The following is a 461373-nucleotide window of genomic DNA, read 5'->3' on the forward strand; positions in this document are numbered from 1 at the left end:
AGAATTAGTTCTTTCATTACATCAAGAATTAGGGACGACTGTCGTTTTTGTTACACACAATATGGAAGAAGCAGTCAAACTAGGTAGTCGAATAGGTGTCATGAAAGACGGTCAGTTGATTCAATGTGATACACCGGAAAAACTATTGAAGCAACCAAATAACGCATTTGTTCAAAGCTTTTTTGAAGAAACCAATCAAAAAGAAATTTTGGTGGAAGAACTGATCGCTTTAGGTTTCTATGACAAAGAAATAACAGATAAAAATGTTCCTATGATTGAGATCACAGCTCCATTAACTCAGGCTTATCAAAAATTAGCCCAAGCACCAGTTGTTCAAGTCATCAATCAAGGAAAGCTTATTGGAGAATTGTCTGGTCAAGATGTCTTTGCATTTTTAAGTCGAAAGGAGTCGAACAAACGATGAAGGAGTATGACGCAATTGTGATTGGTTCAGGAGTGGCTGGATTAAGTGCCGCTTATGAGTTGAAAGCAAAGCAGCAACAAGTATTAGTAATTGAAGAAAACTTGTGGGGAGGGACATGTCCCAATCGAGGATGTGATCCCAAAAAAATCTTGATAGGTGGTGTGGAAGCACGTAATCGGGTCAAGCAATTGCTTGGTAAAGGGTTCTCTGAAGTACCACCATTGAATTGGCAAGAACTTCAGTCTTTTAAACGAACATTTACTGATCCAGTCTCTGCAAATCGCCAAAAAGAATTAAGCCAAGCAGGAATCGATCATCTGACTGGAACAGCAAGTTTTCTTGACGAAGAAACGATTGAAGTAATAGGAAAAACATTTCGCGGAAAACACTTTGTGCTGGCAACTGGGCAACGTCCAACGATCTTGCCGATAGAAGGAAAGGAATATTTACAAACGAGTACTGATTTTCTAGCGCTTTCCGATTTACCAAAACAACTGATTTTTATTGGTGGAGGTTATATTTCCTTTGAATTAGCGACAATTGCTCACGCGGCGGGGAGTGAAGTAACCATCGTGCATCACAATCAGCGACCTTTAAAAGAATTTGATGAAGAATTGGTTCAAGAGGCCATTATTCAAATGAAAAAAGCTGGAATCCAGTTTGCTTTTGATGTAGATACAAAAAAAATCACGCGTCAAAATGGAAAATTACAGTTGATTGCTGAGAAAGAAACGTTTGAAGCAGACGCTATTTTTTGCGCAACTGGTCGCCAACCAAATGTTGAATCTTTACATTTGGAGCGTGCCAATGTTGCTTTTACGAAAAAAGGGATCATGGTCAACGAATTTCTTCAAACAACAAATCCCAAAATTTTTGCTTGCGGAGACATTATTGAGAAACAGTTACCAAAATTAACGCCTGTGGCGACATTTGAAGGACAATATGTTGCTAGAAAAGTGACAAAAGAACTGCAAGAAGCCATTAAGTATCCTGTCATTCCCACTATCGTTTACGGTAGTCCAAAGATTGCAACTGTTGGAGTAACGAAAGTCGAAGATGACAGGCAAACAGTAACAGTTACCCAAGAAATGACGGATTGGTTTACTTATCATCGAGTAAATGAACCGTTAGCTAAAGCAAAGTTTTTTTTTAATAAAGAAAACTTTTTGATTGGTGCCAGCGTCCTAAGTGAACAAGCAGATGAACTGATTGATTTTCTAGCGATAGCTATCAATCAACAGTTGACGAAAGAAATCGTGGATCAATGGATCTTTGGTTATCCAACATTGGCTAGTGATTTACCCTATTTACTGAAATAGTGAAGGGATAAATTAAGAAGAAGTGCTTGTTGCCCGAATTTTGTTATGCTACACTGAAAAAAATGAATACTTGTTTCTGGGGATGTCGTAAACGGCATGAGAGTAAGTTGTGAACTTAGACCCATCGAACCTGTCAGTTAATACTGGTGAAGGGAGAAACATAGCAAACGCTTGTTTAAGTGAGACCTATGTTGTGTCCGCAAACAAGCGTTTTTTTGTTCCAGTGTTAAATTCGATTCATTTAGGAGGTGAACTATTGAAGAAACATTTATATCCAGCAATCAGTATTTGCGTTTTGCTACTGATTTGGCAAGTCAGTGTTCAACTCTTGCAGACACCAACTTTTATCTTGCCTAGTCCAATTGCCGTTTTCCAAGCATTGTTTGCTGATTGGCACACGCTGTTTTTTCATTCGCTCACGACTTTGAGTGAGGCCTTATTAGGCCTAGTGATTGCAGGAATCATTGCGTTTTTCACAGCATTGCTGATGGACTATTATGACTTATTAAAGACTGCAATTTATCCTATCTTGGTGGTGTCACAAACTTTGCCAATCATGGTATTGGGACCATTACTTACGTTGTGGTTTGGTTTTGGACTAATGCCGAAAGTGATTTTAGTTATCTTGATGAGTTACTTTCCGATAGTCGTTTCTTTTGCGGATTCATTGAGCAAAGCATCAAGGGAACAAATTATATTTTTACGAACAATGGGGGCAAGCACAGGACAGATCTATCGAATCTTCAAAATTCCTGAAGGTCTTGTGGGGTTCTTTTCTGGGCTAAAAGTTGCGGCAACTTATTGTGTCAGCGGTGCAATCGTTGGAGAATGGCTAAGCGCACAGTCAGGATTAGGTTACTATATGATTCGTGTAAAAAACAGTTATCAAATCGACAAGGTTTTCGCAGCAATCCTTTGTGTGGTCGTTCTTAGTTTGTTGTTGAATGGCTTAAGTGTGTTAGTAAAGAAAAGTTATTATTATTGGTTGTACACTAGAGAATAGGAAGAGGAAGAAAATGAAAAAATTGTTATGGTTAGTACCGGCTTTGTTACTATTTACCGCGTGTGGTTCAAATAAACAGGAAGCAAGTGATACGGATACCACAAAAAAATTAACGGATGTCACTCTTGTGTTAGACTATGTGCCAAATACGAATCATACAGGTATCTATGTTGCCAAAGAACAAGGTTACTATAAAGAAGCAGGTTTGAATGTGAATATCATTGAGCCAGGGGACGATTCGACAAGTATTGGTTTAGTGGGTGCAGACAAAGCACAATTCGGCGTTAGTTACCAAGAAGATGTCACTTACGCACATGCTGATGGTCAATCCATTCCGGTAAAAGCGCTTGCGACGATTATGAAACACAATACTTCTGGATTTGTCGCAACGAAAGACAGCGGGATAACGAAACCAAAGGATTTTGAGGGGAAAACTTATGCAGGTTGGCAAAGTCCTAGTGAAGAAGCGGTATTGAAAGCAGTTATGGAGCATGATAATGCAGATTTTTCTAAGTTAACAATTGTTGGGAGCACTGGAGAAGGACCAGAAGCTTTAGGAAAAGGTGTCGATTTACAGTGGTATTTTGAAGGCTGGGATATGATTAAGGCAAAAGAAGCGCAAATTGACTTGAATTATCTTCCGTTGAGAGAACTAGATGAACGTTTAGATTATTATACTCCTGTTATTATTACAAGTGATAAAATGATAGAACAAGAGCCCCAAATAGTTGGAAAATTTATGGATGCAACAAAAAAAGGTTATCAAGAAGCAATCAAACAGCCACAAGCAAGTGCAAAAATTTTGCATAAGTACGCATCAGACAACCAATTAAGTTTCTTGGAAGAGTCACAAGCATTTGTTTCAGAAAATTATACCGATGAACCAGAGAAATGGGGATTGATGCAAGAAAACGTGTGGGACAACTATACTGATTTTATGCAAGAGAGTGGGCTAATTAAAGAAAAAGTGGATTCAAAAGAATTATTCACAAATCAATTTATTCAATAGGAGGAAAAGACGTGGCAATTAAAATCAATCAGTTAACTGTAACGATTGATAACTTAGAGATTTTAAAAGAAATGAATCTTATTGTTGAAAAGAATTCGTTTGTATCGATCATTGCTCCAAGTGGTGCAGGCAAATCAACTTTATTGAAAGTTTTAACTGGTGTAATGACGCCAACGTCAGGAGATATTTTTGTTGATGGGGAACCAATTACAGGATTAAATACAGCGTTTAGTTATATGCCACAAGAAGATCTATTATTACCATGGGCTAGTGTTTTTCAAAATGTCACATTGTATCAAAAAATCAACCATCAAAAAATCAATCAAGAAAAAGTAATGGCAGAACTGCAATTATTTGGATTGAAAAAATATAGTAGTTTTTTACCAGAACAACTTTCCGGTGGTATGAAACAACGAGTTGCATTATTGCGAACTATGATGAATCCAGCTGACTACTTATTGTTAGATGAGCCGTTTGGTGCGTTGGATGCGATGACTCGAAGTCAGATGCAAGACTGGCTACTCCAGTTACCAAGACAAAAAACGAGGACTACTTTACTAGTGACCCACGATATCGAAGAAGCAATCTATTTATCCGATCGAATTTTAGTGCTGTCTGCTCGACCCGCGCAAATCATTGCAGATATCAAGTTACCAGAAGAAAAACGAACAAGGAGTTGGCTTGGCGAACAAGCAATGCTGAAACAAAACATCTATCAATTGTTAGCAGGTGAAACATATGTTGATTGATGGACATTGTCATTTGGCAGGAAGTGCAGAATTAGCACAACAGCAACAAAAACATCAGATATTGACGATTCTAAATTGTGACTCGCCGGAAGAATGGAAAGAAAATCGGCGATTGACTAAAGAGGGACGTCTTCAAATGTTAAGTTTTGGTGTTCATCCTTGGAAAGCAGATCGTTACCAGTTTGAAGAAGTCTTACCTTATTTGGAAAAAGCCAACATAATTGGTGAAATTGGATTAGATAGAGTGTGGACACAAGTGCCAATATCACGACAGCTGACTATTTTTAAACAGCAACTGACTTATGCAATGGAACACCAAAAACCAGTTGTTTTGCATACAAAAGGATGCGAAGCAGAAATTTTATCCTTGATCAAAAAATATCCCAATCGTTACTTGATTCATTGGTATTCAAGTATGGCACTTCAAGAAGCTTATATTGACCTTGGTTGCTATTTCACCATTGGGATCGATTTGATGCGGAATAAGGCAGTCACAGAATTGGCGAAAAAAGTACCGCTTGATCGTTTGTTGATCGAAACAGATGGGGTGGCGGCTATCGAATGGGCATTGGGAAAAAAAGTAAAGGTAGAAGATTACAAGTCGATAGTCACAAGTCATTTGCAATCTTTAGCTGAATTAAGAATGATCCAGTCGACGAGTTTAGCGAAGAGAATGACGCAGAATCTTCAAACATTTCTTAGCGGTGAAATTTAATGTCTAAGTGAGTCAGCAATATTAGTGGTCATGTTGGACAATAACGAGGTTATCAGTTTTTACTTCTGTTAAAATGAAGAAAAGCTTGTCTCGTGGAATTTCAGTGATCAAGTTTGATTCACTGTGAGAAATGAATTCTACATTAAAAGGCTGTGACAAGTTTTTGTCACGGCTTTTTTTTATGACAGGTGTAGTAAATGGGAGGGTGACTCAGACATTCGTTCATAAAAAGAAAAACTATTCATGAGTAAGGGGGAAAGTAAAATGCAAAATTCATTTGAAAAAAATATCAACCAGTTATCTCAAGAACAAAAGGAGTTATTATTTTTAATTCACTTAGCAATGGAAGAACTATATGTTGTAGGGGAAGAAAATCAATCAATGAATCATTTGCTCACACAATATTCTCTTAAAGAAACTTTGTCAGTTTTTGAACTTTATGCGTGCAATGTTCAATATGACATCACTAAAAGCATGAGTAATAAAATTTCAATGACTAAATTTCATGAGATATTGCCAGACTATTCAACTTACGAGAAAAAATACCAGTATGAATTATTAGGACAGATGTATCAAGAGGCTTGTTCGAATACAACGAGTACCTGTCTACAAGAAACCAGAAGGCAAAAGGATTTAATCACGCAATTAAATGATACGAGAATGCGGAAAAAATTAAAAAAGATAGCAGCTAGCTGGTAAATTTCAATGATTATACTTTTCGTGCCATCTTTATTAAATGATAAAACAAAAAATTGATTGATGGAAAAAGACATTATAGTAAAGTTTGATTGAGTAATAAGGCAACTTATTACTCAATTTTTTGCTTTTATAACCTTTATAAATAAAAACATTTGAATATTCACCTTATTTTGTTATAATAATCACATAGAAAGATAATTATTTTAATCTTTTTATAATTTTTAAGGGTGTTTTTCCAAATATTCTGAAAAATCACTCATGGGAGCTAACTTTAAAATTATGCTAGGAAGATGTAAAAATTACTAAACAATTAAAAAATTAATTATTATTTCTTTGTATTAAGAGATTATTTGGTTAGAAAATAAAGAATGAATAACGAATTTACTAAAAATAAGAAGGGATATATTCGACCATTTGTTATGCGGTGAAAAAAATTTTTTAATCATTTCGATAGCCTGGCAGTCGGTAAAAATTGATTTTGTAAAACGATTTATAGCAATTATAATTCTACAGAAGCTAAGAACTGGTTGAATGATTGGTTGTTATTTTTTGCTGATGCTATTTTTTGAAAAAATTAAAAAGTCCTGATTTGCAAGGAAAAGGACAGCTTTTTTGTAAAATATCATTTCATTTCAATTAATTTTTATTTATCGAAATGTTTGAAATGAAAACGCGGCACAAGCATATAAATTACATGGTTGAATGATGTTACATATTATTTATAGAGTGGGGTGTAAGAATGAGAGCTTGTCTAGATAGTCGTTTAAGTCGACAATTAGCGATTCTTGAAACATTGTGGGACTCTGAGTGGATGACCAGCGAGGAGCTAGCAGAACGAACCGGTAATTCTGAAAAAACGATTCGAACAGATATTCCAATTATTAATAAGTATATTTATCCTTTAAGTATTGAGACTTCATTTAAACTGGGGATATTTTTAAAAAAAGATGTGACTATTCCAAAATCTTACATATATGCAGCAGTTTTAAATGAAAGCTCAGAATATGCCATGCTTGAACAAATCTTTTTCGCAGATAATCTAAAAAAAATTGATCTGAGTGAACAATTGTATACTTCCGAATCACAGATTACGCGTTGGTTAGCAAAAATCAATCAATCTTTAGAAAAGTATGAGCTAAGAATCGATAATGCGTTACAAATCAACGGTGATGAACAAAAAATTCGTACGTTCTTCTCCTGTTTCTTTCTAGAAAAGTACAGCTCGCCAGAGAAAAAATTTCCCTATGAGCAAGTTCAGCTAATTGATCGCTTGATCGAAAATTTTTTGAAGGAAAATATTGCTATCGTTTTTGCCTATTCTAAGCAACACTTTTCTCTTAGACGTTTGAAGTTTCAATTACTCATCAGTATTGAGCGTATGAAGAGAAAACACGAAATTCAAACAGAAGAATTGGTTAATGAGTTTTCGTTTTTGATGGTGGAAGCTAGTTTGTGTGAGGAGTTTAAAGCAGTATTTGGTCTGGAACTGACGAGCCATGTCCTACAGCAACTCTTCCAAGAGTATTTTTATCCATTTTACCCTTCTCGAGTCAGACAGAGATATGAGGAATTAAGTCCACTAAAAGTCAAAAATAAAATAGAGGAAATCATTGATGAACTATCTAAGGTTTATCATGTTGAGTGTGATTACCGAGATAAAATCGTTCGTGATATTTATTGGACGACGTTTCAAATTGGCGGACCAACCTATATTCTACACGATAAGAAAAAAGAATTTTTTGAGGGAATCTTAGCAGATAGTCCAGACTTAGCTCAATTTTTGCATCAAAAATTCCAACGAATCTTTTCAGAAGTAGAACTTTTCAATCAACGAAAAGTAGATGAAATGGTTCATCAAGCTATTTTTGAATTGATGACTTCATGGGCAAGTTTACGGTTGGGGGTGCGTCAATCAACAATCACAGTGACAGCCGCCTTGATGCTGGATACAACCTATGAGCATATGAAAATGGTCAAAGAAGAAATTGAGTTTTACTTCCGTCATAAAATCAAAATTGATATTATCGACCCGTATGTGAAACTTGATCGCGAAAATTTTTCCAAGTATGACTGTTTATTGACAGATATATATACAAACAACATGTATCCGATTCCAACGATTGGTATTTCAAATTATTTAAATGATGATACGATTTCAAAATTACTAGATTTTGTTTATTTAAAAAGAGAAGAGTCCAAAGAAATCTTTGCAAAAAATCACTTAAATAGTATTGGTTTATTAAAAGAATAAAGAAATTACTTGCTAAAACAAAAAACGGGCAACCCGCTGGGTTGTCCGTTTTTTGTTTTGACTTTATCTTAGTACCAACCGTTTGCTAACCAGAATGATTGAGCAGCTTCCCAAGAACCATAGCGTGAAGACACATAAGCGTCTGCTACACGTTCTTGATTGGCAGCAGAGTAGTCACCGTTTAAGTAAGATGAATCTAATTGGTAACGTCCGATGTAGCGACCGTTCGTTGCTGTGTAAGAACCGCTTGATTCACGTTGTGCGATCCATTCTTTTGCAGAGTTAGAAGTAGTAGCGACTGCTTCTGTAGATGTTTCAACTGCTGGAGTTGCTTGAACTTCTTGAACAGGAGCTTGAGCTACTTCTTGAGTTGTTTCTTGTTGAACAGGTTCGGCTTGAACTGCTTCTGTTTGAGGAGCAACATAAGTTGTTGCTGCTTGCTCAGCAGTTGGGATAGTTAAAGTTTGACCTGCAAAAATCAGATTGATATCTGAAATTGAATTTGATTGAGCAATTTGGTTAATCAAGGAGTTATCGCCAACATATTTTTGTGAAATAGTTGATAATGAATCGCCTGATTGAACAGTGTACGCTTCGTCTGCGTGTGTTGTTGTTCCCATAAATAATGCAGCGCCGGCAGCCAGAGTTGTTCCTAATAGTACAGTTTTAAGTGATTTCATATAAAATAGTTTCTCCTTTTGAATTGTTCGAATTTTGTTGTTGTTGTGATCAACTTGGATTACTTTAACATGGAAAAATATTTCATAGGTAAAAGGTTGATGACAATTTGTGACAAAAATCGCTCTTTTGTAATTTTTTTAGTAACGTACGTAAAATGAATGATTGGAAAGGCTGCTAAATCAAGGAATTGTATAAAATATTTCTTATTTTTTGAACTGTTTGATCGTAAAAAAAGAAGATTATCCAAAATTTTTTTATAGAAACAAAAAGTATGGATTTCAATTTCATTTTGGTGGCAAAACTCGTTATAATTCATTTAAGACTGACAAATCTTCCCCTTGGAACATATGAACTTCGTCAAACAAAATCAAAATTTGGTTTTGTACGAGCAACCGACGTTAGTGGTAGCTATCAGGGAGAATCCATCGAAAGTATCGGGTATTTTGATCAGAAAGATGGAATTGTACGAGTTCTTTTTGATAAAAAGAACGAAAGCTATGACTATTTAGTTGAACAAGAAATTCAAATGAAGATTGTTACAACCCCAGATCAGTGGGAATAGTCAAAGAGTAAGAGTAGTTTTTTTACCAAAAATTGTGTATGCTTCTTGATAGAATGAGAAAGTTAGCTAAAGGAGCGGATAATTTGTTTATCTCAATGTGGGCACAAGATCGTAACGGTTTGATTGGAAAAGATGGGTTATTACCGTGGAAACTACCAAATGATATGCGTTTTTTTCGTGAACATACAATGAATCGAATATTAGTGATGGGACGAAAAACATATGAAGGGATGGGAAAATTAAGTTTGCCATATCGCCATATTATTGTTTTAACAACACGTCCAGACCTTAAAGTTGCTGAAAACGCGGAAGTCATGCATTCAGTTGAAGAAGTGTTAGCTTATAGTAAACAAGTGACAGAAGACATTTACGTTTCTGGTGGCAGTCGAATTTTTCAAGAACTACTACCAGAAACAGGCATCATTTGGCGAACCTTGATTGATGAAGAATTTGAAGGTGATACGTATATTGGCGAAATCGACTTTTCTGATTTCACGTTAGCAGAAGAACATGTTGGGATTTTAGATGAAGAAAACCAGTATCCGCATCGTTTTCAAAAATGGGTGCGAAAAACGAATTGACAGTTAAGAAGGAATGAAAAGAGCCAGGACAAGTGAATGTCCTGGCTCTTTTGATATTTCAGAAGTTTTTAGTTTAATTTTTCAGCAAGATCGTTTAGCATTTCTTGACTAGCAATTGGTCCATTGTACAACCAACTAGATTCTGGGCCAAATTCGAGCAAGTGATTTTCTTTGACTGCTTTCAGATTTTTCCATGCAGGTTCCTTGAACATAGCAGCACCTTGGTCACTATTGACCAAAATCAAATAATCAGCATCTAACTCAGCTAATTTTTCTGAAGAAACGGCAGACCAATCTGAAGTAGCATCTTTGGAAATCTCTTTCACTAAGCTAGGTACACCAAAACCTAAATCGCCATAGACAATGCGACCACTTGAGCGATTTTCACTCACCATAAAGGCAGAATTATTGGTTACCCATAGCACGGCTGCTGTTTTACCAGTGATTTTATCGGCTAATTTTTCTTTGGTTTTTTTGGCAGAATCTTGGTATTCATTGATGATTTCTTTTGCTTGGTCTTCTTTTGCCAAAGCTTTACCCACATCTTTTAACTGATCTTCCCAAGTTACATCGCTACCATTTGTAACGACATAAGTAGGGGCAATTTTACTGTATTGGTCATATTTTCCACCTTCAACAGTTGCCGAAGAGGAAATTAGAAGTAAGTCAGGTTCAAAACTTAAAACTTTTTCGTAAGGTAAGTCATAAGAAATCGTTGGTATATTTTTCAGGTCATCTTGCAAATAATCTTGGATTGATCCGCTACCAACCGTCCATTGTGCAACAGGTTTTTCACCTAGTGCAATCAAATAGTCTTCTAAATAGCTTCCAATGATTCGTTTTGGTTGATTCGGAATGGTTACTTTATTGCCCAAAGTATCTGTCACAGTGTGCATACCATTGCTTTTTGCTGTAGTTGTCGAAATTGTTGTGTCTGTCGTTTTATTTGCTGTGGAGCAAGCGCCTAATAAACCAATTAATAATAAAGTCGTTGAGATTGTGAAAAACTTTGCTTTTCGTTTCATTTTCTTCCTCCTAGAATAATTGAGAATCATTCTCAGATGTTATTATTCCTGATAATTAAAGCACTGTCAACCAATTTTTAGTGAAAGTAAAAGAAAACTTGTGCTTGACGAATTTGTGAAGTAGCGTCATAATTGAGAATGATTTTCAACGAAAGGATGGGTGAAATGGCAAAAATTGAAGCAGTCGACATTGCAGCAGGATATCCCAAAAAGCAAATTATTGATGCCTTATCAGTAAAAATACCTGAGGGCAAAATTACTAGTTTGATTGGGCCAAATGGAAGTGGAAAATCGACATTATTAAAAAGCTTCACACGAATCCTTCCTGTGAAAAAAGGGAAAATCATTGTGAATGATTCTGAAATTTCTACATATAGTTCAAAAGAGTTGGCACAAAAAATTGCCTTACTAGCACAAAGTAGTGATCATCCATTGGGGATGACCGTGGAAGAAATTGTTTCTTATGGCAGATATCCTTATCAAAAACCCTTTAGTGGTTTGACTGTAGAAGACCATGAAGCGATTCAATGGGCGCTGGAAGCGACTAGTTTAGATACTTTAAAAGCAAGAGAGATTGCTACCTTGTCTGGTGGACAAGCGCAACGTGTATGGATTGCTATGGCGTTAGCACAAGAAACAGACATTTTGATTTTAGATGAACCAATTACTTTTTTAGATCCCGCACATCAATTAGAAATCTTACATTTATTAGAAGAAATCAATCGCGTAAAGCAAACTACGATTTTGATGTCCATTCATGATATCAATCATGCCTCTCGTTTTTCAGATTATTTATTAGGATTGAAAGCTGGTCGATTATTAGTTGAAGGGTCGCCAAAAGAAGTAATCACAAAAGAATGGATGCGAGAAATTTTTGAAATTGATGCACAAATTGTTCATTTGCCTGATTCTGACAAGCCAGTCTTTCTAACTTATGATTTACTTTCACGACAGGAGGCAAATCAATGACGAGTAGAAAGAAAAGTCGTTTTATTTGGCTACTTATAGTAGTAAGTACGATACTTTTTTTATTAGCTGTTGCAAATGGTGTAGCAGAAGTAACGGTGAAAGATTTGTGGTTATCCATTGTTCAATTTGATCCAACGAATCAAGCACAACAAATTTTACGAACGATTCGACTCCCACGAGTGCTAGGCGCATTTGTTGTTGGTAGCAGTTTTGCGCTAAGTGGTGCGTTGATGCAAGGTGTGACACGTAATCCATTGGCAGATTCTGGGTTATTGGGAATCAATGCAGGTGCGTCTTTAGCTATGGCTATTAGTTTTGCTTTTTTACCAGATGCTTCTTCTTTTCAAACGTTTTTGATTTCTTTGATGGGGGCATTAGTAGTGACGACTATTGTGTTTGGCTTTCTCAAATTTTCCAAAATAGGCATCAATCCAGTTCAACTAATTTTAGCTGGGGTGGCGATTAGCTCATTTTTTACTGCCATTAGTCAAGCACTAACCCAATTATTTAATTTGCAACAAGATTTAGCTTTTTGGTTTGTCGGAGGAGCAGCAAACATCACTTGGCGACAATTGACAATTTTGTTACCTGTTTATTTAGTTGCTTCAATTTGTGCTTGTTTGCTAGGTAAAGCAATCTCATTAGTTAATTTAAGTGAATCCCATGCTGTCGCACTTGGTGGAAATCCACGAAGAACGCGTCTTATTTCTTTTGGAATGGTGGCGATTCTATCTGCAATTGCTGTGTCACTTGTAGGTCCTGTTTCATTTATTGGTTTATTAGTACCACCCTTGATTCGTGGTGTTGTAGGTTCAGACTATCGGTATGTTCTACCCGGTTCTTTTTTAGCGGGAGGATGTTTAGTAATGGCAGCAGATCTAGTTGCGCGGATGATCAATCCACCGTTTGAAACACCTTTTGGTTTAATTATTGCTTTGATTGGTGTACCATTCTTGCTTGTTCAAGTTAGGAGGGAAGAGGGATGAAAAAGTTCCGATGGCTGATAGTCTTCTTACTGTTCTGCTTGTTCATCAGTGCGTTGCTCAGTTTGATGATTGGGACACCAGTTTTATCTATTCAACAAGTTATTGATGGGGTTACTGGCTCTGCCTCACCAGTTATACAGCTGATTATCCAAGAATTTCGTTCACCACGGCTAATTGTTAGTCTCTTGGCGGGGATGTGCTTAGGTATTTCTGGATACTTATTGCAAGGAGTCACTAGAAATGAACTGGCAGATGCTAGTATTTTAGGAATCAATGCAGGTGCTGGCTTTTTTGTCATGCTTTATTTGGGTTTCTTTTCACAAGCTGCAGCAACTTTTCTTTTGCCATTTGCGGCTTGCCTAGGTGGCTTGCTGGCCGCCCTTTGTGTGTATCTTACTTCTTATACCAAAAGTGGTATGTTGAAAATGAATCGAATTTTACTTTCGGGAATTGCGGTAAACGCTGGATTCTCGGCGATGACTTTGCTAGTGACAATCAAAATCTCAAAAGAAAATTACGGTTTCGTAAATGCTTGGTTAGCAGGATCTATTTGGGGCGCTAGTTGGGCTTATGTTTGGGCGTTGCTTCCATGGGCAGTATGTCTCTTGCCTCTCGCTTTTTATTATAGTCAACAGATTGGGCTTCTCTCTTTTGGACAAGAACAGGCACAAAGTTTAGGATTGCATGTCCGAAGAAGTCAACGGACATTATTGATTTTGGCAGTGGGATTAGCTTGTGCCAGTGTTGCTGTCGCAGGTAGTTTATCCTTTGTAGGCTTGTTAGCACCACATGTGGCAAAAACAATTGTCAAAAAAGAGAATCAATGGACGTTTTTACTAAGTGGTTTATTTGGTGCCTTATTAGTGAACGTAGCCGATATTATTGCGCGTGTCATTCTCCCAAGTGGTGAAATCCCGACAGGAATTTTGATTGCGTTAATCGGTGCGCCGTATTTTCTTTATTTATTATTTCAAAAGCAAGCTTAAAGGTTGTGGTTCAAAGCGTTCAGCCCTAAAAAAATAGCAAACAGACGCGCAAAATAGCTCTTCATAAATAATTTTTGCTGTTTGAACACTCGTAAATAGAGTTCGTGACAAAATCTTTACCTTAAAAAATCTGGAGCAAAGAGTTCAAGTACTCATCTTGAACTCTTTTTCTTTTGAGAGAAACAGGTATTTCTCTGTCACAGCATTGCTATTTTATTCATTTTTCGATACCATGCTATCAAGGAAGGTAGGTTGGGGGAGTGAATCAAACGAAAGCACAATTACGTCAACTAGGCGTTCAGACATTAAAAAATCTAGCACCAAACAAAAAAGCAGAGAAGGAACGACGGATCCATCAAAAATTATTTTTGAGTTCAGCATTTCAAAACGCCCAAACGATTGGAATAACTTTAGCAAATGAAATCGAAGTCGCAACAGAGCCTGTTATCCATTATGCTAAGCAACAGCATAAAAAAATTGTGATTCCGAAAACATTACCCAAACGTCAAATGGCTTTTTATGAGCTGACAGTTGAAACGATTTTAGAACGATCCAGTTTCGGTGTGTTAGAGCCAACAAATTCACGACTTTTTTTACCCAAACAAATCGATTTATTGATTGTACCTGGTTTAATATTCACAAAATCGGGTTATCGAATTGGTTTTGGTGGTGGGTATTATGATCGTTATCTACAACAATATCCCAATCAAACAGCGAGTTTGGTCTTTACGGAACAGTTGAATGATGAATGGTTGCCAGAATCATTTGATCAAAAAATTGAACAATTGTTTATTGATTAATTTTATTACTAATAGGAGGTTTTCATGGATTACCAACAAAAACGAAAAATCCAATTTTGGTTGAAAAAACCAATCTGGACATATATTTTTTTAGGAGTTCAAACGATTGTGTTTGTATTGATGTACTTGTTTCCAGAGCTAAAAATAGAATCATTTGGTGGAATGTACGGCCCCTTTTTTGCCTATTATCATGAGTGGTGGCGCTTGATTACTCCAATCTTTATTCACTTTGGCTTGATGCATTTTGCAGTTAACTCAGTCACGCTTTATTTTATGGGCTCGCAAATTGAAACGATTTATGGACACTGGCGTTTTTTCCTTATTTATTTATTGAGTGGCATAGCTGGAAATCTAGCAAGTTTTGCGATGAATCAAGTGGGTGTGTTATCTGCTGGAGCAAGTACGTCACTGTTTGGAATGTTTGGAGCTTTTGTGATTTTAGGCTTTCATTTCCGAAATAACCCTGCAATTACACAGATGGTTAGACAGTTCTCGTTATTTATCGTTTTAAGTTTAGTCTTTGGTGGATTTGACACATCAGTTGATATCTGGGGCCATGTTGGTGGCGTTCTTGGTGGACTACTTTTAGGAAATATCTTAGGCTTGCCGGAACAAAGAGGAAAATTTTCAATTCATCAACGAATTATTTCTGGAATGATTTTTATTTTTCTTTTAGTAATTTGTCTTTTAGTGGGTTTAAAAAAGTATGGTTTACTTGTATAATGTGAAGGAAGTGCTTTAACATGGAAAGCTTGTATGACGTACAACAGCTGTTCAAAAAATTTGGCATCATCATCTATGTCGGCTCGCGGATTTATGACATAGAGTTGATGACAATTGAATTAAGAACGTTATATGACAATCGCTTGATTGATCATGATACGTACATGACGGCATGGCGCATTCTGAAAAGAGAGCACCGAATAGAAGAAAGCCGAAAGAAAGGAAACGTGTAATGGACAAGAAAATTATTGGAATTGATTTAGGTGGAACAACTGCGAAATTCGCAATTATGACTCCAGAAGGTGAAATTCAACAAAAATGGAGTATTGATACCAATATTTTAGATGAGGGTGTACATATTGTCCCTGAAATCATTGAATCAATCAATCATCGTTTAAATTTATATAACATGAAAGCGGAAGACTTTATCGGTATTGGTATGGGGACTCCCGGAAGTGTCGATAGCGAAGCTGGAACAGTGATTGGTGCGTACAACTTGAACTGGACAGAATTACAACCAGTGAGAGAACAAATCCAATCAGGCACTGGAATCCAGTTTGCGATTGATAATGATGCCAATGTTGCTGCCTTAGGGGAACGCTGGAAAGGTGCTGGCGAAAATGATCCTGATGTTGTTTTCGTTACATTAGGAACAGGTGTTGGCGGTGGAATCGTTGCTGCCGGTAATCTTGTACATGGCGTTGCTGGGAGTGGTGGTGAAATTGGTCATATTACTGTGGACCCAAATGGTTTTGAATGCACATGTGGAAAACGTGGCTGTTTAGAAACGGTTTCTAGTGCGACAGGCGTGGTACGTCTAGGACGTTTCTTAGCGGAAGAATATGCAGGTGATTCAACACTTAAAGCAATGCTTGATAATGGTGAAGAAGTTACAAGTAAAGACATTTTCGAGTTGGCAGAAGATGGCGATCCATTTGCATTGATGGTCGTGGATCGTGTTTGTTTCTACCTAGGACTAGCTTGCGGAAACTTAGGAAACACGTTGAATCCTTCAAGTATCGTTTTAGGTGGCGGAGTATCTGCAGCCGGCGAATTTTTACGTAGCCGTGTCGAAAAATACTTTATGGAATTCACTTTCCCACAAGTAAGAGAATCAACAAAAATTAAATTAGCAGAGCTTGGTAATGAAGCAGGTGTCATTGGCGCTGCATCATTAGCCTTGAAGTTTGCGTAAAGATGGAGGCAACTCATGTTTTTTTGGATTAATATTTTTTTGATCGCGATTATTTTAGCGATTGTATTTTGGGAAGCATACTTACGTATCATGGCAAAACGTTCAGCAAAAATGTTAGATGAAGAAGAGTTTCGTGAAGGAATGCGTAAAGCACAAGTCATTGATGTCAGAGAAAAAGATGTTTTTGATGCTGGACATATTTTAGGTGCACGAAATATTCCTTATACTGTATTAAAGAATTCATTAGGCTCCATTCGTAAAGACCAACCTGTCTATATTTACGATCAAAGAAAAAGCTTGAGCATTCGAACAGCTAACAAATTGCGTAAAGAAGGCTTTAAAGAACTTTATATTCTAAAAGGCGGCTATGATGGCTGGTCTGGTAAAATCAAAAGCAAAAAAGTTTAATTGACTATTTTTTAAGGATAGAGGAACTAGCAAACAGTTCTTCTATCCTTTTTTATTTTTGTGCTCTCATCCATTTTTGGCTAAAATAAAGAGTGAAAGGAAAGGAGCAAAGAAAATGATTCAATTGAAACGAGCTTATCAAAAAGCGGAAGAAACAGATGGTTTCCGAGTTCTTGTTGACCGTATGTGGCCAAGAGGTGTTTCTAAAGTAGAAGCAAAATTAGATTTATGGCTGAAAGAAGTTGCACCAAGTACAGAGCTGAGAAAGTGGTACAACCATATCCCAGAAAAATTTTCTGAGTTCGTTGAACGTTATCAAGAAGAATTGCTAAATAAAGAAGCTTCTCACCAAGCATTTCAGAAATTACTGGCTATTTGTCAAAAAGAAAAACAAGTAACACTTGTCTATGGTGCAAAAGATGAAACGGAAAATCAGGCAGTCGTATTGAAAAAATTATTGGATCAACAACTGGCTGTTTAAATAAAGAGAAGGTGTAAGATGAAGATTGGTATTATTGGTGCAGGTCCACGTGGCTTAAGCATGTTAGAAAGAATTTTACGTAATAAACAAACGAATCAATCGCTTCAAATTTTTTTATTCGATGTGATTGGCCCTGGTGGACGAGTTTGGCGAATAGATCAATCAACTGATCTGCTGATGAACTCGGTCTCACAACAAGTAACATTGTTTACTGACGACACACTATCGACGGGAGGAGCCATTTCTCCAGGTCCCAATCTTTATCAATGGGCGAAAAAAGAAGGAATTTCTTTTGTGAAACAACAATCATTGAAAAATCAGGATTTTTTTCTAGCAGAGATGGCGCAATTAGGAAAGAATGAACACGCAACTCGTTGTCTGTATGGTTTGTATCAGCAATGGTTTTTCATGGAACTTCAAAAAGAATATCTCGACAAGATTACTTTTGTTCACTCACTTGTTAATAGTGTCTCACAAGCAGATTCAGGTTTTGAGTTGAAAACAGAAGACACAGCTTTCTTTATGGATCAAATCGTATTGGCGAGTGGTCATTGGGAAAATGAATTGATGAATGAGGAACTGGCTTTTGCCGACTATGCACAGCAACATGATTTATTTTATCAACCCCCAAGTAACCCGGCAGATGTTTCAGTTGCCGATATTCCTGCGAATGAACCGATTTTTTTGCGTGGGCTAGGATTGGCTTTTTTTGATTACATTGGCCTATTAACTGTCGGTCGTGGTGGTTATTTTGAAGAACAAGAACATCGCCTTACTTATCATCAATCTGGTAAAGAACCGATTATTTACGCGGGCTCTCGTCGTGGAGTTCCCTATTACCCAAGGGGTGAAAATCAAAAGCAGGGAGGTGCGATGGCACGGCTCAAGTTATTAACGACAAAGAATCTAAAAAAATGGCAGGCAAAAGGACAGTTGACAGGTGAAACATTTTTTTACTTGTTCAAAAAAGAAGTCGAATTGTTTTATTATCAAAAAACGATTGAAGAACAACAATTGGCTATCGATCCTTTTGAGTTTGAACGAGCGTTCTTGTTAAAGTCTTCTGAGGAATGTTTGGTCGATTATCCGCAATTAGAGCCGTATATTTGGTCATGGGAAAGGCTGGAACATCCTCTTTCAACTTTTTCAGATGACTTTGAAAAGGGTATTCGCTCCTTTTTGGCGTGGCAAATCAATGAGGCTGAAAAAGGAAATAACACGGGTGCGTTTAGTTCAACCTTAGATGCAATCAAAGACTGGCGTGAGCCAATTCGTGAAGCCATTGCGTGGGATATTTTTTCAGTTGAAGAATATCGTGAACAATTGTGGTCTTGGTTTACACCGCTGAATGCTTTTTTGACTATCGGTCCACCTTTGAGAAGGAGCAAAGAGCTCGCCGCGCTGATAGATGCCGGTATTTTTCATATAGCAGCTCCACCATTTGAAATCAAACAAGCTAGAGGGTCTTTTTGGATTGAAACAGAAGAGAAGCCACTTGAAAGCCGTTATTTACTTGAAGCACGTTTGCCGATTAATAGTGTGTCTTATTCGAAAAACCCAATCATTCAAAGCCTGAGAAAAAATGGCTTGATTCGTCCCTATCAAAAAACAGAAGATGCAGAACATTATTTTTCAGGCGCGATTGATGTAAACAAAGCAAATCAAGTTATCAGCGCAAATGGAAAAGTGATTCCCAACTTTTACTGTTATGGGATACCCGTTGAAGGCGTCGATTGGTTGACGGCTGCTGTGGCACGTCCATATACAGATGCATGGAATTTAAGACAAGCAGATTTGATTGCTCGTCATTTGTTGACTAATCAAAAAAAGTAAACAAAAAAGACAGCTAGGATGAACAAGTCATAAGTGACTGGACATCTTAGCTGTCTTTTTTAAATAACTGATTAACGTGCAACACGTTTACGCATCGCTTTTTTTCGATTTTCTTCGATCATCGATTCTTTTTCATCAATTGGATCAATTACCGTTTTTTTAACTGAAGCGACAACGCCTGCTACAGCAGCAACAGTTGCTAAGCTTCCGACTAATAATCCAGATACAAATTTTTTCATTGAACACACCTCTTAATTGTTTGATACCTCCATTATGAAACAAAAATCAAAAAAAGGCTAGTTAGACGATCATTTGAAAACCTTTACAAAAACGATTGAAAAAAATTACTAAATGTTTTATTATAAATTTACTAAATAAAATCATAGAAAAAGTTGGTGATTGTCAAAAACTGTTTCGAAACTTCCGTTTTCTTTTGGTACAATGAAAGATGGATGATCAAAGAGAGTCAACTATCAATAAAGGAGTGTTTAAATATGTCAATTTTAGTTTTAGGTGGTGCTGGATACATTGGTTCACATGCCGTCGATCAACTGATCCATAATGGGTATGATGTTGCTGTTGTTGACAATTTACTAACGGGGCATCGCCAAGCAGTTCATCAAGATGCACGTTTTTATGAAGGTGATATTCGTGACAAAGCATTTTTAAAAACGGTATTTGAAAAAGAAAAAGTCGAAGGTGTGATCCATTTTGCTGCAAGCTCACTAGTGGGGGAATCCGTAGAAAAACCATTGGATTACTTTAACAATAACGTTTACGGTACACAAATTTTGCTTGAAGTCATGCATGAATTTGACGTAAAACAAATTGTTTTCTCATCAACAGCAGCAACATATGGTGAACCAAAAATGTCTCCAATAACAGAAGAAACCCCAACTAATCCCAAAAATCCTTATGGGGAAAGTAAATTGATGATGGAAAAAATGATGAAATGGTGTGACAATGCGTACGGGATGCGTTATGTGGCTCTTCGCTATTTCAATGTAGCAGGTGCGAAGGCGGATGCAAGTATTGGTGAGGACCATACTCCTGAAACACATTTAGTACCGATTATCTTACAAGTAGCATTAGGACAAAGAGAAGAATTGGCCGTTTATGGTGACGATTATGATACACCAGATGGGACTTGCGTTCGCGATTACGTTCAAGTGGAAGATTTGATTGCCGCACATATCAAAGCCTTAGAATATTTAAAAGCTGGAAATGAAAGTAACTTCTTTAATTTGGGAAGTAACAATGGTTACTCTGTCAAAGAAATGCTTGAAGCGGCTCGCGAAGTTACTGGCAAAGAAATTCCTGCAAAAATTGCGCCTCGTCGTGCAGGTGATCCAAGTAAATTAGTTGCTTCAAGTCAAAAGGCAAAAGAGATCTTAGGCTGGGAGCCCGCATACACTGACATCAAAGCGATTATCAAAACAGCATGGGATTGGCATGTAAGTCATCCTCATGGCTACGAAGAATAGGAGAAGTGATATGTCTATCAGTCAAACAATTTGCGACTTTGCAACGCTTTCGATTGGTTCTGGTGGCTTTATGGAAATGGATCGAATTTATCTTCAAAATCGACTATTAAGTTTGATCGGTGAAGAAGCGTTAACTGGAGAGGTCACACCACGTCCAGTAACGGTACCTGCAGTGGATTTGCTGGCAGAATTAGTTCAAGTAGCAAAGAATAATCAAGTCATTTCAGATTTGCCTGCGGAACAAGAAATATTTGAAGCGCAGTTAATGGATTTTTTGACGCCCCCGCCGTCTGTTGTTAATGCTTTTTTTGCACAGCACTATGCTAATTCACCTGAGGAAGCAACGGAATACTTCTTTCAGTTAAGTCAGCAAAATGACTATATCAAAACGCGTGCGATTGCTAAAAATATTCAGTTTCCCGTACAAACTGCTTATGGAGATCTTGAAATTACAATCAATTTATCGAAACCTGAAAAAGATCCAAAGCAAATTGCTACAGAACGAGAAGCAGTGAAAGTAGACTATCCAAAATGTTTGCTTTGTATGGAAAATGAGGGATATCGAGGACGTTTGAATTATCCTGCAAGAACAAACCATCGAATTATCCGTATGAATCTAGATGGCGAAAGCTGGGGTTTCCAGTATTCGCCGTATGCATACTACAATGAACATTCAATTATTTTGTCAGAAGATCATCGTCCAATGCAAATCAATCGAGACACCTTCCGCCGATTGCTACGGATCACGGAAGTGTTACCTCATTATTTTGTGGGATCAAATGCAGATCTACCAATTGTAGGTGGTTCTATTTTATCTCATGATCATTATCAAGCAGGGCGACATGAATTTCCTATGGCAAAAGCACCAATGGAACGTTTGATCAAGTTAACCGATTATCCTCAAGTCATTGCAGGAATCGTGAAGTGGCCAATGTCGGTGATTCGTCTTCAATCACCAGACAAAGAACTTCTTATAGATGCGGCAACAACTATTTTAGAAAAATGGCAAGCTTACTCGGATGAGTCCGTCGAGGTTTCAGCATATTCTGCTGACGGGACTGCACACCACACGATTACTCCGATTGCTCGTAGGAAAGATGGCTACTTTGAATTAGATTTAGTATTACGTGACAACAATGTATCTGAAAAACATCCGGATGGGATTTTCCACCCACACAAGGACGTTCAGCATATCAAAAAAGAAAACATCGGCTTGATTGAAGTGATGGGATTAGCCGTGTTACCGCCACGATTAAAAACAGAACTTGAAGAAGTGGAAAAATATTTGTTGAACCAAGAAAATCACTTGGCTGATTATCATCGTGAATGGGCAGATGAGTTGCAGGCAACTCATACAATCACAGCTGATCGTGTGACTGAAGTCGTGCAGGAAGCCGTTGGTCAAGTATTCTTGCGGGTGTTAGAGGATGCGGGTGTGTTTAAACGGACAGAAGAAGGACAAGCAGCATTTGCTCGTTTTACTGATTATTTATAATTGATCCAGTGAGGAGGAAACATCATGGCAACAATTAAAGATATTGCACAGTTAGCAGGTGTTTCTCCTGCGACTGTTTCAAGAGTCTTGAATTATGATTCGGAACTCTCAGTAGGCCTAGCGACCAAACAGAAAGTTTTCGAAGCAGCAGAGCAATTAAACTATACGAAACATAAAAAAAGTCTTTCGGCTAATCAAGCAACTTTACGATTGGTTCAATGGCACAATGAAAGCGAAGAACTCGAAGATTTGTATTATTTAGCGATCCGTCTGGGTATTGAGAAGAAGGCAGAAGAATTGAATGTTGATTTGCTAAAAGAAACTTGGGATTCTATTAGTGAACGTGAAGTTGATGGAACAATTGCTGTTGGTAAATTCGACTTGCAACAGTTAACAGAGTTGAAAAAATCTCAGTCAAAATTACTTTTAGTTGATTCCGATGGGACATCAGTAGGTATCGATTCGCTAACCGTCGATTTTTTCTCAAGCGTAAAAAAAGTAGTCGATTATTTTCTGTCACTACATGCTAAAAAAATCGCCATGCTAACAGGGAAAGAATATACTAAAAAAAATCGTCAACTATTGAGTGATCCAAGAAGACTAGCTTTTGAACAAATCATGACTAGCGCGGAACAAAAACCATTTGCTATAATTGAAGCCGATTTTTCGGTGGAAGCAGGTTATTTAGCAATCAAACAATTTTTAGATGAAACAATTGAAAAACCAGATGCTTTATTTGCTGCAAATGATGCATTAGCAATTGGCGCGTTAAAAGCAATTCAAGAGAGTGGCTATCATGTACCTGAGGATATTGCAGTCATCGGATTTAATGACAGTAGTGTAGCTAAGTATGTGACACCTGCGTTATCAACGGTAAAAGTTTATACTGAATGGTTGGGGGAGATTGCTGTCGAGACGATTTTACAGTTGATTCAAACAGAAGCTCCCGTTCCAAGAAAAATCGTGGTTGGTACAGACTTGATCGTTCGAGAATCAACGGAATGAACAATTGAAATGCTAATGATCAAAACTAGCGAAATTTTGTGTAAGAACCTACTCATCAAGTAACGTTTACAATAGATGAGTTTGTCCGTAGTTCTTATGGAGTATCGCTAGTTTTTTTGTTGTTATCTCAGACTAGGTTTCCGTAAAAAGTGTGCTACAATAAGAAACGATAGTTAACGGAAAGGAACCAAAACATGATTACATTAGGAATTGATACAGCAAACCAAACTTTAGCTATAGGTATCGTGGAGGATGATGTAGTTCTTGGACAAATTCAAACGAACATCAAACGAAACCATAGCATTACTTTGATGCCAGCAATTGACCAATTATTTGCTGATCTTCAATTAGAGCCAACAGCAATTGATCGCATTGCTGTTTCTGATGGACCAGGTTCATATACTGGTTTGAGAATCGGTGTGACGACTGCAAAAACTTTAGCCTATACAATGAAAAAAGAGTTGGTGGGGATTTCTAGTTTGAAAACAGTCGCAGCTAACTGTGTGAATATCGAAGGTGTGATTGTACCACTCTTTGATGCGAGACGTAAGAATGTTTACGCGGGAGCGTATCAATGGAAAGAAAATCGTTTAGAAACGTTGATTGAGGACAAACATTCCTCTCTAGAAGATCTACTCACAGAATTAAAAGCACTTGAACAATCTATTTATTTTGTTGGTAGCGACTGTCGAAAATTTGAAACAGAATTAAAAGCAACTTTACCAGAAGCAACAATCAATTTGATTCCTCAATGGGATATCCCGAATGGAACTGTGCTAGCAAATTTAGGAGCACAAGCTGATCCTGTCTCTGATGTTCAAGCATTCTTACCACGTTATTTAAAAAAGGTAGAAGCGGAAGAAAAATGGCTAGAAAATCATACGCCTGGAGCCGAAAGTTATGTTGAAAAAATTTAAAAAATTAACGAAAAATTTGTTCCGAGAATCATCTTTTTATCCTGTTAAAGAGCTAGAAATAAATCAAGCCATTTATCAAATACGTCAATTGACGATATCAGATATTAAGGATTTATTGACAGTCGAGAGAGAAGTCTATCTTGGTGAATTACCTTGGACGCGGAGCGCATTTATATCTGAATTTCGTTCTCCTTTGATTCATCTATATTTGGGTGTCTTTATCAATGAGACGCTAGTGGGATTCATCGGTTCACGAATCATCGGAACCGATTGTCATATTACAAACATCGCATTGATGTCTCGCTATCAGCGGAAAAGTATTGGCTCGTTCTTGATTGACGAAATAGAAAAGTTTGCTATAATGAATCGCTGTGAGACTCTTTCGTTAGAAGTTCGCGTAGGTAATAGAGATGCGCAAAAGTTGTACCGAAAGCTGGGTTTCGAATCAAGGACCATCAAAAAAGGATATTATACTGAAAATAATGAAGATGCCTTAGACATGGTAAAAAATTTAGAAAAAGAGTGAAGATTGTTGATTTATCAAAAAGCAGCATTTGATTACAATGACTTGGCAGAAAAGCTCTGGTTGATTAGTAATCAGGCGTATACACATGGTTCACCATGGACAAAAACACAGTTTTTAGCAGATCTACAGCAACCTCATACAGACTATTTGATAGCGATTGAAGCAAACGAAATCATTGGTTTTTTGGGTTTTAGCCGTGTAGTAGATGAAGTTGAAATCACCAATATTGCAATAGACTCAACTTTCCAAGGAAAAGGGTATGCGCGACAATTGTTGAAAGCGTTGATCCAGCAAGAAAAAGCGAATGATGTGTTTCAAGTTTTTCTAGAAGTTCGTCAATCAAATGAGAGGGCAAAATGCCTGTATGAATCAGAAAAATTTCGAGTGTTGGGCATTCGTAAATCTTATTACCATCAACCAGTAGAAGATGCCTTTATAATGAGTACAAAGTTAAAGACGGAGACGATAAAATGAATAGAGAATTGATTCTTGCGATTGAATCAAGTTGTGACGAAACAAGTGTTGCTGTCGTAGAAGATGGGACAAAAATCTTGTCAAATATTGTTGCATCGCAAATAAATAGTCATAAGCGCTTTGGCGGTGTCGTACCAGAAGTCGCTAGCAGACATCACGTAGAACAGATCACGCTTTGTATTGACGAAGCATTGACTGAGGCGAAGGTAACAGTAGCTGAAATTTCTGCAGTGGCAGTTACCTATGGACCGGGATTAGTTGGGTCTTTATTAATTGGTATCTCTGCTGCTAAAGCATTTGCATGGGCAAATAACTTACCTTTGATTCCCGTCAATCACATGGCGGGGCATATCTATGCTGCACGATTTATTAAACCATTTGAATTTCCGCTAATCGCTTTACTTGTTAGTGGCGGACATACGGAACTTGTTTATATGCAAGAAGACGGCTCTTATGAAATTATTGGAGAAACACGCGATGATGCAGCTGGGGAAGCTTATGACAAAGTTGGGCGTGTCCTTGGGTTGACTTATCCTAGTGGAAAAGAAATTGATGAATTAGCGCATCAAGGAAAAGATAATTATCATTTTCCAAGAGCGATGATCCACGAAGCAAACTATGATTTTAGTTTTAGTGGTTTGAAAAGTGCATTCATTAACTTAGTTCATAATGCAGAACAGCGTGGAGAAGAGCTAGATAAAAATGATTTAGCTGCTAGTTTCCAAGCGAGTGTTGTAGAGGTACTGGTGACTAAAACATTACGCGCATGCAAAGAATTTCCAGTAAAACAATTAGTTGTTGCTGGAGGTGTTGCAGCTAATCAAGGGCTTCGCGAAGGATTAACCACAGCGTTAGCGGAAGAAATGCCAGAAGTTGAGTTGATTATCCCTCCACTACGTTTGTGTGGAGATAATGCAGCAATGATTGGTGCAGCAGCACATGTTGAACGACAAAAGGGAATTGTTGCTGAATTAAAATTGAACGCAGACCCTAGTTTAGTTCTGTAAAAATGATAAAAAAAGTAGCAAACAACTTGAATGTTGTTTGCTACTTTTTTCTTTTTTATTCATCGGTATCTCTTAAAGCAGGAGTGACGGCGGTTTTACAAAAAGTAAATTGTTTTTTTCGATAGTCAAGTAATCCGCTATCGCGCAATTGTTTGATGACTTGGCCAGCAGTTTCTCTGGTAGTTCCGCTATTAACAGCTAACTCTTTTAGGGTGATTGGATAAGGAATACAAATGTGTCCATCTTCTGTTGGAACACCGAGCTCTTCTTTTAAAATAAATAAATTTTGTTTTACTCGATCAAACGCACTGGAAGTTAAGCCAATTTGAATTCGTAATTCATGCATCTCAACAACTTTTGAAATTTTATGAATAAGTGCAATCAGTTGTTCAGAATTGTTTCGCGCAAGTTTCTCATAAATGCTCACGGGTAAATAAAATGTATCGATGTCTGTCATTGCTTGTGCAGTATAAGCATAGGATTGTGCTTCAAAGATTCCTGCCATAGGAAATAAGGTGCTCGCATTTACATAGTCATAGTAGTAATAAGTGGCACTTTCATCATAACGTTCAAGACGAACGAGTCCTGTTGTTAAAATATAGAAGCGTTGACGTTCATCTCCTTCATCAAAAAGAATCTGTCCTTTTTTATAGGAACGAAGGACAGTATGTTCCTTGATCAATTGAAATTCTTCGTCAGTAAAATGCATGAAGTCTGGTTGATATCGTAATTTGGAAAAATGGTAATCAATTTTAGTTATTCGCATGTCAAACCTCTCTCCTTATTTCTTCACTACTACCATTGTCCCGTTTTTCACTTGATTTGTAAAGGCAAAGAAATAACGGTAATTAAACGGTAAATTAGTGGATAGATAAAAAAATTTGTTATTAAAGAGAAAATATTCATTAATAATCCACATAAATGAATATTAGTGACTTAGTTTAAGATATATTGCATAAAAAAAGATATTGCTTAATAAGTAAACGCTAACAACGTTATTATTTCAATAAATTTATTATATTCAAAAATATTTTTTTGATGAATAAATATTTTTTTTAGAGTGTTTTTACCTGTAAAGAATGAATAAAACTTAATAAAATGAAGAAAAACGTTTAATTATTTAATAACGGAATATTAACGTGAAGGATCTCTCGTTTTAAATGCAAAGAAATTATGAAAAGGGTTACAAAACGACGGTATTCTATACATGTAATCAAAACGAAGGAGGCAACACAACATGGATAAACCAATTCACGTTTTCTCTGAAATAGGGAAGTTAAAAACCGTTTTGTTAAAACGGCCTGGACAGGAAGTTGAAAACTTGACACCAGATATTATGGATCGTCTATTATTTGATGACATTCCATATCTTCCAATTGCTCAAGAGGAACATGACTTATTTGCTAAGACGTTACAAAATGAAGGCGTTGAAACACTTTATTTAGAAAAACTCGCTGCAGAAGCAATTGATGCAGGCAATGTGAAAGAACAATTCCTAAACAAAATGTTAGACGAATCGCACATTGCATCAAATGCTGTGAGAGATGGTCTTCATGAGTTCCTTCTATCAATGGAAACACAAGAAATGGTAGATAAAATTATGGCAGGTGTTCGTACAAAGGACATCGAAGTTCGTTCAAACAGCTTGTACGACTTGTCAGCAGACGATGAATATCCATTCTACATGGACCCAATGCCAAACCTATACTTTACAAGAGATCCTTCCGCATCAATCGGAAATGGGATGACTGTCAATCGTATGACTTTTGAGGCACGTCGTCGTGAATCAATGTTCACTGAGTATATTTTGAATCATCATCCACGCTTTGCAAATAAAGGTGTCGAAGTTTGGTTAGATCGTGATACTACTGAACATATTGAAGGTGGAGATGAACTAGTTTTAAGTGATAAAGTTGTCGCAGTAGGGATCTCACAAAGAACCAATGCAAAAGCTTTAGAAACAATGGCACGTCGCTTGTTCGCTAAAAACTCAGGATTTGAAAAAGTTCTAGCAATCAAGATCCCTAATAATCGTGCCATGATGCACTTGGATACAGTATTTACCATGGTTGACTATGATAAATTTACAATCCATCCAGCAATTCAAAGTAAAAACGGAAAAATCGATGTCTATACAATTGTTCCAGATGGTGATGACATCAAGATCACTCACTCAGATGATCTACATGCAACATTGAAAGATGCTTTAGGATTAGATGATTTAGTCTTGATTCCAACTGGTAATGGCGATGCAATTGTTGCGCCACGTGAACAATGGAATGATGGCTCAAATACGTTAGCTATTGCACCAGGTGTGGTTGTCACATATAACCGTAACTATGTGTCAAATGAATTACTAAGAAGCTACGGTATCAAAGTGTTGGAAATCAATTCAAGTGAATTGTCTCGTGGTCGTGGTGGTCCACGTTGCATGAGCCAACCACTTGTACGTGAAGATTTGAAATAAGTTTGAATTTTCCAGCGATAGTCCTACTGTCAGCTGTCGCTGGGATTTCCTCTTAAATCAATGAAATTCCGTCTTAAATTATAAAAACAAACTAAAGGAGAATGTTTTATTATGAAAGAATCAGTATTTCAAGGAAGAAGCTTATTAGCAGAAAAAGATTTTACTAAAGAAGAGTTACAATATTTGATTGATTTCTCTCAACATTTAAAAGATTTGAAAAAACGTGGCATTCCACATCATTACTTAGAAGGTAAAAACATTGCTTTATTATTTGAAAAAACTTCTACACGTACACGTGCAGCTTTTACAACTGCTGCGATTGACTTAGGTGCTCATCCAGAATACTTAGGCGCAAATGATATCCAATTAGGCAAAAAAGAATCAACAGAAGATACAGCTAAAGTATTGGGTAGTATGTTTGACGGAATTGAATTCCGTGGTTTCAGTCAAAAAATGGTTGAAGAACTTGCTGAATTCTCAGGCGTTCCAGTTTGGAATGGTTTAACTGACGAATGGCATCCAACTCAAATGATTGCCGATTTCTTAACAATCCAAGAAAACTTCGGAAAAGTTGAAGGAATCACTGTTGCTTACTGTGGTGATGGCCGTAACAATATGGCGAACTCATTATTAGTAACTGGTGCTATTTTAGGAACAAACATGCGTATCGTTGCACCGAAAGAATTACAACCAGAAGAAGAAATCGTGAAATTAGCAGAAGGCTTTGCAGCTAAATCAGGTGCAAAACTAATGATTACTGACGATGTTGATAAAGGTGTTGACGGTGTTGACGTACTTTATTCAGACGTATGGGTATCAATGGGTGAAGAAGACAAATTTGAAGAACGCATCAAACTGTTGAAACCTTACCAAATCAACATGGAAATGGTTGAAAAAACACATAATACAGATCGTTTGATTTTCTTGCATTGCTTACCAGCATTCCATGATACGAACACTGTTTACGGTGAACAAATGAAAGAACGCTTTGGTATTACTGAAATGGAAGTAACAGACGAAGTCTTCCGTAGCAAATATGCACGTCAATTTGAACAAGCTGAAAATCGTATGCACTCAATCAAAGCAATTATGGCTGCAACATTAGGCAACTTGTTTATCCCTCGCGTTTAATAAACCACATTCATCTCATGTACAAAACGAGGCAGAGGACGCGAGTGCTTGCTGCCTCGTTTTGTCATTGATTAACATTGTCTGAAGAAAGGGCGAATAATATGGCAAATCGAAAAGTAGTTGTCGCTTTAGGCGGTAACGCGATTTTATCAACTGATGCAAGTGCAAAAGCACAGCAAGAAGCATTGATGGAAACAGCAAAATACTTAGTGAAATTTATTGAACAAGGTGACGAGTTGATCATTTCTCATGGAAATGGCCCACAAGTTGGTAACTTATTGATCCAACAACAAGCAGCTGATTCGGAGAAAACACCAGCAATGCCATTAGATACTTGTGTTGCAATGACAGAAGGTTCTATTGGCTATTGGTTACAAAATGCAATGGGGGAAGTGTTGAAACAAAAAGGTATTGACAAAGATGTCGTTTCATTAGTCACACAAGTTATCGTAGATGAAAACGATCCTTCTTTCAAAAATCCAACAAAACCAATTGGTCCATTCTATTCAGAAGAAGAAGCTACTGCACAAATGAAAGCAGATTCAAATGTCACGTTTAAAGAGGACGCTGGTCGTGGTTGGCGTAAAGTAGTTGCTTCACCAAAACCAATTTCAATCAAAGAAGCGCGTGTAATCGAAGCGTTGGTTGATCAAGGTGTAGTTACTGTTTCTGTTGGTGGTGGTGGCATTCCAGTAGTTGAAACAGCAACAGGCTTAGAAGGTCGTGAAGCAGTAATCGATAAAGACTTTGCTTCAGAAAAATTGGCAGAAATCATTGATGCTGATCTATTGATTGTTTTAACTGGCGTGGACAATGTTTATGTCAACTATCAAAAACCTGATCAAAAGAAATTGGAAACTGTAACCATTTCAGAAATGAAACAATATATCAGTGAAGACCAATTTGCTCCTGGTAGTATGCTGCCAAAAGTTGAAGCAGCTATTCAATTTGTAGAAGCTCGACCAAAAGCAAAAGCAATCATCACTTCTTTAGAAAACATTGAAAACTTATTGGCATCTGAAGAAGGAACGATTGTTGTTGCTGATTAATTTGTTAAGTCTTTCGTGTAAACGAAATGATTTATAGCTATTTTTGCCCAGGTGGAGTTTCTTCTCCTTTAGACCATCTGGGCGGTTTTTTTTATAAAGGAGCTAGCCAGAAATGTTTTTTTCTGTTATAATTCAAAACAGTTTAATACTTTTATGATTTGTTGAACAAGAGAGTACTTGTGCTGATTCTTGCTGAGCGAGTTCGGGTGATTGGTGGGAGCCGAATGAAGAAAACACAACGAAGCGCACTTGGAGAATTTCTGCCTTTGAGTGAATCAAAGCGGACGGTCATCTACCGATAACAGATTGAGTGGGTCTTAGTGGATAAGACAACTGGAGTGGTACCGCGGGTAATCTCGTCTCTAGCAATCACAATTACTGTGATTGCTAGAGACTTTTTTTATTGTCTTCAACAATCATGGAAAATTTAGGAGGAACTTAAATGAATAACAAAGACTTAGTTGCAAAAGCCGTTTATGATGTAGTGAAAGACGACTTGACACTTGAACAAGTACAACAATTATTAGAAAATCCAAAATCAGCTGATCATGGGGATGTTGCTTTTCCAGCTTTTTCATTAGCAAAAATCTATCGTAAAGCACCACAACAAATTGCAGCAGATTTAGCTGAAAAAATTGCACCAGAAAACTTTGAAAAAATCGAAGTGGTTGGACCATACTTAAACTTCTTTATGAATAAAAAAGCGATTAGCCAAGCTGTACTACAAGCAGTAGTAGAACAACAAGCACATTATGGTGATAGCACAATTGGTAATCAAGGTACGGTACCAATCGATATGTCTTCACCAAATATTGCCAAACCAATCTCAATGGGACACTTACGTTCGACAGTTATCGGAAACTCAATTGGTTTTATTTTAGAAAAAATTGGGTATCAACCTATTCGGATCAATCACTTAGGTGACTGGGGAACACAATTTGGTAAATTGATCGTTGCTTACAAAAAGTGGGGTTCAGAAGAAGCGGTCAAAGCTGAACCAATCAATGAATTATTACGTCTTTATGTGAAGTTCCATGAAGTAGCCGAAACTGAACCAGAATTAAATGATGAAGCACGTTCTTGGTTTAAACGTCTAGAAGAAGGCGATGCAGAAGCCATTGAATTATGGCAATGGTTCCGTGATGAATCAATGAAGGAATTCAATAAAATCTATGATTTGCTAGAAGTTCGTTTTGATTCACTGAATGGTGAAGCATTCTATAATGATAAGATGGATGAAGTCGTAGAACTTTTAGAAGAAAAACATTTATTAAAAGAAGATAAAGGTGCAGAAATCGTTGATCTAACTGCTTATGATTTAAATCCTGCCTTGATCAAAAAATCAGATGGTGCAACACTTTATATCACTCGTGATTTGGCTGCGGCACTTTACCGCAAACGTACGTATGATTTTGCACAATCTTTATACGTTGTTGGGAATGAACAAAGCTATCACTTTAAACAATTAAAAGCTGTTTTGAAAGAACTTGGTTTTGATTGGTCAGATGAAATGCATCACATTCCATTTGGGTTGATTACCCAAGGTGGTAAAAAATTATCCACACGTAAAGGCAAAATTGTCTTACTTGAAGAAGTCTTAAATGAAGCAATCGATTCTGCAAAAGAACAAATTAGCGAAAAAAATCCAGACTTGGAAAACAAAGACATCGTTGCTAAACAAGTGGGTGTTGGCGCAGTAATTTTCCATGATTTGAAAAATGATCGTTTGAATACTTTCGACTTTAACTTAGAAGAAGTTGTACGTTTCGAAGGCGAAACAGGACCTTACGTTCAATACACACATGCTCGCGCAATGAGCTTACTTGAAAAAGCAAACTTTGTTCCGTCAGCTGATACACATTATGCATTAAATGATGAAAGCAGCTGGGAAGTGATCAAGTTGGTTCAAAAATATCCAGAAACTGTTTTATCTGCTGGCGAAAAATACGAACCTTCAATTATTGCAAAACATGCAATCAAATTAGCTCAAGCATTTAACAAATACTATGCACATACAAAGATTTTGGCTGATGATGGCCAAAAAGAATCTCGTCTAGCACTTGTTTATGCAGTAGCTGTTCTATTGAAAGAAGATTTACGTTTACTTGGCTTACACGCACCAGATAAAATGTAATTGAACTATTTTTCTTAGAATCGAAAACAAAAATAAAAAGCAACAGACTCAAATGTAAAGTTTGAAGTCTGTTGCTTTTTTGATTATCAATGTAATAAGTGCTTTTTAAAATACAACTCGATTTTCTTGGCATCTTCTTCTGATTCAGAAAGTACGATGACTGTATCAAATCCAGCAATGGTGCTAAGCATATGCGGTGGCTTGATGTCATCTAAGATGGAAGCAAATAAATGCGCATTGTCTGGTAAGGTACCGATGATTGTCAAAAAGTGGACACGTTCGACTTTTAGTACGATTTCTTCAATCATACGAATTAAACGTTTTTCTTCTTCATTTTTTGTTTCGTCATCGTCTTCACCATGAAATAAAACAAAGCGGGAAAGACCATCAGCATCAGGTGCCTTGACGATTTTTAAATCGCGAATATCGCGAGAAATCGTTGCTTGCGTTGCGGTTACCTGATAGTCACCTAATCTCGTTAATAAATCTTCTTGTGTTCGAATGGGAAACTCTTCAATAATCTGTTTAATCAATAAATGTCGGTCGGCTTTTCGCATCGTTTTCTCCTTTACAAAAGATTTCATCCGTATCATAACAAAAAAAGCTAGGATTGCCCACCTGCATTTTTTAATCGAAAGAGTTAAATAGGAAGTCATAGTAGAAAATTCAAGTGGAAGTAAGAATTTTACTTGAAAAAATCAGCTTCTTCCGTTAAACTAATGAATGTTGAGCAGAAAACTTCTTTTTCTTATTGCTATAGATAAACTTTATCTGTATAATAACCAAGGATGCTTTTTTGCATCAATAAATCCACATTTTTGTTGGATTGTCGGTAGGTGCTTGTAAAAGTTTGCTGGCAAGTTTGAAGACAAGAAGAGGAAAATAAAAACCTAATTGGAGGAAACACAAAATGGCAGTAATTTCTATGAAACAATTACTAGAAGCCGGCGTACACTTTGGTCACCAAACACGTCGCTGGAACCCAAAAATGAAGAAATATATCTTCACAGAAAGAAACGGTATCTACATCATTGACTTACAAAAAACAGTTAAATTAGTAGATGCAGCTTATGATTACATGAAAAACGTTGCTGAAGAAGGCGGCGTAGCATTATTCGTAGGTACTAAAAAACAAGCACAAGAAGCAATCAAAGAAGAAGCAACTCGTGCAGGTCAATACTTTGTAAACCACCGTTGGTTAGGTGGAACATTGACTAACTGGGATACAATCCAAAAACGTATTAGCCGTTTGAAACAAATCAATGCAATGGAAGCTGATGGAACTTTTGAAGTTCTACCTAAAAAAGAAGTTGCTGGTTTGAACAAAGAACGCGAACGTCTTGAAAAATTCTTAGGTGGTATCGCTGATATGCCAAGAATCCCAGATGTAATGTACATCGTTGACCCTCGTAAAGAACGTATTGCTGTTCAAGAAGCTCATAAATTAAATATCCCAATCGTAGCTATGGTTGATACAAACTGCGATCCAGATGAAATCGATGTAGTAATCCCTTCAAATGACGATGCAATTCGTGCCGTTAAATTGATCACTTCAAAAATGGCTGATGCATTTATCGAAGGAAACCAAGGTGAAGACCAAGTGGTTGAAGAAGATTTTGTAGCAGAAAACAATGCAACATCAATCGAAGAAATCGTTGATGTTGTTGAAGGCGACAACTCTTCAGCAGAATAATTTTTGAATGATGGAGCTGTTTCAAAGGCTAGGCGACAAGCCTCACTCTCCTTTGAAACAGCTTTTTTTAAAGAAAAACACTACTAGGAGGACTATAAAATGGCAGACGTTACAGCTAAAATGGTAAAAGAACTACGCGACATGACTGGCGTAGGTATGATGGATGCGAAAAAAGCATTAGTAGAAGTAGAAGGCGACATTGAAAAAGCAGTTGATCTTTTACGTGAAAAAGGAATGGCTAAAGCAGCTAAGAAAAATGATCGTATTGCAGCTGAAGGTTTAGCAGCAGTTGCTGTTAAAGGTAACACTGCAGCAATCGTTGAAGTTAACTCAGAAACTGACTTCGTTTCTAAAAATGAAATGTTCCAAGATTTAGTAAAAGAAATTGCAGAATTAGTTGCTGAAAACAAACCAGCTGACATGGAAGCTGCAATGCAAATCAAAACTGAAAAAGGTACAATCGAGTCTGAATTAATCGAAGCTACACAAGTTATCGGAGAAAAAATCAGCTTCCGTCGTTTTGAAGTAGTTGAAAAAGAAGATAACGCTGCATTTGGTGGTTACTTACACATGGGCGGACGTATTGCTGTATTGACAGTTCTAGATGGTACAACTGATGATTCAGTTGCTCGTGACGTTGCTATGCACGTTGCTGCTATCAACCCTCGTTATGTAAATGAATCACAAATCCCTGCTGAAGAATTAGAACATGAAAGAACTGTTCTAACTGAACAAGCATTAAACGAAGGCAAACCTGCTAACATCGTTGACAAAATGGTGGAAGGTCGCTTGAAAAAATTCAAAGCAGAAATCGCTTTGGTTGACCAACCTTTCGTCAAAGATCCTGATATGACTGTTGAAAAATTCGTAGCTTCTAAAGGCGCAACTGTTAAATCATTTGTTCGTTTTGAAGTTGGCGAAGGAATCGAAAAACGTGAAGATAACTTTGTAGAAGAAGTTATGAGCCAAGTGAAAAAATAATTCTGTTGAATAAAACAGATGGGAACGCACACTATTGTGCGCTCCCTTTTTTTAGGCAAATGCCAAAAAATGCAAGCATTTAATGGCTAAATCAACTAATTATGGTAAAATGGCAATAGAAAACATTGGAGGAATGAACATGGTCACACCAAAATATCAACGTGTAGTCTTAAAATTAAGTGGTGAAGCTTTAGCTGGAGATGAAGGATTTGGAATTAAACCTCCAGTCATTAAAGAAATTATTCAAGAAATCAAAGAAGTCCACGAGTTAGGCGTTGAAATGGCAATCGTTGTAGGAGGCGGAAACATCTGGCGCGGACAAACAGGTGCTCAAATGGGTATGGAACGTGCGCAAGCTGATTACATGGGCATGTTAGCGACTGTTATGAACGCTTTAGCCTTACAAGATACATTAGAAAACGTTGGTGTACCGACACGTGTACAAACTTCGATCGAAATGCGTCAAATCGCAGAACCATACATTCGTCGTAAAGCAGAACGTCATTTGGAAAAAGGACGCATTGTTATTTTTGCTGGGGGGACAGGTAATCCTTACTTCTCAACGGATACAACGGCAGCATTGCGCGCAGCTGAAATTGGCGCTGATGTTATTTTAATGGCTAAAAATAATGTAGATGGTGTTTATTCTGCAGATCCAAAAGTTGATGCAAATGCAGTTAAGTTTGAAGAATTAACTCACTTGGAAGTGATTGCTAAGGGATTGCAAGTAATGGATTCAACAGCAAGCTCATTAAGTATGGATAATGATATCCCATTAGTTGTCTTCAATCTAAATGAACATGGAAATATCCGCCGTGCAATTTTAGGCGAAAATATTGGAACTACTGTAAGGGGGAAATAAAGATGGCAGATGCAATTATGGCAGAAGCAAAAGAGAAAATGGAAAAAGCAGCACAAAGTTTACAACGTGAACTTGGACAAATCCGTGCTGGACGCGCGAATGCAAGTTTATTAGACCGAATCACAGTTAATTACTACGGTGCACCAACACCATTGAACCAAATGGCATCAATCCAAATTCCAGAAGCTCGTGTATTGATGATCACGCCTTTTGATAAAAGTATTCTTCAAGATGTAGAGAAGGCGATCATGGCAAGCGACATTGGTATCAGCCCAACGAATGATGGAAATGTTATTCGTTTAGTTATCCCGCAATTAACGGAAGAACGTCGTAAAGAATTAGCGAAAGATGTTAAAAAAGAAGCAGAAAATGCAAAAATCGCTATTCGTAATATTCGTCGTGATGCGATGGATGCCTACAAAAAACAACAAAAAAATGGTGACATTACAGAAGATGATTTGCGCGGACTAGAAAAAGATGTTCAAGCATTGACTGATGACAGCATTAAAGAACTAGATAAAATTGCTGGTGAAAAAGAAAAAGAATTACTAGAAGTTTAGTCTTCCAAGTTTTTTCAAAAGGAGTAGCAAAATCAAGATTGATTTTGCTACTCCTTTTTTGATGGAAACTTAAAAATTTTCAAAAAAATAAACAAATTTTTTGGAAAAAATCAGGATTTCATAGGAAATAGAAAGAGATATTGCTATAATGTGTAGGATAGTGGGAATTTTAAGCATAGGAGGGAAAAGAATGTTACGTTTTTTTCCGCAAAAAAACAAGTATATTCAAGAAAAAAGTGAGTTTCAATTTAGCGCTGAGGGAAAGATTCCTCAACACATCGCCATCATCATGGATGGAAACGGTCGTTGGGCACAAAATCGCCGATTACCTCGAATTGCAGGACACAAAGAAGGGATGGAAACTGTAAAAAAAGTAACGAAGGCAGCATCAAATCTGGGTGTGAAAGTATTAACCCTTTATGCATTTTCGACTGAAAATTGGAAGCGACCAACGGATGAAGTTAATTTTTTGATGCAATTGCCTGTTGATTTTTTTGATACATTCGTGCCAGAACTTATTAAGGAAAATGTGAAAGTCCACGTGATGGGGTATGAAAACGTGTTGCCAAGCCACACACAAGATGCTGTGCGTCGTGCAATCGATCAAACTAAAGAAAACACTGGAATGGTGTTGAACTTTGCATTGAATTATGGGAGTCGAGCGGAAATAGTGACGGCAGTGAAAGAGATTACGACTGAAATCAATAATCAAGAATTAGCTGTTGAAGCAATTGACGAAGAAATAATTGCGAATCACTTGATGACAGGATTTTTACCAAAGGAACTTCGAGATCCTGAACTAGTCATTCGTACTAGTGGAGAAGAAAGAATCAGTAATTTCTTATTATGGCAAATTGCTTATAGTGAACTTTATTTTACAAAAGCATTATGGCCAGATTTTGATGGTAATCATTTGGAGGAAGCAATTGCTTCTTATCAAAATCGTGACCGTCGCTTTGGTGGCGTAAAAAAATTGGATAAAAATGAGGAGGATCAATCATGAAACAACGAGTGATCACAGCTGTCGTCGCTTTAATTTTATTCATTCCAATCATTTGGATTGGTGGAATGGCTGTTGAATTGTTAGGGGCTTTGCTAGCAGTAGTAGGTGTCTACGAGCTGTTTAGAATGAAAGGATTAACGTTATTAAGTTTTGAAGGAATCTTATCTGCGATTGGTGCGGTTTTTCTGGTGTTGCCAAAAGAGCGGTGGTTTTTCTTTTTACCAGAAAATACGAGTACATTTATGCTTTTTTATTTTGTTGTAATGATTTTATTGGGAACAAGTGTGGTTTCAAAAAATACGTATACTATTGATGAAGCTGGATTTCCCGTGGTTGTAAGTTTATACGTTGGTATGGGGTTCCAGAATTTCGTGAATGCGCGAACAGAAGGTTTAGTTGTATTACTATTTGGCTTGTTTATTGTTTGGGCAACGGACATCGGTGCTTATATGTTTGGTCGTCGCTTTGGTCAGCACAAATTGATTCCAGCAATTTCGCCAAATAAAACAATTGAAGGAGCGCTGGGAGGTATTGTAAGTGCACTCGTTGTGGCATTGATCTATCTCTTGTTATTCCCTGGAAAAGAATACTTCAATCATGGAACACTAGTTATGTTGTTGTTAACCATTGTCTTCTCAGTTGTTGGTCAGTTTGGTGATTTAGTTGAGTCAGCAATCAAGCGTCACTATGATGTAAAAGATTCAGGAAATATCTTGCCGGGTCATGGTGGAATCTTAGATCGTTTTGACAGTTTGTTATTTGTTTTCCCAATCATGCAATTGTTTGGTGTAATTTAAAAGAGTGTGAAAGAAGTGTTTAGTTCTAATAAAAATAAATTGCTAGAAATTATTCCCTCAATTTTTGAGAAATATAGACTTATTTTGAAGAAGTTGCTTCTTGAATACTGTAGATAGAGTTGTGATTCCAAATGCTTAGCACCAATTAGAAAGTAGTAAGGTAAAATCATTTCTAAATCGATCAAAAAATTTTTTTGATCCAATGAAAAGAGTAGTGAGTATTGTCGCTACTCTTTTTTGTTTTCGAAAGGTAGCTATTGGTGTCTGTGTCAGACTGTGGTAAAATTATGTTGTTTATCTTCATAAAAACTAGAATAATGCTAGAAAAAGTAAAGGAGAAGTAAACTATGAAAACGATTCTAACTTTTGTCATCGTTTTTGGTATTTTGGTTATCGTCCACGAATTTGGTCATTTCTTCTTTGCGAAACGATCAGGAATCCTAGTCCGAGAATTTGCAATTGGTATGGGTCCAAAAATTTATGGACATCAAGCAAAAGATGGAACGACATATACACTTCGGTTATTACCGATTGGTGGTTATGTAAGAATGGCAGGTAATGGCGACGATGAGACAGAGATGGCTCCAGGTATGCCACTGTCACTTTCACTCAATTCTGACGGTGTCGTAGAGAAAATCAATTTAAGTAAAAAAGTTCAATTAACGAATGGAATTCCAGTAGAACTTGTTCGTTACGATCTAGAGGATGAGCTAACGATTACGGCCTTTGTTAATGGCGATGATTCTGAAGCAGTGACCTATCCGGTAGATCATGATGCTACAATTATTGAGGCAGATGGAACAGAAATTCGGATTGCACCTAGAGATGTTCAATTTCAATCGGCAAAATTATGGCAACGCATGTTAACTAACTTTGCTGGGCCAATGAATAACTTCATTTTAGCGATTCTTTTGTTCATTGTGCTTGCATTCATGCAGGGAGGCGTCCAGGTAACAAATACGAATCAAATTGGCGCGGTACTTCCTGATGGCGCAGCTGAAGTAGCTGGTTTAAAAGAAAATGACCACATCTTAAGTATTAATGATAAAAAAATTGCATCATGGACTGATTTAACAAGTCAGATTACTGCAAATCCAGGGAAAAAATTGAATTTTGAAGTCCAACGTGATGGAAAAGTTCAAGAAATCGAAGTAACACCCAAAACAGTAGAATCCAACGGGCAGGAAGTGGGGCAACTTGGTATACAAGCGCCAATGAAAACTAGTTTTATTGATAAAATCGTGGGTGGAACGAGACAAGCTTTCAGTAGCTCATTAGAAATATTCAAAGCGTTAGGATCACTATTCACAGGATTTAGTTTGAATAAATTAGGTGGTCCGGTGATGATGTTCCAGTTGTCTTCTGAAGCAGCTAGTCAAGGAATGATGACTGTTATTGGGTTAATGGCGATGCTTTCAATGAACTTGGGAATCGTGAATTTATTACCCATTCCAGCATTAGATGGCGGTAAATTGGTCTTAAATGTCATTGAAGGTGTACGTGGTAAACCATTAAGTCAAGAAAAAGAAGGCATCTTAACTTTGATTGGGTTCGGCTTCTTGATGCTATTGATGGTTTTAGTAACATGGAATGATATTCAACGATTCTTTTTTTAACTAGAGTTGACAAATAGGGTATAATAACAAGCGATAACTATTTTGAGGATTAAAGGAGTATATAAAATGAGACAATCAAAGATGTTGATCCCAACACTGAGGGAAGTACCAAATGATGCCGAAGTATTAAGCCATCAAATGCTGTTACGAGCTGGCTATATTCGTCAAGTATCTGCTGGTATTTATTCTTACTTGCCATTAGCAAACCGTGTATTGGAAAAATTAAAAACAATCATGCGGGAAGAATTTGAAAAAATTGGTGCAGTTGAAATGTTGATGCCTGCAATTCTTCCAGCAGAACTTTGGCAAGAATCTGGTCGTTACGACACGTATGGTCCAAACTTGTACCGTTTAAATGACCGCAACGATCGCAAAATGATTTTGGGACCAACTCATGAAGAAACATTCACAGAATTGATTCGTAATGAAATCAATTCATACAAAAAATTGCCACTAAATTTGTATCAAATTCAATCAAAATATCGCGATGAAAAACGTCCTCGTTTCGGGTTGTTACGTGGTCGTGAATTTATTATGAAAGATGCGTATTCTTTCCATGCTTCAGAAGAAAGTTTAGATGAAACATACAAAGATTATGAAAAAGCGTATACTGAGATTTTCAAACGTTGTGGTTTAGACTTCCGTGCAATTATCGGAGATGGCGGTGCCATGGGTGGAAAAGATTCTAAAGAATTTATGGCAATCTCTGAAATTGGAGAAGACACCATTTGTTATTCAACAGAAAGTGACTATGCAGCCAATTTGGAAATGGCAACAAGCTATTATGTGCCTAAAAAATCACATGAAACGCAACTGGCATTAAAAAAGGTGGCAACTCCTGATGCGAAAACAATTGAAGAGGTTGCTGGTTTCTTTGATGTAGAATCACAAAAAATCATCAAATCTGTTTTATTTATTGCAGATGAAGAGCCTGTATTGGTATTGATACGTGGCGATCATGAAGTCAATGATGTCAAATTGAAAAATTTCTTAGGTGCCGACTTTTTAGAAGAAGCAACAGAAGAAGATGCGCAAAAGTATCTTGGAGCTGATTTCGGTTCTGTTGGTCCAGTGAACTTAGCAGATGAGATAAAAGTTTATGCAGACCGTCACGTTCAAGACTTGGCAAATGCGATTGCTGGAGCAAATGAAACTGGCTTCCACTACATCAATGTAAATCCAGAACGTGATTTTTCTGTTCTTTCTTATGAAGATTTACGTTTTGTCCAAGAGGGCGATCCTTCACCAGATAATAATGGTGTTCTTGCTTTCACAAGAGGAATTGAAATTGGACACATTTTCAAGCTAGGTACTCGTTATAGTGAATCAATGGGTGCAACGGTATTAGATGAAAATGGTCGCGAAAAATTCGTGATCATGGGTTGTTATGGTATTGGTGTAAGTCGTTTACTTTCAGCAATCGTTGAACAAAATGCAGATGAAAATGGTATCAACTGGCCTAAAGGAATTGCTCCTTACGATCTACACGTTGTCCAAATGAACTTGAAAGACGACTATCAAACTAACTTGACAAATGAAGTTGAGCAAACAATGATGGAAGCAGGCTACGAAGTATTAGTGGACGATCGTAACGAGCGTGCGGGAGTTAAGTTTGCAGATTCAGATTTGATTGGGTGCCCAATTCGGATTACTGTCGGTAAAAAAGCCGTTGATGGAATCGTCGAAGTGAAAATCAAGAAGACTGGTGAAATGGTAGAAGTACGTAAAGAAGAGCTTGCGAATACATTACCAATTCTTTTGAACCAAGGTGAATAATTCAAAATAACCTCGAAATTCGAGAGAGACGAAGTCTTTCTCGAATTTTTTAATGTAAATCAAAAGAAAAACGAGTATACTAAATAGTATTGAAAAAATTTATTTGTCTCATAAACAAATAAACTAGAAAGGGCGTATTTTTTTGTCAGAAAAACGAGATTTGTTTGAAAAACTATTAGAACAAATTCAACTAGAGGATGAAGAAAAAAATCATCCGTTAATTTCTACTGGCGAAATGGAACGTGTTGTCGTACATCGTAAATCACGTCTATGGGAATTTACGCTTCATTTTTCGCAAATATTACCGATTATGCTGTATCGTTCATTCCTACAACATCTGACAATCGCGTTTAACGACATTGCACAGGTTAAAGTAATAATCAAAGCGGAGGATCAATCGTTTGATGAACAGTTGTTGCAAGATTATTGGGCACAGGCTTTAGAAAGTCAACAGTGTGACACACCCTTAGTCCAACAAGTCTTAAAGACGCAAGTTCCTATTTTAAAAGATCGAAAAATCGTGCTGCCGGTTGACAAAACGGGTGCGATTTCTTATTTGAAACAACAATATTTACCTTTGGTAGAAGAACTGTATCTTAATTATGGGTTTCCTAAATTCCATATCGAACCGGAAGTCGATGAAGAACAAGCGGCTCGTGTGCTCGAACTTTTTGAAGAACGCAAGCAAGAACAAGCAGAAGCATTCATGAAGCAAGCTGCTGAAAGTCTACTTGTTCATGAACAAAAGAAAAAAGAAAAGAAAGAGCAAGCGCCTGCTTTGGAAGGACCAATTCAACTTGGTCGCAATATTCCAACAGATGATCCTGTTACACCAATGATTGACATCGTTGAAGAAGAGCGACGTGTCATTTTAGAAGGGTATGTATTTGATAAAGAGGTTCGTGAACTACGTTCTAAACGAAAAATATTAACGTTGAAAATCACGGATTATACCTCTTCTTTCATTGTCAAAAAGTTTTCAAATGGTGAAAAAGATGAACAAGTTTTCGATGCAATTAGTAAAGGAAGCTGGCTGAAAGTTCGAGGAAGTATCCAAGAAGATACATTCGTGCGCGATTTGGTGATGAATGCCCAAGATATTGTTGAAGTCAAGCACACACCACGTAAAGACTACGCTCCTGAAGGGGAAAAACGAGTTGAACTACATCTTCATAGCAACATGAGTACAATGGATGCGACGAATAGTATCTCTGATTTCGTTGCGCAAGCAGGTAAATGGGGACATAAAGCAATTGCCATTACGGATCACGGAGGAGCACAATCATTTCCTGAAGCACATAGCGCTGGAAAAAAGGCTGGGGTCAAGATTTTGTATGGTGTAGAAGCAAACGTTGTTGATGACGGCGTGCCAATTGCCTATAATGATGCACACGATTCATTGAACGATGCGACTTATGTGGTTTTTGACGTGGAAACGACTGGTCTGTCAGCTGTTTATGATACGATTATTGAATTAGCCGCAGTCAAGATGCATAAAGGAAATGTCATTGAAAGCTTTGATGAATTTATTGATCCTGGTCATCGATTATCAAGAACCACAGTAGACTTAACAGGTATTACAGATGAAATGGTCCGTGGCTCGAAATCTGAAGAAGAAGTTTTAAGAATGTTTCTTGAATTTTCTGAAGGCTCGATCTTAGTTGCCCACAATGCAACCTTCGATATGGGTTTCTTAAATACAAGTTATGCACGTTATGGAATTCCAGAAGCAAAAAATCCTGTGATTGACACATTAGAATTAGCACGTTATTTATATCCTCAATTTAAACGATTTGGTTTGGGTGTATTGACCAAAAAATTCGGTGTCAGTTTAGAACAACATCACCGTGCCATTTTTGATGCGGAGGCAACAGGTCATTTAGCTTGGATTTTTGTCAAAGAGGCAATGGAAAATCATGAGATGCTTTATCACGATCAGTTAAATGATCATGTCGGTGAAGGAGATTCTTATAAACGAGCTAGACCGTTTCATGCAACGCTTTTGGCGAAGAATCAAGCTGGTCTAAAAGATTTGTTCAAATTGATTTCGATGTCAAATATCAATTATTTTGAGCGAGTTCCTCGGATTCCTCGTTCACAGCTGAAAAAATTTAGAGACAATCTCTTAGTTGGTTCTGCTTGTGATAAAGGTGAAATTTTTGAAGCAATGATGCAAAAAGGGGTCGAAGAAGCAGAAAATCGTGCAAAGTTTTATGATTATATCGAAGTGATGCCAAAGGCAGTCTATGCTCCTTTGTTAGAACAAGAATTAGTGAAAAATGAACACGATTTAGAAGAAATCATTCGAAATTTAGTAAACATTGGGAAAAAGCTAGACAAGGTGGTTGTTGCTACGGGTGATGTCCATTATTTAAATGAAGAAGATGGTATTTATCGAAAAATCTTAATCAACTCGATGGGAGGAGCAAATCCACTTAATCGTCATAGTTTACCGGATGTTCACTTCAGAACGACGGATGAAATGTTAACAGCATTCAACTTTTTAGGTGCAGAACTTGCCAAAGAAATCGTTGTTGATAATACCAATAAAATCGCGGACAGTTGTGAAGAAATCATCCCAGTTAAAGATGAATTGTATACACCAAAAATTCCTGGATCAGAAGATGAAATCACCGAATTAAGTTATAATCGTGCGAAAGAATTATACGGTGATCCTTTACCAGAAATCATTCAAAAACGTTTAGAAAAAGAACTGAATTCAATCAACGGAAATGGGTTTTCAGTTATTTATTTGATCGCTCAAAAGCTTGTGCATAAAAGTAATGAAGATGGTTACTTGGTTGGTTCCCGCGGATCTGTTGGTTCGAGTTTCGTAGCGACAATGACCGGGATCACAGAAGTTAATCCACTAGCGCCACATTATTATTGTCCTAACTGTCAGTATTCGGAATTTTTTGAAGATGGCACATATGGTTCTGGTTTTGATATGCCAGAAAAAAAATGTCCAAAATGTGGCGCACGCTTAAATAAAGATGGTCACGATATTCCATTTGAAACATTCTTAGGTTTCCATGGTGACAAGGTTCCCGATATTGATTTGAACTTCTCGGGGGACTATCAAGCAGAAGCGCATAACTACACGAAAGTTTTATTTGGTGAGGAATATGTCTATCGAGCTGGAACCATTGGAACTGTTGCAGACAAAACGGCTTATGGGTTTGTGAAAGGGTATGAACGCGATCACAACTTACAATTTCGTGGAGCGGAGGTCGACCGTTTAGCTAAGGGTGCAACTGGTGTGAAACGAACTACTGGACAGCATCCAGGGGGGATCATTGTTATCCCAGACTATATGGATGTTTACGATTTTACCCCTATTCAATATCCTGCAGATGATCAGAATTCTGAATGGAAGACCACTCACTTTGATTTCCACTCGATTCATGATAACGTATTGAAACTTGATATTCTTGGACACGATGACCCGACTGTCATTCGGATGCTCCAAGATTTATCTGGAATCGATCCACAAACGATTCCAACAGATGATCCGGAAGTTATGCGGATTTTTGCTGGTCCAGAAGTATTGGGAGTTGATAAGGATCAGATTTTTTCAAAAACGGGTACCTTGGGAATTCCCGAATTTGGCACGCGTTTTGTACGAGGGATGCTTGAAGAAACACATCCAACAACATTTGCTGAATTGTTACAGATTTCTGGACTATCCCACGGGACGGATGTTTGGTTAGGTAATGCGGAAGAACTAATTCGCCGTGGAGATGCAACTTTGGCTGAAGTAATCGGTTGTCGGGATGACATCATGGTTTATTTGATCCATGCTGGCTTAGATAGTGGGATGGCATTTAAAATCATGGAAACCGTTCGTAAAGGTTTATGGACGAAAATTCCTGATGATTTAAGAGAAACATATTTAACCGCAATGAAGGAAAACAACGTGCCAGATTGGTATATTGATTCCTGTTCAAAAATCAAATACATGTTCCCGAAAGCCCATGCGGCAGCTTATGTGCTGATGGCCTTGCGAGTAGCGTACTTTAAAGTGTATTTTCCAATTCTTTATTACTGTGCTTATTTCTCTGTTCGTGCGGATGATTTTAATTTAGTTGCGATGTGTAAAGGAAAAGAAGCTGTCAAAGAAGCGATGAAAGAAATCACTGATAAAGGATTAGAAGCTTCAGTGAAAGAAAAGAATCAGTTAACGGTACTCGAATTAGCAAATGAAATGCTAGAACGTGGCTACCATTTTGGTATGATCGACTTGTACAAATCAGATGCAACAAATTTCGTGATTGATGGTGATACGCTGATTGCACCGTTTCGTGCAGTCCCTAGTTTGGGAACCAACGTGGCAAACCAAATCGTGGAAGCAAGAAAAGATGGACCGTTCTTATCAAAAGAAGATTTAGCAACGCGAGGAAAAGTTTCTAAAACACTGATTGAATACATGGATGATAATGGTGTATTAAAAGATCTGCCAGATGAGAATCAATTATCATTGTTTGATATGCTATAGACAATTTTTCTTAACAAAAGGGTAAGAAAAAGCACCAATGTTTAAACGTTGGTGCTTTTATTTTTTTACGAGAAAATTTTTTACAAAAAATAAAAATGAATCAAAAAACAGAAAAAAATTTTAGCAAGCATTTATTTTAAACGAATAGAGTTGCTGAAGAAAGTAATAAATAACCAGTAAACTTGTCATTTTATGAAATTTGTGGTATAGTTTTCATTGGTAATGATACTAATCGTGAGTGAGCGGAATTTTCGCTCACTCTTTTTAATGGAATTACGTAGCCAATTTTAAGGAGGCGAAATTTTTGAGTAGCGTCGTTGAAACAGTCACAGAAATGGTGACCCCGATTTTAGATGAACAAAATTTTGAACTTGTAGAAGTAGAGTTTACAAAAGAAGGCAAAAACTGGTTTTTACGAGTATTCATTGACAAAGAAGGCGGAATTGACATCGATGAATGTGTCTATGTCAGTGAAAAATTAAGTGAGAAGCTAGATGCTGCAGATCCAGATCCGATTCCTCAAGCCTATTTCCTAGAGGTGTCATCTCCTGGAGCAGAACGTCCATTGAAAAAAGAAGCAGATTATGAAAAAGCACTAGGTGATTATGTCCATGTGTCTTTATATCAACCTGTTGATGGAGAAAAACAATACGAAGGTTTTCTTCAATCATTTGATGCTGAGCAACTAACGTTAAAAATTCGCATAAAAACACGCGAAAAAGAATTAACCATTGAACGTAAAAATATTGCGAAAGCTCGCTTAGCTATTCAATTTTAATTACGGAGAGGAATCAAAATAATGAGTAAAGAAATGTTGAACGCGTTAGATGCTTTAGAAGCTGAAAAAGGTATCTCAAAAGAAATCGTGATCGACGCTTTGGAAGCTGCTTTAGTTTCTGCTTATAAACGTCACTATGGACAAGCCCAAAATGTAGAAGTAGAGTTTGATCAGAAAAAAGGAAACATCCATGTTTATGCGGTGAAAGAAGTTACAGAAGAAGTAATGGATTCCCAACTAGAAGTGTCGTTAAAAGACGCACTTTTGATTAATCCGGCGTATGAATTAGGAGATACAATCCGTTTTGAAGTTACGCCTAAAGACTTTGGACGAATTGCTGCGCAAACAGCAAAACAAGTGATTTTGCAACGTGTTCGTGAAGCTGAAAGAACAATTATTTATAACGAATTCAGCGAATACGAAAAAGACATCATGCAAGGAATCGTTGAGCGTCAGGATAAACGTTATATCTATGTGAACTTAGGTAAGATCGAAGCAGTCTTGTCTAAACAAGACCAAATGCCAAACGAATTTTATCAACCACATGACCGAATCAAAGTCTACGTTTCACGTGTTGAAAACACATCAAAAGGCCCTCAAGTTTTTGTAAGCCGTAGTCATCCAGACTTATTACGTCGCTTATTTGAACAAGAAGTACCTGAAGTTTACGATGGACTAGTTGAAATCGTAAGTATTGCTCGTGAAGCAGGCGACCGTTCAAAAGTTGCTGTTCGTTCAAACGATGCAAATATTGATGCTGTTGGAACTTGTGTAGGACCTAAAGGCCAACGTGTTCAAGCAATTGTAAACGAACTAAAGGGTGAAAACATGGATATCGTTGAATGGAACGAAGATCCAGCAATTTTTATTGCGAATGCATTGAACCCAGCTCAAGTAATGGATGTCATTTTTGACGAAACAAATGCGAAAGCTTGTACAGTGGTTGTACCTGATTATCAATTATCTTTAGCAATTGGTAAACGTGGACAAAATGCTCGCTTAGCTGCAAAATTGACAAATCATAAAATTGACATCAAATCTGAATCAGATATGGCTGAGTTTTATGAAAAACGAGCAGAAAAAGAAGAAGTTGTAGAAGAAGTAGTTGAAGAACTCCATGATGAAGCAATCGTTGAATCAGACCTAACAGCTGATGAATACGAAGCAATGGCTTTTGAAGAAACTGAAGCAACGGAGAAAACAGATCAAGAAGCTTAATTGTAAGGAGGCAAACGAGATGAAACAAAGGAAAATTCCTTTACGCAAATCTGTGGTTTCGGGTGAAATGAAACCGAAAAAAGAAATGATTCGAGTGACCCGTTCAAAAGAAGGGGAAGTTTCAATTGATCCTACTGGAAAAATGCCTGGACGAGGCGCGTATGTCTCAATTGAGCCGGAAGAAGTGCAAAAAGCTTGGGATAAGCAAATCCTCGATCGAGTTCTCGAAGTAAAACTAACAGATGAATTTTATCAAGAACTATTAGATTATGTTACACACCAGAAAGCCCGAAAAGAGCTTTTCGGAAAATGAACACAGTAAACCGGCAAAAAGCCATGAATTTACTAGGACTTGCGATGCGTGCTGGGAAGTTAGTAACCGGTGAAGAGTTAACCATTGCAGATATTCGTCGCCAAAAGGCAAAGGTAGTGTTTGTTGCGACCGATGCTAGTGAGAACACAAGAAAAAAGATCAAAGACAAAAGTTCCTATTACAAAGTTCCTTGTTTTGAACTATTTTCAGAAGCTGAAATTACGCAAATGATTGGAAAACCACGAAAAGTCTTCGGCGTCTTAGATGCAGGGTTTGCGAAAAAAATCAAGGAGCTAATTGAAGGTTAGGAAGGTGATTACATGGGAAAAAAAAGAGTCTATGAATTAGCAAAAGAGCTCAATCAGTCTAGTAAAGTGATTGTCGAAAAAGCCCAAAAATTGGGGATCGACGTAAAGAACCATATGGGAACTTTAAATCGCGAAGATGAGAATAAATTGCAGCAAGCTTTCAAAAACCCAGTTGTACAAAAGCCAAACCAGAAACCAGTCAATCAAAAGCCAAATGATAAAACTCAAGAAAACACAAAAAATGTAACACAACAAAAAAATAAAAATAACCGCAACTATCAAGATCGCGGTCAAGGGAGCGGTCAAGTGAATCAAGGACAAAACAAATCATCCAACCAAAATAACCAAAACCGTCAAGGCGGAAATCAAAATCGTAACAACAATAACAATCGCGGAAAATTCAACAACAATAACCGCAATCGTTTTAACAAAAAAGGAAGAAAAGGGAAACAACAAACTTCAAATAAACCAGCTGTGCCACCACGTAAATTCCGTGAACTACCAGAAGTTCTAGAGTATACAGATGGCATGAACGTTGCAGATATCGCGAAAAAAATTCACCGTGAACCAGCGGAAATCATCAAAAAACTCTTTATGTTAGGTGTTATGGTCAATCAAAACCAAGCACTTGATAAAGATACAATCGAGTTATTAGCAACGGATTATGGTATGGAACCACAAGAAAAAGTACAAGTGGATATTGCCGATTTAGATAAATTCTTTGAACCAGAAGAATTGAATGAAGAAAATCTAGTTTCTCGTCCACCAGTTGTCACAATTATGGGACACGTTGACCATGGTAAAACAACATTGTTAGATACTTTACGTCATTCACGTGTAACGAATGATGAAGCGGGTGGAATCACTCAACATATCGGTGCTTATCAAATTGATATCGACGGTAAACCAATCACTTTCTTGGATACACCAGGTCACGCGGCCTTTACAAGTATGCGTGCTCGTGGAGCAAGTATCACAGACATTACCATCTTGGTTGTTGCCGCTGATGATGGTGTAATGCCACAAACGGTTGAAGCTATCAACCATGCGAAAGCGGCAAATGTGCCAATCATCGTTGCTGTAAACAAAATTGATAAACCAGGTGCAAATCCACAACACGTTATGCAAGAATTAAGTGAATATGAACTTATTCCTGAAGCATGGGGTGGAGATACGATCTTCGTTGAAATCTCAGCAAAATTTGGTCAAAATATCGAAGAATTATTAGAAATGGTTCTATTAGTTTCTGAAGTAGAAGACTTGAAAGCTGACCCAACGCAACGCGCAATTGGTACAGTTATCGAAGCACGTTTAGATAAAGGTAAGGGACCAATCTCTACTTTACTTGTTCAACAAGGAACATTACATGTAGGAGACCCAATCGTTGTCGGAAATACTTATGGACGTGTTCGTGTGATGGTCAACGACTTAGGTCGACGTGAAAAAAATGCGGGTCCAGCAACACCAGTTGAAATTACTGGCTTGAACGATGTGCCACAAGCTGGAGATCACTTTGTTGTCTTTGAAGACGAAAAAACGGCTCGTGCAGCTGGTGAAGAACGTGCAAAACGTGCAGTTGTTGAACACCGTGCTGCTACAAGTCGCGTAACCTTAGACAACTTGTTTGAAAGCCTTAAAGAAGGCGAATTGAAAGAAGTTAATGTCATTATCAAAGCTGACGTACAAGGTTCTGCAGAAGCTTTAGCTGCTTCATTGAAGAAAATTGATGTCGAAGGCGTTCGCGTAAAAATCGTGCATGCTGCTGTTGGCGCAATCAATGAAAGTGATGTTACTTTGGCTGCTGCAAGTAACGCAATCATCATCGGTTTTAACGTACGTCCTACACCACAAGCGAAGAGTCAAGCTGATTCAGAAGAAGTAGATATTCGCTTACACCGAATCATTTATAAAGCAATCGAAGAAATTGAAACAGCGATGAAAGGGCTGCTTGATCCTGAATTTGAAGAAAAAATCACTGGTCAAATGATCATTCGTGAAACCTTCAAAGTTTCAAAAGTTGGAACGATTGCTGGTGCGTATGTGACTGAAGGATTCATCCGCAGAGATAGTGGCGTTCGTGTCATTCGTGACGGAATCGTTATCTACGAAGGTCAATTAGCTAGCTTGAAACGTTTTAAAGATGACGTTAAAGAAGTTAAAATGGGATTTGAATGTGGCGCAATGATCGAAAAATTCAATGACATCAAAGTTGATGACATCATTGAAGGATTCATCATGGAAGAAGTTAAAAACGACTAATAAAAATAAAGGAGGCCGCTCATTATGGCTAACTATCGTGACCGTCGAGTCGGTCAAGAAATTTTAAAAGAAGTCAATGATATTTTACGTAAAAAAGTTCGTGATCCTCGAGTTGAAAACGTGACGATCACTGATGTACATGTAACAGGTGATTTACAACAAGCAACCATCTATTACAGCATCTTATCTGATCTTGCTTCAGATAAGAAAAAAGCACAAGAAGGTTTGAGTAAGGCAAGTGGTTTAATCCGTCGTGAATTAGGTCATAACTTAAGTATTTACAAGACACCTGAGCTAATCTTTGAATTAGATGAGTCTGTTGGTTATGGTAACCACATCGATGAGCTGTTACGTAATTTGAATAAGGACTAACAAAAAAAGCATCCATTCCTATCAAGGAAAATATGGATGCTTTTTTGCTTGAATAAAAAAATAAAAATTTATTGACAAAATTATTGGACAAGGAGTTCCTATGTTATAATAAACAAAAATACGCTCTTTGAAATAAAAATATTCAAATTATGAGCATTCAAACTGAAGTTTTGCTATGAACGAATAGCGCGATTACGAAACCTCAAAAAATTTTATCCGAGGTTTTAGAGCTATGCTGTTTTGAATGCCTCCAAAACCATAAATTCTTTAATCGCAGTAGAGATACCGTTTTAGAGCTATGCTGTTTTGAATGTAAAGCTACCGAGTTTTGATCATTATCCAAATAATTTAAGACAACTTAACCAAAACATTACTCATGTATCGAGTAATGTTTTTTTGTTATAATGAGTTGAATGGGACAAAAAGTTCCCAGAAATTTTTATATTTTTTGAACGGATTTCTTTTTAAAAAAAGAAAAAAGGATGTGGGGATAATGAAAAGAGTAATTGGGTTAAGTATGGTTGGTTTGACTTTGTTTCTTGCTTCATGCGGGAAAACGGAGCAAACTACTTCAAATGAAACTTCACAGTCAATGATTCAAACGAGTGAAACGACAGCAATGACTACTTCTGAAGTGACAACAAGCGATTCAAAAACGGCAACAAGTATCAAAGAAACGAACACAACTATAACGACAACACAAGCAAGTTCAACAGATCAAAACACAAATACCTCAGCAGCAACAGTTACAGATTCATCAACAAATGTAACGAATGAACCTACATTTACACCAGAACAAAAGCAAGCGTTAGATGCTATTTATGCAAAGTATCCTGAGTATAAGGATTCAGATATTGCTTTTATCTTTTGGCAAATGATTGATGATGATTATCTTTTCAAAGCTTATAGTCTTTCTATGATTGAACAAGGCGGTTCAGGTACATTGACCTTTTTCCGAGTATCACCGACAGGAGAAGTGCAAGAAACAGATCCTAGTGGAAACCCGTATTAAGAAAATAATTTGAGAAAATTAAAAACGGCAAGTCTCATTAGTTGAGAGACTTGCCGTTTTTTTTGCACGAAGATCAAAACTCTTCGTTTGTCTTGGGGAAGACATATTTAATTGCCTGAAAGCCACCCATATAACCAATCAAAGGGTGCAAAGAAAATATTTTCCATCTGATCCCTCCTTTTGTATAAAAAAAGAATAACACGGATTCTATTTACACCCCGATGAATTTTGTTACGTTTGTGTATCCTAGATGTAAAAATCGTTGGAGTTGGAATCAAAAATGTAGTATTCATTCTTGCTGTGTTATAATAAATCAGTTGAATCAAAAAGAAATGGAGAGCAGAAATGGAAGGGCTATTACCGTTATGGAAAGAACGTGGGATGACAAGTCATGACTGCGTATTTAAATTAAGGAAAATATTACATACCAAAAAAATCGGGCACGGTGGAACGCTAGACCCAGATGTAGATGGTGTGTTACCAATCTGTATTGGAAAAGCAACAAAAGTGATTGAATATTTAACTGATTCTGGAAAAACCTACCAAGGTGAAATTAAGTTGGGATTCAGTACGACAACGGAAGACAAGTCTGGTGAAGTGGTTGAAGAACAAGCAGTAACAGAACGTATCTCAGAAGAAAAAATCGATCAAATCATGGCTTCTTTTATTGGGGAGATCACGCAAATTCCGCCAATGTATTCGGCGGTGAAGGTCAATGGCAAACGACTTTACGAATACGCACGTAATAATGAAATAGTTGAACGTCCAAGTAGAAAAGCTCAAATTTATCGTTTTGAACGCACGAGTGAATTAAACTGGGATCAAGAAAACGGGTTGTTATCATGGCGTTTTGAAGTTGAGTGTGGTAAAGGAACCTATGTGCGAACACTTGCTGTTGATACAGGGAAAAAACTAGGTTTTCCTGCTCATATGTCAGATTTGACAAGGACAGCAAGTGCAGGAATGAATCAAAAACAAGCAATCACTTTGGCACAGGTAGCTGAATATATGGCAAACGGAACTATTTCTGAGTATCTATTACCAATCGAGGCAGGGGTTACGAAGTTTCCACGAGTAGATATCAGTGAAGCTGTTTGGCAAAAAGTTAAGAATGGTATGCGTTTGGATTACAAAGTCTTTGGCTTATCAACGATGCCAGACCAAGAAATTGCTTTGTTTTATCAAGATAAAGTTGTTAGTATCTATCAACCTAATCCAAAGGAAAAAGATAAATTAAAACCAAGTAAAGTGTTAAGAAATGAGGTATAACTGATGGAAATTATCAAGATTCGTCATCCTTATCAAAAAAATCAAATTCCAGCAGAGGAAGTAGTGCTTGTCTTAGGATTTTTTGACGGGGTACATTTAGGCCATCAAAAAGTAGTTGAAACTGGTCGAAAAATCGCTGACCAAGAAGGTTTGAAATTGGCTTTGATGACGTTCAATCAACATCCTTCAATTGTGTTTAAAAAAATCGATCCAGCAAGTGTTAAGTATTTAACTACCTTAGAACAAAAAGAAGAGAAAATGGCTGCACTGGGTGTGGATTTTCTATATGAGATCGACTTTACTTCTGCTTTTGCACATTTGGCACCTCAAGAGTTTGTTGATCAATACATTGTTGGTTTACATGCTAAGTATGCTGTTTCTGGGTTTGATTATACGTATGGACCAAAAGATATTGCGGATGTGGAACATCTTCCTGAATATGCAAAAAATCGTTTTGAAGTTGTGACGGTCCAAAAAGAAATTGAAGCTGGTGAAAAAATCAGTTCTACACGTATTCGTCAATTGTTGGACGCAGGTGATGTGACAGAAGTAACCAAACTTTTAGGTAGTGTCTACGAAATTGAAGGTGTCGTGGTTCATGGTGATGCTCGCGGGCGTTTGTTAGGTTTTCCAACGGCAAATGTAAAAGTCAAAGGAACTGTTCATTTACCTAGAGAAGGTGTCTACGTTTCTGAAATCAAGGTTGGTGAAAACTGGTATCCAGCGATGGGTTCAATTGGTCATAATGATACATTTGGTGAGGGGCGAGAGCTAACTGTTGAATTATTTATTTTAGACTTTAGTCAAGATATTTATGGCGAGCATGTAGCCGTCCGCTGGAATAAATTTTTGCGAGATCAAGTAAAGTTTGCGAATGTAGATGATTTGATTACGCAATTGAAAAAAGATGAAGCTGATACAGCTGCTTACTTTAAAAAATAAAGAGAAGTCAATAGAGGCTGTGACAGAAGTAATCGGCTTATTTAATAAATTACTTCAAGAACATCGTTTATTCAGAAATAAGGAGTGTGGCAAAAAATTATGTCACACTCTCTTAATTTCTCAAGATTTCGTTGACTGCAACAGGAAAAAACTTGAAAGTCCTTCCCTTTGCTTCTTTTTCAAAATCCTAGTATAATAAGCATGTTTTTTTGAATTGGAATGAAGAGAGAACGGAGATAAATAATGATGAACAATTTTTGGGCAGAATTACCAAAGCCCTTTTTTATTTTAGCACCAATGGAAGATGTGACAGATGTTGTTTTTCGCCATGTTGTTCAAGCGGCAGGCGCACCAGATGTCTTCTTTACAGAATTTACTAATTCGGACAGTTATTGCCATCCAGATGGTAGACAAAGTGTTCGAGGCCGTTTGACTTTTACTGAAGATGAGCAGCCAATGGTGGCCCATATTTGGGGGGACAAACCAGAATTTTTCCGCGAGATGAGTCTTGGCTTGGCAGAAATGGGTTTTAAGGGAATTGACTTGAATATGGGCTGTCCCGTTCCTAATGTGGCTGGTCATGGGAAAGGGAGCGGACTGATTTTACGTCCTGAAGTTGCGGCAGAGTTAATTGAAGCTGCTAAAGCAGGTGGACTCCCTGTCAGCGTAAAAACAAGGCTCGGATATAAAGATATAGCAGAAATGGAAAATTGGTTAGCGCATGTCTTAGCACAAGATATTGCAAATCTGTCAATTCACTTAAGAACGCGCGACGAAATGAGTAAAGTAGATGCGCACTGGGATTTGATTCCGCAAGTGTTAGCCATTCGAGATCGAGTGGCGCCACAAACACTGATAACTATCAATGGGGATATTCCTGACCGTCAGACTGGACTTCGATTAGCTGAAGAATATGGGGTAGACGGGGTCATGATTGGCAGGGGAATTTTCAAAAATCCATATGCTTTTGAAAAAGAACCTAGAGAACACTCTTCAAAAGAACTGCTTGATTTATTGCATTTACAATTAGACTTGCAAGATCAGTATGCGGAATTGGTTCCGCGTTCGATAGTTGGTTTGCATCGTTTCTTTAAGATATATGTTAAAGGATTTCCAGGTGCTAGTGATTTGCGTGCGCAATTGATGAATACGAAGACGACGGATGAGGTTCGAGAAATACTGAAAGATTTTGAATAAGGTTGTGGCGCAAAGCGAACAGCTCCGAAAAAAATAATGAGCAACTGACAAAAATAGCTTTTCATATTTTTGAACAGTTATGAATTATTTCGAGGAGTTGCTTTGGGAATACCGTAAATAGAGGTTGTGGTGCAAAGCGAACAGCTCCGAAAAAGAATAACTAACAAAAATAGTATTCTCTGTTATCGGAGTTGCGCCACTTATTTTTAAATCATTCAACTAACTGAAAGATGGCCGTTAACGATAGAGGTATGGCATTGACGTGCCATACCTTTTTTGTATCCACATATAAAAAAAATTTATCATGACCCTTGGTTTTGACTATAGCTGAAAGTGACGACTATACTTTTGCATGTAGTAAAACTTAGGAGGAATTTTTTATGCTTACAGGATTAAATTTATTGAACAATCCATTTTTAAACAAAGGAACAGCATTTACGAAAGAAGAACGCGCAAAATTTGGTCTTACAGGGATGCTTCCCAGTACAGTTCAAACATTAGAACAACAATCCGTTCAAGCTTATGGTCAATACTTAAGCAAACCATCTGATTTAGAAAAACGAATTTTCTTAATGAACTTATTTAATACCAATCGTACACTTTTCTATAAATTGATGGGTGAACATTTAGTTGAGTTTATGCCAGTTGTTTATGATCCAGTAGTCGCTGACTCAATTGAACAATACAATGAAATTTTCTTGAAACCACAAGACGCAGCTTTTCTTTCAATCGATGATCCAGAAAGTATAAAAGCAAGTCTAAAAAATGCTGCTGATGGTCGAGATATTCGTCTAATTGTTGTGACTGATGCAGAAGGAATTTTAGGTATGGGTGATTGGGGCGTCAACGGTGTCGATATTGCGATCGGAAAATTAATGGTTTACACTGCAGCCGCTGGAATCAATCCGGCACAAGTGTTGCCAGTGTCTATTGACGCAGGAACAAATAACCAAGAATTATTAAACGATCCACTATATCTAGGAAATCGTCATGAACGCATTGAAGGGGAAACTTATTATCAATTTGTTGATCAATTCGTAAATGCGGCAACAGAATTATTCCCTGAATTATTATTGCATTGGGAAGATTTTGGTCGTGGAAATGCAGCCACTATTTTAGAAAAATATCAAGATCAAATCACTACATTCAATGATGATATCCAAGGAACAGGGATCGTTGTTTTAGCTGGTGTATTAGGTGGATTGAATATTTCTGGTGAAGCATTGAAAGACCAAACGATTTTAACATTTGGTGCCGGAACTGCTGGTGTTGGGATTGCAAATATTCTTTTAGATGAAATGATTCGTCAAGGTGTTCCAGAAGAAGAAGCACGCAACCATTTTTACCAAGTGGATAAACAAGGTTTACTCTTTACAGACACAGAAGGACTAACGCCAGGACAAATTCCTTTTGCACGAACTCGTGACGAATTTGAAAATGCAGCAGAATTGACTAATTTAACTGCAGTGGTAAAAGCAATCCACCCAACAATCATGATTGGTACATCAACACAACCGGGGGCCTTTACGGAAGAAATCGTTAAAGAAATGGCTGCTCATACAGAACGCCCAATCATTATGCCTTTGTCAAATCCAACAAAACTTGCTGAAGCAAAAGCGCAAGATTTAATTACATGGACAGATGGAAAAGCTTTAGTAGGGACTGGGATTCCTGCAGCCGATGTTGAATATCAAGGTGTTACTTACCAAATTGGTCAAGCAAACAATGCATTGATGTATCCAGGGCTTGGACTAGGTTTGATTGCTTCAACTGCAACACGTGTGAATGCAGAAATTATTTCTCAAGCAAGCCGTGCCTTGGGCGGAATCGTTGATGTGACTCAACCGGGTGCATCAATTTTACCTCCTGTTGCAAAAATTACTGAATTTTCTCAAATTATTGCAGAAACAGTTGCCAAATCAGTGGTAGAACAAGGGTTAAACCGTGAAGAAATCACAGACATCAAAACTGCTGTGGTAGATGCTAAATGGGTACCAGAGTACACAGAATTAGTAGCAGAATAATTAGAAATAGGTGTGCAAGATTGTAAGAAAAGCAGGTAGTTCAACGAAGCTGTTCTGTTTTTCTTACGGGTTGCTTAAGGAGAAAGGATCTGTAAGTATGGTACAAAAAGCAACAGCTGATTCAGCGGTTGAAGACGAAAAAAAGACGAGTATTTGGTCAACAAAAATTAGTGGTATCAGTTTGCCCTTATATTTAATCATGGTTGCCGTATTGATCGTCGCAATGGCGTTAGGAAAATTACCGACAAACATGATTGGTCCAATTGCTGTATTAGTTATTTTAGGGAATTTATTTCATTTCATTGGTTCCAAACTTCCAATTGTGAAAAGTTATCTTGGTGGTGGCTCTGTTTTTGCTATTTTTGCATCAGCAGCTATCGCAACTTTTGGTATTTTACCTGAGTATGTGGTTCATGCAACGGAGAATTTTGTCAATAATATGGGCTTTTTAGATTTTTATATTGCCGCGTTGATTACTGGTAGTATTTTAGGAATGAATCGTAATTTATTGATGAAAGCTTCTGTCCGTTTTATTCCAGTCGCATTGATTTCAATGGTCGCTTCCTTTTTTGCAGTCGGCTTAGTAGGAATGTTGATTGGCAATGGTTTTGCTGACTCAGTATTGTATGTTTCGCTTCCTGCAATGGCCGGTGGTGTTGGTGCGGGTGCTGTGCCGTTATCTAGTATTTATGCCAATGTTTTAGGGACAGATGCTTCGGCAATTATTTCTCGTTTGATTCCGGCAACAGCGATGACCAATGTGCTAGCCATTATTGGTGCAGCTTTGGTAGCACGCGCTGGACAATCAATGCCTAAAATCAACGGAAATGGAAAACTAATGGAAAAAGGTGACCTTGGCGATGGAAAACCTCGTACAGTGAAACCAAATATTTCTCAATTGGGTGTAGGATTGATGGTTTCAATCACCTTTTTCATTCTTGGCCAAATTTGTAATTACTTTGTTCCAAAAGTTCATGCGTATGCGTTTATGATCATTATCGTTGTCATTTGTAAAATTACGAATATCTTGCCTGAATATTATGAAGATGCAGCTATTATGTTTAATAACTTAATTGTGAAAAACTTGACCGCGGCTGTTCTTGCGGGTATCGGGATTGCGCTTTTGAATTTAAATGTACTAGCCTCTGCATTAACTTGGCAGTTTGTGGTACTTTGTTTAACAAGTGTCATTGTTATTTCATTAGTATCTGGCTTTGTTGGTCGATTATTTGGACTTTATCCAATCGAGTCTTCTATCACAGCAGGACTATGTAATAATTCAATGGGCGGTACCGGTAATGTTGCGGTACTTTCTGCTGCGAATCGAATGGAACTCATTGCATTTGCTCAAATGGGGAATCGTTTAGGTGGAGCAATTGTCTTGATTATCTCAGGATTTTTGATGCAGTTGCTTTCATAAGAAAAAACTTACGGATCATGTTGTCATTCACATGATCCGTAAGTTTTTTTATCTACTTAAATGAGGAAAATTCGGCAAAGTAAAGATAAATTAGAAAAAACGAAGGGGATTAAATGGCTATTTGGTACAAGAATATGTACTAGCCTCCTACGCATAAACGGATAACTATCTCTAGTCCTCTCATTTCTTGCTTTAAACGATAGTAATTCAAGTTGCCAAAGTTACCAACTACATATTTATCACATCAATGAACAGTCACAATAAAATAGGAAAGAATATTTAATGAAAGTAACGTCAGCAAATCATTGAAGACCAGATGAAGAAGTGATAGAATGATTTTTTGATTACCTGAACAAACACACAGAAAATTGAAACTGTCTAATTAAATACATTGTCGCTTATCTCTCGAAAAGTAAGAAACTTTTTCGAGAGATCGTTGTTTTTAAGTAGAAACCAAACAAATTTTTCAATTGTGGAAGGCGAAACATTTGTAAAACATTTGAGAAACCGGCAAAATCATATAAAACACTTGATTTTTTGAATATACAAGGAGGCAAAGAGATGAAACCTAAAATTACCCGAGAAGAAGTAGAACAATTACTAGTCTCCGATGCATATTTTGAGAAAAAAAACTATGTGCTAAAATTTTTACAAACGATAGTTGCCATTATTGGCTGGATTTGCGTGATACTACCTTTTATTTGGTTATTGTTACCGTTTATTTCCCCAAAAAAAGCATGGAAGAATCATTTAGTTGTTTATAAGGATGAGTTACAGACTTTAAAATTTTTAGTTGTTTTTTTGAGTATCATGTTTGTTATGATTGCGATAGTTTACATTGGATTGACGCTACGAAATAATTTTCATTTTAAAAATCTTTTGCACAAAAAGATCCAATATGATGAAGAGCGCTTAGAAAAAAGGCGGCAATTACTAAACAAAGCGTTTGATGAACGGTTTGGACCCGAAGAAGTTCGCAAAGAAGTGTGTAGTTATTCCGTAAAAGAAGAGCAAAACTTAGATACAGATTTTGTACGCAACCTTTATAAGAAAGGAGGTGTGGAGCTATGATGACTTTTTTTCAAACTGGTAATCATGTATTCGATACCCTTTTAACAATCATATTTTTGTTTCTAGTTACGTATCCAATTATTGGCGGGTTTTCTTGGTTTATCGGTGTTTTATGTTATACTTTTCTTTTTAAATATAAACAAAAAGAGTGGAATGATATCCCGATAGAGATCGAGCCATTTATTACAATCATGGTTCCTGCTCATAATGAAGAAATTGTTATTGAAAATACAATAGAATACTTAATGACCAAAATAAACTATGAACATTATGAAGTATTAGTAACAGATGATGGTTCTACCGACAGTACACCTGAAATATTAGCTCGGCTACAAAAAAAATATTCCAAGCTACGAGTAATTCGAATTGAAAAGAATAAGGGGAAAGCACATGCTTTCAATATCGGTATGGGATTTGCCAAGGGAAAATTGATTTTGAGCAATGATGCAGATACAGTCCCAGAACCTGATTCTTTGAATATGTATGTCAACTATTTTCTTCGTCAAGATTCGACAAATATTTCTGCAGTTACAGCCAATATGGATGTGCAAAATAGAACGAAGTTGATTGCAAAGTCACAGACAGTCGAATTTTCTAGTATTGTGGGAATCATAAAACGGACACAAAATGGTGTATTAGGAAGTATCTATGCCTACAGTGGGGCAAATACGATGTATCGAAAAGACGCATTGATCGATGTTGGATTGTTCAGGCAAGACCGAGCAACTGAAGATATTAGTATTGCGTGGGATCATCAAATGGATGGTTGGCTTTCCCTTTTTGCTCCACAAATCATGTTTTTTATGGAGGTTCCAGAATCTTTGAGGATGCTTTATCGTCAAAGAAAACGCTGGGCTAAAGGCGGAACAGAAGTTTGGTTGACGAATTTCAAAAAAATAATGTTGCATCCATTTAGAAATATTGGACATACGGTCATGTTCATTGATCAAACTTTCAGTATCGTTTGGTCATTTTTCTTTTGGCTTTCTAGTTTTATTTTTTTATGGAGTTTATTCAAATTTATTTTGGAGGGGAACACGGAAGGAATCTATCACATGTTCACTTTATCTTTCCTTTTTGTTTGTTTTGAAATGATCTCAGGAATTTTTCAATTGGGCGCCTCACTCATCTTGGACGACCAAGGAAGAAAATTCAAGTATTTATTTTTTGCACCATTATATATGTTGCTTTATTGGATGATAAATGCTTTGACGATTGTGACTACTTTTATTCCAGCAATCAAAACAATTCTAGGTTTAGGTTCAGGCACGTGGAAAAGTCCAGAGCGAAAAGGTCCATCGCTTTCAAAAAGGGATTCAACCGATGAAATGGATAGATAAAGTGGATACGCGTGCTTACGAAATTACAAATGAAGAATAGACAAAAAGCAATACATGGAATCCTTAGATAGAATTGTCTGTGTTGCTTTTTTTTTAGGAATAATGGATGCAGTAAATAAATTATGTAAACTAAAAATCAAACAAACAGTGTGTTTCTTTTAAGCGATTGGTTATTTCAAAGGAAATAGGAGAAACAAACATTTGCTTTTTACTTTTAAAAAACAAAAATGATTATTTTACTATTAAAATAGCGCTTTAATTTACTTAGAATGATAAAATATAGATATCATATGTTGGAGGAAAGATATGCAAGGAAAATTTAGAGAGTCAAAGTTATTGTTTTGGACAGTCGAAATAGTGTTAACAATTATCGGTGTCTTTTTTATTCTACAGATGCCTCATGTATTTAAGCCAGTTTTAAACATGCTCTCGGCAATTTTATTACCCTTAATTGTCGCAGGTTTTTTTTATTATATGTTTAATCCTGTTGTCTTATTTTTAGAAAAACATCATGTATCTAGGGTTTACGGTTATTTACTTACATTGGTTTTTCTCATCATATTAGTCGTGCTAGCGATTATGAATGTCATCCCGCAACTAGTAGAACAAGCGATTCAATTAACGAAAAATCTTCCTTTATATGCGGAAGAAACCAGTCAATGGCTAAACGAGTTAAGTCAGCGAGAAGAGTTTAAAGGGATCAATCTCGAAGAACAGTTCGCTGCTGCCAATCTATCTCTTAGTAATATCTTTAATCTTATTTTGGTTAGTTTAACAAGTAGTGTCTCAAAATTGATTTCCTTCATGATGCAATTTTTCATTCTGTTATTTACAGTACCATTCATCTTGCTGTTTATGTTTAAAGACGGTCATAAGTTTATTGATGCCTTATCTCATTTCTTTCCACAGAGTATTCGCGGAGAACTGAGACAAACAGTCAAAGAATTGAATGAAACTTTGTCAGCTTATATTAGTAGCACCATGCTTGATGCTGTCATTATTGGTGTGTTGAGTTTTATCGCAATGGTTTTGATCAATCAGCCATATGCTTTATTATTAGCTGTTATTTGCGGGATCACTAATATCATTCCATATGTTGGTCCATTTATTGGTGCGATTCCAGCAGTGCTTGTTGCATTGTTTGTTTCCCCATGGCAAGCATTATATGTAGCAATCGCAATCTTAATTATTCAGCAACTAGATGGCAATCTTATCAAACCATTATTATTTGGCAAAACGATGAATATTCATCCTTTAACGATTATTTTAGTTTTGATAGGTGCTGGAAGTGTTGCTGGTATCATGGGAATGTTGATTTGTATTCCTGTTTACGGAGTGATGAAAACATTGATCTTGAATATTAGAAAAATCTACCTGCTAAAAAAATTTGAATCGACATCCGATCAAATCATCGACGGGAATAAGTCTAAGAGATAAAAAATTAAACACGGTCAGACCATTGGATCATAAATTTTGTTGATTCGATGGTATTTTTTATCTTGAAATCCATTTGTCCGTGATCATTGCTGTTGTGTTTATTATTCTTAGATTTGTATCAAGTGCTGGATCAACAAATCAAATAATGCAAAAGAGCGAATAGTTAAACTATTACTCGGTCGTTTAAAAATAAAGATGAACTAACCAAATTGGTTCTTGATAGATTAGGCATTGCAGGAGCTCTATTAAATACTAGCTAGAATTTCTTCCAGCTAGTATTTAATCCTTGAATCTTCATTTTTTACATTTTTCTTCAGTTTGTTCATTAAGAAACTTGAATATTTAAAAATTTCTTAGCCAGATAAATGATTTGAACATGATTGAACGTGCAACCTTTTATGTCTTCTTGTCTACAATCAAGGGTATTAAATTCACAAGTTGAAAAATTTATTTTGTTTAAATTCGTCTGAAATAAGTTTGCTTGATTTAAACTGCAAGCAGTAAAAATAGTCTTACTCAATGAGCTTTCAACTATATCTGAGTCATCCATAATACAATTGTTGAAAACGATAGTTTTTAGTTTAGAATCGCTTAAATTTGCGTAGTTCATCAAACAATCTGTAAATGTAACATTTCCTAAATGACTTCCAATAAAATTTGTACCTATCATTTTACAATTATCAAATTTCACTCGATGAATCATAGATGCATTGAAATCACAATTTGAAAAATCACAGTCTACAAATATACAATCAGTTATTTCTAGTCTATTAAATGAATTTTCTTCAAATATAACTTTTTCAAAAAAACAATTTTCAATTACTGGATGCTCAATTTGTTGGTTTTCGATAATTTCTTTCGTAATAAATAATTTCTCCAATATAAAATCTTCATTTTCATAAATTTGAAAAAACGAACCTTGAGCGAAACTTGATCGATTAAGTTTTGGTTCAATCATGTGATGTCCTCCTAAATATAGTATGGGGTTAATAGTACAGGAACTATTGAATAATTCATTAATAAAAAATGAGAGGTTTTAAGTGAGTTATAGATAACGATAGCACTCTTAATAGACGAAAAGTGATTAGAATTCGCTTGTGCAACACAAACCGGAGCTAATTCACATGAAAATTTTAGAAATTAAAAAGAATAAAAGAAAACGATGTTCGAAAACCTTTAGCGATGGGGAGAATTGGAGAAACATATCAAGCATAAGTTTTATGCGTAATGTATTGAGAAAGAAAACAGATAAAAATCATAAAAAAAGAACAATAAGGTATTGTTCTTTAAAAAATGTGTCTGTAAAAACTTTAAAACAGTAATAAAGTGCGTAGCAGATATGGCAAATTAGCAAAGTATAAGTAGCAAAAATTGGTGGTATTGAATAATGAATAGGGAGATATAGTCCAACTATGTAAAAAAAACAAGCGGACCACTTTATAGCAAACAGCCTATAAAGTGGTTCGCTTGTTTAATTATTTGTGGTTTGCTATACCTTTTTATACCTAATAAAGAAGCTGGCTACCAGTTATATTAACAAAATAGATCCGCAAATCAAAACAATCGAGAAAAAATTTGATACGAAATTTGTGATAGGGTCGTTCTTTTTATTGAATCATTTCATATTGTTTGGTATTTGAAAATTTTCTTGTATGTTTTGCTAGGGGGAATCTATTCGTCGATCATTTTTTCATTTACGATGAAGATAATATTATTGTTAGGTACATAACCCTCATTAGAGAAGTATGTTTTAAAAAGGTCTATTTTGAAAAATAATCTCTACGTATCAAAATGATAGAAGAAATTACTGACAAAATCAAAGCAATAGCGGTGATAGTTTCCCAAGCAAACGATCTATTCTGTGTAAAAGGTAAAGGAACATTCATACCGTAAAAACTAAAGACGATTGTTGGAATTGTTAGAATAACAGAAACAATCGTTAAAATCTTCATAATACTATTTGTATCATTTGATATTAAGGAATAATAAGAATCCGTCATTTCATTGATGATTCGATTAGATATCTCCGCCATATCCATGCCTTGCTCAAGTTCAATGACCAAGTCATCTAATAAGTCATGATCTTCATCATAAAGTTTAAGGTATTTACCACTACGAATCTTGTTGATCACCATAAAATTGGATTTCAAAGACATGATGAAATAGATCAAGCTTCGTTCGATTTTCATCAAGAGTAAGAGTTCTTTATTTTTTGGTGTTGAACCTAAGGCTTGTTCGATCGAAGTTCGTTGACGGTTCAGTACACGTAGATAGTCCAGGAATCGCTTAGAAATCTGCAACATCCAATGTAGCACAAAAGCGGTTTTATACTTCGGATTCAACGTATTCGAAGCTAATAAAGGCGTCAACTCTTCACGCATTTTTTTGTTACTGAAATTAGTAATAATGACTCGTTTATTAATGATAAAAGTCATAGGACCAGAGGAATAGTCGGCAATATCTGATTCATCTTTATACGGTAGATCGTAGATAATTAACAAAGTGCCACTAGCATAATCTTTTTCGATCCGAGCACTTTCGTCTTTGTCTAAAGCATAGGAAAGAAAATCGTTAGGAATATCATACTGTTCTGTGAGGGTCTTTAATTGAAGATGATTGATATCGTTAAGATCTATCCAAGTGGTTGGTGTTGAGGTAGTTAGTAACTCCATTATTAAAACCTCCTAGTTCATATTATAGGAAATACAGCCACCTCTATTTTATTCTTTCATAAATAAAAGTCAAGTTCTAATTATTAGATAACTAATTGTTAGTTTTTTATGTTTTTTGTTTGACATTTCTTTTACGAGCGTGTATATTCTTTTTGAATAGTTAGATATCTAATTTTTTAGTAAAGGATGATTTTTTTTGGATAAAATGATTGTTTCGAATTTGATGCGTTCCATCATGAACAAATCTCGTGAATCAATGGAACAACGTACTAAAGACATGGATATTAGTCCTCAACAAGGGCGGATGATCTCCTATATTGCACAAAATGAAGACAAGGGATTGATCCAAAAAGATTTAGCGGAAGTATTTCAACGTCGTGGTGCAAGCATCACTAGCATGCTTCAAGGCTTAGAGAAAAAAGGCTACATTGAACGGCGGATTCCCAAGGACAACGAGCGGCAAAAAAATATTTACGCACTACCTAAAGGTAAAGCTTTGGTAGATCAAACAAATGAAGCTTTTTATGCGGCAGAAAAAGAATTAGTACACGCATTGAGTGAAGAAGAAGTTCAACAATTAACGAAGTTACTAAGAAAAATCGATCGTAGTCTTTAAACAGCAAGCAGAGAATAACTGCTTGTAACTAAATAGTTAGATAGCTAATATTTATAAACCTAACAAAAGAAGGAATGAATTGTCATGGAAGATTTTGAAATGAATGAATCAAATATTTACTACTTAAAAGAAAGTCCAATTCGAAAATCGATTGTTCATTTATCGATTCCGATGATGGTCGGTATCTCGGCGACCACAATCTATAATTTGATCAATGCTTATTTTATTGGATTAATCCATGACACAAATATGATGTCGGCGATTACTTTAGCGATGCCAATCACGCTCATATTAATGGCTGTTGGAAATATGTTCGGTGTGGGTGGTGGAACGTTCATTACTCGTTTATTAGGTAGCGGTGATACTAAAAAAGGTCGAAAAGTTGCTGGTTATTCTTTCTATGCAAGTATCATTTTGGGCATAATTATCGGGATCATTGCCATCATCTTTATGAAACCATTTGTTCATTTGCTCGGTGCAGATAGTCAAACTATACTTTATACAACACAGTATTCAACGATTCTATTTGCTGGTGGTGCAGCTTTTATCTTAAACTTTGCCTTGGAACAATTAGTTCGTTCAGAAGGCGCATCAAAAGAATCGATGTACGGTATGTTTATCAGTGTTGCTGTTAGTATTGTATTGGATGCGTTGTTGATTTTGGTGTTTAATCTGCACGTGATCGGTGCGGGGATTTCGATTGTGCTTGCGAATATTGCTTCAAGTACTTATTATGTCTGGTTTTTAGAAAATAAGAGTGATTCCTTGAAGGGATTTTTGAAACACTTCAAAATTTCAGTTAAGGATCAACTAGAAGTCTATAAAATCGGTGTATCAGAATTATTCAAATCAGCTTTTATGATTGTTACAACTTTATTATTGAATAATTTTTCTGCTGAATATGGTGACAATGTTGTTGCCAGTTTTGGTATTGCTGTTCGCATAACTCAATTGCCCGAATTTTTAACAATGGGGTTATTTTTAGGAGCAATGCCATTATTCGCTTACAGTTTCTCTGCACATAACACAAAACGTCTAAAAGAAGCATTGAAGGAAGTTTCTTTATGGATTGGAGGAATTTCAATTGTCTTTGCGCTTGTTGCCTACCTACTCCGTGTACCAGTTTTGAGTTTATTTACCAGTGATCCTCGTGTAATTCAAGTAGGTCTTACCATTTTAACCGCACAATTAATTTCTTCTGTCTTTAACGGTTTTTCTGGGTTATTCACGGGAATTTTTCAAGCATCTGGTTTAGGGGCTCAAACAGGTGTGATGTCAACGATCCAAGGAACATTCTTTATCCCTGTTGTTCTATTATTACATCATTTCTACGGTTTGAACGGTTTGATCTGGTCAATGACTATTACAGAGGGGATTGCCTTTGTCGCTGGTATTATTATGATAATTCCTTACTTGAATAAACTAAATAAAGATGAATTACCAGTAATGCAAAAGCAATAAGAAGTCCAAAATATATTTTTCATTAGAACTCAATCATCTATACCGGTGACTGGGTTCTTTTTAGTAGAAAGTAATAAATGTTGATAAATAAGCAATCATTTTATTTTATGGAAGTGAATGAAACAACTAATTCCGCAGAACGTAAAACTTCTGCGTATATCCATCTTCCATTTTGTGAGCATATCTGCTATTACTGTGACTTCATTAAAATGTCTGGTGTTTTTTTATAACATTTAAAACAAGTGGCAATTATGATTAAAACAGTACTTTTTATGATGTATCTAATCGATAACTGTGTTATTGATTTATAGTTTTATTGTCATATTAGACAAATATTAACTTTGGAGGATACATAATGAAAAAGAAATATCTAGGTTTGAAAGTGTGGGTTAGTGTAATAGCAGTAACTTTTGTTTTGTCCATTGTAGCAACAAGTGGCAGTATGATTGTATCAGCAAATGAGTTATTTCTAGATGAAACTCAGAATAGTGAAAGCTACTTTAATGATGAAGACTTGGCAATTTATTACTCGAAAGAAGAAAAAAATTCCGAACTAGCTCTTGAAAAAATCAAGGAAAAGTATGGAGACGTGCAACCTAAATTTAACGAAGATGGAGAAATATTATTAACGCCTGAAGATGAATTAAGAATGGAACAAGCAATCAGTCAGTATTTAGCAATGACTGGATTCAATCCAAGAATGCGAGGCGTAGGGAAAAACTGGTGGAATTCAACTGGTTTTGTTGCTGGTGTTATTGATGTAGGATTAATAGCAATTGGATTATGGACGGCTGCAAGCAATTTTGGAGCGGTAAGAACGTTATTAAGAAATAATCGCAAAAATATTACTAGAATGGTTGAAAAACAGATTCTTTCAAAAGTAGGAATTGGCGTAGGGGGATTCTTAAATAGTATGATTGACATAGCATTAGTTATTTCTGGTGCTTCGGTTGGGGGGATTTTAGCAGAAGGTTTGGATCGTGCTGATGGAAAGAACGACAATTATATTTTAGCATAATAGGAGCATACTTGGATGCGTAAAAAGACAAAAGAAAAAATCAATCGTTTGATTAATATAGGCATATTTTGCTCGATTATCATGGCTATTTTCTCAGTCATCTTACTTCTTCAAAAAAGATATTTTTGGGCATTTTTGAGTATGATTGGAATGATTGTCGGTATTGCTTCTTTTTGGAATTTAAAAAAAGAAATGAAGTTGATTAAAGAAGGTGATTCTTATGATAATAATTGAAGGCTACGTTAAGCAGAGACAGATAAAAACATCGGAGGAATTACATGACTGAGAAAGAACAAGTTCAAAAAATCGTAAAAAAATACAATAAGAGTATTGCTGATCTATCCGAAAATGCCACAGCGAAAGAATTTAAAACAGTGATGAACTATATAGCAGATGAGGCAAATCGTAAGCAGCGAAAATTAGTCGGATTGGATAAATAAAAAATCGATTGATATGTTCCTGATTTAAAAAAGCCCAACCCACTTTATAGAAAATAGTCTATAAAGTGGGTTGGGCTTTTTTAATTATTTATGTCCGCTGTAATGTTTTTCTAATGAATAAACGAGCAGACTGCCAACTAAAATATTAGCGAAATATACCAGTAAGGCAGAATTATCGAGAAAAAAATTTGATACTAAAAAAGTAGCGACAATTAGAAAAGTAAAAATGAGTATTTTTTTTTTAGCTAGACCACGTTTTATGCAAGTGTATAAAAACAAGCAGCTACCAATAAAAGTAAGTGTAATCCAGACAGATTTTGGAAGATCAGATAGGGTGACAAAACCTATATTAGAGCCGAGGATTAAGATAATACTTATGACCAACAAATTTCTATTCTTCAATAATATCCCTCAATCTATTTTAAAATGTACCGCTGACGATATTTGGAAAAATTCCGTTCATTTCGACTCCTAAATAGACACCCTGTCCATTCGAAGCTGCTTGGATAACTTGATAGGTAAACCCAGCTAAACTTGGGAAGTCTAAAACTCCTACAGCAGCTGCTATGGCAGTTCCAACTGGACCAAGAGAAATTGTTCCTAATCCAACTAATGCTGCATAGATAGCGGATGGACCGATAAGTGCTGCTGAGTAAAGTGCAGAAACTACATCAGCATGAGTGAAATATACTTTGCTCCCTTTAACATACATTCTGGATTGAATATTGGAAGTTTCGGTATCCCAAGAGATTGCTGGAGCTTTTAACATGGAATCAATTGTAACGATATCATCATCAGTAAAACCATATTCTGTTTTTAATGTATCATAATCAATTGATAAAGCAAGCTGATTATGATTGAAATAGAAGTATGGATATATATGAGTTAATTTGTTCATAAAAAGTTGTTGTTGTGAATTAAGATCTAAGGTAAAAGAATCCATGTTTGAAAGCTGAATACCATTAGAATCTACGACAGCTAAATCATCTGCATTTACAACTAGACTAGCACTACTTAGAAGTGAAAAACCTAACATTGATGTTGCGGCTAAACCAATAAATCCTTTTCTCATCATTTTATTTATCCTCTTTTCTTATGTAAATTTATTTAACTCCAGTTGTTTGCCAAGCGCCTTCGAGTAATAATTCAGGATATGTTTCCATAAAATAACCTCCTTCATATAATGGTTGTTTGCAAAGTAATTATATAAGTAAATTTCTCATCAGATTATTTTGCATAGTAATTCGTCAAAAAAGTATTTTTAAATAGAGTAAAATGATTTAAAATTTTACAAAAAGGGAGGGGTTTGTATGGAGCATAATGAACTATTGAAACTTTTACGAAAAGAAAGGAATTTTACCCAAGAAAAGCTGGCTGAAGGGATTTCACATAGAAATACATTGTCTTCTTTTGAAAATGGGGGAATTAAAATAAGTTTTACTATTTTATTGAAATATCTTAAAAGACTAAATATTAGCTTAGAAGAATATGAATTCATATTGAATGAAAAAGAATTAGAAGGTAAAAAGAAAGTATCTGTTGAATTATCGAAAAAGTACCTTAATCCTTTTGATATAAATTTTGCAAATGAAATTCTGGATATGTATATTGATACCAAAGATTTCTATTATTACAGTTTATATGCTCAATATTATTTAGTTAGAGAGTATAAAGGTGACGCACTAAATAAAAATGAACAACGCAAAATTGCAAAAAAAATCATTAACTATTTAGATAAGATACAAACATGGGGAAGATTCGAACTTGTTATATTTTCAAATTGTTTATTTTTATTTGAAGATAAGTACATAAGGTTTAATTTTGTCGAAAGCATACAGCACATGAAAATTTATTTAGATAGTTCAAATTACTCAAGAGATTTACAAAATTTCATTATAAATGGGTTATCTTTATCTTATACACGAAAAAATGAGGCAAATATCCAATTATTTTTAAGTGAACTCGATAAAATTATTTCTAATAGCGATGATATGCAAGCTAAAATGGTAAAAAACATTTTTAGTCTATTATTAAATCATGATCAGGGGATTGACAATGAAAATGAAAAAAGAAGAATAGTAAATACATTAGAATTGCTTGATGAAATGGAATGGATAGATTATATTGAAAAAGCATATACATAAACGCAGGTGGAAAATATATACGCCTCATAGATGACAAACTATTAAAGCACATACTTAGGATAATGTGCATTATGTAAAACATTGTGTTACTTAGTGTTGGATAGTGATATAAATAAAAAAGCGCATTCATATGCTTATCACAAAATCTAGGTTACAAGGAAGTTCTGTAGTAATTACACTACCGTCTGATAATGGAAAAAAACTTCAGAGAATTAAGAATATGTTGTTGTTTATTCTGGAGAGGTAACTCCTGAAGGGAGAGAAATTTTATAAGGTTAGAAGAAAGAAACTATATTCCTAAAAAAGGGGATATCGTTTGGATGGATTTTGATCCTTCTATTGTCCAATTACTTCTATTTATAAAAAAATTATCTACTCGATATATTCTGCTTGAAGATTTGGATACCAACGGACAAGTAATTATTTTTCAACTGAGATCACTAGATTTTAAAGAAGGAAAACTAAAAAATTGAGAATTTATCTTTGAAAGATATGGACCAAATTGATCAAATCATGGAGTACATTTTTCGACCTGGTCGAGATAACCAAAAAGCAAAAGAAAGTCGATTTTATTTGTTATAGAATTGGCTTTCTTTTTTAGATTTCATAATGAATCTATTGTTATTCTAGGAGCGTCAACTTTATTAAAAATCAAGAAAACATGGTTTTGTAAACAATTATCGCATAATTTAAATACAGAGAAATCATTTTACTTTCAGTGGAAGTGTGAGGACAAAATTCATGAACCAATTAATACTTTGAGTAATTCTCTTCAATGGCTTTGGTAAATAGCTTTTCAACTCTTTTAATGTACAAATAACAGTTGCCAAAGATACCTGACAACTTTTTGGAATAAAAGATAACAACACTTTTTCAAAAGATAGAAAAAAGTTCCTTACAAAGGATTGGAATCAATGGTCTTTATAAGGAACTGAGTTATTTCAGCTGCAAGTATTAATATTTCTTCAGTTCAGATTTGTCACGCAAATGAATATTTTGTTCGTTGTCTTCGATCATTTCAATAACCATTGGTTCATTTGAGCCATAAGCTTCAGCTAAAGCTGCATCCAATGCTTCTTTTGAATGAACCCGACTTGCTTTGATACCATAATTTTCAGCCATTTCTTTATAGCCAATGTAGTCGATATCGACACCTTTTTCTTGTCCTTCATAATCTAGTTCTTGTTGGAATTCAACCATGTTGTATTTCTTATCAACCCAGATTACTTGAACAATGTTTAGTTTGTAGTGGGCAACTGTCGCTAATTCTTGTGATGAGAACATAAAGCTTCCGTCACCGCCGGAAGACAAAATCTTTTCGTCTGGACGAAGGAAAGCAGCAGATATTGCCCATGGGAGACCGACACCTAGTGTCTGTTCACCATCAGACATTAAGAAATGTTTTGGTTGGTAAACATTTAGGTAAGAACCCATCCAAACTTCGTGACTACCACCATCCATAACAACGGTTGTATCAGGATGTTTGTCGATGACTTTTTGTAATGAATCGACAATTTCTAATGGGTGTAATGCATCACTAGAAGTTGTTTTTGGAATTTGTTTCTTTTCCAATAATTTTTCTTTCAATTTGCGAATTACAGCTTTCCATTCATCTGTAATGTTTTGTTCAAAAATTATTTTGGTAATGTTTTTCAAATTCTTGGCAATATTACCAAGAACTAGTATATCAGGGATATAAGTTTCATCTAAATGATCCACTGTAGTATCAATGTCAATCACGGTTTTCTTGTCAGCATTCCATACAGAAGCCCAATATTCAACTAAGTTCAAACCTAAAGTAATCACTAAGTCACTATTGTAAACTAGTTCATCACCGGGTAAATTGTTAAACAAACCAACACGACCAACATAGTTTTCGTTGAATTCGCGAGTCAATAAACCAGTTGCTTCAAAAGTTTCAACCACTGGCATACCGGTTTTTCTTACGAAGGATTGGATTGCTTCAGCAGCCAATTCATCCATCGCTCGAGCACCAATAATAATTACAGGACGTTTTGCTTGTTTTATTTTATTTACCGCAGCGGAAATGGTTTCTTCATCACTAATCGTGTTGGTCAATTGTTCTGCGATCGTCGTAAATTCGAGCCCTTCTTTTTCAGTTTCAGCAAGTAATACATTACCAGGTACGTCCATAAATACTGCACCGGGATTACCGTTGATACTTGCGATGTAGGCATTAGCTATTTCATCAGCAAGAGCATTTGTATCTTCAATTTCTTTTGCATATTTTGTTACAGTTGAATCATTCATTATACCAGCAATGTTAGGGTTTTGAGGATAAGGTGTTAACAATTTTGCTTGTGGCACTTGTCCAGAAATTGCTAAAACAGGATCGCCGTCAGAAGTTGCTGTGGCTAATGAAGTTACAAGATTCAAAGCCCCAGGACCAGAAGTTGTCATTACAACACCGTGTTTACCAGTGATTCGACCAATTCCTTGTGCCATAAAGCCTGCGTTTTGTTTGTGTCTGACAGTCACGACTTCAATTTCTTTTTCACGTTTTTTTTAAGCCATCAACAGAGGACCAAGTTTACCACCAGGTAATTGGAAAACATATTTGACACCGTTCTTTATCAATGTGTCTACAATTAAATCTGCACCATTCATACTCATAATGAATATCTCCTAAAATTTTTTAGCAAGCTTTATTTATTGAAATCACAGATGTGCAAAAGAAATAAATTTGACTTACGTGAAGGAATATAATCTCAATTCGTAATTTTGTAAAATATTAACTCTCGTAATATTTCGCTTGTGATTTTCAGCAAAGGAAACTTAAGCCTTTCACAGTGTGAAAGGCGGTTAAAGTAAACGCGTCAATTCGAAGTCTCCTAACAAGCCTTGCTACTATTTTCACTTTTGGATGAAATCATTTGTAAAACAAGAGGAAACTTTATCCAAAATATATTCGCAAAGTATCACAAAAAAGAGTTTGAACATTTTTTGATTAGAAAGTAAATGGTTTACTTTTTGTAAGTAAAAAGCTAAGATGTCTCCATACCTATCGAGGAGGCGAAATTATTTGGTAAGAAAAATATATAACTGTAAGGAAGGCTGTTCGGTGGAATCCACCTTGCAAATCATCTCAGGTCGCTGGAAAAGTGTCCTATTGTACCATTTAATTTTTGATGGTGAGTTGCGCTACAGTGAATTGCAACGGATGATTCCAGGAATTACCCGCCGAATGCTTTCCCTTCAATTAAAAGCTTTAGAAGCGGATGAATTGATTGAACGGGAAGTTGTTCAGGAAAAAAACTTAATGGTGGTTTATCGGGTGACTGAATATGGCTACTCTTTGAGACCAGTCATTGAAATGTTGAACAATTGGGGCGAAGGCTATAATCAACGCTATGAAGGACAGTTAGAAGAGGAATGTTTAACCTGTCATTAAGATTTTTTCAGTGAGCGTTCAATTTCGTCGGATCAATTTTTGAGTTTTTCTTTTTTGAGGAGTGGAAAGTGATGATTGTTAATATCGATAAATTATATGACCAGTTAGCCCAGAATATGGACAATCGTATTTGGTGGGACACGGAGAGCCCGTGGGAAATTGTCGTAGGGGCGATCTTAGTTCAAAATACCAACTGGAAAAATGTCGATTATTCTTTAGATAATATAAGAGAAGCTATTGGATTTAATCCAGAGAAGCTTGCAGCTATCGACCTTTTGAAACTGCAGGAACTGATTTACCCAAGTGGTTTTTACAAAAATAAATCAGGTACATTAAAGGAAATATTTACTTGGTTTGAAAATTACGATTTTGATATTGCCGCCATACAACAAAAGGATTTCCATTCTCTTCGGGATGAACTATTAAGTATTCGTGGGATTGGTCAAGAAACAGCAGATGTGCTGCTAGTATTTGTCTTTAATAAAGTAACTTTTATCGCTGACCGCTATGCACAACGAATTTTTAATCAGTTAGGTTTAGAGGAAAGGCTCAATTATTCAAAGTTGCAGTCCTTAATTAAGATACCAACTGATTTTACTAATCAACAAGCTCAAAATTTACATGGTTGGCTAGTTGATTACGGTCAGATGTACTTGAAATCAGAGGAAACGTGGGAAGATGGTTTTTTAAGTGATTTTAAATTAGAGCTGGTGTAGAAAAGGAAGTATAAATAATTTCCCTAATTTACTTTTTTGCTAGGAAGGGTTAGTCTGTTGTCGTTGACAAAACATAACGTTGTTTTTTATAGGAGGGCGTACAATGAATAACCCATTTTTAGGTTTACAAGATGTACCATTTTTTAATGTTACTAGTAAAGATATTGTTGATGGAGGACTTTCCGATGTAAAATTTATGTCCGGTGATTTCGGAATCGAAGGTGGGAAAGATATTTCACCAGAAATAAGCTGGTCAGGCGCACCAAGTGATACAAAGAGTTTCGTTGTTACTTTATATGATCCAGATGCCCCAACTGGTTCAGGTTTCTGGCATTGGGCTGTTTCTAACATCCCAGCTTCAGTAAATGAATTACCACAAGATGCTGGTAACAAAGATAATTCAAAATTACCTTTAGGTGCGATTCAATTACCAAATGATGCCCGTGTGAAAAAATATATCGGGGCTGCTCCTCCTAAAGGACATGGTGTTCACCACTACTTCTTGACTGTTTGGGCATTAGATGTAGAAATAGTTGATATTCCAGAAGATTCTACTCCGGCTTTTTTAGGCTTTAACATGTTTGGTCATGTATTGGCTCGTGGGGTATTGAACTTCGAAGTAGAAGTAAAATAAGTTTTATCTTAATCAGAAAGGAAGATGTGTGATGAATTATCCTACAGAAAAATTTTTTGGTGAATTAGAACAAGTACATGCTTTTTACGGTGAAATGCCAACAGGCGTCAGCGTGACAGAAACAGGACGTACCTTCATCAACTTCCCTGAATGGGGCGACAATGTAAAAGCAACCGTTGTTGAAATCGTGAATGGCGAACTAGTGGCTTACCCAAGCCAAGATATTAACATTTTTGATCCCGAAAATCCTGAACAAGGATTTTTAAGTGTTCAAAGTATTGTTGCTGACGGCGAAGGTACTCTATGGGTACTAGATACTGCTGCGCCAAACTTTGATGTTCCTGTTGAACGTGGCGCAAAATTAGTTGCAGTTGATTTGGAAAGCAACGCTATCCGTAAAGTCTACACATTTTCTAATGATGTTGTTCTAGATTCTACTTATTTAAATGATGTACGGATTGACTTGCGTCGTGGTTCTGAAGGAGTTGCTTATATCACTGACTCTTCCATTACTGGACCAGGTGCGTTGATCGTTGTTGATCTTGGAACTGGTGATGCTTTTCGTATCTTAGATGGTACACATTCTACTGCTGTTGATCCTGACTTTGTCCCTAAAGTAGAAGGTGAGATCTTAATGAACCGTAAAGCAGATGGTTCAGCTTCTCCATGGCAAGTAGCTGCTGATGGAATTGCTCTATCACCAGACGGAAAAACATTGTACTTCAGCCCATTATCAAGCCGTCATCTTTATTCTATCGATACCGATTTGATTTTCGATAAAGACGTGGAAGATGAAGAACTTGAAAAACATGTCATAGACAGAGGAGAAAAAGGTGCTTCAGATGGTATGATTACAGCAGAAGACGGTACAATCTATGCTGGTGACTACGAAAATAATAGTATTCGTGTTATTAATACGGATGGTTCAATGGAAACATTGACTCACGATCCTCGTATTTTATGGCCTGACACTTTGTCAATTGGTCCAGATAAATACTTATACTTCAATGCTAACCAATTGCAACGCCAAGCTGGTTTTCACAAAGGTGAAGACTTAAGGGAAAAACCTTACAGCTTATTCCGTATCTTTATAGGAAAAGGTCCTGCTAAAGTAAAATAATATTATTAAGATGCAATGGTATTCGGATTCTCAAATAAACTCTGTCGGCATTCAGTGAAATGTTGAAGTAACTTGGGAAATAGTTTGTCCGACCGTTTAGGTCTTAATGTTTCAGGGCTTAGTGAACTTGCGAAACTTTTATTTAGATATCTGATATAAGCAAATTAACTAATGAAATGTCCAATCTATAAGATATTTTTCCTACACTTTGAAGGTCCGTGTCGCAAAGTTTCGATACTTGAGTACTTTCATCATGCGTAGTTCGGATATTGTTATCTAGTTTTTACACTTGCCACTAATTATTTACGGAGGAAAAAAATGACTGATCAAGCAGAATTACGCAACAAAATATTATGCGTTCACAAACGTCGTTTTGCGACAAAATCTTTTGATCCAACTAAAAAAATTGCTGAGGAAGACTGGCTGGCGATTATTGAAGCAGCTCGTTTGTCACCAAGTTCTTTTGGTTATGAACCTTGGAAATTTCTATTAATAGAAAATCAACAAGTCAAAAATGAGTTGCAAGATGTTGCTTGGGGCGCTAGGAATAGTTTGAATGGAGCTAGTCATTTTTTAATCGTACTAGCGAGAAAGAACTTAACTGGTAATAATCCTCATATTAAACATATGGTGGAAGATGTATTCGGTGTTCCATACTCTGAAACATCACCTCAAACACTTTTTTTCAATAATTTCCAAATGGATGACTTCGGTTTAACGGATGAACGTTCATTGTTTGACTGGGCATCAAAACAAACCTACATTCCTTTAGCAAACATGATGACAACTGCGGCTTACTTGGGAATTGATAGTGTGCCAATTGAAGGCTTTAATAAAGTAGCAGTTGAAAATTATTTAGCAGAGAAAAAAATCCTTGATTTGGATGAATTTGGTGTTTCTTATATGGTTGGCTTCGGCTATAGGGCCCAAGAAATTCCTGAAAAGAAACGTCAAAACTTATCTGACATTTACGATGTGATTAAATAAAAAGAGAAAACTAATTTTGCTTCATAATTAGAATAAAGCTAAGGAGGAGTTCACATGTCAGAAAAGAAGCTCATGCATGTAGTTGGATTTTTTGAAGGGCTACCAATTGATGAAAAGCAAAGTTTTATTGATGAAAAAGAAATGATACCGAATCCTGGATCTAGAGATGTTTTAGTAAAGGTAAAGGCAGTGTCTGTGAATCCGGTCGATACTAAATTGCGTCAAAGTACCTACAAAAGAAATGCGTTGCGAATTTTAGGTTTTGATGCAGTTGGTGAAGTGGTCAGTCTCGGAAATGAGGTTGAAAAGTTTAACGTTGGCGATCGTGTCTTTTACGCGGGGACAACTACTCGTTCTGGTAGCAACCAAGAATATCAAGCTGTCGATGAACGTATTGTAGCTTTGGCGCCCAGAAACTTGTCGGATGAAGAGGCTGCAGCTTTGCCACTAACTTCTTTGACAGCTTATGAATTGCTTTTTGACAAATTCGGTTTAATTCCTGAAGAAGGTGCTAATAAGGGTAAAAAAATTCTAGTCATTAACGGAGCTGGTGGTGTTGGTTCTATCTTAAATCAATTAGCACACTGGGCTGGACTAGAAATTTATGCAACCGCAAGTCCTAAAAACTTTGAATGGCTAGAAAAATTGGGCGTTGATCATCCGATTGATTATCATGATGACTTAAAGGCCAAGATGCGTGAATTAGGTGTCCAAGAAGTGGAATATATTGCCGTGTTGTTCAATATTACTCATTACTTGGACCAGATTAAACATATGATTAAACCATTTGGTCATGTTGGGACTATCGTGGGAATTCATGAACCAGTTGATATCAGCAACTGGAAAAATTTATCGGTCAGCTTTGATTGGGAGTACATGTTTGCGAAAACCAATTACGATTATCAAATTGAAACCCAAGGTCAAGCTTTAGAAGTAATTGCTAATTTGGCGGATAAAGGTAAGTTAGTAACAACATTAAGCAAAGTTTATTCAGATGGCATCAATGCTACTAATTTAAAGCAAGCAACAAAAGATGTTGAAACAGGACACATGCTAGGTAAAGTAGTTATTAGTGGACCTTTTAACGGTGGTGATTAAACTATCTTTTTTAGGAAAATAGTTCAAGTACCGACAGAAACATATTTAGATTATAGACTTGTGAATATACTTCCATTTCTAACATCACTAAACGAAAATCAGTTGCTATACAAATCGAAGAGCGTGATTCTGAAGACTACTACCCCAAAGAGATCGTTGGTATTATTCAGGTTATGATGAGCTAGGAATATATGTAGATTTTAGCAAAGTGAATTATGATGAAATTAGACACGTTGAATTTTATCATTCCGCTAGGTGGAGTTCAGTATAAAAGTAAGAGTAATATATTATGTTACTATTTATATTACTTATTTAAGAATAAAAAATAGTCCTTTAAGGACTATTTTTTTTGATATATTATTAAAGTTAAATAGAAAACAAACAACAAGCACTGCGTTATCTAAAAGAACAAGTGGAAAAAGAGTTCCAAACATATCCAGCAGTTGCTGAACCAAATCCTTTCTCATGGTTACCGACATGACTTCGTCTTGTTTGATTTGAATAAGGTTGTGTTGAAAATCCCCAATGATCGTAAGATATTAGCGATTCAACGCAGAAAAAAGAAGTTTCTAGAGAAAGCGGAAATTCGTACTCTTTTACAGGCAATCGATGAGAAATATGAAAGGAATCATGAAATCAATAAGATGGGGAAACTTTACTTGGATATGGCAGAATTTCTGATTCGAAATGGGTTGAGAATTGGTGAGTTAAGTGCATTGACGGTTGAGAAAGTGGATTTTCATGCAAAGAAGTTAGTGATTGATGAAGCAGTGGTGGCTGCTGGGAGAACCATTGAACAGTACATACGAAATCCACCAAAGACGATTTCCTCCATTCGGGAAATTGATTTAGATGATCGTTCGCTTGCGATTATTCGAAATCGAATTCAAATAAATGAAGCGAGGCAAAAAGAAATGAGGCAACGAGAAACAGGGACTTTTATAAAAACATATCAAAGAAAGAACCAGACTGCCTATTACAAAAAGGTGAAGGGTGCCGAACATTTTCTTTTTTCAACTACGATTTTTCAGACGCAAAATGGCACACCAGTTGTTTATCATTCGTTTAACGAATTTATGAATGGACGTGGAAGTAATAAAAAGCCAGTACAATGTGTGAAAGATATCTTAAGGGAAAAATATCCCGAGTTTAATAAACATGTGACTACGCATACCTTTCGTTACACGCATATTTCTCTCTTGGCTGAAGCAGGTGTGCCAATCAAAGCTATCATGGATCGAGTGGGTCATTCCAATATGAAAACAACGCTAGAAATCTACAACCAAGTGTCTAGTACAACGAAAGAAAAAGTGATCCAAGAAGTCGATTCTTGGATTTTTTAGTGGATTTGTTCATGAAATACAGTTAGTATGCTTTTATATGAGTGATCGAAAAGAAGGTCGAAAAATGGTACGACTTTTCGACGTAAGGAGAAAGAAAATTAATGAATGAAACAACTAATTCCGCAGAACGTAAAACTTCTGCGTATATCCATATTCCATTTTGTGAGCATATCTGCTATTACTGTGACTTCAATAAAGTTTTTTTAGAGGGGCAACCAGTTGATGAGTATGTCGAAATGTTACTAAAAGAGATGGAATTGATGATGGAGAAACACCCTATAGCTGATTTAGAAACACTTTATATTGGTGGGGGGACACCAACTTCACTATCCGCACAACAATTGGATCGTTTGTTAGCAGGTGCCCGTGATATTTTACCTTTTCGATCTGGAAAGGAATTTACTGTTGAAGCGAACCCAGGTGATTTAACTCGTGAAAAGTTACAGGTTATGAAAAATTATGATGTGAACCGTTTATCTATGGGAGTCCAAACCTTTGATAATCGTTTGTTAAAGAAAATTGGTAGAAAACATACTGCAGAAGATGTATACCAAACAATGTCATTTTTGGAAGCAGAAAGCTTCTCTAATGTAAGTATCGATTTGATTTATGCTTTGCCTGGACAAACACTTGAAAATTATCGTGATACATTGGAGAAAGCATTAACACTAGATTTGCCGCATTATTCTTTATACTCATTGATTTTGGAAAACAAAACGATGTTCATGAATTGGGTGAGACAAGGGCGATTGGAGTTGCCTGATCAAGAAACAGAAACGCAGATGTTTGAGGAAACGATTGAAGCAATGGAACGACATGGCCGTCATCAATATGAAATTAGTAATTTTGGGCTGACCGGTCATGAATCACAACACAATCTAATGTATTGGAACAATGATCATTACTTTGGTTTTGGTGCAGGGGCAAGTGGGTATCTCGATCAAACGCGTTATCGAAATAAAGGACCAATCCAACATTATTTACATCCGTTGCGTGAAGGAAACTTACCAATTTTAGAAAAAGAGAAATTATCACGAAATAATCAGATTGAAGAGGAAATGTTTTTGGGTTTACGTAAAAAATCCGGTATCAGCAAACAACATTTTTATGATCGTTATCAACAAACGATAGAGTCACTCTACCAGTCAACATTAGATGCATTAGTGAAAGAAGACTTGTTAGTGAATGCGGACGAAAGAATTTATTTAACCTCCAAAGGTACATTTTTAGGGAACGAAGTTTTTGAAAAATTTTTGTTACCAAAAACGGAAATTAATAAATAAAAATTGTTTAAATTTAATTAAATAAAAAAATAATCACAAATAATTGCGTAGCGAGAAGTCAAAAAAATATTGATTTCTCGCTCTTTTTTGAATAAAATCTATCGTTAGCACTCGGAATGGAAGAGTGCTAAAAAATGATGTGTTTTTCTTGACAGAAAGCAGGCGGCTTGTTATATTAGTAAGTAGGTTAGCACTTAGAAGATAGGAGTGCTAATGAGAGGTGATGGAAGATGTTAACACAGAGACAAAGTGATATTTTGCGTCTGATCATCCAAAACTATACGAGTAGTGGCGTACCCGTTGGTTCCAAAACGCTAATGGCCGAGGGAATTGAAGCGAGTTCAGCGACGATTCGTAACGATATGAAGGCGCTAGAAGAAGACGGGCTACTATTAAAAACTCATTCTTCCTCTGGCCGAATTCCATCTGCAATGGGGTATCGTTATTATGTGGATCATTTATTAAAACCAACTCGTGTAACAAATGATGATTTGCAAGTGATTAGGCAGTCTTTAGGGAAAGAATTTCATGAGATCAACGAAATCATACGTCAATCTGCTGAAATCTTGTCTGAATTGACAAGCTATACGACATTCTCGTTGGGACCAGAAGTGAAAGATCGCCGATTAACGGGTTTCCGAATCGTTCCGTTAAACCATCGGCAAATCATTGCTATCGTGGTGACGGATAAAGGTAATGTTGAAAGTCAGGTATTTACTCTTCCAGCAAATTTGGGGAGTCAAGATTTAGAAAAAATGGTTCGGCTTGTTAACGACCGCTTGGTGGGAGATCCACTAATGACTGTTTATCAAAAATTACGAACAGAGATCCCAATGATCTTACATAAATATTTCCAATCAACGGAAGGTATCTCTTATTTATTTGATGCTGTTTTAGGTCAAGTATTTGAAGATAAAATTTATGTGAGTGGACAAATGAATCTACTTGATTATGAACCCCATCAAGATTTGAATCAGTTTAAGTCGATGTTTTCTTTAATGAGAGATTCCGACGAGCTTACTCAAATGATTGTTCCAATGGATAGTAATATTCATATTAAGATTGGCTCTGAATTAGGTAATGATTTGCTACAAAACATGAGTATGATTCAAGCAAGTTATGAAATTGATGGGCATGGTCGAGGAACCATTGCCTTACTCGGACCAACAAGCATGCCTTATTCACGAATGTTTGGTTTGGTTGATGTCTATCGAAAAGAACTAGCGAATAAGCTGGCTGATTACTATCGTTTGCTTGATTTATCTGGCTCATGATCGTAAGTCCGTATTTCTAAGATTGATAGCAGCTAATCTGATTTTTAGTATGAATAATCAAGACAGCTGACTGAATAATGAAAGGAAGACTGTATCGTGAAAGAAAACCAAGAGGAATTAGACAAAGAATTAAAAGACATCCAGCAAGATTTGGAAGTCGATACAGAAGCTGCGGAAGACTCAGGTGTTTCAGAAGTTGAAGTGGAAAATGTTGAAATCGTCAACTTGAAAGCTGACTTAGAAGAAATGGAAGATAAGTTCCTACGCGCCCGAGCTGAAATTGCCAATATGGCAAATCGCGGAAAAAATGAACGTGAACAATTGCAAAAATATCGTTCGCAAGATTTAGCAAAAAAATTATTGCCTTCAATTGACAACCTAGAACGAGCGCTAGCAACAGAAGTTTCAGACGAACAAGGTGCTAGCTTGAAAAAAGGTGTCGAAATGGTATTAGAAGGTGTCCGTTTTGCACTTAAAGAAGAAGGAATCGAAAAAATTCCTGCGAAAGGCGAAACGTTTGACCCAATGCTTCACCAAGCAGTCCAAACTGTTCCTGCATCTGATGAGTTGCCGGCAGATACGATTGTAGAAGTTTTGCAAGAAGGATACAAATTACACGATCGCGTATTAAGACCAACAATGGTCATTGTCGCGCAGTAATTCGTGCAACTATAAAATAAATTTTATTTAATAAGGAGACGTTAATATGACTAAAATTATTGGTATTGACTTAGGTACAACAAACTCTGCAGTTGCTGTATTAGAAGGAAACGAAGCAAAAATTATCGCAAACCCAGAAGGAAACCGTACAACACCTTCTGTAGTTTCATTTAAAAATGGTGAAATCCAAGTTGGTGAAGTGGCAAAACGTCAAGCTGTAACTAACCCAAATACAATTTCATCAATCAAACGTCACATTGGCGAACCTGGATATAAAGTAGAAGTGGAAGGAAAATCTTACACACCACAAGAAATTTCTGCAATGATTCTTCAATATATCAAAGGCTTTGCTGAAGATTACTTAGGTGAAAAAGTTGAGAAAGCAGTTATCACTGTTCCTGCATACTTTAACGATGCACAACGTCAAGCAACAAAAGATGCTGGTAAAATTGCTGGTTTGGAAGTTGAACGTATTGTCAATGAACCAACAGCAGCAGCTTTAGCTTATGGTTTAGACAAAACAGACCGCGACGAAAAAATCTTAGTATTTGACCTTGGTGGTGGTACATTTGACGTATCAATCCTTGAATTAGGTGATGGTGTCTTTGACGTACTATCAACAGCTGGTGACAACCATTTAGGTGGGGATGACTTTGATAACAAGATCATTGATTACATGGTTGCGGAATTCAAAAAAGAAAACGGCGTAGACCTTGGTCAAGATAAAATGGCTTTACAACGTTTGAAAGATGCTGCTGAAAAAGCGAAAAAAGATTTGTCAGGTGTTTCAAGCACTCAAATCAGCTTGCCATTTATTACAGCTGGCGAAGCAGGACCTTTGCATTTAGAAATGACATTGACTCGTGCGAAATTTGATGAATTGACAGCTGACTTAGTTGAACGTACAAAAATTCCAGTACGCCAAGCATTAAAAGATGCTGGTTTATCACAATCTGAAATCGATGAAGTAATCTTAGTTGGTGGTTCAACTCGTATTCCTGCAGTTGTTGAAGCTGTAAGAAAAGAAACTGGTAAAGAACCAAATAAATCAGTAAACCCTGATGAAGTTGTTGCAATGGGTGCAGCAATTCAAGGTGGCGTTATTACTGGTGATGTAAAAGATGTTGTTTTACTTGATGTAACACCATTATCATTAGGTATCGAAACAATGGGTGGAGTCTTTACTAAATTGATTGATCGTAATACAACGATCCCAACAAGTAAATCACAAGTATTCTCAACAGCTGCTGATAACCAACCGGCTGTAGATATTCATGTTTTACAAGGTGAACGTCCAATGGCTGCTGATAACAAAACATTAGGAAGATTCCAATTAACTGATATTCCTGCAGCACCACGTGGTATTCCTCAAATCGAAGTTACTTTTGATATTGATAAAAACGGAATCGTCAATGTATCAGCAAAAGATCTAGGTACTTCAAAAGAACAAAAGATCACTATCAAATCTTCATCAGGTTTATCAGACGAAGAAATCGAACGTATGGTAAAAGATGCAGAATCAAATGCAGAAGCTGACAAAGCTCGTAAAGAAGAAGTGGATCTTCGCAATGACGTAGATGCTTTATTATTCTCAGTTGATAAAACATTGAAAGAATTAGAAGGTAAAGTAGACGCAGAAGAAGTTCAAAAAGCAGAAGCGGCTCGCGATGAATTAAAAGCAGCAGTTGAAGCAAATAACATTGAAGAAATGAAAACAAAACGTGATGCTTTGAATGAAATCGTTCAAAACTTAACAGTTAAATTATATGAACAAGCTGCACAACAACAAGCACAAGAAAATCCTGAAGCAGCACAAGGCGGAGCAGACGATGTCGTTGATGCTGACTTTGAAGAAGTCGACGGTGACGACAAATAATTAGTTCCCTAGTGTGCTAGGAGTAGACCAAAACAGGGAAACTTGGACTTAGCTGAAATCTGTAGATTCGGCTAAAGCCATCTTTTCTGGACTGTCTACCTATTCGTAAAAAAGAGAAGGCTATGGGGAAAGTCGATCCGACTTTTTGCCACAGTCTTTTTCTTTTGAAAGAATGCATGCAGCAGTTTTGGTTTCGTCTAAAATGTGATATGATTACAAGCGATGTGAATTTGATGTATTAGAACCAATAGGAGGAAAGCCTATGGCAACGAAACGTGATTATTATGAAGTCTTAGGAATTTCAAAAGGGGCTTCAGAAGATGAAATAAAGAAAGCTTATCGTAAACTTTCTAAGAAATATCATCCTGATATTAACAAAGAAGCAGATGCAGAAGAAAAATTTAAAGAAGTATCTGAGGCTTATGAAATTTTAAGTGACCCACAAAAACGGGCTGCGTACGATCAATATGGTCATGCTGGCACAGATCCAAATTATGGCGCTGGAGGCGGAGGCGGCTTCGGTGGCTTTGGCGGGTTCTCTGGAGGTGGAGGTGGCTTCGGTGGTTTTGAAGATATCTTTGACTCTTTCTTTGGAGGAGGCGGAGGTCGTTCAGTTGATCCGACGGCACCTCGCCAAGGAGCTGATTTGCAATACACAATTGATTTGAGTTTTGAGGAAGCAATCTTTGGTGTTGAAAAAGAAATCAAATATAACCGCGAAGAAGTTTGTCACACTTGTCATGGGAATGGTGCAAAACCTGGTACGGAACCAATTACATGTCAAAAATGTCATGGTTCAGGGACAATCAATGTTGAACGTCAAACGCCACTAGGGCGCGTGATGAGTCGTCAAACGTGTGATGTTTGTCACGGTACTGGAAAAGAAATCAAAGAACCGTGTCCAACTTGTCATGGCTCAGGTCATGAAAAGAAAGCTCACTCTGTGAAAGTAAATGTACCAGCTGGTGTCGAAGAAGGACAACAAATGCGTTTAGCTGGTCAAGGTGAAGCAGGTGAAAACGGTGGGCCGTTCGGTGATTTATATGTAGTCTTCCGTGTAGAAGAAAGTAATATTTTTGATCGTGATGGTTCAGAAATCTATTACGAATTACCATTAAGTTTTGTACAAGCAGCTTTAGGAGATGAAGTTCAAGTTCCAACTGTTCATGGGGATGTTAAATTAAAAATTCCAGCAGGGACACAAACAGGAACAAACTTCCGTCTTCGCGGAAAAGGTGCACCTAAACTACGTGGTGGTGCAACAGGTGACCAACACGTGAAAGTGAAACTAATTACACCGAAGAACTTAAATGAGCAACAAAAAGAAGCGTTACGCTCATTTGCTGAAGCAGGTGGAATGAAAGTCGAAGAACAGCAAGAAGATGGTTTTTTCGATAAGATGAAGGATGCTTTTGGCGGAAAAAAGCGTAAATAATAAAACGGTGAAGTCGACAAATATGTCACTTCACCGTTTTATTGTTTATCTGCTTACTTAATAAAGTGAACTTTTTGAAAATAAACTGAATCAAAAAACGGGTTGTGATACACTCGTAAGTCCTTTGGTAATGAAGGACACGAGTGATAAAAAGAAGTGCTTAGCAATGATTAGTTCTTCTAGAATATGAATCAAAAAAGCATCGTCAAAATCTTGTTCAAGATTTTGACGATGCTTTTCATGTTTTGAAACTGTTTCAGGTTCTCTGGTTAAATATCTAAAACTTTATCTAGGAAATCTTTTGTGCGTTCGTTTTGTGGATTTTCAAAAATTTGTTCAGGTGTTCCGTCTTCAAGGAAGTTTCCGCCGTCAATGAACATGACACGATTAGCGACTTCTTTGGCAAAGCCCATTTCGTGAGTAACGATAACCATGGTCATTCCTTGTTTTGCAAGTTTTTTCATGACGTTCAGAACATCACCGACCATCTCTGGATCAAGTGCAGAGGTTGGTTCATCAAAAAGCATGATGTCTGGGTTCATTGCTAATGCACGCGCAATCGCAACACGTTGTTTTTGTCCGCCTGAGAGCATTTCTGGTGACATATCTTTTTTATCAGCTAAGCCAACTGTATCTAATAGCTTGATGGCTTTTTTTTCTGCTTCTTCGCGAGATTCCTTTTTCAAATCCATTGGCGCAAGAATAATATTTTCTAAAACAGAAAGGTGAGGGAATAAATTAAAGTGTTGGAACACCATTCCGATATGCTGACGAACAAGATTGATATTTGTGTTTTTATCCATTAAATGAGCGCCGTCGATGATGATGTCACCATCCGTTGGCTCTTCTAGACGATTTAAGCAGCGTAGGAAAGTACTTTTTCCTGAACCAGAAGGGCCGATGATACAAACGACATCGCCTTCGTTGATTGAGACGTTGATATCATTTAATACAGTATTTTCACCATATTTTTTTACAAGATGTTCAACTAAGATTTTTTCTGACATCTTACTTCACCTTCTTTTCTAAAACTTTCGCTAATTTTGTTAAAGCGGTAATCAAGATTAAATACATGACTGCGATAATTAAGTAAACATACGTACTTTGTGTGGTACGGGCAACGATAATTTTACCAGCTTGTAGTAATTCGACTACTCCGATTGCAGAGATGATTGTTGTATCCTTCAATGAGATAACGAATTGGTTAACGAATGAAGGAAGCATGATTCGAATAGCTTGTGGCAAGATGATTTTTTGCATTGTTCGGTTATAAGACAACCCTAAACTTCTCGAAGCTTCCATTTGTCCAACGGGAACGGCGTTGATACCGCCACGAACGATCTCTGCAATATACGCACTCGCGTTTAAGGTCAATGTAATAACGCCAGCAATGAAATCTGGAATTGTAAATCCAACAATTCCAGGTAAGCCAAAGAAAATGAAGAAGGCAAGTACCATCATTGGAATTCCACGAATGATATCAACGTAAATGCTTGCTATCATGCGTAGTGCACGAATAGGTGAGACACTGAATAATCCGAAAATAACACCCACTACTAGTGCCAAAGCGAAAGAGACTAGAGCAAGAACGATTGTCATCCAAAAACCACGTAATAATGGTTTGTAATTGTTTTTGATTAAACCGATGATTGTTGATTCGTCTTTGGTTGAGTCTGCTGACTCATTTGAAGTAGCTACATATTTATCAATGATTTTGTCATAGGCGCCTGTGCGCTTTAACTCTTTAAGTCCTTCATTGAACATCGTTAAAAGTTCTGGGTTTTCACCTTTTTTAACTGCGAAGGCATATTTACCACCAGATTCTTTTGGCATTGGGGTATCAATTTTTTGACCTTGTTTGATAGCATAACCAAGAACAGGGTAGTCATCCATGATTGCGTCAATCGCACCAACTTTCAGACCGTCATATAATTGGTCAGCAGCGTCGAAGTACTTGATTTTGTAGCCATATTCTTCTTCATGATTGCTCAGGAATTCAGCGCTTTCGGTTCCGACTTTGGCACCAACTGTTTTCCCTTTTAAATCTTTGTAGGATTTGATTGATGTATCACCTTGTTTTACGCCCAACTGAATTCCGCTATCAAAATAAGTATCAGAAAAATCGTAACTTTGCTTACGTTCATCTGTGACGGTCATTCCGGCAATCATGCCATCAGCTTGTCCAGACTCTAATGCTTGTAACGCAGCGGAAAATCCGCGATAGTCCATTTGGATATTGAAGCCTTGAAGCTCGGAAATCTGTTTCATTAACTCAACATCGATTCCTTCATACTTACCGTCCGTGTTTTGAAACTCGAAGGGTGCAAAGGCAGAGTCGCTAGCAACGACGTATTTGTCTTTTTTTGGCTGAGCCATCTGCATCGACTCGGCGGTACTTGATTCCGTATTGTTTGTTTCTGCATGGGCAGGATTACTAGTTGCAAGTGTGATAAATCCTGCCATTATGAAAATGAACGAGTAGAATAAATGCTTTCTTTTCATAATTACCTCCTAAATTCTCAATATCTATTTATTATAGGTGAAAAGTAATGAATCAGACAAGTTCTGAAACTTAAAAAAATGAAAAAAACAATAAAATCTAACATCCTATGTAAGAAGTTCTAACATGGAATGCCGAGGTAAAGGAGTGGCGAAAGTATGTTCGGTGTGTTATAATTTTTTAGTAAGGAATGCCTTTGCTTTCCTTTTCTTTTTGCAAGTCATAAAATGAAAAGGAATGAATGAAAAGGGGGACGAAAAATGATTGAAAGAGATACCTCTCAACAATTTGAGCTTGTCTCGAAGTACCAACCAGCAGGGGATCAACCTGAAGCGATACGCCAATTAGTGGATGGTGTGGTTGGTGGGGAGAAAGCGCAAATCTTATTAGGTGCAACCGGTACGGGGAAGACCTATACGATTTCAAATGTGATTAAGGAAGTAAATAAGCCAACATTGATTATTGCACATAATAAAACTTTAGCTGGACAATTATATGGAGAATTTAAAGAATTCTTTCCCAAAAACGCGGTTGAATATTTTGTTTCTTATTATGATTATTATCAACCAGAAGCGTATGTTCCATCTAGTGATACTTATATTGAAAAAGATTCAAGTGTCAATGACGAGATTGATAAGCTGCGCCATTCGGCTACAAGTTCCCTTCTAGAGCGGAACGATACAATTGTGATTGCCTCTGTTTCTTGTATTTTCGGATTAGGTTCACCATTTGAATATCAGAAACAAGTTGTTTCAATTCGACAAGGAGCAGGACTTGATCGTAATCAATTGATTCGGAATCTAGTGGGAATCAATTTTGAACGAAATGATATTGATTTTCAGCGTGGTCGGTTTCGAGTACGCGGTGACGTGGTGGAGATTTTTCCGGCTTCACGCGACGAACGTGCTTTGAGAGTCGAATTTTTTGGGGATGAAGTCGAACGAATTCGGGAAGTAGATGCGCTAACTGGAGAGGTGCTTGGTGAAACAGGACACGTTGCTATTTTCCCTGCTACTCACTTCGTGACAAATGATGAACATATGGAACAGGCTGTTGCGAACATCAAAGCCGAACTAGAGATGCGCTTAAAAGTGTTACGAGATAATAATCAGTTACTAGAAGCGCAACGCTTAGAACAAAGAACAAACTATGATATCGAAATGATGCTAGAGATGGGTTACACTTCAGGCATTGAAAACTATTCGCGACATATGGATGGTCGAAAAGAAGGAGAGCCACCTTATACATTGCTTGATTTCTTTCCAGAAGATTTTTTGATTGTCATTGACGAATCACATGTAACGATGCCACAAATTCGCGGAATGTATAATGGTGACCGGGCGCGTAAACAAATGTTAGTTGATTATGGGTTCCGCTTGCCTTCAGCGCTTGACAATCGGCCATTAAGATTAGAAGAGTTCGAGCAACATGTCCATCAAATTATCTACGTCTCGGCTACACCGGGGCCTTATGAAAATGAACAAACGGATAGAGTAATCCAACAAATTATTCGTCCAACTGGTTTATTAGATCCAGTGATTGAAGTTCGTCCGATCATGGGTCAAATTGACGATTTGGTTGGTGAAATCAATGACCGAGTGGAGAAAAATGAACGTGTCTTTGTAACGACGTTGACGAAAAAAATGTCTGAAGATCTGACTGATTACTTTAAAGAACTGGGAATCAAAGTAAAATACCTGCACAGTGATATCAAAACCCTTGAACGGACGGAAATTATTCGTGACTTACGTTTAGGTGAGTTTGATGTTTTAGTTGGGATCAATTTATTGCGTGAAGGATTAGATGTTCCAGAAGTTTCTTTGGTTGCTATCTTAGACGCTGATAAAGAAGGATTCTTGAGAAGTGAACGTTCGCTTGTCCAAACAATTGGGCGTGCAGCACGAAATTCAGAAGGAAAAGTAATCATGTATGCTGATAAAGTAACGGACTCGATGCGTTCAGCAATGGATGAAACGGCACGGAGACGTTCGATACAAGAAGCATATAATGAAGAACATGGAATCGTGCCAAAAACGATTATCAAAGAAATTCGTGATTTGATTTCTATTACAAAAGAGGCAAAAGATGACGCCAAAGGAACAGTCCAAGTTTCTTATAATGAAATGAGTCGAAAAGAAAAAGCTGATTTATTGATGAAATTAGAAAAAGAAATGAAAGATGCTGCGAAAGCTTTAGATTTTGAAACTGCCGCTAATTTACGCGATACAATTTTAGAATTGAAGGCAGCGGAGTAAAGAGCAGGAGGACGAGATGGCTAACGATAAAATTATTATTCATGGTGCCAGAGAGCACAATTTAAAAAATGTAGATGTAACAATTCCAAGAGATAAATTTGTAGTGATTACAGGGTTATCTGGTTCTGGGAAAAGCTCATTAGCTTTCGACACACTTTATGCAGAGGGACAACGACGATATGTCGAAAGTCTCTCTGCTTATGCTCGCCAATTTTTGGGGCAAATGGATAAACCAGATGTTGACAGTATCGACGGCTTAAGTCCGGCGATTTCGATTGACCAAAAAACGACAAGTAAAAATCCTCGTTCGACGGTAGGAACAGTAACAGAAATCAATGATTATCTACGTTTGCTTTTTGCACGTGTGGGCCATCCAATCTGTCCTAATGATCACATTGAGATCACCAGTCAATCGGTTGAACAAATGGTTGACCAAGTGTTAGAGTTACCAGAACGGACAAAGATCCAAATTTTAGCACCAATTGTTGCAAAGAAAAAAGGTCAGCACAAAAAAGTGTTTGAACGAATTCAAAAAGAAGGGTATGTTCGTGTAAGAGTGGATGGTGATACCTTCGACATTACTGAGGTTCCTGAACTGGAAAAAAACAAAAAGCATGATATTGCTATCGTTATTGACCGAATAGTGGTAAAAGAGGGCATTCGTTCACGTTTGTTCGATTCCTTTGAAGCAGCATTACGCTTGGCAGATGGCTATGCTTTGGTTGATGTGATTGGTGAAAAAGAAATGCTGTTCAGTGAACATTACTCTTGCCCTTATTGTGGCTTTACAGTTGGCGAACTGGAGCCACGATTGTTTTCATTCAATGCGCCATTTGGAGCTTGTCCCGATTGTGATGGACTAGGTTTGAAACTAGAAGTAGACCAAGATTTAGTTATTCCTGATCGTACCAAGACCTTGGCTGAAGGAGCAATTGTTCCATGGAATCCAATCAGTTCGCAATACTATCCTCAAATGTTGGCACAAGCGTGTGAAAGTTATGGAATTGATATGAACACACCGTTTGATGAATTACCAGCAGAACATCAAGAAATTGTTTTGAATGGGACAGATGAATTATTCCATTTCCATTACGAAAATGATTTTGGCGGTGTGCGTGACGTGGAAGCATCTTTTGAGGGCGTGCTAAAGAATATTGCTCGTCGTTATCAAGAAACAAGCAGTGATTTTACGAGAGAGCAAATGCGTCAATATATGACGGAATTAACTTGTCAAACATGTAAAGGATTACGTTTGAATCCGCAAGCCTTATCTGTCAAAATTAATGGAACAAATATTGGTGAAACAAATGAATTATCGATCAAAAAAGCAGTTGATTTTTTCTCAGGTTTAACATTATCTGAACAAGAAACGATGATTGCTAAACCGATTTTAAAAGAAGTAAACGATCGATTGTCATTTTTAGAAAATGTTGGGTTGGAATACTTAACCTTGAGTCGGGCTTCTGGAACACTATCTGGTGGGGAAGCACAACGAATTCGTTTAGCCACCCAAATTGGATCAAATCTTTCAGGTGTTCTGTATATTTTGGATGAACCATCAATTGGGTTACATCAACGGGATAATGATCGTTTGATTGGTTCACTGAAGAAAATGAGAGACTTAGGCAATACTTTGATTGTTGTGGAACATGATGAGGATACCATGCGAGCAGCGGATTATTTGATTGATGTAGGACCAGGTGCTGGTGAGCAAGGTGGACAAATCGTTGCAGCTGGAACGCCTGCAGAAGTTGCGAAAGACCCACGTTCATTAACAGGACAATACCTATCAGGAAAAAAGAAGATTGCTGTACCAACAACACGTCGCCAAGGAAATGGTGAAGCAATTAAAATTACTGGAGCAGCAGAAAATAACTTGAAAAACGTGACAGTGAAGTTTCCTCTAGGAGAATTCGTGGCAGTCACTGGTGTCTCTGGTTCTGGAAAAAGTACTTTGGTTAATGGTATTTTGAAAAAAGCTCTTGCACAAAAATTGAATCGAAATTCAGCTAAACCGGGTAAATTCAAAACAATTTCTGGTTATGATAGTATCGAAAAAATCATTGATATCGATCAAAGCCCCATTGGCCGTACACCAAGAAGTAACCCAGCAACTTATACAAGTGTCTTTGATGATGTTCGTGATCTTTTTGCACAAACAAATGAAGCTAAAATGCGTGGCTACAAAAAAGGACGCTTTAGCTTTAACGTAAAAGGTGGCCGATGTGAAGCTTGTCGTGGTGACGGAATCATCAAAATCGAAATGCATTTTTTACCTGATGTTTATGTTCCTTGTGAAGTGTGTCATGGCAAACGATACAATTCTGAAACGTTGGAAGTACGGTATAAAGGAAAAAATATTGCTGATATTTTAGAAATGACTGTTGAAGACGCTGTAGAATTCTTCCAACACATTCCTAAAATTCATCGTAAATTAAAGACAATCGTGGATGTCGGATTAGGTTACATTACGATGGGGCAACCAGCGACGACATTATCCGGTGGAGAAGCACAGCGGATGAAATTGGCCAGTGAATTGCATAAAATATCCAATGGTAAGAACTTTTATATTCTTGATGAACCGACAACGGGGCTACATGCAGATGATATTGCACGTTTACTAGATGTTTTACAACGTCTAGTGGATGCAGGAAATACGGTATTAGTAATCGAGCATAATCTAGATGTCATCAAAACTGCGGATTATATCATTGATTTAGGGCCTGAAGGAGGCGATGGTGGCGGAACGATTTTAGCCACTGGGACACCAGAAGATATTGTTAAGGTAAAAGAGAGTTACACTGGACGATATTTAGAAAAAGTAATGGAAGAAAAGGTCTAAAAATTAAAAAATGGTGATATGGTTAAAAAAACTTTAAAAGATGATAAAACACTTGTTTTTTTAGATAGCATCTTCTAAAATACATTACAAGGTAGTTCTTTCTACACTGAATTGGTATAGATAAAACTTCCTATAAGTTCAATCCGTTCAAAAAAGAATTGAGCAATCGGAGGAGTTTCCTTTGATTGCTTTTTTCTTTATGGTATGATATTCCTTGTGTAGTTAAATAAAGAATCAGTAGATTAATGAGTAAGTGAGAGATTGTGATGAATAGTAATGTAAATGAAGAATTTATTCCTATATTATTGGGAAGTGATATGAACGTCTATGGTATGGCTCGTTCATTTAATGAAGCCTATGGAAAAGTGTGCCAAGCCTATGCTTCAAACCAACTTGCACCAACCCGTTATAGTAACATCGTGAGTGTCGAAGTGATTCCCGGTTTTGATAAGGATCCAGTTTTTATCGAAACAATGTTACGTTTGGCAAAAGAAAAATATTCCGACCACAGCAAAAAATATTTATTGATTGCTTGTGGCGATGGATATGCAGAGTTGATATCTCAGCATAAAGAAGAACTCTCGGCATACTTTATTTGTCCGTATATTGATTATTCATTATTCAAACGGTTAATCAATAAGGTAAGTTTCTATGAAGTTTGCGAAAAATATCAACTTCCTTATCCAAAAACATTAATTGTTAGAGAACCAATGTTAGTGGATGGTCGTTTGGAACAAGAACTGCCATTTGAATTTCCAGTTGCATTAAAACCAGCGAATAGTGTCGAGTATCTTTCTGTCCAATTTGAAGGACGAAAAAAAGCATTTATTATCGATAATCGTGAAGAGTTTGATTTGATTTTAGGACGAATTTACGAAGCTGGATATACGAGTGAGATGATTGTTCAAGACTTCATTCCTGGAGATGATAGCAACATGCGTGTGTTAAACGCTTATGTTGATGAAAATCATCAGGTTCGTATGATGTGCTTGGGACATCCGCTCTTGGAAGATCCAACACCTGCGTCAATTGGTAATTATGTGGTAATTATGCCAGATTACAATGAAAAAATTTATCAGACAATCAAGAAATTTTTAGAAACAATCGAGTATACTGGCTTTGCGAATTTTGACATGAAGTATGATCCACGTGATGGTGAATATAAATTATTTGAAATTAATTTACGCCAAGGACGTAGTAGCTTCTTTGTTACATTGAATGGGCTTAATTTAGCACGTTTTGTTACCGAAGACAGAGTATTCCACAAACCATTTACAGAAACTATTTATGGTACAAAAGATTCTTCAGATGCAAAACTGTGGATGGGCGTACCAAAAAAAATCTTCTTAACGTATGCAAGAGAGAATGAAGATAAAAAAATTGCAGAAAAAATGATCCAGGAAAAACGTTTTGGCACAACCGTATTTTATGATGGCGATCGTTCATTGAAACGTTGGGTGTTAATGAAATATATGTTCCATAACTATATTCCTCGATTCAAAAAATACTTTCATGTGAAAGAAGGCTAGTCATGGAAAATTTTTTCAGTATTTTGGGCGGTATGGGAACAATGGCGACGGAAAGTTTTGTCCGCTTGATCAATCACCGCACAAATGCAACTAAGGACCAAGAATATCTAAACTATGTATTGTTCAATCATGCAACGGTGCCTGATCGAACTGCTTATATTTTGGATCGTGAAAAGGAAAATCCAATTCCTTATTTGCTCGATGATATTGAAAAGCAAAACCTACTACAGCCCAATTTTATCGTATTGACATGTAATACAGCGCATTATTTTTTTGATGAGCTACAAGCAGCAACGGCTATCCCCCTCTTGCATATGCCAAGAGAAGCGGCCAATGAATTAGTTCGTCAACAAACAACTGGTTCAGTAGCCTTGTTAGGTACAGAAGGCAGCATGAAGGCAGGGATTTACGAGCGTGAAGTAAAACAATTAGGATTTGATGTAGTGATTCCTGATGAAAAGTTACAAGCGAAAATCAGTCATTTGATTTATCATGATATCAAAGAATCAGACTACTTGAATGAAGCTTTATACTATGAAATTTTAGAAGAAGTGGTTGGCCGGTTAAACTGTGAAAAAATCATTTTGGGATGTACCGAATTATCATTGATGCAAGAATTTGCTTCGGATAATACGTACCCAGTCATAGACGCACAATCGATTTTGGCTGATCGAACAATCGAGTTAGCAGAGAAATTTCGGAAACAGTCTTCTAAACAGTAGTAACAATTAATTGAATCGCTAACGATAGCAAAACTTGGAGCAAGTATCATCATTTGTGGTATTTGGTCCAAGTTTTTTGTAAGAAAAACTTATTTTTCCATGAAAATTCCATAATTAGGGAAGATATGGCTAGCGATGATACGCCCGGAATGATATAATTTAAAAGACAATGAGAGAGGAGCTTGTGAAGATGGCTGAAAATTTACAACTCGTAATTATTACAGGAATGAGCGGCGCAGGAAAAACTGTGGCGATACAAAGTTTTGAGGACATGGGATATTTTTGTATCGATAACATGCCTCCACGATTGATTCCTAAATTTTGGGAACTAATCAAAGAATCTGGAAAAGTAACAAAAATGGCATTGGGCGTTGATTTACGTTCCCGTTCATTCTTTGAAGAAATTCAAAAAATGTTGATTGAAATTGTTAATACAGATTTCATTGACACGTCGATTCTGTTCTTAGATGCGTCTGATGAAGAATTAGTAGCTCGTTACAAAGAGACTCGTCGTACCCATCCGATGGCAATGGACGGTTTAGTGACTGAAGGAATCCGTAAAGAACGTGCAATTTTAAATGAACTAAAGGTGCAAGCATCTGTTGTGATTGATACAACAACGATGACACCACGTCAATTAAGGGAAAAAATCATTGATACGTTCAAGACACAAGAAGATCAAGGATTCCGAATTGAATTCGTTTCTTTTGGCTTCAAATATGGGTTACCAATTGATTCAGATATTGTGATGGATGTGCGCTTTTTACCAAATCCTCATTATATCTCAGAGTTGCGTCCGTTAACCGGATTGGATCAACCTGTTTATGATTATGTGATGTCATTTACTGAAACAGAGGATTTTTATAGTCAATTTCTTCATTTATTAGAGACTATTTTGCCCGGCTATGTCAAAGAAGGAAAAAGCAGTTTAACTGTTGCAATTGGTTGTACTGGTGGACAACACCGATCAGTTGCTTTAACAGAGCGTTTATCAAAAGCGTTAAGTGAGAATTATAAAGTGAACGTTACACACCGTGACAAAGATAAACGGAAAGAGACGGTGAATCGTTCTTGAATATGAAGACCTATCGAATTAGAAAACCAAAAATTGTAGTCGTTGGCGGAGGAACTGGTCTTCCAGTGATTTTGAAAAGCCTACGTAATCAAGGAGCTGACTTAACCGCAATTGTGACAGTGGCAGATGATGGAGGAAGTAGTGGCGCCATTCGTGAATCTATTTCAATGGCACCGCCGGGTGATTTGCGAAATGTATTAGTTGCACTTTCTGATATGCCCCAATTTTATGAAGATATTTTTCAATATCGTTTTAAGAAAGAGGATCAGTTCTTAGCCAACCATAGTATTGGGAATCTGATCATTGCAGCTGTTTCAGAAATGAGAGGCAGCACTTATGATGCGATTCAGTTGTTGTCAAGAATGATGCATGTAGATGGACATATTTACCCATCCTCTGAAACACCTTTGACACTTCATGCGGTATTTAAAGATGGAACAACCGCGGTTGGTGAATCAAAAATTGCGTTAGATCGTAAAACGATTGACCATGTCTTTGTGCGAAATACGACGGATGATCAAGTAGCGAAAGCAGCACGTAAAGTTGTGAATGCTATTGCTGAAGCAGATATGGTTGTACTTGGCCCGGGAAGCCTATTTACGAGTATTTTACCAAACTTAGTTATTCCCGAGATTGGTGAAGCAATCGTTAAAACAAAGGCAGAAGTTGTTTACATTTGTAATATCATGACACAAAAAGGTGAGACAGAGCATTTCACTGATGCGGATCACATACGTGTGTTGCACGAACACTTACATGAAAAATTTATTGATACGGTGTTGGTGAATACAGAAAAAGTACCAGAAGATTACATGGATCCGGAAGTCTATGATGAGTATCTTGTTCAGGTTCAGCATGATTTCAATGGACTTAGAAATGAAGGCTGTCGTGTCATTTCAACTGATTTTTTGGAGTTGAAGAATGGCGGTGTGTTCCATGACGGTGAAAAAGTAGTTGAAGAACTTTTTCGATTAGTTTTTGGGTCGAAATATTAGATTAGGATTGTGAAAGAAAGGAGGAGAATAGAATGTCATTTGCATCGGATGTAAAAAAAGAGTTGACTGGTTTAGAAGTTCATCGTGAACATGCAAAAGCAGAACTTGCTGCTTTGTTGCGAATGAACGGCTCTTTAGGCATCGTCAATCAGCAGTTCATTTTAAATGTTCAAACAGAAAATGCTGCGATTGCCCGACGTATCTATTCTCTTTTAAAAGATCATTATAATGTTCGAAGCGAGTTACTTGTTCGAAAAAAAATGAAATTAAAAAAGAATAATGTCTACATCGTTCGCTTGAAGCAGGGAACGAAAAATGTATTAATGGACTTGGATATCATGGATGGCTTGATGTTTAATGGCCATGTGTCCGATGAAATCATGGGAAATGCACAAAAAATGCGTTCTTACTTACGTGGTGCATTTATGGCTTCGGGTTCAGTAAATAATCCAGAGACGAGCCGTTATCATTTAGAAATTTTTTCCATTTATGAACAACACAATCAAGATATTTGTGACATGTTGAATTACTATGGCTTACATGCACGAACGCTTGAAAGACGTAATGGCTATATTTCCTACTTAAAAGGAGCAGAAAAAATTGCCGACTTTTTAACGTTGATTGGTGCGACTAATTCAATGTTGCGTTTTGAAGATGTTCGTATCGTTCGTGACATGAGAAATTCGGTGAATCGTTTGGTAAATTGTGAAACGGCGAATTTAAACAAGACGATCGATGCGGCTTCTAAACAAATTGAGAATATTGAATTCATTGAAGCGAGAGTTGGTTTGCATGCTTTACCAGAGAAGTTGCAAGAAATTGCTGAATTAAGGTTGCAGCATCCAGAAGTTAGTTTGAAAGAATTAGGTGAGATGATACCTTCAGGAGCAATTTCAAAATCAGGAATCAATCACCGAATACGAAAGATTAATGATTTTGCTGACAAGTTGAGGAAAGAAGCTGTGTGAGTGTTCCAGAAAAAATTGGATGGATCGCACGGCCAAAAAAAGGTGAACCAAGACGAAATTTCGTCTTGGTTCACCTTTTTATTAGTTGAGTAAAGATGTTAATTCATCTAATGCGATTCCTTCATCAAAAATAGTTTGATCGAGTAAAATCGTTGGGACAAATTGAATGTGCGCAGTATTTGCTTCATCAATAATTGCTTTTGCCATTTCCATATCAGGTTGATAAGTCAATCCTAATTCTTCTGTTGCGTATTGCGCAACTTCTTCTAAAGAAAGATTCTTCCATTGCTCTTGTGTTTCAAAAATGTGTTTGATTTCTACTAAAGCTTTTTTGCCATCATTAGTAGTAATGTGATGGTGCATGACATTTCCACGTTGTAAACTTTCTTTTTCTTTATCAAAGAGCTTAATTAGGCGATTCACTTTTCCTTCTTGGACCGATGATTCGAGAGTTGAAAAAGATTCTTCAAACCATTTTTTACAATAAGGACAAGCAAGGTTGAGGAACTCAATCGTTGTTTTTGGCGCTGTTGCATCTCCATAGTAAATTCCTGTTGTTTTGTTTGTTTTCGTTGCATCGATTACTGAAATATCCATAGAAACACCTCCAAATACATTTTACCGATTCGAAATAAAAAAAGATAGCGTTTTGCTTTAGAAAAATTTCACAAAATATTTCTTATTAAAATAACGTTTTGTTGAAGTATGTGAATAAATGCTCGAAATTTATTTTTATTCCCATCGAATTTACGGTATAATGAAGCAGATTACTCGAGAGAAACTGAACAAGGATGATGATAAATGCGAAAAATGAAAACCATGGATGGGAACACAGCCGCAGCATATATTTCCTATGCGTTTACCGAGTTAGCTGCTATCTATCCAATTACACCAAGTTCAACAATGGCAGAATTAGTCGATCAATGGTCGGCAGCAGGAAAGAAAAATCTATTTGGGCAACCAGTTAAAGTTGTTGAAATGCAATCAGAAGCCGGCGCTGCTGGCGTGGTTCATGGCTCCTTGAAAACGGGGGCTTTGACGACTACTTATACAGCATCACAAGGCTTATTATTGATGATTCCAAACATGTACAAAATAGCTGGGGAATTATTGCCAAGCGTTTTCCATGTGGCAAGTCGAGCAGTAACGACTAATGCGTTAAATATTTTTGGGGACCATGGCGATGTGATGGCTGCTAGACAAACGGGATTTGCCATGCTATCAGAAAGTAGCGTCCAAGAAGTAATGGACTTAGCACCTGTAGCTCACTTAGCCTCAATCGAAGCAGAAATTCCTTTCATGAATTTTTTTGATGGCTTTCGAACGAGTCATGAAATTCAAAAAATCGAAGTATTGGAATATGGTGAGTTAGCTCCGTTGATTAATCAAGAAAAGTTAGCGAAATTCCGTCAACGGGCAATGAATCCGAATCATCCGACAGTTAGTGGAACTAATCAAAATCCAGATATCCATTTTCAACAACGAGAAACGATTAACCAATATTATGAAAAACTTCCGGAAATCGTTCAAAAATATATGCAAGAAATCAATCAATTGAGAAATACCAATTATGATTTGGTTACGTATCATGGTGCGGAAGATGCAGAAGAAATCATCATTTCCATGGGATCTGTTGCGCAGACTATTGAACAGACAGTTGAATATCTAAACAAAAACGGACGTAAAGTTGGTTTTTTGAATATTCATTTGTATCGTCCTTTCCCCGTTAAAAACTTGCTGGAAAAATTACCAAATACGGTCAAATCAATTGCGGTTCTTGATCGAAGCAAAGAACCAGGGGCTGGCGGAGAACCATTACTACTAGATGTTCAAAGTGTGATGTATGACGCAGAAATTCGCCCAACAATTATTGGTGGACGTTATGGTCTGGGTTCAAAAGATGTTACTCCTGATCAAATCGTTGCTGTCTTTGACGAATTACAAAAAGAAAAATCGCAAATGAAGACACGCTTTACGATAGGGATTGTTGATGATGTTACTTATACCTCACTTGAAAAACGAGACACACTTGATTTAACAAACCCAACAACTTATCAAGCGAAATTCTGGGGATTTGGCTCAGATGGAACAGTCGGTGCAAATAAATCTGCGATAAAAATCATTGGCAATCATACGAATAAGTATGTACAAGGTTATTTTCATTATGATTCTAAAAAATCGGGGGGCTTGACGGTTTCACATCTTCGTTTTGGTGACACACCAATCCGTTCGACCTATTTAGTTGAGCATGCTGATTTTATCGCCTGTCACACACCAGCATATTTGCATAGTTATGATTTGGTTAAGGGATTGAAACCTGGCGGAACGTTCCTATTGAATACGATTTGGAACGATGCACAACTTGAAACCCATTTACCAACAAAACTAAAAAAATATTTAGCACAAAATGACATTCAGTTTTATACAATCAATGCAATGAAACTTGCACAAGAAGTAGGCCTTGGTCGCCGAATCAATACAGCAATGGAAACAGCCTTTTTTAAATTAGCCAATATTATTGATTTTGAAGAGGTCTTGCCAATTTTAAAAGAAGAAGCGCTAAAAAGTTATGGTCATAAATCAATGACGATCGTGGAAAAAAATACGCAAGCGATTGATCGAACAGTGGAACTTCTTCATAAAGTGACTGTTCCAGAAAGCTGGAAAACCCTTGAATTACCTAAAAAAGTCGCTCGTAAACAGTCAAGCTATGTAGAAGAAATTCTCGTACCTGTGAATGCGCAAGAAGGTAATGAATTATCAGTAGGAACGTTAGTGAGAAATGGAATGACAGCAGGTGAAATGCCAGTAGGAACAGGTGCTGTTGAGAAACGTGGTGTAGCGCTTGAAGTTCCTGAATGGATCAGTGACCGTTGTACTATGTGTAATGAATGTGCATTTGTTTGTCCACACGCAGCAATTCGTCCGTTTTTAGCAGATGAAGAAGAGATGGAAGAAGCACCAGAAGGGTTCATCGTTCGCGAAATGCGAGGGGCAGATGGACAGAAATATCGGATCCAAGTTTCTGTGGAAGATTGTACAGGTTGTGGACTATGTGTCGAAGCTTGCCCTGCTAAAGGAAAAGCATTAGTGATGAAACCTTACGAAGAACAAAAAGAACAAGCGGTCAATTGGGCGTTTGCCATGACATTACGTCAAAAAGAAAATCCGGTTAAAGGAAAAAATACTGTATTATCAACTCAATTCAATCAACCGCTATTGGAATTTTCAGGTGCTTGTTCTGGTTGTGGTGAAACACCTTATGTGAAATTATTGACTCAGATGTTTGGAGATCGAATGATGATTGCTAATGCAACAGGTTGTTCTTCAATTTGGGGTGGAGCATCGCCTGCGTCGCCTTATACGACGAATGAATGCGGTCAAGGACCAGCTTGGTCAAATTCCTTATTAGAAGATAATGCTGAGTTTGGTTATGGTATGTTATTGGCTGCGCAAACGCGACGTGAAGCCTTAGCTAAGTCGATGAGTGAAGTTTTACCAAAAGTTTCGTCAGAATTACGTCTATTGATGGAAGACTGGTTGAATCATTTGTTTGATAGCGAAGGCACACAACAACGGGCGGTAAAACTTCAAGCTGCAATAGAAGCGGAACTTCAAACTGTACCAGAGCTAGCAATGATTTATCGCGAAAAAGATTTGTTTGTAAAAAATAGCCAATGGATGATTGGTGGCGATGGTTGGGCATATGATATTGGTTTTGGCGGCATCGACCATGTGATTGCTAGCGGGGCAGATGTCAATATTTTGGTTTTGGACAATGAAGTTTACTCCAATACTGGTGGACAAACATCGAAAGCAACACCAGCTTCAGCAATTGCTAAATTTGCTGCTAGTGGGAAATATGCAGCGAAAAAAGATTTAGGCAAAATGGCGATGACTTATAATAATGTTTATGTTGCGCAAATCGCATCGGGCGCAAACCAAATGCAAACAATCAAGGCGTTCGAAGAAGCTGAAAAATTCCCTGGACCATCTCTGATCATTGCCTATACACCATGCATCACGCATGGCTTGTTTGGTGGAATGAAAGAATCTATCAAGGAAGCAAAAGAAGCTGTTTCTTCAGGTTACTGGTCACTGTATCGTTATAATCCAACTTTGCTTGAAAAAGGAAAAAATCCAATGACATTGGACTATAAAAAACCAGATTTTTCAACGATGGCAGAGTTTATGCGTAAACAAGTTCGTTTTTCTTCGTTAGAAAATACAAATCCGCTAATGGCTAAAGAACTATTTGAAAAAACTGTTCACGATGCAAAAAATCGCTTTTATAGTTATGCATTGATGTCTGGTGAGTTAGAAAAAATCAAAGCGAAGTTAGAACCTGAATCGGTTTCGGATAGATCCGAGAAAGAACAAAAAGAAAGACGTGTACGAAAAGAACGCCCTGTTGATCTTGAAGCGCAAGAAAGACGAGCGAAACGACGCGAAGAACGTGCAAAACGTCGGAAAGAACAAGAATAATAAAATAAAAGATTTGCTAATGACACCTTAACGGTAAAAATTAGCAAGTCTTTTTTTGACAAGAAAATAAATTGTAACTTTCTTGAAAAAAATGTGTTTTTATCTGGAAAAACGAGGCAGAAAACTCTTTAAAGAACAAACATATGATATAATAGGAAAGAAATCTCAAAAGAGAAGAGAGGCTTTTTATGTCATTTCAAATCGGGGAACTTTTTAATTTGAATTATTGGCAGCAAATGCTTTCTGGTGATTTTTTATCACTAAACTTTTTTGTGAACATACTTGATATTCTGGTTGTCTGGTACTTAGTGTACAAGCTGATCCAGCTGTTAAGAGGAACGAAGGCCATTCAGTTGCTAAAGGGAGTTGCGATTTTTATCGTGATTCGGATTTTAGCAGAAATAATTGGACTTCATACACTATCCTGGTTGATGAATCAAGTCATTACCTATGGTGTTATCGCAGCAGTTGTCATTTTCCAACCTGAAATTCGTCGCGGATTGGAGCATCTTGGAAGAAGTTCGCTATTTAAGCAAACGAAGAGTGAACAACAAGAAGATGAAAAAATGATTTTGTCATTCGATAAAGCGATCCAATATATGTCCAAGCGGAAAATTGGTGCATTGGTCACAATCGAACGTCATACAGGATTAGATGAGTATATTGAAACTGGAATTGCGTTAGATGCAGATATTACGGGGGAATTACTGATTAATATCTTCATTCCAAACACGCCACTTCATGATGGGGCCGTTATTGTAAAAGACGGTAAAATTGCAGTGGCTAGCGCATATTTACCTTTATCTGAGAGTATGTTGATCCCAAAAGAGTTTGGGACTCGTCACCGCGCAGCTGTCGGTATCAGTGAAGTCAGTGATGCGATTACGATCGTTGTCTCTGAAGAAACAGGAGATGTCAGTATCACTTTAGATAACGAATTGATTACTGGTTTATCTCAAGAAGAATATTTAGCAATCTTGCGTCGTGAATTGATTGCAGATGAAAAAACAAAGAACAGAAAAAATGTTCTTCAATCCTTCCTAGATGGCATGACTAAGGGAGGGGGTCGTAAATGATCTCAAAAGAAAAAAGAACCAGTATTTTTTATGGATTTATTGCTTTAATGTTTAGTATTGTTTTGTATTTCAATGCAAACAATCAATCAACTCAAAGTGTCCTTTCTGGTTCTGAATCCTACACGCAAACTGTGAGTGATGTGCCTATTCAGTTATCTTACGATTCTGAAAAATATTATATTCACGGTTTTGTCACTACGGCAAAAGTGAAACTTACTAGCGCCAATCGCGTTCAGTTAAATGCGGAATCAAATATTGATACGCGAACATTCCGTTTGAGCGCGGATTTAACTAAGCTAAACGAAGGAACCCATGAAGTTTCACTAAGAGTCAGAAATCTTAGTAGCGCAGTGAATGCAAAAGTTGAGCCAACTACAATCACGGTGACGATCGAAAAAAGGGTGAAAAAAGATTTTGAAGTAACAACAATCTTACCATCTGAAACAACACCTGCAGGTTATCGATTGGACACAGTTTCAGAAACACCAGAAAAAGTGACGATTACCACAGGTGATAAAACGTTGGCAGAAATCAATCAAGTAGTTGCTAAAGTCAATGCATCTGACGTGACAGATGATGGTATCAATAGTAATGTAGCTGTGCAAGCTTTAAACAGTGCGGGAGAAGCGTTAAGTATCATTGCTGATCCAGTGAATGTGAAAGTCCAAGCAGATGCAATCAAACCGACAAAAACGGTTCGACTTTACGGGACGCAACAAGGAGTTCGAGCGGATGGTGTGAAAAGCTATGACTTTAATTTTGCGAAACTAGAAGCAGAAGTAACAGGAACGAGTGAGTTATTGGAACAACTGGGAGATAGCATTGCCGTTCCAATCGACGTGTCAGGAATTACACATCGCTTGACGAGAGAATACAAGATCCCGGTCAGTGATGGGTTAAGTGTTTCGCCAAAAAAAGTGAGTGTTGAAATCACACCAGTGTTAGAAGAAACGACAAGTAGAAGTTCGTCTTCACGTTCAGAAGGTACTACAGATCGTTCATCAACCACACAATCTGGAACAAACACAACGAAAACGACCACATCGTCGACGTCAGATACATCGACAAGTTCAGATACACAGACTTCGAGTACTGAAGAATCGACGAATGAAACGGTTGATTCAACCCAAAACTGATGGATGGAAGCGAACAATTGAATGGGAAAATTTCTTAGAAAATGAAGTTAAAGGAGTAAGTTAATCGTTATGGGTAAATATTTTGGAACGGACGGTGTCCGTGGAGAAGCAAATAAGGAGTTAACGCCGGAATTAGCGTTCAAATTAGGACGTTATGGAGGATATGTTTTAAGCCAACACGAAGTTGAAGGAAAACGTCCTCGAGTTTTAGTTGGTCGTGATACTCGTATTTCTGGACAAATGCTTGAATCGGCTTTAGTTGCAGGTTTGTTATCAGTAGGGATTGAAGTCTTCCAATTAGGTGTAATCTCAACACCGGGTGTAGCTTACTTGACTCGTTTACAAAAAGCAAGTGCGGGGGTGATGATTTCTGCATCACATAATCCTGCACAGGATAATGGAATCAAGTTCTTTGGAGCAGACGGATTCAAATTGGTCGATGACCAAGAATTAGAAATCGAAGCTTTGCTTGATGCGCCAACGGATGAGCTACCAAGACCTTCTGCTGAAGGATTAGGGACTGTCGAAGAATTTCCAGAAGGATTATTGAAGTATTCGCAATTTTTAGTCCAAACAATCAATGGTGATTTATCAGGACTAACGGTTTGTGTTGACGCAGCAAATGGAGCAACAGCAACTTCTGTCAATCGTTTATTTGCAGACTTGGAAACGGATTTCTACACGATGGGAACAAAACCAGACGGCTTGAATATCAACGACGGCGTCGGCTCAACACATCCAGAAAAATTAGCTGAGATGGTTGTTGAAAAAGGTGCAGATGTTGGTTTAGCGTTTGATGGTGATGGCGACCGAATCATTGCGGTTGATGAATTAGGAAATATTGTTGATGGCGATAAAATCATGTTTATCTGTGCGAAATATTTAGCAGAAAAAAATCGATTGAAAAAAGATACTATTGTAACAACTGTTATGAGTAACCTAGGTTTCCATAAAGCAGTTGAAGGAATCGGTTTGAAAGATGTAATCACTCAAGTTGGTGATCGCTACGTAGTGGAAGAAATGCGTAAAAATGACTATAACTTTGGTGGCGAACAATCTGGTCACATGATTTTCCTAGATTTTAATACAACTGGTGATGGCATGTTATCTGGTATTCAACTGTTGAATATTATGAAACAAACAGGCAAAAAATTATCAGAGCTTGCTAGTGAAGTAACGATTTATCCGCAAAAATTAGTGAATATTCGTGTCAGCGATAAAAATGGTGCAATGGAAGTTCCTGCAATCAAGGCAGTGATTGATGAAGCAGAGGCTGAAATGAATGGGGAAGGCCGTATCTTAGTTCGCCCTTCAGGAACAGAACCGTTGTTGCGTGTCATGGCAGAAGCGCCAACTGATGAAAAAGTGAATTACTATGTTGATAAAATTGCTGCAGTCGTTAAAGCAGAAATTGGGATCGATTAATTGAAAAAAAGAGTCAAAGCGGATTTTCGTTTTGACCTTTTTTTGCTCTTTCCTAAAAGAAAGTTCCATCCACAAAATGCAAAGTATTTTTTCACTTTTGTGGATGACTATCAAAAAAAGAAGTAGCCGTGAGAAATTCACGGCTACTTCTTTTTTGCGTTGATTGGGGAGACTAAAAGTAGAATATCTTATTCAACGGTTACAGATTTTGCTAAGTTACGTGGTTTGTCAACATCGAATCCGCGTAACAAGGTCGCATAGTAAGCAAGTAATTGAGTAGGGACAACTGTTGTTAACGGCGTGAAGAATGGATGAACGGTTGGTAAAATTAACTGATCGTTTTCTTTTGCTAACGCTTCGGTTGAAATGACTAGCGTGTTTGCACCACGGCTTTCAACTTCTTTTAAATTTCCACGAGTATGAGCACCAGTGATAGGATCACTAATGATTCCAATTACTGGAGTTCCTTCTTCAATTAGGGCAATCGTTCCGTGTTTTAATTCTCCGGCAGCAAAACCTTCTGCTTGAATATAGCTGATTTCTTTTAATTTCAATGCTGCCTCAAGAGAAACGTAATAATCAGAGCCACGTCCAATATAAAAAGCATTTCGTGCATCATTCAAGTATATAGTAGCCAGTTGCTCCAAGTATTCTTTTTGAGTGATGATTGTTTCCATCGCACTTGCTGCTAAACTTAGTTCATGAGCTACATCGAAATCCAAAGAAAGCATGTTTTTATTTTGATCACCAACAGCTTTTGCTAACAATGTTAAAACAGCGATTTGAGCAGTATAAGCTTTCGTTGAAGCAACAGCAATTTCTGGTCCAGCATGTAATAAAACAGTGAAGGAAGCTTCTCTTGATAACGTAGATCCAGCTACATTTGTAATTGTTAACGAAGGAAGCTCAAGCTGATTGATTTTCACTAATACTTGTCGACTGTCAGCAGTTTCGCCACTTTGACTTAGAAAAATGAAAAAGGGTTTTCTTGAAAGCAAAGGCATGTGATAACCAAATTCACTTGCTAAATGGACTTCAACTGGTATTTCTGTCAATGTCTCTAAAGCTTGCTTTCCAGCAAGACCGGCATGGTAGCTAGTACCACAAGCAACGATATAAATACGGTCGCTGTCAGCAAGTGTTGTTACTAGTTCTTGGTCAAGTGCAATCTGATTTTCAGTCGTTACATACGTTTGCGCGATTTTACGCATGATAATTGGTTGTTCATCAATTTCTTTGAGCATGTAATAAGGATAAGTTCCTTTTTCGATGTCAGAAGCATCAACTTGTGCTTCAAAAGAATCACGAGTGATTACATCTCCTTGATAATTTTGAATGATTACGTCATCTGCTGTGATAAGAACCATTTCTTGATCTTCGATTTCAACAAATGTTTTTGTTTGAGCTAACATGGCCATTGCATCACTGGCGATGACGTTGAATCCGTCGCCTAAACCAATCAATAGAGGGCTTTTATTTTTGGCAACATAGATGACATCAGGCGTTGTGCGATCTACTAAACCAAACGCATAAGAACCTTTTGTTAGTTGAAGTGTTTTTAAGAAGGCGTCTTTTGTTGACAATCCATTATTAGCAAATACTTCAATTAAGTGCGCAATGATTTCTGTATCAGTTTCGCCGATAAATGTATGGTCAGCTAAATACGTTTCTTTTAGTTCTTCAAAATTTTCAATCACACCGTTGTGAACCAAAACAAAACGACCGCTTTGAGAAGTATGGGGATGGGCATTTTTTTCTGAAGGAATGCCATGAGTTGCCCAACGTGTATGACCAATCCCAATGCTTCCAGTAACATCTGGTGTTAATCGACTTTTTAAATTTTGGATTCGTCCTTGTGACTTAATCAAATAATCAGCAGAGTCATTTGCAACAAAAATACCGGCAGAGTCATACCCGCGATACTCTAATTTTTCCAATCCATTCACTAATCCAGGAGTAACATTTTCTAATCCAATCATTCCAACAATTCCACACATAAAAAAACATCCTACTTTCTTCAATAAATTTGTCTGATGTTTCCAACTGCATGAGTATGTTTTTGTTCGATTCTCACAAATCGTTTTTTTCATACTCTGTAGAGTGCAGCTCCCTAGGGTCATCCGCCGAAACTTTCGATAAACCCTTTCCTCGTCATCTGGTTATTCAGATCTGGCGCTATCCTTAATGGTCTACTATCCTCTTTTCTCAAAAAAGTTTTGGAAACATTTAAAATAATAACTTTTATCGGGTGTGTTTGTCAATGAAAATCTTTTTTTGTATAATTGGTATATATCTAATTGCCAAGTTTTGAAAAAGAGTTGTCAGAATTTTATTAGAAATTGACTATCATCTTTTCTAGTAGTTCGGTACAATGGAAACAATCATAGATGTCTAATTTATAGGAGGAAAAGATGGAAGCTAAAATAGAAATTCTTACGTTGGGTGAGTTAAAAAAACAATTGAAGGTACTAGAAGAGATGCCAGAAGTAACGGATGAAACAAAAATTTTCTTAGATACTGGTTGGGACAGTATCCAAGAGTTAGCGCCGGATGCGGTAGCTGTGGCAACAGCACAAAAATTTGTTGTTCATGATGAATTGACCAATGAAGCATTTGCGGGCTACGCACTAGAAGAAAAAGCGGAAAAAATGAATGCAGAAGAAGCAACAGAAGCAGTAATCGTAATTAAAAATCTATATTAAACTTGTGAAGTAAGGAGAAAAAAATGAATAAAAAACGGTGGATCGCTGTAGCAATTGCTGCGGGCTTGTTAGTGGTTTCGATGGTAGCTTCAAGTATGACACGACCTGTAAGTGACGAAATCCAGTTGGATAGTTTTAATCGTTTGTTGTATGGGGAGGATGATTTAACAGCAAATGTTCTTGAACCTGGTGATGAATCCAAACAAATCGTTAAGTTAACTGTTGATGGAACGATTCAAGGTGGCGGGTCTTCTGGTATTTTTGCATCCGAAGGGTATGACCATGACAATTTTATGAAACAATTAAAAGAAATCGAAGAAGATGATACGATCAAAGGCGTTTTCTTAGAAGTGAATTCTCCTGGAGGAGGCGTTTATGAAAGTGCTGAAATCGCGAAAGAACTAAAGAAGATCCAAAGCGAACGCAAGATTCCTTTGTACGTGAGTATGAGAAGCATGGCTGCAAGTGGTGGATATTACATTTCAGCTAGCGCAGATAAAATTTATGCGACTGAAGAAACGATCACTGGGTCAATTGGTGTGATCATGTCTGGGTTAAACTATTCTGGGTTATTAGAAAAACTTGGTGTAGAAGACACAACAGTCAAAAGTGGTGCACTGAAAGATATGGGATCAAGCACTCGTCCGGAAACAGCAGAGGACCAAGCGGTATTACAAGCTTATATTGATAGTGCGTATGGTCGCTTTGTTTCGATAGTCAGCGAAGGACGCGACATGCCAGAGGCAGAAGTGAAAAAAATCGCTGATGGCCGCATTTATGATGGTGTTCAAGCGAAGGAAAATGGATTGGTTGACGAATTAGCATTTCCAGATGAAGCACTAGCAGCAATGAGAAAAGACCAGAAACTGGAAGATGCACAGCTAATCGAATATAGTGCTTCTGGCACTGGATTTGCTAGTACTTGGTTTGGGTCAAAATTAGCAGAGTTCCAAGGAATCAAGGCTTCTGAAACGAACCAAATTTTGTCCGTTTTGGAAAATCTTGGTACGGCAGAATCTCCTAAAGCGATGTATTACTACGGAGGTGAATAAAATGACAGAAACTCCGGAAAAACAAACGATAAACGAACAGTCTGAAACAGCAAATGATCCAAAAGTGAATCCGCAACCAGCTGTTGGACCAGATAAAGGATTTTCTCAAAAGGTACTGAATTCTTTTCGTAAAGAAGAACTGACAGAAGAACAAATCAAAGAAAAGCAAGCGGAATGGCAACAATATACAGAAGGCCCTACAGAAAAGAAAAAAATGAATGATTTTCCAACATATTTTTACGCTGGATTTTGGATTCGTTTCTTTGCTTTTTTGATTGATTTGCTATCTATTGGTGCAATTACACGCTTAACGCTTGGCGTGATGAGCCATTTAGGCTGGCTAACAATCAATGATTCTTATCTAAGTGTGTATGGTTTTTTAGGATTAGTGATTTATCTAAGTTATTTTGTTTTATTGACAAAATTAAATCATGGGCAGACATTAGGAAAAATGATTTTCGGCATTCGAGTCATCAGTTTCGATGAAATGCAATTGAGCTGGTCAACTGTTTTGGTGCGTGAGGCGGCTTGTCGTTTTATTTTGAAATTTCCATTACTCTTTATTGGATACATTCCGACGATTTTTAGTCAGAAAAAACAACATTTAGGTGACTACTTCTCAAATACGAGTGTTGTAACAGTTAATTTAATCAAAGCATTTAATCAAGAAATAAATGCTTGATTTCTAAAATTTGTTATTTTTGTTTGAGAATAGTTAAAAGGAAGAAAGACTAGGGCAAAAAATGTCCTAGTCTTTCTTTGAGTAGTAGCTGCGATGAAATGGCGAAATAAAAGTATTGTTTTTGAAGATAAAATTAAAAGATACAGGAAAATCAAAAAATTAATTTGAAAAATTCTTTCTTTCGTGATGATTATAATTTTGATTGTCACGCTTTTTTTGTTTTGTTAAAATGGAAAAGGTTAGGAGGAGTGACATGGTTGGACCAGTTGATTTTCCAGAAAAATATGAGAATTTAATGCGTGTTGCTCAACAAGCACTCGCACAACAAAATTTGGAAAAAGCAAAAGAATTGTTCACCCGCGCGTATGAATTGGAGCCAACGTTTGAAGCAAACAGTTTGCTTGTTTATTGCTTATATGAATTAGATGAGAAGCAAGAGGCTTTGAGCCAAGCAGTAATCCATGAAGCGGAATATTTGAAGCAAGAAGAATTTGCCACTTTTTATTTTGATTTACTGATTGGTGCAAAAGATTGGTTATATGCACGCAAATTAATTGCAGCGACTAATTTTTCGGATCAATTTGAACATGCAATGATTGAAAAAATCCAGCAAGCAGAAAACTTTTCTGGACAATTAGCGAGGCAAAAAATACGCCAAACGCATCAGAAATTGGCGAACATCGCAGAAATGTCGCCAACGGAACAATTAACATTGATTAGTGAGCTTGAGCAATTACCTTATCACGAATTTATCCAAGCAACGAAAAAAATATTGATCCGTACGGATATCCATTTATTTGTTCGCGCAAAACTTTTAGAGCTTCTAGTACAAGTTGGAGAAAGCAAGCCAGTAGCGTTTTTAACAATTGATGAGCAATTGATTGAAGTCGTACCACAAAGCTTACCAAAACCAGCCGAACAAAAAAGCTATCGCTGCTTAAAGAAGTTAGCCCAAGCTTATGAAAATCAAGATGCATTGTTGAGTGCAGGGTTAAAAGAAGAATTCATGATGCAAGCGGCAATCACGTATCCAGTTTTTGATACTTATGTTGGAGAAGCTACAAAGTGGTTTGAGGAAACGATCAATGTGTATCAAGAAACAACAGAAAACTGTTTCACTGAAGCAGAAAAAGAAAAATTTTTAGCAAAACGAGAAAAAATCTTAAATTTGATGCAACAATTTCTTTAGACAGGAATGAACAAACATCAAAAGAAAGAAAAAACTAGTGAAAATCAGGGATTCTGGCTATTCAATATGTTTACAATTTTAAAGCGTTAGTGTACTATTTAATGGTATGCATGAAACGCTTTTGATGTATAAAATGAATTTCAAAACTCGGAGGGAAATAAATGACTGCAACATTTGAAAAAAAAGGCACAAATGATGGTGTTTTAACATTTACGATTGCGCAACCAGAAATCCAAAAAGGACTAACTGTTGCGTTTAATAAAGTTAAAGGAAACTTAAACGTTCCAGGTTTCCGTAAAGGAAAAGTTTCTCGTCAAGTCTTCAACCGTATGTACGGAGAAGAAGCTTTGTATGAAGATGCATTGAACGCTGTATTACCAGAAGCTTATGAAGCTGCTGTAAAAGAAGCTGGAATCGATCCAGTATCTCAACCAAAAATCGACGTTGAAAGCATGGAAAAAGGCCAAGACTGGACAATCACTGCTGAAGTAACAGTGAAACCAGAAGTTAAATTAGGTCAATACAAAGATTTAGTTGTTGAAAAACAAGACCGTGAAGTAACGGATGCTGATGTTGATGCACGTCTTAAACAAGAACAAGATGCACAAGCAGAATTAGTTATCAAAGAAGATGAAGCTGCAAAAGACGGTGACACTGTCGTAATCGATTTCGAAGGATTCGTTGGTGACGAAGCATTTGAAGGCGGAAAAGGCGAAAACTACTCACTTGAATTAGGTTCTGGTTCATTCATTCCAGGATTTGAAGAACAATTAGTAGGTCACAAATCAGGAGACAGCTTAGATGTAAACGTAACTTTCCCTGCTGAATACCAAGCAGAAGACTTAGCTGGTAAAGATGCAACATTCAAAGTAACTGTTCACGAAGTAAAATCAAAAGAAGTTCCTGAACTAGACGATGAATTTGCAAAAGATGTTGATGATGAAGTTTCAACATTAGCAGAATTAAAAGAAAAAATCCGTAAAGAATTAACAGAAGCTAAAGAAAAAGCTGCTGAAGATGCAAAAGATGAAGCTGCTATTCGTTTAGCTGTTGAAAATGCTGAAATCGTTGAATTACCACACGTAATGGTTCATGACGAAGTTCACCGTTCAATGGATGAATTCTTAAACAACATGCAACGTCAAGGAATCTCTCCTGAAATGTACTACCAATTAACTGGTTCTACAGAAGACGATTTGCATAAACAATTCGAAGGTGAAGCTGACTTGCGTACAAGAACAAATCTTGTAATCGAAGCAATCGCAGCTGCTGAGAACTTAGAAGCAACTGAAGAAGAAATCACTGCAGAAATCAACGAATTGGCTGAATCTTACAATATGCCAATCGAACAAATCAAACGCGTGTTGACTGAAGACATGTTAAGACATGACGTAACAATGAAAAAAGCAATTGATTTGATTACTGGAACTGCAACAGAAGCTAAGTAATAATTAAAGATGTAACAGATTTGATCCATCGGTCAAAAATGTAAAAATTTGCTGAAAAGGCTGGGACTTGATTTAGTTTTTTTAAATTATGTCCCAGCTTTCCTTTTTAATAAAAGACGCAAAAAAAGGCTGATTTTCGGTGCTTTTGCTTTTTTTTATTTTATGTTATGATAATTGAAGACTGCAAAGTCGCTGATAGTTTCTTGCATTTTTTTGCAAGCTAAGGGGTGAAGACCATGTATGATAATCCAAGTGGTAATGAGACCGTACGTTGTTCTTTTTGTGGCAAGACCCAAGAAGAAGTAAAAAAAATCGTAGCAGGTCCTGGGGTCTACATCTGTAATGAATGTATCGACCTATGTAAAGAAATAATTGACGAAGAATTTTATGAAGAAGCAGTACGTGAGTTCACAGAAGTACCTAAACCTCAAGAAATTCTTGATGTCTTGAATGATTATGTGATTGGACAAGATCGTGCAAAACGATCATTAGCGGTTGCAGTTTATAATCACTATAAACGTGTCAATCAACAAGCAAGCGAGACTTCAGAAGATGTAGAATTACAAAAAAGTAATATTTGTTTAATTGGTCCAACAGGTTCTGGTAAGACATTTCTTGCACAGACATTAGCCAAAACATTGAATGTGCCATTTGCTATCGCAGATGCCACAAGTTTAACAGAAGCAGGTTATGTTGGAGAAGATGTTGAAAACATCTTACTCAAACTATTACAATCAGCTGATTACAATGTTGAGCGCGCTGAAAAAGGAATTATTTACATCGATGAAATTGATAAGATTGCACGCAAAAGCGAGAACGTGTCAATTACTCGAGATGTATCTGGTGAAGGTGTTCAACAAGCATTATTGAAAATTCTAGAAGGAACAGTTGCGAGCGTACCACCTCAAGGAGGGCGTAAACATCCGCATCAAGAATTTATCCAAATCGACACAACAAATGTATTGTTTATCGTTGGTGGTGCGTTCGATGGAATTGAAACGATTGTAAAAAACCGAATGGGTGAAAAAACAATTGGTTTTGGTACCAATAATCAAAAAATCTCTGATGAGGAAAGTGTCATGCAACATATTATCCCAGAAGATTTATTGAAATTTGGATTGATTCCAGAATTTATTGGACGTTTACCTGTGATGGCAGCGTTAGAAAAATTAACAACAGCTGATTTAGTCCGTATTTTGACAGAACCTAAAAATGCGTTAGTTAAACAATACCAAAAACTTCTTTCTTTAGATGATACTGAATTAGAATTTGAACCAGATGCATTACAAGCAATTGCTAACAAAGCAATCGAACGTAATACCGGTGCACGTGGTTTGCGTTCAATCATTGAAGAAATCATGATGGACGTGATGTTCGATATTCCTTCAGACGAAACTATCGAGAAAGTGATTATCACCAAAGAAGCAGCTGAATTGACGGGTAAGCCGACAATCATTTATAAAGATACAGAGAAAAAAGCTGGATAATGTGAAAGAGGTTGGGACATAACTTTCGAGCTATGTCTTAGCCTTTTTTTAAAGGAGAGAAATTATGAAAGTTCATCAAGCCGATATCGTCATCAGTGCGGTTGCTCCGAAACAATATCCTGAAACGCAATTACCAGAAATTGCGCTAGCAGGACGATCAAATGTTGGGAAATCTTCCTTTATCAATACGCTGATTGATCGAAAAAACTTAGCTAGGACTTCAGGTAAACCAGGAAAGACACAAACGCTGAATTTTTATTTGATTGAAGATGCGTTACACTTCGTGGATGTACCTGGATATGGTTATGCGAAAGTTTCGAAAACGGAACGAGCGAAGTGGGGAAAAATGATTGAGACTTATTTAACGACGCGAGAACAATTGCGAGCTGTTGTTTCCTTAGTCGACGTGCGCCACAAGCCCTCACAAGAAGATATCCAAATGTATCAATTTTTAAAGTATTATGATATTCCTGTCATTGTAGTGGCAACTAAAGCTGACAAAATTCCAAGAGGAAAATGGAATAAACATGAGAGTGAAATCAAGAAGGCGCTTGATTTTGACCATAATGACCAATTTATTTTATTTTCTTCCGTAACCAAAAAAGGAAAAGATGAAGCTTGGAAAGCAATTGAAGATGCAATTGGCTACCAAGCATAAAAAGAACCCCCGCAACTTAACAGTTGCGGGGGTTCTTTTCGTTCTATTTCTTCGTTTTAGTAGCTTTCTTCGCTTTGTTTGTGTCAAGAGTTTCTGGTTTTAAAAAACGGTTGATATCTTCATTAGAAGCTACTTTTTTCTCTGGATCAACTGCAAATGACTCGAAAAGTTTATCGAGATTATCCGTACGTTCGAATTTTAGTCCCATTTCTATCACCTCATTGATAGTGTACCATGTAATTCTTAAAAATCTACTATAATTTATGAAGTCGAAAAATTTGGGATTTTGACATTTATTGGTTATAATTAGATTATAAAAAGATTTGAAAGAGGTGAGAAAAATGCTTGGCGAAGAAAAACTATTAATGACTATGCAGATGAATAACTTAAAGGAACACGATAAATTACAGGAAATAACAGACTGGAGTATATTGGTTCGTTTATTGATCCAGCCGACATTTTTTCGACCTTTTCACGGAGCAACCGAACCCTTTCATTTAAAAAAATTTCAATCCGCGTTAGAGTTAGCAGTAGAGAATGAAAAAATATTTTTTGTCGTGGGGGATGAAGAAAATGAATGCAGCTTTCATTATGAAAATCAACAATTATTGATTAAAAATGTGATCGATCGGCAGGTTTTTAATGGTAAAGAAACGTTGATTCGTGACTATCTTCGGATGAAAATGGCAAAGCATGGTGTGTTTGCCTATCTGCGTGCTTACAGTGAATTCTTGGCACATAATACAAAAGAACTTGATCGACGAACAATATTTGAAACAAAAGAAGAAATTGCTGACCTTCCTAAGATGAAAGGACAACACGGAGAAGTAATCGTGGATTGTAATCATTTTGTTGGTTATGATTTATTTTATCGTGGTTTGTGCTTCACTTCTTGTTGGGAGATGTATTACAGTGCGGCTTACTTCAAAGTTATTCCGAAACCAATTTTTCTTGACATCCAGCAAGTGGAAAGCATTGCTGAGTTAGAAAATCAGGTGCTGAGGATCCAGCTTTATAAAAATCCATTTAACTGGCGGAAAAAAGAAAATCTTCGTTTTCAATCTTACTATCGTGATCAACTGGGGTTTGATCACTTGGCTTGGGATAATGGTGTAGGCTTACTGAAAGAACCCTTTATTGAATACGCGTACACTGATCGAGTAATCCAGTCTGTTCAATATCAAAATCAAAATATGCAACCTGTACCTAAAAAAGCAGCAACATTTTTTGTAACAAGAAGTTATGATATCGAACAAAATCAGTATCGTGAACGTCGCGTAAAAGGAGCTTTAAACGCTCAAGCTTATTTTCCTTGGGTAGATGAAAATCGCGCACAAATGATGTGCTATAAAGTAATTGATCCAACTGTCGCAGTGGATGAAGGAATTCAAGCCTACTGTTATTACATTCGTGAATATTTAGAAGTAGAAGTCCAAGATGAAAAGTATCAAGATTTTCAAGTTGTTTTGAGATTGTACATTCCCCCAGAAGCTTTAGCAAAGTTACCAATTGCTGAGATGAAGATGCAATTAGCCGATGTCAAAATAAGTCGACAAAAAAAGAAAAAAGGAACAATCTTCTTTGACTTGAAAAAAGGAGACAATCATTTAAGAGTCGTTTTCTTGGACTATCGTAAATTAGAAGCATTAACAACTATACAGAGAGTATGAGGTGGAGAAAATGGATAAAAAATTATATTATCGTGTGATGGGACCGACAGTTGTTTTAGCCGCATTCGTTTTATTTATCCCAAATTTTTCGATTCGTTCGTTGGTTGGCTTTTTGATTATATTTTCTGGTTTAGGGACTTACTATCGATTGTCACGAAAAGTAAAAGTTCAACCGATTTATATCAAGAAAGAGAAATAAAAAATAGCAATTCTAAGAGAGACATCCTTGAGATGCCTCTTTTTTTAGTTTTTTCAAGAATATTTCTCCCGTTGAACGTTTTAGAATTTTGTTGAATGTTTTTGAATGTTTTATATTGCAAGCTAATAATTAATATGTTACTATTTGTCGTGAGGAGGTTGTGGAAATGCTTACAGAAGAACGCAGACAGAAAATTTTAGACTTATTAGATCAGCATAAAATTGTTAAGTCGCAAGATCTTGTAACCTTGCTAGATGCTTCCGAATCAACTATTCGTCGGGATTTACAAGAGTTGGAGAATGAAGGCTTTTTGGAAAGAATCCATGGTGGTGCAAAAAAAGACCAACTTTTGGGTTTTGAACAAGCAATGAGTGAAAAAACGCTCAAAAACGTTCAAGAAAAACAACAAATTGCTCGTTTAGCTGCTGATTTGATTGAACCGGATGATGTTATCTATCTTGATGCAGGCTCAACAACGCTAGAGATGATTCCGTTTTTACAAGGGAAAAACGTAACGGTTGTTACCAATTCAGTCAAGCATGCTGCTAATCTAGTTGACTTACAAATACCAACAATCATTTTAGGTGGTCAAGTCAAGCTATCAACGAATGCAGTTTTGGGTTCAAGTAGTGTGGAACAGTTGAGTGCATTTCATTTTAACAAAGCATTTATGGGAATGAACGGCGCACATTTGGTCCAAGGCTTTACGACACCAGATCCCGAAGAAGCAGCACTTAAACGAATTGCGATGAGACAATCCGAAGAAGCATTTGTTTTGATTGATCAAACGAAATTTAATAAGTTGTCTTTCACTTCTGTTGCTCCTTTAGCGGCAGCCACAATCGTAACCGAGCGTTGTCCATTAGAATTTGTCGCAGATTATCGTGACCTGACAACAATTAAGGAGGCTATTCAATGATTTATACAGTAACACTTAATCCATCAATTGACTTTATTGTTCGTGTGGATGGATTAAAATTAGGCGATTTGAATCGCATGACAGAAGATTTTAAATTACCAGGTGGTAAAGGAATAAATGTTTCTCGCATATTAAAACGTATTGATTCAAATTCAACTGCTCTTGGTTTTTTAGGGGGATTTACCGGAGAATTTATTTCTGATTGGTTGAAAAAAGAACACATTCATACTTTGTTTACTAAAGTACATGAAGATACACGTATCAATATCAAATTGAAATCAGATGCTGAAACAGAAATCAATGGCTTAGGTCCAGTTATCTCTAATGAAGAAATCAATGAATTGAAACAAGCGTTAAGTACGGTTGAAGCAGGTGACATTGTCGTGTTATCTGGAAGTACACCTGCAAGTCTTAGAAAAGGTTTTTATCAAGAGTTGATTGAAATCATTCGTGACAAAGGTGCTGATTTCGTGATCGATACTACGGGAGAAGATTTAAAAAATGCTCTGTCAAAAGAACCGTTATTAATCAAACCCAATAACCATGAATTAGCGGAGCTTTACCAAACAACTTTTGAATCAGTTGAAGACATTATCCCTTATGGTCGCAAATTATTGGCAGAAGGTGCACAAAATGTATTGATCTCAATGGCTGGGGATGGCGCATTGTTGTTTACGAAAGAGGGAGCTTATCAGTCGAATGTTTTAGTGCGACCTTTGAAAAACTCAGTAGGCGCCGGAGACTCGATGATTGCTGGATTTATTGGTTCATTTAGTAAACATCATGATGCAGTTGAAGCCTTCAAATGGGGTGTTGCTTGCGGAAGTGCAACAGCATTCTCTGATGACTTAGCATCTCGTGAAATGATTGATTCACTATTACCTGAAGTTGAAATTACAAAAATCGACTAAATATTAAGGAGGATAACCATGAATATTAAAGATTTGATGGTCAAAGAAGCAATGATCATGGATTTGCAAGCAACTGATAAAGCAGGGGCTATAGATGAAATGGTCCAAAAAATGTACGATGCTGGACGCATATCAGATATCGACACATATAAACAAGGAATTTTAGCACGTGAAGCGCAAACATCTACAGGTTTAGGTGATGGAATCGCCATGCCACATGCAAAAAATGCTGCTGTGAAAGAAGCAACTGTTTTATTTGCAAAAAGTAAATCAGGTGTTGACTATGAAGCACTCGATGGTCAACCAACTTATCTCTTTTTCATGATTGCTGCTCCAGAAGGCGCAAATGATACTCACTTGCAAGCTTTAGCAGCATTATCACGTTTGTTGATCAATCCGGATTTTGTGGCAAAATTAAAAGAAGTTCAAACACCTGATGAAGTGCAAGAACTTTTCCAAACAGCTGAAGACGAAAAAGAAGCAGAAGAAAAGGCAGAACAAGCTGCTCAACAAATTGAAACGTTAACTGATTCAGACCGAAAATTTGTCGTAGCGGTAACAGCTTGCCCAACTGGAATTGCGCATACGTACATGGCAGAGGATGCTTTGAAGAAAAAAGCAAAAGAGATGGGCGTAGATATCAAAGTTGAAACAAATGGTTCTGAAGGAATTAAAAATCGTTTGACTGCAGAAGATATCGCACGCGCAGACGGCGTAATCGTTGCAGCAGATAAAAAGGTTGAAATGAATCGCTTTGATGGGAAAAAACTAGTGAATCGTCCAGTAAGTGATGGTATCCGTAAATCAGAAGAATTGATTAATCTTGCGGTTGAGGGAAATGCACCAGTTTTCCATGGTGATAGCAAAAATGATTCATCAGATGAAGGGAATGCTGATGGAACGATCGGTCAACGAGTCTATAAAGATTTGATGAATGGCGTTTCACATATGTTACCATTTGTAATCGGTGGTGGGATTGCGATTGCACTTTCCTTCATGATTGACCAATTTATGGGTGTACCGCAAGATCAATTGGCAAACTTAGGGAATTATAATCAAATAGCAAGCTGGTTCAATCAAATTGGACAAGCAGCGTTTGGGTTTATGTTACCTGTTTTAGCTGGATTTATTGCATCAAGTATCGGTGACCGTCCTGGATTGGTTGTTGGGTTTGCTGCAGGAGCATTAGCTAATGCTGGTGGAGCTGGTTTCTTAGGTGCATTGATTGGTGGTTTCTTGGCTGGTTATGTCATTGTTTTCTTACGCAAAATCTTCAAGAACTTGCCAAAATCATTAGATGGAATCAAAACGATTTTATTTTACCCAGTCTTTGGACTATTGATCACTGGGTTCTTGATGTTAATGGTCAATGTACCAATGAAAGCAATCAATGATGGATTGAACGGTTTCTTGACAAGTATGAGTGGTTCAAATGCCGCATTACTTGGTGCATTGTTAGCTGGAATGATGGCTGCCGATCTTGGTGGACCAATCAATAAAGCAGCTTACGTATTTGGTACCGCAACACTTGCAACAACTGTTGCAACTGGTGGTAGTGTTGTTATGGCATCTGTTATGGCTGGTGGGATGGTTCCACCTTTAGCCATTTTCGTTGCTACTGTATTATTCAGAAATAAATTTAGTAAAGCAGATCAAGATGCTGGTTTAACAAATATTGTCATGGGGCTATCCTTTGTAACAGAAGGTTCAATTCCATTTGCTGCTGCTGACCCAGTTCGTGCAATTCCAAGTTTCATCGTGGGTTCTGCTTTAACTGGTGGTTTAGTTGGTGCTTTTGGTATCAAATTATTAGCACCACATGGTGGGATTTTCGTAGTCTTCCTACTTAGTCATCCTGTATTGTACTTAGTCTTTATTGCGATTGGTGCAGTTGTCTCAGGTGTGATTTATGGATTATTAAGAAAAACGCCAGAAGCTATTGAAGCTTAATTTTTAAAATAGACGAATAATGAAAACTTCTTATCACTCTTTCTTAGAGAGAGCGATAAGAAGTTTTTTTGTCTGGATTATTAACGGTTGTTTCTTCGATTGTATCTTTGAAAACTATGGATACGACAAAAACAACAATTCAATTGAATTGAAACTGAAAGCTTGTCTATTAAACAAAAAAATGAAAAAGAAACGATTGCTTTTTGATCAGAGACGAGAATGATGGAAGCTATCCAAAAAATAAAGAATAGATTAGGCGTTTTTTTCAGTGTACTTGGCATGATTTTGGTTTTTATAGTAATCGATATCAACTATGCACATAAAAAACGAATGATTATGAATAGAAAATTCATAGTCACTCGTTTCATGATGAAAAGCTAAGTTGATTTCATTTTGATTTCTTTTTTGATTGATACCATATTTGCTTCATCTGTCAAAATGACTAGAATATCTCCAACTTTCATTACAGTATCACCGTGTGTAATCAATTCTTTCTTTCCTCGATAAATTGAAATAAGCAACATATTTTTAGGCCAATTAAAATCACGAACCATCATCCCATCCAGTTGGCTTTCAGCTGTAACAGGAAAATCAAAAGTTGTTTTCTTCCCAGATGAATGCTTGGGTTGATTACCAACTAGTCGTTCAAGTAAAGATTCATAAATCGGATGCCCACCCAATAAATCATTTGTGATATAGGCAACCAAAGAAGCAATGCCAAGTGGCATCAAATGATTGAGGGAACCAACCATTTCAGTCACAAGGATAATTGCAGTCAAAGGTGCTTTACCGATTGCTGTAAAGTAACCTGCCATAGCAATCACAACGAAATCTTTCACAAAAACAGGATTCATTCCGAAATAAAGCACAAGCAATTTTCCATACAGACTACCAATCAGAGCGCCTAGTGTCAAAATAGGCAAGAAAATCCCTCCTGGTAAACTACTACCATATGAAATCATGGAGAAAACAAAGCGAATGATTAATAATAAAATAATTCCTTGAAGTGGGGGTGTAATTTGTCCTAAATGGACGACAATTTGATTACCTCCACCTAAAATCGTTGGCCAAAAGTAACCAATCGGTAAGACCAAAATGAAGGGCACGAATCCATGATAATATTCAGGTAAGAGGACTCTTTGATAAAATCGTGGCAAAGCGAGTAATGTTTTTTGATAAATAAAACCAAAGAGTCCTAGAATAATGCCTAAAACAATCAAAGCACCATAATAATGAAAAGGTAAAGAAGGCAACGCCCCTAAATAAAGTACAGGTTTCAGCCCAAAAAAATAAAGTGAAACAGAGTTTGCGACGATTGCTGAAGTAAAAGACGTCAGCCAAACTAAAGGTGAAAATGAATGATGGACTTCTTCAATGACAAATAGTAATCCAGCAATAGGTGCATTGAACGCTGCGGCTAAACCAGCACTAGCACCACTTGAAATCAAAATTTTCTCTTCGGAACTAGATGAACGGAAAAGTCGGCTCATACCTTGCCCAACTGTCGCTCCTAATTGGATTGAAGGACCCTCGCGACCTAAGAAAAGACCTGAGCCCACAGAAAGGATTCCGCCAACCATTTTTTTCCACAAAACAGAAAACCAATGATAGGTCAATTCACCTTGCAATTGGCCCTCGACTTGTGGAATCCCACTTCCTTTGATCGCTGGCTCATGTTTGATCAATTGTCCAACTAAAAAAGCAGCAACCACTGAAAAAAGTAATAATCCTAAGAGAATGGCGGGTGTTTGCTGACTTTGTTGATAAAACAATTGGATTTTTTTGCTTAATGTTTCAATTCCTAATCGGAACAAACTAACCACGAGGCCAGCAAATAAACCGATAAGTATCCCTTTTAAAATGAAAAGAATACGTGTATCATCGAATGTTATTCGTTTAAAGCTTTTTTCCATAGTAAAATTATCCCTCACTTTCCTTTACTTTAGCATGAATTTGACGTGCTGACGAGCTACAAAAAAATTGTTTCAGAAATTCTGATGATTTTCAGCTAGCTAGTTTAATGAAGAGTGGTAAAATGCTATAATTGATGAGATTGATAAAAGAAAGGATGTTGTGAATGTCATCCAAGCAAGAATTATTACAGGGGATGAATCCTCGCCAAAAAGAGGCTGTTCTTCATACGGAAGGACCACTGTTATTGATGGCTGGTGCAGGAAGTGGGAAGACCCGCGTACTTACGCATCGAATTGCCTATTTGATTGAAGAAAAAGAAGTGAATCCTTGGAATATCCTAGCGATTACTTTTACCAATAAAGCCGCAAAAGAAATGAAAGAACGTGTGAACGCAATTTTGGAATTTGGTGGCGAAGATGTCTGGGTTTCAACATTTCACTCAATGTGTGTTCGTATTTTGAGAAGAGATGTTGATTTTATTGGTTACAATCGAAATTTTACGATTATTGATTCTTCCGAACAACTTACTTTGATGAAACGTATTCTAAAAGAGCTTAATATTGATCCAAAAAAATACGATCCTCGTGGGATTTTAGGAACAGTTTCTCAAGCCAAAAACAAGTTGCAAATGCCTGAAGACTTTGAAAAAATGCAAGGTAGCTATTATGAAGAGATTGCCGCTAAGTGCTATAAAGCTTATCAGAAAGAATTGCAATACAATCAATGTATGGATTTTGATGATTTGATTATGAATACGATTCGCTTGTTCAAGGAACATCCAGACTCACTAACTTATTATCAAAATAAATTCCAATATATCCATGTAGATGAATATCAAGATACCAATCATGCTCAATATACATTAGTCAATTTATTAGCAGGGCGCTTCCGTAATTTGTGTGTTGTCGGAGATGCCGATCAAAGTATCTATGGCTGGCGTGGTGCAGATATGCAAAATATTTTGGACTTCGAAAAAGATTATCCGGATGCGAGTGTTATTTTACTTGAACAAAATTATCGGTCAACCAAAACAATTTTGGATGCGGCCAATCAAGTGATTGAAAACAATACCAACCGCAAACCAAAAAATCTATGGACTGAAAATCAAGAAGGCGCTAAAATCACTTATTATCGTGGCGATAATGAACGTGATGAAACACGTTTTGTTATTGAAAAAATGCAACAGGAAATGCGTGAAAATGGTCGAGATTACGGTGACTTCGCGGTATTATACCGAACAAATGCGCAATCACGTGTAATGGAAGAAACGCTGTTAAAAGCTAATATACCTTATAAAATGGTTGGCGGACACAAATTCTATGATCGAAAAGAAATCAAAGACATTTTGGCGTATCTTAATGTGATTGCCAATCCACAAGACTCAATTAGTTTTGAACGAGTGGTCAATTCACCTAAGCGAGGAATAGGCCCTGGTTCCATTGACAAGTTGCGTCAATTTGCCTCAATTCATGAATGGGCTTTGTTAGAAGCAGCTCAAAACGTGGATTTAGCGAACATTGGTGGGAAAGCTGGTCGTCAATTAGCAGAATTTGGAGCAATGATTGATGAAGTCACACAAATGGTTCCTTACTTATCTGTTACGGACTTAACAAAAGAAGTCTTGGAACGCAGTGGCTATCAAGAAGAATTGAAGATCCAAAATACACTTGAGGCACAGGCTAGACTAGAAAACTTGGAAGAATTCTTAAGTGTTACGCAAGAATTCGATAAACAATTTGAAAAACAAAATGAAGAAATGGCAGATGCACCTGAAGAAAAATTAACGGTTTTCTTAAATGACTTAGCTTTGGTTTCAGATATCGATAGCTTAGAAGAAGAGACAACGCAAGTGACTTTAATGACGTTACATGCAGCCAAAGGATTGGAATTTCCAGTGGTCTTTTTGATTGGACTAGAAGAAGGTGTCTTTCCACTTTCTCGTGCTTTGATGGAAGAAAGTGAACTTGAAGAAGAACGTCGTTTAGCTTATGTAGGAATTACTAGAGCTGAAGAAGTGTTGTACTTGACCAATGCCTTTTCAAGAACATTATATGGCCGAACCCAATACAATCGTCCTTCACGATTTATCGACGAAATTGATCAAGAGTTATTAGAAACTCAAGGAATGCGACCAACATCAAAACAAACTTCACCATTTATGACAAGAACTACTACACCTAGCTATCAACAACCAAAAGTGACGACTGTTTCATCAAAAACAGCGACTGGCGGCGAAAATAATAGCTGGAAAGCTGGCGACAAAGTCAAACATAAGAAATGGGGGACAGGGACGGTTGTTCGAGTAAAAGGAACAGCTGCAGATCTTGAATTGGATGTTGCTTTTCAAGGACAAGGAGTCAAACGTTTATTAGCGGCATTTGCACCAATCGAAAAAGTTTAATAATAGTGGGGGGAAAACGATGACACAAGAGATGACGATTGATTACGCAACAAAAAGAGCAGAAGAGCTGCGTGCACAATTAAATCGTTGGTCCCGAGAATATTATGTAGAAGATCAGCCAACGGTAGAAGATTCTGTTTACGATAAAAATTATGCAGAATTAGTAGCAATCGAAGCAAATTATCCGGAACTAATCACTGTAGACTCACCAACTCAAAGAGTAGGTGGCGGTGTTCTTGCAGGGTTTGAAAAAGTCACACATGATATTCCACTCTATAGTTTAAATGATGTCTTTGATAAAGAAGAACTGTTTGCTTTTGATCAACGTGTGCAAAAAGCGATTGGTCATCCAGTGGATTATTGTTGTGAGCTGAAGATTGATGGACTCTCAGTTTCTTTACGCTATGAAAATGGACTGTTTGTTCGGGGCGCCACTCGTGGTGATGGAACTGTAGGCGAAAATATTACTGAAAATGTGAAAACAGTTCGTTCTGTGCCATTACGTTTGAATGAGCCGGTTTCAATCGAAGTTCGTGGCGAATGTTTCATGCCGAAAAAGTCATTTGTCGAATTGAATGAAAAGCGAGAAGCCGCAGGGCATGATGTTTTTGCTAATCCGCGAAATGCTGCCGCTGGTTCATTAAGACAACTTGATTCAAAGATTGCAGCTAAACGTAATCTGGATACTTTTTTATACACAGTAGCAGATTTTGGACCAATGAAAGCAAAGACACAGTACGAAGCTTTGCAAGAACTAGCAAAACTTGGTTTTCATACAAATCATGAAGCACAGTTGTGTCACTCAATCGAAGAAGTTTGGGCGTATATTGAAAAATTTCATGACCAACGAATTAGGCTACCTTATGAAATTGATGGAATCGTAGTGAAAGTCAATGAATTTTCACTTCAAGATCAGCTTGGCTTTACCGTTAAAGCACCACGTTGGGCAACTGCATATAAATTTCCACCTGAGGAAGTTGAAACAATCATTGAAACAATTGAATGGACGGTAGGAAGAACAGGTGTCGTTACACCAACAGCAGTCATGACCCCCGTTCGTGTGGCTGGAACAACAGTGAGTCGGGCTAGCCTGCATAACGGAGACTACATCAAAATGAAAGATATTCGGCTGCATGATACAGTATTGATTTACAAAGCAGGAGATATCATTCCAGAAGTGGCTCGAGTGATTGAGGACAAACGACCACAAGACAGTGAACCTTATCCATTACCAACGTATTGTCCTGAATGTGAAAGTGAATTAGTCCATCTAGATGGAGAAGTGGCTCTTCGCTGTATCAATCCAAAATGCCCAGCACAAATGAAAGAAGGGCTCAACCACTTTGTCTCCAGAAATGCGATGAATATCGAAGGCTTAGGCCCAAGAGTGCTTGAACAAATGTATGATAAAAAGTTAGTCGCAGATGTTGCAGATCTATATAAATTAACAGAAGAAGAATTGTTGACATTAGATAAGATCAAAGAAAAAGCGGCGAATAATATTTTAACGGCGATTGCCAATAGTAAAGAAAATTCAGTCGAACGTTTGATTTTTGGTCTGGGAATTCGACACGTCGGAGCAAAAGCGGCGAAAATTTTGGCCGAACACTTTGATAATCTAGAGGCAATCAGTCAAAGCGATTTTGAATCAATTGTGGCGCTTGATAGCATGGGGTCTATTATTGCAGATAGCATCGTGACCTACTTTAGTAATGAAGAAGTACACGAATTGATGGATGAATTAAAAGCTGCTGGGGTCAATTTTGAATACAAAGGTATTCGATTGGAACAGCTAGCTGAAGTCGACTCACCTTTTAAAGATAAAACAGTTGTTCTAACTGGAAAGTTAACTCAATTTACGCGAGAAGAAGCGAAAGCGACAATCGAAAATCTTGGTGGAAAAGTAACTGGAAGTGTCTCTAAAAAAACAGATATCGTTGTAGCAGGTGAAGAAGCTGGAAGTAAGCTGACAAAAGCAGAATCACTAGGGATTGACATTTGGACGGAAGAGAAGATGGCAGAAGCGTTAGCTCAAAGTCATTCTGTAGAAGTCGAAAACTAAGCTTTTTCAGATAAATTTCAATAAATAATTTCAGAGGTTGCACACTTGTGGTAGAATAGAGAGCAAAGTTTTTAACTCGTTTAAGAAAGAAGGGGTAGTATGGCGATTAGTGAAGAACAAGTCAAACACGTTGCTAAATTAGCAAAACTTGCATTTGATGAAAAAGAGCTTGCAAGTTTTACAGACCAATTAGGTAAGATCATTGATATGGTGGAAATGCTTGAAGAAGTAGATACAGAAGGTGTTCCATTCACATCAAACGTAGTAGAAACAGTGAATGTAATGCGTCAAGACCGTGCACAAGCAGGTTGGAGTCGCGATCAATTATTAAAAAATGTGCCAGAATCTGAAGATGGTTTCATTAAGGTACCCGCAATTATTGATAATGGGGAGGCTGGCGCGTAATGACAGAATTATACAACCGTTCATTAGAAGAATTGCATGATATGCTTGTTTCTAAAGAAATTACTGCTCAAGATTTAGTGAGAGCAACATTTGAACGTATCAAAGAAACAGAACCAGAAATCGAAGCATTTATTACGTTGAATGAAGCAAAAGCACTTGAATTAGCAAAAGCATTAGATGAAAAAGGAATCGATGAAAACAATGTGTTAGCAGGTATTCCAATTGGGATCAAAGACAACATTGTAACAAAAGATTTGTTAACAACAGCTGCATCAAAAATCCTTTATAATTTTGATCCAATCTATGATGCAACGGTCATGGATAAAGTATATCAAGCAGATATGATCCCTGTGGGTAAACTAAACATGGACGAATTTGCCATGGGCGGAAGTACAGAAACTTCTTACTTTAAGAAAACGAAAAATGCTTGGGATCATTCTAAAGTGCCCGGTGGTTCATCAGGTGGCTCTGCTGCAGCAGTTGCTTCTGGTCAAATTCCTGTTTCTCTGGGAAGCGACACAGGTGGAAGTATTCGCCAACCGGCTGCATTTAACGGGATCGTCGGGATGAAACCGACTTATGGACGTGTTTCACGTTTCGGGTTGATTGCATTTGCTTCTTCATTAGACCAAATTGGACCAATGACAAGAACTGTTAAAGACAATGCATTAGCATTAACAGCCATCAGCGGTTATGACGAAAAAGATGGAACTTCATCAGGTGTTTCTGTACCTAACTTTGCTGAAGGTTTGACTGGTGATATCAAAGGAATGAAAATTGCTTTGCCAACGGAATACCTTGGTGAAGGTGTAGCGCCTGGCGTCAAAGAAGCTGTGTTGAAAGCAGCAGAAACATTCCGTTCATTAGGTGCAACGGTGGAAGAAGTAAGCTTGCCACATTCAAAATATGGTGTAGCAGTATACTATATCATCGCTTCATCTGAAGCAAGTTCAAACTTGCAACGCTTCGACGGTATTCGATTCGGCTATCGTTCTGAAAATGTGAAAAACTTGGAAGATGTGTATGTTAACTCACGTTCAGAAGGTTTTGGTGACGAAGTAAAACGTCGAATCATGCTAGGAACATTCTCATTGAGTGCAGGATATTATGATGCTTATTTCAAGAAAGCTGGCCAAGTAAGGACATTAATCAAGCAAGACTTTGAAAAAGTTTTTGCTGATTATGATCTAATCATTGGACCATCTTCACCAACTGTGGCATTTGGTATCGGTGAAAATATCAATGACCCAATTACGATGTATATGAGCGATATTTTAACGATTCCTGTGAACTTAGCAGGACTTCCTGGTATGTCCATTCCGGCTGGGCTTTCAGAAGGTCTTCCTGTTGGCTTACAATTAATCGGTAATTATTTTGAAGAAAAAACAATGTATCAAGCAGCGTATGCTTTTGAACAAGCAACTGAATTTCATAAGCAACAACCTGCTATTCTAGGGGGGCAAGGCGAATGAACTTCGAAACAGTCATTGGACTTGAGGTCCACGTTGAATTAAAAACAAATTCTAAAATTTTCTCACCAGCGCCTGCGCATTTTGGAGCAGAACCTAACAGCAATACGAACGTGATTGACTGGGGTTATCCTGGTGTGCTACCAGTAATGAACAAGGCAGCTTTAGAGTTTGGAATGAAAGCTGCTTTAGCATTGAATTGTGAAATCTCAAAAGATACACATTTTGACCGCAAAAACTATTTCTATCCTGATAATCCAAAAGCTTACCAAATTTCACAATTTGACCAACCAATCGGTCACGATGGTTGGATCGAGATTGAAGTTGAGGGACAAAAGAAAAAAATTAGAATCGAACGTGTTCATTTAGAAGAAGATGCTGGGAAAAACATGCACGGTATCGGTGGTTATTCATACGTTGACTTAAACCGTCAAGGAACACCACTAATCGAAATCGTTTCAGAAGCAGATATGCGTTCACCAGAAGAAGCATATGCTTATCTTGAAGCATTGCGTTCAATCATCCAGTTCACTGAAGTTAGTGATGTGAAAATGGAAGAAGGATCTATGCGTTGTGATGCCAATATTTCTTTGCGTCCTTATGGTCAAGAAGAATTTGGAACAAAAGCAGAATTAAAAAACTTGAACTCACTTTCATTTGTGAAAAAAGGACTGGCTTTTGAGGAAAAACGTCAAGCAAAAGTTTTACTTTCTGGTGGCGAAATCCAACAAGAAACTCGTCGTTTTGATGAAACAACGAATAAAACTATTTTGATGCGGGTCAAAGAAGGCTCAAGTGACTACCGTTACTTCCCAGAACCAGATATTCCAAAATTTGTGATTGATGATGAATGGATTCAACGTGTTAAAGCGACATTGCCAGAATTACCAGCGTCACGTCGCCAACGTTATATCAGTGACTTTGGGTTACCTGAATATGATGCAATGGTCTTGACGTTAACGAAAGAAATGTCTGACTTCTTTGAAGCAACTTTAGAGAATGGCGCAGATGCAAAACAAGCTTCTAACTGGTTGATGGGTGAAGTCTCTGCCTACTTAAATAGTGAAAAACTAGAATTAGCAGAAACACAATTGACACCAGAGAACTTAGCAGGCATGATCCGTTTGATTGCTGATGGAACAATCAGTTCAAAAATCGCAAAAAAAGTTTTCCGTGAATTGATTGCAAAAGGTGGCGACGCGCAAGGAGTCGTTGAAGCCAATGGTTGGATCCAACTATCTGATCCAAGTCAATTACTGCCAATTATCAATGAAATTTTAGATAATAACGAACAATCTGTTGAAGACTTTAAAAACGGAAAGGATCGTGCAGTCGGCTTCTTAGTAGGACAAATCATGAAAGCAACAAAAGGACAAGCAAATCCAGGCGTTGTGAACAAACTACTAAAAGATGAATTGACGAAACGTTAAGAGGAAAATCATGAAAAAAGCACGTGTCATTTATAATCCAACTTCAGGTAAAGAATTGCTGAAAAAAAACCTCGCTGATATTCTTCAAGCACTGGAAGAGGCAGGTTATGAAGCAAGTGCTTATGCAACAACTCCCGAAGAAAACTCTGCAAAAAATGAAGCAACCAGAGTCGGAAAATTAGGTTTTGACTTGGTTGTAGCAGCAGGTGGAGATGGAACAATCAATGAGGTTGTGAATGGAATCGCACCATTGAAGAAACGACCTAAAATGGCGATTATCCCCGCTGGAACAACGAATGATTATGCACGAGCACTAAAAATTCCTCGTGACAATATTAAGGCAGCTGCCGAAGTCATCAAAAAAAACCAGACTGTGAAAATGGATATTGGTCATGCCGAAAACAGTTACTTCATCAATATTGCAGCAGGTGGCTACTTAACGGAGTTAACTTATGAAGTACCATCTGAACTAAAAAGTATTTTTGGTTACTTGGCTTATCTCGCAAAAGGAGCAGAGATGTTACCTCGAGTGAAGCCAATCAAAATGCGTTTGAAGTACGATGAAGGAGAATATATTGGAAATGCATCCATGTTTTTCTTAGGGTTAACGAATTCAGTCGGTGGCTTTGAGCAAATTGCTCCGGATGCAAAGCTTGACGATGGGAAATTTTCATTGATTATCGTCAAAACAGCCAATATTTTTGAAATTTTACACATTGCAGCACTGATGTTGAATGGTGGCCGTCATGTCGAAGATCATCGAGTGATTTATACAAAGACAAGCGAGTTATATGTTGAAACGGAAGATGATACAAATCGTCCGGTAATGATCAACTTAGATGGTGAATACGGTGGCGATGCACCAATGCATTTCTCAAATTTACATCAACATATTGAATTTTTTGCGAATACGGATAAGATTCCCGATGCCGCTATCACGGGTGTAGAAGAAGAAGAATTCGAAGAGGTTGGCAAAGAATTCGTGAAAGAAGTCGAACGATTAACAGACGAAGATATTGACGGCGATGGTAAGATTGCTGACGAGGAAAAATAGCCAGACAACCGGTACTGATACTAGGAACCTAGAGGTCAGTACCGGTTTTAGTTATTGTGAAAAACAATAATTTATAGTAGAGTCAGAATTAGAAAAGTAAGAAGTTAAAGGAGTAAACAATGAGCGAACAAACAGTGAAAAAAAATGAACGTTATACCGTAAAAATTATTGATTTGAGTTATGAAGGAATGGGTGTTGCGAAAATTGACGGCTACCCATTATTTATCGAAAATGCGCTACCTGGAGAAGAAGTAGAAGTTCTTGTATTAAAGGCAGGAAATAAATTTGGCTATGCAAAAGTAGAAAACTGGTTAACGACTTCACCGGATCGTCAACCTGTTGAAGATAAAACGTTGATTCGTACAGGTATTGCTCCGCTTGCACACTTGAGTTATGAAAAACAATTAGTGTTCAAACAACACCAAGTTGAAAATGTGATGGAAAAAATTGCGAAGTTACCAGAAGTACCTGTTCTGCCAGTAGTAGGTATGGCTTCACCAGTTGCTTACCGAAACAAAGCACAAATCCCTGTTCGGAAAATTGATGGTCATTTGGCTACCGGTTTTTATAAGAAAAACAGCCATGATTTAGTTTCGATTACAGATTTTTATATTCAAGATCCAGAAATCGATAAAGCAATCGTTGTTGTGCGTGACATCTTAGAACGTTTCCAAGTTCGTGCGTATAATGAAGCTAAAAATGAAGGACAAATTCGTCATATCGTTATTCGTCGTGGACATTACTCACATGAAATGATGGTTGTTTTAGTGACACGTAAAGAAAAATTCTTCAAAGCAAAAGAGATTGCTAAAGTGATTCATGAAGAATTACCAGAAGTTGTTTCAGTCATTCAAAATATCAATGAAGAGAAAACAAATGTCATCTTTGGTAAAAAAGAAGTTGTTTTATTTGGAAAAGATTACATTGAAGATCAACTATTAGGAAAGACATTCAGAATTTCTGCGAAATCATTCTATCAAGTGAATACACAACAAGCAGAATATCTTTACCAAACAGCAATTGATTTTGCGAACTTAACCAAAGAAGATGTTGTAATCGATGCTTATTCAGGAATCGGGACCATTGGCTTATCCTTAGCTGATCGTGTTGCGGAAGTTTATGGAATGGAAATCATCCCTGAAGCGATTGAAGATGCACAGTTTAACGCATTAACTAATAAAATCGAAAATGCTCATTACGAAGTGGGTAAAGCTGAAAAAGCAATGAAAAAGTGGCAAGATAAAGGAATTAAGCCTTCTGTTATTATGGTTGATCCACCACGTAAAGGATTAGATGGAAGTTTCATTGAATCAGCAATTGAAATGAACCCTTCTCGAATTGTTTATATTTCATGTAATCCAGCAACTTTTGCGCGTGATGCAAAATTATTTGCAGAAGCAGGTTATGAAACAACAAAAGTACAACCTGTTGACTTATTCCCACAAACGCATCATGTGGAGCTGGTGGCGTTACTTACTCACAAGTAAAATTTAAAAATATTCACTAATTAAAGTGCAGAAGGATAATTAAGGGAAACTTTCTTAGGTTATCAATTCTGTGCTTTTTTGTGTTGGCTAGAAAAAAGTATGGAACAATTAGAGGATTTAGAAAATAAAATTTGTATGAATGAAAAAGAAAACTATTTCTATGTGATACTTTTGATTTTAATCAAGAATATGCATATCTTTAAAAAATAATCTTCGGTTTACTAAAGAGTATCGTAATTTACAATCAAAGCTTTTTTCTTACACTACAAACAAAAAACAGTTTATTTCTTCAAAATCATCTACTCAAACTTTAGTTGACGCAATACGTCAAATAGATTTTGGAGAGATGAGAATAATTGGATTGGAATTCCGTGTTAAGTTCATCACCGATCTAAAAATCCTATGTTTTTAATATCAAATAAAATTTCTTATGATGAACTAATGGTCCAGGGAAAAAACCATTGAATGAATCGGTTGATAAAGCGAAATGTAAGAGAGGTTTGGTAAAGCAGTTGATAAATATTTTTATGAGTAATCTGAATTTCTTTAAGATAAAATTAAAAAAATTACTAAAACTAATCCAGAGCTTAAGAAAAATATTTATATCATAACATCATTCAAAAATTTTGCAGTGAAGTTAGCAAAACATTTAGATAATATCTATTTACATAGCTACATTTTTTATTTTGTGAGAAGAGTGAAGAAATAAAATAAGAATGATCAAGTAAGAAATATCCACCTAATTAAATAACAAGCGTTGGAAGAGGTATTGTTTTAATAAAAAGAGAAACGTGTGTTAAAATAATGTTTAAGAGATGTTGATTATGGACGAAAGAAACGTTCATTCACATGATTATGAACAGCGTTCAATTATTTTTTATACATAGTTATTCTTAAAAAATTGAGAGAATTTAGTAGAGGAGTGGTGTAAGAAATATCAAATAACACTTGAATGACTCGTTTAAAGTAATCAAAAAATGGAGGAAATAAAACATGTGGAGTAAAATAACTAAAATTGGGATTATATCTGTTGGCCTGTTATCTACTATTACTATAAACAACGATGTAAGCGCTACCTCATTTAGCAGAGAGAGCACTAAACTGAATGAGAGACTCAGTGAAGCAGATCACGATAAATTGTCGGTCATGTCATACGCGCTTTCTTTTCAAATGTACCAGTGGGGAGATATTTCCTATAGTGAGAAGTTATCAGGTGACGAGACAAATCCTTGGAATGTTTCGAGTGATACTTATCTTGTCGGAAATAATAATGACCTTGTCGTGAAACATACGCCTAGGACAGTGAATAGTAGTACTTTTAATAATGATACTTCGGAAGATCAGACATTCTATACACCGTCATATACGGAGTCTCATACAAATTCGGTTACTACAACAACAACACATTCATCGAAGGTAGGAACTAAGGCTTCAACCAAAATTGAGTTACCGATGATTGGCGAAACATCCGTAGAGGTATCGGCTGAGTATACATTTACGAATAGTAATTCAGAAACTCAGACCACTCTTAAATCTTGGACAGTGCCTGGTCAACCAATCAAAGTCAAAGCTGGGCATAAGGTGGTTGTAAATTGGATTTTTTATACTGGCAAAGCGACAGGAACGGTAAAATTACAGGAAAAGGTTAGTGCGATGATTCCTTATAAGAAAACTTCTACTGGCAATCGTCTAGGATATGGCTTAGGAGATGTCGTAGGTAATACCAATATTTTTTACAATAGTTATTGGAAAAAATACATAACTGAGGATCGTTCAAATTGGGAAAGAGCCAGTAGCAATTCTGCCCATCATAAGATCGGAGCAGGTAACTATGAGATTAGTTATGGCTCAGGTTTCTTTTTAGAAGCTCATGACTTAACTAGTGGGACTGTCACAAGGGTTCCTGCTGACGTCACGAACGTGAAATAATTTTTGTGAAAAATTATTTCACCGAGTTGCTTGGGTACATGTGAGAAAATGTATAATAGTTTTCATCAAACAAAGCTTTTTTTGTAAGTATGTGATCAGAACTACTTATGTTACGTTAAAAAGCAAGAGTTATGGTTCGTCAATAGCAAAGGTAGTTGATTGATTTGCACTTCTTTTTTAGCCACACCGAAAAAAAGAATGATTTTACTTGTTTTTTGTTGTATATTAAACAAGGAGAAAGTTGCTACTATTGCAAGATAAATAAAGGTGGAATAAAAATGAATTCAAAAGAAAAAATGTTAGAACTAATTAAAAAGAGACAAGGCGGAGGCAGATCAGAACAAAAAGATACACCTAAAAATGATCGCCGAAACATGCGTAAAGGACCTAAAATCTTTAATAAATAATCGATAAATTAAAAGGAGTGATGACAATTGAATTGTCATCACTCCTTTTTGTATAAACAGGTTGAAGCTACTCCTTTAAAATTAAGTAGAATATACTCAAACTTGGCGGAGCACTCGGCCAAAAGTTTTCTTACTTCTTGAACGTACTCATTCCCTTCTTGCTTCTTTTATTCATTATGCTTGTAGCCGTTCAGTTAAATAGTTATTATTTTCAGGTCAAGAATCCCAAAGCATCTGTTAGGTCGATTCTCAAGGTAGCTATATATGTGGCATTGAAAAAATGGTACATCAGTCTATTGAATGTTGTGCTGGTTGGAATCGTGCCGATAATGATGATCTTGAAACCACAATTTGGATTTATCCTTTTTCCAGTCTTATTTTTTGGACTTATCTAGTTGAACTGTGGGCGGCATTATCGTGAGATTGTGTAGGTGAATCTAATAATATCATCAGTGTTGGAAAGAATAAATGAGTGAATTTTTCATAAGTAAAAGAGAATTTTATTGATCTTTAGCAACTCATTACGAAAAAATAAAATTTTGGAAAAATCCTAGAATCTGTCTGACATTTTAGCAGAAGTATGCTATTTTAAAAAGGAAGTAAAGGAGGAGAAAAATGAATTTTTTAGTTGTTTTAAAAGATGAATCAGTTGAACGTTCCACTTTTATTTATGTTCAATTAAATGAAGAAAAAACGTTACTGCATTTTTCACCAGAATTCCATTTAGAGGGATTAACCTTAGGGGAAGTTTATCAAACAAAAGGTATGTCAGCTATCCTAGATTTTTTTGAAAAGGAGCTTGACTTACCAGTCAAAGAATTTATCGAAATCTCATTGACAGAGTGGGATCGAGTAACCACAGATTTATTTCCAACAGGTCTTGATGTGGAAACTGAGGAGGGCACTGTGCATTTAAGTACAGCTGAGTTGCAACATCAGATGCGTTATCGAGTCGATGAGGAGAATTCTTTTTCGATTTTCAAACGACAACAAAAGATTTTGAAAAGTTTTTTGAGACGACTGAGCAAAAAAAGAAATCTTTTGAAAACTACACAACTTTTGAAAAAGTATCCTAATCTGATGCATACATCTATTCAATTTCCCCAGATTTTGTCACTGGTTCATCGTTATTTACAAGTTCAACAATTACCATCGCGAAAACTTTCATTGCCTTTAGCAGACACGTTTCGGGTAGTTAAACGAGCTGAAGAGAAAAAAGTAATCGTAATCGACTTTACAAAAAATCGAAATATGTTGCATCAAGTAACTATGGGAAAAGCCAATTAGGGCTTTTCCTTTTGCACTTTTTATTCTATTAAATAGTCAATGGAGGAGAAAATGGCTCAAGTTTGGTTACAACGAATGATTAAAATGTATCAAAAATATCAACAACTCATGAAAGGAAGATATGCAAAATTTGACGAATTGAATCGCTTTTTACTGATCTTGTCGCTTCTGTTTAGTCTATTAAGTCGCTGGCTGCCTTATGGGTCTGGTAGAGTATTCTCTTTACTGTTTTTAGGAATTTTGTTTTATCGTTTCTTATCAACTAAAATTTATCCAAGATTGAATGAAAATCAACGTTTTTTAAAAAACTGGCGAACAGTACGCAACTTTTTTCAAACGGTCACCAAAAGAAAACTAAAGACAAACAAGGAAACGGCTTACCAAACGTACACGTATTTTTCTTGCCCAAATTGCCAACAAAAGCAACGTGCTCCACAAGGTCGTGGAAAAATTCGAGTAACTTGTAAAAAATGCGGTACACGATTTGAAACAAATGTATAGGGAGTGAAAAAAATGAAAATGGTTTTGTTGCGTCATGGTGAGAGTGAAGCGAATTTCGAGAATTATTGGACGGGGTGGTTGGATGTAGCATTGACTGCGAAAGGTGCGCAGCAAGCGAGTGAAGCAGGGAACAAAATGAAGGAAGCTGGTTTAGCGTTTGATGCTGTCTACACTTCAGTTTTAAAGCGTGCAATCAAAACAGCTCAATTCGCTTTAGAAGAAATGGGGCAATTGTGGATTCCAATTACTAAAACATGGCGATTAAATGAACGACATTATGGTGAACTAGTTGGTAAAAACAAGGACGAAATGAAAGCTATCTACGGAGAAGAACAAGTCAAAATTTGGCGTCGTGACTATCGTGAAGTACCACCACTTGCTAAAGAAAACCAGTTGGATCGAAGATACGATTTCTTGGATCCTCGTTTGATTTCTCATGGAGAAAGCTTAGAAATGACGGTCAAACGTCTGATACCGTTGTGGGAAGATTCGCTTGCACCAAAACTTCGTGAGCAACAAAACCTTTTAGTGGTCGGGCACGGAAACAGTGTACGTGCGTTAACAAAATACTTGGAGAATGTACCAGAAAATCTAATGGATACGATTGATATTCCCAATGCGCAACCAATCCAATACACATTTGACGAACAGTTAACGATCATTGATAAAAAGATTTTATAAAGACTTGATATACTTTGTGCGAAAAAAGAAGAGTAGGAGCAATGATAAAGAATTTTATTTGGGACTTTGATGGTACATTATTTGATACATATCCTGCAATGGTTGATGGTGCTTGGCGTGCCTTACAAGATTTTGGGATTACAGCGGATAAAAAAGAAATCTATTTTGTGATGAAAAAGTATTCAACGAGTCAATTACGGCAAAGCTATCAGTTATCTGAGGAAAAATTTACTCCACTATTTCATCGCTATGAAACAGAGAGTCAAGAAGTATCAGCACCTTTTCAAGATACGAAATTGGTCTTAGAAAAGTTGAAAGCACACGGCGGACGACACTTTATCCTGACACATCGTTTAACTCATTCAACTTGGAAACTTTTAAAAAACTTTGGGCTAGACGAATTGGTTGAAGAAGTTGTTGGAATAGATCAAGAATTTCCTAGAAAACCGGATCCTTCTTCATTGCATGCGATTATTAAAAAATTTCATTTACAAAAAACAGAAGCAATGATGATTGGTGATCGTCGCTTAGACATTGAAGCAGGGAATAACGCGGGAGTTGCCACTTGCTTATATGATATCGATCATTTTTTAGGTGATATTCCTGCAACCTATGTGGTGAATGAATTGAAGCAAATCATTGAATTACCAGAGATTATTTAAAATATTGTCCGCTTTCAAATTTCATATGCTATAATTTTTATAGAGGAGTGATGATATGGAAATTAGAAGACAAAAAGAAGTGGTTGAGGCTTTTCACTACGATCAAAAACCTAAAGATCAAGAAATCCAAACTGACTTAAAAGTTGGTTTTTCGCCGTTGAATGAAACGATTGAAAATTACCCAGAAGAACATAGTATTGTAGGTGCTCGTTTAGAGTTCCGCTTAGTATTTGACCAATATGTACTATCTGGAAGTGTTAGTCAAATCAATCACATCTTGAATCGTAAAGTTCAAGGACAGGCAGATGTTACACAAGAAGAAGTGGATGAGTTAGTCGCACCTTTATTTGACATTGTTAGTCGTATGGCATACGAAATTACAGAGATTGCTTTAGATGAACCAGGTGTCAAATTGAATTTTCAATCAGAAAAAGAAGCATAAGAAAGAGCAATAGTGATAGCTTAAAACTATCGCTACTGCTCTTTTTCTATTACTAAATGTAAGCAAAAGGCATGCCATTTGGCAAAAAATGAGCTAAAATGAACGAGTCACTGAAAAAATACAAGTTTTTTTCAGGGGAATGGTTGAAGAATCATTCCCGGGAACCTTTACTTCCTTTGATGGACTTGTCATTAAAAAATTTTAAGGAGGAAAAAAATGACAACACTCATCACAGTTTTAGTGGTTCTAGTTTTTGCGGCATTATTATATGTGTTTTACCGTATGCAAAAGCGCCATACTAAATTTTCAACGCGCGTCTTCACAGCGCTAGGTATCGGGATCGTATTTGGCGGTCTACTGCAACTTATCTTTGGGGTCGATAATCAAATTGTTACTCAATCAATGGATTGGATTGGAATTGTTGGGAATGGCTACGTTGCTTTCTTGCAAATGTTAATTATGCCATTGGTTTTCATTTCGATTGTCGGTGCATTTACCAAAATGAAAGTTTCGGAAAAATTAGGTAAAATCAGCGCCACAGTTTTAACAACTTTGTTAGCGACGACAGCAATCTCTGCACTAATTGGGATTGGGACAACGATGCTCTTTAATTTACAAGGGGCAAAATTTACTGAAGGAGCAGCTGAAACAGCACGTATTGCTGAATTAGCTACTAGACAAGAAACGGTTGAGAACTTATCTATTCCTCAACAAATTTTATCATTTATTCCTAAAAATGTTTTTGCTGATTTAGCGGGGAGTCGACCAACAAGTACAATTGGTGTCGTGATTTTCGCTGCATTTGTTGGTGTTGCCTATCTTGGGATTAAACGTAAAGCACCAAAAGAAGCAGCGTTTTTCTCAGATTTGATTGATAGTTTATATAAAATAGTTATGCGAATCGTGACACTAGTTCTACGCTTAACACCATATGGCGTACTTGCGTTGATGACAAACGTCATGGCTACAAGTGACTTTGTAGCAATCGTGAACTTAGGCAAATTTGTACTAGCTTCATATATTGCTTTGCTTGCTGTATTAATTGTTCATTCGCTCATTTTGATGTCAGTCAAAGTGAATCCAATTAATTACTTCAAAAAGGCTTTTCCAGTATTGAGTTTTGCTTTTACTTCACGTTCTAGTGCAGGTGCATTGCCGTTAAATATTGAAACACAAACGAAAGCTCTTGGGGTTGACGATGCAACAGCGAACTTCTCTGCAAGCTTTGGTTTGTCAATTGGGCAAAATGGCTGTGCGGGAGTTTATCCAGCAATGTTAGCAACAATTGTTGCACCAGCTGCAGGTATTAATGTATTTAGCTTAGAATTTATTTTAATGCTAGTAGCGATTGTAACGATCAGTTCATTTGGTGTCGCTGGCGTTGGTGGGGGCGCAACATTTGCTTCATTAATCGTGCTAGGCGCAATGAATTTACCGGTAGCAATCGTTGGTTTAGTTATCTCTGTAGAACCATTGATCGACATGGCTCGTACTGCAACAAACGTTAGTGGTAGTATGGTAGCTGGGATTGTTACAAGTGCTCGTATCCATGATTTGGATCGTGATGTCATCAATGATGAAACTAAAGTCATTGATGTAAATGCATAAAGCTTAAGAAAAAATTAGAGCTAGCTATCGTTTCGATAGTTAGCTTTTTATTTATAAAAGTAAATATTCCGAAAAGTGAAAACGAGAAAATACAAACGAAAAACATTCATTTAAATAGACAAGTCTAGAGATTATGAGGTGGATATGGTAAACTAGCAACGATTATTCACCATTAAAATGGATTTAGGAGGAACAAAATGTTTACAAATGAAATAAAAATCATGCTTTATGTCGATGATGTTGAAAAAAATGCAGCATTTTGGACAAATAACGGTTTTGCAGAATTAGATCGACAAGAAATGGATGGCACATTGATTGTTGAGATTGGTCCAGCAGTTGACGCACAAGCGAAATTAGTTTTGTATGATCGTAAATTTATCGAGGCACATTCACCAGAGGTTGCGTCAAATTCACCTTCTTTAATGTTTGCAAGTGAAGATGTTTTTGGTTTATATAAAAAAATGCAAACAAATAATGTCACACTGGGTGATTTAGTCCAAATCGGTGAAGAATACGTTTTTAATTTTGCTGATCCAGATGGTAATTATTTTGCAGTGACTGGCAAATAAATTGAAACTTTTGTAGAGGGCTATCATAGAATCTGCAAAAGTTTTCTTTCTTTTGATTATAAAATTATTATGTAAACTTATGTGCGTTTACTATTCAATCTTGCGTAAAAATACACAAGCAAATAAGTCGTCAAATAACTGATCCTTTCTTATACTATTTGGGAATCATTAGAATGAAGGGATGTCACAGTATGAATTACCAAGTTTTACTTTATTATAATTACACAACGATTGAAGATCCAGAAATGTTTGCGAAGGAACATTTAGCCTTTTGTAAGTCATTGAACTTGAAGGGGAGGATTCTTGTCGCAACGGAAGGAATTAATGGCACGTTGTCAGGAACAATTGCAGATACGACTGCTTATATGGATGCAATGAAAGCAGATGTACGTTTTGCTGATACTTTCTTCAAAATCGACCCAAGTCCTGAACACGCATTTAAAAAAATGTTTGTTCGTCCACGTTCGGAACTGGTTTCTCTCAAACTTGAGGAGGACATCGATCCGAAAGATACTACAGGAGCTTATTTATCACCGCAAGAATTTAAAGAAGCGATTCTTGATGAAGAAACTGTTGTGATTGATGCAAGAAATGATTATGAATATGATTTAGGTCATTTTCGTGGGGCTGTTCGACCAGAGATCCGTAGTTTTAGAGAACTACCTCAATGGATTCGCGACCACAAAGAAGAATTTATGGACAAACGTGTCGTTACTTATTGTACAGGTGGGATTCGTTGTGAAAAATTTTCTGGCTGGTTAGTTCGAGAAGGCTTCAAAGACGTTGGGCAGCTTCATGGTGGGATTGCGACATATGGAAAAGATCCCGAAGTTCAAGGTGAATTATGGGATGGACAAATGTATGTCTTTGATGAACGAATTGCGGTTGAAATCAATCATGTCGATAAACGAGTAGTTGGTAGAGACTGGTTTGACGGAACACCTTGTGAGCGCTATGTGAATTGTGCAAATCCTGAATGCAATCGTCAATTTTTGACTTCGGTAGAAAATGAAGCGCGACATCTTGGAGCATGTTCAAAAGAATGTGCGCAACATCCACATAATCGTTACCTTAAAGAACATTCGTTAACAGATACAGAAATTGCAGAAATCTTGGTGGCAAATTTCAAATAAATCAAAGGTTCAAATCGTTAAGAAAACAATGGTTACCATTAACCGTTGCCACTAAATAGTCGCTAAAAGAAAAGCAAAAACCTGTTTTTCTTTTAGCTTTTTTTTGTTGGAATCACTTGTAAATTTACGCTATACTTTTTAAGAAGGGGTGTGGTAGTTATGAAATCTTTGCTCTATGCAATTAGTGATGTCCATGGAGAATATGAATTGTTTCAAGAATTAGTACGTGACTATGATCCAACAATTCATCAATTAGTTTTGATTGGTGATCTAAATGATCGCGGACCGAAAACAAAAGAATGTTTTTTACTTGGAATGAAATTAGCGAAAGAAACTGGCGCCATTTATCTACGTGGCAATCACGAGGAGTATTTCTTACAATTTTTACAATCGCCTGAAGATTGGTATAATGCGTATTTGCGTAACGGTGGTAAAGAGACTTTTGAAAGTTTATTACATCCAGGTGCGACAGAAGAGTATTCTCCAACAGAAATCGCAATGATGATTCGTTCAAGATATGATGAACTGATTCAATTTTTAGTGGAGAGACCTTTATATTTCGAATGGAAACACTATTTATTTGTTCACGCAGGAGTAGATTTAACGAAAAAAGATTGGCGAGAAACCAGCCCAAGAGATTTTATTTGGATTCGTGAACCTTTTCATAACGGAAAAAATCAAACGGGGAAGACCATTGTTTTTGGCCACACAATTACGCCAATGTTGCATGGCGATATGCAAACAACAGATTTATGGCTAAACGACAATAAGATTGGGATCGATGGCGGTGCAGTGTTTGGCGGATCCATCCATGGCGTGATTTTTGACGAGCAAGGGATCGTTCAAGACATTGAGTATCAAAATAATCAGGGACCATGGCAACCAGATTTTTGATTTGAGATTTGTAAACGAAGAGCGAAACTAAATTTTCTAAAAAGTGTAGACATCTTGTTCTATGCTTTTTATTTTGTCATTCCGCCTTTTTTTATTCCATAAAAAAAGTATGCTAAAATAGACAAGCGACTAACAAACTAAAGGAGAACATCTCGATGACAGAAAAACTCAACCAAACAATTATCCAGCTTGTACAAAAAGAATTAGCAAGCTATAACACAAAACAATTAACAACGGTTCTTCATTTATTGAGTGAAGGAAATACAGTTCCTTTCATTGCACGCTACCGAAAAGAAATGACAGGGAGCTTGGATGAAGTCCAAATTCGGGAAATCGAAGAACGTTACGCATACTTAGAAAATTTAGAAAAAAGAAAAGTCGAAGTTTTACGCTTAATTGACGAACAAGGAAAATTGACGCCTGAATTAGAAGCAGGGATCCTTCAAGCAGTTAAAATGCAACAAGTAGAAGACTTGTATCGTCCATATAAACAAAAACGCCGTACAAAAGCAACGATTGCCAAAGAAAAAGGATTAGAGCCACTTGCTGAATGGTTATTGCAATTGAATGACCAAAAAGTGGAAACCTATGCGCAAACATTTATTAATGAAGAAAAAGAAGTTTTGTCCGTAGAAGATGCACTGCAAGGAGCGCATGAAATCATTGCGGAACAAGTCAGCGATACCGCTAAATTCAGAACTTGGATTCGTTCTTATACTTATAATAAGGGGAGTTATGTAAGTTTAGTAAAAGATGCGGACTTAGACGAAAAAGGTGTCTATGAGATGTATTACGACTTCTCAGAGCCTGTTCATAAAATGGTTTCTCATCGTATTTTAGCAACAAATCGTGGTGAAAAAGAAGATATTCTGAAAGTCAACCTGCAAGTAGACGAAACAGCAGTAATGGATTATTTGGAACGTCAATTAGTTGGCAATCCAGCTTCACCTGCAGCAAGTTATGTGCGTGAAGCTTATCAAGATAGTTATAAGCGATTTATTTCTCCAGCGATTGAACGTGAAGTTCGCAATGAGTTAACTGAAAAAGCGGATGAACAAGCCATTGCGATTTTTGGTGAAAATTTGCGAAACTTACTATTGCAACCACCTTTAAAAGGAAAAGTTGTGTTAGGCTTCGATCCAGCTTATCGTACGGGCTGTAAATTAGCGGTAGTTGATGCTACAGGGAAAGTCCTAGCAATTGAAGTCATCTATCCACACAAACCAGCTTCTCAAACAAAACGTGAAGCAGCAAAAGGACAATTTATAAAATTAATCAATCAATATCAAGTGGATATGGTTGCAATCGGAAACGGAACTGCTAGCCGAGAATCAGAATTATTTGTAGCGGAACAATTAAAAACTGTGGATCACACAGCATATTATGCCATTGTCAATGAAGCTGGTGCCTCTGTTTACTCTGCAAGTGAAGTCGCTCGAACGGAATTTCCTGATTTGCAGGTTGAAGAAAGAAGTGCTGTATCAATTGCACGCCGTTTGCAAGATCCATTGGCAGAATTAGTCAAAATTGATCCGAAAGCAGTTGGGGTTGGGCAGTACCAACATGATGTTTCCCAAAAAAGATTGGCAGAGCAATTAGACTTTGTTGTTGAAACAGTCGTTAACCAAGTGGGTGTGGATGTAAATACGGCTAGCCCCCAACTGTTACAGCATATCTCTGGGTTGAATAAAACAATTGCACAAAATATTGTTACTTACCGTGATGAAAATGGTGCGTTCAACGCACGTACGCAATTGAAAAAGGTTCCAAGATTAGGGCCAAAGGCATACGAACAAGCCATTGGATTTTTGCGGATACCAGATGGAAAAAATGTATTAGACAATACGGGTATCCATCCAGAAAGTTATGCGGTAGCAAAAGAAATTTTAGCTATGAACCAATTAACTGAAAAAAATCTGGGCACTTCTGAAGCAACAGAAGTCTTAAAACAATTAAATCCAGAAACTCTAGCGAAAACTATGGAGATTGGTGAAGAAACATTGACCGATATTTTAGAAGGTTTGACACAGCCAGGACGTGATATGCGGGAAGAAATGCCAGCACCGTTATTGCGCCAAGATGTTTTAAGTATGGAAGACTTGAAGGCAGGTATGGAATTAAAAGGAACTGTCCGAAATGTTATCGACTTTGGTGCTTTTGTGGATATTGGTGTAAAGCAAGATGGCCTCGTTCACATCTCAAAATTAAGTAAAAAATTTGTTAAGCATCCAACAGATGTAGTTTCTGTTGGGGATGTCGTAACCGTATGGGTAGAACAAGTCGATGTGAAGAAAGGTCGTATTAGTTTAACCATGCTTTCACCTTATAAGGAGTAAAAAGTGACACAAGAGGAATTACAGATGCTAGTTGAAGCCATTTCGATTGAGTGGTTTCAACAGCCGTTTACACATGAAGCTATATTTAACGCACGCCTGAAAACAACAGGCGGACGTTATCATTTGAATGATCATCATTTAGACTTCAATCCGTCGATGTTTGCTCAATCTGATGAACAAACAGTTGTCGGAATCATTAAACATGAACTATGTCATTACCATTTGCATTTAGCTGGTAAAGGCTATCATCACCGAGATAATGACTTCAAACAGTTGTTACAACAAACTGGTGGATTGCGTTATGCGCCAACTGTAGCAAAAAAAAGCAGTAAAATTGAATGTTATCAATGCGTAGGTTGTCAGACAATGATTTATCGAAAACGGAAAATTGATACAAAACGGTTTCGCTGTGGGCGCTGTCGTGGGAATTTAGTTTGGCAGGAAACAAAACGGCTAAATAACGATAACGACTAAATAGATAAGGAAAGGAGTATTGTTCGGATGATTGATAATTGGAATCAGCTACTAACATTTTTAGCGGATCAACCAGCTATGGATGTAGCTACACATAGACAAACGGCTCCGCTCCTGATCCTTGCAGGGAACGGATTGCCAGTTTTGGTTGATCATGCAGCTGATCTTTTGCAAAAAAAACAGATTGAACAAATTTTTTTAGTAGGTGGAATAGGTCATGCGACACCAATACTTCGAAGAAACTTTGAAGAGCAAGGATTTTTATTTTCAGAAACACTTAGTGAAAGTGAGATGTATCGTTGTTATCTACAAGAAAAATATCATTTTTCAGATGCGCAGTTAGTCATTGAATCGTACTCCACAAATTCTGGTGAAAATGCTCGATTTGCGTTAGATAAATTGCAAGAGATACAGTTATTCCCACAAAAGATTTTATTGATGAATGATCCTATATTACAGCGACGAACAAGAGCAACTTTTGAAAAAGTATGGGAGAACACAACTGTTGAATTTGAAAACTATGTACCGATCGTTCCACAATTAGCACGTTGGTCTGATGAAGAAACAAATACTAGCATGGCGTTTACGCAATCAGAATTAAACCATCAATGGCCATCGGATTACTTTAAATCATTAGTCTTAGGAGAAATCGCTCGCTTACATGATGATGAATACGGTTATGGTCCCAAGGGAAAAGGCTATCTCAACCATGTCGAAATTCCGACAGAGATTTGGACAACTTATCAAGCCATTCTGGGCCAGACAAAATGGCAATTTTCTCGTTCTTAACTCATTATTTTGCAAGAAAAAGCATTTGCGAACAAATTTGGTTGAAATTTTTATTTGTTTATAAGATAATGAAAATCGTGTTGAATATGTGAATGAATGATGGATGATAGATAAGAGAAGAGGATTCAAATGACAAAACAAGAAAAATTATATCATTTTGTTGGTATCAAAGGTTCAGGTATGAGCTCATTAGCGCTTGTATTACATGAGCAAGGACTAAATGTCCAAGGATCAGATATTGAAAAATATTTCTTTACACAAAGAGATTTAGAAAAAGCAAATATAACAATTTTGCCATTTAGTGCAGATAACGTTAAATCAGGTATGACAGTCATCGCAGGGAATGCGTTTCCTGACACACATGAAGAAATCCAACGTGCCAAAGAACTTGGACTTGAAGTAATTCGTTACCATGATTTCATTGGTGATTTTATTCAAAACTATACAAGTATTGCAGTAACTGGTTCACATGGTAAAACAAGTACAACTGGGTTACTTTCGCATGTATTGACAGGTGTTCGCCCAACTAGTTATCTGATTGGTGATGGTACTGGACATGGCGATCCACGCGCAGAATTTTTTGCATTTGAAGCTTGCGAATATCGTCGTCACTTTTTAGCTTACTCACCTGATTATGTGATTATGACAAATATTGATTTTGATCATCCTGATTACTATACAAGCATTGAAGATGTATACAGTGCATTCCAAACAATGGCGCACCAAGTGAAAAAAGCCATTTTTGCGTATGGAGATGATGAATATCTAAGAAAATTAGAGGCAGATGTGCCGATTTATTACTATGGTATTAGTGATAACGATGATATCCAAGCACGAAATATTGAGCGTACAACAACTGGTTCAGCTTTTGATGTGTACCATGAAGATGAATTTATTGGCCATTTTGTGGTTCCAGCTTTTGGAAAACATAATATTTTAAATGCTTTAAGTGTCATTGCAGTTGCTTACTTTGAAGACTTAGATCTTAAAGAAGTATCAGAAGAAATGTTGACTTTCCCTGGTGTAAAACGCCGCTTTAGCGAAAAAATCGTTTCAGATATGACAATTGTTGATGACTATGCACACCATCCAGCAGAAATTCGTGCAACGATTGATGGTGCACGTCAAAAATATCCAGATAAAGAAATTATTGCTGTCTTCCAACCACATACATTTACGCGAACTATTGCGTTGATGGATGAGTTTGCTGAAGCATTAGACTTAGCTGACCACGTATACTTGTGTGATATTTTTGGCTCAGCTCGTGAGAAACAAGGGGATGTTAAGATCGAAGACCTTGGTGAAAAAGTTCAAAAGGGTGGCCAAGTTCTGAAAGAAAATAACGTTTCACCATTGTTAGATTACCATGATGCAGTTGTTATCTTTATGGGAGCTGGTGATGTTCAAAAATTTGAACAAGCCTATGAAAAACTATTGAGCAACACGACAAGAAACGTCTTGTAATCATTAACAAATGGCGAAATCAATCAAAAGCGGCCAAAAAAGTTTTGTCTTTTTGGCTGCTTTCTTGTATACAAAAAGCGTAGTTTTCATAACTTGCCTTTTTGCTTGGTTTTGGTACAATTGTTCTTGAGTAAAATAAAACTGGAGGGTTTCTATTTTGAATATAGGTAAACCGAGAAAATTAGGAAAAACAATAAATGAGTTAGAGGAAGGCGACTCGTTGTCTTTAACAGAATCAATTGAAGACAATCAGCTGTTGCTTTATTTAGGATTAACAAATGATGCGAATCCATTATATATTCAACATGATTTTGCGCAAAAAACAGAGTATCAACAACCAATTGTGCCATCTGTGATGTTAATGGGTATCATTACAAGTGCTGTTTCTAAGCATTTACCTGGTCCAGGCTCGCACGTTGTGAATTTTTCTGTTAATTTTATTGAACCAGTTTTCCACTACGAAACATTGACTTTCCAATTTGAGGTCATAAAAGTAGACAAAATGAAAGACGTCGTTACGATTTCTGTTGAAGCAGAAAATAGCGAAGGCAATCGCGTACTCGACGCTGTGGTGATGGTTCAGCCACCTGCTGATCCAGAACTAGAAATTGAATTTGAAAGTGAAGGTGAATTAAATGAATAATCAAAGCGTAGCAAATGAAGGAATCAATCGTTTCTATTCTAAAGTGTATGGCTACTTAGGAGTAGGATTGGCGTTAAGTGCATTGACTTCATATTTAGCACTATCCGTTTTTCCACAACAAGTGGCAGCATTTATTAATGGTTTTCCATTAGGTTTTATAGGACTTTGGATCGTTCAAATCATTTTAGTGTTGGTGCTAAGTGCGAAGGCACAAAAAAATCCAAGTTTAGCGATTGGAGGTTTCATCGCCTACTCATTACTAAATGGATTGGTATTAGCTGTGACACTTGCTTTTTATGATATAGGAACAATTACGCAAGCATTTTTGACGGCAACAGGTATGTTTATCGGTATGTCAGTTGTAGGCATGGTTACTAAAAAAGATTTGAGTGGGGTTGGTCGTGCAGGATTAGCTGCATTGATCGGTGTGATTATTGCTATGTTTGTCAATATTTTCTTGCTTCATAGTAGTGCAGTAGATTTCTTCATCTCAATCTTGTTAGTTTTGATCTTTGCTGGAATCACTGCTTATGATAATCAAAATATTCGTAAAGTCTATATTCAAAGTAATGGAACTGCAAACAGTGGCGTGGCAGTGTTTATGGCTCTTCAATTGTATTTAGATTTTATCAACTTGTTCCTTGCATTTTTACGAATTTTCGGAAGAAACAATTAATTTTTAACATTGAGGCGGGTAGGAGATAAACATTTTCTCCTATCCGTTTTTTCTTTTCGCTTTCCAAGACATTCTTTGTTAGAATAAATAAGAACTTTACGGATGAGGAGCTAATTGACATGACAAAAAATAAATTATTATTGGTCGACGGGAACAGTGTCGCCTTTCGCGCATTTTTTGCGTTGCATAATTCACTAGAACGTTTTAAAAATCGAAATGGATTGCATACCAATGCAATTTACGCTTTTAATACAATGTTTGAGAATGTGATGCAAAAAGAACAACCGACACACGTATTAGTTGCCTTCGATGCAGGAAAAACAACTTTCCGTACAGAAATGTACGCTGAATATAAAGGTGGACGTTCAAAAACACCTGGTGAATTCAAAGAACAGATGCCTTACATTCGTGAATTGTTAACAGGGCTCGGTGTAAAATATTATGAACTACCAAATTATGAAGCCGATGATATTATTGGTACGTTGGCAGAAAAAGTAGATAAAGAAGTATTTGATGTTGTTATTCTTTCAGGGGATCGAGACTTGACACAATTAGCTACGGATGATGTCAAGGTGGATATTACTGTGAAGGGTGTTAGCGACATTGAAAGTTATACACCCGAACATATTGCTGAAAAGTATGACGGATTGACACCTAAACAAATCATTGACATGAAGGGGTTAGCTGGTGATGCTTCTGATAATATCCCCGGTGTAACCAAAATTGGTGAAAAAACAGCGATCAAATTACTCAAAGAATATGGCTCGGTTGAAGGAATCTATGAACATATTACTGAAATGAAAAAAAGCAAGATGAAAGAAAATCTGATCAATGATCAAGAACAAGCTTTTCTGTCCAAAAAATTAGCGACAATCAATACGGATGCACCTGTTGATGTTGCGATTGACTCATTGAAATATGAAGGAAAAAACTTAGAAAAATTAGTACCATTCTATCAAGAGATGGAATTTAAGCAATTTTTGGCTAAGCTTGATATTCATGAGGAAGAACCAGAGCTATCAGATGTTCTATTTGAAGTAGTGACAGATTATCAACCAGAAATGTTTACCACAGATATGGCACTGTATGTCGAAATGTTAGGGGAAAATTATCATACAGAAGACATTGTTGGTGTTTCTTGGGGAACAAAAGAAAAAATTTATGTGACCAATGACCTTGGTATTTTCGAAAGTGAAGCATTTGAAGATTGGTTGAGTGACGGAACACGTCTGAAAAAAGTTTACGATGCAAAGAGGACGTATGTGGCTTTAAATCGTTACACGGGTAAGACACAAGGGATTGATTTCGATGTTCTTTTGGGCTCTTATTTGTTAGATACTAATGATAAAAGTAGCGATATCGAAGGTGTAGCTGCACATTATGGTTATCAAGAGATCCAATCAGATGATGCAGTTTATGGAAAAGGTGCGAAAAAGGGGTTGCCTGAAGAGGAAGAAGTTTTCTTTGCGCATCTTGCACGTAAAGTGGCGGCAATCAACGCACTGACACCAATCTTGAACAAAGAATTAGAAGAAAAAAATCAAGCAGATTTGTTTTATAAAATGGAGCTGCCATTGTCACAGATTTTAGCAGAAATGGAAATCAGTGGAATCAAAGTCGATGCTTCTCGTCTACAGGAAATGAAGATCGAGTTCTCAGAACGTCTAAAAGAAATTGAAGAAAAAATTTATGCGGAAGCTGGCGAAGAATTCAACCTAAATTCACCTAAACAATTAGGTGTTATCTTGTTTGAAAAAATGGGTCTTCCCGTTATTAAGAAAACTAAAACGGGTTACTCAACAGCGGTTGATGTGTTAGAACAATTAAGAGAACAAGCACCAATCGTTGATGACATCTTGGTCTATCGTCAAATTGCAAAAATTCAATCTACTTATGTAGAAGGACTATTAAAAGTGATTCAATCAGATGGGAAAGTGCATACTCGTTATGTTCAAACACTAACCCAAACTGGCCGCTTGAGTTCGGTTGATCCAAACTTGCAAAACATTCCGATTCGTTTAGAAGAAGGTCGGAAAATTCGTGAAGCATTTGTTCCAAGAAAAAAAGATTGGTTGATTTATTCTTCTGACTATTCTCAAATCGAGCTACGTGTATTAGCACATATTTCTGATGATGAACATCTGAAAGAAGCCTTTTTGGAAGGGCAAGATATCCATGCAAGTACAGCAATGCGTGTCTTTGGGATTGAAAAAGCAGAAGATGTAACACCAAATATGCGTCGCCAAGCAAAAGCCGTTAACTTTGGAATTGTGTATGGCATCTCAGATTATGGTTTGTCACAAAATCTTGGTATTTCTCGAAAAGCGGCACAACAATATATCGACACGTATTTTGAAAAATATCCTGGTGTGAAGTCATACATGGAGCGTATTGTTCGTGAAGCAAAAGATCAAGGCTTCGTGGAAACACTGTATCATCGTCGGCGCTATTTACCAGAAATCAATTCAAGAAACTTTAACTTGCGTTCATTTGCAGAACGGACGGCTATCAATACACCAATCCAAGGTAGTGCAGCTGATATTTTAAAAATCGCGATGATTGATTTGGCGCAACGATTGAAAGATGAAAAACTAGAAGCAACAATGTTATTACAAGTACACGATGAATTAGTTTTTGAAGTTCCAGAACACGAATTAGAAACATTAGATCGATTAGTCAAAGAAGTGATGGAAAATGCTGTTTCGCTTCATGTGCCATTGATTACTGATAGTAGTTGGGGAAAAACATGGTACGAAGCAAAATAAAAAAGAAAAAGGTGAAGAAGAAACATGCCTGAATTACCAGAAGTTGAAACGGTCCGTAAAGGGCTAGAACGTTTGGTCACAGGAAAAAAGATCCAAAAAGTGCAAGTCTTGTGGCCCAAAATTATTGAACAACCAGAAGCACCGATTTTTGAGGCAACATTGATTGGCGAAACCATTGAATCAATTGGACGCCGAGGGAAGTTTCTGATTTTCCATTTAACCAATTATGAGTTGATCTCTCACCTGCGAATGGAAGGAAAATATTCTTTTGTAGAAGAAAATCAACCATTAGATAAACATACTCATGTCATTTTCTTTTTTGATGATGGCAGTCAGCTTCGCTATAATGATGTTCGGAAATTTGGGCGGATGACGCTAGTGTCAAAAGGACAAAGTGATACTTATCGTGGAATCATGAAATTAGGTCCAGAACCACTACCAGATTTATTTACTTTGTCAGCATTTGAATCAGGTCTTAAAAAATCACACAAAGCAATCAAACCGTTACTGTTAGATCAGCGTTTAGTAACGGGCTTAGGAAATATTTATGTGGATGAAGCATTATGGGAAGCGAAAATCCACCCAGAACAGCCTGCCAATACATTAAAAAGAAAAGAGATCGAGACACTTCGATTAGCAATTATTGATGTATTGGGGCGAGCAGTGGAAGCTGGTGGAACAACGATTCGTAGCTATCTCAATGCACTTGGAGAAGCGGGTAGTTTTCAAATGGCCCTTCATGTTTATGGTCAAACAGGCCAACCATGTGTCCGTTGTCAAACACCAATTGTCAAAATAAAAGTTGCACAAAGGGGGACTCACTATTGTCCAAAATGTCAGCAACTAAAATTGCCAAAGTAGGTTTCGTTTTAGGTTTAACTGGAAGTATTGCAACAGGTAAAAGTACAGCAGCTGAAGTTTTTAAAAAACATGGGATTCCAGTAATTGATGGTGACGTAGTGGCAAGAGAAGTTGTCGAACCTGGAACTGATGGTTTGATGGCAATCGTTGAAGTATTTGGCAAAGAAATCTTGAATGAAGATGGTACACTAAATCGTAAAAAATTAGGTACTGTCGTATTTGCAAACGATGAATCGCGGCAAACCTTAAATCGTGTATTGAATCCGTTTATCCGTGGACGTATCAAACAACAAATTGCTGAGAAAAAAAGACAGAATCCCTTAGTTGTTGTTGATGTTCCTTTACTGTTTGAAGGGCACTATGAACGTTACATGGATGCTGTAGCAGTTGTTTATACTACAGAAGCGATTCAGCTTGAACGATTGATGAAACGAAATCAATTAACAGAAACTGAAGCATTAAAACGAATAAAGACGCAGTGGTCAATCGAAGTGAAAAAAGAACGAGCGGATATTTTGTTTGATAATACTCGAACAAAAGAAGAATTAGTCCAACAAGTCGAGTCATGGCTAAAGCAACAATCTTTATAACAGATTAAAAATACAAAAGCAAAGTGCTTCGTTAGCTAAACGGAGTGCTTTGCTTTTTAGTTTAATGCTTTTTTTGCTTACAAGTCATCAAAGACGTGAAACAAGTATTTTTACATCTATGAGAATGATCAATTAGTCGTATATTTTGAGTATCTTGTTCATTTTTGTTATGCTAAAGATAAGAAAAGGGGAGGGATTTGTATGGGAAATATCAAGAATCAAAAAGATAAAGTTGTCGGATCTGCCAAAGAAAAGATTGGTGAGTTACTTGATAAAGAAGAATTAAAAAATGAAGGCCGTGTACAAGCCGAGATTGGGAAAAAGAAAGCAGACCAATATAAAGAACGAATTGCTGAACTAGATGATCAACAAGCAGAAAAAGAAGCACGTCAACAAGATCTGACACAAGAACGAAAAAAAGAAATGACTGATCGAACAAAAAAGCCACTCCCAGACGCTGAACACATCCCTGATGAACAAAAAATTGAAGAACAACGGTTAAAACATTACACTGGTATTGAAGAAAAATTGTAGTTTTTGAAAACATGAGTCATGTTTTCAAAAGGAAACAGTTGAAAATCTTTCACAGTTTCGTTTTGATCGTCAAATGAGTTGTGATAAACTTTTGTCACAACTCATTTTTTTGCGATGAATGGATAAAAACGCTTTATGGCCGATGAAAACTGCATCTTTTTAGTTGAGAAAGTCGCTTAACATAAAAGTTTCATGTTATAATGCAACTAACTATGAAAGAGCAGAATGTTCTTTTTATAAAACTTAAATGATACATGAGGTGAACTAAATGAGATGTCCAAGATGTCAACATAATAATTCCCGTGTTATTGATAGTCGTCAAGCAGATGATGGTCGGGCGATTCGTCGTCGACGTGAGTGTGAAAATTGCTCATTTCGTTTTACAACATTTGAAAGAATCGAAGCTGCACCACTGCTAGTTATCAAGAAAAACGGTGAGCGTGAAGAGTTTAATCGAGATAAGATTTTAAGAGGATTGATTCGTTCAGCCGAAAAACGTCCAGTTGCTATGGAGCAAATGGAGCAAATTGTGAACCATGTAGAAAATCGTGTCCGAAGTTTGGGCGAAAACGAAGTATCAACCAATTTAATTGGGGAATATGTCATGGAAGATCTTGTAAATTTGGATGAAATTGCCTATATTCGTTTTGCAAGTGTGTATCGCCAATTTAAAGATATGTCTGTATTCTTAAAAGAGTTGCAAGATATCGTAGAGAAGGCAAAAGAAAATAACAATTCTAAAGATACCGAAGACGAAAGTACAGAATAAAGGGGGCATTTCCTTGGAAAATGCTTGGAAAGAGCTTCAACCAAAAAATATCTACCAAGGAAGAAAGCGGAGTCCTTTAAAAGAAGAAAATCGAAATGCGTTGCTCTATCTTTACCAACCTTTGATTGGTGGAGAAGCGCTTAGTATTTATCTTACTCTTTTGACAGAAATTTCTTTAGAGACTGGCCAAGGACCAGAAGGACTTCACGCAGATTTATTGAGTAGTCTTGGTTGTGGTATTCCTCAATTTTACGAAGCACGAAAAAAACTTGAGGGAATTGGCTTATTAGATGTTTATTATAAAGAAGACCCTAGCCTAGGTGCATGTTTCCTGTATGAATTACTGGAACCAATGTCGGTGAAACAATTCTTTATGGATTCTGTTTTAAGTTTTTTACTATTAGAAAAGGTTGGTCAACGTCGCTTTGATCAGTTAGTTAAACATTTCGAACCAAAAAAACTTTCAACAGAAGGCTATCAGAAAAAAACTAAAAAATTTTTAGAAGTGTACCAATTTAACGAGGCATCCTTTGCCGCTGACAAACAGCAAATCGAGAAGCTGGAAGAAACATTTACTGAGCAAGCAATAACGAAACGGTTACCTGAAAAAAGCACGATTGACTGGTCTTTTTTGACAAACTGGTTGCAAAAAAAACATATTGACAAACCAGATGAACCAACCATCAAACAACTCGAAATGTACCAACAATTGTATGGATTGGATGATTTAGCTTTAGGTGAGAAAATCGTTGAAGCGTACGACTTCACAGAGCAAAAAATTTCTTTGAAAGAACTTCAAAAAATCTTTTTGGCAAACCCTGTGAGTCAATCATCTACGCTAAAGGTACCTGCAGAAAATCTAGACAGCACCGAAATCAAAAAGGTGGAATCAGCGCCTAATCATGGACAACTGTCTGCAGCCTCTGTGCAGTTAATCAAAGAGGCCCAAAGTGTTCCGCCAATGAAATATTTAGAGTCAATCAAAAAAGAAAAAAATGGGTATGTATCTAAATCAGAAACGTGGTTGATGCAAGAGCTTGTTTCTCGCTCAGGGCTTCCAAGTAGTGTCATCAATGTGCTATTGAATTACGTATTGGTCATCAAAAATCAAGCAAGTTTAGGGACAAACTATGTCAACACAATTGCTAACGAATGGGCACAACAGAAAATCATGACAGCGGAAGATGCTATTGCTCATATTAAAAAGAAAAGCCAAGAAAGCGCAGAGAAAAAGCAAACGAGAAACTACTCAAATACTCGTCGAAATGTGCGCCGAGAAAAATTACCTGATTGGGTAAATCAACCAAAAGATGAGAAGAAAATCAGTCAAGAAAAACAAGCAGAAATTGATCGTCGCTTTAAAGAATATCTTGCTAAAAAGGAGGGTGACAACTAATGGAAGATGTTGGAAGAGAGCTAAAAAAGATCATTAGCAAACGTAATTATCAAGAAAAGTATGCCGAAATGATTCAAGAAGTATTGAATGATTCAGATGTTCAAGCTTTTTTGGCAGAACACCAAGAGCGTTTAACACAAGCAGATATTGAAAAAAGTTATGCAAAACTTTATGAGTTTGTTCAAGAAAAGCGAAAATATCAGAAAAATGATCCAACAATGATTGCACCAGGCTACGAGCCAAAACTGGTGTTGAACTTTCATTATGTGGATGTCACCTACGTACCGACTGAAGCATTAATTGCTCGACAAAAACAAGAAGAAATCCGTAGTCGTGTGAAAGCAATGGATATGCCGAAAGATATACAAACGGCTACATTTGAAGGATTTGAGCAAACAAGTGGCCGTAGTGATGCCTTTTTTGAAGCATTCAATTTTGTGGAGCAATACACAAATGATCCTAAAGGTTACCACAAAGGGCTATATTTAGTTGGAAGCTTTGGAATTGGTAAAACGTATTTATTAGGTGCAATTGCACATGACCTAGCAGTTGCAGGGTATACAACTACGCTTGTTCATTTTCCGACATTTGCAGTTGAAATGAAGCAAGCAATTGGAAAAGACCAAGTTTCGGACAAACTAGATGCGGTGAAGCGCTCGCCCGTCTTAATGATGGATGACATTGGAGCCGATGCAATGAGTAGTTGGATTCGTGATGAAGTATTTGGTGTTATTTTGCAATATCGAATGCAAGAACAATTACCGACATTTTTCTCATCAAATTTTACAATGGATGAGTTAGAAAAACATTTGTCTGTTACACAACGTGGTGATGAAGAACCATTAAAAGCTAAACGTATTATGGAACGAATTCGTTATTTAACAAAAGAAATCGAGATGACTGGAAAGAACCGTAGAAACAGCTAAAAGTGAATAAAAGAACGGGAGATGTGGTTTATGAAGCGAATAGTATCTTGCTTGACCTTAGCGACAACATTTTTATTATTGACTGCTTGTGGCAATCAGTCTACGAATGATGGACAAACAACTGAAACGACTTCTAATTCATCGACACATGATCAAAGTGTTTTTACTGGGACGGTCGAAGAAGTAACTGAAAGCGACGAAGAGGATCAAATCATTCGCGTAAAATTAGTTGACGTCAAGGCAAAGATTGATCCTGAGAATATTGGAACATCATTTGAGCATGACGGTGTCATTCTGAATGCACCAGCAGAGAAAATCAAACCCAGCGTGGATGCTTTGTCAGAAGGTACAGAGATCGAGTTGACCTTGGCTAAGACACCTGTAATGACAATGTCGTTGCCACCACAAATTCCAGGGAATTCAATTATTCAAGTTTTGGCTATCCAATAACTGAATGAGCTAAGCAACCGATTTTTTAATTTCGCAGGAGTGGCGAAGTTGGGAAATCGGTTTTTATGTTAGCGTAGTAAGATAACTTGAATTCTTCACTTGTACTTTGTCAGCTACAATAGGGTGAAGGAACGAAATAGTGCACTTACTTATGAACGATATCATAGTACGATGTTCAAGTGAAAAGAATAAAAATTTTGAAAGAGGGATATCGAGAAAAAGGATTTTCTGTCCTATCCCTCTCCTTATTTTATGGAGGAAATGCTATAATGATTGGAAAAGGAGTGAGGTTATGAACCATTTAGATTTATCGCGACGCTTAGCTGCTGTTGGAGAATTTGTTCCTGCAAAAGCGCGTTTAGCAGATATTGGCTCAGATCACGCCTATTTGCCGGTTGCATTGATGCTAAAAGGAAAAATTGAGTTTGCAGTTGCTGGTGAAGTGGTGAAAGGTCCATTTGAGTCCGCGCAAAAACAAGTTAGAAAAGATGGCTTAGAAGGGCGTATTATTGTTCGTTTGGCGAATGGTCTGGCAGCAATTGAACCATCAGATGGAATTACCGCCATCACGATTGCTGGTATGGGTGGCGCATTGATTCGTGATATTTTAGAAGCAGGAAAAACACGTCTAACTCAAAAGGAGCGCTTGATCCTTCAACCCAATATTGGTGAGCGTACGCTTCGAGTTTGGTTGCAAGAAAACCAATATCAGATTATTGAAGAAGTTATTTTGGAAGAAAATAAAAAAATCTACGAGATTATCGTGGCGGAAAAAGCGACTAGTCCAGTAACTTACTCTCCAGAAGATCTGATGTTTGGACCTATTTTACGAAAAACAAAGAATGCTATTTTCAAAGCAAAATGGCAAAGAGAACTTACGCAACGTGAAGCTATCGTTCGGCAAATGATTCAAGCAAATAAAGGTGCCGAAATCAGCGAACGCCAACAAACATTTGAAGCTGAAATCAAACAGATCCAGGAGGTGCTGAAATGATTAATGCACAAACATTCATTAATCGTTTTGAACAGTATTGTCCTCAATGGCTTGCAGAAGAAGGCGATCCAGTCGGTCTACAAATTGGCACATTGAATAAACCAATTCAAAGAGTCATGATGACGTTAGATGTTCGTCCAGAAGTAGTCGAAGAAGCAATTGTTAAAAAAATCGACTTACTAATTGCCAAGCATCCACCGATTTTTCGTCCAATCAAGCAGTTGACTACTGATGGTCCGCAAGAAAAAATGTATGCAGATTTACTGAAACATGAGATTACCGTTTACGCCGCGCACACAAATATGGATATTATTTGGGACGGATTAAATGACTGGTTTTGTGAGCAACTAGGTATTCAGGTTGAAAACTATTTAGTAAAAACACATGAAGTAGGATATAAAAAATTAGCAGTTTATTTACCTGTTGAGAATGCAACAACTATGCGTGAAGCTCTTGGACTTGCTGGTGCAGGTCAATTAGGCAACTATTCAAACGCAAGCTTTACCTCAGTCGGGCAAGGTCGTTTTACGCCTTCACAACAAGCACATCCAACGATTGGAACACCTGGTAAAGCAGAAAAAGTTCAAGAAGCAAAAGTGGAAGTGATTTTTCCAGAAACAATTGAGCAAACAGTTCTTCAAGCCATGAGAGCGCATCATCCATACGAAGAAATCGCTTATGACTTGTTTTCAATTGATGCACCAAAAGAAAGTTTTGGATTAGGACGTATCGGAACATTGCCACAACCATTAGACCTAACAACGTTCATTGAAAAAGTCAAAACGGGACTTCAAGTTGATGACTTACGTGTCGTTTTACCACCTCAACTAACTGAGCCAAAAGTTCAGCGGATTGCGATTTGTGGTGGAAGCGGTGAAAAATTTTATCCGTCTGCATTGAAGCAAGGCGCAGATGTTTACATTACGGGGGATCTCTACTATCATACAGCACAAGACATGCAAAGTGCTGGTCTGATCGCGATTGATCCTGGACATTATATTGAGTCATTATGTAAAGAAAAATTTGTTGAAAAATTTGAATCTTGGAAACAAGAAGAACAATGGGATCTTGATTTTTTTGTTTCTGAAACGAATACAAATCCATTCCAATTTCATTAAAAAGGGGCAGATAATATGTACGAAAATCTTTTACCACGTTTTTTAAAATATGTGAAAACTGAAACACGCTCAGATGCAACAAGTACAGCAACACCTTCAACAGCTACGCAAATTGCTTTTGCACAAGAACTCAAAAAAGAATTAGAAGAACTAGGCCTATCTGATGTTTTTTACAATGAGGAAAATGGATTTGTAATGGGAACTTTACCCAGTAATGTAGATTATCCTGTTCGTTCAATAGGCTTTATTTCCCACATGGATACGGCAGATTTCAATGCAGTTGGTGTTAATCCACAAATCATTGAAAATTATGATGGTGAGTCAACGATCGTTTTGGACGAAGCAGGACAATACACGTTGAATACCAAAGATTTTCCCAACTTGAAAAATTATGAAGGACAGACATTGATTACAACAGACGGCAGTACATTGCTTGGTGCGGATGATAAAGCAGGGATTGCTGAAATCATGACAGCTATGGAAATCTTGCTTAAAAATCCGACGATTCCACATGGCGAAATCAAAGTAGCATTTGGTCCTGACGAAGAAATTGGTGTCGGCGCAGATAAGTTTGATGTTGATCAGTTTAATGTAGATTTTGCTTATACGATTGACGGAGGTCCATTGGGGGAATTGCAATATGAAACATTTAGTGCAGCTCAAGCGAACCTAACGATTCTTGGAAAAAATGTTCACCCTGGAACAGCGAAAGATACAATGATCAATGCTTTACAATTAGCTATTGATTTTCACAACCAGCTTCCTGCAGATGAAGTTCCTGAAAAAACAGATGGTTATGAAGGTTTCTTCCACTTAATGGCACTAACTGGTAACCCAGAAGAAGCTACAATGAGTTATATTATCCGCGACCACAATCGTGAAAAATTTGAAGCACGTAAAGCTTTGATTTCAAGCATTCAAGAAAAAATGAATCAAGCATTTGATCAAGAACGAATCAAGGTGGACATGTTTGATCAATACTACAATATGAAAGAAATCATCGAAAAAGATATGAGTATTGTTGAACTAGCTAAACAAGCAATGTTGGATTTAGACATCAAGCCTGTGATTGAACCCGTTCGTGGTGGAACAGATGGCTCAAAAATTTCTTATATGGGTATCCCAACACCAAATATTTTTGCCGGTGGCGAAAATATGCACGGACGTTTCGAATTTGTTTCGTTACAAGTGATGGAAAAAGCAACTGATGTAATTGTAAAAATTGCTGAGTTAAATACAAAAAAGTAACAAACAATTTTTGATATCAATTGAAGACATCAAAAATTTTTTTAAAAGGTTGAGACAAGTGAGTGAATCATTTGTCCCAACCTTTTTTGTGTGCTGTTGAAGCTACCTTATTCAAGTTTGTTAATAAAAGTCACATCAACAATCGCAATTTTTTTCATTTTTGGCAAAAAAAAGTAAAATAGAGTAGAAGGTGGGGATAATTATGAAAAATTTACTAGTTTTTTATAACAAAAGTTCAGGAAAAGATGAAGGAGAGGAGTTGGCTAAATGGTTTCAACAATATGCGAAGAACAAACAGCCCGATTTAGACGTTCGGTTAACTCAAACTGGACCTGAAATTCGTGATGAAACATTGATTGAAAAAGCTGAATCTTTTGATGCAGATACATTGGTTATCATTGGTGGTGACGGAACGATTCATCATATTGTTAAAGCTTTTAAAAAAACAATCGGAAATTATCATATTGGTTTGTTACCAGGAGGAACGGTGAACAATCTCGCTCGCGTATTGGAAATTCCTTTAGAAAAAGAAGCAGCTGCTGATGTCATTTTAGCAGCACAGACGAGAGCTATAGATTACGGAACGGTCAATGATTCAGTCATTATCTCAACGTTAACAGTTGGCTTATTAGCTGATACAGCAATGCGTGTGAGCCAAGAAGAAAAGCAAAAATTTGGGCCGTGGGCATTTGCTAAACGATTCATTAAACTGGTCGTGCAAAAACGTCGCTACCGTTTAAAAATCCAAACAGATGACAAAAAATGGGAACAAAAAGCACAACTACTAACGGTTACCATGACGAACTCAGTAGGTGGATATACAAATTTTGATGATTTAGCAAGCCCTGATGATGGGAAATTTCACGTGACGATCATTCCTAAATTGAATTTCTTTTCTTACATCTTTTATTTACCACGGATTATTCGAGGAAAATTCTACACTGTTCCGGGAATTGATTATTACACAACAAGTGAATTACAGCTTGACAGTGAAAAGAAAGTAGGCACGCGAACAGATGGAGACACGACAGATGATTTACCAATTAAGATGACAGTGGTACCAAAAGGGTTGACTGTTTATGTACCAATCAATAAATAGTCTTTACATTCAATAGTAGTTTAGGGTAATCTTAAAAAGTACGATTTGAAAAGGAGAAAAGATGGAAGTTTTGATACACAACCCTTTATGGTTCTATTTGATTATTGTTAATTTGTATTTGTTTTGTTTGATGGGCTATGATAAACACCAAGCAAGAGTTGGCGCATGGCGCGTTCCTGAAAGCAATTTGATTTTTGTTAGCCTGCTTGGTGGTGGATTGGGAGGATCGATTGCTCGTAAAGTTTTTCACCATAAGACATTAAAGAAAAAATTCACGATTGGCTTTACTGCAGGTGTGATTGTTGATGTAATTTTGATTTATTTTTTCCATTAAGGAGTAACGGATGTCGAATAAACGAACAAAAACGAAATTATTTTTAAACTTACTATTATTATTATTGATTCTTGGTATCATCTACTATTTGATTCAACATTCATTAGCAGACATTTTAGCAGAATTATTATCAACAAGTTTTGTTGTATTACTTGGTGTTCTTTTGTTGGGAACAATTTACCAGATAGCGGAAGGTCGTTCCATTAAAGAAATTGCGAGGCCTTTTGCTCCAGAGTTTTCAACGAAGGATGGTTTTTGGACTTCCTGCTACGTGGCATTTTATCGAATTGTTTCTTTTGGTACAGGAACCTTGATTTCTGAAGTCTATTTTTATAACAAAAAAGGGATGCGGTTTTCGCAAGGGGTAGGGGTAACAGCTTTACACATGATTATGTACAAGATGGCAGTCATCACCTACGCAGTAATCGGCTTATTGATCCAATTTTCATTGTTTTATACGGAAGCACCAAAAATGATCCCTTTTATTTTAGCAGGAATCATTTTAACAATTGTTATTGTGAGTGCTTTGTTAGTTTTATCAATAAGTCTCAATGTCCAAGTATTGTTTGTAAAACTAGCTAATCGACTGTGTAAACGAAACAAGACACGAGCATTAGTTGATAATTGGAATATCCAGATTTATTCGTTACGCGAAACAGTTCAAACAATCGTAAAAGATCGGACAGCATTGGGCTGGATTTATTTTTGGAATTTAGTTAAGTTACTCTTTTGGTACATTATTCCTTATTTGACTCTAGTTGAGAATCACCCATCAGTGGACTTTTTACTCACATTTTCTTTTGTTAGTTTTTCTGTAGTCTTAGCAGGAGTCTTGCCAACTCCAGGTGGGATTGGTTCATTTGAATTTGTGTATTTGTTATTATTCCGTCCACTTGTTGGAACCGTTGATGCGGTATCTTCGTTATTGTTGTATCGCTTTAGTTCATTTGTATTACCATTTATCTATGGCATGTTCTACGTTCTAGTTGAACGACGAGCAGTCATCAAACAAGAAATTAATGAGGTTAGACGAAAAAAAGTCAGTGAGTCTAGCCGAGAAGAAATATAAAAAGTCTAAAGGTAGAGAACCTGTTTCAGTTGTTCTTTTACTTTTAGATTTTTTTTTGAAAAGTCAGAGTTTATTCTTTGACCAATGTTGACCAAAAGGGTATAATGTTTGTTGTAGGATTGATAAGTAAGAAACAATTATCCTTGAACTTTCAATATAGGAGGTAGTTTATATGAATATTGAAAAAATGACAACTACGCTTCAAGAAGCGATTGCAGAAGCACAGCAAGTTGCTGTGACGCGAAAACATCAAGAAATTGATATTGCGCATCTTTGGAAGATCTTTTTACAACCAAGTCATTTTGGACGGAATTTCTATACGGATGCGGGAGTTGACGTTGATCAATTTGAACGCGAAGTTGACCGCTTATTAGATGAATATCCAAGTGTTTCAGGTGGGAATATTCAGTATGGTCAAAATTTAAGTCAAAATTTATTTAGCTTGTTAAATGAAGCAGACCAATTAAAAGAAAGCTTTGGAGATGAATTTCTATCAACAGAAATCGTTATCCTAGCATTGATGAAATTAAAACATTATCCTTTAACAACTTATTTAGTTAAACAAGGAATCACAGAAAAAGAACTTCGGAAAAACATTGAAGACATGCGAGGAGGGGAAAAAGTGACCTCAAAAAATCAAGAAGAACAATACAAAGCATTAGAAAAGTACGGTGTGGACTTAGTACAACAAGTCCGTAGTGGCAAAATGGATCCAATCATCGGACGTGATGAAGAAATTCGAGATGTGATCCGAATTCTTTCGCGAAAAACAAAGAATAACCCCGTTTTGATTGGGGAGCCTGGGGTTGGTAAAACTGCGATCGTCGAAGGCTTAGCACAACGAATCGTTCGTAAAGATGTTCCAGAAAACTTGAAAGATAAAACCATTTTTTCATTAGATATGGGCGCATTGATTGCAGGAGCAAAATTCCGCGGTGAATTTGAAGAACGATTGAAAGCTGTTTTGAAAGAAGTAACAAAAAGTGAAGGCAGAATCATCCTATTTATTGATGAAATTCATAACATTGTAGGGGCTGGTAAAACAGAAGGCAGTATGGACGCTGGAAACTTACTAAAACCAATGCTTGCTCGTGGTGAACTACATTTGATCGGCGCAACAACTTTAGATGAATATCGTCAATATATGGAAAAAGATAAAGCTTTGGAACGTCGTTTCCAAAAAGTGTTGGTGAAAGAACCAACTGTTGAAGACACCATTAGTATTTTACGTGGTTTAAAAGAACGATTTGAAATACACCATGGGGTCAATATCCATGACAATGCTCTGGTTGCAGCTGCTACTTTATCGGATCGTTATATAACAGATCGTTTTTTACCAGATAAAGCAATCGATTTAATTGATGAAGCAAGTGCTACGATTCGTGTTGAAATGAACTCAATGCCTACGGAACTTGACCAAGTCACTCGTCGATTAATGCAATTAGAAATCGAAGAGGCAGCTTTGAAAAAAGAATCAGATGATGCAAGTAAAAAACGTTTGAAAAATCTTCAAGAAGAACTAGCGGACTTACGTGAAGAAGCAAATGCGATGAAGATGCAATGGGAAACAGAAAAAGAAGAAGTAAATACTGTTTCAACAAAGCGTGCGGAAATCGACAAAGCCAAACACGAATTAGAAGATGCAGAAAATAATTATGATTTAGAACGTGCGGCTGTCTTACGTCATGGAACAATTCCTCAACTAGAAAAAGAATTAAAAGAACTAGAAGCTAAAGCTAAAAATGATGATATCAAAATGGTTCAAGAATCCGTGACTGAAAATGAAATCGCACAAGTGGTTGGTCGGTTGACAGGTATTCCAGTAACCAAATTGGTTGAAGGTGAACGTGAAAAACTAATCAAACTAAATGAAACATTGCATAAACGTGTGATTGGTCAAGATGAAGCAGTGGATGCTGTAAGTGATGCAGTTATTCGTTCACGTGCTGGATTGCAAGATCCAAATCGTCCACTTGGCTCGTTCTTATTCTTAGGACCAACTGGGGTAGGTAAGACCGAATTAGCTAAAGCACTGGCAGAAAACTTGTTTGATTCCGAAGACCATATGGTTCGAATCGATATGAGTGAATATATGGAAAAACATTCTGTGTCACGATTAGTCGGAGCGCCTCCAGGTTATGTTGGCTATGAAGAGGGCGGTCAATTAACTGAAGCCGTTCGTCGCAATCCATATACGATTGTTTTACTTGATGAAATCGAAAAAGCACATCCGGATGTCTTTAATATTTTATTACAAGTGCTAGATGATGGGCGCTTAACAGATTCCAAAGGGCGAGTGGTTGACTTTAAAAATACCGTATTGATTATGACAAGTAACATTGGTTCACAACTATTGTTAGAAGGTGTGACAGCGGAAGGCACGATTCCAGAAGCAGTGGAAGAACAAGTACGCACGATTTTGCGTGGAAACTTTAAACCAGAGTTCTTGAACAGAATTGACGATACGATTCTATTCACACCATTAAGTTTGGAAAATGTTAAAGGAATCGTCAATAAAATGGTTGCTCAATTAGCTCGTCGTTTAGAACATCAAGAAATTCAGTTAGAGATTAGCGAAGCCGCAAGAACATGGATTGCCGAAACGGCATATGAACCAGCTTATGGTGCACGTCCATTGAAACGTTTTATCACAAAAGAAGTGGAAACACCTTTAGCAAAAGAAATCGTTGCTGGTCATGTTTTACCAAAATCAAAAGTAACGATTGACTTTCTTGCTGGAAAACTTCACTTTTCAACAGAAGAATTGCCAGAAGAAGAATAAATGGATGAAATAAAAACACTTCAATCATTTCGATTGAAGTGTTTTTATTATGGTATCAGTGCAAGTAAACAAGGGTTATTTCTTTACTTTTTCTAAACGATAACTTTTGAAGTAAGCTAAATTCTTTCGGCTGTTTGCCCAAGCAAAGATTCCCATGAATAGGGCGCCCATTGTATTCGTAAATAAATCGCCCATTGTGTCCATCAAAGCAGCTCGCCCGATAAATAACGTTCCGTTAGAAGCGGCAAATCGTTGTAAATTCATTCCTAAGAATTGATCACAAAGAAACTCCCAGAATTCCCAAAAAACACCACAGGTTCCAGCAAAAGCAAAACCAAATAATAGAAATAACCAAGGACTAGTTTTTTCAATCGGCGCGTCTTTCATTAAATAACCAATCAAACCGTAACCTAATGCTGTTAGAACCATTGGGCTAACAGCATGAAGGATTTTGTCCCAAAAGGGAATGATGCTGATCAAATGCAACCCTGTGCCTAAAAAGACAGAAATGAAAAGAAAGAACCAATAAAACAAAACAATCGCAGCAGGGATTTTTATTTTAAATAGTTTGAAAATAATTTGTGGTAGGAAAATCAAGACGATACCAGCTAAAGATTCGACAATGAAGGTGATTCCTTGGGTAGTAGAATATTTTTGCGTAACAAATTCAAAAATATTGTAACTAACAACAAAAACTCCAAAAGCTAGTAGAGCAATTTGCACTTTTTTTAACTCATTAATAATCATTGTGAGACCTCCTCAGTTAAGTACTCTTTAATTTTTTCCAATAATTCGGTTTCTGAAGCGACCACTTCACCATTTAATTTGATTAAGCCGACGGTATAAAGGTTCAGATAATGAAATTGGTTTTCTGCAACTTCTTGTAAAGCAGCAATTTTTTTAGGATGTGTTCCACCTTGTTGACGGGTATCTGTATATAGACCAATCACGGGAATTCCTTTTACATAAGCAACACCAATTTCAGATGCCACTCCAGCATCAATCGTTAATCCATCAAGTAATGCAACCATCAACTGACTTTCCAAAACTTTTTCAGTATCTGCCAATGCAATCATTTGACTATTGGCATAAGCTGTTTTATCGTTGATTGCTTCATTTTCTTGTGGTAAATAAACAGCAATTTTTGGTGAAATCTCGCGAATTTGAGCAACAAGATTAGCGTTGTATAAAAGGTCGCTTTTAGCGAACATAGGTCCAGCAAAATAAATGTTCATTGTTTATCATCCTTAATTTTAGATTTTAGAAATAATCACTAAAGTAAGCTTCGGTATCTGGAATGATCCGCTCAAGTGATCGTAAAGTTTCTTTGTCAGTTGTGATTCGTTCGATTCGAGAAAGGTACGCAGCTCGGCGGTAATTCATCATCAAACAAGTTAACGTTTGGATATCTAAGTAAACAGCTTCACCAATAGGTTCATCAAGAACCTGTACTTGATCTTCTTCATCCCAAATCAAGCCAAAGATACCATTGTTCCAAGGTGCAATCGGATCTGTCAAAACAAAATGGAAAGGTTTGGCCGTGCTAGCAAAAGGAAATGCTTGCAAAAATTCTTTGACATCGACGATTCTTGCCATAAAATAGGGTTCGATTTGTTCCGTAATTTGACTATCTTCAAGTAAAAAGGCCAGCGGCTCGTTTTTATAAATATCACCTTTAACCCAATAAATCATGGAAAAATGTGCAGAAATAAAATTCCATAAGCCGTTGCGTGCTTCTTGATTCAAGTAAAACATTTCTTTTACATGGAATACTTCTTCTGCTACCCAGTAAAACAAGACACCAAGAGGTTCTTGATTGGCACCATAGTAAACAGCAGCAGTTCGTTCTTCTTCATTTTCAAAGCGCCAATATTCTTCCCAATGAAAACCACTGCGAAAAAGGGCACCGTGATTTTGACGTGCAAATTTTTCATAGACGGCATAAACATCTTCATGATCAACTGGTAAACGTTCAATCATTCCGTTAACGGGTACTTGTTTAGGCAATTGGGTATCACGTATTTTAAAGGAAAGTTTATCGGACATGATTTCCCAACCTTTACGACGATAGTACGGAATATTATAAGGGTAAAGATAAGAAATCCATTGTTTCTTTTTTCTCATATTATCTAAAGCAACGACAATCAAGTCTTGCATTAACCCATGGTTCGCATACTCTGGATACGTACCGACTCCTGTGACACCACCCATCAAATAAGGTGTACCATGAATGTTGACTTCACATGGATAGATAGCGATTTGTGAAATTAATTGGTTGTCATAAAACCAACCAAATACTTCTGATAGTTCTAAGATAGGACGTTTTGATTTGATAAATTCTCGTTTACTTTCAAAACCACTTTCCTCGATATCAGATTCTGTCACTTGAAAAACGTAAGACAATAGTTCGTTAAATTGATCTATGTTTTCTTCTGTAACTGGTTTTAATTCAAGATTTTCTCTGAAATCTTTTTGATCCATTCTTTCATCTCCAATTATTTGATTGTTATAAGTATAACAAAAGTTAAGGAAAAAAACTTCTAAACGCTCACTAATGAAAAAGGCTTTAAATTCCTGTATTTCGTTGGTATAATGGAAAGTGCTGATTAAATGAAAAGAGGAGACGCTATGGATATAAATAAAATGAAGCAACGCCAAGAGCAAATTCGTAATTTCTCGATTATTGCTCACATCGACCATGGAAAATCAACGTTGGCCGATCGTATTTTAGAAATGACGCACACTGTGACGTCTCGTGAAATGCAAGATCAGCTGTTAGACTCAATGGATCTCGAACGTGAACGTGGTATCACGATAAAACTAAATGCTGTTGAATTAAACTATACAGCAAAAAATGGCGAGACGTATATTTTCCACTTAATTGATACACCTGGACACGTCGATTTCACTTATGAAGTTTCACGTAGCTTAGCTGCATGTGAAGGGGCAGTTTTGGTTGTAGATGCAGCGCAAGGAATCGAAGCACAAACATTAGCCAATGTTTATTTAGCTTTAGATAACGATTTAGAAATTTTACCAGTCATTAATAAAATTGATTTACCTGCGGCAGATCCAGAACGTGTGCGTAAAGAAATCGAAGACGTGATCGGTATTGATGCTAGCGAAGCTGTACTTGCTAGTGCGAAGGCTGGAATTGGGATTGAAGATATTCTTGAACAAATCGTAGAATATGTTCCTGCACCAACTGGTGACTTAGATGCGCCACTGAAAGCATTGATTTTTGACTCTGTTTACGACAGTTATCGTGGTGTCGTTCTAAATGTCCGAATCACTGACGGGGTAGTAAAACCTGGTGACAAAATTCAAATGATGAGTAACGGCAAAACTTTTGATGTCACAGAAGTCGGCGTGTTTTCACCAAAAGCAGTTGCCAGAGATTATTTGATGGTAGGGGATGTAGGCTATATTACTGCCAGCATCAAAACTGTACAAGATACACGAGTTGGGGATACCGTTACGCTTGCCGACAATCCGGCTGAAGAAGCTCTCCCTGGTTATCGTAAAATGAATCCAATGGTTTATTGCGGTTTGTATCCGATTGAAACTTCTCGTTATAATGATTTACGTGAGGCTTTGGAAAAATTACAATTAAATGATGCTGCGTTACAATTCGAACCAGAAACGTCACAAGCACTTGGATTTGGTTTCCGTTGTGGGTTCTTAGGATTGTTACACATGGATGTGGTGCAAGAACGTTTGGAACGTGAATTTAATTTAGAATTGATTACAACAGCTCCTTCAGTAATCTATCATGTAAATAAAACCGATGGGTCAACAATCGTAGTAGACAATCCAGCTGATTTCCCGGAACCTGTCACAATCCAAGATGTTGAAGAACCTTTTGTAAAAGCACAAATCATGGTTCCAAACGAATTTGTTGGTGCAGTTATGGAATTGTCTCAGCGTAAACGTGGTGAGTTTATTACAATGGATTATCTTGATGATTATCGTGTGAATGTTGTCTATAACATCCCATTGTCTGAAATTGTTTTTGATTTCTTTGATAAATTAAAATCAAGTACAAAAGGTTACGCATCACTGGATTACGAAATGTCAGGCTATCAAAAGAGCAAGCTAGTGAAAATGGATATCTTGTTGAATGGTGAGAAGGTTGACGCACTTGGATTCATAGTTCACCGAGATTTTGCTTATGAACGTGGAAAAGCGATTGTTGAAAAACTGAAGAAACTGATTCCAAGACAACAATTCGAAGTTCCAATCCAAGCTGCAATTGGCCAAAAAATCGTGGCTCGCTCAGACATCAAAGCCTTGCGTAAAAATGTTTTGGCTAAATGTTATGGTGGAGATGTTTCACGTAAGCGTAAGCTTCTTGAAAAACAAAAAGAAGGTAAGAAACGAATGAAACAAATCGGTAGTGTCGAAGTCCCTCAGGAAGCCTTCATGGCTGTTCTGAAAATGGATGAGGATGAACCGAAGAAATAGTAAGGGGTCTAGCCGTTGAGCTAGACCTATTTTTGCATTTTTCCACGACTTTCCCACGGTTGTATGGGAAATAAATTTATTTTTACATAACCATACGCTAACGTTCGAGTCTAAAAGTTTATCGAGTTCGATTATTTCATCATTTACGATTTAAGAAGCCTGTCGACTAAATAATGACACTGGACATACGTTGCTAGCAAATCACATTTTGATAAGACGGCGTAGTAGCAAAAGGAGAGAGTACAGATGCAAATGGTTGGAAATATTCTAACGGAACGAACTCTTAATTATTTTGTATGATAAAATGTAAATATATATTTTTTAGGAGTTGTTTTTTTGAAAAAAGTTGCGTATAGAAGAAAAATTCAAAATGTTTTTTTTCACGATGATGGTGATACTTTTGACATAGAATATTTTGATGGACAGTTAAAAATCAATAATACAAAAAACTTAAAAGAAGGAGACATTCTTGATTTTGAAGATGATGAAGACGATATAAAAGATACAAATAACGAATATTTTGACATAAGTAGTGTTTTTGAAGCTAAAATTTACAAAAATAAGTTTAGCAGTAAATCAATATATATAAGATCTAAAAACAGATTTGTTTTAAAAAAATTTATTGTTGAAGATGATTCTTACCTTTTTCAAATTGACTTTAATTTGTCTCGAGCAAGATTACCGGTTAGCAACTTGTTTATCTCAATTGAAAATAGTAATCCATCTATGTTGAATTTAAGTATGCTTTTAACACAATACAATATAAAAAATAACACAATTACTTTCAGTGTAAAAAAAGATCACTTAGACAATTTCTTTGCAGATAGTAATCAAGTAGCCAGCTTTTTTGTTGGAGAAAATGAACCCGCGTATCGTGTATTCTCTCCTAAAGATGAGACTAGCAATATCTCAAAAGGAGTTTTTGGAGAAGCGCTAATTAAGTCAACATATCGAACCAAGGTATTTGTTTTAGGTTCTTGTTATAGCAGAAGACTTTTTACGTCAACTGAGTATTTCAATAAAAATTATAAAGATTTTTTTGACGTGACGGGTACACAATTTCAATCATCTTTAATTGCCATTACACAAAAAAAACAAGTAGAAAAATTTTCCCATGATATTTTTGTGGATCAACCAAAATCAGTTCAAACGAGTGTTAAAAATGAACTTGAAAATTCATTTTTTTACAATCTTAAAAATTTGGACATAGACTATTTAATTTTGGATATTTACGCTGATGTAGATAGAGGTATTTGCTTCTTGGAAGATGATAAAATAGTAACATTTTCAAATTATGTTTCGAATAAAACATCCTTTTTAAATGGTAGAAAGTTTCAAACGTTAGCTCCACTAAATAGTTTTGGAAAATATAATGAATTATTCAAAAAAGCAGTAGGCGAATTTAGAAAAGAAATATTGAGCATTTTGCCAGAAGAAAAACTAATTTTGAATCACGTTGTACTTGCCACCGAGTATTTTGATGAGAAAGGGCAAGTTAAAAAATTTGTTAAACGATCATCTGAGATAAGAAATAAAAATATTATTTCAGAAGCATTTTTTAATATTTTAAAAAACGAATTTCCTCGTGCCCATGTCGTGAAAACTGATAGTAGAAAATATAGGGCTTCAGCGAAATCCCCTGACGGCTTGACTTATAATCATTATGAAACTGAATACTACAAAGATAAAATGACTGAAATAAAAAAAATAATAGAATAAAAATTAAGGCGTGCTCAATTGAGTACGTCTCGATAAACAGTTAAATTATTGACTGTCCCGACAGAAACAGAGAGTTTTTCAGCAACTTCTTGTGTCGTATAACCACTAGCCAACAGCCTGTTAACCGTGTTTTGACTATTTTTTACTTGGCGTAGACATTCTAGTTGAAGTTCAGTAAAATAAAGGCGTTGCCGTGGGAACCTTTTTCACATCATCTAATTCCAAAAAAATTCTAGTCTCTCGCAGCGACTCCCAAGTACTCTTAGCTCAGTTGGTCAGAGCAGACGGCTCATAACCGTCCGGTCGTAGGTTCGAGTCCTACAGGGGACATAAATGGAAATATATTTAAGGAGGTAGAGGAATGGCTATTACTGTAAATATTTATTATAGTGGCACAAATGGAAATGCAAAAAGATTTGCAAAAGAAATGATTTTAACTGGAATTGTAGATGATATACGTGGAGAAGATGGTAATATTAAATACGAATACTTTTTTCCAATGGATGATGAGGAAACAATTCTTCTAATTGATAGTTGGATAGATCAGAAAGCATTAGACAAACATCATGATTCTCCAATGATGGCTCATATTACTAAACTTAGAGAAAAATATGATTTGCATATGAGAGTCGAAAGATATGTGACAGATATAAACGATATTTCTACAAAAGACTCCGCATTTATAAGAAAATAAGGCGTTTATTTCACTAAAAAAAGCACCTCTTTAAATTAGATTTTTAGTCTAATCTTTTGGGGTGCACATCATTTTTTGAGGGGCAGTACATACACTATCTATTGCATTTTATTCACCTTCACGGTAAAAAGTTACATTATTAACTGATATTTGAATCTACTAAAAGACCTCAACCCATCAACCCTGGCTGAGGGCTTTTTTTGTTCTGCAATTAACTGTTCTAGTTCTTGAATATCTTCTATAATAGCTTGTTTTCTAATAAATGAGCGCATGTGCGAACGATGACTAAGATATTTATTGCACTCTTTATTTTTTTATTACCAACGTTTGTTAGCTTCAGTTTGTTTATTTTTAGTCATCTTTATTTCACCATTCTTTCGCCTAAATAAAAAAAAGATGAGAGCAACTTTTCTAGTATCTATAAGTATTTATAGGGAAAATGGTTCTCAATATAATAGTATTTATAGATATTATTGGATAACCATAGAACTTTGTGAATAACGACAACTTATAGGAAACCTTTGTTTTCGGCGTTCTTAATCCAAAGTCTTTTCCATCTTGAACCATAACTCAACAGTTCGATTTTTTTATCGAAGTCTATATCTGTCACATCAAACCACAGACTTCAACACGCCGAAAATCCGTTTGAAAACTTATTGTCACAGGTAGGTAAAACGAATCACTTTGAGAAATAGCAGAAGAGAGGATTTGGAAATCTTAATTCAATATACCTTTTATATTTTATAACAGAAAGTGTCTGCTTTGAAAAACACCTATTTAATTCTTCATTTAGCAACTTTTTTTGCTCTTTGAATGAAGAGTAAAAGAGCTTAAGATAGTGCAACAGCAAGGACAACCGTTTAATACTTAATCACAAGAATATCTATTTTCCAAGTCATTTAGCATTGTTTTGATTTCTCTCGCATTCTTCTTTCCTGTCCCAAGAGAAGTAATTAACTGATCACAAACAGAGATGATTTCGGTTTGTTCATCTGGTTGATCAAGGGTATCTACAATCGATATTTCTGAATTTTTATTTACCTCGTTTAACATACGTAGAATGGCTTCTAATGAATATTTCGCATCTCGTAGAGTTTTGATGATTCGAATAATGTTTACATCTAGATTTGTGTAGTAGCGATGACCATTGCTTAGTCGTTGTGATCGTAGCAAGCCATTTAGTTCCCAATTTCGTAGTGAGTCCACCGAAACCCCTAAAAGTTCAGAGATTTCTTTGCGAGAGAATGATTTTATTGAAAGATGATAATTCATATGTAACAGTAGTTCACCGCTAATTTCAGCGGCTTTTTGTGCTTTTTTTAGTTCTTCATCAATAATTTGCTGGTAGCAAAGTAGCTGATGGTGTGCTTCGAAAAATTCTTTCTTAGCGGCAGCTTTGACCATTTCAATCATGGTTTTGCGTAAGTTTGAATGAAGCAACTCAATTTGAAAAGCTTTTCTGGATAGTTTGATTAAGTCTACATGAAAATCTGTATATACGCGATAACCATTTGGCAATCTCTGAGGCTGCGGAATTAGTGCCCATTCTTCATATTTACGAATGGTGTTGGGATGAAGGCCAATGATTTTTGCAACCTCTGATGTGCGGTAGGTATTCATAAAAGGTAGCTCCTTTAAAGATTTTTGCTAAAAACAACCCTACACTATACCACCAGCTTTTTCAAGATTGCTAGAATCAAGGTAGGGGATGAAATGTGGAAGGAATGAGCATGTTTACAGACTATGATTCAAGAAATTTAGAGCTAAATATAAACATTTGGGAATTATACAGTGTTGATGGATGATTCGATGAGTATGAAGTTTATACATCACAAATATGCTTCATCAATTGGTATTTTAGCAGAGAACTCTTTGAAATTAAAATATGAGGAGGTTACAAATGAAACAAAATAAAATCGAAAAACAGTCACAGACATGGTGGTGTAATACTGTCCTGTTTATTATCAGCCAAGGAATCACTTTGTTTGGATCATCTATTGTACAGATGGCCATTATTTGGCAAGTGGCATTGGAAACATCTTCTGGATTATGGGTAACCTTGCTTACTCTAGCATCCACTATCCCACAAACGATGATATCATTTTTCGCGGGTGTATGGGCAGACCGTTATCCCCGCAAACGACTGATTATTATAGCCGATGCTGGGATCGCAATGGTAACCCTTTTGCTGGCGTTGATATTTTTGCTTGGAGGGACCTCAAACGTTCTGATGCCGCTTATTTTGGTATCGGTGCTACGCTCCCTCGGTGCAGGTATTCAAACGCCGGTGGTTAGCGCGGTCATCCCACAAATCGTGCCGGAAGAACATTTGATGCGCTACAACGGCATCAACAGTAGCATGATGTCCATTGTGCAGTTTGCCGCCCCGGCAGTAGCAGGAGCTTTATTATCTCTTGGTTCCTTTCACTGGATACTGCTGTTTGATGTGGCAACGGCTGTCATTGGTATTTTCATCCTGTGGTTTGTATCTATCCCAGTACAGAAGAACTTGAGGCAGGAACAAAAGGATAGCTTTTTTGACGATATGAAAGCAGGCATTTCCTATGCGGGAAGCGACCGACTAGTAAGAGAGGGACTGCTTACCTTTGGCACCTTTATCTTCCTCAGTGTACCCTCTAGTTTTTTGACGGTACTCATGATTGAGAGAACTTTTGGTGAAAGCTATATGTATCTGACAGTGAACGAAATGGTGGGCTTTGTGGGGATGGCGTTGGGAGGTATTTCATTGGGTATTTTGGTGGGCATTCAGGATAAAAGGAAGGTACTCTCATTAGGTCTGTTGGGTTTTGGGCTATTTTCGTTGGCTATCGGCTTCACGTATACCTTTTGGCTGTTTGCGACATTCATATTTCTGATGAGCTTTTTCATCCCAATGGTGCAATCGGCAATCACAACAATGCTACAGGAAAATGTACCAGAAGAAAGGCAGGGAAGGGTTTTTGGATTACTGGGAGTTATGTACAGCGGATTCATGCCCTTAGGAACGGCGTTGTTTGGACCATTGGCTGATGTGCTCAAAATCCAGTGGATGGTGATTGCTTGTGCTGGATTGATTCTATTACTTGGACTGTATATTTTGATGAAAAAGCTATAGAAATGAATACTATATAACTCAAAAGTGAAAGACAATAGCTACTTACGAACGGCTTTTTTATTGGTATGATGGTGTTGGATTTCACTGCTAAGGATATTCTGATGTTAATGAGTAGTTTTGCATAGATAACTTCCCCAAGTAAGTAGCATTAGTATATCTGAAGAAATGTTTTTGTTTTAAGAATAGATGTTAGGTTATACTTTTAATCAGATAGAATGAAAACGAAAGGGTGTGAATCAATTTTATATGGAAATTAGGTTATTAAGATATTTCTGGACAGTTGCTCAAGAAGGGAATATTTCAAGAGCAGCTAAACTATTGAATATCACTCAACCAACTTTAAGTCGGCAGATTCGTGAATTAGAAGAACAAGTGGGAATGCCATTATTTCATAGAGAAAAAAATCAGCTTTTTCTTTTGCCAGAGGGGATTTTTTTAAAGGAACGAGCTGCCGAGATTCTTCAGTTAAATGATAAGTTAGAACAAGATTTTTCTAACAAGAGAAAAAAACAGTTGCAAGGAACGATTGTCATAGGGTGTGTGGAGGCCGATAACTCAGATACCATGGCGATGATGTTAGAAGAGATGGTGAGTGATTATCCCGATGTGCGCTTTAATATTGTGACTGGAACTAGCGATGATATCAGTGATCGCTTGGAGAAGGGGCTCCTTGATTTAGTCGTTTTATTAGACCCCATTACACTTAATGATGTGAATGTTTTGAAATTACCTAGAGAAGAAAGATGGGGATTTTTAGTTTCAAATGAATTGTTTATAGCAAAAAAGGATAAACTTACACCGAAAGATATTATCGGCTTCCCGTTATTATGTTCGAATCGGATAGAAGTACAGAAATTATTAACTTCTTGGAGTGGCAAACCCTTGGATCAACTAAATATTATCGGCAATTTCAACTTAATCTTTAATATTTTTTCATTAGTGGAAAACAAAGTAGGTGCTGCCCTCACGATTGAAGGTGCAGTGTCCAAACGGCAATTAAAAAATTCAACATTTATTCCGATGGAACCAGAGGTCAAAACGAACTGTATGCTAGTATGGAAAGAACGGATTCAAACACCAGTCGTTCAAGAATTTATTACTCGTTTCAAACATGCTTTTGGAGCATAGTGGTATATGGAATAAGCATTAGACGTAAATAAAAATGGGTTGTACGATGAGGACATCAATCGTACGACCCATTTTTATTTGTCAAGGAGGAATCAAATTGAATCCAGTTGTGGTCTACTTCTCCCATGCCGGTGAAAATTTCATCAATGGGATTTCAAAAAAAGTTAGCATGGGTAATACAGAAGTGCTGGCCCATAAAATTGTCAACCGGCTTAATTGCCCTTTGATTCAGTTAAAGGAAATGGCATGCTATCCAGAGAGTTACGATGAAACCGTGAAGTGTGCCGAATATGAGAAAAAAGAAAATAGGCGAGTTGCCTATCAGAAAATCGAACTGGATCGTTCAAAAATAGATACGCTCTTTCTTGGTTATCCCAATTGGTGGGGAAGTTATCCAAGGATTGTAGCAACATTTTTAGAAGATTTTGATACAGATGGGCTAGCCATTTATCCCTTTTGTACCCATGAAGGTAGTGCGTTTGGCAGTAGCATGAATGAGCTTAAAAATCAGTGTCCGAATGCAGATATTCGTAGTGGACTTCCTGTTCGTGGTTCACGAGTTGAACGAGCTGATGTAGCAATTGAAAATTGGTTGCTTGCCTATAAATAGAAAAAATATCAAATCCATGGAGGAATGTAAAATGGCAAAAAATGAAGAAGTAAAAAATGGTGTGATCTTTCCAATCGGAGAAAGAAATGATGCCTATGCGCAATATTTTATTGGACAAAGTTACTTACAAGGTTTGATTTCTGATCCAAAAATTAATGTGGGTGTAGCTAATGTGACTTTTGAACCAGGCTGTCGCAATAACTGGCATATTCATCATGATGGTTTTCAATTATTACTTGTAACAGGGGGCGAAGGTTGGTATCAAGAAGAAGGAAAATCTGCCGAATTCTTAAAAGCAGGCGATGTGATTACCACACATGACGGGGTGAAACATTGGCATGGTGCTACCAAAGACAGCTGGTTTGAACATATTGCGATTACTGCCGGCACTCCGGAATGGTTGGAACCTGTAGATGACCAATGGTATGAAAATTTAAAAAAATAAAGGAGGAGAATATTGATGAAAAAACAAACAGCAGGAAGAGAACAGTTAGGTGAGTTTGCACCACAATTTGCGGCATTAAATGATGATGTGCTTTTTGGAGAAGTGTGGGCGAAAGAAAATGAATTGTCTGCACATGATCGGAGTATGATTACTTGTTCCGCACTTTTAGCGATGGGTGCTCCTCAGCTTGAGGCACATCTGAAAATTGCGAAAGAAAATGGTGTTACCAAAGAAGAAATCACTGCTTTGATTACGCATTTGGCTTTCTATGCTGGTTGGCCTAAAGCTTGGAGTGGATTCTCAATGGCGAAAGAAATATTTGCAGAGTAGCTTTTGGAGATAGAAGCTGGTTATCTTATTACTTTGAATAGGATTAAAATAAAAGAATAGAATTTATCAAAGGAACACTGTATGGTTATAGGATGAATTCATTCGATTCACAAGATTTTGTAACATTTTTTAGCTAGAAATTAAACAAAGAATTCAAAGGAGAAATAAATATGATTTTACAAGAAAATTATTCATTGAATAATGGAATGTTGATTCCAAAAGTAGGCTTTGGAACATGGATGATTGATGATGACACAGTCGTTCAAGCAGTTAAGGATGCTTTAGAAATTGGCTACCGTCATATCGATACAGCTCAAGCTTACGGAAACGAGCGTGGGGTTGGTGAGGCTATTCGGAATTCTGGAATTGACCGTTCAGAAATCTTTTTGACAAGTAAAGTAGCTGCGGAACATAAAACTTATGAGACAGCAGCAAAATCGATTGATGAATCATTGGAAAAACTTGGGTTAGAGACAATTGATTTGATGATTATCCATGCTCCCCAACCTTGGGATGAATTTAGAGAAGCCAATTATGATGAAGGAAATGTGGCAGCTTGGCAGGCATTAGAGGAGGCAGTGAAAGAAGGCAAAGTTCGTGCGATTGGATTATCCAATTTTAATCAGCATGATGTCGAAAATATCTTGGAACATGCCACTATCAAACCAGCAGTCAATCAAATTCTAGCACACATTTCCAACACGCCATTTGAACTAATTGATTTTTGTAAGGAAAACGACATTTTAGTAGAAGCTTATTCACCCGTTGGACATGGGGAGTTAATGAAAAATGAAGAAATAAAAGAGATTGCTGAAAAATACGGCGTTTCCGTTCCTCAGCTTGCGATTCGCTATTGCTTAGAACTTGGATTGTTACCTTTACCAAAATCAGCAAATAAAAAGCATATTAAAGCTAATGGAGAACTTGATTTTAATGTATCAAATGATGATTTACAGCTGTTGATAAAGATGGAAAGAATCGATAATTATGGAGATTCTAGTTCGTTTCCCGTTTATAGCAAATAATTTACTTATTTGCTATTTACGAATAATCATGATGAATTTCATCATAATTATCAGCTCGAGCTGTTAAATCTATAGGCAGTTGTTCAATCAAAATCATTATGCATGTGTTTGTTAATCGTCATTCATAGCTATATATAACATATCTATGAAAAGTAAGATAAATATATTGGCCTTAACCGTTTGTGAGGTGTATAGACATTTTTTGTCTGTATGCCTTTTTTATTTTTTTTTGAAAAATGCTCACTCCTAGATTGCAGTAATAATGGAAAGGGATAGAAGCAAAAAGAGTTGAATGAATTTTTTTAGTAGGAGAATTTTTGGGCGACTCATAGGAACCCCACATTCGACACGCGTTTGGCAGTTTTTGTATTCAAAGGACGCAGAGCGGAAAAATTGAAGAAATTGATGAGTTGACTAATATACTCAATATTGTTAAACAGGAGTCTCTCTTCTTTAGAACTAGAGATAAAAGTTTTTATGATAATTTAAGAAGAAACTACAAGGTTTAGAAGACAAACTAACTAAGTAAGATAAATGGATGAGGAACAGTATGATGTTTTTTAGGAAAGAAATGAATCAAGAAATTGAGAATATTTATAAACTGATATTAAATAAAGAAGCTGGGATAGTAAGGGAAAAGAAAAGTAGAATCAACTTTTGAAAGCTAACTTTATATATGTCGTTTTAGTTGGGATAGTTGCAATTTTGTTGATATTCGTAGTCGGCTTATTTTTTTAAGTGATTTTTTTGCAGCAATGTTTAAACTGTAACTGGATAGCCTGTCCACTATTTCTGTATAGTTATATCTATATATTATGACCATATGATAACTAGTTATTTTTAGAGTTAGAATATTTTCAAAAATCCCAGCAAATCATCCTTGGCGGAGTCTTTTTTGCTTCTATAGACATATTACTTTAACTCAAGTAAAATAGATATGTTGTCGTGGGCTCTATCTTTATTGTCCATTAGCTTATGAATGACTCATCCACGGCAGCACACGTACCCTTAGCTCAGTTGGTCAGAGCAGATGGCTCATAACCGTCCGGTCGTAGGTTCGAGTCCTACAGGGTACATTAAAAAAACTAGCTCGTGATGAGCTAGTTTTTTTATCTTATTATTTGTGTTCACGTAAAAAGCGTTTTTCTTTCTTTTTCTCTTTTTCTTCATTCACTTTTTCTTCAGCCTTGTCAATGTTAGATTCAAAATCTCGTTTGTTTCTGGCTTCTTCAAAAGAGCGTCTATTTTCTTTTGCTCCGTCACGTTCTGTATGCATTATAAATTCCTCCAATAAATGATTTACTTTTTGGTTCTAAAAAAACTATATCATATGTATAAAATATAATAAAACAAAAACCCACCAGAGTTGATGAGCGTGGAGGTCATATAAAGGGGGAGAAAAAGAGGCAAATGTTTTAAAGAATTGTAAAATAGTAGTAAATTGTCTCTAAAATACATAGTAAAAAGCTGGTGTTATAGGATTTTAAAAGAAATAGAATATATCTAATCAAGCTAAAAAGAACATAGCTATTAAAATTAAAAAAGTATGTTAAGGTTCCCAAAATACAAGATTTAGCAAAAAGAGAAATAGGTACTTTTGAATATAAAGATACTTTTATTTAGTCGCCGATTTGCCATCAGTGGCGAAGGATTTTTCAGATTATCAAGAGAGATAAGTCGATTTAAGGGCATAAACAACCATTTGAGATACTGACGGATATTGAAGGGAATTTTGAAATAAGCTAAGAAGAACTGAAAGTTTATTTAGCGAAAAGAGGTCTTCATGGCTGTCCTGAAAATGGATGAGGATGAGCTTAAGAAGTAGCAAAGGACTAGCCATTTGGCTAGTCTTTTTTGTTGTGTTTTCTCACGACTTTCCCACAACTATATGGGGAAAATTAAAGCATGCTGTTTTTTTACATCCTTTCAAATAGATCTACTGTATCTTTTTTCATTTTTTGTAACATCAGTGTAAGTGTCCACAGTAATTGATAACCGAAAATGGATATTCATGGATATTAATCCTTTTGTGGATGATGTGTAACTGAAGGATTTTTCGACTGTTCGAAAAGGTGATAAAGGCGGATATATCGAAAAAGAAGGTAATTTAATCGTTTATGGTAATGCATGGATCTACAACGATTCAAAGGTTTACGGTGATGCAAAGGCCTACGGTAATGCTGATTTTATAGTTATTTACCCGATCGGTAGTGAAAATGGCATTTTAACAGCATTCAAAGATAAAGAAGGAAGCATTTCAGTGACACGCGGTTGTTTCGAAGGCTCTTTAGAGGAATTTGAATTAGCAGTGAAAGAAACACATGAGGAAAACAAGTACGCAAAAACATATCGTATTGTGGTTGAACTTATTAAAAACAGTCTAGAGAAATGAACTGAACTTAAAAAAAATTTTTAAAATGAATGAACAAATCAATAAAGTAGAATCGTAGGCAAAAGACAAAGGATTAGATCAAGCTGATCCAAAAGCGTAATTTTTGAAAGTTGCAGAAGAATTAACAGATGCAAAAGTCAATCATATTTTGGTAACAAATTTGACTGGCTCGATTTAATTAATTCGTTCTGTCATTCCCATTATGTGAGGACAAGAACAAGGACGAATTATTCAAATTTCTAGTTATGGTTGACAGGTTACCTTACTGGAAATTCGATGTATCATGCAACGAAATGGGAATCGAAGGCTCTGCATAATCAGTGGCATAAGAGGTAGAAAATTTGATGACCGAAGAGAATGGAAATCCAGACAATGGCTTGGCATTGTGACTTCTACAGCTACAGATGTCATCAATTAAGAAAAAATTGATACGTCCTTTATTTTGAAGTATTTTTCAAACCGTGATACTAAAAAACAAAATATTTAGTTAAATTAATATTAAATGATTAGAAAATGCATATCTAAAATAATTATTTTTAATATAACGCAAGAATAAAATATTTAATTGTATATATTTTGTCCATTTTTTTATTTCTAGCTAAATTTTTACTTGATATACTTTACTCCTTGAATGAAAAACTAGAACATTTAGGAGTGACTCAAAATGACAAAACGAATTTCATTAGAAAAAGCAGCAGTTGATTTCAGTGAGGCAAATGCCCCTCATCCACGTATCTATGAATTAGAGCCAAAAGATGGACGTGCATTACTCGAAGAGGTACAAGAATCTCCTGTTAATAAATATAATGTAGATATCGAAGATCAACTGATGGATACTGGAAAATATGGCTCAATCAATGTCCGGTTTATTCGACCAGCTGGCAATTATACTACTCTACCTGTAATTTTTTATATCCATGGTGCCGGTTGGGTATTTGGTAGTGCCAAAACACATGATAAATTAGTGCGAGAATTAGCTGTTCGAACGAATTCAGTTGTGGTATTTCCAGAATATTCATTATCTCCAGAAGCAAAATATCCAACAGCCATTGAACAAAACTACGCAATTTTACAACAATTACCAACAATTTCAGAAGCAAAAAAAATGGACATTTCCCGTTTAACTGTAGCAGGTGATTCTGTTGGTGGAAATATGGCCACAGTAATGACGATTATGACAAAACAACGTAATGGCCTGACAATCAACCAGCAATTATTGTATTATCCTGTAACAGACGCGAATTTTAACACGGAATCTTATAACGAATTTGCAGAAGATTATTATTTAACAAAAGAAGGCATGAAATGGTTCTGGGATCAATATACGACTGATGAAAAACAACGTGCAGAAATCACTGCGTCTCCTTTACGAGCAACTCTTGATGAATTGAAGGGACTACCAGCAGCGATGATCTTAAACGGTGAAGCAGATGTTTTACGTGATGAAGGTGAAGCTTATGCACGGAAATTACGTGAAGCTGGAGTTGACGTCACACAAGTCCAATTCCAAGGAATGATTCACGATTTCGTAATGATTAATGTATTGGATCAAACAAAAGCCGCAAGAGCCGCTATGACGTTGTCTACGGAATGGATTAACCGTAGAAATAATTTATAATCAATCATCGGTAATCTGACACATTCAAAGAATAGTACAAGATTTTTTGTCAAGTGATATTAGCGAAATGATAATATTATCATTTTTTACTGCCTAATATACTTTTTAGTAAGTTAAAATGTATGACCCGCAATGAAAGGAGTGTAAGTTTATGAATTATGATAAAAATTTGACAACAAAAGAAGGTCAACCTTGGGCTGATAATCAGCATTCATTGTCTGCAGGAGAAAGAGGTCCGCTATTAATACAAGACTACGCGCTTTTAGAAAAACTCGCACATTTTAATCGAGAACGTATACCTGAAAGAGTAGTACATGCAAAGGGCGCTGGAGCAAAGGGTGTTTTTGAATTAACTAAGGACATGAGCGAATATACAAAAGCTGACATATTCAATGGTGTTGGAAAAAAAACACCAATGATTGCTCGATTTTCAGTTGTAGCAGGAGAGTCAGGTCATCCCGATACTTATAGGGATGTACGCGGATTTGCTTTGAAATTTTATACTCAAGAAGGAAACTATGACATAGTGGGAAATAATACACCGGTGTTTTTCATTAATGACCCCTTAAAATTTCCAGATTTTATTCATTCACAAAAAAGAAATCCGAAAACACACGCACGTAGTCAAGATATGCAATGGGATTTTTGGGCTCATTCACCTGAAGCCACACATCAAGTTACTATTTTGATGGCGGATAGAGGGATTCCATTAAGTTACCGGTATATGCATGGTTATGGGAGTCATACTTACAAATGGGTTAACAATAAAAATGAACAATTTTGGGTTAAGTATCATTTTAGAACTGATCAAGGTATCAAAAATTTAACTAATAAGTTAGCAACTGAGTTGTCTGGAAAAGATTTTGATTATGCGCAGAATGATTTGTTTAATGCGATTGAGCAAGGAGAATTTCCATCTTGGTCAGTGTTTGTTCAAATTTTGCCGTATGAAGAAGGGCTAGCATATAAACATGATATTTTTGATGTTACTCAAGTTGTTTCACAAAAAGATTTTCCATTGATTGAAATAGGTAAATTTACATTAAATAAAAATCCTGAAAACTATTTTGAAGATATGGAGCAACTAGCGTTTTCACCTGCTAATTTAGTTCCCGGCGTAGAAGCATCTTTAGATAAATTACTACAAGGACGTCTATTTGCATATAAGGATGCAGCACGGTATAGAATAGGTGCAAACTATGAGCAACTACCAGTTAACAGACCAATTGTCCCAGTTCACAGTTATGAAAGAGATGGTGCAATGGTTCAAGGTCAGGATGATCAAGTGAACTATGAACCAAATGGCGAGAACGGACCTAAAGAAGTGCCATCAGCGAAGATTCAAGGAGATAAGGTAACAGGGATTAGTGGAAACTACTCTTATCCTAAACCCGACTACTATAGTGCAGCAGGTAAATTATATCGCTTGTTACCTGATGAAGAAAAAGATAGATTGATTGAGACAATTGGTTTGAATTTGGGACAAGTTTCTAAAGAAAGCATAAAAATTATGCAAACAAAGCATTTCTATCAAGCAGACCCAGAGTATGGTACCCGAGTTGCGGAAGTACTAAACATACCAATAGATAAAATTGTGAACTAAAAAATATAAAGAAATAGTTTCAATAAAAAATATTATATGATGTAAGATCATCATTAAGTATTTATTGAAACTATTTTTTTAATGCATTTATTTTTTGAGATCCCAGAAGTAAATGAAATTGCATAGGATAAAAGAATGGAATGACCTGTTCTATTCAAATCAGTTGTATTATTAGTAATAAGGTAAGTATTGCTTAATATATTACATATAACCTGAATTCTCATTAGTAGGTATTTTTAGAAGAGTCTATGGGTATTTCAACACCAATTTTTTTTGAAAATCATTTGATGATAAATGCTAAAGATAAGACAGAAGAATTGATAAACTTGAATAGTAACTAGAAGAACTTCTTAGGAAAGAACTATCCGGTTATTCTTTTCCGATAGTTAAGAAAACTAATCATAAGAATTTAGTCTATGTTTTAGTTTTACTTTTATATAGGAAACTTCCAATTAGTCCTATTAAAGTAAATATTGATTATACTAAAAATTATATATCTAATAGGTTAATACGAAAGACACTCACCAATTTCTTTGGAAGTTCCATTACATTCATAGATAATCGTGAACAATCAGATATTATAATTTCTGATTGTTTTGAAAGAGAACTTTGTGCGAAAGAAAAGTATTTTTATTTTGAAAATATGTATGACTGGGAAACTTGAAATGACTTAACAAAAAAATACAAAGGATTATGTACAATAGATCATTTCAATCTCTTTTAACAATTAAAGAGAAGGGATTCATAATTTTTTTTATGAAGTAAAAAATATGATTGGTGTAAGAGTAGCAGGAGAAAATGAATTAGATTTTGCAGAAGGAGTCGGGGCACTTATTGAAGAAATAGTCGCAATAGATGCAGAATTGTCAACCCCGTCATTTTATTTTGTAACACAAATAGAAGATAAAACATATACAGATATTTTAATAGGATTACAAGAAAAGAATGATTAAAGGGATTGTTAAATAAAATGTGTAAGTCGGGATTTTTTTCACGCTCAGTATTTTTATTTATACAAGGAGATATCATCGTTTTAACAGAATTAGCTCGTTTAGGAAGTAACAATAAAGGAGTGACTTAAACCTTAGTACAATTTTTATGAAGAGGTGGAATAATTAATCGATATATAAGTAAGTCTAGTATGGACATGAATTTATCAAGAGAGAGGAGCTCCTTCTAGTCGACTCTATTCAGAAAGTGGATATAAAGATGGTGATAATTGCTCAAAACTTGTAAGTTTCCAGTTTATAATAAAAAATAGTTAGTATAGTCATTTTTTAGGTATATAGATGTCTGGTCTATATACCTTTTATTTGTAAAATTTTTTGTTCTTTATTGGAAAGTACTCACTTCCAGATTGAACAATAAAGTTTGTTGAATCAACTTTACTGTTCAAAAAAAGAACGACCACATGATCGTTCTTTTACCTAAAACTATTAGCTACGAACTATTTTTCTTTTAAAGAAAACATAGAGTGCTGTGATAAATGAAACAGCAAATGACAAATAGCCAAGTGGAATACAGAAGAATGCAGGTTCAATCAACCAACCATTTGCATCAAGCTGTGAGCCAACAATTGCAGATGTCATAAACAATAGAACAGATACAATAAGAAATAAAATCGAAATGCTATACTTTTTCATAAATATCTCCTCCTTATTTTTGTATTATAGGTGATAAATATTAAGAATAAATAGAAGTGACAAATATGTTAGAATCATTTGATTAGCAAGAATAAAGCTAAGACCTTAGATTGTTTATTAAAAAAAGAAGGGCAGAAATCCTATACAATCGTATATAAAATGGCAAATCCAACTAACCCAAATACTGTTTGATTTTTTCCATATATAGTTTAAAGCGATTCGAGCGGGCATCAAAGTTATCAATAGCTGTAAAGGATGGAATCCATAGGCCGGGATATGCCACATAGCAAAAAGAAAACTACAAATAATTGTTGACCATAAGAATGAGATGTCTTTTTTTTGAAGAGAAATTAGGATATTTGTACTTAATAATTCTTCTCCCATAAGCATGAAAGGTACTTGAAAAAAAATCATCACGAATGAAATCGTTTCTCCAATGGAGTTTGTTGTTGCTTTACCAAAAAAGTAAGAATAAACCAATGAAAATAAAGTCCCTGAAACAAATATCAGAGGGATCCCCCAAAGCAGAGCTTTAAAGCTAAAATGTTTAAACTGTGATAAAAAATCATTTTTTAACAAGTAATAGCCTGCTAATCCAGCAAACAATAAATTCCAAAAGGTTCCCAGTACAGATAAAACAGTGTTGTTAAGTCCTGAATAGGGTAGAAATGAATAAGACAGACCAATAATTATCGTGGTAAAGAAAAGAAAAGTAGAAGATTTTTTTTTCATAAGCATCACACCTTTTTAAATTATTAAGAATAAAGTAAGTATATAGATAAACAACAAAAAATCAATATAAATGTTTTTGCTAAGAATTGAATTGGATTAGTTGTTTAAACTTTTGGGAAAGCGCAAGAATGAGTCGTACATCGATTGCAAGTTATGATCAAAGTAAAAAACAAAAGATCACTTTATTCCATCAGATATTTAGGAGGATTAGTTAATCATAAATAAACCTTTAAATAAAATTTTTAAAAGAAAAAAAGGACCCGAGTGTCACTCGTGCCCTTTTTATGGTGATTCTTTATTTTTTAAATTAGTATCATGTTTCTTCACCTATGTGCGTTAATTGAATAGTCAAAAAAGATAGCTATTTTCATACACAAATGAATAGCGTGATCGATAAAACGATTTTAGCGACTAAAAAGATACTAAACAATTGGCAGTTAAGCATTGAACAGACTAAAAAAATTTTTTAGTCCTCTGATGGTAAGACTTGAGCTAACACTCGGCTCAACTCATCGGCACTGGTTCCATCATCATTGGTCAACCATTCATCCACTGTTCCTAGAACACCTCGGACAAAATAAGTGAAATAATATTCGAGCAATCGGGGATCGTCTTCGTGGTATCGAGCAGCAAAACTTTCAATGGCTACCTCGTGTACTTCTTGAAAAATAGTTTTGATTAGGTGACTATCTTGGTAATTGCGGGTCAAAATAGAAGAAAGAGGTTGTGCTTCTTTTAAAATAGCAATTAGGCGACTTAACCATGAGGCCAACTCTTCGTCACTGTCGATTCTGATTAAGGGAAGAATTCTTTCGATAAGTTGTGCTTCGATTTGGTGAAACAGATCCATGGTATCTGTATAGTAATTGTAGAAAGTACCACGATTGACATCGGCTAATTTACATATATCTGTAACAGTTATTTTTTGGAGCTCCTTTTCAGACAACAAATTTAAAAAAGCTTCATTGATTATTTTTTTTGTATAAATAGTTCGACGATTATTTTTGATTCCAGCCATGAGTAAGCTTCCTTTCATTTAATGAACAGATTAGTAAATTTTGTCTACTCAATGACAACTCCAAGTTCTTTGCTTATTGCCATGAGTGATTGAAATGATTATACTAATAACAGAGTATATAATCAACAGGGTGTTGAAAACATGGCGAGGTGAATAAACATGAGCTATATTGAAGTGAAGAATGAGTTTAAACGATATCAAATGGGGGACACAACCATTACAGCGAATAACGACATCAATTTCTCAGTTGAAGAAGGGGAGTTAGCTGTGATTTTAGGTCCTAGTGGTGCCGGTAAATCAACAGTATTGAATATCTTGGGTGGGATGGATACACCTGATGAGGGGCAGATTATCATTGATGGGGTGGATATTGCAAATTTCAATAATCGACAATTAACGGAGTTTCGACGAACGGATGTAGGTTTTGTTTTTCAATTTTATAATTTAGTTCCTAACTTGACTGCAAAAGAAAATGTGGAGTTAGCCACTGCTGTATCCCCAGATGCCTTAGGCGTAGAGGAAATTTTACGTCAAGTTGGTCTTGGCGAACGGATGAAGAACTTTCCAGCTCAACTTTCTGGTGGGGAACAACAACGAGTGGCAATTGCCCGTGCGTTAGCAAAAAATCCTAAAATTTTACTCTGTGATGAACCGACAGGAGCGCTTGATTACGAAACAGGAAAGCAAGTCTTGACGTTATTACAAAATGTAGCTAAAAAACAAGGACGGACAGTACTTTTAATTACTCACAATTCGGCAATCGCACCAATGGCAGATCGGATTATTCACATCAATGATGCCAAAGTACGTTCGGTAGAAATCAACAAGACCCCGTTGCCTGTGGCAGAGATTGAGTGGTGAGGGAACAAAAATGAAAAATCTCTATATTCGTAGTGTATTTCGCGATATTCGACAAAGTTTAGGACGATTTATCGCAATCATTTTAATTATCTTCATGGGTGTTTTATTGTTTGTAGGAATCAAATCCATCGGGCCAAATCTTGAAAAAACTGTCCAAGAATTTGTTACTAACCATAACGTTTCAGATATACAAATTCAAGGAACTGCTGGTCTGACAAATGAAGATTTGGCTATTGCTGAAAAAATAGCTGGTGCCAAGGGAGAATTAGGTTATAGTTTTCCTTATGTGGAAGAGCAACAAGATCGTAATTTACAAGTTTATTCTTATGCTGAGGATAAAAAGCAAAATAAATTGACACTATTACAAGGAAATTATCCAGAAAATAATCAACAGTTGTTGATAGATGAGAGCTTAAAAGAACAATACCCCATCAAAAGTAAAATCACCATCAAAGATAGCCAATTAAAAGATGAGAACTTTACAGTCACGGGTTATGTGTCTTCACCTATATATGTTGATAAAAAAGAACGTGGTGTGACGACCGTAGGGGATGGGACAATAGATGGATATGTTTACTTGCCTGAAACTGCCTTTGCCAGTGAAACCTATTCTATTTTGTATTTGCGTTTTTCTGATTTACAAGAGAAAGATATTATGTCTGATGTGTATAAAGATCAAATGATCGTTCACGAGGAAAAATTACAAAAACTTTTTGATGAGCGTAAAGAGCAACGAAAAACGGAGTTGCAAGCGATAGCTAATCAAGAAATCATCAAAGGAGAACAAGAATTACAAGAAAACCAACAAAAGCTGACTGATGGGCAGAATGAACTGAATACAGCGAAAGAACAATTGAATAGTCAACAACAACAGTTGGAACAACAAAAAGCGCAACTTGAAACGATTTACGGTCCAACTATCGCGAAAGAACAATTGGCGTCAGCACAAGGTGAGTTAGAAAAAGCTACCACTGGGCTTGCTGAAAAACAGACAGAGCTCATGGAAAACCAACAAACGTTATCAAAAGCGCAAGAGAAGATTGACCAATCAAAAAAAGATGTGGAGTCTATCAAAACGCCAAATTACCTTCTGACTCAACGAAGTTCAAATCCTGGTTTTACAGAGTTTACTAGTTTATCAGACCGGATCGATGCAATTGGGAATGTCTTTCCAGTTTTTTTCTTTTTGATTGGCATCTTGATTACATTTACTACCATTACACGTATGGTTGAAGAAGATCGAAAAGAGATTGGTACGTTGAAAGCATTGGGTTATCGAAACAGTGAAATCGCTCAAAAATATCTATTGTATGCTCTATTGACAGGAACTGTTGGAACTGTTTTGGGCGTTATCATCGGAACCAAAGGACTGCCACCTGTAGTTTTTACCATGCTGAAAAAAAATTATGTTTTTGAAAATTATCCGACGGATTTTTGGTTTTGGCCGATTTTAGTGGCAATACTTGCGGCACTTTTTGCAACTGTTGTATCTACTATTTATATCTTGGTTAAAGATTTACGGGAAAAACCCATGGCGCTTTTGATGCCTAAAGCACCAAAACCTGGAAAAAGAATTTTGTTAGAATACATTACACCTTTATGGAGCCGATTGAGTTTTAATCAAAAAGTGACGTACAGAAATCTTTTTCGCTATAAAGCTCGAGCAATTTTGACGATTCTTGGGATAGCAGGCTGTATGGGCTTAATGGTAGCTGGGTTCGGGTTACAAGATTCCATTGGTGGGGTGGTGGATGTTCAGTTCAAGCAATTGAATCACTTTCAAGGAATTGTTACGATGAAAGATGAGGGAGATGTCCAAAAAGCGAATGAAGTGCTGAGGGCTCATGACCAAGTCAAAGGTAGTATGAATGTTTTTGCTGATCAAGTGAAATTCAAAAAAGATGGGGTCAGTGATTTAAGTGCATCGTTGTATGCTTTTAAGGATACAGATCGTGCTAAAGATTATTTCACTTTGAAAAAAACAGACAAAAAAACAACCGTAGAGATCCCCAATGGTGGAGCAGTTGTCACGGAAGGTGTAGCGAAAGCTTACAACGCGAAGGTCGGAAGTAATCTGACGATTCAAGATAATGAGGGTAAAAAAGTAAAAATAAAGATTAGTGGAATCGTTGAAAATTACTTAGGTAATACAATTTATATGGATCAAAACTACTATCAACAAGTCATGGATAAAGATTTCACTGAAAATACGATCATCTTCAAAAGTCATGAAATGTCTTCTCAAGATGAAACGAAATTAGCGAATCAATTACAAGCTACCAATCAAGTGACAACAACGACTTTTATGAGTACTCAAGCAAGTAAACAAGCTTTTGCTAGTGATAATTTACGTCCAGTCGTTTTGATTTTTATTGTTTTATCAGGCACGTTAGCCTTTGTCGTTTTGTTTAATCTGACGAATATCAATGTATCAGAGCGGGAACGAGAATTAGCGACAATCAAAGTTTTAGGATTCTTTGACGGAGAGGTCACGATGTATATCATTCGGGAAAACGTCATCTTTACTTTGGTAGGGATCTTATTGGGCTGTGGTATTGGTAAGGTCTTGACATGGTTCATTATTACGATGGCTAGTGCCGACAATATGGCTTTTCCACTTTTGATTCCGAAAATGGGCTATTTAGTTTCAGGCGCTTTGACGATTATCTTTTCTGCTATCGTGATGTTCATCACGCACAAAAAGTTAAAAGAAATTGATATGATTAGTGCTTTGAAATCGAATGAGTAAAACAAAAAAGTTTTGTCTGTCACTGTTAAGTGCCTGACAAAACTTTTTTACGTTAGAGTTGAATGTACTGACCTAGTTCTTAAAAAGAGTACAAGATTAGCTAGTCTGATGGCGAGGTAAGAATAGACCTGTGTCTTTTTACATAAACAGATTTTTCAACAAACTGCTCTATCATTATTTACTCTCACTTCTGAATTTGGCTTATTTTTGGCCAAATATAAATTTTTTCTAAATGATTTCATAAGCAACTCTAAAGAAGATTTGGTTTTTTACGATTTATTTTGATATTCTTCGAGAAAAAAAGTAATATTTTTATGAAATTAAATATAAGTAAACTTGTTAGGTGAGGCTCCTAAACAAACACAGGCTATTGCGCAGAAACGTCGAAAGACGCCAATGTGTAAAATAGGAATTGTCGGATTAAGGCTTTTCATAAAATAGCTAAGAGTAATTCTTTACGTTGTTTAGTGCTAAAACTCAGACGATGAGATTAATTGTGTGGGACACCAGATTTGTTAGTTTTTTTGCTAACGTTTGGTGTCCTTTTTTTAAGGCTATTTACTGTTTCTCTCCCGTCTTAAACAGGTGCTTAAAAAGGGGAGAGAACATTGTGAGAAAAAGAAAATCGATCGACTGGCTATTATTATTACCATATTTAGGCGTAAGCGTAGTCGGTCTCTTACTTGTGTTCAGCGCAAGTTCGTACAGACTGACAGTTGAGGGTCAGAATGCATTATCGCTGTTTTATAAGCAAGCCATTTTTATAGGAATGAGTTGGTTTGTGATTGCTGGCATTTATCGGCTAAAAAAGAAAATTTTATTAAAAGGATTCCTTGCCAAAAGTCTGCTGGGTTTGGGAATCGTTAGTTTGATTTTGGTTTATGTCATTGGTGTAAATATCAACGGTGCACAACGATGGGTTTCGTTAGTTGGTATTCAATTTCAGCCTTCTGAAATAACAAACGTTGCATTGATTCTTTATCTAGCGTATTTTTTTCGGGTGGAACGAAGGAAGGAGGAAATGTGGGTACCTTATGCTCTCGTTTTATTTAGTGGGTTGCTGATTTTATTTCAACCGAAAGTGACAGGTGCAATCATTCTTTGGGGAATCGCACTAGTCATCATTACGACAGCACAGTTGCCTTATCAGTTTTCAATTGCCATTTTTTTCGCAACAATTGCAGGAGTTGCTGTGGTAGGAGGAACAATCCTTTTTCTAGGTAATCATGATCTTTTGCCAAATTTATTCATGCATACCTATGACCGTATTCAGTTAGTGAGAGATCCTTTTTTAGATCCTTATGGAAAAGGATTTCAGATGAGTCATTCCTATTATGCGTTATATAATGGTGGTTTTTTTGGCCGCGGGTTAGGAAATAGTATTACAAAAAAAGGATATTTACCAGTAGCAGAAACAGATTTTATTTATTCGATTTTAGTAGAAGAATTGGGAATGATCGTCGGACTAATCGTGTTAGCACTTCTTTTTTTAATCATTCTTCGATTATTTATGTTAGCTGCAAAAGAAACTAGTCAACAAATTAGCCTGATTTATTTTGGTGTCGGGACTTTGTTGCTCTTACAAACAAGTATTAATATTGCAAGTATCTTAGGAATGATTCCAATGACGGGAATTCCATTACCATTCATCAGTTATGGAGGAACAAGTTATTTGTTCTTATCGATTGCTTTAGGAATCTGTCTAAAATTCTCTTCGGAGGTAAGTGTAAATGGTCAAACGTTTGAGCAATGAGTTAAATTATTCTCTGTTTTTGCCAATTTTCCTTTTTTATTTGATGAGTATCGGAGTGCAAGCAATAGCTGCTGATTTGGATGGGGTCGATGTTAGGCGTATTGTCTTCAAACAAACGATTTTTTGTCTAGTTTCATTTATCTTGCTAGTTGCGACTAGTAGAATTCCTGCAGCAACTTTACTAAGATATGCACCAATTTTGTATGTGCTGTCACTGGGATTGATGGCTCTCTTATATTGGTTTTATGATCCATCAATGTATGTTTTAACAAACACAAAACGGTGGTTGCGAATCGGCTCATTTTCTTTCCAGCCTTCTGAGTTGATGAAACTAAGTTTTATTCTTTTTATGGTACGTCTGACAGTTCGTTTTGAAATGGAATGGCCTCAAAAAAAATTAGCAAGAGATTTGAAAAGTGACTTAGGTTATTTAGGAAAAATTGGCATGTACAGTTTACCTACCTTTTTGTTGATGTTTCTGCAGCGAGACTTTGGGACAAGTTTAGTTTTTATTGCGATTCTAGGTGCGCTGTTTATTATTGCTGGGGTACATTGGAAAATCTTGACGATCATCACAAGCATCGGTGCAATGTTAGGTGGTACATTGTTAGTTCTGGTGTTCAGCGAATGGGGAAACAAGTTGCTCTACTCTTTACATTTTAAGACCTATCAATTAGATCGTGTTCGCGCGTGGATCGATCCATTTCAATATCGTGACACGATTGCGTATCAGCAAGTTCAAAGTCTTTATGCAATTGGTAGCGGGGGATTATTTGGACGTGGGATTAGCGGGATCTCTGTGTATGTGCCAGTTCGAGAATCAGATATGATCTTTACCGTAGTTGGTGAGGGCTTTGGCTTTATGGGCGCGGCATTTGTTATTTTTCTATATTTTTATTTGTTTTATCAAATACTTTCTGCAGCGCTGAAGACAAATAACAAAGCGAATCTTTATCTTGCAGTAGCGCTTGTTTTTGGGCTGATGTTTCAAATTTTTGAAAATATTGGTGCAGCAATTGGCATATTGCCACTAACCGGTATTCCATTACCCTTTTTAAGTCAAGGAGGTACTTCACTGATTGTGTTAGGAATTGGGTTAGGTGTCACGATGGGATTCAAGAAAAAATAGCTTGTTATGAACAAAATAAAAGAATGAAAAGTGAGGATACTTTATGCGAAAGAAATTGTTTTTGAACAGCGCTGCTGCGTTGTTCTTACTACTCGTAGTTACAAGTGGTGTTATGACGGATGCGCCATGGCTTCATCATGCGGATCAAATTTTCATCCAACATCGGTTACCCGATAATGCCTATATAACTGTTTTGATAGGTTTGGTAGCGAAGGTAGCGACGATTGGTACAATGTTACTTATTTTTGGCGTAATAGCAATTTTTTTACTAAGAAAGAATCGAAAATCTTTAGCAATTTGGTGTTTGGGGAATCTCCTATTTGTTAGTGGTATTGGCTATGTCTTAAAGCATTTGATACAACGAACACGCCCAGATCAATTGCAATATCTTGCACGTTCGTCCTACAGTTTTCCAAGTGGGCACTCCGTATTGATCATGACATTTGTTTGTTCCATGGTTGTGATTTATGCTTTCAGCAATCAAAAGATTTCTTTACCAATCAAACTGGTTTTCTGTTTCTTATTAGCTGTGATTGCTGGTGGTCGCATTTACTTAGGTGTCCATTATTTCAGTGATGTTTTTACTGGATTGTTGCTTGGGTATGGGACGACTTTTGGAACAGCTGGTCTTTTTTATCCACACTTACGACAAGAAACATTCACTATTCTGCAAACTAGAAAAAGTCGTTTTTCAACAGGACAAAAAGTTTTACTAAGTTTAGTTACTGTGCTTGTTATCATTGTTTCTGGTTTGAGTGTTTTTGCTTTGCGCTTTTACCACAGTAGTCAAAAAATGGCAGATTCAATGTATTCACCCGTTGAACGAAAAGGAAATACGAAAGCGCCGGAAGCTTCAGAACCAATGAGCATTTTACTATTGGGCATTGCAAATGATTCAAAAAGAAAAACGGACTACAGAGCAAACACGATTATGGTGGCAACTTTGAATAATCAGACGAAGAAAACAACTTTAGTAAGTATTCCACGAGATTCGTTTGTAGAAATCGTTGGGGCAGATTACGAAGATAAAATCAATCACGCACATTCGATTGGTGGGCCAGAAATGATTATGAATACTGTTGAAACATTTTTAGATATCCCAATTCATCATTATGTGTCGGTCAATATGGACGGGTTGCAGACACTGGTAGACGCAGTAGGTGGAGTCACTGTAGATAATGATTTTGCTTTTTCAGCTGAAGGAATTGATTTTCCAAAAGGGAAGCAACATTTGGATGGTTGGGAAGCATTACAATATTCGCGAATGCGTTATGAAGATCCTAAAGGTGATTATGGTCGTCAAGGTAGACAACGAGAAGTAATGGAATTGCTAATAGATAAAATGCTATCAACGAAAAGTGTTTTTAGTTATCAGAAAATTATGGATGGCATTGGAGAGAATGGGAAGACGGATCTGACCTTCGACCAAATGCAAAAAATCTTAACAGGTTATTATTCTTGTTTAACAACTATTGACAGTGAACAAGTCCAAGGTGAAGGTTTTACGGGAGATGGAATTACTGGACAAGATGGAATATCTTACCAAACAATACCGGTAGAAGAAGTTCAAAGAGTGAAAGATTTATTGCATAAACAACTACACTTGTGACGAAGGAGCCTAGTCAGGAGACAAATTAAAAACGAATACGCGGTGTATTAGGAACAAATAATTAATTGAAGAGATAAAATTTATTCACGTATAAAACACATAAAGACCTATCTATAAATTGGGTAGGTCCTTTATGCGTTTTATACGAAACCTAGATTTTGTGCTCAATGATTAAAAATATAGTACCAAATAAGTTTCAATCAATAAATCTGCTTGAAGTATCAGAGCAGAACGAGAAGTAATATCATAATTTTCATACTTTGTTATGCCAACGCCGGCGACATAGAGTGTGGAAGCCCCATGAATTTTTGCGCAATGTCTGTTAATTTATCTAAATCAGTGCCAGTTATCACCGCATCCAAATAAGATCGGTAACGTTCAGCCTGGTGGAGAGATGATGGTCTAACTGATTTGATTGGTGATTCTTGTGGTATCATAAAGAAAAACAAACATTCATAAGGAGAAATAATGGTTACTATTAAACAGATTGCTAAAGAATCCGGAGTCTCGAAGAGTACGGTTTCTCGTTATTTGAATAAAGGATATGTGAGTGAAGCAACGGCAGAAAAAATCGAAAAAATTATCAACAAATATAATTATTCGCCTAATGAGTTTGCTCGTAATCTAAAGAGCCAAAAAAGCAATTTCATCGGAGTGATTTCTCCCCGACTAACTTCGCCATCCATCATGGCAATTTTGAATGGAATTGATGAAGTTGCAAGAAAAAATGGGTTTCAAATGTTGATTTCTAATACCGAATTGGAAATCAAACGTGAGATTGAGAATATCTACAGTTTAGTGCAAAACAAAGTAGCTGGTATTATTTTATTGGCAACGGAAATTACGGAAGAACATATCAAAGTAGCGAATTCAATCGATGTGCCAATCTTGTTTGTCGGGCAATCGAATGAAGCAGTCTATTCCGTAGATCATGATAATTATCAAGCAGGTGTGAATCTTGCGCAAACTTTGCTGGAATATGGGCATAAAGAAGTAGTATATATTGGTGTGCCAGAAAATGATTTATCAGTTGGAATCAATCGAAAACAAGGGGTTGTGACCACTTTTCTTGATAAGGGAATCACACCACAGATTGTTTCTTCAACTTTTTATCCAGAAGATAATTATCAGTTAGGATTAGAATTACTACCTCAAAGTAATGCTAGTTTGGTTATCTGCGCGACAGATAGTATGGCGATGGGGGTAATTAAAGCTGCAAACCAATTGAATATTGCTATTGGTACCGAACTTTCGATTGCTGGATTTGGTGGTTATTCTTTTGGCGAGTATCTCTATCCACCGTTAACGACAGTTGACTTTCACCATCAATTTGTCGGTGAGAAGGCAGCGTACTTGATGACTGAGCTTTTAAAAGGAAATGAGGTTGATCGACGAACAATCATTGATACGACAATGATTATCAGAAATAGCGTATGTGCTGTCAAAAAATAGTTGACAGCGCATACATTTGCGTGTTACGCTGACCTTGTCAATAGGGGAACGGTTCCACAAGGCTATGAGGTTTTATTTTATTATTTTTTTAAGTAAAAATGGGAACGGTTCCACAAAAGATGAGGAGGAAGAACAAAATGGAAAATCGAGAGATTGCAACAGAAGTAATTAATGCCGTTGGTGGTACAGAAAACATTCGAAGCGTTGCGCATTGCGCGACTCGACTACGATTGATGGTCAACGATGAAAGTAAGATTGATAAAAAAAAGGTAGAAGATATTCCTAAAGTGAAAGGTGCATTTTTTAACTCTGGTCAATATCAGATTATTTTTGGAACGGGGACTGTGAATAAAATTTATGACGAAGTTGTTGGCTTAGGTGCTAACGAGTCTTCCACAACTGAAATGAAATCAGAGGCAGCTAAAAATGCGAATCCTTTTCAACGAATAGTGCGTACGTTTGGGGATGTCTTCGTGCCGATTATTCCAGTCTTAGTTGCAACGGGTCTGTTTATGGGGCTTCGCGGATTGATTACTCAACCACAAATTTTGCAACTGTTTGGTATGACACCTGATGCAATCAATTCGGACTTTCTTTTATACACGCAAGTTTTAACCGATACAGCGTTTGCCTTTCTCCCAGCTTTAGTCGCTTGGTCAACATTTAAAGTTTTTGGAGGTAGTCCAATTATCGGGATTGTTTTAGGATTAATGTTAGTTAATCCTGCTTTACCAAACGCTTATGCAGTAGCTTCCGGCGATGCTACACCAATTATGTTGTTGAATTTTATTCCGATTGTAGGCTATCAGGGAACTGTTTTACCAGCGTTTATTGCCGGTATCTTGGGTTCAAAATTGGAAAAAAGATTGCATAAGTCAGTACCAGATACGTTTGATTTATTAGTTACACCTTTTGTTACATTGTTAGTCATGAGCTTACTATCCTTGATGGTGATTGGACCAATTTTCCACTCTTTTGAAACAGTGGTCTTGAATGGAACAGAATTTGTCTTAGCTTTACCATTTGGTTTAGCTGGTTTGATTATTGGCTTTTTGAATCAGCTAGTCGTCGTAACTGGTGTACATCACATCTTTAATTTCTTAGAAGTTCAGCTTTTGGCAAATACTGGTGTGAACCCGTTTAATGCAATTATTACTTGTTCTATTGCAGCACAAGGTGGCGCCACTTTAGCTGTTGGCTTCAAAACGAAATCGAAAAAATTAAAGGCATTATGTTTTCCATCTGCCTTATCAGCTTTCTTAGGCATAACAGAACCAGCAATCTTCGGGGTAAACTTACGTTATGTAAAACCTTTTATCATGGGGTTGATTGGTGGTGCTGTGGGTGGATTTGCAGCTAGTTTGCTACAATTAGCTGGAACTGGAATGGCAATTACAGTTATTCCTGGAACGTTGCTTTATTTAAACGGTCAATTATTACCTTATTTATTTGTAAATATCTTAGCAATCGGTGTAGCTTTTGTCTTGACGTACTTGTTCGGCTACCAAGAAAAAGTGGAAGAAGAGCTGGGACAAGCATAAACAATTGGCTTTAGTAAGGAAGTGAAAGTTAGATGTTAGATGGTAAAGGAAAAGACAGTCGTTACCCATTGAGTTTTCATTGTACACCAGAAGAAGGGTTACTAAATGATCCAAATGGATTGATTGAATACCAAGGAGCGTATCATCTCTTTTATCAATGGAATTCCAAAGACTGCACTCATGATTATAAATCCTGGGGACATGTCGTTTCTCAGGACATGGTTCACTGGAAACGTTTGCCGGCAGCGTTGATTCCTAGTGAGTCTTATGACAAAGACGGAATTTATTCTGGATCAGCAATTGAAAAGGATGGCAAATTGTACTTGTTCTATACTGGAAATGTAATTAATCCTGATGAAAGTCGAAGTAGTTTTCAGTGTTGGGCAGTTTCAGAAAACGGTGTCGATTTTAAGAAATTAGGCCCAATTTTTGAACATCCTCAGGGGTATACACGCCATGTGCGTGATCCAAAAGTCTGGTTTGATAAAAAAACACATCAATGGCGTTTAGTGCTTGGAGCACAAACCTTAGCAGAACAAGGCACAATTCTCTGTTACTCGTCCACTGACTTTAAACAATGGCAGTTTGATGGTGAGCTTTTTGATCCAAGTGAAATGGACAAAATCTCTCAGCGAGGCTATATGTGGGAATGTCCCGATCTTTTCCAGGTGGATGGTCAAGATCTCTTGCTTTATTCGCCACAAGGATTAACCCCAGAGAGAGAACAGTATCAAAATATTTATCAAACGGTCTATTTGCCACTGACGAAAGAATGGCAGATTGTATCAGAACATGGATTGACAGAAATGGATTGGGGATTTGAATTTTATGCGCCTCAAACGTTTGAAACGACTGATGGGCGACGCATACTCTATGGTTGGATGGGTGTAATGCCACCTGAAAAGGAACAAGCACAACCAACAGTTGCAGAAAAGTGGGTGCATTGTTTAACGATTCCTCGTGAAGTAAACTTCCATGAGGGGCGACTTTGTCAAAAGCCTGTCCGAGAATTACAGCAGTTGCGTGGAAAACAGTCTTCTTTTGAGTTGATGGAAGACTGGGAATCTCCCTTGGCAGAATTTGGTTCAGAAATATGTCTAATATTTGATTCTCCGGTCAAAGAATTTCAATTTGAAGTCACAACAGGTTTCTCGTTAAAGTTTGATGATCAGACAGCGAGGCTCGTATTGAGTCGAATAAATTGGGAGGATGGTAAAAAGGAATCTCGATGCTACCATTTAACTGAACCATTGAGAGAAATACAGCTGATGATTGATGGGTCAGCCGTAGAAATTTTTGTAAACCATGGAGTAGCAGTAGCTTCAGCAAGGTTTTTCGCATCTGCAAAACCACAGCTTAAATACAATGGTAAGAATCAAGGACGGGGCGTACATTTCAGCTTGCGTGATTGTCGTTAAAAGAAAAACCACCATTTTTTTGGTGGTTTTTTGTGTCGATTTGAGACATTCTTTGAAAAGTAGTAAATAATACAAGTTAAAAAGTAGTCTAAGTACTCGTCAACTTTTTTATAGAGAATAGACATATTTTCAACTCTAGATTTTTTTAGTAAGTTAAAATTCTAGCTCAAGAAAATGGAACAGAGGAAGTTAGATTTGTAAACGTCTACTTAATTAAATAAATGATAAACTTTTGCTAGTAATAGACATGTCCTGAACGTTTTCTTGTTGTCAAATTCTATTCCGTGCTACAATTTCTTTAGTATTTTTTTGATAAAGGGGTCATGGAAGATGTTCGGGAAAAAGAGTAAACAAAAAGAGAAGCAGTTTAACCTACTAAGTGAAAAGAAATTCGATGAAATAGATGAGCTAGAGACACCGGAAGAACGAGAAGAATTTCAGTCGTTCTTTGCTGACGTGTTGAAACAATTTCCAAGTAAAACCTCCACTGCTATCATGAAATCCCTTGATAGTACAAAGGATAAAGCATTACAGTTGACGGCTGCTAGTCGGAGTCGCTTCGATAGCATTTTTGATGAATTTCTAGCAGATGTAGATCAAGAAACTCGTAAAAAATGTCATACAACAGTTCATGTGGCATCCTTAACAGCTGCAATCATTGGTTTATCACCAATTCCGTTTTCCGATGCGTTTTTATTAGTGCCAGTACAGTTGACGATGATGGCACGTTTACACAAAATATTTGGACAGTCTTGGTCGGAAAGTCTGGGTAAAAGTTTGACTAAAGAACTGGTAGTTGTTAGCCTGGGTCGTAGTGCAGTAGGTAATATTTTAAAATTTATTCCAGTAGTTGGAACAATCAGTGGCGGTGCGGTCAACGCCGTGGTTGCCATGGCAATTACGGAATCTCTTGGGTGGGTGACGGTCAAAATGTTGAATGATGGGGAAGATATCTTTGATCAGGTAATGTCGTTTAAGGGTCAATTTGATACGTTGTTCAAGGCAATTCAAGGAGTTAGTAAGAAAAAATAGCTAAAAGTTGACTATCTGATAGGTGGTCAGCTTTTTTTGATCATTTTATGAAAATAAATTAAACAAACAAGTTTATTAGACTGATTGATAAATGGTCTAAAATATTTTTCGTTGAAGAGCCTATAAGCATAGTCATAGTCTTTTATTTTGACCTTACGGAATACAAACAAGCTGAAAACAGTGATCTGCTTTCAGCTTGTTTGTTCTTTTTTGTGAGAAGTGTTTTTACATAGTGAAGTTTAGTCTTGAACAATAAAGAACTTTAGCTCAAAAAAATTTAATTTTTTAAGGAGCCTGCCTGTTTCACAAAATCATCCACTTCAAAACGTCGCTTTTGCTCGAGCGCATGGATACAGCGTTCAACCCAATTAAGTTTATCTGCATCATTTGTTAGCCGGTCATAATAGTTACTTACTTTTTGGTTATAGTTTTGGTTAAGTCTGGATAAGTGTTTGTTCCGACAACAAATGATTGAGGTAAACATGGTTTAACTGGCAGTTGTTCTGCTGGATAACCTAAGCACAAGACAAACAATGGCATCACTCGTTCTGGTAGATGAAATAAATCTGCTAATTGATCCATTTCATTTCGAACACCACCGATAATGACACCATCCAAGCCTAAAGTTTGCACTGCAATGAACGCTTTTTGTGTAGCTAAAGTTACATCAACTTCCTCTCGTTTCAGGATCAGTCACTTCGATAATTATATAGGCTTGAAGATAACTTGATGTTGGTGCCATTTGACTGCGTGCAAGTATGGTTTATTTAGTTTTTTCATCAATTGGTTGATCGGTATATTCACGTGTGGAACTGTGTTGCATCAAAAGATTGATTAGGCCCCTTTGCTTATTCATTTTGTGAAGAAAATAAAGCAGTTTTTATTGACTTACCGGCCTGTGTGCCTATTTCACTATGGCTGTTATTTTTTACATATACTTTTTAGTATTTAGCAGACAAGTTTTTCTGTTTTATTTGAAATAGATGGACAGCACTTTCGATGATCAGTGCGATCGTTACAAGAAAGCTAAGTGAGAACAAGATGAAGGTAGTGGGCAAGGTAGCAGTTGCCAAAAAAGTTGCCATGGAAATGACAATCATTAGTTTCCAAAACACCCCAGTATGGTAAGCGAGTTCTTTCGCAAAACGAGAAACATCTAGTTGGCTGTCAGCCTGTTGATGAAAAACTGTGAGTCGTTTGCCTAACGAGCGGATACCAAGTACACCACTTAAAAACATCAATAACCAAATAAGCCAGACAATTCCATTAGTAAAAGAAAAGTTAACTCGTCGAAAACTGAGCCAAATAAGTAAAGCAGCTAGATAACTCAAAGACGAAGTGGCTAGCATTTCTAAAAATAGAGTCAAGGAAGACAATTTCTTTGTTGTAAGTTTGCGAATGAGCATGAAAGCAATCAATGATAAAAGAAAAAGGATCATTGTGCCTGTCATACGCGCACCTCTTTTTCAGAATCATTGGTCATTTGCAAAATGATTTTTCCAGTAGCATGACCAGATTGTGAATAAGTAAGGGCTTCTTCTATTTTGCTCAGTGGAACAATTCGATCAATCACCGGCTTAATTATTTCGGCTTCAATCAGTTGTCCTAAGATATCTAACTGTGTACCACTTGGTTTCATGAAAAGAAAAGTATAAGAGGCCTTTGTTTGTTTTTCTAATTTTGTTAGATTACGTGTCACGATTCCGAACGCAAGTCGTTTCCAAAGAGGGACACCATATTCTTTACCAAATCGATAATTAGGTAACCCAGCAATGCTGACCACTTTTCCGCCAGGTTTGATGATTTTGAAGGCATCTTCTAATGTCGCACCACCACGTGTATCAAATACATAATCGTAGTCTTTTAAAACTTCTGCAAAGTTTGTTGTTTGATAATTAATTGGATAATCAGCTCCTAATGATTTTACGAGATCAAAATTAGTTGCAGAAGTAGTTGTGGCAACATAAGTACCTAAGTATTTTGCAATTTGGATCGCTATTGTTCCAATCCCTCCAGAACCGCCTTGAATCAAGACTTTCTCACCGGGTTGAATCTGCATAATATCATGTAAAGCTTGATAACTTGTTAGTCCAACTAAGGGGATCGAAGCAGCTTCTTCAAAGTTGATATTTTTGGGCTTGAGTGCGATATCTCCTTGATCGACAGAGATGTATTCGGCAAAGGTCCCAATTCGATTCTTTTGAACTCGTCCATAGACCGCATCTCCAACTGAATAGTTTGTTACTTTTTCGCCAACTGCCGTGACGATTCCAGCAAAGTCACTTCCCATAATCATGGGCATATCATAACTAAGCAACATTTTAAGCCCGCCATCTTTGGTTTTTATATCGATCGGATTGATACTTGCAGCAACGATTTTCACTAATACATCATTCGAACGAATGTTCGGAATAGGAACCTCCTTGATTTTAGGCATCGGTTGTTTGTAAGTATCAATGACAGCCGCTTGCATTGTGTTTTTCATGATTATTTCCTCCAATTTATACGTGTTTGATTTAATCGTTTAATATTTTGAACGAATCACTTTCACGAGTTTAGTTCATTGGTTTAAAAATGTCAACCAATAATCTCTGAGGAATCGAAAAACGACTTTCCTTCAGTACGAAAGTCGTTTTTGGTTTATCCAACGTAAAAACATGTACAATGTTTCGACTAATTGTATCAAGTTTATCAGACTGTCAGAGAGCGAGAGAACGATGTTTTTCTATTTATTGCATATTGACAAAAACGATTGTTAAAACGGGTATATACATGTATGGATATTCATTTGAATAAAATTTCATGTTATTTTTATGTTGACAAAGTAAAACTTACTTGATAAAGTGTCGTTGTTAAATCGTAAAGATTACGTTTTGCGATGAGCAAATCGAAAAAAAGGAGTGTTCCCATCAATGGCTAAAAAATCAAAAATAGCACGCACAAGAAAACAGCAGGAGTTGATTGAGCAGTATGCAGAAATTCGAATTTCCGTTAAAAGCTGTCAACGACTATGAAGGTTTGGCAATGCTAACCAAAAATGCGAATCCTAATCGTTTGAAACGACGCGATCCAATAGATGGCAGACCTCGAGGCTACATGCAAAAATTTGGTATATCCAGAATAAGGTTCCGAGAATTGGCGTTTCAAGGTTTGATACCAGGGGTAAAAAAAGCAAGTTGATAAAAAAAAGAAAATCTGGAGGAATAAAGAATGGCAGTTCCAGCAAGAAAGACATCAAAAGCAAAAAAGAGATTACGTAGAGCACATTTAAAAATAGCGAAACCTGAAATTTCATTAGATGAAGAAATAGGTGATTATCGTCGCAGTCATCATGTTTCACTTAAAGGGTATTATAAAGGTCGCAACGTAACTGGCAAAGAATAAGGGAGGATTAGGATTAAAATGAACATCATTTATCCACCACTAGTTGAACAAAGTTTTCAATTTTATCAGAAAAATAGTAACGAAGACTTCAGTAAAACGGCTCTTTATCGTTCAATGGTTACTAATAAACTCATTACTGAGAACGGCCATCCAACAGCTGAAGCAATTGAAAGAGGACTTGTACGGGATTTTTATGAGGAAGCGGATCTTTTATTTGAAGAATTTTTAGCAATTTATCCAATTTTTACTGTGTATGAAACAGAACTTTTCCAAAAAATTGATGGGTTTTGGGAGATACCAGTTTCATTGAAAAATGAATTGATGATCCGACTTGATCAAGGAAAATTTAGTTATGATGAACAAGTTCAAGTTGAAGCGTTTTTGTCAGAAAGATAAATCAGAAATGAAGGTGAAACGATTGAGACAAACAATTATTTTAGCGTGCGAAGAAACAGCTGAACGAATTTATTTAACAAGTAAAAATAAACGAAATACGCCAGAACGTTTAGTTTTGAAAAAATATTCGCCTAAATTACGTCGACGTGTAATTTTTAAAGAGGTGAAGTAAGCATTTTTGAAGAAGAAAGGTGATTTCGTTGGGGATACCGATAACAATCGTATCTGGCTTTTTAGGAGCTGGAAAAACAACCTTGATCAACCAGGCGTTAAACGCATCCGAGCTGCCAAGAGAAGAAATAATTATTATTGAAAATGAGGTCGGACAAACAGGAATCGACCACGAACTCTTACTGCACACAAAGGAGCGTGTTTTACAATTGAACAACGGCTGCATGTGTTGTAGCTTGAGAGAAGATTTGATAACAACTTTAGCAAGCATTGAAGAAGTGACCAAAGAATGGCAAGTTCCTTTGTCTCAAATTATTATTGAAACAACAGGAATTGCTGATCCTCAGCCAATTATCCAAACGATTTTAACTACGCCTATCCTGCGAAATACTTATTATATTGATAGTCTTTTGACTGTCGTGGATAGGCAAAATTGTTCGATATATCAAAATGAGCCAGTCAGCCTGAAACAAATTGCGCTGGCAGATCGAATTGTTTTTGCGTTAAAAGAAGGAGATACCGTCAACAATTGCTCAGAAATAGTAGCAACATTGACTGAAATCAATCCATTAGCCGATTTTATTTATTTTTCGGAAACAGCCCCGATTACTGCAACCGACTTTTTTCACTTAGACAAATTTCAGGCAACGGAAGGGTTAAACGAATCTCTGGCAACTCAAACTGAGGTTGAAAGGACAAATGAGCCTCACTCTAGAGATCATCATCACAAAGACCACCTACATGGTCACTCACACAGGTCAGCCGTTCATCAACATGACGAGCATGGTTTCCAAACCGTCTTACTGACTACAGAATGTGAATTAAATGAAGCTGCATTAATACGCTGGATTGATTGGTTATTATTTGCCAATCAAGAATTGTATCGTTTTAAAGGAATCATTGCACTAGAAAACCGTGAATTAGCAGTTGCTGTCCAAGGTGTCAATCAGCAAGTGAGCTTTCAACTGACTCCGCTAGAAAAAACGACAACGAAAATCGTACTTATTGGAAAAAATTTAGCGTCGAAAAAAATAGAAGAAACATTTAATCAATTGTGCATCACTTATAAGCAATAAGAAGGAGAAATCAATGGAGAAAACAGACCTTTCAAGTGCGTATCGACGATTAAAAAGTCCGAATATCAAGACAAGAAAACGAGCATTAAAGATTATCAAAGAATATAAGCAAAATAAAAAGCGAGCTAGTTGAATGAAAAGGAGAAATCAAATGAACAAGTGGAAAATTGGTTTGTTTAGTCTACTATTAGCAAGCGTACTAGGCGCGTGCAGCACAAATAGTCCAACAAGTAAAGAAACCGAAAAAGAAAAACTTTCAGTTATCACAACTTTTTATCCTATGTATGAATTCACGAAGAATATTGTCGGAGATGAAGGCGAGGTCAAGTTGTTGATTCCAGCTGGAACGGAGCCACATGATTATGAACCATCTGCTAAGGAAATCGCAAGTATTCATGATGCAGATGTCTTTGTTTATCATAATGAAAATATGGAAACTTGGGTGCCACAAGCTGAGAAAAGTTGGAAAAAAGGTGCACCTAATGTAATCAAAGGAATCAATGGGATGGTGTTGTTACCTGGAAGTGAGGAAGAACATGATCATGACCACGGGGAAGAAGGACATCATCATGAGTTAGATCCCCATACATGGGTCTCACCTAAGATGGCGATTAAAGAAGTGACATCTATCAAGGAACAATTAGAACAACTTTATCCGAAGAAAAAGAAAACTTTTGAAACAAATGCAGAAACGTATCTAACAAAATTAAAAAAATTAGATGAAGAGTACACAGAAAAATTAAGTACAGCTAAGCAAAAAAACTTTGTGACACAACATGCTGCTTTTGGATACCTGGCTTTAGATTATGGATTGAATCAAGTTCCGATTGCAGGTTTGTCTCCAGATCAAGAGCCTTCACCAAGTCGCCTAGCAGAGCTAAAAGAATATGTTCAAGAAAATGAGATCAAATACATCTATTTTGAAGAAAATGCCGAAGATAAAATTGCAAAAACGTTAGCTGATGAGGCAAAAGTCAAACTCGAAGTATTAAATCCTGTCGAAAGTTTAACAAAAGAGCAGATGGCAAATGGGGAAGATTATCTTTCGGTGATGAAAGATAATCTAACTGCTTTGGAAAAAACAACAAGTGTTGCAGGTAAAGAAATCAAACAAGAAAACGCAGCGAAATCGACTAAGACTGTTGCTAATGGCTACTTTGAAGACGATGCAGTCAAAGACCGAACATTAGCTGATTATGCAGGTGAGTGGCAATCCCTTTATCCTCTGCTAAAAGAAGGCGATTTAGATCAAGTTTTCGACTATAAAGCAAAATTGAATAAAGACAAAACAGCACAGGAATATAAATCTTATTACGCAACTGGTTATAAAACAACTGTCGATAAAATGACAATCACAGATCATACAATTGACTTTGTTGTCGATGGCCAGCATCACCAATATGAATACAACTATGCTGGTTACAAGATTTTAAATTATGAAAAGGGAAATCGTGGCGTACGTTTCCTTTTTGAAACAGCTGATAAGGATGCCGGAGAATTCAAATATGTGCAATTTAGCGATCACAATATTGCACCAGTTAAAGCAGAACATTTTCATGTCTTTTTTGGAGGAGAGAGCCAACAGAAACTTTTCAACGAGTTAACTAACTGGCCCACTTTTTATCCAGCTGATTTGACTTCACAAGAAATTGCACAGGAAATGATTGCACATTAAGACTTATGTATGATAGCAAAAAACGAGGACTTTTGAAGTCCTCGTTTTTAGTTTAGTGTGCGTATAAGAAAGCAGATAGGAGGTGCAAATAATCAACATGACCAATAAACATTCAGACAATCCCCAACATTTTCAAGTCAACTATTGATCGCCATCTTTCAGATGGAACAATAATCAAAAATAATTCTTCCCCAATAATAATTGTATTTTAACAATATAATTGCTTGGAAAACCAGTAAAGTAATATGTAACGAGTGAACAATTTAGTTATAAAAAAATAGCAATCGGTAGTTGGGTTAGTAAAATAATGATATACTGAGAAAAAGAACCTTGAAATCTAAATAAGTGAAGACCAATAGAAGCATCCAAACTGAAGCCTTGCTATGGGTGAATAGTGCGATTACGGAACCTCAAAAATTTTTATCCGAGGTTTTAGAGCTATGCTGTTTTGAATGCTTCCAAAACTTAAGTTCAACTGAATATATTCAAGCAAAAGTTTTAGAGCTATGCTGTTTTGAATGCTTCCAAAACTGCACGTAGAATGGCAGTTCGTCTGTGGTTGTTTTAGAGCTATGCTGTTTTGAATGCTTCCAAAACGGTGTCGTTGATAGTGTTTTCCGGAAGATGGTTTTAGAGCTATGCTGTTTTGAATGCTTCCAAAACACCAAAGAATTTACTGAATGTGTCTTTGACGTTTTAGAGCTATGCTGTTTTGAATGCTTCTTAATTAAGAATAGCTGTGTTTATCAATAGTAGAATAAGCAAAAGAGGATTTCCAACTGAGCCATTTGAAGGAAACGAGTTTGCAGTAACTAGCCATATTCGTCAGGAAAATAGCAAATAATTTTTTGATAGTGATTCCAAAAAAACCACCAACTAGTTGGTGGTTTTTTTATTGGGTAAATATTTGGGAATAACAAACATGAGAAAATATCGTACTAATAAATTAAGTTGGAAGATAGGGATAATTTATTAGTATAGATATTATTATAACGTATTTAAAACACGTTTATGATTTGTTTTTTTTATAGTTATTATTATCTTTTTTACCTAAATCAGGTTGCCTGAAATTGACTATTGTAAAGTGAACGATAGAGTGTTGGACGTTTCAACAGTTGTTTATGCGTTCCTTTTTCAATGATATCGCCCTTATCCATTACTAAAATTAAATCAGCATTTTCAATGGTAGATAGGCGGTGGGCAATGACGAAACTCGTCCGATTTTGTGTTAACGAGTTCATTGCTTCTTGGATTTGTAATTCTGTTCGAGTATCTACACTCGAAGTCGCTTCATCTAAAATAACCACTGGTGGATTTGCCAAAATGACACGAGCAATGGTCAACAGTTGTTGCTGACCTTGCGATAGGCCTCCGCCATTGTCACTAGTTACGATGGAATCATAGCCATTAGGAAGTGTCAGAATAAAGTGATGACACTGAGCAATTTTAGCTGCTTGGATAATTTCTTCTCGCGTAGCATCCATTTTTCCATATGCGATATTTTCAGCAATCGTACCTTCAAATAACCAAGTATTTTGTAAGACCATTCCAAATAGGGAACGAAGATTTTCTCTTGGAAGATCAGTCGTTGGAATTCCATCGAATTCGATTTGACCGGATTCGATGTCATAAAAGCGCATAAGCAGATTGACGAGTGTTGTTTTACCGGCGCCGGTTGGCCCAACAATGGCGATTTTCTGATTTGCTTTCGCATCAAAATCAACTTTCTTCATCAATGTTTTGTCAGGTGAATAACCGAAGCGAACATCTTTGAATCGGATATTTCCAGTAGGCTGTTGAATGGTTCTTCGACTTGTATCTGCTTGTTCTTCTTCATGATCTAAGATATAGAAGATTCGTTCAATCGAAGCCATAGCAGCTTGAATCGAGTTAATGACATAAGAAGCTGTTGAAATTGGTTCAGAAATTTGATTGATATATTGTAGATAAGCTTGCAAGAACCCAATCGTTATTCCACCACTCAGTACGGTCATTGCACCAAAAATCGCACTAAAAATGAATGCAGATTGGTTAATGAAACGTGACAAAGGATAGATAGCAAAGTTTAAGAATTGCGCACGTTTAAATACAGTGTAGTGCTCCTCAATTGTCTGACTGATAGCAGCCATTTGTTGATTCTCTTGGTTAAAGGATTTTGACACGATGACGCCAGAAAGATATTCTTCCATCTCGTTGTTGATACTACCCAGTTTCACTTGCGCTTTGTCTGCGACTTCTTTATTTATCATTGAAAATTTGTGCGTTACCAGTCCACTAAGAACCAGTAAACCGATCACTAAGATTGACATCTTACTGTCGATATAAATCAACATGATTCCTGCAAAAAGAATAGTTACTATAGATGTGAATAGTTGGTTGACACCAGTCAATAACACTTGAGAAAGCTGATTCAACCCAGTGGTCGTTCGACTAATCAGATCGCCCACCTGATGATTATCAAAAAAAGACATCGGTAATTTTTTGATTTTTTTCGTAATCAGTTTTCGAGTATTCAAAGTAAGTCGTTCGCTCAATGTCGCCATTGCTCGTTCTTGAACGTAAGAAAGTCCACTGCTGATTAGCGAAAACAGGACTAAAAGTAAGACCGTTGGAAGTAATTGCTCTGTAAGTAAACCAAGAGTCACTGACAATGGTTCTTTCAGTTGGATGATTGCAACGATTTTATCAATACCTAATGCCATCAGGAAGGTCATTGCAACCACTAAAATATTTCCAAGCAAACTACAAAACATCAATAGATAAAAATATTTATGTTCAGAACGATGTAATTTCCAAAAGCGATACATCACATGTTTTTTATTCGCCACCATGTTGTTTTGTTTCATCTTATCACTCCTTCATTCCTTGCGAGGCTGCAATTTCTTGATAAATTTTGTTGGTGCCTAACAATTCTTGATGTGTTCCTTCACCAGCTACCTTGCCATTGTCCATGAGGATGATGTGATCAGCATGGGCGATTGTACTCAAACGCTGAGCAATGATTACTAGTGTTTTGTTCGAAAATTCTTTGGTGAGTGCTTTTCGCAAAGCAGCATCTGTTTGATAATCCAAAGCAGAGAAGCTGTCATCAAATACATACATTGAAGCAGGTTTGATTAGTGCTCGTGCAATACAGATCCGTTGTTTCTGTCCGCCAGAATAGTTACTGCCTCCTTGTGCCGTGACTGATTCATATTTATCAGGTAAAGTATCTACAAATGGTTTTAGCTGAGAAATTGTTGCTGCTTGATCAATTTCAGCTGGCGTGGCATCCGCTTTTCCCATTAAAAGATTTGATTTAATTGTTCCTTTGAATAAAAATGCTTTTTGGGGAACATAAGCAACCTGTTCACGAATACTATTTTGTGTTAAAGCGGTTGTTGGGATATCATTCAATCTAATTTCACCACTTGTAGGGTCGTTGATTCGTAAAAGAAGCTTCATCAACGTACTTTTTCCAGAACCAGTTGCGCCAACAATTGCTGTTGTTTTTCCAGCTGGGATGGTCAATGAAATTTTTTCAATCACTGGATTGCTTTCTTCTCCGTAGGCAAAAGAAACATTTTGATAGCTAGCAGCGCTCGCATCTCTGATTTGAAAAGAAGGCGATTCTTTGGGGTCAATGATTAACGGTTCAAAATCGATTACTTCTTCTAGTCGTTTCAATGAAGCAACGGAGCGAGGGATGACCACAAAAACCATTGCTGCAAGCATAAGATATGAGAGTGCTAAAAGCGCATATTCAGTAATTGCTGCGATATTCCCGATTTGGATGGTCTGATTGCCAACTAGGTAGCCACCGACCCAAAGAATGGATGCGTAGACAACGCCCATAATCAAAAAAGCGGTAGGAGTGATGAAAGCGAAAATTTTATTCACTTGAATCATCTGATTTGCATAATTAGTAAAGGATTCATTGGTTTTTGCTTCTTCGTGGTCTTGATTATTGAATGCACGAATCATATTGATCCCAGTAAAAAACTCTCTTAGTTTGGTAGTAATACGGTCCATTTTGGGCTGAATACTTAATGCAATAGGCGTTCCTTTTTTCAGCAAAAATAATAATACAACCGAATAAAAGACGATGGCTACCAGTGGAATCCACAATAAGTTTGGAGCATTGAGATATGTCATGGTCAAAGCAAAAACAGCAATGATTGGAGCAGGTAAGATCAGTTGACAAAACATCACAATCATTTGTTGAACATTGTCCACATCATTTGTCATACGAGTGAGCAAGGTGCTAGAGCCAATTTTATCAATATCAGAAATGCTTAGTTCTTGAAATTTTTGGAAAAACGATTTTCTGATTTGGCGACCAAAACGTCCGCCAAGAATTGCTGATAGATAGCTACCAATCACGGCAGCAATTGTGCCTAAAATCGTAATGACAATCATTTGAACAGCGATGTGCTTGATTGCATCAAGATCATTTTTTAAAATACCAAGATTGATTAGTTGTGCTACTAACATAGGCACTCCTAAGATTCCGATGATTTGTAGAACAATGAAACTGCTGGTCAGAGCAACGATGCCCTTATTTTGTAACAAAAAATTTTTTAGTACTTTCATAAGTCATGCCTCCTTAGTTTTGACAATAATGGAGTATACAGGTTAAAGTAGCTTTAAGGTCAAGGAGGTTTTTTCAAATGACTAAAACTTTTTCTATTGGTGAAGCTGCAAAATTTTTGAACTTGCCAACATCTACGATTCGCTATTGGGATTCGATTGGTTTGCTAACGAATTCCCGAAACGAAGCCAATGATTATCGGACATTTACATATGATGATTTGTTTGCATTGTACGATGTCAAATTCATTCGAAGTCTAGGTTTATCAATCAAAGACGTTCAGGGAATTTATCGAAAATCAGAAAAAGAAGTTTATGACGTATTGGAGCAGACAGAAAAACGTTTGGCAGAAGAAATTAAAAAATTAAAGGAAGAAATGGCACAAATTGAGCAACGAAAACGACATCTTTCATCAACTGGGTTTGATTTAACTGGAACACACGATTTGAAAATTGATTTTACGAAAATGGTTCGTGCCGATTTAGATGAAAACTTTACCGCACGAAAATATTTAGAAAAAAACTGCAACTCTGGGATTATTTGGCAAGAAAAAAATCAATCGTTAGAATATGTTTTTTGTATCGATGCAACATTTGAAGGTGAAATAGAAGAAGAAATCCTTTGGGAATACAATCCAGCGTTTGATTACCAACCAGTAATCATTGAAATAGATCCTGCCGATAATGATCGAAATAATCTGCAAGAGGCCGTCGCTTTGTTAACAGCCGAAGGTTATGAGATTCAGCAAATTATTGGCGAGTTTCTCGTAAGAAAACAATATGAGCAGACATCTGATAAGGAATATTATTTGTCATGGATTGAAATCAAAAATAAAAACAAACAATAGACGGTCGAGTGAATCTGTCTAAAAGTACGATTTGGAAATTTATCTTGTTCGTTGTAAGATAAAAGAAACCAACAAGTCATGATGAAGAGAAGGGAGAAGATGGTTAAAATAGAAGTAATCACCTTTGATCTTCAGGTCAAGATAAATTCCTTTGTTTCTAATTCAACTATTAATCCTAGATTCATCAATTTAATGTGAACGTTATTGCCGGAATTTGGAATGATAAAAAATAGTCACTAATCTTATAGATGAGGAGTATGTTTATAATGAAAAAGAGAATTTGTTTTGTCTTAGCGGTAGACGGTGGATTGGCCTATTCCACACTTCCTATAGGTTTAAGAAATCAGGAACGCTTAAAAGAGTTTTTCTCCAAAGAATATGAGGTTTCATTGAATTATCTTCGAGACAAAGAGCAGGTAGATTACCTGATCGTACCAAGACAATTGGCGCCATTCATCAATGAAAAAAAGTTGCCGATCATTGAAGTGCCATCCAATCTATTTGTTATCAAAGATTATCAAGGAATCAAAGAAATCATCGACCACTATTTTGAGCAGGAAACCAATTGATGTAGAAATAGGCTGAGGGACAGTCTTAAAAAATAGAAATATGAAGTGAAAAAACGTTTGACAGCGCTTTCTATAAATGGTAATTTATTTGTATAGTAAATTGAATAGGGAAAGACAATAGGATTGTGATTATTAAGTTAAGCAAGACCTGACTAGTTTCGGCTGGTTAGGTCTTTTTTTGTGTCATTCTATCTAAGGGTAGTTGGCAATAGAATTACATGTTACTAAAATGAAATTTTTAGTAACAAGAAGCTTAAAGAAAGGAGGAGTTAGATTAGTATGGCAACTTGCCATCACTAAAAAAGAATGTGCTAAAAAGTAAGTTGTTGTAGCATTCGATGAAATTTTTTACAAGTGCTTAAAAAAGAAAGGGGATAGAAATGAAAAAATGGTTGAAGGTAGTGGGAATAATTGGATTAATGTTTTCTTTATCAGCTTGTCAAGAAACAAATTCAGCAACAAGCAATGAAAAAGAGGCAAATAAAGAATCAGACCGAGTAGAAATTTATTTAGCGAGACATGGCAAAACCATGCTAAACACGACGGATCGCTCACAAGGCTGGATCGACGCACCGTTGACACCAGCAGGCATCGCTGTTGCAGAGGATTTAGGGAGAGGATTAGCAGATGTAGACTTTGATGCAGTTTACTCTAGTGATAGTGGGCGAGCAGTCGAAACTGCAACATTAGTATTGAAAAATAATGGACAAGAAAAGCTTTTAGATACATTACACACCGATAAACGATTACGTGAATTTAACTTTGGCACCTACGAAGGAATCCCCAATCCTGAAATGTGGAGTGAAATTGCTAAAGAGCAGGGCAAAACATTAGAAGAGTGGCAAAATGAAATGGGTGAAGAAGGATTTGTCAAAACCATTCAAGAGTTTGCCGACACCTTGCATGAATTAGATGAAAAGAAACTTGAAGAATTAGGAAAAGAACATGACGTCGCTGCTGATGAAGTGAGTTGGCAAGCGGAGGATTACCAAACCGTCATTGACCGTGTTTCGAGTGCAGTAAACGATATTGTCAAAATAGCAGAAGAAAAAGGTCAAGATAAAATATTAGTTACTTCACACGGCATGACAATTGCTTCATTTGTCGCATCAATCGATGAGTCAGCAGAAGTTCCATCAACTGGGTTAAAAAATGCTAGTATTTGTAAAATTATCTATCAAGATGGCAAATACACAGTAGAATCAGTTAATGATTTATCTTACTTAGAAAAAGGTGCAAAAGATAAATAGACTAAATTTTTAGGTAAATAGCAATTTTTTGAAAGTTCATACACAAAAATTTATAAAAAAATTTTTTATAAGATAACTAATCAATAGAAAAAACCTTGGCTTTTTTTGGATAGCCAAGGTCTTTTCTATTTTACTTTCAATAAAGTATTCATTCTGTTCATGCAAATAATCAGTAAGTTATCCAAATTACTCTTCGATTAGTTCTTTGAGCGCATTGGGGCGACTAGTTAAAGGTTTTCCAAGTACCTTCTGTAGATCATCAGAAACTACATCTAACTGACCTGTTTCAATATCCATTTGAAATGAGAGAAACATTTCGGCAATAGGTTGAGGAAGACCGCCCGCTACTAAGTTGTCGATAAATCCCGTTTCATCTGCAACCACGGCTTCGATTTCCTTACCACTTGCTTCCTTTAGTGCACTTGCTAATTCTGAATAGGTGATTGGTGTATTCGATAGTTCAAGAATTTCTGGATAGTCATTGTTAAACAAAACTTTTGCAGCAGCCTCAGCATATTCTCTTTTGAGAGCCCAACCAGTTTTTCCATTTTTTGCCACATATACAAATTTTCCAGTTGCTAATGCGCGCTGAATAATCGGCATTTCGTTTTCCAAATACCAATTATTTCTTAAAAAGGTATGTTTGATCTCTGCTTGTTTTATTTCTTTTTCAGTGAAAGAATGATCGGCAGCTAGTAGACTTGTTGATTGATCTGTCTTAGGAAAACTTGTGTAAACAATATATGAAACACCAGCTTTTTTTGCTGCTCTAACAACATTCCCATGTTCTGCTTGTCGATTTCCCGGAGCACCTGACACAAAAAGCAAACGATCGATTCCTTGCAGAGCTTCAACCATGGAATCCTCATCCGCATAATCACCTATTCGAACATTAAATCCCGCCTCTTGCAATTTTGCTCCTTTTTCATTATCTCGAGCTAAAGCATAAATACTTTTTTTATCAACTAGCTTGCTTAGATATTCTAATGCGTAGCCTCCAAATCCACCAGTTGCTCCAGTTACTAAATAGTTCATAATAAACACTCCTTTAAATTTTCGTCTGACAGCTGTACAAATATGATTTACACCTTTATCATAAAGAGTATGTTAAAATAAGTCAAGAAATAAATGTAAAGGAGCTTTAAAAATGAAATACTCCATACAAATGAGTGATGCAATCCACATTCTTGCTTACATCGAGCTTTTCAAAGATACAAATCAACTTTCTAGCGAAATGATTGCTAGCAGTGTTGAAACAAATGCTGCTAATATCCGAAAAATTATGGCGAGCTTAAAAAAAGCTGGTTTGATACACACAAAAGTAGGTAAGCCAACTCCTGTTCTTGCAAAAGATCCTAGTGAAATAACTTTTTTAGATATTTATAAAAGTATTGAGGGAAATACGAATCTAATCCAAGTCGATCCCAAAACAAATCCTAATTGTGTGGTTGGTGCAAATATCCAAGATGTTCTTCTAAAAGAGTATGATTTTCTCCAAAAAAAAGTGGAAGAACAGATGGAACAAATCACATTGGATACCATTCTTCACGATATCTCTTTATTGGAAGTTCAACGAAGACCAGAAAATAAAAAAATCATAGAAAAATATCTTTAAGCTAGCTAGAATGCAGGAGTACGAAGGAATAGTGAACTTAAATATAAAATCTTTAAAGAAAACTAGAAAGTGCGAAAAAAGCTGTCAAGGAAAAAATGACCTACTGGGGAACCTTGGTAGCTTTATTTATTTGTATACATAAGATAATTTTATTCCTCCTTTTGTTGATGTTTCTATAACAATGTTAGTTGTAGAAACCACGACGCTCCCATAAGTAAAACAAATAATTTTTTAGATTTGCTACTAGTATGTAAATGTTTACATCTAAAAGGATGACTGCATTAAATTTCTACGCATCAAAAAGATGAAAAAACGAGATGAGGTAAATGGTACGAATCAGCACGACAATGATTAGAATTTTGTAGTGGGTACAATAAAGTTCCTGAATAAATTTTTTGTTAAGGGTTTCTTGAAAAATTTGATTAAAATCAGATGATAATTTTCTGTTTTTCGTGATAATTGCATCAAATCTTTTGAAATTCTTGGCATTTAGTCAGAAAATAGCATCAGGAGGCAGTAAAATGTTAGACAAAGAAGTATACAATCAATTATTTAAACCATCTTTTTCAAAAAAAACACAAGTGACGTTTTGGGACGGTTCTACTAAAGAATATGGGGAGACTGAAGGCGAAGTCGCTTTTCACATTGTTTTTAATGAAAAAATCCCAGTGAAAGAACTAATCAACAATGCTTCATTAGCACTAGGTGAAGCGTACATGAACAAAAAAATTGAGATTGAAGGCGACTTACAAGAACTAATTTATGACGTGTATAATCAAGCACATGGTTTTTTTCACAATAATAACTTTAAAAAGTGGATACCAAAAGAAAAACATACAAAAAAACAGTCTGCTCATGATATCCATAGCCATTATGATTTAGGAAATGATTTTTACGAAATGTGGCTAGACCATACCTTAACTTATTCTTGTGCATATTTTGAAACACCAGAGGACACCTTGGAACAAGCACAAATCAATAAAGTCCGTCACATCCTCGATAAACTATTTATCAAGCCGGGAGAAACACTCTTAGATATCGGCTGTGGTTGGGGGACTTTAATCTTAACAGCAGCCAAAGAGTATCATGTCAAAGCTAGTGGAATCACTTTGAGTGAGGAACAGTACCATCATATTCAAAAAATCATTAAAGAAGAAAACTTAGAAGAACTAGTTACGGTTGAGTTAAAGGATTATCGAGACTTAACTGAAACTTTTGATCATATAACTAGTGTTGGAATGTTTGAACATGTAGGAGCAGAAAATCTAAAAGAATATTTTGCAGTGATCAATAAACTTTTGGCAAAAAATGGAACAGCACTAATCCATGGCATCAGTCGTCAGCAAGGTGGTGCAAAAAATGCATGGATCAATAAATATATTTTTCCAGGGGGCTATATACCCGGTGTAACAGAATTAGTAGAACATATGACTGAAAATGATTTGCAGATAATTGACCTTGAAAGTCTACGTCGTGATTATCAATTAACTTTGGAACATTGGACGACTAATTTCCACCAAGTTGCTGATAAAGTGATTGAACAAAAAGATGAAGTCTTTTATCGAATGTGGGATCTATATTTACAGGCTTGTGCTGCATCATTTCAAGCTAGCAATATTGATGTTATCCAGTATTTATTAGTTCACCCAAATAACAATATGATTCCAATGCATCGAAATGTTTAAGGAGCGAATATCTCGCTTCTTTTTTTTTTTCGGTAAACAGATGATTAGATAAGAAATAATAAATAACTTTTGATTTTTCACAAGCATATGGTATGACAGATTAATTCGTTCGTACTATTCTGGAGTTGTGAGGGGAGAAATTAATTTTATAATAAGGAAGGAGATTTATCGTGAGTAAAAGTAAAGTTATTATTGTAGGTGCATCACATGGCGGACATCAATCTATTTTAGAGTTATTATCTAGATATGGTGAAGATGTGGAGATTACGTTATTTGAGGCTGGAGACTATATTTCGTTTATGTCGTGTGGCATGGAACTTTATTTAGAGGACCAAGTAACAGACGTAAATGATGTCAGAAACTTCCGACCAGAAAACTTTCCAGAAGAAAATGTCCACATTTTGAATAATCATTTAGTAAAAGCAATCAATGCGGATCAAAAGACAGTGACTGTCACTAATACACTGGAAGATCAAACTACTGATTATGCATATGACAAATTGATTTTAAGTTCTGGTGTTACACCCAATTCTCTTCCAGTTCCAGGTACTGATTTAGAAAATGTTTATTTGATGCGTGGATATAACTGGGCAACGAAAATCAAAGAAAAGCTCAACAACCCTGATGTTAAACAAGTAGCAGTTATTGGTGCCGGATACATCGGTATCGAGGCAGCAGAAGCTTTTTGTAAAGCCGGAAAAGAAGTAATACTTTTAGATATGATTGATCGCCCATTGGGAACTTATCTAGACCAAGAAATGACAGATATTTTAGAAAAACATCTAACAGAAAAAGGAATCCAAGTAATGACTGGCGCAAAAATTGAAGTATTTTTAGGAGATGGGAAAGTTTCAGCTATTCAAGTAAACGGCGAAGAAATTCCAACTGATTTAATCATTCAAGCAGCAGGAGTGAAAGCCAATACTGAATGGTTGGAAGGAACGGTTGACTTAGACAAACGTGGTTGGATCGTAACCAATGAATACTTACAAACAAATCTCCCAGACGTATACGCTGTTGGTGATGCAACACTTGCTTATTCGATTCCAGCACGTACAAAAATGCCGATTGCTTTGGCAACAGTGGCTAGAAGAGAAGCACGTTATGTTGTTCAACATTTATTTGAAAGTATCCCAAATAAACCTTTTGGCGGAGTGGTCGGCTCATCAGCTTTGAGTGTGTTTGATTATCATTTTGCTGCAAGTGGTTTGAATAGTTTTACTGCAGATAAAGCAGGTGTATCGATCACTTCAGCTTATTTTGAAGATACATTACGACCTAAATATGTACCAGAAAAATTCGGAAATACAAGCGTTTCTGTTCAATTGTTCTTCGATCCAATGACCCATCAAATTTTGGGTGGAGCTGTGTTATCAACCTATGATATTACTGCTCAAGGAAATGTGTTAGCTTTGGCAATTCAACAAAAATTGACCCTAGAAGATTTAGCTGAGGCAGACCTTTTCTTCCAACCAGGATTTGACCGCCAATGGAGCTTAGTGAATTTGGCAGCCCAACATGCATTAGCTGAAAAAGAATTTATTGAATAATTTTCGTATATTTATACGATGATTTCTAGCTAATTAAAAATAAAAAACACCTTCCAGATGTTTGTTTAACTTTTGGAAGGTGTTTTTTTCGTTTCAGAAGGAATTAGGTGATGAAATGAATGAAAGAATTTTAAATAGATAAATCGGTGTGTACGAATGACAATGACAAAAAAGCAGAACCATTCATATTCAAAATAGAGATGCTTTGTCACTTCAATTGATTTGGATAACTTTAACACCAGTGTTTCGAATGTCGGTCAAAACTTTTTCAGAGCAAAAGCGATCCGTAATCAGATAGTCAAAGGCAGAAACATCCGCAATTTTAAATTTTGATGTTAAACCAATTTTTCGATGATCAGCAACAAGAATTTTACACTTGAAAGTTTGCCGAATCATCATTTCGTTAATGGTAGACTCATTCAAAATTTTTGTTGTTACACCGTTGTCAAGGCTTACTCCGCTACATCCAATAATGCAAACATCAGCATTCATAGAAGAAATTGTATTTAAAGCGATGTCACCAACTAAAGCTTCCTTTGGAAAACGCATCTCGCCTCCAGTTAAAATGTAATTACAGTTTTCTTTATGATAAGAATAGTTGATTTTTACATTATTTGTCACAACTGTTAGATGATTTGCATGAACAAATTCAATCGTTTTTAAAGCAGTTGAACTTGAATTTATAAAGACAGTGTCATAATCATTAATATATTTACTTGCCTCGCGAGCGATTGCTTGTTTCAATCGTTCTGGTCCAGATTGATCGAAATCAGTGTTGTTCTCATAATTATAAGAACAAGAACCATACGTTCGAATAATCTCATTTTTTTCCTCTAGTAAGTTTAGATCTCTGCGAATCGTGCTGATCGAAACCTTTAAGTTCTCAGACAACTCAAGAGCAGTCATTTGCTCTTGTTGTTGAAGTAAGTCCAAAATATTTTTTTGTCGTTCCTCAATATTTGCCAGTGAGTTTTTCATCTTTAACCTCCTATATAATTTTCTTTTTAAATTAAATGATTTTTTATCTCCGAAGAATCATATAAAGTTCTTTAACTGCATCTATCATACTAAAAAAATCATTAAAACTGTCAATAACGTCATATAAATTTCAAACAATCATATAAAAGGGTTCTCAGATTCTTTTTGACACATTATGATTTAAATGTAATTAAGAAAGGAGCAATGAAAATGACTAAACAGATCACCGATGTGACAAAAGAAAGCTGGATTCTAGAGACATTCCCAGAATGGGGCACTTATTTAAATGAAGAAATTGAAAGAGAAGAAGTAAAACAAGGAACGTTTGCAATGTGGTGGCTAGGCTGTACAGGTATTTGGCTAAAGAGTGATGCAGGTACCAATATCTTATGTGATTTATGGTGCGGGACGGGGAAACGCAGTCATGGAAACGGTAAGATGAAAAAAGGCCATCAAATGATGCGAATGAGTGGTGTGCAAAAAATGCAGCCCAACTTACGGACACAACCATTCGTAATCGATCCATTTGAAATCAAAAATGTAAACGCTTTAGTTGTTACGCATATCCATTCCGATCATTTGGATATCAATACAGCGGCAGCAGTCCATCAAAACTGTCCCACAGCAAAATTTATTGGACCTAAGGAAGTAGTGCATACTTGGTTGAAGTGGGGAATTCCAAAAGAAAAAACGATGATTGTTAAGCCTGGGGATGAAGTGAAAATCAATGATATCACGATTGTTGCGTTAGAGGCTTTCGATCGTACGGCATTAGTTACCTGTGAAGATCCAGAAGTAACATTAAAAGGAACGATGCCACAAGACATGGATGAGATCGCTGTGAATTATTTATTTGAAACATCAGGAGGTAATCTTTATCACGCAGGAGATTCACATTATTCAAATTTATTCGCCAAGCATGGGAATGAACATGAAATTGATGTTTGCCTGGGAGCATATGGAGAAAATCCTCGTGGTATCACTGATAAAGTAACCTCTGTTGATATGTTACGAATGGCAGAGTCTTTAAATGCGAAAGTAGTTATTCCAGTTCACTATGATATCTGGGCAAACTTTATGGCTGATCCAAAAGAAATTACTGAGATTTGGAAATTTAAAAAAGATCGTTTGAAATATGCGTTCAAACCTTACATCTGGCAAGTTGGAGGTAAGTTTACTTATCCAACAAATAAGGATGATTTGGAATTTAATTTTTACCGCGGCTTTGACGATGTATTTACTGTAGAAAACGATACACCATTTCCATCATTCCTATAGAAAAGAGGTAAAACAGCATGCTGAACTATTTTTTCGATAATGACTTGGTAAAATATTCCGATAAAAAAATCACTTATTGGAAAGAAGCAATTAATGAAAGCTGCCAACTATTATTAGATAAACAACTAATTGATCAAACCTATATTGATGAAATCATTCATTGTGTCGAAGAATATGGTCCTTACATCGTCATTGTTCCACAAGTTGCTATGCCACATTCTTCTGAGAAAAGTCGAGGCGTGTTTGGTACAGCTATCTCATTTACAAAGATGCAGGATCCCATTCAGTTTGAAAGTGACGGTGAAGAGAAATCAGCAATTTTATTTTTTACTTTAGCAGCTAAAAACCCAAAAGAACACGTGGAAAACATTCAACGTTTATCTGAGTTATTGATGACAGATGGTTTGATTGACCGGTTAGCAGCAACTCATTCGCTTGAGGAATATCAAATGGTGATGCAAGAGTACAAGTTATAGGAGGAAAAGTGATGGCGGACTTTTTATTAAATATTTGGACATATTTTGCAACAAACATCTTAACTCAGCCAGCATATCTCATTGGTTTTATTGTTCTGCTGGGCTATCTTTTATTAAAACGACCATTGTATGAGTGCCTTGCGGGTTTCCTTAAAGCTACGGTTGGTTACTTCATTTTGACGGTTGGTTCTGGAGGATTAGTCAACAACTTTCGACCAATTTTAGTTGGTTTAAAAGAGCGATTTAACTTGGATGCAATGGTTACCGATCCATATTTTGGTCAAAATGCAGTAGATGCAGGGTTAATGGAAACTTTTGGTCGAACGTTTGGCGATGTGATGATCTTGTTATTGATTGCTTTTGTCATGAATATTTTACTTGTACGTTTTCAAAAATATACGAAGTTGCGCTCAGTCTTTACCACTGGAAATGTCCAGATTCAACAGTCTGCAACAGCATTCTGGATTTTGCTGTTCTGTTTTCCAGATTTAGGCAGAATCCAAGTCTTGATTTTTATGGGCCTGATTCTAGGGTGTTACTGGGCCGTTGCCTCTAATTTAACAGTTGGAATTACGCAAGAATTGACAGAAGGTGCTGGGTTTGCCGTGGCGCATCAACAAATGTTTGGGATTTTTATCTTTGCCAAGTTAGCTGAATGGATGAAAAAGCGTGATAAGAGAAAAAATAAATCCAAAAAAGTTGATAAAAAAATAGAAGATATGGAATTGCCAGGATTCTTGTCAATTTTCAATGAAAACATGGTAGCAACTTCTTTATTAATGCTTTTCTTCTTTGGCATTATCTTATTGGTCTTAGGGCAAGATTATTTAATCCAAGCTGAGTTTATGCAAGAGGGTCAAAGCTTCTTATTCTATATTATGACAACATCACTAAACTTCGCAGTTTATCTTGCTATTTTACAATTAGGTGTCCGGACATTCGTTGATGAGCTGACACAATCCTTCCAAGGAATTTCAAATACAATTTTACCGGGAGCAGTACCGGGAATTGATGTCGCTGCTACGTTTGGTTTTGGTTCACCAAATGCTGTAACGATTGGCTTTTTATTCGGCGCTTTAGGTCAATTCTTGATGATTGCTTTACTCATTTTGTTTAAGTCACCAACCATTGTGATTGCAGGATTTATCCCACTGTTCTTTGACAATGCAGTAATCGCTGTTTTTGCTAACAATCGTGGAGGGTTTAAAGCCGCTTGTCTTTTCCCATTCATTTCTGGAATTATTCAAGTTGGTGGATCTGCCATTTTTGCCACATGGATTGGTATGTCCAAATTTGGTGGGTATATTGGAATGTTTGACTGGGCTACAGCATGGCCGCTCTTTACAATTATCATGAAGGTTTTAGGATATGTTGGAATTGCCATAGTTGTGATTGGTTTGTTGATTATTCCGCAATTGCAATACCGTAAAAATCCAGATGGGTACTTTATGATTGTCGATGATTACGAACAATATGCAGAAAAATATCAAGAACAAAACTAAGTAAATAAGGAAAACAAAGTGAACATTTAGGAGGAAATCAAAATGAGAATTTTAGTATCTTGCGCAAATGGATCAGGAACAAGTTTGATGATGATGAGAAGTGTGGAAAAGGCGATGAAAGAATTAAGTATACCGATCACTAAAATTCATCATTGTTCCATTTCAGAAGGAAAAAGTTCTGCAACACAATATGATGTAGTTTTTACACCAGTAAACTTTTTGACTATGTTTGCTCAAGCGCAGAAGAAGGGGATCACCGTTGTTGGAATCAAAAATGTCATGTCAGCCAAAGAAATCAGTGAAAAATTTGCTGAGTCAGAACTCTATCAAAAAACTAAATAAAGGAGCACAACAAAATGAGTAGACCAACATTACAAATTGCTTTAGATCACAATCATTTGGAACATGCGTTAGCAGACGTTATCAAAGTTGGAAAAATCGTCGATATTATTGAAATTGGAACAATTTTATGCTTGCAAGAGGGATGGAAAGCGATTAGTTGCATCCGTAGTATGTTTCCAGAAAAAACAATCGTGGCTGATACAAAATGTGCGGATGCAGGTGGAACCGTGGCTAGAAATGTTGCGAAAGCTGGTGCTGATTTCATGACTGTTATCTGTTGCGCCACAATTCCTACTATGGAGGCTGCCCAAAAAGAAGTTAAAGAACTACAAGTAGAGCTATATGGTGACTGGACTTATCAACAAGCAACCGAGTGGCGACAAATTGGTATTAAACAAGTAATTTATCATCAAAGTCGAGATGCATTATTTTCTGGTGAAACTTGGAGTGAAAAAGATTTGTCAAAAGTCAAAGCATTGATTGAAATGGGATTTGATGTATCTGTTACGGGAGGCTTAACCATTAGTACACTTCAATTATTTTCCGGAATCGATGTCTCTAATTTTATTGCTGGGAGAGGAATTTCTGATGCAACTGATCCAGTTAAGGCTGTAAATGACTTCAAAAAAGAAATCATTCGTATTTGGGGGGAATAGTCATGGCTCAAATCGGCATCTATGAAAAAGCTCTACCTAAAAATATCTCTTGGAAAGAACGTTTTGAATTGGCAAAGGAAATGGGATTTTCCTTTATTGAAATGTCTATTGATGAAACAGATGCGCGTTTAGCTCGTCTGGATTGGCCTACTGAAATGATTGCTAAACTACGTGAAGAGATGTTGGAGACAGACATCCGAATCCATTCGATTTGCCTAAGTGGTCATCGAAGATTTCCTTTTGGCTCTGCAAGCATAGCAAATCAAAAAAAAGCAAAAGCAATCATGCAAAAAGCAATCAAACTGGCTCACAACTTAAATGTCAAGATTATCCAAGTAGCAGGATATGATGTTTACTATGAAAAAAAATCAATGTTCTCACGAGAAGCTTTCATTGATGGCCTGAAAGAAAGTATCAAAATGGCTTCGGAATATGGTGTCCTTCTTTCCATTGAGATTATGGATGATCCATTTATGAATTCAATGACTAAATTTTTGGAAATAAAACAACAAATTCACTCGCCTTATTTACAAGTATATCCTGATTTAGGCAATCTTTCCGCGTGGCCGGAGAACAATCCGAGTGTTGAGTTGGAGCGAGGAATTGACTACATTACCGCTATTCATTTAAAAGATACGTACCCATTAACTCAAGATTTCCCGGGACAATTTCGTGATGTACCATTTGGTCAAGGGTGTGTGGACTTCTTAGGTTTATTAAAGACGCTTAAACGATTAGAGTATGATGGGACCTTTTTGATTGAAATGTGGAGTGAAACAAACCCTGATTTTAAGAAAGAAATTGAAGCAGCAAAAAGCTATCTTTATCCAAAGTTAAAGGAGGCAGGTTATGTTATCGCATGAGCTGATCATCAAAGAAATGAAACAACGTGTGTATGAAGCTAATCTAAAACTGCCTCAATACGGATTAGTGAAATTAACATGGGGTAATGTGAGTGAAATTAATCGCGCACTTGGTGTAATCGTGATCAAACCAAGCGGGGTAAATTATGAAGAAATGACAGTAAATCAAATGGTTGTTACAGACTTGGCTGGAAATTTGTTAGAGGAGGATAGCATGAAACCATCTTCCGACTTGCCAACACATATAGTTTTGTACGAAGCTTTTGAACAAGTCAATGCGATCGTTCATACACACTCGACGAACGCTGTGATGTGGGCGCAAGCTGGTCGAGACTTACCCGCTTATGGAACGACGCATGCAGATGCTTTTTACGGAACAATTCCTTGCACGCGCCAATTGACGAAAGCAGAAGTCAAAGAAGCCTATGAAAAAAATACAGGCTGTGTCATTATTGAGGCCTTCCAAGAAAGAAAGTTACAAGCAACTGAAATTCCTGGTGTATTCGTTTATGGACATGGTCCATTTACTTGGGGAGAGACACCTGCGAAAGCTGTAGAAAATAGTTTGATTTTAGATGAGATTTGTTTGATGGCGAAAGAAAATGAAAAAATCAATCCAGAAATTCAGGAAATCCCACACTATTTGTTGGATAAACATTATTATCGTAAACACGGTATCCATGCCTATTACGGACAAAAATAGCAAAAGCGATCAATCAATTGATTGATCGCTTTTATGATTTCTTTTAGTTGTAGGAAGTCCTATTTATCTTGTGTGTATGCCCACGAAATATGCCGCAAAAGAATAGCTAAAAATATAGGTTGCAACAATACTATCTAAGTTATTCCATTTATAACATATATGGTTGTCATCAATCAAAAAATTGTTGTATTGCTATACAAAAAAGGAAAGGGTAACAAAAACATGCTACTATTTTTATGTAGTCAGAGTCGTTATTCAAAAATAGAGGAGGAATCTTAATGAAAAAAGGAGTCAAGGCAGGGCTAGCAACTTTCACGATTGTGGTATTTGGAATTGTAAGCGGTAATCAAACAGTGGCGGCGAGCGCGAATGATGCTGGAGCGAAATACGACGATAAACTCGTTACAATCCAGAGTGTCTTAGATCCTTGGTGGGTCGTTGATTATGACATAGAAACTTCAGAAATATCGACAGATTTGAGCCAAAAAATTGATAGCCAAAAATGGCTCATGTCCTATAATGAACAAGAAGATGCTTATTCTATTTCTTCGCACTATGTTCCTGCTGTATTCGATGAAGATGAACCATGGAGATATCCTAAATATTTAATCGCATCTTCTGTGAAAGATGCTCAAGGTAATGAGGTTATCAATACAGAAATAGAGTACCCTAATGAACGAAGCTTCTGGCGATTAGTTGAAGATGATGTACATAAGGATAAGGAAGTTTATTACTTAGAAAGCCTTTATAATGGTAAAGTAATGGACGCGCCAAAGTTACATTTGGGAAAAAATCATCAGTTGATTACATTCCCAAAAAATGGTGGAGATAATCAAAAATGGCACATTCAAGTTGAGGAAGCTGTCAATCAAAATTAAGTTGAAATTTTATTACATAAAAAAATATACTTGAATAACGAACGATGATTTGTAAAAAAACAGAGTGCTGTTTCATGAATCCCTAGACTTTTGCTTTAGGTTATTCATGAAACAACACTCTTTTTAGTAACGAATAGTGGATAAAAACAGTTCAAAATTTTGCGCGTCAGCTATCTTTTGCTGTAGTTTTTGATTTTCAACTAGATCAGATAAATATTCAAAAAAAACTTGTAGTTGCTCTTTATCTTCTTCAGCAACTGCCAGCAGAAAAATAATTTTGACTGTTGCAGTTTGACGCCAGACAATCGGTTCTTTCGAGATATAAACAAAAATTTTTGTTTGCTGGATCGATGCATCGATTGCATGAGGAATGGCAATCAAATTCGTGATATTCGTGGGTGCAATTTGCTCTCGTTCAATCACTTTTGCAATAAAATCTTCAGATACAATTTCTTGTTCTTGTAAAATCGTTCCGATTGACTGGATTAATTCGTCCCGCGTAATTTGTTGATTGTTGACGACAAATAAACTTGGATCGAACAGGCTTAAAAAATGGCGTTTTTCTTCTTCCTCCACTAAAAGTTTTTCAATTTTCTCCATTCCTTGTTTGATATCTAAAAAATCGATCTGGATAACAGGAATCTGTTTATTTTTAAGTGGAACTGTTGAGATGAGAAAATCAACAGTTGTTAGTTTTTTTGTTTGATAAGCTGCGTAAGAAATAGTATCAACGATTTCTAACTGATCAGCAAAACGCTTCTTTAACATCGCTTCAATCAGTCGACTAGTCGAGACACCTTGACCACAGACAACCAAAATTCGTTTTTTATCTGTTGTGTGTGCTTTTTTTCGTTCGATAGCTGCTGCAATGTGCAAAGCTAGGTACCCAATGTCATCTTCTGTGAACTCAAAAGTGCTTAGCCATTTACTATTGTTTGTTGCCAAAACTGCTAGCTCAAACGCATACGAAAAATTCTTTTTGATCTCCGATAATAGGGGATTTTTTTTATTTTTCATAATCTCCTTTAATGTCAGATAACTAGAAAAATGGGTAAAGAGATCCTTTCGTAAAATGTCATCTTGTTGCAGATCTTCACCAATCATTTCGTTAATTTCCATCAACATCTGGTCAATGAATTGATAGATTTTAGTTGTTTGACTACTAGAATGTTGTGGCTGTTGTAAATCTAAAAACAGATGATTCTGTAGCCAAATTTCGTCTTGAAGATCAAATCTGACTTGATTCTTTTTTTCAATAGCTGCTAAAAGTTTTCTGATTGAAGATTGAATCTTTTCATCGATGACAAAAAAACTGGAAACGGATTCAAGATGATGCTGATTTTTGACTCGAAGAATAGCAATTGCTAAGTGAATAACAAAGTTTTTTCGATGATAGTCAGAAATTTTATACAGATCAGGTGGGAAAAAATCTGTTACTAATTGAGATAGTTCGACTAAGTTGATTTCGTGAAACAGTTCGTATTCATCTCGTGAAAATTGTGAGATATAGCTCTCAAAGTTTTTTTCAATCAATTGATCTGAGATTACTTGACGAATAGCTGATTCTTCCCCCATGATTTTGTAGCCAATATTAACTTTTGAAGTGATTTTGACGTCGTAAGAAGCAAGTAATAAACGAAGCTGGCGAATATAACCTAAGATCGTCGTTCGTCCGACATATAATTGATTGCACAGTTCGTCTAGTGATTTTTCTTGCTCTGAGAATAAGAATAAAAACAATAATTGCCTGATTCGGTCTTCAGAAGTTTCTAATTGGTGGGATGGTGTAGTTGATTGTGAATGTAGCTCAGTAAATAGTTCTTGAACATTTTCTTTGTGTAACATTTCGTATCCCACGCCTCTTTTGAGCACGATTGTTGTATCATATTTTGATAGAAAATCATTTAGTTCTTTCACATCATTTCTGATTGTTCGCTTAGAAACCGAAAAATCAGAAGCTAGTTGTTCACTTGAACAATTTTTTTCGCTATAGAGTCGCTGAAACAACTGATTCAACCTCTTGTACGCAAACATACTTATCTCCCCCTTAATTGTTATCATATATAGGAATGATCTGAATTACAATTGGCAGATTTAGGTAAGAAATCAAAAAGATAGAAAATGCTTACAATGTCAAGGTACTATGATTAGTTCGAAGCTAGTCGAATGATTTCCGTTTAATAAAGGAAATCCTTGAACTAAAAAATTCATCTTTTTCCAGTTTGAAAGGGAAATAGAAGTGGTATCGAATGTATGCGATTTCATTTATAGTATGGATAGCAAGGAGGTAATCGAGTGAAAGAAATCAAACAGCACTATTTATGTGAAAAGCATCTGACATTCCAATCAAAAGTTGCTAACTGGGAAGAAGCAGTAAAGTTAGCCGCAGAACCTTTATTACAAGAGCGGATCATTGAAGAAAAGTATATTCAGGCAATGATCAAAAACGTTCGAGAAATGGGCTCGTACATGGTATTAGTACCACGAGTTGCAATGCCTCATGCTCGACCAGAAGCGGGCGCTTTAGGAACAGGATTTAGTATTTTGAAATTAGCTGAGCCAATTTCTTTTGGCGATGCAAAAGAGGTGTATCTCATTATTTGTTTAGCAACGGATAATAATGAAGCGCATCTAGCAATGCTTCAAAAAATCTCCGCACTAATTGATGAAGAAGAAAAAGTTGACGCATTATTAGAGACATCGACAAAAGCAGCATTTATAAAATTAGCAGAAAAGTTTATCAAAGAAGAGGAGGAATTTTAATGATTAAAATTATTACAGTGTGTGGGAATGGAATTGGTAGTAGTAATTTATTGGCGATGAAAATCAATCAGATTGCCAAAAAGAATGGGTTTGAAGTTGATGCGAAATCCAGTGATTTTAATGCAGCGTTAGGTGAAGAGCCTGATCTTTTTGTAACAGTCGATGAATTTGCCAAGCAGTTTCCTGCAAACAAAAAAGTTGCTGTCGTTAGAAGTTACGCAGACAAGAAAAAAATTTCAGAAGATATTTTACCAGTATTAGAAGAACTCAGTAACAGATAATCAATTATCTTATATGGCCGTATAAGAGGATTAAATAGATCAATAAAACAGGAGGATTCATAATGGAATTTTTGGAATTTCTCAAGGATATGTTTAGTGAACCAGCAATTTTGATGGGATTAGTTGCTTTGGTTGGCTTGGTTGCAATGAAAGCACCCGGACACAAAATTTTAACTGGAACATTGGGTCCAATTCTTGGTTACTTAATGTTAGCGGCAGGTGCAGACGTTATTAGTGGAAATTTAGATCCACTTTCTCAAATGATTGAAAAAGGATTTCACATTACAGGAGTAGTACCAAATAATGAAGCTGTAACTTCTGTCGCACAAAAAATTCTTGGTGTTGAAACAATGTCAATTTTAATTGTTGGACTGATTGTTAATTTATTAGTCGCACGCTTTACTCGTTATAAATATGTCTTTTTAACTGGTCATCATTCATTCTTTATGGCGTGTTTATTATCGGCAGTATTAGGTGCAGTTGGCTTTTCTGGAACTTCTTTGATTTTAGTCGGCGGCTTTTTCTTAGGTGCATGGAGCGCGATCTCTCCAGCAATTGGTCAAAAATATACCCTTCGCGTCACTGATGGCGATGAAATCGCTATGGGACACTTTGGCTCGATTGGTTATTATTTATCAGCGTTTATTGGTAGCATCGTTGGGAAAGGCTCAAAGTCGACAGAAGATATTCAAGTGCCAGAAAAATTTGGATTCTTGCGAAACACGACAATTTCCACGGCATTAACGATGGTAATCTTTTATTTGATTTCTGCAATTGCAGCAGGACCTGAATTTGTTTCAACTTTATCAGATGGAAAATCACCGTACTTGTTCGCGATTCTTTGTGGATTGAAGTTTGCAGTAGGCGTTACAATTGTTTATTCTGGTGTTCGCATGATTCTTGCTGATTTATTACCTGCGTTTCAAGGGATTGCTGATAAGGTCATTCCAAATGCTGTGCCAGCTGTTGACTGTGCCGTATTTTTCCCATATGCACAAACAGCAGTTATCATTGGCTTTATTTCAAGTTTTGTTGGTGGTTTGATTGGCATGTTCATTCTCGGTGCTTTTGGTGGTGTGTTGATTATTCCAGGATTAGTTCCACACTTTTTCTGTGGTGCGACTGCAGGTGTTTATGGTAATGCTACTGGGGGAAGACGTGGCGCAGTGGTTGGTTCCTTCGTCAACGGCTTATTCTTAGCCTTTTTACCAGCCTTATTACTACCAGTTTTAGGACAGTTAGGGTTTTCAAATGCAACCTTTGGTGATTTTGACTTTGGTTGGATTGGTATTTTATTAGGAAAAGTTGGTGGTCAATTTGGACAAACGGGGATTTATGTCATCATTGTGGCAGTTCTAGTCGCTTTGATTGCCCCAAGTATTATTCGACCATCCAAAACAGCAATTAATAATGAAGAAATGGAGCTTGATTAAAATGAATTTTAACCTTGATATTTATTCAGATGGTGCAGTGATTGAAGAGATGTTGAAAATGAAAACTGCTGGAATCGTTTCGGGATTTACAACTAATCCTAGTTTGATGAAGCAGGCAGGAATCACGAATTATGTCGCTTTTGCAAAAGAAGTATTGGAAAAAGTTGAAGGATTACCTATCAGTTTTGAAGTTTTTGCCGATGATTTTGCGACGATGGAAAAGGAAGCTTTGAAACTCGCCGCATTGGGTGATAATGTTTATGTCAAAATTCCAGTCATGAATACGAAAGGCGAAGCATCGACCGAATTAATTCAACGATTATCAGAAAAAGGGTTGAAACTTAACATCACGGCTATCATGACTTTAGAACAAGTAGAAACTACAGTTGATGCACTAGCAAAGGGAACTGAAAACATCGTATCGGTTTTTGCTGGACGCGTTGCTGATACCGGGATTGATCCATTGCCATTGATGGAAAACTCGTTGAAAATTTGTCGCCGTAAAGAAGGAACCAAATTACTTTGGGCAAGTTCCAGAGAAGTTTACAATATCGTGCAAGCGGAACAGTTAGGTGTTGATATTATTACAGTTACACCTGCAATTCTCTCTAAATTGTCGATGTACCACATGGATCTGAATGAACTTTCACTGGAAACAGTCAAAATGTTCAATCGAGATATCCAAACGTTAGGATTTACTATTTTAGATGAAGAATAACTCAATCAACTAAAAGAGAAGCTTGAGCAATCGTTTGATTGTTCCAAGCTTCTCTTTTTATTACGTTTATTGGACTAGTTAGCAGTTACTAGTTTATTTTTTACTTTCTCAGGTAAGTCTTTTTGATCAATTGCGTTGGGACCTTCGATGATTCGTTTTTTACTCATTTTTACTTTGACATATGAATTTGGACTTAATGGTTCTGCATTGTCATTAGAAATCTGAATATCGCGTTTTTCAGTTGAGCCGTCTTCCTTAACAAAAGTGAGGTCGTAATCGTAATAATACCAAGGACTATTGTCACCAATCCCGCTTTCACTTTTATGTTTCACTTTAGTTGGGACTTCGTTTGGCACGTGTGCATAGGCGATTTCGCCAACGTAAGTATCCTGATAATACTGATACCCTTTAAATCCACCAAAAGCCAATAATACTAAAAAAACTAAACCAATCACTTTTTTCATCTTATCACCTTTTCTCCTAGAAATATGTCCTAGTATAGCAAGGTTGCTCCAAGTTTGGGCTAACAGGGTACTAACAGTTTTGCAAGAAGAGTGAGTAATGCAATCAAGATTAGCTATCCATTTAATTGCGAATTATAGAAAGTTAGTAACAACACCAATGATTTCCTTTGAATGATTGTAGATATCAATAGGTTCTTTTAGTTCATATACAGTATGATTTTCATCATTTAATTCAATTTTCATGCTATTGGTGTTGAAGTATACGCGTAAAATCCACTTTCTAATATTATTATCAAGTAAGATATTGAAGTAACTTCTATTGTCACGATAGAAGAGTCGGTCCAAAGGAATAGTATCTTTTAAGACAACTTTACAAATTGTATATGATTCTAGTTCTTCAGGTGTGGTTATAATATCATTATCCGAACTGTCTGTTGTATCAGAATCTGATGGATTATCCCTTTCCTCAACGGATACAGAAGTTTTAAGAGCGGCACTTAATTTATCATTTACTCTTTCAGAGATCAATTGATTCAATCCTTTTTTAATTATCGGTTTAAACTTTTCAATTGTTTGTTTGGTTTTCATCCCATCATATATTTCACCGAGAAGATACTTAACGAAGTCTTCAGTAGGATCATTGAGTTCCGAAGTAAGATAATTTTTTAGAGAACTTAAGTATTTAAGTTCGGCAGCAGAACTAGTAATTTTATCTACATCAAAGTTGTCTTTATGGAATTTTGCTAGCTCAGGAATTTGATTATCCTTAATATTTGTTATATCGATAGTTAAAAAGGGTGAGAGGTCCATTTTGTTAGGCTCATCTAAATCGGTAAAGAATTTATATTCTTCACCATTTGTTAGAATGCCAAATTTTGACATAGTTGTACCAAAGTATCTAAATAGTTGTGAATCATGCTTTGTCAAAGGTTCGTTAATTGATTTTGCTTCTATAAGAATTGTGGGTATACCGTCAAGTACTATGGCATAGTCAACTTTTTCTCCTTTTTTTATGCCAACATCCGCTGTAAATTCAGGAACAAATTCTGTAGGATTAAAGATGTCATAACCTAATGCTGAAAAAAAAGGCATGATAAGAGAAGTTTTAGTTGCTTCTTCTGTACCAATATCATCTTTTAATTCAATGACTCTTTTTCCTAATTGTTTTAAAGTATCTTGGAATTTTTCCGACTCCATTTTAATCCTCCTCAGGTGTTTACTACAAGTCAAAAAGGTATATAGTAAACACACAAATTTTATCATTAAAGAATGATGGTTAAAATAGGCTTTCCCCACAAAGTCTTACACATAATTCCTTATTATCTGTAATAAAACTAATGTACAAATCAAAAAAAGAATAGTGACATATTATCATGATATTTTCAATATCTTGTATGTTTTTTAAATTAAACAACTTCGTAAACGTTCTACTATTATTATTCTATCATGGATTAAAAAAAAGAGATAAAAGAGATAAAAAAATAAACAAGAAAACAAACGAGTAACTCTGACAGTACAAAAAAAGCAGACCAATAAATAGTCCACACTTAATGTCATAAAATAGTTCTTCTCTTACATTTTTATTATACCGCAAAAAAAATTGTAATTGTAGCCTTGTTTTTGACCTGAAGTGGCTGTAAACTGCTATTCCGTAGATAAATCATTTACGACACAGTTTTAGCAATTTATAAAATAGGCAAAGGGCGTGTTTTCTTGAAGGATGTAAAGAAGAAAGAACAACAGCATTTAACGTCAGTTTATCGAGAGTTGAAAGCAGAACAAAAGCGATTACTGCAGTTGATTCAACAAAAAGATCAGCATGGGCGACAACACATTGAAGAAATGACTGGTGATATTCGCTTAAATATGGATAATATCACGGATAATTTAGACACCTTTGCCAATATTGAAGCTTTGAATCGGCAAATCGATCAGTACAATATTCAACTGGATTCTGCTAGAAAAAATTTGAAAAAGGTTGAACGATTATTAGCCTCACCTTATTTTGGTAAAATTTCTGTGGACTTTTTAGAAGAAGAGCCAGAAGAAGATTTCTATATTGGGATCAATGGTTTTACCACTGAAAAAGGATTCGATTTGATCTACGACTGGCGTTCGCCGATTGCTGAACTATTTTATAACAATGAATTAGGGAATTCTCATTATCAAGTGGATGAACGAGAAATTGAAGTGGCAATTCAAAATCGTCGACAATTAATCACGAAGGAAGGTCAACTAATTAATTATTTTGATACTAAGACCACCATTCAAGATGATGTGTTGCTCGATGTGCTGGCACAAAATACTTCAAGCACGATGCGAGATATTACGGCGACAATCCAACAAGAGCAAAATCGGATTATTCGCGAGCAAGAAGCAAAAAATGTGCTAGTAAATGGGGTAGCTGGCAGTGGAAAAACTTCGACAATCATGCAAAGAATCGCGTATCTCCTTTATCAAAATCAGCAGGAATATTCTGCAAAAGATCTGTTGATTTTCTCACCTAACCAAGCGTTTGGTCATTATATTGCAGATGTTTTGCCTAGTTTAGGGGAAGAAAATCCGCCGACTTTAACTATTTTACAATTAGCAAGAGACTTTTCAGAAATTGAAGTAGAAGATGAGACAACTTATTTTCAACGAATCATTCGGCAAGAGATAACCAAAAAAGAGCGCATTTTGCGAAGCCAAGAATTTATCACATTTATTTTAGAAAATACTCTTTCACTACAGATTACCTTCAATGAAATCAACCAGAAGAAACAAGTTTTCTTTACGTCTGAACAAATTACTGAATTGTTTAACGCGACACCAACAAATTATGGCTTACGTGAACGAATTGCAGGTACCAAGGAAAAAATGCTTCAGCAGTGGGAACATCATTTGCTGCAACAAAGCCAAAGTGCAAAATTGCGAAATCAGTTACTGGAACTGACAGAAAAACAACAACAAAAATATTTTGGTAAGTTATTAACTGAACACTCAGAAGCAGCGTTAGCAAAATATGCCGAAATCTTGTTAAGAAAAAAATATCGGAAAGTAACAGAGCAAATCAACGAGTTGGATTGGATAGACAGTACAAACTTGATTGTACAACTGTATCAAGCATTTACTGGGGAAAAATATTTGCTACCAGAAATTTGGACACTTGATGAAGCCATCATCCAATTGTTTATTCACCATACTTTAGTTGAAAAGTTTGAATTATTGGATTACAAAGTCATCTTGATTGACGAAATTCAAGATTACACACCTGCTCAACTTCAATTAATTCGTCATTTTTGGCCACATGCTGATTTGACAATGGTGGGAGACGAAAATCAAAGTATTTTTAATAGTCAGATTTCTTTTTCTGAAATCACTGAGATGATAGGGGAAGACATTGTTTATTATCAATTGACAACGAGTTATCGTTCAAGTGGTGCAATCACCAAATTATTTGCGTCATTACTGGAAAATCCGGAAAACATGCAAATTACTCCTATCCGTCCAGACGGTGAAGCTATTCATTGGTTTTGTTACGATCAGACGTCAGCATTCAATCGATTAGTCGGACAGTTTGATCCGGAAAAAAATTATACAATCTTGACAAAAACATTAGCAGAAGCAGAAGATGTACAGATATTACTTTCTGATCATATGTCTCAAAAAATACAAATTTTACCAATTGAATTAGCAAAAGGATTAGAGTTTGACAATGTTATCTTATTCAATGTTTCGGCCAAAAATTATCAGACGGAACAAGATCAACGACTGCTTTATACAGCGATTTCTCGTGGAACGCAAGCGTTGTGGATGACGTATGAAGAAGAATTGACAAATTTTTTAACCAAACAGTTGAAGCAAAATTGAATTGATTAAGTAAAGGAAGCTGTTTAAACACAGTACTCCTATTTCTGCTGAACCGTATTCAAGAAATAAATAGACAAGATTTTTATTTATTTCTTGAACCATTTTAGAACAGTCAAAACAAAGTAAAACTCCTACCCAAATTTTACCGGGTAGGAGTTTTTTTGCGTTAAAAAACAGTTGTGACATGTTTATTTTTAAATTCTAATGGAGTCAGATTTTCAAATTGCTTAAATATTTGAATAAAGTGACTTTGACTAGAAAAAGTGAGCAACGTTGCAATTTCTTTATAACTTTTATCCGTAAAAAGTAATAGGTGTTTAGCCTCAGCTACTTTTTTTTGATTAATATAGGTATGAACTGTCTGTCCAAGTGCTTTTTTAAATTCGGCAGTGATATGTGTTGGATGTTTTTGAACAGATTCTGCTAAATCTTTTAAGGTAATCCGCTCATAAATATGTGTATCAATATAGTTCAACAGGTCTTTTACCAAATAATTGGTTTCTGAATAGGGAAAATCGTGGATGAGTTCCATAAACAAAAAAGATGTTTCCTTGATATGCGACATACATTCTGCTATTGTATGGATTTTTTGGAGCTTTTGGAGTAATGAATCCGATAAACTATACGCTTGATTAACTGGGACACCTTCATTCACACTAACTCTTGTCAAAATAGTGATCAATCCAGAATATTTATATTTTAAATTTTCGACTTTATTGTGAGAAAGCTTTGAGTTATATGTGTAGTTTACCTTTTTAAATAACCATTCGATTTTTTCTGGTTCATTTCGACGAACTGCTTCAACATATCTTTTCTCAAATTCAAAAGAATCAAGGAATGGATCCTCGAATCTTCGATTGTATAAATTATCCGCCAATATCGTTTCAGTATGTGCAGTAACTCTTCGATTTCGATAGATCCATTTATGTTGTTTCTTTGAAAGCACCTGCCCATTTAAGAGGGAGTAGAGGAGTTCAACAAACTCAACAAAAGTTGGTTGTGTTTCTTTTGAGTAATGAACGCCAGCTAAGTAATCATGATCGTGGAAAGTAAAAGTATCACTCTTTGTCCCTAAAATGCCACAAGGACCCACTAAAACTTGGTAATTCTTATCAGATAAATCACAGGTAAAAGTAGAAAAGAAGTAGTCTTGATCTTCATAAAAGAAAACGGTATTTTTTGGCGGAAGTTTTAAATAGTCTTGGTTCAGGTAATCAATGGTCCAATCAGAATTTTGTGGAATAATAATGTGCCCTTCGTCATTGATAACAAACAAAGGAATGAGATATTTATGGTAAAGACGTTTTAAAATTAATGAGAGGGCTTCAAATTCCATTAGATACTCCTTTTTTGATATAAAGTCATTTATTTTAGTATATCTTAGTATGAAATCTTTATATAATCAACCTGAAATTTAAAACGGTTACAGGAGGGCGAGATGGAAGAGCAAAAGTTAAAAGAACTATTTGATTCATTATCGATTGACGACAAAGTTTCTCAAACCATTCAGTTAAATGGGGATCTCTTTGTTGAAAGTGGTGTAATGAATACCGGTCCAGTGAAAGAACTGGGATTTAAAAAAGAGCCGAACTTTTATGAAATTGGTTCAATTTATAACGTAAATGATTATCAAAAACTATATCAGATTCAAAAAGATGTGTTAACAAATAGCTCTCATAAAATTCCATTATTATTTATGTCAGATATCATTTATGGTTTTCGAACGATTTTTCCCATTCCATTAGCACAAGCAGGGTCCTACGATTTTGATTTGATTCAGCAAGCAGCTGAAATTTCTGCTAAAGAAAGTTACTTGAATGGAATACATGTTGTTTTTTCTCCAATGTTGGACTTAGTTCGTGACCCACGGTGGGGACGCGTAATGGAATCTCCTGGCGAAGACGTTTATACAAGTAAACGATTCGCAAAAAGTGTGGTGAATGGTTATCAAGGTGAAAAAGAAATGTACTTAAAAGAAAACCATGTTGCAGCTTGCATCAAACATTTTGCTGCTTATGGAGCTCCAGAAAGTGGGCGTGAGTATAACCAAGTTGAATTATCCAATCAAAAATTATTCAATGAATATTTACAGCCTTATCAAGCAGCAATCGATGCAAATTGTGAATTAGTTATGACAGCATTTCATTTATTGAACGGTGTTCCAGCAACTGGAAATCAATGGTTGAACCAGAAAATTCTAAGAGAACGATTTGGTTTTAATGGCGTATTGGTATCAGACTATGCAGCAATTGCAGAATTGGAAACCCATGGTTTTGCAAAAGATTCAAAAGATGCAGCCAAAAAAGCGTTGCTTGCTGGTGTTGATTTAGATATGATGACAGCTACTTATGCCAATGGATTACCTGAATTGATCAAGGAGTCCGAATTCGCCAAACAGTTAGATGAAGCAGTTTGGCGTATCTTAGTCTTGAAGAATAAATTAGGCTTGTTTGAAGAACCTTTCCGAGGACTGACGCAGGTGAACACGGGTGAAATTTTAACACATGAAGCGAAAGCTGTTGCTACAAAATTAGTTGAAAAAAGTTGTGTGCTATTAAAAAATGAATCTTTGCTTCCGTTGAAACCAAAATCCAATCAAAAAATCGCTGTCGTAGGTCCCTATGCTGAAAGCCATTTTACATTAGGTTTTTGGGCATCCGTCAGTGGAAAATCTTCAGATGTTTTTACACTGAAAGCTGGACTATTAGAGCAATTTGACGAAAGACAACTTTTTTTCACAAGAGGATTCAATCTTTATGAGAACTATGAACAATTTGGCCCAATGAAGACTGGCTTTGAGCAATTGAATGGTCCAATCGAAGATGAAAGCTTTCTGTTGCAACAAGCGATTGAACAAGCAAAAGCAACAGATGTGATTATCTTAACGATTGGCGAACAATTTTTGGAAAGTGGGGAAGGTGCTTCAAAAACAAATCTTCAGTTACCAGAAAAGCAAATTCGATTAATCAAGAAATTAGCTGAATTAAATAAACCAATTATTGGTTTGCTGTACACAGGTCGTCCCTTAGTGTTAACTGAAGTAGAGGAGTATTTTGACAGTTTGTTAGTCGTCTGGTTTCCAGGTGTGATGGGCGGAAAAGGAATCACGAATCTTTTGACAGGAAGAGCGAATCCATCCGCTCGATTGTCAATGTCTTTTCCAAAAAACGAAGGTCAAATTCCTGTGTATTATGCCCAAACAGCTACTGGTCGACCAGTAGCTAGCAGCACACACAGTGAACGTTTTGTATCCAAGTATATCGATGCACCAAATGAACCGTTGTTTTCATTTGGCGCAGGATTAAGTTATGCGACATTTGCTGGTCACTGGCAAGCAGCAAAGGAAAAGAAAGAAATGATTTATTGTTCTTATGAACTAAAAAATAAGAGTGAGCATGATGGATGGATCACCCCGCAAATTTATTTGCTTAATTTTTCAGCGGAAATCGTCCAACCAATCAAACGCTTGGTTGCTAGCCAGCATGTCTTCTTAAAAGCAAATGAACAGAAAGTGTTGACAGTTGAAATTCCGAAAACAGCGTTCACTTATTTTGATAACCAAGGAGACTTACATTTCGATGCTGGAGAGTATGTTCTTCAATTAGATATCTTAGGAAAACAAGAAAATCTACCAATAAAAATCAGCTAAAGGAGATTCGTTATGGAAAAATTAGAAGCATTTTTAGGAAATAAATTATTGCCACTGACTCAGAAATTGCAACAAAACAAAGTATTAGGTGCATTGATGGAAGGATTTATTCGGACAAGTCCATTAACCTTGGGAATCGCATTACTGACCATCATCGGCAATTTCCCAATTCCTGGATGGATCGATTATTTGACGAAAATCGGGATTTATCAGCACGTAGAAGCAATCACCAATGGCGTGACTGGTGTTTTTTCTTTATATGTTGTTTATAGCTTAGCGTTTTCTTATGCCAAACAATTACAAACAAATGAACGAAATGCAGCTCTGATTTCTTTGGCTAGTTTTATCATGTTGATGCCACAACAAGTTATGACAACAGTTACCCAAAATGGAGAGGCAACAGAACAAGCAATCGGTGCTTTAAGATTAGACTATCTTGGTGGACAAGGGTTGTTTATTGGAATGCTAGTCGCATTATTGGTTACTCGATTTTATGCTTATTTGTCAAAGAAAAATTTGATGATCAAATTACCAGAAAGTGTTCCACCGATGGTCACGCAGTCACTTGCGCCAGTTTTTGTGGTTACGATCATCTTTACGCTGGTTTTTTGTATCCGTGTAGGATTTGGTTACACTGTATCTGGCAGCATCTTTCAATTCTTTATTGATGTAATCAATGCGCCTTTGAATTCACTAGTTGCCAGTCCAATCTCAATTATTATCATCATGGAATTACTGGCTGTATTGTGGTTTTTTGGTATTCATAATGCCGTATTGCAAGGACCTCTTGGCGCAATCAGCATGACTATGATTGTGGGGAATATGACTGCCTTCCAAAGTGGAGAAAAATTGCCTTACTTGTTACCATCAGTGATTTATATGGGAATGTACGCAGCTGGTTTTATGGGATTTGTTACATTTTTCATGATTCGTTGTCAATCGGCAAAAATGAAGCAACTTGGAAAACTGTCATTTATTCCATCCATCTTTAATATCACAGAACCATTGATGTTTGGTATGCCCATCATTTTGAATCCAATTTTCTTTATACCACAAGTTTTCACACAATTAATTGCAGGGTTTGTTACGTGGGGATTAACAAGTACGATTTTACCGATTTCACTTAATCCAACAATGTCTCTTTTACCATGGACTACACCAACCTTTATTAAAATGCCGTTTGCTGGTGGGGTAAATTATACAATTTTGATGTTGATTTGCTTAGGGATTGGGATCGTGATGTGGTATCCATTTATTAAAATCGCGGATAAAAAAGAATATGAGTTGGAGCTTGCTTTAGAAAAAAATAATGTATCAACTGAAAAGAAAGATGAAATTCAAGCTTAGACGAGGATGATAATGAGGAAAAGAATGAAAACATTAAGTATTGATATTGGTGGAACTTTTGTGAAGTCAGCCTTGGTATATGGAAACCAGCTGTCTGATAAACAAAGTGTACCTACACCAGAAAGCTTGTCAGAATTAACGCATTTATTTCAAAAATTAATTGACGAATATCAGCAAAAAGCGACCTTTGAAAAGGTTGCTTTAGCTGTACCCGGTTCTATCACAGACTCTGGTGTCGTTGAATTTGGTGGTGCAGTACCCTATTTGGATCAAGTAAATTTAGTAGAACATATGAACGCCATTTTTTCAGGTGAAGTGGTGATTGAAAATGATGCGAAAGCCGCTACTCTTGGAGAACTGAATAAAGGGAATTTACAAAATACCAAGAATGCTGCAGCACTTATTTTAGGGACAGGTGTCGGATTGGGTCTGGTAATTGATGGAAAACTATACAGAGGAACGCACCATCAGTCAGGCGAAATCAGTTTTTTGATTCGTGATCGTACCATTTTAGGTACGGATTCTTTTGTTGGTAAAGGGCTTTCAGCCGTAGCGCTGATTGAACAACTCGCAAAAGTCCTTGAACTTCCTAAAGACGGGAAATTAGTATTTGAACAGCTGAAACAGACAACGAATGAAGAGGCAAAAAAACTATTTGCGACCTATTGTTACGAAGTAGCCATTCTTTGCTTCAACTTACAAACGATTTTAGACATTGAAAAAATCATAATTGGTGGAGGAATCAGCCGACAAAAAATATTGATTGACGGAATTCAACATCGCTATAATCAATTATTTGAACTTTCACCAATAATCGAACAAACATTACGAAAAATACCAATTGAATCGGCAAAATTTAAAGCAGATGCTAATTTGATTGGTGCAGCGGAGGGAACGAAGGAATGAAAGAAAATTTTTTGTGGGGCGCATCCACAAGTGCATACCAAGTGGAGGGTGCCTGGAATGAGGATGGAAAAGGACCTTCTGTTCAAGATAATAAGGTGATTCCTGAAGGGACAACTGATTTCAAAGTAGCCATTGATCACTATCATCGCTTTAAAGAAGATGTGCAACTTTTCAAAGAACTTGGCTTGAAAGCATATCGTTTTTCCATTTCATGGAGTCGAGTGATGCCAAATGGTCAAGTAAATGAAGAGGGGATTGCCTTTTACGAGTCATTGATTGATGAATTGATTCACCAAGATATCGAACCAGTCGTAACAGTGTTTCACTTTGATTTACCTGTTTATATGGCAGAAAAAGGTGGCTGGGAAAACCGCGAAACGATTGACGAATTCGCAAACTATTGCCAATTGTTATTTGAACGCTTTGGGAAAAAGGTTCCTTATTGGCAAACAATCAATGAACAAAATGTGATGGCGCTTGCAGGATCTGTCATTGGAACAAGTACCAAATCAATGAAAGAAAAATTTCAAGAAAATCATCATATGTTAGTTGCCCAAGCCTTAGTAACAAAACACTTTCATGAACAAGGTCACCAAGGAAAAATTGGACCAGCACCCAACATCGCTAGTGTATACCCCGCAACTGATAAACCAGAAGATCAGTTAGCCGCTTTGTACATGAGTGCGCTACGCAATTGGTTGTTTTTAGATGTTGCTGTCTACGGAATCTATAATCATAATGCCTGGCATTTATTAGAAAGCATTGGTGCAGCTCCTACTGTAACAGAAGAAGACAAAGCAATCTTAGCTGCTGGTACCTGTGATTATATTGCATTCAATTATTACAATACAATGACGGTTTCAGCTTATTATGAAAAGGAAAATAAAATCGATCAACAATCAGGTTTTGGCATTCCTGGTTTCTTCCAAGCTGTTTCAAATGAGCATCTACCTCTAACAGAATTTGGTTGGCCAATTGATCCAGCAGGTTTTCGTTTTACATTAAATGAGATTTATTCACGTTATCGCTTGCCACTCTTGATTACCGAAAACGGCATTGGTGCGAAGGACACATTAACGACTACTGGAGAAGTTCATGACAATTATCGAATTGATTATTTGAAAGATCATATTGAGCAGTTGGAATTAGCCGTACAAGATGGTGTGGAGATTATCGGCTACTGTCCTTGGAGTGCGATTGATTTGATCAGTACCCACGAAGGAATCGAGAAGCGTTATGGTTTTATTTATGTGAATCGAACGGAAGAGAATTTGTTGGATCTAGCCCGCTATAAAAAAGATAGTTTTTATTGGTATCAAAAAGTGATTGAAAATAACGGACTATAAATAATTAGTGAGAGGTGTCACTATGTATACGAAAAAAATAACTTTTGATCCTCATGCTGATACGGGATTAACGCTTTATTTAAATGATCAGTTAGTTTCAATGGATCGAATTGAAAAACGGCCTTTTATTCTAGTGATCCCAGGTGGAGGTTATAGTTTTTGTAGCGAAAGAGAAGCAGAACCAATTGCTTTAGCTTTCGTTGCCAAAGGATACCATGCTGGTGTTTTACGCTATCACGTGGGTGAACAACGAGATTTTGAGCAGTCGTTACAAGATGGTGAACGTGCCCTAATTGAAATCAAAAAAATCGATCCATGCTTTAAAGTCGCACATGACCAAATTGCGGTGATAGGTTTTTCTGCTGGTGGTCATTTAGCAGCAGCAATGTCGACCTTATTAGAGGAGAAACCTGCTTTGTGTATTTTAGGTTATCCTGCTATTTTAGCTTCCTTTGCAGAAGTGATGAAAATCGAAGCGCCTTCGTTAGATGCTTGTGTTACGCCAGAAACACCACCAACATTTTTATTTTCGACATTTGAAGACAATGTGGTGCCAATTGAGAATTCTTTACTTTATTTAGCTGCATTAGAAGCAAATGATGTTCCCTTTGAAAGTCATATTTTTCAAAAAGGATTACATGGTTTGTCGTTAGCGACGAAATGGTTTGGTGCGTCACCTGAAATGATTGATGAGCGGTTTGCTCGATGGTTTGAGTTAGCTTACGAATGGCTTGAATTGAATTGGTCACAACCTAAGTCTTTGGCACAGGGGGAAGAAGAGGAATCACTTAAACCTTTGTTCGAGCAATCATTACAGCATTTAATGAAAGAAAAGCGAATACAAGAACTACTTATCAAAGAATTTCCGAAACTTTCCGAAAAAAGTTATTACAAAATCATTCGTAAGTTTACATTGAATCAACTGCATCGGCTAGCACCTGAGATTTTTTCATCAACGAAACTGACACTTGTTCAAGAAAAAATCGAGAAAAATTTTTAGAAAGCGAGAAGAAAGCAATGAAATGTTTGATTGTACCAGAAAGTTACAAGGCTTCGACTAATCTTAGCCAAACGCGTCCGCAACAGTTGGAAAAAATAATTGGATTTCGGAACCAGTGCGCAGCTTTTCAAATTTTATTACATGACGGCAAAAAAAATCAGTTTAGCTTAGACCATCAATTCGCTATTCCAGATGAGATCGAGATTCCCATGTATCGTGTATCTATTGAAACAACTTTACCTTATGAGGCACAGTTTGTAGATTATTATATGGGAAAAGATGAGATTGCTTACGCAGACAAATTACTTGAAGAACGCGCGCATACATTTAGTGGTGATCGTTATGCACCTATTTATGTCGAAATTCCGTTAAGTAAAGACCTATTAAGTGGTTCTTATTCCATTGATTTTTCAATTTACCGGTCATTTATCAATCAAGAGGAACAACTGATCTTACAAAAATCAGTTGAACTAATGGTTTCAGACTTTGTCTTTCCTGATTGTCCGCAAGAAGAGTTCAAATTAGATCTGTGGCAACAACCATCTAATTTAGCACGCACTTTTCAAGTACCTTTATGGGGAGAAGCGCACTTTGAATTAATTGATAAAATGGCAAAACTTTTATCTGAGATTGGACAAAAATCCGTAACGGTTATTGCTGGAGAGATTCCTTGGAAAGGTTGGTTTAATTATATTGTCAAAGATTACCCGGCTAATCTTTACGAATACTCTATGATTCCAATTCGGAAAGATCAAACGGGAAAGCTACTTTGTGATTTTTCAATTTTGGATCGCTATCTTGCTTGTTTTGCAAATTATGGCATTAATCAAGAAATTAATCTTTTTGGATTACTAGGTGTTTGGTCTCCACCTTATTTTCCGATCAATAAACAATTTGAGCACACTGAAAAATTAGTTCTTCGTTATTTTGACGAAAGCACAAAGCGAATTGCATTTATTGAGCAAAAAGGTGATTTCACTGCCTATTTGGAACAATTAGTCACCCATTTGAAAGAAATTGGCGTTTGGGAAAAAAGTTATTTCAATGCTGATGAGCCAAAAAAACATGAAATCCATCAATTTATGACAGCATTACAGGAACTAAAAGCGATTGAGCCCACAATTAAAACAAAAGTTGCTTTTGACAAAGAAGAGGTCTTACACAGTTTGTTACCAGTGATTGACTATCCTGTGACATCGTTTTATTGTACCTGTCAAAATTACCAAGAACTAACAAAAAAATTTCCGGGAAAAACACAATATTATGTTTGCAACTATCCGTCAAAACCGAATACTTTTTTGCACAGTCCACTATTAGAAACAAGAGTACAAGGTGTTCTTGCTTACTTTTTCAAGACAGATGGACTTTTACGATGGGCATTGAATTGTTGGCCAACTAACGCACGTACTGATATTCGTTACAACACTGCAGCTTTACCTATTGGCGATAACTGTTTGATCTATCCTGGAACCAATGGTCATTTGCTACTTTCTTTACGCTACAAACAATTAAAACGTGGCATTGAAGATTTCTGGTTGTTAAAAGCGACGGAAAAACAGGATAAGAACGCAGTCAAGAACATTTTAGAAGGATTCTTAGAAATCGACTCGACAAAATGGATGCTGGATAGTCATCAAGCCAATGAACAAGCATTTCAATTATCGGAGAAACAATATCAGCACTTGAGATCGTCATTGATCCAGCAATTAACCCAAATAAGCCAAGGGAGCAGTGTACAATGAAGAAAAAATTTCAAGTAGTTACATTAATTAGTGCGTTGATTTTATCAGGTATCTCTTTTTCTTCAGCAGATGCGGTAACCAATGAAGATACGGCAAGTAGTTCCAGTGAACGAATTGAAACAACAACCGATACACAACAGACAAGTGAAACAAGTACCAGTACAACACTTGATTCACAGACCGATGAAACAAGCACTAATACTTCAAATACTAGTGACTCAACGAAAACTGAGTCCACCAAGGAAACCGAGTCAACTAACACAACAACGGATACATCTGTTGATCCCAATCAAACGAAAGTTGCTGATCCCGATGAACAGGCAATTCTTGATGCAATTGGCAAAGGAGATAATTTTAACTCACGCTTATATTTGAATTATTTTGGTGGAAAATTGGATACATTGTTTGCTACGACTAGTGGAGATGGATTCAAATTTGGCTTTTTGATGTTATATAGTGGGCAACTTCGCTTAGCGAAAACACAATTTGAAGTGGATTCATTAGTAATCAAACAATTGATGTCTACCTACTTGCTGTATGATATTGCTTTTGCAAAGGACAGTCACTTTATGTCTTTATTAGCAAATAATGATGGTACATCACCTTCTGAATACACAGGTTTTTATCCGAATACACAGCCATTAGAAGGAACTGCGCTGAATAGTCAGACAGGGAAATCAATGAACTTAAAAGCATATTACGTCAATCAGAATTCTGACAAAACAGTGATGATCCATGGTGGTTTTCGTGGAAATTGGGACAACGGTGTGGTGACACCAGAATACGATAATTTTTATCAGGCAGGGTACAATTTATTATTTGTTGATTCCCGTACTACTGGTGGAAGTGACGGAGATTTCGTTACGTATGGACAATATGAGTCAGATGATGTGTTGTACTGGATCAATCGTGAAGTTCAAACAAAACCGAATCAAGGTATTTTATTGTATGGTGGATCAATGGGGGCAGCAACAATGATGTCTGTTTTGGCGAAACCCATACCAAAAAATGTAAAGGGCATCATTGAAAACTGTGGCTTCCAATCCATTGATGAACAGTTACGTTATACGTATACGAACTTAGTTGCTCCAGCACTAAAAGACTTAGCATCAATTGTTGATTTAGACATTGTTGCAGATCAGGCACATGAAGATCTTTATATGCAGCTGCTAAAAGAAAACTACTTTGATCAAGAACTACATTTAAATACGACTGAAAATCTTCCGATTTTAGGAATGAGCCAACCGAATATACCTAAGTTACTGATTCATGGAACGGAAGATAACGTCGTACCCGTTTCAAATGCACAAAATCTTTATGATGTGTCAAAAGGGTACAAAGATTTGGTCTTAATCAATGGAGCAGGACATGGTGAGGCACAAAAAGTGGATCCGACGACCTATAATCAGCATGTGAGCGACTTTTTAGCTGTAGTTTTTGATGACCAAGTAAAAGTACGTTATGTAGACGAAAAAAACCAAAGTCTGTTATCAGATAAAGAGCTCATACTTTCTGGTTCTTATGGAGAGTCGTATCAAACAGAAGCAAAAACATTTGATCACTATGAATTATTTTCTGTTGAAGGTCTTGAGCAAGGAACATTTAATGAAACTATTCCAGTTGTGACCTATAGATATAAAAAAGTCTCCTCATCAACAATTGACTCTTCTACAAACGCTGATACTTCAGAAACAACAACAGATCTATCTTCTTCACAGCCAATAGTTACATCAGATACAAAAAATACAAAAGATATAAAAGGCACAGGATCTGAAACAAAGAAAGATTCGCAAGCATCAGCAACAAAAGCTAGACCAAAAAGTTATCCCAAAACTGGCGAAAAGAAATCAATAGTATCGCCAATTTTGGGAGGCTTGGTAGTCGTAATGGTCGGAGTCATCAGTTTTTGGCGGAAAAGGAGATTGTAGATGAAGTGGTTGAAACGAATTTTATTAGGGACTTTAATACTCGTAGGGATGGTTTTTCTCGGAGGTTGGCTAACCGTTCAATTAACACCTAGTCCAGTCAGCCATTTCGTTCGTAAACAATTTGATACAAGCCAGCAAGCGCAAGTTTATCCACGACCAGATTTTTATACGCATGACGCACAAGAAGTATCAATTGAGAAGGATATAAACTATCAATCAACGGGAAAAAATAATCTCATGGATGTCTATATTCCTAAAAAACAATCTGAAAAAATGCCTATTGTATTCTGGGTTCATGGAGGTGCCTATGTTGGTGGAGACAAAAAGGATTGTGAAGATTACTTAACAATGTTAAGTGCAGAAACAAAAACGGTCATAGTCAATCTGAACTACGAACTTGCTCCAGAAGCAAAATATTCAACACCTGTTAGACAATTAAATGAAGCAATAGCAACAATCAAAGAACGTACGATTGCTAATATCGACTGGGAACAGGTTTTATTAGGCGGTGACTCAGCGGGCGCACAAATTGCTAGTGAATATTTAATTCATTTATCTAATTCACATTTGAAAGACATTAATCAATTGAACCCTGTACTAAAAAGTACGCAAGTGAAGAAATTCATTTCGCTTTCTGGCTTGCTTGAGCCAGATAAATTTGCAGATGTCGATGACCCCATCTCAAGTTTCTTATTTAAACAAAGTGGTTGGGCATACTTTGACCAAAAAGATTTTGTGAATGACACAGATATCAAAGAGTTAACATTAGCAAATCATGCCAATGAGCTATCACAGGCTTTTTTCTTTACGGATGGGAATGAGAATACATTTACGGAACAAATGAAAACTACTGTAAAATCTTTAGAGAAAGCAGAATTATCTGTTACAGAAATTTCGTATAAAAAACCAGCTTTAGGACATGAATATCAATTTGATTTTAGTAAACCAGAAGCAAAAAAAACCTTTGATGCACTGGTTCGTTTTGTAAATGATCAAAGTTAACAAAGAAAGACTGAAACATACCTTTGTTTCAGTCTTTTTGCTCATCATCATGAAAATTAAAGTTTCCTGTTGACTAGATGCATGGTATGTCTTTGCTGCTGTTGAAACCATCAAAATGGTCTGTTATGATTAATTCAACATTTAAAGGAGGGCTTTGTTTGACAGACTTATGTTTACTTTCGGTAGTCGTATAGTTAATAAAAAAAGTAGCTATAGAGAGGTTATTACAAAGTATGCAAATTAGAACAATAAACAAAAAAGATTTTTTAAAAGTTGATAAAATGATTCGTGAAGCTTTCGAACATACAGAACGTGGATATGGTAACGAAGCTGAATTAGTTGATAAAATACGTGCTAGTGACACCTACGATCCTGCATTAGAAATGGTTGCTGTTGATGATGAGAACTTTATAGTAGGTCACGGATTATTAAGTGAAGTGGAGATTGTCGATTCTGATGGAGTTGCATATGTAGGATTAGTTTTGGCTCCTCTTGATGTGGAAGTTAGTCATCAAGGGGAAGGAATAGGAAGGAATATCTTGATAGAGCTAGAAAAGATAGCAAAAGAACTTCGTTATCGATTTATCAGCATCCTTGGTCATCCAGAATACTATCCAAGACTTGGCTATGTACCAGCAAGCAAGTACAGTGTTAAGGCGCCTTTTGATGTCCCCGATGAAATGTTTATGATAAAACCATTATATGATAATGCATTAGATTCAATTAGCGGCACAATAAAATATTCTGATGCTTTTAATGAATAAAAAAAGAAGCTGATATCAGCTTCTTTTTTGCGTTGTTATTTTCTTTTTCAAAATGAATAGAGAAAAAATATATAGTAGAACAGTGTGTGGCTCAAGCATCGATAAAAAGCATTTACATTTCCCTCACGATCCAGAAAGAGTAAAATGGTTCATGGAAGGACTTTGATTTTTAGTCAAGAAGTGTACAAAATGGTCAATTGATGGAGGAAAACAAGATGAATATCAAAGAAGCAGCCCAATTAACGGGACTATCCCATGATACCATTCGTTATTATGAACGAATTGGCATCATTATGCCGGTACCAAGACAAGAAAACGGTCTAAGAAATTTTTCAGAGAGAAGTATTAACCAGTTGAAGTTTGCAAAGAAAATGCGTCATGCGGGAATGGGTGTGGAAAGTTTACGTGAATATGTAGCAATGATTTATGAAAACGATGATTTGACCATCCCAGCTCGCAAAACATTATTATTAGAGCAAGCTGACTTGATGCAAGAAAAAATAACCAAAATGCAAGCAGCACATGATTATCTGCTATTCAAAGTCGAAAACTATGAAGACCACATGCGCAAGTCTGAACAAAAATTACAATAAAATAGCTAAAAAATCCCACTTTACCATGTAGGCGAGTGGGATGAGTAAATAGAGGGTTAGTTGTTGATTCGCGTCCGATTTGTCATACTGACATTTCCTAGATAGCGGTATAAAGGTAAGATATCTGTCTTCTTGGGAAACTCGAATTTATGTAACGCGTGTACTTCGTTGTTTGAACGTTGATTAATATTTTTAAGATAAGTAATTGTGATCTCGCTGTCGTCTAATCCGGTTCCCGCAGTTTCCATATCGACTTCAACAATTGAATCGAGATGAATCGAGTGGAAGGCGGTTTTCTTACCAGTTGCTCCTTGTTTGTCTACGAAAATCACTCGATGATTTGTAAAAATCAACGCATCCCTGACCAATTGATAGCCCATCGTGATTTCTTCGTTGTCGAAAAGATATTCTCCATATTCTTGAGTCAATTGTTCTGGTGTTTTTTCCGAGTAATTTCCTAAAGCTCCTTGTACAAGATTATTAAATAATGCCATAATGTTGCCTCCTAGGTTGTATTTTTTGTTTCCACAATGAGCATGGTCAACTAGTTAGCTAATCATACCTTATTTTATCGTACCATGTCAGGCATATTTTTGGTTCTAAAGTTGTTCTTTATTATTAAAAACTGAATCAAATGGCTAAGTGGTGCTATAATAAACTTATGATAATTGAAATGAGGTCTGTGAAATAATGAATGAAACATTTTTGGAAGTAATGAAACATGAAGGAGTAGTGACAATAATTTCTTCGAGCAAAGAAACTCCAGGATTTCATGCAGTGAATACTTGGAACAGCTATGTTCAAATCAGTGACGATGAATTATATATCCCTGCGGCTGGGATGCACAGTGTCCAACAGGATATCGAAAAAAATAATCATGTAACGCTAACGGTTGGAAGCAAAGAAGTCATCGGTACGGTGGGACATGGCGCAGGATTCCACTTACATGGAACAGCCAATTTTATCACAGAAGGACCAATTTTTGATGAAATGAAGGAAAAGTTTCCTTTTTTAAGCCGTGTATTGCAAATAACTGTTACTGATATTGAGCAAAAAATCTAACAAAAAAGGACCAGCTCTCAATGGGTAGTCCTTTTTTGTTAGATTTAACCAAGTATTCAAAACAGCATAGCTCTAAAACATCACAATGAGTTCACCTGATAATAAATTTGTTTTGGAAGCATTCAAAACAGCATAGCTCTAAAACGACAACGTACAGATTATCTTCAGTAATCGGGTTTTGGAAGCATTCAAAACAGCATAGCTCTAAAACCTCGGATCAAAATTTTTGAGGTTCCGTAATCGCACTATTTGCCCATAGCGAGGCTCCAGTTTGAATGCTTCTTTATACTTATTTAGTAATCTGTTGGTTATTTGAATGTCAACGAACAGTTTTCTTTAGTATAACATAAACTGACTTTCTGTTATGACCAGTTTTTTAGTTGCTGAATGAGTCGAAGCTACAAAAAATATTTTTTAATGATCCAACAAATCAAGATCGTAATCAAATCCGTTTTCGTCACTTAGTTTTTTATAAAATTCACCACTTTTTTTGATTGTTCGTTTTTGCGTAGGTAAATCTAAGGAAACTAATCCGTAACGATTTTTGTAAGAATTGATCCATGACCAACAGTCAATGAACGTCCATAGATGATAGCCCTTGATGTTACATCCGTCATTAATTGCTTTCCAAAGATAAGCTAAGTGGTCTTGAATAAATTCAATGCGGTACTCATCGATTACTTGCCCAGTTTCGTCCATAAATCGTTCTTCATTGGCAACCCCCATCCCATTTTCGGAGATGAATGCCTCAATGTTTCCATAGTTATTCTTGATATCCATACATAAATCATAGATTCCTTTTTCATAAATTTCCCAACCACGATATTCATTCATACGACGTCCAGGCATTATATGATTCTCAAAGAACCATTCAGGTAGGAAAGGGCCTTCTGGATTAATTGCTGTGAGGCGAGCTTTTACTCTGCGAGGTTCATAGTAGTTCAACCCTAAAATTTGGGCGGTATTTTCTTGAATCGTTGCTAGATCTTCTTGAGTAAAGTCGAGCGGCAACTGGTCATATTTGTTTAAAAGTTCTACTAATTTTGGTGGAAAGTTTCCTTTTACCATTGGATCTAAAAAACTTCGCGTATAAAATAAGTCTGCAATCTCTGCGGCTTTGACGTCAGTAGGATTCTGACTTCGTGGGAAGGTCGGGCTAAGATTTAAAATGACACCAATCTTGCTTGATAACTTGTAAGTTTTAAAAACTTCAATTGCTTTTGCATGTGCTAAGATTGTAAAGAATGCAGCTTGACTTCCACGTTTAAAGTCAATCAGATTTGGGTAATGAAAGTCTTCTAAGTAGGAGCCAAGAATGGGCCCAAGTGGTTCGTTAAACGTAAACCAATGAAAGACTAAATCGCCAAATTCTTCAAAACATGTTTTTGCAAAATGGACATAGGCATCAACGACATCTCGTGATTCCCAACCACCTTTGTCTTGTAGCTTAGCAGGCATATCAAAATGATAAAGATTAGCAAAAACTTTTATTCCGTTTTGATTCATTTCGGTAAATAAATCACGATAGAAAGCAATCGCTTGTGGATTAACTTCTCCTACGCCATCATGTGGAAACATTCTTGCCCAAGAAATAGATACCCGAAAAGAATTATGTCCAGTTTGTTTCATTAACTGAATATCTTCTTTGTAACGATGGATATGATCGCTTGTGATTTCTGAGCTGATTCTTTGGTAGAAGCGATTAGGTTGTTCTTTGTACCAACGTTCCCAAACAGTTTCAGCTTTTCCTGTTTCGCCACGCCCTTCAGCTTGCTCAGCAGACCACGCAGATCCCCACCAAAAGTTTTCTGGGAATGATAATTTTTTGATTGTACTCATTGATAGACCTCCTTTAAATTCATTCCAATCATAACATCGCTTTCAAATAAAATAAATACTTTTTATATAAAATATATATCTTTATCGATAGAGCTTGTTTTTTTTAGTTAAAAATAGCTAAAAGTATGGTAAAGTATAGAAGAAGCTATTGTTTTAAGTGGAAGGAGGATACGTATGAAACAAATTCCCAAATATATGGAAATTTATTTAGATGTTAAACGGAAAATCATGGATGATGGGTATCAGGTTGGCACCAAATTACCGACTGGTGACCAATTAGCAGAAGAATATGGAACAAGCAAATTAACTGTAAAAAAGGGGATTGATTTATTAGTATCGGAAGGTGTTTTGCGGACGCGTAGCGGATTTGGTACAGAAGTTTTGCGTAAACCAATTGATAATTCAAAAGTTTTTGGTCCAAACGAAGGTTTACTGAGCACGATGGGGGAAGAACATGTGGACTCTGAGATCCATACTTTTTCGATTGAACTTCCTTCAAATGAGGTGGCAGAAATGCTACAAATCAGCGAGAAAGATTACATTTACAATATTATCCGGAGTCGATTCATAGACCACCAACCTTATTCAATTGAACAAACATTTATGCCACTGGCTATTATACCTGGGCTGGAACCTAAGCATTTGAAAAAATCAGTTTATGCTTATATCACAGACGAATTAAATCTGGAAATAAAGTCCTCTCATTTGTGGATCAAGGGAGATGTGGCTAATGAGTTTGATGCAAAAATCCTAAATATCGATCCTGGTGAATTTATGATTGAAGTAGATAAAGTTGTCTCGTTGTCCTCAGGAGTACCGTTTGAATATTCTTTATCTAGACATATTTACAAGGACTTTGTTTTTGAAGCAATCTTTGTTGAAAAATAAAAATCGCATATTCAACTAAAATAAACAGCAAGTTAAGTCTATTTCTTGCTGTTTATTTTTTATTTTTGCAAAAGTATATATTTTTTAAAAAAGATATTTACTTTACTTAGAAGACGAGTTATTATCTAGAGGAAGGCAATCGCTTACAAACAAAGGGGGAGAGTTTTATGGGTAAAAGTAAAAAAGAGGTCATCCTTGAAAAATTTGGGATAATCGCAACAAGATTAGGAAATCAGATTCACTTACGAACACTGCGAGACGCATTTGCAACGTTCATGCCGTTTATGATGTTAGCTGGGTTTGTTACTTTGATTAACTATGTCATATTGGAGCCAACAGGTTTTTTAGGTCACTTTATTCGGCCCGAAACTTTATCAACGATTCAAGAAATCGGAATTTCAATTAGCAACGGTACACTGAGTATTACAACGTTATTAGTTGTAGCAGCAGTCTCTTATCATATGTGTGTTAGCCGCAATTATCAAAATTCAATCGCTGCAGTGCTAGTTGCTATTTCTACTTTCATTGTTCTCACACCAATGGTTATGATGTTTACTCCAGAAAATAGTCAAAAAGCAATAGAAGTGAATGGCGTGATTCCGATTGCTTACACCGGAGCTTCAGGCATGTTTGTCGGTATTTTTGTCGGCCTTGCAGCCACCGAATTATTTATCAAATTATCTAAAAATGAAAAACTTCAGATCAATTTATCTGGCAATATTCCGCCAGCTGTTCTGAAATCATTTAATGTCTTGATTCCGATTATGTTGACCATTACCATATTCGCAATTGGTTCATTTACTATCAATCAGTTATTCCATATGGATGTCAATACATTGATCACAACGATTATTACAAAACCTTTGAGCAAAATCACTACTGGGCTACCAGGATTCTTATTGTTAACATCCATTGCAAATTTATTTTTTGGTTTTGGCATTCATCAGGCTGTCATTTCTGGTTCATTACTCGATCCTTTTTTGATTCAAAATATGCAAGAAAACATGGCTGCCTACGCTAATAAAGAAGAGATTCCTCACATCATCAACATGGCTTTCAAAGATACGTTTGCTGTAATGGGCGGCTCTGGTAATACGATTGCCTTACTTATTGCGATTTTTATTTTTAGTCGTCGTAAAGACTACAAAGACTTTGCTAAATTATCTGTTACACCCGCTATTTTCAATATCAGCGAGCCGATTATTTTTGGGTTACCCATTGTGTTTAATATTAGCTTGATTATTCCATTCGTTTTAGCACCAATATTTTCACTAACTGTTGCTTATTTTGCAACAGCAGTTGGATTGATCAATCACGTCGTTGTCCAAATTCCTTGGACGACACCGCCAATCATTTCTGGGTTCTTAGCGACTGGTGGGGATTGGCGTGCTGCAGTTCTTCAAATTCTGATTATTGCTGCCAGTGTGTTCATCTACTTACCGTTTTTACGTATTGACGAAAAAGTTACGTCGAATATGACAAAATAACTTTCAAATAGCTTAAAAAAAGCGAACAGCCAATTGTTCGCTTTTTGTTTGCTTAAACAAAAAATTTCTTTTCACTTCTGACAAAAGAAAAAATATGTTATGCTAGATAAGTAAAAAATAATAGAATCTACTCACAAAGGGGAGCCTTTCGAGGCTGAGAATGAGTTTACTCTAAACCCTCCGTACCTGTTTCGGTCATACGAACGTAGGAATTGTGACGAGTGGAAGTGTAGCTAACACTTCTCCTTTGTGAATTGTGATGATTCTAAAGGAGGAGTTTTTTTATGCATTCAGAAACAAAAGTGTGGATTGAAGGGACGATTATTGCAGCATTAGCGATGGTGCTTTCACTGATTCCACTCGATATTGGAAGCAGTTTTACCTTATCAATTGGACAAATTCCAATAACTATTTATGCTTTACGTAGAGGCTTTAAAGCAGGATTAGGTGCTGGGTTGATTTGGGGATTATTACACTTTTTAATGGGGAAAGTTCAATTTTTGAGTGTCCCACAAGTTTTAATTGAGTATCCAATCGCATTTACCTTTGCTGGGTTTGCTGGAGTGTTTGCCTTGTCCTTACATCGCGCAATGGTGAATGGGGAAACATCCAAAATTTATGGGATCCTAATTGTCTCATCGGTGGTTGGAACCTTCACTCGCTTTTTCTGGCATTTTGTTGCTGGTGGTATTTTTTGGGGGGATTATGCACCGGAAGGGATGAATCCTTGGATATTTTCATTTGTTATGAATGGCGCGAGTGGTTTAGCCACTGCAATTGTCGTCGCAATTGTGGTCGTTATCTGTTATCGAGTAGCACCAAAGCTATTTGATCCACAAAAATAAAACAAAAAAACTCTTAAAAGACTTTTTGTTATCGAAGTCTTTTAAGAGTTTTTTTGTTTATGCCAGCGATTTCTTTGCTAGCTGCGAAGGAGAAAGACCATAATATTTTTTGAAGAGTTTACTAAAATGATACGCATCTTGATAACCTACAGCTTGAGAAATTTCTCTGATTGTTAATTGTTCGTTTGCTAGTAGTTCCTTAGCATGTTTCAGTCGAACTTGGATAAGATAATTGATAGGGCTCATACCCGTAGACTCTTTAAAAACTTTTGATAAATATGTGGGGCTAACATACAACGTGTCAGCTAATTGCTCTAAAGTAATTTCTTGCGTGTGATGATTTTCCAAATAATAAATCGCATGGTTGACTAAATATTGTTTTCGTTTGGCATTTTTTGAAAGTGCCAAAGTGACCGTATTATCTTGCGTTTTTTCTAGACTTCTTAAAATGAGTACTAACATCTCAATGATTAACGCTTTGACCATTAATTGAAATTCTGGTTGTTCTTCACCATATTCTTTGACGAGGCGCCACGCTTTGTCGAGAAACTCCCATTGATATTCTCCAAGATTAAGAATTGCATTTTTTGTTGGTAAGTGATTTCTCTTTAGTCCGTCTAATGAAATATTCGTTAACCCAATATGAAGTTGATGAGAATAGGTTCCTTGTTTTTGTTCTTCCCCGTGATGGGTTCCAGGATTAAAGAGCATAATTTGACCAGCATTTAATTGAAATTCTTGTCCTTCGATTGTATAGTTCGCTTGCCCCTCTAACACGATACTGATTTCTAGAAAATCATGGGTATGGCTGTCACTTTTGTTTCCTTGTTCGTTCCAAGGATCAAAAGCATAAATAATTTCTGGGTTAAATATTTGGGCATTTGTATAACTCATGAATGAAAACCCTTTCTTTTAGATTTGATAATATTGTACATCAAAACAAGTAAGAATAACCATTTTCTTTCGAATTTATTAAGGATAAGCTAATACTTGATTGAGAAAAGGCTTTCGTATAGGAGGGAAAATAAAATGAGCAATTATCAATGGATTTGGCAGTATGTAAAGAAATATGCAAATAAAGGATTTCTGGCAATTATTTTTTTAATAATCAATGCGCTTTTAATTGTAGTCAACCCATTAGTGGCTGGTGAGATTGTAGATAAAGTAATTGAAAAAGGGGAAGCAAATTTATTAATTCCGTTATTAGCATTGATGATTGGTATCACGATTTTTCGAACAATCATTCGTTATACTTATCAGATTTTATTTGAACGAATTGGTCAGAACAGTTTGTTCGAGCTACGGCAAGAAATGTATCAAAAATTACAAGAACTTGATTTTGATTTCTTCAATCACACTCGAGTTGGCGACATCATGGCTAGAATGACAGGGGATACAGATGCTATTCGTCATTTTGTTTCGTGGGTAGTCTATAACATCATTGAATGTATTTTATGGTTCAGTATTGCTGTCATCGTAATGGCAACAATTAATTGGCAATTGATGCTGGCACTGGTTGCAGTCACCCCAATCATTTTCTTACTTACTCAAAAGATGTCGAAGCAAGCGCGACCAATCTTTTTTGAGATTCGAGAAAGTTTTTCTCGTCTGAACTCAATGGTTGAAGAGAATATTGGTGGCAATCGTGTCGTCAAAGCATTTGCTAGGGAAGATTTTGAAATTCAAAAATTTGTGGAGCACAACGAAGATTACAAAGCACAGAACATGAAATCAGCTGAAGTTTCTATGAAATATCTCCCTTGGTTAGATGGATTAGCTGGAAGCTTGAATGTGATTACGCTGATTTTAGGCGGGTTATTTGTTATACAAGGAAAGATGACTTTAGGTGACTTGATTGCTTTTAATGGTTTTTTATGGATGCTGAATCAACCGATGAGAATGAGCGGCTGGTTGATTAACGATGTTCAACGTTTTTCGGCAGCTTGTATCAAAATTCGGCAAATGTTAGGAACTAAACCACAAATTCCTGTATTGACTCACAATGAAGTAAAAAAAATCAAAGGTCATGTTGAATTTAGAGATGTTTCATTTCACTTTTCTGATGATCCTACTACGTTAGTTTTGAAACACATCTCATTCAAGATTAGCCCAGGGCAAACAATTGGCATCTTAGGAGAAACTGGTTCAGGAAAAACAACGCTAGTTAATTTAGTTGGTCGTTTCTATGATCCAACTTCAGGTGAAGTTTTGATTGATGGAAAAAATGCAAAAGAATATCCTGTTCGTCAGTTACGTGAAAATATCTCGATGGTTATGCAAGATGTCTTTTTATTTTCCAATACGATTGAAGACAATATTGCTTTTGGCAATCCATTAGCAAATGAAACATACGTCCAACAAATGGCACAGATTGCTGATGCACATGAATTTATCTCACGGATGCCGGAAGGGTATGAAACGATTGTGGGTGAACGTGGTGTTGGACTTTCTGGTGGACAAAAACAGCGAATATCGTTAGCAAGAGCTTTAACAAAAGATCCCTCTATTCTTATTTTAGATGATACGACTTCAGCAGTTGATATGGAAACCGAATTTAAAATTCAACGAGAGTTAACACAGTTAACAACTGAAAAGACAACATTTATTATTGCTCATCGTATTTCTTCCGTTCGTGAAGCTGATTTGATTCTGATGATGGAAAAAGGACAAGTGATTGAGCAAGGAACGCACAAAGAATTGCTGCAACAAAAAGGACGTTACTACGAAGTTTACCAAAAACAATTAGGCATTCAAGAGAAGGAGGGGAACTAATGGCACGCAATAAATTTGATGTAGATGAAACCTTGGAACAAGAATTCAACTGGTCACATTACCGTCGCTTGGCCATTTATGTGAAACCCTATAAAAAAGCAATTTTTAAGGCTTTGTTCGTTATCATCCTTGCCAATACTGCAGGGATGTTGGGACCTTACTTTACCAAAATTGCTATTGATGATGTGATCCCAAAAGAAAATACGACACTACTGATTCAGATAAGTGTGATTTTCTTGCTCTCTCTGTTTATCATTGGATGGTGTATGCGTTATCGAATTTATGCAATTACCGAGATTGGGCAAGATATTTTGAAAGATATGCGTTATTCAATCTTTGAACATTTACAACATTTACCATTTTCCTATTTCGACAACCGACCTCACGGGAAAATTTTGATTCGTGTCGTTAATTACATCAACACGTTGAGTGACCTGCTAAGTAATGGGTTGATTAATCTGATTTCAGACATTTTTAATGTATTGATCACACTGATATTCATGCTTTTTATTGATGTTAAATTAACGTTGTATAGTTTGATTTTACTACCAATTTTATTTGTGATTGTTATGGTCATCAAGACAAAACAACGTAAAGCATATCAAGTGTTGAGTAATAAGCAATCCAATTTAAATGCTTACATTCATGAAAGTATTTCTGGTATCAAAATCACACAATCTTTTGCTCGTGAACAGGAAAATTATGAAATTTTCAATGAGGTCAGTGACGAATATCGTTCTTCATGGATGAAAGCTGTCAAAGTCCAGTTCATGCTGTGGCCGGGAGTTCAAAACATCGCCGTAATGACAACTTGTTTGATTTATTTTGTAGGTATTCGCCAAATAGGGGTTAATGTTACAACAGGAACATTGATTGCTTTTATCGGTTACATCAATAATTTTTGGAACCCAGTAATCAATATTGGAAACTTTTATAATTCACTGATTACGGCAACAGCTTACTTGGAACGAATTTTTGAAACGATGGATGAAGTACCTGATATCCAAGATGAACCAAATGCACAGATTTTGCCACCGATTAAAGGGGACGTTCACTTCGATCATGTCACATTCCGTTATGAAGAGGGCAAGAATATCTTAAATGATGTCAGCTTCCATATTAATGCCGGTGAGAGCATTGCGTTGGTTGGCCCAACAGGGGCGGGGAAAACAACGATTATTAATCTTTTGAGTCGTTTTTATGATGTGAATGAAGGCAGTGTCAAAGTGGATGGTTACGACGTTCGGTCAGTCACACTGGCTTCATTACGAACACAAATGGGCGTTATGTTACAAGACACATTTGTTTTTTCTGGGACAATTATTGATAATATTCGTTATGGAAAGTTAGATGCGACGAAAGAAGAAATAATCGCAGCTGCTAAAATCGTTCGAGCGCATGACTTTATCAAAGAGCTAAAAGATGGATACGATACTGTCGTCGAAGAAAGAGGTAGCACACTTTCTGCGGGACAACGACAACTAATTTCTTTTGCCAGAGCATTGTTGGCGGATCCAAAAATTTTGATTTTGGACGAAGCGACTTCAAGTATCGACACCAAAACAGAAGAATTACTACAAGAAGGCTTGCAACAATTATTGAAAGGACGCACTTCCTTTATTATCGCTCATCGACTATCGACGATTAAAAATAGTTCTCAAATTTTTTATGTTGCAGGTGGAAAAATAGCCGAAGCAGGGACGCATGACGACTTGATGAAAAAACAAGGTCTTTATCACCATTTATATCAATCACAATATGATTTACTTCAAACAAATTGATGATAAAAAAACAGCAAGGAAGCTACGAGCTATCTCGTATACACCTTGCTGTTTTTTTATAAAATGAACGATAGCCCTCTCTGTTAAGAGAAGGCTATCTAACTAATCAATATTTATTATTCTAAAGTTGATGGTGACTATTACTAACAATTAATTTTTCTCATTTAAACGATGTATTCCCTAACCTCTAATACATCCTTGTAACTCCAAGGTTACGCCAGTGCTGATTAAATTTCATCAAACAAATTAATAATTCGCGATAAAAATATTTTTCGTGTTAAAAATAATAATAGCAGGTTGGGACTTTAAAAGCAAGAAATCCAGCTCTCAATTAAAGAAAACTAAATAAATAGACAAACCAAAAAAGCACCTACTGTATTTATCCAGTAGGTGCTTTTAATGACTAGAACTGCAATCATTCATATGAGGTATCTCTCCTATAGGGATTTTTTCAATTCTTGTACAGCTTGTTCAATCGTCACACCTGTAGCCACATGATTTGCGTTGTCTTTATCAAAAACGATAAACAAATTCAAATCAGTATTTAAAGTAACACGATATTGTAAGTTTTTGTTATAGAATGTCATAATTCATTCTCCTTTCTTAAATCTGAACGAAAGGCAACTAATACGTTGATAACGAAATTCCACAAGTAATATAACATAAAAAATAAAAAACTGCTAGTAAAGAATTTTTTAAGATCACTTGGCGAGTTTTCTTTTTTCAATTTTGCTTGCGTCAAGAAACCAATAATCATGATAATCGCCAATTAAAGCAGTGAAAGGAATAGGTGTTTTTTCTTGATCCAGTAATCTTTCTTCTAAATAATTTTTTAAGATCCACGGATCTTCGATTGCGACTGGTTGCAATCGCAAAATAGCGTCGATTTTTTTTGAAGTGGTTCTTAGCTCATCAGCAATTTCTTGCGTCGACAAACCTAGTAAAGCAAAGTTTTCTTGAAATTCATTAAGTGTATTTATTTGTTGTTGCTTGGTTAAAGACATCTGATCATCTCCTTGATAATAGTAAAAATGATAGTCCTAATGAACGGCAAACGCAAGTAAAACCTGTGATTAAATGTGATTCACTATTGGAAAGCTTTGCAATATGCAGTAAAGTAAAATTAGCGAGGAAATAAGTAAGAAAAGAATAAAAATTAAGAGGTGAACAATGAAATTAGTAGTGGAAAACATAACGAAAAATTTTGATGAAAAAGTAATTTTTGATGACGCTAGCTTTACCTTTGAAAAAGGGAAAATCTACGGTTTGCTTGGACGAAATGGTTCTGGGAAAACAACCTTGTTCAATTGTATTTCGAAAAATCTATTACTCGATAATGGTACGATTGGCCTTGAAAAAAATGGCATGCTCAACACGGATTATGATAACACAGAGATTGGTTTTGTTTATACAATGCCACATTTACCAGCATTTATGACAGCGTATGAGTTTGTAAAGTTTTTTATTGACATCAACCAAGATCGGATTCAAGAAATCAAAAGACCAGAAACTTATCTGGATTCCGTTGGGATCGAACGGCAAGACCAACACCGTTTGTTAAAAGATTTTTCTCACGGCATGCAAAATAAAGTACAGCTTTTGGTTTCACTTATGGTTCAGCCACCTGTCTTATTACTAGATGAACCATTAACCTCTTTTGATGTTGTTGCGGCCCACGAGATGAAAGAGTTGATTCTAAAGATGAAAGCAAACTCAGTTATTATTTTTTCCACTCATATTTTACAATTAGCACAAGACCTTTGTGACGAAATCGTGTTACTGCATCACAAAAAATTGATTGGTATCGAATCCGTTAAGATCCATGATCAAGATTTTGAAGAAGAAATCATTGACCTATTATCGGATAAAGAAGAACGGTCTACTTTTACAAAGGAAGAGGCATAAGCTATGAATCGGATATCTGATTATTTGCGTGACTACTGGCAATTAGAGCAAGTTTCAGTCACTAAAAAAGTCAATGGTTTTGTCTTTTATTTACGAAAGATACCTATTATCGGGAAATTCATACCGACTAGTTTCTATCAAAGCTATGAGTTGAAACAGATTTTAACTGTTATTGGTTTGATAATGGAAAATATTCGTAGTATTCTTGCAAAGTTTTTGTGGTTAGCATTTTATTATGGAGCGGCTATATTATTGAACGGAGAAAGTTTGTCTTCTGGTAAAGCTTTTACTAACCAAACCGGCAAGCTTGGCTTATTTTTGTGGTTAATGATAGTGGTCGTTTTATTTAACTTTTATGATGGTTTCGTTATTTCAGGAGAAAAGCGGATTGTTGAATTTATTGAGCAGTTCCAGCGTCCTAAGCTGAGGATCATTCGTGGATATAAATTAACCGATAGCTTTATTCATGGATTAAGATATCTTCCTGCTGCCATTATTTATGGTTTTGTTATTGGAGAGCCAATTAAAGTAACATGTTTCATTTTGTTAACGTATATTGGTTCTCGTTGTTTTTATCTTTACCTAGGTAGAATGATTTTCACTTGGCACTTATCAAAACGTCAGCGGTTGATTTTGGGTAGTGTAGTGACTGTTGCTGTTATTAGTAGCGCAGTGATTCTTGTTTGGAAAGAATTAGCAGTGGTTCTGTTAACTGTTTTCCTTTCTTGGATTGGAATTACGATAGCCATCATTTTTCTTATCTGCAGTTGCTATGCTTTATTGCACTTTAAAAAGGAAATGGACTACGTCTTTTATTGGAGTGAGATGACTACTTTGTCAAATGTTGCTAGTCAAGAACTTGCTTCTGGTAAAAGTTATCTTAGTGACGGATTAGCAATGCAGAAAAAATTAGTGATGAACCAAGAGGAACGATTTGCTCATTTAGATGGTAACCAATATCTGAACGCATTATTATTTAGTCGATATCGTAAAATACTGAACAATGCTTTTCGATTACGTGTGTATACGATAGCAGCTTCATTAATTGTCGTCGTTATTCTTAGCTTCTTTGATGTTAGGAAAGTTTTGACTGAAGAAGATATGACAAGAACGTTAAGTCTGCTGTTTTTTATCATGTATGTCATGAGTTTTGGAAAGAAAGTCGTCCAAATGGTCTTTGTTAACTGTGACGTAGCAATGCTTTATTATCCATTTTATCGTGAAGCAGGAACAATCATTCGTGGATTTAATTACCGTTTCAAACAGACTTTTTTCTACAATGGCTTATTATCAGTCGGAATTTTCAGTGTGTATCTTCTGTTATCTGTACTTAACGGATTCTTTTTATCTTGGACTTTTTTTGGTGTTTTAGCTTTGCTGTTACTTGCATTATCTGCATTATTTTCATTCCATGAGTTATTTGTCTATTATCTGATTCAACCATTCACTAGTGAGATGGAAGTGGTCAGTCCACTATATAAAATTATTGCCATAATATTTTACTGGATAGCTTATGGGAATCTACAATTAAAAGTATCAGGATTCTTTTATGCGATTATCGTGTCGATAGCTTGCTTACTATATGTTGGAATTGGCTTCTTAGTCATTTATAATAAAGCACCTAAAACGTTCAGAATTAAAGATTAATTCCAAATAAATATAAATTTATGAGCAAAGAGGTTGCTTTTGGTTAGTACGCATGGTATAGTAAACAAGTAATTTATTTTGAAACGTAATTTGAGCTGTATGGCACATTATACAAAACTCCTTTTGCTTATCAACAATTAATTGCAACAAAAAACGTACTTGATACGTAATTAGGAGGAACTATAATATGAATAACGGTACAGTAAAATGGTTTAACGCAGACAAAGGTTTTGGATTTATCACTGGTGAAGATGGAAATGACTTATTTGCACATTTCTCAGCTATCCAAGGCGAAGGTTTCAAAACTTTAGAAGAAGGTCAATCTGTGACTTTTGATATCGAAGAAGGTCAACGTGGACCTCAAGCAACTAACATTGTAAAAGCTTAATTATTACATTGACTGTTAACCGTCTCATTTGAGACGGTTTTTTTTGTCTTCGCTTTGACTGGATGGTTTTCTCAATCTACTAAAAAGTAAGGCATTGCAACGTATTATTTATGGTAACATTTCTTTTATTGAACAAACGATAATTTTCATCACTAATTGCGCTTTTTTTATAATAACCTATGTTTTTTTGTTATAATAGATGTGGCTCAAAATAGTTAGCTACAATTGAAAGCAATTTGAATAAAACGGTTGTAGTTCGGGAAATAGGGGGAGAACATTTTGGGAATACCTAGTTTCATCATTTTGGCTATGATCGTTGGACAGTTAGCAAGTATGTTATTTGTCTTAGGCTATTTAAATGATGAATTAACAAATAAAAAATATCTATTGTTTTGTGTTGGAATCATGATAATTTGTATACCTACATATATGACATTTGATGTGGTTTCTACTGGAATGTCCTGGTTGTATATGTGCGCTACTTTGCTATATTTCAAACGGGGCTATTATTGGTCTTTCTTTTCGTCATCTTTATCTATTTTATTGTATATTTTTGCTGATAATTTGTTTGCTACTGGGCTTTATGCATTTGGAATTGATTCTGATACACAAGTGAACCAGATTCTTCGTTTGGTAATCAATACGCTAATTTACTTTTCATTAGCTTGGGTCTTCAAAAAATTTATTATCAAAAAATATTTGAGTAATGATCTCATCTTGAAAGTTAGTACAACCATCGTAACATTGACGTTTATGATGTACTTTTCTCTAATCGTAATTGATCGCTACCCCTCATTAAATGAGTACTTTGGACATGCAAATGCATTTTTTATTGTTTTGTACGGGATATTATCTGCATTGATTTGTTTTTCAATCATTTTCATCAAGCAGGCTGAATATGAGGCACGAGAGCAGAGAAACCGAATGAATTATTTGATTGACTATAGTGAACAAATCGAAAAAAATTATTCAGAACTTAGAAAGTTTAAACATGATTATAAAAATATCCTGATTTCCTTAGAAGATTATATCGAAAATGATGATGTGGCTGGTTTAAAAAACTATTTCTATTCTAGTATCAAAGGAACTGGGACGATCTTTGATCAAGAAATCTTGAAAATGGCATCCGTTAGTCATTTAGAAATTCGTGAAATCAAAAGTATTATTATCAGCAAATTGTATAGTGCATATGAACAAGGAATTCACGTCAATATCCATGTGCCAAAAACAATTGATAAGGTTTCAGTTCCATCGCTGATTTTAGTTCGAATGCTGGGGATTATTTTAGATAATGCGATTGAAGAATCACAAAATGTTGACGACCCCGAAATTGAATTAACAGCAACCATTCATAATCAGGCTTGTTTGTTTATCATTAGCAATCGCTGTCGAAAGGAAATCCCTAAACTACATGTCTTGAAACAAGCGAACTTTTCTACCAAAGCAGAAAATCGTGGAATTGGTTTAACAAACTTAGATGAACTGGTTCAATCCCAACCAAATGTGTATTTAGAGACAAAAATTGAAAACAATCAGTTCATTCAAATCATTACAATTTTCACTGACCCAATGTAAAACATTAAAAAAGTGCGCACTTTTTCTTAAAAATGGAGCACTTTTGATTGTTTAAGGTCTATATCACTTTTCTTATTATAATTTTTATAGCTAGTAACAAATTATATTGTTGCTACTTTGATTATTAGACTAGGGGTGGAGAAAGATGATGAAAAAATTTTCAAGTGTGAAGTTTCAAATGTTAAGTATGGTATCTGCAGTTGCATTGGTTGCATATGAAGTAGCTACTACAAGTGGTATCTGTTTGCTAATGACTTACGAACCAAAAATGCCTGAAGCTTTGAAAAATGAATTAGAAAAATAATTATCTTTAAGAGCTTTTTCCTATTGAAGTGAAGAGCTTTTGTTTGTAATTGTTTTATCGACATAGCATTGTCAGTCGACAGTGTTATGTCTTTTTTTATGAGCTTTTGATTGGTGTTTGTTAAGCATTTTTTGTGATGGGTTGCCTTTTTCAAAATAGTGTTTACTATAAATGTAGAACAGTTGAACTATTTGAGAATCATTTCACAAAATAAATAAAAACTATGATACAATAATTTACCCAGGGCTATAATAATTGGGGACGTTTCGCTTAATAATAAAGCGGTAAAAATGAGAGATAAAGTGGGGCGATAGCTGTGTTGAAAATCTTTGTTTGTGATGATGAAACAGTTCATAGAAATCGAATTACCAAAATTGTAAAAAACTATCTAATGATGATGGATTATGATATAGAATTTGCCATGGAGACTCCTGATCCTAACGATGTTTTGAATTTTATTCGTAAAGAACGAACAGAAGGACTCTACTTTTTAGACATCGATCTTAATGCCGAAATGAATGGGATCATGTTAGGTGCAAAAATCCGTGAATATGATCCAACTGCTAAAATTGTTTTTATAACTTCTTACAGTGATATGGCTTATTTAACTTTTGTTTACAAAGTAGAAGCTATGGATTACTTAGTAAAAGACGATTTTGAAGAACTACAGAAAAAAGTGATTAGTTGCATAGATACTGCGATGCAACGTTATATGAATACAGAACTACCTAGTCGCGAACAGATTCGGATCAAAAGTGGTGTGCTGGACATCAAATTATTCGTGGACGAGATCTTATTTTTTGAATCGAGCCAAACGCCGCATAAGCTGATTATTCATTTGGATAACAGAATGGTTGAATATACTGGAAAAATCAAAGACGTTGAAAAATTCAGTCAATCATTTTATCGCTGTCACCAATCTTATGTAGTAAATGTAAACAATATCAGTCGAATTGACAAAAAGGAACGCGTAATTACAATGGTCAATGATGAAGAATGTCTAGTGTCCACACGTCACTTAAAAAAATTAGTTGATCGTTTTAATCAAAAATAACTCTAGCACTTTTGTTGAAATAACTAGCACTTATGAGTTTGCTTTCTCTCACTTTCAACTCCTTATATAATCAAGGTCAGGGGAGATGAAAATATGACAAATGAATATGTTTCGCTAGAAGAGAAAATAGCAAAGAATTTAAGTCAAAAACTTGGCACAAGTTTAAAGCTATCTGAACTTGAAACTGCAAAAATCGAGTACGGTCTTTCGACATTACTTGTTGAATTAATTAAACTTGTCTTTATTTATGCTGTTGCGGCATTCTTGCAAATTGTTCCAGCGGTTATTGTTACTCACGTTACGTTTTTTGCCATTCGCCGAAATTCTTATGGCTATCATGCAAGCAAAAGTTGGTTATGCACGATCCAAAGTATCTTTTTATTGGTGATTGTGCCATTCATTGCTATTTTTTTTGATATCACCGTTAGCAGACTTGTCTTTTTAAGCGCTGCGGCATTCTTGACAGTAATTATCGGAATCAAAGGACCAGCAATCAATCCTAAGCGTCTAAAAGCAGGGATTGAGAAAACACGAATGAAGGCAATCCTCGTAAGTATAGTAATTTTATTCATTGGCATAGCGATTCCTAGTGATTTTTATCGGACGGACATCCTATTAGGAATGATTAGTGCAACAATTCTTTTATTCATCAAAGTTAAAGAGTCGTAATTTAAAAAGTTACCTTTCAAATTGAGAGGTGGCTTTTTTTTAATTCTAGTTGTGTTTAACTCAAGACAAATAAATTGCAATTTCATTTCAATCCGGCTATTATTATCTCGAATTAGAGATATTTACTATTAAATAAAAGGAGGTGGGAAAATGTCACAAACAACTCAGGCATTAAATGCGTTTATTGGTTTATTACGTGTAAGTGGGAAACTAGAAGCTGTAGTGAAAAAGGATGTTAAAAATTATGGTTTGAATATTACCGAATTTTCCGTACTTGAGTTTCTTTACCATAAGGGAAAGCAAACACCACAAACAATCCAAGAGCGGATTTTGATTGCTAGTAGCAGTACAACCTATGTGATTGATAAATTGGTAGCAAAAGGTTTAGCCGAGCGTAAAACGAACCAAGCGGATCGCCGTGAAACATATGTTGCGATTACTGATTCTGGCTGTCAACTAATGGCTGAAATTTTCCCACAACATGCGGCAACAATTGGTCGATGTTTCGAAGATTTTGAATTAGACGAATTATTACAATTAGAAAAACTATTAAAAAAAGTAAAAGATAACTGACAATAAATAAAATTATGGAATGAGGAAATTTAAAATGAATATACAAGATAAACCTTTAGGAATTCATCACGTAACTGCAATGACAAGTGATATTAAGAAAAATTACCGTTTCTTTACTGATATTTTGGGGATGCGTCTGGTGAAAAAAACAGTAAACCAAGATGACATCCAAACCTACCACACGTATTATGCTGATGATTATGGTACACCTGGAACAACTATGACATTTTTTGACTTCCCTAATAATCCAAAAGGGAAGAAGGGAACGAATTCGATTTCAAGAATTGGTTTTCGTGTTCCCACTGATGCAGCATTAGAATATTATCTACAGCGTTTTGATGAATTTTCTGTAAAACATGAAGAAATTTCTGAACTTTTTGGTAAGAAGATTTTACGTTTTTGGGATGAAGATGAGCAAGCTTATCAATTAATTTCCGATGAAAAGAACAAAGGTGTTCGCCCCGGTACACCTTGGAAGAATGGACCAGTTCCAACTGAGTTTGCTATTTACGGTTTAGGTCCTGTCGAAATCACAATTTCTTACTTTGATGATTTTCGTGCACTTTTCGAAAATATTTTAACCTTTAAGGAAATCGCCGTTGACGGTAATCGTCATTTGTTAGAAATCGGCGAAGGAGGGAATGGGGCACAAGTTATTTTAGTAGAAGATACTACTAGCTCTCAGGGACAACAAGGCTTTGGCGAAGTTCACCATGTCGCATTCCGTTTAGCTGATCGTAGTTCTTTGAAAGTTTGGCAAAAGATTTTTGACGACCTAGGGTTACCAAATTCTGGTTATGTTAACCGCTATTATTTTGAATCGCTATATGTTCGCTTGGGACACATTTTAGTTGAATTTGCAACGGATGAGCCAGGATTTATGGAAGATGAACCTTATGAAACTTTAGGAGAAAGCTTATCATTACCACCATTTTTAGAAAATCAACGTTCATCAATCGAAAGCGCGATTAAACCTTTTGATACAAAGCGTTAACAAAGGAGAATTCCATGCAGCCACTGAATAAAATTCATCATTTTTCTGCAACTGTTGCAGATTTAGATCAAACACTTCACTTTTATCGTGATATTCTGGGCCTCCGATTAGTGAAACAAACTGTTAATTTTGATGATCCAGATAGTTACCATCTTTACTTTGGAAATCATGAAGCAGAGGTCGGTACAATTATCACTTTCTTTTCTTGGAAATATGAAACAATAGGCAGAGTAGGAAGTGGACAAGTGGGAACGATGGCTTTTCAAATACAACTAGGAAGTATGCGTTATTGGCTTAGTCGTCTAGAAGACTTTTCAATTACTACGCAACAAACAGATTTATTTGGACAACCAACAATTGAATTCAATGACCCAGATGGTTTGACGATAGCTTTTGTTGAAAGTCAAATAACTTCGGAAACACCAGCGATTCTTAGCTTGTATGGTGGGGTACTACTTTCTGCAAATCCCCAAGCAACCGTTCAGTTATTGACTGAAGGATTGGGCATGACTTTAGTACGTAAATCAGCTTTTGGCTACCATCTTATTTTTGGTGAAGATAATGAACAACAACTAATTGTTCCTAAAGAAACTTTGGCTCCTGGTAGATTTGGTCCAGGAACGGTTCACCATATCGCATTTTTAGTCGAAGATGATTCATTACCAGATTGGAAAACAAGATTGCAAGAAGCAAAATACGTTGTGACAAAAATCAAAGATCGAAAATATTTCCAATCAATCTATTTACAAGAACATGGAAATGTTTGGTTGGAACTAGCAACTGGGACACTAGGCTTTACAGTCGATGAACAGCTGGAAACACTTGGGGAAGAATTCATGTTGCCCGATAAATTTTTATCACAAAAATCAGAGATTTTAAAACGGCTACCCAAATTAAATGTGTTATAAAAGGAGAATGAAATGATCCAAAAGTCACCTTTAGAGTTAACTGAAAGAGAAAATTATAAATTACTGATTGGTTCAATCGTTCCTCGGCCAGTAGCTTTAGTAACTACGCGTTCTAAAAACGGAAGTGTAAATGTTGCACCGTTCAGCTATTTTTCTATCGTCAGCTCAAACCCGCCAATTGTTTCACTAGCGATTCAGCGAAAAACGAGCAAACTAAAAGATACAGCCGCCAATCTATTAACTACAAAAGAAGCTGTCATCCATATTTTAGATGAAGATAACGTTGTCGATGGAAATCAAACTGCGGCAACATTACCAAAAGAAGAAAGTGAATTATCACGAACAACTTTTTCGATAGATGATGCCCAAACAGTTGGAGCACCTGTTCTCAGAGAATCGAAAATTCGTTTTGAAACAGAGCTCTATCAACATATCGAAATCAAAGAAAAGGAGCAGATCACTGCAGACTTACTTTTATTAAAAATCAAGCACTATCAAGTGGATGAGTCAGTCTATGATGAGGGGCGTATCTTAATCGAAAAGTTAAAACCTGTTAGCCGTTTAGCCGGCAATAATTATGCTAAAATAGGAGAGATCTTTACCTTAGTTCGCCCTGATTGATTTCAAGTGGGAAGAGAGAAGAATTAATTATATAGATTAGAGGGGTTTATGATGTTAAAAATTACTTATAAAACTGCGGTCGATGCCAATAAAATGACGAAAGAATATGCTGATCCAGCAGCTTTCTTGCATGATCAATATCTAGAAGTACCACCTTTACAAGATTACTACCACGTGGTAGAAGCGATGTTGGATGGTCAAGTAATCGAGTTGAAAGATCAAACAATTGGTGGCTTATTTAATCAATTGAATCAAAAATAAAAGGTGAGGTTGGCGCTCTAAACGTTTCGCTTCAAACAATAAGAAATTTTTCAAAAACTAGCTTCCTAAGATTTTTATGAAAAGAGGGACTGTGACAAATGATTTGTCACAGTCCCTCTTTTTCTGTTCAGGTCGTTAAAGAAATAGAAGCAAAAGTCATTGAAATAGCACAAAAAAACATGAAGGACTTACGGATATTTTTCTTTTTTTCTGTGCATTTTTATAACTCACTAAAGTCATGATTGATTGACTCTAAAAATTGAAATTCCTTATCTGAATAAGAAAAAACAAGAATACAACAATTTGAAAATTGAACCTTCTTTACTTCAGGAAAAGAAAGCCATTTTTGAAGAAACAGATACAAAGAGCCACCATGACTAACGGCTAACACTTCTTGATGGTCAGGTTTTTCCATGATTTCAGTCAGTGTATCGACCATCCTTTCTTGTAACTCTTGACTGCTTTCTCCACCAAAAGGGACAAAAAAGTCACCATATGAAGTTTCTCCTAGTTTATGAGGAGGGTTGAGCGACTCGCTTTCGCCTTCAAAGACACCAAAATTCCATTCTTTTAATCCTTTTACTCGCTGATAAGGAAGCGTGGTAACTTGTTCTACCGTATCAATGGCTCTTTCTGAAGTGGAAGTATAAGCATGATCTAAGGTGATTTGATTGTCAGAAAAATAATTACCAGCTATTTTTGCTTGAGCAATACCTTTCGCCGTTAGTGGTGAATCGCTCCAACCTTGGATTCTTTTTAGTTGGTTGAATAACGTTTCTCCGTGTCGCATTAGATATAATTTTTTTGTCATTTTTCATTCCTTCTTTACTTAAAATTTTGCTAATTGCAGCGTTTCCTTCTGTCTTTAATTAAATCATACAGGTTTGAGTGCACTCTAAGTCAACTGTTTATTCTAAAAATTCTGACCTTTATCCAATTTTCCGTTATAATAAATTTGATAGTCTGAAAAGTTCATGGATGAATGACTCTATTCAGCTGTCGACTTTTTACTTTTACTTGAATTTAGACTAAAAGGAGTTAAAAAATGAAAAAAATTGCTTATTTAAGCATTGCTATCGGCACACTTGGATTATTGGCAGGGTGCCAAAGTAATGAGAACCAGAATCAGCCCCAAAATCAATCGAACACACAGACAAGCAAAACACAAACAGTGAGAGATAGTAGTGCTTCCTCGAGCACAACAGGAAAATCGATTAAAGGTGATTTACGTGTTTCAGTTGAAGAGGCAATCAAAGCTTATCAAGATACTTATCCTGATAGTGACATTACCTCTCTTGAACTAGATACATCATTCGGTGCCTATTATTACAAGATTGAAGGAGTCAATGATACTACTGAGTTTGAAATCAAAGTGGATGGTGTCACGAAAAAGGTGGAGAAAGAACGAGAAGAACAACTTGATAGGGATGAGCAGAATGGCGTGAAACGAAGAGAAGATAAAATCGACATTCAAAACTTGTTAAGTATCGAAAAAGCTGCTGAGATTGCTGTCCAGCAAGTCGGTGGTGGAACAGCTACAGATTGGGATCTAGATAAAGATCTTGGAATTACTTTTTGGGAAGTTACTGTTGAAAACAATCAGCAAGAAACAACCGTCAAAATGAATGCTCAGACAGGTGAAATTTTAGAAACAGAAGTAGATGACTAAAATGTTTTTTCGAAAAAAAACGCTCTCAAAATAATTGAAATTCTTGTCCATAAGATATAGTATATACCGTGGAGTATATACTATATCTTTTTTTTGTAAAAATTCAGTCAAAATTAAAGGAGCTTAGACTATTTTTATGGTGGACAAAGAAACCAAAAACAAATTTACGCAAGTCGCTTCAAAAATCGAACAACGAATTGAAGAGGGGATCTATGTCAGTTCACAAAAATTACCTTCAGAATATGATTTAGCCAAAGAATTTCAATGCAGTCGTTTGACCATTCGAAAGGCAATTGATCTGTTAATTCAAAAAAACGTGTTAGTAAAACGACCAGGTAAAGGCAGTTATGTGATGTCTCAGCAAAAAATCCAAAGTGGCCGTGCAGGTCTCCAAGGATTTACTGAAGCAGCTAAATCATATGGAAAGACGAGCAAAACAGAAGTTATTTCTTTTCGAAAATTACTCAAAGACAACGAAAAAATTCGTCACGCCCTGCAGTTAACTCCTGACACAACCATTTACGAATTGATTCGAAGACGTTTACTTGACGGGGAACCGATGACTGTCGAAAAAATTTATTTAGCAGAAAGCTTCGTTGCAGATTTTACGATTGAAGACTTTAGTGGTTCGTTATTTGAGCTATTAGAAAAGCAAGTCGAAATCGCTTATTCTCATCAAGAAGTCGAAGCGATTTTAGTGGAGGAGGAAATGGCCGATTTACTAGATGTTTCTGTTGGTAATCCTTTATTAAGAGTCCAGTCTGTCACCTATGCAATTGATGCAGAACCTATTTTTTATGACATTTCATATTATCGAGCAGACCGTTATACATTTAAAAATACATTAACTCGTTATAGCCAATAGGAGGTCATTATGAATATTCACCAGTTAATTGAAGCAAACAAGGAACAGTTTTATCAAGATCTAAATGAAGTAATACAAATCAAAAGTGTGAAGGGCACACCCGAAAAAAATGCACCATTTGGTCGAGGGCCAAAAGAAGCGCTTGAAAAAGCCCTGTCTTTGTCTGAAAGCTATGGTTTCAAAACAATGAATGTCAAAGATGCGGTTGGGTATGCACAATGGGGAAACGATTCTGAGTATATTGGAATTATCGGACATTTGGATGTTGTTCCAGAAGGTGCTGGTTGGTCATTTCCACCCTATCAGTTGACAAAAAAAGCTGGGCGTTTTTATGCACGTGGTATCTTAGATAACAAAGGTCCTATCATCGCATGTCTGTATGGTATGAAGTTATTAAAAGAGGCTGGATTTGTCCCTAAAAAAACGATTCGAATCCTTTTTGGAACAGATGAAGAAAGTGGTAGTTCTGATATTCCTATGTATTTGAGCCAAGAAAAGCCACCGATAGTTGGTTTCACGCCTGATTGCAAATATCCTGTTGTGTATGGAGAACGCGGAATCGTCAACTATCAAATTTTGACCACTTTTGATACGCAGGAATTAAATCAACTAGGAAATTTTGACGGTGACCAAGCAAAAGATCATGTACCTGACCAACTATCTATCACAATTAATCAAGAAAAAATAACGGTAAGCGGAAAACGTGCACCTTCTAATGCACCAGAGTTAGGTGAAAATGCCATTACTTTAATAGCCGAAAAAATCATAAAAGACCAATTAGTAACGGGAGAATTGCAGAATTATTTTTCTTGGATAGCAAATTCTCTTGCAAATCAACACAATGGGGAAGGATTAGCGTTAAATTTTGAAGACGAAGACAGTGGCAAACTGATTTTGACACCCTATGAATTGCTGAAAACAGAAACTGGGTTGATCTTATCAATTGCTATTCGTTATCCTGTTTCTATAACTGAAGAAGAAGTTACCGAAATGCTCCTTAGTCAGTTACCAAAAAATAGTACAATGAAAGTTGTGCGCCGAATCAAAAGTAGTTTGTTTCCTAAAAATGATCCGTTTGTCCAAAAGTTGACTGCGGTTTATGAAGATGTAACGAAAGAAGATGGAGCGCCTGTAACGACCACTGGTGCAACTTACGCCAGATTCATGCCGAATACCGTTGCATTCGGACCTTCATTTCCAGGACAAAAAGGGATTGCGCATAATCAAGATGAGTATATGGATGAAAGTGATTTATTGCTAAATCTGGAAATTTATATGCGGGCAATCATCGCTTTGACCGAATAAGAAGCCAAAAAGAATCTAGAACAAAAGTTTCCCAAATAGATAAACCGCCTAAAACTCGTTTCTAAAAAACGGTGATTTTAGGCGGTTTTAAAATTGAAAATAGACTAAGGTGACTAGATTTTTAGTTTTTCTCTTCTTTTTTTTCAAATAAACAGTGTTTAAGCAGTAGTTCCTTTCAAGTAAGCCTAAATTTTATAAAAATTTGAGAATCTATTTTTAGAAACGTGTCCTTATTGCTTGAAGTTAAGCGCTTGGAGCTGCGACCTCTTTTCTTACAGAAATGAGAGCTTGATTGTTTTTTTATGAGAAAGTCAACTTTTTGATTCTTTCGGTATATACAAAATAGTATATACTAATTATAATGTTTTTATGAAAGCGCATTAGTTAAAACGAAATGGAAAGGGTGAATAGGATGCGAGGTGCGATTGCTACTTGGCGAATGGCACATGATGGTGTCGTTGAAGCACTACGAATTTTAGAAAAAAATGAACGAGCGGGCGATGCGGTAGAAGCACTGATTAAAACCGTGGAGGATTACCCGTATTATAAATCAGTAGGTTATGGTGGGTTACCAAATGCTCAAGGTATTTTAGAAATGGATGCCGCTTTTATGGACGGTGACTCTTTTAAAATCGGTGCTGTCGCTGGAATAACCGATGTTAAAAATCCAATTACGGTGGCTAGACGTTTAAGTGAGGAAAAATTCAACAGTTTTTTAGTTGGAAATGGTGCAACACAATACTCGATGTTACATGATTTTGAGCGAAAAAATATGTTAACACCTCGTGCGCATAAAATTTGGGAAAAGCGGTTAAAAGAAATCCAAGAAAAACAGCTAAATCCTTATGATGGTCATGATACGGTCGGAGCCATCACATTAGACAACTACGGGTCGATGGCAGCAGGGACTTCCAGCTCGGGGTTATTCATGAAAAAGCCCGGACGTGTCGGAGATTCACCGCTTTCTGGTTCAGGCTTTTATGTAGACAGTACGATTGGTGGAGCAGCTGCAACTGGATTAGGCGAAGATTTGATGAAAGGTTGTTTGTCTTATGAAATTGTTCGATTGATGGGTAGTGGCGTTAGTCCTCAAGATGCCTGTGACCAGGCAGTCTATTCTTTTGAAACAAAACTCAAAGAACGCTATGGAAAAGCTGGTGCATTTTCACTCATTGCAATGAATACAGCAGGAGAGTGGGGGGTCGCCACCAATGTTGAATTTACCTTTAGTGTTGGTACACAAACACAAGCACCGCAAATTTTCCTTGCCAATCCAGGGAAAGATCAGACAACGTTGATTGAACCTATCACGAAGGAATGGCTGGAAGCCTATGAGAAAAGAATCAAAGCACCAATTGATTAAAAATAAAAAATAAGTTAAGGAGTGAATCAAATGAAGAAAAAAATTTATTTGTTTTGTGATGCTGGCATGTCCACAAGTATTATGGTCAATAAAATGATGGAAGTTGTCCAAGCACATCAGATGCCGTTAGAAATTACTGCATTTCCAGTTGCTAGAGCACAAGAAGTCGTTGATCAAGAAAAACCGATTGCGATTTTATTGGGGCCTCAAGTGCGCTTTTTGCTCGAAAAAGTTCGGACACAGTTTTCACCACAAAATATTCCAGTTGCTGCAATCTCTCCCGAAATCTATGGCATGATGGACGGCGAAGGTGCGTTGAAAGAAGCACTTAAATTGATCAAGAAAAATAAACAATAACGTGGAGGACAACTATGCAAAAATTTTTGAATTGGCTGGAAAAAGTATTAACTCCTTTAGCCAAAGTCATTGGTGAAAATAAATATTTAGTTGCTATTCGTGATGGATTCCTATTGTCAACGCCTTTATTGATCGTCGGCTCTGTCTTTCTTTTGATTGCTAATTTTCCTCTGCCCCAGTGGAACGAATGGATGTCTGCCTTGCTTGGTGACAACTGGGAGTCAATGATGTCTGTACCTGCCAGCGCGAGTTTCGATGTTATGACCATTTTAGCTGTAGTCGGAATTGCCTACAGTTTAGGGAAACAATTTCATGTTGACGCAATGCAGTCAGGGATTATCGCATTGGTTTCTTTCTTTATTTTAACGCCGTATCAGACATTGTTTACACCCGAAGGAATCACCACTGTTTACGAAGTAACTAGCTTACCTCTTAAGTGGATGGGTTCTAGCGGTTTATTCCTTGGAATGATTGTTGCGTTGATCTCTACTCGTTTGTTTGTTGCAATGGTGCGCAAAGGTTGGACAATCAAGATGCCTGATGGTGTACCACCTACTGTAGTGAAATCATTTGAAGCACTTATTCCAAGTTTTGTCGTAGTGACGATGATGTTTTTGGTCAACTGGCTCGTTTCGTTGACTTCTTACGGCAATCTACAAGATGTTATCTTCACGTTTTTACAAACGCCATTATTAAGCTTAGGAAATACGTTAGGGGCTATGGTTATCGCATATCTGTTCTTGCATTTCTTTTGGTTTTTTGGAATCAATGGAAGCAGTGTCGTTGGGGCTGTATTCAACCCAGTCCTCCGAGCGTTATCCGTCGAAAATCTTCAAGCATTCAAAGATGGACATGAAATTCCGAATATCATTACTGGACAATTCCAAGATATGTTCGCGACTTTTGGTGGTGCAGGTTCAACTTTGTCATTAATTGTGGTAATGGTTCTTTTCTGTAAAAGTCAACGAATCAAAAAGTTATCGCAGTTATCTTTAATTCCTGGAATTTTTGGAATTAACGAGCCAGTTATTTTTGGATTACCGATCGTTTTGAATCCCATTTTATTAGTTCCTTTCGCTTTAGTTCCAACAATCAATATCATTATTGCCTACTTTTCAATGAATATCGGATTGGTTCCTTATACAAATGGTATTCAGTTGCCATGGACAACTCCACCAATCATTTCTGGATTTTTAGTTAGTGGATGGCAAGGTGCTGTGTTACAAGGAATTTTATTTATTTTAGGAATGGCAATTTATTATCCGTTTATCAAAGTAATGGATGTCCAATATCTTCGAGAAGAGATGAAAACCAAAGAAGAAGAACTTGATGAAATCAACTTAGATGATTTTGATTTTGATGACATTTAACTTTTTAACTAAAAAGAACCAGCAAGGCAGTGATGATTTTTGTCTTGTTGGTTTTTATTTATTGGAAAAGAAGCGGTACATAAACAGAAAAACAACAAATTTTAAAGAATTTTAAGATAGCAACCTAGGCAATAGTTGGATATAATAGAAGTGTTTTAATGACTGATGAAGTGAATAGAAGTGATGAAACAAAAATTGGAGGATTCAAATGAAAAGAAGCGACCAGAAAAAACGAAAAAGCTTTATTCCATATATTCTAGGTGCCACAGCTGTTGTAGCAATAGCTGGTGGAGGTTTTTTTTATTATCAACATTCTCAAGAAACCAAAACTGTTAACGAAGCGAAAACAACGATTAAACAATTTGTGAAGGCACTTGATAAAGGCGATTACAAAAAAGCAACGACCTTATTAGTACCAACCACGAAAAAATCGGAATGGACGACTCAAGAAATTTTAGAAAAGTATCAAAATATCTATGATGCTGTCGATATAAAAGGATATACTGTATCGGATTTAACTGTCGAAAAAAAGAAAAAGGATACATATACTTTTTCTTATACAGCTAAAATGAGTACAGCTCTGGGCGAACTAAACGACCTAAATTTTGAAGGAACGCTAATTCGCGAAAAAGATGGACCCAAAATCAATTGGCAACCCAATTTAATTTTTCCTACTATGGAAAATGGGGACAAAGTTAGTTTGATCACTCAAGAGGCAACTCGTGGTGAGATACTAGATCGAAATGGCGAAGGATTAGCAACTAATGGTCAGTTGAAGCAACTAGGTGTCGTGCCAAGTAAGTTAGGCGAAGGCGAAGAAAAAAATGCCAATATCAAAACCCTTGCTGAGCGAACACAATTGACAGAAGACACAATCAATCAAGCCATCTCACAGAGCTGGGTTCAACCAGATTATTTTGTTCCACTCAAAATAATTGACGGGGAAACCCCAGAATTACCTGCGGGTGCAACAATTCAAGAAGTAACTGGGCGATACTATCCTTTAAGTGAAGCCGCTGCACAATTAATTGGTTATGTAGGAGATATTACTGCCGAAGATATTGAAAAGAATCCAAAATTAAGTAGCGTAGGAAAAATTGGACGTTCTGGTCTGGAAATGGCTTTTGACAAAGAGTTACGTGGAACTAACGGTGGAAAATTAGTTATCACAGACGAAAATGGCAATGAAAAAAATGTACTTCAAGAACAAAAAGTTAAAAATGGTGAATCAATAAAATTGACAATTGATGCAAAAGCTCAAAAGATTGCTTATGATGAATTAGGTGGAGAAGCTGGCTCAACTGTGGCTACTACACCAAAAACAGGTGATTTACTCGTTTTAGCAAGTTCACCAAGTTACGATCCCAACAAAATGACTAATGGCATCTCTGAAAAGGACTACCAAGCATATGCCGATGATAAAAACCAACCATTTATCAGCCGTTTTGCTACTGGCTATGCACCAGGTTCTACATTTAAAATGATCACTGCAGCAATTGGCTTGGACAATGGCACACTAAATCCTGAAGAAAATCTAACTATTGATGGATTAAAATGGCAAAAAGATTCTTCTTGGGGCTCTTACGAAGTTACGCGGGTAAGTGATGTGGCACAAGTTGATTTACGAAATGCGTTGGTTTACTCTGATAATATTTATATGGCACAGCAAACATTGAAAATGGGGGAAAAAGCATTTCGCTCAGGCTTAGACAAGTTCATTTTTGGCGAAGAGTTGGATTTACCTATTAGTATGAATCCTGCACAGATTTCTAATGAAGATAGCTTTAAATCAGAAATTTTGTTAGCAGATACTGGCTATGGCCAAGGAGAATTATTGATTACACCAATCCAACAAGCGACGATGTATTCCGTTTTTGCTAACAATGGAAAGCTTATCTATCCTAAGCTAGTTGTAGATGCGAAAACAAAAACCAAAGATGATGTGATTAGTGACGCTGCTGTTCAAACAATCTTGCCAGACTTAGAAGCTGTTGTAACTGATCCTAATGGGACTGCACATTCTCTGGCTAGCTTAGGTATTCCTATAGCAGCAAAAACAGGTACAGCGGAAATCAAAGAAAAGCAAGATGAAAAAGGACAAGAGAATAGCTTCTTATTTGCTACAAATCCAACTAATCAAGGCTATCTCATGGTAAGTATGTTAGAGGATAAAAAAGAAGATGATTCTGCAACAAAACGAGCACCAGAATTAGTAAACTATCTAAATGCAACTTATCAATAAAGGTTGTAGCGCAAAATACTTAACTCCGACAATATAACAAGCAGTCACTCATGATAGCCCTTCATATTTTGAAGGGAATGCAAGTCCTATCGAGGAGTTATTTTGGGAACAACGAGGGAAAGGTTGTGGCGCAAGACGTTCAGCTTCAAGCAATAAGATTTTCTTTCTAAAAATAGTTCCTCATGTTTTTATCAAAGAAGAGCTTGTTGCTGAAGTAGTTGCTTTGGGAAGACTGCCTATTCAACGAAAGGAGGTATGACAAAAGTCTTGTCATACCTCCTTTTTGTTGGTGAAACCTACGTTGAATCATCTAGTTAAACGTTATTAAACCTTAATCTTAAGCTTACTGAAACGATAAATGGAAATTGATACCTTTTCCGGACATTCAAAAATCATTAAAAACTTGAAAAGTGTCTCAAAGAAAATGCTTTTTACTTAATAATCATTCTCTCAAATCTATCAATCAGCCAATCAAATGATACTTTTCAAGCGTATCAAGACTTTCTAAAATGGTTTCTTCGTTATTGCTAAGTGGTTGCCAACCTAAGAGATCTTTTGCCTTTTGATTACTAACGTTACGATTGATTTCAAGCATTAGCTTGCCTTCTTGCGCGGAAGCATTGAACAGGGCACCTAACTTAACAAAGGTGTTGGGTAAAAGATGATTGAGTTTCATTTTTTTTGCCAGTTCTGGTCGTTTCTTTTTGATAAGCGCAATGATTTCAGCCATTGAGATTTGGCCATCCTCAGTAGCGATAAACCGTTGATTTTTTGCCTGTGGATGTGTCATTGCTCGAACGTGCAAATCAGCGACATCACGGACATTAACAAGGTTTAAAGGAAGGTTGGGCATCGGTGAACCATTGAACAGGCTGTTTAATAATACGAAACTACCAGAAACATGTTCATTAAGAGAAGCACCCATAATTGCAACTGGATTGATGGTAGTTAATTCTAATGACGTGTTTGAATCTTCAATAAATTTCCATGCTGCTTTTTCAGCCAACAACTTGGATTTTTCATAAGCAGACAAGCCTTTTTCATCGGGATTCGTCCAATTTGCTTCCGTTGTGAGTGAGGATCGGTCTTTGTTACTAAAACCTACTGCTCCAAAATTTGCTGTCATGACAACACGTTTTACTTTTGCTCGCGCGGCAGCTTTTAAAATTCGTAGTGTTCCTTCCTCTGATTGCTGGCTAATAGTCAAATCTTTATTTTTGGCATCGAAAAGAGGTGAAGCAACACTCAAGACATAGGTGATACCAGCCATTGCTTCCTCCCAACCTTCATCTTTAGCCAAATCAGCTTGGATAAAACTTAGTTTTTCACTATTTTCCACCTGATTATTCCTTAACGTTTCCCAAACATCTGCTTGTTTAGTGAGGGATCTTAATGTTGCGCGAACTTCATACCCTTGATTCAAAAGAGCTAAAATAATTTGCATACCTAAATAGCCATTTCCACCTGTAACTAATACTTTATCTGTCATTTTTCTATCTCCTATCAGTTGCTTTTTTTGATTCATTTGTTTATGCTACTTATACTAGACCCTAGAGCATACTCTAGGGCAAGGAAAAAAGAAAAAAGGTGAAAAAATGAGTTACTCAATCAAAGAAGTCTCTCAAAAAGTCGGGCTATCTATTTACACATTACGATTCTACGACAAGCAAGGTCTGCTTCCTTTTGTAGCAAGAAATGACGCAGGTTACCGTGAATTTACAGAGGGTGACTTAAAACTGATTCATACAATTTGCTGTCTAAAAGAAACAGGAATGAAAATAAGTGATATTCGACAGTACATTGAATTTGTCATGGCTGGTCCTGAAACGGTTGATTTACGAAAGAAACTTTTGTTGAGTCACCGACAAGAAGTATTAGAAAGACAGAAAAAAATCGAAGAAAGTTTACAAGAAATCGACTACAAGATTGGTATGTATAGTTCGGAGGATGCGAAAAAACAAGTTGCTTTAGAAGTAAGCTATGCAATTGCTGAAAAAGAAAAGAATGGTTTAATGAATCCTTATGTGGAATGAAACTAAAAAAGTGTAATAAACTTCGTCGTTTGGCGAGGTTTATTTTTTTGCAAAAAAATTTAGTTGGAAAAGAAAATAATTTTGTAAGACAAGCTAGTTGATTTTTACATTAAATAATTAATAAAAAATAGTTGACAAATAGTTCGGTGCCGAACTATAATGAGTGACGAAATAAAGTTCGGTACCGAACTAAAAGAAAGGGATTTTGAAAATGAGTGAATTATCTGAACGTTTGATGAAACAACTACGTTTTATTAGTGAAGCAAGTAATGCTTTTATGAGTCAAAAAAAGCAAAAGTTTACTGGACAGCAACGAGTATTGTCAATTTTACGACTAGAGGATGGATTAGTCCAAAGCTACCTTGCTGAAGTTTTAGATTTACGACCAAGCTCGTTGGCGGAACTAATGAAGAAAATGGAAAAAAGTGGGGATATTACTCGCGAAGAAGATGAAAATGATAAACGAACAAAACGTGTTTATCTAACAGAACAAGGAAGAGAAAAAGCGGAGAAAAATGCGTCCTTCAAGCAAGAAAACCAAAGCGAAATCTTTTTTGCTGGTTTAACAGAAGAAGAACAAACAACTTTCAGTAACTTGTTAGAAAAAATTTCTAGTGGTTGGAGTGGCGAATTTCATCGTCAATCCGAAAAATTTATTGATCCATTAGATCGTTTCCAAGCAATGCAAGAAATGCGTGAAGCTCTATTTGAAGAATACGGTGGAGATTGGCAAAATTTATCACCAGAGGATTTACGAAAAATGCGTCGCGAAATGAAACGAATGATGCGAAAATCGCCATTTGGTGAACGTGGTGGTCGTCCAGATTTCCCACAAGATTTTCCAAACCGATTTGGTCATGATTTTCGACGTGATTTCTGGCGAAGTGGTCCAAACAGAGGAAAACAACCATTTAACAACGATGATTCTCATAGAAACAATGAGGATGAATGGGAAGATTTTTAAACTATCAAAAATTTTAGAATGAGTTTTAGGTATTAGGAGGAAAAGAAAATGGCACGAGGTGGCGGCGGACAACCCGCAAGATTTGCTGAAGAACTACCAGCATCTACTGGAGCATTTAAATTCAAAGATTTTATGAAATTGATTAACAGTGTAAGCTCAAAGAAAGGTTTATTTTTATTTGGGATCTTACTTAGTTTAGTGACAAGTGGCGCAAGTTTGGTAGTACCTCAGTTAACAAAGGGGCTGGTTGATACCAGTGAATTATCAAAAATTGACGGGAAAATGGTCGCAGTGCTACTTGTTGCATTTGCTGTTTATCTTGGTTTTGGAACGATTGGTGGTTTTTTACTTCGTTATGTTGGTGAAGATTCTGTTAAATCTCTAAGAGAAAAGTTATGGGCACATTTGCTTCACTTACCTGTAAGTTATTATGATGAACATAAATCAGGTGAAAGCAGCTCTCGTTTAGTAAATGACACAACGGTGATCAAAGATTTAGTAACGACGCAATTTCCAAACTTTATTACAGGAGCAATCCAATTAGTTGGCTCAGTTATTATTTTGGTCATTATGGATTGGAAGATGGCAATGTTGATGTTTGTTGCAGTACCAATCGTCATGATTATCATGATTCCAATTGGTAAGATGATGTCTAAAATTGGGCGCCAACTACAAGGAGCAACTGCTGATTTTAATGCGGATGCTACAGAAAAACTTGCTGAAATCCGTTTGATCAAATCAAGTAACGGGGAAGAAGCGGAAAAAAATAGTGGTCGTACGTTTATCGAAAAGATTTTTGTATTAGGTGTCAAAGATGCCAAAATCGAAGCTGTTCTACAACCAATTATGATGACAGCAATGCTTGGATTGTTTGTTGGGATTCTTGGATATGGCGCAGTTCGTGTTCAAGCAGGTACGTTAACAAGTGGTGAACTGGTAGCATTCCTTTTGTATCTATTTAATATCATCACACCTGTGACAAGCTTTGCGATGTTTTTCTCTCAAGCGCAAAAAGCAATGGGGGCAACTGAACGTATCCAACAAATTTTGGAAACGAAGATTGAAAAAAACGGTGAAGTTGCTGTCAATGTTGCAGGAGAAACAATCCAAGCAGAAAATATTTCTTTCAGCTATGAAGAAAATCATCCAATTCTAAAGGATATTTCATTTTATGCAAAACCTAATACAGTGGTCGCTTTTGCTGGACCAAGTGGTGGCGGGAAGTCAACGATTTTCTCATTACTTGAACGTTTTTACCAACCAACAGCAGGTAAACTGACTGTTGGCAATCAAGATATTCAGTCGTTTGATTTGAATGAATGGCGTTCACAAATTGGCTATGTATCACAAGATAGTGCAGTTTTTGCTGGAAGTATCCGAGATAATTTGCAATATGGTTTGGGTAGAACATTAAACGATGACGAGCTTTGGCATGGGTTAAGTTTAGCGTATGCTGATCAGTTTGTTCGTGATTTCCCTGAACAATTGGATACCAAAATTGGAGAACGTGGTGTGAAATTATCGGGTGGTCAAAAACAACGAATTGCGATTGCCCGTGCATTTTTACGAAACCCACAAATTTTGATGTTAGATGAAGCAACTGCAAGCTTGGATTCACAATCAGAAGAAAAAGTCCAACGTGCATTAGATCATTTGATGAAAGGTCGAACAACCTTAGTCATTGCCCATCGTTTATCAACAATTGTCGATGCAGATCAGATTTATTTCATTGAAAAAGGAACGGTTACTGGACATGGGACTCACAGCGAGTTGATTCATTCCCATAGTTTGTATGCTGAGTATGTCAATGAACAGATCGTTAATTAAATTTTGTCATAAATAATAGTAAAGAAACAAGGTAGAACAAAATATATTGTTCTACCTTGTTTGCTTTTAATTTAAGTCTAATTGGCTTTAACAGTATAAATCTTTCTCGTAAAATATTTTAAAATCAATGGAGAAACTAAAGTCGTCAGTAAAATGATAATCACTAGTGGGGAATAATATTGTGCTTCAATCAACTTACTTTGTTGCCCTATTTGTAAAATAATCAAAGCCATTTCGCCACGCGAAATCATTCCCGCACCGACCATCAATGAACTATTCCCAGAAAAACCAGCCACTTTTGCACCAAGATAGCCACCGACCAGTTTAGTCAAGATTGCAATAATCGTGAAGGCTAGAATGAAGAACAATTGACTTCCAAAATTAGTAAAATCAACCTCTAAACCAACACTGACAAAGAAAACAGGGATAAAAATAGAATAACCCAGCGCTTCGACATTATGATAGACTTCTTGTTTAACTTTTGTTTGACTGACCGCGATTCCTGCAAAAAATGCGCCAATTACTGAACTAAGACCAACTAAGTCTGCCACAAAAGACATACCTAAACAGATGACTAAGGAAACAATGATCACAGCAGAATTCGCATAAATTTTTCCTGCAAAAGACATCAATAAAGGGGCAATCCATTTAACTAACAAGAAAATAAATACGAAATAAATCACTTGCTCCAATAAAATCAATGGGAGAGGTGTTTGGTTGGATGTATCACCAGTTAAGAATGAAAGACTTAAACTTAGCACTAAGACGACTAAAATATCATCCACTACAGAAGCCCCTAGAATCGTCGATCCTTCTTTGGTGTTGACCACATTTAATTCCTTCAATACCTCAACTGAAATACTTACTGAAGTTGCTGCAAGGATGATTCCAAAAAACAAGGCTTCATTTAACGGAACGTGAAAAGCCTCGCCTGTGAGCCAACCAAAAATTACTGGAAATAGGATTCCCAATAAAGCTACAAACATACCTGGCTTAAAATACTTTTTAAGTAAAGATAAATCACTTTCTAAGCCTGCAAGAAACATTAACAAAATCACACCAATTTCTGAAAAATCATGCACTAAGATGTTGGGATGTACCCAATTTAAACCTGCCTGTCCTAAAATCACGCCGACTAATAACTGTCCAATTACAGCAGGAATCCCAATACGGCGTGAAAGATGTGAACCAAGAGTTGTTGCAATCAAAATCAGACATAGGGTTCCAATAAATTCCATTTGATCATTTCCTTTCATTTGAATAAAAAAAAACAGAACGCCTGCTAGACAAAAAAATCAGGCGAACCATTTCTTTTCAATACGATTAATACTTAGATTAGTTGATCGTTATTTTTTTTAATTTGAAAAAACTGATTGCTTCTGACACGCCCATAATGATCAAAATCACACCAAAAATCTGGAATAACACTAACAAACTAGCAAATGGGTTGAATAGCAGAACGATTCCGCCAATCAATATTAATACACTGTAGATAAGCCACGGTGTTGACTTCATATTCAATCCCATTATCAATTGGAAAACGCCATTACAAATAATGGCCAAGCCTAACAGAACCGGTAAAATCGAAGCAATAGCTGGTGCAAAAAACAACACAACCAATGCCAAAATGAGAAAGACGATTCCACTAAACAGGCCAAAGCCCCAACTTCCGACTTGTTTTTTACGTTTATAATCTTCAAATAAATTAAACAGTCCTAACAAGCAAAAATAAGCAGTAATTAGATAACCAATGAGATTAAAAACAGCTCTTGGATTAATAACAATCAGCACGCCTAAAATGATATAAATAATAGCTCTGACTAAAGCATAAGTTTTAAAATTTCTTTTTAATCCTTCCATCATATGAAAACCTCCTTTTCTTTTATTCTATAACATAAGTCGTTAGTTTGCCAAGAAAACCGATTAGTATTCGCCAAGAAAAAAATAAGATACCTTATTTTAGAAATAACAAAGTGATTAAAAATTTAATAGCGCTAACAATTCATTTTCATTTGAAAATAAGATAGCATCATTTATCAAAACACTTGGAACGTCAGTTTGCGGAATAGGCTGATTGGTAATGATCAAATCAAATACGCTTAAATCATAGTCAACGATTTCTTCCTCTGTGATAGCTAACATATCTGAACGAATTTTGTGTAAAGAAAGCGTTGCATGGATATAATTACCGATATATTGGCTATGATTGATTCCCATATCACTGACGACTAAGATTTTTTTAGATGATGAAATACTTTGATTGATTCCTGGATAACCATTCAATAGCCAAAAAATGTAAGAAGAAGAATGGTTGAGTAAATTGGTTTCCAATAGGGCGGAAAAGAAGTGTAATTCTGCTTGAAGTCTTGCATATAAATGGAGTTGAGTAAAGTGAATATGTCTTGCAAATAAGGTTGCTCGTTGTGTTAATTCCGTCGTATCAAATGGGATTAATTGAGAGAATAAATAAAGACAAGTCAAGAGATGCACAATAAAATCGACTGCATCTTCTGTGAGCTTCTCTGTTTGTGAAAAAGAATTAAATTTTAGATTGATTCGTATTTTTTCGCTGATATCCCTTTTTTCTTCATAAGAAAACTGCTGGAAAGGCCCTTTTTGAAAATAATAAAGAACTTCTTGATACGTAGCAATGTCTAATCCGGAAAAATACTGACATAAATAGTCATGATCTTCATGGTTGATTTTCATATGCTCAGGAGAATGTTGCTCTGGATAAAGTAGAAATCCCTGCTTCTCTCGCTCCAAGCTAACCATGAAATACATAATAAAAAAAGTGTGTTCGTAACTATTGTCACCACTAATGATATTCAGTTGGCAGTGATTACGACGCATTAATTGTTTCATTTCTTGCTTGTCGGCTTGATACGGCAGTGCGTAGTGACCATAATAAATCAAAAAGAAAAAGGTGACGAAAATCCGTAATGATAATTCACTTTCTGTGCTTGTCAATTGATAGCCTTGATCAACAACTATTTTCAGTGAATATTTCTCTAATACTTGATTACACTGTTTTATCTTTCGGGCGAAGGAGGAGCGACTGATACTGATGGCCTCACAATAATATTCAATTGTATTTCCTGGATTTTGAATAAATTCATTCAAAAGTTGGGTATTCGTTGAAGTTTGTGCCATATCCGTTAGCATCTGTAGATAAACCGAGACATTGAATCTCTCCAACCGATAGCCAAGTTTATGGGAGGTTTGAATCGTTAATGCTTTTCCCCAACGCTGTTTTATCTCTTCAACATAACGAATAAACGTAGACTCAGAACTTCCAATATATTTTGCAAGTTCTTTTTTAGTCATCCACTCGTCAGAAATGGATAATATTCTAATAATTTCTTCCATTTTCCTATAATTTTCTTCCAGTAGCCTAATCATACTTTTTCCTCCCCAACCCTTTACTTTAATGAAACAACCATCGAAAGAATGAAGCAATCTCATAAATGAAACCGCTCGGTATAAAAACTGGTGTGATTTAATTACCGGCTTCTTCGTATAATAATTATTAGATTAGAATAATGAAAAATTATGTCGTTAGCTATTCTAATTGAATTACTGACTCACAAAGGAAAGGAGAGAATAGAAATTAAATTATTGAAGAAACTTGGGATTGTTGGTGCTGTGCTACTACTTGTTTCATCTTATTTAATGCCAATTGCTGTGAATGCAGAAACTGCTGATACTGTTGAAATCACGTCAGCACAGATAACGACAGGTGAGAATAACCAGACCTCTTTACAAGTGGATCTGAAGCTTATCAATCAGACAGATACAGCATTAAAAAAGGAAATCAAGTTGACAAATGCCCGCTTGATCGATACAAAAGAACTTCAAAAAGATGGCTACTCTTACCAAGTAGAAGATCATATTCTCAGTTTAACAATTGCGAGTGGAACAAATCAGCAAATTCAACTTTCGTTAGCTGTTGATTCTCAATCCTTAGATGTTACCCAAACACCTAAGTTATTGTACGAAAAAAATGAATTTGAAGTATCTTTCATGCCTGATAAAACTGTGAGTGAAACAACTCCAAAAGAAACGGAAATAGATAGCACAACAGATAACACTATAGCAGAAGATAATGCTGTTAAGCCAACTGATGAAGAAATCGTTCGTCCTTTCGCCGAAGCAAAAATGGCTGCAGCTGCTGATCTTTCTCAAAAAGCGCAAGAGTCGATCATGCCAGAGTACACGACAGACAGCTCAGGAACTTACCCAACAGCTAGTTGGCAACCAACTAGTAATCAGCAAGTTATCAATCACCAAGGAAATAAACAAGGAAGCAGCACCGAATGGGACGGAGTAACTTCGTGGAATGGTGATCCTTTAAACAAAACGAACTCATATATTGAATACGGGGGTACTGGCGACCAAGCCGATTACGCCATTCGTAAATATGCAAAAGAAACTTCGACGCCGGGACTTTTTGACGTCTACTTAAATGTTCGGGGAAACGTTCAAAAGGAGATCACACCGCTAGATTTAGTTTTGGTCGTTGACTGGTCAGGAAGTATGAACGATAACAATCGAATCGGAGAGGTCCAAAAAGGGGTCGATCGTTTCGTCGATACTTTAGCAGATAGCGGAATTACTGACAGTATTAGTATGGGCTACGTTGGATATTCAAGTGATGGCTACAGAAATGGCACAGTTCCGATAGGTTCGTTTGACTCTGTAAAAGACCCAATCAAAAATATCACACCAAGTAGTACAACTGGAGGAACGTTTACACAAAGAGCATTACGTGATGCTGGAGATATGTTAGCAACACCTAATGGACATAAAAAAGTCATTGTTTTATTAACGGACGGTGTACCGACATTTTCATATAAAGTCAGCCGTGTTCAAGCCGAAACAGATGGTAGCTACTATGGTACGGAATTTACGAATCAACAAGATACACCAAGCAATACTTCCTATATTTCAAATAGCTACAACGCGTGTGATCAAAATAATACGAACCGTCGAATCGACAGTACGTTTGTCGCGACAATTGGCGAAGCACTAGCATTAAAACAACGGGGTATTGAAATTCATGGATTAGGTATTCAATTGCAAAGTGATCCTCGTGCTAATTTATCGAAACAAGAAGTTGAAAATAAAATGCGACAAATGGTTTCTGAAGATGAGAATGGCGATTTGTACTATGAATCTGCTGATTATGCGCCAGATATCTCTGATTACTTAGCAAAGAAAGCCGTTCAAATTGCTGGAACTGTTGTTAACGGTAACGTTACTGATCCAATTGCTGAACCTTTTATTTATGAACCAGATACTTTAAGTATTAAAAGTGTTGGCTCAGTTCAAGTTCCATCTATGCCAAGCATCACAATGGACGGAACAACGGTAAAAAGTGATGGTATTTATTTAGGTAAGCAGCAAGAAATTCAAATTCATTATCAAATTAGGCTACAAACTGAATCAGACTCATTCAAACCAGATTTCTGGTACCAAATGAATGGGCGAACAACTTTTCAACCAGTGGCAACTTCAAATGAACTTGCAGATTTCGGCGTTCCTTCTGGTAAGGCGCCTGGAGTCAAATTGAATTTCAAAAAACTTTGGGAAGAATTTGATCAAGACACAAGCAGTCGACCAGAAAATGTTACTTATGAAGTTACGCGTAAACAAGTAACAAATTCAGCGAATTGGCAGACTGGTTACATCAAAATTTTGAAACCTGAAAATGACACTAGTAACACGTGGGGAAGAACCAATATCACACAGTTATCCAAAACAGCTGATGATTCTTATGATGAAACCCTTAGTCTTCCTCAATACAACAACCAAGGGGAAAATTTCAGCTATCAGATGACCAATGAAGTTGCAGTGCCGGGTTATGACCAAGAAAAAGTAGATGAAACAACTTGGAAAAACACGAAGCAGTTCAAGCCATTAGATTTGAAAGTAATCAAAAACTCTTCAACTGGTGAAAAAAATCTTGAAGGAGCAATTTTTGAATTAACCGGAAATGGCGTGAAAACAAATTTGATTGACAACCAAGATGGTAGTTATTCGTTGCCTAAAGAAATTCGTTTACAAAAAGGGCAGACCTATACACTGACAGAGCTCCAAGCTCCGAAAGGTCATGAATTAGGTGAAAAGACAACTTGGAACATTGAGATCACGAACCAAGGTACAGTGAAGGTCGATGGAAAAGAAGTTACTACGAGTAACCAAGTAATTTCATTAGAAATTGAAAATCAATTTTCCGAGTTGCCAGTCAATATCAGAAAATACACGCTGCAAAACGGCGAACAAGTCAATCTAGCAGATGCAACATTTGAATTGCAAAGAAAAGATGAGCAAGGTATCTATCAAAAAGTAGGTACTGAAAAAACAGGCCAATCGGGGATCGCTCATTTTGTGATTGATCAATCGGGAATGTATCGAATGGTCGAAACTTCTGGTCCGCTCGGATATGACACGCTTGCTGGAAATTATGAATTCGAAGTTGATAAATACGGACAGATTCATTATGAAGGTAAGAATGTCGACGAAGAAGCAAAAGAATGGACAATATCTCACGAAAATCATTTAAAAGCTTTTGATTTGACTGTTCACAAAAAAGCAGATGATCAAACAGCACTAAAAGGAGCTAGATTCCGCTTAACTGGTCCAGATACAGATATTGAATTACCAAAAGATGGCAAAGAAACAGATACCTTCCTCTTTGAAAGCTTGCAACCTGGTAAATATACATTGACGGAAACATTTACTCCTGAAGGTTATCAAGGCTTAAAAGAACCTATTCAACTCGTGATTAGTGAAGAAGGGACAGTAACCATTGACGGAAAAGAAATCGATGATGTACTCATTACTGGTGAACAAAACAACCAAATCGACTTAGATGTAACGAACCAAGCAAAAATCCCTCTACCAGAAACTGGTGGGATTGGTCGTGTTTGGCTCTACTTGATTGCTGCAATTAGTTTAGCAACAGTCGGTGGTTATTTATTCATCAAGCAACGACCAGAAGGAGGGGTGTAACGAATGAAAAACGCGCGATTATTGAAAGTGTGTGTGTTCGTTCTTGTACTTTTTGGCTTTTCACAACAAGCATTGGCAGAAAGCAAGCAAGCAAACGTTCAGATTACTTTACACAAATTACTATTTCCTGAAGGTCAGTTGCCTACAGAACAAGAAAATTCTGGTGAAGAAGGTACCTTACTACAAAATTATCGTGGGCTCAATGATGTGGATTATCAAGTATTTGACGTAACGGATTCCTTTTATCAGTTACGTAGTGGGGGAGATTCTATTCAATCGGCTCAAACTAAATTAGCTCAAACTGGTGCTTCAGCCGGGGAGCTGGTTGCTGAAGGAACAACAAGCCGTGTGAACGGTGAAGATGGGATTTTATCTTTCACTTTACCAAGTAAAGATGAAAAGCAACGTGATAAAGCTTATCTATTTATTGAAGCTAACGCGCCAGAAGTTGTTAAAGAAAAAGCAAGTAATCTGGTCGTGATTTTACCAGTGCAAGATGCAAACGGCACTGATTTGTCGACAATCCATCTTTATCCTAAAAATGAAGAAAATGCGTACGACCTACCACCACTAGAAAAAACTGTGTTGGAGGGAGAATCTGGATTTACTGTAGGTGATGCTATTCATTATCAATTGAAGACAACCATCCCAACAAACATCTTAGATTATCAACAGTTTCGTATTTCAGATACTGCTGATCCAACGCTGACACCTTTACCAAATACACTGAAGGTATCCGTGGATGGACAAGAGTTAACTAATGGCTACACGACGAAGACGAACGCTCATGGATTTACGTTAGATTTTTCAATTCAAGAGCTCCAGAAGTTTGCGAAAAAACAACTAGCAATTTCTTACCAGATGACACTAGGAAAAGATGCGAAACCTGATACAGCTATTCTGAATGAAGGTCGTTTAGACAGCGACAAACATTCCATCACAAAGAAAACAGCTGTGCGAACAGGTGGCAAACGATTTGTTAAAGTCTCTAGTGAAAATCAATCAGAAAAACTGTCCGGGGCAGTCTTTCTCGTAAAAGACCAAGTAGGTAACTACTTACATGAATCAGCTAGTGGGTACACTTGGAACAAAGAGAAGCAAACAGCACAACAATTTTCATCTGATCGTTCTGGAAATTTTACAGTCAAAGGACTAAAAGATGGACGTTATTTCTTAGAAGAAATCAAAGCGCCTGATAATTACGTTTTAAGTCAGGAAACCATTCCATTTACGATTACAGAACATTCTTATTTATCTAATGGGCAAGAGACGATGCCTTTAAAAATCGTCAATAAAAAGATAAAACATTCAGGATTATTACCAAAAACAAATGACCAACAAACCGTTTGGTGGGGAGTAGTTGGAATAGTATTAATTGGTGTAGTGATTGGTTGGATCTTTTATCAAAAGCGAGGAGCAAAAAAATGAAACAGTTTAAAAAAGTTTGGTATTTATTAAGCACATTGTTACTGACCTTGCCACTTTTTACAGGTCTATTAAGTACAGTTCAAGCTTTCGCAGCAGAAAATAATGACACAGCAAAAGTGATTTTACACAAGAAAAAAATGACTGATTTTCCTGACCCATTGATTCAAAATAGTGGGAAAGAGATGAGTGAGTTCGACCAGTATCAAGGACTAGCTGGCGTCACATTTAGTGTTTACGACGTGACAGCAGAATTTTATGCACAACGCGAAGCAGGTGCAACAGTCGATGCTGCTAAACAAGCTGTTCAAGGGTTAACAACAGGCACACCATTTGCACAAGGTACAACCGATGCGAACGGAAATGTTCGTTTAGATTTGCCAAAGAAACAACAAAGTAAAGACGCAGTTTATACTATCAAAGAAGAAGCAAAAGACGGCGTAACTGCTGCTGCAAATATGGTCGTTGCTTTTCCTGTTTATGAACTAATCAAACAAGCAGATGGTTCTTACAAATACGGAACAGAAGAATTGACAACCATTCATCTTTATCCAAAAAATATTGTAGCCAACGATGGCGCATTACACGTCAAAAAAGTTGGTACTGCTGAAAATGAATCTTTAAATGGCGCAGAATTTGTTATCTCAAAGACAGAAGGAACTCCAAGCGTCGTAAAATATATCCAAGGTGTGAAAGATGGTCTTTACACTTGGACAGCTGATAAAATCCAAGCGAAGCACTTCATCACTGGGAAAGATTATGCAATTGGTGAAAATGATTTTACAGAAACAGATGCTGCAACTGGTGAATTGACAATCAAAAATCTTGAAGTCGGTTCTTATGTACTAGAGGAAGTTAAAGCACCTGATAATGCAGAATTAATTGAAAGTCAAACAAAAACAGATTTTACAATTGAAGCGGATAACCAAACAGCTGTAGAAAAAACAATTAAAAATGACACGTCAAAAGTAGAAAAAACAACACCTAATTTAGATGGAAACGACGTTGCAATCGGCGAAAAAATCCAATATGAGATTTCTGTTAATATTCCTTTAGGTATTGCAGATAAAGAAGGCGATGCAAATAAATATGTTAAATTCAATCTGATTGATACTCATGACGAAGCCTTGACTTTTGACAACATTGCTTCAGGTAACAATGCCTACGCACTTTATGATGGCGATACATTAATCACGCCAGCAAATTATCAAGTAACAGAACAAGAAAATGGCTTCACTGTAGCAGTTGATCCTGCATTTATTCCTTCATTGACGCCAGGCGGTACTTTGAAATTTGTTTATTACATGCACTTAAATGAAAAAGCAGATCCAACTAAAGGATTTAAAAACGAAGCCAACGTCGATAACGGACACACAGATGATAAAACACCGCCAACTGTTGAAGTTGTTACTGGTGGGAAAAGATTTATCAAAGTGGATGGCGATGTCTCATCAACACAAGCATTAGCAGGCGCTTCATTTGTCGTACGTGATCAAGATAGTGACACAGCTAATTACTTGAACATCGATGAAGCAACAAAAGCAGTCACTTGGGTAAAAAACAAAGCAGATGCAACTACTTTCACAACATCAGCAGATGGACTAGTAGATGTAACTGGGTTAGACTACGGAACGTATTACTTGGAAGAAACAGTTGCTCCTAACGATTACGTTTTATTAACAAATCGAATTGAATTTGAAGTTGATGAACACTCATACGGAACAACTGAAAACTTAGTTGCTCCAGAAAAAGTTCCAAATAAACACAAAGGAACTTTACCTTCAACTGGTGGTAGCGGAATCTACTTGTACATTGGCACAGGTGCTTTATTACTGGTTGTTGTAGGGCTATACTTTGCTAAACGCCGCAAAGAAAATGTATAGAAGCTAAGCTTGCATTAAAAAGTGAAGCAAGACTTTCGATTTGAAAAATAATCGAAGGATTCTATCTACCAAAACAATAAAAGAGCCTGAGACATTGTGCTGTCCTGGGCTCTTTTATTTATTGATCTTCATCTAGGGAGGTATCCATGAAACGTAAAAACAGACGACGAGTGATCGACAGCATAATGATTCTTTTGTTGTTCATTGGCATAGGTGCTTTAGCTTATCCTTTTGTCAGTGATGCTTTGAATAACTACCTCGATCAACAGATCATTTCTCACTATCAAACAAAAGCCAATCAAGAAAATGCGGATGCAATGGCGAAATTACAAGAAAAAATGGAAAAGAAAAATAAACAATTAGCTAAGGAAGGTGGAAATCCAGGATTAGATCCTTTTTCTGAACAAAAAAAGCCAGAAAAAAAACCAGATAAAACTTATTTTGAAAGTCATACGATTGGTGTCCTGACAATCCCAAAAATCAATGTTCGGTTACCTATTTTTGATAAAACAAATTCATTATTATTAGAAAAGGGGAGTTCATTACTAGAAGGTACTTCTTATCCTACAGGCGGAACAAGCACTCATGCAGTAATTTCTGGCCATCGAGGGTTACCACAAGCAAAACTTTTCACCGACTTACCTGAATTAACGGAAGGTGATGAATTTTATTTAGAAGTAAATGGCAAAACTCTTGCTTATCAAGTAGATCAAATCAAGACGGTTGAACCTACGGATACGCAATATCTGCATATCGAAGAAGGAAAAGATTTAGTAACGTTATTAACCTGTACACCTTACATGATCAATAGTCATCGCTTATTAGTGAGAGGGCACCGTATACCTTACACACCAGAAAAAGTTTCGGAAGGGATTAAAAAAGTTACTCAGCGCCATCAACTTTTACTGTGGGGCATTTTTCTAAGTACATTGCTCCTGATTAGTCTGTTATTGCTCCTCTTTTATAGACGACACCAACGAAAAAAAGTGCGTAAGTAATAAACGTAGCGAACGAAATGGCGCTAAATAAAATCATTTGTCCCTAATTTTTCTGGTAGAGGATTCCACTAAGCTTGTGCTTATTCGTTTTTCAGCTATTAGTTGACGATAATTCATTGAATCATTAGAATGTAAAATGAAATGATTCCCAAGATGAAAGCAAGTGAACTTGCAAGATTAGGAGGAAATCCATGATTGTCAACCAAGAACATGCAAAAAAAGCCAGTACAACACCTGAAACTACACATAGAAACAAGGAACTTTTTTTAGATAGCGCTGACCAATTTACCTTTTTCAATCGTCACTTTATCAATCCCAATGAATTAAGTCTTTCAGGAATTGAAAACAATCGTCACTTAGACACAACAGTCTTTAAAAAATATAAAAAAACTTTTTTTGAGGATTGGATTGTACCCGAAAAAGTATAAAGAACTACTAATAAAGAATTTATTTCAGTTTTTTAAAAAATAAAAGAACGGAGTGGAGAATTTCATGAAAGAATTTTATTATTGGCTAGACGAGTGGGGACGTAATGATAAAATGCGGTATATTTTTCTTATTGCATTTCTTTCTGGATACTCGGTCAATAAAGTAGATTCCTTTTTTCACATCCCTGAATTTTTCCACTTCTTATTTATTTGCGGAGCCTTTTTATTAGGTGCGAGTATTCGCGCAACTTTTTATTACAAAAAACACCCGCGTAAAAATTCTCAGCAAAAAAATTGACTATTCACCCTTGCATAAAACACCTGAAACGAATCATTGGTTTCAGGTGTTTTATTCTTCACTGTAATAAATCGTTGTTCGGATGTTTTGTTCATGATTCCCAAAGGTATCTCCAAATAAAGTAACACCTCCTTGATTAACCGCTCCTTCATCCACAGCAATTTTAAACCGATAAAACGGTTGATCTTCGATACCTAGATCAACTAATCGGACCTCTGAAATTTTGATTCCATCAATTCCAGTATCAGAATTAGTGATGCGTAAATGCTTTAAAAGTCCATACTGACTAAAACGATTCTTCCACCAAGCAGGTGTTAATTTCCCCCTGACATCTGAAAAATTTCCAGGACAAGTCCAAGTACCCAGCTTGATTCCATTAATGTAGAAACTAATGTCACTTGGCCAGTTATTATTTGATTCTGGAAATTCTGAGGAGATTTCAAAGGAGATCTCCAATAGTTGGAGCATCGAAGCAATTGGTGCTTTATTAGGAATAATGTATTCTACATACCCGCGAGAAAACCATAAAAGAGCAGCTTCTGATCGATGTTCATCAACAAAAGACTGTGGCTCATCTAACAAACCAATAATCGTTTCCGTATTTGCTAGTCCACAAGTGGGCATGACCATAAAGTCGGAGAATAAGCCTAGTCGAGTTTCGGCAGTTGCTTTTTGAAAAGGTAAAAAAAGTTTTTGAGGAAAAACAATTTCTACTCGATCAAGCGCCAACGAAAATAAGCGCTTGTGCTGCCCATCATCATTTAGACAAGAATCATCAAGTCGAATCAACTGACAATCTTCTAGTAGACGAACATGTCTTGAGATAATTGCCTTACTTAAGTTAAGTTCCTTTGCAAGTTCGGTGACAGTTAAACCTCTTTCTGCTAGTAATTGCAAAATTGCTAACCGCGTTTCTGATGCCAATGCTTTATAAGTTGGTAAAGAATGTTGATCTAAATATAATTCCATCTTAATAATTCCTTTCATAAATAATTTAGTTATGTATGTAAGTAAACTATATCTCCGCTAAAGAATTCAATTACCTAATCGAATTGTTAACTGTAGGGTTAACAGACCCTATAGAAAATAAAATGCACTCGTTAACTTCTCAGTTGAAAGTGGCTCGAACCTTGCTAAACTTATTGACGCCTCCCTTTGTTCAAGCTAATATTTTCACTTGTAAGCGCTTAATACTATCGATAGGAAACCAACTCAAAAGGAGAGTGTCCAAAGTGTACTACAAAAGAATCATCAAATTCGTGGGGATTGCCATTTTAAGTTTTAGTTTGGTTGCTTGTGGCAAAAGTTCAGAAGGTTCAGCCAAAACCGAAGAAATTCGAATCAGCTGGTGGGGTGGTGATGCGCGGAATAAGGTCATGCAAGAAGCCATCACAGATTTTGAAAAAGAAAATCCCACAATCAAAGTCAAGGCAGAGTTTAGTGGGTACGGAGGTTATCAAGAAAAAATGACGACACAACTATCTGGTGGCACAGCACCTGACGTCATTCGTTTAGATTCGATGTGGCTAAATCAATACAAAAACCAACTTGTTGATTTAGAGACTCTCTCAAAAGAGTTAGCCATTTCTACCAATTTTTCTGAAGAGTCCTTGGTTTCGCTAAAATATGACAATCATTTGTTAGGGTTACCATTATCAACCAACTATCGTCCTTTGTTGTACAACAAAACAGTCACAGATAAATTCAATATCGAGGCACCTCAGTCTTGGGAAGATTTAATTGCCATGCGGGAAAAATTACCAGATGATTATTATCCGGCTGCGAATTTTTTTGGTGCTAAGTATGGTTCCCCAATTGTTCTCTTTCAACTTGTTGCGCAACAAACTGGATTACCCATTTCAGATGAGAATGGCAAGTTAAATTACACAGAAAAGGATTTCCTTACACTGATCGATTTTTATCATCAACTCGTTGAACAAAGAATCATTCCTTCTAAAAAAGATGTAGACAATGCAGGAACTATTGAAGGCGCGCCAGCACCAGCGTTACTTGAAGGAAAGTGGGTAACCCTCTTTGAATTTATTGCCAACGTGAATACCATCAAGAGTCAGTTGGAAGAACAAGGATTTGAATTAGCACTAGCAGGTTACCCTTCAATGAACAATGAAAAATCAACTGGGGTCTGGACGAAACCATCAATGGTTTATTCTATTCCAACCTCTAGTAAACACCAAAAAGCTGCTGCAAAGCTAATCAATTACTTAATGAATAATTCAGAAGCAAATAAAATTCAAAAATTAGAAAATGGCGTACCTGATAGTGAGAGTGGTAAGCAAGCTTTAGAAGAAAGTGGATTGATTACGCCATTAGCAACAGAAATTTTAGCGGAAGGCGAGAAGAAGGTCGATACGAATCTATCTACCATGTATCGTTGGGATACTGCCAAGTTAAATGATGCAACTTTAGATATCATTACTCGCTTGGATTATGGGAAAATCGACACTAAGCAGGCTGCAAAAGAATTTTACCAAGCATTCAAAGAAGAGGAAGACTCCGTGAACTAAGCGAGCTATGTTTTAAAGCACAGCAAATTATGTATCTGGTTCCTTAACTTTTATAGGAGGAAAAAAATGATCAAAAAAAAATACATTGGTCTTTTATATTTAACACCTTGGATGATCGGGATTCTCTTTTTCGTTGTTTATCCCTTTGCAATGTCGCTTTTTTATAGCTTCACGGATTATTCGATGTTAACTGAGCCAAAATTTATTGGCTTTGACAATTACATCAAAATGTTTACTGATGATCCTATTTTTTGGTCGTCAGTCAAAGCAACAATCAAATTCGTTTTCTTAACTGTTCCTTTCAAGCTGATTTTCGCACTCTTTGTTGCCTATGTGATGAATGCTAAGTTAAAGGGAATTGGCTTTTTCAGAACAGCTTATTATATCCCTTCTATTTTGGGGGCAAATGTCGCAATTGCTGTGTTGTGGCAGTTCTTATTCAAAAACGATGGTTTAGTCAACATGGTGTTAAACAGTATTGGCATTGCAAATGTTGCTTGGTTTTCTAGTGGGACGGGTGCCATGTTGACTATCGTGTTACTACGTGTTTGGCAGTTTGGTTCAGCTATGGTAATTTTCTTAAACGCGTTGACTGAGATGCCTCAAGATTTGTATGAAGCAGCAGCAATTGATGGCGCTTCAAAATTCCGACAATTTTTTTCTGTTACTTTACCACAGTTGACACCAATTATTTTTTTCAATTTGATTTTGCAATTGGTTCAAGCATTTCAAGAATTTGATGGTCCATTTTTAATCACAGGTGGGGGACCAATGCGTAGTACTTACTTATTACCTATGTATATTTATGACAATGCGTTTAAGATTTTTAATATGGGCTATTCAAGTGCATTGTCATGGGTATTATTTGTAATGATCATGATCTTTACCGCAATTTTATTTAAGACTTCTAAAAATTGGGTCTTTTATGCCGATGGGAGGGACTAACCATGCAGCAAACATTGCCACACAAAACTGAAACAGAAAAAGTTAATCGACGAGTAAAACGAAAAAAACGATTGGTTTCGTCGGTCAAATATCTTATTTTGATTGCAGGTGCTCTCACCATGCTTTATCCAATTTTATGGTTGTTTGGTGCTTCCTTCAAAACAAATAGTGAAATTTTTCAATCCATTTGGTTTATGCCAAAAACGTTTGATTTTACGCCCTACATTGAAGGTTGGCAAACATCAAGTCAGTACACCTTCGCTACTTATTTTTTGAATTCTTTTCTGATTGTTATACCTAAAGTTCTCTTGACTTTGGTTTCCTGTACCTTGGCAGCATATGGTTTTGCTCGATTTGATTTTCCTTTTAAAAAAATTTTATTTCCAATAATGATTGCTACTTTATTTTTGCCAGGAATCGTTACTCGAATTCCGATGTATATTTTTTGGCGAAATGTAAATTTGCTTGATACGTATCTACCTTTGATTACGAATTCAGCCTTTGCCTGCGATACATTTTTCGTATACATGCTGGTTCAATTTTTCCGAACAGTACCGAAAGAACTAGACGAAGCTGCAACGATTGATGGTTGTAATTCTTTCACAATCTTAATAAGAATACTTGTACCAATTCTTAAACCGTCGTTAATTACGGCTGCTTTATTTCAATTTATCTGGACCTTTACCGACTTTCAAGGCCCGTTAATTTACATCTCTTCTGTAGAAAAATATCCGGTATCGATTGCCTTACGGATGGCAATGGACACTACCTCAGCAGATTTCAGTTGGAATCGAACAATCGCGATGTCGATTATTGGTTTGATTCCTTCCCTAGTTGTTTATTTCTCTGCCCAAAAACAGTTCATCGGTGGTTCAACTGCTGGTGGTGTGAAAGGATAAAAGGAAAAAAGAAAGGAAGAAAAAAATGACCGTAATAATTAGCGCATTCGCAGATGAAATCAATCCCAGTATGCAACAACAAATTGTTGGGCTACGCGAACAAAAAATTAAACACATTGAGTTACGAACACTTGATGGCAAAAATGTCAGTGAATTAACTATTGAAGAGGCTCACCGCTATAAACAACAATTAGATACAGCAGGAATCACTGTATCCAGTATTGGTTCACCTATTGGAAAAATCAACATCAATGACTCGTTTTCTGGACACTTAGAACTTTTTAGACACGTGTTACACCTAGCTAAAATTTTTCAGAGTCCCTATGTTCGTATGTTTAGTTTCTTTATTGATCCTGCAGAAAATCCAGATGATTATCAAGAAGAAGTAGTTAGTCGATGGAAAGCCTTTGTGGCTGCTGCAAAAGCATATCCTGAAATCACATTACTTCATGAGAATGAAAAAGAAATCTTTGGTGATACCCCCGAACGATGTGTCTATTTGCTCAATGAATTAAATAGTTCGCAAGTCAAGGCAGTTTTTGACCCAGCAAACTTTGTTCAATGCAACGTGGAAGCTTTTCCTGATGCGTATGAATTATTGAAGCCTTACATTGCTTACATCCACATTAAGGACGCTCGGTTCAGTGACCACGAAGTCAGACCAGCTGGTTTTGGTGACGGAAAACTTGAAGAAATCCTAAAAGATTTAACTAACAACGGTTATACCGGTTTTGTTTCGCTTGAGCCACATCTGACTTTCTTTGAAGGCTTTGAACATCTAGAACCAACTAATCACCAAATAACAAAAAAAGCTGACAATGAAAGAATGTTTATTCTTGCATCAGAATCCTTTAAAAAACTATTAACGAAACTTGATGTGGGGTGGCAATAATGAAACCAATTCGAATCGCGATTATTGGTGTGGGAAATATTGGAACTGCTCACGTAAATAACTTATTAAGTAATGAATTAAAAAATGTCGTATTGACTGGTCTTTGTGATAACCAGCCAGACAAGTTAGCCAACATCCGTGAAAAACTTGGAGAAAATTATCTGTATTTTACAAGCGCTGCCAGCGTATTTTCTTCTTCTAAAATTGATGCAGTTATTATTGCTACGCCACATTATGATCATCCCATTTTAGCCATTGAAGCCCTAAAAGCGAATAAACATGTCTTAATTGAAAAGCCTGTGGGTGTATATACAAAAAAAGTGCAAGAAATGTTAACTGAAGCAAAAAAACATCCTGAATTAACCCTCGCACTGATGTACAATCAACGGATGAATCCACTTTATCAAAAAGCAAAAGAACTTGTTGGTTCAGGAGAAATCGGCGAGCTTCGACGGACAAATTGGATCATCACTGATTGGTATCGTTCGCAAAGTTATTACGACTCTAGCAATTGGCGTGCGACTTGGAAAGGAGAGGGTGGAGGCGTTTTACTGAATCAAGATCCGCATCAGCTTGATTTATGGCAGTGGATCTGTGGTATGCCTCAGCGAATTTTCGCTTTTACTTATAATGGAAAACGCCGAGAGGTTGAAGTCGAAACAGAAGTTACCGCCTACGTGGAGTATCAAAACGGAGCCACTGGTGTTTTTGTTACAACAACCACTGAAACTCCAGGAACAAATCGTTTTGAAATTGTGGGTTCTAAAGGAAAAATCGTCATCGAAGATCAACAATTAAAATTTTGGCAAACTCGAATGGATGAAACCACTTGGAATCAAACCTATACAAAAGGATTTGGCGAACCAGAAGTTTGGTCTATTACGATTCCTATCACTTTTGATAGTGAATCTGGTCATAAAAAAATCACTCAAAATTTTATTAATCACATCTTATTTCAAGAAGAACTGATTTCTCCTGCAGAAGAGGGAATTAAAGGCCTAAGTATTTCAAACGCCATCCATCTTTCTTCATGGCTTGAAGAATGGGTACCATTACCAATTAATGAAGATTTATTTTTAGAAGAATTAACTAAAAAAATTGAGATATCAACTGAAAAACAACGAGTAGAAGTAATTTTAGACACAGAAAATACGTATTAGAAAGAAGGAAAAATAAAGTGGTCGGTGTCGGAATAATAGGCTGTGGTGCAATTGCCCAAACACATGCTAAAGTAGTTCAAACATTGGATGGCGCCCAGTTAGTCGCTTGCTGTGATATAGACCAGACAAATGGCATCACTTTCGCAGAACGATTCTCTTGTATTTTTCATCAAGATTTTAACCAGTTTTTAGCAATGAAAGAAATCGAATTGGTAATCATTTGTACTCCTCATGATTTACATCAGTCAATGAGTATCGCTGCACTGGAGGCACAAAAACATGTTCTCTGTGAAAAACCAATGGCAATAACGCTTCAAACAATACAAGACTTGATTTCTACCATAGAGAAACAATCCAAGTTTTACCATGTTTGCTATCAAAATCGATTGAACCCAACTTATTTACTACTAAAAAAACAACTAGTAGACAACATCTATGGTAAAATTACTGGCATCAAATGCGAATTGGCTTGGGAAAGAACGCCAGATTACTATCAATCGGATTGGAAGGGAACATGGCAACGAGAAGGGGGAGGTGTGTTGATTAATCAGGCAATTCATATGATTGATGCTGTTACTTGGCTAGTTGGCACACCAGAGAAAATGAAAGGAAAAATCATGACTGCTTGTTTGGATCATGTAATCGAAGTTGAAGATACAGCGATGGCAATTGCCCTATACTATGACAACACGCCTTTAGTGATCCAAGCAACAAATAACTATACAGGCAATCCATCGCCGAAACTTACCTTTGAATGTGAAAAAGGGCAGATTGAACTAACAGCAGAGCAATTGCTGTTCAACCAAGAAGTAATCCTAGAAGATCTACCACAACACTCAACTTGTATTTCAAAAAGATATTGGGGGCGTGGACATCAAGCAGTTCTTTCTGCTTTTATCAATGAAATCAATGGACAAGCGGACGAGCGTATAACAAGTCTTGCCGGAATGGATGCCCTTCAATCACTCAAAATTGTTTTAGGTATCTATGCTTCTAGTCGGGAAAACAACTGGATTTCACTAAATAATTAATTTAAAAGCCCTCAAGTTGTAAAAGTTCAATACAACTTGAAGGCTTTCGTTGTCTGCCTTTATTGTATAGGCTCACTTCTCAAAATCTTTTCCATTTTTTTACCTTTGGCTAACTCATCGATCAATTTATCAAGGTAGCGAATTTCTTTCATTAACGAATCTTCCATTTCTTCCACGCGAATACCACAAATCATGCCAGTCACCAGTGAACGTTTGGGATTCAATAAGGGTGCTTCTTCAAAAAAAGTTTCAAAAGTTGCTTCTTTAGCTAATTGCTGCTCTAATTCATCCTGTGTGTAACCAGTTAACCATAAGATAATTTGATCCACTTCTGCTTTTGTTCGCTCTTTCTTCGTTGCTTTTGTGACATAGTGGGGGTAGACACTGGCAAAACTAGTTGTGTAAATTCGATGTTTGGGCATCTTTTTTCCTCCTGATTGAGACTAACTAATCACACATAATCTTGAACAGTCGTTTTACTTTCTACTGCTTGTGAAAAATCCGTAAAAATTCGTTGTGTGATATCAATCCCCTTACTTCTAGATATAAACCAGCATAACACTTGAAAAGGTAAAATCAAAAGTAAAGGACATTTGTTTTCATCGGAAATCTCTGGAAGTAGTAAATGACGATGGGGCTCAGCTAAAGTAGGAGTCTGTTTATTTTTAATTGAGATAACAAAAATGTGTGAAGTCACCTTTTCTTCGTATGTACGCAATAGCTGTGCTTTTTTTTGAATAATAGGTTTAGCTGGCGTATCTAAAAAGAAAAGACGGTAAGTATCACTCATTTCTAAATAGGGTCCGTGCATAAATGCTTCCAAATCAAGTCCTTGTGATGGTACTCGAATCGTCTCTGAAAACTTTGTTTCCATTTCTTTAGCTGTCCCAAGCGCTGGACCGTATGCAATAGACATGAATCGTTGGCTTTCACGCAAACTTTGCTCATTTTTTTCGAAAAATGATTGACTTAATTTAATCGTTAACTCAATTTGCTCAAGCAATTGTTTAAATTCAGCTAACTCTTGTTTCTCTTGTTCTTCACTTACAATTCCTAAACGTACGCCCAAACGAAGTCCTAAAAGCATTAATGCTAAAACTGAAGCAGTGAAGCCGAGAGAAACATATCCCACACGTTCTTTACCCGATAAAATGTCCAAAGTAGTATCAGTTACTTCCGTTATTTCACTATCGGGAATACTTGTCACACCAATTTTAAAAGATTGATTGTTCAAATGATTCAATGCATCAATCGTTGAGGTGCTCTGACCACTTTGAGAAATACCCAAAACCAATTGTGGATGATTATTCTTATGTGCGTAATGTTGAAAATTAAATGGTTCTTGAATCGTAACAGCTTTCTTGGTCATCTTTTCAAGATAGCAACGGGCACTCATTGCTGCATTGATACTGGATCCTGTTCCTAAAATCAAGATATCATCAAAATCCTGTAATTGAAAAAGAGCAGCATCTATATTTTTTGGATATGCTGCTAAAGCTTCAAGTAAAATAGGCTGTTCTTGGTTGATGTAACTCCACATGGTCAGTTCCTTCATGATTATTCTCCTTTAGATTAAAATAGTTTGACAGGAAGTAGCCAATTCCTGATTGTTTGTTTGTCAATGTTTGATGTGTTGCATGTTTTTTCACTTCTTCGGATGCATTAGCCATTGCAACGCTAATGCCAGAAGCTGAAAACATTTCTAAATCGTTTTTACCGTCTCCGAATGAAATGGTTCTTTCTTTTGGAATTTGATAACGTTTTTGTAAATCCTGAATTGCACTGGCTTTACTGATTCCAGACGGCGTAACTTCAATATTATTTTCGTGAGAAGAAGAAAGGGTTAACTGTTCAATTGTAGCAAGCTGCTTTTTCAAAGGTTCTAAGATCGAATAATCGTTTTCTGCAATCACGATTGCGTTGACTAACTCATCTGCAACCTTTATTAGTTCGGTTTTCGAATCGATTCCAAACAATTGAGAATCTTGTCCAGAACTTAGCCTAGCTTGATCTTCTTTTTTAAAATATTCTGGTAGTTGATTCGTATAAAAAGTTTTCCTTTTACCAAAGAAAAAAAGTGCCGCCTGTGAATTATGAGTTAAGTCAACAAGCTGAGCTGCTGCTTGTGGATTGATTTTTTCACAAAATAAACGATCTTCATACTCATAAACACAACCATTAGAAGCCACAACTTGGACATCTGGACTTAGGAATTGAGCAATTTCTTTCGCAGCATAATGTTTTCTTCCAGTAGCAACATAAATAATATGTCCCATAGTGAGTAGCTGATTGATTACACTTTTATTTTTTTCAGAAATTTTTAAATCTGAATCAACTAAAGTACCATCAATATCCATAAATATAAGGTGCTTTTTCATTTTATTCTCCTTTTGTTTGTATACCACATGATTCTCTGATAATTAATTCAGGTGTATGTTTGTGTAAAGTTATAAGTGGTTTGTCATTGATTAAAGCTAATAGTGATTCCATTGCAGAAACTGCTAGTGTCGCATTTTTTTGATCAACGGTTGTCAAACGAGGAACAGTATATTCACCATCTGGGAAAGCATCACAGCTAACAATTTTTAGGTCTTTTGGACAATTCAATCCGTGATCAGTTAATGCTCGGATGGCACCAATAGCAACTTTATCATTAATGGTGATAACAGCACTTGGTTGTTTTTCAGCCGAGAGTAAAGACTCCATACTTTCATAACCATCTTTCGTGTAAAAATCACTTAGATAGACAAAATCTGGATCAAACTTCCCATAGAGGCTCATAGTTTTTTTAAAGGTTGCAAGACGTTCTGAAGTAATTTTGATGCCTGATTCTCCACCAAGAAAACCAATCTTTTTATGACCTAAAGCTAATAGGTGTTGAACTGCAGCTTTTGTTCCAGCAACTAAATCTCGTTCAATAAATGTTAGTGGAAAGATCGGATCTTTTTGACCAATAACTACAACGGGTATTTGCTGATTTAAATTTGTTAACGCCTGAATGTAAGTGTCAGAGGGATAATCCTTGTCGATTTCGCCACCAAGAATAAAGACACCATCAATTCGTTTTTCAAGGATAGTATGAAAAACAGATTGTTCTTGTTGCGTAGTGGGTAATGCTTTCTGTTTACCTGCAGCCATGGTGTTGAACAATAAAAGAGAATACCCAGCTTCATAACTTGCTGTCTCCAAATGAGAAACCAACGCAGTGAAATAGGGATTATTGATATCTGGTACAACAACAGCTAAATTTCGAGTCACACTTGATACCATGCCACGAGCGAGCATACTTGGTTGAAATTCTTGCTCATCAATTATTTTTTGAACAAGTTTTCTTTTTTCTTCTTTAACAGAAGGATGGTTGTTAATTACTCGTGAAACAGTTGTCACCGAAACACCTGCTTGTTGAGCAATTTCTTTGATTGTAATTTTCTTCTTCAAGAGAAAACCTCCTTTACAAAACAACTATAAAGGATATACAACTAAAATACAACATTTTTTGATAACGTTACCAATTTGTATTTTTTAGTATTGACAGCGTTTTATAGTTCGGTTAACATAATCGTTGTAAGCGGTTCAATAGTTATTCTTTTTTGGTAACGTTATCATTTTTTTAGGAGTGTGAAAAATGCAAGAAACAGTATTAGCTGTAGATCTCGGTGGAACAAAACTACTTGTTGGAGAAATCAATCAACAAGGACACATCTTTGCCACAAACTATTATGCCTCAGATGTATCATCTCAACGGGCTGCTATAACACAAATTAAATTTGCTATTCAAGATTTCTTAACTAATACAAAACTAGTTGGTAAGATAATCGGGATTAGTTTAGCTATTGTCGGGCGCGTAGATGAGGATAGTGGTATCTGGTTCGAGCTTTCTCCAGGAAACTCAGATTCAATTGAGTTAGCAAAGGAATTAGAAAATTTTTTTACTTTACCATGCATCATCAACAATGATGTAACTAGTGCAACCTATGCAGAAAGTTATTTGGGGATAGGTAAGCAAACAAAAAACTTTGTGTATTTAAATGTCGGAACAGGAATTGCTGCCAGAATCGTAACAAACGGAAGTCTTATTCATGGTAACAGCTTTAATGCGGGGGAGGTCGGGCATATGGTAGTTGATATGAACATGAAGCGAAAATGTGCCTGTGGTCGAGTAGGTTGTGTCGAAACGTTTGCTTCAGGGCTAGGGATGAGCCATCAAATCGAGGAGTGGTTGCCCGATTTCCCTGAATCTTTATTGGCTAGAGCAGAAATGCCAAAACGTTACTATACCCAAGAGATATTTGAAGCAGCAGAAAAAGGAGATGATTTAGCAGAAAAAGTTCTTAAAAGAGCTGTTCAGGGAATTAGCGAACTTATCATGAATCTCGTGCGCGTTTCTGATACAGAAGCAGTTATTTTAGGTGGTGGAGTGATGAATAATCAGTTGTTTTTCCACCAAATTGTCACTCGTTTAAATAAAAAAACAATTCGTTTTGTAAAAAAAGGAATCCATCAAACCTCTTTGGATATCAATCAAATTACTTTAATTGGTGCTGGAATTCGAGGATTTGATAAACTACAGCAGGAGGAGAAAAAACGTGCAAAATTACGTGCTTAAAAGTCAAATAATCCACCGACCATTATCGCTAGACACACTTGATACTTTTGAAGAGAATCAACAAAAAAAAGTCAAAATAACCAAGCAAATTCCAATTTATGGTACTTGGCACAAATCAGGTAGAGGAATAGTCTCGCAAACTGAGAAAGGTATACGTTTAACAGCTGAACCTAGTTATGATTCTTGGCCCGAGAATTACCCACAAGATGGTGATTACGTGAACTATGGATATACAAGAGCAAGTTTATCAGTCAATGCTGACTGGCAAGATTATTCACAGTTAAAAATGACAATCACTAATAATTGTGAAAATATCAGCAATCCCACACTAACAATCCATTTTGTTAACGATGGAAAGATAAAAATCCCTGATCGTTACGATCGTGAAGGTTACCATGTAATTAACCTCTTCTCTGGAACGAAAGAATATATTTTAGATTTTAGCAGTTTGCCAAGAGATGTCATTAAAGAGATTTCTTTTACGATTGGTTCCAATGGTTCATATATGAATCTTCCCGGCACATTGGACGTATCAATTGATGAACTCATCTTGGAAAAAAGTAATTACTCTCTCTCAACTAAAGGATGGCATGCCGATAAGGATAAAATTATTTTTTCGCACATCGGTTATCAAACAAATGGTCAAAAGGAAGCAATCATCTCTTCACTATACGCTGGTAAGACTTTTTACTTAGTTGAGGAAAATACGAGCACCGTCGTTTTCAGTCAGACTGTATCACTGATAACTAATGACCAAGGGCAATTTGGGATTCTTGATTTTACAGATTGGCAAGTTCCTGGAACCTATCATTTAAAAGTAGAGCAGCTGAGTACAAAGACCTTCGCAATTAAAAATCAGTTCATTTCATTGTTACAAAACTCGCTTTGGAAAAGTTTGAACTTTATTTTTTGTGAACGGTGTGGATGTCCAATCAGTGGGATACATGGCACATGCCATCAAGATGTACTGGCTACTCATGAAGGCAAAAAAATTATTTTTAATGGTGGCTGGCATGATGCAGGTGACCTCTCTCAACAATTAGTTCAAACGACAGAAGTTACTTTAGCCCTTTTTTTAGCAGCCGCGAGTCAAGATTCACAAGATACTTTGCTAGCAGAACGTCTAAGAGAAGAAGGGGCTTGGGGAATAGATTTTATTTTAAAAACTCGACTTGGCCAAGGATTTCGCGCTACCAGTGCGGGGGTGACACGTTGGACAAATAATCAATTGGGAGACATGGATGACGTAGTTGGACGAGTACATAACAGCCCTTATGATAATTTTTTAATTGTTGGTTGTTTAGCGAAAATTTTGGTAACGTTACCAAAAGAACATGAATTACATTCTGTTCTTTCTTCTATTCTAGAAGAAGACTATCAGGATGCAAAAATTGGTTTTGAACAAGCGCCGTTTCATCATGAGCCAATTTTTTGGGAACATACGTATAACACCTCAAAAAGTTTATATTTAGCTACGTTAATCTGGACCAATAGTTTGATGTATCAAGCGACCGGTAAATCCTTTTTTATTATTGAGACAGAGAAGCTACTTCCAAAATTACTAATGTGTCAGGAACAAACAGGTATTTCATTGGACGATGGAACACTTTTACAAGGATTTTTCTATCGTGATGAACAAAAAAAAATCATCCAACACTTTAATCATCAAGCAAGAGAGCATCTTTATGCCTACGCTTTCTCAGAGGCAATCAAAGTTGTGAATAAAAATCTACAAAGTGAGATTCGTATAGCCGCTAGACATTACGGTGACTATCTAACCTATTTAGCGAGTGCTACAGCCCCTTATCCAATGATTGCCAGCGGGATTTATAAAATGAGTGAGAAAGACGACGATGCATCATTTCATCGTCAACACCTATTGGTCGATGAAAAGGCGCGCGTCGAATTTAAAGAGCAGCTATTAGCTGGTCAAAAGATTGCACCAGGTCTTTATCTAAAAAAATTTCCTGTGTGGTTTTCCTTCCGTGGAAATAATGCTGTGCTTCTATCAATGGGTGAAAGTGCAACGATAATAGGAAATTTATTAACAGATGATAAGTTAAAGAATATTGGATTCAAACAGCTTCAATGGCTCATTGGAAAAAATCCGTTCGGACAATCAATGATGTATGGAGAAGGGTACAACTATCCGCAGATGTATACTGTTTCTTCAGGTGAAATGATTGGTGAACTACCAGTTGGGATTCAGACTTTTGAAAATCAAGATATTCCCTATTGGCCACAATTTAACAATGCCACATATAAAGAAGTTTGGGTTGGACTTGCAGGAAAGTGGTTGTCCGTCGTTCATGCATTGAGTATATAAAAAAGGAGAATGACTATGTTGAAAAATCCCGGAATAACTAAAGAAACAATCGGCGAAATAATTGCACTTTATGCAAATAAAATTTCAACCAATCGATACATTGCTGCTATTCGAGATGCTTTTGCCAGTACGATTCCAATTACAATTGCCTCCGCATTTTTTGTTTTGATTAATAATGTTTTGCTTGCTGAAGAAACTGGTTTACTACGAGAAATCCCTGGAAGAACGTTCCTTTCAGAGCTCTGTGTCCAAGGTTACAACGGAACGATCGGGATGTTGGGAATTATGGTCACATTCTTGATTGGCTATCGTTTAGCACGTTCTTACGGAAATGACGGAGCGCTTGAAGGAATCATTGCCTTAGCTTGTTATATCACCTTAATTCCCAATACATTAACTATTGTAGGAAACAATGGAGAATCAATTCAAGCCAATGGTATTTTGACACAAACTTATACTAGCGCCTCAACCATGTTGCTAGGTATTTTAGCTGCGTTGTTTGGTATTACTCTTTTATGTAAATTATCTACTAACGAAAAATTGAAAATAAAAATGCCTGATAGTGTGCCCCCTGCAATCGCAAAGTCATTTAATTTACTTATTCCTGCATTATTGACGATCACTGTTTTTGCACTGTTGGAAACAGGTATCAGGACTTTAACTGGAGTAACTGTTCCTGAATTAGTCATTGAAGTGCTACAAGCACCACTAGTTGGCGGATTCCAATCATTGTCTGGTATTTTATTGTATGTTTTTCTTTCAACAGTTGTCTTCATTTTTGGTATTCACGGTTCATTCGTTTTTGGTGCAATTTCAGGTCCTATTTTATTAACTTCTTTACAACAAAATATTGATGCCATCAATAGTGGAAATGTAGTCCCTAATATTGTTACTCAGTCGTTTCTTGATGCCTATGTGTATATGGGCGGAGGGGGCACAATGATTTGTTTAGTAATCGCTGTGTTAATTGCATCTAAACGAAAAGATGAAAGAATGATTGCAAAATTAGGTGGCATTTCTAGTATTTTTAATATTAGCGAACCAATGATGTTTGGTTTACCAATCGTATTTAATCCAATTTATGCTGTCCCATTTTGTCTGACACCAATAGTAGCGACAGTTTCAGCTTATTTAGCAACAAGTTGGGAATGGGTCAAACCAACATATATTTCTATCCCATGGGTAACTCCGCCAATTCTTTCCGGTTACCTAGCAACAGCAGGTGATATCCGTGCTTCGCTTTTACAAGCTGTGATTATTTTATTAGGAATTCTTGTCTATTTACCATTCGTACTTTTATCAAATAAAATGATTAAAGAGGATTTATAATTCAAGAGAATTACCAGCTATCAAGAATATAAAAAGATTTTTAAACAGGTAAGTGTAGACAAAACTATTAGAAAAAGAGCCAATGATTTATAATCTTTTGGCTCTTTTTCCTGCTTATGCAAAATATTCTGGATATCTTTCTACAACTGACTCTTGCTCATTCAGCATCATATGCAAATGTAAAATCGTCAAAAAACGAACTTCTTCAGGATTTTTAGCCACCAGTGCATCAAATAATTGCTGGTGCTGGTTCGTGATAGTTTCCCAAGGCAACCCAGAAATCGTTACCCGCAACCAACGAAATCGCTCTAAATGTGTATTATGATTGTCTAACCAATTCCAAACTTCTTTGCGTTCGGCAATGTCAAAACAAGTCTCATGGAACAAATTATCCGCATAGAAAAATCCACGTGCATCTTGTTCTTCAATTTTTTTTTGTTGTAAATTTAATATTTCTTGTAATCGTTGTTGTGTTTCAGGCGTTAGTTTTGTACAACATTCAACCATGATTTGCTGTTCGAGTTGCTCGCGGACAAAGCGCGCATTTTGTGCAGAAGACAGATCAATTTTTGAAATATAGGTGCCACTTTGAGGAATCGTATAAACAAGTTCTTGTTGACGTAGCTGTATCAAAGATTCACGAATAGGGGTACGACCAATATCAAGTAAGTCTTCTAAACTTTTTTCAGAAATTTTGCGTCCTGGTTCTAAATCTGAAAAAATAATTCGTTTTCTAATTTCCTGGTATGCTTGATTTTGTAAGCTATCCATCATGTTCATTCCTCCAAATCCACCATCAATATCTGTTTTATTATAGCAGAAAACCATTGAAAAGTATGTTATGTAATCAGTAGCCATTTGCTCTTACTTTTATAGAAAAGACATGTAACATGTTACGCAAAATGTAACATGTTCTTTTTGTTTTCCATTCTTTTCTTAAACTAGAAAAGCCCTTACAACTCATAAGAAAAACTAGTATGCTCAAAATGTCAAAAGAATTACTCGAGTATAAACGACAAACAATAAATAACTGAAGGAGAATGCAAGATGCAAAAACGTGACTTTATCGATACAAATGATTATTCAAGAGAAGAAGTAGAATACTTGATTGAATTGGGATTAAAATTAAAAGAATCAATTGCGAATGGGTACTATCCTCCATTATTGAAAAACAAAACGTTAGGAATGATTTTTGAGCAATCTTCTACACGTACACGTGTATCCTTTGAAACAGCTATGACACAACTAGGCGGGCACGCACAATACCTTGCACCTGGACAAATTCAATTAGGCGGACACGAAAGTCTAGGAGATACGTCTCGTGTTTTATCTCGTTTGGTAGATATTTTGATGGCTCGGGTAGAACGTCATGACTCAGTAGTTGAATTAGCCAAGACAGCAACAATTCCTGTAATCAATGGTATGAGTGATTACAATCATCCAACTCAAGAATTAGGTGACATTATCACTATGACAGAACATCTACCAGTTGGCAAAAAATTGAGTGACTGTAAAGTTGTTTTTGTCGGAGATGCAACACAGGTTTGTGTTTCTTTAATGTTTATTGCAACAAAAATGGGTATGAACTTTGTTCAATTCGGCCCAAAAGGATTTCAAATCAAACCAGAAACATTGGCTATCGGTGAAGCAAATGCAAAAATATCTGGAGGAAGCGTATTAATTACTGACGATGCTGATCTTGCGATGAAAGATGCGGACTTTGTTTATACGGATGTTTGGTATGGCTTGTATGAAGCGGAATTATCCGAAGAAGAACGAATGAATGTTTTCTATCCAAAATATCAAGTCAATGCAGACTTAATGAAAAAAGCTGCGCCACACGCTAAATTTATGCATTGTCTACCAGCTACTCGTGGTGAAGAGGTAACTGATGAAGTATTGGATGCGCCTTGCTCAGTTGTACTAGACGAAGCCGAAAACAGATTAACAGCGATGCGGGCTTTATTGGTTTACTTCTTAAATCCATACTTAAACTATGCGAGTGAAGCAGTAGCAACAACATACGATAGTGAGTTTGAGCGTCTATTACGTCAAACGAAACAATACGAACGCAAAAATTAAAGTTAGAAAGGAGCAAGGATAATGGAAAAAAAGAAGTTCCGATTATTTGACGCTGTACTCATGGCAGTTGTGGTTATCTTGGTAGTAGAGTCTGCTGCCCCCGCCGCAGCAATTGGCTCCTCACAATTTTTTTGGTGGGGGCTACTACTAATTCTATTCTTTTTACCTTATGGATTAATTTCCGCAGAGTTAGGTACCACTTATGAAGGTGATGGTGGAATTTACGATTGGGTAAAAAAAGCTTTCGGTCGCCGATGGGGTGGACGAGTTGCATGGCTTTATTGGATCAATTTTCCTATTTGGATGGCAAGTCTAGCTGTTCTTTTTCAAGAAGTCTTCTCACAAATTTTTCAAATCCAGCTTAATTTGTTCATAGCTATTGGCATCCAATTGCTCTTCATTTGGATTGTTACTTTTATTAGTTGTTATCCAGTAAGTGACAGTAAATGGATCTTAAATCTTGCTGCTTTTGCGAAAGTTGCCATTATGATTTGTCTAGGCGTTCTAGGGATTTATCATGCAGTAACGAAAGGTGTAGCAAATGATTTTTCAGGAGCAGCCTTACTTCCAAAAATGGATATTAAGAGTCTAAGTTTTCTTTCTGTCATTCTATTTAACTTTTTAGGATTTGAAGTAGTAACCACTATGGCAAGCGACATGGATAATCCGAAAAAGCAGATCCCACAATCAATTATTTACGGCGGAATACTTATTGCATTCTTTTATCTATTCGCAGCTTTTGGTATGGGAGCAGCGGTTCCTGCCGAAGAATTGTCTGCGTCAGGTGGATTAATCGATAGCTTTATCTTATTAGTCGGTGGTTTGAATCCATTTGTAGTGATTATTGGGTTATTATTTATGTATACTTTAGCTGCCAATTTGATTTCGTGGTCTTTAGGAGTGAATTATGTTGCTCTATATGCAGCAAAGAACAAAGATATGCCAGCAATTTTTGCACGTGTAAATCCTAAAAATGAAATGCCTGTCGGTGCTTCTTTACTTAACGGAATCATTGCAACCTTGCTTGTTGTCGTAGCACCAATGATTCCCAACGAAAACATCTTTTGGGCATTCTTTTCATTAAATGTTGTTGCATTATTACTGTCATATATCATGATGTTCCCGTCATTTTTAAAACTACGCAAAATAGATCCCGATACACCACGACCATTCAAGGTGCCTGGTCCAACATGGTTTCTTCGAATCATGACCTATGTTCCATTCACTTTACTAGTCTTAACTTTAATTTTCTCAGTCGTACCACTTGATAATAGTCCCGAAGAGTTTTCCGGAAAAATTCCGGTATTAATAGGTACAATTCTTGTAGCATTGATTGGTGAAATAATGATAAAACACGCAGGAAAAACGTTAGAAAAAGGAGTTCATTCTCATGAAAACAATTGATAGTACCCCGAAACAAGATGGGTTTTGGATGCCTGGCGAATTTGAAAACCATGAGGGCGTTTATATTTTATGGCCCCAACGTTCTGATAATTGGCGCAATGGTGGAAAGCCAGCGCAACAAACATTTGTTGAAGTAGCCAAAGCAATTGCTGCCTTCGAACCCGTAACCGTCGGAGCAAATCCTGACCAATATAATAATGCACGTCATTTACTACCAGAAGAAATTAGGGTAGTTGAAATTGCTAGTGATGATGCTTGGGTGCGCGACTGCGGCCCAACATTCGTCAAAAATAGTAGCGGCGAAGTCCGTGGCGTTGATTGGTCATTCAACGCATGGGGCGGATTAGAAGATGGTCTTTATTTCCCATGGGATAAAGATGATCAAGTTGCTCAAAAAATTTGTGAAATTGAACGTAAAGATCGTTATCGGCTAGATAGCTTCGTCTTGGAAGGTGGGTCAATTCACGTCGATGGGGAGGGTACCTTATTAACAACAGAAGAGTGTCTACTTTCAAACGGGCGCAATCCTCAATTGTCTAAGGAACAAATTGAACATGTTTTAAAAGAGCAATTAGCTGTTGAAAAAATTATTTGGTTGAAACGTGGAATCTATCTAGACGAAACAAATGGTCACGTCGACAATATTGCTAATTTTGTTAAACCAGGTGAAGTGGTTCTTGCTTGGACAGATGATACCACTGATCCACAGTACGAAATTTCTCAAGAATGCTTGAATATTTTAGAAAATGAAACAGATGCAAAAGGGCGGAAGTTGATCGTTCATAAAATGTATGTACCAAAACCTATTACGATTACTAAAGAAGAAAGCTTAGGTGTTGATGCGGTAGCAGGCACTTTGCCGAGAGAAGAGGGTGACCGTTTAGCTGCTAGTTATGTTAATTATTATACAGCTAATGGTGGAATCGTCTTTCCATTGTTTGGTGACTCGATGGATCATGAAGCAGAAAAACTTTTAGAAAAGTTATATCCAGATCGTACAATCAGTGGAGTTCCCGCAAGAGAAATTCTTCTAGGCGGTGGTAATATTCACTGCATCACTCAACAAATACCTAGTAGCCACTGACTAAAAAACGGATAATTAATTAAATGGTTTTCAATCAAAGATTTGAGGGTTCGCGAACATTTTTGTTTCGAATCCTCGTTTTTTGCTATACTAACAGAAGAAGAGGAGTTGTCCAAATGAAAATAGAACACAGTACCCCTAAACAAGATGGCTTTCATTTGCCGGCAGAAACAGTTCCTCATGAGGAATGCTTTATGATCTGGCCAGAAAGAACTGATAATTGGCGGAATGGTGCAAAGCCCGCTCAGCTTACTTATGTAGAAGTTGCACAAACTATTGCAAAATTCGAACCAGTAACAATGCTTGTGTCAAAGAGACAATACAAAAATGCTCGCCACTTACTTAATGAAAATATCCGTGTCTTAGAAATGAGTTCCGATGATGCATGGATCAAAGATACAGGACCAGTCTATGTCATGGATACTTTAAAAAATCTTCGTGGTGTAGACTTTCGATTCAATGCGTGGGGCGGGCTGTTAGATGGTTTGTTTTTTCCATGGGATCAAGATGATTTATTGGCAGAAAAAATATGTAATTGGCAACGATTAGATTATTATTCCCTCGCAAATTTTGTACTAGAAGGTTGCTCCATTCATAGTGACGGAGAAGGAACAATTTTTACTACTGAAGAATGTCTATTATCTGAAGGAAGAAATCCACAATTTACGAAAACACAAATCGAGGAAATTCTTTTGGAATATTGTGGAGCTCAAAAAATCATCTGGCTTCCACATGGCTTCTTTTTAGACGAAACAAATGGCGATATCGATAACTTATTGAATGTCGTTCGTCCCGGCGAGATTGTTCTTAATTGGTGTGACGATCCAGAAGACCCAATGTATGAGATTGTAAGAGAAGCTTTTATGTACTTATCGAAAGCAACAGATGCCAAAGGACGGACATTAAAAATCCATAAAATGCCTTTACCGCAAGCACTGTACATTACTGAAGAGGAAAGTCTAGGAGTTGATCCAGTAAATGGTATGCTTCCACGCTTTCCCGGAGATCGTTTAACAGCTAGCTACGTTAGTTATTACACGGCAAATCAAGGCATAATCTATCCTATATTTAACGACAATAACGATCAAAAAGCTCATAGAATACTGCAGGACTTGTATCCTGGATATGAAGTCATTGGCGTTCCTGCACGAGAGATCCTTTTAGGTGGCGGAAATATCCATTGCATTGCTCAGGCACTACCAAAACATAGAAAGTAGGATGATTATGGATTTCTATGAAATTGTTAATTCCCATCTAGCAGAACTTACGAAAAATGAACGAGTTTTGTTTGATTATGTTATTTCAAACTTAAATGTAATTAAAAATAAAAGCATTAGAGAAGTTTCTGAAGAATGTTTTGTTTCAACCACAACTTTTTTACGTTTTGTTAGAAAAATAGGCTTTAGTGGTTATAGTGAATTTTCAACAGTTATCAAATATACCTTATTAACCAAAAATGACGTTCCTCAACAAACTCCATTTGTAGTTTCTCAAAAAGATTATCGGGAAGAATACTTGAAAAATTTAATTGAATCCGTTCGTGTAATGGATAGTGACAAGATTAAAAAAATTGTTTTGACTATGCAGGAAAAACCAAAGATTTTTTTGTTTGCTAAGGGAATGAGTAAAGAAATTATGGGTTATATCAAATATCTCTATACTACAGCGGGATTTTTTGTCATCTTTCCAGAGGATCAGCAAACAAGAACAATTGCTTTGCAGCAAGCTGAATCAAAAGACCTGGTCTTTGTTTTTAGTTATCGTGGTGAGGACAACGAGTTGATTACTCTGATTAGAAAATTAAAAGAACAGTCACATCCTTTTATTGTATCGATCACTGGTGCCGATAATAACCTGATGCAAAATACAAGTGATATCAATCTCTACTTATTCACGGACGAACTGTACCTGAATCAACTAAATCTTACTTCTCATATCTCAATGATTGCCTTGATGGAACTGTTGCTTTATCAATATATCGAAGGCTGCGACCCACAGGACTATCATCTGGTGTTTCGTTGAATCAACTACCTTTAGAGCTTAGAACAATGTGTTCTTTGTGTCTATAGGTAGTTTCTTTTTTGGCAAAAAGTTTCAGTTTTTTTTGATAAAAAGACCTTTTCTTGGTACAAACTACCAATTTTCAGTCGCTCGCTTACCAAAGAATCATTTTCATGGTTGAATGGAGTCACAACAGTTCAAGGAAAGGGAATTTTAAACAAAAGGGTGAACAATATGAAGTTAGCAATAATTGGTTCAGGAAAAATTGTACAAGACTTTTTAACAATTACAAAAGACTTACCACAAATCGAATTAGAAGCAATCGTCGGAACAACAAGAAGTAAAGAGACATTAGGAGAACTTAAAAAAATATATGGAATCAAGAACTATTTTACCGATTACGAACAATGTTTACGAGAGGATACGATCGATGCCGTTTATATTGCGGTTCCTAATCATTTACATTTCTCTTTTACAAAAAAAGCACTATTAGCTGGCAAGCACGTCATTTGTGAAAAACCATTTACTACTGATTACCAACAATTTTTAGAACTAAAACAGTTGGCAGAAAGCAAACAAAAAATCTTGCTTGAAGCAATTACAAACCAATACTTGGAAATCAAGAAGAAACTATCTTCATTAGGAGATATCAAGCTAATTGAATGCAATTATTCTCAATATTCTTCACGATATGATGCTTTTAAAAACGGAGAGATTGCTCCAGTTTTTGATGCTCAAAAAGGCGGGGGAGCATTGATGGATCTTAATATTTACAATATCCATTTTGTTGTGGGACTATTAGGAAAGCCACTGGGAGTCCATTACTTCCCTCATATGGAAAACCAGATTGATACTTCTGGAATTTTAGTCTTGCAATATAAGGAATATCAAGCAGTTTGTATTGCAGCTAAGAATTCTGATGCACCTGTTCGCTCAGTTATTCAAGGTGAAACTAGGTCGATCATAGTTGACAGCCCTACAAATGTTCTAACTTCTTTCGGTATCTATCAAAATAACCAACTTTTAGAAACGATCTCTGCGAATAGTCACCCGCACAGAATGTATCAAGAATTTGTTACGTTTGAGCAACTAATTCAAAACAAAGATTTTGTTTCCATGCAAAAAAGATTAAAGCATAGTGAATCTGTGATGTGGATCATTGATCAGGCAAAAACATCAACGCAATCCTAAAATTTGATCATCTAATTAAATTTTTTCACTGCAAATAAAAACTATCCATATCAAAAAGAAAATTTCCGAATGCTAAACTTTTAGTCGTGGCTCTTAATCCTAATACTGAAAGAATCAAAGGGACCTACAAGGAGAAGCTTTCTGTCTGGCTGGATATTTTAAAAGCAAATGCACCTGATCAAGTTCATTATCCCAGGAGAAGTAACAGATTCAATTAACTTAGATAAAACAGAATTTTCCATTTTTGTTGGCAGCGATGTTAAGAAACAAACGCTTTACAATAAAGAAGATGATCTACTTTTAGGGGACATTCTTGTTTCTACAGGTAGTCATTTATTTATGGTAGACATAAAAAAGAGTAAAAAAAAAACCATCCAAACTTGGATGTTTTTTTTTTACTCTTTTTTGATTACTTCACGCTGTTCTTTTTTTAGATGCAGTGGAATTTCTTTTACTTTTAGAATATCTAAGAAGAAAGTAAATATCGGAATACCGACAATTAATCCCCAGACTCCAAACAGGCGTTCACTTACTAATAATACGATGAAGGTATAAAAAATCGGTAACTCTGTTTTACTAGACATCAATTTAGGATTCAACACATAAGACTCAATCAAGTGGACAATCAAGATCGTGACCAAAATATAAACCACATCTTTGATTCCCCCTTGTGAATAGGCAATAAACGATAATGGAATACAAGAGATAATCACACCTGCTACCGGAATCAAACTCAAAATAAAAATCATGATTGCTAAGCTTGGTAATTGAGTGAATCCAAATGCAGCTAAAGCAATAGTCGTAATGACAGTATTTAAGATAGCAATCACAAATTGCGCCTCTAAAACTAAACCAAACGTATTAACAAATTTATCTGCGAAATAATAAATGTCTTGAAAAAACCAAGCAAATTCACTTTTCAAAAAGAGTCGAGAAAAAAGAACCGTTTTTTTCTTTTCAATCATAAAAAAGAAACTCAAAATAAAGGACATTGCAAATGCTACAGCCAGTTTCCCAACGTCTTGCAGATAGCCAATAGCAATTGATGCACCATTTTGTAATTGTTCAAAAAAATCATTGCGTTCAATATAATTCTGAACATACGTTAATAGTGGATTATCGTCTTTTGGCTGCTGCTCATAGAAGTGAATGACTGAACCAACCATATCAAAAGTCTGATGAATCAAAACAGGAATATACTTCGTTAGTGCCAGATAAATCAAATAAACTACTATTGAATAAATGACTACTGTTAGTGCAGCAGTAGGAATCTTAATAAAACGTTGGATAATCTGAACAAGGTGAATCATTAAATAAGTAAAGATAAATGTGAGCAAAACCGTCGTAATCATTGCTCTGGATAAAAAAAGTAGTAAGATAACTGAAAGTAAAACAGTCAACCTACGAATTTTTTCGTTTGCCAAAAACCGTTGGTAAAAAGACAATCACACAACCTCCTAAAAAAAATACTCGTAACAAATTCATTATAGAATGAACAAACTTAAAAAGAAAACTGTTAAAAGTAAGATTAGGTACTTTCTTATCAATTCCTTAGTAACATCCAAAAAAGAAAGGGTTTACATATTTAAGAGTTGTGTCATACTACTAAAGAGATATAAATATATGAATCAGAGGTGCAAATAAAATGGCAAAATTAACAGATTCCTTATCAATTTCTCCAGAAAGAGGAGTATCAATTGACATTGGACGCAAATTTTATTCATCAAGCTTTTTGAAAAACTTACTTGATTACATGTCATCGCTCAAAATGAATGCATTACAGCTTCATTTTTCGGACAACGAAGGATTTCGAATTGAATGTGAAACTGTGCCAGAACTAACTTCAACTCACTTTTTGACAAAAGTAGAAATCAAAGAATTAATTGCTTATGCTAAAAAAATTGGGATTGAAATTATTCCGGAGTTCGATAGCCCCGGACACTTGAAACGTTTACTTAGCATCTATCCAGAATGGCAGATAGAACGTTTAGGGGAAGATTCAGATGTATTTCCTGCAAATCGAGCCATAGATATTACAAACCAACAAGCAATCAACAAAGTCAAAGAAATTATCACAGAATATTTAGAACTATTTCCTGATTCTCGTTATTTCCACTTAGGAGCAGACGAGTATATTAGTTTTGATGAATTGGCCCGTTATCCTCAATTAACAAGAAAAGCAGAAGAAATTTATCAAGATGCCAGCAGAGCTTATGACTTATTTATTGATTATATCAACGATCTAGCTGACTTGATTGAGTCAGCTGGCAAAACTGCCCGTATTTGGAATGATGGTGTTTACAAAAAGAACCAAAGAATGAAGAGCACACTGAAAAAAACGATCCAAATCACTTATTGGACAAATTACAGTGAGCAAATGGCAGATGTCCAAACTTTTTTCAATGAAGGTCATCAAGTATTGAATTTCAATGATAATTATTTTTATTTTGTGTTAGGAGAAGGGGCTGGCTACCGTTATCCCACTGAAGATAAAATAAAAAACGAGTGGAATCCAATGATTTTTTCTGGCAACCAACACATTACACGAGAACAACTAACTAAAGTGACTGGAACTTATTTTGCCATCTGGTGTGACTATCCAAATGCTCTGACGGAAGAAGAGGTTATGGAGAAAATCAAAGAACCTTTGAAGGCTCAACAAGCCGTTCTTGAGAATTACTCTTTGAGGTAATTTATTTGCCATCAAAATAACACAGGACAAACAGATTCTGCAATTCCATTTATAACTTTTTTTTATAGAAACTATAAAAAATATCATCTTAACAAATGTAAAATATCATCATATAATTTTCATGAAAAGAAAATAAAATATGAAAAGGGACGATTATATATGATGAAAACAAGTAGAAAAGTTGTGATTGTAGGTACTGGATTTGTTGGAACAAGTATAGCCTATGCCATGATCAATCAAGGTATCACCAACGAATTAGTGTTGATTGATGTTAACCAAGAAAAAGCTGAAGGAGAAGCGCTTGATTTACTTGATGGTATGGCATGGGGAGAAGAAAATATTGCAGTTAAATCTGGTGACTATACAGAATGTGCAGATGCTAATCTAGTAGTAATCACTGCGGGAATCAACCAAAAACCAGGGCAATCTCGTTTAGATTTAGTTCAAACAAATGCAAGTATCATGCGTGACATTGTGAGACAAATTATGGAGTCTGGATTTGATGGTGTTCTTGTAATTGCTTCAAATCCTGTTGACATTTTGACTTATATTGCTTGGCAAGCCTCAGGATTACCACATAACCGCGTGGTTGGTACTGGAACAACATTAGATACAACACGTTTTAGAAAAGAAATTGCATTAAAATTGGAGATTGATCCAAGAAGTGTTCATGGTTATGTTATGGGAGAACATGGGGATTCAGAAGTTGCTGCTTGGTCACATACAACGGTAGGCGGGAAACCCATTCTTGAAATCGTTGAAGTAGATCACAGATTAACTAAAGATGATCTAACAATTATTGCCGAAAAAGTTAAGAATGCTGCTTATGAAATCATTGATCGCAAAAAAGCGACCTACTATGGAATCGGGATGAGCACTACACGAATTGTAAAAGCAATTTTGAATAATGAACAAGCAGTATTACCAATTTCGGCTTATTTGGCAGGACAATATGGACAAAAAAATATTTTTACTGGAGTACCAGCTATCGTAGATGAAAATGGAGTTCGTGAAATTGTTGAGTTGGCTATCACTGACGAAGAACAACGATTGTTTAATCAGTCTGTATCTGAATTAAAAGAAGTATTAAGTACTGTCGAATAATTGTAAAAAACGGCATGAAGGAAGAGCAATCACTCTTCCTTTTTTTAATTATGGTATTCTTTCAAGAGCCCTTTTTGTAGAAGCTCTTGTTTATCTTTAAGATTCATTACATTTTTTTGAAAGTCCTGTGCGTACATAACTGAATATAGGGTATTCAATACATAATCAAATGCAATCTGCGAGGAAAAAGTAGCAACCTTTGCAAAATCATATTCATCTTGAGAAACGACTAAACTCATTGAGGCTTTTTTAGCCATTTCAGAATGTTCGTTTCCTGTAATAAGTAAAGAAGGGGTACCAACATGATTCAAGTAAGTGAGAATCCGTTCGTAATGATGAATTCGACCACTATAGCTGATAAAGATTGCACAATCGTTTTTCATCAGGTTAGCAGCATTCCATGAAGAATCACTGTACTCTTCAGCAAGGATCAAAAATTTATTGAGCTTGACTAACTTATTTTGAAATTTCCTTGCAGTAATCTGTGAGTCACCTTTTGCAAATAAAAAAATTCTATTTGCTCGATTCAGCATTGTAGCTATCCTATCCAATTCTTGTCCCTCAATTTGCAATTGTGCTTTTTTTATCGTTTGAACAGTAAGATCTGCCATTTTTTTCGCAATCAATTGCGCATTATCTTCATGTGAAAATGGAAAATTTGGATCAATCACATGATTGAACTGAGCAACTAATTGATGGACTTCACGTCCTAATTCAAATCGAAATTCTTTAAATCCAGTGTAACCCATTTTTTTACATAAACGAATGATCGCTGAGTGAGATGTATATGTAGCTTTTGCCAGTTCCTCAATTGTTAAATACACAGCTTCTTCAAAATTTAATCGGATATAATCTGCAATCCGTTTTTCTGTAGTAGTAAATGTCTCTTGTTTGGTTAATTTATCTTCAATCAACATGCCTCCAACCTCCTAACGTCTCTATCATCTTACTAACAAACGGCAATGTTGGCTACTGATTATCATAAATTGGTACTTTTTTTCAAAAAAAGGTTAATTTTTAGCTGAAATTAGGACATTTTTACCAAAATGCGTGTGTACTGAGACTTTAAACACAGTTTTCAGTATACTTGGCGTATCAACTATATAGGAGGATTATTTATGTTAACAATTGCTTATCTAGGAAATGGGAAGAGTACAAATCGTTATCATTTACCTTTTTCTAGAAAACTATCAGACAAAATCAGAATCAAAAAAATCTACTCGCCAAGTGAACCCGTTTGGGAAACTTTTGATGATATCGAATACACTGCAGAGCTAGATGAATTATGGAACGATTCTGAGATTCAGTTAGTCGTTATCACTACGCCTAGTCAATTTCATTATGAGTATGGAAAACTCGCATTAGAGCATGGCAAAAATGTTTTAGTTGAAAAACCTTTTGCAGAAACTTCAAAAGAGGCAAAAGAGCTCTTTTCTTTGGCTAAAGAAAAAGGTCTATTTATTCAGTGCTATCAGAATAGACGTTTTGATTCAGATTTTTTGACTGTACAAAAGGTAATTGAAAGCGGCAAGTTAGGAGATATTTTAGAAATTGAAATGCATTATGACTATTTCCGACCAGAAATCCCCGAAAACGCTACTACTTTTTCTACAGCAAACAGCTATCTTTATGGGCATGCTTGCCACACGGTCGATCAGGTTCTTTCTTACTTTGGTGAACCCGATGATATTCATTATGATGTTCGCCAACTGTTAGGAAAAGGTCGGATGAATGATTATTTTGATCTGGATTTTTTCTACGGATCAATGAAAATCTCAGTAAAATCAAGTTATTTCAGAATCAAAGAACGTCCTAGCTTTACTGTCTATGGGAAAAAAGGAATGTTTGTCAAACAAACGAAGGATCGTCAAGAAGAACATTTGAAAATGTTCTATATGCCAGACAACGCTGATTTTGGGATAGATTTGCCGGAACATTATGGTGTTTTAACCTACATGGATGACAATAATGTTTATCATGAAGAAAAGGTTATTTCAGAGATAGGCGATTATAGCCGTGTATATGCAGGTATTTACGAGACATTAATCAACGGTGAAGAAAAAATCGTTAAAGATGAAGAAACTATTTTACAAATGCAGATTTTAGAAGAAGGTATCCGTTCTATCCAAGAAAACGAAGAGAAAGTATAACAGCTTTATCCCAAAATCAAAATGAAAGTGATCCTTTTTGACAGTCCTTTTATTCTTAGGTAAGATAAATAAGAAAACATGAGAACTTTCTGGAGGGACAAATCTATGACTAATTATGATGGAGAAAAAGGAAAACGACTAAGAGGTTCAATGGCACCAAAAACAGATGATGAAGTAGCTTTAGCTGGTACTAATTCTGGCGAAACAGAAAATAAACAAGAAGCATTATCTGGCACCAACTCTGGAGAAGAAAAAAACGTTGCGTTATCCGGATCAAATGCTGTTGAAGATGACACAAAAGAGGAACCAAACAAACTCGAAGAAGCAGTTGAAGAGGTCATAGCCGACGTAAAAGAAAAATTTGAAGAATTGACATCCAAAGATAATCATTCTAAATAAACGAAAAAAGACAAGGACTAAAATCGAGCGCCTTGTCTTTTTTCTTCGTTTCTTACGCTAATAATTAAATTTGATTTCTCTCGCGTTTTGCTAAATAGGGCATAACGAACCCTAAACCAATCAAAACAACAATCCCAACAATGTTGATGATTAATTCATGCCAAAAAAGTGATGAACCAAAAGCTGCATCCTGTGGTAAAACACCAAAAAGAGTGGCAATCATGGTGACAGCAAAACACCAGACACCAACAGTAACAGCAAATCGATCATTTTTGATAAACACGTAATCTGATTGGTATTTTTGACTATTTAAACGGATTTTGATAAAGGCAAAGAAAATCCAACAAGTCACACCTGGAGAGATAATTCCGTTCAAATTTAACAACCAATTAAAAATATCATTCATTTCCGGTAAGAAAACACCTAGTAGTAGAATAAAGGCACTTAATGAAGTCGTCAAAATATAACCATTAATTGGTAGCCCGTCTTCATTTAATTTCGTTAATTTTTTAGGCATGAATTCTTTTCCTGTATCTGAGATAAGCATCCTTGTCATAGCATCAAGCAAAACAGCAAGAAGAGCACACATATAAATGATTTGTGTCACCGCAAAAATATACATCAGACTATTTCCCAAGTGGAAAAATTCACCCAAACGTTGAAAAGCATAATAAGAACCATTCATCTTCAGATTATTAGGTAGGTGGTGCGCATCAAAGAATACACCCAACGAAAAGGAACCGAAAACGGTCAAGAAAATGGTCATAACAGTTAACATAATCATTGCTTTAGGAAATTCTTTCTTCGGTTTACGCATTCGAGTAACAAAAGGTGCAACTAATTCTGCTCCATTAATTGCATAAATCAGTAACCCGATTGTTGTTAAATAATGTAAATCGAATTTTGGTAAAATTGTTTTAATATTCATTGGTTGTGTTTCAATATGTCCATTTGGCATAAAAAGGGAAGTGAAAGTCATAATAACGAATAGAATCGTCATCACGAACATAGCACCACCACCAATTGTACTTAGAACTTCTAAAGATTTCTTAAAATGTCTTTGCAAGAAGATAAATGTCAAAAAAATGACAAATGTCAATAAAGCAAATAACGAATTAGACATCTTGTCTTCCATTGAATCATCTCCGTTGATCAACCAACCAAAACCAACTACCACTGCGTTTGCCGTATCAACAACGTAGGGGATTGAAGCAGCCCAGTAAGTCCATGCTGTAAAATAGCCCAACTTATCACCACTTGTACCACGAACCCATGAACTCAAACCGCCACCTTCATGATTAAAGACAGACCCTAACTGACCAACCATCAATGAATAGGGAACAACGTATAGTGCTAACAAAATAACCCATGAAGTAATAACACCCATGCCTTGATTAGCAAAATTATAAATAATGTCATCAAATCCAATAACCGTAACAAAAGACATCAATGCCAACACGGGCCACGAAATAAAATTTTTCTTTTCTTCCATACAAACATAACCTCCAGCAAGTATTATAATCTTATTTTTCTGAAAATAATATGAAAGACAATCGGTGTTTCACTTAAAATATAGCGAAAGAACACAAATAGTTTAAAACTAACAAACTCTAGTAACTATTGGTAAGAATAATCTCAAAAATATTTATCAAAAATTTAGATGAAATCAAAAGTTTTTTCAGCATTAAGTAAAGTGACAATATACACAACAAGATTAACCCTATAAAATAAAAAGTAATTCTTTTATAGAAACAAGATTACAATACAAAATTATTTTTAGTAGTTGTGTAAATATCAGAAATAATATAAAAATTCATGCAAAATAATTTTTAAATGTTGCATCTGTAATGAATTGCTAAAATTGATACCAAAACAGCAAATATTTGATTAAGAGAGTGGCTCATATTCTCACAATCTACTTTGTATAATATATATTATGTAAACTAAAATAAATTTAAAAATAAGTTCTCTCTATTGTACCTCTCTTTCTTACCAATTAAGTCATTATTCGTATCGATTGATGTTCTTTATCTTTTTATACGCAAAATACAGCAAAAATTATTTTTTTGTAACAATTATTCATCCGTAAAGGTAAATTAGCTTGGAACTAAATATTTTTCTGGAAAATCCACTCAAATCACGGGAATTCGTAGCTAATATTGACATTTATTCGTAAGATAAACACAAGATTCGCTCTACGTAGTTCACAAGTAGCTCATAAATAGATTAAAACGCTTTGTATAATAGTGAATTTATTTATAAAGTTGTAAAACACATTTAACATATAAATAATATCTAAATTTGAACCTTTATCAATTTTTTTGAGCAATAAACAATCATTTCAGAGGAATCATAGATCAATGATTCCTCTGAAATGTCTAATAAAATTAAATCTTTTTTTAAAGTAGCTACCAATTGATGAAAAAGCTGCGTGATTACAGGTAAGAAATAAATTACGCCTGCAGCTCCAAGTACTAAAAATAGCTGCTTTTTTTGCTTTTTATGTTTCAACATACTTGTTGTTTCATGGAAAAAATATAAGATACTTTTTGCTAACGCTGTGACTGTCGATAAAACTAGAGTTGGTGAATAAGCTGTTTGCTTTTCTGGAGTGACAGTTAATAACTTTATCCCATAATTAGATAATTTAGTAATGAATGAATTTTCCGCAAAAATGGTACCTCTTATCTTTATTGGTTTATAAATATTTTGTTTTTCGAATTTTCACTTTTCGGAATAAATAAATTTATTTTGATCGTCATTCTTCTTCTGTCCTTACTTTGTTCATCCATGGAAATTCGAATCCGATTGTTAAGTCTTCTTTCAGCACCAAAACTGCATCAAACTTACCTTTTTTACCAGTAAATCCTTTAATTACTTTACTAGTCTTTCTTTTCGACAAAAGTTCACGAAGATTCGTCTTAGTTAGTTTCTTTTTAGCGACTATTGGCCATAATTTGAAGTCACATTCTGGATTGAGACAACTTGCTACCTTAGGGTACAACATCACAAGTCCATTTTGACACTTTGGACAACGACCTAATTGATCATTTTTCTTCTCCATCGCCTTGATTTGACGTGTACCAGTAATTTCCTTTGATAAATCAACTTGCTGAATTTGTTGAGGAACAGATTCTAGCAAATGTAAAATGAATTTTTTGATATTTTCCAAAAATACTTCTGGCGTTCCTTGATTCTCTCCAATTTTTCGTAAATACCCTTCCCAGCGTGCGGTCATCTCGGCGCTAATCAAAAGAGGTTCACTTGCGACAGCTTTACATAAAGTTACACCTTTTGAAGTAACAAATAGTTCATTTTTCTTCACTTCAATATAGTGTCGTTGTTTTAAATTTTCGATAATATTTGCACGTGTTGCCTCAGTTCCAATTCCTTCTACTTCTTTCAATATTTCTTGTGCTTCGTTATCGTCCAACGTTTTCCCCGCTGTTTTCATAGCTGTAATCAGCGTTCCTTCATTGTATGGTTTGGGTGGTTGCGTTTCTTTTTCGAGACACTTTAGCTCTACTTCAACAAGATCACCTTCTTGAAGCACTGGCAATTTTTGCAGATCTTTTTTCTTTTTCTTTCCAGTGTTTAAAATCGCTTGCCAACCTTGTTGGATAGGGACTTTACCAATACTTTTTAACTTCAATTCATTTACAGCTGTCAAAACAGTTGTTTCTTCATAAATATAGTTACTGGCAAACATGGCAATCGTTGTTTGTAAGACCTGCAAATAGACTGCTTGTTGAAGACGCGAAAGTTTACTAAAACGCTCTTTCGTTGGAATTGTTTTAGTCGGAATAATAGCATGATGTTCCTGCACTTTACTAGCATCAACGTAACGTTTCTTTGGAAATAGTTCAGGTGTGTCAATGGTTTCAACACCAAGAAATCCTTTATATTTTTCCAATTGTTGCACCAGGTAGTGATGCTCATTATCAGTGATATATGGCGAATCCGTTCTGGGGTAGCTTAAAAACTTACTTTCATATAGCCCTTGAACCGCTTCTAGCGTTGCTTTTGCGCTAGCTTTCATCATCTGATTCATTTTTGATTGCAAACTAGATAGCGAAAATAAACGTGGACTACGAAGTTGCTTTTCTTTTTTTATTACTTGGTTGATTTGTCCCTCTTGAACACCTAAATGCGCACCTAATTTTCGTAATTCTGCTGTCAAGGCTTCTGGTGTCTTGAAAGATTTTTTTGGTTCCATTTTTCCGATGAATTGTCCATTTTGATGCCGAATCTCTCCTTCACCTTCGAAATATGGTTCCCTTTTGAAATGATTGATTTCTTCTTGTAATTTAAAAATCATATATAACGTAGGCGTCTGTACTCTTCCTAATGAAAATCTACCATCGATTCCTTTCTTTTGAAGCAATAGACTGTATAAAGGACTACCATTCATCCCAATTAACCAGTCGGCATTTTGCCTTGCTTTTGCTTCTTTATACTTTGGAAAATAGTATTCACCTGGTCTTAAATTTTTAAAGCCATCATAGATTGCTTCTTTTTCTAATGAATTAATCCATAGGCGAAGATATTTTTTTTCTTTAGAAAATGCTTTTGCTTGGCGAATGATTGACCAGGCGATTGCTTCTCCCTCCCGATCTCCATCAGTAGCGACAATAATAGTATCTGCAGATTGTAATTCCTTTTTGACAATTGCAAACTGCACTCTTTTATCCATAGGAACTTCATACTGGAAAGTCTCAGGGAAAATCGGTAAATTTTCTAATGACCATCTCGCCCAACGTTGCTCATATGCACCCGGTGGAACCATATCAACTAAATGACCAAATCCATAAGTAATCGTTACTTCACCTGTAAATAACGGATCTTTGATTTCATAATAACCATCCTGTTTTTTTCGTTGTTGAAAGGCTTCAGCATACGCTTTTGCTTGGGATGGTTTTTCTGCTAAAATAACTGTTTTCATGACTTCTCCTCCGTTATTCAAGCTAATTGCGACTTACCTATTATGGAACAAATTTTTGAATCTGACAACAAAAAAAACCTTATCTTATCAAGAGTCTGATAAGGCAAGGCGAAAATATGTTTGTAATTGAATAAAAAAGAAAATCTATACATTTAGGACATAAACTCAACCAGTCTTTGATTCCAACTTTTTCATCAAAAAGCAATTATCCTTACTCACACATAAATGGATTATCGTAAATCGTTGTTAAAGAAGGTAGCAACTTTACTTGATCGCTTGATGATATGTAACTTTGATTGCTGTATCGATACAATATTCTGTTTGTATACCACAGTCTAGTAACGTTGGTTTTTGTTAGCAATCCTACTCTAAAGGTTTCAGTTTGATCGTAACATACACCATGTAAATCGATAACTACTAATGGTTTCCATATCCCCCCTCCTCTTTGTTTTTTCTATAAACGATTTAGCCCAATGTCTGCAGCTGGTAATACGTATTCATACAAAGAGAAATCTTGATTATTATGCACGAGAATTTCCAACGGATTTAATTGTAACAAAGGCGCCAGTTGCCGTTCGAGCATGATTGGTGAATGAGTACTAGTGCTTCCAATATTCAATAAATCAATACACACATCAGGTGACAAATTAGAAGCAAGCTTAGGTATGTCTCGATTCAAGAAATAATCGACTAAAACGATGTCTCCTTGAACTGCATGAATCATGTCTTGATTTTTCGCTAGTTCTACATAAACAAACTTCAGCTTGTTCTTCAAACTACTTGTCTGAATGTTCCGATAAAGTTGCTTGGCAATATACTTTCCAGGTGATTGCTTATGGGTCACCAAAAAGATTGTTTTTTTGTTTGACATAGGCTATCTCCTCTCTTTTTCAACACTATAAATCCATTTTCAGAAAAATTACATTTATTTTCACTAAGAAAGATCTATTTTTACTTATTATTAATAATTACAACAATTTTCTCCTGATCAGCTCCATAAAATTGCTTTAAGCTAATTTTAGGATAACTGTGTTAAAATTAATCAGAATGAAAAATGAGGTGAATCAATGATAAAGTTACTCATTGTTGAGGATGAAAAAGTTTTGTCTGACAACATCAAAGAAATTATTAACGATCTTGGAGAAGTCGTCCAAGTTTACGATGGTAGTGAAGGTCTCTTTGAATTGGAAAGTGGTATTTATGATTTAGTTATTCTTGATCTGATGATGCCTGAGATGAATGGATACGAAGTTTTAGCACAAGCAAGAAAAGCAAATATTCATACACCTGTCTTAATTTTAACCGCAAAAGATGGCTTAGAGGATAAAGTCGAAGGATTTGAAAAAGGTGCCGATGACTATTTAACTAAGCCTTTCTATCGCGAAGAGTTGATTATGCGTGTCAAAGCATTGTTAAAGCGTTCATTGGGGCTTTTCAATGAACATTCATTAGAGTACAAAGGTGTCATTTGTGATTTAAATCGTAACGAGGTCACTTTTGAAGGCAAAATTTTATCCATTCAAGGAAAAGAATTTGAACTCTTAACTTACTTTTTACAAAACAAGGGAATTATTTTAACAAAAGAACAGATTTTTGATCGAATTTGGGGATTTGATTCCGATACGACGCTAACTGTCGTTGAAGTTTATATGAGTAATCTGCGAAAACATTTGCGTGAAACGACTCTTGCAAAAGATATCAAGACACTCCGAAACGTTGGCTATATTTTACAGGAAGTGTAACAAAATGAAAAAAATAAAAGACAGATTTCCTAACAAGCAAAAAATTCGTTTCTTTTTAACTAACGTTACAGCTTTTGCTAGTATTTTTATTTTATTAGGTTTCATCACGCTTCAGTTACTTAACCAATCTGCCTATAGAGAAACTGATCTAAGTCTAAAACAAATCGATACAACGTCTCGTGCCGTTCAATTAGAAGTTTCTCGTTACGAACAAGGAAATCCCTTTTTGGAAAATTTCCCCGGCGGACAGCCCTTAAACGAACCAGATAACAATCGTTTCAATACCCAAGTGATTCTATGGTCTGCTTCTGGTGAAATTTTGAATAAAGCCGCTATTGGTGGTCGTTTAAATCAAATTCAAGGCTTGAAGTTAGATACAAAAAACCTTGATGTTATTCAAAGTATCGACTTATCTGAATCAGAAAAAGATCATTCTTTGGCATTTCGCTCTATTACACGCAAGGCTGAAGCAAATCAAAACGAAATTGCTTATATTCAAGTATTAGCAAATACCAATCAGATTAAAGATTCTCTAGCTACCTTTCAAACTGTTATGATTATTTGTATGATTGTCTTCTGGCTGATTTCAATTGGCATTAGTTATTATCTCTCTAACTTAAGTATGCGCCCTATTCTAGCTTCGTGGAAACAGCAAAAAGAGTTTGTTGAGAATGCGTCGCATGAGTTTCGCACACCCTTGTCTATTATCCAGAATAGTTTAGAACATTTATTTACAAAACCAAATCACACTGTTATCGAAGAGTCAGAAAGCATTGCTCAAGCTTTGGCAGAAACACGGCGACTTACCGGACTGACAACCGATTTGTTAACGATTGCGCGAAATGATTCGAATCAAAGACTTTTATCAAAAACAGCTGTAAATATCCAGCCGTTCATCGCCCAATTAGTCAAGCCATTTCAAGAAATGGCTGAAATGGATGGCAAACATTTCCAGATTGCGAATGAGTCCACAGCTACTGTCATCATGGATGAAAAGAAAATCCATCAAGTACTAGTTATCCTACTTGATAATGCGTTAAAATATACCAGTTCAGGTGACTCTATTTTGATTGAATCACAAATAACCAGCAAAGAATGGCAAATTGACGTTACGAATACTGGACCAAGCATTTCCTCTGATGAAAAAGCAAGAATCTTTGAACGTTTTTATCGTGAAGATCGTTCTCGCTCAAAAGAAACTGGTGGCTATGGGTTGGGTTTGGCAATCGCCAAACAAATCATTGACCAACATAAAGGAAAGATTTCTGTTAAGGATTATGAACCACAAGGTGTCATTTTTACTGTTGAATTACCTCTAAAATAATCTAAAATAAAAAAATCCCGACAGAATCAATCGAGTTGATTCTATCGGGATTTTTATTTAGGTATTTTTGTCAGAATCACTCTCCCTCCACTAACGCTTTCTTATTTTTGATTTTTGTTTTAGGATAAGAGAAAGAATCAGTTATGATCCTTGATTTATCAGTCTCATTAGTGACACTTGAATCCATGATCATTTTATCTAGAGCTGAAAGGAGTACAATTATGGATAGTAAAACTAGAAAACAAGTACAAGAAAAGTTGAAACAACGATTACAATTATTACCACCTATTTTCGAGCAATTCTTACTTGAAAATCGAGGACATTTGTCTTTAAGTAGTCGTTACGAATATGCAAAAGATTTCCATTTATTTACGGACTTCCTCCAAAAATCTTATCCAGATCAGGAAATGAATGATGAATTTATCTTGCAATTAGAAAAACGAGATTACCTGAACTTTTTAGCTAGTATTTATCGTCATACACGCTCTTTCCAGACGGCAGCTGAACAGCCTATCGAGCAGACATTCAGGAATAATTATCACGGTGTTTCAAGAAAGCAATACGCACTTAATCATTTTTTGAAGTTTTTATTTCAAAATGGGCAGTTAAAAAAAGAAATTTCATTATTAGGGACCAGTACTCCGGAAACTACTACACCTGCACCACGCTATGTTCCAGCAGAGTTGTTACTTGATTTTGAAACACTATTCATTCCATCTGCAGGATTTGATACAAGTCGAGAAGCTAGCTTTGAGAAGAAAAACCGACCACGCAATCTTGCAATCCTTGCACTACTGCTTTATTGTGGGCTCAAAATCCATGAAATTGTGGAATTGAAGAGAAAAGATCTCCTGCTAGAAAAACAGTTGATTCAACTTCATCGAAAAGAAAATCGCTTGAATCAAGTGCCACTTCCTAATGAAGCATTCAGCTTTCTAAAAGCATATCTCACCCTACATGAATTAGCTGCGGAAGATTTTGTATTTCAATCGTCACATGACCAACAAATCTCTCCCCGGACGATTCGGCAAATTTTAAGTAAAGTAACCGTTTACCAGAATCTTTCACCAGAATTGTGTCGAAAAACTTTTCGTTATTATACTGAACAGTATTTAGATGATCTTGACACAGTCAACTATTTATGTGGCAATCGCTACCTTAATCCACATGACTTTCACGAAGTCTACCAAAATATGTTAGGATTTTCCTATCATCAATTTGACTAATATACGTTTTTAAAATTGTTTTCTGGGAAAGAAAAAAATAGTAAAGCTTTTCTGTCACTTTGATCATCTTTTATAGAAAGAAATATTTTGCGCTCTTTTTCACAAAATAATCTGTTATTTTCAAAACGTTTGTGCTACGATTATAGCGGAATTTGTTCCCCTTTTAACAAAAAAATGATGGAGTGTGACCTATGGAAACAATCGAGTATTCCCCACTTAATTTATTTACTAATTACCAAGAAGCAGCAAAAAAAACACCAGATGTTTCAATCATCATCGATGAACCATTAGCTGCTTTTCCTGAGCTTGGATTTAAAAGCACTTACAAAGAAAGCTATGAAACAATCTTAACGCGCGCCTATCAGTTGGCAGCAATGGGTGTTGGACTAGGCGACAAAATCATGCTGTATAAAAGTTCAGCATTCGACACTTATCTAATGGCAGTTGCTGCTTCTTATCTTGGTGCTGTACCTGTGATGACTTCTTATCATTTGCCGACAGCAACAATGGAAGTGTTTGTGGAACGCCTAGAAGATCCTTTTATCTTGTTTGACGAAGTTACTGCGGAACGCGTAGCGGGAATCTCAAATGGTTCAAAAGAAAAACAATTATCAGTAAAAGAGTTATTGAACCAATCAGCAACACCAGTTTCTCAACAAGAATTACCAAAAGATCAAATTGCCTATATGACACATACTTCTGGAACAACTGGTATTCCAAAATTAATTTGTCATTCAGCAAACTCTATGGGCTGGCGAACAAAATGGCAAAAAATGATTTTTACAAAGATTGCAGCAAAGGAATTAGTGGCTTTTCATATTTCTCCCGTCCACTCTCGCTTCAATATCGGAATTTCTTCCTTAATGGCTATGGGATTCCCAATGATGCCATTGGCTAACGCACAAGGAGAACATGTAGTGAAAATGCTAACTCAAAATCCACCGATTGCACTAGAAACGCATCCAAATAACTTCGTTCAATGGAGTTTCGTTGCAAAAGAAGTACCAGAAGCGTTTGCTGGTATTCGTTACTATCACTCAACTTTCGATGCAATCAATAACCAGACAATGGCAACTTTCCTTGACACCTCAAAGACAAAAGATGCCATCTTTTTACAAGTTTACGGACAAAGTGAATGTGGTCCAATGATTCTCAAAGCACATACTTTGGAATCCTTAAAGACAAATGATGCACGTGATATGGGTGTTGGGCTTGGTGACTTGACCAAAGCTCGAATCACGGATGATCAAGGGAACCTCTTACCTACTGGCACAGATGGCCACATTCAATTCTTATCAAAAGGTCGTGCATTGACTTACTATAAAGAAGATGCACGCTTCCAAGAAAATGTTTATGGCGACTGGTGGGACAGTGGTGATTACGGTGTGATGAATGAAGACGGACATCTTTTCTTGAAAGATCGTCAAGTAGACTTGATTGAAACAATCAATAGTACCTTAGCAATCGAAGATTATTTACTTGATTCGCTTGAGTTCCTAGCTGAAGTCGTAATCGTACGTGACAAAAATGATTCGCCACAACCAATCATTGCTTTAGCCCCTGGAAAAGAAATGGATTGGGACGCTTATTGGACACAAGTTCACGAACTGCCACGTTTGAATACACCGATTATTCGTGCCTTCGAAGACATTCCACGAACTGCAACAATGAAAGTCCAACGCCTTCAAATCGAACAAGAATTAAAAAACCAATAAAATAATTTTAAACAAACAAATACTTTTGATAACGATGCTTTTTCGTTGTCGAAAGTATTTTTATTTCCCTACGTTTTTCAAAATTGGCTGAGTTCCGAATCTGCCAATTGGCTGTTTTCATTTTATTTTACTTTCGCTATACTTGCTTTTATGGAGGAAATAAGATGAAAAGAGTATTAACAATTGGCGGATCTGACCCTTTCGCAGGCGGCGGAATTCAATCCGATTTAAAAACTTTTGAAAATTATCAACTTTTTGGTTTAAGTGCCCTAACCTGTGTAGGTTTTTTGGACGAACAAGGTACATTCCAATTAGAAAATTTATCGCCGAGACTACTAAAACAACAATTAGCTTCATTAACAAAAATGACAACACTTGATGGAATTAAGATTGGCTTACTTCACTCAGAAGAAGCTATCACGATTGTCCATGATTTTTTGATACAAAATTCAGAACTTCCAGTTGTCCTAGATCCTGTCCTTGCGTTTAAAGAAACTAAGACGACTGAAAATAAACGTTATATGGATAAAATGATTGCTGAACTCTTTCCTTTAGCAACTATTGTTACACCTAATTTAAAGGAAGCGGCTTTGTTGGCAAACCAAGATGAGTTACGATCATTGGATGACCTTCGCCGCGCGGCTAAAGTCATCCACGCTCTTGGAGCAAAACAAATCGTGATTAAAGGCGGGCAAGGTATTCAAGGTGACTTTGCGATCGATTTATTTTTTGATGGCGAAAATGAGCAATTATTCACTCGTAAAAAATTAACAAAACCAACTGTTAATGGTGCAGGTTGTACGTTTTCTTCTGCTATTTTAGCAAATTTGTGCCGAGGTGACGCTTTACCTACAGCAATTGCAACTAGTAAAGACTATGTCTATCACTGCATTGCCCATGGCGTTTTAATGAACGATGGTTCCGGTAGTGTTTGGTCCGGAGGAAAACGAGAGGAGGAATAACGATAAATGAACATCAGGCAAATAACAACCTATGCTATGCTGATTGCGCTAACTGTTGCGCTTTCTCTGACGATTCTCATTCCCGTTCCAGCAACGAATGGATTTATTACTCTATGTGAAGTTGGTATTTATACAGCAGCATCGTTATTTGGACCAATTGGTGGCTTAGTTGTTGGTGGTTCCAGCGGATTATTGATCGATTTGATTTCGGGCTACCCACAATGGGCGATCTTTTCCCTGCTCATTCATGGGTTACAAGGATTGATTGTGGGCTTGGTTGGTCGACAAACAACGTTTCGCTGGTTTCTTGGCCTATTCACTGGTAGTATGATCATGATCATTGGTTACTTGCTAGCGGGTTGGTTCTTGTATGGCTGGCCAGCAGGAGTCGCGTCAATTCCAGGAAATATGATCCAGAACTTATTTGGAATTGCACTGACTTACCCATTGGTTTCTGCCTTGAAACGATTTCAATTACGAAAACAACGTTAACCATAGCGAAAGAAGGATAAATGAAAATGGAATTAACAAAAGAAATGTTGGCAAAACAATTAACCGAAATGGTTACTGATATCTTGAATGAAGCAAACCTCAAAGCTGGGGATTTATTTGTATTAGGATGTAGCACTAGCGAAGTTGTTGGTGGGCACATTGGAAAAAACTCTAGTGCTGAAGTTGGTCAATGGATTGTCCAAACACTAAAAGAAATCCTTGATTCTAAAGAAATCTCACTAGCTGTCCAAGGTTGTGAACACTTAAATCGAGCACTAGTCGTGGAACGTAGCGTAGCCGAAAAGAAAGATTTTGAAATTGTGACCGTTGTTCCAGCTTTACACGCTGGTGGTGCTTGCTCCGTTGCTGCCTTCGAGCAATTTACTGATCCAGTTGAAGTCGAACATATTATTGCACAAGCAGGAATCGATATTGGTGATACCTCTATTGGGATGCACGTCAAACATGTTCAAGTTCCTGTCCGCCCTCGTTCGAATACCTTAGGTGGTGCACACGTTACTGCTTTACGTTCTCGTCCTAAATATATTGGTGGTCCACGTGCACAATATAATACAAATGAACGCTAAGTAAAGGAATCTTCTTTATTCCCACTTTTAGTTAAAATGATTTATAATCAAAAAAAGAGGTATGACAATATTTTGTCATACCTCTTTTTTTGATTATTAGTTGATTACTAGAGAGAATTTCGTTGATACATTCTAGCTTCATAAGGTCCAAATTCGCCCATAAGATCAAATCGATGTTCATCCAACTGATTGGTTAATACGACTGACCAATCTTCTGTTAATTTTTCAGTTGTTAGATCAAAAACTGCATTTTTTGCTGTCAAGTTTACCATAATTAAAAATTGTTCACTGGCTTCCACACGCTCGTAAATAAATAATTGTTTGTGTTCAGGTAAATACTCTTTGAAACGGCCCGTAACCAATGCAGTATGCTGTTTTCGTAGTTGAATCATTTGTTTATAAAACGATAAGAGTGAATTTGGTTCTTTTGTTTGTGCTTCGACATTGATCACATCTTTATTTGGATTAACAACTAGCCAGGGCTCCTGTGAAGAGAAACCAGCAAATTTTTCATCCGTCCATTGCATTGGTGTCCGACTATTATCTCTTGTTGTGCTACGAATGATTGCCAATGATTCTTCCGACGTGCAACCTTCTTGAAGCAATCGTTGATAAAGTTTTCTTGAATCAAGTGCATCTACTTGTTCAATTGACGCAAAAGCCATATTGGTCATCCCAATTTCTTGTCCTTGATAGATAAAAGGTGTCCCTTGTAAGAAAAAGTACATCATTCCTAGCGCTTTCGCAGACTCCAACCAATAATTCTGGTCATCACCAAAAGCAGAAACGCTTCGAGGTACGTCGTGGTTTTCCATATAGAGTGCATTCCACCCTTTTCCTGCTAAAGAATTCTGCCACTCAGTAAGTGCTTGCTTCAGTTTAACGACATCTAGTACACCTTGTTCTTCGTGGTTCCATAAAGAAATATGATCAAATTCAAAAATCATATCAAAATACCCAGATTTGCCAACCCATTGTGGGCCTTCCGCAGCAGATACGCCACTTGCCTCACCGACAGTCATGATGTCATATTCATCAAAAATCGTTTTTAGTTCAGTCAAATATTCCCCGATTCCTGCTACATTTTGAAAAGGTGAAAATGGATTAGCTGTTGCGGGAATAGCATAGTCTTCTTTTTTGATATGTGAAATAGCATCTAATCGAAAACCATCAATCCCTTTGTCTAACCACCAACGAATCATGGTAAATAGCTCTTCTCTCACTTTTGGATTTTCCCAATTCAAATCAGGTTGTTCCTTGGCAAAAACATGTAAATAAGATTGCTCAGTTTCCTCATCACGTGTCCAAGCAGAACCACCAAAAATAGACTGCCATTCATTCGGCGCTGACTCTGGGGTACTATCTGCCCATAAATAATAATCACGAAAAGGATTGTCTACTGATTTTTTTGATTCAATAAACCATTTATGTTGGTCAGATGTATGGTTGATAACCAAGTCCATAATCACTCGAATGCCCATTTGATGAGCTTCAGCCAATAGCAAATCAAATTCTGCCATTGTTCCAAATTTTGCTAAGATTTCTTGATAATTACTGATGTCGTAGCCATTGTCAACAAATGGAGAAGAGTAAATGGGATTGATCCAAATGAAGCCAATCCCTAACTCTTTTAAATAACTTAATTTTTCACGAATTCCATTAATATCACCAATCCCGTCTTGATTGCTGTCTTTGAAACTCGCGGGATAAATTTGATAGCCCACTTCTTGTTGCCACCACTGTACATTTTTTGTCATGCGGATACCCTCCTTTGCCATTTCATCAATTATAAACGAAATTGCTCCCTATAAGTCTTTGTTACCGTCAACAAAAAAGAATTAAGTACTTTTCCTTCAAAAAAACACTCGAAGTAACAAACATACGTTCATTACTTCGAGTGTTTTAGTGATAATTTATGTTCCTATAGATAACGAGTAATCAATTGGATCATCTGCTTAGGAAATTCCTGGAGATCTGTAATGTCAAGAAAACGACTTTCCCCATAAATTTCTTTGATTTCTTCTTTGTCTTGACCAATCGCTGCAGCAATGAAAATAATTCCTTGTCGATCATATTCTTTGATTACTTCTTGGATATCTTCTTTTGCTTTTTTTCCAGTATAATCTGGAAGTGCTTTTGGTTGCCCATCACTAATATTCAATAACAATTTGGTAGTTGCCGTTTGTTGGTTCAGTTTATCAGCAACTACTCTTAAAACTGCTCCGTCACGGTTGTTTTGGCGTGGTTTCATCGTTACCAATTTGTCATCTAACCATTGAAAACTATCAGTGAATTCTTTATAAGAAAAAATGGATGTTTTTTCACGTGCAGAAACATCTGCTGTATCACCATTGATCATCAGTGGAATATTGACACGTTTAGCAAATTCTGCAATCGCAATTGCGGCCTTTTTTGCTGCTTCTATTCGATCTTCTCGAATCATCGAACCTGACTCATCTAATCGGATAGCAACGGCTAGAGATGGTTGTTCATGGGGTGGATTTTTTTTGTCAAAATTACGCAAATCACCATATGCGATGCGACTAGCGTTAAAGCGTTGCCCTTCGTATTTACCTTTTTGATAACTTGTGCTTTCTTCGTTATCTAAAAGTTCTAATACTTGTCGACTCAACGAATCAACGACTGGAAAGACTTGGGCTCTGATTGCTCGCGCTTCATCGCTATTTATTTGGTACTTTGGTCGGTGAACAAGTAGTCCCTCTTTTTCATGCATTGTATCTTTCATGATTTGGCGGGCTTCTTTGTTCAATTCTTTCTTCATTTCCTTGTCATGGGCATCCATGTCAGCAGCAGACATTTCTGCAGACTCATCTTTCACACTTTTTTCTGTCTGATGCTTTCCTTCGACATCACTACTTCGTTCTTCTTCAATGTTAGCTAGATTATCAGATTCATTTGTCTCTTCTGGACTTTCCATATCAGCCATTTCTTCAACTTTTTCCAGTGCAGGTGTTTCTCGTTCTGCCAAAGTCAACTCTTCTGGGGCAAGTGCTTCAATCTGACGCTCTTTTGCTTCTGAACCACTGATTTTTCGCCCACGAACTGTTGGTTCAGCAGTCGTTTCGCCCCACTTTTTTGCTCGAAGCAAATCCCTTAGTTCAATTAATAATCCTGTATCGTCTAAAGCTTGGGATAAAATCGTTAATTCATCAGGATCAGTGGTCAATTTATATAAGACTTTTGGGTAGATTGATTGTAATACATCTTGACCTTGCTTCATCGTATTCACCCAGTAAAAGTACGAACGCATTCCAGCAACACCTTTGATTGCATTTGCTTTCGCTGTTTCATCTAACAATCGAATGATTTCTGCCATTTTAAGTAAAATGGGGGATTCTTGAATGCCTGTCTTCCCAACAGCACGTTCAACCATTACCTCAAGACTAGGGAGATCCATTTTTTCTGCATGTTGCATTCGATCCCGTAAGGATTCATTCAATGGTCGGTTTCCTTGATAATTTCGGTTAGTCGTAATCACAACTATACAGTCTGGATGTCGCCGGACAATACCTGTTGGTAGATTCAACATTCCGTTTGATTCCAAAGCTGAGTTTAATGCTACTAGGACAGACGCATCCCGGATCACTGTTGGTTCTTGGATTTCAAGTAAGTAACCTTTTTCCATCGCACGAACGATTTCTGAAGGATAATACTTATAATGAATAGGTGTTGTTTCAGCCTTTGCTTCAATTTGTTGCACAAATTCAGCTAGTTTTTCCCGTGCAGAAAGTACATCTAATTGATAATGCGATTGGATTAAACGCAAAACAGCGTCAAAACTTTCAGTTTGAGAAATAGCTTCTAATAGCTCTTGGCTATCTGCATCGACAGATTCCACTACTGGTAATAACGCACCAAAAACATCAGATTTATCCATATCTGCAAAACATGTCACCTTTGTGTAAGGTAATTGCAAATCAGCAGATAACGCTTTGGCTAATTGTGTCTTACCGGAACCGGCATCACCTTCCAATAAAATATTCATGATTTTCATCTCAGGATCAAACCAGTTTTCGTTGATTTCTGTTGCAATTCTGATTTCTTCTGCACTCGTTCGGTGACTTTTTGGTTTTTGCCAAATCATCTGTTTTTCTAGACGTGAAAATACTCGATCTTGTGTAAGCGAGAACTCACTCATTGTTCAACCTCCTTTAACGAGTCGGTGATTTTAATAACCTAAATCATCTAACAAACGTTTTAAGATACGGAAACGTTCGCCAATTAGTTCACCATCTTTTTGTAAAGTATCATAGTAAAGAATAATGTCTTCATCAATCTTAGGATTTTTGGTATCGACTTCGACAGTCATTCGATTTCCTTGCAAGCCAATGATATCGACTACGGGATTTTCAGGATCATAGAATTTTTTATAACGATATGCATCTTGGAAATACAAGCTTCCTTGTGCTGCTAAAATCGCTAAATCTAAAATACGAGTAATTGGTAATTCTTCGGATTGACGTGACCATTTTTCGCCTGTATGACGCCAAACTTTTCCAGAAATATCGACTTTTCCGCGATCATTCCATTGTGCTAAACCAAGAGACAAGCCTTTTGCATCTGTATCTAAGGCATTACGGCCATCAACTTTATCATAATCTTCAACGACAAGAACAGGTTTATGCTTTAAATTTGTTGGGATTTCCATCAAAAACACTCCTTTATTATTAATGTTAGTAATTTACTAAATTACTAACGTAGTAAATTACTAACAGTCAATGCGATTATAATCCAATAAACAAAAAAATGCCAGCAAACAAATTTGTTTGCTGGCAAAAATGAATAAAATAAGAATTATTGCGCTGAAATTGCAAGTCCTACTGCTTTTTCTCCAAGATGTGTTCCAATTACTGGGCCAAAGTGACCAATCTCAATTTCTGCATCTGGGTATTTCTTTTGTAATTTTTCTTTTTCACTGATTGCAACATCTAAGTTATTTGCATGAATCACGTATAACTTAACTGGTCCTGTAATTTCAGCTTTTCGTCGACCAATGATATCTTCTGCACGGGCAAATGCTTTTTTGCTTGAACGGATTTTTTCAAACAAAACGATTTTTCCATCTGTAAATGTCAAGATCGGTTTTATTTTTAATAGTCCACCAATCAATGCTGCACCATTTGTTAAACGACCTCCGCGCACTAAATTGTTCAAATCATCAACTATCAAATAAGCATAGGTATTATCGCGAATATGATCGATATGTGATAAAATTTCTTCAAGTGATGTTCCCTGATCATTTAAATCTAAGGCAGATTCGACCATGTGTCCCATAGGCATGCTTGTAATTTTCGAATCGTACGGAATCACCGTTAATCCTTTCACATCTTCTTTCATTGCAAACAACGTGTTAACAAAGCCAGAAATACCAGAAGAAAGGTGAATGCTGATTACCGTGTCATACCCTTTCGCCTTTAATTCGTCATATAATGCCAAAACTTCTCCAACGACTGGCTGAGATGTCGTAGGGAAATCCTTACTGTTTTTTAAAAGACCGTAATATTCATCAGCCTCAATATCGATACCTTCATTATAAATCTTCCCATCTAAAATGACTGGGATCGGGATTACATATAAGTCGGGATGGTTCTTGATACGTTCCGGCAAATACGCCGTACTATCAGTAACAACTGCAAGTTTCATTTATCTATTTCCTCGTTTCAAAGAATTTTTCCAGACCCTATAACTATAGCATATTTTTGCTTGTAGATAAATCTAAAATCCAGTTCTATTAAAAAGACTGCCACAAAAAGCGAACTTTTTGTAGCAGCACATAGTTCAAGATAAAACGTAACTCTTCCTTCAGGCGTTACGTCGATGCAACAATGATTGGATACCACTTTTGCCAAACTGAGCTAAGATAAAGGTCAATCCGCCGATTCCTGTAATCAACACACAATAAATCACAGCGTTCGTCTTGCTTTCTAATGAGAGCTGCGTGTGTAATAAAAAGAAAACAGTCACACATACAAGCAACATTAGCGCTGTCGAACGAACCGTTTTAAAGAAGAAGTCTTTGATTTTGTATAACGGCGCAATTTGATATTCATGACACATGTACCAATAACCTCGGATAAATACGTATCCAAATGCCATTCCATTTGACAAACTCATTCCATAACCACCAAATAAAGCTAAGAAAATGACTTGGAAAAAAACTTTTAAAACAATTGCCTGTACTGTTAGCCGAATAGCAAACAAATGGTGATTTAATGATTGCAACATCGTTGATAAAATCGTAAATAATGAAAAGAACAGCGAAGCGAGTAATGCTAATTGGAAATACCCCACGCTTTCAGGATCGTAGCCAAAGAAAAGTGTATACAGCGGTCCTGCTAATAAAGACATTCCCGCAAGTGATGGCAGTAAAATCAAAATAGCGATTGAAAAACTGTCTCCAACTGTTTTTTCAATTTGTTTTCGATTTTCTTTTTTCAAAGTGCTTAATAATGGCAAACTACTGATTGCTACAGTTCCCACCATTGAAATCAAAATCAATGTCAACTTGTTTGGATTGACCGACGCACGACTAAATAAAAACTCCAGTTGTTGATCCGCAATATCTGGCCGGAAAAAATGTAACAATGGTTTCATCGTTACTTGATCAATCATCTGTACGATCGTAATAACTGAGCCGACAAAAATAAATGGGAGTGTCTCACGAATAATCGCGACCGACGCACGACGATTATCCTTTTTAAAATAGCGAGTAGATACCAAGAAATCCTTCAACCTAAAGTAATCTTTCTTTCGTCCCACTACATACATATGGAAAATTGCAGCTAGACCGCCGAAAAACGACGCAACAGTGCTGACTAAGACTGCTTCTAAAATCGTTCCATTCGTTAAAACACGCAAATAATACGTCCCAGCCAAAATAACCAAAACTCGAATTGCTTGTTCAATGATCAATGAAGTTCCATATGGACGCAAGTCATTCTTTCCTTGGAAATAGCCACGCATTGCACTTAACACTGGAATAGCAACTAAGGAAGGACATAAACTGCGAATCGCTAAGATTCCATTGTTCACATTGGCGATTGGACTGATTCCTGCCAGCGCTGGTGCAAATAAATACATCAAAACAGCCGAGGCAATCCCAATGACAAACATGATATTAATCGTACTACGAAAAATCACTCGACTTTCTTGCGCATCTCCTTCTTTTGTTGCGATAGCCACTTTTTTGGCGATTGCGTTAGGAAAACCGACTGTTCCCAGCATCAAGAATAATCCATAAGGTAAATAACCAACATTATAGAGGGTCGTTGCTAACATCCCGTCTTGATTATCCCCCATCATCATTAACCAAGGAATTAAGTACACAACACCTAAAACCTTACACAACAAATTGGCAAACGTTAACCAAAATGTGCCCTGCATCAATTTTTTATTCATCAAATCTTCCTCAACTATATATATTAGGATCTAAACATCTTTTACATTATAGCAAAAAAATAAGAACAAGTAATCCTAGCATTGCTTTTTCATCTCGCGTGCCTATTCTTATGCATAGACAAATTTTGAAAATGCCAAATAACTGTCCACTAAATGATTTTCTAGCTAGACTGATCCAACTATTATGCTATACTTTTCTCATAACGGATTTCATTCGTTATTTAGACAAATCAGTTGGCGGAAAACAGACTGTTTGTCTAGTTCAATATTCTTTGGAGACAGCCAGTGGTCGGTTGTCTCTTTTTTTTTTAACCTTTTATCTTTCAGATCGAATCTATCAAAGCCAACTCTCTTTCATTCGATTACTGAATTAAATGGTATCATTCATTCCGCAACTATCAAGTATGTTAAAGGAACCTTAACACTTTCTCTGCCTGTCACAATCCCAGATGAGAACCGTTATTCAATATAAATTTATTCAACGCTTTTTGCATCACACATTCGATTGGTTTATTTCACAAAAAAGTGTCTGGAACATCAATCAAAAGGATGATGTTCCAGACACTTTTTAAACTACATGGTGTTTCCAAAAGCAATTCTCTTGGAAATAAGCCAAGGCATTCCAAAAATAGTTGAAGCGATTTTCGAATGATTCTTCTTATTTCTCAGAGCTGATTGCTTTTATCTCAACCACTTTTTAAAAAATTATTTTTATTTTAAGATAAGTCTTCACCATTTGTTTCAATTACTTTTTGATACCAATAGAATGATTTTTTGCGACTGCGGTCTAACGTACCATTTCCTTCATCATCACGATCAACATAAATAAAACCGTAACGTTTACTCATCTCACCTGTTCCTGCACTAATCAAGTCAATACAGCCCCAAGGTGTATAACCAATCAAATCTACCCCATCGTCAATCGCTTTATCCATTTCATCGATATGTTGTTTGAAATAGTCAATGCGATAGTCATCATTGATTGCACCGTCCTCTTCTACTTGGTCAAATGCACCCAAGCCATTTTCTACAACCATAAGAGGGACTTCGTAACGAGAATAGATTTGATTCAAAGTGAATCGCAAGCCAACGGGATCAACTTGCCATCCCCAATCGCTCGCTTCCAAATATTCATTTGCGACACCACCAAACAAGTTTCCACCCGTAGTATCTTCACGGTCCTCAAGATTAGCAGCAATACAAGTACTCATGTAATAACTAAATGTATAGTAATCAACAGTCCCTTCTTTTAACAATGCTTGCTCTTCTTCAGTTATCTCTAATTGGATATTATTTTTTTCAAAATAGCGTTTCATATAATAAGGATACGCGCCTTTAACTTGGACATCACCACAGAAATAATTCAAACGATCATTCAACTGTTGCGTTCTTAGTACATCTTCTGGGCGGCATGTCTTAGGATACATTGTAATATACGCCAACATACACCCAATTCTAAACTCTGGATTGATTTTATGTCCGGCAATCACTGCTCTAGCAGATGCTAGAAAAACGTTGTGTAGTGCTTGATATTGTTCTGTTTCTGTATACTCACGGTTAAACAAGCCATTGATTTGCTTACCATGTTCTAATGTCCCAAAATTGATTTCATTGAATGTCAGCCAATACTTCACTTTGTCTTGGTAGCGTTCAAATAAAGTCATTGCGTAGCGTTCATAAAATGCAATTGTTCGTTTATCTAAAAAACCATCATAGCGTTTGCCTAATTGGAACGGTAATTCAAAATGAGAAATCGTCACTAAAGGTTCGATCCCATACTTGTGTAATTCATCAAATAAATCATCGTAAAATTGTAATCCTTCTTCATTTGGCGTTTCTTCATCACCATTTGGAAAAATTCGTGACCAAGCAATCGACAAACGATACACTTTAAAACCCATTTCTGCAAACAAGGCAATATCTTCTTGATAGCGATGATAGTGATCAATACCTGTATGACTTGGATAATAATACTTTTCCTCGTCAATGACTAAGTCGAATGTTCGACGTGTCCCTGCTGTTCGACTACCTGCTCGATTATGATCACTGATTGAATCTCCTTTACCAGCAACATTCCAAGCACCTTCACATTGATTGGCAGCTGTCGCGCCACCCCATAAAAAATTCTTTGGAAAACTCATCGATTTTTCTCCCTCATTTTTGGTTTAATTAGCAAGAATAGCGGTGGAAACCAATGTTCCTTGCTGTACTTCATTTTCATCCGTCATGATAATATCCGCATAATCAGGAGTATTCGTTACAATTATTGGAACTTGTGTACTATAGCCTTCCTCTTCAATCGCCTGAATATCGAAACGAACTAGCTTATCTCCTTTTTTAACCGTGTCACCTTGTTTCACAAATACTTCAAAATGTTTTCCTTCTAATTGGATCGTATCGATACCAATATGAATCAGTAATTCCATGCCATCTTCAGAAATAATTCCAATTGCATGTTTTGTTGGGAACAAAGTCATAATCGTTCCGTCAAAAGGTGCGACAACTTCACCAACAGTCGGCTCAATCACTACACCTTTTCCCATAATTCCTTCTGAAAAAGCAGCATCCTTTGCTTGGCTCAACGGTAAAATATTTCCTGTGATTGGTGAAAAAATTTCTTGTTTTGCTACTTTTTTCTTTTGTACTGCAAATGAACCTTTTGCTTCTTCTTTACTCATCGCAATTGTTGGCTCATCATCTTTAAAGCCAATCGCCCAAGCTAAACCAAAGCCAGCAACTAATGCCACTGCATCTAAAACCATGCTATAAATCGCAAATTTAATATCGCCATCAGGAGAAATAGCACCTGTGTAACGGAAAATTCCTAGTCCACCCATTTGATATGCTTGTAACCCTAAAGCCATAGCCGTCCCACCTGTAAATGCACCAACGACACAAGATGCCCAGAATGGTTTCTTTTTAGGTAAAGTAATCCCATAGATTGCTGGCTCTGTTACACCAAAAATCCCCGAAATGAATGCAGGAACAGATAATTCTTTCAATTTGGCATTTTTTGTTTTTAACAAAACAGCTAAAACTGCTCCAGTTTGAGCAAAGGAAACACTACCACTTGGTGTCAATAAAGCTGTTGGTTGTCCTTGAGACAAAGCAATGATTGCAAATGGAATTAGCGCCCAATGAAGCCCAAACATGACCAGAATTTGCCAAGTAAAACCTAAAATCGCACCAAAGATAATCGGGTTAAAGGTTTGAATTGCAAGTAACCCATTTCCTAATGCTTCTGAAGCTGTGTTCATGATTGGACCAATCACAATAAACATTAAGGGAACGGTAATCAACGCAGTGAAAAACGGTACTAGAAATAGCTTAACAACATCAGGGATGATTTTTCGTAATTGTTTTTCAAGAAATGCGGCAAATGCCGTTGATGCAATGATTGGCATCACACTTGAACCATAACCAGCCGCTGGAAGTGAAAATGGGATACCAAAGAAATTCAAACCACCACTTTCAGCAAATTGACTGGTCAATGAACCATCAATAAATCCGGTGTATACCATACTTGCTGCAATCATCATTCCTAAAAACGGTGATCCACCAAAACGCTTCATTGCCGTGAAACCAATAAAAATCGGTAAAAGTAAAAATAATCCATCTCCCATGGCATTGACTACAGCATAAGTCGGTGTTGCTGCAAACTCTGCACCTAGAGCAAATGACAAGATTGCGGCAACCCCTTTTAACATACCGGCTGCAGATAATGGTGCTAGAATCGGTTGGAAAATACTTGAAATAATATCTACAAATTGATCGAATAAATTCCCTTTTGGCCCTGAATCTGTTTTCTCCTCTAATAATCCTAAAACCGCATCCACATCTTTGCGTACATCAGGAACATGATTGCCAATCACCACTTGGTATTGACCACCTGATTGCATAACCGTTACGACGCCATCCATGTTTTTCAACACATCTGTATTTGCTTTCCCTTCATCTTTTAACTTAAACCGTAAACGCGTAATACAGTTTGTTAATGAATTAACGTTTTCTTTTCCACCAACTTCTTTGACAATATCTTGTGCTAGTTGCTCATATTTTCCCATGATTTTTTCCTCCAAATTTAACTATATTTTTTAATCCAGAGGTCTCGCCAACTAAATGTAACGATCCAATTCTTTTTGCTGTAAGCCAAATTTACCCCTTTCATTTTATTTTAAGAGAAACTCTCTTACTTCGTTTTTTCGATGATTCTTGCAATATGAATAGTGATATACACTTGTTCATCTTTAGAGACTTGATATTTCCAACGTGTTGCCAACAATTCAACTACCTTTTTAGTTGCTTCAAAAGCCTCACGATACTTTTGGCTGACGAGCATAAATAGTTCATTTTCGACTCGTTCTTCGGTTGCTTCCCTTCCTCTTGCATTCAACACTCTCTCCGCAAAAAATCGTAGATGGGTAATGAAACGCTGAAAGTAAATATCGTTTTCCGTAAAGTTGATCTTCAATGTATATTTGATAACCGTTAGAATTTCTTCAATCATTTGTGTAAGGCTGACGGCTGACTCATTCGTGATGTCCAACTCAGCATTTACGATATGTAACGTTAAAAAACCAGACTCGTCATCGGATAGCTCGATACCCATTTTTTCATTGATGAATTGGATACCTCTTCGTGCAATAGCTAATTCCTCTGGGAAAAAATGTTTGATATCCCATAATAGAAAATTCTTCATTTGAATCCCTTTGCCTTCACGCTGGATCGCCGTGTATAAATGATCCGCAAAAGAAATAAAGCTTGTTTCATTAAATTCTTTGTTCAGCTTTTTCTTTGCGTAGTTCAAGATATCAAAAGCAATTATGATCACCTCTTCAGGAATTTCTGAAAGCATTTGTTCCACTCGTAACGACTCACTTTGATTCTTTATTTCAAATACTTTTTCAATACTCCCTGGATCAACCTTAAAACCAGGCTTTTTTTGAAATCCTAAACCATTGCCCATCAAAACGATTTCTTGTCCTTCATCGTTTAAAGCAACTACGACGTTGTTATTCAAAATCCGCAGAATTTTCAATTGACTCCCCCATCTCTTTCAGCCTCACCAATGCATAAAAAAAGACCCAAACGACACCACAAATAAATGTCGTTTAGGTTTAGCTTAACTGAATAATAACTATCCTAAAATAAAATTACCATTTTTAGTAAGCGCTGTCAATCTGATTTTCACAATTTTTTTTACACTTCCGTACGAAAAAACTGACACACTATTTCTTCTGCTACCATTGATAAACCAGAGAGATATTTTTTCATTTTGGCAACAAAAAAAGGGCTTGGACGCATTGATGTCCCACCCTTAACTTCGTTGTTTAAATCATTGATAATAAAAAAACGGCTGCTAAACCAGTTACTACAGATAACGCCATAGATCGCGTTTTATACGCTACACCTGCTACTAAGATCATAGCTAAGATCTTGATATTCCAAGCAAAATCTAAATGCTCATGTGTGATAAAAACATCTTTAAATGCCAACGCAGAGAACAACGCTACTGGAACGTACTTCATCCAATCACTAAACCAGGCAGGAACCTTTCTTTGTGTAAAGTAAAGCATCGGTACCACTCTGGGAATGTAAGCTGCTAGAAATAAACAAGCAACTAATAAAATCAAATAACCTTTACTCATGGTTTTGCGCCTCCTGATCTGGGAAGTTAAACAACGGCTCGTTTACTTGTTCCGCGCGATGTCGTAACTTTTTCTCTTTTTCTTTTTGGAAAGCTTTTTCCAAAAGTAATCCAGCGAAAGAAGCAATCACAGTTGCTACGATCAAGCCAAATGTATTTTGGAATAAAATCATAAAAGCAACCCCTAAGACACCGGAAAAAATACCAGTCAAAATCAATAAACCATTCTTCATTTGCATGATAAACATAAAAATAAACATCGCAGTTAACGCGAAATGAACTAAGTCAGCATCTACTCGAATCACTGAACCAAAAACATTTCCGATCACATTACTTCCTGCCCAAGCGGCCATAGAAAACCAATTGACATACATAGCTTTTTGCTTGTTCCAAGTTGGATCTGTTGAATATTTCAAGTAATTAACTGCATAGTTTTCATCATTTAGTGATTGTGAAAAGACAGCTAAAAATGGACGGCTTTCTTTCTTCATAAACACTGAAAGACTTGAGCCTAACAATGTATAACGTAATTCTAAGAAAAATACCATCAAGATGGTTGTTGCAAATGATGCATGTGTTGCTAACATTGAGGCAACTAAGAATTGCGCACCGCCGGAAAAAACCAAAATTGATAATAAACCGGTCAATAATGGATCAAATCCAACCTTCTGTAACAGAACACCACAGGCTAACCCAACCGGGATATAGCTAAAACAAAGCGGCATCACTGCATGAAAAGACTGAAGCCATGGCGCAGTTTTCTTTCTACTCATTAAAATGTCTCCTTTGATTACAACAAATAAACAGCGGACTCATTGTAACATAATTTCAATAAATTGTAGCCGTTTTATCTAAAAACAATATTAAATTTTTCTCATTTCAGCTTCAATTTATCTTTTTTCTTCATCCAAGCTTATTCACGGTGGTAATTAGGATCATACTTATCGGTTTCAATATAAATATAAATCTTCTTGTCAGGTAAACTTTTTCGGATCATTCGTTCAATATCGTTGACAATTGCATAAGCAAACTCTTCCTTGATGTCCAAAATGTCCACTTTCGCCGCAACCAAAATTTCAGTTGGTCCCATGTGAATTGTTTTAATATCAATTAACCGTTCTATTTCTGGTCGATCAAATGCTTTTTTGATTAACACTAAATCATGCGCAGTCACACTTTCACCAATAATCAGACTATAAAATTCCTTCGCAAGGAAAATAGCGGCACCCATCAATAGGAAACCAATTAACAGACCACTGATTGCGTCAAAAGCAGCAATGCCAGTCACCATAGTTAAAATTGTTCCCACCATAGCTAACACCAAACCAATTACTGCGCAAAAATCCTCTGTGAAAATAATCAAAATTTCGCTATGACGACTTTCACGTAAAAAGGCTAATAGTGATAGATTTTCTGTATTCAATTCTTTGATTTCTTTAAATGCAATCCGTAAAGAACTTCCTTCGATAATAATTCCGAATAACAAGATAACTAAAATAATCATCGGGTTTTCTACTTCGTGTGCAGGATGCAATAGTTTTTCAAAAGCTTCCATGACACCTAGTGCGCCCCCACCAAAAAAGAGCATCATTGCAACAATTGTACTGAAAAAATATTTTGCTCGACCTTCTCCAAACTGATGAAGGTCACTTTGACCAGCTGCAGCACGTTTATTACCAAATAATAGTAGTATTTGATTACTACAATCAACGATACTATGGATACTTTCATTCAACATTGCAGCACTTCCACTAATCGCATAACCAATAAATTTACTGATCGCAACTAAAATATTGGCACCCAATGCTGCTAAGACAGAAAACATGCCACTTTTTTTTAAATTTTCCACCTATGTTCCTCTTTTCTATAGATTCATTTTCCTTTGAGTCTACTCTTAGATTTTTGCTAAATTAAAGACAATTTTTTGTCCCGGTTTCAATTCGATTTCAGCGGCACCTTTAGTAGCAGATTCGCCATCGATCGTAAACAACCAATACTTCTGTTGCGTTTGATCCTGTTTGTATCCTTCAATTTCGGTAATAAATCCTTTTTCTTCTTCAACTTTAAAAGTTTTTTGTAAAACTTCTAAAAGATTTTCGCCTGTTTCAAAAGTAACTTTCTGATTAGCGAATTCTTTCCCATTTTCTTGAAGAAGGATTGTTGCTTCTTGCCGTTGCACACTGGCGCTCAGTTGACTACTAGTTGTTTTTTCTATAGTGCTGCATCCACCTAATATTCCCAGACCTACAAGAACGACAACCAAACTATAAATAATCTTTTTCATTTTTTCCCCCAAATCGTTTTACTAGTCGCTGTACGATAGGAAAGAAAAGGACATAAAAAACGAAATTTCCTATTGCATGCGACGCATCAAATGAAATACCTTGTAGATAATAAACGAAAGGCTGAGGTAACTGATACAATACCGTATCAAAAATCGCCATTAGTCCTCCATAAATAAAACCTGCTAAAAAAAAGAAAATACCCTTCAACCAACCACTTGTTCTGAAATAACTCGACTGTCTACATAAAGTAAACAACAAGAAAATTCCCCCATAGCTAAGCCATTGACCTATTACCCACGGGCCTATGCCAAAATAAAAACTGCTGATTACTAGCGACAAACTCATGACAATCAATCCATCAACCATTCCCAAGTAAAAAACGACCATTAACAAGATTGCCGTCATAGGTTGGAAATTGGGAATAAATTGAAAAGCTACTCTACCTGCTACGCAAGCAGCACTGAGCATACTCAACTGTGCAAGTTTTCTGGCACTCATTTTTTCTCCTCTTCAATCTTAAAAATCAACACTTGAAACTGGCACAAACCGCGTGTTCCAGTTTGTGCCAGTTTCATTATTAACAACGTTCCAGTATTCAGACTTTTCGTACCATTAATGGAATTAGAAACTCATAGTTGATAAAGAAATCAATAACCGAACGATGATATTCACCAGAAGAAACAAACAATGCGGTTTGCTCTCCTTCTTTGGATACCGTCAATGATTGGCCTTTATCAAGTAAGACCTCATAAGCATCTTCACCTAATTTTTCCATATCATATTGTGGGTGCTCCATTGCAACGATAAAGATATCATCAAGAACTTGCTCCGTTAATTCGAACTCACTTTGTAAATTCAAACGTAAAACTTTGGTATTATCTAAAAGTGTCTCATTGACAGTGAACCCAAGCTGCCGAGCATGTTCCAATAATTGATTCAATTTATGATTAAAAATCGTCATTTGTCCGACTGAAAAGACACGCTCAACTGACCAATAACGAATAAGTGCTAAAACTTGGTCATCTTTCACGTCAATCGTCATTGTTTCTGGAGAAACTTTCAAGAGGTTGATCGCATCCACTTGATAACGTTCATCAATCGTTGGCAGTGCAAAAGAAAAAATCAAGTTGTCTGAATCATCTAACGCGTAATTAATTGAAAAATGACGTGTTTCCCATGTATCATAGGTTGTTCTTGACAATTCTAGACCAATGTCATTTAAAGGTTTCAAAAGCTCATAGGCAAAGTATTCAACCAAACTCGTTCGAGCAATCGGCGAAATTGGCTCATCAGCTAAAATATATTGTTGATACGCACCTAGCAACTCCGAAAATCCAGATTCAATGAATGCTTTACGCATTCTTAAATCAGCAAGCTGTACTTCAGCTTCATGAATCATTTGAACGATTTCTTGGTGGTCTTGTTCTTTTCCACTTAAGTAAGACTGATTATCAGCTAACGCTTGTTCTTTTTTTGCAAGCGTTGTGTCAGCGGTCATTTGAGGAACGATTTTTTCTTTTTCATGAATTTTTGTTCCTTCAACTGTGCCTTGCTCCTCTTCAGAATCTGATTCTGTTAAAAGCTCAGTCGTTGTTTCAGCAAGGACTGTTTCTTCCGTTGGATCAACTGTTGCTTCTTCGTTCTCGATTTCTGAAGGTTCGACTACCTTTTCTGCTTCTTCTTTTTCGTACTCACTCATTCTTCCAAACCTCCTTCATCAAGGATTGTTGTTTCAGGGTTTTCACTACCAAGGTAATTCATTAAAAACTGATGAATAGCTGGACCAAAGTTTTCTTTCCCACCAAAGTAACGCGTAATTTGGCGCTGTTCTTTTTGTACGATGGCAGCTTTTAGTTGATCTGCTTTTGCTTGTTGCATCATATCTTCTTTTTGTTTTTGAATTTTAGCTGGTTCGTCAATATAAGGTAGCCAACCTAGCTTTTCATTTTCATAAACTTGTTTTTCTTTTACCAATGCTTCAATTTCTTCATCAACTTTTTTTCGGTTTAAGAAACCTTTTGACTCTTCTAAAGCAGCTATCTTTTTATTGTATGCGCCAATTTCTTCATCCAGACGCTCAATTTCTGTTTGTGCAGTAATTACTTTTGCATCCAACTCATTTAGTTCATGGCTATAATCTACTACTTCACCTTGGGCATATTGCTCCCACTCAGCATCAATTTGCGGTAAAACAAAAATTTCCGGCAAACTAGCGTCAATTGCAATCGTTGGACGTTCATGGTAGTAGGTGCCAATTTTGTAATAACTTAAAGTTGGCGATAGTTCATCTACCAATTCCATAAAAGGAAATTGTTGCAGGAAACGATCTTGGATTTTTCTCATAAGTAATTGATCAATTTCATGGTTTTCATTTGAGCTTCGTTTTAACTCATCATTTAAATGACTATTGTATAGTCGATAAATTTCAGGAATATTTTCTTCACGTACAGCTTGTTCAAATGCCTGCAAGTCTCCTAGCAATTGAGATAAGTTTGTACTTGCTTTTTGTTTAATATCATCAAAAGATGACTCATCAGTATGTTTATCCATCTCTACCGTCTCAGGTTCATGATGTTCTTCTGTTAAAGAATCTTTCATATTTTTTACCTCCTTGCTTTCAATTGATAACTTAATAGTACCATTTTCTTCGAAAAATTGTTACAAAATGGGACACGGAAATAACGAGTCGCTCGCTCATTTAGATAAAATCTTAAAAAACAAAAAAACTGTAACAAAGGCGAGAGACCCATGTCACAGCTCTTAAAACAGCGTAAGAGAATGCACACTTGCGGCAACTCTTCTTATCTGCTTTCATCAATCAATGATTGTTTTTTTTGTTAGGCAGTTCGCGGGTTGTGAAATGAATGCGTTGTTGTTCGTCGCGAGTTAGTAATGTTTCTTCATTTAAATATGAAAGTCTAAGTTCGCCTAATTCAGGATTTTCTAGCATCTTTTCATACCCAGTAAAAATCGAACGGATATAATTTTTATAAGTATTTTTCTTTTTTTGTCTTTTTTTCATAGGACACCTTCCTTATCAAAAGTATCATACCAATGAATAGCTTCGTAGACAAGATAGAATCAAAAAATTGACTGAAACTTTTCTGTTTTTTTAATCTAACTATTTCTAGTTAAAATCACTGATTATTTAAAATCAACATGATTCTTTTCTTCAAATTTTCTCACGAAGGTTGACGAATCAGTAAAAAAATGAAAAAATGCTTTAGTACTTAAGGAGGGAATCTAGTGAAAAAAATCGGTTTTGACTCAGAAAAATATATTGAAGAACAATCTACTTATATTTTGGAGCGAGTAAATCACTATGACAAATTATATTTGGAATTTGGTGGAAAATTAGTTGACGACAAGCATGCAAAACGTGTCCTACCTGGTTTTGAAGAGGATGCTAAGATCAAATTGTTGCAAAAATTGAAAGATCAAGCAGAAATTTTGATTTGTGTCTACGCAGGCGATATTGAGCGCAACAAAATCCGTGGTGATTACGGAATCACTTACGATATGGATATTTTGCGTTTGATCGACGAATTACGCGGCTATGGTTTAATGATCAATAGTGTCGTTATCACTCGTTATAACGGCCAACCAGCAACGAAAGTTTTCATCAATAAACTTGAACGTCGTGATATCAAAGTTTACACACATTCAGAAATTGAAGATTACCCTGTTAACGTGGATAAAATTGTATCTGAAGAAGGTTTTGGTAAAAATGCTTATATTGAAACAACAAAACCAATCGTTGTGGTCACCGCACCCGGTCCCGGTAGTGGAAAATTAGCAACTTGTTTGAACCAACTTTACCATGAAAGTCAACAAGGACATGCTGCTGGTTATTCAAAATTTGAAACTTTCCCAGTTTGGAATGTACCACTAAAACATCCATTGAATATTGCTTATGAAGCTGCAACTGTTGACTTAAAAGATGTCAATATGATTGATTCCTTCCATTTTGATGCCTACAACAAAGTAGCGGTTAACTATAATCGTGATGTGGAGACCTTCCCTGTCATCAAACGTATCATTGAAAAAATCACCGGTAAAGAATCTGTTTATTTATCGCCTACTGATATGGGCGTGAATCGTGTCGGTTTTGGCATCACCGATGACGCAGTTGTTCAGGAAGCCTCTAAGCAAGAAATCATTCGTCGCTATTTCCAAACAAAATGTGACTTTAAAAAAGGACAAATTGATGAAGAAGCAGTGAACCGCATTAAATTAATCATGGAAGAAGTTGGACTACGACCTGAAGATCGTAAAGTGGTTACTCCTGCCCATGAATATGCCAAAACAATTCAAAACCCTTCAAAAGATCCAACTGCTGTAATTGCAATTGAACTGCCAGATAATGTAATTATTACTGGACGTACAGGGAAGTTGATGGATGCTTCCGCAGCTGTCATTTTGAATGCTGTAAAACATCTTGCACATATTGCGGATGATATTCCTTTACTTTCACCATTGATCTTAGAAACGATCCAAGGAATGAAGTCACAAGCTTTGCATTCTTCCATTGATAAATTAACGATCAACGAAGTCTTGATTGCTTTATCTATTAGCGCAGTGACAAATCCAATTGCACAAGTTGCTTATGAACAGCTTAGTGAATTAGATGGTGCCCAAGCGCATTCGACAGTTATGATGAACAAAAACGATGAGCAGACGCTGAAACAGTTAGGAATCGATTTAACTTGCGCGCCGGTTTATCCCTCTGAAAATCTTTATTATCAATAATCAATTTTTGAATAAAACGTGTCAAAACCATATTGAACTTTTTTGTTCAATATGGTTTTTTATGCTTGAAGTCCCGCCTCTTTTTAAAAACTTTTTTTAGAATCACATGGTTTTTATGTTGTATCCGCTTCACTCTAAAAAAACAATGAAATTTTAATTGAAAGGTTAGTATTTCGTTATGAAAACAGGTAAAATTAGACGGAATTTTGTTAGGAGTGATTTTTTGAGTTATGTATTAGGAATTGTCGGTTTAATACTAGTTTTAGCGATTGCGTTTTTCATTAGCAATAATAAAAAAGCAATCAAGTTGAAGCCTTTACTTGTTATGTTTGTGCTTCAATTAGTTTTTGGTTTTGTGCTTTTGCGAACTTCTGTGGGTCACGCAGTTGTTTCTGTTGCAGCAAAATTATTTGACCATTTATTAGCCTTCGCCGGTGAAGGTGTCAACTTTGTTTTTGCTGGTGTCGCAAATAAAGGAAGCTTTCCCTTCTTCTTAAATGTTTTGATGCCAATCGTCTTTATTTCAGCAATTATTGGAATTTTACGTTATATCAAAATCTTGCCTTTATTTATGAAAGCAGTTGGTCTTGGGTTAAGCAAAATCAATGGTATGGGGAAATTGGAATCGTATAACGGAGTTGCCTCTGCTATTTTAGGTCAATCTGAAGTATTTATTTCTATAAAAAAAGAACTACCTTTCTTATCTGAAAAACGTTTGTTTACAATGAGCGTTTCCGCAATGTCAACAGTTTCCATGTCGATCGTCGGTTCTTATATGGCCTTGATTGATTCTAAATATGTGATTACTGCGCTTGTTTTAAATTTGCTTGGCGGCTTCATCATGGCTTCGATCGTTAATCCTTATGAACTCGATCCTAAAGAAGACGAGTTGATTATTGAAGAAGATAAAAATCAAACATTTTTCCAAATGCTTGGTGAATATATTTTAGATGGGTTTCACGTTGCAGTGACTGTTGCAGCAATGCTGATTGGTTTTGTTGCTTTGATTGCAATGATCAATGCAATTTTTAACGGATTATTCGGCATTACGTTCCAAGAAATCCTTGGATACGTCTTTGCCCCACTTGCTTTTATCAGTGGGATTCCTTGGAATGAAGCAGTTGATGCTGGAAGTATCATGGCAACAAAATTAGTGACTAATGAATTTGTCGCCATGACTGAACTTTCAACTGGAAACTTTCATTTCACAGAAAGAACCACAGCTATTTTATCTGTTTTCTTAGTTTCATTTGCAAACTTTTCTTCTATTGGAATTATTTCTGGCGCGATGAAAGGATTGAATGAAGAAAAAGGAAACTTGGTCGCAAAGCATGGCTTGAAAATCTTGCTTACTGCAACATTAGTCAGCTTCCTTAGTGCGATTGTAACAGGTTTGTTAATTTAAAAAACAGACAAACAAGATGTATCAAACCAATTTAATTTATCTCATCGTGAAATTAAATTGACTCAAAAGAAAGAGACTGGGAGCAAAACTTTTCCCAGCCTCTTCTTTTCATTTTAAGCATCATTAGGTTATATTAATAACTAATAAGGAGGTAAAATATGACTCATTGTTATGTGATTATTGGTCCATCTGGTTCAGGGAAAACTTCATTAGCTGCTTCCGTTTTTCGTCCAGATCAAAAAATCATTACGCATACCAGCCGCCCAAAGCGCCCTGGCGAACTAAACGAAAAAGATTATTACTTTGTCTCTAAAAAAAAATTCCAAGAAATGATTTCGGATGGTGCATTTGCTGAATGGGATGAATATGCGGGAAATTATTATGGTTCTAGTAAAATGGAAATTGCGAATCGACTAAAAAAAGCTGATTGTTACGCCGTTCTAACAGCCTCGGGATTTTGGCGACTTCATGAACTATTTGGTGACCGTATTCGCCCCATCTTCATTTCAATTTCAAAAGAAACATTACAAAAACGTTTAAAAGAGCGAGGGGATTCACAAACTGAGCGTTCAAAAAGACTGGCACTTTTTGAACGTGACCAAGAAGAACTCCATCACCTAACTAGTATCCCTACCCTTGCAATTATTTCAAATGACAAAACTTTTGAATCAGCTCAGCAGCAACTCGAAAAAATTTTAGAAGAAAATACTTTAAGATAAGTTTTCTCAATCATTTTTTTGTTATTTACTACACAAAAAAGGAATCAGACACACACTCTGATTCCTTTTTTTACTTTTCTTCAAATGACAACATATGAATTCCTTTTAATTAATGATTTCCCCATTAAATCACCAACTGATAAGCCAGCCTCTCCCCATTTTCAAATGGAAATTCAATCATCCCTCGATAATGGAAGCCTGCTGCTAAAATTGTTTTTTTCATTGGCTCATTGGTCGGATACGTGTCGATTCGGATATCCTTGACTCCTTGGATGGCCGAAATTGTTACTAAATGCTTGAGCAAATTTTTTCCTAAGCCTTTTCCTCTAACTGCTGGATCAACTGCCACGCGATGAATAGACAAATAGACGGATGAGACTTCTTCCCACGAACCATCGATTGCTGTATAAACAGGATCAACACCAGAAACTAAAGCTGCTGTACCTACGATTTGTTCGTCATCAATCAACACAAAGCTTTCTTCTTTTTCACGATCCATCACAATCATGTCTTTGGTTGGCCCGTGGCCGTTTTGCCATTGTGGCAAGCCTTGTGCTGCCAAAAATTGTGTCGCTGCTTGAATGATCTCCATCACTTTATCGATGTCTTCAGGTCTTGTTTTTCTAAGGTACATTTTAATTGCCTCCCGTAACTTCCTTTTTTATTGATCTAATTCTTGTAAGCGATTGGTTTGTGTCACTTCTTTCAACCAGTTTGTTGGATGCTCTACTAGCCGACTCATTAGCTCTAAGTGATGTAGTAAGGTCCACTTTTTTAATACCCCTAATCCTGGAAATTTTTGCTTTTTTTCTAGTAACAAAAGCTCGATCATCCCTGAAGTAATCAGTAGTTGGTCTTGATTTCGCCAAACCCAACTTTTCATTTTCGCCGCTGCTTCAAAGAATTTGAGCGCTTGATCTTTTGCAGACTCATTACTATCAGAAATAAAATGTTTCACTCGGATATTCCCGTAAGCATCCACATAGGTTAAATGGATGGCTAATGCACGACTAGGATACCCTTTGTCAAAATAACGACTACCTTCAATTGTAAAATCAGCAAAGCCAACATAACCATCTTCTCGATGAAACAAGTAGTCATCGCTAAAAAAATCATCTGGCTTTTCGGTATAGTGTTCAACATATTTTTTCGTTTGAAAAGAGTCTCGTAAAATAATTTTATTTTCTGGTAACCAAATACGTAAGCGACTCTTATCAGGGATAATGAATTTCGTTTCGCTCTTTGCCAATTTTTTCCAGCTTGCTGGCTCTCTTAAATAGTATTGCCCATCGAAAATCAACCATTCAGGCGGCTTGCTCACAATCTCTTGAAAATTTTGTGGTGTCAAAATCACCCCATGTTGAATGGCACTTTTCTGTGTTTCCGTCCATGAATGTAGATGTTCTTGAAACAGCTTAAATTGGCCTACTTGTGGATTATCGATCAAGATGAGCGGGTGGTTTTTCTTTTGGAAAAGTTCAACAACGTTTTTAAGTGTCGCCGAATCTCTGACTGGTTCAATAATTGGCTGAACTTTAGCAGATAAAACATTACGATTTATCGCTTCTTTCAGGGCTAACAGATCAAATTGTTTTCCACGCAAATAAGGATAATACATAAGATCACTCCAATGGCTCAGTTGGCAAACGCCGAATTTGTTGTTGTTGTCGTAGATACTCATAATCTTGTTGCAGAGCAAGAACCTCTTCTTGTAATTCAGCCACAGCTTGATTGTTCAAGTCTTCCATGAAACGTTCATAATAACGTTCAGTTGAAAATGGATTTTGTTCATCTGAACGGTTTTTTAGTTCTTTATACAATTGTTCAGTCGGAAAATATCTCACTCCACGCTCCATTTGTTTCGCTTTTCGAACTTCTCTGAATAGTGAGGCCATGAAACGGTTAGTCAGTGCCCTTTCTGGTACTGTCAATTCTTTTTTCGTTGCTTTTTTGGCAATTGCAAAGGTTCCTGGTGCAGGCATCTCTTCCGTTGAAACGTAGGGTCGGTAAACAAAAACACCAATTTCTGCTGGAATCTCTGCCTTGACAGCTTCATAGAGTTCTTGAGGTAAAACAAAATAATTATAGTGCCCAATAAATGAAAGCTTTGCTGCCGAACGGAAATCTGCTTTTGTTACTTTTAATTCATAACAGCGCCATTCACGCGTCCCGTCTGCTTTTGTTAAACAGCATAACGTATCAACAATTCCTTGTTCTTCTGGCATCGTTACCTCTTCTACCACGATTCCTCCTTGCTCAAGACAATACTGGTAAAGTGATTGCTCCATATCAATTGTTAAGGATGTTTTCATCTTTCCACCTCCAATGGGAACGTATTTTCGCCTAATCATCTTGTTTATTTTACACAACGCTGATGAAAAATGCCAGTTATTTCTTATCAACTGGCAAATCAAAAAAAGAGTGCGACAGCAACTGCCACACTCCCCATGAGCTTTTCATTTACCATACCTGATTATCGAACAGCTACTGCCATCTTAGTGACATTAAAGGCATTTTCATAGGTACTCGCATTGATCCACTTTGCCCCAAATACTGGATCGACTACGTGGTACGCACCATCTTTAAATCCATCAACTAATACCACGTGCCCATTCCAGACAGCTCGTCCCCAAGGCATTTGTTTAAACTGTGGTGACGCATAATTATAAGTGATCCAAGTCACAACAGGATTGCCATTTCTGATTTCATTTTTCATTCCATTTGTTCCTTGACCAGTAATATTCACCGCATTTCCACCAACTTTTTTTGCCCATTGAACAACTGGATCAGCCATCATTCCTTGATACGTGCCAGAAACATTGTGGCGCCATTCACCTGAATAACCATGATAGGGGTTATTGTCGTTTGCGCGTGGCATTGAATTAACAAATGTCAGCAACTCTTGATTCGTTACGCCTTTGTAACGCAACGCTTGTAGCAATGAAGCCCCTTCGCACAGCATGGTGTTTCCTTGCCAAACAACTGGCACATTCAATACTTTTTCATTGCTTGGAGCTGGTGCTGGTGCACTACCGGGGCTCGCATACCAACCTGTTCCCTCGATTTTCCAACCTTGTTTACTAATAATGCTCGTTTCATTTTGATCCAATGTGTAATGGTGCCAATTCACTTTTTTACTATATAAACGAGTCACAGGAACACCGCCACTGCCTTTATAGGAATAGAAAGCAATGCCTTCATACGTCCAACCAGTATGGGAAATCTTATCTCTTTCGCCTGCGTCAATCGTGTAGAAGTGTTCCCCATTGTAGCGATTGTATAAGCGATAAACTGGTGAACCACTTGTTGGTGCTTGCCACGCAACACCTTCATAATTCCAACCAACACGTTTTAAATTATCTCTTTCGCCAGTGCTACGCGTATACAAATGCTCCCCACTGTATTTATTAAACAGGCGATACATGGGAATGCTACCTACACTAGTTGTTGCTATTTCTTCTGCTTGTATGCATTCTGTTTGTAACCCGATTACTAAAAATAAGCCCAATCCTAACAATGTGACTCCTCTTTTTTTCACGTTTATCCCTCAGTTCATTCAATTATTTGTACAAAAAATTGTAGCATGAAATATTGCATGACAAAATTTCATTCAAAAAAACTCTTTTTTTCTCATTCTTGCATAATACTTGTACTAAAGATGACTCCTATCAATAAAATTATCTAATAGGAAGAATGAAATAGCAATTAAAAAAAAGCTAGGATTATTTTCTATCCTAACTTTCTTTATTATCTATTCACTTTCATTGGATTAAACGATTCGCATAATGCTTTTCCAATAGTTGCTGGACTTTCTCGATCCCAATACAAATCAACCAATAAACCAAAGCAACTAAAATATACAACGAAAAATAGTCAAATGTCCGACCACCAATGATTTTTGCTTTTTGAAAAATTTCTGGAACGGTAATCGTCGCTGCCAAAGAAGTCCCTTTTACCAAATCCATTGCCACGTTACTTAGTGCAGGGATAGAAATGCGAAAAGCTTGTGGCAGTATGATGTAGCGTAAAACCCCTAAAAAAGAAAAACCACCCGCCAAGCCAGCATCCCATTGTCCTTGAGGCACGCCAGCTAACGAGCCACGATAAATTTCTCCAAGAAAAGCACTACTTGTAATCGTAAAACAAATGATTGATGCAGCCACTGCACTCAGTTGATAAGGTAAGCCGAAATACAATAAAAAGAGTAACACTAACGCAGGAACTCCTCGAAAAAAAGAAAGATAAAAACGAACGAACCAGCGAATAGGTCGCCAGCGAACGAGCCCAAGTATTGTTAATACGATCCCAATGACATTTCCTAATAAGAAAGAAAGAACCCCGATACCTAACGTATATGTTAACCCTTGTAAAACAAAGGGAATGGACTGCCACATTAGAAGAAAATCAATTGTGGGAAAATACATTAGTCACTCACCGTCTCAGCGATTTCTTCTTTTGGTTTCACTGATACATCTGTTTGGAAATAGCCTTCCGAAATTTTTTTCAATGTACCATCATCTTTCATTTCTTTAAGTGTTTTGTTCACTTTTTCTTCTAAAGCATCATGCCCTTTTTTAAACAAAAAACCACTACTGTTCGCATTGAAATACACGTTCTCCAAAATCTTAACTGGAATATCCGGCAAAGCAGCTACAGACATCTTTTGTAAATAGTAATCATTTAAGATCACATCAGTGCGTCCATTTGCAACATCTGTTAGATATTGATCATTTGTCGCATTATCATAGGTAACTAATTCTGCGCCATACTTTTCCGCTAATTTCATATAACTAGTGTTAGGTTCGCCAGCAGCTTTCTTGCCTTTTAAATCTTCTAAAGAAGCAATCCCAGAATCATCTTTTTGACGCACAATCATGCTGTCAAAAGAGTATTTGATTGGATCAGATAAAGAGAATTTTTTTTCACGTTCTTTTGTGATACCAAAATCATTCGCCGCAAAGTCAACTGATTGCTTAGATACAGCAGTGATTTGACCATCAACATTATACTCTTTAAATGAAATATCAACGCCTAAACGTTTAGCTACTTCTTTTGCTACATCAACATCATAACCAACTAATTGATTATCATCGTTATAATAAGATGCTGGAAACAATGTTCCTGAAGTTGCAACAACCATCTCTTTCTTGTCTTCTACTTGTTTTAAGCTATTATCTTCTACTGTTTTAGAACTTCCTTGCCCACAAGCTGTTAAAGCGAATAAACCACTAACTACAATAATTGCAAAAACTGACTTTTTCATTTTTTCCTCCTACTAATCACACACTATTGAACATTTTTCGGCAAATAAAATTTTTGATTTTCTTCAAATAACTTTCCTATTGTAAATAAAAGATCTTCACGACCTCTAGCTGCCATAAACTGAATTCCTAACGGCAATCCTTCAACCGTTAGATGTGTTGGCAAACTAATAGCTGGCTGTCCAGTCAAATTCGCTAGCTGAGTATACGGAGTAATTTGCAAACTTTCCTCAAACATTTCCGTAACAATCTCAAAAGCTTGTTTCTCTGACAGTTCAGAGACTTGACTCATTTTCTCGCGAATCACGTCACTTTGTAAATCTCTGGCTATTTCTGGAGCTGAGAAAGCGGTCGTTGGTGAAAGAAACAGATCATAGTTTTGGAATAGTTCTTCCATTGTTACCGCTGCGCGATCCCAAACATGCAACGATTCGATGTAAGTAGCTGCAGCAATTTTTTTCCCATACTCTAATAGCGTCCACGAAATTGGTTCCAATTCTTCCTGTCTGACAGAACGCTTCAGATTTTCCTCAATCGAAGTAATCATTGCCGCAGTTTCAGCAGCATTCATTTGATAATACGAACTGATCAAGTGGCGACCATCCAAAGGATAAGTAATTTCTACTACGTCATGACCTTTCTCAACTAAAAAATCAACCGCATTTTTTACCGCTTGTTTTGCTTCTTCACTAATTTTTGAACCAATCGGTGAAGCAGAACAGACTGCTATTCGTAATGTTTTTTTATCTGGATGGGTTTGCCATTCTGCTGGTGATGCTTGATAAGGCGCACCTGAAGCTGTTCCACGTAATCCATAAAACAAGGCTTCTGTATCTCGCATCGAAATCGTTAAGCCAAAGTCAATTGCAGCACCTTGCCAGCCACGCCATGCGTAGGGTCCCACAGGCATCGTTCCCCTTGAAGGTTTCAAACCAATCAGACCACAAAACGAAGCTGGGATTCGAATAGACCCTCCACCATCACTTGCTCCCGCCATAGGAACAATACCAGCTGCGACAGCCGCCGCTGCACCACCACTTGAACCACCAGGTGAATGAGCAACATTCCACGGATTTTTTGCTGGACCATAAAGTACAGGATCTGTAATATTTTTGAATCCAAATTCGGGTGAATTTGTTTGTCCAAGTGGCAACAAACCAAGCGATTCAATTTGTCGAACATAGTTTGAATTCATTGAAGCACGATGATCTTTGAACAAAATAGAACCTGATGTTGCTAACCAACCTTTTTTCTCCTGCCCTAACATTTTTAACGGAAAAGGCACTCCCGCCAACAACGAATCAGTTTTTTTTGAAGGCAAATCAGTAGTGGCAAATGTCACAAAAGCATTCAATTCAGGATTTAATTTTTTGGCCTTTTTCGCTGTTTCCTCAAGAAACTCTTGTTGACTGAATTGCTTCTCTTTCAATGCCTGAGATAGATAGACCGCATCTTTCATTTTAGACCCTCCTTTTTTTCCAAATCATTCTCCCATAAGTTTCTATACAAAACAATGAATACGCTTGCACATTTATACACAAACTTTTAAACAATAAAAAAGTTGGACGTCACTTTTATCTGCGACTAAGCCCAACTTTTATTCGTAACTATTTTGACTTATTTTACTCTTCTCATATTTATTTCTTTCACTTTAGCTAGATCAACTTTTGGTTTTCGGTCTGTTGTCAATAAACCATTCACCTCTTGCTCAACATCAGTCAACTGCGTATAACAGTAACCTGTAATAAATGGTAAGTCCTGAATCGCCTGATGGATCGCATCAAAGCGCGTCAGAAATTGTTCTTCATCTCTTACTTGATGTCCATAACCCCAATCCTCTGCCTTTTCAGTTGTAAAAGCAATACCGCCAAATTCAGAAATAATAATCGGCTGGTCTTGGTAATGATATCCATCAGCGAAGGCATAAAAATCTTGATTAAACTGGTATTCATTGGTTACAAAATCCTTTTTATTTTCATAACGCATTTTGAAACGTTCCCCATATTCTTCATAATCGTGTAATGTCAAAATATCAGAGATCGTATGAACCCAGCCATCATTTGTGATTACTGGTCGTTGCTTATCAAATGATTTCGTCAAATAATAGATGCTTTCAGTAAAGTGCTGCTGTCGTTGATCGTGTTCGATTCCTTTGATTCCCCAAGACTCGTTAAACGGTACCCAAGTAATAATTGATGGATGATTATAATTTTGACGGATGATCGCTTGCCACTCATCGACAAAGCGCTCCATGGCTTGATCATTAAACAGATAAGTGGATGCCATCTCAGACCAAACTAACAAACCTTTTTCATCACATAGATATAAAAATCGTTCATCTTCGATCTTTTGGTGTTTTCTTAACCCGTTGTAACCCATTTCTATAATCCAATCAAGATCTACTTCCAGCGCTTCAAGCGAAGGTGGTGTGATTCCTGATTCTTTCCAATAGCCCTGATCCAAAATCAATCGTTGATAAAGCTGATGATGATTCAACAAAACTTGTCCTTTTTTAATAGAAATATCACGCATCCCAAAGTAGCTAGATACTTCATCCAATAATTCACCTGATTCAGTGAAAAGACGGAAAGTAACATCGTATAAATGTGGTGATTCTGGTGACCAGACTTTCGTCCCCCAGCAACCATCTTCTTTGAGCTTTGTTTGCAATGAAATCGGATTGAGTGAATGAGTCAGTAATCCTCGATATGAACTAACGGATTGTCCAGCAAATGAAACGTCCGCTTCAAATAAGTAACTTTGTTTTGGATAAGTCGCCCCTTCTTTAACAAGTGGCTCAAAAATTATCTGATCATTTATTAAATCAGGCGTCATTTTAACTGACGCCAATCGGATGTCTGACTGCTGTTCCTCTAACCAAACTGATTTCCAAATTCCCGTTGTTTGTACATACCAGCAACCAAAGTTATCTGTTAACCATCGTTGCTTTCCTCGTGGCTGGTCTTCCGCAAGTGAATCTTCCACACGAATCACCAAATGATTTTCACCGGGCAAAGCTTCCGTTAAATCAAATTCAAAACGTTCATACGCTCCTTGATGTGTCCCGATTTGTTTGCCATTCAACCAAATTTGGCTAAAATAATCAACACCCTCAAATAGTAAGGTGTATTTTTTCTGTTCCTCCAAAACGATTTTCTTCTCATACCATACAACGGAATGATGGGAAGGATCATTGATTCCACTCAATTCTGTTTCATAAGTAAAAGGAACTGTAATTGGAACTGTATTGGGGACCCCTTGATACCATTGTTGTTTTATCCCTTGATTCTCGTCATCAAATTGAAATGCCCAAGTGCCATCGAGTAAAGTCCAATTTTTTCGAATGAATTGCGGACGTGGATGCTCTCGTCGAAGATTATTCATATTCTGCCTCTTTTCTCCATTGATTTTTGATAAAAACCCGTTCTGGATGATACTGATTGTTGATTTCCTTGATTTGTTCTAAAGGAACTTTCGCTTGTCGGTCATAGGTAAGCAAGCCGTTTATTTCTTGTTCTACATCTGTTAATTGCGTATAACAATAACCCCACAATGCTTTAGACTCATAAACTGCTCGCATTATCCGACCATAATCAGCAAGAAATTGTGTGTCATCATTTACAGAGGTATAGCCCCACCCTCCTTGACTTTGGACTTGATAGCCGATTCCTCCGAATTCAGTTAACAAAATCGGTTGGTTCTGATACGTAAATCCTTGAGCAAAAATTGCCCATTTTCCTGGTGGATGATTAATTAGTCCCTCAACACTTGCTAAACTTCGTTTGAAGTGATTGTACTTTTCCGTTTCATTTTCCTCACCATGATTATAATTGTGAATCGCACAAATATCCGTTTCGGTCATTTCCCAACCATCGTTAGAAATAACTAATCGAGTTGCATCTAACGCATGTAAAAAGTTGTAGATACTTTTAGAAAAGCTTTGTTGCTGTGTGTTCAGATGAATCTCGGGAACACCCCAGCTTTCATTTAACGGAACCCATGTTACGATTGATGGATGATTATAATCGCGCTCAATAATTTCTATCCACTCTTTTGTCAGCCTAGAAACTGCATCTAAAGTATAAACAGGTGCAGCCGCACATTCTCCCCAAACAATGAACCCTAACTGATCCGCCCAATATAGAAACCGTGGATCTTCCACTTTTTGATGCTTCCGACAACCGTTGAATCCCATTGCCTTCGCCAATTCGATATCCTTGATGAAGGCTTCATCATTGGGAGCTGTTAGTAATCCCATAGGCCAATAGCCTTGATCCAATACTAGCTTTTGATAATAGGGTTGATTATTTAAGAAAATCATTCCATTTTCAACATGAATCTTACGCATACCAAAATAACTTGTTACTCGATCTAATACTTCTTCGCTTTCAACTAATTCAAAACGAATATCAAATAGATTTGGGTTTTCAGGTGACCAAGTCCATCCTTGGTCATGAAAGTTGGTCCGAAAAATATTTTGATTATAAATATCGATCCAACGTTTGGTAAAAGTTGAAAAGAGGGTCAGCTGATCTTCGCAAATCACGACACCTTTAAATGTAATTTGGTAGCGCAAGGTTTGACCTACAGCCGCAGCAGACACGGTTAGTGCAAAACAGACATTTCCTTGGTCAATATCTGGTGTTAATTCAACTTTTTCAAGATGTTTTTCTGATACCTCTTCTAACCAGACTGTTTGCCAGATCCCTGTACTATTTGTATACCAGATTCCCCTAGATTCGGGTTCCCAAAATTGTTTGCCTCTAGGAATCGTTTCATCCTCATGAGGATCCCAAGCGCGAACAACTAAGTTTTGCTCTCCTGTTATTAAAAAGTCAGTAATATCAAATGAAAAGGATGTTTGTCCACCAGTATGATTTCCTACATAACAACCATTGACGTAAACATCTGCTCGATAATCCACTGCGCCAAAATGTAAGAAATATTTTTTTAATTCCTGTTTTTCCCAGGAAAATGTTCGCTGATACCAAACAACATCATGAACCTGACGTTGTTTGATTCCACTCAACTCTGATTGATAAACAAATGGTACTTCAATTTTTTGATTCAGTTTTTCAGGTTTACAATACCACCTTTCTTTTATTCCAACATTTTCATCATCAAAAGCAAATGACCAGACCCCGTTCAAATTGACAAACTGTTCACGGACAAATTGCGGACGAGGATACTCTTCACGCATCATATTTTTAACTCCCAACTAAGATTTTTGAAGGTTCAATTTAATTCCCTTATTTCTAGCAAGTAAAATAATTCCTGCTGTCATTCCTAACGCTAGACTAATGATGTCTAAAATCAAATAAGAAAATAATCCTTGAACTAATAAATACACACCTATTTTTATATTCACCTGATTGTCTTTTACATATCGTTGGCTAACGACCAAATTTGCCAAACCTAAACCTATCAATAACGTACCAAATGTGCAGACAAACAAGAAAACATTTCCAAACAATGCATCAATTGCATGCAATTGTGCTAAATTACTTTCGACCATACCAGAAAAGATTTGCTGCTGATAGAAGCCATAGATTCCAATTGTTAACACGCCGTCAAGGATTTGCCAGATTCCCATGATTCGAATCAATTGTCGTTCTCTTTTTCGTTCCATTTTTTCCTATCCTTTCACACCAGCTGATAAAGACATCGACTGTAAAAAATATTTTTGAGCAAATAGGTACAAAACAAAAGTCGGAATAATTGCCACTAACGCGCCAGCCATCAACAAAGTCGGTTGTGCTTGATACATACCTTGTAAAAGTTGTAATCCTGAAGTAATCGGCATTTTTTCGATATCATTAAATACGATGGATGGCCACAAAAAGTCATTCCAAGAACCCGTGAAGGCAAATAACGCTACTACTAATAACACTGGTTTGATCAAAGGTAAAATAATTCTACGGAAAATCGTCCACTCGCTCGCACCATCAATCTGTGCAGCTTCATCAAAATCTTTTGGAATATTATCCATGAACTGTTTCACTAAAAAAATATTGAATACACCAGCTGCTCCAGGCACAATCATCGCAAGTGGCGTATTGACCCAGCCTAAAATATCAACGATTTTGTATAACGGAATCAAATTCACCACACTTGGAAACATCATCGTTGCTAACAAAAAGGAAAAAAGTCCATTTTTCCCTCTAAAACTTAAACGGCTGTAGGCAAATGCCGAAAATGAGACGACTACTAAAACTAATAGAGTATGTGACACAGAGATGAATAATGAATTAAAGAACCACTTAACCAATGGTGTGCTTGAATTGTTCACTAAAAGTTCTGTGTAGTTCGTCAATACCCATTCAATTGGTAATAACTTAAACCCTGCTGTCATTAGTTCCATTTCTGATTTAAACGATGTTAACACGCCGTACAGTAATGGAATCATCCAGATAACTCCCATCACGAGTAAAAAGCAACATGCGATTACTTTAGACATTGACTTTTTCTTCATCTTGTCTCCCCCTACTCTTTTCGCAACAATTTAAATTGGATAGCAGAAACTACCATGATACAAAGACCTAAGATGACTGCCATAGCAGATGCCATCCCAGCAATTGATTGCCCTGAACCAAAAGCATTTTGTTGGATGTACATCAATAAGACCCGCGTTGAATTATTGGGGCCTCCCCCCGTCAACATTAATGGTTGTCCATAAACATTAAACTGTGCAATCGTTGTCATTACTACGGTATATAAAATCTGTCCTCTAATTGCTGGCAAAGTAATCTTAAAAAATTTTTGTAATGTCGTAGCGCCATCAATATCGGCTGCTTCATAAAAATCCTTTGAAATGCCATTTAATGCTGCTTGATAGATAATCATATTCCCCCCGATCGTCCACCAAACCGTTATAACCACTAACGCGATCCAAGCATAGGGCTGTGTTCCGGTCCAAGGAATGTCCGATTGTAAAATCGTATTGATTGGGCCATAATTGACATTAAAAATTAATGTCCAGATGATCACTACGGCAGAAATAGCAAAAAGTGAAGGTAAATAAAACAGTGATTGAAATATTTTTGCTAATTTGGGTTTCGTATTTAATGCTGCTGCTAAAATCAACGGAACAAGAATACAGCAGGGCACCGAAAATAGCACAAATAGAAATGTATTTTTTAATCCAATCCGTAACTGTTCATAAAAAGTAGACTGTTCATTAAACAAGAGATCTTGGTAATTAGCTAAACCTACAAAAGTTGGTGAGTTGAACAAATCCCAATCTGTCAAAGAAATGTACAAACCAAAAATCACTGGTAACAAGAAAAAAATTGTAAAAATCGTCAAATGTGGGGCCAAAAATACCCAAGGCAACCATCTCTTTTTCTTGGTCACCTTGTCTGTAGCTGACATCGTTTCTGTAGAAGTCATCATACCTGCACAATCCTTTCCTAAATCAAGATACGTTGTGATTAAAAGTTATTTATTGGAACTATCTTTGGCAATTTTATCGACAACTTCCTTTTGCATTCCTTTTGTGAAATCAGCTACTGACTGTTTCCCAAAGACTGTATCAAAACCATGCGCATCAATATATTCTGAAACGTAACCATTGTATTTGTAATCAAAGATCGAAAGTGTTGCTTGTTGTTCAGGTGTTTCAATAAAGAATGATTGTGGCATTTTTTGATATTCTTCATTCTCTAAAATTGCTAATGTCGCTGGGTTTTGGCCGGCTTTCGCCCATTCAAGGGAATTCGTCCGTAACCAATTGATGAATTCCATGATTCCTTTGGTCTTCTCAGCAGAACGATCTTTATTCTTGAACATAACAAATTGATGTGAAGATGCCCAATTCACTATTTTGCTTGCATCATCTGTTAGTTGTGGTGAATTAGTCAATCCCCAGTCAAATTTTGCATCTTTGATATTATTTTGTAGCCAAATGCCTTCTGGGAAAAAGAGGAGTTTCCCAGCTAAGTATAATTGTGTTGGATCTTCCCCATCTTTTGTTGTCACCCCAGCTTGATATAAATCTGCCCATGCATTCATTGCTTCCTTCGCAGCTGGTGTATCTAAGGTAGGAGCAGTTCCATCTTCCGTTAATTCGCCACCTGCTTGTTTGAATGTTGATAAATAATTGGGTTTCATCCAAGTAACAGCTACACCTCGAATATCATCAGCCTTTGCTTTTTCACCTGCCTCTTTGATTTCATCAAAGGTTAGGATATTGTCATCCAGCGCATTAGGCGCATATTTTTCAAGCAACTCTTTATTGTAATAAGTTCCCCAGTTATGAATATCAAGTGGCAAGCTATAACGAGTCCCATCCAGTTCACCTAAGTTCCATGCCTCAGTTACATAATTTTCAGCTTTGATTTCAGGAAAATCAGCCAAAATATCATCATAATTTTCTAGCATGTCATTGTCTTTATATTGTTTGATCCGTTCTGCGTGAACAATGTTTAGATCTGGGATATTTTTTCCTGAGTTAACAACAGTTGGAATTTTGGTATACATATCTGTTTCTTTTAATGAGACATTTTTGATTTTATATTCAGGATCAGTTTTGTTGTACTCATCAATCATTGCCTTAACATTTGAACTATCTGCTCCTGTAAATGGATTCCAAAAAACGATTTCTTTTTCACTGGTTGATCCTGTACTTTCAGTGTTGCCACATGCTGTTAATGCCATCAAACAAGCACCCGTTACCAATGCCATACCTAATAATTTTTTCATTTTCCTGTCCCTCTCTCAATTTTACTAAATAGTTAATTTCCAACGATAATCATTTTTCAAGTAATTAACTTTTTAGTATTTTTTTATTTTGAACAAATAGTACATTGTTAAATTAGCATCGTATGTAAGCGCAGTCAACATTATTTTGTCAACGTTTATCAAAAACAACTATACAGTTAAACGGATGTTAGGATATAATCATATTGAGAGTCAGGCTGTTAACTTTTTAGTTAAATAGGAGATGAAAAATTATGGAACTTTCTTTAGATAAACGTTCTTTACCTGTTTTTGAATGTCTCGCTAGTGCTACTCGCTTAGAAATTTTAACATTTATCGGAAGCGAGAAAAAAAGCGTTGGAGAAATTGCAAAACATTTGGAAATTAGTAATGCAATCACCACTAGACATATTCAAAAAATGGAAGATGCTGGTTTGATCCATTCTGAGCGTGGCGTCGGTGCCAATCGAAACAAAAAAATGGTCTACCTAAAAGTTGACGATATCAATATTCGTTTCCCAGAAAAAATTTACCAGGAATTTCAACGTTATTCTACTAACCTGAAACTGGGACATTTTACTGATTTTTCCGTCAAACCAACTTGTGGATTAGCTACTACTGAAGATGTTGTGGGTAAAGCGGATGATCCAAAATATTTTATGGATGCAAAACGTGTAGATGCCGCATTATTATGGTTCAGCAGCGGATTTGTTGAGTATAAGATCCCAAATTTATTACAAGAAAACGAAACACCTGAAATGCTTGAAATCAGTTTTGAAATTGCTTCAGAATTCCCATTGTCAAATAACGTTTGGCCAAGTGATATCTCCATCTATGTTAATGATGTCAAAGTTGCCATCTACACTGTTCCTGGAAATTTTTCAGATATTCGTGGACGTTATACACCAGAATGGTGGAATGATAGCTTTAGTCAATATGGTCTTTTGAAGCATCTTCGTATCAATAAATTAGATACGGGAATCGATGGCGAGGCTTATTCAGATATCACAATCGGGGATTTGAAACTGCATGAGCTACCTTTTATCAAATTACGTTTTTCCGTTGAAGACGATGCTAAGCATCAAGGAGGATTGACCCTGTTCGGCACTGGTTTTGGCAATCATAAGCAAGATATTTTGATTACTACTTATTATTTGAAAAAATAGATGAAGAAATTAAGTTTGAAGGCCAAGATAAACTCAAAAATGTCCTTTTTCTTCTTTAACAAAAGAAGCTGACCAATATAGAAATGAATATTCAGCAAGTTCAAACTTAAAATAAGATTCACCTACTTTCTCAAATGATTTTCATTCGTCTTTTCTTTTAAAACTAGATCAAAAACACAAAAAAGACTGGAATTTATTTTGTTCCAGTCTCCTTTTGATTTTTATTCGTTGATTATATTCATTGTGAAGAAAAAAACATTTTGACCAACAGAAAATACTCTTTGCTTTTTTTGAATTGATGCTATAATTGTCTATACTATCTCTGCCAAATGTATTGTTATTTTCAGATTTTATAATGCGCTTATAAATGAAGTATTTCTCTTTTAAAATTGTGTAAAGCAGGTGTTGATTTTGAATCTTTTGAATTTATTGGATAAAAATAGTCGTATTCAAATCTCAATGGTCCACTTTTTAATGGACTATAACACAAAAACAAATATCACAGCAATGATAGAAGAACTATCATTAACTCGCTTTCTTTTTGAAACAAATATCAAAGAAGTCAGCAACATCCTTGATCAACTAGATATCGGATTATCCCTTAAATACGACAAAACGCAAGATCATATCACCCTGCAAAAAGACAATCACACTAGCTTAGACAAATTTTATTATTATTATCTGGAAGATTCTGTTGGATACCAAATCTTGATTTACCTTTATCGTCATCCTAATTATTCAATTGTTGAATTAAGTCGCAGTGTTTCTTTAAGCGAAGCAGCTATCTATCGACAGTTAAAAAAGTTAAACAGTGAAATCAAAGAATTTGATATCCAGATACGTAAAGGAACGATCATTGGTGACGAGTTACAAATTTGTTATTTCTTTTTCCAGTTATTTTGGGTGGCTGTGCCACTAGACCAATTAGAAAAGAGAACAAATGACCATAGTAGTCTACGATTTGTTGATTATTTAGAAATGAAGTTAGAACAGAATTTCACAAGTGAAGCGAAGCTAAAACTATATCTTTGGATTCGTATTCTTAAAACGCGAATTGTGAAACAGCCGACTATCGATTCCAATCCAACAATACAGATGCTATTTGATTTTCAAAAAGAGGATTCGATTTACGAAATCATCAGAGATGCCTACTTTCTTTCCCTTAGCCATTCTGCTGTTTTTGGTTCAGCACATAACGCAATTTATCTCTATTTATTTATTTCGTCTATGTCGATTTTGCCCCCTAATTCAAAAACACTGAGTGACGATCACTATTGGCCGACAAACAATCCACAAATCATTTTGTTGAATGAATTGGTCGTGGATAAGGTTCGTACTGCTTATCAAATCGATTCCAAAAATATCGATGAAACGTTCATTATCAATTGGAAATATTATTTAACCCAAGTGCATGGATCACTTTTATATTTTAAAGGAAATATTAGCTTTCTCGATGAAAAAATTCTTTCTGAAAGACTGATAAAAGCAACGGTATTTATCCCTAATTTTGAACTTACACAACAAATTCTTGATGAAGCTGAACAGTTAGTAAATCAACCATTGCTCTATGAAACAAAGGAATTAGTCACACGTATTTATCTCTATTTTATCAATCAAATGAAACGCTTTTCGACAAGTCAAATTACCATTGGCGTTCACTCTAGCGATGATTATCTTCACAGTAATATCATGGTCGAAACTGTTAAAACAGAATTTGACAATCATTTTTTTATTACCTGTGAAATCGCTGAACGCGGGAAAAATTACGATATTTTGATTACTAATTCGACTCTCTCTCTTTGCGACTTCCATTACAAAGACCTTTATATTACAAATGATTTCAAAACGAATATGGACGTTGATGCGTTACGTGTGTTGCTAATGAAACATTCTCCACAAAAAAAATTAACAAAAAAAAGCGATTAAAACAACAAAAAGCGTGAGACAGCTACTGTCTCACGCTTTTTGTTGTTTTTAAGAAATGGTCCGTAATTTCCCTTGAAATTCGCTAATTGATTGATACCCTTTTGTTTCCATAATTTCTGCCAATTCTTTGATGATTCTAGTAAAGATTTCTGGTCCTTCCTTGTGCAACTGCGTTCCAATTTGGAGCATGCTTGCACCACATAATAAGTGCTCAAAGGCATCTTGACCGTTACAAATCCCACCAGTTCCAATAATTTGGATTTCAGGTTTTAATCGTGTATAAAAAGCACGTACATTTGCTAAAGCTGTCGGCTTGATATACTCGCCCCCAATTCCACCAAAACCATCCTTCGGTTTGATTACTACTGTATCACTTTGAGGATCAATATATAATCCGTTTCCTACACTATTGACGGCATTCACATAAGTCAACGGAAATTGATTCAAGATATCTGCCATCGCATCGAAATGAGCAAAATCAAAATATGGTGGTAATTTCACGCCCAAAGGTTTAGTAAAGATGGCAAATGCTTGTTTAAGTGTTTCAAAAGTTGCATCAAAATCATAAGCAAGTTGTGGTTTTCCTGGAACATTAGGACAAGAAAGGTTTAATTCTGTAATTCCACGAAAATCACTTTTTTCGATCATTTCTAACATTTCTAAGTTCTCTGCTACACTCATTCCTGCAATTGAGAAAAATAACGGAGCAGCAGCCGGATTTTCTTTTTCATATTGAAGTGCGTAATCTAAATAATAAGCAAAACCTAAGTTAGGTAACCCCATCGAATTGATACTTCCTAACGCTACATCATAGTAACGTGGTTCGGGATTTCCTGCACGCTCTGGAATCGTACAACTCTTAGTAATCATCGCACCAGCATCTGAGCTTGCTAGTTCATGCATTTCTTGCACCGTTATACAATGAACACCAGACGCATTCATAAACGGATTAGCAAAAGTATGGTTGGCAAAGGTCATTTCTAAATTCAAGATAATCGCTCCTTCAAAGGCATTTTATCTAGTTTAGCATTTTCAACTAGAAAATCAATAAAAAAACTTAGTTTTTTTCAAACTAACTAAGTAATGTTCGCCTTTTAAAAGAATAAAGTTTATTTTGACAAGGATATTGTTAATCCTACTAATGATGAGCACTCGTCTTCACGCAACCAACCTTATTTGTTTCAATACGTATCAATATGTAACAGATGAAGAAAAAGAGTCCCCATAGATAAAAATATTCTATCCACATTTTAGACGTTTTCACTTACCATAAAACCTATCTTTTTACACAAAAGAGACTGGAACACTGTCCAGTCTCTTTTCTACATTCAATCACTCAACTACTTTTCTTAACTAATTTTTTTAAGAATGATTTCTTTTTTTCTTTCAAAAAAATATCTTTTTCTAACATTTTATATAAAATAACGGCGCATGCTTCAGAAATAAAGATCAATACAGCTAAAGGTAAATAAGTATTGCTTCCCATGATTCCTACTAACGGCGTAAAAACCATTCCGATTGCATACATTCCTAATCCAAGTACGGAAGAGGCAATCCCAGCATGCTCGCCTTGTCTTTCCATAGCCATTGTTGTTACCACTGCATTTACTAATCCCAGTGTCGATACAACTAGCAACAAACCAAGCAAAGCAAGCCACAAATGATTGGTATGGATACCACTAATAATAACCAAAATACTTCCTAGAAAACCAAGACCCACGCCCCAACCTAACTGACGGAAGCTACTCATTTTCTTCGACAACACACCAGCAAGTTCTGCTGCAACCACGATCCCGATTCCATTGATTCCATAAATCAAACTAAACATTTTATCTGACAAACCAAAAACATTTTGTAACATAAAGGAAGAACCAGAGATATAACAGAACATCGCCGCATAAACAAACCCTTGGATCAGCACGAACATCATAAATGGTCGATCACTAAATACTGCTTGCCATCCTGCTTTCTGTTCGACTTTTTCAGTTACCACTTGAACTTCATGTGTTTCCTTAAACCCGATTAGAATGCCTAAAAATAATAACAAACCAACTACTGCAAGAAAAATAAAAATACCGCGCCAAGAAAAATAACTCAAGAAAAAACTCCCCAGTAAAGGAGAAACAATCGGAAAGATACCATTGATCGCCATCAACATGGCAATGAAACGAGTCAATTGAGTACCAGAAAATAAGTCTTTCGCAATTGCTCGTGTTAAAACCACCCCAGTGGAGCTAGCAATTCCTTGAATCAATCGTAATCCTAGAAATAACCAAATATTTGTTACAGTTACTGATAATAAACAGGCAATAACAGAAATACCAATACCCCACAACAGTGGCTTCTTCCGCCCAATGCGGTCACTAATTGCACCAATAAATAATGGTCCAAATGCGAGTCCAGCTAAACACATGGTCAAACTTAACTGAACCATTGATGTCGGGATCCCGAAATCTGTTTCTAGCACTGGTAAAGCTGGTAAATAAGTATCAAGTAGCAAGGGACCATATGCGCTTAATGTACCAAGCAAGATAGATAACCACCATATTTTCTTTTTATTTTCAATCATTTCCTTTCACCTCAAAAAGAAAATAGCATGGAAAAATGGAAATATCAATAAAAAACCTAGTAAATTTTCACTTTTTTCAATAAAATGAGAACAATACTCATTTTAGATGTTTTGCCTTAAATAAAAAACGTCGAGATCTGATTGACCTCGTACGTTTTTCTTCATTAATATGACAACAATTACTTAGTTTGTTCATTTTTTTATGAAATAAACTTTTTAATTATTTTTCATTAGTCATCCTAAAATTTGATTATCCAAGATAATTGTTTGCTTTTCAGATGGCAGGTTTTCTGTTGCCCCCTTGATTCGTTCAAGGATGATCGTTGCCGCTGTCTCCCCAATTTTTTCTGTGGGTGGATTAATCGTGACTTGTGGTAAAATACTTTGCTCGCCTTCAGATAAATAGTCATAATGACCAAACAAAATATCTTTACCTACAGAAATACCTTGTTCATTAAAGCATTCTAAGGAACCAAGAGACATATTGTAATTGCTGACAAAAAGTGCCGTTACCTTTTTCGCCAATAATTCTTTTGTTCCTTGATAACCACTCCTTCTAGTATAATCTCCTTCATATATCTCTAGTTCTACTGTAGGTTGATTTTCGATTGCATCTTTCGCGCCTAACAGCCGTTCTTTTGCTGTGTAATCTGTTTGTGGAGCAGTGATATAACCAATCTTTTGATGTCCCTTAGCCATATAATCAGAGATCACTTTTGAGACACTTTCACGATCATTTAATAAAATGACATCTGCATTATTCAATGGATCTGGATAATTCAAAGAGACGATTGGAACATTGACTTGCGCTAATTTTTCCATGTCGATCCATTCTTCACTTGATAAAAAGACAATCAATCCATCAATGGAGTGTTTCAACAAATAATCAATTTTCTCATCCATTTGTTTTTCACTTTTCGAAAAACCACTAAGCAGTATACTATAGCCATTTGCTTCAGCAACTTTTTCAATGCCAGAAACAACTTCAGAGCCAAATCGGCTGGAAATACTATTCATCAGTAAGCCAATGGAAAAACTTCGATTATTTTTAAGACCTTTGGCAATAATATTTTCTTTATAGTCTAAAGCTTTAATCGCTGAAGTGATTTTTTCAACATTTGACTGCCTTAATTGTTGACCATTCAAATACCGCGACACTGTTCCTACTGAAACACCAGCAAGTTGAGCAACGTCTCTAATTGATGCCATTTTTTCCACTCCTACCAATCACAATTGACTTCTGCCTCTTGATCATCAATCATGATTTTTGCTTTTTTGGCGAAATGCCAGCAGTTGTCTGCACCTAAATATTGGAAATCTTCTGGAGACAACTCAAACATCACCGTTTTTTCTTCCTGCGCTTTTAATTCGTGTTTGCTGAAAGCTTTAAGCATCTTTTTACGCTGAATAACGGAACCTCCAAGAAGTTTGACAAATATAAGTGAACTGACTTTGCCAGCAATCGATCCTTTATTTTTAACTTTAACGGATACCGTTATTTTGTCAATATTTGTTTTGCATTGAAGCGCTGAATAAACAAATGGAGTATAGCTTAACCCTTCCCCAAAATCATGTAGTGGACTGCCACTTAGGTCATAATAATCCTCTTGTTTTGAGGCATCTCTCTGATAATAATAGACCGGCAACTGCTGACTATTTCTAGGATAAGTAATACTTAAACGACCACTCGGATTTGATTGTCCAAGTAATGTCTTCGCAATTGCTTTTCCTCCTTCTTGCCCTGGAAACCAACCAATCAAAACAGCATCAGACACTGCTTCAACTAAAGACACGTCAGAAGGACGACCTTGGATCATTACTGAAACAAGCGGTTTTTCAAGTTTCGCAAGTTCAGTCAAGAGAACCTCTTGCTTGCCTCCTAAAGATAACGAGGCGACATCTACGTTTTCTCCAGAATCCATATTCACCCCTTTGGATGAGACCGCACCATTTTGTAAAAATTCCATGTCAAAGTTTCGCGCACTTGATCCACCTAAAACAGTGATAATTATATCAGCCCCTCTCGCTAGTTGAAGTGCTTCTTTGATTTTTGCTTCTTGTGACACTTCATTTCGGATCTCGCAACCTTCGGCATATGTGACAGTTGCTGAAGAAAACAACTTTTTGATTTCGCGATAAATCGTTTTTTCTAATTGCATTCCTGTTTGTGGGGCTGAATAGTCACCTAACAAGTGATATAAATTGTCTGCATTTGGTCCGATTACTGCAATTTTTTTTCCGTTTGGATTTAGCGGAAGGACACCATTGTTTTTAGTAAGAACTATGCTTTCTTCCGCCAATTGTTGATTTAGTTCTCTTGATTCTGTCCATAATTTTTTCCATTGGCTCTTTGGATCTTTGATAAAAGGATCTTCAAATAACCCTAATAAAAATTTAATTGACAAAATGCGTCGTACAGCACGATCAAGCATTGCTTCGTCAATCACATTTTCTAAAATACCTTCTTCAATTCTAGTGTAAGTTTCATCCCATAAACTCAAATCAATCCCAGCAGTTAACGCATGACCTGCCGCTTCTGTTTGACTTTCATACACATCATTCAGACGATCTAGAGCAATCCCATCTGCCATGACTAATCCTTGAAAACCCATTTTTCCTCGTAGGTTTTGTTCAAACAATTCATGGTTCACATGACAAGGCACACCATCAATATCATTGTACGCAGCCATTACCCCAACAGCATTACGTGTACTTTTCAATAGCGGTGTATAAACATCTGCAAATTCTCGTCTGCCAATTGGAACAGTTCCAGAATTATGTCCCCCGAGAGCCTCTCCTTGTGCAATACAATGCTTTAAAACTACGCCAATTTGTTCTTTCGACCGATCAATGTCCATCACCCGTTGATCTAAGAAAGTTGTTTTATCAGAAATCAACGACCCTTGAAACCCTTCAACGATTGCTTCACTCATTCGCGCACTAAGAATCGGATCTTCCCCAAAGCATTCTTCTGACCTTCCCCAGCGTGGATCTTTTAATAAATCCAAAGTTGAAACCAAAGCTAAATGTACACCTTTTGCTGCTAATTCTTTTGCCATCAAGTGACTCGTCTGTTTAACAAGCTCTAAATTGAAACTGCTACCACGACCGATATTCGTAGGATAAGAAATGCTTTCAAGTCCTTGGTGTCCATGAGGACATTCTTCGACAATCAAAGCAGGAATCCCCCATCTAGAATGATCAATCACATATGCTTGAACCTGATTTGCTACTTTCCAGCTATCTTTTGCAGCAATGCCGTTTTTGTGATCGACTTTTGACCAAGGATCTGCACGAAATAACCCATAGAGCGCTCCGATTCCTCCACCCCATTGGACATGATTCTTAAATTTTTCGGTTAATTCAATTGTTTCTTGTTTTTTTTCATAACATTCCCATCCATAAAGATGTTGATTGACTTGCCCAACTTTTTCGCTAAGGTTCATTCGTGCTACTAAATCTTCTACACGTTCGCGAATAGTTAACTGTGCATTTTGATATGGATAATTACCCAAGTTCTCCCGCTCCTTCTTGTCTTGCTTTATTTGCAGCTAATACAAATGGTACAAATAAAAAGACGTCTAAAATAATCAATAAAACTGTCAAAATGGCTGCCTTAACATCGCCACCTGTTGCAATAAATGATTGGATAACTGGTGGTGTGATCCATGGGGCTGCAGCAACTGTTTTTTCAATCAAGCCAACACTTGTTGCAACATAAGCAATAACTAAATTGATAGATGGAATAAGTGCACAAGGAATCATGTAGATTGGATTCATTACGACTGGTAATCCAAACATCACAGGTTCAGTAATGTTGAACAAACACGTTGTCAAACCAAACTTAGCGATTTGTCGCTGTTCTTGTCGTTTTGAAACCCACAAAATCGCAATTACCAATGGTAAGATACAACCTCCACCACCAATCAATCCAAATGCATTCGTAAAAGGTTCGGTGATAATATTAGGAATTTCTTTTCCAGCAGAAAAAGCATCCATGTTTTCTTGAATCGATTGTAATAGTGGTGCTTGGCGAATTGGAGCCAAAATACTTGAACCATGCATCCCAAAAACCCAGAGGAAATCAGAGAAAAATTGTAAAAATAAAATACCAGGAACAGACAAGACAAAGGCTTTTAAAGGTGTTTGAATGGCTAATTCAATCAAACTTGGAAAATCAAGACCAGTAAACTTATCCAGTAGAAAAACAAAAATAGCAAATAAAAGAATAACTGCTGTTTCAGGAACTAACGAATTGAATGAAGTGGCAACTGCCGGTGGAACACCATCAGGCATTTTGATTTTTAACTTCTTGATTTTTGCTAGCTTCATAAATAATTCTGTCCCCACAATTGAAGCAATCATCGCTGTTGCTAAGCCAGAAGATGAAGTCAAACTTTGTAAAAATACACCAGTTGCTTCCGCTGTACTACCGTCCACCAAAGTAACATTGCTTTTCAACGGCATCAAAATAAACATAACAGCAACACTTAACACACCCGCGTGAACTGCGCTAAATGCTGGATCATTCATTTCACCAGATCGAATATAATGATTCGCTAAATTCCAGCCGATGTTGTAACACACAACAATCGCTAGAATGCTCATCGTACCATTATTGACGATTGAAGCTAGGTTGGCTAGAAAACTTAAGTCGATCCATTGTTGGACAAAAGCATTAGAAAAAATCAATGCATTCAATAAAACCATGACAGAGGCTGCCATCACGAGTGGCATCGTAATGATAAAACTGTCCCGAATTGCAAGTAAGTGACGCTGGCTGTTCATCTTAGAAACGATTGGTAATAACTTTTCAGATAACTTGTCTACAAAACTCATTAGTAAATCTCCCCCATTTAAATAAGTTGAACCGGTTCAACTTCACTATATCATGACTTTTCTTTTTTGCAATAGTTTTTTTGAAGGCGGATTCATTTTTTTGTTAAATAACTGTTTGCTCAGGCAATAAATCGTACAAAAAAACAGTCAAAAGAATTAAAAACTCTTGACCGTTTTATTTGCGATAATTGATTTTTTATTTCTATTATCAATCAACATAACCTTTTGTTCATTTCACGATTCAAATTTTCAAGCCAATCTTCTCATTTTTGTTCTTTTCAAAAATTCATCGCAAAAAGCAGCCACACTTGTCCTTGTCACTTCAAGAAAATTTTTCCTGTTGACTATGCCTTCTTCAAGTAGATCAATCAATTCATATTGAACTTCCATCATGTCATAGACCAGTTACAAATTTTCACATATGCCTTTGGATTTTTTGAAAATAAATTGATAATCCGTTCTTATCAACAATCGCAATGCGTTCATTTTGAGAAATCGTTAATTCATCAATAGTTAAGATGCTTTTAGCAACATAATTTTTCAATATTTGTTAACTCAACAGCTAAGTTTTCCATTTTTTCCGTTCCCTTTATGAGGAAAAAGTGTATACAAAAAGAGGTAGCCATAAACCACCCCCTTGATTTCAATCAAAATGACCGAAGGAAAAAAGGATACATTCATCCCCGAAATCACATGTGCTTAAGACTTTTTTATTAACTAAGTGTTGTTAAAAAGTGCACTGCGCAATTTCATGGAAGCAGTTATCCTATTCTCCTTTACTTTTTTACTAAACTATTTCAATGATGACCTTCAAGCCTCAACTACTTGCTGATCATCCTTGAATCCAGTTTTTGCAAAAATCCATAATAGTAACAAAACAGCTACAGTTGATTGGATTCCCAACATTAAAATCAAATCAAAATGTAAAAAACCAACTACCGCAGCAAGAATCGATCCTACACCCAAGACATTCAGCATCAGATTCGCACTTTCTTTAAATGTTTGGATAGAAGAAAACCGGCTTTTTCGGGTCATCCATAAAAAGAGAGAAGCACCAAACAAAATCATGATCGTCATGACTAGTAAGATAAACCCTAAACTTAGACTGTAAGACAAGATAATCACTGGCCGATTGCTGAGATAAAATTGTTCTTCTATAAATCGTTCAAATTCTTGTGGTGTTTGACTCGTCGCTGGCGTAAAAGACGGCCCATAGTTCATCGTATAACTTCTTGTTTGCCCGTTATCTATTTGTTGAATATGCCACTGTGTTTTTTCAAAATTAATAAACGTACCCTTTTGTTGGACACTTTTTGGCAAATTCACACCCACGATTAATTCTTGGTTTTCAAAAATGACAGCTTCTTTCCCCTTTAATTCACCATTGACAACTTGTAAGTGAGAAAACTGTTCCGCACCTGCTTGATCTATCATCTGATTGACCGCTAAAAATTGTTGGCTTGGTATTGCAGTGATCTGATTTGCGTAATAAAGAGTGACTGGAATCGTCATAAAAGAGACTAAAAAGACTAATACTAAGAAAAATTTGGGCCATGAAAGTTCCTTTCGACCAGCAAACAAGCGTTTTGGTCCAGCTAGGCTAGCGAAATAATTAAATGGGAAAGTTTGCATTTCTGATACCTCCTATCCTTTGGTTCCTCCTGAAGTTAATCCTGTAACAAAGTTCTTTTGTAAGAAGAAGAATAACAAACAGATTGGTAAAGCAATCAAGATTGCTCCGGCCGCAAATAACGATACTCTTTGATTCGTTACATCAGAAATAAAGGTTTGTAACCCGACTGCTACTGTTTGGTTCTCAGGTGTACGTAATAAGAATTTTGATAGCATGAAATCACCAAATGGTCCCATGAATGCCCACAAGGCTTGAACGGCGATCATTGGTTTAACTAATGGCAAAACGATTTGAGCGAAAATTCGAAAATGCCCTGCGCCATCTAACTTCGCAGATTCATCAAGGTCAATGGGCACAGTATCAAAATAACCTTTCATCAGCCAAGTATTCATCGGAATCCCCCCACCAATGTAAATCATCGTTAAGAACCAATACTTGTCTAACGCATCTAGTAAGAATGCCATAACATAAAAAGCAGTCAAAGCGGCCATCGTTGGCACCATTTGAATAACTAAGAAAAACATCAAACTTGATTTACGACCAATAAAGCGATACCGACTATACGTATAACCTGCTAATGTTACCACCGTTACTTGTATCACCATTGTTAACACAGAAATAACCAGAGTATTTTTATACCAAGTGCCGTACAATGTTTCATTAAATAAACGTGAAAAATTATTCAACGTCCATTCACCAGATAAGTCCAAACTAAATGCAGCAATGTTCCCTGGTTTAAATGCTGTACTAGCAGTAATCAATAGTGGGTATAAAATAATGATTGAGAGCAAAATCAAGAAAGCATACGTAAAAAAGTGTGATACTCTTCGTTGAAATCTCGCACTAGAATTTATTTTTTTCATCTGCTAATCCCCCATATTGAACGCATTTGTTTTCTTAAAGACAAGCAAAGAAACACAAATTACCACAGCAGAAATAATCAAAGTGATTGCGGAAGCCATTGAATACTGTGGTGATGTCCCTGTTGTCAATTTATAGATCCAAGAGATCAAAATATCGGTTGAACCTGCGCCTCCACCGACACTACCCGGCCCACCATTATTAAATAGATAGATCATCGAGAAGTTATTGAAGTTTCCTGTATATTGAGTGATGAATGTTGGTGCTGCCACTAAGAAAATTGCAGGTAACGTTATATTTGAGAAACGTTTCCAAGCATTTGCCCCATCGATTTTTGCTGCTTCGTACAGATCCTCAGAGATTGATTGCAAGATTCCAGTTACCATAACATAGATGTATGGGAATCCTAACCAGCCTTGAACAAGGATAATTGCTACTTTTGTCCAATTTGGATCTGTTTTCCAAGAAATTGCACCGATATCAACAAAAGGTAGATTATTCAAAAATGGAATGACTTGCGTGTTGATCGCGCCAACACTGTCATTGAAAATGTTAGAGAAACTCATAATTGTAATAAAAGCAGGAACAGCCCATGGTAATAAGAAAATAATACCAAATACACGTTTAAATTTAATAAATTTTTGATGCGCAACTACAGCAGTCAGAACACCTAAGCTAATTTGCAGAGTCGTTGCACACAAAGTCCAGATGATAGTCCAACTGAAAACTGATAAAAAAGTATTTCGATAAGAACTTAAAAAGAAGATACTAAAGAAGTTTTTGAATCCCACCCAATCAATTAGACTTGCAGGAGGAATATGATTAAAATCGTAGTTTGTAAATGCCGTGAATAAAGTAACTAATACTGGAAAAATAATGGTGAAAATCATTAAAAGATACGCTGGTAAAGTCAACAAGTAAGGAAATCCCTCATCAGCAATTGTCAGCAATGTTTCTTTCATCGTTCTATTGATTTTCTGCCCATTTTTTCGCATAGTTGCAACACGGTGTGCATCATAAAGATTTAACGCATAAAAGAGAAAGAAAATGATCGTGATGATCAATTGTAATGTTCCTTCAATCAAAATAAATAACGAATGATCTTCTATAGGGATACTTCCCAGTGTTACTAATCCAACTAATGATTGAAAACCACCAAGGATCATTTGAATCACAAAAATAAGAAAAATACTGAAGAAGGTGACTCCCTTCGCTTTTTGTCCATTTGCTAGCTGACCTAAGCCAGGTATTAGTGAAAAAAGTGTCACTTTATTGACTTGAACTTCATTTTTCGTTCCAGACTGCTTCATCTAAAACGCCCCCTAATCATTTGATTCTAACTAGTTAAAGGGGACGTGACCTGAGCCACTATTCCCCTTCTCCTTTTTTGTCTAGCTTTGTGGAACTGTTAATATTTTTGTTCAATTGCCTCAGTAATTGTTTTCACTGCACTGTTCGCAGATTCTTTTGGTGTTTTAGCACCAGAAGCTGCATCAAACATTAAGTTTTCTGCCCCTGTCCAAACTTCAGCCATTTCTGGGATGTTTGGCATTGCTTGTGCTGTTTCATATTGTTCAATTACCGCAGTTGTCAATTCATCATTTTTGCCTTTAGCAGTTTCGCGTGCACTTTGGTTTGCAGGAATTTCATTGACCATTTCAAAGAATGTTTCTTGGTTTTCTTGATTCGTTACATAATCAAGCCATTTTTGAGCCACATCTTTGTTTTTTGCGTAGTTGCTAACAACCCAGCCTTTACCTCCACCAAATGGTTGGTAAGATTCCCCGTTATCTAATGTTGGAATTTTTGCTACGCCGTAGTTAACTTTACTTTCTTTATACGATTGTGCTTGCCAAGGTCCATCAATAATTGCTGCCGCTTTGTTTGAAGTAAACTGTTGTGTCACAAAGTCGCCAGCACTAGTCACATCTTGCATGCCTTTTGGCCAAACATTTTGGAACCAGTCCGTTGCATAAGTAATTCCTTCGACTGCACCAGCATTATTCAACCCGATATCTGAAGCATCCGTTCCATCTTCACCAAAAACATAACCACCATAACCTGCAAGTAGTCCATATGAATAATAGAAATCAGTCCATTTTGCTAAGAAACCAGTATTTTTTCCTGCTTCTGAATCAAAAGCAAACCGTTCATCTTTCGCAAGATCTTCGACTTCTTTAAATGTTGTTGGTGCTGCATCAATCAAATCTTTGTTGTAATACAAAACAAGTGTTTCAATTACGGCTGGTTCTCCGTAAATTTTGCCGTCATAAGTTACTTGTGCCTTATCTGTTTCATCATAATCTGCTTCATTTCCCAATTTCACTTCCGCCAAGTGACCTTGTTGCCCCAAAGCACCGATTCGGTCATAAGCAGCCATCATCACGTCTGGTCCTTTTCCTGCAGGACCATCGAGAGCTAACGCTTCTAGTTGATCAAACATGTCTTTTTCAACTAATTTTATTTTGACATCATTCTCTTTTTCAAACTTTCCTTTGATCTCATTCATGTAATCGGTATAACCTGAGTCAACAGAAATCGTTAGTGTTTTTTCATCATCTGCTGCTTTACTACTTGATTTCCCGCCACTGCCACAAGCAGCAAGTCCACCAATCACTCCGACTGAAAGCAAACCTAAACCTAACGTCTTCATCATTTTACTTTTCATTTTTTATTTCCCCCTGTATTTTATTTTTCAGTTTTCTTACTAAAATCATTATACTGTTATAAAAAATAATCATGCAACCGCTTTCTCTTTGTTACCGGTAACAAAATATCAGCAGCTAAGAATAAACCCATGTGGCTGAATCTCAATCTTTTCATCCTTCAAAGTATGAACACCTTGTGAAAAAAGTACATCACTTGGTTGTTCTAAGACATACACTTCTTCTGTTTCATTAAAAACAGCTTGGACTTTTTGTTGAGCAAGTTGTCGAGCAAATACAATAATCCCTTGTGTTTCAGGTGATATTTTCCATACAGTTTCTCCCTCAGACAAAATCAAATGCAACCGTTTGCGCAAATGGACAAGTTCTTTCATAAAGGCAAAAAGTTCCAAGTCTTGCTTTTCTTCGTCCCAAATCATACATTTCCGACAATCAGGATCATCATGTCCTGTTAAACCAATTTCTGTTCCATAGTAAATACAAGGTGAACCTTTTTGTAAAAACATGAACGTCATGACAGCTTTCAGCAACTCTTTATTTTCTTCACACATCGTGAGAATTCGCGCTGTGTCATGGGAATCCAATAAATTGAACGTTCCTTCATTGACTTGGTCTCGGTAAAGCATTTGTTGTTGATTCATTCCGCTAATCATTTGCGAAACACTGATTTTCTTTTTCACAAAATAATCTTTGATTGAATCTGTAAATGCATAATTCATTACTGCGTGAAATTCATCGCCTTGCAACCAAGCTTGTGAAGAATGCCAGATTTCACCCAAAATATAGATATCGGGTTTTGCCTCAGTGACTGCTGTATAGAATTTCTTCCAGAAGTGATGATCGACTTCATTTGCTACATCTAATCGCCAACCATCGATATCGAATTCTTCGATCCAATAAGTTGCGATCTTTAAAAGGTGTGCTTGAACCTCAGGATTTGCCGTATTTAACTTAGGCATATGCGGCGTAAACGCAAACGTATCATAAGAAAGCTGTTCTGCGGTTTCTGGCAACTCAGTTAAACGATAATTATCCACCGGAAAAGAATGGATATGGAACCAATCTTTATAAATCGATGCTTCACCATTCTTCACTACGTCTTGCCATTGCGGTGAATCATCGCCCATATGATTGAAAACAGCATCCAACATCACACGAATCCCTCGTTGATGTGCCTGTTCAATCAATGTTTTAAATAACTTTTTATCACCAAAATGAGGATCAATTTCTAAATAGTCAATCGTGTCATATTTGTGATTAGAGGTGGCTTTAAAAACTGGACAGAAGTAAATACCATTGATTCCTAAATCAACTAAATAATCCAGATGATCAATTACTCCTTGTAGATCACCACCAAAGAAATCATCCCGATCAGGTGCTTTACTTCCCCACGGTAATGTATTTTCTGGATCATTACTCGGGTCTCCATTAGCAAAACGTTCTGGAAAAATTTGATACCAAACAGTTTCTTTTACCCATTCTGGCACCTTGAAACGGTCAATCTCTTGAAAATAAGGCATTCTGAAGTACATGTTTGGTTCTGCTAAAAAGCGAGTTTGATAAGGAAATACTCCTTGATCCCCGTAAAAACATTCCGTTTCATCTTTACCAATCACATGAAAACCGTACTGGATTCTTTTAGTATCACTACGGACTTCAAGTTCCCAATAGTCATGCACATTGGTACTCAGTCCTTTTTTCATTGGCACTTCTTCTAAGTACCACTCTTTTGTTGTGAATGTGTACGGATCTCCTTTTATCACAAATACTTTTTCGATGTCATCTTTGCCAGTTCGAAGTCGCAAACGAAGTGCTTCTTTCGTGTACAAATAAGCAAATTCGCTTTCTGGACGATGATAAACTGCTGCAGTGTTCATGTATTTCCTCCTTTTTTACTTCTGAGATAATTTCACTATAAAAGAATCACTCACGAAAGACAACGCTTTCAAGAATGTTAACGATAACAAGTTCTCTTAGCACAAAAAAAGCACGAAAACAGCTCTTAGTTTTCGTGCATGCTTTTTATTGTTTGATTGAATAATGGAATGAATACGTTTGTTTCTGTTCACAAACCTCTTCGATTGCACGCCAATCTATCTCAATTCCTAAACCAACGCCTTGAGGAACAGCAATCCTTCCTTTTTCCATTTTTGCTGGTTCCTTAATGATGTCCTTAGCGTAATAACGATTGGCGGCGGAAATATCACCGGGAAAAGTAAAGCTAGTTTGACTAGCAAACTGTAAATTCAATGCTCTGCCAATGCCAGACTCAAACATTCCTCCAAGCCAAACGAGCAATTGATGCGTTTGACAAAAATCAACAATTCGTAAAGCTTCCGTGATGCCTCCCACGCGTGGAATCTTTAAATTAATTGCTCGACAACTTCCTAATGCATAGGCGGTTTTTACATCCTCTACTGTCCGAATATTTTCATCTAAACAAATTTTTGTCTGAAGTTGTTGCTGCAATCGGGCATGATCGACAAAATCTCTTTGATGAAAAGGTTGCTCAATCATCGCTAAATTTAATTGATCTAATTGTTTAAACAACTCTAAATCAGCTAATGTATACGCTGAATTTGCGTCTGCCATCAGTGTAACATCTGGGAAATTCTCACGAATAGCACTTAGCGGTACGATGTCATACCCCGGTTTGATTTTTACTTTGATGCGCTGATATCCTTGTTTAAGATAACTTGACACTTGTGCAATCAACTCTTCTGTCGTCACATGAATCCCAACACTGACACCAACCGGAAGCGTTGACTTGTGACTACCAAAATAACTTTGTAAACTTCGCTGTTCACGTTTTGCAAATAGGTCCCAAACAGCCGTTTCTAATGCTGATTTTGCCATGAAATTTCCTTGAATAGTTTGAAACAAGGACCAAACATCTCCCGCCTTTTGCAAATCAGATTGAAATAGACGTGGCACTAATTGTTCTTCAATAAGCTGTCGATCCGCACCAATCGTTTCTTCGATGTAATCGGGTTGTTCAAAAGAAACCAACTCTCCGTATCCTCGATTGCCTAACTCATCTTCTAAAATCAAAAGGTCTAACGGTTTTGCTTCAAGTACACCGTAACTTGTTTGAAAAGGAGTAATTAAGGGGAGACATAGTTGATATCGCTCGATCTTCGTAATTTTCATCACATGTTCCTCACTAACCTTGCATTTTTCTTTCTTCTAACCACTGAGATAACTTGCTTGCAAAAGCTTGTGGCTGTTCGAGGTGCACGCAGTGACCACTATCTGGAACAACTGCCAATGTCGAATGTGGAAGCTGTTGACATAGCCTATTTCCGATAGCCAGAAATTTTGGATCTTGCTCCCCAACCACATATAGAACTGGCTGCTTCAGAGTCGCCAATTCCGACCAATAATTTTTTTGCACACCTGTCCCCATCAACCACAAACTCATTGCCAAACCAAATTTATTCTGACTCAATCGCTCATTTCGAATCTTTTTTTGTATTTTTTTTGGTAACTTTTTTTGACTAGAAAACAATGGAATATTTTGCCAAAAATCCACAAAATCAACGAGGGACCCGCGCCATAATCGTAACGCTAATTTTTGGTCTGCCTCTTTTCGTTTTTTTCTTTCTCCTTCGTTGATTATTCCCGGAGTCCCCGCTTCTAAAATTACGCCGCAAAGATTATTTGGTTGCTCGATTGCCCAAACTAATGCGACTCTCGCCCCCATAGAATAGCCTAAAACATACCATTGTTTAATCTCTAACTCCTGTATCAACTGATTAAGGTCCTTCACTATTTCAGGCAGTTGATAACGCCACGGATGTACAAAAACACTTGACTCTCCATGCCCAAGCAAATCAATGAACAGAAAATTATATGCCGGATCTCGAAGCAACCGAAACGTTTGCTTTGTTCCAGTGAAACCATGTAAACAAACGACTGTCGCCTTTGAAGGATCATATTTTTGTTGCCAGCTATAAGCATAATTTACTCCACGAATAGTTTTATTCATTTATTTCACCGATTTTTTCTTGGTATTCAGCTATTATTTCTTGCCAAAGGTGCACCGGTTCATCTTGATTTCCAGCGACTTCAATCAATGTCCAACTATCAGTAACCCGGCTTTTCTCAATTGCACATTCAAACTCAGCTAAGGAAGTTGGTTTGACATATTGTCCATCGTACAAGTCAGCTACTTTGTCAAAATCTAATGAAAGTGGTGTTTCAAATAACGGAGTGAAATCTGTTTTATCTAGTTGTTTTTGTGGTAAAAAAGAAAAGATTCCACCACCATTATTATTGAGTAAGACAATCGTGACTGGCAACCGCAGTGAACGGATCATCTGTAACCCATTCATATCATGAAAAAGTGCCAAGTCACCAATCAATAAATAAGTCCGTTGCGTTGTAGCAGCTGAAATTCCGGCTGCCGTTGACACAATTCCATCAATCCCATTGATTCCACGATTACCAAATACTGAATAAGAAGTTGTGCTACTCATTGCGTAGCGATCGACGAACCGAATAGCATTACTATTGGATAAAAAAAGTTGTTCATTGGATTGAAGTAGTTCACTCAGCTTCAAACTGGCACTGCTTTCATTGAATCCTTGAATCAATTCCTCTTTTTGAAGTACGACTTGGGCTATTTTTTCAGCTTGCTTCCAACCTTTTAGCCAACTGGAATCCTTCTGTTTTTCCAATGAAGTCATAGCTAGAGCCGATTGGCAAAAAGCGGAAATTGTGAAAGGTAAAAAGTAATTAGTCACGTGTAATAGGTCTTGCCACTGTTCTTGCTCATCGACTAAAACGAAAGTCGTCGTCTCAATAGCTAGTTTTTGCAAATATAGCAGGACATTTTTCGTAACTGGTAACCGACCAAAACGAATCACTACTTCTGGCTGTTTCACCTTGTTGCTAGCAAAAATCAACTCAGCATGCTTCAAGTAGTTCTCGCTTTGTCTACCACAGGTTGCTAAATTAGTTAACGGATCACCAATGATTGGCCAACCTAATCCCTCAGCAAGCTGGATTAACATTTGTGCTTCTTTTACACTCACTTCATTTCCAACAATCAATAATCCATTTTTTTCGACCCATTTTGCAAGTTCAGGTATCGATTGGTCCACTGTTTCAGATTTCGTCAGTTTCTCACTTTTAAAAGATCGTTCTAACTGAAAGTCTAAATCTGGCAACAACGGCTCACGAAAAGGTAAATTAGCATGTACTGGTCCTACTGGTGTTTGCTGTGCAGTATACCCTAGCTGAATACCTTGCCAGTAACTATAACGTTGCATTGATTCCGAACCTTCCGGGACAGCTAACTCCACAAATTTTTTCACATGTGATCGATACAGTTCTTGTTGATTCATCGTCTGAGGTGCCCCCACTTCATGTAGCTCTGGTGGGCGATCTGCTGTTAAAACAACCAGCGAATGATTGGTCTCTTTAGCTTCACAAATTGCTGGATAATAGTTTGCTGCTGCTGTTCCAGATGTACATAGTAGCCCAACCAATTCTTTTGCCGCTCCTTTTGCCAAGCCTAAGGCAAAAAAGCCTGCAGAACGTTCATCAACATCAATGTAGCATGCAATTTCAGGATCGCGAAAAAGTAATAAAGCTAACGGAGTGGAGCGTGAACCCGGACTAATGACTACTTTTGTTAAGCCACCATCTTTCAATCCTTGAATAAAGGCTAACAGATACCCCGTTGTTTCTTGTTTACTCGTCATTGCCCTTCACTCCTCTAATCATTGGTTGGAACTTCAACATTGTTTCTAATCGTTCTGCTTCTGGATCGGAATCATCAACAATTCCACATCCGGCATATAATAACCCCTGATTTCCGCTAAAAACTCCCGAACGAATCCCCACTGCAAACTCACCGATATCTTCGGTTAAGTCAAGCCAGCCAATTGGTGCGCCATAAAGTCCTCGTCCGGCAGTTTCTTTTTCAGCCAACCAATGTAAAGCATCTACCTTGGGTTCTCCACCTAAAGCTGGCGTTGGATGCAATTCTCGAACAACATCTAGTAAACTAACCTGTTCTTTTCTAGCACCCGTAACAGCCACAAATAAATGCTGAATATCTCGGTTTTTTAAAAGACTTTTATTTGAAACGAATAGTTCTCCTTGCGTAAAATTTTCTAGCTGTTTCTTAATTCGTTCTACTACCACTTGATGTTCATACGAATTCTTAGAGTCTTTTAAAAGTTTTTCGCTATTTTTTTGATCTTCTAACTGATTTTCCCCTCGTGGAATCGACCCTGCGATGCCAGCTGTTGCAAACATCGTTTTACTTGCTTCAACGAGTCGTTCAGGTGTTGCACCGACAAAAGTTTGCTGTTTCGCTTCCAATGCAAAAACATAAGTGTTGGGTTGTTGACGCAACAAATTCGCAACAATAGTTTCGAGTGCGATATGCTTTCCCTCAACTTCCATTTGGCGTGCCAAAACAACTTTTCTAAGCGTTGAATTCTTTTTTTTGATTTCCTCGACACTTTCAGAAACCAAGGAAACAAACGCGTCAACATTCCGTTCTTTCGTATTTAAACTCATGCTTGAAGATTCTCTAGGAAGATGTCTGAGTAATTCTACAACTTGATTTTCCAACGAATCAAAGCGTTTTTTTAGTTTTTTAAAAAACTCTTTTTTACATTCACCTTTTTCTTGATAACAAGTCAACGTGACTACGCAGAGATTTTTTCTTTGAGTAAACAAAATTTCAGGTAATACAAAATAACCTTTTTCGAGCTTTCCCCAAAATAATTCTTTTGCACCTTTCCGATCAAACGGAAATGCACCGAATAAAATAGGCGATTCTTTTCGTTCACTTACCAAACAAAACTTTTTTAAAAACTCTTTTTTAAATCGTTCAATCATTCCAAAGTCTGTTTCTTCTTCAAAAAACTGCTTCACAGCGCCCAATCCAATATAGCCTAAGCTATGGTCTGGTGTTTGCCAAAAAAAGCGCGCACCCTGATAGTGATCTGTTTTAGCAAATAACTGCCCAAATGCTTGTAAGGGCAATTCATAACTATAGCTAAAGTAGCTTTTATCAGTTGAAGAAATTTCATCTTGCCAATTACTTAAGTTGATTTTCAATATAATTCACTCTTTCTTCTGTCAGAAATAGTCGTTTCAACGGTTTGCCACTCGCCGTTTTTGGAATACGCGACACACTAAAAATTTCACTAGGATGTTTGAACCTTGCGAGTGGTTGTAAAAGACTTGTCAATTCCTCAGTTGTTAAAGTAACCTCTTCTTTCACTACTAAATAGGCTACTGGTCTTTGTCCCCAGCGGTCGTCTTTACGCCCTACCACCACTGCTTCTTGTATCCACTCACTCTGAAGCAATGCAGCTTCGATTTCTGTTGGGTATATGTTTTCGCCACCTGAGATAATCAATTCACTCATTCGACTGTCCACATACAGAAAACCTTCTTCGTCCAGATGGCCTAAATCCCCCGTTCGGAACCAACCATCTTTCGTCCATGATACTTCCTCACGATAGTTTAAATAGTGACTAGCAATTGTCGGTCCCTTTAATAAAATTTCTCCAGTTGGTTGTTGGTCATATTTCATTTCAATTTTCAATTTGGTACCCATCAACGGCACACCAGCAGAACCTAATTTTTCTGATGCTTTTTCCGGTGATAAAGCAATCACTTGTGAACAAGTTTCCGTCATGCCATAAGACTGGATGACCAATAATTTTTTGGCTACACATTGACTTAGCGTGTCCCGATCAATTGGTCCACCACCCAACAACAATTTGGGAGCAGTAAGATATCCTTTTTCCGGAACAAGCGGTAAAAGGTCTTTTAGCATTGTTGTCACAACTGAAAGACAGATTTTTCGTCCTTCTAGTAACTCTTCATGGATTCTTTTTGGAGAAAAATTCGTATGTAAACGAACACTAATGCCTAACACTAATGAACGCAATAAGATTGCTAAACCACTAATATGATACAATGGCAAGCAACAAATCCAGCTGTCAGACTCAGTAAGTTTCATGTTCATCTTGGTTGCTAAAGCACTCGCACGATGGTTTGCAAATGTTTGTGGAACACCTTTTGGTTTTCCTGTCGTTCCAGACGTATACATAATAGAAGCAATTTTTTCCTCATCATAACCAGAATCATGATAGTCAATTTCGTCCACCGCGGGCAATTGTCCTGGACTTGGAAATTCAAGTAAAAAACCAGTGACAGAAATAGGGACATGTTCTGCGATTAGCCACGAGGTTTTAGCATCAGCTAATTGAAATGTGATTTCCTCCGACGTTAAATGTACATTTAGGAACTGAACTTCAAGACCTAACTCCCACAAAGCCAAAATCGTCAAATAGCATTGCACTGAATTTTGACTATAAAGAGCTACTCTTTTTACGTTTTCAGGTATTTTTTCTGCAAAATAAGTTGCGTATCTTTGGACAGATTGGTTTAATGCAGCAAAAGACCAACTTTTATTTTCAAAATAAAAAGCTGGTCTAGTTGGATGAAGCTGTGCTTGTTGCTGCAACCAACTCCTCGGATGCGGTTTATGGGAATTTAGGGAATTGATCAAAATCTGGTTCTCGTTTTTCTTTAAAGGCATCGCGGCCTTCTTGTGCTTCATCCATAGTGTAATAAAATAACGTTGCGTCACCAGCAAGTTGTTGAATCCCAGCAAGGCCATCCGTATCAGCATTCATAGCAGCTTTAATCATGCGTAGTGCCAACGGACTTTTTTGTAACATTTCTTCTGCCCACTCAATTGTGACATCTTCCACATCAGCTAATGGAACCACGGTATTAATCCAATTCATTGCTAAGGCTTCTTCAGCTGTGTATTGTTTGGTCATGAACCAGACTTCTTTTGCTTTTTTATGCCCAACAACCCGCGCTAAATAGCCAGCGCCATAGCCTCCGTCAAAACTACCAACATTCGGACCAGTTTGCCCGAATTTAGCATTATCAGCAGCAATCGTTAGATCACAAACCAGCTGCAACACATTTCCTCCACCAATCGACCAACCTTTAACCATTGCAATTACCGGTTTAGGAATCACGCGAATTAAGCGTTGTAAGTCAAGAACATTTAAACGTGGAACTTGATCATCACCGACGTAGCCCCCGTTTCCTCGAACTTTTTGGTCACCACCTGAACAAAATGCCTGATCTCCAGCTCCAGTTAAAATAATGACGCCGATGTCTTGACGTTCACGACTCATTGTAAAAGCATCCATCATTTCAAAAACAGTTTTCGGGGTGAACGCATTATGAACTTCTGGACGATTGATTGTAATCTTCGCGATTTTTCCATATTGTTCAAATAAAATTTCACTATATTCTTTAATTGTTTGCCATGCTCTCATGATTTTCCTCCTTTAATTCATCTTTTTTATTATACACAAGAACGAAAGAAAACGGTTAAAAATCCACGGAATTTTTAGTAATCTGTTATACTATGAAAAGAATGGAGTGATGCTTTTATGAATTTATTGGAACATTTACAAATAAAAACGCTAGAACTTTCTCCAGAAAAAGTTGTCTTAGCTTTAGACATCCACGCCATTCATTTGCAACCTTATGGCTATCTGCATGGCGGAATCAATGGTGTCCTGATTGAAACTGCTTGTAGCCTTGGCGCAAATCAACACTTAGAGGAACCTCATTTTGCTGTTGGTGTGGATCTGCAAGTAAATCATCTCAATAAAGCACAGACGGGTACTTTAACTGTCATTGCTGCGCCGGATAAAGTTGGACGTTCTTTACAAGTTTGGCAGGCAGAAATTTTTTTAGATCAACAAATAAAAACCGCAGTCGGACGTTGTACCTTAGCTGTCCAATAAAACAGGTGAAGCTTTCAAGTTATTTTTTGAAGAGCTTCACCTGTTTTTGTTTAGCAGAATGATTAATGGTTAACTATTACTGTTTGAACAGTTTGGTACATCACTAAAATGGCACAGAAAATCAATAAAATCCCCATAATTGCTGGTGCTGAATGTCCCAGTGAAACATATAGCTGTCCACCAATCAGCGGGCCGATAACTCTTGCTAACGATTGAATTGCTTGACTTCCACCCTGCACGCGTCCTTGCTCCTGTTGTGTCACTGCTTTAGATAATAAACCATTGAATGATGGTCCAAAAATTGAATCGCCAAAACCAAAAAGAAACATCCCGATAATGAATAGACTTGGTTGACGAAAGATTGCCGAACCGGCAATCAATAGATAACCAATGATTTCAGCCCCCATTCCTAAGATCACGATTTGATGGTCCGTGAGCCATTTTAATAGTCGAGGCATGATTACGCTTTGAGAAAAAATATCTTGGATACCAATTATTGAAAAAACTAAACCAATAACGGTTGGTTGCCAATGAAAAGCATCAATCGTAAATTGAGAGAATACCGCTTGAAATGCACCGTTTGGAATCCAAAGTAAAAAACCCGTGAACAATAGACGACTGACTTGTTTGATAGAAAGAATATTTTTTAACTGGATAAATGGATTTAGTCGACTAGCAGGAATTGTTGTTAAGCGATTTTCTTTTGCTAAACTTTCTGGCATAAAGAAGTACCCAAATAAAAAATTAAGAAATGTCACAAAAGCACCAGCAAACATCGGGATTGCATAACCAAAATGAGCAAGTAGGCCACCAATCGTTGGTCCGAATACCACACCAACACCAGTAGCGGCACTAATCCAACCAAAATATTTTGTTCGTTCCTCAGTTGGAGTAATGTCAGAAAAGTAGGCAAAAATCGTACCGATCGTTCCGCCTGTGAACCCTTCAATTATCCGACCAAGAAATAAAATCCAAAGTGCACCACCTAAACCAAATACTGTGTACCCGATTGATGAACCTAACAAACAAATCAGCAACACAACTCGTCGACCAAACCGGTCACTTAATGCACCTAATCCGGGAGCTGCTAGAAAAACACAGATAGCATAAACAGAAGTCAATGCTGTCACTACCAATGCCTGATGAGCTGGATTGCTGATATAAGGTTGAACTAAAAATGGAATCACGGGTGAAACAATCGTAAAACCCACACCTGAAAGAAAAACTGAGATCAAGCCAAAAAGAAAAGCCTTTTGGTCGATTTGTTTACGTGTATCATTTGTATTTTGTTGATTAGAAAACATAAAAACTCCTTTGTTAAAACATTATATTGTGTCCTAGGCAACAAAATATTATTCTTTTTTTGTGTCCTTGTCAACAATTTTTGCAAAAAAAAAAATAAAGCGAATGATTCACTCTATTTTTTAAATCACGATCTTCACTCCTAAATTTACTTCTTATAAATCTAATTTTTCGATTTCCTGATTCAGGTGTTGGTCATATTTGACTAAAAACCGTGCTAATTCTTCATACTGTTGTTCCGTCACTTGATTAAAAATTGCTTGATCTCGTTTTTGAAATTCTTCATGTGTTCGCTCGTGCACATCAAAAACTGCTCGTCCCTTTTCTGTTAATTTGAAGTAAATTTCTTTCTTATTATCAGGTTTTTGGTAGCTTTCGATATACCCTTTTGTCACTAATTTTTTAGTTATTTTACTAATCGCACTTCTTGTCATAAACAATGAACTAGCAAGCTTAGTTACATTTGAATCCTGATTCTTTCCAATGAACTCGATACAGTGGACTTCCGATGGTTGGTAGCCTTCTAAACGTTTCTCCATTGTTAATTTATTCAACCATGCCATTTTACTGAAAACATTTCTTGCTTTATCCATAACGGCTGCACTTGTTTCCTCTTTACCCATTTTTTGTCCTCCCGTATGCTTCTTCCTATTTAGTATAGTGATTTTTTGAAGTTGATTCAACTACCCCACTGCTTTTCAAAGCGAAAGAATTATTCGCCATACCTAACAAAAAATATAAACGGTAGTTAACATTACACAAAAATTAGGTTATAATGAATTACTTAGAAGAACGATTAAAACAAACTGTGTTTAGGATGTGAATAGATGAAACAAACAAAAAAGTTTATTTGGACTTACATAAAAATTCTTTTTGCTTTATTCATTTTAGGCGTAAGTATCAACTTATTTTTAGGTCCGCACCACGTAGCGGCTGGCGGTGTTAGCGGACTAGGAATTTTATTTGAATCAGCTTTCGGCATGAACCGCGCTTTAGTTATTCTGGCTTTGAATAGTCTCATGTTAGTGCTTGCCATTCTCTTTTTAGGTAAAAAATTATTTTTAAAAGTTCTTTTTGGTAGCATCGTCTTCCCACTTGTCATTGCCATCGTCCCAGAAACAATGGTGACTTCTGATCGCCTACTATCAGTTATTTTTGGTAGTGCTATTTTTGCCTTAGGTGTAGCAATTTTATATAACAACAATTCTTCTAGCGGCGGAACGACCATCCCTCCTTTGATTTTCAAAAAATATTTCCACTTGAATACGTCTATTGGTTTGCTGTTAACCGATGCTGTGGTAGTTTCTTTAAACTTACTTGTTTTTGGATTTGAAGAATTTCTTTATGCCATCCTTTCCATTGTTATTACTTCAATTGTTATGACTTATATCGAAACTGGTTTAAATCGTAAGAAATCAATTATGATCATGAGTGAGGATTCACTAGAAGAAATACGTGTTCGCTTAAGTGCAGAGATTGGACGTGGTTTGACTTTACTAGAAGCAAAAGGTGGCTATAACCGCAAGTCTAAAGAAGTCTTACTGATTGTCACAACGGATCAGGAATTCACTCGAATCAAACCATTGATCAAAGACATTGATCCCACTGCCTTCGTTATTGCAAGTAATGTCGCTGAAGTTACAGGTAGCGGGTTTACCTACCACCCGATTGAATGATCCCTTTTATGCTTTTTTTAAGGTTTATTTCTTATTCTTAGGACATCCCAAAACTCCTAATTTTTTCCTTTCTTTTCTCAAAAAATAAGCAGAACTTATCTTTGGACTCAAAGTAAGTTCTGCTTATTTTTTGATTTCTGTTTAGCTAAATGATTTTCCATTGATAAATGTCGTATAAATATGTTCGTCTTCCGTAGATTCACCTTGGATCAATTGGATGATTTTTTCTGCTGCCAGCATTCCCCAACGATGTTTAGAATAAGAAATTGTTGCTAATGTTGGTGTCAAAAACTCTCCAATTTCGATATGGTCAAATCCAATTAGGCGGACATCTTTTCCTATTTCATACTGCGTTTCTTTGAAAAATTTATACACACCAACTGCCATTTCATCATTGAAAGCAAAAATATCAATTGGAAAATTTGGTTGGCTAGCTAAGATTTTCTTGGCTGCTTGATAACCAGAAGGCTCAGTAAAATCACCTTCAATTGTTTGATAATCAATACCAAATCGTTGTAGTTCTTTTGTGCTAGCGGCTAAACGCTGCTGACTATCATACGCTTTTGTTGAACCTGTAATCAAGTGAACAAATTTCGTCTGTTTCGCAACCATTTCACCGACTGCCAACGTTGCGCCACCTTTATTATCTAACAAGACTTTCCGAACGTGTTCATGAGAAAGTTTACGATCTAACACAACGATTGAATGCCCTCGCTGTGCAAACTGTAAAATCTCCTGTGAATCAAATGTCCAATCTAAAATAATCGCACCGTCAACCATTCGCTCTGGAATAAACAAATGAGATTTCTCTCCACTGCAAACAATCATCTCATAGTCATAAAAAGCTAAGCCTTTTTTGATACCATCTAATAATTCACCATAGAAACTGCCACCATAATCTGCTAAATAAACGCCGATAATATTCGTTTGTTGTCTTTTTAATGTACGAGCAGCCATATTAGGAACGTAGTTTAATTCATCCGCAATTGCTTTGATTCTTTCTCTCGTTTCTTCCGTCACCTTTTGGCTACCATTCAAAGCGTACGAAACAGTAGAGATGGACACTCCTGCTTTTTTTGCGATATCTTTAATTCCTACCATGTTGCTCATCTCCTAACAATAGATATCAATTCGATTTGTTGCTTGTAAATGTGCTAGAATCGCTTGGTTAGCTACTTTTAGTCCCCCGATTCGATAGGGATTCTCTTCATACTCGATTGGTAATTCTTGCTGGTTCAGTATCACTTTTGATTCATCTGAACCTAAATGGTAATGAATAGTAACTGGTTTTCCTAGTAATCGATAATGAAGGCTCAATTGGTCCAACTCAGTTGGCAGTACTGGATCGAAGGTAACACTCTGACTTGTTTCTCGAATGCCCAAAACACTTGAAATCAATTGACCTAAATAAATTCCTGGGCCACTTGAATAAATACGCCAACCACCTTTTACTGGCACACTTCCATCTTTCAGTTTACCAAAATTTGATTCCGCTTCATACCTTGTTTTGAAATCTCCGTCAGAACTACTGAAATAGACATTCGCTTGTCGTAATTTTGCATGCTTTACTTGATTCGTTAAGCCAATAGGATTAATAATGTTAAGCCCATGCCAAGTTTCTTCTGCCTTGCCTAATTTCGCCATGGCTTCTGTAAAACGAATGTGTGCATGTACATATTGCAATCCAATTTCTCTCCCAAAATTAGCAGATTGCTCCGCTCGTTTGAAGTTGGTACTTACGCCACCTTGATAAGCTGCTGGACGATTCATCAGACGAACACCATCAGGAAACTGTAAATGTTTTTTGATAATGGCTAAATGATGTTCCGCTTGTTCTGGTGTCAACAATTCAGCAATCATTCCCCTAGTCATTGGCAACAAACGATAATGGATGCCCGTCTTTTGGTCGTTTGGATGAATCATCAATTCTACCTCGTTCTGCGAATTCATTCGAACAAAGCCTGGCAACGTGTCTGTTGTAAACATATATGTTTCATAATCCTGTTTTATTTTAGCAACTAATTCACTCAAATGCTGACTATAAGGCTGATCAACCTCTCTCAGTAACAGACTCAGCTTGTTAAGTACTTGATAAGTCAGTGCCACTGTCCAGCTGCTTGCCATTGATTTTTTTAATTGATTATCAAACGGTTGTAGCGTATCATCCCAATCACCATCACCGTAACAAGACAAAGCTGTCCCTGGCAAAAAGTGGGATTCAATGTAGTCAATTTCTTTCTTGATGTGCTCCAATAATGTTGCTGTTTCGTTTGTTTTCAAAAAAGTTTTACGATCAGTATAAGGAATATTTTCAGTTAGAATATCCCAGTCACTCGTTTTATCCAAGTAATCTGCGACAACTTTCATTGGCCAAACAATAACATCCCCATGACTCTCATCTGCTTTTTGTGTTTCATAACGATCAAACATAAACCATTGAGGCCAGTTTCCATCATCAGAGAATTGGTTAGCATAAACTTTTTTGATAATGGATGCCACAACTTCTGGTCGATTCACAGCAAAGAAAAATTCAGTTGGTCCCTGCGAAACATCTCTGGTGCCCCATGCGGCTCCGCCATATTGTTCCAAACCATGTGGAGATAAATAATGGACTAACATATTATGAGTGTACCAGCGTGCGAGGATATTCATTTGATCTACCGCTTGCGTTTCGTGCGTCATTTCAAAGTGATTCAGCAACGATTCAATTGCTTCTGTATATTGTTGGTCTTGCGCTGAAAGAGTTGTTACTTTAGCTGGCTCAAATTCACCTGTCAAACTTGCCTCGATTTTAACTGTCACAGTTGCTTGATTTTCAATCAGAAAAATAGTTAGTTTCTGTTCCTCTTTTGGAAGGGCACAGAACAGTGATTCATCTGTCAACTGAAACGGTTGATCCAAAGTGAAGCGATAAGCGAGATCAGGGTAAGTTTGTTGTGTATCTGATTGTTCATTTCCTGTTACCGTCACCACTTGCTTATTCTGCTCCAGCTGGTAAGTTGGTCGTGCTTCATCGGCTCCCATTACCAGTTGGTTAGTAATCGCAAATGTATATTTTTTTCCTTTTTGACTATGGATCTCTGTTCGAATTTCACGGCCATCAACTATAGTATAGGTCGTAATAGTCAAGAGATCATCATTTAATTTATAGTACCAAGTAGCTGAATTCAACCCCATCTCAAATAAAGAAGGCATTGTCAGAATTTGCCACTCATCTCCCTGTTTCAAATAAATTCTTTGACCAGATTCCTTGATAACATTTAAAGCATTTCGGCTGTTGCTCATCAATTTATTCATTGTCGTATTCCCCAGTACCACTTGGGAATTAAAAATTCCTGGCATATATACAGTTGTGCTTAATAATGGTCGATCAACATCTAAGTCAGTACCACTTAATAAGATATGCCCATGTGTCCGCTCCATTGCTCGCTCTTTTGCTTTGGTAACGACATGATGATAATTGGTTGTAAAGAAAGACAACAATTGCTGGTTTTCTTGTTCAACTTGTTTTTTTACAGGAAAATAGGTCAAGATTTCTTCTTCGGTCATTGTTTCACCAACAATCGGGTCACCGAGATGTTTCGTTACTTCTTTTCCGTCAGATGCGGGAAATGTGTTGTCAAAGTTTAACGAATGGTAAGCGGTGATAACTTCATCTATTGAAAAAACTGGTTTTGTTACAGCCGTCACTTGATTTTCCAGTGTCCCACCGTAAAAAACAATCCTTTGACTTTCCTGATCCACGATTAAGCGCTCTGACTGTAACGCAACATAAGCAAATTCATATTGATAAACTTCATTTGCTAAAAATGGTTGAGTCAATGCTTCTGGCTGGTTTGTTTCTTTATAACTCTGTCCAAAAAATTGATAACCGTCTGTTGAAAAAGCAATAGCATTCGTTAAACTTCCAATTTCAACTAAAGGATAATCTGCTCCTTGGATTTGATTTTGGCGCGAAGAAATCGTGATTTTATCATCAATTTTGGTAATGTGGTGATCCAAGTATTGCGACATATATGCCTCGTTCGAACGAACTGCTCCCGGTAATGCATTCCCTAAATCTTGTCCATAAATCACATCTGCTTGTTGTCCTGTTCCTTGCAAAGTGACTTGCCAAAACCACAAACCAGTGTTTGCTACTTGAAAGTCCACTTGATAATTAACTCCTGCAAATTGACCTTTCCATGTCAATTGCTTCTCTTTTTGGAAAAACTGACTATTCGCATTCGAACCAATCATTGGCGTAAATAAAATGGTTTCTTCTTGGTAAACTCTTAAATAAAGTTGAGTCAAACTACCATCCAAATAATTCCCCATTAGTTGGTTGATCATCATCTCATGACTTTTGATTTCTGCTAAATCACCTGTTGGCAGAAAAGAAAAACGGATATTTTTTTCTGTCAAATCAATCATTTTTTGTGTCATCATTTATTCTTCCTATCTATTTTTTTAAGTTGAAACGCACTGACGAAACTTCTCGGCTGTTTGGGCCAACCATTGCTTCAAACTCACCCGCATCACTGCTCGTTTCTTGGTTACTGTGTACATATCGTAAAAGCGACTCATCAATCGAAAAAGTTACTGTTTTCTCTTCAAAAGGTGCCAATCGTACTTTTTTGAACCCTTTCAACTCTTTGACTGGTCGAACAACTTCACCAACTAAATCACGAATATAGAGCTGGACCGTTTCTTCTCCCGCATAAGCCGATTGGTTTTTGATCGCAACAGAAACCGTGAGCTCTGTTGTCGGTGTCAACTCATCACTAGTTAAAGAAATTTCTGAATAACGAAAATCGCTATAACTTAAGCCAAATCCAAAAGGATATTTTGCCTCATTTGAAACATCTAAATATTTTGAAACATATTTTTCATCAGGTGTGGTCTCAAATGGACGACCGGTGTTATCACAGTTATAATAAATCGGTACTTGACCAACTGTTTCAGGAAAAGACATGCTCAATCGCCCACTTGGATTATATTTTCCCCAAAGAATTTCTGCTAAAGCTCGTCCTCCTTCTGTCCCAGGGAACCAGGCTTCAATGATTCCTTTTGCTGCATCAATTCCTCGTAAATCCAAGGGACGACCATTATATAAAGTGACAACAACTTGGTCATTTACTTGCAAAACTTGTTGGAAAAAGGCTAATTGCGCTCTCGGTAAACGAATATCACTACGACTCGCTGCTTCGCCACTCATTTCTTCTAGTTCGCCTAATGCGATAACAACTTTATCTGCTTGTTTTGCTAACAATAAAGCCTCTTGAATCGCCACAGTCGTCGGTTCTAAATAGTCAAATACTTCGTTTCCAATTAACAATCTATTGCTTAAACTTGTGGCACCTTCGACTAGTGAAATGGCTTCTTCCGATTTCCCTTGCCAAGACCACGCGCCTAAAATTTTCTTAGAAGCAGCAGCTGGACCAACAACAGCGATGGTTTCCTCTTTTTTAAAAGGTAAGATGTCATCATTTTTCAATAACACCATTGATTTTTTAGCAATCTCACATGCGATTGCTCGATGTTCATTTGATAGAACGATTTCTTTTTCTTTTACTGGGTCTGCACCACGAAATGGTTGTTCAAATAAACCTAACTCATTTTTCAATTCTAAAATTCGAACGACAGCTTCATCTAATAATTCGACCGGAACTTGACCTTCTTCAATCAACTCGCTTAAATAATTGCTATAGCAAGTCGTCATCATCTCAATGTCTACTCCAGCTATTAATGCTTGCTTGGCTGCTTCTTTCTCGTCTTTTGCTACGCCGTGCGGAATCAGTTCCTTGACCGCTCCCCAATCAGAAATCACAACACCTTGAAAATCAAATTCCTTCCTGAGAATTTCTCTAAACAACCACTTATTCCCTGTCGCTGGAATACCATCCACGGTGTTAAAAGAAGTCATTACTACCTTAGCCCCCGCTTCTAGTGCAGCTTGATACCCAGGAAGATAACTCTCTCTCAGTTGGCGTTCCGACATGTTCACTGTGTTATAATCACGGCCAGCAATTGCTGCTCCATAAGCTGCAAAATGTTTAACACAAGCAGCCACTCGGAAAAAGTCTTCTTTCAAATGCTCTCCTTGGTATCCTTTCACAAAACGTTCGGCAAAACGACTATTTAGAAATGAATCTTCTCCAGTTGATTCCATCACTCTACCCCAGCGAGGATCTCGAACTAAGTCAACCATTGGTGAAAAAGTCACGTGTAACCCAGACACAGCGGCTTCTTTTGCTGAAATCTCTGCCATCTTTTCAGCAGCATCCAGATCCCATGAACTCCCTAAACCTAATGGAATTGGGAAAATCGTTCGAAACCCGTGAATGATATCTGCCATCAAAATAGTAGGGATACCCAACCGATTTTTTTCTAAATATTTTTTTTGGATTCGGATGGCTTCTTCTGCACCCGAAACACCTAGTGTCGTCCCTGCATTGGCAATCGTTGTCTCGGTTAAACCTAAATCAGCCATTGGACCTGTTCGTTCTTCTGCGTTTTCTGAATAAAATTCAGCCGCTAATTGTAACAGTTGATCGATTTTTTCTTCTAACGTCATTTTTTTGAGTAAATCCAGAATCTCTTGTTGCTTCATACGTAAGCTCCTCTATTTATTACCAGACACATTGTACCCATCTAGAATATATTTTTGTAAAAACATAAAGATAATGATGATTGGCACGACCATAAAAGCAGAACCTGCCATTTGTAACGCATAATTGTTTGCATATTGTCCTTTTAATAACTGCAATCCAACTGATAACGTGTAGTATTTTTCATCACTTGCCATAATCAATGGCCATAAGAATGAGTTCCAACCACCAATAAACGTTGCAATTCCTTGAACAGCTAAGACGGGTTTAGAAATTGGTAAAATGATTCTCGTAAAAATAAACCATTCACTTGCTCCATCCAAACGCGCAGCTTCTAATAATTCATTTGAAATTGCCGACATGAACTGTCGGAACAAGAAAATACCATATGCGCCAACTAAACCGGGTAAGACGATCCCTGGCATCGTATTAGTTAAATTCATTGAATTCATAATTAAGTAAACGGGTATCATTGTCACTTGACCAGGAATCATCATCGTGGCTAACACTAGATAAAAAAGTGGTTCTCTGCCCTTAAACTTGTACTTAGCAAAACCAAAACCTGCCATGGCATTAAAAACCATTCCTAAAAAGGAAAAGGCGACAACAATCAGTGTATTTTTCAAATAGGTTGTAAAATCAAACGCATTGAACAATTCAATAAAGTTATCTAAACTAGCTTTTTCTGGAAAGATTTTGGGTGGAAATTGCATGATTTCCATATCCGTTTTTAAGGAAGATAACAACATCCAAATAAACGGCAGCATCCAAACTAGCGCACCAATTGCTAGAACCAGACCCATAACAAATTTTGCTCGTTGATTGCTTTGTAATTCTTTATTCATAACAGTCACACCTTTACAGTTGATTTTCAAAATTGCGTTTTTGCATTCTAAACTGGAATAAAGTAACTAGGATAATCACTGCAAACAAAATGAATGACCCTGCAGCAGCATAACCAAACTTACTGAATTGGAACCCATTACGATAAATGAATAACGCAACTGAAGTCGTGCTATCTAGTGGTCCACCATTCGTCATTACAAATGGTTCTTCAAAAAATTGAAGCCAGCCGATTAAAGTTGTCACCGTTACAAAGAAAGTTGAAAAACGTAATGATGGTATCGTGATATAAAAAATCTGGGCTTTTTTTGAAGCTCCGTCTAATGATGCTGCTTCATATAATTCTTTGGGAATCCCTTGAATTGCTGCCAAAAAGATCAACATGTTCGCTCCAACCGCTCGCCAAACCCCCAAGATGATCAAAGAGATTTTTGCGATTGTTGGATCTGTTAACCAAGGCACAGATGGCAAATGTACTAAAGACAGCAGATAGTTCAAGAAACCAAAACTTGGATTGTAAAGGTAACTAAACACCACTGCAACAGCGACCACGTTGGTAATTGCTGGCGTGTAAAAAATCATTCGAAAAGCTGAAAATATTTTATTTTTTCCAAAGTTAATCATCAATGCTAAACCTAATGACATGACAATGACCAATGGTACACCTAAAACAACATAAAAAATCGTATTTTGAATGCTTTTTAAAAACACTGGATCGCTGATGATTTCTTGATAGTTATCGAATGAAACAAAATTAATTTTTGACCAATCAGCTAATCCTACCAAGCTCATATCAGTAAAACTAATAAAAAAAGCGACAAAAATCGGAATGATTGAAAAAAGCAAAAGTAAAAGAAGTGCAGGTGCAATAAATAAGTAAGGTGCTTTAAGTGTTCGACTTTTTTTCACTTTCAGGACTTCCTTTCTAGAATGGTGAAAGCCAACATGATTGCCAAAGTTGAGAAACAACCATTAGATTCTTTCGCCGGTTTAATTGAATAAATCGACCTGAGATCGCGACACGAGCTGCTGATCTCAGGCCAATAAACTATTTATTTAGTAAAGTTTCTGTTTCTTGATTAAATGAATCCATTTCTTTTTGAACATCTTGACCACCTAGGTAGATTTGTTCAAAATGCTTCAAATAGTTTTGTGCGATTTCTTCAAATTGTGTAATCAATGGCATTGGTTCTGAATTAAGTAATTGTTCGTTGAAAACACTGTAAATTGGATCATCTTTCAGTTCAGGATTTTCCCAAGTCTTTTTAGCTGTTGGAAGTGCATCTGTCAAATGCATCCACTCTAACTGATTATCTGGCTGTGCCATAAAGTTAATAAATTTCGCCGCGTCATCTTTTTTCTCTGAGTATTCAAAAATAGTTAAGTTTGAACCGCCCATAGATGAGGTATTGTTTTCTTTACTAGGTAATGGTGCAATTGCCCATTTTCCATCAATATCTGGAACAGTATCTTTCACTGTTTTTGCCATCCATGGCCCACTAATGAACATTGGAACCATTGCATCACCAGAAAATGTTTGACTGACATCTAAACCAAGATCTTGTTTAGGTGCATAGCCTTTTTGGATAAAATTGTTCAAGTATGCAACACTCTCAACAAATGGTGCTTGATCAAATTCTGGTTGGTCATCTTTAATCAAAGGTGAGCCATTTTGCCGTGCAAACATGAATCCTAGCGTTTGTTCCTTGGAATCAATGTTGATTCCATATTTATCTTCTCCACGTGCTGCTAATTTTTTCGCAGCATCCGTTAATTCTTCCCAAGTTTTCGGTGGCTCTTTATACCCCACTGACTCTAAGACATCTGTTCGATAAAATAAAACACGTGTTTCTGCTGCCCAAGGAATGCCATAAGACTTTCCGTCAAATTGTGTCGTTTCTACAGAACCTTCATAAAAATTATCTGGATTCATTGCATCATACTTATCAATGTAACTTGACATATCAGCTAATGCACCAGCTTCTTGAAATTCAGGCATCCAAGTTGTTCCCATTTGTAAAACATCTGGACCACTCTTTGAAGCTACAGCCGTTAATAATTTGTCATGCGCATTTGACCATGGGATAGACTGAATTTTCACTTCAATCCCCGTTTCATCTGTAAATTTATCCGTCATTTTTGATAACTGCTTTACTTCATCCCCCATTCCCCAAATATTTAAAACTTCGCTATCTTTTGCTGAATTATTGCTTGAACCACATGCCGCCAATCCACCGAGTGTCATTACAGCTGTCAATCCTAATAAGCCAATTTTCTTTGATAGTTTCATTTTTTACTCCTCCATTTTTAGTGAAACGTTTCTACAGGGAGAAGTATACTAGCTTGTTTTTGATTTGTAAAGCGCTTTCTAAAATATTTTTTCCAGAAAAAAAGGATTGAATGCTCAATTTTTTTGATTATAATGAAAGCTGAATCATAAAATAGTATAAACTTTATTGATCAGCATCTAGAAACGTTTCACTAGAAAGGAGCTTTTTATGCATAAAAACAATAAAGATAACGTACCTTGGTGGCAGTCAGCAGTTTTTTATCAAATCTACCCAAAGAGTTTTCAAGACAGCAATCATGACGGAATTGGTGATATCAAAGGAATCATCTCTCGTCTCCCCTACTTACATCAACTAGGAATTGATGCTATTTGGTTATCACCTATTTATTCCTCTCCTAATGTTGATAATGGTTATGATATTGATAACTATTATGAAATTTTAGCTGAATTCGGAACAATGAAGGACGTTGAACAATTAATTGCTAAAGCGAAAACTTTTGGGATACAAATCATTATGGATTTAGTTGTTAATCATACGTCTGATCAGCATCCCTGGTTTTTAGAAGCAGAAAAAGGAAATAAAAAGTATCAAGATTATTATGTTTGGCAGAAAGAACCACCTAATGATCTTCAGTCTTTTTTTGGTGGGACAGCTTGGGCATTCAACGAAAAGCAAAATCGTTATTACTTACATCTATTTTCAAAAAATCAGCCAGATTTAAATTGGGAAAATCCTAATATGCGAGAAGATATTTGGAAAATGATGCGTTTTTGGATCGACAAAGGAATTGGTGGTTTTCGATTAGATGTCATTGATTTAATTGGAAAACAACCTGAAAAAGAAATCTTAGGTGACGGACCAAACTTACACATCTATCTCCAAGAAATGTATCATGAGGCCTTAAAAGAAAAAGATTTAGTCACTATTGGCGAGACAGGAAGTGTGACTCCTGAAACGGCACCATTATATACGGCACCAGAAAGAAACGAACTTTCCATGGTCTTTCAATTCCAACACATGGCATTAGATGAGCAGACCGGACGCTCAAAGTGGGCACTCAAAAAGTTAAGTATTCCTGAACTAAAAAAGGTACTTTCAAAATGGCAAACAGCTCTGCCTGAAAATGCTTGGAATAGTTTATTTTGGAGCAATCACGACCAGCCTCGGATTTTGTCTCGTTGGGGCGATGAAAACTATTCTTTAGAGAGCGGGAAAATGTTAGCAATCCTACTCCACCTGATGCGCGGGACGCTATTTATTTATCAAGGCGAAGAAATCGGTATGACGAATTTCCCGATTTATTCCGCCAAACAAATTCAAGATATCGAAAGTCAAAATTTTTATCAAGATCAACAAAAAGCAGGGATAGCTAAAGAAAAGATTTTTGAATCAATCAATACCAAAGGTCGTGACAATGCGCGCACACCTATGCAGTGGGATGATACGATCTTTGGAGGATTCTCACCTGTTTCTCCTTGGTATCCAATCAATCCTAATCACAAGCAAATCAATGTTGCAGCAAATTTAAAAAATCCTGATTCACTTTTCTATACGTATCAAAAACTGATTCTTTTGCGTAAAAAAAATCCGATTATTATTTGGGGAAGCTATGAGTTATTAAATACTGCTCCTACAATTTTTGCCTATAAAAGAAGTTATAAACAAGAGACTTGGTTAGTCTGTGCAAATTTTTCGGATCAAGAGACCTTCTATTCCTTTTCTGGAAAACCAGAAACAACAATTATTAGTAATTACAATGTGACATATTCTTCAATTGACAACCTTAACTTACGTCCATACGAAACTTTTGTTGTAAAACTTAAACCTTGAACACTCTGCTATTTTTCTATTTACGATTTTAGTAACTAGAAAAATAGCCGTTTTTATTTATAGCAAAATACTTTCAAAAGTAACCGCTAACCATCCTTTTTATTTTGTCATTTTAATTTACCAAATAACTGTTTGATTATCAGAGATAATATAGTAAAATCATTTAATAAAAAAGTTATTTTAAGTTCAAATTTAAATAACTTTCACATGACAAAGTGGCGACTATCGCTACCTGCCAATAAGTGGGAGCAAAAATTATTTAGGAGGAAAAAATGAAAAAGAAAAACGGGATAACTTGGTTGTTTTGGGGGATTGGAATGATTTTATTCATTCAATCAGTAATCAATAGGGAGATAACCACTTCGATGACACTTGGTACCTTACTCTTCGCATTAGCTGGTTGGCAATTAAAACAAATGCCAAGAGGTCAGCGAAAAAAATGGTTGCTTCCCATCATCTTTTCTCTTTCACTGATTATTGGTGCATGTGGAACCGGATCGGCTGTAACTACAGAAACTACCAGTAGTTCGACTCACATAACCAAGTCATCAAAAACAAGTGAATCATCAACGAAAGATACCACCGAGATTTCAAAAGAAAAGGCTAAGCAAAAAGAACTAGAAAAATTAACCAAACATGCACAACAAGAAGTTGAAAAAGCGGAAAAAGAACCAACCAGAGAGCAACTAAAAGTTGCGCTAGCAGCGATTGAAAAAATTCCCGGTGGAAGCAGTACATTAACTGAACGAGCAAATAAGGTTGAACAGACTATCGCCACTGCAGAAAAAAAGGCGGAAGAAGAAAAACGCGTTGCTGAGGAAAAGGCCGCAGAAGCTAAACGTGTCGCTGAAGAACAACGAGTTGCCGAAGAAAAAGCTGCCGCTGAAGCCAAACGTGTCGCTGAGGAACAGGCTGCTGCGGAAGCTAAGCGGATTGCAGAGGAACAAGCAGAACAAGCCAGAATTGCTGAGGAACAAGCTGCCGCTGCTCAAGCTGCTGCTCAACAAAATCAAAATCAGCAAATGGTTTATATTGCGCCTGACTCTGGTCGAAAATATCATTACGATCCAAATTGTCGAGGTCTAAATAATGCAAATTCGGTTGTAAGTATTCCACTGTCTGAAGCACAAGGTTCATATGGGTTATGTGGTTTTGAAGACTAGAAATTAAAATTGAACCACACGTTTTGCGCGTGGTTTTTGCATTCTTTACGAGTAAAACGAGCAAAAGTCTTCACGAATAGAAGCAAAAAAATCCTAGGACTATCTTGTCCTAGGATTTTTCTATTCCTTCCCTATGTGCTTGACTGATAACAGCGTTCCTATTTTCACCCAAATTACTCATTTAAAAAGGTGGTGATTGCTGCTTGATTCATTTGATTATCAATAACCAAAACACTTCCCGCATACTCACTGTTTCCATAGTCCCATGAACCTTCAACGGGCACACTTAATCGATCAATACCTGTTGCGCCACGACCAATCGAAAGTAAATGAGTTGCTAAAAATGTTGCAGTAACATCTGTTGAAGTATAACCAATTGCCTTCCCAGCCGCATAAGGTGCTCGAAGCAGGTTGATTGGATTTTTTAATTGACTGAAAATCGCATTCATCACCTGTTGCTGACGTCTGACACGACCAAAGTCCCCTTCTTCATCCATTCGAAAACGTGCATACTGCAATAAAACATGCCCGTCCATTTTTTGGACCCCTTTTTTGATATCGACACCATCAAGATTCAGGTCTTTCTCAGCATCTAGTTTCACGCCAAACATAAATAAAGCATCAATTACTTTTTCAAATGATTGGAAATCGACTTTTGCGTAATATTGACACTCGATTCCAAAGTTTTCTGCTAACGTTTGCCGAACTAACTCTGCACCGCCATAGGCATAAGCAGAATTAATTTTGTTTTGGCCTACACCAGGAATGTTAACAAAGCTGTCCCGCATAAATGAAACAAGTTTAGGTTTGTGAGCTGGTCCTCTTAACTGTAAAACCATGATCGTATCTGCGCGTCCAGCATCTTCACCCCTTGTGTCACTTCCCAAAATCAGGATATTTTTCGCACCGTTTTCAGACTGAACACCGTTGAAGGTCTCAACTGGCGCATTGGCTAAACTACTATCATGCTCAGCCATAAATTTTCCAGCAAAAAAAGAAATCCCTGAATAAAGTAGAACAAGAATGAAAAGGCCAAGAAGTATTTTCTTCCATGAACGTTTTTTTCGTCCTTTTGGCAGTTGCTGTGATGATTTCTTTTTCCGGAAAAACTTCTTTTTCTCAGTTGGTTGCTGATTAAGTTGCTCATATTCATTGTATTCATCAAACGGTCGGTTCAACTGATTGTTTGATGGATCAAAATCATTCGAAAATGACGGATTGTTTTGTTTTTGTCCTATAGGTTGATCTGACTCTCGCTGAATATCCTGCTTTCGTTGACGGCGAGCGAAGAGATTGTCTGTGTGGTTCTTTAAGGATTTTCCTTTATTTTTTTTATTGTGACGGTCCATTCGACTCATCGTATTTCCTCCTAATTACCTAGTGATAGCTCAAGGATACGTTACCTAACAATAAAAAGCATGCTACTTAAGTCCAATTTAATAAAAAATAACGATTTTTTCTTTGAAATACTGCTTTTTTCAGTCGATTTCTTAAAAAAAGGGAGAACAAAACAAGTTCTTGTTTTCCTCTACCTTTTTTACTGGATATTATCTGATTATCGATGATCATGCTAAAGTTTCTACTTAACAGTATGTTAAGATCTCCGACACGATTTCTTGTGGTGATTTGTTCGTCGTCTCAATTTGCAGTGTGGCAACTTCTTGATACAATGCTTTTCTAGTCTGATATAGCGCTGAGAATTCAGCAACTGTTTTCTGTCGTGCCAAAGGTCGCACATTTTTTTGGTCATGAATAACTCTTTGATAAAGTTCAACAGTTGATGCTTCCAAAAAAATAACCGTTGCACCATTTTTTAGCAGTGTTCGATTCATTTGATTTAAAATAATCCCACCACCAGTAGAAATCACTTGTGCTTTTGAATCTATCAATTGTTCTTCAAGTAGCAGTGTCTCAGCTTGACGAAAGCGTGCTTCGCCCTGTTTTTCAAAATATTGTGCAATCGTCGTCGCATATTTTTGCTCGAACAGTTCATCTAAGTCCACTAAAGAAATAGAAAGTTTTTCTGCTAAAAGTGTGCCAATCGTGGTTTTCCCCGAGCCCATAAAACCAACTAACACAATTGGATTATTCATCTGTCACACCTTGGACTAACTTGGCTAAATCACTAAAGAACTGAGGATATGAAATGGCCACCGCTTCCGCTTCAACTAGTTCGATTTCGCCATCTTCAACTAACAAAGCAGCAATTTGGAGCATCATACCAATTCGATGATCTTTATGACTGGAAACTTGTTGATTTTTTTGGGAAATTTGGAGCGGTGTTGGCCCCTCAATGATAAGCCCATCTTCTGTCGGTTGGATTTTTGCACCCAATTTTGTTAATTCTGTTGCCACTGCATCAATTCGATTGGTTTCTTTCACTTTTAATTCTTCGGCATCATAGATTCGGGTTGTTCCTTTTGCTTGTGTAGCAAGTAACGCAATCACAGGTAGTTCATCAATTAGTCGTGGAATGATTGCTCCTCCGATATCGATACCGTGAAGTTCAGAGGTTTTCACCTGAATTGTTGCTGATTGATTAATAGGATCTTCTTCCGTTAGCTTGATTTGGCCATTCATTTGTTTAACTACATCTAAAATGCCTGTTCGAGTTGGGTTGATGCCGACATTCGTTAGTGTAATTTCACTTTCTGGACACAACAAACCTGCAACAATAAAAAACGCAGCCGAAGAAATGTCGCCTGGAATGATTACTTCACAACCTGTTAATTTTTGCGGTCCAACAAGTGTGATCTCTTTGCCTGACTGCTGAATTCGTCCACCAAACTGTTGGATCATTTCTTCTGTATGATTTCTAGAAGGTGTTTTTTCAACAATCTTTGTCGTACCCTTTGCCTGTAAACTCCCAAATAAGATAGCTGATTTCACTTGAGCACTTGCAACGGGCATTTCATATGTGATTGGTATTAGTTGATTAGTAGGTTCAATTTTCAGAGGTAATAGCTCTTTTTCCGTCGTCCCAGTTATTCGAGCGTTCATCTGCACCAGTGGATCAATGATTCGATTCATTGGTCGTTTACTCAATGAGGCATCTCCAATTAACGTTGACGAGAATGCCGCACCAGCTAGAATTCCCGAAACAAGCCGAACCGTTGTTCCTGAATTTCCACAATCAAGCGGACTGGTACTTGGACGCAATCCTTCGATTCCTTTTCCCTTGATATGAATCGTTTGATTTGCTTCCTCAGTTATTTCGACCCCTAAGCTTCGAAATAGCTGCAACGTGGAAAGACAATCTTGTGCTCGCAAAAAATTATGAATAATGGTTTCTCCATAACTGATTGCACCAAACATAATGCTTCGATGAGAAATTGATTTATCTGCAGGTACTTGTAAAGTCCCTCGGAGCTTCGTCTGATTTGTCAGTAACTTCATCTTTTGTTTCACTTCCTAACATAACTAAAATACTTGTTCCCATTAAAACTGAGCAATTCGTTCACGGTACAAGTCAACAGCTTCTTTTAATTCTGTACAAGTATCTGCAGAAAATTTTGTTAAAAATGCTTTCGCTAACTCTGTTGCTACGACGCTTTCGCAAATAACACTAGCTGCGGGAACAGCTGTCGTGTCAGAACGCTCAACACTTGCATGGTACGCTTCTTTTGATTGGATATCGACACTTTGCAATGGACGATACAATGTTGGAATTGGTTTCATTACACCTTGTAGGATAATCGTTTCACCATTAGTCATGCCACCTTCGAAACCACCTAAGTTATCAGACTGGCGAGTAAAGCCCCGCGCTTCATTCCAAGTGATTTCATCCATGACTTTTGATCCGGGCAAGTTTGCCATGTCAAAGCCCAAACCAAACTGAACGCCTTTAAACGCATTGATACTCATCACTGCTTGGGCGATTTTCGCATCTAGTTTTTCATCCCAATGAACGTAGCTCCCTAACCCAGCTGGCACATTTGCGACTAACACTTCAACCACACCGCCCAAAGTATCTCCTGCTTTTTTCGTCTGATCAATTAACTCTTTCATCGCCGTTTCAACTTTTGGATCAGTTACGCGTAATTCCGAATTCTCTGAACGTTCTTTGATTTCTTTTACAGTCAAGTTATTCGGCAACTCGCAGACCAAACCTCCAAGCGCTAACACGTGTCCAGCAACCGAGACGTCTAGCTCCTGAAGCAATTGTTTACAAACGGCACCAATCGCTACTCGCATTGCTGTTTCCCGCGCAGATGAACGTTCCAAAACATTTCGTAAATCACGATGTCCGTACTTCATCCCTCCCACAAGATCTGCATGTCCTGGTCGAGGTCGAGTCACTTGTCGAAGGGTTGCATCCTTTTTGGCAACTTGTTCAGGCGACATCACAGTTTGCCAATTTTTCCAGTCTTTATTCTCAATAACTAATGTCACTGGGGAGCCGAGTGTATACCCATGACGAACTCCTGAAGTAATTTTTACTCGATCCTTTTCTATTTTCATTCTTCCGCCGCGACCATAACCAACCTGACGTCTTGCCAATTCCAGATTAATTTCATCAACAGATAAAGAAAGACCTGCTGGCAATCCTTCGATAATCGCGGTTAATTCTAACCCATGCGATTCTCCGGCTGTCAAAAAACGCATCTCATTTCTCCTCCTTCTTCAAATAATCCAGTAATTCATTTAAGGGTGTCGGTAAAATCGTTGCTTCACCAATTTTATTTAGCACAACTAATTTCACTAGATTCCCTCGTGCTTTTTTATCGTGAGTGATTGCTTCAAATAACGCATGTTCTGACCATTCAGTTGTTTCTTCAGGAAGTTTAAATTTTCGTACCATTTTACGCAAACTTTCAGTTGTTCCTTTTTTTGTTAAGCCTTTTTTTTCCGCGACGCTGGTTAACTGAATCATTCCGATTGCAACAGCTTCTCCATGAGTAATTTTTCCATAACCAGCAGTTTTTTCAACAGCATGACCGATTGTATGACCGAAGTTAAGGAGTAGTCGTTGTCCATTGTCAAATTCATCTGCTTCGACTACCGCTTTTTTAATCGCCAAACAAGCTTCAATTATTTGTTCAGATTGATGAACTATTTCCTCACGCCCATTTATATTCACTAAAGTTTTCCATAAATTTTCGTCCGCAATTGCGGCATATTTGATCACTTCTGCAAGTCCTTCACTCACTCTTCTTGGTGATAACGTCGACAACGTATCCGGATCAATCAATACCCCTTCTGGTTGCCAAAATGCACCAATGATGTTTTTGGCATACGAGGTATTCACTGCTGTCTTGCCACCAATACTACTATCTACTTGAGCAAGTAAAGTCGTCGGGATTTGTAAAAAATGAATCCCCCGCATAAATGTTGCTGCAACAAATCCTGCTAAGTCACCAACTACACCACCGCCTAAAGCAATGATGCCATCACTTCTAGTAAATTGTTTTTCCGTTAATAATTGAAATAGTTTTTCTGCTTGATAGAATGTTTTACTTGCTTCACCCGGCTCGATCACAGCTTTGCTCACTGTGTAACCTGCGTTAGATAACTGTTCACTCATTGTCTGAGCATAAAGTGAATCAACGTTTTTATCTGTTATCAAGCAAATTTTTTGCGGTGACCACAAGGCACTCACCCATTGACCAACTCTCGATAGTGATCCTTTTTCAATAACGATTTCATAAGAATGTTCTGGTAGCTCTACTTGGATACTCATGTTCACACCTGCATTTCCTTTGTCATTAGCTCTTTTATTCACGAATGTCTTTCATTGCTTTTTCTAAAATATGCACTTCTTCCATCATCTTCAGGTACGTTTTTTCGTTCAAGGACTGTGGACCATCTGACCACGCATTAACCGGATCAGGGTGGATTTCAACAATCATGCCATCTGCACCTGCAGCAACACCTGCTCGAGCCATTGGAGGAACCAAATCCCAAACACCAGTTCCATGACTTGGATCAACAATGATTGGAAAATGACTAAGTTTTTTGATCAAAGGGACTGCACTTAAGTCAAATGTATTCCGCGTTGCCGTTTCATACGTTCGAATACCTCTTTCAATAAAAATAATCTGGTTATTGTTTTGGACAGCAATATATTCTGCTGCATTGAGCCATTCATTAATGGTTCCAGAAATCCCTCGTTTTAATCCAATTGGCATCCCTGTTTTTCCAACAGCCTCAAGTAAACGGAAATTTTGCATATTTCTTGCGCCAATTTGTAAAATATCACTATAGTGTGCCACCATTTCAATATGAGCTTCGTCCATTACTTCAGTGATTACTTGCATATCAAATTCATCGGCCGCTTGGCGAATGTATTTCAACCCTTCTTCTTCTAACCCTTGGAACGCATAAGGGGAGGTCCTTGGTTTGAATGCTCCACCACGCAAAATTTTTGCACCGCCTGCTTTCGCCATCCGAGCTGTTTCACGAATTTGATCTAAGCCTTCGATAGAACATGGACCTGCCATGGTAACAAAAGAACCATCCCCGATTTTTACCCCATTCACATCCACAACTGTATCTTGTGGATGAAATTCACGTGAAGTCAATTTATACGTATTTGTAATGCGAACAATTTCTTCTACTCCATCATATCGCTGAAAAGCCACATCTTGAATTTTTCTAGTGTCACCCACTAACCCAACGATTGGTTGCTCATTTCCACGATTCATTTGAACAGCTAAGCCTTCTTCTTTCACACGATTCACGACTTGTGAAATTTGTTCATCTGTTGCATCTTGTTTCATAATAATAATCATTTCTTTTTCCCCTTTATTCAAATAAATCTTTCATGATATCGAGTGGCATTTCGTGATTCGTCCATAACTGAAAAGCCGTTGCACCTTGATATAATAGCATACCTAAGCCATTAAAGGCAGGTGCACCTCGTTTTTCTGCTTCTTTTAATAATTGAGTTTTTTTTGGTGAATAAATTAAATCAATCACAAATAAGTTTTCATGTAAATAGCCAGCATTCGCTAAAGGCGATTGTCCTTCTTTTGCACCCATACCAATATCCGTTGCATTCACTAATAATTCACTTGTCTGTAGATCATATTCGAGTTGTTCCTCATCTGCATAATCAACTACCCGCACGATTGCACTCGTCTGCTCGCCGATTTTTTCAAACTCCTGTTTAACCATTAAAAATCGTTCATTGTTTCTTTTATATAAAACAACCTCTCTAGCACCTTCAAGAGCAGCTTGTACCGTGATTGCTTTAGCCGCACCACCAGCTCCTAGAATAGTTATTTTTTTATCTTTTATCTTAAATTTTGCTGTTTCTTCCATTGCTTTCACAAAGCCAATACCATCTGTGTTATACCCAATCAATTGCCCATTTTGATTAACGATCGTGTTAATTGCACCAATCAGCTGTGCTTCTTGACTTAATTCATCAACGTAAGCGATAGCTGCCGTTTTGTTAGGCATCGATAAATTCACACCTAACATATCCAAGGTTCGAATACTTTCAATTGCTCGTGCCAGATTTGTTTGATCTACTTTAAAAGCTAAATATACCGCGTCAACTCCGCACGATCGAAAGCCACGATTATGCATCCGCGGTGATAAACTATGTTCTGCTGGATTCGCAAAAAAACCTGCAAGTTTTGTTTTACCAGAAATCACGCTTTATCCTCCTTACTGTTTCAAATTACTACTAATTTATTCTTCTCTATTATTCGTAGTGAAGCAAAAAAAGCCACTTAGTGTTCTCGTACTAAACAAAAAGTACAGTAAACGACTACGTGGCAAGATGTCTTGAATTATTCACAAAACGAAAAGCATCCCATGAAACTTATTTAATTTTCACTCAAAGTGTAACCTCACGAAACGCCTAAACTGTCTTAGATTGTACTAAGTATAGGACGAATGAAAGGAGCTTGTCAATTCCTTTTTCACTCTGTCTCACTAACTAAAAAGAGGCAAGGATAATTGGAACTCCTAATCTCTTTCTTTTCATCCTATTTCGTTAAACTAGGATCAAAAGTACAAAAGTTTGAACAAGATTCCACAGTTTCGTAGACAATGACGATGTGATTTTTTTATTTCTGGCCCCTTTTCATGCTAACAATTTGATAGAATCTTCTTTTTAATCAAGAACTTCCTCAAAAAATTGTAACAAATCACTCATTGATAAATTTTCTTTTTCTTGCGCATTCAAATCTTGAACTATTCGTCCCTTTTGTAACACAATCAACCGATTTCCGTAATTTAGCGCATCTTCCATTCGATGAGTGATCATCAAACAAGTTAATTTTTGTTCCGTGATTCGACGGTTCGTTAATTCCATTAATGATTTTGCTGTTTTAGGATCTAAAGCTGCTGTGTGTTCATCCAATAATAATAGCTCTGGTACTCGAATCGTCGCCATTAATAAACTTAACGCTTGACGCTGTCCGCCAGAAAGTTCACCTGCTGGCGTATCTAAATGGGTTTCTAGCCCATTGCCAACTTCTTCACATAATTGATAGAAAAATTCTTTTTGTTTCTTTAAATTTCGTAGTTGTAACGGACGTTTTTGTCCACGTTTTTGCGCTAATAATAAATTTTCAGCAACAGTCATTCGTGGTGCTGTTCCCATTTTAGGATCTTGAAACACACGTGCCAGAAATGCTGCACGTTTTTCTTCAGAATCTTTTGTAATCACTCGATCTTTAAACAAAATGCTTCCTTGAGAAAGTTGTAGCGTACCCGCAATCGTATTGAACAGGGTACTTTTTCCTGCTCCATTTCCGCCTAAGACAGTAATAAAATCTCCTTCGTTGATTGAGAGATTGATTTCTTCAAGCAAAACTTTATTTTCATTCAGTCCATTATTTACAACTTTTTTTCCATTTTTGATGGTTAAGATTGCTGCCATTTATTTTGCCTCCTTCTCAAAACCAGTTTTTAGATTCAATGCTTTTTTCACTTGTGGAATCATCAAGCAAAACGCAAGGATGATTGCTGAAAATAATTTCAAGTAAGTTGTATCAAAACCTAACTTAATGACAATCAAAATCAATAATTGATAAATAATACTACCAACAACAATTGCAATCAACCGTTCCGCCAATGTTAATTCCTGAAAAATCACTTCACCAATAATGATTGAAGCAAGTCCTATAACAATTACACCAATTCCCTTATTCACATCTGCATATCCATCATTTTGAGCAATCAATGCACCAGAAAGAGCAATCACTCCATTGGATAACGTTAAGCCTAAAATTTTCATCCGATCTGTTTTGATTCCCAAAGAGCGAGCCATCGTTTCGTTATCACCTGTTGCAATATAACCTTGACCTAAATCTGTATTGAAGAAAAACAGTAAAATAGAGATAATCACACCTAACGCAATCAAACCCAACAAAACTGTATCAAAATAATTTGGTAAGTGGAGTTTTTGGAAACTATCTTGTAAAATTGGACGATTCAACAAGGATAGATTAGGAGTCTTCATCACATATAAAATCACTGAATTTAAACCTGACATCACTAGAATTCCAGCAAGAATAACAGGAATCTTTCCTTTTGTATAAAGTAAACCCGTTACCAATCCAGCAATCATTCCCGCTCCCACGCCTAAAAGTGTAGCAAAAATCGGTGCGATTCCATTCGTTATCGCGGTCACACAAACCGCTGCACCTAATGGAAATGACCCTTCCGTTGTCATATCAGGAAAATCAAGAATTCGATAAGTCATAAAAATGCCCAGACCCAAAATTGCCCAAAGCATTCCTTGTGAAATAGATGATACGATCATTTGTTTTCCTCCTTTGAGCTTTCCGTTGATTTCGTTACTTCTTGCGTCACGTTTTTAGCTTTTTCTTTTACTTCTTCAGGAATCGTAATACCTAGGCGATCGGCTTGCTCTTGATTAATGATGATATCGCCTTGATTGAAGGTGTAAACAGGTGTCGTTGCTGCTTCACTTTTCCCTAATGCAAGTTTCGCTGCCATTTTGCCACTTTGAACACCTAATTGATATTGATTGATTCCAATTGTTGCCAAGCCACCTTGCTCAACCATTGTATCAACTGATGGGATAACAGGGATTTGCGCTTTATCTGCTTCCTTGATTACTGTTTGCATCGCGTTAGCAATCGTGTTATCCAAAGGTATATAGATAACATCAACAGATTGACTCATGACTTGAACTGTCTGTGCAATCTCATTGGTTGAAGGCACTGCATATTTTGTCACAGTTAACCCAGCTTTTTTGGCAGCATCTTCGGCTTGTGCAACTTGATACTTAGAATTATCTTCCGATGACGCATAAAGGATCCCGATTCTTTTGGCTTGTGGTAACAAAGTTGTTGCTAGTTGGATTTGAGCACTTACAGGTGGCTGATCAGAAACACCAGTCACATTTTTCCCAGGTTTATCTAATGACTCAACTAATCCTGCCCCAACTGGATCTGTTACAGCACCCAATACTACTGGAATATCGCTTGTAGTATTTGCTAACGCTTGTGCTGCAGGCGTTGCAATTCCAATCAATGCCGCTGGATTTGCTTGAACAAGTTGTTGGCTCATCGTTGCTAATTTACTTTGATCAGCTTGACCATTTTGAAAGTTTATTTTAAGGTTCTCTCCTTCCACCAAGCCTTCTTCTTTCAATCCATCTTTGATTCCACGATAAATTTCATCTAATGCTGGATGACTGACATATTGTAAAACACCGATTTCTTTTACTTCCGTTGTTGTGGGCGTTCCATTTTTGGTTTCACCCATTTTTTCGTAGATAAAACTACCGACCAAGTAGATTCCCAGTAGCGCTACGACCGCTATCAATCGTTTATTTTTCATTTTCTCCTCCTGTTAATAACTAGTTATTTTTGCTATGAACGATAACAATGTATCGATAAATTGTCTTATTATTAAGCAAACCCAACAAAAAAAGGACAATTCCTGTTACGGCATTGTCCTTAGTACACAAAAAACCGCATAGAAGTCTCTATGCGGTAGTCAAATTTCTTGTCTAGCATAGATACAAACTTTAGATTGTTCTCTAAAAAGTCGTATCTATGGGAAAGTTCGCCATCAATACAACTCATCTACGCCAGTTACGCCATGCATAATTGTTTCCTAGTAAAGCTTGGTTTGATAAGTTCATTGTGGTTCACCCTTTCGTCAAATATTTGATTTAAGTCTAATTGAAATTTTTTTATTCGTCAATAGAAATATTCACATTGTGTAAATTATTGTGTTGAGTCTGTTGTCATTTCAAGTTCAAGCTTTTTAATATTTGCTAATGGAAGACGATTTAATTCCGGTACTAATTCGTTTGAAACATCTGTGATGCCATCTGCGCCAATCACAACTCGGTTCGTCTCTTTACCTCCATCAAAAAAGATAAATGTTATTTGCTCCCTATTGATCCCATACTCTTTTTCTTCTTTGGCTACGTCATAGACGAGAGGATAAAAATAAATTTGGCGATTCAATTCTTCCATTTTTTTTGAATCATTTAAAATAGTCAAGACTTGTTCATAGTTTTTGCCTTTTGGTACGCAAAACATGACTGATATCGCTTTGCTATCAGTGATTGTTTGCTTGGCATTACTGTAATCAAACCTTTTGACTTTATCAGAGGTAATCGTTGAATAGACCAAACTATCTACTTGATCTGCCTTGATTTTCTCAGGTAAGAAAATCATTGATCCTGCTAACAACACTGCTAAAAAAAGTAGGCCACCAACACGCCAAAAATATTTGACTGGATTTTCCGCAAATGCATCAGCAAATTCTATCCAGCTTTCTTGTATTTTTTCTTTTATTTCTCCCCAGATAACAAACACCTCGTTTCTTCTCCTTCGATGTTACTTATTCATTTTCTTTATTATACCTATAAATAAGTATTTTGACGAAAAAATTCGTATCTTTACTCGAAACTTTTTCTATTTATACAAAATATAAGTTCTTTTTCATAAGTCAATCACTAGAAGTTTTCAATGAAAAAGACGAAATCGTTACTAATGTTACACCGTCATTGGTCTTTCTGATTGTTTTTCGTTATAATGAAACTAATTATGAAAAGAAAAGAGGAAGAACTATGTCCTTTGATGGTGTTTTTACCCACGCAATGGTTAGTGAGTTGCGTGATACCTTATTATCTGGTCGAATTTCTAAAATTCACCAACCTTATGAAAATGAAATCATTTTAGTTATTCGCTCTCGCGGAGCCAATCACCGCTTGCTATTATCTGCTCATCCTAGCTATGCACGAATTCAGATTACGCAAATTGATTATCAGAATCCTGATACGCCTCCTAACTTTGTAATGATGTTAAGAAAACATCTTGACGGTGCTTTGTTGGAAACAATCGAACAGGTTGAAAATGACCGTGTCATTCATTTTCATTTTACAAAACGAGATGAACTAGGTGATCTACAAAATATTGTTTTGATTGTTGAGCTGATGGGTCGACATAGCACAATTGTGTTAGTCAATCGTGAAACCGGGAAAATTCTAGATGCTATCAAACATATCGGAAGCTCTCAAAATACTTATCGTTCACTGATTCCCGGTGTCACTTATGTTGCCCCACCGAAACAAGAACAATTAAATCCATTTTCAGCAGAAAAAGAAAAAATCTTTCAACGTCTTTCTCAGTTAGAACTAACACCAAAAATTTTACAGCAACATTTTCAAGGACTTGGTTTTGATACAGCGCAAGAATTAGCAAGTCGTTTAACTGAACAACCCAATAAAAAAATGGTTGTTTGGGAAAACTTTTTTCAGCAGTTAGATACTAAACTTTCTCCTACTCTTTATGAAGCAAAAAATAAAGATTTCTTTACACCTATTTCCTATCGATCAATCGAAACAACTGCGGATCAAGTAACAAATTATTCAACCTTGAGTGCTTTGCTTGATGGCTTTTATCACGATAAGGCAGAAAAAGACCGCGCCAAACAGCAAGGTAGCGAATTGATCCGTAAAATGGAAAATGAACGTAAACGAAATCAAAATAAATTAAAAAAACGTGAACAAACATTAAAAGATTCCGAAAACGCGGAAGATTTTCGTCGTAATGGCGAACTACTGACCACTTTTATGACTCAAGTCCCACGTGGTGCAACAGAAGTTACCTTGCCGAATTACTACGAAGCAGATCAACCTTTGACCATTAAACTTGACCCTACATTAACACCTAATCAAAACGCACAAAAGTATTTCCATCGTTATCAGAAACTAAAGAATGCTGTTAAACTAATTGGTCAACAAATCCAAGAAGCAAAAGACGAAATTCAATATCTCGATTCCGTTTTAGCCCAACTTGAAATTGCAGGTCCCATGGATATTGAGGCAATCAAAGAAGAATTAACTGATCAAGGATACTTTAAAAAAAAATCTGCTAAAAAACAGAAGAAAAAGAAACCTTCTCAACCAGATGTCTATTTTGCTGAAGATGGTACTCAGATTCTCGTTGGAAAAAATAACTTGCAAAATGATTTATTAACAATGAAAACTGCTAAAAAAACCGATTATTGGCTCCACGCAAAAAATATTCCAGGCTCACATGTGATTATCAAAAGTAACGATCCTTCTGATGAAACGATTACACAAGCTGCAGAATTAGCTGCTTACTTTTCAAAATATCGTTATTCAGCACAAGTTCCTGTAGACTTGGTTCAAGTGAAACATATCCGTAAGCCAAATGGTTCTAAACCCGGATTCGTTATTTATGAAAATCAAAAAACGATTATCGTGACTCCTGTTGAAGAAGCAATAACAAAAATGAAAAAACAATAGTAAAAAGCCGAGACGATGAATGGTCTCGGCTTTTTATTGGCTAAAATATTAACGAAATTATTTTTTGTGTGTTCCTTCATTCATCAACAAATTTGTTAATCTGTGAATAAAATGCTGTGCTTCTACACTTAACGTACGTTTGCCAGAATGAATAACACAGAGTTGATTTGGTTGACTATCTGCTAATGGAATAAGCTTTATTTGGTCTTTGATGCCACCAATAACAATTCCTGATCCAGAAGCATAAGCATCTGTTTCTAATACCAAGTTCATCAGCGTGCCACGATCACTGGTATAAACAACGGATTCTTGTGCAGGAATCTCAATTAGATCTTCATAAAAATAGGGGAAATTATTACCATCTTGAGTAAAACGAACTTGAGGATATGCTAACAACTCTTCTTTATGGATTTCTGCTTGTTTTGCTAATGGGTGTCCTTGTCTCAAGAAAATATGCGTGGAAAATGTATGAATCGTTCTGGCAACTAGCTCACCTTGCTGTAAATAACGCATAATCCCAGCTTGATTTTTTTCATTCATGTATAGTACGCCTACTTCACTGTGCTGTTCTCTTACTTCTTCAATCACTTTTGCAGTCGTCGTTTCCATGATTCTGAATTGTTTGATTTCTTGATTGAATTCTGTCATCATTTTTGCAATCAATGGTCCCAAAAAGTCATAATGCTGAGAAGCTACTGAAAACATTTCACGTGTTTCACTAGTTTGATAATAACTTTCAAGTGATTCTAATTGAAGTAAAATTTTTTCAGCACGTTGCAGGAAATCTTGTCCTGCTTCAGTTAAGTATGCTCCTCGATTTGTGCGAGTAAACAAATTGATCCCTAATTCTGTCTCTAATTCTTTGATTCCTGTAGACAAGCTAGGTTGTGAAACAAATAACTTCTTAGCCGCTTCTCGAAAACTACCATTATTCGCTACAGCAATCACATACTTCATTTGTTGAATATTCATGTATTTGACCCCTCAAAATAGTCAATTTTACGATCATTAAGCGCTTGGAGCGGACGATTGTTAGGCTGCGCATACTGCCCTTCAAATGGCGTCAAGAATTCTTGATTTAATTGGCCAACTTGATCCATAACAAACCACTGGATAGGTCCTGCAGTTGGTGGTGTAGTTAATGAGCCAACATAATGATAGTGGCTCTTCTTTTCAGGGAAAAACACAACTGGATTCATCCAATGTTCATGTGCAGCTAAATCCCAGCGTTCTTCATGATTGCGATCATAAAACCAACCATCCTCGCTTCGCAACTCATACATGACTCCAACAACCAAGTTTTCTTGACGATGATTCATGTGGACAAAATGAAATTCAATGTCTTCATGTTTCCCATTTATAATGTGCTCAGAAGGCAGATGGAAATGGATATCTGTCAAATAAAATTTTTCACCTTGATATTCGACATAACTGATTTGGTCAAATGGTACTAAGTGGATCGTGTTTTTAAATTCTTTATCTGTGAATTTTTGACATTGATAGTGAAAAGAAATCGTTTCTTTCACATCACTTACTTCTTGACAAGTAACAAGCGGGATGGGTGATTGCAAGGAAAACTCTGCTCCTTTCGCAAACCAATCGCATAAACTTGCCCAATTCTCTGGTCCTCGCTCGCCCGAGTAGCCCCATTCAACATCCATATTTTTTTTCAACGCTTACGTCCTCCTGAGTCTTTTCATAAAAGTTAGTTCGTTCGTTTTTTTCTTTGTAAAGCGGCGGAAATATCTGCTAAAAACTCTTCTTTTCCAAAAAATTCTTGGTTCAACAATTCTGGAAAGATAAAATCAAAGAAATAGTTTACGCTTGGTCGATGATCGAATTCTTTAATGGTTAAAATCGATTCAATAAACATTTCGCGATAAACTTTTTCAGGATTATTCTTGCTGATTTCATCAAATGATTCATAAAGCAAATCCACTTTGTCCGCGATTGCGAGCAACTCTCCTTCAATCGTGTCATCTTTTCCTTCAAATAATCGACGACGATAAATTTCTTGAAATTCTGTTGGGATTTCTTGATTGATAAATTCATCAGTCATTTTTTCTTCAACTGTGTGTAGCATCCCACGTAGTTCTTTATTTGCATACTTTACAGGTGTTTTGATGTCACCAATAAAGCGTTCTGTATAATCGTGATTCAATGATTTTTCATATAACAGTTTCCAATCAATCGCCTGCCCATTGGCTTCTTCGATATCACCTAAAACTTGTGCGATTGATGCTACTCGAAACGAATGTGCAGCTACCGTGTGTTCAGTGTGCTTGAAGAAGCCAGGCGCACGAATAATTTTTTCTAAATTGTTTAATCCTAAAAGATATTCATTTAAGCCCATGTTGCCATCTCTCCTTCATACTTTTCCAACAATCATAGCATTTACTCTTTATATCATGCAATTACAAAGAACTAAAACTACCAGTTTTTAACTTTTATTTATCACAAGTTTTAAAAAATGTATTTGTACCATTATTTTAGAATAAGAGATACCGATTAAAGAATTTGTTTCAATTTTTATTGATTTGTTTCGTTTTGATTTGAGTTGTTTTCACTTTTCGGAATAAATATATTCCTCTCTTTGGATAACACCTTTTTACTGTTTGTCATGTGCAGCGATTTTAATTAGTTGATCAAGATTGGGTGTTTTCGTACCCGTTTCTTTTTTGAACGCTTCAAAGGAACAAATAATCAACTCGATTTCTGCATAACTACCTTGAGCAGATGCCATCAATGGTGTGGCAAACATTCGTTTCAAACCAATCTTTGTCAGAAATTTATTTCCCAATAAATTTTTCTGAATCTTTGGTACTATTGGATACCCATTTTCTTCTAAGACAGTAAATGCTTCTTTAAAAGCTAAAGCTGTTATAGAAAATATATGATTCATTTCTTGTTTATTTTTCATTTTTTGTCGATAAATAAGATCTAAGCTATTCAGCACCATAATCAATGCCGCATGACTTTTTAGCCAATCAAATAAGGTAGGATCTGATTGCCATTGATAATTCGTTTGAGCAAAAATTTGCTTTAAAAGTTGGGGCATTAGGGAATCATCGGGATCAAGGTAGACTTTCATTTTGCCTCCATTGAAACGTAAAATCGTAATTAAGTTCCCTTCCCTTGTTCCACCAGTATTTTGAAAACCAAAAAAGACTTGTTTAGCTGGATCTTTTTGAACGATTTTTTCTTTTAAAATTTCTGGATTCATTTGATTACCAACAAAAATCACTCTTTGACTGTGATTCGCAGCAATTGGTTCAATCACAGAATCAAAATCATTGTATTTCATTGTGACAAAAATCAAATCATACTTATCTGTTGGCTCTAGTCTTGAGATTATTTTGATTATATCTACTGTTCTTTTCTTCTGAATAACGTGTTTTAACTCAAGTCCATTTGTTTCTAGCTGTTCCTTCGTCTTTCCTCTAGCAAGGATCGTTACTTCATTCTCTTTATTTTTAGTAAGAATATGTGCAAGATAACTTCCTTGAATGCCTGCACCATAAATTAATAGCTTCATTTTTTCTCCTTTATGAACACCTGTTTATAAATCAACGAACATCCAGTATAATAAACAGACTGGCATCAGCAATCAATCATCAAAAATGATAATCTGTTGATTAACAAACACATCACTTAAAACGACAGGAGAATCACATGGATCGACGAGTACGTAAAACACAAACAGCTATTCAAACAGCCTTTTTTCAATTGCTAAAGAAGCAAGGCATCGAACGAGTAAAAGTTAGCGAGATTTGCGAATTAGCTGACATCAATCGCGGAACGTTCTACTTAAATTACTTAGATAAATATGATCTTTTAGAAAAAATGATCCAACAATCCATTCAAGAATTAATTACCTATTGCCAAACAGAAACAACAGAAATAGACGATCTGCTAATAAAAACTTTTCAATTCATTGTAGAGAACCAGGAAACGTATCGAATGTTGATTGCTTCTGATAAACAGGGTCTATTTACTGATTACCTAAAAAAACATATCGTGACTTTTACAGCCATAAACGGTCAGCCACAAACAACGGAAGCAATTTTTATTGCGCATGGAATCGTAGGTGTCTTGAATCATTATTTGTCTTCTTATGAAGCTTCGATTGAATCATTGTATGAAATCAAACCAATTATTGAACGATTTCAGTTACCGACAGACGGAGCAAAACTCTAATATAAAAGACGACAACACTATGAAAATAGTTGTTATCGTCTTTTTATTAAGCATTCCAGTTTTCTGGATCTTTTTTCCAACTTTTTAGCAAATCCAATTCTTCTTCATTGATGTAATTTGCTTCACGTGCTGTTTCAATTAATGTTGAATAATTAGTTAATGTGATCAAAGGTATCTTTGCTTGGGAAAAATTCGTTAATCCTTTGGATAATTCATAAGTAAAAATTGCTGCTACACCTAGCACATTGGCACCTTCACGCGTTGCTGCTTCACAAGCTTCTAACACGCTGCCACCGGTTGAAATCAAATCTTCAATGACAACCATTTTTTGACCTTCGAAAATTCGACCTTCGATTTGATTTCCTTTGCCATGATCTTTTGCTTTGCTGCGAATGTAAACCATTGGTAAATCAAGGATATCTGCAACCCAAGCAGCGTGCGGGATACCTGCTGTTGCTGTTCCAGCAATTACTTCGACTTCTGGAAATTCTGCTTTGATTTTTTTGGCTAAACCATTTGCAATTTCCTGGCGAACCTTAGGATAACTCATCGTGATACGATTATCACAATAAATTGGGCTTTTCAATCCACTTGCCCAAGTAAATGGTTGTGTTGGGTTCAAGAATACTGCTTCAATTTCTAGTAAGTCTTTTGCAATCAATGTTTCAACAGTCATTAGTGTTCGCTCCATTCGTTTTTTATTGTTTGGTAAGCTTCGTAAGGATTTTCTGCTTGTGTAATTGGACGCCCAACTACGATAAAGTTTGCACCAATTTCTCGTGCCCGCTTTGGCGTCACCACTCGCGTTTGATCGCCAATATCTGCACCTTGTGGTCGGATACCGGGTGTCAAACAGACAAATTCAGCAGTTGTAGCATCTTTGATTTTAGTTACTTCCAGTGCGGAAGAGACGACACCATCTAACCCTGCTTCCTGTGCGCAAGTCGCGTAATGGATCACGCTTTCTTCTAAGGGTACTTCAATCAGTTGATCATGATGCATTTCTTCTTCACTTGTCGAAGTCAGCTGAGTGATTGCTAATAATAATGGTCGTTGTTTCCCTTCTGGTGTTCCTGATACTAACCCACGCATCGCAGCTTCCATCATTCGGATTCCTCCGGCGGCATGTACACAAGTGATATCAACGCCTAGCTTCGCTAAACCACGCATTGCTTTTTCAACTGTATTGGGAATATCATGTAATTTCAAATCTAAAAATACCTCGTGTCCTAATTCTTTTAACCAACGGACAATCGCTGGCCCTTCTTGATAAAAGAGTTCCATTCCAATTTTAACAAATAGCTTTTCCTCCTCGGGAAATAATTGTAAAAATTGTTCTACTTCGTTTCGGTTTGAAAAGTCTAAAGCAACAATCGGTCGCTGATTCATTGTTGGCGCTCCTCTCTAACTTCTTGAATAAGTTGTTCCAATGATGAAATACCTAGTTCAGCCATTCGCTGAGGTAAAGCATCAATCAATTTTGGGCAAATATATGGATCTGTAAAATTGGCCGTTCCAACTGCGACTGCACTTGCACCCGCCATAATCATTTCTAATACATCATCAACCGTCTGAACACCACCCATACCAATAATCGGCAGTTTAGAAACACCTGCGACTTGATGAATCAAGCGAATAGCAACTGGTTTAATTGCTGGGCCAGAAAGACCGCCTGTTTGATTCGCTAAAATCGGTTTTCTTGTCTTTAAATCGATACGCATTCCTAAGAGTGTGTTAATCATGGTAAACCCGTCTGCTCCACCTGCTTCAATCGCTAAAGCAATGGGAACGATATCAGTAACGTTGGGCGATAATTTGACATAGATCGGAACCTTAGCAACTTTCTTTACCGCCTGTGTCAGCTGAAAAGCGACATCAGGATCTGTACCAAACGCAATACCTCCGTGCTTTACGTTTGGGCAAGAAATGTTCAATTCGATTGCTTTTACATTAGGTGCGTCACCAATTTTCCCGCAGACTTCCACATAATCTTCTTCGCACGCCCCTGCTACATTGGCAATAATTGGTAGGTCAGGATATTTTTCTAATTCAGGCAATAGCTCATTCATCACAGTTTCTAGTCCGGGATTTTGTAAGCCGATTGCATTCAGCATACCTGATGGGGTTTCAGCAACACGAGGTGTCGGATTACCAAATCTAGCTTTAGGTGTCGTTGCCTTAACCATGATTGAGCCCAGTTGATTCAAATCATAATACTGCCCATATTCTTTTCCAAAACCGAAACAGCCACTGGCAGGCATAATTGGATTTTTCAATTCAAGTCCTGGTATTTTTACTGCTAATGATGGTAGTGTCATAGAATCACCTCTCCCGCTTTGAAAATCGGACCTTCATCACAGACTTTCACACTTTTTGTTTCGTCTTCTGCCTTATGACACACACATGCATAACAAGCACCGATTCCACACGCCATGCGTGATTCTAAAGAAAGTTGAACATTAGGATGGGTATGGAAAAAATGCTCAACCGCTTTTAACATTCCGTTTGCACCACAAGCAAACACTGCATCTGGTTTCTTATTTTCTTCCGCTAATAAAAGATTGCCTACATTTCCTTTAACGCCTGCTGAACCATCATCTGTTGCGATTTTTGTTTCTCCCAGTTGCCGGAATTTTTCTTCGTCATACATGACATCCGCTGACGCAAAACCTAAAAAGTGTTTGACCTTGACACCTTTTGCTTTCAGTTGATGGGATAATTCATATAATGGCGGAATTCCGATACCGCCGCCAATGATAAATGCACAATCCCCAGCTTTTAAGCCCGTTAAGTCAAACCCGTTTCCAAGCGGCCCCATCACATCTAGCGTATCGCCTGCCGTCAACGTTGAAAATGATTTGGTTCCGTCACCTTCTACACGATAAATGATTCGACAAGTATTCGTGCTTGGATCGATTTTATTTAAACTAATTGGTCTGCGTAATAACAAGTCGGCTTTAGGAACACGGATATGAATAAATTGACCCGGACGCTTCATCTCTTGAACTAGTTCACCCTTTAGTGTCAGCTCGAAAATTCGTGGTGCTAACTGATTTTGTTGAATGATTTCCATAACTTCTTGTTTCATATCCACACTCCTATACTTATCGACTCTGTTAAAACTTATTGCTGAACTTTTTTGTACTCAACCTTTTTCACAAAACAGCTCCTCAGAGCAACGCACAACTAGTCAGAAACGATCAAAATGATTCTATTCGTTGTCAATTACTTCTTCGGAGCTAAGTGAATGAGGCGAACCGTTTTTAAATTGCTTTTGTTGAGAACGCCCGTGACTCCATCACTCGGACGATTGCGTCTGCTGTATCAAGTGACGTAAAGAGTGGTACGCCGTGTTCGACTGATTCGCGTCGAATAATAAAGCCATCTTTTGACGCATTCCCGCGGTCTTTATCAATCGTGTTCACAACTACTTGTGCTTTTCCTGTCCGAATGATATCGACTACATTTTCTTCTGTTGTTGTTTCTGAAATTTTTGCTACTGTCGTAACGATTAACCCGTTGTTCCGGAAAAATTCTGCTGTGTGTTTCGTACCTAATAAGCTGTAACCAATCTCTGCAAAGCGTTTAGCTAAGCCTAATGCTTCTTCTTTTGTTTCGTCTGCAATCGTAAAGAGAACTGCACCATAGTCTGGCAGATTTAAACCAGCTGCTCGGAAAGCTTTATACAAAGCTTTATCTAAGTTTCGATCAGATCCCATGACCTCACCAGTTGATTTCATTTCTGGTCCTAAGTATGTGTCGACCTTTTGTAACTTCGTAAATGAGAAGACAGGTGCTTTGACATGGACATCTTCGGTTTCTGGATAAAGACCTGTTTCATAACCTAATTCCCGCAAACTTTGACCCAAAATAGCTTTGGTCGCTACTTGTGCCATTGGAATCCCAGTTACTTTACTTAAAAATGGTACGGTACGGCTTGCACGGGGATTAACTTCGATCACATAAACTTTTTCTTCATGGATAACAAATTGGATATTCATCATCCCGATACAGTTTAGTCCTAACGCTAATCGTTTCGTGTAATCTTCAATTGTTGCTTTGATTTCTTCTGATAAGGTTTGTGGTGGGTACACTGCCATTGAGTCACCTGAATGGACCCCCGCACGCTCAATATGTTCCATAATTCCGGGAATCAGGACAGTTTCTCCATCACAGATTGCATCAACTTCGCATTCACCGCCTATTAAGTAACGATCAATCAAAACAGGATGCTCAGGTGAGGCTTTCACAGCATGTTCCATATAATCCTCTAAGTCACGCTGATTTTCTACAATCTCCATCGCCCGTCCGCCGAGCACATAACTCGGACGAACTAAAACAGGATAACCAATCATCGTTGCGATTTTTACAGCTTCTTCCTTGCTTGTCGCTGTGTCTCCTAGTGGTTGCGGAATCTTTAGTTCTTGTAACGCTTGTTCAAATAAATCACGATTTTCTGCTCGATCCAAATCTTTAATCGTCGTTCCTAAAATTTTCACACCAGCCTTTGCTAGTGGCTCACCTAAATTGATTGCCGTTTGTCCACCAAACTGAACGATAACGCCAATTGGTTGCTCTAACTCAATTACATTCATCACATCTTCAAAAGTCAGTGGTTCAAAATATAGCTTGTCTGAAACGGAGAAATCTGTGGAAACTGTTTCTGGATTGCTATTCATAATAATGGCTTCATATCCGGCTTGTTGGATTGCTTTTACTGAATGAACCGTTGCATAGTCAAACTCCACCCCTTGACCAATCCGAATGGGACCAGATCCAAGTACTAAAACAGAAGGTTTGCCTGAGCGGCTACTTTCATTTTCAAATTCGTACGAGCTATAAAAATAAGGCGTGTTCGATTCAAATTCAGCTGCACAAGTGTCTACCATTTTGTAGACGGGCAACAATTGGTTTTCTTTTCGAAGTTCACGAATTTTTTCGGGTGTTGTCTGCCATAACTGTGCAATTTTTTTGTCTGTAAAACCGTTTTTCTTTGCTAATTTCAACAGTCTTAAATTAGAAGGTTCTTCTTGTAATTGGGCTTCAATTTCAATGATATGAAGTAGTTTATCTAAGAAAAAGAGATCAATCTTTGTTAACTCAGCGATTTCTTCGATTGGGTAACCCCGGCGTAAAGCCTCAGCAACATAAAACAGACGATCATCTTGTGCTCGAACCATTTTTTCAATTAGCTGATCTTCATTCACGTTTACCAGTTCTGGAAGCTCAAGGTGATGTGTCCCGATTTCAAGAGAACGAACGGCTTTGAGCAGTGACTCTTCGATGTTACGACCAATTGCCATGACTTCACCTGTTGCTTTCATTTGTGTTCCCAATACGCGTTCTCCATTTTCAAATTTATCAAATGGCCAACGTGGGATTTTTGCAACCACATAGTCTAAAGCTGGTTCGAATTCTGCATAAGTTGTTCCAGTTACTGGATTTTTCATTTCATCTAAAGTCAAACCCAATGCAATTTTTGCCGCTAATTTTGCAATAGGATAACCCGTCGCTTTACTTGCTAGTGCAGAAGATCGTGAAACGCGTGGATTGACTTCGATCACATAATAATTGAAGCTATGTGGATCAAGAGCAAGCTGGACGTTACAACCACCTTCAATTTTCAATGCGCGAATAATCGAAAGTGAAGCATCGCGCAATATTTGATATTCATGATCAGATAATGTTTGGCTTGGTGCGAAAACAATGGAATCGCCTGTGTGGATACCCACTGGATCAAAATTTTCCATGTTGCAAACAACAATTGCATTATCAGCTGAATCACGCATGACCTCGTATTCGATTTCTTTGTACCCAGCAATACTGCGTTCGATCAAGCATTGCGTAACTGGTGATAAACTTAAGCCATTTTCTGCAGTCATTCGCAATTCTTCTTCATTTTCACACATTCCACCACCTGTACCTCCAAGGGTAAACGCAGGTCGGACAATGATCGGATAGCCAATTTTATTTGCAAAAGCAACGGCATCCTCAACCGTTGTCACGATTTCTGATTCGGGAATCGGCTGCTTTAAGTCTTCCATTAATTTTTTGAACAAATCTCGGTCTTCTGCTTGGTCGATTGCTGAAAGCTTCGTACCCAGAAGTTCAATATGAAGTTCCTCTAAAATTCCTGATTCAGCTAATTCCATCGCCATGTTCAAACCTGTTTGTCCACCTAGTGTTGGAAGCAGTGCATCTGGACGTTCTTTTCTTAAAATGCGTGAAACAAATTCTAAAGTTATTGGTTCGATGTAGACTTGATCTGCAATTTCTTGATCTGTCATAATCGTTGCAGGATTTGAGTTGACTAAAACAACCTCATAGCCTTCTTCTTTTAGTGCAAGACAAGCTTGCGTTCCAGCATAATCAAATTCGGCTGCTTGACCGATGATGATTGGCCCCGAGCCAATCACCATGATTTTTTTGATATCTGTCCGTTTTGGCATTCTTATTGCTCCCTTCCTGCATCCATCATTTCCATAAATTCATCAAATAAGTGTAGTGCATCGTGTGGTCCTGGTGCTGCATCAGGGTGAAATTGCACACTAAAAGCAGGGTAATCGCGATGGCGAATCCCTTCCACTGTTCCATCGTTCACTTCAATATGAGTGACCATTAGTTTATTCGGATCAATCGTGTTTTCATTAACAGCATAGCCATGGTTCTGTGAAGTAAAATCAATTCTCCCTGTCGCAATTTCTCGTACTGGATGATTTAATCCTCGATGACCAAATTTCATTTTATACGTGTCTGCACCATTAGCTAGTGCAAACAATTGGTGCCCTAAACAAATACCAAAAATTGGTACTTTTCCTTGTATTTCTTGAATCATCTTGATTGCTTCAGGCACATCTTTCGGATCGCCTGGTCCATTTGTCAGCATCACACCATCGGGAGCAAGTTCAAGAATCGTTTTTGCTTCAGTATTATAAGGCATGACTGTTAAATTACAATTTCGTTTACTTAATTCGCGCAAGATACTATGTTTCAACCCAAAATCAATGACAACCACATTTCTCCCCGTTCCAGGACTTGGATAAGGTTTGTTGGTTGACACTTGCTGGACTTGATTCGTTGCTAAAACAGTCGCTTTTAATTGATCAAATGCGTGTTCAAAGCTATCACCTGCATCAACAATACTTGCTTTCATCGTTCCAACTTCACGAATTTTCCGCGTTAAAGCTCTTGTATCGATTCCCGAGATTCCCGGAATCCCTTTTTGTTTCAAAAACGCATCTAACGTCATTTGATTGCGCCAGTTTGAAGCCACTCGCGCATGTTCTTTCACGACAACACCCTTACAAGTCGGCGAAATCGACTCGTAATCATCTCGGTTCACACCATAATTTCCGACCATTGGATAAGTGAAGGTAATGATTTGACCATTAAAACTTTGGTCTGTAATCGTTTCTTGATACCCAGTCATACTTGTCGTGAAAACAATTTCACCAAAAACATTTGCATCTGCTCCAAAGGCTTGTCCTTCAAATACAGTTCCATCTTCTAAAATCAGTAATCGATCCATACTGCTCCTAGACCTCCTTTTGCCAAGCAATTTTTCCGTCAACGAATGTCAACAATGTTTCCCCTTTGACCGTCCAATCAACGAATGGTGTATTCTCACCTTTTGACAAGAAGTCTTCTTTCGCAATTTTATACTCGTGTTCGATATCAAACACTGCAATATCTGCCGGCGCACCAATGGTTAGTGTACCAGCGTTCAAGTTAAAAATCGCTGCTGGTTTAACCGCTAGCCAGCCAATGACTTGTTCTAGTGTAAAAATACCAGTTTCAACAAAATGAGTATAAATCAACTGAAAGGCTGTTTCGCTTCCAACGATTCCAAATGGCGATTTCAAGAAGCTTTGACTCTTTTCTTCTAGACCATGAGGGGCATGATCTGTCGCGATACAATCAATTGTTCCATCAAGTAATCCTTCAATCAGTGCTTCGCGATCTTCGCGCCCACGTAGCGGCGGATTCATCTTCCAAAAACCAAAATCTTCTGGAATATCCTCATCAATCAGAAGCAAATGGTGTGGCGAAACTTCAGCTGTGACATGAACACCAGCCTTTTTCGCGTCGCGGATGATCCGAACACTTTCTTTGGTTGAGACATGACAGACGTGGTAATGGACACCTGTTTCTTCCGCTAAAATTAAGTCTCTCGCAATTTGTGAAGATTCAGTTGCACTTAAAATTCCCGGCAAATCCAATTCTTCGGCTTTTTCGCCCGCATGCATGACGCCGCCGAATAATAAGGACTCATCTTCAGTATGGGCAACCAGTGCTTTATTATTTTTTGCAGCTTCTTTCATTGCTAGATACATCGTGCCTGCCGTCTGTACACCAACACCATCATTGGTGAACGCAAAAGCACCTGCGTCAATCAGCGCCTCTTGATCGACTAAAACTTCACTTCGGAGTTTTTCAGTAATTGGTGCATACTGTAAAACTTTCACTACTGCATCTCGCTTGATGATTTCATAGACTTGGCTTAGTTTTTCAGCAGTATCAGGTACAGGATCTAGGTTAGGCATTGCACACACTGTAGTAAATCCACCATGTGCTGCTGCTTTTGTTCCTGCTTCAATCGTTTCTTTATACGTAAAACCAGGCTCTCTTAAATGAACATGTACGTCGACAAGTCCTGGTGTGATGAGTTGTCCTTTTGCGTCAAACACTTCATCAAATTCAGTCTCAGAAAATCCCGTACCAATTGCTTTGATTTTTCCTTCTTCAATCCAAATTTCTGCAGGTGTTGTTTCATTTTTTCGTGTAATGATTTGACCGTTTTTAATGAGTGTTTTCATGTCTTCGTCCTCCTACTTTTACGCTTTTCCGTTTAGTACTGCCTCTAGAATTGCCATTCTGACAAATACGCCATTGCTCATTTGTTGAACAATTCGTGACTGTAATCCCTCAACTAATGAATCGGCTAGTTCAACGTCACGATTGACGGGTGCTGGGTGCATGATAATTGCATGTTTTTGCATTTTCTTCGCCCGTTCAACAGTTAAACCATGTTCTTGGTGATAGCTTTCTTTTGAGAAACTTTCTTTTCCATCATGACGCTCATGCTGTACTCGGAGCATCATCATTACATCTACCTGGTCGAGTAATTCATCCAATGGCAAGTAGTGCCCGTAAACTTCAAATTCATTGTCATACCATTCTTCTGGCCCAGAGAAGAAAACTTGTGCACCTAGGCGTTTCAACATTTGCATGTTTGATTTTGCGACACGTGAATGTGTGATGTCACCAACGATAGCTACTTTCAATCCGTCAAAATGGCCAAATTCTTCGTAAATCGTCATCAAATCTAGTAAGCATTGTGTTGGATGCTGTCCACTTCCATCTCCACCGTTGATAATCGAACATTGAATCGTTTTACTTTGAATCAAGTCTTCATAGTAGTTTTCATCTCCATGACGGATGACTGCAACATCTACTCCTAATGCGGACATTGTCAAAACCGTATCGTAAAGTGTTTCTCCTTTTGAAACTGAGCTTGTGCTTGCTTCAAACTCGATTACTTCTAATCCCAGCTTTTTCTCAGCTACATCAAAACTTTTATGTGTTCTTGTACTATTTTCAAAAAATAAGTTAGTTGCAAAATATTGGCTCTTTTGTGGTGTCCATTTTGCCCCTTGTTTGAACTCTTGCCCGCGACGAATCAAGCCCATAACTTCTTGGTCTGTTAGTGCTTCAACGGTTAATAAATGTTTTAAACTGATACGTTCTGATTGGATGATCATGAATGTTCCTCCTAGTTTTCTTCGCTACGTGAAGTTTCTGGTAAGATAAGATTTAAAATGATACCAAGGACAGTTGCTAATGCCATTGCTGATAACGTGAATGTTCCTACTTGGAAGACTAAGCCTCCGATACCGACAACCAAGATGACTGCTGCAATCAATAAGTTTTTCTTTTTATCAAAATCTACTTTGTTCTCAATCAAGATTTTCATCCCGCTAGCTGCGATAACTCCAAACAAGATAAAACTGATTCCTGAAATAACAGGTACAGGGATGCTCAAGATCAAGGCACTCAGTTTCCCGACAAATCCTAAGATGACTGCGAAGAATGCTGCTCCACCAATCACAAATACGCTGTGCACTCGTGTGATTGCTAACACGCCAATGTTTTCTCCATAACTTGTAACTGGAGGGCCACCGACAAATGCTGCAACGATTTGTGCTAAACCGTCACCCATCAATGTTTTATGCAAACCAGGCTCTTCAAAGAAGTTTCTGCGTGTTAATTTGTTCAGTACCATCAAGTGACCGATATGCTCTGTCATCGTAACAAATGCGATTGGCGCCATTGTTGTAATTGCACCTAAGTATAGTTTTGGTTCATATTGAACAAATGGAATTTCAAAGTTTGGTAAAGCAAACCAGGCCGCATCTGCGATTGGTTGCGTATCAACAATCCCAAAGAGTAAGGCAACAATGTAGCCACTTACGATTCCTAACAAAATTGGAATCAATCCAAGAAATCCGCGTAAGAACATGTTGAAGAAAATCGTCAAACCTAACGTGATTAGCGCTACAGCAATGTATTTAAAATCGTAATTGCCATCGTTGTACATTGCATTATTTGCGGCATTTGCTGCCAATCCCAATCCGATAACCATGATTACTGGCCCAACAACGATTGGTGGTAAGATTCGATCAAGCCATGCTGCACCGATTTTTTTGATGATCAACGCGACGATCAAGTAAACTAATCCAGTAGTGATTGCCCCTTGCGCAATCGCTGGGTAACCATCTGTTTTCATCAACATTTGCATCGCTGCAATGAAGGCGAAGCTACTTCCTAAGTAAGCTGGAATTTTTCCCTTCGTTGTAAACAAGTAAACCAGTGTTCCTAGTCCTGAACTGACTAACGCAATCCCTGGGTCGATCCCGACTAAAATCGGTACTAAAACTGTTGCGCCAAACATCGTGAATAAATGCTGTAAACTCAACCCAACCCAATGGCCTAATTTTGGACGGTCATGAATGTCTAATACGACACTATCATTATGAAATTCTTTTTTCTCTGACATATCTCTTCCCCTATTCTTCCTCTTTTAAAATCATGATACGATCTTGTCCATCAAGCTCTTGCATCTCTACCAGAATTTCTTCTGCTTTTGATGTTGGAATGTTTTTGCCAACATAGTCTGCTCGAATCGGTAGTTCGCGATGGCCACGATCGACTAGGACAGCTAATGAAATTTTTCTTGGTCGACCTAAGTCCATGATTGCATCCATTGCTGCTCGAATCGTGCGACCGGTGTAAAGCACGTCATCAATCAAGATAACTTCTTTTCCTTCTAAGGAAACTGGCACATCTGATGAATGTAGTTCAGGTCCTTCTGCCAGTTCTTTTTTGTCATCACGATACAAAGTGATATCCAACTCACCAACTGGAACTTCGATGTCTTCCAACTGTTTCAATCGTTCGGCAATCCGAGCAGCAATATAAATCCCTCGTGTTTTGATTCCCACTAAAACGATATCTTCGATGCTGTGATTTCTTTCAATGATTTCATAAGTAATTCGTGTCAACGCTCGTTTCATTGTTACTTGATCGACTACTTCTTTGGTTTGCATGATGTTTCCCTCCATTTTTTTGCATAAAAAAACTCCTGCCCTAAGAGGACAGGAGGTATGTTTAGACTGATTGTACAATTTGGTACGTTCATAGATAGCTGATACAGTTACACTGTTAGCTATACTTCGTCTTGAGCATCTCTCATATAGCGCACCATATGGTCGATTACTCACACCCTTCTTAGCCTCACGGGACTAAACTTAAAGGATTACTATTTAATTTTCGTTTAAGCTTTTCGTTGTTAATACTATACCGTTGCTAACATAAAAAATCAATGACTTTTTCTTAATTTTTCTAAAGTTTTTTCAAACACTTCAGGAAGTGGTGCTTCAAAGACCATTTCTTGACCTGTGACAGGATGTGTGAACCCTAGCATTTGTGCATGGAGGAACTGACCATTTCCTGGTAAAGTTTTCTTTGGTCCATATACAGGATCACCTGCCAAGGGAAAACCAATATATTGCATGTGTACGCGAATTTGGTGTGTACGTCCTGTTTCTAATTTTAGCTCAACCAAAGTAAATCCTTCAAAACGTTCTAGTACAGTAAAATGCGTAACAGCAGATTTTCCATCTTCACGAACAGCTTGCATCTTACGATTGACTTTTGACCGACCAATCGGTGCATTGATTGTTCCCTTATCGTGTGAAATTTCACCATGAACCAATGCGACATATTTACGTAAAGAAGTCTTGTCTTTTAATTGTTTAGCCAATGATTCATGTGCTTGGTCATTCTTAGCTACCATCAACAAACCAGAAGTATCTTTGTCAATTCGATGGACGATCCCGGGACGAATCACACCATTGATGGAAGACAAATCTTTGACATGATACATCAATGCATTCACCAAAGTTCCATGGCTGTGCCCAGCTGAAGGGTGGACCACCATACCTTGTGGCTTATTGATAACTGCCACATCTTCGTCCTCATAAACAATTGCTAACGGAATGTCTTCCGCAATGACATCTAGCGTTTCCGGTTCAGGAATCGCTACAAAAAGCTCATCCTTTGCTTTCACCTTATAATTTGCCTTAACTGGTTGACCATTTACAGCAACCACGCCTTCTTTTAACCAAAGTTGGATTTGAGAACGACTATAATCAGGAAATAATCCCGTTAAAACTTTGTCAATCCGCCCTGTTTCTTGTTCAATTGTTGCTCTTAATTCTGTCATTTTTTCACTTGATCCTTTTCATCTAAAATAATATATATCAATATGCAAATCACACCACAAACTAATGAAATATCTGCGACATTGAATATTGGGAAATTCATAAAATCTGTTTGGAACATATCTACTACATAACCTAAACGAACACGATCAATAAAGTTTCCAATCGCGCCAGCTAAGATCAATGCCAAACCAGTCATAAACCAGCGGCCACCTGTCTGCCGATTTTTGATCATTAGATACATGATTGCTATAACAGCAACGACTGTCACCACAGTAAAGAACCACATCTTTCCTTCTAGCATACTCCACGCGGCTCCCGTATTCCGAATATGATTCAGCGATAAAACACCAGGAATCATTGATTGTGTTTCTCCTAATGCTAAGTTACTTGTAATCCACCATTTGACCCATTGATCTACTGCAATCAAAGCGCCACTAACTATCCAATATATAATTAACACACGATCAATCCTTTTCTACTTGTTTAAAAATATCTTTTGGTCGAATAATCCCTAATAGATTACCATCAGGGTTTCCATCTTTTGTAATCAATACCGCTTCCAGTGTACCTTGTTCACGAAACATCAACTCAACTTCGTAGATCTTCGTGTTTGCAGAAACAAATTGATAGTTTGTATATTTCCCATCACCAATAATCAAATCTTTGGCTTGCTTTCGCGTTAAGTCAATCACTCCCTGTTGGCTTTCTTTCGCCAACCAAAACCCAATCGCTCGTAAAGTGATCAATGCTTCAAATTTTCCCTTGTTATACAGTGGAAATTGTGAATAGCGTTTTTGAGCAATCGTCTCTAACAAATCAAGTAAAGGAATATTTTTATCAAAACCAGTCACTTTCTTCGCAAACTTTGGTAACACCGTAGCTGGACGGATCAATGCCTCCTCAATGACTTGAATCTTATCAACTGCCCAGTCATTTGGCTCTGCAATGACAAAGTCTTCAGAAATTCTTTCGTGAACAATTGCGTTTCTTAATTGCGCCATTTGAAATAAATCTTCTTCATATTTACGCACCATCGACCCTTTTTTGCGAGCCAATCGGCGGACTAATTCGGTAAAGCCCATATTACGCGTGTTCCCCATTTCTTCACGCATCCATTTCTCAATACGATTGAAGCTACTTAAAAATACATCAGAGTTACTCATACTCACTAGTGTCCTCCTTGATGACATAAGCTTGGTTTTTAATGAAGAAAAAGAAGCCAATCATGCCAATGACAGCTACCAAGCTATAGAATAGATTACTAAAATAAATGGCACTCAAACTCGTGAAGAAAAAAAGTACCGGATACAATTGCAATAGAAGTAAGTTCATCGTAATAACATACGCATCTTTCGGCAATGCTATTTGATAAACTGCACTTTTTAACCAAAAAAACGATACTTGCATCGTTAGTGGAGCGGCTACCTCTACTTCCACACTGTCTTGCTGATTTAAGTAAATAGATTTTCCATTAATTTGTAGTCGAATAGAACTTCCCATTCCATAAAAACCAGTTTTTCTGGTGAATTTTATTTTCATAATGCCCCTCCTATTATGCTTTAGTATAACTTAAAACTCAACAATGAAAAAGAAAAAGAAGGCCTGACAAAACTTTTGTCATACCTTCCACTTTTTTGAATCATTCATTGAATATTAAAACAAACCGATGACTTCTCCTTGATTTGTTACGTCCATATTTAACGCTGCAGGTTTTTTTGGCAATCCCGGCATCGTCATCACATCACCCGTGAGCGCTACTAAAAAACCAGCTCCCAATTTTGGAACAAATTCTCGAATCGTAATCGTAAAATCAGTTGGTGCTCCAAGCAACGTTGGATCATCTGAAAATGAATACTGCGTTTTTGCCATACAGACTGGTAAGTCACTCCACCCATTTTTTTCAAACTCCTCGATTTGTTTCTGTGCTTTTTTACTAAATTGAACACCTCGACCACCATAAATCTTTTTGACGATTGTCTCTGCCTTCTCCATAATCGTCGCAGTTGATTGATACAACGGTTGATAGTCAGCTGTTTGTTCAGCAATTAGGTCTACTACAGCTTTCGCCAAATCCACACCACCAAGTGCTCCTTGTTCCCATACACTGACACGTTTAGCTAAGATACCTTGGTTTTCACATAACTCCTCTAGCAAAGCAAATTCCGCTTTCGTATCCGTAACAAACTCATTGATTGCTACAATCACAGGAATATCGTACAAACGCATATTTTCAATGTGGCGTTTCAAATTAACAAATCCAGCCTTCAAAGCAGATAAATCCTCTTCAAGTAATTCTGACTTTTGTTTGCCTCCGTGCATTTTTAACGCACGAATCGTTGCAACAATTACAATTGCATCTGGTGCTTTCTTCAAATTAGGAACTTTGATATCAAGAAACTTCTCCGCACCCAAATCCGCACCAAATCCTGCTTCCGTAACCACATAATCAGCTAATTTCAAAGCTGTTTTAGTCGCTAAAATACTATTACATCCATGGGCAATATTGGCAAACGGTCCCCCATGAATAAACGCAGGTGTTCCATAAATCGTTTGAACTAAATTTGGTTTTAACGCATCTTTTAGCAGTAAAGCTAAAGCTCCCTCTACTTTTAAGTCACCTGCAGTGACAGGTTCTTTGTCAAAAGTATAACCAATAACGATACGCGATAGTCGCGCCTTTAAGTCATCTAAGTCAGTGGCTAAACACAAAATTGCCATGATTTCACTGGCTACAGTAATATCAAAGCCATCTTCTCTTGGTACACCTTGGATTGGTCCACCTAAACCGACAATCACCTGCCGTAACTCGCGATCATTCAAGTCAACCACTCGTTTCCAAATCACACGTCTGGCATCAATCTGTAATTCATTTCCTTGATGGATATGGTTGTCTAAAAAAGCTGACAGTGCATTATTCGCACTTGTAATAGCGTGCATATCGCCAGTAAAGTGTAGATTGATATCTTCCATTGGTAAAACTTGTGCGTAACCACCGCCAGCTGCCCCACCTTTAATCCCCATGACGGGTCCTAACGAAGGTTCTCTTAAAGCGATTGCTGCCTGCTTATTGATCTGATTTAGTGCATCTCCTAAGCCAACTGTAACAGTTGACTTTCCTTCCCCCGCAGGAGTTGGATTAATTGATGTGACCAAAATCAATTTGCCATCCTGCTTTTCTTTTAGCCCCTCAATTGCCGAAAAATTTATTTTTGCTTTGTAATTTCCATACAGTTCCAAGTCTTCATAGCCAAGATTCACTTTATCTGCTATCTCAACAATCGGTTTTAAGTCAGTTTCCTGTGAAATTTGTAAATCACTCTTCATCAAACTACCCCTTTACACGAACTTTAATTCAATTTAAACACTTTTTGTTAAGTTATTTTTATTATACACGTTTTCAATTGAAATAAAAAGATAGAATAGATATCTCTTTCATTTATTTGACGTACTTATAAATACTCTTTATAATGTGGCTATGGTAGATTTTAAGAAAGGTCGTGAGTGCTTTGACCCAAGGAATCGTGAAATGGTTTGACAATAAAAAAGGATACGGGTTTATCAGTTATGATGAAACGGAGGAAATTTTTGTCCATTTTACCGCAATCGAGGAAGAGGGCTTTAAGAGTCTGGAAGAAAACCAAGCAGTGGAGTTTAAGATTATTGAAGGCAATCGTGGAACACAAGCAGCTCATGTTAAAAAATTAAGCTAGTTGAGACTATTTATAAGTAAATCTACAAAATAAATGAATAAAAAAATCACAGTTGAGACATTTTTTGTCTCAACTTTTTTATTATTTTAGCGAACTAAAAAGGAGTTGCAGACAAAAATCCTCAACTCCTTCTTCTCATTTGTTTATGAGCACTATTTGATCTGCTCTTTCTATTTATCTTTTCGTGACTGTTTCACAAACACTTCTTGTGAAGCCCCTGTAAAATAATTACGAACAGACACTTGATCTTTTGCACGTAATAAATAGATTGTCGGCTCTAACTCATCTGCTAACTTCAACTCTAAACCATGATCATGTGGAGCAACCTTTTCAACTTGCTGTAACGTTATTTTTTTGTCTTTCCAAAAAGCAGCATAGCGAATTTTGATTGAATTTTTTTCTAATACAAATGAACGACGTAACCCTAACAATAAAAACACAGCAAAAATGCCCATGACTACATTGCTTTTCCAATAAGGTCTCGTATTTTCAAGAGACAAAATCAAGCTGAAAAAGAAAATAATCAACGTCAATGACCAATAGATGATCGACTGTGCCAGTTCTGGTTGCCAGCGAATAATTTTTTTCATTGTCTAACCTCGCATGATAAGTAATAATGCTATAATCATATCATAACACTATTTTATTTTAAAAAGGAGATATTCATGTTACGAGTATACATTGATGCTTCAACAAAAGGCAACCCTGGGCCAAGTGGTGGCGGTATCATAATTCTTGGAGAAAACCGGTATGAACAGTTAGCTGTTCCTCTTTCTGATGGTTCAAATCACGAAGCAGAATTCGAAGTCTTTTTAAAAACTTTAGAGATTTTAAAGGAAAAGACTTTGAATACTGAAACGATTTTTTGTTATTCGGATAGTAAAACCTTAGTTTCCACCATTGATAAAAATTTTACAACGAACGACTTATTTCAACCCTACTTGTCAGCAATCCAAAGACTTCTTCCAGAATTTTCATTGTTTCTTTTACAATGGATTCCTGAAAGTAAAAATAAAGGCGCTGATAACCTAGCACGACAAGCATTGAAAAAACAACTCAAACAGATAAAAAAATAAACCGAAAACCATGAAATCTAACAAGTTTCATCGTTTTCGGTCTTTTAATAAACTTTTCTTGTTTGCCAAAATAACTTCTCAAACTAACTCTTCAGTAATCTATTTTATTTCAAGAAAATAAGTAAACCTATTTTGAACATCTACTCACTAGCTTGTCAGAGCTATACACTTGGGCTACAAACCTTATCTTCGGTGACTCCCCAAGCAACTCCTTCCAAATATGCCTACATTTCGCGAAATTTTATTCTTATTTTTTGGAGTTTAGCACTTCGATCACAATAAATAATTATGATCGAAAGTTATCTCAACCTGATACTTGCCAATTTTTTGCTTGACTTGCTCTCGAATGATTTCTTCCAATTTCTCGTCAGAAAAGTGACATTGTTGAGGAACAACCACATCAAATTGCAAAATTTTCCCTTCTTTTACCACGCGAAAATCATGAATTTTAAGTCCTTCTGCCGTAGTTGCAACGATTTCACGCAATGTTTGCAATATTGCTAAATAACGTTCATTACTCACTGGAACAGGATCTAAATGACAAACCAAATCAACTGCTAAACGTTCTTTGAAATCTTTTTCGATTCGATCAACAATTCGATGTGCCTGATTCAAGTCTAAACTATCATCTACCTCAATATGAACCGATGCAAATCGTTTACTTGGTCCATAATTGTGTACTAACAAATCATGATACCCCAAAATTTGGTCGTAATTATTCAGTGAAGCTTCCATTTCTTCGATTTCCTCTGTTGTAGGTCGACTGCCCATTAATTCATAGACAAAGTCACGGACCATCATTCCACCGCTATACAGAATATAGAGGGCTAACGCAAATCCGATGTAGCCATCAATTCTCCACCCAGTCAACCACTCAACGCCTGCTGAAATCAAAACTGCTAACGTTGTGAATACATCATTGTAACTATCCGTTGAAGTTGCCCGTAAAGCATTCGAATCAATTTTTGTTGCAATTCGACTGTACATTTTTCCTTGAATGAACTTCAAACCAATTGAAAAAATCAAGACTAAAAAGACAACTGGGGTCAAAATAATATTTTCTGGATGAATAATTTTTTGAAAAGAAGATTCTAAAAATGTAAAGCCCACATAAGAAATAATAATTGACACAAATAATCCACTAATATATTCAAATCGTTCATGGCCATATGGATGCTCATTATCTGCTGGTTTAGCTGCAATCTTAAAACCAACCAAAGTCAATACAGAGGACGCAGTATCCGACAAACTGTTGATTGCATCTGCCATGATTGACACACTACCTGATAAGATCCCAATCATAAATTTGGAAACAAATAAAATCAAATTGGAAATCAACCCCATAATACCTGCTAAAATTCCTTGCTTCGTCCGTTCTTTGCTCGTTGCTTTTTCTGCTGTTTGTTTTCTTGTCACATGCTTACTCCCTTATCTAAAAAGATATGCTCTCATTTGTCTTGCTTATTCTGGTTTCAAAGGGGTCGCAGCAAAGAGTGCTTTAGCAATAAGTGGCGTAATAACCCCTGCACCAATCGCTTCAGGAATCCCATTGATCCCCGCAACCCCAATCAAAGTCTTAAACAAAAGTGATGTATCCACACCATATGCATTGGCAGTTGCACTCGTATAAAAGATACCCATGAAGCCTAAAACAAGTAAAGTATTTGTTAAGGAACCAAGTACTCCTGCTGTAGCAGCACCTATCACCACTGATTGTTTTTTTCGATAAATCCAATGAAAGACAACACCTGCTACCAAACCAACAAGCACCCGTGGCACTACTGAAATGATTGGATTTGTAAAGACTAACGTATCAAAAGGCGTTGTTGGCATGGCAAAAGCACGAACTATGGTTGCAATTCCCCAAAACAAACCAATCAGCATGCCATCTTTAGGTCCTAACACAACAGCTGCAACAATAACTGTAATATGGATTATTGTCAAACTGATGAAACCTAATGGAATAAATCCCAGCCAAGGAACCATTGCTTGAACAATAATGATTGCCAATAAGACTGCACGTAATACTAAACGAAATGTTTTATTTCTACTATTCATTTCCAAACCCCACCTTTTTCTTTTCATCGTAAAAAGTTCTTACTCATTCGTCAACTATTTACGTTTATCTTAAAATAGACACAAAAAAACAAGCGGACTTGGAATGACTATTTTCCAATAGCATCCCAAGTCTTGCTCATGTTTAAACGGTAAATTTTAACAAATGATTATTGGTTAA

The 461373-nt window shown here is 36.6% G+C and carries 405 protein-coding genes, 2 tRNA genes, 7 pseudogenes, 1 CRISPR repeat array, 3 riboswitches and 1 other annotated feature (2 of these 419 cut by a window edge); of the genes and pseudogenes, 269 read left to right on the top strand and 145 right to left on the bottom strand.

The annotated features are described in order from the left end of the window. The 8 genes from AC4BC3_RS04960 to AC4BC3_RS04995 form a co-directional block, all read left to right on the top strand. Positions 1 to 424: the 3' portion of an ABC transporter ATP-binding protein gene (locus tag AC4BC3_RS04960; RefSeq protein WP_206910103.1), read on the top strand. Its footprint begins 533 nt before the window's first position; only the last 424 of its 957 coding nucleotides appear in the window; its start codon lies beyond the left edge, outside the window; it ends in the stop codon at positions 422 to 424. Beyond that, the gene (locus AC4BC3_RS04965; protein ID WP_490467121.1) at positions 421 to 1743 is read left to right on the top strand and encodes a dihydrolipoyl dehydrogenase family protein; all 1323 of its coding nucleotides are present in this window, start codon (positions 421 to 423) and stop codon (positions 1741 to 1743) included. Before AC4BC3_RS04960 ends, AC4BC3_RS04965 begins: the two co-directional genes overlap by 4 nt. Positions 1744 to 1810: 67 nt before the next feature. Further along, positions 1811 to 1915: riboswitch (TPP riboswitch) on the top strand. An 84-nt stretch (positions 1916 to 1999) separates the two neighbouring features. Then, the gene (locus tag AC4BC3_RS04970; RefSeq protein WP_206910104.1) at positions 2000 to 2746 is read left to right on the top strand and encodes an ABC transporter permease; all 747 of its coding nucleotides are present in this window, start codon (positions 2000 to 2002) and stop codon (positions 2744 to 2746) included. Between the two features lie 13 nt (positions 2747 to 2759). Then, positions 2760 to 3755, top strand: a complete 996-nt coding sequence (locus AC4BC3_RS04975; RefSeq protein ID WP_206910106.1) for an ABC transporter substrate-binding protein — start codon at positions 2760 to 2762, stop codon at positions 3753 to 3755. Between the two features lie 11 nt (positions 3756 to 3766). After that, entirely contained in the window at positions 3767 to 4504 is a 738-nt protein-coding gene (locus AC4BC3_RS04980; RefSeq protein WP_490467122.1) for an ABC transporter ATP-binding protein, read from the top strand. Further along, positions 4494 to 5219, top strand: coding sequence for a TatD family hydrolase (locus tag AC4BC3_RS04985; RefSeq protein WP_206910108.1), 726 nt, complete (start codon positions 4494 to 4496; stop codon positions 5217 to 5219). Before AC4BC3_RS04980 ends, AC4BC3_RS04985 begins: the two co-directional genes overlap by 11 nt. 264 nt (positions 5220 to 5483) lie before the next feature. Next, a complete protein-coding gene (locus AC4BC3_RS04990) occupies positions 5484 to 5918 on the top strand; it encodes a hypothetical protein (RefSeq protein ID WP_206910109.1) in 435 nt (144 codons plus the stop codon). A gap of 739 nt (positions 5919 to 6657) precedes the next feature. After that, the gene (locus tag AC4BC3_RS04995; protein ID WP_206910110.1) at positions 6658 to 8169 is read left to right on the top strand and encodes an AcpB/EbpR/MafR family transcriptional regulator; all 1512 of its coding nucleotides are present in this window, start codon (positions 6658 to 6660) and stop codon (positions 8167 to 8169) included. A gap of 68 nt (positions 8170 to 8237) precedes the next feature. Here AC4BC3_RS04995 and apf read toward each other — a convergent pair whose 3' ends face one another. Further along, a complete protein-coding gene (gene apf, locus AC4BC3_RS05000; RefSeq protein ID WP_490467123.1) occupies positions 8238 to 8849 on the bottom strand; it encodes an aggregation-promoting factor in 612 nt (203 codons plus the stop codon). Positions 8850 to 9121: 272 nt separating this feature from the next. Here apf and AC4BC3_RS05005 point away from each other — a divergent pair, with 272 nt between their 5' ends. Together AC4BC3_RS05005 and AC4BC3_RS05010 are read left to right on the top strand one after the other, a co-directional pair. After that, the gene (locus tag AC4BC3_RS05005) at positions 9122 to 9412 is read left to right on the top strand and encodes a hypothetical protein (protein WP_490467124.1); all 291 of its coding nucleotides are present in this window, start codon (positions 9122 to 9124) and stop codon (positions 9410 to 9412) included. Positions 9413 to 9495: 83 nt separating this feature from the next. Next, positions 9496 to 9993: a dihydrofolate reductase gene (locus tag AC4BC3_RS05010; RefSeq protein ID WP_490467125.1), complete on the top strand. Its 498-nt coding sequence runs from the start codon at positions 9496 to 9498 to the stop codon at positions 9991 to 9993. A gap of 68 nt (positions 9994 to 10061) precedes the next feature. Here AC4BC3_RS05010 and AC4BC3_RS05015 read toward each other — a convergent pair whose 3' ends face one another. After that, complete coding sequence (locus AC4BC3_RS05015) at positions 10062 to 11018, bottom strand: iron-hydroxamate ABC transporter substrate-binding protein (protein ID WP_490467126.1); 957 nt, start codon at positions 11016 to 11018, stop codon at positions 10062 to 10064. A gap of 138 nt (positions 11019 to 11156) precedes the next feature. Here AC4BC3_RS05015 and AC4BC3_RS05020 point away from each other — a divergent pair, with 138 nt between their 5' ends. The 10 genes from AC4BC3_RS05020 (at position 11157) to AC4BC3_RS05065 (ending at position 19399) form a co-directional block, all read left to right on the top strand. Further along, entirely contained in the window at positions 11157 to 11987 is an 831-nt protein-coding gene (locus AC4BC3_RS05020) for an ABC transporter ATP-binding protein (RefSeq protein ID WP_490467290.1), read from the top strand. Next, positions 11984 to 12973, top strand: a complete 990-nt coding sequence (locus AC4BC3_RS05025) for a FecCD family ABC transporter permease (protein ID WP_490467127.1) — start codon at positions 11984 to 11986, stop codon at positions 12971 to 12973. Before AC4BC3_RS05020 ends, AC4BC3_RS05025 begins: the two co-directional genes overlap by 4 nt. Beyond that, positions 12970 to 13959, top strand: a complete 990-nt coding sequence (locus AC4BC3_RS05030) for a FecCD family ABC transporter permease (protein WP_490467128.1) — start codon at positions 12970 to 12972, stop codon at positions 13957 to 13959. Before AC4BC3_RS05025 ends, AC4BC3_RS05030 begins: the two co-directional genes overlap by 4 nt. Positions 13960 to 14219: 260 nt before the next feature. After that, complete coding sequence (locus AC4BC3_RS05035; protein ID WP_490467129.1) at positions 14220 to 14759, top strand: 5-formyltetrahydrofolate cyclo-ligase; 540 nt, start codon at positions 14220 to 14222, stop codon at positions 14757 to 14759. Between the two features lie 24 nt (positions 14760 to 14783). Next, the gene (locus AC4BC3_RS05040; protein WP_490467130.1) at positions 14784 to 15482 is read left to right on the top strand and encodes a rhomboid family intramembrane serine protease; all 699 of its coding nucleotides are present in this window, start codon (positions 14784 to 14786) and stop codon (positions 15480 to 15482) included. A 20-nt stretch (positions 15483 to 15502) separates the two neighbouring features. Further along, the gene (locus tag AC4BC3_RS05045) at positions 15503 to 15715 is read left to right on the top strand and encodes a YqgQ family protein (RefSeq protein WP_067484177.1); all 213 of its coding nucleotides are present in this window, start codon (positions 15503 to 15505) and stop codon (positions 15713 to 15715) included. Then, positions 15715 to 16677 carry an ROK family glucokinase gene (locus AC4BC3_RS05050; protein WP_206909667.1) on the top strand — a complete coding sequence of 321 codons (963 nt, stop codon included), beginning with the start codon at positions 15715 to 15717 and terminating at the stop codon, positions 16675 to 16677. Before AC4BC3_RS05045 ends, AC4BC3_RS05050 begins: the two co-directional genes overlap by 1 nt. Before the next feature lie 15 nt (positions 16678 to 16692). Further along, positions 16693 to 17085, top strand: coding sequence for a rhodanese-like domain-containing protein (locus tag AC4BC3_RS05055; protein WP_206909668.1), 393 nt, complete (start codon positions 16693 to 16695; stop codon positions 17083 to 17085). Positions 17086 to 17200: 115 nt separating this feature from the next. Further along, positions 17201 to 17566 (top strand): DUF488 domain-containing protein, encoded by a 366-nt coding sequence (locus AC4BC3_RS05060; protein WP_490467131.1) that lies wholly within the window; start codon positions 17201 to 17203, stop codon positions 17564 to 17566. 18 nt (positions 17567 to 17584) lie between these two features. Continuing rightward, positions 17585 to 19399: an FAD/NAD(P)-binding protein gene (locus AC4BC3_RS05065; RefSeq protein WP_490467132.1), complete on the top strand. Its 1815-nt coding sequence runs from the start codon at positions 17585 to 17587 to the stop codon at positions 19397 to 19399. 71 nt (positions 19400 to 19470) lie between these two features. On the opposite strand, the gene AC4BC3_RS05070 is transcribed toward AC4BC3_RS05065, so the two are convergent. After that, positions 19471 to 19638, bottom strand: a complete 168-nt coding sequence (locus AC4BC3_RS05070; RefSeq protein ID WP_067484184.1) for a DUF3042 family protein — start codon at positions 19636 to 19638, stop codon at positions 19471 to 19473. Positions 19639 to 19893: 255 nt separating this feature from the next. Between AC4BC3_RS05070 and galE the strand changes: the two genes are divergently transcribed. The 7 genes from galE to tsaD all read left to right on the top strand — a co-directional run bounded on the left by galE (position 19894) and on the right by tsaD (position 26307). Then, positions 19894 to 20883, top strand: a complete 990-nt coding sequence (gene galE, locus AC4BC3_RS05075; protein ID WP_206909671.1) for a UDP-glucose 4-epimerase GalE — start codon at positions 19894 to 19896, stop codon at positions 20881 to 20883. Positions 20884 to 20893: 10 nt separating this feature from the next. After that, on the top strand, positions 20894 to 22378 hold the full coding sequence (gene galT, locus AC4BC3_RS05080) for a UDP-glucose--hexose-1-phosphate uridylyltransferase (RefSeq protein WP_490467133.1): 1485 nt from the start codon (positions 20894 to 20896) through the stop codon (positions 22376 to 22378). 24 nt (positions 22379 to 22402) lie between these two features. After that, positions 22403 to 23383 (top strand): LacI family DNA-binding transcriptional regulator, encoded by a 981-nt coding sequence (locus tag AC4BC3_RS05085; protein ID WP_490467134.1) that lies wholly within the window; start codon positions 22403 to 22405, stop codon positions 23381 to 23383. A gap of 194 nt (positions 23384 to 23577) precedes the next feature. Then, positions 23578 to 24300, top strand: coding sequence for a tRNA (adenosine(37)-N6)-threonylcarbamoyltransferase complex dimerization subunit type 1 TsaB (gene tsaB, locus AC4BC3_RS05090; protein ID WP_490467135.1), 723 nt, complete (start codon positions 23578 to 23580; stop codon positions 24298 to 24300). Beyond that, positions 24284 to 24826, top strand: coding sequence for a ribosomal protein S18-alanine N-acetyltransferase (rimI, locus tag AC4BC3_RS05095; protein WP_490467136.1), 543 nt, complete (start codon positions 24284 to 24286; stop codon positions 24824 to 24826). The genes tsaB and rimI (AC4BC3_RS05095) overlap by 17 nt, the downstream gene beginning before the upstream one ends. Before the next feature lie 6 nt (positions 24827 to 24832). Beyond that, positions 24833 to 25300, top strand: coding sequence for a ribosomal protein S18-alanine N-acetyltransferase (rimI, locus tag AC4BC3_RS05100; protein WP_206909677.1), 468 nt, complete (start codon positions 24833 to 24835; stop codon positions 25298 to 25300). Beyond that, entirely contained in the window at positions 25297 to 26307 is a 1011-nt protein-coding gene (gene tsaD / locus AC4BC3_RS05105; RefSeq protein ID WP_490467137.1) for a tRNA (adenosine(37)-N6)-threonylcarbamoyltransferase complex transferase subunit TsaD, read from the top strand. Before rimI (AC4BC3_RS05100) ends, tsaD begins: the two co-directional genes overlap by 4 nt. A gap of 55 nt (positions 26308 to 26362) precedes the next feature. On the opposite strand, the gene AC4BC3_RS05110 is transcribed toward tsaD, so the two are convergent. Next, positions 26363 to 27073, bottom strand: a complete 711-nt coding sequence (locus tag AC4BC3_RS05110) for a Crp/Fnr family transcriptional regulator (RefSeq protein ID WP_206909679.1) — start codon at positions 27071 to 27073, stop codon at positions 26363 to 26365. Between the two features lie 471 nt (positions 27074 to 27544). Here AC4BC3_RS05110 and arcA point away from each other — a divergent pair, with 471 nt between their 5' ends. From arcA to argS, 4 genes are all read left to right on the top strand, one after another. After that, on the top strand, positions 27545 to 28774 hold the full coding sequence (arcA, locus tag AC4BC3_RS05115) for an arginine deiminase (RefSeq protein ID WP_206899841.1): 1230 nt from the start codon (positions 27545 to 27547) through the stop codon (positions 28772 to 28774). Between the two features lie 111 nt (positions 28775 to 28885). Then, the gene (gene argF, locus AC4BC3_RS05120) at positions 28886 to 29905 is read left to right on the top strand and encodes an ornithine carbamoyltransferase (protein WP_206909680.1); all 1020 of its coding nucleotides are present in this window, start codon (positions 28886 to 28888) and stop codon (positions 29903 to 29905) included. A gap of 101 nt (positions 29906 to 30006) precedes the next feature. Beyond that, entirely contained in the window at positions 30007 to 30954 is a 948-nt protein-coding gene (gene arcC / locus AC4BC3_RS05125) for a carbamate kinase (protein ID WP_206899840.1), read from the top strand. A 152-nt stretch (positions 30955 to 31106) separates the two neighbouring features. Then, positions 31107 to 31321 (top strand) — a binding site (T-box leader). Positions 31322 to 31396: 75 nt separating this feature from the next. Next, positions 31397 to 33088, top strand: a complete 1692-nt coding sequence (argS, locus tag AC4BC3_RS05130; RefSeq protein WP_490467138.1) for an arginine--tRNA ligase — start codon at positions 31397 to 31399, stop codon at positions 33086 to 33088. A gap of 86 nt (positions 33089 to 33174) precedes the next feature. Here argS and AC4BC3_RS05135 read toward each other — a convergent pair whose 3' ends face one another. After that, entirely contained in the window at positions 33175 to 33645 is a 471-nt protein-coding gene (locus AC4BC3_RS05135) for an arginine repressor (protein WP_490467139.1), read from the bottom strand. A gap of 353 nt (positions 33646 to 33998) precedes the next feature. Between AC4BC3_RS05135 and rpsB the strand changes: the two genes are divergently transcribed. The 24 genes from rpsB (at position 33999) to AC4BC3_RS05255 (ending at position 63831) form a co-directional block, all read left to right on the top strand. Further along, positions 33999 to 34781: a 30S ribosomal protein S2 gene (rpsB, locus tag AC4BC3_RS05140; protein ID WP_067484207.1), complete on the top strand. Its 783-nt coding sequence runs from the start codon at positions 33999 to 34001 to the stop codon at positions 34779 to 34781. 99 nt (positions 34782 to 34880) lie between these two features. Then, entirely contained in the window at positions 34881 to 35762 is an 882-nt protein-coding gene (tsf, locus tag AC4BC3_RS05145) for a translation elongation factor Ts (RefSeq protein WP_206909687.1), read from the top strand. 139 nt (positions 35763 to 35901) lie between these two features. After that, positions 35902 to 36624: a UMP kinase gene (gene pyrH, locus AC4BC3_RS05150; RefSeq protein ID WP_206899828.1), complete on the top strand. Its 723-nt coding sequence runs from the start codon at positions 35902 to 35904 to the stop codon at positions 36622 to 36624. A 2-nt stretch (positions 36625 to 36626) separates the two neighbouring features. Beyond that, a complete protein-coding gene (gene frr / locus AC4BC3_RS05155; RefSeq protein WP_206899827.1) occupies positions 36627 to 37184 on the top strand; it encodes a ribosome recycling factor in 558 nt (185 codons plus the stop codon). 190 nt (positions 37185 to 37374) lie between these two features. After that, positions 37375 to 38187 (top strand): undecaprenyl pyrophosphate synthase, encoded by an 813-nt coding sequence (gene uppS / locus AC4BC3_RS05160; protein WP_206909689.1) that lies wholly within the window; start codon positions 37375 to 37377, stop codon positions 38185 to 38187. Next, positions 38184 to 38984: a phosphatidate cytidylyltransferase gene (locus AC4BC3_RS05165; protein ID WP_490467140.1), complete on the top strand. Its 801-nt coding sequence runs from the start codon at positions 38184 to 38186 to the stop codon at positions 38982 to 38984. Before uppS ends, AC4BC3_RS05165 begins: the two co-directional genes overlap by 4 nt. 347 nt (positions 38985 to 39331) lie before the next feature. Further along, positions 39332 to 40600 (top strand): RIP metalloprotease RseP, encoded by a 1269-nt coding sequence (rseP, locus tag AC4BC3_RS05170; protein ID WP_206909692.1) that lies wholly within the window; start codon positions 39332 to 39334, stop codon positions 40598 to 40600. Positions 40601 to 40666: 66 nt separating this feature from the next. Next, on the top strand, positions 40667 to 42376 hold the full coding sequence (locus AC4BC3_RS05175) for a proline--tRNA ligase (RefSeq protein WP_490467141.1): 1710 nt from the start codon (positions 40667 to 40669) through the stop codon (positions 42374 to 42376). Between the two features lie 142 nt (positions 42377 to 42518). After that, positions 42519 to 46871, top strand: coding sequence for a PolC-type DNA polymerase III (locus tag AC4BC3_RS05180; protein ID WP_490467142.1), 4353 nt, complete (start codon positions 42519 to 42521; stop codon positions 46869 to 46871). A 304-nt stretch (positions 46872 to 47175) separates the two neighbouring features. Beyond that, positions 47176 to 47649, top strand: coding sequence for a ribosome maturation factor RimP (gene rimP, locus AC4BC3_RS05185; protein ID WP_067484222.1), 474 nt, complete (start codon positions 47176 to 47178; stop codon positions 47647 to 47649). A gap of 21 nt (positions 47650 to 47670) precedes the next feature. Then, a complete protein-coding gene (nusA, locus tag AC4BC3_RS05190) occupies positions 47671 to 48867 on the top strand; it encodes a transcription termination factor NusA (protein WP_490467143.1) in 1197 nt (398 codons plus the stop codon). A 19-nt stretch (positions 48868 to 48886) separates the two neighbouring features. Beyond that, the gene (gene rnpM / locus AC4BC3_RS05195; RefSeq protein ID WP_206909696.1) at positions 48887 to 49180 is read left to right on the top strand and encodes an RNase P modulator RnpM; all 294 of its coding nucleotides are present in this window, start codon (positions 48887 to 48889) and stop codon (positions 49178 to 49180) included. Beyond that, positions 49177 to 49488, top strand: coding sequence for a YlxQ-related RNA-binding protein (locus AC4BC3_RS05200; RefSeq protein ID WP_206909698.1), 312 nt, complete (start codon positions 49177 to 49179; stop codon positions 49486 to 49488). The genes rnpM and AC4BC3_RS05200 overlap by 4 nt, the downstream gene beginning before the upstream one ends. A 12-nt stretch (positions 49489 to 49500) precedes the next feature. Further along, positions 49501 to 51747, top strand: coding sequence for a translation initiation factor IF-2 (infB, locus tag AC4BC3_RS05205; protein ID WP_490467144.1), 2247 nt, complete (start codon positions 49501 to 49503; stop codon positions 51745 to 51747). A gap of 24 nt (positions 51748 to 51771) precedes the next feature. Then, positions 51772 to 52119: a 30S ribosome-binding factor RbfA gene (rbfA, locus tag AC4BC3_RS05210; RefSeq protein ID WP_067484229.1), complete on the top strand. Its 348-nt coding sequence runs from the start codon at positions 51772 to 51774 to the stop codon at positions 52117 to 52119. 493 nt (positions 52120 to 52612) lie between these two features. Beyond that, positions 52613 to 53131 carry a hypothetical protein gene (locus AC4BC3_RS05215; RefSeq protein WP_490467145.1) on the top strand — a complete coding sequence of 173 codons (519 nt, stop codon included), beginning with the start codon at positions 52613 to 52615 and terminating at the stop codon, positions 53129 to 53131. 345 nt (positions 53132 to 53476) lie between these two features. Continuing rightward, positions 53477 to 54400, top strand: coding sequence for a tRNA pseudouridine(55) synthase TruB (gene truB / locus AC4BC3_RS05220; protein ID WP_490467146.1), 924 nt, complete (start codon positions 53477 to 53479; stop codon positions 54398 to 54400). A 3-nt stretch (positions 54401 to 54403) separates the two neighbouring features. Then, on the top strand, positions 54404 to 55342 hold the full coding sequence (gene ribF, locus AC4BC3_RS05225) for a riboflavin biosynthesis protein RibF (protein ID WP_490467147.1): 939 nt from the start codon (positions 54404 to 54406) through the stop codon (positions 55340 to 55342). A gap of 243 nt (positions 55343 to 55585) precedes the next feature. Further along, positions 55586 to 56539: a tRNA dihydrouridine synthase gene (locus AC4BC3_RS05230; RefSeq protein WP_206909710.1), complete on the top strand. Its 954-nt coding sequence runs from the start codon at positions 55586 to 55588 to the stop codon at positions 56537 to 56539. Between the two features lie 380 nt (positions 56540 to 56919). Continuing rightward, positions 56920 to 58563, top strand: a complete 1644-nt coding sequence (locus AC4BC3_RS05235) for a malolactic enzyme (protein ID WP_490467148.1) — start codon at positions 56920 to 56922, stop codon at positions 58561 to 58563. 97 nt (positions 58564 to 58660) lie between these two features. After that, the gene (locus AC4BC3_RS05240) at positions 58661 to 59983 is read left to right on the top strand and encodes a 2-hydroxycarboxylate transporter family protein (RefSeq protein WP_206909712.1); all 1323 of its coding nucleotides are present in this window, start codon (positions 58661 to 58663) and stop codon (positions 59981 to 59983) included. Between the two features lie 561 nt (positions 59984 to 60544). Further along, positions 60545 to 61054 carry a cell division protein gene (locus AC4BC3_RS05245; RefSeq protein WP_490467149.1) on the top strand — a complete coding sequence of 170 codons (510 nt, stop codon included), beginning with the start codon at positions 60545 to 60547 and terminating at the stop codon, positions 61052 to 61054. Beyond that, a complete protein-coding gene (locus tag AC4BC3_RS05250) occupies positions 61051 to 62394 on the top strand; it encodes a glycosyltransferase family 2 protein (protein ID WP_490467150.1) in 1344 nt (447 codons plus the stop codon). Before AC4BC3_RS05245 ends, AC4BC3_RS05250 begins: the two co-directional genes overlap by 4 nt. Before the next feature lie 306 nt (positions 62395 to 62700). Next, the gene (locus AC4BC3_RS05255) at positions 62701 to 63831 is read left to right on the top strand and encodes an AI-2E family transporter (RefSeq protein ID WP_490467151.1); all 1131 of its coding nucleotides are present in this window, start codon (positions 62701 to 62703) and stop codon (positions 63829 to 63831) included. Positions 63832 to 64156: 325 nt separating this feature from the next. Here the strand turns inward: AC4BC3_RS05255 and AC4BC3_RS05260 are convergent, their stop codons facing one another. Together AC4BC3_RS05260 and AC4BC3_RS05265 are read right to left on the bottom strand one after the other, a co-directional pair. Then, a complete protein-coding gene (locus AC4BC3_RS05260) occupies positions 64157 to 64789 on the bottom strand; it encodes a pentapeptide repeat-containing protein (RefSeq protein ID WP_490467152.1) in 633 nt (210 codons plus the stop codon). 802 nt (positions 64790 to 65591) lie between these two features. After that, positions 65592 to 66503, bottom strand: coding sequence for a magnesium transporter CorA family protein (locus tag AC4BC3_RS05265; RefSeq protein ID WP_490467153.1), 912 nt, complete (start codon positions 66501 to 66503; stop codon positions 65592 to 65594). Between the two features lie 196 nt (positions 66504 to 66699). Here AC4BC3_RS05265 and AC4BC3_RS05270 point away from each other — a divergent pair, with 196 nt between their 5' ends. The 5 genes from AC4BC3_RS05270 (at position 66700) to AC4BC3_RS05290 (ending at position 70038) form a co-directional block, all read left to right on the top strand. Next, complete coding sequence (locus AC4BC3_RS05270) at positions 66700 to 67119, top strand: MarR family winged helix-turn-helix transcriptional regulator (RefSeq protein ID WP_490467154.1); 420 nt, start codon at positions 66700 to 66702, stop codon at positions 67117 to 67119. A gap of 84 nt (positions 67120 to 67203) precedes the next feature. After that, a complete protein-coding gene (locus tag AC4BC3_RS05275; protein WP_490467155.1) occupies positions 67204 to 68580 on the top strand; it encodes an MATE family efflux transporter in 1377 nt (458 codons plus the stop codon). Positions 68581 to 68935: 355 nt separating this feature from the next. Then, on the top strand, positions 68936 to 69598 hold the full coding sequence (locus tag AC4BC3_RS05280; protein ID WP_206909875.1) for a hypothetical protein: 663 nt from the start codon (positions 68936 to 68938) through the stop codon (positions 69596 to 69598). 15 nt (positions 69599 to 69613) lie between these two features. Next, complete coding sequence (locus tag AC4BC3_RS05285; protein WP_067484249.1) at positions 69614 to 69832, top strand: hypothetical protein; 219 nt, start codon at positions 69614 to 69616, stop codon at positions 69830 to 69832. Positions 69833 to 69876: 44 nt separating this feature from the next. Beyond that, the gene (locus AC4BC3_RS05290) at positions 69877 to 70038 is read left to right on the top strand and encodes a hypothetical protein (protein ID WP_206909877.1); all 162 of its coding nucleotides are present in this window, start codon (positions 69877 to 69879) and stop codon (positions 70036 to 70038) included. Positions 70039 to 70459: 421 nt separating this feature from the next. Here AC4BC3_RS05290 and AC4BC3_RS05295 read toward each other — a convergent pair whose 3' ends face one another. Continuing rightward, positions 70460 to 71113, bottom strand: a complete 654-nt coding sequence (locus AC4BC3_RS05295; protein WP_490467156.1) for a hypothetical protein — start codon at positions 71111 to 71113, stop codon at positions 70460 to 70462. Between the two features lie 235 nt (positions 71114 to 71348). On the opposite strand from AC4BC3_RS05295, the gene AC4BC3_RS05300 reads away from it, so the two are divergent. From AC4BC3_RS05300 to AC4BC3_RS05310, 3 genes and pseudogenes are all read left to right on the top strand, one after another. Beyond that, positions 71349 to 72182, top strand: a complete 834-nt coding sequence (locus AC4BC3_RS05300) for a helix-turn-helix domain-containing protein (RefSeq protein WP_490467157.1) — start codon at positions 71349 to 71351, stop codon at positions 72180 to 72182. 130 nt (positions 72183 to 72312) lie between these two features. Then, positions 72313 to 72431 (top strand): annotated as a pseudogene (locus AC4BC3_RS05305) (type II toxin-antitoxin system PemI/MazE family antitoxin); the annotation flags it as partial. A 71-nt stretch (positions 72432 to 72502) separates the two neighbouring features. After that, a pseudogene (locus AC4BC3_RS05310) lies at positions 72503 to 72764 on the top strand (hypothetical protein). A 372-nt stretch (positions 72765 to 73136) separates the two neighbouring features. Here AC4BC3_RS05310 and alsS read toward each other — a convergent pair. After that, positions 73137 to 74816: pseudogene (gene alsS / locus AC4BC3_RS05315) on the bottom strand (acetolactate synthase AlsS). Positions 74817 to 75225: 409 nt separating this feature from the next. On the opposite strand from alsS, the gene AC4BC3_RS05320 reads away from it, so the two are divergent. The 12 genes and pseudogenes from AC4BC3_RS05320 (at position 75226) to dnaJ (ending at position 88020) form a co-directional block, all read left to right on the top strand. Beyond that, a complete protein-coding gene (locus tag AC4BC3_RS05320; protein WP_490467158.1) occupies positions 75226 to 75594 on the top strand; it encodes a winged helix-turn-helix transcriptional regulator in 369 nt (122 codons plus the stop codon). A 71-nt stretch (positions 75595 to 75665) separates the two neighbouring features. Next, the gene (locus AC4BC3_RS05325) at positions 75666 to 76310 is read left to right on the top strand and encodes an endonuclease III domain-containing protein (RefSeq protein ID WP_490467159.1); all 645 of its coding nucleotides are present in this window, start codon (positions 75666 to 75668) and stop codon (positions 76308 to 76310) included. 103 nt (positions 76311 to 76413) lie between these two features. Further along, positions 76414 to 76944: a YbhB/YbcL family Raf kinase inhibitor-like protein gene (locus AC4BC3_RS05330; RefSeq protein WP_490467160.1), complete on the top strand. Its 531-nt coding sequence runs from the start codon at positions 76414 to 76416 to the stop codon at positions 76942 to 76944. A gap of 31 nt (positions 76945 to 76975) precedes the next feature. Next, on the top strand, positions 76976 to 78064 hold the full coding sequence (locus AC4BC3_RS05335) for an L-dopachrome tautomerase-related protein (protein ID WP_490467161.1): 1089 nt from the start codon (positions 76976 to 76978) through the stop codon (positions 78062 to 78064). 318 nt (positions 78065 to 78382) lie between these two features. Continuing rightward, positions 78383 to 79051, top strand: a complete 669-nt coding sequence (locus AC4BC3_RS05340) for an NAD(P)H-dependent oxidoreductase (RefSeq protein ID WP_490467162.1) — start codon at positions 78383 to 78385, stop codon at positions 79049 to 79051. A 54-nt stretch (positions 79052 to 79105) separates the two neighbouring features. Further along, positions 79106 to 80149, top strand: a complete 1044-nt coding sequence (locus tag AC4BC3_RS05345) for a zinc-binding alcohol dehydrogenase family protein (protein WP_490467163.1) — start codon at positions 79106 to 79108, stop codon at positions 80147 to 80149. A 434-nt stretch (positions 80150 to 80583) separates the two neighbouring features. Further along, a pseudogene (locus AC4BC3_RS05350) lies at positions 80584 to 81492 on the top strand (site-specific integrase); the annotation flags it as partial. A gap of 101 nt (positions 81493 to 81593) precedes the next feature. Further along, positions 81594 to 82775, top strand: a complete 1182-nt coding sequence (hemW, locus tag AC4BC3_RS05355; protein ID WP_490467164.1) for a radical SAM family heme chaperone HemW — start codon at positions 81594 to 81596, stop codon at positions 82773 to 82775. A gap of 230 nt (positions 82776 to 83005) precedes the next feature. Beyond that, complete coding sequence (gene hrcA, locus AC4BC3_RS05360; RefSeq protein WP_490467165.1) at positions 83006 to 84049, top strand: heat-inducible transcriptional repressor HrcA; 1044 nt, start codon at positions 83006 to 83008, stop codon at positions 84047 to 84049. A 96-nt stretch (positions 84050 to 84145) separates the two neighbouring features. After that, positions 84146 to 84709, top strand: a complete 564-nt coding sequence (gene grpE, locus AC4BC3_RS05365; RefSeq protein ID WP_490467166.1) for a nucleotide exchange factor GrpE — start codon at positions 84146 to 84148, stop codon at positions 84707 to 84709. Positions 84710 to 84755: 46 nt separating this feature from the next. After that, positions 84756 to 86585, top strand: a complete 1830-nt coding sequence (gene dnaK / locus AC4BC3_RS05370; protein ID WP_206909906.1) for a molecular chaperone DnaK — start codon at positions 84756 to 84758, stop codon at positions 86583 to 86585. Positions 86586 to 86847: 262 nt separating this feature from the next. After that, a complete protein-coding gene (gene dnaJ / locus AC4BC3_RS05375) occupies positions 86848 to 88020 on the top strand; it encodes a molecular chaperone DnaJ (protein WP_490467167.1) in 1173 nt (390 codons plus the stop codon). A gap of 269 nt (positions 88021 to 88289) precedes the next feature. On the opposite strand, the gene AC4BC3_RS05380 is transcribed toward dnaJ, so the two are convergent. Both AC4BC3_RS05380 and AC4BC3_RS05385 read right to left on the bottom strand, forming a co-directional pair. Next, positions 88290 to 89027 (bottom strand): amino acid ABC transporter ATP-binding protein, encoded by a 738-nt coding sequence (locus AC4BC3_RS05380; RefSeq protein WP_206908847.1) that lies wholly within the window; start codon positions 89025 to 89027, stop codon positions 88290 to 88292. Between the two features lies 1 nt (position 89028). Beyond that, positions 89029 to 90522 carry an amino acid ABC transporter substrate-binding protein/permease gene (locus AC4BC3_RS05385; protein ID WP_490467168.1) on the bottom strand — a complete coding sequence of 498 codons (1494 nt, stop codon included), beginning with the start codon at positions 90520 to 90522 and terminating at the stop codon, positions 89029 to 89031. 258 nt (positions 90523 to 90780) lie between these two features. On the opposite strand from AC4BC3_RS05385, the gene uvrB reads away from it, so the two are divergent. The 7 genes from uvrB to whiA all read left to right on the top strand — a co-directional run bounded on the left by uvrB (position 90781) and on the right by whiA (position 100906). Next, positions 90781 to 92775 carry an excinuclease ABC subunit UvrB gene (gene uvrB, locus AC4BC3_RS05390; RefSeq protein ID WP_490467169.1) on the top strand — a complete coding sequence of 665 codons (1995 nt, stop codon included), beginning with the start codon at positions 90781 to 90783 and terminating at the stop codon, positions 92773 to 92775. A gap of 16 nt (positions 92776 to 92791) precedes the next feature. Continuing rightward, complete coding sequence (uvrA, locus tag AC4BC3_RS05395) at positions 92792 to 95617, top strand: excinuclease ABC subunit UvrA (protein ID WP_490467170.1); 2826 nt, start codon at positions 92792 to 92794, stop codon at positions 95615 to 95617. 263 nt (positions 95618 to 95880) lie between these two features. Further along, entirely contained in the window at positions 95881 to 97146 is a 1266-nt protein-coding gene (locus AC4BC3_RS05400) for a D-aspartate ligase (RefSeq protein WP_490467171.1), read from the top strand. 2 nt (positions 97147 to 97148) lie between these two features. Then, the gene (locus AC4BC3_RS05405; protein WP_206908857.1) at positions 97149 to 97868 is read left to right on the top strand and encodes an amino acid racemase; all 720 of its coding nucleotides are present in this window, start codon (positions 97149 to 97151) and stop codon (positions 97866 to 97868) included. A 190-nt stretch (positions 97869 to 98058) separates the two neighbouring features. Next, complete coding sequence (rapZ, locus tag AC4BC3_RS05410; RefSeq protein ID WP_206908859.1) at positions 98059 to 98943, top strand: RNase adapter RapZ; 885 nt, start codon at positions 98059 to 98061, stop codon at positions 98941 to 98943. Continuing rightward, positions 98940 to 99938: a gluconeogenesis factor YvcK family protein gene (locus AC4BC3_RS05415; protein WP_206908861.1), complete on the top strand. Its 999-nt coding sequence runs from the start codon at positions 98940 to 98942 to the stop codon at positions 99936 to 99938. Before rapZ ends, AC4BC3_RS05415 begins: the two co-directional genes overlap by 4 nt. A 32-nt stretch (positions 99939 to 99970) precedes the next feature. Continuing rightward, a complete protein-coding gene (gene whiA, locus AC4BC3_RS05420) occupies positions 99971 to 100906 on the top strand; it encodes a DNA-binding protein WhiA (RefSeq protein ID WP_490467172.1) in 936 nt (311 codons plus the stop codon). 81 nt (positions 100907 to 100987) lie between these two features. Here whiA and AC4BC3_RS05425 read toward each other — a convergent pair whose 3' ends face one another. Continuing rightward, a complete protein-coding gene (locus tag AC4BC3_RS05425) occupies positions 100988 to 101503 on the bottom strand; it encodes a thioredoxin domain-containing protein (protein WP_490467173.1) in 516 nt (171 codons plus the stop codon). Positions 101504 to 101707: 204 nt separating this feature from the next. On the opposite strand from AC4BC3_RS05425, the gene nifJ reads away from it, so the two are divergent. The 4 genes from nifJ (at position 101708) to glmM (ending at position 109028) form a co-directional block, all read left to right on the top strand. Continuing rightward, positions 101708 to 105391, top strand: a complete 3684-nt coding sequence (gene nifJ, locus AC4BC3_RS05430) for a pyruvate:ferredoxin (flavodoxin) oxidoreductase (protein WP_490467174.1) — start codon at positions 101708 to 101710, stop codon at positions 105389 to 105391. Between the two features lie 188 nt (positions 105392 to 105579). Next, positions 105580 to 106467: a diadenylate cyclase CdaA gene (gene cdaA / locus AC4BC3_RS05435; RefSeq protein ID WP_067484300.1), complete on the top strand. Its 888-nt coding sequence runs from the start codon at positions 105580 to 105582 to the stop codon at positions 106465 to 106467. Continuing rightward, the gene (locus AC4BC3_RS05440; protein ID WP_490467175.1) at positions 106464 to 107603 is read left to right on the top strand and encodes a CdaR family protein; all 1140 of its coding nucleotides are present in this window, start codon (positions 106464 to 106466) and stop codon (positions 107601 to 107603) included. The genes cdaA and AC4BC3_RS05440 overlap by 4 nt, the downstream gene beginning before the upstream one ends. 69 nt (positions 107604 to 107672) lie before the next feature. Next, positions 107673 to 109028 (top strand): phosphoglucosamine mutase, encoded by a 1356-nt coding sequence (gene glmM, locus AC4BC3_RS05445; RefSeq protein WP_206908869.1) that lies wholly within the window; start codon positions 107673 to 107675, stop codon positions 109026 to 109028. A gap of 188 nt (positions 109029 to 109216) precedes the next feature. On the opposite strand, the gene glmS is transcribed toward glmM, so the two are convergent. After that, positions 109217 to 111025, bottom strand: coding sequence for a glutamine--fructose-6-phosphate transaminase (isomerizing) (gene glmS, locus AC4BC3_RS05450; RefSeq protein ID WP_206908872.1), 1809 nt, complete (start codon positions 111023 to 111025; stop codon positions 109217 to 109219). Positions 111026 to 111439: 414 nt separating this feature from the next. On the opposite strand from glmS, the gene AC4BC3_RS05455 reads away from it, so the two are divergent. From AC4BC3_RS05455 to yihA, 7 genes are all read left to right on the top strand, one after another. Then, positions 111440 to 111730 (top strand): hypothetical protein, encoded by a 291-nt coding sequence (locus AC4BC3_RS05455; protein ID WP_206908874.1) that lies wholly within the window; start codon positions 111440 to 111442, stop codon positions 111728 to 111730. Positions 111731 to 111753: 23 nt separating this feature from the next. Then, on the top strand, positions 111754 to 112782 hold the full coding sequence (gene sppA / locus AC4BC3_RS05460) for a signal peptide peptidase SppA (protein WP_490467176.1): 1029 nt from the start codon (positions 111754 to 111756) through the stop codon (positions 112780 to 112782). A gap of 1 nt (position 112783) precedes the next feature. Then, a complete protein-coding gene (locus AC4BC3_RS05465; protein ID WP_490467177.1) occupies positions 112784 to 113464 on the top strand; it encodes an RDD family protein in 681 nt (226 codons plus the stop codon). A gap of 253 nt (positions 113465 to 113717) precedes the next feature. Further along, positions 113718 to 114653: a hypothetical protein gene (locus AC4BC3_RS05470; RefSeq protein ID WP_206908881.1), complete on the top strand. Its 936-nt coding sequence runs from the start codon at positions 113718 to 113720 to the stop codon at positions 114651 to 114653. A gap of 161 nt (positions 114654 to 114814) precedes the next feature. Further along, positions 114815 to 116101 (top strand): trigger factor, encoded by a 1287-nt coding sequence (gene tig / locus AC4BC3_RS05475; protein ID WP_206908883.1) that lies wholly within the window; start codon positions 114815 to 114817, stop codon positions 116099 to 116101. A 236-nt stretch (positions 116102 to 116337) separates the two neighbouring features. Next, the gene (gene clpX / locus AC4BC3_RS05480) at positions 116338 to 117588 is read left to right on the top strand and encodes an ATP-dependent Clp protease ATP-binding subunit ClpX (RefSeq protein ID WP_206908884.1); all 1251 of its coding nucleotides are present in this window, start codon (positions 116338 to 116340) and stop codon (positions 117586 to 117588) included. A gap of 64 nt (positions 117589 to 117652) precedes the next feature. Next, positions 117653 to 118246: a ribosome biogenesis GTP-binding protein YihA/YsxC gene (yihA, locus tag AC4BC3_RS05485; RefSeq protein WP_206897760.1), complete on the top strand. Its 594-nt coding sequence runs from the start codon at positions 117653 to 117655 to the stop codon at positions 118244 to 118246. Between the two features lie 43 nt (positions 118247 to 118289). Here yihA and AC4BC3_RS05490 read toward each other — a convergent pair whose 3' ends face one another. After that, positions 118290 to 118454, bottom strand: a complete 165-nt coding sequence (locus AC4BC3_RS05490) for an SPJ_0845 family protein (protein WP_206908886.1) — start codon at positions 118452 to 118454, stop codon at positions 118290 to 118292. Positions 118455 to 118587: 133 nt separating this feature from the next. On the opposite strand from AC4BC3_RS05490, the gene AC4BC3_RS05495 reads away from it, so the two are divergent. The 5 genes from AC4BC3_RS05495 to AC4BC3_RS05515 all read left to right on the top strand — a co-directional run bounded on the left by AC4BC3_RS05495 (position 118588) and on the right by AC4BC3_RS05515 (position 123895). Next, on the top strand, positions 118588 to 119916 hold the full coding sequence (locus AC4BC3_RS05495; protein ID WP_490467178.1) for a hypothetical protein: 1329 nt from the start codon (positions 118588 to 118590) through the stop codon (positions 119914 to 119916). A gap of 10 nt (positions 119917 to 119926) precedes the next feature. Further along, positions 119927 to 120115: a hypothetical protein gene (locus tag AC4BC3_RS05500; RefSeq protein WP_206908890.1), complete on the top strand. Its 189-nt coding sequence runs from the start codon at positions 119927 to 119929 to the stop codon at positions 120113 to 120115. A 166-nt stretch (positions 120116 to 120281) separates the two neighbouring features. After that, a complete protein-coding gene (locus AC4BC3_RS05505; protein ID WP_206908892.1) occupies positions 120282 to 121034 on the top strand; it encodes a DeoR/GlpR family DNA-binding transcription regulator in 753 nt (250 codons plus the stop codon). Further along, positions 121031 to 121945, top strand: coding sequence for a 1-phosphofructokinase (gene pfkB, locus AC4BC3_RS05510; RefSeq protein WP_490467179.1), 915 nt, complete (start codon positions 121031 to 121033; stop codon positions 121943 to 121945). Before AC4BC3_RS05505 ends, pfkB begins: the two co-directional genes overlap by 4 nt. Positions 121946 to 121963: 18 nt before the next feature. Further along, positions 121964 to 123895, top strand: coding sequence for a PTS fructose transporter subunit IIABC (locus AC4BC3_RS05515; protein WP_206908896.1), 1932 nt, complete (start codon positions 121964 to 121966; stop codon positions 123893 to 123895). 377 nt (positions 123896 to 124272) lie between these two features. On the opposite strand, the gene AC4BC3_RS05520 is transcribed toward AC4BC3_RS05515, so the two are convergent. Beyond that, on the bottom strand, positions 124273 to 125808 hold the full coding sequence (locus AC4BC3_RS05520; protein ID WP_490467180.1) for a ClC family H(+)/Cl(-) exchange transporter: 1536 nt from the start codon (positions 125806 to 125808) through the stop codon (positions 124273 to 124275). A 164-nt stretch (positions 125809 to 125972) separates the two neighbouring features. Here AC4BC3_RS05520 and pcrA point away from each other — a divergent pair, with 164 nt between their 5' ends. The 39 genes from pcrA to clpB all read left to right on the top strand — a co-directional run bounded on the left by pcrA (position 125973) and on the right by clpB (position 169547). Further along, entirely contained in the window at positions 125973 to 128210 is a 2238-nt protein-coding gene (gene pcrA, locus AC4BC3_RS05525) for a DNA helicase PcrA (protein ID WP_490467181.1), read from the top strand. Positions 128211 to 128229: 19 nt separating this feature from the next. Continuing rightward, on the top strand, positions 128230 to 130272 hold the full coding sequence (ligA, locus tag AC4BC3_RS05530) for an NAD-dependent DNA ligase LigA (protein WP_490467182.1): 2043 nt from the start codon (positions 128230 to 128232) through the stop codon (positions 130270 to 130272). Between the two features lie 99 nt (positions 130273 to 130371). Next, on the top strand, positions 130372 to 130677 hold the full coding sequence (gene gatC / locus AC4BC3_RS05535) for an Asp-tRNA(Asn)/Glu-tRNA(Gln) amidotransferase subunit GatC (RefSeq protein WP_490467183.1): 306 nt from the start codon (positions 130372 to 130374) through the stop codon (positions 130675 to 130677). Further along, complete coding sequence (gene gatA / locus AC4BC3_RS05540) at positions 130677 to 132149, top strand: Asp-tRNA(Asn)/Glu-tRNA(Gln) amidotransferase subunit GatA (RefSeq protein WP_206908904.1); 1473 nt, start codon at positions 130677 to 130679, stop codon at positions 132147 to 132149. Before gatC ends, gatA begins: the two co-directional genes overlap by 1 nt. Further along, positions 132146 to 133576 carry an Asp-tRNA(Asn)/Glu-tRNA(Gln) amidotransferase subunit GatB gene (gene gatB / locus AC4BC3_RS05545; protein WP_206897771.1) on the top strand — a complete coding sequence of 477 codons (1431 nt, stop codon included), beginning with the start codon at positions 132146 to 132148 and terminating at the stop codon, positions 133574 to 133576. Before gatA ends, gatB begins: the two co-directional genes overlap by 4 nt. A gap of 10 nt (positions 133577 to 133586) precedes the next feature. Beyond that, positions 133587 to 134630 (top strand): diacylglycerol kinase, encoded by a 1044-nt coding sequence (locus AC4BC3_RS05550; protein ID WP_206908906.1) that lies wholly within the window; start codon positions 133587 to 133589, stop codon positions 134628 to 134630. 119 nt (positions 134631 to 134749) lie between these two features. After that, positions 134750 to 136117 (top strand): 23S rRNA (uracil(1939)-C(5))-methyltransferase RlmD, encoded by a 1368-nt coding sequence (rlmD, locus tag AC4BC3_RS05555; protein WP_206908908.1) that lies wholly within the window; start codon positions 134750 to 134752, stop codon positions 136115 to 136117. A gap of 1146 nt (positions 136118 to 137263) precedes the next feature. Continuing rightward, positions 137264 to 138046: an ETX/MTX2 family pore-forming toxin gene (locus AC4BC3_RS05560; protein ID WP_490467291.1), complete on the top strand. Its 783-nt coding sequence runs from the start codon at positions 137264 to 137266 to the stop codon at positions 138044 to 138046. A gap of 278 nt (positions 138047 to 138324) precedes the next feature. After that, positions 138325 to 138453 carry a hypothetical protein gene (locus AC4BC3_RS05565; protein WP_490467184.1) on the top strand — a complete coding sequence of 43 codons (129 nt, stop codon included), beginning with the start codon at positions 138325 to 138327 and terminating at the stop codon, positions 138451 to 138453. Positions 138454 to 139068: 615 nt separating this feature from the next. Then, entirely contained in the window at positions 139069 to 139740 is a 672-nt protein-coding gene (locus tag AC4BC3_RS05570) for an LCP family glycopolymer transferase (protein WP_490467185.1), read from the top strand. Between the two features lie 51 nt (positions 139741 to 139791). Beyond that, the gene (locus tag AC4BC3_RS05575) at positions 139792 to 140241 is read left to right on the top strand and encodes a hypothetical protein (RefSeq protein ID WP_206908914.1); all 450 of its coding nucleotides are present in this window, start codon (positions 139792 to 139794) and stop codon (positions 140239 to 140241) included. 12 nt (positions 140242 to 140253) lie between these two features. Continuing rightward, a complete protein-coding gene (locus tag AC4BC3_RS05580; RefSeq protein WP_490467186.1) occupies positions 140254 to 140922 on the top strand; it encodes a 2,3-bisphosphoglycerate-dependent phosphoglycerate mutase in 669 nt (222 codons plus the stop codon). A 44-nt stretch (positions 140923 to 140966) separates the two neighbouring features. Continuing rightward, a complete protein-coding gene (locus AC4BC3_RS05585) occupies positions 140967 to 141584 on the top strand; it encodes an HAD-IA family hydrolase (RefSeq protein ID WP_490467292.1) in 618 nt (205 codons plus the stop codon). A gap of 55 nt (positions 141585 to 141639) precedes the next feature. Then, the gene (locus AC4BC3_RS05590) at positions 141640 to 142026 is read left to right on the top strand and encodes a DUF1149 family protein (protein ID WP_067481756.1); all 387 of its coding nucleotides are present in this window, start codon (positions 141640 to 141642) and stop codon (positions 142024 to 142026) included. A gap of 216 nt (positions 142027 to 142242) precedes the next feature. Beyond that, positions 142243 to 143634: an L-cystine transporter gene (locus AC4BC3_RS05595; protein WP_206908918.1), complete on the top strand. Its 1392-nt coding sequence runs from the start codon at positions 142243 to 142245 to the stop codon at positions 143632 to 143634. Positions 143635 to 143831: 197 nt separating this feature from the next. Beyond that, positions 143832 to 144203 (top strand): VOC family protein, encoded by a 372-nt coding sequence (locus AC4BC3_RS05600; RefSeq protein WP_490467187.1) that lies wholly within the window; start codon positions 143832 to 143834, stop codon positions 144201 to 144203. A 191-nt stretch (positions 144204 to 144394) separates the two neighbouring features. Next, complete coding sequence (trhO, locus tag AC4BC3_RS05605) at positions 144395 to 145336, top strand: oxygen-dependent tRNA uridine(34) hydroxylase TrhO (RefSeq protein WP_206908923.1); 942 nt, start codon at positions 144395 to 144397, stop codon at positions 145334 to 145336. A 159-nt stretch (positions 145337 to 145495) separates the two neighbouring features. Further along, positions 145496 to 146230, top strand: a complete 735-nt coding sequence (locus AC4BC3_RS05610) for a metallophosphoesterase (RefSeq protein ID WP_206908925.1) — start codon at positions 145496 to 145498, stop codon at positions 146228 to 146230. 155 nt (positions 146231 to 146385) lie between these two features. Next, positions 146386 to 148566 carry a Tex family protein gene (locus AC4BC3_RS05615; RefSeq protein ID WP_206908927.1) on the top strand — a complete coding sequence of 727 codons (2181 nt, stop codon included), beginning with the start codon at positions 146386 to 146388 and terminating at the stop codon, positions 148564 to 148566. Between the two features lie 3 nt (positions 148567 to 148569). Further along, complete coding sequence (locus AC4BC3_RS05620; protein WP_206908929.1) at positions 148570 to 149040, top strand: SprT family protein; 471 nt, start codon at positions 148570 to 148572, stop codon at positions 149038 to 149040. Positions 149041 to 149067: 27 nt separating this feature from the next. Next, complete coding sequence (locus AC4BC3_RS05625; RefSeq protein WP_206908931.1) at positions 149068 to 149829, top strand: YdcF family protein; 762 nt, start codon at positions 149068 to 149070, stop codon at positions 149827 to 149829. A 129-nt stretch (positions 149830 to 149958) separates the two neighbouring features. Next, positions 149959 to 151293, top strand: coding sequence for a UDP-N-acetylmuramate--L-alanine ligase (gene murC / locus AC4BC3_RS05630; RefSeq protein WP_490467188.1), 1335 nt, complete (start codon positions 149959 to 149961; stop codon positions 151291 to 151293). A 157-nt stretch (positions 151294 to 151450) separates the two neighbouring features. After that, positions 151451 to 151936, top strand: coding sequence for a MaoC family dehydratase (locus tag AC4BC3_RS05635; protein WP_206908935.1), 486 nt, complete (start codon positions 151451 to 151453; stop codon positions 151934 to 151936). Beyond that, positions 151929 to 152612, top strand: coding sequence for a Bax inhibitor-1/YccA family protein (locus AC4BC3_RS05640; RefSeq protein WP_206908937.1), 684 nt, complete (start codon positions 151929 to 151931; stop codon positions 152610 to 152612). The genes AC4BC3_RS05635 and AC4BC3_RS05640 overlap by 8 nt, the downstream gene beginning before the upstream one ends. A gap of 119 nt (positions 152613 to 152731) precedes the next feature. Continuing rightward, the gene (gene polA, locus AC4BC3_RS05645; RefSeq protein ID WP_206908939.1) at positions 152732 to 155377 is read left to right on the top strand and encodes a DNA polymerase I; all 2646 of its coding nucleotides are present in this window, start codon (positions 152732 to 152734) and stop codon (positions 155375 to 155377) included. A gap of 24 nt (positions 155378 to 155401) precedes the next feature. After that, on the top strand, positions 155402 to 156238 hold the full coding sequence (gene mutM, locus AC4BC3_RS05650) for a DNA-formamidopyrimidine glycosylase (protein WP_206908941.1): 837 nt from the start codon (positions 155402 to 155404) through the stop codon (positions 156236 to 156238). Continuing rightward, positions 156211 to 156828: a dephospho-CoA kinase gene (coaE, locus tag AC4BC3_RS05655; protein ID WP_490467293.1), complete on the top strand. Its 618-nt coding sequence runs from the start codon at positions 156211 to 156213 to the stop codon at positions 156826 to 156828. Before mutM ends, coaE begins: the two co-directional genes overlap by 28 nt. A 201-nt stretch (positions 156829 to 157029) precedes the next feature. Next, a complete protein-coding gene (locus tag AC4BC3_RS05660) occupies positions 157030 to 157362 on the top strand; it encodes a CsbD family protein (protein WP_206908945.1) in 333 nt (110 codons plus the stop codon). 268 nt (positions 157363 to 157630) lie between these two features. Beyond that, on the top strand, positions 157631 to 158131 hold the full coding sequence (nrdR, locus tag AC4BC3_RS05665; protein WP_206897794.1) for a transcriptional regulator NrdR: 501 nt from the start codon (positions 157631 to 157633) through the stop codon (positions 158129 to 158131). A gap of 13 nt (positions 158132 to 158144) precedes the next feature. Then, a complete protein-coding gene (locus AC4BC3_RS05670; protein WP_206908947.1) occupies positions 158145 to 159527 on the top strand; it encodes a replication initiation and membrane attachment family protein in 1383 nt (460 codons plus the stop codon). After that, on the top strand, positions 159527 to 160453 hold the full coding sequence (gene dnaI / locus AC4BC3_RS05675) for a primosomal protein DnaI (protein ID WP_206908949.1): 927 nt from the start codon (positions 159527 to 159529) through the stop codon (positions 160451 to 160453). The genes AC4BC3_RS05670 and dnaI overlap by 1 nt, the downstream gene beginning before the upstream one ends. Positions 160454 to 160483: 30 nt before the next feature. Continuing rightward, positions 160484 to 160903, top strand: a complete 420-nt coding sequence (locus AC4BC3_RS05680) for a hypothetical protein (protein ID WP_490467189.1) — start codon at positions 160484 to 160486, stop codon at positions 160901 to 160903. A gap of 292 nt (positions 160904 to 161195) precedes the next feature. Then, the gene (locus AC4BC3_RS05685; protein WP_206908952.1) at positions 161196 to 161897 is read left to right on the top strand and encodes a tRNA (adenine(22)-N(1))-methyltransferase; all 702 of its coding nucleotides are present in this window, start codon (positions 161196 to 161198) and stop codon (positions 161895 to 161897) included. Then, entirely contained in the window at positions 161894 to 163015 is a 1122-nt protein-coding gene (locus AC4BC3_RS05690) for a Nif3-like dinuclear metal center hexameric protein (protein WP_490467190.1), read from the top strand. The genes AC4BC3_RS05685 and AC4BC3_RS05690 overlap by 4 nt, the downstream gene beginning before the upstream one ends. Positions 163016 to 163030: 15 nt before the next feature. Next, a complete protein-coding gene (gene pepT / locus AC4BC3_RS05695) occupies positions 163031 to 164263 on the top strand; it encodes a peptidase T (RefSeq protein ID WP_206908963.1) in 1233 nt (410 codons plus the stop codon). A 202-nt stretch (positions 164264 to 164465) separates the two neighbouring features. Continuing rightward, a complete protein-coding gene (locus AC4BC3_RS05700; protein WP_490467191.1) occupies positions 164466 to 165362 on the top strand; it encodes a diacylglycerol/lipid kinase family protein in 897 nt (298 codons plus the stop codon). 61 nt (positions 165363 to 165423) lie between these two features. Continuing rightward, positions 165424 to 165696, top strand: a complete 273-nt coding sequence (locus tag AC4BC3_RS05705; protein WP_490467192.1) for a DUF1294 domain-containing protein — start codon at positions 165424 to 165426, stop codon at positions 165694 to 165696. 10 nt (positions 165697 to 165706) lie between these two features. Beyond that, positions 165707 to 166765, top strand: coding sequence for a lysylphosphatidylglycerol synthase transmembrane domain-containing protein (locus tag AC4BC3_RS05710; RefSeq protein ID WP_490467193.1), 1059 nt, complete (start codon positions 165707 to 165709; stop codon positions 166763 to 166765). Positions 166766 to 166937: 172 nt separating this feature from the next. Further along, positions 166938 to 169547, top strand: coding sequence for an ATP-dependent chaperone ClpB (gene clpB / locus AC4BC3_RS05715; RefSeq protein ID WP_490467194.1), 2610 nt, complete (start codon positions 166938 to 166940; stop codon positions 169545 to 169547). Between the two features lie 75 nt (positions 169548 to 169622). On the opposite strand, the gene AC4BC3_RS05720 is transcribed toward clpB, so the two are convergent. Genes AC4BC3_RS05720 through AC4BC3_RS05730 form a run of 3 tightly spaced genes read right to left on the bottom strand, consistent with a single transcriptional unit; the run spans position 169623 to position 172028 of the window. Continuing rightward, positions 169623 to 170294 carry a DUF2238 domain-containing protein gene (locus AC4BC3_RS05720; RefSeq protein ID WP_490467195.1) on the bottom strand — a complete coding sequence of 224 codons (672 nt, stop codon included), beginning with the start codon at positions 170292 to 170294 and terminating at the stop codon, positions 169623 to 169625. Next, on the bottom strand, positions 170291 to 170782 hold the full coding sequence (locus tag AC4BC3_RS05725) for a nucleoside 2-deoxyribosyltransferase (RefSeq protein WP_490467196.1): 492 nt from the start codon (positions 170780 to 170782) through the stop codon (positions 170291 to 170293). The genes AC4BC3_RS05720 and AC4BC3_RS05725 overlap by 4 nt, the downstream gene beginning before the upstream one ends. A 25-nt stretch (positions 170783 to 170807) precedes the next feature. Next, positions 170808 to 172028 (bottom strand): GNAT family N-acetyltransferase, encoded by a 1221-nt coding sequence (locus AC4BC3_RS05730; protein ID WP_490467197.1) that lies wholly within the window; start codon positions 172026 to 172028, stop codon positions 170808 to 170810. Positions 172029 to 172175: 147 nt separating this feature from the next. Here AC4BC3_RS05730 and lepA point away from each other — a divergent pair, with 147 nt between their 5' ends. The 4 genes from lepA to AC4BC3_RS05750 all read left to right on the top strand — a co-directional run bounded on the left by lepA (position 172176) and on the right by AC4BC3_RS05750 (position 176424). Continuing rightward, positions 172176 to 174011, top strand: coding sequence for a translation elongation factor 4 (gene lepA, locus AC4BC3_RS05735; protein WP_206908979.1), 1836 nt, complete (start codon positions 172176 to 172178; stop codon positions 174009 to 174011). Between the two features lie 336 nt (positions 174012 to 174347). Beyond that, positions 174348 to 175730 (top strand): DUF6270 domain-containing protein, encoded by a 1383-nt coding sequence (locus AC4BC3_RS05740; RefSeq protein WP_490467198.1) that lies wholly within the window; start codon positions 174348 to 174350, stop codon positions 175728 to 175730. A 256-nt stretch (positions 175731 to 175986) separates the two neighbouring features. Further along, positions 175987 to 176060, top strand: a tRNA-Ile gene (locus tag AC4BC3_RS05745). 31 nt (positions 176061 to 176091) lie between these two features. Continuing rightward, positions 176092 to 176424, top strand: a complete 333-nt coding sequence (locus tag AC4BC3_RS05750; protein WP_490467199.1) for an antibiotic biosynthesis monooxygenase family protein — start codon at positions 176092 to 176094, stop codon at positions 176422 to 176424. An 867-nt stretch (positions 176425 to 177291) separates the two neighbouring features. Here the strand turns inward: AC4BC3_RS05750 and AC4BC3_RS05755 are convergent. After that, entirely contained in the window at positions 177292 to 178044 is a 753-nt protein-coding gene (locus AC4BC3_RS05755; RefSeq protein WP_490467200.1) for a MerR family transcriptional regulator, read from the bottom strand. 280 nt (positions 178045 to 178324) lie between these two features. Here AC4BC3_RS05755 and AC4BC3_RS05760 point away from each other — a divergent pair, with 280 nt between their 5' ends. The 7 genes from AC4BC3_RS05760 (at position 178325) to AC4BC3_RS05790 (ending at position 184153) form a co-directional block, all read left to right on the top strand. After that, positions 178325 to 179539: an MFS transporter gene (locus tag AC4BC3_RS05760; RefSeq protein ID WP_490467201.1), complete on the top strand. Its 1215-nt coding sequence runs from the start codon at positions 178325 to 178327 to the stop codon at positions 179537 to 179539. Positions 179540 to 179785: 246 nt separating this feature from the next. Next, positions 179786 to 180667, top strand: a complete 882-nt coding sequence (locus tag AC4BC3_RS05765) for a LysR family transcriptional regulator (RefSeq protein ID WP_206908991.1) — start codon at positions 179786 to 179788, stop codon at positions 180665 to 180667. 97 nt (positions 180668 to 180764) lie between these two features. Next, positions 180765 to 181277 carry a flavodoxin gene (locus tag AC4BC3_RS05770; RefSeq protein ID WP_490467202.1) on the top strand — a complete coding sequence of 171 codons (513 nt, stop codon included), beginning with the start codon at positions 180765 to 180767 and terminating at the stop codon, positions 181275 to 181277. Between the two features lie 31 nt (positions 181278 to 181308). Continuing rightward, a complete protein-coding gene (locus AC4BC3_RS05775) occupies positions 181309 to 181722 on the top strand; it encodes a cupin domain-containing protein (RefSeq protein WP_490467203.1) in 414 nt (137 codons plus the stop codon). A 15-nt stretch (positions 181723 to 181737) separates the two neighbouring features. Then, positions 181738 to 182052, top strand: coding sequence for a carboxymuconolactone decarboxylase family protein (locus tag AC4BC3_RS05780; RefSeq protein WP_206908997.1), 315 nt, complete (start codon positions 181738 to 181740; stop codon positions 182050 to 182052). Positions 182053 to 182222: 170 nt separating this feature from the next. Further along, positions 182223 to 183077 (top strand): aldo/keto reductase, encoded by an 855-nt coding sequence (locus AC4BC3_RS05785; RefSeq protein WP_490467204.1) that lies wholly within the window; start codon positions 182223 to 182225, stop codon positions 183075 to 183077. Between the two features lie 1002 nt (positions 183078 to 184079). Continuing rightward, a tRNA-Ile gene (locus tag AC4BC3_RS05790) sits at positions 184080 to 184153 on the top strand. A gap of 41 nt (positions 184154 to 184194) precedes the next feature. Here AC4BC3_RS05790 and AC4BC3_RS05795 read toward each other — a convergent pair. Then, positions 184195 to 184353: a hypothetical protein gene (locus AC4BC3_RS05795; protein WP_206909001.1), complete on the bottom strand. Its 159-nt coding sequence runs from the start codon at positions 184351 to 184353 to the stop codon at positions 184195 to 184197. Positions 184354 to 186133: 1780 nt separating this feature from the next. Here AC4BC3_RS05795 and AC4BC3_RS05800 point away from each other — a divergent pair. The 3 genes from AC4BC3_RS05800 to AC4BC3_RS05810 all read left to right on the top strand — a co-directional run bounded on the left by AC4BC3_RS05800 (position 186134) and on the right by AC4BC3_RS05810 (position 189643). Further along, positions 186134 to 187087 (top strand): alpha/beta hydrolase, encoded by a 954-nt coding sequence (locus tag AC4BC3_RS05800; RefSeq protein WP_490467205.1) that lies wholly within the window; start codon positions 186134 to 186136, stop codon positions 187085 to 187087. Between the two features lie 151 nt (positions 187088 to 187238). After that, positions 187239 to 188690 carry a catalase gene (locus AC4BC3_RS05805; protein ID WP_206909005.1) on the top strand — a complete coding sequence of 484 codons (1452 nt, stop codon included), beginning with the start codon at positions 187239 to 187241 and terminating at the stop codon, positions 188688 to 188690. Positions 188691 to 189460: 770 nt separating this feature from the next. Next, positions 189461 to 189643, top strand: coding sequence for a hypothetical protein (locus tag AC4BC3_RS05810; RefSeq protein ID WP_490467206.1), 183 nt, complete (start codon positions 189461 to 189463; stop codon positions 189641 to 189643). 483 nt (positions 189644 to 190126) lie between these two features. On the opposite strand, the gene AC4BC3_RS05815 is transcribed toward AC4BC3_RS05810, so the two are convergent. The 3 genes from AC4BC3_RS05815 to AC4BC3_RS05825 form a co-directional block, all read right to left on the bottom strand. Further along, entirely contained in the window at positions 190127 to 190333 is a 207-nt protein-coding gene (locus AC4BC3_RS05815) for a DUF3955 domain-containing protein (protein WP_490467207.1), read from the bottom strand. A 117-nt stretch (positions 190334 to 190450) separates the two neighbouring features. Further along, the gene (locus tag AC4BC3_RS05820; protein ID WP_490467208.1) at positions 190451 to 191065 is read right to left on the bottom strand and encodes a CPBP family intramembrane glutamic endopeptidase; all 615 of its coding nucleotides are present in this window, start codon (positions 191063 to 191065) and stop codon (positions 190451 to 190453) included. A 466-nt stretch (positions 191066 to 191531) separates the two neighbouring features. Further along, the gene (locus tag AC4BC3_RS05825) at positions 191532 to 192083 is read right to left on the bottom strand and encodes a TetR/AcrR family transcriptional regulator (RefSeq protein ID WP_490467209.1); all 552 of its coding nucleotides are present in this window, start codon (positions 192081 to 192083) and stop codon (positions 191532 to 191534) included. A 159-nt stretch (positions 192084 to 192242) separates the two neighbouring features. Between AC4BC3_RS05825 and AC4BC3_RS05830 the strand changes: the two genes are divergently transcribed. The 9 genes and pseudogenes from AC4BC3_RS05830 (at position 192243) to AC4BC3_RS05870 (ending at position 205627) form a co-directional block, all read left to right on the top strand. Further along, positions 192243 to 192944, top strand: a complete 702-nt coding sequence (locus AC4BC3_RS05830) for an ABC transporter ATP-binding protein (protein WP_490467210.1) — start codon at positions 192243 to 192245, stop codon at positions 192942 to 192944. A gap of 10 nt (positions 192945 to 192954) precedes the next feature. Beyond that, on the top strand, positions 192955 to 195693 hold the full coding sequence (locus AC4BC3_RS05835; protein ID WP_490467211.1) for an ABC transporter permease: 2739 nt from the start codon (positions 192955 to 192957) through the stop codon (positions 195691 to 195693). A gap of 328 nt (positions 195694 to 196021) precedes the next feature. Then, positions 196022 to 196189, top strand: a riboswitch (M-box (ykoK) riboswitch). 114 nt (positions 196190 to 196303) lie between these two features. After that, positions 196304 to 197446, top strand: a complete 1143-nt coding sequence (locus tag AC4BC3_RS05840) for an FtsW/RodA/SpoVE family cell cycle protein (protein WP_490467212.1) — start codon at positions 196304 to 196306, stop codon at positions 197444 to 197446. Next, complete coding sequence (locus AC4BC3_RS05845) at positions 197424 to 198575, top strand: FtsW/RodA/SpoVE family cell cycle protein (RefSeq protein WP_490467213.1); 1152 nt, start codon at positions 197424 to 197426, stop codon at positions 198573 to 198575. The genes AC4BC3_RS05840 and AC4BC3_RS05845 overlap by 23 nt, the downstream gene beginning before the upstream one ends. A 43-nt stretch (positions 198576 to 198618) precedes the next feature. Continuing rightward, positions 198619 to 200184 (top strand): phosphatase PAP2/LCP family protein, encoded by a 1566-nt coding sequence (locus tag AC4BC3_RS05850; protein WP_490467214.1) that lies wholly within the window; start codon positions 198619 to 198621, stop codon positions 200182 to 200184. Positions 200185 to 200652: 468 nt separating this feature from the next. Beyond that, positions 200653 to 201636 (top strand): LacI family DNA-binding transcriptional regulator, encoded by a 984-nt coding sequence (locus tag AC4BC3_RS05855; protein WP_490467215.1) that lies wholly within the window; start codon positions 200653 to 200655, stop codon positions 201634 to 201636. A gap of 137 nt (positions 201637 to 201773) precedes the next feature. Next, positions 201774 to 203150 (top strand): annotated as a pseudogene (locus AC4BC3_RS05860) (sucrose-specific PTS transporter subunit IIBC); the annotation flags it as partial. A 59-nt stretch (positions 203151 to 203209) separates the two neighbouring features. Continuing rightward, a complete protein-coding gene (locus AC4BC3_RS05865) occupies positions 203210 to 204595 on the top strand; it encodes a glycoside hydrolase family 32 protein (RefSeq protein ID WP_490467216.1) in 1386 nt (461 codons plus the stop codon). A gap of 330 nt (positions 204596 to 204925) precedes the next feature. Then, positions 204926 to 205627: a YcjF family protein gene (locus tag AC4BC3_RS05870; RefSeq protein ID WP_206909540.1), complete on the top strand. Its 702-nt coding sequence runs from the start codon at positions 204926 to 204928 to the stop codon at positions 205625 to 205627. 277 nt (positions 205628 to 205904) lie between these two features. On the opposite strand, the gene AC4BC3_RS05875 is transcribed toward AC4BC3_RS05870, so the two are convergent. The 4 genes from AC4BC3_RS05875 to AC4BC3_RS05890 all read right to left on the bottom strand — a co-directional run bounded on the left by AC4BC3_RS05875 (position 205905) and on the right by AC4BC3_RS05890 (position 208100). After that, positions 205905 to 206111 (bottom strand): hypothetical protein, encoded by a 207-nt coding sequence (locus AC4BC3_RS05875; RefSeq protein WP_490467217.1) that lies wholly within the window; start codon positions 206109 to 206111, stop codon positions 205905 to 205907. Further along, the gene (locus AC4BC3_RS05880) at positions 206039 to 206260 is read right to left on the bottom strand and encodes a hypothetical protein (RefSeq protein ID WP_490467218.1); all 222 of its coding nucleotides are present in this window, start codon (positions 206258 to 206260) and stop codon (positions 206039 to 206041) included. The genes AC4BC3_RS05875 and AC4BC3_RS05880 overlap by 73 nt, the downstream gene beginning before the upstream one ends. Positions 206261 to 206568: 308 nt before the next feature. Continuing rightward, a complete protein-coding gene (locus AC4BC3_RS05885) occupies positions 206569 to 207078 on the bottom strand; it encodes a hypothetical protein (RefSeq protein ID WP_490467219.1) in 510 nt (169 codons plus the stop codon). Then, entirely contained in the window at positions 207075 to 208100 is a 1026-nt protein-coding gene (locus tag AC4BC3_RS05890; RefSeq protein ID WP_490467294.1) for an NADP-dependent oxidoreductase, read from the bottom strand. The genes AC4BC3_RS05885 and AC4BC3_RS05890 overlap by 4 nt, the downstream gene beginning before the upstream one ends. Before the next feature lie 439 nt (positions 208101 to 208539). Between AC4BC3_RS05890 and rpsN the strand changes: the two are divergent. The 7 genes and pseudogenes from rpsN to AC4BC3_RS05925 all read left to right on the top strand — a co-directional run bounded on the left by rpsN (position 208540) and on the right by AC4BC3_RS05925 (position 212329). Further along, a pseudogene (gene rpsN, locus AC4BC3_RS05895) lies at positions 208540 to 208807 on the top strand (30S ribosomal protein S14). A gap of 30 nt (positions 208808 to 208837) precedes the next feature. Further along, positions 208838 to 209011, top strand: a complete 174-nt coding sequence (rpmF, locus tag AC4BC3_RS05900; RefSeq protein ID WP_206909542.1) for a 50S ribosomal protein L32 — start codon at positions 208838 to 208840, stop codon at positions 209009 to 209011. A gap of 18 nt (positions 209012 to 209029) precedes the next feature. Then, complete coding sequence (locus tag AC4BC3_RS05905; RefSeq protein ID WP_490467220.1) at positions 209030 to 209407, top strand: hypothetical protein; 378 nt, start codon at positions 209030 to 209032, stop codon at positions 209405 to 209407. Between the two features lie 7 nt (positions 209408 to 209414). Beyond that, on the top strand, positions 209415 to 209579 hold the full coding sequence (rpmG, locus tag AC4BC3_RS05910; RefSeq protein WP_277988516.1) for a 50S ribosomal protein L33: 165 nt from the start codon (positions 209415 to 209417) through the stop codon (positions 209577 to 209579). Positions 209580 to 209607: 28 nt separating this feature from the next. Next, positions 209608 to 210654: a CobW family GTP-binding protein gene (locus AC4BC3_RS05915; protein ID WP_490467221.1), complete on the top strand. Its 1047-nt coding sequence runs from the start codon at positions 209608 to 209610 to the stop codon at positions 210652 to 210654. 13 nt (positions 210655 to 210667) lie between these two features. Next, positions 210668 to 210787 carry a putative metal homeostasis protein gene (locus AC4BC3_RS05920; RefSeq protein WP_206909546.1) on the top strand — a complete coding sequence of 40 codons (120 nt, stop codon included), beginning with the start codon at positions 210668 to 210670 and terminating at the stop codon, positions 210785 to 210787. A gap of 18 nt (positions 210788 to 210805) precedes the next feature. Beyond that, positions 210806 to 212329, top strand: coding sequence for a zinc ABC transporter substrate-binding protein AdcA (locus AC4BC3_RS05925; RefSeq protein WP_490467222.1), 1524 nt, complete (start codon positions 210806 to 210808; stop codon positions 212327 to 212329). 429 nt (positions 212330 to 212758) lie between these two features. Next, positions 212759 to 213058: a CRISPR direct-repeat array (repeat unit 36 nt; unit sequence GTTTTAGAGCTATGCTGTTTTGAATGCTTCCAAAAC). A 326-nt stretch (positions 213059 to 213384) separates the two neighbouring features. Here AC4BC3_RS05925 and AC4BC3_RS05930 read toward each other — a convergent pair. Then, positions 213385 to 215175: an ABC transporter ATP-binding protein gene (locus AC4BC3_RS05930; RefSeq protein ID WP_490467223.1), complete on the bottom strand. Its 1791-nt coding sequence runs from the start codon at positions 215173 to 215175 to the stop codon at positions 213385 to 213387. A 4-nt stretch (positions 215176 to 215179) separates the two neighbouring features. Next, a complete protein-coding gene (locus AC4BC3_RS05935; protein ID WP_490467224.1) occupies positions 215180 to 216901 on the bottom strand; it encodes an ABC transporter ATP-binding protein in 1722 nt (573 codons plus the stop codon). Between the two features lie 77 nt (positions 216902 to 216978). Here AC4BC3_RS05935 and AC4BC3_RS05940 point away from each other — a divergent pair, with 77 nt between their 5' ends. The 3 genes from AC4BC3_RS05940 (at position 216979) to AC4BC3_RS05950 (ending at position 219565) form a co-directional block, all read left to right on the top strand. Next, positions 216979 to 217746 carry a MerR family transcriptional regulator gene (locus AC4BC3_RS05940; protein WP_206909555.1) on the top strand — a complete coding sequence of 256 codons (768 nt, stop codon included), beginning with the start codon at positions 216979 to 216981 and terminating at the stop codon, positions 217744 to 217746. A gap of 266 nt (positions 217747 to 218012) precedes the next feature. Further along, positions 218013 to 218315, top strand: coding sequence for a hypothetical protein (locus AC4BC3_RS05945; protein WP_206909557.1), 303 nt, complete (start codon positions 218013 to 218015; stop codon positions 218313 to 218315). Between the two features lie 380 nt (positions 218316 to 218695). Next, a complete protein-coding gene (locus AC4BC3_RS05950; protein ID WP_490467225.1) occupies positions 218696 to 219565 on the top strand; it encodes a histidine phosphatase family protein in 870 nt (289 codons plus the stop codon). Positions 219566 to 219751: 186 nt separating this feature from the next. Here AC4BC3_RS05950 and AC4BC3_RS05955 read toward each other — a convergent pair whose 3' ends face one another. Beyond that, positions 219752 to 220600 carry an SDR family oxidoreductase gene (locus tag AC4BC3_RS05955; protein ID WP_490467226.1) on the bottom strand — a complete coding sequence of 283 codons (849 nt, stop codon included), beginning with the start codon at positions 220598 to 220600 and terminating at the stop codon, positions 219752 to 219754. A 112-nt stretch (positions 220601 to 220712) separates the two neighbouring features. On the opposite strand from AC4BC3_RS05955, the gene AC4BC3_RS05960 reads away from it, so the two are divergent. From AC4BC3_RS05960 to AC4BC3_RS05970, 3 genes are all read left to right on the top strand, one after another. Continuing rightward, a complete protein-coding gene (locus tag AC4BC3_RS05960) occupies positions 220713 to 221180 on the top strand; it encodes an Rrf2 family transcriptional regulator (RefSeq protein ID WP_490467227.1) in 468 nt (155 codons plus the stop codon). Between the two features lie 521 nt (positions 221181 to 221701). Next, a complete protein-coding gene (locus AC4BC3_RS05965) occupies positions 221702 to 222865 on the top strand; it encodes a class I SAM-dependent methyltransferase (protein ID WP_490467228.1) in 1164 nt (387 codons plus the stop codon). A 170-nt stretch (positions 222866 to 223035) separates the two neighbouring features. Continuing rightward, positions 223036 to 224415 (top strand): FAD-dependent oxidoreductase, encoded by a 1380-nt coding sequence (locus tag AC4BC3_RS05970; RefSeq protein WP_490467229.1) that lies wholly within the window; start codon positions 223036 to 223038, stop codon positions 224413 to 224415. A 213-nt stretch (positions 224416 to 224628) separates the two neighbouring features. On the opposite strand, the gene AC4BC3_RS05975 is transcribed toward AC4BC3_RS05970, so the two are convergent. Then, positions 224629 to 225393, bottom strand: coding sequence for a DeoR/GlpR family DNA-binding transcription regulator (locus AC4BC3_RS05975; RefSeq protein WP_206909563.1), 765 nt, complete (start codon positions 225391 to 225393; stop codon positions 224629 to 224631). A gap of 210 nt (positions 225394 to 225603) precedes the next feature. On the opposite strand from AC4BC3_RS05975, the gene ulaG reads away from it, so the two are divergent. The 8 genes from ulaG (at position 225604) to AC4BC3_RS06015 (ending at position 232091) form a co-directional block, all read left to right on the top strand. Next, the gene (ulaG, locus tag AC4BC3_RS05980) at positions 225604 to 226671 is read left to right on the top strand and encodes an L-ascorbate 6-phosphate lactonase (RefSeq protein WP_490467230.1); all 1068 of its coding nucleotides are present in this window, start codon (positions 225604 to 225606) and stop codon (positions 226669 to 226671) included. 17 nt (positions 226672 to 226688) lie between these two features. After that, positions 226689 to 227147 (top strand): PTS sugar transporter subunit IIA, encoded by a 459-nt coding sequence (locus tag AC4BC3_RS05985; protein WP_490467231.1) that lies wholly within the window; start codon positions 226689 to 226691, stop codon positions 227145 to 227147. An 11-nt stretch (positions 227148 to 227158) separates the two neighbouring features. Beyond that, the gene (gene ulaA, locus AC4BC3_RS05990) at positions 227159 to 228649 is read left to right on the top strand and encodes a PTS ascorbate transporter subunit IIC (RefSeq protein ID WP_490467232.1); all 1491 of its coding nucleotides are present in this window, start codon (positions 227159 to 227161) and stop codon (positions 228647 to 228649) included. Positions 228650 to 228691: 42 nt separating this feature from the next. Beyond that, a complete protein-coding gene (locus AC4BC3_RS05995) occupies positions 228692 to 228991 on the top strand; it encodes a PTS sugar transporter subunit IIB (protein ID WP_490467233.1) in 300 nt (99 codons plus the stop codon). Between the two features lie 14 nt (positions 228992 to 229005). Then, on the top strand, positions 229006 to 229647 hold the full coding sequence (locus tag AC4BC3_RS06000) for a 3-keto-L-gulonate-6-phosphate decarboxylase UlaD (protein ID WP_490467234.1): 642 nt from the start codon (positions 229006 to 229008) through the stop codon (positions 229645 to 229647). Between the two features lie 2 nt (positions 229648 to 229649). Next, entirely contained in the window at positions 229650 to 230510 is an 861-nt protein-coding gene (locus AC4BC3_RS06005; RefSeq protein WP_206909575.1) for an L-ribulose-5-phosphate 3-epimerase, read from the top strand. After that, a complete protein-coding gene (gene araD, locus AC4BC3_RS06010; protein WP_206909577.1) occupies positions 230497 to 231213 on the top strand; it encodes an L-ribulose-5-phosphate 4-epimerase AraD in 717 nt (238 codons plus the stop codon). Before AC4BC3_RS06005 ends, araD begins: the two co-directional genes overlap by 14 nt. A 278-nt stretch (positions 231214 to 231491) precedes the next feature. Continuing rightward, positions 231492 to 232091 carry a hypothetical protein gene (locus tag AC4BC3_RS06015; protein ID WP_490467235.1) on the top strand — a complete coding sequence of 200 codons (600 nt, stop codon included), beginning with the start codon at positions 231492 to 231494 and terminating at the stop codon, positions 232089 to 232091. A 123-nt stretch (positions 232092 to 232214) separates the two neighbouring features. On the opposite strand, the gene AC4BC3_RS06020 is transcribed toward AC4BC3_RS06015, so the two are convergent. Further along, complete coding sequence (locus tag AC4BC3_RS06020) at positions 232215 to 234125, bottom strand: BglG family transcription antiterminator (RefSeq protein ID WP_490467236.1); 1911 nt, start codon at positions 234123 to 234125, stop codon at positions 232215 to 232217. A 261-nt stretch (positions 234126 to 234386) separates the two neighbouring features. On the opposite strand from AC4BC3_RS06020, the gene AC4BC3_RS06025 reads away from it, so the two are divergent. From AC4BC3_RS06025 to AC4BC3_RS06040, 4 genes are all read left to right on the top strand, one after another. Beyond that, positions 234387 to 234854, top strand: a complete 468-nt coding sequence (locus AC4BC3_RS06025) for a PTS sugar transporter subunit IIA (protein ID WP_206909583.1) — start codon at positions 234387 to 234389, stop codon at positions 234852 to 234854. Next, positions 234854 to 235135 (top strand): PTS sugar transporter subunit IIB, encoded by a 282-nt coding sequence (locus AC4BC3_RS06030; RefSeq protein ID WP_206909584.1) that lies wholly within the window; start codon positions 234854 to 234856, stop codon positions 235133 to 235135. The genes AC4BC3_RS06025 and AC4BC3_RS06030 overlap by 1 nt, the downstream gene beginning before the upstream one ends. A 62-nt stretch (positions 235136 to 235197) precedes the next feature. Next, positions 235198 to 236568 carry a PTS ascorbate transporter subunit IIC gene (ulaA, locus tag AC4BC3_RS06035; RefSeq protein WP_067481908.1) on the top strand — a complete coding sequence of 457 codons (1371 nt, stop codon included), beginning with the start codon at positions 235198 to 235200 and terminating at the stop codon, positions 236566 to 236568. A 1-nt stretch (position 236569) separates the two neighbouring features. Continuing rightward, entirely contained in the window at positions 236570 to 237286 is a 717-nt protein-coding gene (locus AC4BC3_RS06040; RefSeq protein ID WP_206909586.1) for a transaldolase, read from the top strand. Positions 237287 to 237360: 74 nt separating this feature from the next. Here AC4BC3_RS06040 and AC4BC3_RS06045 read toward each other — a convergent pair whose 3' ends face one another. After that, positions 237361 to 237750 carry a YxeA family protein gene (locus AC4BC3_RS06045; RefSeq protein ID WP_490467237.1) on the bottom strand — a complete coding sequence of 130 codons (390 nt, stop codon included), beginning with the start codon at positions 237748 to 237750 and terminating at the stop codon, positions 237361 to 237363. Between the two features lie 132 nt (positions 237751 to 237882). After that, entirely contained in the window at positions 237883 to 238947 is a 1065-nt protein-coding gene (locus AC4BC3_RS06050; protein ID WP_206909590.1) for a type I restriction endonuclease, read from the bottom strand. A gap of 516 nt (positions 238948 to 239463) precedes the next feature. Between AC4BC3_RS06050 and AC4BC3_RS06055 the strand changes: the two genes are divergently transcribed. After that, complete coding sequence (locus AC4BC3_RS06055) at positions 239464 to 241602, top strand: HelD family protein (RefSeq protein WP_490467238.1); 2139 nt, start codon at positions 239464 to 239466, stop codon at positions 241600 to 241602. 166 nt (positions 241603 to 241768) lie between these two features. Here AC4BC3_RS06055 and AC4BC3_RS06060 read toward each other — a convergent pair whose 3' ends face one another. Next, positions 241769 to 242938, bottom strand: a complete 1170-nt coding sequence (locus tag AC4BC3_RS06060) for a helix-turn-helix domain-containing protein (protein WP_490467239.1) — start codon at positions 242936 to 242938, stop codon at positions 241769 to 241771. A gap of 102 nt (positions 242939 to 243040) precedes the next feature. On the opposite strand from AC4BC3_RS06060, the gene AC4BC3_RS06065 reads away from it, so the two are divergent. From AC4BC3_RS06065 to AC4BC3_RS06110, 10 genes are all read left to right on the top strand, one after another. Further along, complete coding sequence (locus AC4BC3_RS06065) at positions 243041 to 245251, top strand: glycoside hydrolase family 3 N-terminal domain-containing protein (RefSeq protein WP_490467240.1); 2211 nt, start codon at positions 243041 to 243043, stop codon at positions 245249 to 245251. A 12-nt stretch (positions 245252 to 245263) separates the two neighbouring features. Continuing rightward, positions 245264 to 246598, top strand: a complete 1335-nt coding sequence (locus AC4BC3_RS06070; RefSeq protein WP_490467241.1) for a PTS sugar transporter subunit IIC — start codon at positions 245264 to 245266, stop codon at positions 246596 to 246598. A gap of 24 nt (positions 246599 to 246622) precedes the next feature. Further along, positions 246623 to 247504 (top strand): ROK family protein, encoded by an 882-nt coding sequence (locus tag AC4BC3_RS06075; RefSeq protein WP_490467242.1) that lies wholly within the window; start codon positions 246623 to 246625, stop codon positions 247502 to 247504. Continuing rightward, positions 247501 to 248850, top strand: a complete 1350-nt coding sequence (locus tag AC4BC3_RS06080) for a glycoside hydrolase family 1 protein (RefSeq protein ID WP_490467243.1) — start codon at positions 247501 to 247503, stop codon at positions 248848 to 248850. The genes AC4BC3_RS06075 and AC4BC3_RS06080 overlap by 4 nt, the downstream gene beginning before the upstream one ends. 22 nt (positions 248851 to 248872) lie before the next feature. Next, complete coding sequence (locus AC4BC3_RS06085) at positions 248873 to 249850, top strand: alpha/beta hydrolase (protein ID WP_490467244.1); 978 nt, start codon at positions 248873 to 248875, stop codon at positions 249848 to 249850. Between the two features lie 17 nt (positions 249851 to 249867). Then, positions 249868 to 251592, top strand: a complete 1725-nt coding sequence (locus AC4BC3_RS06090; RefSeq protein WP_490467245.1) for a DUF4091 domain-containing protein — start codon at positions 249868 to 249870, stop codon at positions 251590 to 251592. Further along, the gene (locus AC4BC3_RS06095; RefSeq protein ID WP_490467246.1) at positions 251589 to 253520 is read left to right on the top strand and encodes an alpha/beta fold hydrolase; all 1932 of its coding nucleotides are present in this window, start codon (positions 251589 to 251591) and stop codon (positions 253518 to 253520) included. Before AC4BC3_RS06090 ends, AC4BC3_RS06095 begins: the two co-directional genes overlap by 4 nt. Further along, the gene (locus AC4BC3_RS06100; protein ID WP_490467247.1) at positions 253521 to 254522 is read left to right on the top strand and encodes an alpha/beta hydrolase; all 1002 of its coding nucleotides are present in this window, start codon (positions 253521 to 253523) and stop codon (positions 254520 to 254522) included. 233 nt (positions 254523 to 254755) lie between these two features. Further along, the gene (locus AC4BC3_RS06105; RefSeq protein WP_490467248.1) at positions 254756 to 255286 is read left to right on the top strand and encodes a GNAT family N-acetyltransferase; all 531 of its coding nucleotides are present in this window, start codon (positions 254756 to 254758) and stop codon (positions 255284 to 255286) included. 215 nt (positions 255287 to 255501) lie between these two features. Next, positions 255502 to 255879, top strand: a complete 378-nt coding sequence (locus AC4BC3_RS06110; RefSeq protein WP_206909611.1) for a MerR family transcriptional regulator — start codon at positions 255502 to 255504, stop codon at positions 255877 to 255879. A 56-nt stretch (positions 255880 to 255935) separates the two neighbouring features. On the opposite strand, the gene AC4BC3_RS06115 is transcribed toward AC4BC3_RS06110, so the two are convergent. Next, positions 255936 to 256373 carry a PH domain-containing protein gene (locus AC4BC3_RS06115; protein WP_206909612.1) on the bottom strand — a complete coding sequence of 146 codons (438 nt, stop codon included), beginning with the start codon at positions 256371 to 256373 and terminating at the stop codon, positions 255936 to 255938. 196 nt (positions 256374 to 256569) lie between these two features. On the opposite strand from AC4BC3_RS06115, the gene AC4BC3_RS06120 reads away from it, so the two are divergent. Continuing rightward, entirely contained in the window at positions 256570 to 256941 is a 372-nt protein-coding gene (locus AC4BC3_RS06120) for a pyridoxamine 5'-phosphate oxidase family protein (protein WP_206909613.1), read from the top strand. 414 nt (positions 256942 to 257355) lie between these two features. Here AC4BC3_RS06120 and AC4BC3_RS06125 read toward each other — a convergent pair whose 3' ends face one another. Continuing rightward, a complete protein-coding gene (locus AC4BC3_RS06125; RefSeq protein ID WP_490467249.1) occupies positions 257356 to 258780 on the bottom strand; it encodes a glycoside hydrolase family 1 protein in 1425 nt (474 codons plus the stop codon). A 174-nt stretch (positions 258781 to 258954) separates the two neighbouring features. Between AC4BC3_RS06125 and AC4BC3_RS06130 the strand changes: the two genes are divergently transcribed. From AC4BC3_RS06130 to thiT, 3 genes are all read left to right on the top strand, one after another. Continuing rightward, the gene (locus AC4BC3_RS06130) at positions 258955 to 259668 is read left to right on the top strand and encodes a GntR family transcriptional regulator (RefSeq protein WP_206909615.1); all 714 of its coding nucleotides are present in this window, start codon (positions 258955 to 258957) and stop codon (positions 259666 to 259668) included. A 167-nt stretch (positions 259669 to 259835) separates the two neighbouring features. Then, entirely contained in the window at positions 259836 to 261155 is a 1320-nt protein-coding gene (locus AC4BC3_RS06135; protein WP_490467250.1) for a PTS sugar transporter subunit IIC, read from the top strand. Between the two features lie 127 nt (positions 261156 to 261282). Beyond that, positions 261283 to 261384: riboswitch (TPP riboswitch) on the top strand. Positions 261385 to 261439: 55 nt separating this feature from the next. Further along, the gene (gene thiT, locus AC4BC3_RS06140; protein ID WP_206909617.1) at positions 261440 to 262000 is read left to right on the top strand and encodes an energy-coupled thiamine transporter ThiT; all 561 of its coding nucleotides are present in this window, start codon (positions 261440 to 261442) and stop codon (positions 261998 to 262000) included. 57 nt (positions 262001 to 262057) lie between these two features. Here thiT and AC4BC3_RS06145 read toward each other — a convergent pair whose 3' ends face one another. Continuing rightward, a complete protein-coding gene (locus AC4BC3_RS06145) occupies positions 262058 to 262894 on the bottom strand; it encodes an AraC family transcriptional regulator (protein ID WP_206909618.1) in 837 nt (278 codons plus the stop codon). Between the two features lie 135 nt (positions 262895 to 263029). Here AC4BC3_RS06145 and AC4BC3_RS06150 point away from each other — a divergent pair, with 135 nt between their 5' ends. Further along, positions 263030 to 264772, top strand: coding sequence for an ABC transporter ATP-binding protein (locus AC4BC3_RS06150; protein WP_206909621.1), 1743 nt, complete (start codon positions 263030 to 263032; stop codon positions 264770 to 264772). Continuing rightward, positions 264772 to 266553, top strand: a complete 1782-nt coding sequence (locus tag AC4BC3_RS06155) for an ABC transporter ATP-binding protein (RefSeq protein WP_490467251.1) — start codon at positions 264772 to 264774, stop codon at positions 266551 to 266553. The genes AC4BC3_RS06150 and AC4BC3_RS06155 overlap by 1 nt, the downstream gene beginning before the upstream one ends. Before the next feature lie 437 nt (positions 266554 to 266990). On the opposite strand, the gene AC4BC3_RS06160 is transcribed toward AC4BC3_RS06155, so the two are convergent. Then, a complete protein-coding gene (locus AC4BC3_RS06160) occupies positions 266991 to 267140 on the bottom strand; it encodes a hypothetical protein (protein ID WP_169819312.1) in 150 nt (49 codons plus the stop codon). Positions 267141 to 267254: 114 nt separating this feature from the next. Continuing rightward, the gene (locus AC4BC3_RS06165; protein ID WP_490467252.1) at positions 267255 to 267557 is read right to left on the bottom strand and encodes a DUF2316 family protein; all 303 of its coding nucleotides are present in this window, start codon (positions 267555 to 267557) and stop codon (positions 267255 to 267257) included. 166 nt (positions 267558 to 267723) lie between these two features. On the opposite strand from AC4BC3_RS06165, the gene AC4BC3_RS06170 reads away from it, so the two are divergent. The 12 genes from AC4BC3_RS06170 (at position 267724) to AC4BC3_RS06225 (ending at position 277452) form a co-directional block, all read left to right on the top strand. Then, positions 267724 to 268458 carry an ABC transporter ATP-binding protein gene (locus AC4BC3_RS06170; RefSeq protein ID WP_490467253.1) on the top strand — a complete coding sequence of 245 codons (735 nt, stop codon included), beginning with the start codon at positions 267724 to 267726 and terminating at the stop codon, positions 268456 to 268458. Between the two features lie 3 nt (positions 268459 to 268461). Next, a complete protein-coding gene (locus AC4BC3_RS06175) occupies positions 268462 to 270105 on the top strand; it encodes a hypothetical protein (protein ID WP_490467254.1) in 1644 nt (547 codons plus the stop codon). A gap of 187 nt (positions 270106 to 270292) precedes the next feature. Further along, entirely contained in the window at positions 270293 to 270493 is a 201-nt protein-coding gene (locus tag AC4BC3_RS06180; protein ID WP_067481945.1) for a cold-shock protein, read from the top strand. A 279-nt stretch (positions 270494 to 270772) separates the two neighbouring features. Further along, complete coding sequence (locus AC4BC3_RS06185; RefSeq protein ID WP_206909632.1) at positions 270773 to 272068, top strand: sensor histidine kinase; 1296 nt, start codon at positions 270773 to 270775, stop codon at positions 272066 to 272068. A gap of 145 nt (positions 272069 to 272213) precedes the next feature. Then, on the top strand, positions 272214 to 272372 hold the full coding sequence (locus AC4BC3_RS06190) for an AgrD family cyclic lactone autoinducer peptide (protein WP_206909633.1): 159 nt from the start codon (positions 272214 to 272216) through the stop codon (positions 272370 to 272372). 316 nt (positions 272373 to 272688) lie between these two features. Beyond that, positions 272689 to 273426: a LytR/AlgR family response regulator transcription factor gene (locus tag AC4BC3_RS06195; protein WP_067481947.1), complete on the top strand. Its 738-nt coding sequence runs from the start codon at positions 272689 to 272691 to the stop codon at positions 273424 to 273426. 93 nt (positions 273427 to 273519) lie between these two features. Beyond that, positions 273520 to 274095: an accessory gene regulator B family protein gene (locus AC4BC3_RS06200; RefSeq protein ID WP_490467255.1), complete on the top strand. Its 576-nt coding sequence runs from the start codon at positions 273520 to 273522 to the stop codon at positions 274093 to 274095. Between the two features lie 150 nt (positions 274096 to 274245). After that, complete coding sequence (locus AC4BC3_RS06205; RefSeq protein WP_206909637.1) at positions 274246 to 274668, top strand: MarR family winged helix-turn-helix transcriptional regulator; 423 nt, start codon at positions 274246 to 274248, stop codon at positions 274666 to 274668. Between the two features lie 34 nt (positions 274669 to 274702). After that, positions 274703 to 275662 carry a ring-cleaving dioxygenase gene (locus tag AC4BC3_RS06210; protein ID WP_490467256.1) on the top strand — a complete coding sequence of 320 codons (960 nt, stop codon included), beginning with the start codon at positions 274703 to 274705 and terminating at the stop codon, positions 275660 to 275662. Positions 275663 to 275676: 14 nt separating this feature from the next. Then, positions 275677 to 276570 (top strand): VOC family protein, encoded by an 894-nt coding sequence (locus AC4BC3_RS06215; RefSeq protein WP_490467257.1) that lies wholly within the window; start codon positions 275677 to 275679, stop codon positions 276568 to 276570. A 12-nt stretch (positions 276571 to 276582) separates the two neighbouring features. Next, on the top strand, positions 276583 to 277191 hold the full coding sequence (locus AC4BC3_RS06220) for a flavin reductase family protein (RefSeq protein WP_490467258.1): 609 nt from the start codon (positions 276583 to 276585) through the stop codon (positions 277189 to 277191). Between the two features lie 51 nt (positions 277192 to 277242). Next, entirely contained in the window at positions 277243 to 277452 is a 210-nt protein-coding gene (locus tag AC4BC3_RS06225; protein WP_490467259.1) for a DUF4649 family protein, read from the top strand. A gap of 220 nt (positions 277453 to 277672) precedes the next feature. Here AC4BC3_RS06225 and AC4BC3_RS06230 read toward each other — a convergent pair whose 3' ends face one another. Then, positions 277673 to 278263 carry a histidine phosphatase family protein gene (locus tag AC4BC3_RS06230; RefSeq protein WP_206907861.1) on the bottom strand — a complete coding sequence of 197 codons (591 nt, stop codon included), beginning with the start codon at positions 278261 to 278263 and terminating at the stop codon, positions 277673 to 277675. 234 nt (positions 278264 to 278497) lie between these two features. On the opposite strand from AC4BC3_RS06230, the gene AC4BC3_RS06235 reads away from it, so the two are divergent. From AC4BC3_RS06235 to pbp4, 7 genes are all read left to right on the top strand, one after another. Beyond that, positions 278498 to 279121, top strand: a complete 624-nt coding sequence (locus AC4BC3_RS06235; RefSeq protein WP_206907863.1) for a PepSY domain-containing protein — start codon at positions 278498 to 278500, stop codon at positions 279119 to 279121. Between the two features lie 136 nt (positions 279122 to 279257). Further along, the gene (locus AC4BC3_RS06240; protein WP_490467260.1) at positions 279258 to 279986 is read left to right on the top strand and encodes a GntR family transcriptional regulator, LSA1692 subfamily; all 729 of its coding nucleotides are present in this window, start codon (positions 279258 to 279260) and stop codon (positions 279984 to 279986) included. A gap of 9 nt (positions 279987 to 279995) precedes the next feature. Then, positions 279996 to 281291, top strand: coding sequence for a M20 family metallopeptidase (locus tag AC4BC3_RS06245; RefSeq protein WP_206907867.1), 1296 nt, complete (start codon positions 279996 to 279998; stop codon positions 281289 to 281291). Positions 281292 to 281703: 412 nt separating this feature from the next. Continuing rightward, complete coding sequence (locus AC4BC3_RS06250) at positions 281704 to 282654, top strand: glycosylasparaginase (RefSeq protein WP_206907869.1); 951 nt, start codon at positions 281704 to 281706, stop codon at positions 282652 to 282654. A 30-nt stretch (positions 282655 to 282684) separates the two neighbouring features. Next, positions 282685 to 283011 (top strand): PTS sugar transporter subunit IIB, encoded by a 327-nt coding sequence (locus AC4BC3_RS06255; RefSeq protein ID WP_206907871.1) that lies wholly within the window; start codon positions 282685 to 282687, stop codon positions 283009 to 283011. A gap of 14 nt (positions 283012 to 283025) precedes the next feature. Further along, entirely contained in the window at positions 283026 to 284381 is a 1356-nt protein-coding gene (celB, locus tag AC4BC3_RS06260) for a PTS cellobiose transporter subunit IIC (RefSeq protein ID WP_490467261.1), read from the top strand. A gap of 208 nt (positions 284382 to 284589) precedes the next feature. Continuing rightward, the gene (pbp4, locus tag AC4BC3_RS06265) at positions 284590 to 286623 is read left to right on the top strand and encodes a penicillin-binding protein PBP4(5) (RefSeq protein WP_490467262.1); all 2034 of its coding nucleotides are present in this window, start codon (positions 284590 to 284592) and stop codon (positions 286621 to 286623) included. A gap of 463 nt (positions 286624 to 287086) precedes the next feature. Here the strand turns inward: pbp4 and AC4BC3_RS06270 are convergent, their stop codons facing one another. Next, the gene (locus tag AC4BC3_RS06270) at positions 287087 to 288112 is read right to left on the bottom strand and encodes an SDR family oxidoreductase (RefSeq protein WP_206907877.1); all 1026 of its coding nucleotides are present in this window, start codon (positions 288110 to 288112) and stop codon (positions 287087 to 287089) included. A 106-nt stretch (positions 288113 to 288218) separates the two neighbouring features. Between AC4BC3_RS06270 and AC4BC3_RS06275 the strand changes: the two genes are divergently transcribed. From AC4BC3_RS06275 to AC4BC3_RS06285, 3 genes are all read left to right on the top strand, one after another. Further along, on the top strand, positions 288219 to 288656 hold the full coding sequence (locus tag AC4BC3_RS06275) for a MerR family transcriptional regulator (RefSeq protein WP_206907879.1): 438 nt from the start codon (positions 288219 to 288221) through the stop codon (positions 288654 to 288656). Positions 288657 to 288867: 211 nt separating this feature from the next. Then, positions 288868 to 289620: a MarR family winged helix-turn-helix transcriptional regulator gene (locus AC4BC3_RS06280; protein ID WP_490467263.1), complete on the top strand. Its 753-nt coding sequence runs from the start codon at positions 288868 to 288870 to the stop codon at positions 289618 to 289620. Positions 289621 to 289752: 132 nt separating this feature from the next. Further along, entirely contained in the window at positions 289753 to 291447 is a 1695-nt protein-coding gene (locus tag AC4BC3_RS06285; protein WP_490467295.1) for an ABC transporter ATP-binding protein, read from the top strand. Positions 291448 to 291524: 77 nt separating this feature from the next. Here the strand turns inward: AC4BC3_RS06285 and AC4BC3_RS06290 are convergent, their stop codons facing one another. From AC4BC3_RS06290 to AC4BC3_RS06300, 3 genes are all read right to left on the bottom strand, one after another. Beyond that, positions 291525 to 292685 carry a cation:proton antiporter gene (locus AC4BC3_RS06290; protein WP_206907885.1) on the bottom strand — a complete coding sequence of 387 codons (1161 nt, stop codon included), beginning with the start codon at positions 292683 to 292685 and terminating at the stop codon, positions 291525 to 291527. A gap of 97 nt (positions 292686 to 292782) precedes the next feature. Further along, positions 292783 to 293310 (bottom strand): HdeD family acid-resistance protein, encoded by a 528-nt coding sequence (locus AC4BC3_RS06295; RefSeq protein WP_206907887.1) that lies wholly within the window; start codon positions 293308 to 293310, stop codon positions 292783 to 292785. Between the two features lie 114 nt (positions 293311 to 293424). Beyond that, positions 293425 to 294849 carry an AcpB/EbpR/MafR family transcriptional regulator gene (locus tag AC4BC3_RS06300; RefSeq protein ID WP_490467264.1) on the bottom strand — a complete coding sequence of 475 codons (1425 nt, stop codon included), beginning with the start codon at positions 294847 to 294849 and terminating at the stop codon, positions 293425 to 293427. A gap of 150 nt (positions 294850 to 294999) precedes the next feature. On the opposite strand from AC4BC3_RS06300, the gene AC4BC3_RS06305 reads away from it, so the two are divergent. From AC4BC3_RS06305 to AC4BC3_RS06330, 6 genes are all read left to right on the top strand, one after another. Further along, positions 295000 to 298461 (top strand): SpaA isopeptide-forming pilin-related protein, encoded by a 3462-nt coding sequence (locus AC4BC3_RS06305; RefSeq protein WP_490467265.1) that lies wholly within the window; start codon positions 295000 to 295002, stop codon positions 298459 to 298461. 3 nt (positions 298462 to 298464) lie between these two features. Then, positions 298465 to 299889 (top strand): SpaH/EbpB family LPXTG-anchored major pilin, encoded by a 1425-nt coding sequence (locus tag AC4BC3_RS06310; RefSeq protein WP_490467266.1) that lies wholly within the window; start codon positions 298465 to 298467, stop codon positions 299887 to 299889. Then, positions 299886 to 301769, top strand: coding sequence for a SpaH/EbpB family LPXTG-anchored major pilin (locus tag AC4BC3_RS06315; protein WP_490467267.1), 1884 nt, complete (start codon positions 299886 to 299888; stop codon positions 301767 to 301769). Before AC4BC3_RS06310 ends, AC4BC3_RS06315 begins: the two co-directional genes overlap by 4 nt. A 146-nt stretch (positions 301770 to 301915) precedes the next feature. After that, positions 301916 to 302767, top strand: a complete 852-nt coding sequence (locus tag AC4BC3_RS06320; RefSeq protein ID WP_490467268.1) for a class C sortase — start codon at positions 301916 to 301918, stop codon at positions 302765 to 302767. A 191-nt stretch (positions 302768 to 302958) separates the two neighbouring features. After that, positions 302959 to 303195: a hypothetical protein gene (locus tag AC4BC3_RS06325; protein WP_490467269.1), complete on the top strand. Its 237-nt coding sequence runs from the start codon at positions 302959 to 302961 to the stop codon at positions 303193 to 303195. Positions 303196 to 303259: 64 nt separating this feature from the next. Further along, entirely contained in the window at positions 303260 to 303493 is a 234-nt protein-coding gene (locus AC4BC3_RS06330; RefSeq protein WP_206907899.1) for a hypothetical protein, read from the top strand. Between the two features lie 51 nt (positions 303494 to 303544). On the opposite strand, the gene AC4BC3_RS06335 is transcribed toward AC4BC3_RS06330, so the two are convergent. Beyond that, the gene (locus AC4BC3_RS06335; RefSeq protein WP_206907901.1) at positions 303545 to 304462 is read right to left on the bottom strand and encodes an ArsR/SmtB family transcription factor; all 918 of its coding nucleotides are present in this window, start codon (positions 304460 to 304462) and stop codon (positions 303545 to 303547) included. A gap of 263 nt (positions 304463 to 304725) precedes the next feature. Here AC4BC3_RS06335 and AC4BC3_RS06340 point away from each other — a divergent pair, with 263 nt between their 5' ends. The 6 genes from AC4BC3_RS06340 (at position 304726) to AC4BC3_RS06365 (ending at position 310945) form a co-directional block, all read left to right on the top strand. Next, entirely contained in the window at positions 304726 to 306018 is a 1293-nt protein-coding gene (locus AC4BC3_RS06340; protein ID WP_206907904.1) for an extracellular solute-binding protein, read from the top strand. Positions 306019 to 306087: 69 nt separating this feature from the next. Beyond that, positions 306088 to 306963 carry an ABC transporter permease subunit gene (locus AC4BC3_RS06345; protein WP_206908249.1) on the top strand — a complete coding sequence of 292 codons (876 nt, stop codon included), beginning with the start codon at positions 306088 to 306090 and terminating at the stop codon, positions 306961 to 306963. A 2-nt stretch (positions 306964 to 306965) separates the two neighbouring features. Further along, positions 306966 to 307862, top strand: coding sequence for a carbohydrate ABC transporter permease (locus tag AC4BC3_RS06350; RefSeq protein ID WP_206907905.1), 897 nt, complete (start codon positions 306966 to 306968; stop codon positions 307860 to 307862). A gap of 25 nt (positions 307863 to 307887) precedes the next feature. Continuing rightward, positions 307888 to 308754 (top strand): sugar phosphate isomerase/epimerase family protein, encoded by an 867-nt coding sequence (locus tag AC4BC3_RS06355; RefSeq protein WP_490466066.1) that lies wholly within the window; start codon positions 307888 to 307890, stop codon positions 308752 to 308754. Then, entirely contained in the window at positions 308754 to 309914 is a 1161-nt protein-coding gene (locus AC4BC3_RS06360) for a Gfo/Idh/MocA family protein (protein WP_490466067.1), read from the top strand. Before AC4BC3_RS06355 ends, AC4BC3_RS06360 begins: the two co-directional genes overlap by 1 nt. 17 nt (positions 309915 to 309931) lie before the next feature. Next, positions 309932 to 310945, top strand: coding sequence for a Gfo/Idh/MocA family protein (locus AC4BC3_RS06365; RefSeq protein ID WP_490466068.1), 1014 nt, complete (start codon positions 309932 to 309934; stop codon positions 310943 to 310945). A 59-nt stretch (positions 310946 to 311004) separates the two neighbouring features. Here the strand turns inward: AC4BC3_RS06365 and AC4BC3_RS06370 are convergent, their stop codons facing one another. The 4 genes from AC4BC3_RS06370 to AC4BC3_RS06385 are packed head-to-tail and all read right to left on the bottom strand — an operon-like array spanning position 311005 to position 314383. Next, positions 311005 to 311367 (bottom strand): DUF2200 domain-containing protein, encoded by a 363-nt coding sequence (locus AC4BC3_RS06370; protein ID WP_490466069.1) that lies wholly within the window; start codon positions 311365 to 311367, stop codon positions 311005 to 311007. A 29-nt stretch (positions 311368 to 311396) separates the two neighbouring features. Next, positions 311397 to 312500 carry an SIS domain-containing protein gene (locus AC4BC3_RS06375; protein ID WP_490466070.1) on the bottom strand — a complete coding sequence of 368 codons (1104 nt, stop codon included), beginning with the start codon at positions 312498 to 312500 and terminating at the stop codon, positions 311397 to 311399. Then, complete coding sequence (locus tag AC4BC3_RS06380; protein ID WP_490466071.1) at positions 312445 to 313323, bottom strand: HAD family hydrolase; 879 nt, start codon at positions 313321 to 313323, stop codon at positions 312445 to 312447. The genes AC4BC3_RS06375 and AC4BC3_RS06380 overlap by 56 nt, the downstream gene beginning before the upstream one ends. Before the next feature lies 1 nt (position 313324). Beyond that, on the bottom strand, positions 313325 to 314383 hold the full coding sequence (locus AC4BC3_RS06385) for a LacI family DNA-binding transcriptional regulator (RefSeq protein ID WP_490466072.1): 1059 nt from the start codon (positions 314381 to 314383) through the stop codon (positions 313325 to 313327). 187 nt (positions 314384 to 314570) lie between these two features. On the opposite strand from AC4BC3_RS06385, the gene AC4BC3_RS06390 reads away from it, so the two are divergent. From AC4BC3_RS06390 to AC4BC3_RS06400, 3 genes are read left to right on the top strand one after another with little or no spacing between them, the layout of a single operon-like run. Further along, positions 314571 to 315551, top strand: a complete 981-nt coding sequence (locus AC4BC3_RS06390; RefSeq protein ID WP_490466073.1) for an ROK family protein — start codon at positions 314571 to 314573, stop codon at positions 315549 to 315551. Further along, on the top strand, positions 315532 to 317877 hold the full coding sequence (locus AC4BC3_RS06395; protein WP_490466074.1) for a cellulase N-terminal Ig-like domain-containing protein: 2346 nt from the start codon (positions 315532 to 315534) through the stop codon (positions 317875 to 317877). Before AC4BC3_RS06390 ends, AC4BC3_RS06395 begins: the two co-directional genes overlap by 20 nt. Positions 317878 to 317892: 15 nt before the next feature. Next, positions 317893 to 319206 carry a PTS sugar transporter subunit IIC gene (locus tag AC4BC3_RS06400; protein ID WP_490466075.1) on the top strand — a complete coding sequence of 438 codons (1314 nt, stop codon included), beginning with the start codon at positions 317893 to 317895 and terminating at the stop codon, positions 319204 to 319206. A gap of 114 nt (positions 319207 to 319320) precedes the next feature. Here AC4BC3_RS06400 and AC4BC3_RS06405 read toward each other — a convergent pair whose 3' ends face one another. Further along, positions 319321 to 319980 (bottom strand): GntR family transcriptional regulator, encoded by a 660-nt coding sequence (locus AC4BC3_RS06405; RefSeq protein ID WP_206907930.1) that lies wholly within the window; start codon positions 319978 to 319980, stop codon positions 319321 to 319323. A 273-nt stretch (positions 319981 to 320253) separates the two neighbouring features. Between AC4BC3_RS06405 and ptcA the strand changes: the two genes are divergently transcribed. From ptcA to AC4BC3_RS06435, 6 genes are all read left to right on the top strand, one after another. Continuing rightward, positions 320254 to 321288 carry a putrescine carbamoyltransferase gene (ptcA, locus tag AC4BC3_RS06410; protein WP_490466076.1) on the top strand — a complete coding sequence of 345 codons (1035 nt, stop codon included), beginning with the start codon at positions 320254 to 320256 and terminating at the stop codon, positions 321286 to 321288. 18 nt (positions 321289 to 321306) lie between these two features. Further along, positions 321307 to 322692, top strand: a complete 1386-nt coding sequence (locus tag AC4BC3_RS06415) for an APC family permease (protein WP_490467296.1) — start codon at positions 321307 to 321309, stop codon at positions 322690 to 322692. Continuing rightward, complete coding sequence (gene aguA / locus AC4BC3_RS06420; RefSeq protein WP_490466077.1) at positions 322679 to 323776, top strand: agmatine deiminase; 1098 nt, start codon at positions 322679 to 322681, stop codon at positions 323774 to 323776. The genes AC4BC3_RS06415 and aguA (AC4BC3_RS06420) overlap by 14 nt, the downstream gene beginning before the upstream one ends. Before the next feature lie 116 nt (positions 323777 to 323892). Next, positions 323893 to 324993, top strand: a complete 1101-nt coding sequence (gene aguA / locus AC4BC3_RS06425) for an agmatine deiminase (RefSeq protein WP_490466078.1) — start codon at positions 323893 to 323895, stop codon at positions 324991 to 324993. A 7-nt stretch (positions 324994 to 325000) separates the two neighbouring features. Beyond that, positions 325001 to 325798 (top strand): MurR/RpiR family transcriptional regulator, encoded by a 798-nt coding sequence (locus tag AC4BC3_RS06430; protein WP_206907936.1) that lies wholly within the window; start codon positions 325001 to 325003, stop codon positions 325796 to 325798. 213 nt (positions 325799 to 326011) lie between these two features. Further along, positions 326012 to 326968 (top strand): Gfo/Idh/MocA family protein, encoded by a 957-nt coding sequence (locus AC4BC3_RS06435; protein ID WP_490466079.1) that lies wholly within the window; start codon positions 326012 to 326014, stop codon positions 326966 to 326968. Positions 326969 to 327363: 395 nt separating this feature from the next. Here AC4BC3_RS06435 and AC4BC3_RS06440 read toward each other — a convergent pair whose 3' ends face one another. Continuing rightward, a complete protein-coding gene (locus tag AC4BC3_RS06440) occupies positions 327364 to 328413 on the bottom strand; it encodes an AI-2E family transporter (protein ID WP_206907939.1) in 1050 nt (349 codons plus the stop codon). A gap of 200 nt (positions 328414 to 328613) precedes the next feature. Here AC4BC3_RS06440 and AC4BC3_RS06445 point away from each other — a divergent pair, with 200 nt between their 5' ends. Together AC4BC3_RS06445 and AC4BC3_RS06450 are read left to right on the top strand one after the other, a co-directional pair. After that, positions 328614 to 329660 carry a beta-N-acetylhexosaminidase gene (locus tag AC4BC3_RS06445; RefSeq protein ID WP_490466080.1) on the top strand — a complete coding sequence of 349 codons (1047 nt, stop codon included), beginning with the start codon at positions 328614 to 328616 and terminating at the stop codon, positions 329658 to 329660. Between the two features lie 159 nt (positions 329661 to 329819). Beyond that, on the top strand, positions 329820 to 330764 hold the full coding sequence (locus AC4BC3_RS06450) for an L-lactate dehydrogenase (protein WP_206907943.1): 945 nt from the start codon (positions 329820 to 329822) through the stop codon (positions 330762 to 330764). 44 nt (positions 330765 to 330808) lie between these two features. On the opposite strand, the gene AC4BC3_RS06455 is transcribed toward AC4BC3_RS06450, so the two are convergent. Continuing rightward, a complete protein-coding gene (locus AC4BC3_RS06455) occupies positions 330809 to 331681 on the bottom strand; it encodes a MurR/RpiR family transcriptional regulator (RefSeq protein WP_490466081.1) in 873 nt (290 codons plus the stop codon). 201 nt (positions 331682 to 331882) lie between these two features. Between AC4BC3_RS06455 and AC4BC3_RS06460 the strand changes: the two genes are divergently transcribed. Then, a complete protein-coding gene (locus AC4BC3_RS06460) occupies positions 331883 to 332914 on the top strand; it encodes a Gfo/Idh/MocA family oxidoreductase (RefSeq protein ID WP_206907947.1) in 1032 nt (343 codons plus the stop codon). Between the two features lie 105 nt (positions 332915 to 333019). Further along, the gene (locus AC4BC3_RS06465) at positions 333020 to 333313 is read left to right on the top strand and encodes an rRNA processing protein (protein WP_490466082.1); all 294 of its coding nucleotides are present in this window, start codon (positions 333020 to 333022) and stop codon (positions 333311 to 333313) included. A 64-nt stretch (positions 333314 to 333377) separates the two neighbouring features. Here AC4BC3_RS06465 and AC4BC3_RS06470 read toward each other — a convergent pair whose 3' ends face one another. From AC4BC3_RS06470 to AC4BC3_RS06485, 4 genes and pseudogenes are all read right to left on the bottom strand, one after another. After that, positions 333378 to 334805, bottom strand: coding sequence for an amino acid permease (locus AC4BC3_RS06470; RefSeq protein WP_206907950.1), 1428 nt, complete (start codon positions 334803 to 334805; stop codon positions 333378 to 333380). Positions 334806 to 335728: 923 nt separating this feature from the next. Then, positions 335729 to 336001, bottom strand: a pseudogene (locus tag AC4BC3_RS06475) (hypothetical protein); the annotation flags it as partial. A 70-nt stretch (positions 336002 to 336071) separates the two neighbouring features. Then, positions 336072 to 338255, bottom strand: coding sequence for a type IA DNA topoisomerase (locus AC4BC3_RS06480; RefSeq protein WP_490466083.1), 2184 nt, complete (start codon positions 338253 to 338255; stop codon positions 336072 to 336074). A gap of 454 nt (positions 338256 to 338709) precedes the next feature. Further along, the gene (locus tag AC4BC3_RS06485) at positions 338710 to 339126 is read right to left on the bottom strand and encodes a hypothetical protein (RefSeq protein ID WP_206907953.1); all 417 of its coding nucleotides are present in this window, start codon (positions 339124 to 339126) and stop codon (positions 338710 to 338712) included. Between the two features lie 196 nt (positions 339127 to 339322). Between AC4BC3_RS06485 and AC4BC3_RS06490 the strand changes: the two genes are divergently transcribed. The 7 genes from AC4BC3_RS06490 to AC4BC3_RS06520 all read left to right on the top strand — a co-directional run bounded on the left by AC4BC3_RS06490 (position 339323) and on the right by AC4BC3_RS06520 (position 346303). Next, positions 339323 to 339997, top strand: coding sequence for a response regulator transcription factor (locus tag AC4BC3_RS06490; RefSeq protein WP_206907955.1), 675 nt, complete (start codon positions 339323 to 339325; stop codon positions 339995 to 339997). Positions 339998 to 340010: 13 nt separating this feature from the next. Then, a complete protein-coding gene (locus tag AC4BC3_RS06495) occupies positions 340011 to 341321 on the top strand; it encodes a sensor histidine kinase (RefSeq protein WP_490467297.1) in 1311 nt (436 codons plus the stop codon). A gap of 221 nt (positions 341322 to 341542) precedes the next feature. Then, positions 341543 to 342547, top strand: a complete 1005-nt coding sequence (locus AC4BC3_RS06500; protein WP_490466084.1) for a tyrosine-type recombinase/integrase — start codon at positions 341543 to 341545, stop codon at positions 342545 to 342547. Positions 342548 to 342738: 191 nt separating this feature from the next. After that, positions 342739 to 344262 carry an AMP-binding protein gene (locus AC4BC3_RS06505; protein ID WP_206907961.1) on the top strand — a complete coding sequence of 508 codons (1524 nt, stop codon included), beginning with the start codon at positions 342739 to 342741 and terminating at the stop codon, positions 344260 to 344262. 164 nt (positions 344263 to 344426) lie between these two features. Then, a complete protein-coding gene (locus tag AC4BC3_RS06510) occupies positions 344427 to 345224 on the top strand; it encodes a bifunctional hydroxymethylpyrimidine kinase/phosphomethylpyrimidine kinase (RefSeq protein WP_206907962.1) in 798 nt (265 codons plus the stop codon). Positions 345225 to 345230: 6 nt separating this feature from the next. Continuing rightward, positions 345231 to 345716: an ECF transporter S component gene (locus AC4BC3_RS06515; protein WP_490466085.1), complete on the top strand. Its 486-nt coding sequence runs from the start codon at positions 345231 to 345233 to the stop codon at positions 345714 to 345716. A gap of 26 nt (positions 345717 to 345742) precedes the next feature. Then, positions 345743 to 346303 (top strand): TIGR01440 family protein, encoded by a 561-nt coding sequence (locus tag AC4BC3_RS06520; RefSeq protein ID WP_206907967.1) that lies wholly within the window; start codon positions 345743 to 345745, stop codon positions 346301 to 346303. A 107-nt stretch (positions 346304 to 346410) separates the two neighbouring features. On the opposite strand, the gene AC4BC3_RS06525 is transcribed toward AC4BC3_RS06520, so the two are convergent. The 16 genes from AC4BC3_RS06525 to AC4BC3_RS06600 form a co-directional block, all read right to left on the bottom strand. After that, positions 346411 to 348060: an alpha-glucosidase gene (locus AC4BC3_RS06525; RefSeq protein ID WP_490466086.1), complete on the bottom strand. Its 1650-nt coding sequence runs from the start codon at positions 348058 to 348060 to the stop codon at positions 346411 to 346413. Positions 348061 to 348224: 164 nt separating this feature from the next. Continuing rightward, positions 348225 to 350462: an AAA family ATPase gene (locus AC4BC3_RS06530; protein ID WP_490466087.1), complete on the bottom strand. Its 2238-nt coding sequence runs from the start codon at positions 350460 to 350462 to the stop codon at positions 348225 to 348227. 30 nt (positions 350463 to 350492) lie between these two features. After that, positions 350493 to 350972 carry a DUF6530 family protein gene (locus AC4BC3_RS06535; RefSeq protein WP_206897996.1) on the bottom strand — a complete coding sequence of 160 codons (480 nt, stop codon included), beginning with the start codon at positions 350970 to 350972 and terminating at the stop codon, positions 350493 to 350495. A gap of 146 nt (positions 350973 to 351118) precedes the next feature. Further along, the gene (locus AC4BC3_RS06540; RefSeq protein ID WP_490466088.1) at positions 351119 to 351967 is read right to left on the bottom strand and encodes a DegV family protein; all 849 of its coding nucleotides are present in this window, start codon (positions 351965 to 351967) and stop codon (positions 351119 to 351121) included. A gap of 159 nt (positions 351968 to 352126) precedes the next feature. Further along, positions 352127 to 353722 (bottom strand): polysaccharide biosynthesis protein, encoded by a 1596-nt coding sequence (locus AC4BC3_RS06545; RefSeq protein WP_206907972.1) that lies wholly within the window; start codon positions 353720 to 353722, stop codon positions 352127 to 352129. A 716-nt stretch (positions 353723 to 354438) separates the two neighbouring features. After that, a complete protein-coding gene (locus AC4BC3_RS06550; protein ID WP_490466089.1) occupies positions 354439 to 355863 on the bottom strand; it encodes a glycoside hydrolase family 1 protein in 1425 nt (474 codons plus the stop codon). 24 nt (positions 355864 to 355887) lie between these two features. Continuing rightward, entirely contained in the window at positions 355888 to 357786 is a 1899-nt protein-coding gene (locus AC4BC3_RS06555; protein WP_490466090.1) for a beta-glucoside-specific PTS transporter subunit IIABC, read from the bottom strand. 125 nt (positions 357787 to 357911) lie between these two features. After that, positions 357912 to 358760 carry a BglG family transcription antiterminator LicT gene (gene licT, locus AC4BC3_RS06560; RefSeq protein WP_206907987.1) on the bottom strand — a complete coding sequence of 283 codons (849 nt, stop codon included), beginning with the start codon at positions 358758 to 358760 and terminating at the stop codon, positions 357912 to 357914. A 292-nt stretch (positions 358761 to 359052) separates the two neighbouring features. Further along, positions 359053 to 359370 carry an AzlD domain-containing protein gene (locus tag AC4BC3_RS06565; RefSeq protein WP_206898002.1) on the bottom strand — a complete coding sequence of 106 codons (318 nt, stop codon included), beginning with the start codon at positions 359368 to 359370 and terminating at the stop codon, positions 359053 to 359055. Continuing rightward, entirely contained in the window at positions 359363 to 360142 is a 780-nt protein-coding gene (locus tag AC4BC3_RS06570) for an AzlC family ABC transporter permease (RefSeq protein WP_206907989.1), read from the bottom strand. The genes AC4BC3_RS06565 and AC4BC3_RS06570 overlap by 8 nt, the downstream gene beginning before the upstream one ends. 140 nt (positions 360143 to 360282) lie before the next feature. Further along, positions 360283 to 361218, bottom strand: a complete 936-nt coding sequence (locus AC4BC3_RS06575) for a cation diffusion facilitator family transporter (protein ID WP_490466091.1) — start codon at positions 361216 to 361218, stop codon at positions 360283 to 360285. A gap of 45 nt (positions 361219 to 361263) precedes the next feature. Further along, on the bottom strand, positions 361264 to 361653 hold the full coding sequence (locus AC4BC3_RS06580) for a DUF4430 domain-containing protein (RefSeq protein WP_490466092.1): 390 nt from the start codon (positions 361651 to 361653) through the stop codon (positions 361264 to 361266). Then, the gene (locus tag AC4BC3_RS06585) at positions 361634 to 362152 is read right to left on the bottom strand and encodes a hypothetical protein (RefSeq protein ID WP_490466093.1); all 519 of its coding nucleotides are present in this window, start codon (positions 362150 to 362152) and stop codon (positions 361634 to 361636) included. The genes AC4BC3_RS06580 and AC4BC3_RS06585 overlap by 20 nt, the downstream gene beginning before the upstream one ends. A gap of 97 nt (positions 362153 to 362249) precedes the next feature. After that, on the bottom strand, positions 362250 to 363353 hold the full coding sequence (locus AC4BC3_RS06590; RefSeq protein WP_490466094.1) for a hypothetical protein: 1104 nt from the start codon (positions 363351 to 363353) through the stop codon (positions 362250 to 362252). After that, positions 363350 to 364252, bottom strand: coding sequence for a viral A-type inclusion protein (locus tag AC4BC3_RS06595; protein WP_206908001.1), 903 nt, complete (start codon positions 364250 to 364252; stop codon positions 363350 to 363352). The genes AC4BC3_RS06590 and AC4BC3_RS06595 overlap by 4 nt, the downstream gene beginning before the upstream one ends. 220 nt (positions 364253 to 364472) lie before the next feature. After that, positions 364473 to 364676: a hypothetical protein gene (locus AC4BC3_RS06600; protein WP_490466095.1), complete on the bottom strand. Its 204-nt coding sequence runs from the start codon at positions 364674 to 364676 to the stop codon at positions 364473 to 364475. A 224-nt stretch (positions 364677 to 364900) separates the two neighbouring features. Here AC4BC3_RS06600 and AC4BC3_RS06605 point away from each other — a divergent pair, with 224 nt between their 5' ends. The 3 genes from AC4BC3_RS06605 to AC4BC3_RS06615 all read left to right on the top strand — a co-directional run bounded on the left by AC4BC3_RS06605 (position 364901) and on the right by AC4BC3_RS06615 (position 368527). Beyond that, positions 364901 to 366403 (top strand): DUF1846 domain-containing protein, encoded by a 1503-nt coding sequence (locus tag AC4BC3_RS06605; protein WP_206908004.1) that lies wholly within the window; start codon positions 364901 to 364903, stop codon positions 366401 to 366403. Positions 366404 to 366626: 223 nt separating this feature from the next. Further along, positions 366627 to 367808 carry a NupC/NupG family nucleoside CNT transporter gene (locus tag AC4BC3_RS06610; RefSeq protein WP_206908006.1) on the top strand — a complete coding sequence of 394 codons (1182 nt, stop codon included), beginning with the start codon at positions 366627 to 366629 and terminating at the stop codon, positions 367806 to 367808. A 158-nt stretch (positions 367809 to 367966) separates the two neighbouring features. Beyond that, the gene (locus tag AC4BC3_RS06615) at positions 367967 to 368527 is read left to right on the top strand and encodes a guanylate kinase (RefSeq protein WP_490466096.1); all 561 of its coding nucleotides are present in this window, start codon (positions 367967 to 367969) and stop codon (positions 368525 to 368527) included. Between the two features lie 124 nt (positions 368528 to 368651). On the opposite strand, the gene AC4BC3_RS06620 is transcribed toward AC4BC3_RS06615, so the two are convergent. The 13 genes from AC4BC3_RS06620 to AC4BC3_RS06680 all read right to left on the bottom strand — a co-directional run bounded on the left by AC4BC3_RS06620 (position 368652) and on the right by AC4BC3_RS06680 (position 382488). Beyond that, positions 368652 to 369161, bottom strand: a complete 510-nt coding sequence (locus tag AC4BC3_RS06620; protein ID WP_490466097.1) for a GNAT family N-acetyltransferase — start codon at positions 369159 to 369161, stop codon at positions 368652 to 368654. Positions 369162 to 369188: 27 nt separating this feature from the next. Further along, the gene (locus AC4BC3_RS06625; protein WP_490466098.1) at positions 369189 to 370145 is read right to left on the bottom strand and encodes a sce7725 family protein; all 957 of its coding nucleotides are present in this window, start codon (positions 370143 to 370145) and stop codon (positions 369189 to 369191) included. A gap of 4 nt (positions 370146 to 370149) precedes the next feature. Continuing rightward, positions 370150 to 370839: a hypothetical protein gene (locus AC4BC3_RS06630; RefSeq protein ID WP_490466099.1), complete on the bottom strand. Its 690-nt coding sequence runs from the start codon at positions 370837 to 370839 to the stop codon at positions 370150 to 370152. 161 nt (positions 370840 to 371000) lie between these two features. After that, the gene (locus AC4BC3_RS06635; RefSeq protein WP_490466100.1) at positions 371001 to 372065 is read right to left on the bottom strand and encodes a C39 family peptidase; all 1065 of its coding nucleotides are present in this window, start codon (positions 372063 to 372065) and stop codon (positions 371001 to 371003) included. 223 nt (positions 372066 to 372288) lie between these two features. Further along, on the bottom strand, positions 372289 to 372951 hold the full coding sequence (locus tag AC4BC3_RS06640) for an amino acid ABC transporter permease (protein ID WP_206908016.1): 663 nt from the start codon (positions 372949 to 372951) through the stop codon (positions 372289 to 372291). Beyond that, a complete protein-coding gene (locus AC4BC3_RS06645; protein ID WP_206908018.1) occupies positions 372951 to 373790 on the bottom strand; it encodes a transporter substrate-binding domain-containing protein in 840 nt (279 codons plus the stop codon). Before AC4BC3_RS06645 ends, AC4BC3_RS06640 begins: the two co-directional genes overlap by 1 nt. Positions 373791 to 373813: 23 nt before the next feature. Further along, the gene (locus AC4BC3_RS06650) at positions 373814 to 375247 is read right to left on the bottom strand and encodes an amidase (RefSeq protein WP_206908020.1); all 1434 of its coding nucleotides are present in this window, start codon (positions 375245 to 375247) and stop codon (positions 373814 to 373816) included. Between the two features lie 158 nt (positions 375248 to 375405). Next, positions 375406 to 377172, bottom strand: a complete 1767-nt coding sequence (locus AC4BC3_RS06655) for a glycoside hydrolase family 2 protein (protein ID WP_206908022.1) — start codon at positions 377170 to 377172, stop codon at positions 375406 to 375408. Continuing rightward, positions 377165 to 378991, bottom strand: a complete 1827-nt coding sequence (locus AC4BC3_RS06660) for a glycoside hydrolase family 2 protein (protein ID WP_490466101.1) — start codon at positions 378989 to 378991, stop codon at positions 377165 to 377167. The genes AC4BC3_RS06655 and AC4BC3_RS06660 overlap by 8 nt, the downstream gene beginning before the upstream one ends. A 15-nt stretch (positions 378992 to 379006) precedes the next feature. Next, positions 379007 to 379417 (bottom strand): hypothetical protein, encoded by a 411-nt coding sequence (locus AC4BC3_RS06665; protein WP_490466102.1) that lies wholly within the window; start codon positions 379415 to 379417, stop codon positions 379007 to 379009. Positions 379418 to 379423: 6 nt separating this feature from the next. Then, positions 379424 to 380260 (bottom strand): carbohydrate ABC transporter permease, encoded by an 837-nt coding sequence (locus AC4BC3_RS06670; protein WP_206908027.1) that lies wholly within the window; start codon positions 380258 to 380260, stop codon positions 379424 to 379426. Positions 380261 to 380271: 11 nt separating this feature from the next. Next, positions 380272 to 381177: a carbohydrate ABC transporter permease gene (locus AC4BC3_RS06675; protein ID WP_490467298.1), complete on the bottom strand. Its 906-nt coding sequence runs from the start codon at positions 381175 to 381177 to the stop codon at positions 380272 to 380274. A gap of 48 nt (positions 381178 to 381225) precedes the next feature. Further along, the gene (locus AC4BC3_RS06680) at positions 381226 to 382488 is read right to left on the bottom strand and encodes an extracellular solute-binding protein (protein WP_490466103.1); all 1263 of its coding nucleotides are present in this window, start codon (positions 382486 to 382488) and stop codon (positions 381226 to 381228) included. Between the two features lie 251 nt (positions 382489 to 382739). Between AC4BC3_RS06680 and AC4BC3_RS06685 the strand changes: the two genes are divergently transcribed. Then, positions 382740 to 383651: an ArsR/SmtB family transcription factor gene (locus AC4BC3_RS06685; RefSeq protein WP_490466104.1), complete on the top strand. Its 912-nt coding sequence runs from the start codon at positions 382740 to 382742 to the stop codon at positions 383649 to 383651. Between the two features lie 411 nt (positions 383652 to 384062). Continuing rightward, positions 384063 to 385577, top strand: coding sequence for a helix-turn-helix domain-containing protein (locus AC4BC3_RS06690; protein WP_490466105.1), 1515 nt, complete (start codon positions 384063 to 384065; stop codon positions 385575 to 385577). 48 nt (positions 385578 to 385625) lie between these two features. On the opposite strand, the gene AC4BC3_RS06695 is transcribed toward AC4BC3_RS06690, so the two are convergent. The 17 genes from AC4BC3_RS06695 to menB form a co-directional block, all read right to left on the bottom strand. Next, positions 385626 to 386567: a dihydroorotate oxidase gene (locus AC4BC3_RS06695; protein WP_206908040.1), complete on the bottom strand. Its 942-nt coding sequence runs from the start codon at positions 386565 to 386567 to the stop codon at positions 385626 to 385628. A 346-nt stretch (positions 386568 to 386913) separates the two neighbouring features. Continuing rightward, positions 386914 to 388146: a multidrug effflux MFS transporter gene (locus AC4BC3_RS06700; protein ID WP_490466106.1), complete on the bottom strand. Its 1233-nt coding sequence runs from the start codon at positions 388144 to 388146 to the stop codon at positions 386914 to 386916. Between the two features lie 234 nt (positions 388147 to 388380). Further along, positions 388381 to 389355, bottom strand: coding sequence for a LacI family DNA-binding transcriptional regulator (locus tag AC4BC3_RS06705; RefSeq protein WP_206908043.1), 975 nt, complete (start codon positions 389353 to 389355; stop codon positions 388381 to 388383). Positions 389356 to 389366: 11 nt separating this feature from the next. Beyond that, positions 389367 to 391661, bottom strand: coding sequence for a glycoside hydrolase family 3 N-terminal domain-containing protein (locus AC4BC3_RS06710; RefSeq protein WP_490466107.1), 2295 nt, complete (start codon positions 391659 to 391661; stop codon positions 389367 to 389369). Then, the gene (locus tag AC4BC3_RS06715; protein ID WP_206898031.1) at positions 391654 to 392985 is read right to left on the bottom strand and encodes a PTS sugar transporter subunit IIC; all 1332 of its coding nucleotides are present in this window, start codon (positions 392983 to 392985) and stop codon (positions 391654 to 391656) included. Before AC4BC3_RS06715 ends, AC4BC3_RS06710 begins: the two co-directional genes overlap by 8 nt. Before the next feature lie 249 nt (positions 392986 to 393234). After that, positions 393235 to 393378: a DUF1048 domain-containing protein gene (locus AC4BC3_RS06720; protein WP_490466108.1), complete on the bottom strand. Its 144-nt coding sequence runs from the start codon at positions 393376 to 393378 to the stop codon at positions 393235 to 393237. Between the two features lie 417 nt (positions 393379 to 393795). After that, the gene (locus tag AC4BC3_RS06725) at positions 393796 to 394617 is read right to left on the bottom strand and encodes a maltodextrose utilization protein MalA (protein ID WP_490466109.1); all 822 of its coding nucleotides are present in this window, start codon (positions 394615 to 394617) and stop codon (positions 393796 to 393798) included. 12 nt (positions 394618 to 394629) lie between these two features. Continuing rightward, positions 394630 to 395481: a sugar ABC transporter permease gene (locus AC4BC3_RS06730; RefSeq protein WP_206908049.1), complete on the bottom strand. Its 852-nt coding sequence runs from the start codon at positions 395479 to 395481 to the stop codon at positions 394630 to 394632. Positions 395482 to 395484: 3 nt separating this feature from the next. Continuing rightward, positions 395485 to 396789, bottom strand: a complete 1305-nt coding sequence (locus tag AC4BC3_RS06735) for a carbohydrate ABC transporter permease (RefSeq protein WP_490466110.1) — start codon at positions 396787 to 396789, stop codon at positions 395485 to 395487. Between the two features lie 98 nt (positions 396790 to 396887). Further along, a complete protein-coding gene (locus AC4BC3_RS06740; protein ID WP_490466111.1) occupies positions 396888 to 398147 on the bottom strand; it encodes an extracellular solute-binding protein in 1260 nt (419 codons plus the stop codon). A gap of 108 nt (positions 398148 to 398255) precedes the next feature. Further along, positions 398256 to 400022 carry a glycoside hydrolase family 13 protein gene (locus tag AC4BC3_RS06745; RefSeq protein WP_490466112.1) on the bottom strand — a complete coding sequence of 589 codons (1767 nt, stop codon included), beginning with the start codon at positions 400020 to 400022 and terminating at the stop codon, positions 398256 to 398258. Positions 400023 to 400167: 145 nt separating this feature from the next. Beyond that, positions 400168 to 401295: an o-succinylbenzoate synthase gene (gene menC, locus AC4BC3_RS06750; protein WP_490466113.1), complete on the bottom strand. Its 1128-nt coding sequence runs from the start codon at positions 401293 to 401295 to the stop codon at positions 400168 to 400170. Between the two features lie 13 nt (positions 401296 to 401308). Continuing rightward, on the bottom strand, positions 401309 to 402133 hold the full coding sequence (gene menH, locus AC4BC3_RS06755; RefSeq protein WP_206908057.1) for a 2-succinyl-6-hydroxy-2,4-cyclohexadiene-1-carboxylate synthase: 825 nt from the start codon (positions 402131 to 402133) through the stop codon (positions 401309 to 401311). Next, positions 402126 to 403853, bottom strand: a complete 1728-nt coding sequence (gene menD / locus AC4BC3_RS06760; protein ID WP_490466114.1) for a 2-succinyl-5-enolpyruvyl-6-hydroxy-3-cyclohexene-1-carboxylic-acid synthase — start codon at positions 403851 to 403853, stop codon at positions 402126 to 402128. Before menD ends, menH begins: the two co-directional genes overlap by 8 nt. Continuing rightward, on the bottom strand, positions 403843 to 405225 hold the full coding sequence (locus tag AC4BC3_RS06765; protein WP_490466115.1) for an isochorismate synthase: 1383 nt from the start codon (positions 405223 to 405225) through the stop codon (positions 403843 to 403845). Before AC4BC3_RS06765 ends, menD begins: the two co-directional genes overlap by 11 nt. Then, a complete protein-coding gene (gene menE, locus AC4BC3_RS06770; protein WP_490466116.1) occupies positions 405206 to 406720 on the bottom strand; it encodes an o-succinylbenzoate--CoA ligase in 1515 nt (504 codons plus the stop codon). The genes AC4BC3_RS06765 and menE overlap by 20 nt, the downstream gene beginning before the upstream one ends. Beyond that, complete coding sequence (gene menB, locus AC4BC3_RS06775) at positions 406665 to 407480, bottom strand: 1,4-dihydroxy-2-naphthoyl-CoA synthase (RefSeq protein WP_490466117.1); 816 nt, start codon at positions 407478 to 407480, stop codon at positions 406665 to 406667. The genes menE and menB overlap by 56 nt, the downstream gene beginning before the upstream one ends. Positions 407481 to 407597: 117 nt before the next feature. Here menB and AC4BC3_RS06780 point away from each other — a divergent pair, with 117 nt between their 5' ends. Continuing rightward, positions 407598 to 407957: a PaaI family thioesterase gene (locus AC4BC3_RS06780; RefSeq protein WP_206908064.1), complete on the top strand. Its 360-nt coding sequence runs from the start codon at positions 407598 to 407600 to the stop codon at positions 407955 to 407957. Between the two features lie 62 nt (positions 407958 to 408019). Here the strand turns inward: AC4BC3_RS06780 and AC4BC3_RS06785 are convergent, their stop codons facing one another. Together AC4BC3_RS06785 and AC4BC3_RS06790 are read right to left on the bottom strand one after the other, a co-directional pair. Further along, positions 408020 to 409261, bottom strand: a complete 1242-nt coding sequence (locus tag AC4BC3_RS06785; protein ID WP_490466118.1) for an MFS transporter — start codon at positions 409259 to 409261, stop codon at positions 408020 to 408022. A gap of 153 nt (positions 409262 to 409414) precedes the next feature. Then, on the bottom strand, positions 409415 to 409882 hold the full coding sequence (locus AC4BC3_RS06790) for a MarR family winged helix-turn-helix transcriptional regulator (protein WP_490466119.1): 468 nt from the start codon (positions 409880 to 409882) through the stop codon (positions 409415 to 409417). Positions 409883 to 410086: 204 nt separating this feature from the next. Here AC4BC3_RS06790 and AC4BC3_RS06795 point away from each other — a divergent pair, with 204 nt between their 5' ends. Continuing rightward, the gene (locus tag AC4BC3_RS06795) at positions 410087 to 410935 is read left to right on the top strand and encodes a YitT family protein (protein ID WP_206908077.1); all 849 of its coding nucleotides are present in this window, start codon (positions 410087 to 410089) and stop codon (positions 410933 to 410935) included. A gap of 141 nt (positions 410936 to 411076) precedes the next feature. Here AC4BC3_RS06795 and AC4BC3_RS06800 read toward each other — a convergent pair whose 3' ends face one another. The 6 genes from AC4BC3_RS06800 to AC4BC3_RS06825 all read right to left on the bottom strand — a co-directional run bounded on the left by AC4BC3_RS06800 (position 411077) and on the right by AC4BC3_RS06825 (position 420658). After that, on the bottom strand, positions 411077 to 412036 hold the full coding sequence (locus tag AC4BC3_RS06800; RefSeq protein WP_206908079.1) for a LacI family DNA-binding transcriptional regulator: 960 nt from the start codon (positions 412034 to 412036) through the stop codon (positions 411077 to 411079). A 12-nt stretch (positions 412037 to 412048) separates the two neighbouring features. Next, entirely contained in the window at positions 412049 to 415360 is a 3312-nt protein-coding gene (locus tag AC4BC3_RS06805; protein WP_490467299.1) for a GH36-type glycosyl hydrolase domain-containing protein, read from the bottom strand. 16 nt (positions 415361 to 415376) lie between these two features. After that, positions 415377 to 417527: a beta-glucosidase BglX gene (gene bglX, locus AC4BC3_RS06810; protein ID WP_490466120.1), complete on the bottom strand. Its 2151-nt coding sequence runs from the start codon at positions 417525 to 417527 to the stop codon at positions 415377 to 415379. Between the two features lie 12 nt (positions 417528 to 417539). Continuing rightward, positions 417540 to 418370, bottom strand: coding sequence for a carbohydrate ABC transporter permease (locus AC4BC3_RS06815; protein WP_206898053.1), 831 nt, complete (start codon positions 418368 to 418370; stop codon positions 417540 to 417542). 13 nt (positions 418371 to 418383) lie between these two features. Beyond that, positions 418384 to 419277, bottom strand: coding sequence for an ABC transporter permease subunit (locus tag AC4BC3_RS06820; protein ID WP_206908083.1), 894 nt, complete (start codon positions 419275 to 419277; stop codon positions 418384 to 418386). 139 nt (positions 419278 to 419416) lie between these two features. After that, positions 419417 to 420658 carry a sugar ABC transporter substrate-binding protein gene (locus tag AC4BC3_RS06825; RefSeq protein WP_490466121.1) on the bottom strand — a complete coding sequence of 414 codons (1242 nt, stop codon included), beginning with the start codon at positions 420656 to 420658 and terminating at the stop codon, positions 419417 to 419419. Positions 420659 to 420866: 208 nt separating this feature from the next. Between AC4BC3_RS06825 and AC4BC3_RS06830 the strand changes: the two genes are divergently transcribed. Next, positions 420867 to 422489 (top strand): glycoside hydrolase family 13 protein, encoded by a 1623-nt coding sequence (locus tag AC4BC3_RS06830; RefSeq protein ID WP_490466122.1) that lies wholly within the window; start codon positions 420867 to 420869, stop codon positions 422487 to 422489. Between the two features lie 272 nt (positions 422490 to 422761). Next, a complete protein-coding gene (locus AC4BC3_RS06835) occupies positions 422762 to 423652 on the top strand; it encodes a hypothetical protein (RefSeq protein ID WP_490466123.1) in 891 nt (296 codons plus the stop codon). A gap of 173 nt (positions 423653 to 423825) precedes the next feature. Here the strand turns inward: AC4BC3_RS06835 and AC4BC3_RS06840 are convergent, their stop codons facing one another. The 11 genes from AC4BC3_RS06840 to AC4BC3_RS06890 all read right to left on the bottom strand — a co-directional run bounded on the left by AC4BC3_RS06840 (position 423826) and on the right by AC4BC3_RS06890 (position 435411). Next, a complete protein-coding gene (locus tag AC4BC3_RS06840; protein ID WP_490466124.1) occupies positions 423826 to 425010 on the bottom strand; it encodes an LCP family protein in 1185 nt (394 codons plus the stop codon). 225 nt (positions 425011 to 425235) lie between these two features. Then, entirely contained in the window at positions 425236 to 425745 is a 510-nt protein-coding gene (locus AC4BC3_RS06845; RefSeq protein ID WP_206908091.1) for a shikimate kinase, read from the bottom strand. After that, complete coding sequence (aroA, locus tag AC4BC3_RS06850; protein WP_490466125.1) at positions 425738 to 427048, bottom strand: 3-phosphoshikimate 1-carboxyvinyltransferase; 1311 nt, start codon at positions 427046 to 427048, stop codon at positions 425738 to 425740. Before aroA ends, AC4BC3_RS06845 begins: the two co-directional genes overlap by 8 nt. A 42-nt stretch (positions 427049 to 427090) precedes the next feature. Beyond that, on the bottom strand, positions 427091 to 428257 hold the full coding sequence (aroC, locus tag AC4BC3_RS06855) for a chorismate synthase (protein ID WP_206908102.1): 1167 nt from the start codon (positions 428255 to 428257) through the stop codon (positions 427091 to 427093). Position 428258: 1 nt separating this feature from the next. Next, entirely contained in the window at positions 428259 to 429332 is a 1074-nt protein-coding gene (aroB, locus tag AC4BC3_RS06860; protein WP_490467300.1) for a 3-dehydroquinate synthase, read from the bottom strand. Between the two features lie 34 nt (positions 429333 to 429366). Further along, positions 429367 to 430383 (bottom strand): 3-deoxy-7-phosphoheptulonate synthase, encoded by a 1017-nt coding sequence (gene aroF / locus AC4BC3_RS06865; RefSeq protein WP_206908104.1) that lies wholly within the window; start codon positions 430381 to 430383, stop codon positions 429367 to 429369. Between the two features lie 13 nt (positions 430384 to 430396). Beyond that, positions 430397 to 431254: a shikimate dehydrogenase gene (locus AC4BC3_RS06870; protein WP_490466126.1), complete on the bottom strand. Its 858-nt coding sequence runs from the start codon at positions 431252 to 431254 to the stop codon at positions 430397 to 430399. Positions 431255 to 431717: 463 nt separating this feature from the next. Then, complete coding sequence (locus tag AC4BC3_RS06875; protein ID WP_206908118.1) at positions 431718 to 432488, bottom strand: ABC transporter ATP-binding protein; 771 nt, start codon at positions 432486 to 432488, stop codon at positions 431718 to 431720. After that, positions 432489 to 433373: an ABC transporter permease gene (locus tag AC4BC3_RS06880; protein ID WP_206899028.1), complete on the bottom strand. Its 885-nt coding sequence runs from the start codon at positions 433371 to 433373 to the stop codon at positions 432489 to 432491. Beyond that, a complete protein-coding gene (gene trpX / locus AC4BC3_RS06885; protein WP_490466127.1) occupies positions 433370 to 434419 on the bottom strand; it encodes a tryptophan ABC transporter substrate-binding protein in 1050 nt (349 codons plus the stop codon). The genes AC4BC3_RS06880 and trpX overlap by 4 nt, the downstream gene beginning before the upstream one ends. Positions 434420 to 434811: 392 nt before the next feature. Continuing rightward, complete coding sequence (locus tag AC4BC3_RS06890; RefSeq protein WP_206908123.1) at positions 434812 to 435411, bottom strand: hypothetical protein; 600 nt, start codon at positions 435409 to 435411, stop codon at positions 434812 to 434814. 254 nt (positions 435412 to 435665) lie between these two features. Between AC4BC3_RS06890 and efbA the strand changes: the two genes are divergently transcribed. Beyond that, positions 435666 to 437369 (top strand): fibronectin-binding protein EfbA, encoded by a 1704-nt coding sequence (gene efbA, locus AC4BC3_RS06895; RefSeq protein WP_490466128.1) that lies wholly within the window; start codon positions 435666 to 435668, stop codon positions 437367 to 437369. A 57-nt stretch (positions 437370 to 437426) separates the two neighbouring features. Here the strand turns inward: efbA and AC4BC3_RS06900 are convergent, their stop codons facing one another. The 4 genes from AC4BC3_RS06900 to AC4BC3_RS06915 all read right to left on the bottom strand — a co-directional run bounded on the left by AC4BC3_RS06900 (position 437427) and on the right by AC4BC3_RS06915 (position 440904). Continuing rightward, entirely contained in the window at positions 437427 to 438341 is a 915-nt protein-coding gene (locus AC4BC3_RS06900) for a LysR family transcriptional regulator (protein WP_490466129.1), read from the bottom strand. Further along, positions 438338 to 439042, bottom strand: coding sequence for a carbonic anhydrase family protein (locus tag AC4BC3_RS06905; protein ID WP_490466130.1), 705 nt, complete (start codon positions 439040 to 439042; stop codon positions 438338 to 438340). Before AC4BC3_RS06905 ends, AC4BC3_RS06900 begins: the two co-directional genes overlap by 4 nt. 32 nt (positions 439043 to 439074) lie before the next feature. Beyond that, on the bottom strand, positions 439075 to 439722 hold the full coding sequence (locus AC4BC3_RS06910; RefSeq protein WP_206908157.1) for a YfbR-like 5'-deoxynucleotidase: 648 nt from the start codon (positions 439720 to 439722) through the stop codon (positions 439075 to 439077). A 255-nt stretch (positions 439723 to 439977) separates the two neighbouring features. Then, positions 439978 to 440904: a ketopantoate reductase family protein gene (locus tag AC4BC3_RS06915; RefSeq protein ID WP_490466131.1), complete on the bottom strand. Its 927-nt coding sequence runs from the start codon at positions 440902 to 440904 to the stop codon at positions 439978 to 439980. A 137-nt stretch (positions 440905 to 441041) separates the two neighbouring features. On the opposite strand from AC4BC3_RS06915, the gene AC4BC3_RS06920 reads away from it, so the two are divergent. Further along, positions 441042 to 441566 carry a TetR family transcriptional regulator gene (locus AC4BC3_RS06920; RefSeq protein ID WP_490466132.1) on the top strand — a complete coding sequence of 175 codons (525 nt, stop codon included), beginning with the start codon at positions 441042 to 441044 and terminating at the stop codon, positions 441564 to 441566. Between the two features lie 46 nt (positions 441567 to 441612). Here AC4BC3_RS06920 and pyrE read toward each other — a convergent pair whose 3' ends face one another. The 15 genes from pyrE to AC4BC3_RS06995 all read right to left on the bottom strand — a co-directional run bounded on the left by pyrE (position 441613) and on the right by AC4BC3_RS06995 (position 457675). Further along, a complete protein-coding gene (pyrE, locus tag AC4BC3_RS06925; RefSeq protein WP_206908168.1) occupies positions 441613 to 442242 on the bottom strand; it encodes an orotate phosphoribosyltransferase in 630 nt (209 codons plus the stop codon). Further along, positions 442242 to 442955 (bottom strand): orotidine-5'-phosphate decarboxylase, encoded by a 714-nt coding sequence (pyrF, locus tag AC4BC3_RS06930; RefSeq protein ID WP_490466133.1) that lies wholly within the window; start codon positions 442953 to 442955, stop codon positions 442242 to 442244. The genes pyrE and pyrF overlap by 1 nt, the downstream gene beginning before the upstream one ends. Next, positions 442952 to 443884 (bottom strand): dihydroorotate dehydrogenase, encoded by a 933-nt coding sequence (locus AC4BC3_RS06935; protein ID WP_206908188.1) that lies wholly within the window; start codon positions 443882 to 443884, stop codon positions 442952 to 442954. Before AC4BC3_RS06935 ends, pyrF begins: the two co-directional genes overlap by 4 nt. Then, positions 443881 to 444654: a dihydroorotate dehydrogenase electron transfer subunit gene (locus AC4BC3_RS06940; RefSeq protein WP_490466134.1), complete on the bottom strand. Its 774-nt coding sequence runs from the start codon at positions 444652 to 444654 to the stop codon at positions 443881 to 443883. The genes AC4BC3_RS06935 and AC4BC3_RS06940 overlap by 4 nt, the downstream gene beginning before the upstream one ends. A 175-nt stretch (positions 444655 to 444829) precedes the next feature. Beyond that, a complete protein-coding gene (carB, locus tag AC4BC3_RS06945; protein ID WP_490466135.1) occupies positions 444830 to 448015 on the bottom strand; it encodes a carbamoyl-phosphate synthase large subunit in 3186 nt (1061 codons plus the stop codon). A gap of 2 nt (positions 448016 to 448017) precedes the next feature. Further along, positions 448018 to 449094 (bottom strand): carbamoyl phosphate synthase small subunit, encoded by a 1077-nt coding sequence (locus tag AC4BC3_RS06950; protein WP_206908206.1) that lies wholly within the window; start codon positions 449092 to 449094, stop codon positions 448018 to 448020. A 7-nt stretch (positions 449095 to 449101) separates the two neighbouring features. Continuing rightward, complete coding sequence (gene pyrC, locus AC4BC3_RS06955; protein ID WP_206908209.1) at positions 449102 to 450382, bottom strand: dihydroorotase; 1281 nt, start codon at positions 450380 to 450382, stop codon at positions 449102 to 449104. Between the two features lie 18 nt (positions 450383 to 450400). Further along, a complete protein-coding gene (locus tag AC4BC3_RS06960; RefSeq protein ID WP_067482255.1) occupies positions 450401 to 451327 on the bottom strand; it encodes an aspartate carbamoyltransferase catalytic subunit in 927 nt (308 codons plus the stop codon). A gap of 11 nt (positions 451328 to 451338) precedes the next feature. Beyond that, positions 451339 to 452622: a solute carrier family 23 protein gene (locus tag AC4BC3_RS06965; RefSeq protein WP_490466136.1), complete on the bottom strand. Its 1284-nt coding sequence runs from the start codon at positions 452620 to 452622 to the stop codon at positions 451339 to 451341. Between the two features lie 10 nt (positions 452623 to 452632). Next, positions 452633 to 453172: a bifunctional pyr operon transcriptional regulator/uracil phosphoribosyltransferase PyrR gene (gene pyrR, locus AC4BC3_RS06970; protein WP_067482259.1), complete on the bottom strand. Its 540-nt coding sequence runs from the start codon at positions 453170 to 453172 to the stop codon at positions 452633 to 452635. A gap of 272 nt (positions 453173 to 453444) precedes the next feature. Next, positions 453445 to 454350 carry an RluA family pseudouridine synthase gene (locus tag AC4BC3_RS06975; RefSeq protein WP_206908218.1) on the bottom strand — a complete coding sequence of 302 codons (906 nt, stop codon included), beginning with the start codon at positions 454348 to 454350 and terminating at the stop codon, positions 453445 to 453447. Beyond that, positions 454347 to 454811, bottom strand: a complete 465-nt coding sequence (lspA, locus tag AC4BC3_RS06980) for a signal peptidase II (protein ID WP_490466137.1) — start codon at positions 454809 to 454811, stop codon at positions 454347 to 454349. Before lspA ends, AC4BC3_RS06975 begins: the two co-directional genes overlap by 4 nt. Before the next feature lie 4 nt (positions 454812 to 454815). Continuing rightward, positions 454816 to 455514: a CBS domain-containing protein gene (locus AC4BC3_RS06985; RefSeq protein WP_490467301.1), complete on the bottom strand. Its 699-nt coding sequence runs from the start codon at positions 455512 to 455514 to the stop codon at positions 454816 to 454818. Beyond that, a complete protein-coding gene (locus tag AC4BC3_RS06990; RefSeq protein ID WP_206908223.1) occupies positions 455507 to 455890 on the bottom strand; it encodes a hypothetical protein in 384 nt (127 codons plus the stop codon). Before AC4BC3_RS06990 ends, AC4BC3_RS06985 begins: the two co-directional genes overlap by 8 nt. A gap of 114 nt (positions 455891 to 456004) precedes the next feature. Then, positions 456005 to 457675 (bottom strand): formate--tetrahydrofolate ligase, encoded by a 1671-nt coding sequence (locus AC4BC3_RS06995; RefSeq protein WP_490466138.1) that lies wholly within the window; start codon positions 457673 to 457675, stop codon positions 456005 to 456007. Between the two features lie 182 nt (positions 457676 to 457857). Here AC4BC3_RS06995 and AC4BC3_RS07000 point away from each other — a divergent pair, with 182 nt between their 5' ends. After that, complete coding sequence (locus AC4BC3_RS07000; protein ID WP_206899050.1) at positions 457858 to 458061, top strand: cold-shock protein; 204 nt, start codon at positions 457858 to 457860, stop codon at positions 458059 to 458061. A gap of 170 nt (positions 458062 to 458231) precedes the next feature. On the opposite strand, the gene AC4BC3_RS07005 is transcribed toward AC4BC3_RS07000, so the two are convergent. Then, on the bottom strand, positions 458232 to 458651 hold the full coding sequence (locus AC4BC3_RS07005; RefSeq protein WP_206908230.1) for an EbsA family protein: 420 nt from the start codon (positions 458649 to 458651) through the stop codon (positions 458232 to 458234). Positions 458652 to 458726: 75 nt separating this feature from the next. Between AC4BC3_RS07005 and AC4BC3_RS07010 the strand changes: the two genes are divergently transcribed. Beyond that, positions 458727 to 459137 (top strand): ribonuclease HI family protein, encoded by a 411-nt coding sequence (locus AC4BC3_RS07010; RefSeq protein ID WP_206908231.1) that lies wholly within the window; start codon positions 458727 to 458729, stop codon positions 459135 to 459137. Between the two features lie 273 nt (positions 459138 to 459410). On the opposite strand, the gene AC4BC3_RS07015 is transcribed toward AC4BC3_RS07010, so the two are convergent. The 3 genes from AC4BC3_RS07015 to alaS all read right to left on the bottom strand — a co-directional run. Continuing rightward, positions 459411 to 460481 carry a cation diffusion facilitator family transporter gene (locus tag AC4BC3_RS07015; RefSeq protein ID WP_206908275.1) on the bottom strand — a complete coding sequence of 357 codons (1071 nt, stop codon included), beginning with the start codon at positions 460479 to 460481 and terminating at the stop codon, positions 459411 to 459413. A gap of 117 nt (positions 460482 to 460598) precedes the next feature. Then, positions 460599 to 461195 carry an ECF transporter S component gene (locus tag AC4BC3_RS07020; RefSeq protein WP_206908240.1) on the bottom strand — a complete coding sequence of 199 codons (597 nt, stop codon included), beginning with the start codon at positions 461193 to 461195 and terminating at the stop codon, positions 460599 to 460601. A gap of 167 nt (positions 461196 to 461362) precedes the next feature. Next, a protein-coding gene (gene alaS, locus AC4BC3_RS07025) for an alanine--tRNA ligase (protein WP_490466139.1) crosses the window boundary here: on the bottom strand, positions 461363 to 461373 show its final stretch. 2632 nt of this gene lie beyond the right edge of the window; 11 of the gene's 2643 nt are visible here — the last part of the coding sequence; the start codon falls outside the window, past its right edge — the gene reads right to left on this strand; its stop codon occupies positions 461363 to 461365.

This window comes from Enterococcus sp. AAFC-DPL-6103, assembly GCF_058216595.1.

Bases quoted from the DNA above. Each gene is read 5' to 3' on its own strand.
- AC4BC3_RS04965 (WP_490467121.1), top strand. From the start codon at position 421: ATGAAGGAGTATGACGCAATTGTGATTGGTTCAGGAGTGGCTGGATTA.
- AC4BC3_RS04975 (WP_206910106.1), top strand. From the start codon at position 2,760: ATGAAAAAATTGTTATGGTTAGTACCGGCTTTGTTACTATTTACCGCG.
- AC4BC3_RS04985 (WP_206910108.1), top strand. From the start codon at position 4,494: ATGTTGATTGATGGACATTGTCATTTGGCAGGAAGTGCAGAATTAGCA.
- AC4BC3_RS04990 (WP_206910109.1), top strand. From the start codon at position 5,484: ATGCAAAATTCATTTGAAAAAAATATCAACCAGTTATCTCAAGAACAA.
- AC4BC3_RS04995 (WP_206910110.1), top strand. From the start codon at position 6,658: ATGAGAGCTTGTCTAGATAGTCGTTTAAGTCGACAATTAGCGATTCTT.
- apf (WP_490467123.1), bottom strand. From the start codon at position 8,849: ATGAAATCACTTAAAACTGTACTATTAGGAACAACTCTGGCTGCCGGC.
- AC4BC3_RS05005 (WP_490467124.1), top strand. From the start codon at position 9,122: ATGGATTTCAATTTCATTTTGGTGGCAAAACTCGTTATAATTCATTTA.
- AC4BC3_RS05015 (WP_490467126.1), bottom strand. From the start codon at position 11,018: ATGAAACGAAAAGCAAAGTTTTTCACAATCTCAACGACTTTATTATTA.
- AC4BC3_RS05020 (WP_490467290.1), top strand. From the start codon at position 11,157: ATGATTTTCAACGAAAGGATGGGTGAAATGGCAAAAATTGAAGCAGTC.
- AC4BC3_RS05025 (WP_490467127.1), top strand. From the start codon at position 11,984: ATGACGAGTAGAAAGAAAAGTCGTTTTATTTGGCTACTTATAGTAGTA.
- AC4BC3_RS05030 (WP_490467128.1), top strand. From the start codon at position 12,970: ATGAAAAAGTTCCGATGGCTGATAGTCTTCTTACTGTTCTGCTTGTTC.
- AC4BC3_RS05040 (WP_490467130.1), top strand. From the start codon at position 14,784: ATGGATTACCAACAAAAACGAAAAATCCAATTTTGGTTGAAAAAACCA.
- AC4BC3_RS05045 (WP_067484177.1), top strand. From the start codon at position 15,503: ATGGAAAGCTTGTATGACGTACAACAGCTGTTCAAAAAATTTGGCATC.
- AC4BC3_RS05050 (WP_206909667.1), top strand. From the start codon at position 15,715: ATGGACAAGAAAATTATTGGAATTGATTTAGGTGGAACAACTGCGAAA.
- AC4BC3_RS05055 (WP_206909668.1), top strand. From the start codon at position 16,693: ATGTTTTTTTGGATTAATATTTTTTTGATCGCGATTATTTTAGCGATT.
- AC4BC3_RS05060 (WP_490467131.1), top strand. From the start codon at position 17,201: ATGATTCAATTGAAACGAGCTTATCAAAAAGCGGAAGAAACAGATGGT.
- AC4BC3_RS05065 (WP_490467132.1), top strand. From the start codon at position 17,585: ATGAAGATTGGTATTATTGGTGCAGGTCCACGTGGCTTAAGCATGTTA.
- AC4BC3_RS05070 (WP_067484184.1), bottom strand. From the start codon at position 19,638: ATGAAAAAATTTGTATCTGGATTATTAGTCGGAAGCTTAGCAACTGTT.
- galE (WP_206909671.1), top strand. From the start codon at position 19,894: ATGTCAATTTTAGTTTTAGGTGGTGCTGGATACATTGGTTCACATGCC.
- galT (WP_490467133.1), top strand. From the start codon at position 20,894: ATGTCTATCAGTCAAACAATTTGCGACTTTGCAACGCTTTCGATTGGT.
- AC4BC3_RS05085 (WP_490467134.1), top strand. From the start codon at position 22,403: ATGGCAACAATTAAAGATATTGCACAGTTAGCAGGTGTTTCTCCTGCG.
- tsaB (WP_490467135.1), top strand. From the start codon at position 23,578: ATGATTACATTAGGAATTGATACAGCAAACCAAACTTTAGCTATAGGT.
- rimI (WP_490467136.1), top strand. From the start codon at position 24,284: ATGTTGAAAAAATTTAAAAAATTAACGAAAAATTTGTTCCGAGAATCA.
- tsaD (WP_490467137.1), top strand. From the start codon at position 25,297: ATGAATAGAGAATTGATTCTTGCGATTGAATCAAGTTGTGACGAAACA.
- AC4BC3_RS05110 (WP_206909679.1), bottom strand. From the start codon at position 27,073: ATGCGAATAACTAAAATTGATTACCATTTTTCCAAATTACGATATCAA.
- arcA (WP_206899841.1), top strand. From the start codon at position 27,545: ATGGATAAACCAATTCACGTTTTCTCTGAAATAGGGAAGTTAAAAACC.
- argF (WP_206909680.1), top strand. From the start codon at position 28,886: ATGAAAGAATCAGTATTTCAAGGAAGAAGCTTATTAGCAGAAAAAGAT.
- arcC (WP_206899840.1), top strand. From the start codon at position 30,007: ATGGCAAATCGAAAAGTAGTTGTCGCTTTAGGCGGTAACGCGATTTTA.
- argS (WP_490467138.1), top strand. From the start codon at position 31,397: ATGAATAACAAAGACTTAGTTGCAAAAGCCGTTTATGATGTAGTGAAA.
- AC4BC3_RS05135 (WP_490467139.1), bottom strand. From the start codon at position 33,645: ATGCGAAAAGCCGACCGACATTTATTGATTAAACAGATTATTGAAGAG.
- rpsB (WP_067484207.1), top strand. From the start codon at position 33,999: ATGGCAGTAATTTCTATGAAACAATTACTAGAAGCCGGCGTACACTTT.
- tsf (WP_206909687.1), top strand. From the start codon at position 34,881: ATGGCAGACGTTACAGCTAAAATGGTAAAAGAACTACGCGACATGACT.
- pyrH (WP_206899828.1), top strand. From the start codon at position 35,902: ATGGTCACACCAAAATATCAACGTGTAGTCTTAAAATTAAGTGGTGAA.
- frr (WP_206899827.1), top strand. From the start codon at position 36,627: ATGGCAGATGCAATTATGGCAGAAGCAAAAGAGAAAATGGAAAAAGCA.
- uppS (WP_206909689.1), top strand. From the start codon at position 37,375: ATGTTACGTTTTTTTCCGCAAAAAAACAAGTATATTCAAGAAAAAAGT.
- AC4BC3_RS05165 (WP_490467140.1), top strand. From the start codon at position 38,184: ATGAAACAACGAGTGATCACAGCTGTCGTCGCTTTAATTTTATTCATT.
- rseP (WP_206909692.1), top strand. From the start codon at position 39,332: ATGAAAACGATTCTAACTTTTGTCATCGTTTTTGGTATTTTGGTTATC.
- AC4BC3_RS05175 (WP_490467141.1), top strand. From the start codon at position 40,667: ATGAGACAATCAAAGATGTTGATCCCAACACTGAGGGAAGTACCAAAT.
- nusA (WP_490467143.1), top strand. From the start codon at position 47,671: ATGAGTAAAGAAATGTTGAACGCGTTAGATGCTTTAGAAGCTGAAAAA.
- rnpM (WP_206909696.1), top strand. From the start codon at position 48,887: ATGAAACAAAGGAAAATTCCTTTACGCAAATCTGTGGTTTCGGGTGAA.
- AC4BC3_RS05200 (WP_206909698.1), top strand. From the start codon at position 49,177: ATGAACACAGTAAACCGGCAAAAAGCCATGAATTTACTAGGACTTGCG.
- infB (WP_490467144.1), top strand. From the start codon at position 49,501: ATGGGAAAAAAAAGAGTCTATGAATTAGCAAAAGAGCTCAATCAGTCT.
- rbfA (WP_067484229.1), top strand. From the start codon at position 51,772: ATGGCTAACTATCGTGACCGTCGAGTCGGTCAAGAAATTTTAAAAGAA.
- AC4BC3_RS05215 (WP_490467145.1), top strand. From the start codon at position 52,613: ATGAAAAGAGTAATTGGGTTAAGTATGGTTGGTTTGACTTTGTTTCTT.
- truB (WP_490467146.1), top strand. From the start codon at position 53,477: ATGGAAGGGCTATTACCGTTATGGAAAGAACGTGGGATGACAAGTCAT.
- ribF (WP_490467147.1), top strand. From the start codon at position 54,404: ATGGAAATTATCAAGATTCGTCATCCTTATCAAAAAAATCAAATTCCA.
- AC4BC3_RS05230 (WP_206909710.1), top strand. From the start codon at position 55,586: ATGATGAACAATTTTTGGGCAGAATTACCAAAGCCCTTTTTTATTTTA.
- AC4BC3_RS05235 (WP_490467148.1), top strand. From the start codon at position 56,920: ATGCTTACAGGATTAAATTTATTGAACAATCCATTTTTAAACAAAGGA.
- AC4BC3_RS05240 (WP_206909712.1), top strand. From the start codon at position 58,661: ATGGTACAAAAAGCAACAGCTGATTCAGCGGTTGAAGACGAAAAAAAG.
- AC4BC3_RS05245 (WP_490467149.1), top strand. From the start codon at position 60,545: ATGAAACCTAAAATTACCCGAGAAGAAGTAGAACAATTACTAGTCTCC.
- AC4BC3_RS05250 (WP_490467150.1), top strand. From the start codon at position 61,051: ATGATGACTTTTTTTCAAACTGGTAATCATGTATTCGATACCCTTTTA.
- AC4BC3_RS05255 (WP_490467151.1), top strand. From the start codon at position 62,701: ATGCAAGGAAAATTTAGAGAGTCAAAGTTATTGTTTTGGACAGTCGAA.
- AC4BC3_RS05260 (WP_490467152.1), bottom strand. From the start codon at position 64,789: ATGATTGAACCAAAACTTAATCGATCAAGTTTCGCTCAAGGTTCGTTT.
- AC4BC3_RS05265 (WP_490467153.1), bottom strand. From the start codon at position 66,503: ATGGAGTTACTAACTACCTCAACACCAACCACTTGGATAGATCTTAAC.
- AC4BC3_RS05275 (WP_490467155.1), top strand. From the start codon at position 67,204: ATGGAAGATTTTGAAATGAATGAATCAAATATTTACTACTTAAAAGAA.
- AC4BC3_RS05280 (WP_206909875.1), top strand. From the start codon at position 68,936: ATGAAAAAGAAATATCTAGGTTTGAAAGTGTGGGTTAGTGTAATAGCA.
- AC4BC3_RS05285 (WP_067484249.1), top strand. From the start codon at position 69,614: ATGCGTAAAAAGACAAAAGAAAAAATCAATCGTTTGATTAATATAGGC.
- AC4BC3_RS05290 (WP_206909877.1), top strand. From the start codon at position 69,877: ATGACTGAGAAAGAACAAGTTCAAAAAATCGTAAAAAAATACAATAAG.
- AC4BC3_RS05295 (WP_490467156.1), bottom strand. From the start codon at position 71,113: ATGATGAGAAAAGGATTTATTGGTTTAGCCGCAACATCAATGTTAGGT.
- AC4BC3_RS05300 (WP_490467157.1), top strand. From the start codon at position 71,349: ATGGAGCATAATGAACTATTGAAACTTTTACGAAAAGAAAGGAATTTT.
- AC4BC3_RS05325 (WP_490467159.1), top strand. From the start codon at position 75,666: ATGATTGTTAATATCGATAAATTATATGACCAGTTAGCCCAGAATATG.
- AC4BC3_RS05330 (WP_490467160.1), top strand. From the start codon at position 76,414: ATGAATAACCCATTTTTAGGTTTACAAGATGTACCATTTTTTAATGTT.
- AC4BC3_RS05335 (WP_490467161.1), top strand. From the start codon at position 76,976: ATGAATTATCCTACAGAAAAATTTTTTGGTGAATTAGAACAAGTACAT.
- AC4BC3_RS05340 (WP_490467162.1), top strand. From the start codon at position 78,383: ATGACTGATCAAGCAGAATTACGCAACAAAATATTATGCGTTCACAAA.
- AC4BC3_RS05345 (WP_490467163.1), top strand. From the start codon at position 79,106: ATGTCAGAAAAGAAGCTCATGCATGTAGTTGGATTTTTTGAAGGGCTA.
- hemW (WP_490467164.1), top strand. From the start codon at position 81,594: ATGAATGAAACAACTAATTCCGCAGAACGTAAAACTTCTGCGTATATC.
- hrcA (WP_490467165.1), top strand. From the start codon at position 83,006: ATGTTAACACAGAGACAAAGTGATATTTTGCGTCTGATCATCCAAAAC.
- dnaK (WP_206909906.1), top strand. From the start codon at position 84,756: ATGACTAAAATTATTGGTATTGACTTAGGTACAACAAACTCTGCAGTT.
- dnaJ (WP_490467167.1), top strand. From the start codon at position 86,848: ATGGCAACGAAACGTGATTATTATGAAGTCTTAGGAATTTCAAAAGGG.
- AC4BC3_RS05380 (WP_206908847.1), bottom strand. From the start codon at position 89,027: ATGTCAGAAAAAATCTTAGTTGAACATCTTGTAAAAAAATATGGTGAA.
- AC4BC3_RS05385 (WP_490467168.1), bottom strand. From the start codon at position 90,522: ATGAAAAGAAAGCATTTATTCTACTCGTTCATTTTCATAATGGCAGGA.
- uvrB (WP_490467169.1), top strand. From the start codon at position 90,781: ATGATTGAAAGAGATACCTCTCAACAATTTGAGCTTGTCTCGAAGTAC.
- uvrA (WP_490467170.1), top strand. From the start codon at position 92,792: ATGGCTAACGATAAAATTATTATTCATGGTGCCAGAGAGCACAATTTA.
- AC4BC3_RS05405 (WP_206908857.1), top strand. From the start codon at position 97,149: ATGGAAAATTTTTTCAGTATTTTGGGCGGTATGGGAACAATGGCGACG.
- rapZ (WP_206908859.1), top strand. From the start codon at position 98,059: ATGGCTGAAAATTTACAACTCGTAATTATTACAGGAATGAGCGGCGCA.
- whiA (WP_490467172.1), top strand. From the start codon at position 99,971: ATGTCATTTGCATCGGATGTAAAAAAAGAGTTGACTGGTTTAGAAGTT.
- AC4BC3_RS05425 (WP_490467173.1), bottom strand. From the start codon at position 101,503: ATGGATATTTCAGTAATCGATGCAACGAAAACAAACAAAACAACAGGA.
- nifJ (WP_490467174.1), top strand. From the start codon at position 101,708: ATGCGAAAAATGAAAACCATGGATGGGAACACAGCCGCAGCATATATT.
- cdaA (WP_067484300.1), top strand. From the start codon at position 105,580: ATGTCATTTCAAATCGGGGAACTTTTTAATTTGAATTATTGGCAGCAA.
- AC4BC3_RS05440 (WP_490467175.1), top strand. From the start codon at position 106,464: ATGATCTCAAAAGAAAAAAGAACCAGTATTTTTTATGGATTTATTGCT.
- glmM (WP_206908869.1), top strand. From the start codon at position 107,673: ATGGGTAAATATTTTGGAACGGACGGTGTCCGTGGAGAAGCAAATAAG.
- glmS (WP_206908872.1), bottom strand. From the start codon at position 111,025: ATGTGTGGAATTGTTGGAATGATTGGATTAGAAAATGTTACTCCTGGA.
- AC4BC3_RS05455 (WP_206908874.1), top strand. From the start codon at position 111,440: ATGGAAGCTAAAATAGAAATTCTTACGTTGGGTGAGTTAAAAAAACAA.
- sppA (WP_490467176.1), top strand. From the start codon at position 111,754: ATGAATAAAAAACGGTGGATCGCTGTAGCAATTGCTGCGGGCTTGTTA.
- AC4BC3_RS05465 (WP_490467177.1), top strand. From the start codon at position 112,784: ATGACAGAAACTCCGGAAAAACAAACGATAAACGAACAGTCTGAAACA.
- AC4BC3_RS05470 (WP_206908881.1), top strand. From the start codon at position 113,718: ATGGTTGGACCAGTTGATTTTCCAGAAAAATATGAGAATTTAATGCGT.
- tig (WP_206908883.1), top strand. From the start codon at position 114,815: ATGACTGCAACATTTGAAAAAAAAGGCACAAATGATGGTGTTTTAACA.
- clpX (WP_206908884.1), top strand. From the start codon at position 116,338: ATGTATGATAATCCAAGTGGTAATGAGACCGTACGTTGTTCTTTTTGT.
- yihA (WP_206897760.1), top strand. From the start codon at position 117,653: ATGAAAGTTCATCAAGCCGATATCGTCATCAGTGCGGTTGCTCCGAAA.
- AC4BC3_RS05490 (WP_206908886.1), bottom strand. From the start codon at position 118,454: ATGGGACTAAAATTCGAACGTACGGATAATCTCGATAAACTTTTCGAG.
- AC4BC3_RS05495 (WP_490467178.1), top strand. From the start codon at position 118,588: ATGCTTGGCGAAGAAAAACTATTAATGACTATGCAGATGAATAACTTA.
- AC4BC3_RS05500 (WP_206908890.1), top strand. From the start codon at position 119,927: ATGGATAAAAAATTATATTATCGTGTGATGGGACCGACAGTTGTTTTA.
- AC4BC3_RS05505 (WP_206908892.1), top strand. From the start codon at position 120,282: ATGCTTACAGAAGAACGCAGACAGAAAATTTTAGACTTATTAGATCAG.
- pfkB (WP_490467179.1), top strand. From the start codon at position 121,031: ATGATTTATACAGTAACACTTAATCCATCAATTGACTTTATTGTTCGT.
- AC4BC3_RS05515 (WP_206908896.1), top strand. From the start codon at position 121,964: ATGAATATTAAAGATTTGATGGTCAAAGAAGCAATGATCATGGATTTG.
- AC4BC3_RS05520 (WP_490467180.1), bottom strand. From the start codon at position 125,808: ATGGAAAAAAGCTTTAAACGAATAACATTCGATGATACACGTATTCTT.
- pcrA (WP_490467181.1), top strand. From the start codon at position 125,973: ATGTCATCCAAGCAAGAATTATTACAGGGGATGAATCCTCGCCAAAAA.
- ligA (WP_490467182.1), top strand. From the start codon at position 128,230: ATGACACAAGAGATGACGATTGATTACGCAACAAAAAGAGCAGAAGAG.
- gatC (WP_490467183.1), top strand. From the start codon at position 130,372: ATGGCGATTAGTGAAGAACAAGTCAAACACGTTGCTAAATTAGCAAAA.
- gatA (WP_206908904.1), top strand. From the start codon at position 130,677: ATGACAGAATTATACAACCGTTCATTAGAAGAATTGCATGATATGCTT.
- gatB (WP_206897771.1), top strand. From the start codon at position 132,146: ATGAACTTCGAAACAGTCATTGGACTTGAGGTCCACGTTGAATTAAAA.
- AC4BC3_RS05550 (WP_206908906.1), top strand. From the start codon at position 133,587: ATGAAAAAAGCACGTGTCATTTATAATCCAACTTCAGGTAAAGAATTG.
- rlmD (WP_206908908.1), top strand. From the start codon at position 134,750: ATGAGCGAACAAACAGTGAAAAAAAATGAACGTTATACCGTAAAAATT.
- AC4BC3_RS05560 (WP_490467291.1), top strand. From the start codon at position 137,264: ATGTCATACGCGCTTTCTTTTCAAATGTACCAGTGGGGAGATATTTCC.
- AC4BC3_RS05565 (WP_490467184.1), top strand. From the start codon at position 138,325: ATGAATTCAAAAGAAAAAATGTTAGAACTAATTAAAAAGAGACAAGGC.
- AC4BC3_RS05570 (WP_490467185.1), top strand. From the start codon at position 139,069: ATGAATTTTTTAGTTGTTTTAAAAGATGAATCAGTTGAACGTTCCACT.
- AC4BC3_RS05575 (WP_206908914.1), top strand. From the start codon at position 139,792: ATGGCTCAAGTTTGGTTACAACGAATGATTAAAATGTATCAAAAATAT.
- AC4BC3_RS05580 (WP_490467186.1), top strand. From the start codon at position 140,254: ATGAAAATGGTTTTGTTGCGTCATGGTGAGAGTGAAGCGAATTTCGAG.
- AC4BC3_RS05590 (WP_067481756.1), top strand. From the start codon at position 141,640: ATGGAAATTAGAAGACAAAAAGAAGTGGTTGAGGCTTTTCACTACGAT.
- AC4BC3_RS05595 (WP_206908918.1), top strand. From the start codon at position 142,243: ATGACAACACTCATCACAGTTTTAGTGGTTCTAGTTTTTGCGGCATTA.
- AC4BC3_RS05600 (WP_490467187.1), top strand. From the start codon at position 143,832: ATGTTTACAAATGAAATAAAAATCATGCTTTATGTCGATGATGTTGAA.
- trhO (WP_206908923.1), top strand. From the start codon at position 144,395: ATGAATTACCAAGTTTTACTTTATTATAATTACACAACGATTGAAGAT.
- AC4BC3_RS05610 (WP_206908925.1), top strand. From the start codon at position 145,496: ATGAAATCTTTGCTCTATGCAATTAGTGATGTCCATGGAGAATATGAA.
- AC4BC3_RS05615 (WP_206908927.1), top strand. From the start codon at position 146,386: ATGACAGAAAAACTCAACCAAACAATTATCCAGCTTGTACAAAAAGAA.
- AC4BC3_RS05625 (WP_206908931.1), top strand. From the start codon at position 149,068: ATGATTGATAATTGGAATCAGCTACTAACATTTTTAGCGGATCAACCA.
- murC (WP_490467188.1), top strand. From the start codon at position 149,959: ATGACAAAACAAGAAAAATTATATCATTTTGTTGGTATCAAAGGTTCA.
- AC4BC3_RS05640 (WP_206908937.1), top strand. From the start codon at position 151,929: ATGAATAATCAAAGCGTAGCAAATGAAGGAATCAATCGTTTCTATTCT.
- polA (WP_206908939.1), top strand. From the start codon at position 152,732: ATGACAAAAAATAAATTATTATTGGTCGACGGGAACAGTGTCGCCTTT.
- mutM (WP_206908941.1), top strand. From the start codon at position 155,402: ATGCCTGAATTACCAGAAGTTGAAACGGTCCGTAAAGGGCTAGAACGT.
- coaE (WP_490467293.1), top strand. From the start codon at position 156,211: ATGTCAGCAACTAAAATTGCCAAAGTAGGTTTCGTTTTAGGTTTAACT.
- AC4BC3_RS05660 (WP_206908945.1), top strand. From the start codon at position 157,030: ATGGGAAATATCAAGAATCAAAAAGATAAAGTTGTCGGATCTGCCAAA.
- nrdR (WP_206897794.1), top strand. From the start codon at position 157,631: ATGAGATGTCCAAGATGTCAACATAATAATTCCCGTGTTATTGATAGT.
- dnaI (WP_206908949.1), top strand. From the start codon at position 159,527: ATGGAAGATGTTGGAAGAGAGCTAAAAAAGATCATTAGCAAACGTAAT.
- AC4BC3_RS05680 (WP_490467189.1), top strand. From the start codon at position 160,484: ATGAAGCGAATAGTATCTTGCTTGACCTTAGCGACAACATTTTTATTA.
- AC4BC3_RS05685 (WP_206908952.1), top strand. From the start codon at position 161,196: ATGAACCATTTAGATTTATCGCGACGCTTAGCTGCTGTTGGAGAATTT.
- AC4BC3_RS05690 (WP_490467190.1), top strand. From the start codon at position 161,894: ATGATTAATGCACAAACATTCATTAATCGTTTTGAACAGTATTGTCCT.
- pepT (WP_206908963.1), top strand. From the start codon at position 163,031: ATGTACGAAAATCTTTTACCACGTTTTTTAAAATATGTGAAAACTGAA.
- AC4BC3_RS05700 (WP_490467191.1), top strand. From the start codon at position 164,466: ATGAAAAATTTACTAGTTTTTTATAACAAAAGTTCAGGAAAAGATGAA.
- AC4BC3_RS05705 (WP_490467192.1), top strand. From the start codon at position 165,424: ATGGAAGTTTTGATACACAACCCTTTATGGTTCTATTTGATTATTGTT.
- AC4BC3_RS05710 (WP_490467193.1), top strand. From the start codon at position 165,707: ATGTCGAATAAACGAACAAAAACGAAATTATTTTTAAACTTACTATTA.
- clpB (WP_490467194.1), top strand. From the start codon at position 166,938: ATGAATATTGAAAAAATGACAACTACGCTTCAAGAAGCGATTGCAGAA.
- AC4BC3_RS05720 (WP_490467195.1), bottom strand. From the start codon at position 170,294: ATGATTATTAATGAGTTAAAAAAAGTGCAAATTGCTCTACTAGCTTTT.
- AC4BC3_RS05725 (WP_490467196.1), bottom strand. From the start codon at position 170,782: ATGAACATTTATTTTGCTGGACCTATGTTCGCTAAAAGCGACCTTTTA.
- AC4BC3_RS05730 (WP_490467197.1), bottom strand. From the start codon at position 172,028: ATGGATCAAAAAGATTTCAGAGAAAATCTTGAATTAAAACCAGTTACA.
- lepA (WP_206908979.1), top strand. From the start codon at position 172,176: ATGGATATAAATAAAATGAAGCAACGCCAAGAGCAAATTCGTAATTTC.
- AC4BC3_RS05750 (WP_490467199.1), top strand. From the start codon at position 176,092: ATGGCTATTACTGTAAATATTTATTATAGTGGCACAAATGGAAATGCA.
- AC4BC3_RS05755 (WP_490467200.1), bottom strand. From the start codon at position 178,044: ATGAATACCTACCGCACATCAGAGGTTGCAAAAATCATTGGCCTTCAT.
- AC4BC3_RS05760 (WP_490467201.1), top strand. From the start codon at position 178,325: ATGAAACAAAATAAAATCGAAAAACAGTCACAGACATGGTGGTGTAAT.
- AC4BC3_RS05765 (WP_206908991.1), top strand. From the start codon at position 179,786: ATGGAAATTAGGTTATTAAGATATTTCTGGACAGTTGCTCAAGAAGGG.
- AC4BC3_RS05775 (WP_490467203.1), top strand. From the start codon at position 181,309: ATGGCAAAAAATGAAGAAGTAAAAAATGGTGTGATCTTTCCAATCGGA.
- AC4BC3_RS05780 (WP_206908997.1), top strand. From the start codon at position 181,738: ATGAAAAAACAAACAGCAGGAAGAGAACAGTTAGGTGAGTTTGCACCA.
- AC4BC3_RS05785 (WP_490467204.1), top strand. From the start codon at position 182,223: ATGATTTTACAAGAAAATTATTCATTGAATAATGGAATGTTGATTCCA.
- AC4BC3_RS05795 (WP_206909001.1), bottom strand. From the start codon at position 184,353: ATGCATACAGAACGTGACGGAGCAAAAGAAAATAGACGCTCTTTTGAA.
- AC4BC3_RS05800 (WP_490467205.1), top strand. From the start codon at position 186,134: ATGACAAAACGAATTTCATTAGAAAAAGCAGCAGTTGATTTCAGTGAG.
- AC4BC3_RS05805 (WP_206909005.1), top strand. From the start codon at position 187,239: ATGAATTATGATAAAAATTTGACAACAAAAGAAGGTCAACCTTGGGCT.
- AC4BC3_RS05810 (WP_490467206.1), top strand. From the start codon at position 189,461: ATGATTGGTGTAAGAGTAGCAGGAGAAAATGAATTAGATTTTGCAGAA.
- AC4BC3_RS05815 (WP_490467207.1), bottom strand. From the start codon at position 190,333: ATGAAAAAGTATAGCATTTCGATTTTATTTCTTATTGTATCTGTTCTA.
- AC4BC3_RS05820 (WP_490467208.1), bottom strand. From the start codon at position 191,065: ATGAAAAAAAAATCTTCTACTTTTCTTTTCTTTACCACGATAATTATT.
- AC4BC3_RS05825 (WP_490467209.1), bottom strand. From the start codon at position 192,083: ATGGCTGGAATCAAAAATAATCGTCGAACTATTTATACAAAAAAAATA.
- AC4BC3_RS05830 (WP_490467210.1), top strand. From the start codon at position 192,243: ATGAGCTATATTGAAGTGAAGAATGAGTTTAAACGATATCAAATGGGG.
- AC4BC3_RS05835 (WP_490467211.1), top strand. From the start codon at position 192,955: ATGAAAAATCTCTATATTCGTAGTGTATTTCGCGATATTCGACAAAGT.
- AC4BC3_RS05845 (WP_490467213.1), top strand. From the start codon at position 197,424: ATGGTCAAACGTTTGAGCAATGAGTTAAATTATTCTCTGTTTTTGCCA.
- AC4BC3_RS05850 (WP_490467214.1), top strand. From the start codon at position 198,619: ATGCGAAAGAAATTGTTTTTGAACAGCGCTGCTGCGTTGTTCTTACTA.
- AC4BC3_RS05855 (WP_490467215.1), top strand. From the start codon at position 200,653: ATGGTTACTATTAAACAGATTGCTAAAGAATCCGGAGTCTCGAAGAGT.
- AC4BC3_RS05865 (WP_490467216.1), top strand. From the start codon at position 203,210: ATGTTAGATGGTAAAGGAAAAGACAGTCGTTACCCATTGAGTTTTCAT.
- AC4BC3_RS05870 (WP_206909540.1), top strand. From the start codon at position 204,926: ATGTTCGGGAAAAAGAGTAAACAAAAAGAGAAGCAGTTTAACCTACTA.
- AC4BC3_RS05875 (WP_490467217.1), bottom strand. From the start codon at position 206,111: ATGTTTACCTCAATCATTTGTTGTCGGAACAAACACTTATCCAGACTT.
- AC4BC3_RS05885 (WP_490467219.1), bottom strand. From the start codon at position 207,078: ATGACAGGCACAATGATCCTTTTTCTTTTATCATTGATTGCTTTCATG.
- AC4BC3_RS05890 (WP_490467294.1), bottom strand. From the start codon at position 208,100: ATGCAAGCGGCTGTCATTGATACTTACAAACAACCGATGCCTAAAATC.
- rpmF (WP_206909542.1), top strand. From the start codon at position 208,838: ATGGCAGTTCCAGCAAGAAAGACATCAAAAGCAAAAAAGAGATTACGT.
- AC4BC3_RS05905 (WP_490467220.1), top strand. From the start codon at position 209,030: ATGAACATCATTTATCCACCACTAGTTGAACAAAGTTTTCAATTTTAT.
- rpmG (WP_277988516.1), top strand. From the start codon at position 209,415: ATGAAGGTGAAACGATTGAGACAAACAATTATTTTAGCGTGCGAAGAA.
- AC4BC3_RS05920 (WP_206909546.1), top strand. From the start codon at position 210,668: ATGGAGAAAACAGACCTTTCAAGTGCGTATCGACGATTAAAAAGTCCG.
- AC4BC3_RS05925 (WP_490467222.1), top strand. From the start codon at position 210,806: ATGAACAAGTGGAAAATTGGTTTGTTTAGTCTACTATTAGCAAGCGTA.
- AC4BC3_RS05930 (WP_490467223.1), bottom strand. From the start codon at position 215,175: ATGAAACAAAACAACATGGTGGCGAATAAAAAACATGTGATGTATCGC.
- AC4BC3_RS05935 (WP_490467224.1), bottom strand. From the start codon at position 216,901: ATGAAAGTACTAAAAAATTTTTTGTTACAAAATAAGGGCATCGTTGCT.
- AC4BC3_RS05940 (WP_206909555.1), top strand. From the start codon at position 216,979: ATGACTAAAACTTTTTCTATTGGTGAAGCTGCAAAATTTTTGAACTTG.
- AC4BC3_RS05945 (WP_206909557.1), top strand. From the start codon at position 218,013: ATGAAAAAGAGAATTTGTTTTGTCTTAGCGGTAGACGGTGGATTGGCC.
- AC4BC3_RS05950 (WP_490467225.1), top strand. From the start codon at position 218,696: ATGAAAAAATGGTTGAAGGTAGTGGGAATAATTGGATTAATGTTTTCT.
- AC4BC3_RS05955 (WP_490467226.1), bottom strand. From the start codon at position 220,600: ATGAACTATTTAGTAACTGGAGCAACTGGTGGATTTGGAGGCTACGCA.
- AC4BC3_RS05960 (WP_490467227.1), top strand. From the start codon at position 220,713: ATGAAATACTCCATACAAATGAGTGATGCAATCCACATTCTTGCTTAC.
- AC4BC3_RS05965 (WP_490467228.1), top strand. From the start codon at position 221,702: ATGTTAGACAAAGAAGTATACAATCAATTATTTAAACCATCTTTTTCA.
- AC4BC3_RS05975 (WP_206909563.1), bottom strand. From the start codon at position 225,393: ATGAAAAACTCACTGGCAAATATTGAGGAACGACAAAAAAATATTTTG.
- ulaG (WP_490467230.1), top strand. From the start codon at position 225,604: ATGACTAAACAGATCACCGATGTGACAAAAGAAAGCTGGATTCTAGAG.
- AC4BC3_RS05985 (WP_490467231.1), top strand. From the start codon at position 226,689: ATGCTGAACTATTTTTTCGATAATGACTTGGTAAAATATTCCGATAAA.
- ulaA (WP_490467232.1), top strand. From the start codon at position 227,159: ATGGCGGACTTTTTATTAAATATTTGGACATATTTTGCAACAAACATC.
- AC4BC3_RS05995 (WP_490467233.1), top strand. From the start codon at position 228,692: ATGAGAATTTTAGTATCTTGCGCAAATGGATCAGGAACAAGTTTGATG.
- AC4BC3_RS06000 (WP_490467234.1), top strand. From the start codon at position 229,006: ATGAGTAGACCAACATTACAAATTGCTTTAGATCACAATCATTTGGAA.
- AC4BC3_RS06005 (WP_206909575.1), top strand. From the start codon at position 229,650: ATGGCTCAAATCGGCATCTATGAAAAAGCTCTACCTAAAAATATCTCT.
- araD (WP_206909577.1), top strand. From the start codon at position 230,497: ATGTTATCGCATGAGCTGATCATCAAAGAAATGAAACAACGTGTGTAT.
- AC4BC3_RS06015 (WP_490467235.1), top strand. From the start codon at position 231,492: ATGAAAAAAGGAGTCAAGGCAGGGCTAGCAACTTTCACGATTGTGGTA.
- AC4BC3_RS06020 (WP_490467236.1), bottom strand. From the start codon at position 234,125: ATGTTTGCGTACAAGAGGTTGAATCAGTTGTTTCAGCGACTCTATAGC.
- AC4BC3_RS06030 (WP_206909584.1), top strand. From the start codon at position 234,854: ATGATTAAAATTATTACAGTGTGTGGGAATGGAATTGGTAGTAGTAAT.
- ulaA (WP_067481908.1), top strand. From the start codon at position 235,198: ATGGAATTTTTGGAATTTCTCAAGGATATGTTTAGTGAACCAGCAATT.
- AC4BC3_RS06040 (WP_206909586.1), top strand. From the start codon at position 236,570: ATGAATTTTAACCTTGATATTTATTCAGATGGTGCAGTGATTGAAGAG.
- AC4BC3_RS06045 (WP_490467237.1), bottom strand. From the start codon at position 237,750: ATGAAAAAAGTGATTGGTTTAGTTTTTTTAGTATTATTGGCTTTTGGT.
- AC4BC3_RS06050 (WP_206909590.1), bottom strand. From the start codon at position 238,947: ATGGAGTCGGAAAAATTCCAAGATACTTTAAAACAATTAGGAAAAAGA.
- AC4BC3_RS06060 (WP_490467239.1), bottom strand. From the start codon at position 242,938: ATGGAATTTGAAGCCCTCTCATTAATTTTAAAACGTCTTTACCATAAA.
- AC4BC3_RS06065 (WP_490467240.1), top strand. From the start codon at position 243,041: ATGGAAGAGCAAAAGTTAAAAGAACTATTTGATTCATTATCGATTGAC.
- AC4BC3_RS06070 (WP_490467241.1), top strand. From the start codon at position 245,264: ATGGAAAAATTAGAAGCATTTTTAGGAAATAAATTATTGCCACTGACT.
- AC4BC3_RS06075 (WP_490467242.1), top strand. From the start codon at position 246,623: ATGAAAACATTAAGTATTGATATTGGTGGAACTTTTGTGAAGTCAGCC.
- AC4BC3_RS06080 (WP_490467243.1), top strand. From the start codon at position 247,501: ATGAAAGAAAATTTTTTGTGGGGCGCATCCACAAGTGCATACCAAGTG.
- AC4BC3_RS06085 (WP_490467244.1), top strand. From the start codon at position 248,873: ATGTATACGAAAAAAATAACTTTTGATCCTCATGCTGATACGGGATTA.
- AC4BC3_RS06090 (WP_490467245.1), top strand. From the start codon at position 249,868: ATGAAATGTTTGATTGTACCAGAAAGTTACAAGGCTTCGACTAATCTT.
- AC4BC3_RS06095 (WP_490467246.1), top strand. From the start codon at position 251,589: ATGAAGAAAAAATTTCAAGTAGTTACATTAATTAGTGCGTTGATTTTA.
- AC4BC3_RS06100 (WP_490467247.1), top strand. From the start codon at position 253,521: ATGAAGTGGTTGAAACGAATTTTATTAGGGACTTTAATACTCGTAGGG.
- AC4BC3_RS06105 (WP_490467248.1), top strand. From the start codon at position 254,756: ATGCAAATTAGAACAATAAACAAAAAAGATTTTTTAAAAGTTGATAAA.
- AC4BC3_RS06110 (WP_206909611.1), top strand. From the start codon at position 255,502: ATGAATATCAAAGAAGCAGCCCAATTAACGGGACTATCCCATGATACC.
- AC4BC3_RS06115 (WP_206909612.1), bottom strand. From the start codon at position 256,373: ATGGCATTATTTAATAATCTTGTACAAGGAGCTTTAGGAAATTACTCG.
- AC4BC3_RS06120 (WP_206909613.1), top strand. From the start codon at position 256,570: ATGAATGAAACATTTTTGGAAGTAATGAAACATGAAGGAGTAGTGACA.
- AC4BC3_RS06125 (WP_490467249.1), bottom strand. From the start codon at position 258,780: ATGAGTACAATCAAAAAATTATCATTCCCAGAAAACTTTTGGTGGGGA.
- AC4BC3_RS06130 (WP_206909615.1), top strand. From the start codon at position 258,955: ATGAAACAAATTCCCAAATATATGGAAATTTATTTAGATGTTAAACGG.
- AC4BC3_RS06135 (WP_490467250.1), top strand. From the start codon at position 259,836: ATGGGTAAAAGTAAAAAAGAGGTCATCCTTGAAAAATTTGGGATAATC.
- thiT (WP_206909617.1), top strand. From the start codon at position 261,440: ATGCATTCAGAAACAAAAGTGTGGATTGAAGGGACGATTATTGCAGCA.
- AC4BC3_RS06145 (WP_206909618.1), bottom strand. From the start codon at position 262,894: ATGAGTTATACAAATGCCCAAATATTTAACCCAGAAATTATTTATGCT.
- AC4BC3_RS06150 (WP_206909621.1), top strand. From the start codon at position 263,030: ATGAGCAATTATCAATGGATTTGGCAGTATGTAAAGAAATATGCAAAT.
- AC4BC3_RS06155 (WP_490467251.1), top strand. From the start codon at position 264,772: ATGGCACGCAATAAATTTGATGTAGATGAAACCTTGGAACAAGAATTC.
- AC4BC3_RS06160 (WP_169819312.1), bottom strand. From the start codon at position 267,140: ATGACATTCTATAACAAAAACTTACAATATCGTGTTACTTTAAATACT.
- AC4BC3_RS06165 (WP_490467252.1), bottom strand. From the start codon at position 267,557: ATGTCTTTAACCAAGCAACAACAAATAAATACACTTAATGAATTTCAA.
- AC4BC3_RS06170 (WP_490467253.1), top strand. From the start codon at position 267,724: ATGAAATTAGTAGTGGAAAACATAACGAAAAATTTTGATGAAAAAGTA.
- AC4BC3_RS06175 (WP_490467254.1), top strand. From the start codon at position 268,462: ATGAATCGGATATCTGATTATTTGCGTGACTACTGGCAATTAGAGCAA.
- AC4BC3_RS06180 (WP_067481945.1), top strand. From the start codon at position 270,293: ATGAATAACGGTACAGTAAAATGGTTTAACGCAGACAAAGGTTTTGGA.
- AC4BC3_RS06190 (WP_206909633.1), top strand. From the start codon at position 272,214: ATGATGAAAAAATTTTCAAGTGTGAAGTTTCAAATGTTAAGTATGGTA.
- AC4BC3_RS06200 (WP_490467255.1), top strand. From the start codon at position 273,520: ATGACAAATGAATATGTTTCGCTAGAAGAGAAAATAGCAAAGAATTTA.
- AC4BC3_RS06205 (WP_206909637.1), top strand. From the start codon at position 274,246: ATGTCACAAACAACTCAGGCATTAAATGCGTTTATTGGTTTATTACGT.
- AC4BC3_RS06210 (WP_490467256.1), top strand. From the start codon at position 274,703: ATGAATATACAAGATAAACCTTTAGGAATTCATCACGTAACTGCAATG.
- AC4BC3_RS06215 (WP_490467257.1), top strand. From the start codon at position 275,677: ATGCAGCCACTGAATAAAATTCATCATTTTTCTGCAACTGTTGCAGAT.
- AC4BC3_RS06220 (WP_490467258.1), top strand. From the start codon at position 276,583: ATGATCCAAAAGTCACCTTTAGAGTTAACTGAAAGAGAAAATTATAAA.
- AC4BC3_RS06225 (WP_490467259.1), top strand. From the start codon at position 277,243: ATGTTAAAAATTACTTATAAAACTGCGGTCGATGCCAATAAAATGACG.
- AC4BC3_RS06230 (WP_206907861.1), bottom strand. From the start codon at position 278,263: ATGACAAAAAAATTATATCTAATGCGACACGGAGAAACGTTATTCAAC.
- AC4BC3_RS06235 (WP_206907863.1), top strand. From the start codon at position 278,498: ATGAAAAAAATTGCTTATTTAAGCATTGCTATCGGCACACTTGGATTA.
- AC4BC3_RS06240 (WP_490467260.1), top strand. From the start codon at position 279,258: ATGGTGGACAAAGAAACCAAAAACAAATTTACGCAAGTCGCTTCAAAA.
- AC4BC3_RS06245 (WP_206907867.1), top strand. From the start codon at position 279,996: ATGAATATTCACCAGTTAATTGAAGCAAACAAGGAACAGTTTTATCAA.
- AC4BC3_RS06250 (WP_206907869.1), top strand. From the start codon at position 281,704: ATGCGAGGTGCGATTGCTACTTGGCGAATGGCACATGATGGTGTCGTT.
- AC4BC3_RS06255 (WP_206907871.1), top strand. From the start codon at position 282,685: ATGAAGAAAAAAATTTATTTGTTTTGTGATGCTGGCATGTCCACAAGT.
- celB (WP_490467261.1), top strand. From the start codon at position 283,026: ATGCAAAAATTTTTGAATTGGCTGGAAAAAGTATTAACTCCTTTAGCC.
- pbp4 (WP_490467262.1), top strand. From the start codon at position 284,590: ATGAAAAGAAGCGACCAGAAAAAACGAAAAAGCTTTATTCCATATATT.
- AC4BC3_RS06270 (WP_206907877.1), bottom strand. From the start codon at position 288,112: ATGACAGATAAAGTATTAGTTACAGGTGGAAATGGCTATTTAGGTATG.
- AC4BC3_RS06275 (WP_206907879.1), top strand. From the start codon at position 288,219: ATGAGTTACTCAATCAAAGAAGTCTCTCAAAAAGTCGGGCTATCTATT.
- AC4BC3_RS06280 (WP_490467263.1), top strand. From the start codon at position 288,868: ATGAGTGAATTATCTGAACGTTTGATGAAACAACTACGTTTTATTAGT.
- AC4BC3_RS06285 (WP_490467295.1), top strand. From the start codon at position 289,753: ATGAAATTGATTAACAGTGTAAGCTCAAAGAAAGGTTTATTTTTATTT.
- AC4BC3_RS06290 (WP_206907885.1), bottom strand. From the start codon at position 292,685: ATGGAATTTATTGGAACCCTATGTCTGATTTTGATTGCAACAACTCTT.
- AC4BC3_RS06295 (WP_206907887.1), bottom strand. From the start codon at position 293,310: ATGATGGAAGGATTAAAAAGAAATTTTAAAACTTATGCTTTAGTCAGA.
- AC4BC3_RS06300 (WP_490467264.1), bottom strand. From the start codon at position 294,849: ATGATTAGGCTACTGGAAGAAAATTATAGGAAAATGGAAGAAATTATT.
- AC4BC3_RS06305 (WP_490467265.1), top strand. From the start codon at position 295,000: ATGTCGTTAGCTATTCTAATTGAATTACTGACTCACAAAGGAAAGGAG.
- AC4BC3_RS06310 (WP_490467266.1), top strand. From the start codon at position 298,465: ATGAAAAACGCGCGATTATTGAAAGTGTGTGTGTTCGTTCTTGTACTT.
- AC4BC3_RS06315 (WP_490467267.1), top strand. From the start codon at position 299,886: ATGAAACAGTTTAAAAAAGTTTGGTATTTATTAAGCACATTGTTACTG.
- AC4BC3_RS06320 (WP_490467268.1), top strand. From the start codon at position 301,916: ATGAAACGTAAAAACAGACGACGAGTGATCGACAGCATAATGATTCTT.
- AC4BC3_RS06325 (WP_490467269.1), top strand. From the start codon at position 302,959: ATGATTGTCAACCAAGAACATGCAAAAAAAGCCAGTACAACACCTGAA.
- AC4BC3_RS06330 (WP_206907899.1), top strand. From the start codon at position 303,260: ATGAAAGAATTTTATTATTGGCTAGACGAGTGGGGACGTAATGATAAA.
- AC4BC3_RS06335 (WP_206907901.1), bottom strand. From the start codon at position 304,462: ATGGAATTATATTTAGATCAACATTCTTTACCAACTTATAAAGCATTG.
- AC4BC3_RS06350 (WP_206907905.1), top strand. From the start codon at position 306,966: ATGCAGCAAACATTGCCACACAAAACTGAAACAGAAAAAGTTAATCGA.
- AC4BC3_RS06355 (WP_490466066.1), top strand. From the start codon at position 307,888: ATGACCGTAATAATTAGCGCATTCGCAGATGAAATCAATCCCAGTATG.
- AC4BC3_RS06360 (WP_490466067.1), top strand. From the start codon at position 308,754: ATGAAACCAATTCGAATCGCGATTATTGGTGTGGGAAATATTGGAACT.
- AC4BC3_RS06370 (WP_490466069.1), bottom strand. From the start codon at position 311,367: ATGCCCAAACATCGAATTTACACAACTAGTTTTGCCAGTGTCTACCCC.
- AC4BC3_RS06375 (WP_490466070.1), bottom strand. From the start codon at position 312,500: ATGAAGGAACTGACCATGTGGAGTTACATCAACCAAGAACAGCCTATT.
- AC4BC3_RS06380 (WP_490466071.1), bottom strand. From the start codon at position 313,323: ATGAAAAAGCACCTTATATTTATGGATATTGATGGTACTTTAGTTGAT.
- AC4BC3_RS06390 (WP_490466073.1), top strand. From the start codon at position 314,571: ATGCAAGAAACAGTATTAGCTGTAGATCTCGGTGGAACAAAACTACTT.
- AC4BC3_RS06400 (WP_490466075.1), top strand. From the start codon at position 317,893: ATGTTGAAAAATCCCGGAATAACTAAAGAAACAATCGGCGAAATAATT.
- AC4BC3_RS06405 (WP_206907930.1), bottom strand. From the start codon at position 319,980: ATGATGGATAGCTTACAAAATCAAGCATACCAGGAAATTAGAAAACGA.
- ptcA (WP_490466076.1), top strand. From the start codon at position 320,254: ATGCAAAAACGTGACTTTATCGATACAAATGATTATTCAAGAGAAGAA.
- aguA (WP_490466077.1), top strand. From the start codon at position 322,679: ATGAAAACAATTGATAGTACCCCGAAACAAGATGGGTTTTGGATGCCT.
- aguA (WP_490466078.1), top strand. From the start codon at position 323,893: ATGAAAATAGAACACAGTACCCCTAAACAAGATGGCTTTCATTTGCCG.
- AC4BC3_RS06430 (WP_206907936.1), top strand. From the start codon at position 325,001: ATGGATTTCTATGAAATTGTTAATTCCCATCTAGCAGAACTTACGAAA.
- AC4BC3_RS06435 (WP_490466079.1), top strand. From the start codon at position 326,012: ATGAAGTTAGCAATAATTGGTTCAGGAAAAATTGTACAAGACTTTTTA.
- AC4BC3_RS06445 (WP_490466080.1), top strand. From the start codon at position 328,614: ATGGCAAAATTAACAGATTCCTTATCAATTTCTCCAGAAAGAGGAGTA.
- AC4BC3_RS06450 (WP_206907943.1), top strand. From the start codon at position 329,820: ATGATGAAAACAAGTAGAAAAGTTGTGATTGTAGGTACTGGATTTGTT.
- AC4BC3_RS06455 (WP_490466081.1), bottom strand. From the start codon at position 331,681: ATGTTGATTGAAGATAAATTAACCAAACAAGAGACATTTACTACTACA.
- AC4BC3_RS06460 (WP_206907947.1), top strand. From the start codon at position 331,883: ATGTTAACAATTGCTTATCTAGGAAATGGGAAGAGTACAAATCGTTAT.
- AC4BC3_RS06465 (WP_490466082.1), top strand. From the start codon at position 333,020: ATGACTAATTATGATGGAGAAAAAGGAAAACGACTAAGAGGTTCAATG.
- AC4BC3_RS06470 (WP_206907950.1), bottom strand. From the start codon at position 334,805: ATGGAAGAAAAGAAAAATTTTATTTCGTGGCCCGTGTTGGCATTGATG.
- AC4BC3_RS06480 (WP_490466083.1), bottom strand. From the start codon at position 338,255: ATGAAAACAGTTATTTTAGCAGAAAAACCATCCCAAGCAAAAGCGTAT.
- AC4BC3_RS06485 (WP_206907953.1), bottom strand. From the start codon at position 339,126: ATGTCAAACAAAAAAACAATCTTTTTGGTGACCCATAAGCAATCACCT.
- AC4BC3_RS06490 (WP_206907955.1), top strand. From the start codon at position 339,323: ATGATAAAGTTACTCATTGTTGAGGATGAAAAAGTTTTGTCTGACAAC.
- AC4BC3_RS06500 (WP_490466084.1), top strand. From the start codon at position 341,543: ATGGATAGTAAAACTAGAAAACAAGTACAAGAAAAGTTGAAACAACGA.
- AC4BC3_RS06505 (WP_206907961.1), top strand. From the start codon at position 342,739: ATGGAAACAATCGAGTATTCCCCACTTAATTTATTTACTAATTACCAA.
- AC4BC3_RS06510 (WP_206907962.1), top strand. From the start codon at position 344,427: ATGAAAAGAGTATTAACAATTGGCGGATCTGACCCTTTCGCAGGCGGC.
- AC4BC3_RS06515 (WP_490466085.1), top strand. From the start codon at position 345,231: ATGAACATCAGGCAAATAACAACCTATGCTATGCTGATTGCGCTAACT.
- AC4BC3_RS06520 (WP_206907967.1), top strand. From the start codon at position 345,743: ATGGAATTAACAAAAGAAATGTTGGCAAAACAATTAACCGAAATGGTT.
- AC4BC3_RS06525 (WP_490466086.1), bottom strand. From the start codon at position 348,060: ATGACAAAAAATGTACAGTGGTGGCAACAAGAAGTGGGCTATCAAATT.
- AC4BC3_RS06530 (WP_490466087.1), bottom strand. From the start codon at position 350,462: ATGAGTGAGTTCTCGCTTACACAAGATCGAGTATTTTCACGTCTAGAA.
- AC4BC3_RS06535 (WP_206897996.1), bottom strand. From the start codon at position 350,972: ATGGAAATCCCAACAAATTTAAAGCATAAACCTGTTCTTGTCGTTGAA.
- AC4BC3_RS06540 (WP_490466088.1), bottom strand. From the start codon at position 351,967: ATGAAACTTGCAGTTGTTACTGATAGTACGGCGTATTTGCCGGAACGT.
- AC4BC3_RS06545 (WP_206907972.1), bottom strand. From the start codon at position 353,722: ATGAATAAAAAATTGATGCAGGGCACATTTTGGTTAACGTTTGCCAAT.
- AC4BC3_RS06550 (WP_490466089.1), bottom strand. From the start codon at position 355,863: ATGAGTTTTCCAAAGAATTTTTTATGGGGTGGCGCGACAGCTGCCAAT.
- AC4BC3_RS06555 (WP_490466090.1), bottom strand. From the start codon at position 357,786: ATGGGAAAATATGAGCAACTAGCACAAGATATTGTCAAAGAAGTTGGT.
- AC4BC3_RS06565 (WP_206898002.1), bottom strand. From the start codon at position 359,370: ATGAGTAAAGGTTATTTGATTTTATTAGTTGCTTGTTTATTTCTAGCA.
- AC4BC3_RS06570 (WP_206907989.1), bottom strand. From the start codon at position 360,142: ATGAGTAGAAAGAAAACTGCGCCATGGCTTCAGTCTTTTCATGCAGTG.
- AC4BC3_RS06580 (WP_490466092.1), bottom strand. From the start codon at position 361,653: ATGAAAAAGATTATTTATAGTTTGGTTGTCGTTCTTGTAGGTCTGGGA.
- AC4BC3_RS06585 (WP_490466093.1), bottom strand. From the start codon at position 362,152: ATGAGTGCCAGAAAACTTGCACAGTTGAGTATGCTCAGTGCTGCTTGC.
- AC4BC3_RS06590 (WP_490466094.1), bottom strand. From the start codon at position 363,353: ATGAGTGAGTACGAAAAAGAAGAAGCAGAAAAGGTAGTCGAACCTTCA.
- AC4BC3_RS06595 (WP_206908001.1), bottom strand. From the start codon at position 364,252: ATGAAAGATTCTTTAACAGAAGAACATCATGAACCTGAGACGGTAGAG.
- AC4BC3_RS06600 (WP_490466095.1), bottom strand. From the start codon at position 364,676: ATGAAAAAAAGACAAAAAAAGAAAAATACTTATAAAAATTATATCCGT.
- AC4BC3_RS06615 (WP_490466096.1), top strand. From the start codon at position 367,967: ATGACTCATTGTTATGTGATTATTGGTCCATCTGGTTCAGGGAAAACT.
- AC4BC3_RS06620 (WP_490466097.1), bottom strand. From the start codon at position 369,161: ATGTACCTTAGAAAAACAAGACCTGAAGACATCGATAAAGTGATGGAG.
- AC4BC3_RS06625 (WP_490466098.1), bottom strand. From the start codon at position 370,145: ATGTATTATCCTTATTTGCGTGGAAAACAATTTGATCTGTTAGCCCTG.
- AC4BC3_RS06630 (WP_490466099.1), bottom strand. From the start codon at position 370,839: ATGAAAACATCCTTAACAATTGATATGGAGCAATCACTTTACCAGTAT.
- AC4BC3_RS06640 (WP_206908016.1), bottom strand. From the start codon at position 372,951: ATGTATTTTCCCACAATTGATTTTCTTCTAATGTGGCAGTCCATTCCC.
- AC4BC3_RS06645 (WP_206908018.1), bottom strand. From the start codon at position 373,790: ATGAAAAAGTCAGTTTTTGCAATTATTGTAGTTAGTGGTTTATTCGCT.
- AC4BC3_RS06650 (WP_206908020.1), bottom strand. From the start codon at position 375,247: ATGAAAGATGCGGTCTATCTATCTCAGGCATTGAAAGAGAAGCAATTC.
- AC4BC3_RS06655 (WP_206908022.1), bottom strand. From the start codon at position 377,172: ATGAATAATCTTCGACGAGAGCATCCACGTCCGCAATTCATTCGAAAA.
- AC4BC3_RS06660 (WP_490466101.1), bottom strand. From the start codon at position 378,991: ATGATGCGTGAAGAGTATCCTCGTCCGCAATTTGTCCGTGAACAGTTT.
- AC4BC3_RS06665 (WP_490466102.1), bottom strand. From the start codon at position 379,417: ATGGAACGAAAAAGAGAACGACAATTGATTCGAATCATGGGAATCTGG.
- AC4BC3_RS06670 (WP_206908027.1), bottom strand. From the start codon at position 380,260: ATGAAGAAAAAGTCAATGTCTAAAGTAATCGCATGTTGCTTTTTACTC.
- AC4BC3_RS06675 (WP_490467298.1), bottom strand. From the start codon at position 381,177: ATGACTTCTACAGAAACGATGTCAGCTACAGACAAGGTGACCAAGAAA.
- AC4BC3_RS06680 (WP_490466103.1), bottom strand. From the start codon at position 382,488: ATGAAAAAATTATTAGGTATGGCATTGGTAACGGGTGCTTGTTTGATG.
- AC4BC3_RS06685 (WP_490466104.1), top strand. From the start codon at position 382,740: ATGGAACTTTCTTTAGATAAACGTTCTTTACCTGTTTTTGAATGTCTC.
- AC4BC3_RS06700 (WP_490466106.1), bottom strand. From the start codon at position 388,146: ATGATTGAAAATAAAAAGAAAATATGGTGGTTATCTATCTTGCTTGGT.
- AC4BC3_RS06705 (WP_206908043.1), bottom strand. From the start codon at position 389,355: ATGGCATCAATTAGAGACGTTGCTCAACTTGCTGGTGTTTCAGTAGGA.
- AC4BC3_RS06715 (WP_206898031.1), bottom strand. From the start codon at position 392,985: ATGAGTTTTGTAGACAAGTTATCTGAAAAGTTATTACCAATCGTTTCT.
- AC4BC3_RS06720 (WP_490466108.1), bottom strand. From the start codon at position 393,378: ATGATGGAAGTTCAATATGAATTGATTGATCTACTTGAAGAAGGCATA.
- AC4BC3_RS06725 (WP_490466109.1), bottom strand. From the start codon at position 394,617: ATGCAAACTTTCCCATTTAATTATTTCGCTAGCCTAGCTGGACCAAAA.
- AC4BC3_RS06730 (WP_206908049.1), bottom strand. From the start codon at position 395,481: ATGAAAAAAATAAATTCTAGTGCGAGATTTCAACGAAGAGTATCACAC.
- AC4BC3_RS06735 (WP_490466110.1), bottom strand. From the start codon at position 396,789: ATGAAGCAGTCTGGAACGAAAAATGAAGTTCAAGTCAATAAAGTGACA.
- AC4BC3_RS06740 (WP_490466111.1), bottom strand. From the start codon at position 398,147: ATGAAAAGTAAAATGATGAAGACGTTAGGTTTAGGTTTGCTTTCAGTC.
- AC4BC3_RS06745 (WP_490466112.1), bottom strand. From the start codon at position 400,022: ATGAACACTGCAGCAGTTTATCATCGTCCAGAAAGCGAATTTGCTTAT.
- menC (WP_490466113.1), bottom strand. From the start codon at position 401,295: ATGAAAATTACGAAGATCGAGCGATATCAACTATGTCTCCCCTTAATT.
- menH (WP_206908057.1), bottom strand. From the start codon at position 402,133: ATGAATAAAACTATTCGTGGAGTAAATTATGCTTATAGCTGGCAACAA.
- menD (WP_490466114.1), bottom strand. From the start codon at position 403,853: ATGACGAGTAAACAAGAAACAACGGGGTATCTGTTAGCCTTTATTCAA.
- menE (WP_490466116.1), bottom strand. From the start codon at position 406,720: ATGCCTTTAAAGAAAAACGAGAACCAGATTTTGATCAATTCCCTAAAT.
- menB (WP_490466117.1), bottom strand. From the start codon at position 407,480: ATGAGAGCATGGCAAACAATTAAAGAATATAGTGAAATTTTATTTGAA.
- AC4BC3_RS06780 (WP_206908064.1), top strand. From the start codon at position 407,598: ATGAATTTATTGGAACATTTACAAATAAAAACGCTAGAACTTTCTCCA.
- AC4BC3_RS06785 (WP_490466118.1), bottom strand. From the start codon at position 409,261: ATGTTTTCTAATCAACAAAATACAAATGATACACGTAAACAAATCGAC.
- AC4BC3_RS06790 (WP_490466119.1), bottom strand. From the start codon at position 409,882: ATGGGTAAAGAGGAAACAAGTGCAGCCGTTATGGATAAAGCAAGAAAT.
- AC4BC3_RS06795 (WP_206908077.1), top strand. From the start codon at position 410,087: ATGAAACAAACAAAAAAGTTTATTTGGACTTACATAAAAATTCTTTTT.
- AC4BC3_RS06800 (WP_206908079.1), bottom strand. From the start codon at position 412,036: ATGGTAGGAATTAAAGATATCGCAAAAAAAGCAGGAGTGTCCATCTCT.
- AC4BC3_RS06805 (WP_490467299.1), bottom strand. From the start codon at position 415,360: ATGACACAAAAAATGATTGATTTGACAGAAAAAAATATCCGTTTTTCT.
- bglX (WP_490466120.1), bottom strand. From the start codon at position 417,527: ATGAAGCAACAAGAGATTCTGGATTTACTCAAAAAAATGACGTTAGAA.
- AC4BC3_RS06815 (WP_206898053.1), bottom strand. From the start codon at position 418,370: ATGAATAAAGAATTACAAAGCAATCAACGAGCAAAATTTGTTATGGGT.
- AC4BC3_RS06825 (WP_490466121.1), bottom strand. From the start codon at position 420,658: ATGAAACTATCAAAGAAAATTGGCTTATTAGGATTGACAGCTGTAATG.
- AC4BC3_RS06830 (WP_490466122.1), top strand. From the start codon at position 420,867: ATGCATAAAAACAATAAAGATAACGTACCTTGGTGGCAGTCAGCAGTT.
- AC4BC3_RS06835 (WP_490466123.1), top strand. From the start codon at position 422,762: ATGAAAAAGAAAAACGGGATAACTTGGTTGTTTTGGGGGATTGGAATG.
- AC4BC3_RS06840 (WP_490466124.1), bottom strand. From the start codon at position 425,010: ATGAGTCGAATGGACCGTCACAATAAAAAAAATAAAGGAAAATCCTTA.
- AC4BC3_RS06845 (WP_206908091.1), bottom strand. From the start codon at position 425,745: ATGAATAATCCAATTGTGTTAGTTGGTTTTATGGGCTCGGGGAAAACC.
- aroA (WP_490466125.1), bottom strand. From the start codon at position 427,048: ATGAAGTTACTGACAAATCAGACGAAGCTCCGAGGGACTTTACAAGTA.
- aroC (WP_206908102.1), bottom strand. From the start codon at position 428,257: ATGCGTTTTTTGACAGCCGGAGAATCGCATGGGTTAGAATTAACCGCG.
- aroB (WP_490467300.1), bottom strand. From the start codon at position 429,332: ATGAGTATCCAAGTAGAGCTACCAGAACATTCTTATGAAATCGTTATT.
- aroF (WP_206908104.1), bottom strand. From the start codon at position 430,383: ATGATTATTATTATGAAACAAGATGCAACAGATGAACAAATTTCACAA.
- AC4BC3_RS06875 (WP_206908118.1), bottom strand. From the start codon at position 432,488: ATGGCAGCAATCTTAACCATCAAAAATGGAAAAAAAGTTGTAAATAAT.
- AC4BC3_RS06880 (WP_206899028.1), bottom strand. From the start codon at position 433,373: ATGATCGTATCATCTATTTCACAAGGAATGCTTTGGGCAATTTTGGGT.
- trpX (WP_490466127.1), bottom strand. From the start codon at position 434,419: ATGAAAAATAAACGATTGATAGCGGTCGTAGCGCTACTGGGAATCTAC.
- efbA (WP_490466128.1), top strand. From the start codon at position 435,666: ATGTCCTTTGATGGTGTTTTTACCCACGCAATGGTTAGTGAGTTGCGT.
- AC4BC3_RS06900 (WP_490466129.1), bottom strand. From the start codon at position 438,341: ATGAATATTCAACAAATGAAGTATGTGATTGCTGTAGCGAATAATGGT.
- AC4BC3_RS06910 (WP_206908157.1), bottom strand. From the start codon at position 439,722: ATGGGCTTAAATGAATATCTTTTAGGATTAAACAATTTAGAAAAAATT.
- AC4BC3_RS06915 (WP_490466131.1), bottom strand. From the start codon at position 440,904: ATGAAGCTATTAATTTATGGTGCAGGCATTCAAGGAAGTTATCTTGCA.
- AC4BC3_RS06920 (WP_490466132.1), top strand. From the start codon at position 441,042: ATGGATCGACGAGTACGTAAAACACAAACAGCTATTCAAACAGCCTTT.
- pyrE (WP_206908168.1), bottom strand. From the start codon at position 442,242: ATGACTGTTGAAACATTGATTGCAAAAGACTTACTAGAAATTGAAGCA.
- pyrF (WP_490466133.1), bottom strand. From the start codon at position 442,955: ATGAATCAGCGACCGATTGTTGCTTTAGACTTTTCAAACCGAAACGAA.
- AC4BC3_RS06935 (WP_206908188.1), bottom strand. From the start codon at position 443,884: ATGACACTACCATCATTAGCAGTAAAAATACCAGGACTTGAATTGAAA.
- AC4BC3_RS06940 (WP_490466134.1), bottom strand. From the start codon at position 444,654: ATGAAACAAGAAGTTATGGAAATCATTCAACAAAATCAGTTAGCACCA.
- carB (WP_490466135.1), bottom strand. From the start codon at position 448,015: ATGCCAAAACGGACAGATATCAAAAAAATCATGGTGATTGGCTCGGGG.
- AC4BC3_RS06950 (WP_206908206.1), bottom strand. From the start codon at position 449,094: ATGGATCGATTACTGATTTTAGAAGATGGAACTGTATTTGAAGGACAA.
- pyrC (WP_206908209.1), bottom strand. From the start codon at position 450,382: ATGAAAACACTCATTAAAAACGGTCAAATCATTACACGAAAAAATGAA.
- AC4BC3_RS06960 (WP_067482255.1), bottom strand. From the start codon at position 451,327: ATGATCATCCAATCAGAACGTATCAGTTTAAAACATTTATTAACCGTT.
- AC4BC3_RS06965 (WP_490466136.1), bottom strand. From the start codon at position 452,622: ATGTCAGAGAAAAAAGAATTTCATAATGATAGTGTCGTATTAGACATT.
- pyrR (WP_067482259.1), bottom strand. From the start codon at position 453,172: ATGCAAACCAAAGAAGTAGTCGATCAAGTAACAATGAAACGAGCGTTG.
- AC4BC3_RS06975 (WP_206908218.1), bottom strand. From the start codon at position 454,350: ATGACAGAATTAAGAGCAACAATTGAACAAGAAACAGGGCGGATTGAC.
- AC4BC3_RS06985 (WP_490467301.1), bottom strand. From the start codon at position 455,514: ATGAGTAACTCTGATGTATTTTTAAGTAGCTTCAATCGTATTGAGAAA.
- AC4BC3_RS06990 (WP_206908223.1), bottom strand. From the start codon at position 455,890: ATGAAAATAAAATTCACCAGAAAAACTGGTTTTTATGGAATGGGAAGT.
- AC4BC3_RS06995 (WP_490466138.1), bottom strand. From the start codon at position 457,675: ATGAAGAGTGATTTACAAATTTCACAGGAAACTGACTTAAAACCGATT.
- AC4BC3_RS07005 (WP_206908230.1), bottom strand. From the start codon at position 458,651: ATGAAAAAAATTATTCGCTGGCAACCAGAACTGGCACAGTCGATCATC.
- AC4BC3_RS07010 (WP_206908231.1), top strand. From the start codon at position 458,727: ATGTTACGAGTATACATTGATGCTTCAACAAAAGGCAACCCTGGGCCA.
- AC4BC3_RS07015 (WP_206908275.1), bottom strand. From the start codon at position 460,481: ATGGGGTTGATTTCCAATTTGATTTTATTTGTTTCCAAATTTATGATT.
- AC4BC3_RS07020 (WP_206908240.1), bottom strand. From the start codon at position 461,195: ATGAATAGTAGAAATAAAACATTTCGTTTAGTATTACGTGCAGTCTTA.